This is a genomic window from Nonomuraea sp. NPDC003214 (assembly GCF_053590035.1).
Map to the genome: position 1 here is coordinate 1 of NZ_JBSFSX010000006.1, position 444,700 is coordinate 444,700.

At 74.2% G+C, this 444,700-nt stretch carries 430 protein-coding genes, 1 pseudogene and 1 riboswitch (1 of these 432 cut by a window edge); of the genes and pseudogenes, 213 read left to right on the forward strand and 218 right to left on the reverse strand.

The annotated features are described in order from the left end of the window. Positions 1-216 precede the first annotated feature (216 nt). Positions 217-1,662, forward strand: a complete 1,446-nt coding sequence (locus tag ACWDXC_RS19015) for a serine/threonine-protein kinase (protein ID WP_449983464.1) — start codon at positions 217-219, stop codon at positions 1,660-1,662. A gap of 7 nt (positions 1,663-1,669) precedes the next feature. Here ACWDXC_RS19015 and ACWDXC_RS19020 read toward each other — a convergent pair whose 3' ends face one another. Both ACWDXC_RS19020 and ACWDXC_RS19025 read right to left on the reverse strand, forming a co-directional pair. Continuing rightward, complete coding sequence (locus ACWDXC_RS19020) at positions 1,670-2,182, reverse strand: flavodoxin family protein (protein WP_449983467.1); 513 nt, start codon at positions 2,180-2,182, stop codon at positions 1,670-1,672. Continuing rightward, positions 2,179-2,991 carry a universal stress protein gene (locus ACWDXC_RS19025; RefSeq protein WP_449983470.1) on the reverse strand — a complete coding sequence of 271 codons (813 nt, stop codon included), beginning with the start codon at positions 2,989-2,991 and terminating at the stop codon, positions 2,179-2,181. The genes ACWDXC_RS19020 and ACWDXC_RS19025 overlap by 4 nt, the downstream gene beginning before the upstream one ends. 713 nt (positions 2,992-3,704) lie before the next feature. On the opposite strand from ACWDXC_RS19025, the gene ACWDXC_RS19030 reads away from it, so the two are divergent. The 8 genes from ACWDXC_RS19030 (at position 3,705) to ACWDXC_RS19065 (ending at position 14,278) form a co-directional block, all read left to right on the forward strand. Further along, complete coding sequence (locus tag ACWDXC_RS19030) at positions 3,705-4,136, forward strand: RidA family protein (RefSeq protein WP_449983472.1); 432 nt, start codon at positions 3,705-3,707, stop codon at positions 4,134-4,136. A 26-nt stretch (positions 4,137-4,162) separates the two neighbouring features. Continuing rightward, on the forward strand, positions 4,163-5,509 hold the full coding sequence (locus ACWDXC_RS19035) for a 3-phosphoshikimate 1-carboxyvinyltransferase (protein ID WP_449983474.1): 1,347 nt from the start codon (positions 4,163-4,165) through the stop codon (positions 5,507-5,509). A 99-nt stretch (positions 5,510-5,608) separates the two neighbouring features. After that, on the forward strand, positions 5,609-6,907 hold the full coding sequence (gene aroA, locus ACWDXC_RS19040; protein WP_449983476.1) for a 3-phosphoshikimate 1-carboxyvinyltransferase: 1,299 nt from the start codon (positions 5,609-5,611) through the stop codon (positions 6,905-6,907). Between the two features lie 17 nt (positions 6,908-6,924). Next, entirely contained in the window at positions 6,925-8,454 is a 1,530-nt protein-coding gene (locus tag ACWDXC_RS19045) for an asparagine synthetase B family protein (protein WP_449983479.1), read from the forward strand. 46 nt (positions 8,455-8,500) lie between these two features. Next, positions 8,501-9,727, forward strand: a complete 1,227-nt coding sequence (locus ACWDXC_RS19050; RefSeq protein WP_449983483.1) for an ATP-grasp domain-containing protein — start codon at positions 8,501-8,503, stop codon at positions 9,725-9,727. Positions 9,728-9,779: 52 nt separating this feature from the next. Then, a complete protein-coding gene (locus ACWDXC_RS19055) occupies positions 9,780-11,699 on the forward strand; it encodes an OPT family oligopeptide transporter (RefSeq protein ID WP_364177388.1) in 1,920 nt (639 codons plus the stop codon). Further along, positions 11,696-13,015 (forward strand): MFS transporter, encoded by a 1,320-nt coding sequence (locus ACWDXC_RS19060; RefSeq protein WP_357593629.1) that lies wholly within the window; start codon positions 11,696-11,698, stop codon positions 13,013-13,015. The genes ACWDXC_RS19055 and ACWDXC_RS19060 overlap by 4 nt, the downstream gene beginning before the upstream one ends. 75 nt (positions 13,016-13,090) lie before the next feature. Continuing rightward, positions 13,091-14,278 (forward strand): acetate/propionate family kinase, encoded by a 1,188-nt coding sequence (locus tag ACWDXC_RS19065; RefSeq protein ID WP_449983487.1) that lies wholly within the window; start codon positions 13,091-13,093, stop codon positions 14,276-14,278. Positions 14,279-14,296: 18 nt separating this feature from the next. Here the strand turns inward: ACWDXC_RS19065 and pta are convergent, their stop codons facing one another. Next, positions 14,297-16,345, reverse strand: coding sequence for a phosphate acetyltransferase (gene pta, locus ACWDXC_RS19070; protein WP_449983490.1), 2,049 nt, complete (start codon positions 16,343-16,345; stop codon positions 14,297-14,299). A gap of 156 nt (positions 16,346-16,501) precedes the next feature. Here pta and ACWDXC_RS19075 point away from each other — a divergent pair, with 156 nt between their 5' ends. The 4 genes from ACWDXC_RS19075 (at position 16,502) to ACWDXC_RS19090 (ending at position 21,256) form a co-directional block, all read left to right on the forward strand. Continuing rightward, on the forward strand, positions 16,502-16,807 hold the full coding sequence (locus ACWDXC_RS19075) for a hypothetical protein (protein ID WP_219511016.1): 306 nt from the start codon (positions 16,502-16,504) through the stop codon (positions 16,805-16,807). Between the two features lie 161 nt (positions 16,808-16,968). Continuing rightward, complete coding sequence (locus tag ACWDXC_RS19080; protein WP_449983494.1) at positions 16,969-17,571, forward strand: TetR/AcrR family transcriptional regulator; 603 nt, start codon at positions 16,969-16,971, stop codon at positions 17,569-17,571. Further along, on the forward strand, positions 17,571-19,307 hold the full coding sequence (locus ACWDXC_RS19085) for an ABC transporter ATP-binding protein (protein WP_449983497.1): 1,737 nt from the start codon (positions 17,571-17,573) through the stop codon (positions 19,305-19,307). The genes ACWDXC_RS19080 and ACWDXC_RS19085 overlap by 1 nt, the downstream gene beginning before the upstream one ends. Continuing rightward, on the forward strand, positions 19,304-21,256 hold the full coding sequence (locus tag ACWDXC_RS19090; protein WP_449983500.1) for an ABC transporter ATP-binding protein: 1,953 nt from the start codon (positions 19,304-19,306) through the stop codon (positions 21,254-21,256). Before ACWDXC_RS19085 ends, ACWDXC_RS19090 begins: the two co-directional genes overlap by 4 nt. Before the next feature lie 22 nt (positions 21,257-21,278). On the opposite strand, the gene ACWDXC_RS19095 is transcribed toward ACWDXC_RS19090, so the two are convergent. The 5 genes from ACWDXC_RS19095 to ACWDXC_RS19115 form a co-directional block, all read right to left on the reverse strand. Further along, positions 21,279-22,547 (reverse strand): cytochrome P450, encoded by a 1,269-nt coding sequence (locus tag ACWDXC_RS19095; protein WP_449983503.1) that lies wholly within the window; start codon positions 22,545-22,547, stop codon positions 21,279-21,281. Positions 22,548-22,747: 200 nt separating this feature from the next. Beyond that, complete coding sequence (locus ACWDXC_RS19100) at positions 22,748-25,006, reverse strand: FtsX-like permease family protein (protein WP_449983506.1); 2,259 nt, start codon at positions 25,004-25,006, stop codon at positions 22,748-22,750. Then, positions 25,003-25,713 carry an ABC transporter ATP-binding protein gene (locus tag ACWDXC_RS19105; RefSeq protein WP_219510982.1) on the reverse strand — a complete coding sequence of 237 codons (711 nt, stop codon included), beginning with the start codon at positions 25,711-25,713 and terminating at the stop codon, positions 25,003-25,005. Before ACWDXC_RS19105 ends, ACWDXC_RS19100 begins: the two co-directional genes overlap by 4 nt. Next, on the reverse strand, positions 25,710-26,237 hold the full coding sequence (locus ACWDXC_RS19110) for a PadR family transcriptional regulator (RefSeq protein WP_449983509.1): 528 nt from the start codon (positions 26,235-26,237) through the stop codon (positions 25,710-25,712). The genes ACWDXC_RS19105 and ACWDXC_RS19110 overlap by 4 nt, the downstream gene beginning before the upstream one ends. Positions 26,238-26,306: 69 nt before the next feature. Then, the gene (locus ACWDXC_RS19115) at positions 26,307-26,894 is read right to left on the reverse strand and encodes a TetR/AcrR family transcriptional regulator (RefSeq protein WP_219510979.1); all 588 of its coding nucleotides are present in this window, start codon (positions 26,892-26,894) and stop codon (positions 26,307-26,309) included. Positions 26,895-26,991: 97 nt separating this feature from the next. On the opposite strand from ACWDXC_RS19115, the gene ACWDXC_RS19120 reads away from it, so the two are divergent. After that, positions 26,992-27,819 carry an SDR family NAD(P)-dependent oxidoreductase gene (locus tag ACWDXC_RS19120; protein ID WP_449983512.1) on the forward strand — a complete coding sequence of 276 codons (828 nt, stop codon included), beginning with the start codon at positions 26,992-26,994 and terminating at the stop codon, positions 27,817-27,819. 15 nt (positions 27,820-27,834) lie between these two features. Here the strand turns inward: ACWDXC_RS19120 and ACWDXC_RS19125 are convergent, their stop codons facing one another. Both ACWDXC_RS19125 and ACWDXC_RS19130 read right to left on the reverse strand, forming a co-directional pair. Continuing rightward, positions 27,835-28,488 (reverse strand): response regulator transcription factor, encoded by a 654-nt coding sequence (locus ACWDXC_RS19125; RefSeq protein ID WP_364177354.1) that lies wholly within the window; start codon positions 28,486-28,488, stop codon positions 27,835-27,837. After that, positions 28,485-30,575, reverse strand: coding sequence for a sensor histidine kinase (locus ACWDXC_RS19130; RefSeq protein WP_449983515.1), 2,091 nt, complete (start codon positions 30,573-30,575; stop codon positions 28,485-28,487). Before ACWDXC_RS19130 ends, ACWDXC_RS19125 begins: the two co-directional genes overlap by 4 nt. Positions 30,576-30,772: 197 nt before the next feature. Here ACWDXC_RS19130 and ACWDXC_RS19135 point away from each other — a divergent pair, with 197 nt between their 5' ends. Then, a complete protein-coding gene (locus tag ACWDXC_RS19135) occupies positions 30,773-31,369 on the forward strand; it encodes a hypothetical protein (protein WP_449983518.1) in 597 nt (198 codons plus the stop codon). Beyond that, positions 31,366-31,752, forward strand: a complete 387-nt coding sequence (locus ACWDXC_RS19140) for a hypothetical protein (protein ID WP_449983520.1) — start codon at positions 31,366-31,368, stop codon at positions 31,750-31,752. Before ACWDXC_RS19135 ends, ACWDXC_RS19140 begins: the two co-directional genes overlap by 4 nt. 52 nt (positions 31,753-31,804) lie before the next feature. Here ACWDXC_RS19140 and ACWDXC_RS19145 read toward each other — a convergent pair whose 3' ends face one another. Next, a complete protein-coding gene (locus ACWDXC_RS19145; RefSeq protein WP_449983523.1) occupies positions 31,805-32,128 on the reverse strand; it encodes a hypothetical protein in 324 nt (107 codons plus the stop codon). A 144-nt stretch (positions 32,129-32,272) separates the two neighbouring features. On the opposite strand from ACWDXC_RS19145, the gene ACWDXC_RS19150 reads away from it, so the two are divergent. Continuing rightward, the gene (locus ACWDXC_RS19150; protein WP_219510962.1) at positions 32,273-33,799 is read left to right on the forward strand and encodes an MFS transporter; all 1,527 of its coding nucleotides are present in this window, start codon (positions 32,273-32,275) and stop codon (positions 33,797-33,799) included. On the opposite strand, the gene ACWDXC_RS19155 is transcribed toward ACWDXC_RS19150, so the two are convergent. The 3 genes from ACWDXC_RS19155 to ACWDXC_RS19165 all read right to left on the reverse strand — a co-directional run bounded on the left by ACWDXC_RS19155 (position 33,796) and on the right by ACWDXC_RS19165 (position 37,187). Further along, positions 33,796-34,332, reverse strand: a complete 537-nt coding sequence (locus ACWDXC_RS19155) for a TetR/AcrR family transcriptional regulator (protein ID WP_449983526.1) — start codon at positions 34,330-34,332, stop codon at positions 33,796-33,798. The genes ACWDXC_RS19150 and ACWDXC_RS19155 overlap by 4 nt on opposite strands. Before the next feature lie 111 nt (positions 34,333-34,443). Further along, positions 34,444-35,811 (reverse strand): alanine/glycine:cation symporter family protein, encoded by a 1,368-nt coding sequence (locus ACWDXC_RS19160; RefSeq protein ID WP_449983528.1) that lies wholly within the window; start codon positions 35,809-35,811, stop codon positions 34,444-34,446. 101 nt (positions 35,812-35,912) lie between these two features. Beyond that, on the reverse strand, positions 35,913-37,187 hold the full coding sequence (locus ACWDXC_RS19165) for an MFS transporter (RefSeq protein WP_449983531.1): 1,275 nt from the start codon (positions 37,185-37,187) through the stop codon (positions 35,913-35,915). Positions 37,188-37,243: 56 nt separating this feature from the next. Here ACWDXC_RS19165 and ACWDXC_RS19170 point away from each other — a divergent pair, with 56 nt between their 5' ends. After that, a complete protein-coding gene (locus tag ACWDXC_RS19170) occupies positions 37,244-38,257 on the forward strand; it encodes a DUF5937 family protein (RefSeq protein ID WP_449983534.1) in 1,014 nt (337 codons plus the stop codon). A 31-nt stretch (positions 38,258-38,288) separates the two neighbouring features. On the opposite strand, the gene ACWDXC_RS19175 is transcribed toward ACWDXC_RS19170, so the two are convergent. After that, on the reverse strand, positions 38,289-39,293 hold the full coding sequence (locus tag ACWDXC_RS19175) for a GlxA family transcriptional regulator (protein WP_449983537.1): 1,005 nt from the start codon (positions 39,291-39,293) through the stop codon (positions 38,289-38,291). Between the two features lie 72 nt (positions 39,294-39,365). Here ACWDXC_RS19175 and ACWDXC_RS19180 point away from each other — a divergent pair, with 72 nt between their 5' ends. Beyond that, positions 39,366-40,568 carry an MFS transporter gene (locus ACWDXC_RS19180; RefSeq protein ID WP_449983540.1) on the forward strand — a complete coding sequence of 401 codons (1,203 nt, stop codon included), beginning with the start codon at positions 39,366-39,368 and terminating at the stop codon, positions 40,566-40,568. A 270-nt stretch (positions 40,569-40,838) separates the two neighbouring features. Here the strand turns inward: ACWDXC_RS19180 and ACWDXC_RS19185 are convergent, their stop codons facing one another. Further along, positions 40,839-41,360, reverse strand: a complete 522-nt coding sequence (locus ACWDXC_RS19185) for a TetR/AcrR family transcriptional regulator (RefSeq protein ID WP_449983544.1) — start codon at positions 41,358-41,360, stop codon at positions 40,839-40,841. A gap of 64 nt (positions 41,361-41,424) precedes the next feature. Here ACWDXC_RS19185 and ACWDXC_RS19190 point away from each other — a divergent pair, with 64 nt between their 5' ends. Then, positions 41,425-41,775: a VOC family protein gene (locus ACWDXC_RS19190; RefSeq protein WP_449983547.1), complete on the forward strand. Its 351-nt coding sequence runs from the start codon at positions 41,425-41,427 to the stop codon at positions 41,773-41,775. On the opposite strand, the gene ACWDXC_RS19195 is transcribed toward ACWDXC_RS19190, so the two are convergent. The 13 genes from ACWDXC_RS19195 to ACWDXC_RS19255 form a co-directional block, all read right to left on the reverse strand. Continuing rightward, entirely contained in the window at positions 41,770-42,639 is an 870-nt protein-coding gene (locus tag ACWDXC_RS19195; RefSeq protein WP_449983550.1) for a GNAT family N-acetyltransferase, read from the reverse strand. The two genes, ACWDXC_RS19190 and ACWDXC_RS19195, sit on opposite strands and share 6 nt — an antisense overlap. 160 nt (positions 42,640-42,799) lie before the next feature. Beyond that, positions 42,800-43,360, reverse strand: coding sequence for a nitroreductase family protein (locus tag ACWDXC_RS19200; RefSeq protein ID WP_449983553.1), 561 nt, complete (start codon positions 43,358-43,360; stop codon positions 42,800-42,802). A 180-nt stretch (positions 43,361-43,540) separates the two neighbouring features. Continuing rightward, complete coding sequence (locus tag ACWDXC_RS19205) at positions 43,541-44,230, reverse strand: aspartate/glutamate racemase family protein (protein ID WP_449983556.1); 690 nt, start codon at positions 44,228-44,230, stop codon at positions 43,541-43,543. Further along, positions 44,227-45,465, reverse strand: coding sequence for an FAD-dependent oxidoreductase (locus tag ACWDXC_RS19210; RefSeq protein ID WP_449983558.1), 1,239 nt, complete (start codon positions 45,463-45,465; stop codon positions 44,227-44,229). Before ACWDXC_RS19210 ends, ACWDXC_RS19205 begins: the two co-directional genes overlap by 4 nt. After that, a complete protein-coding gene (locus ACWDXC_RS19215; protein ID WP_219518076.1) occupies positions 45,466-46,335 on the reverse strand; it encodes a family 3 encapsulin nanocompartment shell protein in 870 nt (289 codons plus the stop codon). It abuts the gene before it with no gap. Further along, entirely contained in the window at positions 46,332-47,168 is an 837-nt protein-coding gene (locus ACWDXC_RS19220) for a class I SAM-dependent methyltransferase (RefSeq protein WP_449983562.1), read from the reverse strand. Before ACWDXC_RS19220 ends, ACWDXC_RS19215 begins: the two co-directional genes overlap by 4 nt. A gap of 13 nt (positions 47,169-47,181) precedes the next feature. After that, a complete protein-coding gene (locus tag ACWDXC_RS19225) occupies positions 47,182-48,003 on the reverse strand; it encodes an SDR family NAD(P)-dependent oxidoreductase (protein ID WP_449983564.1) in 822 nt (273 codons plus the stop codon). Next, complete coding sequence (locus ACWDXC_RS19230) at positions 47,987-48,946, reverse strand: sulfotransferase (protein WP_449983567.1); 960 nt, start codon at positions 48,944-48,946, stop codon at positions 47,987-47,989. The genes ACWDXC_RS19225 and ACWDXC_RS19230 overlap by 17 nt, the downstream gene beginning before the upstream one ends. A 10-nt stretch (positions 48,947-48,956) precedes the next feature. After that, positions 48,957-50,093: an MFS transporter gene (locus ACWDXC_RS19235; protein ID WP_449983570.1), complete on the reverse strand. Its 1,137-nt coding sequence runs from the start codon at positions 50,091-50,093 to the stop codon at positions 48,957-48,959. Continuing rightward, on the reverse strand, positions 50,090-51,337 hold the full coding sequence (locus tag ACWDXC_RS19240) for a DegT/DnrJ/EryC1/StrS family aminotransferase (RefSeq protein ID WP_449983572.1): 1,248 nt from the start codon (positions 51,335-51,337) through the stop codon (positions 50,090-50,092). Before ACWDXC_RS19240 ends, ACWDXC_RS19235 begins: the two co-directional genes overlap by 4 nt. Before the next feature lie 245 nt (positions 51,338-51,582). Next, a complete protein-coding gene (locus tag ACWDXC_RS19245; protein WP_449983575.1) occupies positions 51,583-53,277 on the reverse strand; it encodes a tetratricopeptide repeat protein in 1,695 nt (564 codons plus the stop codon). 69 nt (positions 53,278-53,346) lie between these two features. After that, entirely contained in the window at positions 53,347-53,472 is a 126-nt protein-coding gene (locus tag ACWDXC_RS19250) for a hypothetical protein (protein ID WP_449983578.1), read from the reverse strand. Positions 53,473-53,508: 36 nt separating this feature from the next. Continuing rightward, on the reverse strand, positions 53,509-54,018 hold the full coding sequence (locus tag ACWDXC_RS19255; RefSeq protein WP_219518087.1) for a winged helix-turn-helix transcriptional regulator: 510 nt from the start codon (positions 54,016-54,018) through the stop codon (positions 53,509-53,511). 83 nt (positions 54,019-54,101) lie between these two features. On the opposite strand from ACWDXC_RS19255, the gene ACWDXC_RS19260 reads away from it, so the two are divergent. Then, positions 54,102-54,536 (forward strand): tautomerase family protein, encoded by a 435-nt coding sequence (locus tag ACWDXC_RS19260; RefSeq protein WP_449983581.1) that lies wholly within the window; start codon positions 54,102-54,104, stop codon positions 54,534-54,536. Between the two features lie 57 nt (positions 54,537-54,593). Here ACWDXC_RS19260 and ACWDXC_RS19265 read toward each other — a convergent pair whose 3' ends face one another. The 11 genes from ACWDXC_RS19265 to ACWDXC_RS19315 form a co-directional block, all read right to left on the reverse strand. Beyond that, positions 54,594-55,346 (reverse strand): PIG-L deacetylase family protein, encoded by a 753-nt coding sequence (locus tag ACWDXC_RS19265; protein WP_449983584.1) that lies wholly within the window; start codon positions 55,344-55,346, stop codon positions 54,594-54,596. Between the two features lie 11 nt (positions 55,347-55,357). Then, the gene (locus ACWDXC_RS19270; RefSeq protein ID WP_219518093.1) at positions 55,358-56,494 is read right to left on the reverse strand and encodes an ROK family transcriptional regulator; all 1,137 of its coding nucleotides are present in this window, start codon (positions 56,492-56,494) and stop codon (positions 55,358-55,360) included. Positions 56,495-56,496: 2 nt separating this feature from the next. After that, entirely contained in the window at positions 56,497-57,333 is an 837-nt protein-coding gene (locus ACWDXC_RS19275) for a carbohydrate ABC transporter permease (RefSeq protein ID WP_449983588.1), read from the reverse strand. A gap of 1 nt (position 57,334) precedes the next feature. Then, positions 57,335-58,216 (reverse strand): carbohydrate ABC transporter permease, encoded by an 882-nt coding sequence (locus ACWDXC_RS19280; protein WP_364183438.1) that lies wholly within the window; start codon positions 58,214-58,216, stop codon positions 57,335-57,337. 3 nt (positions 58,217-58,219) lie between these two features. Beyond that, a complete protein-coding gene (ngcE, locus tag ACWDXC_RS19285; protein ID WP_449983592.1) occupies positions 58,220-59,647 on the reverse strand; it encodes an N-acetylglucosamine/diacetylchitobiose ABC transporter substrate-binding protein in 1,428 nt (475 codons plus the stop codon). Between the two features lie 90 nt (positions 59,648-59,737). Beyond that, positions 59,738-60,694, reverse strand: a complete 957-nt coding sequence (locus ACWDXC_RS19290; RefSeq protein ID WP_449983595.1) for an N-acetylglucosamine kinase — start codon at positions 60,692-60,694, stop codon at positions 59,738-59,740. Next, entirely contained in the window at positions 60,688-61,938 is a 1,251-nt protein-coding gene (locus ACWDXC_RS19295) for a 6-phospho-beta-glucosidase (RefSeq protein WP_449983598.1), read from the reverse strand. Before ACWDXC_RS19295 ends, ACWDXC_RS19290 begins: the two co-directional genes overlap by 7 nt. A 39-nt stretch (positions 61,939-61,977) precedes the next feature. Beyond that, positions 61,978-63,642 carry a SulP family inorganic anion transporter gene (locus tag ACWDXC_RS19300; RefSeq protein ID WP_449984774.1) on the reverse strand — a complete coding sequence of 555 codons (1,665 nt, stop codon included), beginning with the start codon at positions 63,640-63,642 and terminating at the stop codon, positions 61,978-61,980. Positions 63,643-63,710: 68 nt separating this feature from the next. Beyond that, positions 63,711-64,049: an ArsR/SmtB family transcription factor gene (locus tag ACWDXC_RS19305; RefSeq protein ID WP_219508681.1), complete on the reverse strand. Its 339-nt coding sequence runs from the start codon at positions 64,047-64,049 to the stop codon at positions 63,711-63,713. Then, positions 64,049-64,267, reverse strand: coding sequence for a hypothetical protein (locus ACWDXC_RS19310; RefSeq protein ID WP_449983601.1), 219 nt, complete (start codon positions 64,265-64,267; stop codon positions 64,049-64,051). The genes ACWDXC_RS19305 and ACWDXC_RS19310 overlap by 1 nt, the downstream gene beginning before the upstream one ends. 70 nt (positions 64,268-64,337) lie before the next feature. After that, on the reverse strand, positions 64,338-64,820 hold the full coding sequence (locus ACWDXC_RS19315) for a GNAT family N-acetyltransferase (protein WP_449983604.1): 483 nt from the start codon (positions 64,818-64,820) through the stop codon (positions 64,338-64,340). Between the two features lie 144 nt (positions 64,821-64,964). On the opposite strand from ACWDXC_RS19315, the gene ACWDXC_RS19320 reads away from it, so the two are divergent. Then, a complete protein-coding gene (locus ACWDXC_RS19320) occupies positions 64,965-67,583 on the forward strand; it encodes an AAA family ATPase (RefSeq protein WP_449983607.1) in 2,619 nt (872 codons plus the stop codon). 14 nt (positions 67,584-67,597) lie between these two features. Here ACWDXC_RS19320 and ACWDXC_RS19325 read toward each other — a convergent pair whose 3' ends face one another. Together ACWDXC_RS19325 and ACWDXC_RS19330 are read right to left on the reverse strand one after the other, a co-directional pair. After that, positions 67,598-68,533, reverse strand: coding sequence for an NAD-dependent epimerase/dehydratase family protein (locus tag ACWDXC_RS19325; RefSeq protein ID WP_449983610.1), 936 nt, complete (start codon positions 68,531-68,533; stop codon positions 67,598-67,600). Between the two features lie 73 nt (positions 68,534-68,606). Further along, a complete protein-coding gene (locus tag ACWDXC_RS19330; RefSeq protein WP_449983613.1) occupies positions 68,607-71,630 on the reverse strand; it encodes an AfsR/SARP family transcriptional regulator in 3,024 nt (1,007 codons plus the stop codon). 95 nt (positions 71,631-71,725) lie between these two features. On the opposite strand from ACWDXC_RS19330, the gene ACWDXC_RS19335 reads away from it, so the two are divergent. Next, positions 71,726-72,184 carry a DUF3592 domain-containing protein gene (locus ACWDXC_RS19335; protein ID WP_449983616.1) on the forward strand — a complete coding sequence of 153 codons (459 nt, stop codon included), beginning with the start codon at positions 71,726-71,728 and terminating at the stop codon, positions 72,182-72,184. On the opposite strand, the gene ACWDXC_RS19340 is transcribed toward ACWDXC_RS19335, so the two are convergent. From ACWDXC_RS19340 to ACWDXC_RS19355, 4 genes are all read right to left on the reverse strand, one after another. Beyond that, positions 72,175-72,837 carry a response regulator gene (locus ACWDXC_RS19340; protein WP_449983619.1) on the reverse strand — a complete coding sequence of 221 codons (663 nt, stop codon included), beginning with the start codon at positions 72,835-72,837 and terminating at the stop codon, positions 72,175-72,177. The two genes, ACWDXC_RS19335 and ACWDXC_RS19340, sit on opposite strands and share 10 nt — an antisense overlap. Beyond that, complete coding sequence (locus ACWDXC_RS19345; RefSeq protein ID WP_449983622.1) at positions 72,834-73,958, reverse strand: sensor histidine kinase; 1,125 nt, start codon at positions 73,956-73,958, stop codon at positions 72,834-72,836. The genes ACWDXC_RS19340 and ACWDXC_RS19345 overlap by 4 nt, the downstream gene beginning before the upstream one ends. Beyond that, positions 73,955-74,755, reverse strand: a complete 801-nt coding sequence (locus tag ACWDXC_RS19350) for a hypothetical protein (RefSeq protein ID WP_449983625.1) — start codon at positions 74,753-74,755, stop codon at positions 73,955-73,957. Before ACWDXC_RS19350 ends, ACWDXC_RS19345 begins: the two co-directional genes overlap by 4 nt. 105 nt (positions 74,756-74,860) lie before the next feature. Further along, positions 74,861-76,453, reverse strand: coding sequence for an FAD-dependent monooxygenase (locus tag ACWDXC_RS19355; protein ID WP_449983628.1), 1,593 nt, complete (start codon positions 76,451-76,453; stop codon positions 74,861-74,863). A gap of 106 nt (positions 76,454-76,559) precedes the next feature. Here ACWDXC_RS19355 and ACWDXC_RS19360 point away from each other — a divergent pair, with 106 nt between their 5' ends. After that, the gene (locus ACWDXC_RS19360; protein WP_449983632.1) at positions 76,560-77,171 is read left to right on the forward strand and encodes a TetR/AcrR family transcriptional regulator; all 612 of its coding nucleotides are present in this window, start codon (positions 76,560-76,562) and stop codon (positions 77,169-77,171) included. Positions 77,172-77,349: 178 nt separating this feature from the next. Then, positions 77,350-77,913, forward strand: a complete 564-nt coding sequence (locus ACWDXC_RS19365; protein ID WP_449983636.1) for an SPFH domain-containing protein — start codon at positions 77,350-77,352, stop codon at positions 77,911-77,913. Between the two features lie 13 nt (positions 77,914-77,926). On the opposite strand, the gene ACWDXC_RS19370 is transcribed toward ACWDXC_RS19365, so the two are convergent. Then, positions 77,927-78,904, reverse strand: coding sequence for a zinc-binding dehydrogenase (locus ACWDXC_RS19370; protein WP_449983639.1), 978 nt, complete (start codon positions 78,902-78,904; stop codon positions 77,927-77,929). Positions 78,905-78,961: 57 nt separating this feature from the next. On the opposite strand from ACWDXC_RS19370, the gene ACWDXC_RS19375 reads away from it, so the two are divergent. Further along, positions 78,962-79,915: a helix-turn-helix domain-containing protein gene (locus tag ACWDXC_RS19375; protein WP_449983642.1), complete on the forward strand. Its 954-nt coding sequence runs from the start codon at positions 78,962-78,964 to the stop codon at positions 79,913-79,915. A 21-nt stretch (positions 79,916-79,936) separates the two neighbouring features. On the opposite strand, the gene ACWDXC_RS19380 is transcribed toward ACWDXC_RS19375, so the two are convergent. Then, positions 79,937-80,887 (reverse strand): GlxA family transcriptional regulator, encoded by a 951-nt coding sequence (locus ACWDXC_RS19380; RefSeq protein ID WP_449983644.1) that lies wholly within the window; start codon positions 80,885-80,887, stop codon positions 79,937-79,939. 99 nt (positions 80,888-80,986) lie between these two features. On the opposite strand from ACWDXC_RS19380, the gene ACWDXC_RS19385 reads away from it, so the two are divergent. Next, positions 80,987-81,919 (forward strand): MBL fold metallo-hydrolase, encoded by a 933-nt coding sequence (locus ACWDXC_RS19385; protein WP_449983648.1) that lies wholly within the window; start codon positions 80,987-80,989, stop codon positions 81,917-81,919. A 33-nt stretch (positions 81,920-81,952) separates the two neighbouring features. Here the strand turns inward: ACWDXC_RS19385 and ACWDXC_RS19390 are convergent, their stop codons facing one another. Then, positions 81,953-82,909, reverse strand: coding sequence for a helix-turn-helix transcriptional regulator (locus tag ACWDXC_RS19390; RefSeq protein ID WP_449983651.1), 957 nt, complete (start codon positions 82,907-82,909; stop codon positions 81,953-81,955). Between the two features lie 81 nt (positions 82,910-82,990). Here ACWDXC_RS19390 and ACWDXC_RS19395 point away from each other — a divergent pair, with 81 nt between their 5' ends. Further along, positions 82,991-84,301 carry an FAD-binding oxidoreductase gene (locus ACWDXC_RS19395; RefSeq protein ID WP_449983654.1) on the forward strand — a complete coding sequence of 437 codons (1,311 nt, stop codon included), beginning with the start codon at positions 82,991-82,993 and terminating at the stop codon, positions 84,299-84,301. On the opposite strand, the gene ACWDXC_RS19400 is transcribed toward ACWDXC_RS19395, so the two are convergent. The 3 genes from ACWDXC_RS19400 to ACWDXC_RS19410 form a co-directional block, all read right to left on the reverse strand. Further along, on the reverse strand, positions 84,298-85,731 hold the full coding sequence (locus ACWDXC_RS19400; RefSeq protein WP_449983657.1) for an MFS transporter: 1,434 nt from the start codon (positions 85,729-85,731) through the stop codon (positions 84,298-84,300). The two genes, ACWDXC_RS19395 and ACWDXC_RS19400, sit on opposite strands and share 4 nt — an antisense overlap. Before the next feature lie 72 nt (positions 85,732-85,803). Continuing rightward, complete coding sequence (locus tag ACWDXC_RS19405; protein WP_219508661.1) at positions 85,804-86,292, reverse strand: MarR family winged helix-turn-helix transcriptional regulator; 489 nt, start codon at positions 86,290-86,292, stop codon at positions 85,804-85,806. 74 nt (positions 86,293-86,366) lie between these two features. Further along, positions 86,367-87,635, reverse strand: coding sequence for an alpha/beta hydrolase family protein (locus ACWDXC_RS19410; protein WP_449983660.1), 1,269 nt, complete (start codon positions 87,633-87,635; stop codon positions 86,367-86,369). A gap of 38 nt (positions 87,636-87,673) precedes the next feature. On the opposite strand from ACWDXC_RS19410, the gene ACWDXC_RS19415 reads away from it, so the two are divergent. Then, positions 87,674-88,207 (forward strand): helix-turn-helix domain-containing protein, encoded by a 534-nt coding sequence (locus ACWDXC_RS19415; protein ID WP_308125928.1) that lies wholly within the window; start codon positions 87,674-87,676, stop codon positions 88,205-88,207. 123 nt (positions 88,208-88,330) lie between these two features. Continuing rightward, entirely contained in the window at positions 88,331-89,467 is a 1,137-nt protein-coding gene (locus ACWDXC_RS19420) for a carboxylate-amine ligase (protein ID WP_449983663.1), read from the forward strand. Between the two features lie 10 nt (positions 89,468-89,477). Here ACWDXC_RS19420 and ACWDXC_RS19425 read toward each other — a convergent pair whose 3' ends face one another. Next, positions 89,478-91,010, reverse strand: coding sequence for an NAD(P)-binding domain-containing protein (locus ACWDXC_RS19425; RefSeq protein WP_449983666.1), 1,533 nt, complete (start codon positions 91,008-91,010; stop codon positions 89,478-89,480). Continuing rightward, positions 91,003-91,548, reverse strand: coding sequence for a carboxymuconolactone decarboxylase family protein (locus ACWDXC_RS19430; RefSeq protein ID WP_449983669.1), 546 nt, complete (start codon positions 91,546-91,548; stop codon positions 91,003-91,005). The genes ACWDXC_RS19425 and ACWDXC_RS19430 overlap by 8 nt, the downstream gene beginning before the upstream one ends. A gap of 187 nt (positions 91,549-91,735) precedes the next feature. Here ACWDXC_RS19430 and ACWDXC_RS19435 point away from each other — a divergent pair, with 187 nt between their 5' ends. Continuing rightward, on the forward strand, positions 91,736-92,134 hold the full coding sequence (locus ACWDXC_RS19435) for a nuclear transport factor 2 family protein (protein WP_449983672.1): 399 nt from the start codon (positions 91,736-91,738) through the stop codon (positions 92,132-92,134). Here ACWDXC_RS19435 and ACWDXC_RS19440 read toward each other — a convergent pair whose 3' ends face one another. The 3 genes from ACWDXC_RS19440 to ACWDXC_RS19450 all read right to left on the reverse strand — a co-directional run bounded on the left by ACWDXC_RS19440 (position 92,135) and on the right by ACWDXC_RS19450 (position 93,980). Beyond that, positions 92,135-92,743 (reverse strand): carboxymuconolactone decarboxylase family protein, encoded by a 609-nt coding sequence (locus tag ACWDXC_RS19440; protein WP_449984777.1) that lies wholly within the window; start codon positions 92,741-92,743, stop codon positions 92,135-92,137. Between the two features lie 150 nt (positions 92,744-92,893). Further along, a complete protein-coding gene (locus tag ACWDXC_RS19445; protein ID WP_357593343.1) occupies positions 92,894-93,619 on the reverse strand; it encodes a phytanoyl-CoA dioxygenase family protein in 726 nt (241 codons plus the stop codon). 34 nt (positions 93,620-93,653) lie between these two features. Then, positions 93,654-93,980 carry an ArsR/SmtB family transcription factor gene (locus tag ACWDXC_RS19450; RefSeq protein ID WP_449983675.1) on the reverse strand — a complete coding sequence of 109 codons (327 nt, stop codon included), beginning with the start codon at positions 93,978-93,980 and terminating at the stop codon, positions 93,654-93,656. A 96-nt stretch (positions 93,981-94,076) separates the two neighbouring features. Between ACWDXC_RS19450 and ACWDXC_RS19455 the strand changes: the two genes are divergently transcribed. Continuing rightward, positions 94,077-95,075, forward strand: a complete 999-nt coding sequence (locus ACWDXC_RS19455) for a zinc-dependent alcohol dehydrogenase family protein (RefSeq protein WP_449983678.1) — start codon at positions 94,077-94,079, stop codon at positions 95,073-95,075. Here ACWDXC_RS19455 and ACWDXC_RS19460 read toward each other — a convergent pair. From ACWDXC_RS19460 to ACWDXC_RS19485, 6 genes are read right to left on the reverse strand one after another with little or no spacing between them, the layout of a single operon-like run. Further along, complete coding sequence (locus ACWDXC_RS19460) at positions 95,059-95,724, reverse strand: VC0807 family protein (protein ID WP_449983681.1); 666 nt, start codon at positions 95,722-95,724, stop codon at positions 95,059-95,061. The two genes, ACWDXC_RS19455 and ACWDXC_RS19460, sit on opposite strands and share 17 nt — an antisense overlap. Next, on the reverse strand, positions 95,721-96,326 hold the full coding sequence (locus ACWDXC_RS19465) for a TetR family transcriptional regulator (protein ID WP_449983684.1): 606 nt from the start codon (positions 96,324-96,326) through the stop codon (positions 95,721-95,723). Before ACWDXC_RS19465 ends, ACWDXC_RS19460 begins: the two co-directional genes overlap by 4 nt. Positions 96,327-96,363: 37 nt before the next feature. Further along, positions 96,364-97,704 (reverse strand): FAD-binding oxidoreductase, encoded by a 1,341-nt coding sequence (locus tag ACWDXC_RS19470; protein WP_449983687.1) that lies wholly within the window; start codon positions 97,702-97,704, stop codon positions 96,364-96,366. After that, entirely contained in the window at positions 97,701-99,563 is a 1,863-nt protein-coding gene (locus ACWDXC_RS19475) for an ABC transporter ATP-binding protein (protein ID WP_449984780.1), read from the reverse strand. Before ACWDXC_RS19475 ends, ACWDXC_RS19470 begins: the two co-directional genes overlap by 4 nt. A 5-nt stretch (positions 99,564-99,568) precedes the next feature. Further along, positions 99,569-102,406, reverse strand: coding sequence for a type 2 lanthipeptide synthetase LanM family protein (locus ACWDXC_RS19480; RefSeq protein ID WP_449983690.1), 2,838 nt, complete (start codon positions 102,404-102,406; stop codon positions 99,569-99,571). Between the two features lie 16 nt (positions 102,407-102,422). Further along, a complete protein-coding gene (locus tag ACWDXC_RS19485; RefSeq protein ID WP_219508646.1) occupies positions 102,423-102,611 on the reverse strand; it encodes a DUF6229 family protein in 189 nt (62 codons plus the stop codon). A gap of 126 nt (positions 102,612-102,737) precedes the next feature. Between ACWDXC_RS19485 and ACWDXC_RS19490 the strand changes: the two genes are divergently transcribed. After that, complete coding sequence (locus tag ACWDXC_RS19490; RefSeq protein WP_364183537.1) at positions 102,738-103,346, forward strand: hypothetical protein; 609 nt, start codon at positions 102,738-102,740, stop codon at positions 103,344-103,346. On the opposite strand, the gene ACWDXC_RS19495 is transcribed toward ACWDXC_RS19490, so the two are convergent. The 4 genes from ACWDXC_RS19495 to ACWDXC_RS19510 form a co-directional block, all read right to left on the reverse strand. After that, positions 103,321-104,562: an ATP-binding protein gene (locus ACWDXC_RS19495; protein WP_449983694.1), complete on the reverse strand. Its 1,242-nt coding sequence runs from the start codon at positions 104,560-104,562 to the stop codon at positions 103,321-103,323. The two genes, ACWDXC_RS19490 and ACWDXC_RS19495, sit on opposite strands and share 26 nt — an antisense overlap. A gap of 108 nt (positions 104,563-104,670) precedes the next feature. After that, positions 104,671-105,132, reverse strand: a complete 462-nt coding sequence (locus ACWDXC_RS19500) for a Clp protease N-terminal domain-containing protein (protein ID WP_449983696.1) — start codon at positions 105,130-105,132, stop codon at positions 104,671-104,673. Then, the gene (locus ACWDXC_RS19505) at positions 105,129-105,344 is read right to left on the reverse strand and encodes a hypothetical protein (protein ID WP_219508642.1); all 216 of its coding nucleotides are present in this window, start codon (positions 105,342-105,344) and stop codon (positions 105,129-105,131) included. The genes ACWDXC_RS19500 and ACWDXC_RS19505 overlap by 4 nt, the downstream gene beginning before the upstream one ends. A 17-nt stretch (positions 105,345-105,361) precedes the next feature. Continuing rightward, positions 105,362-106,000, reverse strand: coding sequence for a TetR/AcrR family transcriptional regulator (locus ACWDXC_RS19510; protein WP_449983699.1), 639 nt, complete (start codon positions 105,998-106,000; stop codon positions 105,362-105,364). 111 nt (positions 106,001-106,111) lie between these two features. Here ACWDXC_RS19510 and ACWDXC_RS19515 point away from each other — a divergent pair, with 111 nt between their 5' ends. The 4 genes from ACWDXC_RS19515 to ACWDXC_RS19530 all read left to right on the forward strand — a co-directional run bounded on the left by ACWDXC_RS19515 (position 106,112) and on the right by ACWDXC_RS19530 (position 109,841). After that, the gene (locus tag ACWDXC_RS19515) at positions 106,112-107,293 is read left to right on the forward strand and encodes an NAD(P)/FAD-dependent oxidoreductase (protein ID WP_449983702.1); all 1,182 of its coding nucleotides are present in this window, start codon (positions 106,112-106,114) and stop codon (positions 107,291-107,293) included. Positions 107,294-107,336: 43 nt separating this feature from the next. Beyond that, positions 107,337-108,548, forward strand: coding sequence for a cytochrome P450 (locus tag ACWDXC_RS19520; protein ID WP_449983705.1), 1,212 nt, complete (start codon positions 107,337-107,339; stop codon positions 108,546-108,548). A 35-nt stretch (positions 108,549-108,583) separates the two neighbouring features. Continuing rightward, positions 108,584-108,775 carry a ferredoxin gene (locus ACWDXC_RS19525; RefSeq protein WP_449983708.1) on the forward strand — a complete coding sequence of 64 codons (192 nt, stop codon included), beginning with the start codon at positions 108,584-108,586 and terminating at the stop codon, positions 108,773-108,775. 91 nt (positions 108,776-108,866) lie between these two features. Beyond that, on the forward strand, positions 108,867-109,841 hold the full coding sequence (locus ACWDXC_RS19530; protein WP_449983711.1) for an aldo/keto reductase: 975 nt from the start codon (positions 108,867-108,869) through the stop codon (positions 109,839-109,841). 63 nt (positions 109,842-109,904) lie between these two features. On the opposite strand, the gene ACWDXC_RS19535 is transcribed toward ACWDXC_RS19530, so the two are convergent. Continuing rightward, on the reverse strand, positions 109,905-110,705 hold the full coding sequence (locus ACWDXC_RS19535; protein ID WP_449983714.1) for an SDR family oxidoreductase: 801 nt from the start codon (positions 110,703-110,705) through the stop codon (positions 109,905-109,907). Between the two features lie 29 nt (positions 110,706-110,734). Continuing rightward, positions 110,735-111,379, reverse strand: coding sequence for a GntR family transcriptional regulator (locus tag ACWDXC_RS19540; protein WP_449983717.1), 645 nt, complete (start codon positions 111,377-111,379; stop codon positions 110,735-110,737). An 18-nt stretch (positions 111,380-111,397) separates the two neighbouring features. On the opposite strand from ACWDXC_RS19540, the gene aceE reads away from it, so the two are divergent. Next, on the forward strand, positions 111,398-113,848 hold the full coding sequence (aceE, locus tag ACWDXC_RS19545; protein WP_449983721.1) for a pyruvate dehydrogenase (acetyl-transferring), homodimeric type: 2,451 nt from the start codon (positions 111,398-111,400) through the stop codon (positions 113,846-113,848). Positions 113,849-113,863: 15 nt separating this feature from the next. On the opposite strand, the gene ACWDXC_RS19550 is transcribed toward aceE, so the two are convergent. From ACWDXC_RS19550 to ACWDXC_RS19565, 4 genes are all read right to left on the reverse strand, one after another. Continuing rightward, the gene (locus tag ACWDXC_RS19550; protein ID WP_449983724.1) at positions 113,864-115,471 is read right to left on the reverse strand and encodes a hypothetical protein; all 1,608 of its coding nucleotides are present in this window, start codon (positions 115,469-115,471) and stop codon (positions 113,864-113,866) included. Continuing rightward, on the reverse strand, positions 115,468-116,223 hold the full coding sequence (locus tag ACWDXC_RS19555) for an ABC transporter ATP-binding protein (RefSeq protein WP_449983727.1): 756 nt from the start codon (positions 116,221-116,223) through the stop codon (positions 115,468-115,470). Before ACWDXC_RS19555 ends, ACWDXC_RS19550 begins: the two co-directional genes overlap by 4 nt. A gap of 83 nt (positions 116,224-116,306) precedes the next feature. Next, positions 116,307-117,419, reverse strand: coding sequence for a PP2C family protein-serine/threonine phosphatase (locus ACWDXC_RS19560; protein ID WP_449983730.1), 1,113 nt, complete (start codon positions 117,417-117,419; stop codon positions 116,307-116,309). Between the two features lie 5 nt (positions 117,420-117,424). Continuing rightward, positions 117,425-118,027: a Dps family protein gene (locus ACWDXC_RS19565; protein ID WP_246645771.1), complete on the reverse strand. Its 603-nt coding sequence runs from the start codon at positions 118,025-118,027 to the stop codon at positions 117,425-117,427. 195 nt (positions 118,028-118,222) lie between these two features. Here ACWDXC_RS19565 and ACWDXC_RS19570 point away from each other — a divergent pair, with 195 nt between their 5' ends. Continuing rightward, the gene (locus tag ACWDXC_RS19570) at positions 118,223-119,029 is read left to right on the forward strand and encodes a class I SAM-dependent methyltransferase (protein ID WP_449983734.1); all 807 of its coding nucleotides are present in this window, start codon (positions 118,223-118,225) and stop codon (positions 119,027-119,029) included. 111 nt (positions 119,030-119,140) lie between these two features. Then, on the forward strand, positions 119,141-120,529 hold the full coding sequence (locus ACWDXC_RS19575) for a family 2B encapsulin nanocompartment shell protein (RefSeq protein WP_449983737.1): 1,389 nt from the start codon (positions 119,141-119,143) through the stop codon (positions 120,527-120,529). Between the two features lie 14 nt (positions 120,530-120,543). On the opposite strand, the gene ACWDXC_RS19580 is transcribed toward ACWDXC_RS19575, so the two are convergent. Both ACWDXC_RS19580 and ACWDXC_RS19585 read right to left on the reverse strand, forming a co-directional pair. Continuing rightward, on the reverse strand, positions 120,544-121,830 hold the full coding sequence (locus ACWDXC_RS19580; protein WP_449983740.1) for an ArsB/NhaD family transporter: 1,287 nt from the start codon (positions 121,828-121,830) through the stop codon (positions 120,544-120,546). Continuing rightward, a complete protein-coding gene (locus ACWDXC_RS19585) occupies positions 121,827-122,273 on the reverse strand; it encodes a CBS domain-containing protein (RefSeq protein ID WP_449983743.1) in 447 nt (148 codons plus the stop codon). Before ACWDXC_RS19585 ends, ACWDXC_RS19580 begins: the two co-directional genes overlap by 4 nt. A 144-nt stretch (positions 122,274-122,417) precedes the next feature. On the opposite strand from ACWDXC_RS19585, the gene cseB reads away from it, so the two are divergent. The 3 genes from cseB to ACWDXC_RS19600 all read left to right on the forward strand — a co-directional run bounded on the left by cseB (position 122,418) and on the right by ACWDXC_RS19600 (position 125,263). Continuing rightward, positions 122,418-123,101 carry a two-component system response regulator CseB gene (gene cseB / locus ACWDXC_RS19590; protein ID WP_449983746.1) on the forward strand — a complete coding sequence of 228 codons (684 nt, stop codon included), beginning with the start codon at positions 122,418-122,420 and terminating at the stop codon, positions 123,099-123,101. Next, positions 123,098-124,333 carry a sensor histidine kinase gene (locus tag ACWDXC_RS19595; RefSeq protein WP_449983749.1) on the forward strand — a complete coding sequence of 412 codons (1,236 nt, stop codon included), beginning with the start codon at positions 123,098-123,100 and terminating at the stop codon, positions 124,331-124,333. Before cseB ends, ACWDXC_RS19595 begins: the two co-directional genes overlap by 4 nt. Positions 124,334-124,429: 96 nt before the next feature. Next, the gene (locus ACWDXC_RS19600; protein ID WP_449983752.1) at positions 124,430-125,263 is read left to right on the forward strand and encodes a D-alanyl-D-alanine carboxypeptidase family protein; all 834 of its coding nucleotides are present in this window, start codon (positions 124,430-124,432) and stop codon (positions 125,261-125,263) included. A 330-nt stretch (positions 125,264-125,593) separates the two neighbouring features. Here the strand turns inward: ACWDXC_RS19600 and ACWDXC_RS19605 are convergent, their stop codons facing one another. Together ACWDXC_RS19605 and ACWDXC_RS19610 are read right to left on the reverse strand one after the other, a co-directional pair. Continuing rightward, positions 125,594-126,280: a response regulator gene (locus ACWDXC_RS19605; RefSeq protein WP_219508626.1), complete on the reverse strand. Its 687-nt coding sequence runs from the start codon at positions 126,278-126,280 to the stop codon at positions 125,594-125,596. Next, positions 126,277-127,251 carry a sensor histidine kinase gene (locus ACWDXC_RS19610; RefSeq protein ID WP_449983756.1) on the reverse strand — a complete coding sequence of 325 codons (975 nt, stop codon included), beginning with the start codon at positions 127,249-127,251 and terminating at the stop codon, positions 126,277-126,279. The genes ACWDXC_RS19605 and ACWDXC_RS19610 overlap by 4 nt, the downstream gene beginning before the upstream one ends. A gap of 323 nt (positions 127,252-127,574) precedes the next feature. Here ACWDXC_RS19610 and ACWDXC_RS19615 point away from each other — a divergent pair, with 323 nt between their 5' ends. Continuing rightward, entirely contained in the window at positions 127,575-128,267 is a 693-nt protein-coding gene (locus tag ACWDXC_RS19615; RefSeq protein ID WP_449983759.1) for an ABC transporter ATP-binding protein, read from the forward strand. A 604-nt stretch (positions 128,268-128,871) separates the two neighbouring features. Further along, complete coding sequence (locus ACWDXC_RS19620) at positions 128,872-131,175, forward strand: FtsX-like permease family protein (protein ID WP_449983762.1); 2,304 nt, start codon at positions 128,872-128,874, stop codon at positions 131,173-131,175. Positions 131,176-131,390: 215 nt separating this feature from the next. Here the strand turns inward: ACWDXC_RS19620 and ACWDXC_RS19625 are convergent, their stop codons facing one another. Then, positions 131,391-131,993 carry a TetR/AcrR family transcriptional regulator gene (locus ACWDXC_RS19625; RefSeq protein WP_449983765.1) on the reverse strand — a complete coding sequence of 201 codons (603 nt, stop codon included), beginning with the start codon at positions 131,991-131,993 and terminating at the stop codon, positions 131,391-131,393. A gap of 79 nt (positions 131,994-132,072) precedes the next feature. On the opposite strand from ACWDXC_RS19625, the gene ACWDXC_RS19630 reads away from it, so the two are divergent. The 4 genes from ACWDXC_RS19630 to ACWDXC_RS19645 all read left to right on the forward strand — a co-directional run bounded on the left by ACWDXC_RS19630 (position 132,073) and on the right by ACWDXC_RS19645 (position 134,504). Further along, positions 132,073-132,456 carry a nuclear transport factor 2 family protein gene (locus ACWDXC_RS19630; protein ID WP_308125923.1) on the forward strand — a complete coding sequence of 128 codons (384 nt, stop codon included), beginning with the start codon at positions 132,073-132,075 and terminating at the stop codon, positions 132,454-132,456. Further along, positions 132,453-132,701 (forward strand): heavy-metal-associated domain-containing protein, encoded by a 249-nt coding sequence (locus tag ACWDXC_RS19635; protein ID WP_449983769.1) that lies wholly within the window; start codon positions 132,453-132,455, stop codon positions 132,699-132,701. Before ACWDXC_RS19630 ends, ACWDXC_RS19635 begins: the two co-directional genes overlap by 4 nt. Positions 132,702-132,827: 126 nt before the next feature. Beyond that, positions 132,828-133,460 carry a response regulator gene (locus ACWDXC_RS19640; protein ID WP_219508619.1) on the forward strand — a complete coding sequence of 211 codons (633 nt, stop codon included), beginning with the start codon at positions 132,828-132,830 and terminating at the stop codon, positions 133,458-133,460. 183 nt (positions 133,461-133,643) lie between these two features. Then, positions 133,644-134,504 (forward strand): fumarylacetoacetate hydrolase family protein, encoded by an 861-nt coding sequence (locus ACWDXC_RS19645; protein WP_449983774.1) that lies wholly within the window; start codon positions 133,644-133,646, stop codon positions 134,502-134,504. Here ACWDXC_RS19645 and ACWDXC_RS19650 read toward each other — a convergent pair. From ACWDXC_RS19650 to ACWDXC_RS19670, 5 genes are all read right to left on the reverse strand, one after another. Next, positions 134,501-136,504, reverse strand: coding sequence for a SpoIIE family protein phosphatase (locus tag ACWDXC_RS19650; RefSeq protein WP_449983777.1), 2,004 nt, complete (start codon positions 136,502-136,504; stop codon positions 134,501-134,503). The two genes, ACWDXC_RS19645 and ACWDXC_RS19650, sit on opposite strands and share 4 nt — an antisense overlap. A 156-nt stretch (positions 136,505-136,660) precedes the next feature. Further along, entirely contained in the window at positions 136,661-137,401 is a 741-nt protein-coding gene (locus ACWDXC_RS19655) for a hypothetical protein (RefSeq protein WP_449983779.1), read from the reverse strand. A gap of 65 nt (positions 137,402-137,466) precedes the next feature. Next, entirely contained in the window at positions 137,467-137,979 is a 513-nt protein-coding gene (locus ACWDXC_RS19660) for a snapalysin family zinc-dependent metalloprotease (RefSeq protein WP_219517596.1), read from the reverse strand. A gap of 87 nt (positions 137,980-138,066) precedes the next feature. After that, entirely contained in the window at positions 138,067-138,720 is a 654-nt protein-coding gene (locus ACWDXC_RS19665) for a response regulator (protein ID WP_449983782.1), read from the reverse strand. Continuing rightward, a complete protein-coding gene (locus tag ACWDXC_RS19670) occupies positions 138,717-140,030 on the reverse strand; it encodes a sensor histidine kinase (protein WP_449983784.1) in 1,314 nt (437 codons plus the stop codon). The genes ACWDXC_RS19665 and ACWDXC_RS19670 overlap by 4 nt, the downstream gene beginning before the upstream one ends. Positions 140,031-140,167: 137 nt before the next feature. Here ACWDXC_RS19670 and ACWDXC_RS19675 point away from each other — a divergent pair, with 137 nt between their 5' ends. The 8 genes from ACWDXC_RS19675 (at position 140,168) to ACWDXC_RS19710 (ending at position 147,164) form a co-directional block, all read left to right on the forward strand. Beyond that, positions 140,168-141,085, forward strand: a complete 918-nt coding sequence (locus ACWDXC_RS19675) for an ATP-binding cassette domain-containing protein (RefSeq protein WP_449983787.1) — start codon at positions 140,168-140,170, stop codon at positions 141,083-141,085. Continuing rightward, positions 141,082-142,605, forward strand: coding sequence for a hypothetical protein (locus tag ACWDXC_RS19680; protein ID WP_449983790.1), 1,524 nt, complete (start codon positions 141,082-141,084; stop codon positions 142,603-142,605). The genes ACWDXC_RS19675 and ACWDXC_RS19680 overlap by 4 nt, the downstream gene beginning before the upstream one ends. Continuing rightward, entirely contained in the window at positions 142,602-143,339 is a 738-nt protein-coding gene (locus tag ACWDXC_RS19685) for an ABC transporter permease (protein WP_449983792.1), read from the forward strand. Before ACWDXC_RS19680 ends, ACWDXC_RS19685 begins: the two co-directional genes overlap by 4 nt. A 77-nt stretch (positions 143,340-143,416) precedes the next feature. Continuing rightward, positions 143,417-144,196 carry an ArsR/SmtB family transcription factor gene (locus ACWDXC_RS19690; protein ID WP_449983795.1) on the forward strand — a complete coding sequence of 260 codons (780 nt, stop codon included), beginning with the start codon at positions 143,417-143,419 and terminating at the stop codon, positions 144,194-144,196. Positions 144,197-144,214: 18 nt separating this feature from the next. After that, entirely contained in the window at positions 144,215-144,817 is a 603-nt protein-coding gene (locus ACWDXC_RS19695) for a TetR/AcrR family transcriptional regulator (RefSeq protein WP_449983798.1), read from the forward strand. Between the two features lie 11 nt (positions 144,818-144,828). Continuing rightward, the gene (locus ACWDXC_RS19700) at positions 144,829-145,329 is read left to right on the forward strand and encodes a ricin-type beta-trefoil lectin domain protein (protein WP_449983801.1); all 501 of its coding nucleotides are present in this window, start codon (positions 144,829-144,831) and stop codon (positions 145,327-145,329) included. 51 nt (positions 145,330-145,380) lie between these two features. Next, on the forward strand, positions 145,381-145,971 hold the full coding sequence (locus ACWDXC_RS19705; protein ID WP_449983804.1) for a PadR family transcriptional regulator: 591 nt from the start codon (positions 145,381-145,383) through the stop codon (positions 145,969-145,971). Then, positions 145,968-147,164, forward strand: a complete 1,197-nt coding sequence (locus ACWDXC_RS19710; protein WP_449983806.1) for an FAD-dependent oxidoreductase — start codon at positions 145,968-145,970, stop codon at positions 147,162-147,164. The genes ACWDXC_RS19705 and ACWDXC_RS19710 overlap by 4 nt, the downstream gene beginning before the upstream one ends. On the opposite strand, the gene ACWDXC_RS19715 is transcribed toward ACWDXC_RS19710, so the two are convergent. The 4 genes from ACWDXC_RS19715 to ACWDXC_RS19730 all read right to left on the reverse strand — a co-directional run bounded on the left by ACWDXC_RS19715 (position 147,149) and on the right by ACWDXC_RS19730 (position 151,393). Continuing rightward, the gene (locus tag ACWDXC_RS19715) at positions 147,149-148,993 is read right to left on the reverse strand and encodes a serine hydrolase (protein WP_449983808.1); all 1,845 of its coding nucleotides are present in this window, start codon (positions 148,991-148,993) and stop codon (positions 147,149-147,151) included. The two genes, ACWDXC_RS19710 and ACWDXC_RS19715, sit on opposite strands and share 16 nt — an antisense overlap. Before the next feature lie 67 nt (positions 148,994-149,060). Further along, positions 149,061-149,597, reverse strand: a complete 537-nt coding sequence (locus tag ACWDXC_RS19720) for a hypothetical protein (protein WP_449983810.1) — start codon at positions 149,595-149,597, stop codon at positions 149,061-149,063. Beyond that, on the reverse strand, positions 149,594-150,187 hold the full coding sequence (locus ACWDXC_RS19725) for a TetR/AcrR family transcriptional regulator (RefSeq protein ID WP_449983812.1): 594 nt from the start codon (positions 150,185-150,187) through the stop codon (positions 149,594-149,596). The genes ACWDXC_RS19720 and ACWDXC_RS19725 overlap by 4 nt, the downstream gene beginning before the upstream one ends. Before the next feature lie 27 nt (positions 150,188-150,214). After that, positions 150,215-151,393, reverse strand: a complete 1,179-nt coding sequence (locus tag ACWDXC_RS19730; RefSeq protein WP_449983815.1) for a cytochrome P450 — start codon at positions 151,391-151,393, stop codon at positions 150,215-150,217. A gap of 115 nt (positions 151,394-151,508) precedes the next feature. Here ACWDXC_RS19730 and ACWDXC_RS19735 point away from each other — a divergent pair, with 115 nt between their 5' ends. The 10 genes from ACWDXC_RS19735 (at position 151,509) to ACWDXC_RS19780 (ending at position 159,749) form a co-directional block, all read left to right on the forward strand. Further along, positions 151,509-152,087 (forward strand): RNA polymerase sigma factor, encoded by a 579-nt coding sequence (locus ACWDXC_RS19735; RefSeq protein WP_449983817.1) that lies wholly within the window; start codon positions 151,509-151,511, stop codon positions 152,085-152,087. Continuing rightward, positions 152,084-152,875 carry a zf-HC2 domain-containing protein gene (locus ACWDXC_RS19740; protein ID WP_449983819.1) on the forward strand — a complete coding sequence of 264 codons (792 nt, stop codon included), beginning with the start codon at positions 152,084-152,086 and terminating at the stop codon, positions 152,873-152,875. Before ACWDXC_RS19735 ends, ACWDXC_RS19740 begins: the two co-directional genes overlap by 4 nt. Continuing rightward, positions 152,872-153,708: an ABC transporter ATP-binding protein gene (locus tag ACWDXC_RS19745; RefSeq protein ID WP_449983821.1), complete on the forward strand. Its 837-nt coding sequence runs from the start codon at positions 152,872-152,874 to the stop codon at positions 153,706-153,708. Before ACWDXC_RS19740 ends, ACWDXC_RS19745 begins: the two co-directional genes overlap by 4 nt. Further along, positions 153,705-155,207 (forward strand): hypothetical protein, encoded by a 1,503-nt coding sequence (locus tag ACWDXC_RS19750; protein ID WP_449983824.1) that lies wholly within the window; start codon positions 153,705-153,707, stop codon positions 155,205-155,207. The genes ACWDXC_RS19745 and ACWDXC_RS19750 overlap by 4 nt, the downstream gene beginning before the upstream one ends. Before the next feature lie 29 nt (positions 155,208-155,236). After that, positions 155,237-155,977, forward strand: a complete 741-nt coding sequence (locus tag ACWDXC_RS19755; RefSeq protein WP_449983827.1) for a hypothetical protein — start codon at positions 155,237-155,239, stop codon at positions 155,975-155,977. A gap of 247 nt (positions 155,978-156,224) precedes the next feature. Further along, the gene (locus tag ACWDXC_RS19760; RefSeq protein WP_219512170.1) at positions 156,225-156,632 is read left to right on the forward strand and encodes a TOBE domain-containing protein; all 408 of its coding nucleotides are present in this window, start codon (positions 156,225-156,227) and stop codon (positions 156,630-156,632) included. Between the two features lie 12 nt (positions 156,633-156,644). Beyond that, positions 156,645-157,367: a molybdate ABC transporter substrate-binding protein gene (modA, locus tag ACWDXC_RS19765; protein ID WP_449983830.1), complete on the forward strand. Its 723-nt coding sequence runs from the start codon at positions 156,645-156,647 to the stop codon at positions 157,365-157,367. Continuing rightward, the gene (locus ACWDXC_RS19770) at positions 157,364-158,218 is read left to right on the forward strand and encodes an ABC transporter permease (protein ID WP_449983833.1); all 855 of its coding nucleotides are present in this window, start codon (positions 157,364-157,366) and stop codon (positions 158,216-158,218) included. The genes modA and ACWDXC_RS19770 overlap by 4 nt, the downstream gene beginning before the upstream one ends. After that, positions 158,215-159,246: an ABC transporter ATP-binding protein gene (locus tag ACWDXC_RS19775; RefSeq protein WP_364184142.1), complete on the forward strand. Its 1,032-nt coding sequence runs from the start codon at positions 158,215-158,217 to the stop codon at positions 159,244-159,246. Before ACWDXC_RS19770 ends, ACWDXC_RS19775 begins: the two co-directional genes overlap by 4 nt. Before the next feature lie 191 nt (positions 159,247-159,437). Beyond that, positions 159,438-159,749: a DUF4342 domain-containing protein gene (locus ACWDXC_RS19780; protein ID WP_449983836.1), complete on the forward strand. Its 312-nt coding sequence runs from the start codon at positions 159,438-159,440 to the stop codon at positions 159,747-159,749. On the opposite strand, the gene ACWDXC_RS19785 is transcribed toward ACWDXC_RS19780, so the two are convergent. Then, positions 159,746-160,555 (reverse strand): universal stress protein, encoded by an 810-nt coding sequence (locus tag ACWDXC_RS19785; protein WP_449983839.1) that lies wholly within the window; start codon positions 160,553-160,555, stop codon positions 159,746-159,748. The two genes, ACWDXC_RS19780 and ACWDXC_RS19785, sit on opposite strands and share 4 nt — an antisense overlap. Positions 160,556-160,635: 80 nt before the next feature. Beyond that, a complete protein-coding gene (locus ACWDXC_RS19790; protein ID WP_449983841.1) occupies positions 160,636-161,664 on the reverse strand; it encodes a DUF4037 domain-containing protein in 1,029 nt (342 codons plus the stop codon). A gap of 66 nt (positions 161,665-161,730) precedes the next feature. Here ACWDXC_RS19790 and ACWDXC_RS19795 point away from each other — a divergent pair, with 66 nt between their 5' ends. Next, positions 161,731-162,387, forward strand: coding sequence for a helix-turn-helix domain-containing protein (locus ACWDXC_RS19795; RefSeq protein WP_449983844.1), 657 nt, complete (start codon positions 161,731-161,733; stop codon positions 162,385-162,387). Here ACWDXC_RS19795 and ACWDXC_RS19800 read toward each other — a convergent pair. From ACWDXC_RS19800 to ACWDXC_RS19835, 8 genes are read right to left on the reverse strand one after another with little or no spacing between them, the layout of a single operon-like run. After that, positions 162,359-163,090, reverse strand: a complete 732-nt coding sequence (locus tag ACWDXC_RS19800; protein WP_449983847.1) for a uridine kinase — start codon at positions 163,088-163,090, stop codon at positions 162,359-162,361. The two genes, ACWDXC_RS19795 and ACWDXC_RS19800, sit on opposite strands and share 29 nt — an antisense overlap. A 10-nt stretch (positions 163,091-163,100) precedes the next feature. Further along, positions 163,101-163,823: a respiratory nitrate reductase subunit gamma gene (gene narI / locus ACWDXC_RS19805; RefSeq protein ID WP_364184438.1), complete on the reverse strand. Its 723-nt coding sequence runs from the start codon at positions 163,821-163,823 to the stop codon at positions 163,101-163,103. Then, on the reverse strand, positions 163,820-164,416 hold the full coding sequence (narJ, locus tag ACWDXC_RS19810; RefSeq protein ID WP_357593256.1) for a nitrate reductase molybdenum cofactor assembly chaperone: 597 nt from the start codon (positions 164,414-164,416) through the stop codon (positions 163,820-163,822). Before narJ ends, narI begins: the two co-directional genes overlap by 4 nt. Beyond that, positions 164,413-166,059: a nitrate reductase subunit beta gene (gene narH / locus ACWDXC_RS19815; RefSeq protein WP_449983851.1), complete on the reverse strand. Its 1,647-nt coding sequence runs from the start codon at positions 166,057-166,059 to the stop codon at positions 164,413-164,415. Before narH ends, narJ begins: the two co-directional genes overlap by 4 nt. Continuing rightward, positions 166,059-169,706, reverse strand: a complete 3,648-nt coding sequence (locus tag ACWDXC_RS19820) for a nitrate reductase subunit alpha (protein ID WP_449983854.1) — start codon at positions 169,704-169,706, stop codon at positions 166,059-166,061. Before ACWDXC_RS19820 ends, narH begins: the two co-directional genes overlap by 1 nt. 18 nt (positions 169,707-169,724) lie before the next feature. Beyond that, entirely contained in the window at positions 169,725-170,900 is a 1,176-nt protein-coding gene (locus tag ACWDXC_RS19825) for an MFS transporter (RefSeq protein WP_449983858.1), read from the reverse strand. A gap of 37 nt (positions 170,901-170,937) precedes the next feature. Next, entirely contained in the window at positions 170,938-172,020 is a 1,083-nt protein-coding gene (locus tag ACWDXC_RS19830) for a hypothetical protein (RefSeq protein WP_449983860.1), read from the reverse strand. Next, positions 172,017-173,051 carry a TOMM precursor leader peptide-binding protein gene (locus ACWDXC_RS19835; RefSeq protein ID WP_449983862.1) on the reverse strand — a complete coding sequence of 345 codons (1,035 nt, stop codon included), beginning with the start codon at positions 173,049-173,051 and terminating at the stop codon, positions 172,017-172,019. The genes ACWDXC_RS19830 and ACWDXC_RS19835 overlap by 4 nt, the downstream gene beginning before the upstream one ends. A 267-nt stretch (positions 173,052-173,318) precedes the next feature. On the opposite strand from ACWDXC_RS19835, the gene ACWDXC_RS19840 reads away from it, so the two are divergent. Then, a complete protein-coding gene (locus ACWDXC_RS19840; protein WP_449983864.1) occupies positions 173,319-174,221 on the forward strand; it encodes an AraC family transcriptional regulator in 903 nt (300 codons plus the stop codon). Further along, positions 174,218-175,627: a pyridoxal phosphate-dependent decarboxylase family protein gene (locus ACWDXC_RS19845; protein ID WP_449983866.1), complete on the forward strand. Its 1,410-nt coding sequence runs from the start codon at positions 174,218-174,220 to the stop codon at positions 175,625-175,627. Before ACWDXC_RS19840 ends, ACWDXC_RS19845 begins: the two co-directional genes overlap by 4 nt. A 432-nt stretch (positions 175,628-176,059) precedes the next feature. Here ACWDXC_RS19845 and ACWDXC_RS19850 read toward each other — a convergent pair whose 3' ends face one another. Beyond that, positions 176,060-176,530 (reverse strand): hypothetical protein, encoded by a 471-nt coding sequence (locus ACWDXC_RS19850; RefSeq protein WP_449983868.1) that lies wholly within the window; start codon positions 176,528-176,530, stop codon positions 176,060-176,062. Then, positions 176,523-177,038: an RNA polymerase sigma factor gene (locus ACWDXC_RS19855; RefSeq protein ID WP_219512283.1), complete on the reverse strand. Its 516-nt coding sequence runs from the start codon at positions 177,036-177,038 to the stop codon at positions 176,523-176,525. Before ACWDXC_RS19855 ends, ACWDXC_RS19850 begins: the two co-directional genes overlap by 8 nt. A gap of 82 nt (positions 177,039-177,120) precedes the next feature. On the opposite strand from ACWDXC_RS19855, the gene ACWDXC_RS19860 reads away from it, so the two are divergent. Then, the gene (locus tag ACWDXC_RS19860; protein ID WP_364184416.1) at positions 177,121-177,678 is read left to right on the forward strand and encodes a helix-turn-helix domain-containing protein; all 558 of its coding nucleotides are present in this window, start codon (positions 177,121-177,123) and stop codon (positions 177,676-177,678) included. 10 nt (positions 177,679-177,688) lie between these two features. Further along, positions 177,689-178,210, forward strand: a complete 522-nt coding sequence (locus ACWDXC_RS19865; protein ID WP_449983871.1) for a GNAT family N-acetyltransferase — start codon at positions 177,689-177,691, stop codon at positions 178,208-178,210. On the opposite strand, the gene ACWDXC_RS19870 is transcribed toward ACWDXC_RS19865, so the two are convergent. Next, positions 178,203-179,495, reverse strand: a complete 1,293-nt coding sequence (locus ACWDXC_RS19870; protein ID WP_449983873.1) for an ArsB/NhaD family transporter — start codon at positions 179,493-179,495, stop codon at positions 178,203-178,205. The genes ACWDXC_RS19865 and ACWDXC_RS19870 overlap by 8 nt on opposite strands. Positions 179,496-179,609: 114 nt before the next feature. On the opposite strand from ACWDXC_RS19870, the gene ACWDXC_RS19875 reads away from it, so the two are divergent. Genes ACWDXC_RS19875 through ACWDXC_RS19885 form a run of 3 tightly spaced genes read left to right on the forward strand, consistent with a single transcriptional unit; the run spans position 179,610 to position 181,169 of the window. Next, positions 179,610-180,164 carry a TetR/AcrR family transcriptional regulator gene (locus ACWDXC_RS19875; RefSeq protein ID WP_449983875.1) on the forward strand — a complete coding sequence of 185 codons (555 nt, stop codon included), beginning with the start codon at positions 179,610-179,612 and terminating at the stop codon, positions 180,162-180,164. After that, entirely contained in the window at positions 180,151-180,636 is a 486-nt protein-coding gene (locus ACWDXC_RS19880) for a DUF5360 family protein (RefSeq protein WP_449983878.1), read from the forward strand. The genes ACWDXC_RS19875 and ACWDXC_RS19880 overlap by 14 nt, the downstream gene beginning before the upstream one ends. Next, on the forward strand, positions 180,633-181,169 hold the full coding sequence (locus ACWDXC_RS19885) for an NUDIX hydrolase family protein (protein ID WP_449983881.1): 537 nt from the start codon (positions 180,633-180,635) through the stop codon (positions 181,167-181,169). Before ACWDXC_RS19880 ends, ACWDXC_RS19885 begins: the two co-directional genes overlap by 4 nt. 19 nt (positions 181,170-181,188) lie before the next feature. Here the strand turns inward: ACWDXC_RS19885 and ACWDXC_RS19890 are convergent, their stop codons facing one another. Beyond that, the gene (locus ACWDXC_RS19890) at positions 181,189-181,773 is read right to left on the reverse strand and encodes a TIGR03086 family metal-binding protein (RefSeq protein ID WP_449983883.1); all 585 of its coding nucleotides are present in this window, start codon (positions 181,771-181,773) and stop codon (positions 181,189-181,191) included. 63 nt (positions 181,774-181,836) lie between these two features. Between ACWDXC_RS19890 and ACWDXC_RS19895 the strand changes: the two genes are divergently transcribed. Both ACWDXC_RS19895 and ACWDXC_RS19900 read left to right on the forward strand, forming a co-directional pair. Further along, positions 181,837-182,580, forward strand: a complete 744-nt coding sequence (locus ACWDXC_RS19895; protein WP_449983886.1) for an AraC family transcriptional regulator — start codon at positions 181,837-181,839, stop codon at positions 182,578-182,580. Between the two features lie 57 nt (positions 182,581-182,637). Then, positions 182,638-183,321 (forward strand): TetR/AcrR family transcriptional regulator, encoded by a 684-nt coding sequence (locus ACWDXC_RS19900; protein ID WP_449983890.1) that lies wholly within the window; start codon positions 182,638-182,640, stop codon positions 183,319-183,321. Here ACWDXC_RS19900 and ACWDXC_RS19905 read toward each other — a convergent pair. The 5 genes from ACWDXC_RS19905 to ACWDXC_RS19925 are packed head-to-tail and all read right to left on the reverse strand — an operon-like array spanning position 183,235 to position 187,523. Beyond that, a complete protein-coding gene (locus ACWDXC_RS19905) occupies positions 183,235-184,041 on the reverse strand; it encodes a pentapeptide repeat-containing protein (RefSeq protein WP_449983893.1) in 807 nt (268 codons plus the stop codon). The two genes, ACWDXC_RS19900 and ACWDXC_RS19905, sit on opposite strands and share 87 nt — an antisense overlap. A 14-nt stretch (positions 184,042-184,055) precedes the next feature. Then, complete coding sequence (locus ACWDXC_RS19910; protein ID WP_449983895.1) at positions 184,056-184,700, reverse strand: response regulator transcription factor; 645 nt, start codon at positions 184,698-184,700, stop codon at positions 184,056-184,058. Further along, positions 184,691-185,806, reverse strand: a complete 1,116-nt coding sequence (locus ACWDXC_RS19915; protein WP_449983898.1) for a sensor histidine kinase — start codon at positions 185,804-185,806, stop codon at positions 184,691-184,693. Before ACWDXC_RS19915 ends, ACWDXC_RS19910 begins: the two co-directional genes overlap by 10 nt. An 11-nt stretch (positions 185,807-185,817) precedes the next feature. Continuing rightward, positions 185,818-186,624 (reverse strand): ABC transporter permease, encoded by an 807-nt coding sequence (locus ACWDXC_RS19920; RefSeq protein ID WP_449983900.1) that lies wholly within the window; start codon positions 186,622-186,624, stop codon positions 185,818-185,820. After that, positions 186,621-187,523, reverse strand: coding sequence for an ATP-binding cassette domain-containing protein (locus tag ACWDXC_RS19925; RefSeq protein WP_449983903.1), 903 nt, complete (start codon positions 187,521-187,523; stop codon positions 186,621-186,623). Before ACWDXC_RS19925 ends, ACWDXC_RS19920 begins: the two co-directional genes overlap by 4 nt. 112 nt (positions 187,524-187,635) lie before the next feature. On the opposite strand from ACWDXC_RS19925, the gene ACWDXC_RS19930 reads away from it, so the two are divergent. After that, on the forward strand, positions 187,636-188,208 hold the full coding sequence (locus tag ACWDXC_RS19930; RefSeq protein WP_449983905.1) for a TetR/AcrR family transcriptional regulator: 573 nt from the start codon (positions 187,636-187,638) through the stop codon (positions 188,206-188,208). 52 nt (positions 188,209-188,260) lie between these two features. After that, the gene (locus ACWDXC_RS19935) at positions 188,261-189,478 is read left to right on the forward strand and encodes a Cmx/CmrA family chloramphenicol efflux MFS transporter (protein ID WP_449983907.1); all 1,218 of its coding nucleotides are present in this window, start codon (positions 188,261-188,263) and stop codon (positions 189,476-189,478) included. Positions 189,479-189,487: 9 nt separating this feature from the next. Here the strand turns inward: ACWDXC_RS19935 and ACWDXC_RS19940 are convergent, their stop codons facing one another. From ACWDXC_RS19940 to ACWDXC_RS19950, 3 genes are all read right to left on the reverse strand, one after another. Further along, positions 189,488-190,141, reverse strand: a complete 654-nt coding sequence (locus ACWDXC_RS19940; protein ID WP_449983910.1) for a class I SAM-dependent methyltransferase — start codon at positions 190,139-190,141, stop codon at positions 189,488-189,490. A 126-nt stretch (positions 190,142-190,267) separates the two neighbouring features. Further along, a complete protein-coding gene (locus ACWDXC_RS19945) occupies positions 190,268-190,885 on the reverse strand; it encodes a hypothetical protein (RefSeq protein ID WP_449983914.1) in 618 nt (205 codons plus the stop codon). Further along, entirely contained in the window at positions 190,882-193,044 is a 2,163-nt protein-coding gene (locus ACWDXC_RS19950; RefSeq protein WP_449983917.1) for a beta-ketoacyl synthase N-terminal-like domain-containing protein, read from the reverse strand. Before ACWDXC_RS19950 ends, ACWDXC_RS19945 begins: the two co-directional genes overlap by 4 nt. A gap of 329 nt (positions 193,045-193,373) precedes the next feature. Here ACWDXC_RS19950 and ligA point away from each other — a divergent pair, with 329 nt between their 5' ends. Both ligA and ACWDXC_RS19960 read left to right on the forward strand, forming a co-directional pair. Further along, positions 193,374-195,506 (forward strand): NAD-dependent DNA ligase LigA, encoded by a 2,133-nt coding sequence (gene ligA / locus ACWDXC_RS19955; RefSeq protein WP_449983920.1) that lies wholly within the window; start codon positions 193,374-193,376, stop codon positions 195,504-195,506. Positions 195,507-195,585: 79 nt separating this feature from the next. Continuing rightward, positions 195,586-196,356: a hypothetical protein gene (locus tag ACWDXC_RS19960; RefSeq protein ID WP_449983924.1), complete on the forward strand. Its 771-nt coding sequence runs from the start codon at positions 195,586-195,588 to the stop codon at positions 196,354-196,356. A 34-nt stretch (positions 196,357-196,390) separates the two neighbouring features. On the opposite strand, the gene ACWDXC_RS19965 is transcribed toward ACWDXC_RS19960, so the two are convergent. Further along, on the reverse strand, positions 196,391-197,761 hold the full coding sequence (locus ACWDXC_RS19965) for a phosphotransferase (RefSeq protein ID WP_449983927.1): 1,371 nt from the start codon (positions 197,759-197,761) through the stop codon (positions 196,391-196,393). A gap of 26 nt (positions 197,762-197,787) precedes the next feature. Then, complete coding sequence (locus ACWDXC_RS19970) at positions 197,788-198,243, reverse strand: MarR family winged helix-turn-helix transcriptional regulator (RefSeq protein WP_449983930.1); 456 nt, start codon at positions 198,241-198,243, stop codon at positions 197,788-197,790. A 99-nt stretch (positions 198,244-198,342) separates the two neighbouring features. Here ACWDXC_RS19970 and ACWDXC_RS19975 point away from each other — a divergent pair, with 99 nt between their 5' ends. Next, positions 198,343-198,519 (forward strand): hypothetical protein, encoded by a 177-nt coding sequence (locus tag ACWDXC_RS19975; RefSeq protein WP_219508141.1) that lies wholly within the window; start codon positions 198,343-198,345, stop codon positions 198,517-198,519. Between the two features lie 7 nt (positions 198,520-198,526). Here the strand turns inward: ACWDXC_RS19975 and ACWDXC_RS19980 are convergent, their stop codons facing one another. Next, complete coding sequence (locus ACWDXC_RS19980; RefSeq protein WP_449983932.1) at positions 198,527-199,207, reverse strand: hypothetical protein; 681 nt, start codon at positions 199,205-199,207, stop codon at positions 198,527-198,529. Continuing rightward, the gene (locus ACWDXC_RS19985) at positions 199,204-199,701 is read right to left on the reverse strand and encodes a SigE family RNA polymerase sigma factor (RefSeq protein WP_219508137.1); all 498 of its coding nucleotides are present in this window, start codon (positions 199,699-199,701) and stop codon (positions 199,204-199,206) included. The genes ACWDXC_RS19980 and ACWDXC_RS19985 overlap by 4 nt, the downstream gene beginning before the upstream one ends. Before the next feature lie 136 nt (positions 199,702-199,837). Between ACWDXC_RS19985 and ACWDXC_RS19990 the strand changes: the two genes are divergently transcribed. Together ACWDXC_RS19990 and ACWDXC_RS19995 are read left to right on the forward strand one after the other, a co-directional pair. Beyond that, positions 199,838-201,058 (forward strand): amidohydrolase family protein, encoded by a 1,221-nt coding sequence (locus ACWDXC_RS19990; RefSeq protein WP_449983936.1) that lies wholly within the window; start codon positions 199,838-199,840, stop codon positions 201,056-201,058. A 119-nt stretch (positions 201,059-201,177) separates the two neighbouring features. After that, positions 201,178-201,492: a hypothetical protein gene (locus ACWDXC_RS19995; protein ID WP_449983938.1), complete on the forward strand. Its 315-nt coding sequence runs from the start codon at positions 201,178-201,180 to the stop codon at positions 201,490-201,492. On the opposite strand, the gene ACWDXC_RS20000 is transcribed toward ACWDXC_RS19995, so the two are convergent. Further along, positions 201,471-202,676 (reverse strand): MFS transporter, encoded by a 1,206-nt coding sequence (locus ACWDXC_RS20000; RefSeq protein ID WP_449983940.1) that lies wholly within the window; start codon positions 202,674-202,676, stop codon positions 201,471-201,473. The two genes, ACWDXC_RS19995 and ACWDXC_RS20000, sit on opposite strands and share 22 nt — an antisense overlap. 46 nt (positions 202,677-202,722) lie before the next feature. Here ACWDXC_RS20000 and ACWDXC_RS20005 point away from each other — a divergent pair, with 46 nt between their 5' ends. The 4 genes from ACWDXC_RS20005 to ACWDXC_RS20020 are packed head-to-tail and all read left to right on the forward strand — an operon-like array spanning position 202,723 to position 205,412. After that, the gene (locus ACWDXC_RS20005; protein WP_449983942.1) at positions 202,723-203,799 is read left to right on the forward strand and encodes an ROK family protein; all 1,077 of its coding nucleotides are present in this window, start codon (positions 202,723-202,725) and stop codon (positions 203,797-203,799) included. Between the two features lie 53 nt (positions 203,800-203,852). Next, the gene (locus tag ACWDXC_RS20010) at positions 203,853-204,506 is read left to right on the forward strand and encodes a class I SAM-dependent methyltransferase (RefSeq protein WP_449983944.1); all 654 of its coding nucleotides are present in this window, start codon (positions 203,853-203,855) and stop codon (positions 204,504-204,506) included. A 43-nt stretch (positions 204,507-204,549) separates the two neighbouring features. After that, entirely contained in the window at positions 204,550-204,873 is a 324-nt protein-coding gene (locus ACWDXC_RS20015) for a DMT family transporter (RefSeq protein WP_449983947.1), read from the forward strand. Further along, positions 204,870-205,412 (forward strand): TetR/AcrR family transcriptional regulator, encoded by a 543-nt coding sequence (locus ACWDXC_RS20020; RefSeq protein WP_449983950.1) that lies wholly within the window; start codon positions 204,870-204,872, stop codon positions 205,410-205,412. Before ACWDXC_RS20015 ends, ACWDXC_RS20020 begins: the two co-directional genes overlap by 4 nt. Here the strand turns inward: ACWDXC_RS20020 and ACWDXC_RS20025 are convergent. Both ACWDXC_RS20025 and ACWDXC_RS20030 read right to left on the reverse strand, forming a co-directional pair. Next, positions 205,403-206,116 (reverse strand): SRPBCC family protein, encoded by a 714-nt coding sequence (locus ACWDXC_RS20025; RefSeq protein ID WP_449983953.1) that lies wholly within the window; start codon positions 206,114-206,116, stop codon positions 205,403-205,405. The genes ACWDXC_RS20020 and ACWDXC_RS20025 overlap by 10 nt on opposite strands. 1 nt (position 206,117) lies before the next feature. Continuing rightward, positions 206,118-206,702: an ArsR/SmtB family transcription factor gene (locus ACWDXC_RS20030; RefSeq protein WP_219508120.1), complete on the reverse strand. Its 585-nt coding sequence runs from the start codon at positions 206,700-206,702 to the stop codon at positions 206,118-206,120. Between the two features lie 108 nt (positions 206,703-206,810). Between ACWDXC_RS20030 and ACWDXC_RS20035 the strand changes: the two genes are divergently transcribed. Beyond that, entirely contained in the window at positions 206,811-207,935 is a 1,125-nt protein-coding gene (locus ACWDXC_RS20035; protein WP_449983958.1) for a winged helix DNA-binding domain-containing protein, read from the forward strand. 474 nt (positions 207,936-208,409) lie between these two features. Here the strand turns inward: ACWDXC_RS20035 and add are convergent, their stop codons facing one another. Both add and ACWDXC_RS20045 read right to left on the reverse strand, forming a co-directional pair. Further along, the gene (gene add, locus ACWDXC_RS20040; protein WP_449983960.1) at positions 208,410-209,366 is read right to left on the reverse strand and encodes an adenosine deaminase; all 957 of its coding nucleotides are present in this window, start codon (positions 209,364-209,366) and stop codon (positions 208,410-208,412) included. Between the two features lie 25 nt (positions 209,367-209,391). Beyond that, positions 209,392-210,153 carry a class I SAM-dependent DNA methyltransferase gene (locus tag ACWDXC_RS20045; protein ID WP_219508115.1) on the reverse strand — a complete coding sequence of 254 codons (762 nt, stop codon included), beginning with the start codon at positions 210,151-210,153 and terminating at the stop codon, positions 209,392-209,394. Between the two features lie 145 nt (positions 210,154-210,298). On the opposite strand from ACWDXC_RS20045, the gene ACWDXC_RS20050 reads away from it, so the two are divergent. After that, entirely contained in the window at positions 210,299-211,063 is a 765-nt protein-coding gene (locus ACWDXC_RS20050) for a protein phosphatase 2C domain-containing protein (protein WP_449983963.1), read from the forward strand. A 112-nt stretch (positions 211,064-211,175) separates the two neighbouring features. Beyond that, positions 211,176-212,168 (forward strand): annotated as a pseudogene (locus ACWDXC_RS20055) (RNA polymerase sigma factor); the annotation flags it as partial. Between the two features lie 4 nt (positions 212,169-212,172). Here ACWDXC_RS20055 and ACWDXC_RS20060 read toward each other — a convergent pair. The 4 genes from ACWDXC_RS20060 to ACWDXC_RS20075 are packed head-to-tail and all read right to left on the reverse strand — an operon-like array spanning position 212,173 to position 216,811. Next, complete coding sequence (locus ACWDXC_RS20060) at positions 212,173-213,150, reverse strand: zinc-binding dehydrogenase (RefSeq protein WP_449983966.1); 978 nt, start codon at positions 213,148-213,150, stop codon at positions 212,173-212,175. Positions 213,151-213,202: 52 nt separating this feature from the next. Then, positions 213,203-214,306, reverse strand: a complete 1,104-nt coding sequence (locus ACWDXC_RS20065) for a winged helix DNA-binding domain-containing protein (RefSeq protein WP_449983969.1) — start codon at positions 214,304-214,306, stop codon at positions 213,203-213,205. A 17-nt stretch (positions 214,307-214,323) separates the two neighbouring features. Continuing rightward, positions 214,324-215,754, reverse strand: a complete 1,431-nt coding sequence (locus ACWDXC_RS20070; protein ID WP_449983971.1) for a WS/DGAT/MGAT family O-acyltransferase — start codon at positions 215,752-215,754, stop codon at positions 214,324-214,326. A 1-nt stretch (position 215,755) separates the two neighbouring features. Continuing rightward, a complete protein-coding gene (locus ACWDXC_RS20075) occupies positions 215,756-216,811 on the reverse strand; it encodes a winged helix DNA-binding domain-containing protein (protein ID WP_449983974.1) in 1,056 nt (351 codons plus the stop codon). Positions 216,812-216,820: 9 nt separating this feature from the next. Between ACWDXC_RS20075 and ACWDXC_RS20080 the strand changes: the two genes are divergently transcribed. Continuing rightward, positions 216,821-218,005: a cysteine desulfurase-like protein gene (locus tag ACWDXC_RS20080; RefSeq protein WP_449983976.1), complete on the forward strand. Its 1,185-nt coding sequence runs from the start codon at positions 216,821-216,823 to the stop codon at positions 218,003-218,005. Here ACWDXC_RS20080 and ACWDXC_RS20085 read toward each other — a convergent pair. Continuing rightward, positions 217,948-218,922, reverse strand: coding sequence for an AraC family transcriptional regulator (locus tag ACWDXC_RS20085; RefSeq protein WP_449983979.1), 975 nt, complete (start codon positions 218,920-218,922; stop codon positions 217,948-217,950). The two genes, ACWDXC_RS20080 and ACWDXC_RS20085, sit on opposite strands and share 58 nt — an antisense overlap. Before the next feature lie 71 nt (positions 218,923-218,993). Between ACWDXC_RS20085 and ACWDXC_RS20090 the strand changes: the two genes are divergently transcribed. Then, positions 218,994-220,142, forward strand: a complete 1,149-nt coding sequence (locus ACWDXC_RS20090) for an NmrA family NAD(P)-binding protein (RefSeq protein WP_449983982.1) — start codon at positions 218,994-218,996, stop codon at positions 220,140-220,142. 2 nt (positions 220,143-220,144) lie between these two features. On the opposite strand, the gene ACWDXC_RS20095 is transcribed toward ACWDXC_RS20090, so the two are convergent. Next, positions 220,145-220,753: a TetR/AcrR family transcriptional regulator gene (locus ACWDXC_RS20095; protein ID WP_219508102.1), complete on the reverse strand. Its 609-nt coding sequence runs from the start codon at positions 220,751-220,753 to the stop codon at positions 220,145-220,147. Positions 220,754-220,817: 64 nt separating this feature from the next. Here ACWDXC_RS20095 and ACWDXC_RS20100 point away from each other — a divergent pair, with 64 nt between their 5' ends. The 8 genes from ACWDXC_RS20100 to ACWDXC_RS20135 all read left to right on the forward strand — a co-directional run bounded on the left by ACWDXC_RS20100 (position 220,818) and on the right by ACWDXC_RS20135 (position 227,910). Then, positions 220,818-222,797 carry a HelD family protein gene (locus tag ACWDXC_RS20100; protein WP_449983986.1) on the forward strand — a complete coding sequence of 660 codons (1,980 nt, stop codon included), beginning with the start codon at positions 220,818-220,820 and terminating at the stop codon, positions 222,795-222,797. A gap of 29 nt (positions 222,798-222,826) precedes the next feature. Beyond that, positions 222,827-223,048 carry a hypothetical protein gene (locus ACWDXC_RS20105; protein ID WP_449983989.1) on the forward strand — a complete coding sequence of 74 codons (222 nt, stop codon included), beginning with the start codon at positions 222,827-222,829 and terminating at the stop codon, positions 223,046-223,048. 12 nt (positions 223,049-223,060) lie between these two features. Beyond that, positions 223,061-223,657 (forward strand): NUDIX hydrolase, encoded by a 597-nt coding sequence (locus tag ACWDXC_RS20110; RefSeq protein ID WP_449983991.1) that lies wholly within the window; start codon positions 223,061-223,063, stop codon positions 223,655-223,657. A gap of 19 nt (positions 223,658-223,676) precedes the next feature. Beyond that, a complete protein-coding gene (locus tag ACWDXC_RS20115; protein ID WP_449983994.1) occupies positions 223,677-223,982 on the forward strand; it encodes a hypothetical protein in 306 nt (101 codons plus the stop codon). Between the two features lie 321 nt (positions 223,983-224,303). Further along, the gene (locus ACWDXC_RS20120) at positions 224,304-225,002 is read left to right on the forward strand and encodes a lysophospholipid acyltransferase family protein (protein WP_308125890.1); all 699 of its coding nucleotides are present in this window, start codon (positions 224,304-224,306) and stop codon (positions 225,000-225,002) included. Between the two features lie 30 nt (positions 225,003-225,032). Next, positions 225,033-226,616, forward strand: a complete 1,584-nt coding sequence (locus tag ACWDXC_RS20125; RefSeq protein WP_449983996.1) for a penicillin-binding transpeptidase domain-containing protein — start codon at positions 225,033-225,035, stop codon at positions 226,614-226,616. Between the two features lie 179 nt (positions 226,617-226,795). Next, positions 226,796-227,428 carry a GntR family transcriptional regulator gene (locus ACWDXC_RS20130; RefSeq protein WP_449983999.1) on the forward strand — a complete coding sequence of 211 codons (633 nt, stop codon included), beginning with the start codon at positions 226,796-226,798 and terminating at the stop codon, positions 227,426-227,428. 14 nt (positions 227,429-227,442) lie between these two features. Then, positions 227,443-227,910, forward strand: coding sequence for an OsmC family protein (locus tag ACWDXC_RS20135; protein ID WP_449984003.1), 468 nt, complete (start codon positions 227,443-227,445; stop codon positions 227,908-227,910). A gap of 29 nt (positions 227,911-227,939) precedes the next feature. Here ACWDXC_RS20135 and ACWDXC_RS20140 read toward each other — a convergent pair whose 3' ends face one another. Continuing rightward, positions 227,940-228,299: a DUF3040 domain-containing protein gene (locus tag ACWDXC_RS20140; RefSeq protein WP_449984006.1), complete on the reverse strand. Its 360-nt coding sequence runs from the start codon at positions 228,297-228,299 to the stop codon at positions 227,940-227,942. A 134-nt stretch (positions 228,300-228,433) separates the two neighbouring features. Between ACWDXC_RS20140 and ACWDXC_RS20145 the strand changes: the two genes are divergently transcribed. Further along, complete coding sequence (locus ACWDXC_RS20145) at positions 228,434-229,477, forward strand: Rv2578c family radical SAM protein (RefSeq protein WP_449984009.1); 1,044 nt, start codon at positions 228,434-228,436, stop codon at positions 229,475-229,477. Between the two features lie 38 nt (positions 229,478-229,515). Then, entirely contained in the window at positions 229,516-229,998 is a 483-nt protein-coding gene (locus tag ACWDXC_RS20150; protein WP_449984012.1) for an NUDIX hydrolase, read from the forward strand. Positions 229,999-230,004: 6 nt separating this feature from the next. On the opposite strand, the gene ACWDXC_RS20155 is transcribed toward ACWDXC_RS20150, so the two are convergent. Both ACWDXC_RS20155 and ACWDXC_RS20160 read right to left on the reverse strand, forming a co-directional pair. After that, positions 230,005-231,291 carry an MFS transporter gene (locus ACWDXC_RS20155; protein WP_449984015.1) on the reverse strand — a complete coding sequence of 429 codons (1,287 nt, stop codon included), beginning with the start codon at positions 231,289-231,291 and terminating at the stop codon, positions 230,005-230,007. Next, complete coding sequence (locus ACWDXC_RS20160; RefSeq protein ID WP_449984018.1) at positions 231,272-231,886, reverse strand: mycothiol-dependent nitroreductase Rv2466c family protein; 615 nt, start codon at positions 231,884-231,886, stop codon at positions 231,272-231,274. Before ACWDXC_RS20160 ends, ACWDXC_RS20155 begins: the two co-directional genes overlap by 20 nt. A 40-nt stretch (positions 231,887-231,926) precedes the next feature. On the opposite strand from ACWDXC_RS20160, the gene ACWDXC_RS20165 reads away from it, so the two are divergent. The 4 genes from ACWDXC_RS20165 to ACWDXC_RS20180 all read left to right on the forward strand — a co-directional run bounded on the left by ACWDXC_RS20165 (position 231,927) and on the right by ACWDXC_RS20180 (position 237,267). Continuing rightward, positions 231,927-232,415, forward strand: coding sequence for a MarR family winged helix-turn-helix transcriptional regulator (locus ACWDXC_RS20165; RefSeq protein ID WP_449984021.1), 489 nt, complete (start codon positions 231,927-231,929; stop codon positions 232,413-232,415). A gap of 128 nt (positions 232,416-232,543) precedes the next feature. Further along, complete coding sequence (locus ACWDXC_RS20170) at positions 232,544-232,666, forward strand: hypothetical protein (protein WP_281427120.1); 123 nt, start codon at positions 232,544-232,546, stop codon at positions 232,664-232,666. A 62-nt stretch (positions 232,667-232,728) separates the two neighbouring features. Further along, positions 232,729-235,845, forward strand: a complete 3,117-nt coding sequence (locus ACWDXC_RS20175) for a S41 family peptidase (RefSeq protein WP_449984024.1) — start codon at positions 232,729-232,731, stop codon at positions 235,843-235,845. 186 nt (positions 235,846-236,031) lie between these two features. Beyond that, positions 236,032-237,267 carry a glycosyltransferase family 4 protein gene (locus tag ACWDXC_RS20180; protein ID WP_449984028.1) on the forward strand — a complete coding sequence of 412 codons (1,236 nt, stop codon included), beginning with the start codon at positions 236,032-236,034 and terminating at the stop codon, positions 237,265-237,267. A 494-nt stretch (positions 237,268-237,761) separates the two neighbouring features. On the opposite strand, the gene crcB is transcribed toward ACWDXC_RS20180, so the two are convergent. Together crcB and ACWDXC_RS20190 are read right to left on the reverse strand one after the other, a co-directional pair. After that, complete coding sequence (gene crcB / locus ACWDXC_RS20185; RefSeq protein ID WP_449984031.1) at positions 237,762-238,121, reverse strand: fluoride efflux transporter CrcB; 360 nt, start codon at positions 238,119-238,121, stop codon at positions 237,762-237,764. Further along, complete coding sequence (locus ACWDXC_RS20190; RefSeq protein WP_449984034.1) at positions 238,118-238,561, reverse strand: FluC/FEX family fluoride channel; 444 nt, start codon at positions 238,559-238,561, stop codon at positions 238,118-238,120. The genes crcB and ACWDXC_RS20190 overlap by 4 nt, the downstream gene beginning before the upstream one ends. 83 nt (positions 238,562-238,644) lie before the next feature. Here ACWDXC_RS20190 and ACWDXC_RS20195 point away from each other — a divergent pair, with 83 nt between their 5' ends. Beyond that, a complete protein-coding gene (locus ACWDXC_RS20195; RefSeq protein ID WP_364178925.1) occupies positions 238,645-239,361 on the forward strand; it encodes an HNH endonuclease family protein in 717 nt (238 codons plus the stop codon). On the opposite strand, the gene ACWDXC_RS20200 is transcribed toward ACWDXC_RS20195, so the two are convergent. After that, on the reverse strand, positions 239,344-240,195 hold the full coding sequence (locus ACWDXC_RS20200; protein ID WP_364178927.1) for an SGNH/GDSL hydrolase family protein: 852 nt from the start codon (positions 240,193-240,195) through the stop codon (positions 239,344-239,346). The genes ACWDXC_RS20195 and ACWDXC_RS20200 overlap by 18 nt on opposite strands. 194 nt (positions 240,196-240,389) lie before the next feature. Here ACWDXC_RS20200 and ACWDXC_RS20205 point away from each other — a divergent pair, with 194 nt between their 5' ends. Further along, on the forward strand, positions 240,390-241,622 hold the full coding sequence (locus tag ACWDXC_RS20205) for an isochorismate synthase (protein ID WP_449984037.1): 1,233 nt from the start codon (positions 240,390-240,392) through the stop codon (positions 241,620-241,622). A gap of 4 nt (positions 241,623-241,626) precedes the next feature. Here ACWDXC_RS20205 and ACWDXC_RS20210 read toward each other — a convergent pair whose 3' ends face one another. Then, a complete protein-coding gene (locus ACWDXC_RS20210) occupies positions 241,627-242,268 on the reverse strand; it encodes an IMPACT family protein (RefSeq protein WP_449984039.1) in 642 nt (213 codons plus the stop codon). A gap of 80 nt (positions 242,269-242,348) precedes the next feature. Between ACWDXC_RS20210 and ACWDXC_RS20215 the strand changes: the two genes are divergently transcribed. The 5 genes from ACWDXC_RS20215 to ACWDXC_RS20235 all read left to right on the forward strand — a co-directional run bounded on the left by ACWDXC_RS20215 (position 242,349) and on the right by ACWDXC_RS20235 (position 248,943). Next, the gene (locus ACWDXC_RS20215; RefSeq protein ID WP_449984042.1) at positions 242,349-243,461 is read left to right on the forward strand and encodes an epoxide hydrolase family protein; all 1,113 of its coding nucleotides are present in this window, start codon (positions 242,349-242,351) and stop codon (positions 243,459-243,461) included. A 70-nt stretch (positions 243,462-243,531) separates the two neighbouring features. Then, positions 243,532-245,565, forward strand: a complete 2,034-nt coding sequence (locus ACWDXC_RS20220) for a hydantoinase/oxoprolinase family protein (RefSeq protein WP_449984044.1) — start codon at positions 243,532-243,534, stop codon at positions 245,563-245,565. Next, complete coding sequence (locus tag ACWDXC_RS20225) at positions 245,562-247,139, forward strand: hydantoinase B/oxoprolinase family protein (RefSeq protein WP_449984046.1); 1,578 nt, start codon at positions 245,562-245,564, stop codon at positions 247,137-247,139. Before ACWDXC_RS20220 ends, ACWDXC_RS20225 begins: the two co-directional genes overlap by 4 nt. A gap of 101 nt (positions 247,140-247,240) precedes the next feature. Beyond that, a complete protein-coding gene (locus tag ACWDXC_RS20230; RefSeq protein WP_449984049.1) occupies positions 247,241-248,095 on the forward strand; it encodes a helix-turn-helix transcriptional regulator in 855 nt (284 codons plus the stop codon). 83 nt (positions 248,096-248,178) lie between these two features. Then, positions 248,179-248,943 carry a glucose 1-dehydrogenase gene (locus ACWDXC_RS20235; RefSeq protein ID WP_219508060.1) on the forward strand — a complete coding sequence of 255 codons (765 nt, stop codon included), beginning with the start codon at positions 248,179-248,181 and terminating at the stop codon, positions 248,941-248,943. Positions 248,944-248,976: 33 nt separating this feature from the next. On the opposite strand, the gene ACWDXC_RS20240 is transcribed toward ACWDXC_RS20235, so the two are convergent. Next, positions 248,977-249,843, reverse strand: coding sequence for an NAD(P)-dependent oxidoreductase (locus ACWDXC_RS20240; RefSeq protein WP_449984052.1), 867 nt, complete (start codon positions 249,841-249,843; stop codon positions 248,977-248,979). Between the two features lie 64 nt (positions 249,844-249,907). Between ACWDXC_RS20240 and ACWDXC_RS20245 the strand changes: the two genes are divergently transcribed. Next, positions 249,908-253,195 (forward strand): AfsR/SARP family transcriptional regulator, encoded by a 3,288-nt coding sequence (locus ACWDXC_RS20245; RefSeq protein ID WP_449984055.1) that lies wholly within the window; start codon positions 249,908-249,910, stop codon positions 253,193-253,195. A gap of 21 nt (positions 253,196-253,216) precedes the next feature. On the opposite strand, the gene ACWDXC_RS20250 is transcribed toward ACWDXC_RS20245, so the two are convergent. The 8 genes from ACWDXC_RS20250 to ACWDXC_RS20285 all read right to left on the reverse strand — a co-directional run bounded on the left by ACWDXC_RS20250 (position 253,217) and on the right by ACWDXC_RS20285 (position 261,411). Then, on the reverse strand, positions 253,217-254,731 hold the full coding sequence (locus tag ACWDXC_RS20250) for a PucR family transcriptional regulator (protein WP_449984058.1): 1,515 nt from the start codon (positions 254,729-254,731) through the stop codon (positions 253,217-253,219). Positions 254,732-254,769: 38 nt separating this feature from the next. Then, positions 254,770-255,849: a DUF917 domain-containing protein gene (locus ACWDXC_RS20255; RefSeq protein WP_449984061.1), complete on the reverse strand. Its 1,080-nt coding sequence runs from the start codon at positions 255,847-255,849 to the stop codon at positions 254,770-254,772. Then, a complete protein-coding gene (locus tag ACWDXC_RS20260) occupies positions 255,846-256,769 on the reverse strand; it encodes a hypothetical protein (protein ID WP_449984064.1) in 924 nt (307 codons plus the stop codon). Before ACWDXC_RS20260 ends, ACWDXC_RS20255 begins: the two co-directional genes overlap by 4 nt. Beyond that, the gene (locus ACWDXC_RS20265) at positions 256,766-258,073 is read right to left on the reverse strand and encodes an MFS transporter (protein ID WP_364178950.1); all 1,308 of its coding nucleotides are present in this window, start codon (positions 258,071-258,073) and stop codon (positions 256,766-256,768) included. Before ACWDXC_RS20265 ends, ACWDXC_RS20260 begins: the two co-directional genes overlap by 4 nt. 134 nt (positions 258,074-258,207) lie before the next feature. Continuing rightward, complete coding sequence (locus ACWDXC_RS20270) at positions 258,208-258,576, reverse strand: nuclear transport factor 2 family protein (protein ID WP_449984067.1); 369 nt, start codon at positions 258,574-258,576, stop codon at positions 258,208-258,210. A gap of 83 nt (positions 258,577-258,659) precedes the next feature. Further along, the gene (locus tag ACWDXC_RS20275; RefSeq protein WP_449984069.1) at positions 258,660-259,415 is read right to left on the reverse strand and encodes an ATP-binding cassette domain-containing protein; all 756 of its coding nucleotides are present in this window, start codon (positions 259,413-259,415) and stop codon (positions 258,660-258,662) included. Continuing rightward, the gene (locus tag ACWDXC_RS20280; protein ID WP_449984072.1) at positions 259,412-260,434 is read right to left on the reverse strand and encodes an ABC transporter permease; all 1,023 of its coding nucleotides are present in this window, start codon (positions 260,432-260,434) and stop codon (positions 259,412-259,414) included. The genes ACWDXC_RS20275 and ACWDXC_RS20280 overlap by 4 nt, the downstream gene beginning before the upstream one ends. Next, positions 260,431-261,411 carry a sugar ABC transporter substrate-binding protein gene (locus ACWDXC_RS20285; RefSeq protein ID WP_449984075.1) on the reverse strand — a complete coding sequence of 327 codons (981 nt, stop codon included), beginning with the start codon at positions 261,409-261,411 and terminating at the stop codon, positions 260,431-260,433. Before ACWDXC_RS20285 ends, ACWDXC_RS20280 begins: the two co-directional genes overlap by 4 nt. Before the next feature lie 124 nt (positions 261,412-261,535). Here ACWDXC_RS20285 and ACWDXC_RS20290 point away from each other — a divergent pair, with 124 nt between their 5' ends. Further along, positions 261,536-262,168 carry a TetR/AcrR family transcriptional regulator gene (locus ACWDXC_RS20290; protein ID WP_449984078.1) on the forward strand — a complete coding sequence of 211 codons (633 nt, stop codon included), beginning with the start codon at positions 261,536-261,538 and terminating at the stop codon, positions 262,166-262,168. A gap of 9 nt (positions 262,169-262,177) precedes the next feature. Here ACWDXC_RS20290 and ACWDXC_RS20295 read toward each other — a convergent pair whose 3' ends face one another. After that, positions 262,178-263,047: an HpcH/HpaI aldolase/citrate lyase family protein gene (locus ACWDXC_RS20295; protein ID WP_449984081.1), complete on the reverse strand. Its 870-nt coding sequence runs from the start codon at positions 263,045-263,047 to the stop codon at positions 262,178-262,180. Further along, positions 263,044-264,231 (reverse strand): CaiB/BaiF CoA transferase family protein, encoded by a 1,188-nt coding sequence (locus tag ACWDXC_RS20300; RefSeq protein WP_219510444.1) that lies wholly within the window; start codon positions 264,229-264,231, stop codon positions 263,044-263,046. The genes ACWDXC_RS20295 and ACWDXC_RS20300 overlap by 4 nt, the downstream gene beginning before the upstream one ends. A 58-nt stretch (positions 264,232-264,289) precedes the next feature. Here ACWDXC_RS20300 and ACWDXC_RS20305 point away from each other — a divergent pair, with 58 nt between their 5' ends. The 4 genes from ACWDXC_RS20305 to ACWDXC_RS20320 all read left to right on the forward strand — a co-directional run bounded on the left by ACWDXC_RS20305 (position 264,290) and on the right by ACWDXC_RS20320 (position 266,902). Then, positions 264,290-264,955, forward strand: coding sequence for a GntR family transcriptional regulator (locus tag ACWDXC_RS20305; protein WP_246646161.1), 666 nt, complete (start codon positions 264,290-264,292; stop codon positions 264,953-264,955). A 4-nt stretch (positions 264,956-264,959) separates the two neighbouring features. Beyond that, positions 264,960-265,688 carry an HAD family hydrolase gene (locus tag ACWDXC_RS20310; RefSeq protein ID WP_449984084.1) on the forward strand — a complete coding sequence of 243 codons (729 nt, stop codon included), beginning with the start codon at positions 264,960-264,962 and terminating at the stop codon, positions 265,686-265,688. Between the two features lie 10 nt (positions 265,689-265,698). Continuing rightward, a complete protein-coding gene (locus ACWDXC_RS20315; protein ID WP_449984087.1) occupies positions 265,699-266,439 on the forward strand; it encodes a GntR family transcriptional regulator in 741 nt (246 codons plus the stop codon). Between the two features lie 106 nt (positions 266,440-266,545). Next, entirely contained in the window at positions 266,546-266,902 is a 357-nt protein-coding gene (locus ACWDXC_RS20320; protein ID WP_449984090.1) for an STAS domain-containing protein, read from the forward strand. 79 nt (positions 266,903-266,981) lie between these two features. Here the strand turns inward: ACWDXC_RS20320 and menD are convergent, their stop codons facing one another. Both menD and ACWDXC_RS20330 read right to left on the reverse strand, forming a co-directional pair. Next, complete coding sequence (gene menD, locus ACWDXC_RS20325; protein ID WP_449984093.1) at positions 266,982-268,646, reverse strand: 2-succinyl-5-enolpyruvyl-6-hydroxy-3-cyclohexene-1-carboxylic-acid synthase; 1,665 nt, start codon at positions 268,644-268,646, stop codon at positions 266,982-266,984. Further along, entirely contained in the window at positions 268,643-269,536 is an 894-nt protein-coding gene (locus tag ACWDXC_RS20330) for an o-succinylbenzoate synthase (protein WP_449984783.1), read from the reverse strand. The genes menD and ACWDXC_RS20330 overlap by 4 nt, the downstream gene beginning before the upstream one ends. An 81-nt stretch (positions 269,537-269,617) precedes the next feature. On the opposite strand from ACWDXC_RS20330, the gene ACWDXC_RS20335 reads away from it, so the two are divergent. The 3 genes from ACWDXC_RS20335 (at position 269,618) to ACWDXC_RS20345 (ending at position 272,620) form a co-directional block, all read left to right on the forward strand. Continuing rightward, positions 269,618-270,763, forward strand: coding sequence for an AMP-binding protein (locus tag ACWDXC_RS20335; RefSeq protein ID WP_364178964.1), 1,146 nt, complete (start codon positions 269,618-269,620; stop codon positions 270,761-270,763). A 46-nt stretch (positions 270,764-270,809) separates the two neighbouring features. Then, positions 270,810-271,154 carry a hypothetical protein gene (locus ACWDXC_RS20340; protein WP_449984096.1) on the forward strand — a complete coding sequence of 115 codons (345 nt, stop codon included), beginning with the start codon at positions 270,810-270,812 and terminating at the stop codon, positions 271,152-271,154. A gap of 152 nt (positions 271,155-271,306) precedes the next feature. After that, entirely contained in the window at positions 271,307-272,620 is a 1,314-nt protein-coding gene (locus ACWDXC_RS20345; RefSeq protein WP_449984099.1) for an RNA polymerase sigma factor, read from the forward strand. Between the two features lie 63 nt (positions 272,621-272,683). Here the strand turns inward: ACWDXC_RS20345 and ACWDXC_RS20350 are convergent, their stop codons facing one another. Then, complete coding sequence (locus ACWDXC_RS20350; protein WP_219510455.1) at positions 272,684-273,082, reverse strand: hypothetical protein; 399 nt, start codon at positions 273,080-273,082, stop codon at positions 272,684-272,686. 142 nt (positions 273,083-273,224) lie between these two features. Here ACWDXC_RS20350 and ACWDXC_RS20355 point away from each other — a divergent pair, with 142 nt between their 5' ends. Together ACWDXC_RS20355 and ACWDXC_RS20360 are read left to right on the forward strand one after the other, a co-directional pair. Beyond that, entirely contained in the window at positions 273,225-273,785 is a 561-nt protein-coding gene (locus tag ACWDXC_RS20355; RefSeq protein WP_219510456.1) for a TetR/AcrR family transcriptional regulator C-terminal domain-containing protein, read from the forward strand. Between the two features lie 198 nt (positions 273,786-273,983). Beyond that, complete coding sequence (locus ACWDXC_RS20360) at positions 273,984-274,181, forward strand: DUF5999 family protein (RefSeq protein WP_364178970.1); 198 nt, start codon at positions 273,984-273,986, stop codon at positions 274,179-274,181. Between the two features lie 49 nt (positions 274,182-274,230). Here ACWDXC_RS20360 and ACWDXC_RS20365 read toward each other — a convergent pair whose 3' ends face one another. Beyond that, on the reverse strand, positions 274,231-274,824 hold the full coding sequence (locus ACWDXC_RS20365; RefSeq protein ID WP_449984103.1) for an alpha/beta hydrolase family protein: 594 nt from the start codon (positions 274,822-274,824) through the stop codon (positions 274,231-274,233). 82 nt (positions 274,825-274,906) lie between these two features. Between ACWDXC_RS20365 and ACWDXC_RS20370 the strand changes: the two genes are divergently transcribed. Then, positions 274,907-275,263, forward strand: coding sequence for a hypothetical protein (locus ACWDXC_RS20370; protein ID WP_364178973.1), 357 nt, complete (start codon positions 274,907-274,909; stop codon positions 275,261-275,263). A gap of 201 nt (positions 275,264-275,464) precedes the next feature. On the opposite strand, the gene ACWDXC_RS20375 is transcribed toward ACWDXC_RS20370, so the two are convergent. The 13 genes from ACWDXC_RS20375 to ACWDXC_RS20435 form a co-directional block, all read right to left on the reverse strand. Beyond that, positions 275,465-276,298: a tetratricopeptide repeat protein gene (locus tag ACWDXC_RS20375; RefSeq protein WP_364178975.1), complete on the reverse strand. Its 834-nt coding sequence runs from the start codon at positions 276,296-276,298 to the stop codon at positions 275,465-275,467. A gap of 138 nt (positions 276,299-276,436) precedes the next feature. Further along, the gene (gene gcvP / locus ACWDXC_RS20380; protein WP_449984106.1) at positions 276,437-279,256 is read right to left on the reverse strand and encodes an aminomethyl-transferring glycine dehydrogenase; all 2,820 of its coding nucleotides are present in this window, start codon (positions 279,254-279,256) and stop codon (positions 276,437-276,439) included. Positions 279,257-279,422: 166 nt separating this feature from the next. Next, positions 279,423-279,515: riboswitch (glycine riboswitch) on the reverse strand. A gap of 237 nt (positions 279,516-279,752) precedes the next feature. Then, complete coding sequence (locus ACWDXC_RS20385) at positions 279,753-280,373, reverse strand: MerR family transcriptional regulator (protein WP_449984108.1); 621 nt, start codon at positions 280,371-280,373, stop codon at positions 279,753-279,755. Positions 280,374-280,520: 147 nt separating this feature from the next. Beyond that, positions 280,521-280,991 carry a bifunctional nuclease family protein gene (locus tag ACWDXC_RS20390; RefSeq protein ID WP_082310546.1) on the reverse strand — a complete coding sequence of 157 codons (471 nt, stop codon included), beginning with the start codon at positions 280,989-280,991 and terminating at the stop codon, positions 280,521-280,523. Positions 280,992-281,097: 106 nt separating this feature from the next. Then, positions 281,098-281,724, reverse strand: coding sequence for a transcriptional regulator FtsR (gene ftsR, locus ACWDXC_RS20395; RefSeq protein ID WP_449984111.1), 627 nt, complete (start codon positions 281,722-281,724; stop codon positions 281,098-281,100). Positions 281,725-281,747: 23 nt separating this feature from the next. After that, positions 281,748-282,260 (reverse strand): FHA domain-containing protein, encoded by a 513-nt coding sequence (locus ACWDXC_RS20400; RefSeq protein ID WP_219510466.1) that lies wholly within the window; start codon positions 282,258-282,260, stop codon positions 281,748-281,750. A 237-nt stretch (positions 282,261-282,497) separates the two neighbouring features. Beyond that, positions 282,498-285,002, reverse strand: coding sequence for a mannose-1-phosphate guanyltransferase (locus ACWDXC_RS20405; protein WP_364178982.1), 2,505 nt, complete (start codon positions 285,000-285,002; stop codon positions 282,498-282,500). Positions 285,003-285,006: 4 nt separating this feature from the next. Next, positions 285,007-285,588: a CDP-alcohol phosphatidyltransferase family protein gene (locus tag ACWDXC_RS20410; protein WP_219510468.1), complete on the reverse strand. Its 582-nt coding sequence runs from the start codon at positions 285,586-285,588 to the stop codon at positions 285,007-285,009. 419 nt (positions 285,589-286,007) lie between these two features. Continuing rightward, on the reverse strand, positions 286,008-286,769 hold the full coding sequence (locus ACWDXC_RS20415; protein ID WP_449984114.1) for a GNAT family N-acetyltransferase: 762 nt from the start codon (positions 286,767-286,769) through the stop codon (positions 286,008-286,010). A gap of 155 nt (positions 286,770-286,924) precedes the next feature. Beyond that, positions 286,925-287,518, reverse strand: coding sequence for a phosphoribosylanthranilate isomerase (locus tag ACWDXC_RS20420; RefSeq protein ID WP_449984117.1), 594 nt, complete (start codon positions 287,516-287,518; stop codon positions 286,925-286,927). A gap of 145 nt (positions 287,519-287,663) precedes the next feature. Then, positions 287,664-288,107 (reverse strand): hypothetical protein, encoded by a 444-nt coding sequence (locus tag ACWDXC_RS20425; protein WP_449984120.1) that lies wholly within the window; start codon positions 288,105-288,107, stop codon positions 287,664-287,666. A 60-nt stretch (positions 288,108-288,167) separates the two neighbouring features. Further along, a complete protein-coding gene (locus ACWDXC_RS20430; protein WP_219510471.1) occupies positions 288,168-288,866 on the reverse strand; it encodes a response regulator in 699 nt (232 codons plus the stop codon). Beyond that, entirely contained in the window at positions 288,863-290,464 is a 1,602-nt protein-coding gene (locus tag ACWDXC_RS20435) for a histidine kinase (protein ID WP_449984123.1), read from the reverse strand. Before ACWDXC_RS20435 ends, ACWDXC_RS20430 begins: the two co-directional genes overlap by 4 nt. A 128-nt stretch (positions 290,465-290,592) precedes the next feature. On the opposite strand from ACWDXC_RS20435, the gene ACWDXC_RS20440 reads away from it, so the two are divergent. Next, the gene (locus ACWDXC_RS20440) at positions 290,593-291,210 is read left to right on the forward strand and encodes a class I SAM-dependent methyltransferase (protein ID WP_219510472.1); all 618 of its coding nucleotides are present in this window, start codon (positions 290,593-290,595) and stop codon (positions 291,208-291,210) included. After that, positions 291,210-292,391, forward strand: coding sequence for an acyl-CoA dehydrogenase family protein (locus ACWDXC_RS20445; RefSeq protein WP_449984126.1), 1,182 nt, complete (start codon positions 291,210-291,212; stop codon positions 292,389-292,391). Before ACWDXC_RS20440 ends, ACWDXC_RS20445 begins: the two co-directional genes overlap by 1 nt. A 120-nt stretch (positions 292,392-292,511) precedes the next feature. On the opposite strand, the gene ACWDXC_RS20450 is transcribed toward ACWDXC_RS20445, so the two are convergent. The 3 genes from ACWDXC_RS20450 to ACWDXC_RS20460 are packed head-to-tail and all read right to left on the reverse strand — an operon-like array spanning position 292,512 to position 294,908. Continuing rightward, entirely contained in the window at positions 292,512-293,291 is a 780-nt protein-coding gene (locus ACWDXC_RS20450; RefSeq protein ID WP_449984129.1) for an enoyl-CoA hydratase/isomerase family protein, read from the reverse strand. Continuing rightward, the gene (locus tag ACWDXC_RS20455; protein WP_364178992.1) at positions 293,288-294,211 is read right to left on the reverse strand and encodes an alpha/beta hydrolase; all 924 of its coding nucleotides are present in this window, start codon (positions 294,209-294,211) and stop codon (positions 293,288-293,290) included. The genes ACWDXC_RS20450 and ACWDXC_RS20455 overlap by 4 nt, the downstream gene beginning before the upstream one ends. Before the next feature lie 10 nt (positions 294,212-294,221). Then, positions 294,222-294,908, reverse strand: coding sequence for a gamma-glutamyl-gamma-aminobutyrate hydrolase family protein (locus ACWDXC_RS20460; protein ID WP_449984132.1), 687 nt, complete (start codon positions 294,906-294,908; stop codon positions 294,222-294,224). Positions 294,909-295,342: 434 nt separating this feature from the next. Here ACWDXC_RS20460 and ACWDXC_RS20465 point away from each other — a divergent pair, with 434 nt between their 5' ends. Then, a complete protein-coding gene (locus tag ACWDXC_RS20465; protein WP_449984134.1) occupies positions 295,343-296,470 on the forward strand; it encodes a globin domain-containing protein in 1,128 nt (375 codons plus the stop codon). A gap of 3 nt (positions 296,471-296,473) precedes the next feature. Here ACWDXC_RS20465 and ACWDXC_RS20470 read toward each other — a convergent pair whose 3' ends face one another. Then, positions 296,474-297,223, reverse strand: coding sequence for a helix-turn-helix domain-containing protein (locus ACWDXC_RS20470; RefSeq protein WP_357591675.1), 750 nt, complete (start codon positions 297,221-297,223; stop codon positions 296,474-296,476). 185 nt (positions 297,224-297,408) lie between these two features. Between ACWDXC_RS20470 and ACWDXC_RS20475 the strand changes: the two genes are divergently transcribed. Then, positions 297,409-298,488 (forward strand): WD40/YVTN/BNR-like repeat-containing protein, encoded by a 1,080-nt coding sequence (locus ACWDXC_RS20475; protein ID WP_449984137.1) that lies wholly within the window; start codon positions 297,409-297,411, stop codon positions 298,486-298,488. A gap of 3 nt (positions 298,489-298,491) precedes the next feature. Beyond that, a complete protein-coding gene (locus ACWDXC_RS20480) occupies positions 298,492-298,800 on the forward strand; it encodes a ubiquitin family protein (RefSeq protein ID WP_053174846.1) in 309 nt (102 codons plus the stop codon). 6 nt (positions 298,801-298,806) lie between these two features. Here the strand turns inward: ACWDXC_RS20480 and thyX are convergent, their stop codons facing one another. The 4 genes from thyX to ACWDXC_RS20500 form a co-directional block, all read right to left on the reverse strand. Then, positions 298,807-299,517 (reverse strand): FAD-dependent thymidylate synthase, encoded by a 711-nt coding sequence (gene thyX / locus ACWDXC_RS20485; protein ID WP_219510481.1) that lies wholly within the window; start codon positions 299,515-299,517, stop codon positions 298,807-298,809. A 100-nt stretch (positions 299,518-299,617) separates the two neighbouring features. Continuing rightward, complete coding sequence (locus tag ACWDXC_RS20490) at positions 299,618-302,227, reverse strand: M4 family metallopeptidase (RefSeq protein WP_449984140.1); 2,610 nt, start codon at positions 302,225-302,227, stop codon at positions 299,618-299,620. 1,308 nt (positions 302,228-303,535) lie between these two features. Continuing rightward, the gene (locus tag ACWDXC_RS20495) at positions 303,536-304,681 is read right to left on the reverse strand and encodes an amidohydrolase family protein (RefSeq protein WP_449984142.1); all 1,146 of its coding nucleotides are present in this window, start codon (positions 304,679-304,681) and stop codon (positions 303,536-303,538) included. 59 nt (positions 304,682-304,740) lie between these two features. Next, positions 304,741-306,867, reverse strand: coding sequence for an anthranilate synthase component I (locus ACWDXC_RS20500; RefSeq protein ID WP_449984145.1), 2,127 nt, complete (start codon positions 306,865-306,867; stop codon positions 304,741-304,743). Positions 306,868-307,087: 220 nt separating this feature from the next. On the opposite strand from ACWDXC_RS20500, the gene ACWDXC_RS20505 reads away from it, so the two are divergent. From ACWDXC_RS20505 to ACWDXC_RS20530, 6 genes are all read left to right on the forward strand, one after another. Then, complete coding sequence (locus ACWDXC_RS20505; RefSeq protein ID WP_449984147.1) at positions 307,088-308,263, forward strand: cytochrome P450; 1,176 nt, start codon at positions 307,088-307,090, stop codon at positions 308,261-308,263. Next, a complete protein-coding gene (locus ACWDXC_RS20510; RefSeq protein ID WP_219513774.1) occupies positions 308,260-308,844 on the forward strand; it encodes a TetR/AcrR family transcriptional regulator in 585 nt (194 codons plus the stop codon). Before ACWDXC_RS20505 ends, ACWDXC_RS20510 begins: the two co-directional genes overlap by 4 nt. A gap of 33 nt (positions 308,845-308,877) precedes the next feature. Beyond that, positions 308,878-310,314 carry a glycosyltransferase family 39 protein gene (locus ACWDXC_RS20515; protein WP_449984150.1) on the forward strand — a complete coding sequence of 479 codons (1,437 nt, stop codon included), beginning with the start codon at positions 308,878-308,880 and terminating at the stop codon, positions 310,312-310,314. A gap of 128 nt (positions 310,315-310,442) precedes the next feature. Continuing rightward, the gene (locus ACWDXC_RS20520; RefSeq protein ID WP_449984153.1) at positions 310,443-313,946 is read left to right on the forward strand and encodes a S8 family serine peptidase; all 3,504 of its coding nucleotides are present in this window, start codon (positions 310,443-310,445) and stop codon (positions 313,944-313,946) included. A 67-nt stretch (positions 313,947-314,013) separates the two neighbouring features. Further along, complete coding sequence (locus ACWDXC_RS20525) at positions 314,014-315,633, forward strand: CocE/NonD family hydrolase (protein WP_449984156.1); 1,620 nt, start codon at positions 314,014-314,016, stop codon at positions 315,631-315,633. Continuing rightward, positions 315,615-316,571, forward strand: a complete 957-nt coding sequence (locus tag ACWDXC_RS20530; protein WP_449984159.1) for a helix-turn-helix transcriptional regulator — start codon at positions 315,615-315,617, stop codon at positions 316,569-316,571. Before ACWDXC_RS20525 ends, ACWDXC_RS20530 begins: the two co-directional genes overlap by 19 nt. 15 nt (positions 316,572-316,586) lie before the next feature. Here the strand turns inward: ACWDXC_RS20530 and ACWDXC_RS20535 are convergent, their stop codons facing one another. Then, on the reverse strand, positions 316,587-317,480 hold the full coding sequence (locus ACWDXC_RS20535) for an SDR family oxidoreductase (protein WP_449984162.1): 894 nt from the start codon (positions 317,478-317,480) through the stop codon (positions 316,587-316,589). A gap of 311 nt (positions 317,481-317,791) precedes the next feature. On the opposite strand from ACWDXC_RS20535, the gene ACWDXC_RS20540 reads away from it, so the two are divergent. After that, complete coding sequence (locus ACWDXC_RS20540; protein ID WP_219513799.1) at positions 317,792-318,001, forward strand: DUF3311 domain-containing protein; 210 nt, start codon at positions 317,792-317,794, stop codon at positions 317,999-318,001. Then, entirely contained in the window at positions 317,998-319,608 is a 1,611-nt protein-coding gene (mctP, locus tag ACWDXC_RS20545) for a monocarboxylate uptake permease MctP (RefSeq protein WP_357591662.1), read from the forward strand. Before ACWDXC_RS20540 ends, mctP begins: the two co-directional genes overlap by 4 nt. On the opposite strand, the gene ACWDXC_RS20550 is transcribed toward mctP, so the two are convergent. Next, positions 319,577-322,861 carry a BTAD domain-containing putative transcriptional regulator gene (locus ACWDXC_RS20550; protein ID WP_449984165.1) on the reverse strand — a complete coding sequence of 1,095 codons (3,285 nt, stop codon included), beginning with the start codon at positions 322,859-322,861 and terminating at the stop codon, positions 319,577-319,579. The two genes, mctP and ACWDXC_RS20550, sit on opposite strands and share 32 nt — an antisense overlap. A 147-nt stretch (positions 322,862-323,008) precedes the next feature. Between ACWDXC_RS20550 and ACWDXC_RS20555 the strand changes: the two genes are divergently transcribed. After that, complete coding sequence (locus ACWDXC_RS20555; protein ID WP_449984168.1) at positions 323,009-324,544, forward strand: MFS transporter; 1,536 nt, start codon at positions 323,009-323,011, stop codon at positions 324,542-324,544. Between the two features lie 10 nt (positions 324,545-324,554). Here the strand turns inward: ACWDXC_RS20555 and ACWDXC_RS20560 are convergent, their stop codons facing one another. Further along, the gene (locus ACWDXC_RS20560; protein ID WP_449984169.1) at positions 324,555-324,668 is read right to left on the reverse strand and encodes a hypothetical protein; all 114 of its coding nucleotides are present in this window, start codon (positions 324,666-324,668) and stop codon (positions 324,555-324,557) included. Beyond that, positions 324,623-324,796 (reverse strand): hypothetical protein, encoded by a 174-nt coding sequence (locus ACWDXC_RS20565; RefSeq protein ID WP_449984170.1) that lies wholly within the window; start codon positions 324,794-324,796, stop codon positions 324,623-324,625. The genes ACWDXC_RS20560 and ACWDXC_RS20565 overlap by 46 nt, the downstream gene beginning before the upstream one ends. A gap of 61 nt (positions 324,797-324,857) precedes the next feature. Here ACWDXC_RS20565 and ACWDXC_RS20570 point away from each other — a divergent pair, with 61 nt between their 5' ends. The 8 genes from ACWDXC_RS20570 to ACWDXC_RS20605 are packed head-to-tail and all read left to right on the forward strand — an operon-like array spanning position 324,858 to position 333,423. Continuing rightward, positions 324,858-326,051: an acyl-CoA dehydrogenase family protein gene (locus tag ACWDXC_RS20570; RefSeq protein ID WP_219513814.1), complete on the forward strand. Its 1,194-nt coding sequence runs from the start codon at positions 324,858-324,860 to the stop codon at positions 326,049-326,051. After that, positions 326,048-326,590 (forward strand): hypothetical protein, encoded by a 543-nt coding sequence (locus tag ACWDXC_RS20575; protein ID WP_449984174.1) that lies wholly within the window; start codon positions 326,048-326,050, stop codon positions 326,588-326,590. Before ACWDXC_RS20570 ends, ACWDXC_RS20575 begins: the two co-directional genes overlap by 4 nt. Positions 326,591-326,621: 31 nt before the next feature. Beyond that, positions 326,622-327,311 (forward strand): class I SAM-dependent methyltransferase, encoded by a 690-nt coding sequence (locus ACWDXC_RS20580; RefSeq protein ID WP_449984177.1) that lies wholly within the window; start codon positions 326,622-326,624, stop codon positions 327,309-327,311. Positions 327,312-327,336: 25 nt separating this feature from the next. Beyond that, a complete protein-coding gene (locus ACWDXC_RS20585; RefSeq protein WP_449984180.1) occupies positions 327,337-328,740 on the forward strand; it encodes a dihydrolipoyl dehydrogenase family protein in 1,404 nt (467 codons plus the stop codon). Positions 328,741-328,788: 48 nt separating this feature from the next. Beyond that, positions 328,789-329,592, forward strand: a complete 804-nt coding sequence (locus ACWDXC_RS20590) for a hypothetical protein (protein ID WP_449984183.1) — start codon at positions 328,789-328,791, stop codon at positions 329,590-329,592. Next, positions 329,589-330,686, forward strand: a complete 1,098-nt coding sequence (locus tag ACWDXC_RS20595) for a hypothetical protein (protein WP_219513830.1) — start codon at positions 329,589-329,591, stop codon at positions 330,684-330,686. Before ACWDXC_RS20590 ends, ACWDXC_RS20595 begins: the two co-directional genes overlap by 4 nt. Further along, positions 330,683-332,110, forward strand: a complete 1,428-nt coding sequence (locus ACWDXC_RS20600) for a hypothetical protein (protein ID WP_219513832.1) — start codon at positions 330,683-330,685, stop codon at positions 332,108-332,110. Before ACWDXC_RS20595 ends, ACWDXC_RS20600 begins: the two co-directional genes overlap by 4 nt. Then, positions 332,107-333,423 carry an AAA family ATPase gene (locus ACWDXC_RS20605; RefSeq protein WP_449984188.1) on the forward strand — a complete coding sequence of 439 codons (1,317 nt, stop codon included), beginning with the start codon at positions 332,107-332,109 and terminating at the stop codon, positions 333,421-333,423. The genes ACWDXC_RS20600 and ACWDXC_RS20605 overlap by 4 nt, the downstream gene beginning before the upstream one ends. A gap of 17 nt (positions 333,424-333,440) precedes the next feature. Here ACWDXC_RS20605 and ACWDXC_RS20610 read toward each other — a convergent pair whose 3' ends face one another. Then, positions 333,441-334,370, reverse strand: coding sequence for a GNAT family N-acetyltransferase (locus ACWDXC_RS20610; protein WP_449984190.1), 930 nt, complete (start codon positions 334,368-334,370; stop codon positions 333,441-333,443). Positions 334,371-334,436: 66 nt separating this feature from the next. Here ACWDXC_RS20610 and ACWDXC_RS20615 point away from each other — a divergent pair, with 66 nt between their 5' ends. The 3 genes from ACWDXC_RS20615 to ACWDXC_RS20625 all read left to right on the forward strand — a co-directional run bounded on the left by ACWDXC_RS20615 (position 334,437) and on the right by ACWDXC_RS20625 (position 335,931). Further along, complete coding sequence (locus tag ACWDXC_RS20615; protein WP_449984193.1) at positions 334,437-334,751, forward strand: STAS domain-containing protein; 315 nt, start codon at positions 334,437-334,439, stop codon at positions 334,749-334,751. Positions 334,752-334,835: 84 nt separating this feature from the next. Beyond that, positions 334,836-335,387 carry a TetR/AcrR family transcriptional regulator gene (locus tag ACWDXC_RS20620; protein WP_449984196.1) on the forward strand — a complete coding sequence of 184 codons (552 nt, stop codon included), beginning with the start codon at positions 334,836-334,838 and terminating at the stop codon, positions 335,385-335,387. Between the two features lie 115 nt (positions 335,388-335,502). Continuing rightward, positions 335,503-335,931, forward strand: coding sequence for an ATP-binding protein (locus ACWDXC_RS20625; RefSeq protein WP_219513846.1), 429 nt, complete (start codon positions 335,503-335,505; stop codon positions 335,929-335,931). Here ACWDXC_RS20625 and ACWDXC_RS20630 read toward each other — a convergent pair. The 3 genes from ACWDXC_RS20630 to ACWDXC_RS20640 form a co-directional block, all read right to left on the reverse strand. Then, positions 335,926-336,060 carry a hypothetical protein gene (locus tag ACWDXC_RS20630; protein WP_281427400.1) on the reverse strand — a complete coding sequence of 45 codons (135 nt, stop codon included), beginning with the start codon at positions 336,058-336,060 and terminating at the stop codon, positions 335,926-335,928. The genes ACWDXC_RS20625 and ACWDXC_RS20630 overlap by 6 nt on opposite strands. 79 nt (positions 336,061-336,139) lie before the next feature. After that, a complete protein-coding gene (locus ACWDXC_RS20635) occupies positions 336,140-337,087 on the reverse strand; it encodes a Ppx/GppA phosphatase family protein (RefSeq protein WP_449984199.1) in 948 nt (315 codons plus the stop codon). 10 nt (positions 337,088-337,097) lie between these two features. Further along, positions 337,098-338,747: a hypothetical protein gene (locus ACWDXC_RS20640; RefSeq protein ID WP_449984202.1), complete on the reverse strand. Its 1,650-nt coding sequence runs from the start codon at positions 338,745-338,747 to the stop codon at positions 337,098-337,100. A gap of 249 nt (positions 338,748-338,996) precedes the next feature. On the opposite strand from ACWDXC_RS20640, the gene ACWDXC_RS20645 reads away from it, so the two are divergent. Continuing rightward, positions 338,997-339,812, forward strand: a complete 816-nt coding sequence (locus tag ACWDXC_RS20645; protein ID WP_449984786.1) for a formylglycine-generating enzyme family protein — start codon at positions 338,997-338,999, stop codon at positions 339,810-339,812. 4 nt (positions 339,813-339,816) lie between these two features. Beyond that, positions 339,817-340,974 carry a UDP-N-acetylglucosamine--N-acetylmuramyl-(pentapeptide) pyrophosphoryl-undecaprenol N-acetylglucosamine transferase gene (locus ACWDXC_RS20650; protein ID WP_449984205.1) on the forward strand — a complete coding sequence of 386 codons (1,158 nt, stop codon included), beginning with the start codon at positions 339,817-339,819 and terminating at the stop codon, positions 340,972-340,974. Here ACWDXC_RS20650 and ACWDXC_RS20655 read toward each other — a convergent pair. From ACWDXC_RS20655 to ACWDXC_RS20680, 6 genes are all read right to left on the reverse strand, one after another. Next, positions 340,959-341,834: a hypothetical protein gene (locus tag ACWDXC_RS20655; protein WP_449984208.1), complete on the reverse strand. Its 876-nt coding sequence runs from the start codon at positions 341,832-341,834 to the stop codon at positions 340,959-340,961. The genes ACWDXC_RS20650 and ACWDXC_RS20655 overlap by 16 nt on opposite strands. 70 nt (positions 341,835-341,904) lie before the next feature. Further along, positions 341,905-342,810 (reverse strand): hypothetical protein, encoded by a 906-nt coding sequence (locus tag ACWDXC_RS20660; protein WP_449984210.1) that lies wholly within the window; start codon positions 342,808-342,810, stop codon positions 341,905-341,907. A gap of 70 nt (positions 342,811-342,880) precedes the next feature. Further along, the gene (locus ACWDXC_RS20665; RefSeq protein ID WP_449984213.1) at positions 342,881-343,768 is read right to left on the reverse strand and encodes a hypothetical protein; all 888 of its coding nucleotides are present in this window, start codon (positions 343,766-343,768) and stop codon (positions 342,881-342,883) included. A gap of 178 nt (positions 343,769-343,946) precedes the next feature. Continuing rightward, positions 343,947-344,594 (reverse strand): response regulator transcription factor, encoded by a 648-nt coding sequence (locus tag ACWDXC_RS20670; protein ID WP_219514938.1) that lies wholly within the window; start codon positions 344,592-344,594, stop codon positions 343,947-343,949. Beyond that, positions 344,591-345,760, reverse strand: coding sequence for a sensor histidine kinase (locus ACWDXC_RS20675; protein ID WP_449984216.1), 1,170 nt, complete (start codon positions 345,758-345,760; stop codon positions 344,591-344,593). Before ACWDXC_RS20675 ends, ACWDXC_RS20670 begins: the two co-directional genes overlap by 4 nt. Next, a complete protein-coding gene (locus tag ACWDXC_RS20680; protein WP_449984218.1) occupies positions 345,757-347,115 on the reverse strand; it encodes a hypothetical protein in 1,359 nt (452 codons plus the stop codon). The genes ACWDXC_RS20675 and ACWDXC_RS20680 overlap by 4 nt, the downstream gene beginning before the upstream one ends. Before the next feature lie 153 nt (positions 347,116-347,268). On the opposite strand from ACWDXC_RS20680, the gene ACWDXC_RS20685 reads away from it, so the two are divergent. Further along, the gene (locus tag ACWDXC_RS20685) at positions 347,269-347,925 is read left to right on the forward strand and encodes a response regulator transcription factor (RefSeq protein WP_364179059.1); all 657 of its coding nucleotides are present in this window, start codon (positions 347,269-347,271) and stop codon (positions 347,923-347,925) included. Next, entirely contained in the window at positions 347,922-349,064 is a 1,143-nt protein-coding gene (locus ACWDXC_RS20690) for a sensor histidine kinase (RefSeq protein ID WP_449984220.1), read from the forward strand. Before ACWDXC_RS20685 ends, ACWDXC_RS20690 begins: the two co-directional genes overlap by 4 nt. On the opposite strand, the gene ACWDXC_RS20695 is transcribed toward ACWDXC_RS20690, so the two are convergent. Both ACWDXC_RS20695 and ACWDXC_RS20700 read right to left on the reverse strand, forming a co-directional pair. Next, positions 349,061-352,087 (reverse strand): NACHT domain-containing protein, encoded by a 3,027-nt coding sequence (locus tag ACWDXC_RS20695; RefSeq protein ID WP_449984223.1) that lies wholly within the window; start codon positions 352,085-352,087, stop codon positions 349,061-349,063. The genes ACWDXC_RS20690 and ACWDXC_RS20695 overlap by 4 nt on opposite strands. Positions 352,088-352,163: 76 nt before the next feature. Beyond that, complete coding sequence (locus ACWDXC_RS20700) at positions 352,164-354,023, reverse strand: propionyl-CoA synthetase (protein WP_449984226.1); 1,860 nt, start codon at positions 354,021-354,023, stop codon at positions 352,164-352,166. 148 nt (positions 354,024-354,171) lie between these two features. Between ACWDXC_RS20700 and ACWDXC_RS20705 the strand changes: the two genes are divergently transcribed. Beyond that, a complete protein-coding gene (locus tag ACWDXC_RS20705; protein WP_449984228.1) occupies positions 354,172-354,810 on the forward strand; it encodes a nucleotidyltransferase domain-containing protein in 639 nt (212 codons plus the stop codon). Further along, entirely contained in the window at positions 354,807-354,929 is a 123-nt protein-coding gene (locus ACWDXC_RS20710; RefSeq protein ID WP_449984231.1) for a hypothetical protein, read from the forward strand. Before ACWDXC_RS20705 ends, ACWDXC_RS20710 begins: the two co-directional genes overlap by 4 nt. 129 nt (positions 354,930-355,058) lie before the next feature. Here the strand turns inward: ACWDXC_RS20710 and ACWDXC_RS20715 are convergent, their stop codons facing one another. Next, positions 355,059-355,835 (reverse strand): arylamine N-acetyltransferase family protein, encoded by a 777-nt coding sequence (locus ACWDXC_RS20715; RefSeq protein WP_449984233.1) that lies wholly within the window; start codon positions 355,833-355,835, stop codon positions 355,059-355,061. 36 nt (positions 355,836-355,871) lie between these two features. Next, the gene (locus ACWDXC_RS20720) at positions 355,872-356,804 is read right to left on the reverse strand and encodes a GNAT family N-acetyltransferase (protein WP_449984236.1); all 933 of its coding nucleotides are present in this window, start codon (positions 356,802-356,804) and stop codon (positions 355,872-355,874) included. 35 nt (positions 356,805-356,839) lie between these two features. Between ACWDXC_RS20720 and ACWDXC_RS20725 the strand changes: the two genes are divergently transcribed. Further along, positions 356,840-357,769 (forward strand): hypothetical protein, encoded by a 930-nt coding sequence (locus ACWDXC_RS20725; RefSeq protein ID WP_449984238.1) that lies wholly within the window; start codon positions 356,840-356,842, stop codon positions 357,767-357,769. Between the two features lie 11 nt (positions 357,770-357,780). After that, the gene (locus ACWDXC_RS20730; protein ID WP_449984241.1) at positions 357,781-358,302 is read left to right on the forward strand and encodes a hypothetical protein; all 522 of its coding nucleotides are present in this window, start codon (positions 357,781-357,783) and stop codon (positions 358,300-358,302) included. Between the two features lie 24 nt (positions 358,303-358,326). Here ACWDXC_RS20730 and ACWDXC_RS20735 read toward each other — a convergent pair whose 3' ends face one another. After that, entirely contained in the window at positions 358,327-359,121 is a 795-nt protein-coding gene (locus ACWDXC_RS20735) for a class I SAM-dependent methyltransferase (RefSeq protein ID WP_449984243.1), read from the reverse strand. A 123-nt stretch (positions 359,122-359,244) separates the two neighbouring features. Between ACWDXC_RS20735 and ACWDXC_RS20740 the strand changes: the two genes are divergently transcribed. The 3 genes from ACWDXC_RS20740 to ACWDXC_RS20750 are packed head-to-tail and all read left to right on the forward strand — an operon-like array spanning position 359,245 to position 360,752. Beyond that, positions 359,245-359,679 carry a CBS domain-containing protein gene (locus ACWDXC_RS20740; protein ID WP_449984246.1) on the forward strand — a complete coding sequence of 145 codons (435 nt, stop codon included), beginning with the start codon at positions 359,245-359,247 and terminating at the stop codon, positions 359,677-359,679. Positions 359,680-359,688: 9 nt separating this feature from the next. Next, a complete protein-coding gene (locus tag ACWDXC_RS20745; protein ID WP_449984249.1) occupies positions 359,689-360,027 on the forward strand; it encodes an MmcQ/YjbR family DNA-binding protein in 339 nt (112 codons plus the stop codon). 32 nt (positions 360,028-360,059) lie between these two features. Then, positions 360,060-360,752 (forward strand): B3/B4 domain-containing protein, encoded by a 693-nt coding sequence (locus tag ACWDXC_RS20750; RefSeq protein WP_219514970.1) that lies wholly within the window; start codon positions 360,060-360,062, stop codon positions 360,750-360,752. Between the two features lie 51 nt (positions 360,753-360,803). On the opposite strand, the gene ACWDXC_RS20755 is transcribed toward ACWDXC_RS20750, so the two are convergent. Then, entirely contained in the window at positions 360,804-362,423 is a 1,620-nt protein-coding gene (locus tag ACWDXC_RS20755) for a DUF4082 domain-containing protein (protein ID WP_449984252.1), read from the reverse strand. 205 nt (positions 362,424-362,628) lie between these two features. Between ACWDXC_RS20755 and ACWDXC_RS20760 the strand changes: the two genes are divergently transcribed. Next, positions 362,629-363,261, forward strand: coding sequence for an SAM-dependent methyltransferase (locus ACWDXC_RS20760; RefSeq protein ID WP_449984254.1), 633 nt, complete (start codon positions 362,629-362,631; stop codon positions 363,259-363,261). Here ACWDXC_RS20760 and ACWDXC_RS20765 read toward each other — a convergent pair. Then, complete coding sequence (locus ACWDXC_RS20765) at positions 363,243-364,190, reverse strand: hypothetical protein (RefSeq protein WP_449984257.1); 948 nt, start codon at positions 364,188-364,190, stop codon at positions 363,243-363,245. The genes ACWDXC_RS20760 and ACWDXC_RS20765 overlap by 19 nt on opposite strands. An 88-nt stretch (positions 364,191-364,278) precedes the next feature. On the opposite strand from ACWDXC_RS20765, the gene ACWDXC_RS20770 reads away from it, so the two are divergent. From ACWDXC_RS20770 to ptsP, 8 genes are read left to right on the forward strand one after another with little or no spacing between them, the layout of a single operon-like run. Further along, the gene (locus tag ACWDXC_RS20770) at positions 364,279-365,040 is read left to right on the forward strand and encodes a DeoR/GlpR family DNA-binding transcription regulator (RefSeq protein WP_219514976.1); all 762 of its coding nucleotides are present in this window, start codon (positions 364,279-364,281) and stop codon (positions 365,038-365,040) included. A 10-nt stretch (positions 365,041-365,050) separates the two neighbouring features. After that, positions 365,051-366,049 (forward strand): 1-phosphofructokinase, encoded by a 999-nt coding sequence (gene pfkB, locus ACWDXC_RS20775; RefSeq protein ID WP_449984260.1) that lies wholly within the window; start codon positions 365,051-365,053, stop codon positions 366,047-366,049. Positions 366,050-366,097: 48 nt separating this feature from the next. After that, positions 366,098-367,270: a mannitol-specific PTS transporter subunit IIC gene (gene mtlA, locus ACWDXC_RS20780; RefSeq protein WP_449984263.1), complete on the forward strand. Its 1,173-nt coding sequence runs from the start codon at positions 366,098-366,100 to the stop codon at positions 367,268-367,270. A gap of 3 nt (positions 367,271-367,273) precedes the next feature. Then, positions 367,274-367,582 (forward strand): PTS lactose transporter subunit IIB, encoded by a 309-nt coding sequence (locus tag ACWDXC_RS20785; protein ID WP_219509441.1) that lies wholly within the window; start codon positions 367,274-367,276, stop codon positions 367,580-367,582. Further along, positions 367,575-368,000: a PTS sugar transporter subunit IIA gene (locus ACWDXC_RS20790; RefSeq protein ID WP_449984266.1), complete on the forward strand. Its 426-nt coding sequence runs from the start codon at positions 367,575-367,577 to the stop codon at positions 367,998-368,000. Before ACWDXC_RS20785 ends, ACWDXC_RS20790 begins: the two co-directional genes overlap by 8 nt. After that, positions 367,997-369,001 (forward strand): zinc-dependent dehydrogenase, encoded by a 1,005-nt coding sequence (locus tag ACWDXC_RS20795; RefSeq protein ID WP_219509443.1) that lies wholly within the window; start codon positions 367,997-367,999, stop codon positions 368,999-369,001. Before ACWDXC_RS20790 ends, ACWDXC_RS20795 begins: the two co-directional genes overlap by 4 nt. 11 nt (positions 369,002-369,012) lie before the next feature. Continuing rightward, positions 369,013-369,741 carry an HPr family phosphocarrier protein gene (locus tag ACWDXC_RS20800; protein ID WP_449984269.1) on the forward strand — a complete coding sequence of 243 codons (729 nt, stop codon included), beginning with the start codon at positions 369,013-369,015 and terminating at the stop codon, positions 369,739-369,741. Continuing rightward, positions 369,734-371,323 carry a phosphoenolpyruvate--protein phosphotransferase gene (gene ptsP, locus ACWDXC_RS20805; protein WP_449984271.1) on the forward strand — a complete coding sequence of 530 codons (1,590 nt, stop codon included), beginning with the start codon at positions 369,734-369,736 and terminating at the stop codon, positions 371,321-371,323. The genes ACWDXC_RS20800 and ptsP overlap by 8 nt, the downstream gene beginning before the upstream one ends. Positions 371,324-371,350: 27 nt before the next feature. Here ptsP and ACWDXC_RS20810 read toward each other — a convergent pair whose 3' ends face one another. Further along, positions 371,351-373,843, reverse strand: coding sequence for an ATP-dependent Clp protease ATP-binding subunit (locus ACWDXC_RS20810; RefSeq protein ID WP_449984274.1), 2,493 nt, complete (start codon positions 373,841-373,843; stop codon positions 371,351-371,353). Positions 373,844-374,057: 214 nt separating this feature from the next. After that, on the reverse strand, positions 374,058-374,699 hold the full coding sequence (locus ACWDXC_RS20815) for an NAD(P)H-binding protein (RefSeq protein ID WP_449984277.1): 642 nt from the start codon (positions 374,697-374,699) through the stop codon (positions 374,058-374,060). Positions 374,700-374,722: 23 nt separating this feature from the next. On the opposite strand from ACWDXC_RS20815, the gene ACWDXC_RS20820 reads away from it, so the two are divergent. Together ACWDXC_RS20820 and gndA are read left to right on the forward strand one after the other, a co-directional pair. Next, positions 374,723-375,415 carry an HAD family hydrolase gene (locus ACWDXC_RS20820; protein ID WP_219509447.1) on the forward strand — a complete coding sequence of 231 codons (693 nt, stop codon included), beginning with the start codon at positions 374,723-374,725 and terminating at the stop codon, positions 375,413-375,415. A gap of 60 nt (positions 375,416-375,475) precedes the next feature. Then, on the forward strand, positions 375,476-376,906 hold the full coding sequence (gene gndA, locus ACWDXC_RS20825) for an NADP-dependent phosphogluconate dehydrogenase (protein WP_219509448.1): 1,431 nt from the start codon (positions 375,476-375,478) through the stop codon (positions 376,904-376,906). Between the two features lie 22 nt (positions 376,907-376,928). Here the strand turns inward: gndA and ACWDXC_RS20830 are convergent, their stop codons facing one another. Further along, positions 376,929-377,705 carry an acyl-CoA thioesterase domain-containing protein gene (locus ACWDXC_RS20830; protein ID WP_375074951.1) on the reverse strand — a complete coding sequence of 259 codons (777 nt, stop codon included), beginning with the start codon at positions 377,703-377,705 and terminating at the stop codon, positions 376,929-376,931. Between the two features lie 93 nt (positions 377,706-377,798). Further along, the gene (locus ACWDXC_RS20835; protein ID WP_449984281.1) at positions 377,799-378,149 is read right to left on the reverse strand and encodes a VOC family protein; all 351 of its coding nucleotides are present in this window, start codon (positions 378,147-378,149) and stop codon (positions 377,799-377,801) included. Positions 378,150-378,236: 87 nt separating this feature from the next. On the opposite strand from ACWDXC_RS20835, the gene ACWDXC_RS20840 reads away from it, so the two are divergent. Then, complete coding sequence (locus ACWDXC_RS20840) at positions 378,237-379,043, forward strand: helix-turn-helix transcriptional regulator (protein WP_449984283.1); 807 nt, start codon at positions 378,237-378,239, stop codon at positions 379,041-379,043. A 537-nt stretch (positions 379,044-379,580) separates the two neighbouring features. Here ACWDXC_RS20840 and ACWDXC_RS20845 read toward each other — a convergent pair. After that, positions 379,581-380,006, reverse strand: coding sequence for a hypothetical protein (locus ACWDXC_RS20845; protein WP_449984286.1), 426 nt, complete (start codon positions 380,004-380,006; stop codon positions 379,581-379,583). 101 nt (positions 380,007-380,107) lie between these two features. On the opposite strand from ACWDXC_RS20845, the gene ACWDXC_RS20850 reads away from it, so the two are divergent. The 7 genes from ACWDXC_RS20850 to ACWDXC_RS20880 all read left to right on the forward strand — a co-directional run bounded on the left by ACWDXC_RS20850 (position 380,108) and on the right by ACWDXC_RS20880 (position 385,093). Beyond that, the gene (locus tag ACWDXC_RS20850) at positions 380,108-380,479 is read left to right on the forward strand and encodes a BlaI/MecI/CopY family transcriptional regulator (RefSeq protein WP_308125959.1); all 372 of its coding nucleotides are present in this window, start codon (positions 380,108-380,110) and stop codon (positions 380,477-380,479) included. After that, entirely contained in the window at positions 380,476-381,408 is a 933-nt protein-coding gene (locus tag ACWDXC_RS20855) for a M56 family metallopeptidase (RefSeq protein WP_449984289.1), read from the forward strand. Before ACWDXC_RS20850 ends, ACWDXC_RS20855 begins: the two co-directional genes overlap by 4 nt. Positions 381,409-381,514: 106 nt before the next feature. Next, positions 381,515-382,204, forward strand: coding sequence for a DsbA family protein (locus ACWDXC_RS20860; RefSeq protein WP_449984292.1), 690 nt, complete (start codon positions 381,515-381,517; stop codon positions 382,202-382,204). After that, positions 382,185-382,811 carry a vitamin K epoxide reductase family protein gene (locus tag ACWDXC_RS20865; protein WP_449984295.1) on the forward strand — a complete coding sequence of 209 codons (627 nt, stop codon included), beginning with the start codon at positions 382,185-382,187 and terminating at the stop codon, positions 382,809-382,811. The genes ACWDXC_RS20860 and ACWDXC_RS20865 overlap by 20 nt, the downstream gene beginning before the upstream one ends. Further along, positions 382,808-383,518, forward strand: coding sequence for an AraC family transcriptional regulator (locus tag ACWDXC_RS20870; protein ID WP_449984298.1), 711 nt, complete (start codon positions 382,808-382,810; stop codon positions 383,516-383,518). Before ACWDXC_RS20865 ends, ACWDXC_RS20870 begins: the two co-directional genes overlap by 4 nt. 48 nt (positions 383,519-383,566) lie before the next feature. Next, positions 383,567-384,601 (forward strand): flavin-containing monooxygenase, encoded by a 1,035-nt coding sequence (locus tag ACWDXC_RS20875; RefSeq protein ID WP_219509453.1) that lies wholly within the window; start codon positions 383,567-383,569, stop codon positions 384,599-384,601. A 63-nt stretch (positions 384,602-384,664) separates the two neighbouring features. Continuing rightward, positions 384,665-385,093 (forward strand): YkvA family protein, encoded by a 429-nt coding sequence (locus ACWDXC_RS20880; RefSeq protein ID WP_449984301.1) that lies wholly within the window; start codon positions 384,665-384,667, stop codon positions 385,091-385,093. Between the two features lie 23 nt (positions 385,094-385,116). Here the strand turns inward: ACWDXC_RS20880 and ACWDXC_RS20885 are convergent, their stop codons facing one another. Both ACWDXC_RS20885 and ACWDXC_RS20890 read right to left on the reverse strand, forming a co-directional pair. After that, positions 385,117-385,659 (reverse strand): MarR family winged helix-turn-helix transcriptional regulator, encoded by a 543-nt coding sequence (locus ACWDXC_RS20885; protein WP_219509455.1) that lies wholly within the window; start codon positions 385,657-385,659, stop codon positions 385,117-385,119. A 26-nt stretch (positions 385,660-385,685) separates the two neighbouring features. Then, positions 385,686-386,870, reverse strand: coding sequence for a PP2C family protein-serine/threonine phosphatase (locus tag ACWDXC_RS20890; RefSeq protein WP_449984304.1), 1,185 nt, complete (start codon positions 386,868-386,870; stop codon positions 385,686-385,688). Positions 386,871-387,011: 141 nt separating this feature from the next. Between ACWDXC_RS20890 and ACWDXC_RS20895 the strand changes: the two genes are divergently transcribed. Together ACWDXC_RS20895 and ACWDXC_RS20900 are read left to right on the forward strand one after the other, a co-directional pair. Further along, positions 387,012-390,986, forward strand: a complete 3,975-nt coding sequence (locus ACWDXC_RS20895) for a HAMP domain-containing protein (RefSeq protein WP_449984307.1) — start codon at positions 387,012-387,014, stop codon at positions 390,984-390,986. A 72-nt stretch (positions 390,987-391,058) separates the two neighbouring features. Then, positions 391,059-393,431, forward strand: a complete 2,373-nt coding sequence (locus tag ACWDXC_RS20900; protein ID WP_449984309.1) for a SpoIIE family protein phosphatase — start codon at positions 391,059-391,061, stop codon at positions 393,429-393,431. Positions 393,432-393,450: 19 nt separating this feature from the next. On the opposite strand, the gene ACWDXC_RS20905 is transcribed toward ACWDXC_RS20900, so the two are convergent. Both ACWDXC_RS20905 and ACWDXC_RS20910 read right to left on the reverse strand, forming a co-directional pair. Then, entirely contained in the window at positions 393,451-393,882 is a 432-nt protein-coding gene (locus ACWDXC_RS20905; RefSeq protein WP_449984311.1) for a pyridoxamine 5'-phosphate oxidase family protein, read from the reverse strand. Between the two features lie 64 nt (positions 393,883-393,946). After that, a complete protein-coding gene (locus ACWDXC_RS20910) occupies positions 393,947-394,915 on the reverse strand; it encodes a helix-turn-helix transcriptional regulator (RefSeq protein ID WP_219509458.1) in 969 nt (322 codons plus the stop codon). A gap of 107 nt (positions 394,916-395,022) precedes the next feature. On the opposite strand from ACWDXC_RS20910, the gene ACWDXC_RS20915 reads away from it, so the two are divergent. Continuing rightward, complete coding sequence (locus ACWDXC_RS20915; RefSeq protein WP_219509491.1) at positions 395,023-395,418, forward strand: RidA family protein; 396 nt, start codon at positions 395,023-395,025, stop codon at positions 395,416-395,418. Positions 395,419-395,461: 43 nt separating this feature from the next. Here the strand turns inward: ACWDXC_RS20915 and ACWDXC_RS20920 are convergent, their stop codons facing one another. From ACWDXC_RS20920 to ACWDXC_RS20930, 3 genes are read right to left on the reverse strand one after another with little or no spacing between them, the layout of a single operon-like run. Beyond that, positions 395,462-397,018, reverse strand: a complete 1,557-nt coding sequence (locus tag ACWDXC_RS20920) for an ABC transporter permease (RefSeq protein ID WP_449984315.1) — start codon at positions 397,016-397,018, stop codon at positions 395,462-395,464. Next, the gene (locus ACWDXC_RS20925) at positions 397,015-397,887 is read right to left on the reverse strand and encodes an ABC transporter ATP-binding protein (RefSeq protein ID WP_449984318.1); all 873 of its coding nucleotides are present in this window, start codon (positions 397,885-397,887) and stop codon (positions 397,015-397,017) included. Before ACWDXC_RS20925 ends, ACWDXC_RS20920 begins: the two co-directional genes overlap by 4 nt. Beyond that, a complete protein-coding gene (locus ACWDXC_RS20930) occupies positions 397,880-398,551 on the reverse strand; it encodes a TetR/AcrR family transcriptional regulator (RefSeq protein WP_449984321.1) in 672 nt (223 codons plus the stop codon). Before ACWDXC_RS20930 ends, ACWDXC_RS20925 begins: the two co-directional genes overlap by 8 nt. Positions 398,552-398,681: 130 nt before the next feature. Here ACWDXC_RS20930 and ACWDXC_RS20935 point away from each other — a divergent pair, with 130 nt between their 5' ends. Further along, the gene (locus ACWDXC_RS20935) at positions 398,682-400,193 is read left to right on the forward strand and encodes an MFS transporter (protein ID WP_449984324.1); all 1,512 of its coding nucleotides are present in this window, start codon (positions 398,682-398,684) and stop codon (positions 400,191-400,193) included. A 50-nt stretch (positions 400,194-400,243) separates the two neighbouring features. Continuing rightward, entirely contained in the window at positions 400,244-400,825 is a 582-nt protein-coding gene (locus ACWDXC_RS20940) for a TetR/AcrR family transcriptional regulator (RefSeq protein ID WP_449984327.1), read from the forward strand. Positions 400,826-400,850: 25 nt separating this feature from the next. Here ACWDXC_RS20940 and ACWDXC_RS20945 read toward each other — a convergent pair whose 3' ends face one another. Continuing rightward, complete coding sequence (locus ACWDXC_RS20945) at positions 400,851-403,241, reverse strand: PEP/pyruvate-binding domain-containing protein (protein WP_449984330.1); 2,391 nt, start codon at positions 403,239-403,241, stop codon at positions 400,851-400,853. Positions 403,242-403,391: 150 nt separating this feature from the next. After that, positions 403,392-404,654 carry a glycosyltransferase gene (locus ACWDXC_RS20950; RefSeq protein WP_449984332.1) on the reverse strand — a complete coding sequence of 421 codons (1,263 nt, stop codon included), beginning with the start codon at positions 404,652-404,654 and terminating at the stop codon, positions 403,392-403,394. A 156-nt stretch (positions 404,655-404,810) separates the two neighbouring features. Between ACWDXC_RS20950 and ACWDXC_RS20955 the strand changes: the two genes are divergently transcribed. Beyond that, the gene (locus ACWDXC_RS20955) at positions 404,811-405,266 is read left to right on the forward strand and encodes a GbsR/MarR family transcriptional regulator (protein WP_449984334.1); all 456 of its coding nucleotides are present in this window, start codon (positions 404,811-404,813) and stop codon (positions 405,264-405,266) included. 37 nt (positions 405,267-405,303) lie between these two features. Here the strand turns inward: ACWDXC_RS20955 and ACWDXC_RS20960 are convergent, their stop codons facing one another. Together ACWDXC_RS20960 and ACWDXC_RS20965 are read right to left on the reverse strand one after the other, a co-directional pair. Next, the gene (locus ACWDXC_RS20960; protein ID WP_219509465.1) at positions 405,304-406,515 is read right to left on the reverse strand and encodes a cation:proton antiporter; all 1,212 of its coding nucleotides are present in this window, start codon (positions 406,513-406,515) and stop codon (positions 405,304-405,306) included. 160 nt (positions 406,516-406,675) lie between these two features. Beyond that, positions 406,676-407,443 carry an SDR family NAD(P)-dependent oxidoreductase gene (locus ACWDXC_RS20965; protein ID WP_449984337.1) on the reverse strand — a complete coding sequence of 256 codons (768 nt, stop codon included), beginning with the start codon at positions 407,441-407,443 and terminating at the stop codon, positions 406,676-406,678. Between the two features lie 51 nt (positions 407,444-407,494). Between ACWDXC_RS20965 and ACWDXC_RS20970 the strand changes: the two genes are divergently transcribed. The 6 genes from ACWDXC_RS20970 to ACWDXC_RS20995 all read left to right on the forward strand — a co-directional run bounded on the left by ACWDXC_RS20970 (position 407,495) and on the right by ACWDXC_RS20995 (position 411,274). Further along, entirely contained in the window at positions 407,495-407,848 is a 354-nt protein-coding gene (locus ACWDXC_RS20970) for an ArsR/SmtB family transcription factor (protein WP_449984340.1), read from the forward strand. Between the two features lie 63 nt (positions 407,849-407,911). Next, entirely contained in the window at positions 407,912-408,478 is a 567-nt protein-coding gene (locus tag ACWDXC_RS20975; protein WP_449984342.1) for a redoxin domain-containing protein, read from the forward strand. Positions 408,479-408,485: 7 nt separating this feature from the next. Beyond that, positions 408,486-409,346 carry a cytochrome c biogenesis CcdA family protein gene (locus ACWDXC_RS20980; RefSeq protein ID WP_449984344.1) on the forward strand — a complete coding sequence of 287 codons (861 nt, stop codon included), beginning with the start codon at positions 408,486-408,488 and terminating at the stop codon, positions 409,344-409,346. A gap of 44 nt (positions 409,347-409,390) precedes the next feature. Next, a complete protein-coding gene (locus tag ACWDXC_RS20985) occupies positions 409,391-409,741 on the forward strand; it encodes a PadR family transcriptional regulator (RefSeq protein ID WP_449984790.1) in 351 nt (116 codons plus the stop codon). Then, positions 409,738-410,757, forward strand: a complete 1,020-nt coding sequence (locus ACWDXC_RS20990) for a hypothetical protein (protein WP_449984347.1) — start codon at positions 409,738-409,740, stop codon at positions 410,755-410,757. The genes ACWDXC_RS20985 and ACWDXC_RS20990 overlap by 4 nt, the downstream gene beginning before the upstream one ends. A 118-nt stretch (positions 410,758-410,875) precedes the next feature. Then, positions 410,876-411,274, forward strand: coding sequence for a DUF6223 family protein (locus ACWDXC_RS20995; protein WP_449984350.1), 399 nt, complete (start codon positions 410,876-410,878; stop codon positions 411,272-411,274). Here the strand turns inward: ACWDXC_RS20995 and ACWDXC_RS21000 are convergent. The 3 genes from ACWDXC_RS21000 to ACWDXC_RS21010 all read right to left on the reverse strand — a co-directional run bounded on the left by ACWDXC_RS21000 (position 411,250) and on the right by ACWDXC_RS21010 (position 413,430). Then, positions 411,250-411,555 (reverse strand): hypothetical protein, encoded by a 306-nt coding sequence (locus tag ACWDXC_RS21000; protein ID WP_449984353.1) that lies wholly within the window; start codon positions 411,553-411,555, stop codon positions 411,250-411,252. The genes ACWDXC_RS20995 and ACWDXC_RS21000 overlap by 25 nt on opposite strands. Positions 411,556-411,653: 98 nt before the next feature. Beyond that, positions 411,654-412,910, reverse strand: a complete 1,257-nt coding sequence (locus ACWDXC_RS21005) for an MFS transporter (RefSeq protein WP_449984355.1) — start codon at positions 412,908-412,910, stop codon at positions 411,654-411,656. A 94-nt stretch (positions 412,911-413,004) separates the two neighbouring features. Then, complete coding sequence (locus ACWDXC_RS21010; RefSeq protein WP_449984358.1) at positions 413,005-413,430, reverse strand: N-acetyltransferase family protein; 426 nt, start codon at positions 413,428-413,430, stop codon at positions 413,005-413,007. A 129-nt stretch (positions 413,431-413,559) separates the two neighbouring features. On the opposite strand from ACWDXC_RS21010, the gene ACWDXC_RS21015 reads away from it, so the two are divergent. Further along, positions 413,560-414,066: an MBL fold metallo-hydrolase gene (locus ACWDXC_RS21015; RefSeq protein ID WP_449984361.1), complete on the forward strand. Its 507-nt coding sequence runs from the start codon at positions 413,560-413,562 to the stop codon at positions 414,064-414,066. Positions 414,067-414,091: 25 nt separating this feature from the next. Further along, a complete protein-coding gene (locus tag ACWDXC_RS21020; RefSeq protein WP_449984364.1) occupies positions 414,092-414,232 on the forward strand; it encodes a hypothetical protein in 141 nt (46 codons plus the stop codon). A gap of 12 nt (positions 414,233-414,244) precedes the next feature. Here ACWDXC_RS21020 and ACWDXC_RS21025 read toward each other — a convergent pair whose 3' ends face one another. Beyond that, complete coding sequence (locus tag ACWDXC_RS21025; RefSeq protein ID WP_449984367.1) at positions 414,245-414,847, reverse strand: TetR/AcrR family transcriptional regulator; 603 nt, start codon at positions 414,845-414,847, stop codon at positions 414,245-414,247. A gap of 93 nt (positions 414,848-414,940) precedes the next feature. On the opposite strand from ACWDXC_RS21025, the gene ACWDXC_RS21030 reads away from it, so the two are divergent. Then, positions 414,941-416,479, forward strand: coding sequence for an MFS transporter (locus ACWDXC_RS21030; RefSeq protein ID WP_449984370.1), 1,539 nt, complete (start codon positions 414,941-414,943; stop codon positions 416,477-416,479). Here the strand turns inward: ACWDXC_RS21030 and ACWDXC_RS21035 are convergent. From ACWDXC_RS21035 to ACWDXC_RS21045, 3 genes are read right to left on the reverse strand one after another with little or no spacing between them, the layout of a single operon-like run. Further along, positions 416,448-416,774, reverse strand: a complete 327-nt coding sequence (locus ACWDXC_RS21035) for a DUF1048 domain-containing protein (protein WP_449984373.1) — start codon at positions 416,772-416,774, stop codon at positions 416,448-416,450. The two genes, ACWDXC_RS21030 and ACWDXC_RS21035, sit on opposite strands and share 32 nt — an antisense overlap. 1 nt (position 416,775) lies before the next feature. After that, positions 416,776-417,132, reverse strand: coding sequence for a DUF1048 domain-containing protein (locus tag ACWDXC_RS21040; protein WP_449984376.1), 357 nt, complete (start codon positions 417,130-417,132; stop codon positions 416,776-416,778). Then, complete coding sequence (locus tag ACWDXC_RS21045; protein ID WP_219509477.1) at positions 417,129-417,455, reverse strand: PadR family transcriptional regulator; 327 nt, start codon at positions 417,453-417,455, stop codon at positions 417,129-417,131. Before ACWDXC_RS21045 ends, ACWDXC_RS21040 begins: the two co-directional genes overlap by 4 nt. A 151-nt stretch (positions 417,456-417,606) precedes the next feature. Here ACWDXC_RS21045 and ACWDXC_RS21050 point away from each other — a divergent pair, with 151 nt between their 5' ends. From ACWDXC_RS21050 to ACWDXC_RS21060, 3 genes are all read left to right on the forward strand, one after another. Continuing rightward, a complete protein-coding gene (locus tag ACWDXC_RS21050; RefSeq protein WP_449984380.1) occupies positions 417,607-418,545 on the forward strand; it encodes a winged helix-turn-helix transcriptional regulator in 939 nt (312 codons plus the stop codon). 125 nt (positions 418,546-418,670) lie between these two features. Beyond that, positions 418,671-419,936, forward strand: a complete 1,266-nt coding sequence (gene eno, locus ACWDXC_RS21055; RefSeq protein ID WP_449984382.1) for a phosphopyruvate hydratase — start codon at positions 418,671-418,673, stop codon at positions 419,934-419,936. Between the two features lie 64 nt (positions 419,937-420,000). Further along, a complete protein-coding gene (locus ACWDXC_RS21060) occupies positions 420,001-420,708 on the forward strand; it encodes a YqjF family protein (protein ID WP_449984385.1) in 708 nt (235 codons plus the stop codon). 24 nt (positions 420,709-420,732) lie between these two features. Here ACWDXC_RS21060 and ACWDXC_RS21065 read toward each other — a convergent pair whose 3' ends face one another. Further along, positions 420,733-426,144, reverse strand: coding sequence for a metallophosphoesterase (locus ACWDXC_RS21065; RefSeq protein WP_449984388.1), 5,412 nt, complete (start codon positions 426,142-426,144; stop codon positions 420,733-420,735). Between the two features lie 160 nt (positions 426,145-426,304). On the opposite strand from ACWDXC_RS21065, the gene ACWDXC_RS21070 reads away from it, so the two are divergent. Further along, positions 426,305-426,736 carry a type II toxin-antitoxin system PemK/MazF family toxin gene (locus ACWDXC_RS21070; protein WP_357588357.1) on the forward strand — a complete coding sequence of 144 codons (432 nt, stop codon included), beginning with the start codon at positions 426,305-426,307 and terminating at the stop codon, positions 426,734-426,736. Positions 426,737-426,759: 23 nt separating this feature from the next. Here ACWDXC_RS21070 and ACWDXC_RS21075 read toward each other — a convergent pair whose 3' ends face one another. Genes ACWDXC_RS21075 through ACWDXC_RS21085 form a run of 3 tightly spaced genes read right to left on the reverse strand, consistent with a single transcriptional unit; the run spans position 426,760 to position 429,194 of the window. After that, a complete protein-coding gene (locus tag ACWDXC_RS21075) occupies positions 426,760-427,167 on the reverse strand; it encodes a cupin domain-containing protein (RefSeq protein WP_449984391.1) in 408 nt (135 codons plus the stop codon). Then, positions 427,168-427,989, reverse strand: a complete 822-nt coding sequence (locus tag ACWDXC_RS21080; protein WP_449984394.1) for a phosphoenolpyruvate hydrolase family protein — start codon at positions 427,987-427,989, stop codon at positions 427,168-427,170. Continuing rightward, entirely contained in the window at positions 427,986-429,194 is a 1,209-nt protein-coding gene (locus ACWDXC_RS21085; RefSeq protein ID WP_449984397.1) for a Tm-1-like ATP-binding domain-containing protein, read from the reverse strand. The genes ACWDXC_RS21080 and ACWDXC_RS21085 overlap by 4 nt, the downstream gene beginning before the upstream one ends. 34 nt (positions 429,195-429,228) lie before the next feature. On the opposite strand from ACWDXC_RS21085, the gene ACWDXC_RS21090 reads away from it, so the two are divergent. The 3 genes from ACWDXC_RS21090 to ACWDXC_RS21100 are packed head-to-tail and all read left to right on the forward strand — an operon-like array spanning position 429,229 to position 432,736. Further along, positions 429,229-430,515: an NAD(P)/FAD-dependent oxidoreductase gene (locus ACWDXC_RS21090; RefSeq protein ID WP_449984399.1), complete on the forward strand. Its 1,287-nt coding sequence runs from the start codon at positions 429,229-429,231 to the stop codon at positions 430,513-430,515. 55 nt (positions 430,516-430,570) lie between these two features. Further along, positions 430,571-431,245: a DUF3152 domain-containing protein gene (locus tag ACWDXC_RS21095; protein WP_449984402.1), complete on the forward strand. Its 675-nt coding sequence runs from the start codon at positions 430,571-430,573 to the stop codon at positions 431,243-431,245. 60 nt (positions 431,246-431,305) lie between these two features. Beyond that, entirely contained in the window at positions 431,306-432,736 is a 1,431-nt protein-coding gene (locus tag ACWDXC_RS21100; protein WP_449984404.1) for a carboxylesterase/lipase family protein, read from the forward strand. A 14-nt stretch (positions 432,737-432,750) separates the two neighbouring features. Here the strand turns inward: ACWDXC_RS21100 and ACWDXC_RS21105 are convergent, their stop codons facing one another. Then, positions 432,751-433,329, reverse strand: a complete 579-nt coding sequence (locus ACWDXC_RS21105) for a TetR/AcrR family transcriptional regulator (RefSeq protein WP_364179208.1) — start codon at positions 433,327-433,329, stop codon at positions 432,751-432,753. A 109-nt stretch (positions 433,330-433,438) separates the two neighbouring features. Here ACWDXC_RS21105 and ACWDXC_RS21110 point away from each other — a divergent pair, with 109 nt between their 5' ends. The 3 genes from ACWDXC_RS21110 (at position 433,439) to ACWDXC_RS21120 (ending at position 436,400) form a co-directional block, all read left to right on the forward strand. Next, complete coding sequence (locus ACWDXC_RS21110) at positions 433,439-434,227, forward strand: SDR family NAD(P)-dependent oxidoreductase (RefSeq protein WP_449984408.1); 789 nt, start codon at positions 433,439-433,441, stop codon at positions 434,225-434,227. 87 nt (positions 434,228-434,314) lie between these two features. Beyond that, positions 434,315-435,436, forward strand: a complete 1,122-nt coding sequence (locus ACWDXC_RS21115) for an MBL fold metallo-hydrolase (RefSeq protein ID WP_449984411.1) — start codon at positions 434,315-434,317, stop codon at positions 435,434-435,436. Between the two features lie 49 nt (positions 435,437-435,485). Then, positions 435,486-436,400: a pirin family protein gene (locus ACWDXC_RS21120; protein WP_357588373.1), complete on the forward strand. Its 915-nt coding sequence runs from the start codon at positions 435,486-435,488 to the stop codon at positions 436,398-436,400. A gap of 32 nt (positions 436,401-436,432) precedes the next feature. Here the strand turns inward: ACWDXC_RS21120 and ACWDXC_RS21125 are convergent, their stop codons facing one another. Next, entirely contained in the window at positions 436,433-437,380 is a 948-nt protein-coding gene (locus ACWDXC_RS21125) for a TIGR01777 family oxidoreductase (protein WP_449984414.1), read from the reverse strand. Between the two features lie 155 nt (positions 437,381-437,535). Here ACWDXC_RS21125 and ACWDXC_RS21130 point away from each other — a divergent pair, with 155 nt between their 5' ends. The 4 genes from ACWDXC_RS21130 to ACWDXC_RS21145 all read left to right on the forward strand — a co-directional run bounded on the left by ACWDXC_RS21130 (position 437,536) and on the right by ACWDXC_RS21145 (position 440,201). Then, positions 437,536-438,126 (forward strand): hypothetical protein, encoded by a 591-nt coding sequence (locus ACWDXC_RS21130; protein ID WP_449984417.1) that lies wholly within the window; start codon positions 437,536-437,538, stop codon positions 438,124-438,126. Positions 438,127-438,436: 310 nt separating this feature from the next. Next, positions 438,437-438,637: a hypothetical protein gene (locus ACWDXC_RS21135; RefSeq protein WP_449984419.1), complete on the forward strand. Its 201-nt coding sequence runs from the start codon at positions 438,437-438,439 to the stop codon at positions 438,635-438,637. A 520-nt stretch (positions 438,638-439,157) separates the two neighbouring features. Beyond that, a complete protein-coding gene (locus ACWDXC_RS21140; protein ID WP_449984422.1) occupies positions 439,158-439,382 on the forward strand; it encodes a hypothetical protein in 225 nt (74 codons plus the stop codon). A 402-nt stretch (positions 439,383-439,784) separates the two neighbouring features. Then, the gene (locus tag ACWDXC_RS21145; protein ID WP_449984425.1) at positions 439,785-440,201 is read left to right on the forward strand and encodes a hypothetical protein; all 417 of its coding nucleotides are present in this window, start codon (positions 439,785-439,787) and stop codon (positions 440,199-440,201) included. Positions 440,202-440,565: 364 nt separating this feature from the next. Here ACWDXC_RS21145 and ACWDXC_RS21150 read toward each other — a convergent pair whose 3' ends face one another. Then, entirely contained in the window at positions 440,566-441,564 is a 999-nt protein-coding gene (locus ACWDXC_RS21150) for a coiled-coil domain-containing protein (protein ID WP_449984427.1), read from the reverse strand. Between the two features lie 216 nt (positions 441,565-441,780). On the opposite strand from ACWDXC_RS21150, the gene ACWDXC_RS21155 reads away from it, so the two are divergent. The 3 genes from ACWDXC_RS21155 to ACWDXC_RS21165 form a co-directional block, all read left to right on the forward strand. Beyond that, complete coding sequence (locus ACWDXC_RS21155; RefSeq protein ID WP_449984430.1) at positions 441,781-442,605, forward strand: helix-turn-helix domain-containing protein; 825 nt, start codon at positions 441,781-441,783, stop codon at positions 442,603-442,605. Between the two features lie 73 nt (positions 442,606-442,678). Further along, positions 442,679-444,430: an ABC transporter ATP-binding protein gene (locus ACWDXC_RS21160; RefSeq protein ID WP_449984433.1), complete on the forward strand. Its 1,752-nt coding sequence runs from the start codon at positions 442,679-442,681 to the stop codon at positions 444,428-444,430. Next, positions 444,427-444,700, forward strand: partial view of an ABC transporter ATP-binding protein gene (locus ACWDXC_RS21165; protein WP_449984436.1) — the beginning only. The gene runs 1,466 nt beyond the window's last position; the window shows 274 of its 1,740 coding nt (coding positions 1-274); its start codon is at positions 444,427-444,429; the stop codon falls past the right edge of the window. Before ACWDXC_RS21160 ends, ACWDXC_RS21165 begins: the two co-directional genes overlap by 4 nt.

Below are 444,700 nucleotides of genomic sequence, written 5' to 3' on the forward strand. Positions count from 1 at the left end.
AAGCGATCAGCTGATCGTCGATCTTCACGTACAGTGCTGTCGCGAGGGTGTTCAGTTCTGTCGTCACAAACGGATCTTGAACGCCCTCGCTTCATGTCCGCAGCCGAACAGCTGATCTCCCCCTTGGAATCAATCATCTAGACGGCGCGCCGGCGCCGGTCGTCGCTTAATGTCCAAGGCGGGGGCGCTGCCGGAGCAAGGAGGAAGACGTCGGGAATGAGCACGCGGACGCAGGAGCATCTGGGCCCGTACCGGCTGATCGAGAAGATCGGCGAGGGCGGCATGGGAGTCGTCCATCTCGGACTCGACGGCGCGGGCCGGCAAGTCGCGATCAAGGTGTTGCACCCGCACGTGGCGGCCGACCTGAAGGCGCGCGACCGGCTGGTCCGCGAGGTGGAGACCATGCGACGGGTGCGCAGCCGGTACGTGGCCGAGACGCTCGACGCGGAGCTGACGGGCGGCACCCCGTACGTGGTGACGCGGTTCGCCCCGGGGCGCACGCTGGAGGCCACGATCCTGGACCGGGGCCCGCTGGGGGCCGGTGAGGTCGTCGCGCTGGCCAGGAAGCTGTGCCAGGCGCTGGTGGACATCCACGAGGCCGGCGTCATCCACCGCGACCTCAAGCCGTCCAACGTCATGCTGGTCGGGGACGAGCCGCTGGTGATCGACTTCGGCATCGCCCACCTGGTGAACGCGGCCCGGCTGACGCAGTCCGGGATGTTCGTCGGCACGCCCGGCTACCTGGCTCCGGAGATCATCCGGGGCTCGGTGATCACGCCGGCGGCCGACGTGCACGCGCTGGCCTCGACGGTGTTCTTCGCCGCTACGGGGCTGCCGCCGTTCGGGACGGGGACGTTCGAGTCGGTCTGCTTCAACACGCTGGAGGGCCGGGCGCAGATCGACCGGGCCCCGGCGTGGCTGCGGGGCTGGCTGAGCCGGGCGCTCCAGGTCGATCCGGCGGCGCGGCCCAGCGCGCGGGAGCTGCTGCGGATGGCCGGGGCGCTCGACCCGGGCGGGCGCCCGGAGCCGGTGCGTGCCGAGCCGGGGCGGGCGGACCGTACGCGGGCCTTGGACACGGTCTCCGACCTGCTCCCGCCGGTCCGATACGCGCCGGCCGGCCCCGTGGCCGCGCCCGCGCCGACGGTGCATGCCGAGCGGCCGGAGCCCGAGCGCCCGTCGCCGCCCCGGGAGCCGTTCGACCTGCGGCGGTTCCTGGCCGGCAGCGACTTCTCCGGGGTGCTCGTCCTGGTGACGCTGATGGCGCTGACCGTGCTCAAGCCGGTCGGCGTCGGGCTGACGGCGGCGGCGCTGTCCGTGGCGCTGCGGGCCGGGGCGTACTTCCTGGGCGAGCACCGCCGGACGCTGTCCAGGGTGGTGCTCGTGACGGTGGGCCACGTCGTGCTGTCGCTGGCGCTCGGCATCGCCGCCTCCAGCTTCCTGCACTGGACCGGCCGGTTGAGCACCAGCCACGTGGAGCCGCTGGCGGCGGCCGTGTTCACGCTGGGGCTGTTCGTGCTGCCGGGCGCGGGGACGGTGCGGCAGGCGGCGTCGCACGCGCTGGCCCGGCTGCTGCCCGGCCACCGGGCCATCGTGGTGTCGTCGGCGGTGCTGGGGCCGATCGCGCTGATCTTCGTGATCGCGGCGATGACCACGCTGCTGTAGCGGACGGTCAGCCGCCCACGGAGGCGGTCGCGGCGTCCCGCTCCGCCGGCAGGTGCCGGGCGGCGAGGGTCTCACCCCATCGCCTGGCACGGTCCAGCTCGCCATCGGCCGGCGGGCCCTGGGCGGCGGTGACGGCGAAGCTCCGCGCCGGGGCGACGGACCTGACGCCGAGCCGCCGCAGCGATCTGGTCAGCGCGTGGGCGGCCGCGCCGGGCAGGCGGGGCCTGCCCACGCGGGTGTCGAAGGCGGCCGAGCCGAGCGTGGCCGGCGGCGGGTCGAGCGCGGTCAGCCATTCCCGCACGCCCCCGCCCCGCGGGACGGGCGCGCGGCTCATCGGGGAGGCGTGCGTCGGCGCGCCCACCACCAGGAGCGTGACGTCCTCCCCCAGGCGGGCGGGCGTGGCGGCGGCCTCGCGCGCCTCGGCCGGCATCCGGGTGGCCAGGCCCTCCGCCACCGCTTCGGCGATCCGCCGCGTGCTGCCGTACCGGGACTCGTAGAGCACGAGCGCGACGGGGCTCATGCGCGCGGCCGGACCACGGCGACCGGGCACGGCGCGTGGTGGAGCACGCCGTGGCTGACCGAGCCGAGCAGCGCCGAGGCGAAGCCGCCCCGCCCGCGCGAGCCCACCACGACCAGGTCGGCCGACTCGGCCGCCTCGACGAGGGCGGAGATCGGGTGGATGCGCGACTGCTCGTCGGTGATGACGAGGCCGGGGTTGGCCAGCCGCCAGGGCGTCACGCGCTCGCGCGCCATGCGCATCTCGTCCTCCATCGCCTCCTCGATCAGGCCGGTGTACGCGACGGCGTGCGAGGAGAAGAACGGCGGCATCTGCCAGGACGTCACCACGTGCAGCTGGGCCTGGCGGGCGCGCGCCTGCTGGACGGCGTACTCCATGGCGGCGTGCGAGTGCTCAGAGCCGTCGTAGCCGACCACGACCCTGCCGTGCTCGACCACGCGCGGGGCGCGGACGACGACGACCGGCCCGGCGGCGTGCCCGGCCACGGCGACGCTCACCGAGCCGACCAGCAGCCGGGTGAACCCGCCGAGCCCGCGGCTGCCGAGCACCAGGCTGTCGGCCGTCGCGGACTCGCCGATCAGCCGGTCGGCCGCGTGCCCGGGCAGCGACTCGGTGGTCACCTCGACGTCGCGGGTCAGCGCGAGCGCCCGGTCGGCGGCGATCTCCAGCGTCTCGCCGGCGTCCGCCTCGTGCCCGCACACGTGCACGATCCGCAGGGCCAGCCCGCGCCGCTGGGCGTCGGCCGCCGCCCATTCCACCGCCGCGGCCGCCGGCGCGGACCCGTCCACGCCCACCACGATCCGATCGGCCATCTCACGTCTCCTCACTGCCTGCCGGCTCTCGCCGCCAGCCTCGCCCCGGCGGCCCGCACGGCACAGGAGGAGGAAGTCCCGGAAGGTCCGGCCATTGGTCCCGAGCGGGTCACTCCCGGCATACCCCCGCCCGGCGGAGACAGGCGACGGCCATGCCGCGGTGAGGTGTCCGATCGCCCGGAGGAACGGAGGTGGCCGACGGCGGAAGCTTATAAGAAATATTCTCGCCGTCTCCCGTCCTGACTGCCGTTCCGACACGGCGGTCCGGACGAGTCTTTTCCCGGTAAGTCACCGTCCGAAATCATTCTCCTCCGGCGGAATCCGGCGCCGGACCGCCCTTCCACATGCGCTTTCTCGCCACTCCGCCCCGATGTCGATGTTGAGCCGGGCAAAAGCCGGAAGAGTGACCCTTGACTCATGTCTCCGCATGTACTTATGTAGCCAAAGGAAAGCGGGCGGCAAGGTACTGGAGGCACATCGGGGGAAATACCAGCGATCTTCCTTTGCATGATCGCGCCACACGGCGACGGGTGGAGCCGGGGGGCTCCGGAATTGCTCCCATGACGTAGGGAACCCATTTCGCCGGAAACACTTCTCTTTTGCGCGGCGGCGGCGCGAGCCTGCCGTTGCTCAGTTTTCACCGCGCATTATCCGATCTCGGGCCCACGCATGCCCGAAAACACCACCTCACAAGGGAAGTCAGACGGTTGAGCATGGAAAACACCGCAACAGCAGCAGCGGACCGGCAGTCCGAGAAGAAGATCATCTTCAGCGCGTCGCCCTGGGAACCGCAGATGGGATACTCCCGCGGCGTCCGCATCGGAAACCAGGTGTTCATCGCGGGAACCGTCGCCGCAGACGGGGAGGGAAACGCGGTCGGCCACGACGCGTTCGCCCAGACGGAATTCATCATCGAGAAAATTCAGACTTCACTGCGCCGCCTCGGCGCGGAGCTCGAGGACGTCGTGAGCACCACCACGCACCTCACCGACTTCGCCCATTTCGACGATTATGCCCGGGCGTTCCAGAAGTACTTCGGGCACATCACGCCGGTGAACACCACGGTGGCCGTCGCCCTGGTGAAGCCGGAGTTCCTCGTCGAAATCACCGCGACCGCGATACTACCGGGCACCCCGGAATCATGATGACCGGAAAAGAGGGAAGCGCGACGATGCGCCTGGTGGAAATACATCCGGCACGACGCGGCATCGGCGGGACCGGGCGCCTGCCGTACTCGAAGCCGCACATGCAGCGCGCCATTCTGCTCAGCCTGCTGACCAACGCGCCGAGCATCATCGTGAACCCGGCCTGGAGCTCGGAGGCGGAGAAGCTGTTCACGGCGGCCCGGCAGTTCGGCCTCGACGTGCTGCACGACGAGGCGGGCAAGCTGATCGTGTCGGGGGTCGGCCGGTCGCTGCGGGCGGGCCGGGCTCCGGTGCCCGTGGCGGGCTCGGCCTTCAACTTCCGTACGCTCGCCGCGCTGGCCTGCCTGTCCAGCCACGAGACCGTCATCGAGGGCGACACCTCGATGTTCGCCCGCCCGGTGCGCGAGCACATGGGGTTCATCGGCGACCTCGGCGGCCGGTTCGAGGACGTCAGCGACTCCCGGCGGCTGCGCGTGCGCATCCACGGCAGCCGCCGGCTCGGCGGCCGGACCACCGTCGACACGCGGCACAGCTCGCAGGTGCTGACGGCGGTGCTGCTGGTCGCGCCGCTGGCCCGCCGCGCGATCCGGGTGGACTGCACCGACGACCCGGTCGGGCAGGGGTACGTGGACCTGACCCTGCAGATGATGCGGGAGCAGGGCGCGGTCGTGGAGCAGGACGGGCGGTCGTTCACGATCAGCCCGTCGGCCTACCAGTCGCGCATCCACCGGGTGGCCTCCGACTTCACCGCCCTGTCCTACCTGGCCGGCGCGGTGGCCACGGCCGACCACGGCGAGATCGCCGTCGCCGGCTACCAGCGCTCCTCGCTCAGCTCGGAGGCCGAGTTCTTCGAGGTGCTGGAGGCGCTGGGCGTGCGTGCCGAGCACGACAGGGTGAGCGGCGAGCTGCGGCTGCGGCGCACCTCGCCCGGCACGGCCTCGATAGAGATCGACGGCGGCAACATCCCGACCGTCGTCCCCACTCTCGCGGCGATCGCGCCGTTCGTCGAGGCCAAGGTGACGCTGCGCAACGCGGCTCAGGTCAACAACCACAAGTGCCCGCGCATCTCGGTGATGATCGGGGAGCTGCGCCGGATGGGCTGCGCGATCGAGCCCACGTACGGCGCCGACGGCGAGGTGGACGGGTTCGCCACCGCCGGGCGGCAGGCGCCGGCCGGCGGCGTCACCGTCGACAGCCACGGCGACCACCGCATCTTCCTGAGCCTGGCCACCGCCGCGCTCGGCGCGCGGCGGCCGACGTCCATCGAGGGAGTGCAGCACCTGCACGCGAGCTTCCCCGACTACCTGGAGGTCATGGAGGGCCTGGGCGTGCGCGTCGTCACCGGCCACACGCGGGTGCAGGTCGCCAACTAGCTCCAGCAGAACCGCCAGATCACCCCGGGCGGCCGGCCGCACCCAGGCGCCGGCCGCCGGGCTCACGACGGATCCGTCGAAGACGAGTTGAGAAGGACCATGGATTTCCTCCAGTACAAGCAGCTTCACGTCCATCCGGCCAAGGTGCTCAAGGGCGAAGTCGTCCCGCCGGCCTCCAAGAGCTATTCGGCCAGGGCCGTGCTCGCCGCGTCCCTCGCCCCCGGCACGAGCCTCATCGACAACGTCGCCTCCAGCAACAACGTCAAGGCGATGATGGAGTGCTGCCAGGAGCTCGGCGCGCGCCTGACGCACGTCGAGCCCGGCCGCCTCCAGGTGGAGGGCCCCGGCAGGTTCCACGACGGCGTGACCCTCTCCCCCGGCAACTCCGGCATCGTGCTGCGCCTGCTCATGGGCGCCGCCGCGCGCAACCGCGGCATCACGTTCATGACGCCGTACCTCGACTCCCTTGGCCGCCGGGCCAACCAGGAGATGGTCGACGCGCTGCGGACGCTCGGCGTCGTGGTCGAGGCGGGCGAGGAGGGCACCCTGCCGATCACGCTCGACGGCTCGGCCGCGCACGGCGGCGAGGTGGAGATCTCCGGCCGGCGCAGCTCCCAGTTCCTCAGCGGCCTGCTCTTCCTCGGCGGGCTCCTCGACGACGCCCTGTCGGTGCGCGTCCCGGACGAGCTCAAGGCCAAGGCGATGGTGCGGACCACGCTGACGGTGCTCGGCTCGGCCGGGGTCGAGGTCGCGGCGAGCGAGGACATGATGAGCTACCGGGTGCCGGCCGCCACCGCCTACCAGCCGGCGCACTACGTCTGCGGCAGCGACCCGGCCAGTACCGCGGCGCTGCTCGCCGTGGCCGCCTGCGTCGACTCGACGGTGGAGCTGCGGCACCACCGGCTCGAGGAGCTCGACGGGGTGCTGGCCTACCTGCGCGACATCGGCGTCAGCGTCACCGAGGAGGACTCGACGCTGCGCGTGCAGGGCGGCGGCGAGCTGCGGCCGCTGGACTTCGACGGCTCGCTGGCGCCGGACGCCGTGCTGCCGCTGGCGGCGCTGGCCGCCCACGCCGACGGCACGAGCCGCTTCTACAACATCGAGCACATCCGCTACAAGGAGTGCGACCGCATCAGCGACTTCCGCCGGGAGCTGGAGCGGGCGGGCATCGCCTGCGACGAGAAGCGGGACGAGCTGATCGTGCACGGCTCGCCGGCCGGCGTGCCCGGCGGCGTCACCGTGGACAGCCACTACGACCACGCCGTGGTCATGGCGATGAGCGTGGTCGCGCTGCGCAGCCGTACCGGGCTGACGATCAAGGACCCGCAGTACGTGGCGCAGACGTACCCCCGGTTCTTCGATGACCTGCAGCGCCTCGGCGCGACGGTCGACGCGTAACGGAGGAGGAGATCACCTTGTGCGGAATCGCAGCGATCATCGACCCCCGGGTCGTCGCCGAGGACGCCCATCGGCTGGCGGCGCGCGACCGTGAGCTCATCGCGATGCTGGCGAAGATCTGGCACCGCGGCGACCCGGAGTGCTTCGCCGAGCGGCGCTCGGAGGTGGGCGCCGCCCTCGGCGCCAACCGGCTGGCCATCGTGGACCGCGAGCACGCCCAGCAGCCCCAGTCCGACCAGCACGGCCGGATCTGGGTCGCCTACAACGGCGAGCTGTACGGCTTCCAGGACGTGCGGCGCGAGCTGGAGCGGCTCGGGCACCGCTTCAGGACCACCTCGGACACCGAGGTGATCGCGCAGGCCTACGCCGAGTGGGGCCCGGACATGCTCGGCAGGTTCAACGGCATGTTCGCGTTCGTGGTCTTCGACAGCGAGCGTCGCACGTTCCTGGCGGCCCGCGACCACGTCGGCATGAAGCCGCTCTACTACGTGGTGTCGGACGGCGTGTACCGGTTCGCCTCCGAGCAGAAGTGCCTGCTCGGGGTGCCCGGGGAGATCCGGACGCTGCCGCCGGGCAGCTACCTCACCGAGCGGGGGGTCACGCGCTACCACGAGCTCGACGACACGCCGTGCGACCTGCCCGAGCGGGACATGGTGGCGCGCTACCGGGAGCTGTTCGACGACGCGGTCAGGCGGCAGGTCGACACCGACCTGCCGGTCGCGGTGACCTTCAGCGGCGGGATCGACAGCGCGGCCGTGCTGGCCAGCGCCCGCCTGCACCACCCGGCGGTCACGGCGCTGACGATCGGGTTCGAGGGGGCCGCCGACATCGAGGTCGCCCGGCGCTACTGCCAGGAGCACGACATCCCGCACGTGGTGGCCCACCTCAACCGGGACGCGCTGGTCGACATCATCCCCGACATCGTCTACGGCGCGGAGTTCTTCGAGGGCATCGACGTCATGGACACCTGCGTCGGCTACTTCGCCTTCGAGCTGGCCAAGCGGCACGGCTTCAAGCTCGCCCTGTGCGGTGAGGGCAGCGACGAGGTCATGGCCGGTTACGACCTGTTCCGGCACCACCACGACCCGGTGGACCTGATGCGCTACCGGGTGGCGAACCTGCACCGCACGGACCTGCAGCGGGTCGACCGGTCGAGCATGATGAACTCGGTCGAGACCCGGGTGCCGTTCATGGACCGCCACCTGCTGGAGTTCGCCTACAGCGTGCCGATGGAGATGAAGCTGCGCGGCGGCGTGGACAAGTGGCTGCTGCGCGAGGCCTTCAAGGACCGGCTGCCGGCGTACATCACGAACCGCCCCAAGATCCGCATGCCGGACGGGAGCGGCATGAAGAACACGCTCGTGGAGTACGCCCGCGCCCAGGACGTCGAGGACGACACGCTCGCCAAGAGCATCGGCATCGACTCGCGCGAGGGCGCCTACTTCCTCGAACGGTATCTGGAGGCCGGGTTCCCGATGCCCGCGGAGCGGTTCAAGCGGGCCGGCTACGACTACTCCCCCAACGGCTACTTCGAGTTCGTGTCCTGACGGGCTCCTGTCATCAGCGTTCGTGTCACAACAAGGAGGTCATGGGATGACGGGACACCGCCGGACGATAGCGGTCGTCGACCCGGTGGCGAGCGGGGCGTCGTACGGGGAGGCCGGCAAGGCCCTCGGCCTGTCCGTGATCGCCGTGCTGAGCCAGGAGTACACCGCCTCGTACGTCGTGCAGACCTTCCAGCCCGACGACTACGACGAGATTCACGAGCACCGCTCGATCGGGGAGACGGTGGCGTTGCTGGCCTCCCGCCAGGTCGCCGCCGTCATCCCCGGCACCCAGGTCGCGCTCGACATCACCGATCTGCTCGCCGGCGAGCTCGGCCTGATCGGCAACCCGGTCGAGAGCCTGGCGGCCCGGGTGAACAAGCGCGTGATGAAGGAGCGCTGGACCGCGCACGGGCTGCCGTGCGCGGCCTTCCACGAGTCCGACCGGCTGGAGTCCGTGGTGGAGTGGGCCGAGCGCCAGGGGTATCCGGTGGTGCTCAAGCCGAACGCCTCCACCGGCGCGTCGAACGTCTTCGTCTGCACCGACGAGCGGGAGGTCGCCAAGGCGTTCGCGGCGATCACGAGCCTGCCCGACCTGTACGACCGGCGCTTCGGCTCGGTGCTGGCCGAGGAGTACCTGGACGGCGACGAGTACTTCATGAACCTGCTGCACAACGGCGGCCGGGGCCTGCTGGTCTCGGCCGCCAAGTACGACAAGCTGCAGCGGGAAGGGCGCCCCAGCGTCTACCGGAACTTCCGGTCGCTGCCGCTGGACGATCCCGGGGTGCTGGAGGCGCTGCCGTACATCCAGGATCTCAACACGGCGGTCGACGTGCGTTACGGGATCAACGACACCGAGTACAAGCTCACCTCGCGGGGGCCGCGCGCCCTGGAGATCAACAACCGGCTGCCGGGCGCGGGCACCCCGCTGATGGCCGAGAAGTGCACCGGCCGCGACTGGTACCGCGACAACATCCAGATCTTCCTGGGCGAGTACGACAACGCCGAGCCGCACGTCTTCCACCGGCACTACAACATGTGCTGCCTGATCAACGACCGCGCCGGCCGGGTGAGCGGGTTCGAGGGGCTGGAGGAGGTCAGCCGGCTGGAGTCGTACGACGGCGTGCGGCTGATCGCCGAGGAGGGCGGCTACTGGCCGGTCACGGTGGACCTGGGGTCGGCGTGGGGGCTGGTGCGGCTGGTCCACGAGGACCGGGCGCAGCTCGAACGCGACGCCGAGGCGGTGCACGAGCTGGTGCGCCTGAAGGTCGAATAGGGGACCGCGCCGGCGGTTCGGCAGCACGGATCTGTTCAAGCACCACGAAAGGATGCGCGTGAAGGAGCTGGGCGAGCGTTCGGAGCTGTCCGTACGGTCCGTCGGGATCGGATTCGCTGTCGGCTTCGTCATGACGGCGGCCATCACCTACCTGGCGCTGTACTCGGGGCTGGCCATCTCGGCGGCCATCCCCGCGGCGCTGATCTGCACCGGGCTGATCCGCGTCCGGGCGAAACGGGCGACCGTGCTGGAGAACAACCTTGCGCAGACCATCGCCTCCTCCGGCGAGGCGCTGGCGGTGGGCGTCGCCTTCACCCTGCCCGCGCTGGTGCTCGCCGGGGTCAGGCAGGACCTGGACTACTGGGAGGTCAGCCTCGCGGCGGCGCTGGGCGGCCTGCTCGGGGTCCTGTTCATGATCCCGCTGCGCCGCTCGCTCACGGTGGAGTCGCCCGAGCTGACCTATCCGGAGAGCGTGGCCGCCGCCAAGATCGCCGAGGCCGGGGAGGACGGGCGGGGCACCCTGCTGCCTGCGGGGCTCGCGGTGCTGGCCGGCGCCGTGTTCAAGGTTCTGTCCAGCGTCGTCCAGGTGATCTCGGGCACGGTCGAGGGCGCCGTCGCGATCGGCGGCAGGGTGTTCTACGGCGGCATGGACATCTCGCTGGCGCTGGTCGGCGTCGGTCTCATCGTCAAGCTGCGCTTCACGGTGATGATCGTGGCCGGGGGCGTGCTGTCCTGGCTGGTCGCCATCCCGCTCCTGGCGGACGTGCCGGCCGCGGGCGGGTCGCTGGTGACGCTCGCCTGGGACACCTGGGCCTCCGACATCCGCTACCTGGGCATCGGCGCGATGATCGTCGGCGGCTGCTGGTCGATCGTCCAGGCCCGGACGTCGATCGCCCGGGGCGCCAGGACCGCGTTCGCCGGGCTGCGCCCCGGACGGCGGGCCGCCACGGAGCGGACCGACACCGACCTGGGCATGCGCTGGGTCGTCGGCGGCGTCGCGCTGGCCGGGCTCGGCATCTTCGCCTTCGTGTGGTCCATGGTCGGCTCGGTCGCGCTGGCGGCACTGTCTGCCGTGGTCGCCGTCGTCCTGGTGTTCTTCTTCTCGGCGGTGTCCGGCTACGTGGTCGGTTTCGTCGGCAACTCCAACAACCCGATCTCGGGGCTGGCGATCTGCGGGTTCCTGGCCGCGTCCCTGATCTTCACGCTGCTGCGGGCCGGCGCCGACTCGCGCGTGGTGCTGTGCGTGCTGCTCATCGCGGTGTTCGTCTGCACCGCCACGGCGACGGCGGGCGACACCGCGCAGCACGTCAAGACCGGCGCGATCCTCGGCGGCACGCCGCGCCGGGTGCAGCTCGCGCAGCTGTTCGGCGTCGGGGTGTTCGCCTTCGTCGTCGCCCCCATCGTGGTCCTGCTGCTGGCCGGGTACGGCATCGGCGGGGAGGGCAGCGACACGCTCAAGGCGCCCCAGGCGGTGATCTTCGCCAACCTCGCCGACGCGGTCTTCACCCGGGGCTCGGTCCCGATGGGGATGCTGTGGACCGGCGCGGGGATCGGCGTCGCGCTGATCGTCCTGGACCAGGTGCTGCGCCGCGTCACCGGCGGGGCCGTCATCTACGTGATGCCGATCGCGATCGGCATCTACCTGCCGCTCAGCCTGTCGCTGCCGCTGCTCGTCGGCGGGCTGCTGGCCCACGCGCTCGAACGGGCCGGCCGGCGGTCGGGCGAGCCCGGCGCCGAGGACGTCGCGCACGACCGGGCGGTGCTGGTCTGCTCGGGGCTCATCACCGGCGAGGCCCTGGTCGGGCTCTCCGCCGCGCTGCCCAGGTCGATGGGCTGGGATCTGCCGATCCGGGTGCTGGACAACCCCTTCGTCTCGCTCGCCGCGCTCGGCCTCGTGCTGGCCGCCCTGTTCTGGTACGCCAACGCCGCCAGGAACAGGAACGCGGCCCACTCCGATCGGAGCAGCCCATGACCACGAACGAGACCCGGGCGGCGAACGTCATCGACGACGCCCCCATGACGCCCTTCCACCGCAGGCTGGCCCTGTTCTGCTCGGGCGGGCCGTTACTCGACGGCCTCGCGCTCGGCGTCATCGGGCTCGCGCTGCCTCCGATGACCGCCGAATGGCGGCTCGACGAGCTGTGGCAGGGCGCGCTGGCCGCCTCCGCGCTGCTCGGCCTGTTCGCCGGCGGGTTCGTCTTCGGGTACGTCACCGACCTCGTGGGCCGCAAGCTCATGTACACCCTGGACATCGCGGCCATCGCGATCTTCTCCGGGGCGCAGTTCTTCGTCACCGGGCCCGAGCAACTGCTCGTGCTGCGCCTGCTGCTCGGGGTCGCCATCGGCGCCGACTACCCCATCGCCACCTCGCTGCTGGCCGAGTTCGCCCCGCGCCGGTCGCGGGCCACGCTCATCGGCCTGCAGACGGTCATGTGGTCGGCGGGCAACGCGCTGGCGTACCTGCTCGGCCTGTGGGTGATGGGGTTCGGGCCGGACGCGTGGCGGTGGCTGCTCATGTCGCCGGCGCTGGTGGCGGCGGTGCTGTTCGTGCTGCGCATCGGCACGCCCGAGTCCCCGCGCTGGCTGATCACCAAGGGCCGCGGCGGCGAGGCGCTGGCCGTCACCCGCCGCGTCTACGGCGAGTCGGCCGATCTCGACGGGGTCGGCGAGCGGCGGGCGCCCACCCGGTTCCGCACCGTCTTCCAGGGCGTGTACCTGCGCCGCACCGTGTTCGTGGCGCTGTTCTGGACGTGCTCGGTGACGCCGCTGTACGCGATCTACGCCTTCGCGCCGCAGATCCTCCAGGCGCTGCGCATCAGCGACGACCGCGCCTCCAGCGTCGCCGTCGGGGGGCTGCTGCTGCTGGGCTGCGTGGTGGCGACCCTGGTCGCCGACCGGATGAGACGCAGGACGCTGCTCATCTGGCCGATGGCGGTGGCCTCCGGCTGCCTGGTGCTGCTCGGCGTGCTCGCGCAGGCGCCGCCGCCCGTCATCCTGCTGCTCGCCGGCGTGTACGCGCTGGCCATCGGCGGCCCCACGATCCTGCAGTGGATCTACCCCAACGAGATCTTCCCGACCGAGATCCGGGCGACCGCGTTCGGGATCGGGGTGGCGGCCAGCCGCATCGGCGCCGTGCTGGGCACGTTCGTGGTGCCGTCGCTGCTCGACGGGGCGGGGATCTCGCTGACGATGGTGCTGCTGGGGGCGTTCTGCGGCGTGGGGGTGGTGGCGTCGGCGTTCCTGGCGCCCGAGACGTACGGCCGCCCGCTCAACGAGGCCGCCACCTGAGACGGCGCACCTGAGACGGCCACCTGAGACGGGCCGCCGGGGGCGGGCCGCCGCCGCGGAAATAGGCTCGTCCCCATGGCCGACCACATTCTCGTCCTCAACACGGGCTCCTCCTCGATCAAGTACGAGCTCGTCGACCCGCACACGCGCGAGCGCGCCGCCAAGGGGCTCGTCGAGCGCATCGGGGAGGAGCGGGGCCGGCTGACCCACCGCCACGGGGACGCGCCGCCGTACGTCGTGGAGCGGCGCTTCCGCGACCACGCCGAGGGGCTGGCGGCGATGATGGCGGCGTTCGCCGAGGCGGGCCCGGAGCCGGCGCCGGTCGCGGTCGGGCACCGGGTGGTGCACGGCGGCACCCGGTTCACCTCGGCCGTGCTCATCGACGAGGAGGTCATCGCCGCCGTCGAGGAGCTCGCCCCGCTCGCGCCCCTGCACAACCCGATCAACCTGACCGGCATCCGGCTCGCCCGCGAGGTGTTCCCCGAGGTGCCGCAGGTGGCGGTGTTCGACACCGCCTTCCACGGCACGCTGCCGCCCGAGGCGTACACCTACGCGGTGCCGGGCGAGTGGCGCGAGCGGTTCGGCGTGCGCCGGTTCGGCTTCCACGGCACGTCCTGCGCCTACGTGTCGCGGCGCGCCGCCGCCGTGCTGGGCCGCGACCTCGCCGAGCTCGACCTGATCGTGCTGCACCTGGGCAACGGCGCCAGTGCCACCGCGATCTCCGGCGGCGTCAGCGTCGGCACGTCCATGGGGATGACGCCGCTGGAGGGGCTCGTCATGGGCACCCGCTCCGGCGACGTCGACCCGGCCCTGGCCGGCTACCTGTCGCGGGCGGCCGGGCTGGACGCCGAGCGGGTCGAGCGCGCGCTCACCCACGAGGGCGGCCTGCTGGCGCTGGCCGGGTCCGGCGACATGCGCGAGGTGCGCGCCCGCGACGACGACGCGGCCCGGCTGGCGCTGGACGTCTACACCCGGCGCATCCGCACGTACGTCGGCGCCTACTACGCGCTGCTCGGCCGCGTGGACGCGATCGTGTTCACCGGCGGGATCGGCGAGCACGACGCCGCCACCCGCGCCGAATCGCTGGCGGGGCTCGACCGGCTCGGCGTGACCGTGGACGCCGCGCTCAACGAGGCGGCGCGGGAGGGCGAGCGCACGGTGTCGCCGCCGGGCGCCGAGGTGGCGGTCCTGGTCGTCCCCACCGACGAGGAGTGGGAGATCGCCTCCCAGACCCTCGCGCTGGTGCGGCCGTCCACCGCGTGAGCTCGTGCGGCTCGCCGCTCACCTGGGCGGCTCGTGCGGCTCGTCGCTCACCTGGGCGGCGGTGACGGCGACGGTGGTCACGATGTCGGCCACCGTCGCGCCGCGCGACAGGTCGTTGACCGGCTTGCGCAGCCCCTGGAGGACCGGCCCGACCGCGACGGCCCCCGCGCTGCGCTGGACGGCCTTGTAGAGGTTGTTGCCGGTGTTCAGGTCGGGCACGACGAAGACCGTGGCCCGGCCGGCCACCCGGCTGCCGGGCATCTTGGCCCGCGCCACCGCGGGGTCCACCGCGGCGTCGTACTGGATCGGCCCCTCCACCTGGAGGTCGGGGCGGCGCTCGCGGACCAGCTCGGTGGCGGCGCGCACCTTGTCGACGTCGGCGCCCGCGCCCGAGGCGCCCGTCGAGTACGACAGCATGGCGATCCTGGGGTCGACGCCGAACGACGCCGCGGTGCGCGCCGAGGCGATCGCGATGTCGGCGAGCTGTTCGGCGCTCGGGTCGGGGTTGACCGCGCAGTCGCCGTACACGAGCACCCGGTCGGCCAGGCACATGAAGAACACGCTGGAGACCAGGCCCAGGCGCAGGATCTCGAAGGCGGGCCTGATGGTGTGGGCGGTGGTGTGGGCCGCGCCGGACACCATGCCGTCGGCCATGCCCGTGTGGACCATCAGCGTGCCGAAGTAGGACACGTCGGTGACGGTGTCGCGGGCCAGCTCGACGGTCATGCCCCGGTGCGCCCTGGCGTCGGCGTACGCGCGGGCGAAGCGTTCGCGCAGGTCCGGGTCGAACGGGCTGAGCACCCGGGCGCCGGTCAGGTCGAGGCCGAGCTGCCCGGCCTGGACCTTGATCCGCTCCTCGTCGCCGAGCAGGGTGAGCTCGGCGACGCCGCGGCGCAGCAGGATGTCGGCCGCGCGCAGGATGCGGGGCTCCTCCCCTTCGGGCAGCACGATGTGCCTGCGCCGGGCGCGGGCCCGGTCCAGCAGCTCGTACTCGAACATCAGGGGCGTGACGACGTCGGTCTTGGCGATGGCGAGCCGGTCGAGCAGCAGCGGGCCGTCCACGTGCTCGGCGAACAGCCGCAGCGCCGTGTCGATCTTGCCGATGGCCTCGGGGGTGAAGCGGCCCTCCACGGCCGACAGCCTGGTGGCGGTCTCGAAGGTGTCGTGGTCGGCGGCGATCACGGGCAGCGGGATCGTCATGCCGCGCAGCAGCCGGTCCACCGGCCCCGGCAGGTCCGTGCCGCCGGTGAGCACCACGGCCGACAGGGAGGGGAAGCCGGGCGAGGTGTGCGCGGCGATCAGGCCGGGCAGCAGGGCGGCGGCCCGGTCGGAGGGGATGATGACGGCGGCGCCCTCGGTGTAGCGGTCGAGGATGCCGGGCAGCGACATGGCCCCGACCATGAGGCTGCTCGCCTCGCGGCCGAGCCCTTCCCGCTCGCCGAGGAAGAGCTTGCCGTCGCACGCGTCGAGCAGGTCGGCGACCGTCGGCGCGCGCAGCGAGGGGGTCTCCGGCAGCACGAACACCGGCGTCCGGTGCCCGACGGCGGGCGTGCCCGGCGCGGCCCGGGTCACCACGACGGCGAGCTCGTGGGCGTGGTGCTGCGCCAGCTCCCGGGTCGACAGCTCGACCGCCGCGGCGATCTGCGCGGCGGTGCGGCCCCGCCCGCTGACCACGTTGACCACGGGCGTGCCCAGGTCGGCGGCCAGCCTGGCGTTGAAGCCGAACTCCGTCGGCGCCCCCACGTCGGTGTAGTCGGTGCCGATCACCACGATCGCGTCGCAGCGCCCGGCGAGGGCGCGGTAGCGGGCCACGATCTCGCCGGCCGCGCGCTCGACGTCGTCGTGCACGTCGTCGTACGTGACGCCCGCGCAGGCCCCGTAGGGCAGGGCGAGCTGGAAACGGCTCCTGACGGTGTTGACCAGCGCGTCCTCGCGGCCCGCCCGGACCACAGGGCGGAAGACGCCCACGGTCCCGACCTGCCGGGACAGCAGCTCGACCAGCCCCAGGGCCACGGTCGCCTTGTTGCTCCCGGCCTCGCCCGCCGCGACGTACACAGCACGTGTCATGCCCACCATTGTCGTCGGCTCCGGAGAGGGGGCCGGAAAGGGGTCGGAAAGGGGTGGCGCGGGGGGTTGACGGGCCCTGGTCGGCGCGTATCTTTCGCTTAGGAAAGTTTCCTAAGCAATTCACTCGGGGCGACCGTCACCAGCACAAGGAGAGGTATGACCAGAACCCTGCGCGTCCTGGCCGCGACCGTGCTCGCGGCAGGAGCCGTCACCGTCGGGTCGGGCCTGCTGAGCCCGGCGTCGGCGGCCGGCGACTGTGAATACGGCTGGGGCGGGAACTCGTTCTCCGCCCGGTGCGCGACGAGCGGCCCCGCCTACGAGTTCCGCGCCTACGTCCAGTGCGTCAACGGCCGCCGGGACGGCGCCTGGGTGACGACCAACACCGGCCAGTGGAGCTCGGCGAGCTGCGGCCCCTGGTGGATCGACCGCGTCTCCTACGGCCTGGACGTGCGCCCGCTCTGACGGCCCGACCCGAACGGCCGTCCGGCCCCGCCACGAGGCCGGGCGGCCGCCCTCTCCCCGCACGGACCCCCGAAGACCGGACGCCCTCGAAAACCCGTTGAACGAGTGAGTGCTCGCTCATTAGGGTGTCCGGCATGTCCAAAAGGCGCAGAGTGCCGGCCATGTCGCCGGAAGACCGCCGGGCGGCGCTCATCGCCGCCACCGTCCCCCTACTGCGCGAGCACGGCACCGCGGTGAGCACCCGCCAGATCGCCGAGGCCGCCGGGGTGGCCGAAGGCACGATCTTCGGCGTCTTCCCCGACAAGGCGTCCCTGCTGCGCGCGGCGCTCACGAGCGCGTTCGACCCGCAGCCCGGGATCGACGCGCTGGCGGCCGTCGGCGCGACCACGGCCGGGCTGCGCGAACGGCTGCGCGAGGCGGTCGCGATCCTGAGAGCCGGGATGCGGGCCAACGCCAACCTCCTGACCGCGCCCCGCGAGCTGATGAACGGCGACGACTGCTTCCGCGACCGGATGCTGGAAGGCCGGAGCCGGCTGGCCGCCGCGCTCGCCGCCCTCGTCGAACCCGACCGCCACCTGCTGCGCCGCTCCCCCGAGACCGCCGCCCACCTGCTGTTCACGCTGGTCGCGGTCAGCGCGCACGCCGACCTCGGGCACGGCGGCGCGGAGATCGGCGACGTGGACGACGACGAGATCGTCTCCATGCTGCTCGACGGTCTCCTCGTGCGCCACTCCCCCGTCCCTTCCACAGGAAGCGCTCCCTGATGCTGCTCCGTCTCCTGCGGGCCCGGCTCAGGCCGTACGGGAAAGAGATCACGCTCGTCGTGCTCTTCCAGTTCGTCCAGACGCTGGCCACGCTCTACCTGCCCACGCTGAACGCCGACATCATCGACGACGGCGTCGTCAAGGGCGACACCGGCTACATCGTCCGCGTCGGGCTGGTGATGCTCGGGGTGACGCTCGTGCAGATCGTCTGCTCGGTCGTGGCCGTCTACTACGGCGCCCGCACCTCGATGGCGCTGGGCCGCGACCTGCGGGCCGCGATCTTCCACCGGGTGCAGGACTTCTCCGCCCAGGAGGTCAACGGGTTCGGGGCGCCGTCGCTGATCACCCGGACCACCAACGACGTGCAGCAGGTCCAGTTGCTCGTGCTGATGACGTGCACGATGGTGGTGACGGCGCCGATCATGTGCGTCGGCGGCATCGTGCTGGCGCTGCGCCAGGACGTGACGCTGTCGTCGCTGCTGCTCGTCGCGCTGCCCCTGATGATCGTCATCGTGGGCCTGGTCGTCATGCGGATGCGCCCGCTGTTCCGCGCCATGCAGGAGCGCATCGACCGGATCAACCAGGTGCTGCGCGAGCAGATCACCGGCATCCGGGTCATCAGGGCCTTCGTCCGCGACCGGCACGAGCGCGAGCGGTTCGGCGTGGCCAACGACGAGCTCACCGACGTGTCGCTGCGGGTCGGGCGGCTGATGGCGCTGATGTTCCCCTCGGTGATGCTGGTGGTGAACCTGTCGAGCGTCGCCGTGGTCTGGTTCGGCGCCGACCGCATCGCCGGCGGCGCCATGCAGGTGGGCGCGCTGACCGCGGTCATCTCCTACCTGATGCAGATCCTCATGTCAGTCATGATGGCGATGTTCATGTTCATGATGATCCCCCGGGCCGAGGTGTGCGCCGAGCGCATCGAGGAGGTGCTCGACACCGAGCCGACCGTCCGCCCGCCGGCGAACCCGGTCGTCCCGCCGCGCCGCACCGGCGAGCTGGAGCTGCGCGAGGCGGGCTTCCGCTACCCGGGCGCCGAGGAGCCGGTGCTGTCCGGCGTGAGCTTCGCGGCGCGGCCCGGCCGCACCACCGCGATCATCGGCAGCACGGGCAGCGGCAAGACGACGCTGCTCAACCTCGTCCCCCGGCTGTTCGACGCGACCTCGGGGCAGGTGCTCGTCGACGGCGTCGACGTGCGCGACCTCGACCCGGCGGCGCTCGCCGAGCGGGTCGGCCTGGTCCCGCAGGCGCCCTACCTCTTCTCCGGCACCGTCGCCTCCAACCTCCGCTACGGCAGGCCGGACGCGACCGACGAGGAACTGTGGCGGGCGCTGGAGGTCGCGCAGGCGCGCGAGTTCGTCGAGGCGATGCCCGGCGGGCTGGACGAGCCGATCGCGCAGGGCGGCACGAACGTCTCCGGCGGGCAGCGCCAGCGCCTGGCCATCGCGCGGGCGCTCGTGCACCGGCCCGGCGTCTACCTGTTCGACGACTCGTTCTCGGCCCTCGACTACGCCACCGACGCCCGGCTGCGCGCCGCGCTCGCCGAGGAGATCGCCGACGCCACGATCGTCATCGTGGCCCAGCGGGTCAACACCATCCGCGACGCCGACCGCATCGTGGTGCTCGACGACGGCCGCGTGGCCGGGATCGGCGCCCACGGCGAGCTCATGGACACCTGCCCGACCTACCGCGAGATCGTCCTGTCCCAGCTCACCGAACAGGAGGCCGCGGCATGACCACGCAGACGCCCGCGCGCCGGCCGCAGCCCGGCTTCGGGCCCGGGCGGATGATGTCCGGCCCCGCCGAGAAGCCCGGCGACTTCAAGGGCACCCTGCGCCACCTGATGCGGCTGCTGCGCCCCGAACGCCCGATGCTGGTCGTGGTGCTGGTCCTCGGCGCCGCCGGGGTCGCGCTGACCGTGATCGGGCCCAAGATCCTCGGCCACGCCACCGACCTGATCTTCGCCGGGATCGTGGGGTCCCAGCTGCCCGCCGGGCTGACCAAGGAGCAGGCCGTGGCCGGGCTGCGCGCCCAAGGGCAGGGCACGTACGCCGACATGGTGGCCTCGATGAGCGTCGTGCCGGGGCAGGGCATCGACTTCGCCGCGCTGGCGGGGGTGCTCGCCTGGGTCCTGGCCGTCTACCTGGTGGCGGCGCTGCTCGGCATCGCGCAGTTCCGGCTCACCACGAACGTCGTGCAGCGTTCGGCGTACCGGCTGCGCGAGCGGATCGAGGCCAAGCTGGGGCGGCTGCCGCTGAGCTACTTCGACGGCCAGCCGCGCGGCGAGATCCTCAGCCGCGCCACCAACGACACCGACAACATCGCCCAGTCGCTGCAGCAGACGCTGAGCCAGCTCATCTCGTCGCTGCTGACGGTGGTGGGCGTGCTGGCGATGATGTTCTGGATCTCGCCGCTCCTGGCGCTCATCGCGCTGGTCACCGTGCCGGTGTCGATCTACGTCACCGCCGTCGTGGGCAAGCGCTCGCAGCCGCAGTTCGTCAAGCAGTGGGCGTCGACGGGCCGGCTCAACGGCCACATCGAGGAGATGTACGGCGGGCACACGCTGGTCAGGGTGTTCGGCAGGCAGCGCGAGGCGGCCGAGACGTTCACCGAGCACAACGAGGCGCTGTTCGCCTCCAGCTTCCGCGCCCAGTTCATCTCCGGGCTCATCCAGCCGGCGATGATGTTCATCGGCAACCTCAACTACGTGCTGGTGGCCGTCGTCGGCGGGCTCAAGGTGGCGTCGGGCTCGATCTCGCTCGGCGACGTGCAGGCGTTCGTGCAGTACTCGCGCCAGTTCAGCCAGCCGCTGACGCAGGTGGCGGGCATGGCGGGCATCGTCCAGTCGGGCGCCGCCTCGGCCGAGCGGGTCTTCGAGCTGCTGGAGGCCCCCGAGCAGTCGCCCGAACCGGCGGTCCCGGCCCGGCCGGCGCGGATCAGGGGGCGCGTGGCGTTCGAGAACGTGTCCTTCCGGTACGCGCCGGACCGGCCACTGATCGAGAACCTGTCGCTCACCGTCGAGCCCGGCCAGACGGTAGCCATCGTCGGCCCGACCGGGGCGGGCAAGACGACGCTGGTCAACCTCCTCATGCGCTTCTACGAGGTGACCGGCGGCCGCATCACGCTCGACGGCGTCGACATCGCGGAGATGTCGCGGGAGGAGCTGCGCGGCGCGATGGGCATGGTGCTCCAGGATGCCTGGCTGTTCGGCGGCACGATCGCGGAGAACATCGCCTACGGCGCCGAGGGCGCCACCCGCGAGCGCGTCGAGGCCGCCGCCGAGGCCGCGCACGTGGACCGGATCGCGCACACGCTGCCCGACGGGTACGACACGGTCCTCGACGAGGAGGGCGCGACGGTCAGCGCGGGCGAGAGGCAGCTGATCACCATCGCGCGGGCGTTCCTGTCGGAGCCGGCGATCCTCATCCTTGACGAGGCGACCAGCTCCGTCGACACCCGGACGGAGGTGCTCATCCAGCGGGCCATGGGCTCCCTGCGCGAGGGGCGGACGAGTTTCGTGATCGCGCACCGGCTGTCGACGATCCGCGACGCCAGCCTGATTCTCGTCATGGAGAACGGGCGGATCGCGGAGCAGGGCACCCACGAGTCGCTGCTGGCCGCCGGCGGGGCCTATGCCGCGCTCTACTCGGCGCAGTTCGCCGAGCCGGTGACCGAGGTGGAGTGAGGTTCCGGCGCAGGTCCCGGACTCAACGCGGGTGAAGGACGAGCCGGCACTGGCGGCCCGGGACGTTGGAGACGGCCCGCCACCTGACCGGCTCGTCCCGCGGATCGGCGGGCGTGATCGTCACGTGCCTGGCGAACACGTGCAGGAATGTCCTGATGTGCAGCAGCGCCAGGCGGTCGCCGGCGCAGGTGTGGGCGCCGCCGCCGAACGGCATCCAGCCGTAGCCGCGCGGCCGGCCGTCGAACCAGCGTCCGGGGCGGAACTCCTCCGGGTCCGGGTAGAGGCCGGGGTCGTGGTGCAGGCTCTTGAGGTGCACGGCGATCAGCGTGCCGGGCGGCAGGACGCGCCCGCCCAGCCGGTAGGCGCGCACGGTGCGGCGGCCGATGAAGGCGACCGGCGGCCGCACGCGCAGCGTCTCGTAGGTGACGGCGTCGGCGTACGCGCCCTCCCCCGCGTCGGCCTCCGCCGTCAGGCGGCGCAGCGCCTCGGGATGCCGGGCGAGCCGTTCGAACGCCCAGGCGATGCCGGTGGCGGTGGAGGTGCGCGCGGCGCTGATGACGCTCATCAGCTCGTCGCGCAGCGCCTGCTGGGTGAGCCGGGCGCCGCGCTCGTCGCGGGCCCGCATCAGCAGGCCGAGCACGTCGTCGTGGTCCTCGCCGCGCCGCAGGCGGCGATCGACCTCGGCGTGGATGAGCCGGTCGCACTCGCGGCCCAGCCGCCGGTACGACTGCCACAGCGCGAGTCCGCCCACGCCGCGGAGCGCGTACCGCACGTGCATCTCATGGGAGTCGGCCAGGTTGAGCAGGCGGCGCAGCGGGGTGCCCCACCGGCGCAGCAGGAGCGGGTCTCCCCCGACCGTGGTGTGCAGGACGGCGTGGAGCATGGCCGTCCGCAGGCGCGGCAGCAGCCGGAACGGCGTGGCCGCCGGGCACGTCTCGACGGTGCGCAGCGCGATGCGGGCGGCGACGTCGCGCAGGTCGTGCGGGATCCGGCCCTTCAGCGCGGGCAGCATGATCGCGCGGATGCTGTGGTGCTCGTCGCCGTCGAGCACGGCCAGGCCGAGGCGGCCGACCACCGGCTCCTGCACCCGGTTGGCCGACACGGCGTCGACGTCCTCGCCCGGGGCGCGCATCACCTGCCGGACCAGGACCGGGTCGCGGATCACCACCAGCCGCCCGATGCCCGGCGCCCAGCTGGTGATCATGTCGCCGGCCCGGTCGAAGGCCCGGGTCACGGCGGGGTCACCCAGGGCGAGCCAGGCCGGAACCAGCATCGGCGCGTATCGGGTCATGACTCTCCTCGGGGGCGTCGGTCATGTGCGCCGGCCGCGCCCGGCCCTCGTCGCCGGGGACTGCGCCGGACTGACCGTCATGCCGAGCTCCTGCCGCACGAGTGACACTCATGGTGATCGAATGGTCACTGTGAGCATAGGCGAAGATCGGCCGGCCGGCACCGCCGGTCGCCGGACCGGGCCCGGGTTCGCCGGCGGTCCTACTCGAAGCGGGCGCCGCCGGGCGCGGTCACGCGTTTGAGCAGCGGCAGCCCGGCGAGGATCACGAGCAGCGCGACGACCAGGCCGCCGCCGACGGTCAGGAAGTAGGCGGGGCCCGGCAGCGCCGCCGGGGCGCTCTTGATGGCCAGCCGGCTGATCACCGGGCCGGCCACGCCCACTCCCGCGACCGCCGCCACCAGGGCGGCCAGCACGACGGGGGCCGCCGTCTCCAGCAGCACCACGCTCGACAGCGTCCGCGTCGGCGTGCCGCACAGCCGCAGCTGCGTGAACGGCCGTCTGCGCTCCACGACGCCGCCGGCGACCGAGACCAGCAGGCCGCAGCCCGCCACCAGCAGGGTCAGCGCGACGATGGCCAGCGCGGCGTCCTCGACCCGGTCCAGCAGCACCGCGCGGGCCTGGGCGACCTCGGCGAACGTCTGCGGCGTCTCGGTGCTGCCGGTGCGGGCGAGGTACGGGCCGAGCAGCGTGCGGACGCGTTCGCGTACGGCCGGGTCGTCCGCGTGGACGAGCACCGCGGCCAGCGCCAGGCCGGCCCGGGCGTCCGGGCCGCCGGGCGCGGCCGGGTTGGCCGCATCGACGACCGGCAGGTTGCGGTCGACGGAGAGCATGTTGTCGCTGGTCAGCAGCCGGTTGAGGTCGACCGCCACGGCGCGGGGGCCCGGGGCGCACCGGCCGAGCGCCGGGAAGGCGGCCAGGGCGTCGCACGCGACCACGTGGCGCAGCAGGAAGCCGGGGCGGCAGCCGGGGCCCGGGTCGCACGGCGGAGGCCGCATGGGCAGGGGCGGCGCGTCGGGCCGGTGGTGGATCGGCAGCACGGTGACGCCGGGCTGGGCGCGCAGCCGGGCCAGCAGGCCGGCCTCGGCGGCGGGCGGGAGGGGCCGGTCGCCGAAGGAGGCCCGCAGGACCGCGTTCAGCGTGCCGCCGCCCGCGGCCTGCTGGCCGGAGACGACGGCGGGGACGATGCCGGCGACGGCCGTGCCGATGAAGACCGCGAGCACGATGCCGTTCACCGACCGGAAGGCTCCCTTGGGGTCGGCCGCCAGCCGCTGCGCGGCCAGCAGCGTCGCCGGGCCGGAGGTGACGCGGGCGGCCAGCCGCGCGGTCAGCATCGTCAGCCAGGGCCCGGCCAGCACGAGCCCGGCCATGATCAGGGCCAGGCCGGTGTCGACGAGCACCGCGTCGGGCTCCTTCCCCGGCGCGATCGCCGGGCCGGCGAACAGGCCCAGGCCCGCCAGGAGCGGCAGCACCCGCCACCAGCCGGGGGCGGAGCCCCGCGCCGTGCGCGCCGCGCCGAGCGGGGTGATCCGCACCCGCCGCAGCGACCACAGGGCGGCTCCGGCCGCGGCGAGCGGGACGCCCGCGGCCACGGCGGCGTACTGGAGCGCGGTGGGCGCGACCACGTCGGGGAAGAACCGGGACCCGGTGATGGCCACCTCGGCCAGGACGGGACGGATCGCCTGGAAGACGGCGATCCCGGCGAGCGCGCCCAGGGCCGCGCCGAGCGCCGCGTCCACCGAGGCGATCACGTTGACCTGCCGCGCGGTGGCGCCGGCCAGGCGGATCGCCGCGAACCGCGCCTCCCGGCGGGCGGCGGCCAGGCGGGTGGCGGTGCCGACGAGGACGAGCAGCGGGAAGACCAGGCCGACGGCGGCGATGCCGAACCCGTGCTCGTACAGGGCGGTGGTGTCGTCGGCGCGCGGGGCGGTGGCGACCTCGCCGACGGCCACGGTGCCGGCCATCGCGGTCAGCTCCGCGGCGCTCCGGCCGGCGATGACGACCAGGTCGTCGGGGCCGGACAGGGCCGCCCTGCCGATGAGGCCGGCGCGGGTGCCGGGGACGCGGTCGGCGAGCTGGTCGCGCGGCACGGCGGCCATCAGCTCGGCCAGCGCGGGCGAGACGTAGTGGCGGCCGGCTCCGGGCAGCTCCGGGATGCCTGGGATGCCGGGCAGGGGCGCCCGCGTGGCGGGGACGGCGACGTCGAGGCGGACGATCGGGCGGCCCGCGTACGAGTCCTGGCGGTGGTTCCACAGCACCGCGCCCAAGGTGGCGCCCGGCGCGGAGCCGGTCGTGCACTCCCAGCACGGGCGGGCCGCGGTGGCCCGGAAGGCGTTGAACAGCGCCAGCGTGGACAGCAGCACCGCCACCCCCAGCGCGACCGAGGCCGCGACGAGGACCAGCCGGCCGGCCGCCTCCCGGCCGCCGCGCAGCGACAGCCGCAGGCCGAGCCGGAGCGTCATCGGACGGCCCCGCCGACGTACGGATCGGTCACCCTGCCGTCGCGCACCATGACCTCCCGGTCGGCGCAGGCGGCGACGCGGGCGTCATGGGTCACCACGACCACGGTCGTGCCCTCCTCGCGGGCCAGGCCGACGAGCAGGTCCATGACCCGCTCGCCGGTGAGCGAGTCGAGCGCGCCGGTGGGCTCGTCGGCGAAGACGACCTTGGGGCGCGTCACCAGCGCCCGCGCGATGGCCGCCCGCTGCGCCTGCCCGCCGGACAGCTCGCCGGTGCGCCGCCCGCTCAGGGTGTCCAGCTCCAGCCGCTGGAGCCAGCCGGCCGCCCGCCGGTACGCCTCCTTGCGCCCGGCTCTGCCGAGCAGCAGCGGCAGGGCGACGTTGTCGGCCACGGTGAGCTCCGGCACGAGCTCGCCGAACTGGAACACGAAGCCGAACGCGGTGCGGCGCAGCTCCGAGCGCCGGGCGTCGCTCAGCGTGTCGAGCCGCCGCCCGTCGAACCAGACCTCGCCGGCGTCGGGCGTGAAGATGCCGGCCAGGCAGTGCAGCAGCGTGGACTTGCCGGATCCGCTCGGGCCCATGATCGCCAGGATCTCCCCCGGTGTCACGGACAGGCTGGCCTCGCGCAGCGCCTGCGTGCGGCCGTAGGAGCGGTCGATCGCGCGGGCCTCCAGCAGCGGGCCCGGCACGGGGAGGCCGTCGACGGTCATGCGCGTCGCACCGTTTCGGCCAGCGCCCCCAGCCGGGCCGTGGTCACGTCGATCCAGCGCAGGTCGGCGTCCAGGTGGAACAGCGCGTGGTCGGCCAGCAGGGCGTCGACGAGCGCGCCGCCGCGTTTGATCTCCGACAGCTCGCGCATGCGCCGCATGTGGGTGGCGCGCTGGGTGTCGAGGAAGCGCTGCGCGTCGTGGCCCAGCATCAGCGCCAGCACGACCTTGGTGAACAGCACCGTCTGCAGGAACGGCTCGGCCGCCACCGGCTCGGCCAGCCAGGCGTCCACCTCCCGCTTGCCGAGCGTGGTGATGGAGTAGCGCTTGCGGTCGGGGCCGTCGCCGGGCTCGCTCTGACCGGCCGTGACCTTGCCGTCCCTGGCCAGGCGGCTGAGCGTCGAGTAGACCTGGCCGAAGGGCAGCGGCTTGCCCCTGGCGAAGTAGGTGTCGTAGTCGCGCTTGAGGTCGTAGCCGTAGCTGGGCTCTCGGTCCAGGAGGCCGAGCAGGGCCAGGGGGACTGTCATGGGAGCCCAATATATACCGAGGGTATACACGGGGTGCCTGAGCGGCGGCCAGGCGCGGAGGCGGGTGCGTCAGCGTTCGCCGGCGGGGGCGACAGCGCCCGACATGGGGCGGCCGAGGAGGGCCGTGGCGACGGCGGCGACGTGCGGGTCCAGGTCGGCGGCGCTCGCCCCGGCCAGGGCGGGGGTGGCGACGACCGACCGCAGGATGCCGATGCCGACCATCCAGGCGCTGAGCAGCTCGGCCCGCAGCTCGGCGTCCTCGCCTTCGGCCAGGTCGCGCAGGGCGTCGACGTAGGTGGCGCAGACCTCGTCGCGGATGCGGCGGCGGGCGTCCTCGTGGGCCGACGAGCGCAGCATGGCGACCAGGGGGTGCTCGCCGCCGTACGCGGTCCAGTCGTGCTCGACGACCGTGCGCACCATGCGGGCGACCAGCTCCTCCTGGGGGCCGTCGAGCAGCCCGGCGGGGACGTCGGCGGCGGTGGCCAGGTCGAAGAGCTGCTTCTTGGAGCCGAAGTAGCGGAAGATGAGGGTGGCGTCGACGCCGGAGTCGCGGGCGATGTCGCGGACGCTGGTGGCGTCGTAGCCCTCGCGGGCGAAGCGCAGCCTGGCGGCCTCCAGCAGGCGCGCCCGGGTGGCCTCCCTGTCCCTCTTCTGCACCGCGGTCCTCCTCGCTCGGTCATCGACCGTTGACATTGTAGGCGGAGGTCGTGCTACGTTCACTCAAGTCAGCGTTCGATGACTTATGGAGTGACTCATGGGGACGTACGTGGTGGCGGGCGGGACCAACGGCATGGGCCGCGGGCTCGCCCTGCACTTCCTGAGCCGGGGCGACCGGGTGACGGTCGTGGGCAGCGACCCCGCCAGAGGGCGGCGCCTGCTCGACGACGCCGCCCGCCTGGGCGCCGCGGACCGGGCCGCGTTCGTGCGCGCCGACCTGACGTCGGCGGCGGAGAACGCCCGGGTGATCGAGGAGGTCAAGGCACGGCACGACACGCTGGACGGCCTGGTCTGCACCGCGCTGCGGCCGTTCCCGAAACGGGTGGAGACGCCCGACGGCTACGAGGCCACGTTCGCCCTCTACTACGTCAGCCGCTTCCTGCTCGCCTACGGCCTCACCGGCCTGCTCGAACGCGGCGCGAACCCGATGATCGTGAACATCTGCGGCGTCGGCGTCACCAAGGGCCGCATCCACTGGGACGACCTGTCACTCAAGCGCGGCTACGGCACCGTCAAGGCCATGCTGCAGGCCGGGCGCGCCACCGACCTGCTCGGCGTCGCGTACGCCCGCAACCACCCGGACGCCCGCACCCGCTACCTGCTGCACCACCCCGGCTTCACCGACAGCGGCGCCGACGGGCTCGCGCAGCCGGCCAGGTCCGTCGTCAAGCTGCTGGCCAGGTTCGCCGCCCAGCCGGTCGAGCGGGCGATCGCGCCCATCATCGAGCTGATGGACGACCCGCCGGGCACGGGCGGCCTGCTCGCCTACGACCGCCGCCGCCCGCTCGACCCGTCGCTGCCCACGCTCGACCCGGCCGCCGCCCACCGCCTGTACGAGCTGACCAGCCACCTGCTGCGCCCCTGACCGGCCGGGCGCAGGTCAGCGGCCGAGACCCGCGTCGCGTGCCCGGATGATCGCCTGGGCGCGGTCGGCGACCTGGAGCTTGGCGAACACGTTCGACACGTTGTTGCGCACCGTCTTCGGCGACAGGAACAGCCGCGCCGCGATCTCCGCGTTGGACAGCCCCGCCGCGATCAGCTCGAGCACCTCCCGTTCGCGGGCGGTGAGCTGCGGGAACGGCTGCGCCCTCGGCGCGTCGCCGCCCGCCAGCCGGGCGAAGAAGCCGCTCACCCGCGCCGCCAGCGCCTGCCCGAAGATCACCTCGCCGCCCGCGACGGCGGTGATCGCCCGCAGGATCTCCGTCTGGTCGGCGCCCTTGAGCAGGTAGCCGCGCGCGCCCGCGCGCATCGCCGCCAGCACGGTGTCGTCGTCCTCGTGCATGCTCAGCACGAGCACGCCCGTGCCCGGCGCCGCCGCCAGGATGCGTTCGGCGGCGGCGAGCCCGTCCAGGCCCGGCATCTGCAGGTCGAGCACCACCACGTCGGGCCGCAGCTCGGCGGCCAGCGCCACGGCCCGCGCGCCGTCGGCGGCGGTGCCGACCACCTCGACCTGGCCCGTCGAGTCGAGCATCATGCGCAGCCCGTCACGGTAGACGGGATGGTCGTCGGCCAGCAGCACGCGCGGCACGCTCACGCGACGCCTCCCGACGGCAGCACCGCCCGGACGAGCGTGCCGCCGCCCGCCCGCAGCGCGACCGAGCACCGGCCGCCCAGCTCCCGCGCCCGCTCCCGCATGGCGATCAGCCCCACCCCGGGCGCCGCCTGCGGCTCCACGCCCCGGCCGTCGTCGGCCACCTCGACCTCCAGCTCGCCGCCGGTCCGGGTCAGCCGGACCTCGCACGTCCGCGCGGCCGCGTGCCTGGCCACGTTGACGAGAGCCTCGCACACGATCCGGTACGCGGCGACCTCCGTGGCGGCGGGCAGCCCGTCGAGCTCGCCGCGCACCTCGACGCGCACGGCCAGCCCGCCGTCGCTGAACCTGGCCGCCTCCTTGCGCAGCGCCCCGGCCAGCCCCCACTGGTCCAGCGCGGGCGGCCGCAGGTCGTGCACGAGCCGCCGGACGTCGCCGATGACGGCGCCGAGGTCGGCGCGCACCTGCCCGAGCGCCTGCCGGGCGGCGGCGGGGTCGCGCTCCATCAGGTTGCCGGCCGCCTCGACCTTCAGCGCCGCCGCGGCGAGCGCCGGGCCGAGCCCGTCGTGCAGGTCGCGGCGCAGCCGCCGCCGCTCCTCGGCCACCCCGGACACCAGCCGCGCCCGGCTCTCCTGCAGCTCCTCGCTGAGCGCGATCGCCCGCACCGCCGCCGCCGTCTGCCGGACGACGTCGGCCAGCAGCCGCTCGTCGGCCTCGGCGAGCCGGCCGCGCGGGGTCAGCGACAGCCGCCCGATGGGCTCGCCCCGGTAGCCGATCGGCAGCACGACCGTGGCGCCGCCCGGCGTGCCGTGCTCGGCGACGAGCGTCCCGCCGTCCGCCTGGTCGAGCTCCACCCTCGCGTACGGGGAGCCGTAGGCGGCGCAGACGGCCCGCGCGGTCTCCAGCAGCGGCTCCAGCAGGGGGCGTTCGGGGCCTGTCGCCTCCTCCAGCCGCCGCGCCAGGACCGAGACGACCTCGTACGGCTCGGCCCGGCCGGTCAGGACGCGGCTCACCCAGCGGCGGGCCCGCTCGCGCAGCGGCGCGTACACCAGGGCGACGGCCGATGCTGCCAGGACGGCGGCGACCGGCTCGTCGATCAGCGCGCCGAGCCCGACGAAGATGGGCACGTCGATGGCGACGACGGCCACGGCCAGGCCGCCGTACAGCAGCGTCCAGCCGAGCAGCGGGTCGATGTCGTACAGCCGGTAGCGGCCGACGGCGACGAGCACCGCGCCCGCGACGGCCAGCAGCGACAGCACGAACGCGAGGTCCTGCGGCAGCCCTCTCAGCGCGAGCGGCAGCAGGATGAGCGCGCCGTTGAGCAGCGCGGCCAGCGCCATCCAGCGGAGCTGGGCGCGCAGCACGCCGCGCGAGCCGCGGAAGCGGCTGACGAACGCGAGCACCGGGACGGCCGTGCTCACCACGAGCAGCAGGGGCGCGGCGGGCAGCAGGGCGGTCCACACCGCGTCGGGCAGCGGCGGCAGCGGCGCGTCGACGCCCGGCCAGCCGGGTCCGGCCGACATCAGCCGCCAGGGCACGGTCATGAACAGGAGGGCGGCCAGCCCGGCCGACCCGAGCGTCAGCCAGGCCGCGGCGCGCCAGCGCGGCGACGGCAGCCGCCCGTCGGGGAAGTACAGCAGCACCAGCGGCGTCACCAGGTTGAGCAGCGGCCCGAGCCGCGCCCCGGCGAACAGGGCGGCGGCCGTCAGCGGCAGCCGCCCGCCGTGCGCGTGCAGCGACAGGACGGCGTAGGCGGCGCCGAGCGCGTTCAGGCCGGAGACGGCGCCGCCGCCGAGCAGCAGCCAGGTCATCAGGTGGCGGGGCAGCCGGGTGGCGAGGACGAACCCGGCGGCGGCGAGCGCGACGCCCGGCACCGTCGACGACCACACCGGCCAGTCGATCGGCTCGGGCCGGACGGCGGGGCCCGCCGCGAGGTCCAGCCCGGTGGCGGCGAGCGCGGCCAGGCCCGCCGCGGCGGCGACGGCGACGGCGGCCGTCCGCGCCGGGTCGCGGGGCGGCGGGGACGGCGGCGGGAACGGGGGCGTTTCCTGGTGGCCCGGGACGCGGCGGCCCGCGCGATACCTGAACACCTCCCTAGCGTGGCACGCGCCGCCGCCGGCGGGAGGTGACCGCGATCTCGGATCGGCCGGGACTCCTGTCCCGTCCGGTCCGGGACAGCTCCGGGACGGCGGGGGTGGCGGCGTTCCCTGGTGGCCCGGGACGCGGCGGCGCGACCGTGGAGGCCGCCCCGGCGCCCGGCCGGGGCCCGCGACGACGGAGGCGCCCCATGTCAGAGAGCCCGCACGACACCACCCTCGCCGCGAGGGTCCCCGACGGCCGGGCGGCGACCCGGACGGCCGGGGTGCTGCTCGCGGCCGGCGCGAGCGCCTGGGCCGTGGGCACGCTCGTGGTCGGGGAGAAGATCCAGGAGGGCATCCAGACGCTGGACACGGTCACCGGCATGATGTTCGCGGCCGGGGTGTGGGCGTTCGTGTGGCGGCTGCGGGCCGACCGGGCCAGCGGCGACCGGGCCGGGCGGGCCGTGCCCGTCGTCCTGCTCGCGCTGCTGCCGGGGGCGTTCCTGCTGAACGCGCTGTCGTTCGGCTACGCCACGCACGACGAGTTCCCGCTGTGGCTGATGATCCTGGACGGGTGCTGGCCGCTGAGCATGCTCGGCATGCTGGTGCTCGGCGTGGCGGTCGCGGTGACCGGCCGCTACCGGGGGGCGATGCGGTGGCTGCCGCTCGTGGCCGGGTGCTGGTTCCCGGTGACGATGGCCGCGCAGATCCTCGGCGGCGGCGTCGTGTCCACGTACGTCAGCGCCGCCTGGCTGGTGGGCACGTACGGGGTCATCGGGGTGCGGATGGCGGTCCGGTCGCGGTGAGCGGGACGCGTGCGCCCGGCCGTCCCGCGACGGTGACGGAGGTGCTGACCGCCTGGTCGGAGCGGACCGGCGTCCCCGTGGAGGCGTGGATCTGGACCGGCACGCCCGTGCCGGCGCGGGTCGCCGGGGCGCTCGCGCGGGCGCTGCGGGAGGCGCTGGGCGCGGTCGAGGACGGCGAGCGGCCGGCGGTGGTGCACGTGGCCTGCACGTCGGGCGCCCGGGGGGTGCGCCTGACGGTCAGCCACGAGGGCGGCGGCGAGCCGTGGCCGGCGTCGCGGATCGCCGCGCTGAGCGCCGCGTTCGCCGAGGTGGGCGGGCTGGTGACGGTGAACAGCGTGCCCGCCGGCGGCACCACGATGACGGGCGTCGTCCGCCACCGGTGACGGCGGCCCGGCTCACTCTCCGGCGCCGGGCACGGCCGGGTTCCCGCCCGGTTCATACCCCGGGCAGCAGGCCCGCCGCGCGCAGGCCCTCCTCGTAGCCGCCCTCGGCGGACGCCCAGAACCGCTCGGCGGCGTCGATGACGGCCAGGCGCTCGCCGGTCGTCCAGGTCTCGATCAGCCCCAGCAGGGCGCGCCCGTCGTCGGCCCACACCTCCGGCGCGCCCAGCGCGATCACCGCCGCCACCTCCCGCGCCAGCAGGCGCGCCCTGGCCAGGCGGCCGGTGGGGGCCAGGCCGTTCACCGCGTCCACGATCAGCAAAGCCTGACGCAGGGTCAGCGAGGGCATCGCCGGGGCCGGGTCGTCTCGCTCGGTCATGCCGCCACCCTATCCAAACAAGTGTCACAAACAAACGTTTTGCACGACTGTGCCAAACGTGTGTATGGTCGGCGGCATGACATCACCCACCGCGACGACCGCGGTCCCGCACCCCCCGCACCCCCTCGGCCGGGCGGGCCGGCCATGAGGGCCGGACGCAAGCAGTGGATCGGGCTGGCGGTCCTGGTCCTGCCCGTGCTCCTGATCTCCGTCGACCTGCACGTGCTGTCGTACGCGCTGCCGTTCATCAGCGCCGAGCTGGCGCCGAGCGGCGCCCAGCTCCTGTGGATCATCGACATCTACCCGTTCATGCTGGCCGGGCTGCTGCTGCCGATGGGCACGCTGGGTGACCGGATCGGACGGCGGCGCCTGCTGCTGGCCGGGGCGGCGGCCTTCGGCGCGGCCTCGGCGGTCGCCGCCTTCTCCCCCAGCGCGGACCTGCTCATCGTCACCCGGGCCCTGCTCGGGGTGGGCGGCGCGACCCTGATGCCCTCGACGCTGTCGCTGATCCGCAACATGTTCCACGACGACGGCCAGCGCCGGGTCGCGATCTCCATCTGGACGGGCGCGTTCGCCGGTGGCGCCATGCTGGGCCCGCTGATGGGCGGCGCGCTGCTGGAGCACTTCTGGTGGGGCTCGGTGTTCCTGGTCAACCTGCCGGTGATGGCGCTGCTGCTGGTCCTGGCGCCGCTGCTGCTCCCCGAGTCGCGTGACCCGCGCCCGGGGCGCTTCGACCTGGTGAGCGTGGCCCTGTCACTGGGCGCGATCCTGCCGGCGATCTACGGGATCCAGCACATCGCCCAGGACGGCCTCGGCTGGGCCCCGGTGCTCGCCGTCGTGACCGGGCTGGCGCTGGGCGTGGCCTTCGTCCGCCGCCAGCGCTCGGCCGCCGATCCCCTGCTGGACGTGCGCCTGTTCGGCAGCCGCGCCTTCACCGCCGCCATCAGCGCCAACACGCTCGGCGTCTTCGCCATGGTCGGCTCCAGCCTGTTCACCACCCAGTATCTGCAGATGGTCATGGGCGCCAGGCCGCTCATCGCCGGGCTGTACGCGCTGCCGTCGGCGGGCACGGCGATGCTCGCCGCCGGGCTGGCCCCCGTCCTGGTCCGCAGGGTGCGGCCCGGGCTGGTGGTCTGCGTGGGGCTGCTCGTCGGCGCGAGCGGGTTCGCGGTGCTCTCGATGCTGGACGTGACCGGCCAGGGCGGCCTGCTGATCGCCGGGATCATGCTCATGGCCGGTGGCGTGACGCTCGTCCTGACCGTCTCCTCGGATCTGATCATCGCCACCGCCCCGCCGGAGCGGGCCGGTTCGGTCGCCGGGCTGTCACAGGTGGCCACCGAGTTCGGCGGCGCGCTCGGCATCTCGCTGCTGGGGAGCATCGGGACGGCCGTCTACCGGGGCCACCTCGCCGGCACCGGCGCGCCCGCGCCCGCGATGGACACCCTCGGCGGCGCTCTGGAGACGGCCCGGCACCTGCCGGAGGCGGCCGGGAGCGCGCTGGCCGGGGCGGCCCGGGTGGCCTTCACGCAGGGCCAGCACTACGCCATGATCGCCGCCGCGGCGGGCCTGTGCCTGATGGCGGTGCTCGCGCCGGTCCTGCTGCGTTCGGTGCGGCGCGCGACGCCGCCGCCGGCCCAGCCGGACCCCGCCGGGCGGCACGCGATGCGTTAGCCGCCGGCGGCCTCGGCCACCGAGCGGATCCCGGCGACCAGGTCGCGGGCCAACGGGGCGTTGTCCGGGTCGAGCTGCCAGCGCACCAGCAGGCCGATGAACAGCGTCAGCAGCACCTGCGCGCCCGCCTCGTCCCCGTGCGGCAGCCGCCTGCCCAGCTCGCGCTGGGCGAGCGCCTGCCCTTCGGTCAGGCGGGCCCGCACCTCGGGCAGGTGGGGCGCCTGCGCGAGCGTCTCGACGTTGGCGCGCCACACCATCGGATTGGCCCGGAACGATTCGATCATCTCCCCCCAGAACGCCTCGAACCACTGCTTGGAGTCGTCCGGGAACGCCTTGAGGACCTCGGCGACCGCTTCCCCGGTCGTCTCGATCATCGCCTGGGTGAGCAGGGCGTCCTTGGAGCGGAAGTGGTAGTTGATCGCGGCGAGGTTGCTGCCGGAGACGGCGACGATGTCGCGCACCGTCGTGCGGGCGTAGCCGCGCTCGGACAGGCACTGCTTGGCCGCGGCCAGCAAATCCTCAGGGACTCCCATTCGGGCGATCCTACCAGCGCCCGTAAACAGTTGTTTCAAACAGAGGTCTGGGACCGAAGGCCCTGGTGGCGCGGGCCGTCCGGGCGCCGGCCGCGGTGAGGGCGCGTGGGCTCACCGCGACACCGTGTCGTCCCGCCAGTCCGGCCTGGCGAAGTACGCGCGGGTCTCGCGGACGACCAGGCCCGACAGCAGGATGAGGCCGATGAGGTTGGGCAGCGCCATGAGGCCGTTCATGATGTCGGAGAACGTCCACACCGTCTGCAGCTCCAGCACCGTGCCGGTGAAGATCAGCACGATGAACAGCAGCCGGTACGGCGTCACCGCCACCCGCCCGAAGAGCCGGTCCATGCACCGCTCCCCGTAGTACGCCCAGCCGAGCAGCGTGGAGAACGCGAAGAACACCAGGCCGATCGTGACGACGATGCCGCCCCACTGACCGGGCAGGCCGTGGCTGAAGGCCAGGGTGGTCAGGGGCGCGCCGTTCTCGCCGCTGCGCCAGGCGCCGGTGACGACGATGGCCAGGCCGGTCATGCTGACCACGACGAGCGTGTCGATGAACGTCTGCGTCATCGACACGAGCGCCTGCCGCGCGGGCTCGGTCGTCTTGGCCGCCGCCGCGGCGATCCCGCCGGTCCCGAGGCCGGACTCGTTGGAGAAGATGCCGCGGGCGACCCCGTACCGGATCGCCAGCAGGACGCCCGCGCCCGCGAAGCCGCCCGTGGCGGCGGTGCCCGTGAAGGCGTCGGTGAAGATGAGCGCGAGCGCGCCGGGCAGCTCGCCGACGTTGGCGATGATGATCCACAGCGCCCCGAGGATGTAGAAGACGATCATCACGGGGACGAAGGCGCTGGTGACCGCGCCGATGCTCTTGATGCCGCCCAGGATGACGACGGCGGCCAGCACCGTGATGACCGCGCCGGTCAGCCACATGGGCACGTCCCACTGCGCGTTGACCGCGTCGGCCACGCTGTTGGACTGCACCATGTTGCCGATGCCGAACGCCGCCAGCGCGCCGAACACCGCGAACAGCACGCCCAGCGTCGCCCCGAACCTGCCGCCCACCCCGTAGGTGAGGTAGAACATCGGGCCGCCGCTCTGCTCGCCCTTGGCGTCGGTGCGGCGGAAGCGCACGCCGAGGAACGCCTCGGAGTACTTGGTCGCCATGCCGACCAGGCCGGTCACCCACATCCAGAACAGCGCGCCGGGCCCGCCGAAGTGGATGGCCGTGGCGACGCCCGCGATGTTGCCGACGCCCACGGTGGCCGCCAGCGCCGTCGACAGCGCCTGGTAGTGGGTGATGTCGCCGACGCCGCCCGGCTCCTTGCGCCGGATGAGCGCCAGCCACAACGCGTAGAACAGCCTGCGGAACTGCAGCCCGCGCAGCATGATCGTCAGGTAGAGGCCCGTCAGCAGGAGCAACGGAATCAGCAGGAACGGTCCCCAGACGAAGTCCGAGATCCTCGACAGGATGTCTTGCACACCAGCTCCTCAGGTCGTCCGAGCGGATGATCGTCTCCGACGATCTGCCCTTTCCGGGCAGCCGGGCAACATCGTATGGTCAAGTCTTCCCGGCGCGCCTGTCAGGCGGGCGGCGAGCCGACGGGCTCGGTGACCGGCGCGGGGCCGTCCGCGGCGGGCGCGGGGCGGTGCCGGCGGGCGACCGCCGCGGCCCCGGTGCCGCCGGCGACGAACAGCACGGCCAGCGCGAGCCAGCCCGCGGTCCCGTGCTCGACGGCGGTGGCGGTGACGAGCACCGGAGAGACCATCGCGGCGATCGAGTAGCCGGTCTGGCTGAGGCCCTGGTAGGCGCCCGCGCTGCGCGGGTCGGCCAGCTCGAAGGCCATGCCCCAGCCGCCCGCCTCGCCGAGGATCTCGCCGAGCGTGTGGGCGAGCGCGGCCACCAGGAGCAGCGCGCACGCGACGGCCACGTTCCCGTAGCCCGCCAGCGCGTACGCCCCGCAGGCGAGCGCGAGCAGCCACGACGCGCGGCGGACGGCGATCCCGGCGCGGCGCACGTCGTGCACTCCGCGCGAGAAGCGCACCTGGAGCAGGGCCACGACCACGGTGTTGAGGACGAGCAGCACCGACACGAGGGCGGTCGGGGCCTCGGTGGAGGCGACCCACAGCGGCACGCCGACGGTCATCAGGCCGAACTGCATGGCCACCACCGTGTTGCACGCGACGCTCGCCACGTACGTGCGGTCCTTGAGCGGCGACGGCCCGGCGGCGGCGCCCTTCGCGGGACCGGCCGGGGCGGCCATCCGTCCGGCCAGCTCCGGCACCCGGCCGGCCAGCCGCGCCAGGGGCACGCTCGCCGTCAGCAGCAGCAGGCCGGAGACGAGCATCGCGGCCCGGTAGGCGGCGGCGGTGCCGTCCAGGAGCGCCGCGGCGGCGGCCACGGTGCCCAGGCCGATGAAGACGTTCGTGACCACGCGCATCCGGGCCCGCACCTCGACGCGTTCCGGGCCGGTGTACCAGCGCGCCAGCATCGCCTGCTTCGACGTGCCGCTGGCCGACCGCATCGCCGTCGCCAGGCAGGCGACCACGGTGAACGCGACGGCGTCGGAGGTGAGCGTGTAGCCGAGCATCGCCGCCCCGTTGAGCGCCGTCGCCGCCGCCTGGACGCGGTGCGCGCCGAGCCGGTCGGACAGCCGTCCGGAGACGTACGAGGACAGCACGCCGGCGCCGCCCGCGATGCCCAGTCCCAGGCCCACGGTGGTGGGGGCGAGCCCGACGACGAGCGTGAAGTACAGCGTGCTGACGGTGTAGAAGACGCCGCTGGACAGCGCGAACGCCATCGTGCTCAGCGTGAGCGAACGGCCGACGCGGTCCTCGGGGAAGAAGGTACGGATCACGGTCCCCTTTGTGCCGTATCGGGACCGATGGGCGAATTGATGTAGGGTATGGCTACATGGTCATGGTCCCGGGCGGCGGGCTGATCTCGTACGAGCTCGCCGGGATGGACGTCGCCGACGTGCGCTTCGCCGTCTCGCCCGTCAACGAGCTGACGCTGTCCCTGCGCACGTTCCGCGACCCCGGGCGCTATCCCGTCCACCTGCCCTGGCTGCGGCGCACCGAGCGGGTCCGGGCCGGGCTCGACCTGCCCCTGCTCCACGCCCTCACGAACGCGTCCATGTGGTCGCCCGACTACCTGACGCCCCGGCCGTACGCGCCGCTCACCCGCATCGACGACGAGCTCGCCGCCATCGCCCGCGTCCCCCTGGACCGCATGCTCGACGACCTGCGCGCCCTGCATCCAGCGGAGCTGCCCGAGCCGCTGCGCGGCGACCCGGCCGCCGTGCGCGAGCGCATCACCACGGCGCTGCGCGCGTACTGGCACGCCTGCTTCGCGCCCTGGTGGCCGAGGATGCGCACGGTCCTGCAGGCCGACATCATCCACCGGGCGCAGGTCATCTCGGCGCACGGCCTGGCGGCCATGTTCGCCGGGCTCAGCGAACGCGTCTCCCTCGACGGCGGCGTGGTGCGCGTCCGCCTGACCACCAACGCCGGCTACCGTCGCTCCACCGGCGGCGAGGGGCTCACCCTCGTGCCGACGCTGTTCGGCCGGGGGGTGACCGCGCCCATCTCGCCGGAGGAGCCGCCGCTGATCATGTACGGCACGCGCGGCGCGGGCACGCTCTGGCAGACGGAGACGCACCGCTCCCCCGCGGCGCTCACCGGACTGCTCGGCGCGACCCGGGCGGGCCTGCTGACGACGCTCGCGACCCCGGCCTCCTCCACCGAACTGGCCGGCCGACTCGGCGTCACCACCTCGGCCGTCAACCAGCACCTGCGCGCGCTGCGTGACGCCGGCCTGCTCACCAGCGCGCGGCACGGCCGCTCGGTCCTCTACCTGCGTTCCGAGCTCGGCGACGCCCTCGTCGCCGGCGGCTCCGCCCCCGACCCGGAGGAGCGCGCCCCGTAGCCGCCCCCGGCCGGGCCTGGTACGGGGCCGGTCAGCGGAAGGCGCGGCGGTAGGCGGCCGGGGTGGTGTTGAGCGCGGCGTGGAAGCGGCGGCGCAGGTTGACCGCCGAGGACAGGCCGACGCGGGCGGCGATCGTCTCCACCGGCAGGTCGGTGTCCTCCAGGAGCGCGCGGGTGGCGGCCAGGCGGCGCTCCAGCAGCCAGCGGGCCGGCGGGACGCCGAGCTGGTCGGCGAACTGGCGGGTGAGCGTGCGCGGGGAGACGCCGGAGAAGGCGGCCATGTCCTCGACGGTGACGGGCTCGGACAGGTTCGCGAGCAGCCATTCCAGCAGCGGCGCGAGGGAGTCCGGCATGGGCCCGGTCGTCGGCAGCGGCGGGTACTGGCGCTGGCAGCCCTCGCGGTGCGGCCCGGCGGCGAGCTGGCGGCCGACGCGCATGGCGTGGGACGCGCCGTGCTCCTGGAGGACCTGGTGGAGGCAGAGGTCCAGGGTGGCGGCCGAGGCCCCGGCGGTGGCGACGTCGCCGTGGTCCACGTAGATGACGGTGTCGTCGGGGACGATGCGGGGGTGGCGCGCGACCAGGTCGGCGGCGAGGTCCCAGTGGACGGAGGCGCGGCGGCCGTCCAGCAGGCCGAGCGCGGCCGGGATGAAGATCCCGGCGCAGACGGCGACGATCCGGCCGCCGCGGGCGTGGACCCCGGCGACGGCGTCGAGCACGGCGGGCGTGGGGGCGACCGTCCAGCTCGCGATGACGACGGTGTCGGCGGTGTCGAGGGCGTCGAGGCCGTGTTCGACGTGGATGGGGGCGCCCAGCGTGGTGGTGAGCGAGCCGGGGCGTTCGGCGCAGAGGCGGAAGCTGTAATGCTGGGGGATCTCGCGTCCCTGGTAGCCGAAGACCGCCGAGGCCGAGGTGACGGGGTAGAGCTCCTGGTTCTCGCCGACGAGGGCGACCACGCGGTGCGGGTCGAGCGGCGGAGGCGGCGGGGGGCACGCGGGGAGCGTGGCCGAGGGCAGGTCCAGGGGTGGCGCGAGGAGCATGGCGCAAATGTACCCAATGATGTCATCTGGGACACCAGCGCCCTGATCTGGAAATATCCACAATTGTTGCTTATGTGGACGAGGAATTTCACCCTCTATTTCGGCGCCCGGACGATCTCGCTGCTCGGTGACGCCATGATGCCGGTCGCCGCCGCCCTCGCGGTCGGCCAGGTGTACGGCATCGCGGGCGTCGGCTACGTGCTGGCCCTCTGGACCGCCTCCGCCGTCCTCGTCATGCTCTTCGGCGGCGTCCTCGCCGACCGCATCGGCGCCCGTACCGTGATGATCGTCGCGGACCTGCTGCGGATCCTCACCCAGGCCACGGTGGCGGTCGCCTTCCTCGACGGCGCCCCGCCGTACGGCCTGCTGCTGGCGATGGCGTTCCTCTCCGGGATCGGGGCCGGCATGTTCGAGCCCGGCGTCAACGGCATGGTGCCGCTCGTCGCCCGCGACCCGCAGCGGGCCAACGCCACGCTCAAGATCGCCGAGGCCATCACCCAGCTCGCCGGGCCCGCGCTGGCCGGAATCCTGGTGCTCGCGGCCGGCCCGGTGTTCGTGTACGCGCTGGACTCCGGGACGTTCCTGGTCAGCGCCATCTGCCTGCTGCTGGTCCGCGTCACCGTGCCCCGGCCCGAGCCCTCGAACGTACTGGCCGACCTGCGCCGGGGCTGGCACGAGTTCAAGGCCAGGAGCTGGATGTGGTCGGTCATCCTGGTGTGGGTGTTCTGGGGCGTCCTGGTCATCGGGCCGTCCGTGCCGCTGTCGTCGCAGGTCATCGGCGCCGACTACGGCTGGGTGATGGCCGCGCTCGGCCTCGGCACGGTGATCGGCGGCGTGGTCGCCATCCGGCTGCGCCCGGCCCGGCCGCTGGCCGCCGGGGCGATCGCGCTGATCGGCTACGCGCCGGTGCCGCTGACCGTCGCCCTCGGCGCGCCGCTGCCGACGCTGATGGCGGGCCACGTGATCGGGGGATGCGCGATGGCGTTCTGGTCGGTCATGTGGTCGACCAGCGTGCAGACGCTCGTCGCGCCGGACGTCCTCAACCGGGTCTCCGCCTACCAGGTGGCCGGGTCGGTCGCGGGCATGGCGGTCGGCCAGGCGCTCGCCGGACCGGCGGCCCTGGTGGTCGAGCCGCAGACCTTCCTGCTGGGCTCGGCGGTGGTGACGGTCGGCGTGTCGGCCGCCCTGCTGCTGATCAGACCGGTACGCGGTTTGCGCCGCCTGTCCGCCCCCACGGACCCCGCCCTCCCCGCCGCCGCCACCTCCCCCACCTGACCCGCCCCCACCGACCTGAGCCGACCGGACCCCCGCTCCCCCCTCTAACCCCCTAACCCGACCTCGACCGGGGTGGGACGTGAACGAAAGAGCTCGGTTTCGACACCCTCGAAGTCGTCGCCCGCGTCGACGGAACGCCCCTCACCGAGCTGATCGACAGGTACGAGCTCGGCGCCCGGATGGACGTGGCCGGCGACGACGCCCTGGGGGCGCTGGACGCCCTTCTTCCCTGAGCGGGCGATTCGTCCCACGTCCCGGGCCGCGGGCCCGTCAGGGGGTGTGCGGCCTGAGGGCCGCGAGGGCCGCGCGGGCGTGTTCCGGCTCGGCGCCCTCGGCGACCGCCGCCAGGGCCGCGCGCCAGGCCGCCGCGAGCACGCGGCCCAGGAGCGGTGCCGACGGCAGGTCGCCGCGTCCGAGCAGCTCGGCCAGCCGGTCGCGCTCCGTATCCTGGGGCGGCTCGCCCAGGATGCGCAGGAAGTTCTCGCGTACGGCGAAGTCCAGGCCGACCAGCAGGGCGGCGGTGACGGCCTCAGGGCGGTCCGGCCCGGGGCCCGTGGCCGCCATCGCGCCCTCCATCCGGTCCAGCAGGCGGCGTTCGACGTCGTCCCGGACGAAGGCGTACAGGCCGAGCTTGCTGCCGAAGTGGTGGTAGAGGGCGCCCGTGGTGACCTCGGCCGCCGCCGCCAGATCGGCGACCGTGACCTCGTCGAAGGGGCGCGCCCCGAACTCCTTGACCGCTGCGAGTACGAGCCTGCCCCTCGGGGAGGTCGATACGGGGATCCATTCGCGCACCCGTACATAATGCCGTTATGGTGAGAGGAAATCCAATTACGTCCGGAATCCGGAAGGATGCGCCGTGAAGCTGGAGTTCCTGTTCGTCCCCACCGCCGACCTGAAGGCGTCGCTCGCCCTCTACCGTGACGGCCTCGGCTTCACCGAGAGCTGGCGCGAGGGCGACGCGACCGTGGCCCTGGCCCTGCCGGGCACCGACGTGCAGATCATGCTCGACGCCCACGACCCGGCCGCCCCGGTCGGGCCGGTGTTCGTCGTCGAGAGCGTCGAGGCGTTCCACGCCGCCCGCCCGGAGTCGCTGACCGTGGTCGAAGCGCCGTCGGAGATCCCCGGCGGCTTCCAGGCCACCTACCGGGACCCGGGCGGCGCGACCCTCTACGTCATGGACCAGTCCACGGAGCAGAACCCCTCATAGGGGCGGCCGGCACAGGTCCCTGACCTCGGGGAGGCGGTCGAAGCCGGCCGACCCGTAGGTGGCGACGGCGGCGGTGTTGGAGCTGGGGGTGCACACGACCGCGCTGGAGGAGCCCAGCTCGCGCAGCGCCGCGGCGGCGGCGCGGACGATCGCGGCGCCGTGGCCGCGGCCTCGATGGTCGCGGTGCACGCCCATCGGTTCGAGCAGGCCGGGCCGGTCCGGGCCGGCCGGCCAGACGGTCACGGCCGCCACCGCGTCGCCCCGCTCGTCATAGGCGACCAGGCAGCGGGCGCCGGCGTACGGCGAGCCGGCGGCCATCGCGTGCCAGGCCGCCTCCGTGAACGTCGACCCGTCGAACGAGGCCCGCTGGACGGCCACCCGCTCGGGCACCTGATCAGGGGTGACCTCCACCACCCGCACGCCTGGGCCGGGCACCGGCGCGGTGAGGTCGCGGCGCAGCGGCGTCCACGGCTCACCGGCCTGCCAGCCGTCCTCGTCCAGCAGGTCCCTGACCAGGGCGCCCGCCGGCGCCTCGACGCTCGCCGCCCCGGCGGGCAGCACGCCGCGCCCCGGGTCGCCGAGGTCCGAGGCCAGCCGCCGGGCCAGTTCGCCGTCGCGCCGGGCGTCCGGCGCGACGGCGAGCCGCAGCAGCCGGGGGTGGTCCAGCAGGCCGACGGCGAGGATCCGCCCGCCGCGGCTCCACGTCCGGACGGCCGCGGCCGTCGCCTCCGCGCCGAACCGCCAGAACCAGCCCAGATCCCCTGGATGCAACTGCGTCGGCGCGCCCTCGTGCTGCCACGCGCGCAGCGCGGCCGTGATCCCGTCCAGCCCGCCGGTCCCGGGCTCGCCCAGCTCGATCGTCATGCCGCCGATCACACACCAGCGGACCGGCGGCGGGCACCAGGTTTTTCGGCCCGCCCGGCGCGGCGGCCCGGCCGGCGACCCGATGCGCCGGCCCGGCCCGGCGGCCCGGCGCGGCGGTCAGGGGCCGTCGCTCCAGGGCCGTCGCTCCAGGGCCGTCGTTTCAGGGGCCGTCGCTCCAGGGGGCGGCGCGGAGTTCGGCGACGCTGCGCCGCCTCCGTACGGGCTGCCCCCGGTCGGCCGGGACGCCGACGGCGGTCATCGTCAGGACGGTCCAGCCGGGGTTCGGGCGCAGTTCGGCGGTCAGGCCGTCCTTGTCGAAGGCGCGGAACTGGTGACAGGTGAGGCCCATCGCCTGGGCCTGCACGGTCAGGTGGGCCACGGCCTGGCCGAGGTCGTAGTCGGCGAACTCCGAGTAGACCAGGTCGGTGTCGTCCACGTGGCGGCGGGCCAGGTTCACGATCAGGAGCCCGGCGGCCGGGGCCCACCGCGCCGAGCTGGGGGCGAGGAAACGGGTGACCCGGGCGTGGTCCGGCTCTCCGGGGCGGACCGGGAGGAACGCCCAGGGCTGGGAGTTGCCCGCCGAGGGCGCCCACCGCGCGGCCTCCAGCAGCAGCGCGAGCGTCTCGTCGCCGACGACGCCCGCCGGGTCGAACGCGGACGGGCTGAACCGGTCCGCGAGGAGCGGGTGCAGGCCGAGCCGGAGATCGTGGTCAACGTTCACGCACGTGCACAACTTTCCGGCCCGCCCGTTTATGCCGCACCGGCAGGGGCGGCGGCCCCGCCCGTTTATGCCTAACCGGTAGAGGCGGTGGTCTCGCCCGTTCATGCCGCACCGGCAGGGGCGACGGTCCCGCCCGTTCATGCCTCACCAGCAGAGGCGGTGGTCTCGCCCGTTCGTGCCTCATCGGTAGGGGCGGCGGTCGAGGGTGGCGTGGACCATGGTGGTGAGCGTGACGATGTCGAAGACGGGCAGTCCCGTCTCGGCCTGGATCGCGTGCGCGAACGGCACCAGGTCGGTGCACTCGATGAGCAGCGCCCCCATGTCGGGGTTGTCCTTGGCGAGCCGCCGCACCTGGCCGAGCACCTCGCGTTCCAGGCGGTCGGCGTCGAGGGTGTCGCGCCGCCCCTCCAGCATCACCTCGCGGAACTCGGGCTGCTCGGACATCCCGGTCACGCACACCGGCACGTGCTCGCCGCCGATCGCGGCCAGGTGGCGGCCGGTCAGCGCGGGTTCCTTGGCGACGAGCAGGCCGACCTTCTGGTGCGGCATGAGCATGCGGTGGATCATCGGGAGCTGGATCAGGCTGGAGGAGAACAGCGGCACGCCGACCGCCCCGGCGAGCCGTTCCTGGAAGAGCACGAGGAAGCCGCAGGCGCCGGTGACGGCCGCGGCGCCGCGCGCCTCCAGGTTGCGCGCCGCCTCGACGAACGGGTCGAGCAGCCGGGGGTCGGCCTGGGTGACCACCCGTTCCGGTGTCGCGCCCTCGACGACCTCGTAGATCACCGGGAAGCCGAACGTGGCGGGGTTGCGGATGTGTCCGGGGATCTTGGTGAACGTGGTCTCCAGGCAGAGCACGCCGATCGGCTTCACTGGAACCTCCTGCCGTAGCGGAAGGGGGCGGGGTCGAGGTCGGGGGTCTCGCCGGACAGGAGCTGGGCGAGCAGCCTGCCGCCGACGGGCGCGAGGCCGAGCCCGATGTGCCCGTGCCCGCAGGCCAGCGCCAGGTTCTCGTACGGCTCGGCCCGCCCGATGTACGGGAGGCTGTCGGGGGTGCAGGGACGCAGGCCGCTCCAGGTCTGCGGTGTCGCGGTGGTGTCGAGGGCGGGCAGGTGGTCGCGCACGGTCCGCAGGATGCCGTCCACCCGGCGGCGCGAGATCGTGGTGTCCATGCCGGACAGTTCGAGGGTGCCGCCCAGGCGCAGGCGGTCGCCGAGCGGGGTGATGGCGACCTTGCCCTCGCTGAGCAGCACCGGCCGGCGGGGGGCGCCGCCGGGGCTCTTGAGCGTGACGGAGTAGCCCTTGGCGGGCTGCAGCATGAGCTTCAGCCCCGCCTTGCGGGCGAGGGCCGCGGACCACGCGCCGGCGGCGATGACGACGGTGCCGGGCCGCAGGTCGCCGCGCGAGGTGCGCACCTGCCGGACACGGCGGCCCGCGACCTCGAGGTCCAGCACGTCGGTGTCCTCCAGCAGCTCGACGCCCATGCCGGCCAGCGTCGCGGCCAGCTCGGTGACGAACTCGGGCACGCGCAGGTAGGCGCCCTCCTCGTTGTAGAGCGCGCCGCTGATGTCGAACTCGACGCCGGGTTCGAGCGTGCTCAGCTCGCCGGGTTCGAGCACGCGCAGCGGCACCCCGGACGCGTTCGCCCGGGAGACCGTGCGGCGGGCCCGGTCGAAGCCCTGCGGCGTCCGGAAGGCGATCACCATGCCCCGGGCGGTGAGCGTGTCGTCGTCGCACAGCTCCCGCAGGATGGCGAGGCTGCGCTGTTTCATGTCGAGCAGGACGCGGAACGCCTCCCCGGCCGCCTGCTCGGTGCAGCGGCGGCGGAAGCGCCACAGCCAGGCGATCAGCGCCGGGTCGGGGCGCGGCCTGATGAAGAACGGGCTGCGCGGGTCGAGCAGCCAGCGCAGCCCCAGGGCGGGCACGCCGGGCTCGGCCAGGGGGGCGGCGCCCTGCGTGCCGACGAATCCGGTGTTGCCGTGCGAGCACGACTGCGGGCCGCCGATCGGCCCGCGCTCGACCACGGTCACGGTGGCGCCGGCCCTGCGCAGGTAGTAGGCGCAGAACAGGCCGGCGACACCGCCGCCGACGACCAGCACGTCCGGCATCTACAGGCTCACGACGAAGAAGTTGGTCGGCAGGTTGATCACCACGCGCTCGTAGATCTCCGCCATGAGCGCGATGCCGGGCTCGGCGAACGTGCCGGGCGGTGGCTCGGCGAAGCGGATGACCGAGCGTCCGGCGTCGAACAGCAGCGCGCCGTGCCCGAAGTCGCCGACGACGGCCGTGCCCGGCTCGACCAGCCGGGTCCTGACGATGAAGACGCCGTTGCGCTCGACGTCGTCCATCAGGCTGCCCTCGCCCATGAACGTGTAGTAGTCGACGGGGTTGATGATGAGGCCGTCGGCGGTGCCGCCCATCTGCTCGACCTCGTTGCACGCGGCCAGGATCGTCGAGGCGAACGGGCCCTTCGACGTCATGCGGGCGATCCCCGGCAGGTTCAGCAGGCCGCCGGGGCCGCGGATGATCGTGTTGTTCTCGGCCGTGGCGAGGCGGACGATCAGCCGGTAGTTGACGAACGACTCGAACGTCTCCTGGTCCTCCCACAGGCCGGGCGGCACCTGGACCCAGGCGGTCGTGGGGAGCAGCTCGGGCACCTCGGAGCGGTGGAAGCGGCTGGCCGCCTCCCGGCGCACGTCGGCCTCGAACACCTCGGGGTCGCCGGGGGCGGGCGGGCTCTCGTGCCAGTAGTAGCGGCGCGGGTCTCTCGACAGGTCGACGACCTTGAGCATGTTGCGGGCCGGGTAGCGGGGCTTGCGCCGGGAGCTGGTCAGCGAGTCGGTGATGGTCACGTCGTACTCGACGGCCGCCTCCAGCCCCTTGTCGGCGCACGCCTCGGCGAACCTGCGGCCGGGCGACATCTCCTGCTTGCGCTGGGCGACGACCTCGGCCATCGTGCGCTTGATCTCCTGCTTCATGACGTCCTCCGGTGAGGCTTGCGGGCGACGAACACTCCCCAGCCGAACTCGCCCTGGTCGATGGCGACCTGGATCTCGCCGCACGACTCGGCGAAGGCGAGCATCCAGTCCCTGGCCGCGGAGTCCTCGGTGGTCCGCGCGCGCTCGCGGGCGGTCGTGCCCAGCACGCGGTAGGTCTGCCTGATGTGGCTCTCCAGGTTGCGGGCCAGCAGGATCTCGAACCCGCTGCGCTCCAGCTCGGCCTGGTACTCCACCAGCGAGTAGCCGCTGCTCCACCTGACCCGGTCGTAGACGTGCTTGCGGGCCCGTTCGCCGATCTCCTTCTTCGGCTGGAGGAAGTCGGAGAAGGCGAACACGCCGCCGGGCCGCAGCACGCGGAAGATCTCGGCATGGCTGCGCGGCTTGTCGGGCACCAGGAAGAGCGCGTCCTGGCTGACCACATGGCTGAACGTGCCGTCCTCGTACGGCATGGCGGTGGCGGAGCCGTGCCGGAACTCGATGCCCAGGGCGGGGTCGGCGAGCTGCCTGGCGAACCTGACCCGTTCCAGGCTCAGGTCCAGCCCCTCGCCCCGGCAGCCGTGCCGGGTGGCCAGGTGGATGAGGAAGTTGCCGCAGCCGCAGCCGACGTCCAGCACGTGCGACGAGCCGTCGATGCCCGCCTCGGCCGCCATGAGCTCGGAGGTGCGCTCGGCCGCCGCCCGGTAGTCCTCGTCATCCTCGCCGGCGAAGTAGCCGGTGTGCAGGACGCCTTCGCTGTCCCAGAAGCTCAGATAGGTCTGCGTGGTCCGGTCGAAGAAGTCGCCGACGTCCTGCTCGGTGTAGGTGGTCGACATCCCTGGGGCTCCTTCAGGTGTTGGTGTCCTTGCGCGTTCGGGTGAGGTGCGGCAGGTCGGGTCCGGTGACGGCGGCGCCGCCGTCGACGGCGTGCACGGCGCCGGTGACGAACGAGGCGCGCTCGCTCGCCAGGAAGGCGGCCACGGCGGCGACCTCCTCGGGGCGGGCCATCCGGCCCAGGGCGCTGTGGTGGCCCATGCGGGCGAGCTGTTCCTCCACGTCGCCGCCGAGGCTCGCGGCCATCCGCTCGATGGGCGGGGTGCGGGCGTGGCCGGGCGCGATCACGTTGACGGTGATCCCGTCGCGGCCGACGTCCGAGGCCAGCGCCTGGGCGAAGCGCAGCAGCGCGCCCCTGGTCACGCCCGACAGCGCCAGCGGCGGGATGGGCGTGGTGGCCGTCTCGGAGGCCACATAGATGAGCCGCCCCCACCCGGCGGCCTTCAGGTGCGGCAGCGCGGCCAGCGTCAGGTTGACCGCGGGCATCAGCACCTTGTCCACGGCCGCCTGGTAGTCCTCCACCTCGAACCCGGAGGCCGGGCCGATGGGCGGGCTGCCGCCGCTGACGACCACGACGTGGAGGGCGCCGAGCTCGGCGGCGACCGCGCCGACCCACCGGCGGGCGGCCTGCCTGTCGGTGATGTCGACGCCGGTGGCGTGGACGCGCCCGCGCGCCACCCGCTCGATCTCGCGGGCGGCCGACTCCAGCCGGGGCCGGTCGCGGGCGCCGATCGCGACGTGCGCGCCCTCGCGGGCGAGCTCCGCGGCGGTGGCCAGGCCGAGGCCGCTGGAGCCGCCGGCGACGAGCGCGACCTTGCCGTCAAGCCCGAGATCCATGGTTCTCCTTCGGCCGGGCCCCGCCTGCCAGCGTGCCGCCGTAGCTGTAGCCGTAGCGGCTGAAGAGCGGGGTGGCGAGCGTGACGGCGGCGAGCCTGGCGGGCCGGGTGAGGGTGTCCTTCCAGGTGTCGTCGCGGTCGCGGATCACGGTGGCGCCGGTGCGGAAGCGGTCGGGGTTGCCGGTGACGGTGTGGTTGGTGTGCAGGTCGACCGTGCGGTCGCGTACCGGGTTGGGGGCGGGGCCGGCGTCGCAGTGCCGGACGAGGGCGTCGATCGTCGCCTCCGGGTCGGTGGTGAAGTCCTCGTAGCGCAGGAAGAGCGAGCGCTGCGGGAAGCGGCGGGTGATGGCGTGGGAGGCCAGGTTGAACCCGTGCCAGTAGGCGGTGCTCATCCAGGAGGACATGGCGTAGACGTACTGCTTGGGCTGTCTCCAGGAGTGCGCGACCGCGCGCGGGTCGCGCACGAGGTGCACGTAGTAGGGGGTGATGCCGTCCAGGTACGGCAGCAGCGCCGCCTCGCCCGGGATCTTGGTGGTGTCGACGATGACGCGCGAGCCGGTGCGCTCGGCGACGGCGTGGTAGGTGCGGGTCATCAGGTCGGCGTGGGCCCTGATGTCGTCGCCGTCGAGCCCCCGGCCGAGCACCCGCCAGGTGTGCCGGGTGCGCACGCAGGCGCGCTGGCGGCGGATGACGGTGGCGGCGAAGTCGGCCAGCGGGAGCCCGCCGGGGTTGCCGAGCGGCAGGATCCGCGACCAGATCGGGCACTCGGTGAGCGCGCTGCCGCAGCCGCACAGGTTGTTCACGCCCAGGCCGGCGCCGTTCTTCCAGAGGAAGTGCAGCTCGCCGACGTGGAAGAAGCCGGGGATCTCGTTGAGGACGTTGCCGATGATGGTGCTGCCGTTGCGGCACCAGCCGGTGACGCAGAGGACCTTGATCGTGTCCACGCTCTCTCCTTCAGCTCGTGGCCGCGGGCAGCGTGACGGGCCGGCGTACGCACAGGCCCACGCCGACGGCCGCCACCGCGCAGGCCGCGCCCACCAGGAAGACGGCCGGGTAGCCGAGCCCGCCCGCGACCACGCCGATGAGCGGCCCCCACACGGCCAGCCCGAGGTCCCAGAAGGACGTGTACGCGCCGAGCGCGGCGCCCTGTTTGGCCGGGTCGGTGCGGTTCATGACCATGAGGGCGAGCGACGGGTGCAGCAGGGAGAAGCCGACGCCCATCACCACGCCGCCGAGCACGGCCAGCGGCAGGTTCGGCGCCACCGCGATGATCACCAGCCCGGCGGCCTCGCCCGCGCCGCACCAGATCACCATCCGGCGCGGGCCCACCCGGTCGGGCAGGTGGCCGATGACCAGCCGGGTGCCCGCGTAGACCAGGCTGAACCCGCTGAGCACGGCCACGCCGGAGCCGATGCCGCGCGCCTGGAGGTGCAGCACCACGAAGGCGGCCAGGCCGGCGTACCCGGCGGCGGCCAGCGCCAGGGCGGTGCCGGGCAGCAGCGCGGGCCGCAGCAGCAGGCCGCCGCCGCTCGCCCGGTCGGGCCGGGCGGGGGCGGGCGCCGAGCTCACCAGGGCGAGCGCGATCACCCCCATGCCGATGCTGAACGCCCACACCGTCCCGTAGCCGTGGCTCGACAGCGCGGCGCCGAGGAACGTCCCGGCCGCGATGCCGCCCCACATGCTGACGCCGTACAGGCCGACGAGCTGGCCGCGCCGGTTGTGCGGTGCGAGCGAGACCGTCCAGACGGCGCCGGCGGTGAACAGCGCGGCCTCGCCGACGCCGAGCAGCAGGCGGTCGACGACCAGGCCCGCGACGCCGATCGGGGCGTAGTAGAGCGCGCCGCCCACGGCCACGATCAGCGCCCCGGCCTGCATGACGCGGCGGTGCCCGTACCTGTCGGCCAGGTGTCCCGCCACCGGCCTGACCAGCAGCGCCGTCAGCGCGGTCGCCATGACGACCACGCCGACGGTGAAGCCGGTGGAGCCGTACCTGTCGGTGACGAAGCTCGGCAGCACCGGGATCGCGGCTGCGAGGCCCACGTAACCGGCGAACAGGCCGCCGAAGATGCCGGCGAGGGCGCGTGGCCTCACGAGCCCGCCACCTTGCGCACGGCCTCGATCAGGTGGTCGCAGTCCTCCACCGACAGCGACGACGACAGCGGCACGTCCACGGCCTCCCGCAGGTAGCGGGTGGTGCGGGGCAGCAGCGCCTGGATCGAGGCCACGTCCTGGCCGCGGAACAGGAAGCGCCAGTTCCAGAAGACGCGCACGTTGGTGTCGCGGTCGGAGCCGAGGTTGCGCGCGCCGATGCCCTCGTGGCACAGCGCGTCGGCGAACCAGGCGGCGTCGCCGCCGGGCACCCGGAAGATGAACGCCTCGCCCAGGAACGCGCCGGGCGCGACCGGCCGGCGCACGGCGATCCGCGGCACGTCCTTGAGCGCCTCCGACACGTAGGTGTAGTTGTCGTGGAAGCACTTCAGGCGCAGCGGCAGCCGGTCCAGCTCCGAGCGCAGCAGCGCCGCGCGGATCTCGTCCATGCGGAAGCTGAGCAGCGGCAGGTCCAGGTCGGTGTCGATGGGCGGGTCGCCGCCGGGGAAGTGCCGCTTCAGCCGGCCCTCGTACGCGCCGGACAGCACGACGGCGCGGGCGAACAGCTCGCTGTCGTCGGTGACGAGGAAGCCGCCCTCGCCGCAGTTGAGTGACTTGTCGGACTGGGTGCTGAACCCGCCGGCCAGGCCGAACGTGCCGAGCTTGCGCCCGTCCAGCTCGGCGCCGAGGGCGGGCACGGCGTCCTCGAACACCGGCACGCCCTTCTCGGCGGCGAACGCGGTCACGGCCGCCATGTCGGCGGCGAAGCCTCGCATGTGCACCACGAGGATCGCCTTGATCTCCGGGTTCCAGCGGGCGCTCAGGTCGTCGAGGTCGAAGTGCAGGTCCTCGTCCACCTCGACGAGGAACGGCGTGCAGCCGGCCAGCACGATGGCGCTCGGGGTGGCGACGAACGTGAAGCCGGGGCAGGCGATGAGCGAGCCGGGCGGGATGCCGGCCGCCATGATGGACAGCGCGATCGCGGTGGTGCCGCTGGAGACGGCCAGGGCGTGCCTGGTGCCGAAGTAGCGCGACAGCTCGGCCTCTAATCGGCCGCACTCGGTCTCTTGCTGGGGTCGGTAGTCGTAGCGGAAGTACAGATGGCTGCGGATCGCGCGGAGCGCGGCTTCCTCGTCCTCGCGGTGAACGAAGACTGCCCCCTTGTCGTACGTCGGCCAGGGGTCGTGCCGTACCGGGTCGCCGCCGTTGATGGCCAGGCGTGCGGAACCGTCCCTCTCGCTCTGCACCGTATGCTCCTCGACATCGGCTTGATGGAGTTCTCGGGGGTGGGTGAACGGTCGGCCTTCTGTGGACGTGCATGCGGCTTTTCGAGGAGCGCGAGAGTGCCCGGCGATCGTCCGGGAAGCCGCGCGGCGGGGCTCGGAACCCCGTGGCGCCCGCGCTGTTGATCAAGCTGGGTACGAATTCTCCCTGGATGTTCTCCGAGGGAACCGATCATGTCAACGGTTTCGTCAAGAGTGTCCAGGGGCGGTCAGCGGGCCGCCTCGCGGCGGCAGCGGGCCAGCTCCGCCCGCAGGTCGCCGCGCAGCCCGCGGTCCAGCCCCGGCTGGGCGAGCGCGTCGGTGAAGTCGCGGGCGGCCTCGTCCCAGCGGCCGAGCCGCATGAGCGCCATGCCCCGGTTGTAGCGCGGCACCGGCGCCGCCGACAGCGCCACGGCCCGGTCCAGGTCGGCCACGGCGGCCGCCGCGTCCCCGCGTTCGAAGCGGACGGCCGCCCGGTCCGTCCAGGCTTCGACGAGGTCCGGGTCGCCGTCCAGGGCGCGGGTGAGCAGTGCGTCGGCCTCGTCGTGGCTGCCGCGCTCCGAGCGGATCAGCCCGAGCGTGCACAGCAGCGCGGGCTCGTGCGGGGCCAGCTCCAGCCCGGCGCGCGCGCCCTCCTCGGCCGCGTCCAGCAGGCCGGTCTCCAGCTGGAGGTTGACCAGGGCGATCCGGGCGTCGAGGTGGCCGGGGGCGACGGCGAGCGCCCGCTGGAGGTCGTCGCGCGCCCGGTCGAGGCGGCCGCGTTCCTGTTCGAGCACGGCCCGGTTGTAGTACGCCTCCGGCAGGTGCGGGCCGAGGCGGATGGCGGCGTCGTAGTCCTTGATCGCGGCCCGGGCGCGGCCGGCGGCGCGGTGCAGGGCGGCCCGGTCGGCGTAGTACTCGCAGTTGCCGGGGTCCTGCTCGATCACGGTGTCGAGGTCGGCCAGGGCGCGGGCCGGGTCGCGCAGGGCGAGGTGCACCTGGGCCCGGTTGTGCAGCAGCCGGGCCGTGTGCTGCGGCAGCTCGCCGGGGGCGAGCACGGCCGACAGCCTGGCCAGGCCGTCGTCGACCAGGCGCAGCGCGCGGGCGGGCTCGCCGGTCTTGGCGTGCAGGAGCGCCACGCCCTGCTCGTAGAAGACGGTGGAGACGACCCGCTCGCGCGGGTCGTCCAGGGTCGCGGCGAGGCTCAGCGCCCGCTCCAGCCAGTGGAGTGCCCGCTGCGGGTCCTGGGCGGCGCCGGGCAGGTGCCGGGCGTGGAGCATGGCCGTGGAGTACGCGGCCGACATGAGGATCCTGGTGTCGCCGGTCGCCGCCCGGGCCTCGTCGTAGAGCTCCAAGGCCTCGGCGGCCCGGTCCAGGGCGGCCAGCGCGGTGGCCAGGCCGGTGGTGAACGACCACCAGTGCCGCAGGTCGTCCCCCGGGGTCACGAGCTCACGGCCGCGCCGGGCGACGCGCGCCGCGTGGTGGTAGAAGCCGCGCGCCAGGCTGTCGCCCAGGGCGGTGCGCAACGCGTCCGGCGCCGGGTCCGTGACGGGTGGCGGGTCGCCGCCGTCGCGCAGGTCCAGGCGCAGCGCCGGGACGTCCCTGCGGGCCAGCGCGGCCAGGAGCTCGGCGGTGGTCTCGTCGGCGGCGGCCACGTGGTCGAAGCGTACGGTGACCGGCTGCCGGAGGGCGCCGGCCCAGGCCGCCACGAGCTCGGCCGCCCCGTACGCCAGGAAGGCGGTGCGGCGGGCGGGGTGAAACCGGATCGGCTCCTCCGCCGCCGGGCGGGCGGCGCGGTCGAGCCACGGGGCGATCGCGTGCAGCTCGACCTCGTGCCGCGCGGCGAGTTTGGGACGCTCCCCCGCGATCCGGGCGAGGAACCGCGCGACTCCGGCGTACGGCCCGTGAGCGCGATGGCAGTCGTAGCGGTGCGGCTCCGTGCTCACCGGTGTGCTGATCTCCCTAGGCCGGTCCGGGCAGGGGCGGGCGCCCGGGGACGCCCGCCGGGGTGGCTGCTACCAGCACCACTCGAACCAGATCCGGCGGGCGCCGGCCAGCAGGCGAAGGTCACTCTTCCGGCGAATGGTCATCTTCTTCACGAGCGCCTCCAGGTTGATCACTTCCGGGACTGCCCAGAGCATAAGCATGGAGATCCCGAAATATGAAGATCTTGGGGGTCAGGATTCTTCCGGCGCGAGGCCGCTGCGGCGGGCCAGCACCCGGGTGCCGGGGCCGGAGGCGGCGCCCGGGCCCGGCAGGGCCGTCACGTCGGTGGCCGTCACCGGCTGCCCGCACTCCGAGCAGCAGACCCGGGGGGTGAACCGGGCGCCGCACGCGTCGTGCTCCAGCAGCACCGGCGGGCCGCCCGCCGGGGTCGCCCACTTGTCGCCCCAGGCCATGAGCGCCATCAGCACGGGCACGAGCTCGCGCCCGGCCTCGGTGAGGTGGTAGGCGTGGCGCGGCGGGCGCTCCTGGTAGGCGCGGCGCTCCACGATGCCGTCGGCGATCAGGGCCTCCAGCCGCCGGGTGAGCAGGTTGCGCGAGACGCCGAGGTTCTCGGCGATGTCGTCGAACCGGTGCAGGCCGAGGTGGATGTCCCGCAGGATCAGCGGCGTCCACCATTCGCCGACCCGTTCCAGGGACTGCCCGATCGAGCAGTGCATCTCCGCGAAGCTGGTCCGTTGCATGCCCCCCAGCATAGTGGGTTGCTTGATTGAACTCACTGCCGTTACATTGCGGGCGACAGAGAGTTCAATGAAAGGACTTACCCATGCCGTTCGTGGAGCTGTTCGTCCCCAAGGGCTCGCTCGACCAGGAGCGCCGCGAGAATATCGGAGGGCGGCTGGTGTCCGAGGTGATGATCGCCGAGGGCGCCCCCGACAACGAGGTCGCCCGGTCCATCTCGTGGCTCGTGGTGAACGAGGTCGACGCCTGGTTCATCGGCGGGCGCGAGCTGCCCGCCGGGGAGAAGCCGCGCTACGTGGTGCGCGTGGGCGTCCCGGCCGGCTCGCTCACCGACGACAAGCGCCTCGACATCGTCCAGCGCGTCACGCGGGTGCTGGCGGACGCCGACCCGGAGCCGGAGCGGTTCGGCCGGGCCACCTCCGCCTGGGTGCACATCAACGAGATCCCCGAGGGCAACTGGGGCGCGGGCGGGGAGATCGTCCGCCTGGAGAACATCGCGGCCCTGGTCACCCGCGGCTAACCGGCCGGAGGCGGCCGGGCCCGGACCGCCCGGCCGCCGTCGTCGCAGCCGGTGGGGTCAGCGCTCGCCCGCGAGGAGGCGCGTGATCTCGTCCTGGCCGGCCTGCCTGCCGTAGCCGGCGAGCTGGAAGGTCTCCGGGCCGACGAACTCCGCCCAGTGCTCGCGGACGAACGCCCAACCCGCCTCGGCGTCACCCCGCTCCGGCGCCTTGTCGAGGAAGCCCCGCTGCCACGGCGCGAACTCCAGGAACTGCGAGGCGTGGGCCAGGCACGCGTCCAGCTTGGCCGTCAGCACCGGGGCCACGTCCACCACCACGTCCGCCCGGTGCACCGGGGCCGAGGCGTAGTCGGTCATCAGCAGGCACACCGGCATCCGCGTCAGGGGCGGCTTGCCCACCTCCAGGTTGCGCGTCATCGCGAACTCGACGGCCTGCTCGGCCAGCAGCCCGGCCGCCCGGTTGTCCGGATGGCCGCTCCCGTCGGCGTGCAGGGCGATCACCAGGTCCGGCCGCCAGCCGCGCACCTGCGCCAGCACGCGCAGCCGCATCTCCAGGCTCGGCTCCAGCATGCCGTCGTGCACGTCGTGGAAGATCTCGTAGTCGATCACGCCGAGCGCGTCGGCCGCCCGGAACGCCTCCTCCGCGCGGCGGCGGGCCAGCGGGCCGCGTTCCATCTCGTGGTGCCCGGCGTCACCGTTGGTGAGCGTCAGGAACTTCACCGCGTGCCCGGCCCGTGCCAGCAGCGCGGCGGTGCCGCCCGCGTAGATCTCGGGCTCGTCGGGGTGAGCGGCGATCACGAGGGTTCTCAACATCAGCGTTTTCCTTAGGGATGGGATTCGCCGGTACGGCCTGCCGTACCGGCTTGGAAGACCCGCTCGCGGGTCAGGTCCAGGGCGTAGCACAGCGCGCCGTCGAGGACGGCGTTGCCGTCGACGGCGCTCAGCGCGACGGTGACGGGCACCAGGGGGGTCTCGGCCAGGCGGCCGGCGACCAGGGCCCGGAGCGGTTCGCCGCCCGCGATGCACAGCGGGCCGGCCAGCACCACCAGGCCGGGGTCGAGCACGCCGATGGCGGCGCTCACGCCGAGCGCGACCCGGGCGGCCACGTCGGACAGGAACCGCGGATCGGCCTCGCGCAGCGCCCGGCCGGCGCCGTCGAGGGTCGGCTCGGCCGTCACGCCGTGCGCGGCGGCGAGCGCGGCCAGCGGTTCGGCGCCGAGCAGCGCGCCCAGCGGGCCGCCGTCGTGGCCGTAGACGCGGCCCTTGCTGACCGGGTCGGGCACGATGACGGAGCCGACCTCGCCGCCGCGCCCGGTGACGCCGCGCCATACGGTGCCGTCCAGCACCGCCCCGGCGCCGACGCCGGCGCCCACCCAGAACAGCACGAAGCTGTCGTCCTGGTGCTCCTGCTGCTCGCGGATGGCGACGAGGTTGACGTCGTTCTCCAGGCGCACGTGGCCGGGCAGGTCGTCGAGCCCGGTCCAGCCGGCGAGCTGGACGGCCTGGCGCAGCCGCCGCCCCTCGGCCTCGACGATGCCCGGGACCCCCACCACGACCTGGTCGAGCTCGTCCAGCCGGAAGCCGGCCGCGGCCAGCGTCTCCTCCAGCAGCAGCCGCGCGTCGCCGGTCGCCTCGGTGCGGTGACCGCCCAGCACGCGGCCGGTCAGGTCGGCGACGGACACCTCGATCGACCGCGTCGTGAGGTCGACGCCCGCCACCCGGGCGGCCGAGCCGTCCAGCGCCCACATCTGCGCGGCGGGCCCGGCGTTGCCCGGCTTGTGGCCGGCCTTCCTGGCCAGCCCGCTGTTCTCCAGCCTGCGCAGCACCTCGGCGGCCGACGCCTTCGACAGGCCGGTGTGCGTCTCCAGTTCGGCGCGGGTCAGCGCGCCGTGCTCCAGGAGCAGGGTGAGCGCGGTGCGTTCGTTGAGTGTGCGGAAGACGGTGGGGTTTCCCGTGGACATGCCTACTTCAGCGCTCCTGATGTCAGCCCGGACTGGATGTGTCGCTGGAAGACGATATAGATCAGCACCACGGGGAGCACGGTCATGCTCAGCGCCGCGAACAGCCCGGGCCAGTCGGCTTCGTAGCCGGCGATGGTTGAGATGTCGGCGATGCCCTGGGTGATGACCCACAGGTCCTTGTCCCCCGGCAGCAGCACCAGCGGGATCAGATACTGGTTCCACTGGCCGAGCACGTTGAAGATGGTCAGGCTGACCAGGGCGGGCTTGGCCATGGGCAGCATCACCTGGAAGAACGTGCGCGTGTGGGAGGCGCCGTCGATCATGGCCGCCTCCGCGACCGCGTCCGGCAGCGCCCGGAAGAACGACGTCAGGAAGAACACGGTGAACGGCAGCGAGTACGCGACGTACACCAGGACCAGGCCGAGGTGCGTGTTGAGCAGCCCGAGCCCGTCGACCACGAAGAACAGCGGGACCAGCGCCAGGAAGACGGGGAAGGCCATGCCGGAGACGAACAGGTAGTACACCAGCCGGTTGCCGGGGAAGCGGTAGCGCGCCAGCACGTAGGCGGCCATGGAGCTGAGCAGCATGGTGCCGGCCACGCCGAAGAAGACCACGATGACGGTGTTGAGCAGGTAGCGGCCGACGTTGGCACGTTCCCAGGCTCGCGCCCAGTTGTCCCAGCGCAGCTGGCCCGGCAGTTGCAGGGCGTCGCCGAAGATCTCGGCGTTGCTCTTGAACGAGGCCAGCAGGGTCCACAGCAGCGGGGCGACGATGAGCAGCGCCCAGAGCGCCAGGACGAGCTGGATGCCGACCTGGTGGATGCGGATTTTTCGCAACATTTCAGTACACGACCTTTTCGCGGCGGGTGACCCGCATCGTCAGCGCGGCGAACGTGAGCGTCAGGAAGAACAGCGCCACACCCAGCGCCGAGGCGTACCCGAACCGCGAGTAGCCGAAGGCGTTCTTGTAGATCTCGGTGGCCAGCACGCTCGTCGCCCCGTCCGGCCCGCCCTGCTCCATCGACAGCACGTTGACCAGCGCGAAGGCGTCGAACGCGGCGATCCCCAGGTAGACCCAGGCGACCTGGACGGTGTCCCACACCAGCGGCAGCGTGATGGAGAAGAACGTGCGCAGCCGCCCCGCGCCGTCCAGCGCGGCCGCCTCGAACACCTCGCGGGGGATGGCCGCCATGCCGGCCGAGAACAGCACCACGTAGAACCCGACCGCCTGCCACACCATCACCGCGATGATCGACCACAGCGCCAGGTTCTGGTCCGTCAGCCAGCCGACCGGCTCGATCCCGAGCCTGGCCAGCCCGCCGTTGATCACGCCGCTGGCGTCCGGCCGGTAGACGGCCTTGAACAGCACGCCGACCACGGCCACCGCCAGCACCTGCGGCAGGAAGAAGATCACTCGGTAGACCCGCGACCCGGGCGTGCCCGCCGAGTCGCTGAGCAGGTAGGCGAAGGCCAGGCCCAGCGCGATCGTCAGCACCGGCAGCGTGACCAGGAGCACCGCGTGGTTGCGGATGGCCTGCCAGAAGGTGTCGTCGCCGAACATCCGCTCGAAGTTGTCCAGCCCGACGAAGTTCAGGTTCGCCGACACCCCGCGCCAGTCGGTCAGCGCAATCTGGAACGCCTGCGCGTACGGGCTGATCACGAAGACCAGGTAGAGCGCCACGGGCAGGAGGAGGAAGCCCGCGACGAAGCCGTGCCGCCGCACGGCTCAGACGCTCCTGGACTGCTTGGCGATCGCCGAGTCGGCCTTGAGCGCGTCGGCCTTCTTCTGCATGTTCGCGCAGAACTCCTCGGGCGTGATGCGCCCGGACATCACCGAGTTCGTCTGGACCTGGCCGTGGTCGAACAGCTCCTTGTACCAGCCCTCGAAGCGGATGTCGGTGATGATGTCCGTGCCGGCCGCCTCCTGGGCCTTGGCCGCGCTGCGCACCGCCGAGGTCAGTTCCAGGCCGTCGACGACGCCGTTGACGACGGTGAGGTTCTTGGTCATCTCGGTGTAGCCGCGCGCGCCCTCCCGCGACAGCATCATGCGCAGGTACTCCAGGCCGCCCTGCGGGTTCGCACCCTTGGCGGCCACGAAGAACGCCTCGCTCACGCCGACCATGATGGCCTCGTACGGCATGGCGTCGGCGGCGGTGATGCTGGGCACCGGCGCGATCGCGTACTCGAACGACTCGGGCCGGTCCTTGGCCATCTCGTTCTCCAGCCAGGAGCCGCACGGGTAGAACAGCACCTCGTCCTTCAGGTGCTTGACCTGCGTCTGGGTGTGGTCGAGGCCGAAGTACGCCTTGTCGCCGAAGTCGCGCTGGACCTGGGCCCAGGCGGCGACCGCCTGTCGGACGGGCTCGGCCTGCCAGGCGCCGTCGGCCAGGTTGTCGATGTCGATGATCACCTTGTTGCCGCCGATCTTGGCGGCGCTGTAGACGAGGTTCCACAGCTGGTAGAAGGGGCCGACCTGGCCCGGGTAGGCGAACAGCGCGATCCCGGCCTTCTTCGCCTCCTCCCCCAGGGCGTTGAACTCCGCCCAGGTCCGGGGCACCTGCCAGCCGCGCTTGTCGAACAGCTTGGCGTTGTACCAGAGCGCGCGGTGGGCGACCGTGTACTGCAGCACCCGGGGCACGCCGTCGATCAGGGAGTTCTCGTACACCCCGCCGACGAGCGTGTCGCGGACCTTCTTGGCCGGGTCGGCGAGCGAGGGCGCCTCGAACAGCGGCGTCAGGTCGGCCAGGTGCCCCTCGGCGACCAGCGACTGCAGGTCGAGCGCCTCGGGGCCGGAGTTGTTGACCACATCGGGCGCGTCGCCGCTGATGAACCGGGGGCGGAGCTGGGTGCCGACCTTCTGCGTCGGCACGTGGTTGATCTTGGCCTTGGGGTACGCCTTGCTGTAGAGGGCCTCGTGCAGCTCGGTGGCGTATCCGTCGCCGTTGCCGCCGCTGAAGATCACCACTTCGAGCGGCCTGGCCGCGTCCACCCCGAGGGGGTTGGCCGCCGACGTGGGCGCGGCCGAGGACGCCGCGACGGGACCGGCGGATCGGCTGGTGGCGCACGCGCTGAGCAGCCCGGCGCCGGGGCCCGCCGCGAGGGCGGTGAGTCCGATCCGTCGAAGAACCTCACGTCGGCTGGGGGTCGTGGACATGGGTGGCTCCTTACCGCTAACCGTCCGGATACTTTCCAGACGGTTAGCGGCTGACTATAGGTTCACGCCCTCGGGCACGTCAACCATCCGTCAGAAGGACGCCCGCAGCCGCGCCTCGGCGGCCTCTCCAGCGCCCACGCGGTCCAGCGCGTTCAGCGCCGCGCCGACGATCGGCGGCTGCCGCGGGATCACCTGTTCGGCCAGCGGCGCCCGCTCCCCGAACCGCTCGTCGAGCATCCTCGACAGCAGCGGGATCCGCGCGCGCAGCACTCCCCCGCCGAGCACCACCTCGGTCGGCGTCCGCAGCAGCCCGAGGCGGCGCAGGCACACCTCCGCCATGACCACGACCTCGTCGGCCAGCCGGGTCACCAGGCCGAGCGCGATCCCGTCCCCCGCCTCGGCCGCCTCGAACACGGCCGGCGCGAACCGCGTGAGCCGTTCGGCGGGGATCCGCCCGACGTGCAGGCCGATCACCGCCTCCTCGACCGTCCGCGTGCCGAAGTGCGCGGCGATCGCCGGGGTCAGCGCGGTCGGCGCGCCCCGGCCGTCCTCGCCCCGGACGGCGTGCCACAGCGCCTCCTCGGACAGGCCGCCGCCGCCTCCCCAGTCGCCGCTGAGCTTGCCCAGCGACGGGAAGCGCGCGACCTCGCCCGCCGGCGACACGCCCACCGCGTTGATGCCGGCGCCGCACACCACCGCGACGCCGCTCGGCCCGGACGCGCCCGAGCGCAGCAGCGCGAAGCTGTCGTTGGCGACGACGACCTCGCCCGCCGTCCCGCGCGCGCGGAACTCGGCCGCCAGCGCCTCCTCCTCGACCGGCAGGTCCGCCCCCGCCAGGTAGGCGGTCAGCAGGTCCGCGTACGGCGGGGCCGCGTCCGGGCCCAGCGCCTGCCGGATCGCCTCCTCCACGACGTCCACGGCCGCCGCCACGCCCAGGCTCTGCGGCAGGAACGCCCCGGCCGACCCTCTGGCCAGCACCGTCCCGCCCGGGTCGAGCACCACGACGTCCGTCTTGCTGTTGCCGCCGTCGACCGCGATGATCACCACGACAGGTACCCGCCGTTCGCCTCCAGCAGCAGCTCGGTCAGCTCGGCCGACAGGTGCTCCTGGCCGATCAGCGGGTGGGCGAGCAGCGCGTCACGCACCCGGTCCGCGCCGCCGTGCAGCGCCGCGTCCAGGGCCAGCTGCTCGTACGCGGACACGTGCGCGACCAGACCCGCGTACAGCGGCTCCAGCGGGGCGACGGGCAGCGGTTCCGCGCCGGAGGCGGTGATCCTGGCCGGGACCTCGATCACGGCGTCCGGGCCGAGGAAGGGCAGGGTGTCGCCGTTGCGCACGTTGACGACCTGGGTGTCGCCCCGGTCGCCGAGCAGGGAGGCGATCAGCGCGACGGCCGCCTCGGAGTAGAACGCGCCGCCGCGCTTGCCGAGCAGCTCCGGCTTGGTGTTCACCGACGGGTCGGCGTACAGCTTGAGCAGCTCCTCCTCCATCGCCGCGACCTCGGCCGCCCGCGACGGCTTGGCCCGCTGCTCCTCCACGACCAGGTCGTGGGCGTAGAAGTAGCGCAGGTAGTACGACGGCACGCTGCGGAGGCGGCGCAGCAGCTCCACGGGCAGCCCGATGTCGTCGGCGATCTCCTGCCCGTGCTCGGCCAGCAGCCCGGGCAGCACGTCCACCCCGTCCACGAGGACCGAGCGCTCCCAGGTCAGGTGGTTGAGCCCGACGTGCCCGAGCTGCACCCGGTCGGGCTCGACGCCCAGGTGCCTGGCGAAGCGGCGCTGGAAGCCGATGGCCACGTTGCACAGCCCGATCGCCCGGTGCCCGGCGTCGAGCAGGGCCCGGGTGACGATCCCGACGGGGTTGGTGAAGTCGACGATCCAGGCGTCGGGGGCGTGCGCGCGTACCTGCTCGGCGAGGTCCAGGACGACCGGCACCGTCCGCAGCGCCTTGGCCAGGCCGCCCGCGCCGGTGGTCTCCTGGCCGACGCAGCCACACTGCAACGGCAGCGTCTCGTCGACGTTCCGCGCGGCCTGGCCGCCCACCCGGAGCTGGAACAGCACCGCGTCGGCCCCGGCGACGCCCTCGGCCACCTCGGCCGTCGCGACCACCCGCGCCGGGTGCCCGGAGTGCGCCAGCATCCGCCGCGCCATCCCCGCCACCAGCCCGAGCCTGGAGGCGTCCGGGTCCACCAGCGCGATCTCGGTCAGCGGCAGCTCGTCGCGCAGCCGCGCGAAGCCGTCGATGAGCTCGGGGGTGTAGGTCGAGCCGCCCCCGATCACGGCGAGTTTCATGCGAACTCCCTAGTTAGGAAACTTTCCTAACCCGGGACCTTAGCTGACGCTTTCGGGAAAAGCCCTATGCGGCCGGGCCCCGGCGCCGTCATCCGGAGGAAGGATGCCGTCGCGGTGGAGGAGGCGCCGGGCGGCGGCGATGGCCTCCGGGGTGGTGGCGAACACCTGCCCGGCGGCGTCCAGACGGGCGATCACGCCGAGGGCGTGCAGCGCCTGGTGGTGCCCGTCGCGGATGCCGGAGACGTACACCGTGATGCCGCGTCTCTCCAGCCGGTCGATGGCGTCGCCGAGGACGAGCACGCCGCTGGCGTCGACGGTGGTGACCCGCGACATGCGCAGGATGATCACCGAGACGTCGGCGACCTCGGACAGTTCGAGCAGGAAACGGTGGGCGGCGGCGAAGAACAGCGGCCCGTCCAGCCGGTAGGCGACGATGTGCTCGGCCAGCAGCGCGTGCTCCTCGTCGCTGTGATCGCCGGCGAGGTCGGGCCGCAGCGGCATCGCCTCCAGGCGGACGTCGCGGGCGATGGCGCGCAGCGCGAGCGCCCCCGCCACGACGAGGCCGAGGATGACGGCGGCGACCAGGTCCAGGACGAGGGTCGCGACCGCCGTCAGGGCCAGCACGGCGGCGTCGGCGCGGGTGGAGCGGGCCATCGCCCTGATCGAGCCGACCTCCACCATGCGCACGGCGGTGGCCAGCAGGACTCCGGCCAGCGCGGCCAGCGGGATGCGCGCGACCAGCCCGGCGGCGGCGTACACGATCAGGCAGAGGATCGCGGCGTGGGCGAGCGCGGCCAGCCGGGAGGAGGCGCCGGAACGCACGTTGACCGCGGTGCGGGCGATCGCGCCGGTGGCCGGGACGCCGCCGAACATCGGCGCCACCAGGTTGGCCAGGCCCTGTCCGAACAGCTCCCGGTCGGGGTCGTGCCGGTGGTTGACGCTCATGCCGTCGGCGACGGCGGCCGACAGCAGCGACTCCAGCGCGGCCAGGGCGGCGACCGCGACGGCCGGGGCGATCAGTGACCCCAGCGCGGCCAGGTCCAGGAAGCCCAGCGAGGGGGCGCCCAGCCCGGCGGGCAGCGCGTCGATGCGGGTCACCGGCAGCCCGGCCAGCTCGGCGAGAAGGGTGGCGGCGGCGACGGCCAGCAGCGAGAACGGCACGGCCGGCCATCGGCGCGCCCCGGCCAGCATCAGCGCGGCCACCGCGACGGCCATCGCGAGCGCCGCCCAGTCCGGCCGGTCGAGGAAGCCGAGCACGGCCCGCCAGGCCACGACCAGCACCTTGTCGCCTTCGGGCACGGGCACGCCGAGCGCGGCCGGCACCTGCTGCAGGCCGATCACGCAGGCGATGCCCAGCGTGAAGCCCTCCACCACCGGGGCGGGCACCAGCGCCATGTAGCGTCCGGCCCGCGCCAGGGCCAGGCCGACGAGCAGCAGTCCAGCCAGCACGCCGACGGTCAGCACACCGGAGGCGCCGTGCGCGTGCATGATCGGCACCAGCACGACCGTCATGGCCCCGGTCGGGCCCGACACCTGCAACGCCGACCCGCCGAACAGCGCGGCCAGCGCCCCGGCCACCACCGCGGTGACCAGCCCGGCCTCGGCGCCGAGCCCGCTGGAGATGCCGAAGCCGAGCGCCAGCGGCAGCGCCACGACGGCCACGGTCAGCCCCGCCACCAGGTCGCGGCGCGGATGCCGGCCCATCGCCGCCAGGTCGGCGCGGGCGGGCAGGATCGAGCACAGCCGGGCCCACGCCCGGGCGAGCGCCTGGTTCACCGGCTGCCGGCCTCCGCCTCGAGCTCGTCGAGCAGGGCGTGGCGGCCCGCCAGCTTGGCGTGCAGCAGGTGGCGGGCGGCGCGCAGCAGCTCGGCCACGTCGCCGCCGGACAGCGCGTAGACCACGGTCGAGCCGTCGCGGCGCGCGGTGACCAGCTCCGAACGCCGCAGCACGGCCAGGTGCTGCGACAGCCCGGCGGGCTCCACCTCGATCGCGGCCAGCAGGTCACGCACCGGCTTCGGCCCGTCCTGGAGCAGCTCCAGCACGCGGATCCGGACCGGGTGTCCCAGCAGCCGGAACAGCTCCGCCTTGGCCTCGTACAGAGGGACGGACATCACGCATTCCCCTCCCCCGGTCTCTCGCCGCCCGTCTCGCCGCCCGTCTCGTCGTGGCCGGTCGTCACGCCGTGGGCGCGCGCCAGCCGGCGGACCTCGTCCAGGTCGCCGGCGGCGGCCAGCGCGGCCTCGGCGTCACCGGCCCGTTCGGCGGCGCGCAGGGCCTCGGCCGCCTCTTCGGCCCGCCTGCGGATCTCCGCCGCGAAGGCCTCACTCATCGCATCCCGCATTCATGCGCTCAAGTATCGATGCAGTTGCGCAATTTCGCAATTGCACGACACCTCAGCATCAGCCCTCGGTGCTGTAGTAGTGCAGGCTGTCGTCGGAGGAGACCCGGCGCAGGCCGGCCTTCTCCAGCACCCGCTGGGAGGCGACGTTGGCGTGCGCGGTGTCGGCCAGCGCGCGGCGGACCCGGCCGTCGTCGAAGCCCTCCCGCAGCAGCGCCCGCACCGCCTCGGTCGCGTAACCGCGCCCCTCGGCCTCGGGGGCGACGCCGTACCCGAACCCGACGGTCCCCGCCTCGTCGGGCGGGCCGAAGAAGCCGAGGCCGCCGATGACCGCGCCCGACCCGAGCAGCACGATCTGCAGCGGCCCGAACAGCGGATCACCCCCGGCGCCCTTGAGGACGAGCCCGGCGATGTCCCGGTCGTCGTCCCTGGGGTAGCCGGGGCTCCAGTTACGGCCCTCGCGCGACCCGGCCACCACGTGCCGGGCCTCCTCCTCGGTGAACGGGCGAAGCCGCAGCCGGGCGGTCTCCAAGGTGAACGTCATCATGCTCTCCTGCCGAATCAGGCCGGAACCAGGCCGGTGTAGGGGTACGGCACCGACAGTAGGCGCCCGGCCCCCGCCGCCGAATCGGTCATGACGACCTAATGCGACCGATCGCCCTTACCGGCATGCCAGTACATTTGCCGGGTGTTGTACGGTCGGGCCGCCGAAGAAGAACAGTTGCGCCGCCTCCTCATCGAGGCCGGAGCCGGTGCGAGCGCCGCGCTGGTGCTGACCGGCGAGGCGGGCATCGGCAAGACCGCGCTGCTCGACCACCTGGCGTCCGGCGCGGGGAGGGTGCTGCGAACGACCGGGATCGAGTCGGAGAACGAGCTGCCGTTCGCCGCCCTGCACCAGCTGCTGCGGCCCGCCCTGGACCACCTGGACCTGCTCCCCGGGCCGCAGGCGAACGCGTTGCGGGCCGCGTTCGGCATGACCGCGGCCACCGGCCGCGACCGTTTCCTGATCGGGCTCGCCGTGCTGACGCTGCTGTCGGAGCACGCCGGGGAGCAGGCGCTGCTGTGCCTGGTCGACGACGCGCAGTGGGTGGACCAGGCGTCCCTGGACGCGCTGACCTTCGCCGCGCGGCGGCTGGACGCCGAGGGCGTGGTGATGCTCTTCGCCCTGCGCGAGCCGCGTCCGCTCGGGCTGCCTGAGCTGCGGCTGGGCAGGCTGGACGAGGCGGCCACGGCGGCGCTGCTCGCGGCGCGGACGGGCGGCGAGCTACCCGCGTACGTGCGCGAACGGGTCACGGCGCAGGCGCAGGGCAACCCGCTGGCCCTCGTGGAGCTGTCGCGGGCGATGACCGCCGAGCAGCGCGCGGGGCTGCTCGGCCCGCTCCCGGCGGCGCCGGGCGGCGTCAGCGCGGCGGGTCGCGTGCAGGCCGCGTTCGGCGCGCAGCTCGGCCTGCTGCCGCCGCTCACCCGGCGGGCGCTGCTCGTCGCCGCCGCCGACGACACCGGCGATCCGGCCGTCGTCCTGGCCGCGGCCGGGGCCGCCGCGCCCGACCTGGAACCGGCCGAGAAGGCCGGGCTGATCCACCTGACGGGCTCCACGCTGGCCTTCCGGCATCCGCTGGTGCGGGCGGCCGCCTACCGGGGGGCCACGTTCGCCGAGCGGATCGCCGCCCACGACGCCCTGGTGGCGGTCCTGGACGGCGACGAGCACGCCGACCGCCGCGCCTGGCACCGGGCGTCCGCCGCCACCGGCCCCGACGAGCGGGCCGCCGCCGAGCTGGAACGCGCCGCCGAACGCGCCACCGGCCGGCAGGGCATGGCCTCGGCCTCCGCCGCGTACGAGCGCGCCGCCCAGCTCAGCGCCGACCCCGCCGCCCGGCAGCGCCGCCTCGTCACGGCGGCCCAGGTCGCCGCCGACGCCGGGCTGTTCCCCCGCGTCGCCGCGCTCCTGGAGCACGGCGACGGGACCGGTTCGCCCGAGGCGGCCCGGGTGCGGGCCGCGCTCGAACTGAACGCGGGCTCGGCCGCCGAAGCCGTCCGGGTGCTGCTCGGCGCGGACTTCGGCGAGCCCGCCATCGCCGTCGAGGCCGTGCACGCGGCCCTGTCCGCGGGTGACCCCGGCCTGGTCGCGCGGGTGTGCGAGCGGGCGCTCGCCGCGCCTCCCGGCCCCCACGGCACGCTGACCGGCGTCGCCCTGCTCCTCACCGGCCGGGCCACGACGCCCCGCTGGGCGGACGCGGCCCGGGACGCGGGGGCGCTGTTCAGCGAGCGCTTCCTGGCCGCCCGCGCCGCGTACGCCCTCGACGACCATCGCCTGGCGGGCGAGCTCGCCGCGCTCCTGCTGGACCACTGCCGCTCCCACGGGCTGCTCGGCTGGCAGGCGACGTGCCTGCACCTGCTCGCGGAGAGCCGGCTCGCGCTCGGCGCCCTGGACCAGGCCGGGCAGTCGGCGGCGGAGGGGCTGCGCCACGCCGAGTACGCGGGGCTGGACCACCGGGCCTGCCACCTGCGCGCCACCCTCGCCACCGTCGCCGCCCTGGAAGGCGACGAGGCCCGCTGCCGCGAGCTGGCCGGGGACGCCCTCGCGCACGCCACCGCCCACGACATCGGCTCCGCCGCCGCGCACGCCCGCCACGCGCTGGCCCTCCTGCACCTCGGCGCCGGCGACCCCGCCCCGGCGCTCGCCCAGCTGGACCGCGTCCCGCCGGGGCCGCCGATGCTGACCGCCTTCCTGCTGCCCGGCCTGGTCGAGGCCGCCGCCCGCACCGGCACGCCCCGCCCCGACGCCGCGGCCGGCTACGAGCGGTGGGCGCGGCGGACCGGCAGCCCGGCCGCGCTCGCCCTCGCCGCCCGCTGCCGGGCCCTCACCAGCACCGGCGAGCAGGCCGAGGACCACTTCACCGCGGCGCTCGGCCACCACGAGCCGGGCCTGGAATGCTCGCGCACGCACCTGCTGTACGGCGAGTGGCTGCGCCGGCGCCGCCGCCGCACCGATGCCCGCCGCCACCTGCGCGCCGCGCTGGAGGGCTTCGACCGGGCCGGCGCCGCGCCGTGGGCCGCCCGCGCCCGCGCGGAGCTCCGCGGCACCGGCGAGGTGATCGACGAGACCGCCGCCACCGGCAGCCCGCTCGGCCGCCTCACCCCGCAGGAGCGGGAGGTCGTCCGGCTCGCCGCCGCCGGGGTGAGCAACCGGGAGATCGCGGCGCAGCTCTTCCTCAGCCCCCGCACGGTCGGCCACCACCTCTACCGCGCCTTCCCCAAGCTGGGCGTCACCTCGCGCAGGCAGCTCGCCGACGCCCTCGGCCGGTGACCGCCTCGCCCCGGTCATCCGGCCGGGGCCGTACGGGAGGCGAGGTCACGCCGCACGCCGTCGCGGTAGCCCGGCAGGGCGGGCGTCCAGCCGGGCTCGGCCTTGGCCTTGGCGTTCGACACGCGCATCGACGTGTCGACCATCAGGGCGGCGAAGTACGGCGCGGCCAGGCGGATGACCCGGTCCGGCAGCGCGCGCGGCGGCCTGACGCCCGCCGCCCGCGCGTGCTCGCGGAACATCTCGCCCCAGGTGACGGGCGTGTCGTCGACGATGTTGTACGCCTGCCCGGCCGTGCCCTTCTCCAGCGCCGCCACGGTGGCCGAGGCGGCGTCGGCGAGGTGGATCCACGCCATGGTCCGCCCGCCGTCGCGCGGCACCGGCAGCCTGCCGGACCGCAGCGCCTCGACGAAGCTCCGCGACGCGGTCAGCCCGTAGAAGGCGCCGTAGCGCAGGGCGACGCCGTCGATCCCGTCGGCCTCGAACGCCTGCCGCTCGGTGGCGCGCATGGCCGCCACGACCGGGTCGGTCCGCGCTCCGCGCGCCTGGCCGAACGGGTCCTCCTCCGTCAGCGGCCTGACGCCGTGGTCGAGGAAGCCGTAGCCGGGCACCATCGACTGGGTGACGAACCGGCGGGCGCCGACCGCGCGGGCGGCCTCCAGCAGGTGCGCGGTGCCGGTGGTGCGCAGCGTGTTGGTCATCGCCATGTCGGCGTAGCGGGCCGGGGTCTTGGCCAGCGCGGTCAGCTCGTGGATCAGCGCGTCGGCGCGCAGCCCGCCGACCGCGCGCAGCAGGCCGTCGCGGTCCAGCACGTCGGCCACCACCGTGGTGGCGCCGGGAACCCGCACCCCGGCATGCCGGGTGAGGGCCAGCACCTCGTGGCCCGCCTCCAGCAGCGCAGCCACCAGGGGGCGGCCGATCGCCCCCGTGGCCCCCGCGACCAGAACCTTCATGACAGCCTCCTCGTCATCGTCCGCATACCGGCATCCAGACGGATCCAGCGGCCGCGAACGTGACATCGGCGGCTCACGGCGGGCCGTGCAGCTCCAGCTTGCTCGTGAGCTCGGCCGCCTCGGGCGAGGCGGCGCCGAGGACGGTGAGGGCGCGCCGCCAGGCGTCGGCGGCCTGGGGCAGGTCGCCGAGCTCGTGGTGCAGGTCGCCGAGGGCGCGCAGGGCCAGGCCCTGGCGGCGGGGCGCGGGGATGTCCCCCGCGATGGCGATGACCTCGGTCAGCGTGGCGATCGCCTCGCCGGAGCGGCCCTGCCTGCGCCGCAGGTCGGCCCAGGTGAACAGGACGCGAGCCTGGCTGACCCGGTCCTGGACGCCGTGGTAGATCTCCAGGGCGTGCCGCAGCCGGCGTTCGGCGTCGGCCAGGTCGTGCTGGGCGAGCCTGACCATGCCGAGCCCGAGCACGGCGTAGGCGATCCCGAGGGGGAAGCCGAGCTCGTCGAGGCAGGCCCGCGCCCGGCTGAAGCAGTCCTCGGCGGCGGCGAGGTCGCCGCGTTCGAGCTCGATCTCGCCGAGGACGATCCGGGTGAACTCGCGGGAGCGGACGTCGCCGGTGCGGTCCGCGAGCATGATCGCGCGCCGGATGTGGCGGGTGGCGAGGTCGTACCGGCCCTGGCTGAAGTGCAGGCGGCCGATGCCGCGGACGCGGGTGATCTCGGTGAACCGGTCGCCGGCGCGGGCCAGGCCGTCGCCCGCCTGCTCGTAGCAGGCGAGCGCGTCGGCGGCGCGGCCCCGCAGGCGGTGCAGCTCGGCCAGGGTGACCTGGGCCAGGGCGTGGCCGTACGGGTCGGCGGCCCTGTCGAACAGTGCCAGCGACTCCTCGATGACCTGCTCGCAGCGGGCCAGCTCGTTGCGGGCGAAGTGCAGGCGGGCCAGGCCGTAGAGGGCGACCGCCTGGCCCCGGACGTCGCCGGTCGCGCGGGTGCTGGCCAGGGCGGTCTCGTGCATCGCGTGCCATTCGTCGTAGAGGCCGCGGGTCTCCAGCGGGTGCATGGCCGCGGCGGCGAGCTCCCAGCACGCCGCCAGCGTGGCGCTCTGGCGGACGGCGGCGACGAGGGCCGCGCGCTCGGCCTCGATCCAGGCGAGCGGGTCGGGCAGGACGTGCCCGTCGGTGACCTGGGGGCCGGGCGACCAGAGCAGGTCGCCGCCGCGCGGGAGCTGGTAGTCGCCGCCGCACAGCTTGATGTGGGCCTGGCGGGTCAGCGCGAGCCAGCCGCTCACCGCCCGCCGCACCGCCGTGGTCCGCTCGGCCTCCGTCTCGGCGGCCTCGGCGCATTCGCGGGCGTACGCGCGCGTCAGGTCGTGGAAGCGGAACCGGGTCTGCCCGCTCCGGTCGCGGCCCGCGACGTCCAGCAGGCGGACGTCGACCAGCTCCTCGACCAGGTCCTCGGCCTCGGCCGGGGGCGCGTCGAGCAGGGCGGCGGCCGTCCACGCGGCGAAGTCCGGCGCCTCCAGCAGGCCGAGCAGGCGGAACAGCCGCTGCGCCGGCAGCGTCAGGCCCTGGTAGCCCACGGCGAGCGTGGCGCGCACCGCCTGGGAGCCGTGGGACAGGTGCCGCAGGCGGTCGCGGGTGTCGCGCAGCCGGGCGACGAGCTGGTCCACGTTCCAGTGCGGGCGGGCGGCGAGCTTGGCCCCGGCGATCCGCACGGCGAGGGGCAGGCCGCCGCAGAGCTGGACGAGCCGGTCGGTGTCGCCCGCCGCCTCGGCCGCCCGTTCGGCGCCGATGACGGACCGCAGCAGCTCGCGCGCCTCGCCGGGCGGCATCAGCGGCAGCTCGATCCGGCGCGCGGCGGGCAGGCCGGTCAGGCGCCGCCTGCTGGTGACCAGCACCGCGCAGCCCGGGGTGCCGGGCAGCAGCGGGCGGAGCTGGCCCTCGTCCGCGGCGTCGTCGAGCACCACGAGGAAGCGCCGGTCGGCCAGCTTCCCCCGGTACATCTCCGCCCGTTCCTCCAGGCTCGCGGGGATCGCGGCGCTGTCGACGCCGAGCGCGCGCAGGAACCGGCCCAGTGCCGTCTCCGGCGTGACCGGTGACTGGCCCGCGCCGTGCAGGTTCACGTACAGCTGGCCGTCCCGGAAGTCGCGCCGCAGGTGGTGGGCGGCGTGGACGGCGAGCGTCGTCTTGCCGGCGCCGCCCTGACCGGAGATCACGCACACGGGGACGGGCGACTCGGGGCCCGCCTGCTGGCGGGCCGGGCGCAGCGCCTCCAGCGCGGCCGCCAGCTCGTCGGCCCGGCCGACGAAGTCGGCGGCGTCCGGCGGGAGCTGGCACACGCCCCCGTCGCGCGGCCCGGGGGGCGCGCCGGACGGCAGGTCACCGCCCAGCACCCTGGCCTGGAGCTGCTGCAGGTCCTTGCCCGGCTCCACGCCGAGCTCGCCCACGAGCACGTCGCGGGCCTGCCGGAAGACGTCGAGCGCCATGTCGCGCTGTCCCGTGCGGGCCAGCGCCAGCATGAGCAGGTACCAGGCCCGTTCCTGGAGGGGGTGCTCGGCCAGCAGGCGGCGCAGGTCGTTCATGACGTCCTGGGCGTGCCCGAGGCCGAGCTTGGTCTCGGCGTGGTCGAGACGGGTCCGCGTGCGCCGCTCCTCCAGCTCGTCGAGGCGGGCGAGCACGCCGGCCGGCAGGCGGACGCCCTCGGCGGGCTGGCCGCGCCACAGCGCCAGCGCGCGCTCGTAGTGTCCGGCGGCGGCCTCCTGCGCGCCCTCGGCCGCGGCCGAGCGGGCGAGCCGGGTCTCCCGTTCGAAGACGAGCAGGTCGATCAGGTCGGCGTCGGCCTCCAGCAGGTAGCCGGTGCCCTTCGTGAGGATGCGGATCCCGGCCGGAAGGGCCTTGCGCAGCCGGGCGACGTAGGTCTGCAGGTTGGAGACGGCCGAGGTGGGCGGGCTGTCCCACAGGGCGGCGACCAGGCGGTCCCGGGACACGGTGGCGTTCGCGTCGAGCACGAGGACGGCGAGCAGGGCGCTCTGCTTGCCGCTCAGCTCGACGGTCCGCTGGGCCACCCGGAGGAAGACCGGACCCAGGACGCCACAGGCCAGTTCCGTCACGCACCACGCTCCCGCACTCGCGATGCCCCCACCGTATTGTTGATCAACGGTTCGCGCAGTCGAAATCAGTTGTCCCTTTGCGCCACACTCGTCCCATGCACATCGGACGGCCTCTCACCCTGCTCGGCGCGATCTTCGGCGTGGTCGGGCTGGTGCTGCTCGGCGTCGGCGTCGCGCTGGCCGTCTCCTCGGCGAGCTTCCTGTCCTCAGCCGGGCGGGCCGACGGGACCGTGGTCGACATGACGGAGCGGATCACCACCAAGCCCCGCAACTCCGACGGGCACCGGCGCCGGGAGTCGGTGTGGTACCCGACCGTGAAGTTCAGCGTCGGCGGCCGGACGTACACGTTCCGGGACTCCACCGGCAGCAACCCGCCGTCCTACGCGACGGGCGAGAGCGTGCCCGTCGCCTACGACCCGGGCGACCCGGCGGACGCGCGGATCGCCTCGTTCTCGTCGGGGTTCCTCGGCCCGCTGATCGTCGGCGGGCTGGGGCTGCTGTTCACCCCCGTGGGCGCGGTGCTGTTCGTCAGGGGGCGGCGGGGTCACGCCTGAGGGCCGGGCCCGCCGGCCCTGGCGTAGCCGTGCTCGTAGGCCCAGATGACCGCCTGGACGCGGTCGCGGAGCCCCAGTTTGGCCAGGATGCGGCCGACGTGGGTCTTGACCGTGCCCTCCGCCATGTAGAGGCGGCCGGCGATCTCGGCGTTCGTCTCGCCCGCCGCGATGCGCCGCAGGACCTCCCGCTCCCGCTCGGTGAGCTGGACGCCCGGGTCCGGGGGCCGAGGCAGCGTGGGGGCGACGTGGTCGAGCAGCCGCCGGGTGGTCGACGGGGCGATGACCGCGTCGCCCGCGTGGACGGTCCGCACCGCGGCCACCAGCTCGTCCGCCGGCGCGTCCTTCAGCAGGAACCCCGACGCGCCCGCCCGCAGCGCGGCGAACGCGTACTCGTCCAGGTCGAACGTGGTCAGCACGACGACCTTCGGGCCGCCCCCGGCGAGCAGGCGGCGGGTGGTCTCGACGCCGTCGAGGCGCGGCATCCGCACGTCCATCAGCACCACGTCGGCGCTGACGCGCGCCAGGCCCGCGAGGGCGTCGAGCCCGTCGCGCGCCTCGCCGACGACCGCCATGTCGTCCTGCGCGTCGATCACCATGGCCGTGCCGGTGCGCACCAGGTCCTGGTCGTCGACCACGAACACCCTGATCGTCATCGCGCGCCCTCCCGGTACGGCAGACGGACCCTCACCACGAACCCCCGCTCCCCCTCGGCCCGGGCGGACACGGTGCCGCCGACGGCCGCCATCCTCTCGCGCATCCCGGCCAGCCCGTGTCCCGGGGGCTTGCCCGGGGCCGGGGGCGGGCCGTCGTCGGTCACCGTCACCTCCAGCGCGCGGCGGGTCCACGACACGTCCACCGACGAGCGGGCCGCGCCGCCGCCGTGCTTGAGCGTGTTGGTCAGCGCCTCCTGTACCACGCGGTAGAGCGCGAGCTCCGCCCCCGGGCCGATCGGCCTGGCCTCGCCGGAGGCGGTCATGGTGACGTCGAGCCCGGCCGCGCGCGTACGGTCGAGCAGGCCGGGAAGGTCGGCGAGGCCGGGCTGCGGCGTGAGCCCGGCCGGTTCGGCGCGCAGGACGCCGACGAGGCCGCGCATCTCGGTGAGCGCCTGCCGCCCGGTCTCCTCGACGGTGGCCAGCACCTCCGGGGCGCGGGCGGGCGCCAGCCGGCCGCCCCTGGCCTGGGCGACGATCACGGCGAGGGCGTGCGCGACGACGTCGTGCATCTCGCGGGCGATCCTGGCCCGCTCCGCCAGCGTGGCCCGCTCGGCCGACATCGTGGCCCGCTCCTCCAGCAGTGCCACGTAGCGGAGCTGGCTCCTGCGGTGCAGGCCCAGGCCCCACGCCGCGACGACGACGGCCAGCAGCAGGCCGAGCAGCATCCACGGGTCCGGGCCGAGCCGGGCGGCGGCCACGCTGGCGTCGGTGGCGAACCTGGCCGCCGCCAGCCCCGCCCCCGCCACGCCCACGACCAGCGGCGGGTACGGGCTGCCGTACGCGGTGCGCGAATACAGCGCGAGCGGGAAGAGCACGACCGTCGGCAGCACCATGAACAGGCCGGTCACCGCCGCCTGGACGGCCATCACCCCGGCGATCACCGCGAACGCCCACAGGTCCCGCCGGAACGCGAACGCCACGTGCGCCACCAGGCAGGCCGCCACCAGGACGATCGCCCTCGGGCCGGGCACGGACAGCACGGCCACGACGGCGGACAGCAGGAAGACCGGCAGTCCGAGCACGAACGCGACGGTGACGTCGAACCTGCGGGCGGGGCTCATCCGCGCTGGAAGGCCAGCGTGGCCCCACCCACGGCGAGCCCGAACAGCAGCCAGCTTCCATAGACCACGGACACCATGATGACGGCCGAGGCGTCGCCGAGCGGCACCGGGCCGTCGGTCACCCCGAGAAGCTGCGCAAGCGTGCCGAAAACCGACATACTTCCCATCGTGGCCAGCATGGCGGCTCCCGTCCAGCCGCCGGCCAGCACCAGCCGGCGCGGCAGCCGCCGCCCCCACCCCTGCACCAGCGCCAGCGACCCGGTCGCGCCCACCACCAGCATGACCAGCTCACCGTACGGGAACCCCTCCGCGTACACCGCCGGGCGCAGGAACTCGCCGCCGAACGACCAGTAGAGCTTGGCGGTCGGGTAGACGAAGCCCAGCGCGAACGCCGTGTAGCCCAGCCAGGGCCCGCCCGGCACCCGGGTCCGCCGCAGGGCCAGCGCGCCCACCAGCCCGGTCGCGGCCAGCGCGAGCGCCCGGCCCGCCATCCCCGGCCAGTCGACCGTCGCGAAGTCGCCCGCCGGGATGCCGGTGACCGCGAAGAACGCCCGGAACCCGTCCAGCACCACCCCGCCCGCCGACCAGAGCAGCAGCACCGCCGCCGCCCACCCGAGCGGCGCCGGCCGGGGGACCAGCGCGAACACCGCCCCCGCCAGCGCCGCCCCCGCCGTCACGAGATGGGGCGCGAACCCGGCCGTGTACGACGGCGCGGGCAGCCCCGCCGTCACCAGGGCCGTGATGAGAGTGAGCAGCGACACGACCGCCGCCGCGAGCTGAAGCCTGGAGATTCGCATGCCGTCGACGATCCCGCCCCGCCCCGGGCCCCCGCGTCTCCACCAGGTCCCCCGAGCCCAAGACCCCAGAGGTATTGACAACCGGCCCGGATGCGGTGCGGCGGGTCAGGCTCTGCCGGTCCGGAGGGCGGCGTCGAGCCAGCGGGCGAGGCGGGACGGGGCGGTCCCGCGCCAGGCGAGGTGGGCGTCCGGGCGGATCAGCCAGGCGTCACGCCGCCGAGCCGGGTCGGGGGTGAGGGCGATGACGACGTCGCCGAGGCGCTCGCGGGCCTCGGCCAGGTGGGCGGGCGCGTCCGAGGGGGCGGCCAGCAGGACCCAGGCGGGGCCGAGCTCGGCGTGCAGGCGGGTGCGGGCGCCGCCGGGGCGGAGGCAGGCCAGGTCCGGGACGCGGTCGCCGGGGCGGGGACGGCGGCCCGGCGGCGTCCGGCGCGCCAGCGGGCCGCGCCGGTAGGTCACCCGGAGCTGGGAGGCCAGCAGGCTGGCCCGCCGCTGCACGGACGGCAGGTCGGCGACCGGTATCAGCACCCGTCTGCGCAGGAAGCGCATCAGCGCGCCGTCGCCGACCTGGAGCCGGGTGGCGTTGCTGGTGTGCCGCAGCACCTCGGTCGCCAGCGGGCGGCGTTCGGCCTCGTACGTGTCGAGCAGCGCCTCGGCGGCCCGGCCGCGCACGACCAGGGCGAGCTTCCAGGCCAGGTTCTCGGCGTCGCCCATGCCGGTGACCATGCCCTGGCCGCCGAGCGGGCTGTGGATGTGGGCCGCGTCCCCGGCCAGCAGGACCCGGCCCCGGCGGTAGGCGTCGGCGAGGCGGCGGTGGACGCGGAAGGCCGACGTCCAGGTGGCGTCCTTGATGCGCAGGTCGGTGCGCCCGGTGCGGTCGGGAACGAGTTCGCGGAAGCGGCGGAGGATGTCGCCCTCGTCCGTCACGCTGCCTGCGCCGGCCGGATCGTAGGCCATCAGCCGCCACAGGTCCCCGGCGTCCCCGGCCTGGCCGGGCTCGCGCATGGGCAGGGCGAAGACCGGGCCGTCGGGGTGCGGCCAGCCGTGACCGCCCGCCCGGCTCACCGGCCAGTCGGCGTGCACGTCGGCCAGCAGGAACCCCTCGGTGAGGCGGACGCCGGTGAAGCCGATCCCGGCGAGCTTGCGCACGGTGCTGTGCGCGCCGTCGCAGCCCACCACCCAGCCGCACCTCAGCGTGGCCCGGCCCGTGGACTGGCCCGTGGACTGGCCCGTGGACTGGCCCGTGGACTGGCCCGTGCCGACGGCGTCGAGCACGGCGGTGACGCCGCCGGCGTCCTGGGCGAGGTCGGCGAGCGCGGTGCCCCAGCGGATGCCGGAGCCCAGCTCGGCCAGGCGGCGCCGCAGCTCGGCCTCGATGAGGGCCTGCGACACGTACAGGGCGGGCCGCGCGGTGCCCAGGCCGAGGTCGCCGAACCGGATCTTGACCGCGGGCCGGCCGTCGAGGTGCTGCGTGATCGTGAGCGCCGGGAGGGAGCGTTCGGGCAGGTCGCCGAGGGCGCCGAGCCGGTCGAGGACCTCGACGCCGCGGGCGTGCAGGATGTTCGCCCGCGAGGTGGCGGCGGGCCCGGGGGCGGCGTCGACGACCTGGACGGCGACGCCGTTCATGCGCAGCGCGCAGGCCAGTGCGAGCCCGGCCGGGCCGGCGCCGACGATCAGCACCTCGGTGTCGTGCTCGCTCATCGCTCCCCCAGGTCACCAGAAAGGCCGGAACGGTTCCGTTCCATCGCTGAACCTACGCCTCCGGACGACGGAACGCAACCGGTCCGTTCCGTACTAGAGTGGCGGCATGGCGGCACAGGGACGGCGGGTGGCGGGAGCGGCGGTGCTGCGTGAGCACCTCACCGACGTGATCACGGCGGCCGTCCTCGACGAGCTCGCGGAGACCGGCTACGCCCGGATGTCGATGGAGGCGGTCGCCCGCCGGGCCGGTGTCGGCAAGGCCGCCCTCTACCGGCGGTGGGCGTCCAAGGAGGTCATGGTCCAGCAGATCGTCGACGGCATGACCTGGAACGCCGTCCCCGTCCCCGACACGGGCAGCCTGCGCGCCGACATCGAGGACTACGTCACCCACGCCGCCGCCCTCCGCCAGGACGTGCGCACCATGCGCATCATCGCCGACCTCGGCGCCGAGGCCGCGCGCAACCCCCAGCTCGCCCGCTCGTTCTACACCGCGCTCCGCGAGCCCCGTCGCGCCGCCGGCGCCACGATGCTGCGCCACGCCGTCGAACGCGGCGAACTGCCCGCCGACCTCGACACCGACCTGGCCCTCGACTGCCTGGTCGGCCTCACGTACGCGCGCCCGCAGACGCTCACGGCGGCGGGCGAGGTCGCCGACCCGTACCCGCGCGAGCGGCTCGTCGAGGTCATCCTCACCACCCTCGCCGCCTGCCGCCGCTGACCGCGCGACTTGCGGTTGCCGTCTACATGGTGGCCCGGCCGGAGATGGGTGCCAGGCCCGATGGAGTTCCCGGCCGGGGACGGGCAGACTGTAGGGCCATGCGTGAGGGGCGGAAGGTCCCCCGGAGCGCCTGCCCACCCGCATGGCCGCGGCACGACCATGAAGGGAGAGGGCCCGTATGGACGCACTCGACATCGCTGAGCCCGGGCTGTGGATCCTGCTGGGCCTGTCCCTTCTCGTGATCGCCGGGCGGTGCTTCCGGGTGGTGGGCGAGGACGAGCGGCTGGTGGTGCGCAGGTTCGGGCGGACGAAGGGGGTGCGCGGGCCGGGGCCGGTGGTCATGTGGCCGGTGCTGGACCGGGAGGTGCGGGTGCCGTTGCGGCTGGAGCCGCTCGAGCTGTTCTGCCCCGGCGCGGTGACCAGGGACGGGGTGACGGTGCAGGTCACGGCGGCCGCGCTGACGGCGGTGATCGATCCGGTACGGTTCGCGACGGCGGCCGAGCGCCCGGCGGCGGCCACGGCGATGGCGGTCGAGGGCGAGCTGCGGCGTCACATCGCCCAGCGGGACCTGGCCGAGCTGCCGGCGCTGGCGGCCTGCGACCACGCCGCACTGGCCGACCGGGTGAGTGAGACGAGCATGCGGTGGGGGGTGGAGGTGGTGCTCCTCGACGTCACCGACGTCCGGATCCCGCTCAGCGGCGGGCTGGTGCACTGGCTGGAGAGCCGGGCGGGCGCGCGGTAGCGGCGCGGTCCCGCTACAGCTTGACGATCATCTTGCCCACGTTGCCGCCGCGGAGCATGGCGACGAAGGCGCCGGCCATGCCGTCGAGGCCCTCGGTGACCGTCTCCGCCGCGACGAGCCGCCCGGCCCGCAGGTGCGGAATCGCGAACTCCTCCAGCTCGGGCTGCAGATGCCCGTAGTCGCGGACGAGGAAGCCCTCCAGGCGGAGCTGCTTGCCCACGACGTCGAACAGGTTGCGCGGCGCGGCGGGCGGGACCGGCGTGTTGTACTGGCCGACCGCGCCGCACCAGGCGACGCGCCCGTGCGGGAGCAGCGCGCCGATGGCCGCCTCCAGATGATCGCCGCCCACGTTGTCGACGTACACGTCGATCCCGTCCGGCGCGGCGGCGGCGAGCCGGCCGCCGAGGTCGCCCGCCCGGTGGTCGATCGCGGCGTCGAAGCCCAGCTCGGAGGTCAGGTACGCGGCCTTGGCCGCCGAGCCGGCGCTGCCGACGACCCGCCCGGCGCCGAGCAGCCTGGCGAACTGGCCGGCCGCGCTGCCCACTCCCCCGGCCGCCGCCGACACGAACACGGTCTCCCCCTCGCGCAGCCGGGCCACCTGGGTGAGCGCCACGTACGCCGACAGGCCCGTCCCGCCCAGCACGCCCAGGTACGCGGTGACCGGCACGCCGGGCGCCCGGGGCAGGATCCGGACGTCCTCCGGCGCGACCACGGCGTGGCTGCGCCATCCCTGGCGGTGGAAGACGAGGTCACCGGGTGCGAGCCGGGGGTCGCGCGAGTCGGTGACCCGGCCGATGGAGCGGCCCTCCAGGGGGATGCCGAGGTCGTCGGTGTCCATCCGCTCCCGCATGTACGGGTCGACCGAGAGGTAGAGGTTCTCCACCAGCGCCTGTCCCGGGCCCGGCACCGGGTCGGGGATCTTGACATATGCGAAGTCTCCGGTGTCCGGCCACTCGTGGGGCCGGGCCACCTGATGCACGATGACAGCCATGGCCGAGGAGTCAACCGGGAGCCGCCCCACGCCGACACTGATCTAGGCTCTGGCTTAATGATTACCTACCGGCTGTCCGTCGACGACCTCGCGGACGTGCGTTTCGCCTGCTCGCCGCTGCTGGAGACCGTCACCAGCCTGTGGGCCCTGCGGCGGCCGGAGCGGCACGCGATCCACCTGCCCTGGATCCGCCGGGCCCGCGCGGCGCTCGCCGGGGCGGCGCCCGCCGACGTCGCCGTGCTCGACGGCCTGCTGAGCCCCGGCCGCGACTGGCTGCCCGACTTCCTCACCCCGCGCCCCGCCGTACGCTCTCCCGACATCGCCGGCGAGCTCGACCGTCTGCGCGGCACCCCGCCCGAGCGCGCCCAGGCCGACTTCCGCGCCGTCTACGGCACCCACCCGCTGCCCGGGACGACCGATCCGGCCGCCATCGCCGGCGTGCTGGGACGCTACTGGGACGCGGCCGTCGCCCCGCACTGGCCCCGGATGCGGGCCGTGCTGGAGGCCGACCTGCTGCACCGGGCGCGGCAGGCCGCCGCCGACGGCGCCGCCGCCGTGCTGCGCGGCCTCGACCACCGGGTGAGCTTCGCCGACGGCGCGTTGCGCGTGTACGGCGGCGCCTCGCTCAACTACGAGGCCGACGTGGCCGGGCGCGGCCTGTGGCTGGTGCCCACGCTGTTCGCGCCGCAGACCATCGCCCCCGTCGGGCCCGGCGAGCCGCCCACTGTGATCTACCGGTGCCGGGGCATCGGCACCCTGTGGGAGACGTCCGCGGCGCCGCCGCCGGAGGCGCTCGCCGCGCTGATCGGACCCACGCGGGCGAGCCTGCTGGCGACCCTGGACGACCCGATGTCGACGTCGGAGCTCGCCCGGCGGCACGGCGTCACGCCCAGCGCCGTCTCCCAGCATCTCGCCGTGCTGCGGCGCAACGGCCTGCTGTCCCGCACGAGGGCGGGCCGTCAGGTGCTGTACGCGCGGACGGCGCTCGCCGACCAGCTGATGTCGCCCTGAGGACAGCCCCCGTGCCGGGGTTCAGTGGCCGTACAGGCGGCGGTAGCGGCCCGGCGAGGTGCCGATCAGCCGGGCGAAGTGGCGGCGCAGCAGCGCGGTGACGCCGAAGCCGCAGCGGGCCGCGACCTGGTCGATGGGCAGCGTCGTGGACTCCAGCAACTGCTGGGCGCGGGCGATGCGGGCGTGCAGCAGCCACTGGGCCGGAGTGGTGCCGGTGTAGTCGGCGAAGTGCCGGGCGAACGTGCGCGGGCTGGTCCGGGCGTGGGCGGCCAGGTCGGCCACGGTCAGCGCCTGGTCCAGCCGCTCCAGCGCCCACGCCTGGGTGGCGGCGATGTCCGGGGCGGCCGAGCCGGTCGCGGGCACCGGCCTGGCGACGTACTGGGCCTGCGCGCCGTCGCGGTGACCGGCGGCGACGAGGTGGCGGGCGATGGTGTTGGCCACGTTCACGCCGTGCGCGAGCCGTACGAGGTGCAGGCACAGGTCGATGCCGGCGGTGGCGCCCGCGGAGGTCCAGACGCCGCGGTCCTCCACGAACAGCGCGTCCGGATCGACCGTGACGTCGGGGTGCGCCTCGGCGAGCCGGCCGGCCAGCAGCCAGTGGGTGGTGGCGCGCCGCCCGTCGAGCAGCCCGGCGGCGGCCAGCACGAACGCGCCGCTGCACAGGGCGGCGAGGTCGGCGCCCCGGCCGGCGGCGGCGCGCAGCGCGTCGGCGAGCCGCCCGTCCAGCGGCTCCTGGGGAACGCCGGCGCCGGGGATGACGATCAGGTCGGCGTCGGCGAGGCCGTCGAGCGCGTGCGCGGGCTGGACCCGCGCGGCGGGCTCCATCGTGACCGGAGCCCCGTCGACCGAGCAGAGCCGCAGGTCGAAGCGCGGCACCCCGGCATGGGAGCGGTCGGCTCCCCACACCCAGCAGGCGACCGAGTAGTCCAGCACGCTCATCCCGTCATGCAGAAGCAGAGCGACGCTGCGCATGGCAGGAATGTAGCGCATGTTGGCATTCCTGCTACTCCTGCCGCCTTCGCCGCCCCGATCAGGATGATCCCGGAGCCGAACGCAGAGGAGAGACACATCATGACCGGAGTGCATCGTCGGACGTTCCTGTGGGGCGCGGTCGCCGCCGGGGCGGGCGCGCTCCTGCCCGCGGCCGCCGTTCCCGCGGCGGCCCACGCCGGGGCGTCGCCGGGCGGGGCCATCACGTCCAGGTCCGTGGGCGCCTTCGACGTGGTAGCGCTCCGCGACTCCGCCGACACGTTCCCGGCGACCCGTACCGAGATGTTCCCGGACGCGACGGAGGAGGACTGGCGGCGGGCCCGCCGGGCCGACCCGGGCGCGTTCGGCCCCGACCTCGCCTGGAAGCTCGACTTCCGCTGCTACGCGGTGCGGCGTCCCGGCGGGCGGATCGCGCTGGTCGACGCCGGGGTCGGCCCGGCCGGCAGCCCCGGCTCGGCGTGGGCCGCCCCGGGCGTGCTGCCCGAGCTGCTCGCCGCCGCCCGCATCGACGTGGCGGACGTGGACCTGGTCGTGCTGACCCACGTCCACGAGGACCACATGGGCTGGTCGGTGAGCACGGACGGGGTGCCGACGTTCCCGAACGCCCGGTACGTGGTCCAGCGGACCGAGGTGGCGCGGCTCGCGGCGACCAGCCCGATGCGCGACTACCTGATCGAGCCGTTGCAGCGCACGGGGCAGCTCCACGAGATCGACGGCGAGGTGCGGCTGGCCGGTGCGCGTGGCGGCCGGCTCACCGCGATCCCGACGCCGGGGCACACCGTGGGCCACCAGTCGGTGCTGGTCGACGGCCACGGCCGGCGCATGGTGATCACGGGCGACGTGCTGGTGCACGCCGTGCAGCTGGTCGCCCCGGACGTCGGCTACGCGCTGGAGGCGGACCAGGCGGTGGCCGCCGAGACGCGCCGCGCCCTGCTCGCGGACGCCAGGCGCCGCCGTGCCACGCTGGCGACGGCCCACCTGACCAGCCCGTTCGTCAGCGCCGGCCATCCCTGACCTGCGCCGTCGGTCGCCGCGTCGGCCGCCATGTCAGTCACGGTACAGGGCGGAGATCGCGGAGGCCGCGCGGGACAGGTAGTCGCGGGCCTCGGGCGGCGCGGTGACTTCGATGTCCGCGTGGAACTGCAGCAGGTGGCAGACCGCGCCCAGCTCCGGGTAGGTGAAAGGCACGCGCACCCAGTCGGGCCCGTCGTCCTCGGGCGGGCCGCTGAAGTAGCCGCCGGCGATGCGGGTCACCATGTCGAGGCGTGATCGCCGGATGCGCGTCTCGATCCGGATGCCGTCGCCGCGCTGCTCCACCTGGCGGCGCAGCTCGTCCCACACCTGCGCCAGCTCCACGCCGGGGCGGCGGCGTACGGGCTCGGGGGTGACGGTCACGCGGGAGATGCGTTCCGTGCGGTAGAGGTACGGGCCGCGCCGGTGGTCGGCGACCAGGTACCAGACGCCGGCCTTGGCGACCAGCCCGTACGGGTCGACGGTGTAGCCGCGGACGGCGCGCTGGCCGCTGTGGCGGTAGCGCAGGCGCAGCCGCCGGTCGGCGAGGACCGCGTCGAGCAGGGTGTCGAGCGGGAAGTCGGGGCGGGGGCCGGCGAGCCAGCGGTCGGGGTCGACGAGGATGCGGCGGCTGGTCAGCTCGGCCGCGGGCCGGTGCGGCGCGGGCAGCGCGGCCATCACCTTGCGCATCGCGGAGCCGAACGCCTGGTCCAGGCCGAGCGCGGCGTGGGCGCCCCGGGCGCTCAGCACGAACAGCGCCCTGGCCTCGTCGGTGGTCAGCCCGGTGACGTCGGTGCGGAACCCGGCCAGCAGCCCGACGCCGCCGTGCTTGCCGCGCTCGGCGTAGACGGGGACGCCGGCGGCGGACAGCGCCTCGAGGTCGCGGTAGATGGTGCGCTGCGACACCTCCAGCAGCTCGGCCAGCTCCTTGGCGGGGACCAGGCGCCGGTGCTGGAGCACCAGCATGATCGACAGCAGCCGGTCGAATTTCACCCGTTCAGAATATGACGGCGGATGTCATGTTATGTCGCCAGGCTGGCCGTGCTGACCCTGACGAGACGAACGGAGTACGACATGACAAGCACCCTTGCCTCCGCGCTGGCCGGCCGGGTGGCCGGACCGGTGTTCCTGCCTGGCCAGGACGGGTTCGAGGAGGAGCTGACCGGTTTCAACCTGGCGGTCCGGCACCGCCCCGACGTGATCGTCGGCGCCCGGGAGGCCGGGGACGTGGCCGCCGCGGTCGAGGCGGCGGTGGCGCACGGCCTGCCGGTGGCGGTGCAGAGCGCCGGGCACGGGTTCTCGGTCCCCGCGACGGGCGGCGTGCTGATCTCGACCCGGCGCATGACCGGCGTCCAGGTGGACCCGGAGACGCGGACCGCCCGCGTGGCGGCCGGGGCCCGGCTCGGCCAGGTGATCGCCGAGGCCGCGCCGTACGGACTGGCCCCGCTGAACGGGTCGGCGCCGCACGTGGGCGTCGTCTCGTACGTGCTGGGCGGCGGGCTCGCGCTGCTGGGGCGCTCCCACGGCTGGGCCGCCGACCGGGTGCTGGCGCTGGACGTGGTGACCGCCGACGGCCGGGCCCGCCGGGTCACGCCGGACTCCGAGCCGGACCTGTACTGGGCGCTGGTGGGCGGGCGCGACAACGTGGGCGTGGTGACGGCGCTGGAGTTCGGCCTGGTGGAGGTGTCCCGGCTGTACGGGGGCGGCCTGTTCTTCGACGCCCGGCTCGCCCCCGGGGTGCTGGAGGCGTACCGGGAGTGGACCGCCGGCGTACCGGCGGAGATGAACTCCTCGCTGGCGCTGATCCCGGCTCCGGACGGCCGGCTGTGCCACGTGCGGATCGCGTACACCGGCCCGGCGGAGGAGGGCGAGCGCCTGGTCGAGCCGCTGCGGCGGGTCGGCCCACGGGTGCTGGAGACGCTGCGGGAGATGCCGTACGCGGAGTGCGCCTCCATCCACGACGACCCCCCGACGCCGATGCCGTGGGGCGCGGACAACGCCATGCTGCGCGAGCTGGATGAGAAGGCGGCGGGGATCATCCTGGCGCACGCCGGTCCGGAGGTCATCGTGGAGCTGCGTCACCTGGGCGGCGCGCTGGCCGCTCCCCCGGCGCACCCGAACGCGGTCGGGCACCGGGACGCGGCGTTCATGCTGGCGGTCCTGACGATGGACGGGCGGCCGGCGCCCGCGGAGGTGTTCCGCGAGCTGCGGCCGTGGACGCTGGGCCGCTTCCTCAGCTTCATGGGCCACGGGGAGGCCGCCGGCCCGGAGCTGGTGCGCACCGCCTACCCGGCCGCCCACCACGCCCGGCTGGCCGCGATCAAGGCGGTGTACGACCCGGGCAACGTGTTCCGGTTCAACTACAACGTCGCGCCCGCGTCCTAGTGCGTGACCACGGGGGCGGGTGACGCGGCGGCGGTCCGGGCGGGCGTGCGCAGCACGGTCAGCGCGACGAGGAGCGCCGCCAGCAGGAGCCCGGCCGCGATGCCGAACGCCAGCCGGTAGCCGCCGGTCAGGGCCGCCGCCTGGGTCGCGCCCTGGCCGAGCAGCTCGCCGGTCCGGGAGGCGGCCATGGTGGACAGGACGGCCACGCCCAGCGCCATGCCGATCTGCTGGGTGGTGTTGAACAGGCCGGAGGCGAGCCCCGCGTCGTCGGCCCTGGCCGCGGACATGCCGAGCGTGGCGAGGGCGGGCAGCACCAGGCCGCCTCCGGCGATCAGCAGCATGACGGGCAGCAGGTCGGGGACGTACGACGCCTGCACCGGCACCCGGGTGAGCCAGGCCATCGCGGCGAGCAGCAGCGCCAGCCCGGCGACGAGCACGGCCCGGGCCCCGAACCGGTCGTTGAGCCGGGCGGAGACGAACAGCGAGACGCCGCCGATGGCGACCGCGGCCGGGAGCATCGCCAGGCCGGTCTCCAGCGCGCCGTAGCCGAGCACCTTCTGCATGTAGAGCGCGACGAGGATCTGGAAGGCGAACATCGCCGACAGGCTCAGCATCTGGGCGAGGTTCGCGCCGGCGACGTTGCGGGAGCGCAGGACGCGCAGCGGCATGAGCGGGCTGCGGGCGGTGGCCTGGCGGGCGAAGAACCCGGCCAGCAGCGCGAGCGACAGCGCGCCCAGGCCCAGCGTGTGCCCGGCGGCCCAGCCGTACTCCTCGATCTTGACGACGGTGTAGATGCCGAGCATGAGGCCGCCGGTGACGAGGGCGGCGCCGAGCGTGTCGGCGCCCGCCGCGAGGCCGGCGCCGCGGTCGGCGGGCAGGACGCGGACGGCCAGGGCGACGGTGGCCAGGCCGATCGGCAGGTTGATGAAGAAGATCCAGTGCCAGGAGAGCGCGTCGGTGAGGACGCCGCCGAGCACCTGGCCGATGGAGGCCCCGGCCGCGCCGGTGAAGCTGAACACGCCGATGGCCTTGGCCCGTTCGCGGGGCTCGGTGAACAGCGTCACCAGGATGCCGAGCACGACCGCGGAGGCCAGCGCGCTGCCGGCGCCCTGGAGGAAGCGGGCGGCGATCAGCACGGCGGGGGTGGCGGCCAGGCCGGCGAGCAGCGACGCGGCGGCGAAGATCACGTTTCCGGCGAGGAACACGGTCTTGCGGCCGATCAGGTCGCCGAGCCGCCCGGCCAGGAGCAGCAGGCCGCCGAAGGGAATCAGGTAGGCGTTGACGGTCCAGCTCAGCCCGGCCGCGGTGAAACCGAGGTCGCGCTGGATGGCGGGCATCGCGACGGTGACGATGCTGCCGTCGAGGATGGTCATCAGGCCGGCGGCCGACAGCGCGATCAGCGCGAGCGGGCGCGATGGGGTGGGGGACATGGCCTCTCCTGTTCAGATGCGGACAGGTGAGACCCTAACAGATGGTTTTGTTGCAGACGATCCCCGTCGGACCTATTTCTGGGACTGGCGGGCCCGGCGCGCGCCCGGCGCGACCTCGACCGGGGTGGACAGGTGGCCCTCGGCCAGCCGCCGCATCGCCGCGAGCAGCGTCTCGCGCTCCCCCTCCGGCAGGGCGTGCAGCGCCTCCCGGTGCACGCCGTCGACGATCTCCTGGCTGCGCCGGGCGATCTCGGCGCCCTTCTCGGTGACCGCGATGATGCGCGCCCGCCGGTCGGTGCTCGACGGGCGGCGCTCGGCCAGCCCGGCCTTCTCCAGGGCGTCGACGGTGACCACCATCGTCGTCTTGTCCATGTCGCCGAGCTCGGCGAGCTGGATCTGCGTGCGCTCCTCCTCCAGGGCGTGGACGAGCACGCAGTGCATCCGCGCCGTCAGGCCGATCTCGGCCAGCGCGGCGGCCATCCTCGTCCGCAGCACGTGGCTGGTGTGGTCGAGCAGGAACGACAGGTCGGGCTCAGTGCGGCCGGGCGCCATTGCGGTCATGCCACCAGCCTAGCCAATCGTCCCCATCCGGATTATCCGCAACGACCCTGCCCGGAGTCGGCTCACGCGCCCCGTCACCCGGCCGGCGCCTCTCCCGACCAGCCTCCGATCCAGGCCGCGACGTCGGCGACCACGGCCGGGTCCACGTGCTGCGCGGGCTCGTACCCGGCCGGGGTCGACGGGCCCGTGCCGGGGAAGAACAGGTGGTCGTCGGCGTCGAAGACGCGGATCGTGACGTCGGGCCGGTGGCCGAGCCCGGCGCGCCAGCCCGCCAGGTCGTGCTCGACGGTCACCTGGTAGTCGCGGCCGCCCTGAAGGATGAGCATGGGCCGCTCCAGCGCCGCCGCCGTCGCGACGGGGTCGTAGCCGCGCAGCTCCAGCCAGTACGGCGCGGGCAGGCCGAACAGCAGCGACTGCGCCGGGGCCGAGGGCGACAGGGCCGGGTCGGCGACCGCCTCGGCCTGCCGGGTGATCGTCTCGACGGCGGCGTCCATGTCCGGCCCCGGGTCCAGCGACGCGAGATGCCGGACGACGCGGACGGCGGCCTCGTGCATGGGCTGCGTGTCACCGGCCATGATCACCAGACCGGCGACGGCCGGCTCCGCCTCGGCGACGCGCGGGGCGACCTTGCCGCCCATGCTGTGGCCGAGGACGAACACGCGGTCCGGGTCGACGCCCGGCTCGTCCCGCAGCAGGCGGACGGCGGCGGTCGCGTACGGCACGTACTCGCCGGTCATGGTGAGCTCGGCGGCGGCGTGGACGTGGGTGGCCTTGTCGAACCTGGCGACCGCGATCCCGCGCGTGGCGAGCCCCCAGGCCAGGTCCTTGAGCGGCTTGTTGGCCCCGCTGGTGGCGTCGCGGTCGAACGGCCCTCCCCCGCTGAGCAGGACGACGCCCGGATACGGGCCGGGCCCGCTCGGCAGGCTCAGCGTGCCGGGGACGGCCAGAGGCCCGTCGCCGATCACGACGTCGCGTTCGGCGAACGCCGCCGGGTCGGCGTACGGCGGCGGCTCCCAGGGCGGGGTGAGCGCGGTGAGCCGCAGGTCGTGCAGCAGGCCGTCGGCGTCGACGGCGACCACGACGGCGAGCCCGCCGCCCTCGCCGGCGACCGGGACGCTCACGCGGGCCGGGCCCGGCCCGGCCTGCTCGGTCGCGGGCTCGCCGATGCCGGTGACGGGCCCTCGCTCGGCGATCGCGCCCGTCCAGGCCGCGCGCACCGCCTCGGCGTCGATCAGCTTGCGCAGCGGCGCCGCGAACAGCCGCTCGAGCTCCGCGAACCGTCCCGCGTGCGCGAGTTCGGCGACCGTCCGGGCGGTCGTCTCCGCCCCCGTTAACATTCTCATAGTTTGAGAACGGTAGCACGACATGAGATCGTACGGGAGTGAACACGCTGGAGCTCCTGGGCCACCCCGTACGGCTGCGCGTCGTGCACGCCATGCGCGGCGGGCGGACGCTGACCACGACCGAGCTGTGCGGCCTGATCCCCGACGTCTCCAAGGCCACCGTCTACCGGCACGTCGACCTCCTGGCGGCCGGCGGGGTCCTGGAGGTGGCCGGCGAGCAGCGGGTGCGCGGCGCGGTCGAGCGCCGCTACCGGCTGCGGCAGGACCGGGCGGTGATCGACGCCGAGCTGATGCGGACGCTGACGCCCGACGACCACCGGCGCGGCTTCGCCACGGCGATGGCGATCCTGCTCGCCGAGTTCAACGCCTACCTCGACCGGGAGCACGCCGACCCGATCGCGGACCTGGTCGGCTACCGGCAGCACGCCGTCTGGCTCAGCCCCGAGGAGCTCGACGAGCTGATCACCGGGCTGCGCGCCGCGATCGCGCCCAAGCTGGCCAACGAGCCGGGCCCCGGCCGGTCCCGCTACCTGCTCAGCCCGATCCTGTTCCCGAGCGAGGACGCCGGATAGCGACGCCGGCCTCCCTGGGCCGGGCCACGCACGCTACCCCTGAACCTGGCGAAGGTCCTCGCGGCCGGGTGGCGGTTACGGCAGCATGATCGGGAGGAAGTCCGCCCTTGAGCCGGAGATGAGATGACCGCGACCGCAGAGACCACGCTCGACCTCCCCTTCGACGCCGTCACCCCGCTCATGGGGGTCGAGGAGGAGTATCTGCTCGTCGACCCGGCCACCCGGGTGGTCGCCCCGCGGGCGCGGGCCGTCGTCGAGCGGGCCGCCGCCGAGCTCGGCGACCGCGTCGGCGCGGAGATCACCCGCTTCCAGGTGGAGGCCAAGACGGCTCCGTGCGCGGGCGTGGCGGAGCTGGGCGGCCAGCTCGCGGGCATGCGCCGGGCGGTTGCCGCCGCGGCCCGCGCCGAAGGGCTGGCCGTGATCGCGTCGGGGACGCCCGTCCTGCCCGGCGCGGTGCCGCCGCCCATCACCGAGGGCGCCCGCTACGACCAGGGCATCGCCGCCTACCGGGCGCTGCACGACGAGCAGAGCATCTGCGCCGGGCACGTGCACGTGCACCTGCCCGACCGCGAGCTGGCCGTGCTCGTCTGCAACCACCTGCGGCCCTGGCTGCCCGCGCTGATCGCACTGATGGCCAACTCGCCGTTCTGGGAGGGCCGCGACACCGGGTACGCCGCCTGGCGGGTGCTGGCCTGGGGCAAGTGGCCGGTGGCCGGGCCGCCGCCCTACTGCGCGAGCGCCGCCGAGCACGACCGGCTGGTGGCGGCGCTGACCGCGTCCGAGGCGGTGGTGGACCCCGGCACCCTGTTCTGGGATGCCCGCCCGTCGGCCCGCCTGCCGACCGTGGAGGTGCGCGTCGGTGACGTGCCCGCCTCGACGGCCGAGGCGACGCTGCTGGCGCTGCTCGTCCGGGCGCTGGTGACGGTGTGCGCGAAGCGGGCGCGCGACGGCGACCCCGGTCCCCGGCCGGCCGAGCCGCTGCTGCGCGTGGCCTACTGGCGCAGCGCCCGCGACGGGCTGGAGGGCCACGCGGTCGACCCGTTCACCGGCGTGCCGCGTCCCGCCATCGAGCTGGTGGCCGAGCTGCTGGAGCTGGTCCGGCCCGCGCTGGCCGCCAGCGGCGACCTGGAGGCGGTCCAGGAGCTGTGGCGGCGGCTGCGCGCGTCGGGCAGCGGCGCGGCCCGCCAGCGCGCCGCCTTCGCGCGGCGCGGCCTGCTGACGGACGTGGTGGACGACCTGATCGGCCGCTTCACCCGCTGACCGGCCGGCCTCAGCCGGGCAGCCAGCGGGCCAGGAACGCGCGCAGCGGCTCGGCGTGCCGGACCGAGTCGTCCCAGCGGGCCTGCAGGTCCTCCAGCAGGTGCCGCTCGGCCAGCAGCTCGCCGCCGCGCCAGGCCCGGACGACCGGGTGCAGGAACGCGCACTCCTCGGCCCGCTCCGGCTCCGGGTGGCGGCGGATGGCGAACACGTCGGCGTAGTCGCGCCGCCCCCACCGCAGCGTGACCGTGAACGTCAGCCCGCCGCCGCCGAACCGCTCGACCGCGTAGTCCTCCGGCAGGTCCCGGTAGTGCCGTACGCCGCCGTCGACGACGTAGGCGTCGCACAGGTACTCGAACTGCGTCCACAGCGCCGAGCTGTGGTTGACCCGCGCCAGCATCGACCGCGTCAGCGCCTCGGCCTCGGCGGGCACCGCGCCCTCGGGCAGGGGGACGCCGTCGTAGCGCTCGCCGAGCAGCGCGGCCAGCACGCGCAGGTTGTAGCGGAAGCCGTCGACGAACGCCGACGAGGCCCGCTTGAAGTCGCGCGCCTGCATCAGCGTGCCCGCGAAGTACAGGCCGTCGACGTTGGCCGAGCGGAAGTCGGGCCGGATGGCCGGCAGCCGCCCGCCGGGCGCCATCTCCGGCCGGCACTCCTCGGCGAACAGGCCGGTGTCCATGACGAAGCCGGTGCAGCGCAGCACCGCGTCGTAGTCGAGCTCGGCCCGCTCGCCGTCGGCCAGCGTGTAGGTGATGGAGGCGCGCACGCCCTCGCCGTGCCGTTCGAGCTTGTCGACGGTGCATTCCAGCACGGCGTGCAGCGTCTTGAACCAGTAGCTGTCCAGCAGCGCCCCGTACTGGCCGCGCACGTGGCCGGGGTGCTTGGTGGTCCAGGCGAGCCGGACCGGGCTGGGGCTGGCCAGGTGGATGACGGACGCGTGCGGCAGCAGCGCCATCGCGGTCTCGAACGCGGCGTTGCCCTTGCCGATGATCAGGACGCGGCGGCCAGTGAACTCCTCGCCGGCCGTCGGCACGTCCTCGTAGCCGGTCGCGAGCTCGATGCCCGGGATGTCGGGCACGTACGGGCCGCTCCAGCCGGAGGCGACGATCACGCACTCGGCGCGCACCACGCGGTCGCCGGCGTGCACCTCGAACAGTCCGTCGCGCTTGCCGACGCGGGTCACCGGCGTGTCGAAGCGGACGTTCAGCCCGTGCAGGGCGTGGAAGTCGCCCAGGTAGCGGACCAGGTCGTCGGCGTGGGGGAAGTATTCGCGCGAGTAGGCGTCGAAGCGCAGGTCGGGGCCGTCGTCGCAGAGCAGCGAGTTCCAGTCCCAGCGGAGCTGGATCTCGCGTTCCTTCTCGCCGGTGTTGACCTTGTTGAGCGAGATGAGCCGCCGGTGGCGCGGGTAGCGGCGGAAGAAGCCGCCGGGCGCGTGCTCGCGTTCGAGGGTGAGGTAGTCGGCGCCCGCGCGCTGGAGGAAGTAGCTGAGCTGGAGCCCGGCGGGACCGGCTCCGATGATCACGTAGCGGTGCCGCTCGTCATCCATCGGCGACGCTCGTGTAGCCCCGCTCGACGATGCGCTCGGCGGAGGCGGCGTAGAAGGAGTCGTCGTCCGGCGTGTCGGTGGCCAGGCCGTCGACGTAGCGGTTGAACATGCAGAACGCGGCGGCGATCAGCACGGTGTCGTGGATCTCCACCTCGGTGGCGCCCTCGGCCTCGGCGGCGGCGACGAGCTCGCCGGTGACGTTCTTGCCGCCGCGCTGCACGGCGGCGGCGATGGCCAGCAGCGCGCGGAGCTTCGGCGTGACCGGCGCGCTCGCGGCGTCGGCGTGGACCGCGGCGACGAGGTCCGCGCCCTCGGGCAGCTGCGCGGCGGCGAACGCCGAGTGGGAGGCGGTGCAGTAGGAGCACGCGTTGAGCCCTGACACGTAGGCGGCGATCAGCTCGCGCTCGCCGCGGGTCAGGGTGCTGTCGCCGCGCAGCAGGACCTCCGCCAGCGCGTTCAGCGGCCGGGCCGTCTCGGGCCGGAACGCGAACAGGCCGCGGATGCCCGGCATTCCGGAATCGATGGTGACGTGGGGCAAGACACAACTCCTTCGGACGACCGGGCACCTGCATGATCGTTGTGTAATGCGCGCCTGTCAACGCCTCTTTTCCGGTCGCCGGCCCCATTTGTTTTCCCGGCGGCGGGACAAGGGTTGTCGGGCGTTACCGCCCGGCGTAATGTCACGCACGCCACGTGAACCCCGTTTAACGACCGGAGAGTGCGTCATGGCCGATCACCCGAACATCACCGTCGCCGCCAACAGCTACGACGCGATGGCGAAGGGCAACTGGGATTACCTGCGCGACGAACTTCTCACCGACGACGTGGTCTTCCACGTGCCCGGCCAGGGCTCGCTGGCCCGCGACTACCGGGGCAAGGACGAGGTGCTGGGCTATCTCAAGCGTCTCGCCCAGAGCACCGGCGACACGTTGCGGATGGAGCCGCGCACGTTCCTGGTGGGCGACGACCACGTCGCGGCGATGCTGAGCGTCTACGCCGAGCGCGAGGGCCGGGTCCTGGAGGACACCGGCCTGCAGGTCTACCGCGTCTCCGGCGGCAGGATCAGCGAGCGGTGGAGCTACCCGGACGACCCTGGCGCCGTGGACGCGTTCTTCGCCTCCTGATCACGCGCTCTCGGCCAGCTCCTTGCGCCAGACGGCCACGTAGCCGCTGGTCAGGCGGGCCCTGGCCGCATAGTGCTCCGGATCGTCGCAGGCCAGCGTGGCCAGCCCGTCGACGTAGCGGTTGTACATGCAGAACGCCGCGGCGATCAGCACCGTGTCGTGGATCGCCAGGTCCGTGGCCCCCTCGGCCCTGGCGGCCTCGACCAGGTCGGCGCCGACCTGCTGCCCGCCGCGCTGCACCGCCGCCGCGATCGCGAGCAGCGCCCGCAGCCTGGCGGAGATCGGCGCCGTGTCCGGGTCGGCCCGCACCGCGTCGACCAGCTTCATGCCCTCGGGCAGCCGGACCGCGGCGAACGCCGCGTGGGTGTGGAAGCAGAACCGGCACCGGTTCAGCGACGACACGTACGCCGCGATCAGCTCACGTTCGGCGCGGTCCAGGGTGTCGTCGCCGGAGAGGAGCACCTCCGACAACTGCGTGAGCGGCGCCGCCGCCTCGGGCCGGTAGCGGAACAGCCCGCGAATTCCCGGCTCATCCGAAACCAGTGTAATGTGCGGGCGTTTTCCGCCCGCGTGGTTGACGAATTCCCGCCGCCGCGGGGGCCAATTCACCTGTGCCATTTGCCGTCCCTTCGTCCGCCGAATTCGCCTGCATACTGCAAGTGTGCGGCCCGGGCCGCCGCGTATCCGGAATTGTGCGGGCCAGCATGATGTCCGCCGTGACACGTTCCTGTCAGCCCGGACGCTGGACGGCGGCGGGACTCAGTCCCGCAGGGCGCGCGCCAGGGCGTTGCCGTCGCCGGGGGCGACCGGTTCGGTGAGGAAGACCGGCCCCTGGGCCATGAACCTCGGCCGGGTGCCGCGGTGCTCGTCGGCGGCGTGCACGGTCAGCGGGTGCACGAGGTAGACGTCGCCGGGCAGGCCGGTCGCGCGGGCCACCGGGCGGTCGCGGGACGCCTCGTCCAGCAGCGGCCCGGCCTCGAACGGGTCGAGCACCCGCTCGCCCAGCACGCGGGCGGCGTCACGGTGGGAGCCCACCCGGATGCGGGTCGGCGCGTCGTCCTCGCCCACCTCCGACAGCAGCGTGAGCAGCAGCATCGTCTCGGGCCGCCCGGACACCGCCCAGGAGCCGTCGGGCCGGGCCACGGAGGCGTCGATGTGCCAGCCCCGGTCGTCGACCTCCGACTTGCCGGGGAAGCGGACCGGCATGTTGCCGATGGCTCCGCGCGGCTTCCAGCCGCCCGGCCCGGCCAGCGCGTCGAGCGCCTCGGCCAGGCGGGCGCTGCGGACGAACGCGCCGAACGGCCCCTGGCCGGTGACGTCGGCGGCCCACACCACGGGCTGCCGCCATCCGGCGGGGTCGTCGGGCGACAGGCCGATCTGGTGCCACACCGCCGCCCTGGCCGCGTCGCCGGCCTCGCGGGGCACGGCGGCCTCCAGCTTGACGAATCCGTCGGCGACGAAACGCTCCACGTCCACAACAGTCATGGCAGCCACCGTAACGGGGCTGTCCACTGCTTTTTCAGCGGCCGACCAGCGCCTGGAGCAGGCCGGGGAAGGCCTCGTCGATCTCGTCGCGGCGCAGCGCGTTCATCCGGGAGGTGCCCACGTAGTGCTGGCGGATGAGGCCGGCCTCGCGCAGCACGTTGAAGTGGTGGGTGGCGGTGGACTTGCTGACGGGCAGCTCGATGGTGCCGCAGCTGACGTCCTCGCAGGCCCGGTAGAGCTCGCTGACGATGTGGCGGCGCACGGGGTCGACGAGGGCCTCCAGCACCTGCTGGAGGGTGATCGTCCGGATGTCCGGGTGTGGCGGGACGCGCTCCCGCCCGGTTCGCCGTGCCGCCGTCATCACCCCACCCTAGCAAAGTACGGCGACCATCGAAGTTTGACAGCGATCGTACTTTCCGCTTGAGTGAACCCCTCACCACGGAAGGGACGATGCGCGATGACCAGGACGGTGCGCTTCCACGAGCTCGGCGGGCCCGAGGTACTGCGGCTGGAGGACGTGGAGCCCGGCGACCCCGGCCCCGGCGAGCTGCTGGTCCGGGTCGACGCGATCGGGCTCAACCGCGCCGAGACGCTGTTCCGCAGCGGCCACTACATCGAGCCGGTCAAGGAGTTCCCCTCCCGGCTCGGCGCCGAGGCCGCGGGCGTGGTCGAGGGCGTCGGCGCCGGCGTGACGGGGTTCGCCCCCGGCCAGGAGATCAGCGTGGTGCCCGCGTTCTCCATGAACGACTACGGCGTCTACGCCGAGCGCGCGGTGGTCCCGGCCGCGGCGGTGCTGTCCCGCCCCGCCGGGCTCGACGCGGTCGGCGGCGCGGCGGTGTGGATGCCGTACCTGACGGCGTACGGGGCGCTCGTGGAGGTCGGCGGGATGCGAGCGGGCGACACGGTCGTGCTGACGGCGGCCTCCAGCAGCGTCGGCCTGGCCGCCATCCAGATCGCCGGCCGCGTCGGCGCGGTGCCGGTCGCGACCACCCGCACGCGGGCCAAGGCGGCGCGGCTGCGCGCGGCCGGGGCGGCCGAGGTGATCGTCACCGAGGAGGAGGACGTGGCCGCGCGGGTGCTCGCGCTGACCGGCGGGCGCGGCGCCGAGTTCGTCTTCGACGCCGTCGCCGGTCCCGGCGTGCTGGAGCTGGGCCGGGCGGTCGCGCCGGGCGGCTCGCTGATCATGTACGGGGCGCTGAGCGGCGAGGTGACGCCCTATCCGGGGTTCGCGCTCGGCATGCCCGCCCTGAACATGCGCACCTACACCGTGCACGAGACGACCACCGACCCGGACCGGCTGCGCCGCGCCGAGGCGTTCGTCGCCTCCGGCCTGCGCGCCGGCGCGTTCGCGCCCGTCGTGGACCGCGTCTTCGACCTGGCCGACGTCGCCGAGGCGCACCGTTACCTGGAGTCGGGCGCCCAGGTCGGCAAGATCGTCGTCACGACGGGCCGGTGACGGGCACACCCCGCTCCCTGATGGGCGCGTAGAGCGCGCTCCAGCCGTTGAACAGCCCGGTCGCGAAGTAGTGGACGTTGGTGACGAGCACGGCCAGCAGCGTCATGGCCACGTACAGCCCCAGCCCGGCCGCCCTGACGAGGTCGACGGGCAGCGTGTACGCGATCGCGACCCGGGCCGCGGCGTCGAGCAGCAGCGCCACGGACCAGATCACGGTGGACACCCGCCAGATCCGGCGGAAGGCGGGCAGCCGCTCCCAGTAGACGTCCCACGGCTCGCGCAGCGGCCCGCGCGGGAGCCTGCGCTCCACCAGCGGCCGGGTGAACTCGTAGGCCATCGGCCTCCCCCACCGCACCGAGGCCAGGAACCACAGCCCGGCGGCGGCGGTGACGAACCCCTCCTTGGCCAGCAGCAGCCGCTCGTCCCCGCCGACCAGCGCCGCCAGCAGGGCGATGCCCATCATGCCCGCCATGAACAGGCCGAGCCCGTCCAGCCTGCGCCCCCGGGCGAACTGCCAGGCGGTGACCACGGCGGGAACCAGCGCGTCGACCAGCAACGCGAGATAGACGCTGACCCCGAGCGCGCGCAGCCCGTAGTAGACCCCCAGCGGCACCACGACGTTCAGCGCGAACGACAGGGCCCGGCTCACCCGCCGCTCCGGGTGGCCAGGTCGAACAGCGTCACGAGCTCGCGCGCGTATACGTCGAGGTCGAGGTCGGGCTTGGTGCGCAGCAGGAACGGCAGCCCGTCGAGCGAGCGCTGGATGGTCGCCGCCATGACGAACGTGTCGAACTGCCGGAACTCCCCCCGGCTCTGCCCGTCACGCAGGATCGCCTCCAGGTGCCCGAGGACGCCGTTCTCCTCGTCGGGGCCGTAGGACCGGCTCTCCCCCTCGCCGCCGCGCCAGTCGAGGAAGATCGTCATCAGCGCCTGCATATCACCGGCGTGCGTCGCGTTGAACTCCACCAGCCCGGTGATGTACGCGCGCAACCGGGCGGCGGCGCCGGGCAGCCCGGCCATCCGCTCCCCCAGGTGGCGGCCGAGCTTGCCGATGACGTGGCTGACGACCTCGGCCATCAGCTCGTCCTTGCCGGCGAAGTGATAGGAGATCAGCCGCGTGCTGCTGAGCCCGGCCCGCTTGGCGATCCGGGCGAACGACGTCTGGCCGTAGCCGGCCTCGCTCAGGGTCTCCACGGTCGCGGTGATGATCTGCGCGCGCCGGGCCTCCCCCGTGAACGTTCTTACTTGCATGAGTAAAACATACGCCATTCGAGTAACCGGCGCCAGGTCAGCCCAGCGGCTGGGCGGAGCCGAACACGCCGTGCGGGTCGTAGACGGCCTTCAGCTCGCGCAGCCGGGGCAGGTTGGCCCCGTGGTAGGCGCGCGCCCAGTCGGCCAGGTCCGGGTCCGGGTAGTTGGGGTAGACGCCGGACGTCCACGGGGAGATGCGCTCCCAGGTGCGGCGCAGCCAGGCGTGCGCGTCCCTGCGGCGGCTGTCGCTGGCCCGGAAGCCGACCTGCACGGCCTGCTTGAGCAGGAAACGCGGCGTGCGGTGGGCGAAGGCCGTCGCGGCGGGGCCGACGCGGCCGATCGCGCCCGCCCACGGCACGAACTCCAGGTCGCGGATCTCGCCGTAGACCCGGTCGGCGGCCAGCCGTTCCAGCAGGTCCTCGACGGCGCCCCGGGGCAGGACGCCGGGCAGGAAGCCCGACTTGCTCAGGCGCAGGCCGGGCCGCTCGCCTTGCGGCAGCTCCGTGGCGGCTCCGGCTCCGCCGTCGGCGTAGGAGTGGTGGCAGGCGGCCGCGGCGCCCTCCAGCCGGGTGAGCGTGAGCCGGTCCACCGGGGCCAAGGCGGCCACCAGCTCGGCGGCCTGCTCCTGCGGCCCGGCGACGACGCCGAACAGCACCGCGTACGGCTCCTCCTCGGGCTCGTCGCCGGCGATGACGGCGATCTCCAGGTTGACCTCGTCCGGCGCGCCGGGCGCCCAGTGCTGCCAGGCGTCCACGAGGGCGGCGGCGTCGCCGAAGCCGCAGATCGCCTGGACGGCGGTGACGGGGACGATCGGCCGGGTGCGCAGCGTCAGCCGGGTGACGGCGCCGAACGTGCCGCCGCCCGCCCCGCGCAGCCCCCACAGCAGGTCGTCGCCCGCCTCGACGGCCCGCCCGTCCGCCAGGACGACGCGCGCGGCCAGCAGGTGGTCGGCGCCGAGCCCGTACAGGCGGGAGAAGACGCCGTAGCCGCCGCCGAGGACCGCGCCCGTCACGCCCACGGCCGGGCACCAGCCGCAGGGCACCATGCGCCCGTGCTCGGCCAGCCGCCGGGCCAGCTCGCCGATCCGCACGCCGGGCCCCACCCGCACCGTGCCGTCGCCGACCTCGATCGTCCGCATCCCGCCGAGGTCGACCAGGAGGCCGGTCGTCGAGGAGTGCTCGGCGAAGCTGTGGCCGCCGCCGCGCAGCGCGAACGGCAGGCCGCGGGCGCGCGCGAGCTCCAGCGCGCCGATCACGTCGGCCTCGGTGCCGCAGCAGGCCACGGCGGCGGGCAGCGCCTCGTCGAGCGTGCCCAGGAACGGCTTGCGGCGGGCCTGGTAACCGGGCTCGCCGGGGCGGATGAGCCGCGGACCGGTCATCGGCGGGCCGGCTTGCCGGTCTGGAGCGCGTACAGCTCGGCGTAGCGGCCGCGCAGCGCCAGCAGCTCCTCGTGGGTGCCCTGCTCGGCGATGCGGCCCTGGTGCAGCAGGTAGACGCGGTCGGCGTGCCGCACGCTGGTCAGCCGGTGCGTGATCAGCACGACCGTGCGCTCGCCGGCGATCCGCCGGAGCGTCTCGTAGACGGCGTACTCCGCCTTGGCGTCCAGCGGCGCGGTCGGCTCGTCCCAGATCAGCAGCGGCCCGTCGCGGAACAGCCCGCGGGCGACTGCCAGGCGCTGCCACTGCCCGGCCGACAGCTCGTGACCGCCCCGGAACTGCTTGGACAGCAGCGTCCGCCAGCCCGAGGGCAGCCCGGCGATCACGTCGTCGGCGGCGGCGAGCGAGGCGGCCTCGCGCAGGGCGTGGTCGCCCGGGTCGGGGCGGTCGTGGCGGCCCATGCGGACGTTGGTCCTGGCGTCGTGCGGCCAGCGGACCGGGTGCTGCGGCACCAGCACGACCCGGTCGGCCAGCGAGCGCGGGTCCAGCCCGGCGCAGTCGAGCCCGTCCCAGCACATGGTCCCGGTGGTGGGCCGGTACAGCCCGGCCAGCAGCCTGGCCAGCGTGGTCTTGCCCGAGCCGTTCTCGCCGACGAGCGCGATCGTCCGGCCGGCGTGGACGGTCAGGTCGATGCCGCGCAGCGCGGGCCCGGCGCCGCCCGGGTAGGTGAAGCCGACGTCGCGCAGGGTGATGCGCGCGGGTGAGCGGGGCGCGGGCACGCCGCCCTCGGGCCGCCTCCTGGCTTCGGCGTCGGCCAGGAAGTCGTGGTAGTCGGCCACGTACAGGGACTGCTCGAACAACTGGTTGGCGGCCTGGGTGAGCTGGCGCAGCGCCCCGGCGGCCACCCTGACGGCGATCACCGCGGTGCCGGCGGCGGCGGTGGCGATCCAGCCGGCGTGCAGCATCAGCCCGAGCGCGGCCAGCACCCCGGCCAGGGCCAGCCCGGCGGCGGCGCGGCCGGCGGCGGTGGCCCGCGCCATGGCCAGCCCGACCCGCGTCTCCTCCGCCTTCAGCACGTCCGCCACCTGCCGGTACTCGGCGAGCACGGACGGCTCGGCCTGGCAGGCGCGCAGCTCGCCCGCCGGCTCGCGTTCGGTGGCCAGGGAGGTGAGCAGGTCCACGCGGCGGTTCAGCGTGACCATCGCACGCATGCCCGCGTAACCGCGCCTGGCGGCCCTGAGCACCGCCCACGCCTCCGGGATCACCCCGGCGACGAGCAGCGGCACCAGCAGCGGGTGCAGCACGGCGAGCCCGGCGGCGGCGGCCGTCACCCCGCAGGCGGCGCCGAGCAGGTCGACGAGGTTGCCCGCGGAACGGTCGAGGTGGAACAGCCCGCGGTCGCGGGCCCGGTGCAGGCCGTCGAAGAAGTCCACGTCGTCGAGGTCGGCCAGCTGCACGCCGAGCGCCGCGGCGAACAGCCGCTCCTGCGCGGCCCGGCGCAGCGCCGGTTCGAGCCGCGCCCTGGCCAGCTCGACGCCCGCCACGGCGGCTCCGCGCAGCGCCACGATCGCGGCGACGAGGACGAGGTCGGGCAGCGCGGCCAGGATGCGTTCCGGGGCCGCCCCGGCGGCCAGCAGCTCGTCCAGCACGGCGGTGGTCGCCAGCAGGCCGCCCGCCGTCGCCGCGCCGATCGCGAGCTGGAGGGCCAGGACGGCGAGCGCGGGACGGCGCCCGCACTCCCAGACGAGCCGCAGCACGGGCGCGACGAGCGCCGGCAGGCGGCGCAGGGTGTGCCGGGGCCCGTCCGGGCTGTCGAGGTGCCAGTAGGGGGTGACGAGGTCGTCCTGCGCGTCCGCCGTCATGCCGCTCACGCCGGGTCCGGCAGCAGGACGGACGGCAGCGCGCAGTCCGGGTGCATGCGCAGGAGCTGGTAGGCGACGCCGCCGAGTCCGGGCAGCAGGCCAGGCGCGAAGGCGTCCCTGGCCAGGCCGCTGACCGGGCCGTTGACCTCCAGGCTGCCCAGGATGTGGGCGTCCAGGACGGCCCGGTCCACCGGCGCGACCCCGGCGGCCCGCGCGTGCTCGATCACTTCCCAGGAGCCGAGGTCGCCGTGGCAGAGCGTGTGGTTCCAGCCGGTGCCGTCGGCCCAGCAGGAGGCGGCGGCGCGGGCCAGCCGGTCGCGCCAGCGGGCGCCGCCCTCACGGGCGAGCCGGTCGGCGGCGACGATGCCGACGCCGCCCGCGCCGTGGCACCAGGCGGCGGCGGTGAACCCGTCGCCGCGCAGGTCCACCCAGCCGCGCTGGTCCGGGTCGTACAGGGTGTCCTCGTAGGCGAACGCGGCGTCGGCGAGCTCGCGCGTCCCGGCGGGGGCGGCGGCGGTGTCCGCCAGCCGGGACAGCGCCCAGCCGATGCCGGTGGCGCCGTGGGCCAGCCCGCCGAGCCCCTGCGGGAAGCGCGCACCCGGCCAGCACGCCCCGCCGGTCCGGTGCTCGGCCAGGGCGGCGAGGCGTTCGCCGATGGACGCGGCCAGCGCGCTCCAGCGCGGCTCCCCGGTCTGCTCGGCCAGCCGCAGCAGGGGGACGATCGCCCCGGACATGCCGGACAGCAGGTCGTAGCCGTCGTCGGCGTCGATCGCCTCCGGCAGCAGCTCGGCCAGCGCGCGGGCGCGGTCCGGCGCCTCCTCCCCGGCCGCGCCGAGCGCGCGCAGCAGCAGCCAGCCCCACACCTGCGAGGTGATGCCGAGGTACGCGCCGGGCGGTTCCGGCCGCAGCCGCATGTCCGCGCGCCGCTGGGCGGCGTCGCGGTCCTCGGTCAGGCGTACGGTGCGCAGGACGGCCGCCAGCAGGCCGGGCAGCTCGTCGACGGGCTCGGCCCGGCCGGCGGCGGCCTCGACCACGTAGGCGGCCAGCAGGACGGCCACGCCGTGCGCGCCGCCGTACAGGTCGGCCGACAGCGGCTGCACCGCCCAGCCGGTGGGGTTGAGCACGGGCGTGATCCAGGTGACGGTGCCGTCGGGCCCGCGCACGGCGGCGTCCAGCACGCCCCGCATGATGCCGGCCGCCGCCGCGCGCCGTCTGGGCTCCAGCCGGTCGGTGAGGAGCAGGCCGGGCGACAGCCGCTTGTCCTCCGGCATCCAGCCCTCGTTCAGGTACGCGCTGACCAGGGCCGCCTGCGCCACCCGGCGGTCCAGCGCGTGGTCACGCGCCCGCCAGCGGGCCACGGCGTCGGCCACCAGGTCGAGCTCGGGCCCGCACCGGCTGCCTCCGGGGCCGCGCAGCACGCCCACCCGGGGCGTGGTGTCGAACAGCGGGATGTCGCCCTGGCACAGCTCGTCCACCTCGGCGGCGATGACGGCGGCGTCGCCGGGGGCGCCGGGCACGTTCTCGGACATCCTGGCCAGCAGCGCGGCGGCCCTGGCCCGGGCGGGCGCCTCGTCGTGCAGCGCGACGGGATGCCAGAGCATGCGGGCCAGCTCGGCGTAGGACTCGGTGGAGCGCAGCACGGCGCGGACCGGGCAGTCGGCGAAGCCCGCCAGCAGCGGCTCCAGCTTGGCCGACCGGTCCAGCTCGGCGAGGCGTTCGTCGAGCTCGTCGAACCCGGCGATGATGGCGTCCCAGTAGTGGCCGAGGACCGGCTCGGGGCTGGGGTGGTTGGCCGCCGGGGGCAGCTCCACCCGTTCGGTGCCCATTCTCGGGCTGTCGGTGCCGGCGTCGAGCACGACCGGCAGCTCGACCTCCGGCTGCTGGCCGGGCAGCGCCCCGGCCGCCGACATGTCGACGCCCCGCCAGCCCAGCGCGACGCCGCGCCCGGGGAGCAGCCCGGTGCGCATGACGGAGGCGTTGACCAGCTCGACGGCCAGGTCGACGGCCTGGCCGTAGCCGGAGGGGCGGGCCTTGGCGTGCGGGGTGAACAGGCTCTCGCAGTCGACGACCACCGGGTGCGGGCCCGCCGCGATGAGGTTCTCGGCGTGCAGGTCGCTGCCGCCGAGCAGGCGCATGAGAGCCAGCCAGTGGCCCATCCCCCGGTAGAAGGCGCGCAGCTCCGCGGCGTCGGCGCAGTGGCGGTGCTCGATGTGCTCGGCCCAGCCGTACCCGTCGCGGCTCACGACCTCGGGCACCCGCATGGTGGAGTCGCCGAGGTGGGTGAGCAGCCGGGCGAGCTCGGCGTCGACGGCCAGCGAGCGCGGCTTGTACAGCACCCGCCCGTCCTCGCCGTGCGCCAGCACGACCGTCTGCCCGCCGCGGTGGCTGTCTCCGGCGCCGAACTCGACGTGGGTGAGCTCGCCTGACGGCGCGCCGGGCAGCGCGGCCAGCGCGGCGCGGTCGCGGGCGAAGCGGGCGGCGAAGCGGTGTGCGGCCTCGCAGCGGTTGCGGATCACGGTCGCCAGCCGGGCCTTCATGGCCGGGTACGGGCCGTCCAGGCCGTGCCAGAACGCCGGTTCCGCCACGGTCCGCTTCCACTGCTCCCAGCGGGCGGCGGGGTCGGGGGCGGTCAGGCGCCCGGAGAGCCGGGCGGCGTTCACCTCCAGGACCAGCACTCTGGTGATCTTGCGGCGGACGTCTTCGTCCAGGGACCGCGCCGAGCCCGCCAGGACGGCTGCGCGCTCGGCCCCGGCGAGGCCGGTGAGCCGTCCCAGCCGGGCCTCCAGGTCGGCCAGAGCCGGTCCGATCAGCGGGTCCAGCGGTGGGTCGAACTCACCGGCCATGTGCTCCCGTCCCCGCTCAGCAGCAGTAACGGGTGCGAGAAGCCGAGCAGGCGGTGCCGCACTTCCCGGACGCGCCCGGCCCGGTCATGGTGATCTCGGACTCGGCGTACGTGCCCTGCAGCAGCGGGCCCACCGGGCTGTCCGGCTCGTCGCCCGCCCTCCAGGCGGCGATGATCTCCTCGGCCCTTTCGAGGGTGACGGTCATCCTTGCTCCCTTCTCGGACTTGGCGTCATGATCTGGTGCCGGGTTCATGACGGCTAGACGTCAAAACTGCGCACTTGACACGACATTCCGGATATGAGAAAGACAGGCGTGATCACCGTTTCCGTCGTGGACGATGACCGGATGCTCATCGACGGCCTGGCCGCCTGGCTCGCCGCGGTGCCCGACGTCCGGCTGATCGGATCGGCCGCGACCGTCGCCGAGCTGCTCGCCGCCGAGCGCTCGCCGGCCGACGTGGTGCTGCTCGACCTGCTGCTCGCCGACCGCTCCGACCCCGCGGGCAACGTGCGCACGCTGGTACGGCTGCGCCGCCGGGTGCTCGTGGTCAGCGTCGTGACCTCGGGCGACATGGCCAGGCAGATGATCGCCGCGGGCGCGGGCGGCTACCTCACCAAGGATCACGACCTGGGGATGCTGGTCGCCAAGGTCAGGGAGGTGGCCGAGGACCGGGTGGCGATCTCGCCCGAGCTGGCGCTCGGCTGGCTGGCCGACCGCGACGGCGACCGGCCGGTCCTGTCGCCGCAGGAACGCGCGGTGCTGCTCGCCTACGCCTCCGGCATGACGCTCACCGCGGCGGCCCGCAGCGCCGGGGTGCAGCCGGGCACCGCCAGGAACTACCTCGAACGCGTCAAGGACAAGTACCGCAAGGCGGGCCGCCCCGCCTACACCAAGCTGGACCTGGCCGACCGCGTCAGGGAGGACGGTCTGGCCACCTGAGCTCCACGCACACCCCCTCGCCCGGCGCGGTGATCACCTCGGCGCGCCCGCCGACCTCGCGCATGCGCCCCATCACCGACGACCGCAGCCCGTAACCGGGCTCGACCAGGCCGGGATCGAAGCCCGTGCCCCGGTCGACGACGCGCACGGTGACCACGCCGTCCACCTCGACCGCGGTCAGCCACGCCTCGCGCTCCCCCGAGTGCCTGGCCACGTTGTTGAGCGCCTCCGCGCCGGCCTCCGCCATCGCCTCCCCCACCTCGTCGGGCACGCCGCTGGGCAGCGCCTCGGCGGCGTAGCGCACGCACAGCCCCAGCCCGGCCGCCCTGGCGACCGCGCGGGCCAGGCCGTTGCCCAGCCCGGTGGCGGGACCGATCGCGTCCTGCCTGATCAGCGTCCGCACGTAGGCGGCGTCGGCCGCGCACCGCCGCCGCACCTCCTCCGTACGGTGGTCCAGGCCGCCGCGGGCGATCGCGGTCAGCGTCGTCAGGACGGTGTCGTGCAGTTGCCGGTAGTGCGCCAGCCTGGCCCGCTCGGCGGCCCGCTCGGCCTCGGCCACCGAGCGCTGCTCGGCCAGGGCGTCCAGCCGCGTCGCCTGGGCGGCCAGGTAGCGGCGGATGAAGAAGACGATGACCGCGAACCACACGTAGCTGTTGACCCGCACGCCCAGCTCCACCACGGCCGGGAGGCGCTGGCCCAGGTCGCCGGCGTGCGCGAGCGCGTAGACCGCGACCGGCGGCAGCAGCGCCGCAAACTGGACCGGCCGCTCGCACACCGCGCCGATCAGCGCGCCCGTCGCCAGCAGCGCGTGGGAGGACCAGTTGGACACGCACGTGCCGGACGAGGGCAGGCACGCCCCGGTCACCCCGATCATGAACACGCAGGTGGCGGCCACGTCGATCACCACCGCCCGGGGGTCGAACCAGCCGCGCCGCGCCACCCAGCGGAACAGCGCCGCGTTCCACGCCAGGGCCACGGCCAGCAGCGCCACGTCGAGCCCCCGGCCGGTGGACAGCGCGGTGACCGGGCCCCGCGCGGTGAACACGCTCGAACAGGCGGGCAGCAGGTAGCTGAGCCGCTGGAGCAGCAGCAGCATCGCCACGAACCTGCGCACCCGCTCGGCGCTGGGCCTGGAGGCCAGGAACAGCGGGTCCCGCCAGCCGAGTGAGCCCCGTCCGCCCGGGTCGCGCGGGTCGCTCGGGGGTGGAGGCTGCATGTGTAGCGACGCCCTTCAGACGAGCCGGACTCTAAGATCCATCGAGCCCGGCGCGATCTCAAGCGCGCGCCTGATACGGGTGTCCGAGTCGCCGTTTTCGGCGTGTGCTCACCTGTCGGCGAGCTCGTCGCGTACGCGGTCGATCAGGGCGGCCCGGTCGACGCCCGCCAGCGCGAGGGCGCGCGGGACCGTGCCCGCCTCGGCCTGGAGGACGGCGATCAGCAGGTGGCCCGGCCGCAGGTCCTTCTTGCGGTGGGCCCTGGCCATCCGGTCCAGGGCGAGCTTGACCGAGGCGCCCAGGCCGAGCCGGCGCTCGGGGTCGCGGGTGGCGGGCGGCAGGTCGAAGTCGCCGAGCGACACCCCGGCGACGCTCAGGCTGTGCTCGAACTCGCGGCGCAGGGCGGCCTTCAGCGCCGCGTGGTCCAGGCCCACCGCGGTGAGCGCCGGATCGGGGCGGGCGGCGATGGCCAGCAGCAGGTGGTGCGCCTCGATGGTGGCCGAGCCGTCCTGCGCGGCCTCCTCCTCGGCGCGTCCCAGGACCTCCTGGAGGTGGAGGTCGATCTCGCTCATGCCCGCCTCCGCAGCGTCACCCCGGCGGCGATGAGCCGCTTGGCGTGCTTCTTGTGGACCGCCTGGCGCGTGACGGCGAGCGCCTCGGCGACCTGCGGCCAGCTCCAGCCGGCCCGCATCGCCTGCTCGACGGCGGCGTCCTCGAGCTGGTCGGCCAGCCGGCGCAGCGCGGCCACGGCGGCCAGCGCGTCGGCCGGATCTTCGCTTGCCATGCGGGCAAGCCTAGCAACTAGAGTTGCTTATGCACGCCGGCCCCGTACAGGGCGCTGAACAGCGGCCACGTCAGCGCGGCCATCTCGGCGGGCGAGCGCGGGCAGCCGCGCTCGAGCCAGTCGGCGGCCACCCCGATGATCGCCCCGCCGGTGAAGGCGGCGGGCACGTTGTGCGGGATGTCGAGCGGGCCGTCGAGCGGGACCCCGGCGCGGGCGGGCAGGCCGGTGCCCTCGCGCAGGCGGTCGTAGACGGCCGCGGTGATGCGGCGGCGGATGTGGTCGGCCACGCGCGCGCTGCCCTGCGGCCCGAGCAGGCCGCGGTAGAGCCCGGCGTGCCCGGCGAGGCTGGCGAAGAACGCCTCCAGCGACAGGGCCGCCTCCCGCTCCAGGTCGGGCGAGCCCGGCGAGGGGGCGGGCAGCGAGGCGATCAGGTCGTCGATCATCGCCGTGCAGGCGGCCTCGGCCAGCTCGTGCACGTCGCGGTAGTGGTCGTAGAAGGTCGAGCGGCTCACCCCGGCGTGCTCGGCGACGTCGGCGACGCTGATGCGCGACAGGTCCTGCTCCTCGACGAGCCGGAGGAGCGCCCGCGCCAGGGCGGCGTGGGTCCGGCGCACCCGCCGGTCGGCCGCGGGGGTGCTGTTTCTGCTAGTGGACACGCATTTCACCCTACCTTCTGACTACATGTGTACGATTTCCTACATGTGTAGGGTAATGTGGCGTCCGGAAGGGAGCACGACCATGCGCACACGTTCCCGGGGTGGCCGCTCGTGACCCCGCCCGGCGGCGTGCTGATCGTCGGCGCCTCGGCGGCCGGCCTCAGCACGGCCGAGGCGCTGCGGCGGCACGGCTACCAGGGCGGCCTGACACTGCTGGACGCCGGCCCGCACCTGCCCTACGACCGGCCGCCGCTGTCGAAGCAGGTCCTGGCCGGGGTGTGGGAGCCGGAGCGCGTCCAGCTCCGTGACCAGGCGCGGCTGGACGCGCTGGGGGCGGAGTTCGCGCTCGGCGACCCGGCCGTCACGCTGGACGCGGCGGCCCGGGAGGTCACCACCGCCTCCGGCCGCGTGCTGCGCGCCGACGCCGTGGTCGTCGCCACCGGCCTGACCCCGTGCCGGCTCCCGGGCCAGGACGGGCTGGCCGGCGTGCACGTGCTGCGCACGCTGGACGACGCGCTCGCGCTGCGCGGCGACCTGACCGCCGGGCGGCGGCTGGTGGTCGTGGGCGACGGCGTGCTCGGCGCGGAGGTCGCGGCCACCGCCCGCACCCTCGGCCTGGACGTCACGCTCGCCGGCATGGGCGGCACGCCGCTCGGCGCGCAGCTCGGCGACGTGGCCGGCGCGCTGCTGGCGCGCACCCACGGCGAGCGCGGGGTCCGGCTGCGGCCCGGCGTCACCGTCGAGGAGCTGACCGGCGCCGCGGGCCGGGTCACCGGGGTCCGGCTGGCCGGGGGCGAGCTGCTGGCCGCCGACGTGGTCGTGGTGGCCGCCGGGTCCCGCCCGGCGACCGGCTGGCTGGAGGGCAGCGGCCTCACCCTGGACGACGGCGTCAGGTGCGACTCGCGCTGCCGGGCCGCCGCGGGCGTCTGGGCCGTCGGCGACGTGGCCTCCTGGCCGCACGAAGGGCTCGGCAGGCGGCTGCGCCTGGAGAACCGCACCAACGCCACCGAGCAGGCCCAGGCGGTGGCGGCCAACATCCTCGGCGCGGACCGGCCGTACACGCCGATCCCCTACTTCTGGACCGACCAGTACGACGTCAAGATCCAGGCTCACGGGCTGCCGTCACCGGCGGCCGAGCTGACCGTCGCCGAAGGCGACCCGGAGGAGCACCGCTTCGCCGCCCTCTACCGCGAGGACGGCCGGGTCACCGGCGTGCTCGGCTGGAACATGCCCAAGCAGGCGCGTGTCCTGAGGCAGCAGGTCCTCGCCGCCCAGCCGCTCGCGCCCGCGTGACCCGTCCGCGCGTGACCAACCACTACCGCAGAGGAGATGCCGCATGAGCGTCAACGAGCAGGTCCTGCGCTACCCGATCCCCAGTGACGCGGCGCTCGACCCGCCCGCCGAGTGGGCGGAGCTGCGCAAGGAGTGCCCGGTGGCCCACGTGAAGCTGCCCAGCGGCGACACCGCCACGCTGCTGACCCGCTACGACGACGTCAAGCAGGTGCTGGCCGACCCGCGCTTCACCCGGCAGCTCACCGCGCCCGACGCGGCCCGGCTGTCGGCCGAGGGCGGCGGCGTGTTCAGCAACGAGATGGCGACGATCATCCCCGACGGCGGCGAGGAGCACCAGCACTGGCGGCGCCTGGTCGGCAGGTGGTTCACCGCCAAGCGGATGTCGGCCCTGCGACCGTCGATGACGAAGATCGCCGAGGACCTGATCGACGAGATGGTCGCGGGCGGCGCGCCCGGCGACCTCAGGGCGAGCCTCGGCTTCCCGCTGCCGGTCTACGTCATCTGCGACATGCTCGGCGTGCCTGCGGAGGACCGCGACCGGTTCTCGTACTGGTCCGACACGCTGCTCAACCTCACCCGCTACGGCAAGGAGGAGATCGACGCCGCGCAGGCGGAGTTCTTCCAGTACATGTCCGACCTGGTGGCGGGCAAGCGGGCCGCTCCCGGCGACGACCTGCTGAGCGAGCTGATCGCGGTGGGCGGCCCCGAGGAGGGCGGCCTGTCCGACCTGCAGATCGTGGTCACCGGCATGGGCCTGCTGGTCGCCGGGCACGAGACCACCGCCAACATGATCGGCAAGATGGTCTCCATGCTGCTGGCCGACCGCGGCCGCTGGGAGAGCCTGCTGGCCGACCCGAAGCTGATCCGCACGGCCGTGGAGGAGACGCTGCGCCTGGACGCCAACGCCGGCTTCGGCCTGCCCCGCTACCTGGGCGAGGAGACCGAGGTCAGCGGCACGGTCCTGCCGCGCGGCACGACCGTGGTGTGCAGCATGGCCGCGGCCAACCGCGACGAGAGCGCGTTCGAGGCCGCCGGCGAGATGGACCTGACCCGCAGCCCCAACCCGCACCTGGCGTTCGGCGCGGGCGCGCACTCCTGCCTGGGGCAGGCGCTGGCCCGCACCGAGCTGCAGGTCGTGCTGGAGGTGCTGCTGCGCAAGCTGCCCACGCTGGAGCTGGCCGTGCCCGCCGGGGAGCTGGAGCGGGTGGAGGGGCTGGCCGTCGGCGGCCTGCGCACCGTTCCGGTCCGCTGGTAGCCGGTCCGCTGGTCATCGGAAAGGGGAAGATCGGGATGAAGGTCATCGTCGACGAGGACAAGTGCTGCGGTGCCGGGCAGTGCGTGCTGATCGCGCCGGAGGTGTTCGACCAGCGTGACGACGACGGCATCGTCGTCGTGCTCCAGGCCGAGCCGGGCGCGGACCAGCACGACGCGGTCCGCGAGGCGGCGGCGGTGTGCCCGGGGGCGGCCATCGAGCTCGGCTGACCCGGACGGGCCGGGGAGATGCCGCTACGGTGATTCATCAGGGCACGACGGACATGTCGCCCATCCTGTTGATCACGCCGGAAGGTGCACCGTGGACTACGAACGCCAGCCGTACAGAAGGTGTGGCCGTAGCGGCCTCCTGCTTCCCGCCGTGTCGCTCGGCCTGTGGCACAACTTCGGCGGCGGCAAGCCGCTCGACGGGCAGCGGGCGATCCTGCACAAGGCTTTCGACCTGGGCATCACGCATGTCGACATCGCCGACCGTTACGGCCCGCCGCTGGGCGCCGCCGAGTCGGCGTTCGGCCGGCTGCTGCCGCGCTCGCTGCGCGACGAGGTGGTGGTGACCACCAAGGGCGGCAACCCCATGTGGGACGGCCCGTACGGCAAGGGCAACTCGCGCAAGCACCTGCTCGCCACGCTGGACCGTTCGCTGGCCCGGCTGGAGCTCGATTTCGTCGACATCTTCTACCTGCACCGGGACGACCCGGACACCCCGCTGGAGGAGCAGGTGGCGACGCTCGATCACCTGGTGCGGACCGGGCGGGCGCTGTACGTGGGCGTGTCCAACTTCTCCCCGCAGCGCACGGCCGAGGCCGCCCGGCTGCTGCGCGAGCTCGGCACGCCGCTCCTGGTGCACCAGCCGTCCTACTCGCTGCTCAACCGGGAGATCGAGGACTCGCTGCTGGGCGTGCTGGAGGAGCACGGGGTCGGCTGCGTCGTCTACTCGCCGCTGGCGCAGGGGCTGCTCACCGACCGCTATCTCGACGGCATCCCCGCCGACTCGCGTGCCGCCGAGGGGCGCTTCCTCACGCCGGACCGGGTGACGCCGCAGGTGCTGGCGTTCGTCCGGGCGCTCGCCGGGCTGGCGCGGGCGCGCGGCCAGTCGGTGGCCCAGCTCGCGCTCGTCTGGGCGCTGCGCGACCCGCGCGTCACCTCGGTGCTCGTGGGCGCCTCCAGCCCCGAGCAGCTGGAGGCGAACGTGGCCGCCGTCGACCGCCTGGACTTCACCGCCGACGAGCTCGCGGCCATCGACGCCGCCGCCAAGGAGGCCGGCCTGGCGGGCTGACGGTCCGGCCCGGTAAGCCGGTGCGGTGGCCGGGGCCCTCGGCCGTGTGCTCAGCCCGCGTGCTCAGCCCGTGCGCCAGTCGCCCGAGCCGAGCGCGCCGGCGGCCTGCGGTCCCATCAGGCCGAGACCGCCGTCCACGAACACGCTCGCGCCCGTCACGTACGAGGCGGCGGGGCTCACCAGGAAGGCGATCACGGCGGCGACCTCGCGGGCGTCGCCCGGCCTCGGCACCGGGTAGCCGGGCCGGGTGCCCGGCTGCGGCGGCAGGTCCTCCTGCCCGGTCATCGGCGTGGCGATCTCGCCCGGCGCCACGGTGTTGACCGTGATGCCGTACTCGGCCAGCTCCAGGGCCAGCACCCGGCTGAGCATCCGCAGCCCGCCCTTGGCCGCGCAGTACGGCCCCGCGCCGACGCGCGGGTGCTCCTCGTGCACGCTGGTGACGTTGACGACCCGCCCGCCCCTGCCGGAGGCGATCATGCGGCGGGCGGCCCGCTGCGCGCACAGGAACGGCCCGTCGAGGTCGACGGCCACGACCGAGCGCCAGCGGTCGTACCCCATGTCCAGCAGCGGCTCGGCGGTGCCGGTGCCGGCGTTGTTGACCAGCGCGCCGAGCCCGCCGAGCTCGTCGGCCAGCTCGTCGACGACGCCCGCGGCGCGTTCCGGATCGGTGAGGTCGTGCCCGCGCACGGCGGGCGCCCGGCCGAGCTCGCGCACCTGCCGTGCGGTCTCCTCGGCGCCGTCGCGGTCGGAGTGGTAGGTGATGCCCACGTCGAATCCCTGCTCGGCCAGTGCCACGGCGGTCGCCCTGCCGATGCCGGAGTCGGCCCCCGTGACGATCGCCACCTTGTCGTACCCGTTGCCCATGCCGCTGCCCCTGCCCGCTCCGCTGGGGGTTATGGCTGCGGAGGGGCGTAGCCGAGGACGTGGTCGTGCAGCAGGCGGCCCACGGCCGGGTCGCCGCGCCGGAACGCCTCGACGATCGGCCCGTGGTCGGCCGCGTTCTCGTGCAGCCGCACCCTGAACAGGCGGATCGACAGGTGGGTCCACACCTCGATGCCCAGGGACTCCCACACCGACACGAGCACGGCGTTGCGCGAGGCGGCGACGATCTCGCGGTGGAAGGCGACGCTGTGCCGCACCTGGTCCGTGAGCGAGCCGGCGGTCGCGGCCTCGTGCAGCCGGGTCAGGTGGAGCTCCAGCGCGTCGGCGTCGGAGCGGCCGAGCGTGGCGGCCTTCTCCTCCAGGCAGGCCCTGACCTGGTAGACCTCGCGCAGGTCGGCGGCGGTGAACGCGCGCACGCGGGCGCCCCGGTTGGGGACCGTCTCGATCAGCCGCAGCGCCTCCAGCTCGCGCAGCGCCTCGCGGACCGGGGCCTGGCTGACCTGGAGCTCGGTGGCGAGGCGGCGCTCGACGATGCGGTCGCCGGGCTCCCACCGGCCGTCGATCAGGCCGTCCAGCAGCACCTGGCGGATCTCGTCGCGGAGCGGGGACCGTTCGACCGGATTCATCCGACCATCATAGACCGGATGATCGATCATAGGGTGTTTAATGGAGGCATGCAGAGAGATCTGGACCCTCAGGAGACCGCGGAGTGGCTGGAGTCGCTGGAGGCGGTGCGCCGGGCCGCCGGTGACGAGCGCGCCGAGTTCCTGCTGCGCAGGCTCGCCACCGGCACGCGCCCGCTCAACACCGTGCCCACCGAGCGGGAGCCCGACTACCCGGGCGACCTGGAGCTGGAGGAGCGCATCGCCGCCTACGACCGGTGGAACGCGGCGGCCATGGTCACCCGGGGCAGCGTGCTCGGCCTCGGCGGCCACATGGCCACCTACGCCTCGGCCGCCTGGCTGTACGAGGTCGGGTTCAACCACTTCTTCCACGGCGCCGACGACCAGGTCTACTTCCAGGGCCACGCCTCCCCCGGCGTCTACGCGCGCGCGTTCCTGGAGGGGCGGCTGAGCGAGGCGCAGCTCGACCTGTTCAGGCGGGAGACCGCCGGCGGGCTGCCCTCCTACCCGCATCCGCGGGCGATGCCCGGCTTCTGGCAGTTCCCCACGGTGTCGATGGGCCTGGGCCCGCTCAACGCCGTCTACCAGGCGCGGTTCAACCGCTACCTGCTGAACCGGGGGATCAAGGACACCTCGCGCAGCCACGTGTGGGCGTTCCTCGGCGACGGGGAGATGGACGAGCCGGAGGCCACCGCCGCGCTCACCCTGGCCGCCCGCGAGGGGCTGGACAACCTCACCTTCGTCATCAACTGCAACCTGCAGCGCCTCGACGGGCCCGTACGCGGCAACACCAGCGTCGTGCAGGAACTGGAGAGCGTGTTCAGGGGCGCGGGCTGGCACGTGGTCAAGGCGCTGTGGGGCCGCGACTGGGACGGGCTGCTCGGCTCGGACGAGCTGGTGGCCAGGCTCTCCGCCGTGCCGGACGGCCAGTTCCAGACGTACGCGGCCTCGACCGGCGCGTACATCAGGCAGAGCCTGTTCGCCGGGCTGGAGGCCGTCGCCGCGCCCTACAGCGACGACCAGCTGCGCGCGATCGTCGGCGGGTCGCGGGCCGGGCACGAGCCGCGCAAGGTGCACGCCGCCTACCGTGCGGCGCTCGACCACCGGGGCGCGCCCACGGTGGTGCTGGTGCAGACGGTGAAGGGCTGGACGCTCGGCGCCGGGGTCGAGGCGCGCAACGCCAACCACCAGATGAAGAAGCTCACCCAGGACGAGTTCGCCGCCATGCGCGACCGGCTCGGCCTGCCCGTCCCGGACGAGGCGCTGAGCGGCGACCTGCCGCCGTACCTGCACCCCGGCCCCGGCTCGGCGGAGGCGCGCTACCTGGCCGAGCGGCGGGCCGCGCTCGGCGGCCCGATCCCGCGCCGGACCGTCTCGTACGCGCCGCTGCCCCCGCCCGCGGAGCGGCCCTTCCAGGCGGCGGCCAAGGGAGGCGGGCGGATCGCCACCACGATGGCGTTCGTGCGCCTGGTCAAGGAGCTGATGAAGGACCCGGAGACCGGCCGCCGGTGGGTGCCGATCGTGCCCGACGAGGCCAGGACGTTCGGCATGGAGTCGCTCTTCCCCACCGCGAAGATCTACTCGCCGCTCGGTCAGCGCTACGACGCGGTCGACCGGGAGCTGCTGCTGGCCTACAAGGAGGCGGTCGACGGGCAGATCCTCGTCGAGGGCATCACCGAGGCCGGGTCGATGGCGTCGTTCACCGCCGCGGCCTCCAGCTACGCCACCCACGGCGAGGCGATGATCCCGTTCTACATCTTCTACTCGATGTTCGGCTGGCAGCGGACCGGCGACCAGATGTGGGCGCTGGCCGACCAGCTCGGCCGCGGCTTCCTCGTCGGCGCGACGGCCGGGCGCACCACGATGACGGGCGAGGGGCTGCAGCACGCCGACGGCCACTCGCAGCTGCTCGCCTCGGCCAACCCGGCGTGCCTGGCCTACGACCCGGCGTTCGGCTACGAGGTGGCCGTGATCGTCCGGGAGGGGCTGCGCAGGATGTACGGGCCGACGGGCGAGGACGTGTTCTACTACCTCACGCTCTACAACGAGCCGCTGCCCCAGCCGGCGATGCCGGAGGGCGTCGAGGAGGGCATCCTCAGGGGCATCTACCGCTGCTCCGAGGGCGGCGGGCGGGCCCACCTGCTGGCCAGCGGCACCGCGATCCACTGGGCGCTGGAGGCGCAGCGGCTGCTGAAGGAGGAGTACGGGCTGGGCGTGGACGTGTGGTCGGTGACCTCGTGGAGCGAGCTGCGCCGCGACGCGATGGCCGCCGACGGCGTGCCGTACCTGCAGCGGGCGATGGCGGACGCGCAGGGACCGGTGATCGCGGTGAGCGACTGGATGCGGGCGGTGCCGGACCAGATCCACCCGTGGATCGGCCGCCCGTGGACGTCGCTCGGCACCGACGGCTTCGGCCTGTCCGACACGCGGGAGGCGGCGCGGGAGCACTTCGGGGTGAGCCCGCGCGCCATCGCGGACGCGGTGATCAAGGCCGTCCAGTGACGACCCCGGCCGCCGCTACCGCCCGGCCTTGAGTGCGGCCGGGCGGAGCACGGCGGCGTCGCGCGAGGCCATCGCGTCCAGGAGGCCGGGGCCGCGCCGGTGGAGCAGGCGCACGGTGAGCACCGGGGTGGCGTACAGGAGAGCACCGGCCAGGAGGACGGCGGCGGCCACCCACCCCGGGCCGCCGGCGAGCGCACCGGCGACGCCGGGCACGGCGGCGGCCGCCAGGACCACCGGGAAGATCGTCATCTGGCCGCCGGTCGGATCGCCCGCCTGCTGGCCGGGGTGGACGCGCTCGCGGGCGTCGGCGCCCACGGCCGGCATCACGAGCGCGAGCAGCGGCGCCGCCGCGCAGCCGGCGGCGGCGGCCGTGACGGCGCCGCCGAGCGCGGCACCGCCCAGGGGCGAGCCGGTCACGGCCCACAGCACGGCCGCCAGCGCCACCGACGGGACGCCGAACAGCAGCGCCCACGCCGCCATGCGCCCGCGCACGTCCGCCCGGAGCGCGCCCGGGGTGGTGAGGAGCTGCCACAGGGCCGTGCCGTCCAGGGCGTAGGTGTTGACCGCGACCATCGCGCCGAACACCGCCGCCGCGGGCCCCACCAGGGGCAGGGCCCAGCTCCAGTCGGTGAGCGCGATGACGGCCGCCATCAGCAGCGGTGTCAGCCAGGCGCTGCGCAGCTCCACCCCGCGCGCCGGGTCGCGCAGCCAGGTGGCCAGCTCCCGCGAGACGACCGCCGCCACCTGCGGGCCGGTGCCGGGCAGCGGCAGCGGGCGGCCCGGCGCGGCCGGCCGTCGCGGGACCGCCCGGCGGGGCGGCCGGCGCAGCGCCCGCGCCGTCAGCGCGATCCAGCCCGCCTGCAGCAGGACGCCCCAGGCCAGCAACCCCGCCAGCGGCGCCGCGACCTCGCCGAAGCCGGCGCCGTCACGCACGGCGACCGCCACGCCGTAACCCCAGCCGGTGGGCAGGGCGGTGAGCGCGTCGATCACGGGCGCGGGCAGATGCCCGAACGTGGGGACGACGAGCGCGGTGTCCCCCTCACCGAGCCGCGGCAGCAGCCAGGCGGCGATCGGCACCCATCCGGCGAACGACAGCGCGAGCATGATCGCGGTCTGCAGCGCCGCCAGGGTCATCCCGGCCCGGGTCTGCAGCAGCCAGGCGGCCAGCGCCGCCACCGTCTTGCCCGCCCAGATCAGCAGGTAGAGCTGGGCGGCGGCGGCCAGCGCGGCGATCGCCGCCGCCGCGGGGCCGCCCGGCGCCGCCAGCACCACCAGGGACGCCAGGCACGCCAGGGTGATCAGCGGGCCGACGCCGAGGAGTTCCGTCCAGGACAGCGCGCGCGCCAGCCGCCCGGGGCGCAGCGGATAGCCGCGCAGCCACTCGCGTGAGATGACCGAGGGGTCGTGGCGCGGCTGGGCCAGCGGCCCGAACACCCACATGCCGCCCCACACGGTGAGCGCCACCGCGATCCAGCCCTCGTGGATCACGCCACGGGCGGCCGGCGCCGAGCCCGCGACCACCAGGGCGGCCAGGACCAGGCCGGTGACCAGGCTGAAGGCCCGCTCGTTGTGCGGGCCGTTGCGCAGCAGGCGCAGCTTGAGCGCGAACAGGGCGCCCGTCATCGCAGCCACTCCAGCGGGCGCACCGGGTCGGCGCCGACCAGCTCGATGAAGCGCTCGTTCAGCGTCGAGCCGGCAGCCACCTCCTCGGTCGGCCCTTCGACCAGCACCCGGCCACCGGCGACCACGGCCACCCGGCGGCAGTTGCGTTCGACGAAGTCCATGATGTGGCTCGACAGGAGCACGGTGCCGCCCCCCTCGACGTACTGCTTGAGCACCTGCTCGATGGAGTGGGCCGAGACCGGGTCGATGGCTTCGAACGGCTCGTCCAGCACGAGGACGCGGGGCCGGTGCAGCATCGCGAGCGCGAGATTGATCTTCTTGCGCATGCCGGTGGAGTACTCCACGATCAGCGTGCGCGGGACCGCGTCCAGGCCGAGGATCTCCAGCAGGTCGCCCGCGCGGGCCTGCCAGCCGTCGTCCAGGCCGCGCAGCCCGGCGCTGTAGCGCAGGACCTCGGCGCCGGTCAGCCGCTCGGGCAGGGACAGCCCGTCCATCATGACGCCGAGCTGGGCGAGGGCGGCCTCGCGCTCGGTGCGCAGGTCGTGGCCGGCGATCCTGATCGTGCCGGACGTCGGCTCGCGCAGGCCGCACACGGCCATGAGGGTGGTGGTCTTGCCGGCGCCGTTCGGGCCGACGACGCCGTAGAACATCCCGGGCGGGACGCTCAGGCTGAGCCGGTCGACGGCGACCGCGGACCCGAATCGCTGGATGAGGTCCGCCACCTCGACGGCGGGAACGGGGGAATCGAACACGGCCTTCTTCCTGAATATCGGGAGAGCTGGCTCATTCTGGGCGGATGCCGGGCAGAGTGTCAACACGGCACGTGCCGTTCCACTCAGAGACGTGCGCCGCGAGGGTGGCGGCGCGGCAGCGCCCGCCATTCGACCAGCAGGACGGTGGCGTCGTCCTGGAGGTGGCCGTCCTGGTGGTCGAGGATCGCCCGGATCAGGCGGCGCAGCGTCTCCGGGGCGCTCACGCCGTCGGCCTCGCGGCGGAGGATGAACTCGGTGAAACGCTCCAGCCCGTACGGCTCCCCGGCGGGGCTCTTGGCCTCGACGACGCCGTCGGTGTAGAGGACGAGCCGGTCGCCGGGTTCGAGCCTGAAGCGTGACGGGCCCGCCTCGGCGCCCAGCCGGAAGCCCATCGGCGGGTCGGGCAGCGTCTCCAGCGTGGCCGCGACCCGGCCGCGGCGCAGCACCATCGGCGGGTGGTGGCCGCGGTTGACCCAGGTCAGCTCGCCGGTCGCGGTGTCGAGGGCGGCCAGCACCCCGGTGGCGAACCGGGTGCGGGCGAACCGGTCGGCGATCGCCGCGTCGATCGCCTCGGCGGCGGCGCACAGGTCGGCGCCGCGGCGGCGGGTGTCGCGGTAGCAGCCCATGGCGATCGCCGCGGTCAGGCCAGCGGAGGTGTCGTGCCCCATCGCGTCGAAGATCGCCAGATGCAGGACGTCGCCGGTGACCGCCTGGTCGAAGGCGTCGCCGCCGACCACGTAGGCGGGCTCCAGCGCCGCGCTGACCAGCACCCGCTCGCCGGCGAAGGCCCGGACCGGCAGCGGGCGCCACTCCTGCCGGCCGCCGGGCTGCCGTCTGCCCGCCACCAGCGTGGCGAGCAGGGCGGCCAGCCGCCGGACGCGCCGTTCGGCGGCGGCGTCGAACAGCGGCACGGTCAGGCCGAGCACGCCGATCCGCTGCGTGCCGTCGAGCAGCGGCGCCCACACCTGCTCCCCGGCCGCCGAGGCGCCCGACCGGACCAGCTCCATGCCGCGGAAGGCCAGGCCCGCCACGCTGTCGTCGACGCCCAGCGGCTCCAGCACCGCCCCCGACGCGTCCCGCTGGCCCGGCAGCGGCACGAGGAAGCGCTGCCACGGGTCCGCCACGTAGATGGACGCGCCGGTGAACCCGGCCGGCGCGGCGTGCCGGGCGAGCCGGTCCGGGAGGTCCGCGCTCACCCGCGTCAGTCTCCCGGCGGCGGCTCGACCAGCGGGGTGTCGACCAGATGCTCGATCAGGAACCAGGTCTGCAGCTCGCCGGTGCGGATGACGTCGGAGACCAGCAGGTCGTTGGTGCCGTCGTCGCCCATCTCGGCCGTCCGGGCGGCGGCGTCGTGGGCGGCGACGAGGATCGTCTCGTGCGCCTCGATCAGGCGCGTCAGCATCGCGGGCACCTCTTCGGCGCCGTCCGGCGGGCGCGGCACCACGGTGATCTCGGCGACGTGGCGCGGGTCGCCGACGGCCACGCCGCCGAGCGTCTGCACCCGTTCGGCGATCAGGTCGACGAGCTTGTTCTGCTCCTCGGCGTGCTTGTCCAGCAGCAGGTGGAGCTGGTAGAAGGTGGGGCCGCGCATCAGCCAGTGGTGCTTCTTGTACAGGGCGTACAGGATCTGGGTGTCGGCCAGGATCTGGTTGAGGCGCTGGCACGAGTACATGCGGGCCTCGTACGACAGGCCCAGCGGGAACATCCGGACCGTGCCGTACTCCTGGATCTGCACCCCGTTCAGGTGCGGCCACGGCTGGCTGTCGGCCTTCCTGCCGTTCCTGGTCGTGCGTTTGCCGGCCAAGGTGTCCTCCTTCGTCACGTAACGGGGAGGTTCCCGGTGCCGTCCCAAGCGAGCGCCAGCACCATCCGCGCATCAGGGCAAGAATCGCCCCGAAGGCCGCAGATTGCTGCGCCGTCGGCCTGGACGAACGCCTCTTTCTTGCTTCGTACGCAAGACCGTATGCCGCACGCGCAAGCAGTGCCTAGAGTCGGCGGCATGGCGAACCATCACCACCACGACGACCACTCGCTGGCCGAGATCCTCGACCTCGACGGCGAGGTCCTGCACTCCTACCTGTCCGACGTGACCGCCTGGGTCCGCGACCTGACCGCCGACCGGCCGCCGCACCGCCTGCTCGACCTGGGCAGCGGCACCGGCACCGGCACGTTCGCCCTGCTGGAGCGCTTCGGCGACGCCGAGGCGATCGCGCTGGACCAGTCGGAGCCGATGCTGCGCCACCTGGAGGGGCGGGCCCGCGAGCGCGGGCTGGCGGGCCGGGTCCGCACCCTTCAGGCGGACCTCGACGCGGGCTGGCCGCCGGTCGGCGAGGTCGACCTGGTGTGGGCGTCGGCGTCCCTGCACCACCTGGCCGACCCCGGCCGCGTCCTGGCCGGGGCGCACGCCGCGCTAAGGCCCGGCGGGCTGCTGGTCGCCGCGGAGACGGCCGGCTTCCCGCGCTTCCTGCCCCAGGAGCACGCCGGCCTGGAGGAGCGCTGCCATGCGATCCTGGACCGGCGCCGGGCCGAAGCGCTGCCGCACTTCGGCGACGACTGGGGGCCGCGCCTGGCCTCGGCCGGCTTCACCGTCGAGGCGGAACGGGTCTTCGACGTGCGGCTGACGCACCCGCTGCCCGCCTCGGCCGGCCGCTACGCCGAGCGGTCGCTGCGGCGCATGCGCCACGGCCTCGACGGCACGCTCGACGCCGCCTCCCTCGCCGCGCTCGACGCCCTGCTCGACGGCATCGGCGAGCGCGACGACCTGGAGGTGCGCACCACCCGGACGGTGTGGGCGGCCAGACGCTAGATCGTCGTTGCGGGCCGCCAGCATTCCCTCGCCGTCACGCCACTCTACAGAGAGTGGCGTGATGATTACTTTCAGTGAGCGAACGGTCCGGATCGGTGATTGCGAGGAACCATGACCACGGAGCCGCGGCTGAGCCTGGACACCCAGGCCGCGCGCAACCTGGCCACGACCACCAAGACCCGTCCGCAGATGCGGGCGATCACGTCCCGCTGGCTGCTGCGCCGGTTGCCGTGGGTCGACGTGGCGGGCGGCACGTACCGGGTCAACCGCCGGCTGACGCACGCCGTCGGGCGCGGGCGCGTGGGCATCACGCACACCGGCGCCGACGACGTACGGATCGTCCCCGAGACGCTGACGGAGATCCCGGTGCTGCGCGGCTTCGCCGACACCGGCGTGCTGGACACGATCGCCGCGACGTTCCGGCAGCGCGAGGTGCGGCCCGGTGAGGTCGTCGTCGAGGCGGGCGCGCCCGTCAGCGAGCTCTACGTGATCGCGCACGGCCGCCTGGACCGGCTCTCCACCGGCCCGTACGGCTCCGCGCAGCGCCGTGGCGTGATCGGCGACGGCGACCAGTTCGGCGACGAGCTGCTCAGCCAGGACGACGCGCGCTGGCCGTACACGATCAGGGCGGCCACGGCGAGCACGATCCTGGTGTCGCGGAAGACCGACCTGCGGCGGATCTCCGGCCGGTCGGCGGCGCTGCGCGAGCACGTCGAACGGTTCGCGGAGCTCGCCGGCAGGCCGGTCAACCGGCGCGGCGAGGCGGCGCTCGACATCGCCGCCGGGCACACCGGCGAGCCGGTGCTCGGCGGCACGTTCGTCGACTACGAGCTGCGCCCGCGCGAGTACGAGCTGAGCGTGTCGCAGACGGTCCTGCGCGTGCACACCCGGGTCGCCGACCTCTACAACGGGCCGATGAACCAGTTCCAGGAGCAGCTCCGGCTGACCGTGCAGGAGGTCCGCGAGCGCCAGGAGTGGGAGCTGCTCAACAACCGCGACTTCGGGCTGCTGCACGCCACCGACTACGGCCAGCGGATCCGGCCGCGGTCGGGGCCGCCCACGCCCGACGACCTGGACGACCTGATCAGCATGCGCCGCAGGACGCGCCTGCTGCTCGCCCACCCGCGGGCGATCGCGGCGTTCCTGCGCGAGTGCAACCGGCGCGGCCTGGTGCCGGACAGCGCCGACGTCGGCGGCCACGCGGTGCCCGCCTGGCGCGGCATCCCGATCTTCCCGTGCGACAAGATCCCGGTCAGCGAGCACGGCACCAGCTCGATCGTGGCGATGCGCACCGGCGAGGACGACCAGGGGGTCGTGGGCCTGCACCAAGTGGGCCTGCCGGAGGAGCACGAGCCCGGCCTGAACGTCCGGTTCATGGGCGTCGACTCCCAGGCGATCATGTCGTACCTGGTCAGCGCCTACTATTCGGTGGCGGTCCTGGTGCCCGACGCCTGCGGGATCCTGGAGGACGCCGACCTCGCCGCCGCCGCCCGGCCCTAGCCGGGCGGGCCGCCTCACACCAGGTAGCGCAGCCACAGGTACGGCGCGACGAGCGCGACGGTCACCGTGGCCGTGATCAGGCCGTACTTGGTGAACTGCCAGAAGCTGATCGGCGTGCCGTTGCGGGCGGCGATGCCGAGGACGACGACGTTGGCCGCCGCGCCGACGGCGGTGGCGTTGCCGCCGAGGTCGGCGCCGAAGGCCAGCGCCCACCACAGCACCTGCGTCGGCCCCTCGCCGGCCTGGACCAGCTCGGCGACGATGGGGCTCATGGTGGCGACGTACGGGATGTTGTCGACGATGGCCGACAGCACGGCGGACGCGCCCAGCAGGCCCATCGTGGCCAGCTCCAGCTGCCCGGCGGTGGCGTCCACGGCGGCCTCGGACAGCTGCGCGATGACGCCGGTCTCGACCAGGGCCCCGACCATGACGAACAGCCCGGCGAAGAAGACGAGCGTGGGCCATTCCACCTCGGCGATGGCCTGCTCAGTGGTGATCTTGGTGGCGGCGACGAGGACGCCCGCGCCCAGCAGGGCGACGATCGAGGGCTCGTAGTGCAGGACCGGGTGCAGCACGAACGCCGCCATGACCAGGCCCAGCACGGTGAGCGACTGCCACAGCAGCCGCCGGTCGCCGATGGCCTCGTTCTCGTCCAGTGCCATCACCGCCGCCGCCCGCTCCGGGTCATGACGGAAGGTGCGCCCGAACATCAGCCAGCACAATCCGACGAACACCGCCATCAGGACGACCACCATCGGCGCCATGTGGATCAGGAAGTCGTTGAAGCTGAGCCCGCCCCGGCTGGCGATGATGATGTTCGGCGGATCACCCACCAACGTCGCCGCCCCGCCGATGTTGGACGCCATCGCCTCCGCGATCAAAAACGGCACCGCCGAGACCGCCAGCCGCTCACACACCAGGAACGTCACCGGCGCGATCAGCAACACCGTCGTCACATTGTCCAGCAACGCCGACGCCAGCGCCGTGATCAGCACCAGCAACACCATCAACCGAAACGGCCGCCCCCGCGCCCGCTTGGCCGCCCAGATCGCCAGATACTCGAAAACCCCCGTCTCCTTCAGCACCCCCACAATGATCATCATGCCCAGCAGCAGAAAAATCACATTCCAGTCGATCCCGGAATGCTCCGAAAAGAACGCCGCCTCCGCACCCGTGGCATGGATCAACAACATGATCCCCGCCCCGCCCAGCGCCGCCGCCACCCGATGCACCTTCTCCGACGCGATCAACGCGTACGCGACAAGGAACACCGCCACGCTCACCCAGGCGAGCGCCGTCATGCGCCGAGCGCCCGGTCGAGCAGCGCCTGGAGCGTGACCGCGCCCAGCAGGCGGCCGTCGCGGACGACGGCGACCAGCGGGCTGCGGGTGCGCGCCATCAGCGCGGCCAGCTCCAGCACGGTGGCGTCCTCGTCGGTGATCGGCAGCTCGCGCCACCGGCCGGACGGCAGCGCCTCGCGCACCGTGCGGCCGTCGAGCCGGTCCAGGAACGCGTCGGCGTGCGCCTCGTCCACCACGCGGGCCAGCGCCGGGTCGTCCTGGCAGTAGCCCGGCACGGCCAGGCGCAGCACCTCGGCGCCGGGCAGGATCGTGAGCGGCGCGCGGTCGGCGCCGGTGACGATGAGTCCGGGCAGGTCCTGCTCGGCCAGCAGTCTCGCGGCTTCGAGCACGGGGGTGTCGGGGCCGACGACGGGGAAGTCGGCAAGGAGGTCTCGGGCGCGCACGCGCACATCCTTCGTTCGACGGGGATGGGACGTGCCGACCAGACTTCCCGGCTCACCTGACCATGACGGTATCACCCGTCCCGGGGTGAGCAGCAGATCACACCAGGCACGTATCACCGTATTTCGCTCAATATTGTTCATCTCATGACATCCCTGCTGCTCGTCGAAGATGACGCGGTGATCCGCACCTCGGTCGGCCGGGCCCTGGAGCGCTACGGCTACCGGGTGTCCACCGCCTCCGACGGCCTCGGCGGGCTGGAGGCGGCGCTGGCGGGCGGCCACGACCTGCTGCTGCTGGACGTGATGCTGCCCGGCCTGGACGGGATCAGCCTGTGCCGCAGGGTCCGGGAGAGCAGCCAGGTGCCCGTCCTGCTGCTGTCGGCCCGCGGCGACGGCCTGGACGTCGTCGCCGGGCTGGAGGGCGGCGCCGACGACTACGTGGTCAAACCGGTCGACCTGCCGGTGCTGGTGGCCAGGATCCGCTCGCTGCTGCGCCGCGCCGCCGTCGCCCAGCCCTCCCCCGCGTCCGGGCAGGCGGGCGCGGTGCTCACGTTCGGCGAGCTGAGCGTCGACACCGGGGCGCTGGAGGTGCGGCGGGCCGGGCGGCGCGTCGAGCTGACGCCGACCGAGCTGCGGCTGCTGCTGGAGTTCGCCGCCCACCCCGGCATCGTGCTCGAACGCGCCACGCTGCTGCGCACGGTCTGGGACTACGGGTGGGACGGCGACAGCCGCGTCGTCGACCTGTGCGTGCAGCGGCTGCGCAAGAAGATCGGCGCCGGCCGCATCGAGACCGTGCGCGGGTTCGGCTACAAGCTGACCACCACGTGAACCCGGCCTCGCTGCGGTGGAAGATCGCCGCCCTCGTCACGCTCGCCGCCGCCGTCGCCGCCGCCATGGTCGGGCTCCTCGTGCACCAGGCCACCTGGCAGCGCGCCCTCGACACCGGCGAGGCCCAGGCCCTGGAGGCCCTGGAGAAGTCACTCGCCTCCGGCCGGCCCGGCGTGGTCGCCCTCGCCGAACTGCCCGGCGACCTGGCGGCTCGGCTGCGGCCCGGCCGCCCGGCCGTCGGGTACGGCCTCGACCATCGCGACGAGCCGTGGATGTGGGCCGCCCAGCCGTACGGCGACGGGCGGCACGCGGTCAGCGTGCAGATCTCGATGGGCTCGCAGCTGCTCCGGCTGCACGCGCTCGACCGCGACATGGCCAAGGCCGCGCTGACCGCGCTCGCCGTGGTGGTGCCGGTCTCGGCGGGCCTGGCCGAGCTGGCCAACCGGCGGCTGCGCCGCGTCGCCCGTACCGCCCGCAGGATCGCCGCCGGCGACCTCGACGCCCGCACCGGCCCCGCACCGCCGCGCCGGGCGCGCTGGCGCGGCCGGGACGAGATCACCGACATCGCCGCCGCCGTCGACTCCATGGCGGCCGCGCTCCAGCACCGGCTGCTGGCCGAGCAGCGGTTCACCGCCGACGTCGCCCACGACCTGCGCACCCCGCTGATGGGGCTGGTCGCCGTCGTCGAGCTGCTGGAGGAGGGCGAGGCGGCCGACCTGGTACGCGACCGGGTGCGGGTGCTGCGCTCGCTGGTGGAGGACCTGCTGGAGGTCTCCCGGCTGGACGCGGGCGCCGAGGTCGCCGAGCGGGCCCGGGTGCCGCTGGCCGAGCTCGCCGAGGAGTCGGCGGCCCGGGTGGGCGTCGAGGCGCGGGTGATCGCCGCCGGGAACCCGGTGGCCCAGACGGACCCGCGCCGCCTCGACCGGATCCTGGCCAACCTCGTGCTCAACGCCCACCGCCACGGCGCCCCGCCGGTCGAGATCACGATCGGCGTCACGGCCGGCGGCCACGTGATCGAGGTCCGCGACCGGGGGCCGGGCTTCCCCGCGGAGCTCCTGGACGGCGGGCCGGAACGCTTCCGCACCGGCGCCGCCGAACGCGGCCACGGGCACGGCCTCGGGCTGACGATCGCGCTGGGCCAGGCCCGGGTCATCGGGGCCGAGCTGTCCCTGGCCAACACACCGGACGGCGCCGTGGCCGTGCTGCGCCTCCCCCGCGGGCCGGCAGGCTGATACGCGGCCGATACACGGCCGAGCGGCGGCGGAGACACGGTCACGGCCTGACGGATACGGCGATGGCGCACCGTTTCCGGCATGCGACGTACGTTCATGCTTGTCTTGTTGCTGGTGAGCGCGTGCTCGGCCGTTCCGTCCGGGGCCGCGGCGCTGCCGTGGCCCGCCGAAGGGCAGGCGGCGGTCGAGGTCGACGGCCTGGGCAGCCTGGGCGCCACCGGCGACCGCGAACCGGTGCCCATCGCCAGCCTCACCAAGGTCATGACCGCCTACGTGATCCTGCGCCGCCACCCGCTCCGGCCCGGCGACGACGGCCCGCCGATCACGGTGGACCGCACCGCCGCCGAGGAGGCGTACGCGCCGCAGGAGTCGACCGTCCCGGTCCGCGAAGGTCAGACGATCCGGCTGCGACGGCTGCTGGAGCTGATGCTGGTGCCCTCGGGCAACAACGCGGCCCGCCTCCTGGCCCGTCATGACTCCGGCTCCGAGGCGCGGTTCGTCCAGCGGATGAACGCCGCCGCCCGCCGCCTGGGCATGGCCGACACCACCTACACGGGCGCCAGCGGCAACGAGGACACCACCGTCAGCACCGCCACCGACCAGCTCAAACTCGCCCGGGCGGCGATGCGCGACCCGGCGTTCCGCGCGATCGTGGCGTCACCGGGCACGGCCGTCCCCGGCGACGCCCGCACGCTGCCCAGCACCAACACGCTGCTCGGCAGGCACGGCGTCATCGGCGTCAAGACCGGCTCCGGCACCGCCGCCGGAGGCAACCTCATGTGGGCCTCCCGGGTACGGGGCCGCCTGGTGCTCGGCGTCATCCTCGGCCAGGCGGCCGGCACCAACCCGGTCGCGGCCAAGGCCGCGGCCCTGGAGGCGGGCAGCCGGATGACGGCGGCGGTCGAGCAGCACCTCACCCGGTCACGCTGAGCCGTATGCCGCACCAGGTGACGCAGGCCCGCTTGCAGGGCCCGGCGGCCGCTTGCAGGGCTCCGCCGGCCCGCCTGTAGGCCCCGCCGGTCAGCTTGTGGCCCCGCCGCAGCACCCCCGCAGTGGCACGCCCTGCCGCGCTTCCTCCGGTCACACTGAGCCGTAAGGCGCCGGGCGGCGGCGCCGGCCCGCCCGCCTCCGGCACCGCAGCGGCGGGCCCCGCACGAGCTCCAGCGCCCGGTCCGCCGGGCTCGGCGCCCTTGTCGTGTCCCGGTAGGGCCCGCCTCCCGGTGCTCCCGCAGCTCGATCATGCGGGTTGGCTCCAGGCCCTCAGTACGAGGAGTCACCCGGGGAGACGAGGCCGGTCTCGTACGCGAGCACGACGGCCTGGGCACGGTCACGCAGGCCGAGCTTGGTGAAGATGCGGCCGACATGGGTCTTGACGGTCGACTCGCTCAGCGTGAGCACACCGGCCAGCTCCGCGTTGGACAGACCCTGCCCGACGAGCGTCAGCACCTCGAGCTCCCGGGGTGTCAGGGCGGCGAGGTCACGGTGCGGGGCGGGCGCGCGGGCCGGCTGACGGTCACCGGCGGCGAACCGCTCCACCAGCCGCCGGGTGATCGACGGCGCCAGAAGGGCGTCACCGGTGCCGACCAGGCGCACCGCGGCGGCCAGATGCTCGGCGGTCACGTCCTTGAGCAGGAAGCCGCTCGCGCCGAGCTGAAGAGCGGCGTAGACGTACCGGTCTAGGTCGAACGTGGTCAGCATGATCACCCGGCAGCCGGGGAGCTCCCGCAGGATGTGACCGGCGGCTTCGAGCCCGTCCATGGTGGGCATGCGGATATCCATCAGGACGACGTCGGGACGCAGCTCCCGCGCGGCGGCGACCGCTTCGGCCCCGTCGGCCGCCTCCCCGGCCACGGGGATGCCCCGGGTGGTGAGGATCAGCCGGAACCCGCTGCGCACCAGAGCCTGATCGTCGGCGATGAGCACCCGGGGCTCTTCGTACGCCGTCATGTGCCGTCCAGCGGGATGCGAGCCCGGACGCGATAGCCGCCGCCCAGCCGTCTCCTGGCGTCGAGATCGCCACCGTAGACGGCGACCCGCTCCCGCAACCCGAGCAACCCGCGCCCAGCCCCCTCCTGGCGACCAGCTTCTCGGTACCGGCCGACCCCTTCCTGATGGCCGGCCCCCTCCTGGCGACCAGCTTTTCGGTCCTGGCCGCCCCCTCCCTGACGGTCGACCCCTTCCTGATGGCCGGCCCCTTCCTGATGGCCGGCCCCTTCCTGATGGCCGGCCCCGGACGGTCGATCGGCGGAGGTCAGCACGCTGGGCCCGGTGTTGAGAACCTCCACCCGCAGCGAACGGTCGGCGTATCGCACCGTGACCTGCGCCGTCACGCCGCTGCCGTGCTTGAGCGCGTTGGTGAGCGCCTCCTGCACGATCCGGTACGCGGTGACGTCGATCCCGGCCGGCAGCGGCCGCGGCTCCCCCGAGATCCGCACGTCGACGGGCAGCCCGGCGAAGGCGATCCGGTCGATCAGCGGCCCTAACCGGCTCAGGCTCGGCTGCGGCGCCAGGTCGCCCCCGTACGGCTCGTCGCCCCCGTACGGTTCGTCGTCGCCGCTCTGCGACGACGCGAGCACCCCCAGCAGGTGGCGCAGCTCGGTCATCGCGTCGCGCCCGGCTCCCTCAACAGCCTTCAACGCGGCCTCCGCCTCACCCGGCATCGTCGGCAGCACCTCGCGGGCGGCGGCCGCCTGCACCACCATGAGGCTGACGTTGTGGCTGACGATGTCGTGCAGCTCCCGGGCGATGCGGGCGCGCTCGGCGTCGACGGCGGTGCGGGCGGCGCTCTCACGCTCGCGCTCCAGCAGCCAGCCGCGCTCCTCCAGCGCCTTACGGTGCAGGCGGCGCGCCCTCACCAGCGCCACGGCCAGCCCCGAGGCGACGGCGCAGACCACCCCCAGCGCGACGTACGACCACACGCCACCACTCTCCCAGACGCCCCCGCGGCCCGCATCAGTCTCCGGACCGATCCCGTACGCCCCCGGTACGACCCCACCGCCGTCCGACCATCCGCACGCCCCGGACACGACGCGCATCAGCCCCGCACGCCCCGGACACGACGAGCACCCGCCCTCCCAGGCCCGTCCACGCCCTCAAGCACTCGCCCGCCCAGGCCCGTCCCGTACGCGCTTGAGCACTCGCCCGCCCAGCCCATCCCGTACGCCCCCGGTACGACATGGCCGGGCGAGATCGGTCTCCGGACCGATGTGGGCCGATCAAGTGCTGGCCTAGCGTGCTGCGCGTGAGCCTAGAAGACATCGTGCGGCTGGACGGCGTGCACAAGGACTACGGCGAGACCGCGGCGCTGGACGGCGTGTCCCTGCGCATCGGCGCGGGCGAGGCCGTCGCGGTGATGGGCCCGTCGGGGTGCGGCAAGTCGACCCTGCTCAACCTGATCGCGGGCCTGGACCGCCCGACCGGCGGCTCGGTCGTGGTCGCGGGGCAGGATCTGAGCCGATTGGACGAGACGGGGCTGGCGCTGTTCCGGCGGCGGCACATCGGGATGATCTTCCAGTTCTTCAACCTGGTCGACGACCTGCCGGCGCTGGACAACGTGGCACTGCCGGCCCAGCTCACCGGCATCCCGGCCCGCCAGGCGCGACGGCGTGCGCTGGAGCTGCTGGACGAGCTCGGCATCGCGGGCCGCAAGGACGCCTACCCCGCGGTGCTCAGCGGCGGCGAACGCCAGCGGGTCGCGGTGGCACGCGCCCTGATGAACCGCCCGGCGCTGCTCCTGGCCGACGAGCCGACCGGCGCGCTCGACAGCCGCTTCGGCGAACAGGTGATGGACCTGCTCATCGACCTCAACCAGATCGGCCAGACCCTGCTGCTCGTCACCCACGACCCCCACCTGGCCACCCGCTGCGCCACCCGCCTCATCGAGCTCGCCGACGGCCGGGTGGCCCGCGAAAACACCCTGGAGCACACCGAATGAGCACATCGAGCGTGCACCATGCCTGCGGGACCGGGATGCGCAGCACCGAAGCGAGCATGCCGGGACGTGCGCAGTGACCCCCACCCCAGGCCCCCCTGAACCCCCAGCCGAGCCGCCATCCGAGCACCCCAGCGGGCACCCCACAGCCCCGCCGTCCGAGCACCCCGCCGGGCAACCTGCCGGGCACCCCTCAGCCCCGCCGCCTGAGTACCTCGCCGGACACCCCACCGAACTCCCCTCCCGGCACCTCACAGAATCCCCCTCCGAGTACCCCGCCAGGCACCAGTCCGGACACTCCACCAAGCGCCCGTCCGAGCGCCCGTCCGGACATCAAGGCGGGCGGCAGGCGGAAGCCGGAGCCGAGACTGGGGCAGGGGCAGAGGTAGAGGCCGGAGCGCGAGCCGGGGCTGCGGCCGGAGCCGGGGCTGGAGCTGGAGTTGTGGCCCGGGCTGGAGCCCAGGCGCGAGCTGGGGCAGGGGTCGGAGCCCGAGCCGGAGCTGGGGCTGGGGCCGCGGCCGCGGCCGGGGCGGAGGCAGGGGCCCAAGCCCGGCCTCGGACCGGGGTTGGGGCCGCGGCCGGAGCCGGGGCGGGGGCGGTGTGGCGGGTGGCGCGGGCGGCGGTGCGGCGGCGGAGGCTGCAGACGGTCATCACCGGCCTGGTCGTCCTGTGCGGCACCACGACGATCATGCTCACCCTGGGCCTGCTCGACGCCGCCACCTCCCCGTTCGACCGGGCGTTCGCCGGGCAGCGCGGCGCCCACGTGGTCGCCTCCTTCGACGCGGCCAAGGTGTCGAAGGAGGCGCTGGCGGCCACCGCCGGGCGGCCCGGTGTCGAGGCTGCGGCGGGCCCGTTCGACCAGGTCGTCGCCGAGTTCCCCAGGACCACCGACATCCCCGAGGCGGAGGGCCCGCTCAAGCTGGTGGGCCGGGCCGATCCGGGCGGCCCGGTGGATCTCGTCCATCCGCTGCACGGGCGCTGGGCCACCGCGCCCGGCGAGATCGTGCTCAATCTGCGCGACGCCGACGGCCTGCTCCGCCCCGGCATGCTGGGGGCGCGGCTCCGCGCGCCGGGGCTGCCGCCGTTGACGGTCGTCGGGGTCGCCTCCGGCATGAGCCAGTCGGCCGACGCCTGGGTCACGCCCGCCCAGGCCGCCGCGCTGCGCCCGACCGGCGTGCAGATGCTCTACCGCTTCACCGGCGACACCTCCACCGAGCAGGCCGTACGCGCCGGGCTCGACGCGGCCACCGCCGGGCTGCCCGCAGGCGCGCTGACGGTCGCGCAGTCCCATCTGTCGCTGCGTCGCGCCTTCTCCAGCGCCGCCAACGCCTATCTGCCGCTGATGACGCTGTTCGGCGTGCTCGGCCTGCTGGTCGCCGTCCTCATGGTGGCCAACGTGGTCAGTGGCGCCGTCGTGTCGGGCTCGCGCCACATCGGCGTGCTGAAGGCCATCGGGTTCACCCCCAACCAGGTGGTCGCCGTCTACCTGGCGATGGTGTCGCTGCCGGGCGCCGCCGGGTGCGTCGCGGGCACGCTGCTGGGCAACGCACTGGCCGGGCCCGTGCTGGACACCGCCTTCCAGGGGGTCGAGCGCGGCAGCGCCGGCATCGGGATCAGCCCGTGGGTGTCCGCCGTCTGCCTCGCCGGCATGCCGCTCGTCGTCGTACTGGCCGCGCTGGTGCCGGCGCTGCGCGCGCACCGGCTGCCGGCCGCGCGGGCGATCAGCGCGGGCGGCGCGGGCAGCGCGCCGCTACGGGGCCGCGGGCTGCGCGTCCAGCGGCTGCTCGGCGGCACCCGGCTGCCCCGCGCCGTCAGCCTGGGCCTGGGTCAGCCGTTCGCCCGGCCGGGCCGGACCGCGATGACGATGGCGGCGATCGTCCTCGGGGTCGTCACCGTCACCCTCACCACCGGCCTGACCAGCACGATGGTGGCCTTCGCCGAGGCGGACGCCGGCACGGCCCCGCGGGTCGGCGTGCGGGCGGGCCAGCCGGCGTTCCAGCAGGTGGCGCCCAAGCTCGACGACGAGCGGATCGAGGCGCTGCTGCGGTCGCTGCCGGGCGCGTCGCGCGTGACGGCGAAGGTGTTCGTCGACGTGCACCTGACCGGGCACGCGCAGCGCAGCGCGGTGAACTTCCAGCGCGGCGACCCACCGGCGATGTCCACCCAGATCGTCGAGGGACGCTGGCCGGCCGCGCCCGGCGAGATCGCCGCCCCGCCGGCGTTCCTGGCGCAGCGCGGCCTGGCCGTCGGCGACCGGATCACGCTGGAGCTCGACGGCAGACGGGTCCCCGCCGCCATCGTCGGCCAGATCATGAACGGCGACCCGCGCTTCCTCTGGTCCACCTGGGAGACCCTGACCGCGCTCGCCCCGGGCACCGGCGCCGACCACTACGAGGTGCTGCTCACCCCAGGGGCCGACGCCGACGCCTACGCCGCCGCGGTCAGGGCGGCCGACCCCGGCCTCCACCCGTCCGTCGCCCGCCCCGACACCCGCGCCACCGCGACCGTCGTCGCGGTCGCCTCCGTCTTCACCACGCTGCTGATCGTCGTGGCGTCGCTCGGCGTGTTCAACACCGTCCTGCTCAACGCCCGCGAACGCCGCCGCGACCTGGGCATGCTCAAGTCCATCGGGATGACGCCACGCCAGGTCACGATCATGATGGTGACGTCGATGGCGGCGCTGGGCATGGCCGGCGGCCTGCTCGGCATCCCCGGCGGGATCGCCGCGCACCGCCTGATCGTCGACAACGTCGGCACCGTCGTGTTCCCCGAGGCCATGAAGAACGTCTGGGAGGCGCCGCAGCTCGCAGGGGCGGCGCTGTCGGGCGTGGTGATCGCCGTCCTCGGCGCCCTGCTCCCCGCCCGCTCGGCAGCCCGCCAGACGATCGCCACCGTCCTGCACAACGAGTGACCGCAGTGATCAGGAAAAGACGGCCCACTCGCGCCTGCGCGCCGAGCGGCCCCCTGCGCAACATCGGCATCGGCGCGTTCGGTGCGGGGCGAGCCGCAGAAGCCCGTGCGGCAGGGGCCGCCCCCGCCGGGGAGGTCGCTTCACGTGTACGGGTGCGTACGACGTGCGGCTTCCCAGGCGCGGGACCGCGTCGTCGAGCCGGCCGGGTGGTCGCCCTATGCGGTCTTGCCGGGTTCGGGGAGTGGTGGCGGCGCGGCGAGGGCGCGCAGGAGGGTGGTGTGGAACGCGCGGGTGGCTTCGGCTCCGGGCAGGCGGCCTGCGGCGGTCTCCTCGGCGGCGGCGTGGGCGAGCTTGATGGTGACGGTGGCCAGCCAGGCGGCCGGGAGGCGGTCGTCGAATTCGCCGCTGTCCTGGCCGCGCCGGATGACCCGCAGGAGGCGGTCGCTGATGAGGGTGTGGCGTTCGTGGTCGTCCTGCGGGGGCACGGCCACGGAGCTGATCTTCTCCAGCAGGGCGGGATAGCGCCCGGCGGTCTCGGCGCCGGCGTCGAGCAGACGCAGCAGCGCGGCGGCGGCCGGGCCGGTGTCGGGGCCGGTCGCGTCCATGGCGGCGGCGGTCTCTTCGGTGAGCCGGTCGACGACGGCCGCGAGCAGCCGGTCCCGGTTGGGGAAGTGGGCGTAGACGGTCTGGCGGGTGACGCCGGCGGCCGTGGCGATGGCTTCGACGCTGACGTCGGGCCGGGTGCCGAGCAGGCGCACCGCGGCGTCCAGGACGGCGGCCCGGCTGCGCTGGGCGTCGGCACGGCGGTTCGGATTCATCTCTTACACCTTGTCAAAATTGTCGGGCCACACATATCTTACAGCGCGTAAGAGATCGTACCGTTGGCGAAGGAAGACCGTGATCACCACCGATCCCGCGCAGTTCATCACCGACTTCTACTCCTCCTTTCACGACGACCTCGTCTCCACCGACGAGGACGCGGCCGTGATCGTGGACCGCTATCACACGCCGGACGTCGTCCAGTACGCCGACGGCAACCGCATGGACCGCGGCAAGCTCATCGCGCACACCCGCCCGGTCCGCAAGAACCGGCCCACCAGCCGCATCGAGGTGCACGACGCGCTGGCCGACGGCGACCGGCTCGCCGCCCGCTACACCCTGTACGTGCACAACCGCGGCAAGGACCTGGCCATCGAGGTCCACTTCTTCGGCCGGTTCGCGCCTGACGGCCGTCTGCGCGAGGGCAACTCCTTCACCCGCACCGTCAAGGAGTCCGCATGATCACCGGCACGTACACCGTGGCCGGGATGGCGTGCGGGCACTGCGCGGACGCCGTCACCGAGGAGGTGGAGCGCGTCGCCGGGGTCACCGCCGTCGCCGTGGACGTGGAGCACGACACGATGACCGTGACCAGCGACCGCCCCCTGGACGTCGAGGAGGTGCGCGCCGCCGTCGAGGAGGCCGGCTACGAGCTCCTGAACACCGAGGTCCAGCAGCAGACGCCCGGAAAGGCGCACCCGCAGTGACCGGCCGGGACGTACGGCACCGACCTGCACCCGGCGGCCCTGACCCGGCGGCCCTGACCCGGCGGCCCTGGCACAGCGGCCCTGGCACAGCGGCCCTGGCGCAGCGCGCCTGACACAATGGCGTGAATGGTCACCCGTGTCCTCATCGCCGACGACCAGAGCGGCATCCGTGAAGCGTTCCGGCTGATCCTCGACGCCCAGCCCGACATCACCGTGGTGGCCGAGGCCGCCGACGGGCTGGCCGCCATCGAGACCGCCAGGGCGATCGGGCCGGACGTGGTGCTCGCCGACATCCGCATGCCGGGCGCCGACGGCATCGAGGTGGCCCGCGCCCTGTCGGGCACCGGCGTGCACGTGGTGATCGTGACGACGTTCGGGCTGGACGAGTACGTGCACGCGGCGCTGCGGCACGGGGCCTCCGGCTTCGTGCTCAAACGCTCCGGGCCCGCGCTGCTCGTGGAGGCGGTGCGGGCCGCGGTGAACGGCGACATGCTGATCAGCCCGCAGCTCACCGTACGGCTGCTGCGCGAGCGCGCGCTGCCCCGGGAGGCGACGGCCGTCGTCCTCACCGAGCGGGAGGACGAGATCGTCGCCCTGGTCGCCCAGGGCAGGACGAACGGGGAGATCGCCGCCGAGCTGTTCCTGTCGCCGGGCACCGTCAAGAACCACATCGCGGCCATCCAGCGCAAGGTGGGCGCGCGCAACCGGGTGGCGATCGCCGCCTGGGCCTGGGCCAACGGCCGCGTCACCGACCTGTAGGCCGCCCCCGCCGCACAGGTGACCCCGGCGCACCGCGCCCCGCGCCCCGTACCCCGGCACCCCGTACCCCGGCACCCCGCACCCCCGCACCCCCGCACCCCCGCACCCCCGCACCCCGGGCGCCGCCCCCCGCGCCCCGGGCGCCGGGCGCCGCCCGGCGGCGGGCCGCCTACGATCGACTCCATGAGGCACATCGTGCGCTATGCCCGGAATGGCGAGATCCGAGCCGGAGTTCAGACCGGCGACACCGTGCACCCTCTCCCGCTTCCCCTCCCCGAACTTCTCCGCCTCCCCCTCGACGACCTGCGCGACCTCGTCACCACCGCCGCCGACAGCACGCCCCGGGAGCCCGCCCCGGACACCCCCCTCGCCCCCGTCGACGGCCGCATGGAGGTCTGGGCCGCCGGGGTCACCTACCGCCGCTCCCGCCAGGCCCGCGTCACCGAGAGCGAGGCCGACGCCGACGTCTACGAGCGCGTCTACGACGCCGAACGCCCGGAACTGTTCTTCAAGTCCACCGCCTGGCGCGTCGTCGGCCCCGGCGGCACGATCGCCGTCCGCCAGGACTCCGTCATCGACGTCCCCGAACCGGAGCTGGCCCTCGTCGTCAACGCCCACGGCGAGATCGCCGGCTACACCGTCTGCGACGACGTCAGCTCCCGCACGATCGAGGGCGCCAACCCCCTCTATCTGCCCCAGGCCAAGGTCTACCTGGGCGCCTGCGCCCTCGGCCCCGCGATCCGCCCCGCCTGGGAGGTCCCGGACCCGTACGCGCTGCCGATCAGCATGCGCATCCACCGGGACGGCGCCCTCACCTGGTCAGGCGAGGCTTCCACGGCGGAGCTGCACCGCCGCCTCGACGACCTGGTCACGCACCTGTTCGCGGCCGACGTGCACCCCGACGGCGTCGTGCTGGCCACCGGCACCTGCCTCGTCCCCGACCTGCCGTTCACGCTGGCCACCGGCGACACGGTCCACATCGAGATCGGCGAGGTCGGCGCCCTCACCACCGGCGTCGTGCGCGGCAGGCCGCCCCTGCCCTAACCGATCGGCTGTTCCGTCCAGATCGTCTTGCCCTCGGGCGTGTAGCGGCTCCCCCACCGCGCCGCCAGCTGCGCCACCAGGAACAGCCCCCGCCCGCCCTCGTCGACCTCGCGCGCCCGCCGCAACCGCGGCTGGGTGCTGCTAGGGTCCGACACCTCGCACACCAGCACCCGCCGGTCGCGGATGAGCCGCAGGCCCACCGGCTCACCCGCGTGCATGATCGCGTTCGTCACCAGCTCGCTCACGATCAGCTCCGTCGTGAACGCGAGCGCGTCCAGCCCCCACAGCGACAACTGCTCGTTGGCCACCATCCGCGCCTGCGCGACGATCGACGGATCCGCCCGGAACTCCCACGACGCCATGTCCCCCTCCGGCACCCCATGTGTGCGCGCCAGCAGCAGCGTCACGTCGTCGGCGCGCGACTCCGGCGACAGCTCCGTCATCAAGCGGTCACTGATCTCCCGCAGCGAGCCGTCCGGCCGGCACAGCCCGTCCAGCCGCCGCCGCAGCGAGTCCATCCCCCCGTCCAGGTCGTGGTCGTCGGCGTCCACCAGCCCGTTCGTGTAAAGCGCCAGTACCGCCCCGTCCGGCAGCGTCACCTCCACCGGCTCGAACGGCATGCCGCCCACCCCCAGCGGCGGCCCCGGCATCATCTCCACGAAGGCCGCGGGCCCGCCGGGCGGCACCACCACCGGCGGCGGATGCCCCGCGCTGGCCATCACGCACCGCCGCGTGACCGGGTCGAACACCGCGTACAGGCACGTGGCCTCCATCACGTCCACGCGTTCCAGATCGGACTCCTCGGCCAGCCGCACCACCAGGTCGTCCATGTGGGCCAGCAGCTCGTCCGGGGACAGGTCCAGGTCCGCCAGCGCCTGGATCGCCGTACGCAGCCTCGCCATCGCCGCCGTCGCTCGCAGCCCGTGCCCCACCACGTCGCCCACCACGAACGCCACCCGCAACGACGACTGCGGGATCACGTCGAACCAGTCACCCCCCACCCCCGAAGCCCCGCCCGCCGGCACGTACGCCCCCGCCGTCTCCGCCGCCGTCAGCGACGCCGGCACCTGCGGCAGCAGGCTCCGCTGCAACGTCACCGCCGCGCGGTGCTCCTGCGCGTAGCGCCGCGCGTTGTCCAGCCCGAGCGCCGCCCGTGAGCCGATCTCCGCCAGCAGCCGCGTGTCCTCGTCGTCGAACGGGTCCGAGCCCGCCGCCCGCCACAGCGTCACCGCGCCCAGCAGCATCCCCCGGGCGCGCAACGGCGCGCACAGCATCGCCCGCGCGTTCTCCGGCACCAGCAGCCGCACCAGCTCCGGCCGGTCCCCCAGCAGCCGCACGGCCTCCTCGGCGGTCAGCGACAGCAGCGACTGCCCGAGCCAGAACTCCTGCATCTCCCGCAGTTCGGGAATCGACGGCAGCTCCCACCCCGCCCGGGCCGTCCCCTCCGGCCACGGCCCGCTCACCGCGCACCGGTGGAACCGCAGCGCCACGCCCGGCTGCATCGGCGACGGCTCCTCGCCGTTCAGCACCGCCATCGACAGGTCCACCGCCGCCAGGTCCGCCAGGCCCGGCACCAGCACGCCCGCCAGGTCCTCGGCCGTCCCCACCACGTCCAGCGACGCGCCGATGCTCGCCGCCGACCGGTACAGCAGCTCCAGCCGCCGCCCCGGGTCCTCGGAGCCCACCTCGGCGAACACCACCAGCACGCCCGTCGGCTCCCCGTGGTCCTCCATCCGGAAGGCCGACATCGACACCCATCGCTCGTCGCCGCCGGGCTCGCGCGGCCGGATGACCTGCCACCAGTCCACCACCGGCTCGCCCGTGGCCAGCACCTCGCGCAAGCGCCGCTCGGCCTCCTTCGCCGCGGGCGCCGCCATCAGGTCCCGCAGCCCGCTGCCCTCGGGCAGCGCCAGCCCGCTGCGACCCTCCGCGAACCGGCCGGTGTCGACGACCCGCAGGTCCCGTCCCAGCATCTCGATCCACACGGATGTCGTTCCCACGGGCCACCTCCCCTGTTCCGCCCCCTTCCCGGCGGTCCGGGCAAGAGCCGTCACGCAGGGCAATGATTCAGCAGATCTCTGCTGGTGCGTTCGGTGTGGGTTGCGAAGTTTGTGCCCTGGATGATGTGGACGATTCCCCTGCCTTTACCGCGTAGATCACTGGTAGGCGAAATACACGTCGTCCAGATCGCCGTGGAACTGGTCGGTCTGCCGGTCGTCCCGCGACGGGTCCACCCGTTTGCCGCCGACCGTCGGCGCCCCCCTCGGCCGGATCGCGCCCAGCCTCCCTGTCGCGTACACCGGCGCCACGACCGGCGCCCCGCTCCCCCGGTCGAGCACCCGCAGCTCGAACAGCACCGGTGACACCCGCGCGCACCGCAGCACGTACGAGCGCCCCACCGGCAGCCGCAGCGTCGCCGGGCGCAGCAGCACCACGCCCGTGCCGTCCGACCACCGGCAGGCGGGCACTCCCCCGTCCACCTGCAGCTTCCACTGCGCGTGCCCGGGCCCGGCCAGGCCGTGCTGCCACACGTTCATCCCGGCGGCCCGCGAGGGCTCGGCCGTCAGCCGGACGGCGGCCCCGAACGCGAACGGGCCCGGCCCGCCGAGCTCGCCAAGCCCGTCCGGCACGCGCGGCACGATGATCGCCTGCGCGCACGGCGGCGCGAGGCAGGAGCCGGCCGGAAAACGCAGGAACCGCCCGCCCGGCGACAGGACCCGCCCGCCGCCGGAGGACAGCACGTCGCCGTGCCGCGCGTGGCGCGTGCTGTCGGCGACCAGCACGGGCGAGATCATCGCGCCCGCGTAACGCAGTTCGGCGGCGCGGCCCACCCCTGACGGGCCGGCCGCCGCCGCCGTCACGGCGAGCGCCGTGACGGCCTGGAGAACGCGTGCCATGACGCCCGGCGCAACAGCGTTCGCGCCGCCGCGCAACAGGGCGTCACCGATTCATCCGGACGAGATCAGCGGTTGACGTGGACCTGGCCGAACTCCACCCGCGGCGAGGCGCCGGCGAAGTTGCCGTTGACCTCGGCCTTCTCGGCGGCGTTCGGGTACGGGTTGGTGCAGGAGGTGCCCGCGCTCGCGCCGGACATCAGGTCCGTGCAGCGGCCGGTGCGCCGGTCGGGCAGGCCGAGGATGTGGCCGATCTCGTGGGTGGCGATGCGCAGCGCGTTGTGGCCCTGGGCGGTGGCCTGCCGGCCCATCCAGACGTAGCCTCGGCCCAGGCTGGTGGGCATGGCGCGGGGCCAGCCGTTGTCGGCGTAGACGATGAAGTGGGCGGGGGTGCCGGGTTCGAGCCGGACGTTGGTCACGCTGGAGTTCCAGATCTGCGCGGCCTGGTCGACCACGCCGCGGAACTCGGCGGCCCTGGACGCGTCGTACCGGAGCACGGTGACGGCCTGCGCGGGCGAGCTGACGAGCAGGACCGTGACGCCGAGGACGAGAGCGAACAGAGCGCGTAAGGCTCTTGACATGGAGCCTCCTCTGAGAGTTGGGGAGTGCTGTCACGGTATGCGGGGCACGCCGCGCGCGGGACGACGCAATTTGCCCCTATTACGGTGTTATGGCCGTGCGCGTGGGACGACCAGGCCCGACTCGTAGGCGGCCACCACGGCCTGGGTGCGGTCACGCAGGCCGAGCTTGCCGAGCACCCGGCTCACATGGGTCTTGACCGTCTCCTCGGTGATCGTCAGCCGGGAGGCGATCTCCGGATTGGACAGCCCCTCCGCGACCAGGCGCAGCACCTCGGTCTCCCGCGGGGTGAGCCCGGCCAGCGAGCCGACGGGCCGCTCGGGACGCTGGCGGGCGAACTCGTCGATGAGGCGGCGCGTCACGGCCGGGGCCAGCAGCGCCTCACCGGCCGCGACGACCCGGACCGCGTCGAACAGCCGCTCGGCGGTCACGTCCTTCAGCAGGAAGCCGCTGGCTCCCGCCCGCAGCGCGTCGTAGACGTACTCGTCCAGGTCGAACGTCGTCAGGATGAGCACGCGCGGCCCGCCCGGCCCGGCCAGGCGGCGGGTGGCCTCGATGCCGTCGGTGCCCGGCATGCGCACGTCCATGAGCACGACGTCGGCCGCGTGCTCGCGGCAGGCGCGCACCGCCTCGGCGCCGTCGGCGGCGGTGGCGACGACGGCGAAGTCGGGCTGGGTGCCGAGCAGCTCGGCGAACCCGGTGCGCACGACGAGGTGGTCGTCGGCGACGACGACGCGGATCATGCGGCGGCCCCCGGCAGCGTCGCCTCGACCATGAACCCGCCACCCGGCCCTGGCCCGGCCCGCAGCTCGCCGCCGACGGCGACCGCCCGCTCCCGCATCCCCGTCAGCCCGTGCCCGCCACCGAAAGAGCCGGGGCCGCCGGGGCCGTTGTCGCGGACGCGCACGCGCAGCAGGCCGCCGCCGTAGTGCAGCTCCACGTCGACGGCCGCGCCGGGCGCGTGCCTGCGCGCGTTGGTGAGCGCCTCCTGGACGATCCGGTACGCGGCGAGCTCCACCCCGGGGTCGAGCGGGACGGGCGGTCCGGTGAGGATGAGCCGGGTGGCGCTGCCGACGGCCTCGCGCGCCTCGTCGACCAGCGCGTTGAGCTCGCCGAGGCGCAGCCCCGGCTGAGGACGCCGCTCCCCCGGCTCGCCGCCGGCGTCCTCGCGCAGCACGCCGAGCAGTCGCCGCATCTCGGTGAGGGCGGCGCGGGCGGTGTCGCCGATGGCGGTCAGCCGTTCGGCGCCGGCGGCGGGCAGCCCGGGGGTGGTGAGGCGGGCGGTCTCGGCCTGGACGCTCACCATGGAGATGTGGTGGGCGACGACGTCGTGCAGCTCGCGGGCTATCCGGGCGCGCTCGCCGCGCGCGGTGTGCTCCAGCAGCGTGCCCGCCAGCTCCTCGTGCGCGGCGGTGACGCGCGCGGCATGCCGGACCGCCCCGGCCGCGAGCGTCGCCGGGACGAGCGCGGCCAGCGCGAGCGTGAGCGTCCCCGCGTACGTGCCCGTCCCGCCGCCCAGGTGGCCGGCCAGCGCCAGCAGCGGGAACGGCGCGCCGGCGAGCACGAGCGGCGCCCACGGCCGGTCCCGCGCGGGCCCGGCCCGGCCGAGCCGGTAGGCGGTGACGAGCTGGGCGGCGGCGCCCGCGATCGTGAGCGTCTGGAAGGCGGCCAGGGACACGACGGTGGCCGGGGTGACCAGCGCGGCGGCGGCCAGGGGGCGGCCCCGCAGCAGCCCGGCGGGCAGCGTGGTGGCGAGCGCCAGCAGCGCGTGACCGACGAACGCGAGCGGCCGCCCGCCCGGCCCCTGCCCGGCCGGCCCGGGCTCCCCTGGTGGCAGGCCCAGGGCCGGGACGCCCACCGGGTGGCCGGTCAGCGGCGCGTCACCGGCGTGCGCCAGCGACTCGGCGACCGCGAGCGCCACCACCAGTGACATCAGCAGCGCCGGCAGCAGCGCCTTCGACAGGGCTGTCGGCAGCCCTGTCGACAGCGCCGGCGCGTGCGGGCTCGCGGCGAGCAGCCGCCGCCACCGCTGCCGGACCTCCCCTGGTTTCACAGGTGCCCATTGTTCCCGCCCGCCGGCGTCCCGGCATCCCTCCCAGGAGGGATGCCGCGTCGCTCGCGCCCGTGACCTGCGAGATGGCTCCGCGCCGTGACGACCGGGCGGGGTGGCCGCCCCTAGGGTTCCCGGACATGGAGGCAACGATCGAAGTGGCCGGGCTGCGCAAGCGGTTCGGCGAGGTGCCGGCGCTGGACGGGATGTCGTTCACGGTGACGCCGGGGCGGGTCACCGGGTTCGTCGGGCCCAACGGCGCGGGCAAGTCCACCACGATGCGGGTGGTGCTCGGCCTGGACGCCGCCGACGCGGGCACGGCGCTGGTGGGCGGCCGGCCGTACCGGAGTCTGCGCACGCCGCTCGCGCACGTCGGCGCGCTGCTGGACGGGGCGGCGCCGCAGCCGAGCCGGACGGCGCGCAACCACCTGCTGTGGCTGGCTCACTCGCAGGGGTTCGCGGGGCGGCGGGTGGACGAGGTGCTGGAGCTGGCCGGGCTGGCGGCGGTGGCGCGGCGGCGGGCCGGCGGGTTCTCGCTGGGGATGCGGCAGCGCCTCGGCATCGCGGCGGCGCTGCTGGGGGACCCTCCGGTGCTCATGCTGGACGAGCCGTTCAACGGGCTGGACCCGGACGGGATCGTGTGGATGCGCGGCCTGCTGCGATCGCTGGCCGCCGAGGGGCGGGCGGTGCTGGTGTCGAGCCACCTGATGAGCGAGCTGGAGGACACGGCCGGCCATCTCGTGGTGGCGGGCCGGGGGCGGGTGGTGGCCGACACGAGCGTGGCGGACCTGATCGAGGCGGCTTCCGGCGGCCGAGTGACGCTGCGGACGCGGGCGCGGGCGGAGGCGATGGAGACGCTGGCGCGGGCGGGCGCGACGGTGGCCGCGACGGGCCGGGACGCGCTGACCGCCGGTGGGCTGGCGGCCGAGCGGGTGGTGGAGCTGCTGACCCGGGACGGGGTGCCCTTCGCCGAGGTGAGCGCGCATCGCGCCACGCTGGAGGAGGCGTACATGGACCTGACCCGCGACGCCGTGGAGTTCCGGGGGGCGGCGCGATGAGCGGGTTCCGGCGGCTGGTGCGCGCGGAGTGGACCAAGTTCAGGACCGTCCGCGGCTGGGTGCTGGGCCTGGTGGCGGCCGTGGCGCTGACCGCCGGGCTGGGGTTGCAGGCCGCGGCGGGCAGCCATGCGTCGTGCGGCATGGGCGCGGTCGAGGTGGTCTGTCCCGCGCCGCCGGTGGGGCCGGGCGGCGAGGCGGTGACCGACCGGTTCTTCTTCGTCCACCAGCGTCTCGACGGCGACGGCGCCATCACGGCCAGGGTCGCGTCGATGACCGGGCGGATCCGCAAGCCGGACGAGCGGCCGGGCGTCACCAACCTCGTGCCCGGCGTCGTCCCGTGGGCGAAGGCGGGCGTCATGGTCAAGGACGGCACCAGGCAGGGCGCCGCGTACGCCGCCGTCATGGTCACCGGCGGGCACGGGGTGCGCATGCAGCACGGCTTCACCGAGGACAGGGCCGGGACGGCGGCGTCCGCGCCGGTGTGGCTGCGGCTGGTGCGCTCGGGTGACGAGCTCACCGGGTTCGAGTCGCCGGACGGCCGGACGTGGGCCGAGGTGGGCACGGCCACGCTGACCGGGCTGCCGGAGTCGGTGCGCATCGGGCTGTTCGTCACCTCGCCGGGCGACCTGACGTTCTCGCAGGACGTGCTCGGCGGGACGGTCGCGGCGCAGCGCTTCACCGAGGCGACGGCCGCGTTCGACCAGGTCGGCGTGCGGGGGGCGGCGACCGGCGGGGCGTGGAGCCACGACGACGTCGGCGTCACCGTGGGGCCCGGCGGCGCGCCGCACCACCCGGGCCGGCACCTCCGCCAGGGGGACACGTTCACGGTGACGGGCACCGGCGACATCGCGCCGGCCGGCGACGAGGGCGGGATGCGGGCCGAGCAGACGCTGACCGGCCTGCTCGCCGGGCTGGTCGTGGTGGTCGTGGTGGCGGCCGGGTTCGTCACCGCCGAGTACCGCGGGGGGCTGATCCGCATCACGCTGGCCGCCGCGCCGGGGCGGGGGCGGGTGCTGGCGGCCAAGGCGGTCGTCGTCGGCACGGCCACGTTCGCCGCCGGGCTGGCCGCCGCCGCGGTCACGGTGCCGCTCGGCGTACACGTCCTGGAGGCGAACGGCAACCGGGTGCTGCCGGTGAGCCTGCTGACCGGGGCTCGGGTGGTGGTGGGCAGCGCGGCGCTGCTGGCGCTGGCCGCCGTGCTGGCGCTGGCGCTGGGGGCGCTGCTGCGGCGCGGGGTGCTGGCGGTCGCCGTGGCCGTGGCGGTGATCGTGCTGCCGTACTTCCTGGCGACGGTCTCGGTGCTGCCGCTGGAGGCGGCCCGCTGGCTGCTGCGGCTGACGCCGGCGGCCGGGTTCGCCGTCCAGCAGACGGTCACGGAGTATCCGCAGGTCGCCGGGCATTACGCGCCGGTGCTCGGCTACTATCCGCTGCCGCCGTGGGGCGGGCTCGCGGTGCTCGCCGCCTACGCGGCGCTCGCGCTGGGCCTGGCCGTGGCGGCGCTGCGCCGGAGGGACGCGTGAGCCGGCTCCTGCGCGCCGAGTGGACCAAGCTGCGCACGGCGCCGGGCACCGGGTGGCTGCTGGCGGCCGTCGTGCTGGTCACCGCCGGGGTGGGCGCCGCCGTGGCCGCCGCGTCGGCGGCCCCTCCGTACGACGTGGCCAGGACGGCGCTGGCCGGGGTCGTGGCCGGGCAGGCGGTCGTGGCGATCCTGGCGGTGGTGTCGGTGGGCGGCGAGTACGGCACCGGGATGATCCGCACGACGCTGACGGCGATGCCGCGCCGGGGCGGTGTGCTGGCGGCCAAGGCCGTGCTGCTCTGCGGGCTGACGCTGGCCGCCGGGAGCGTGGCGGTGCTCGGCTCGCTGGCCGCGGCGCGGCTGCTGCTGCCGGGCGGCGAGGCGCTGTCGCTCGCGGACGGGCCGGTGCTGCGGGCGGCGGCCGGGTCGGTGCTCTATCTGGCCCTGGCCGGGCTGCTGAGCCTGGGCGTGGCCGTCGCCGTGCGCGATCCGGCGGTCGCGGCCGGGACGGTGCTCGGGCTGCTCTACCTGCCGGCGCTGCTGACGTTCCTGGTGCGGGACGCCGGCTGGCAGCGGCTGCTCTACCGGGTGTCGCCGATGAACGCCGGGCTGACGGTGCAGGTCACCGAGCCGGCGGGGCTGCCGCTCGGCCCCTGGGAGGGGCTGGCGGTGCTCGCCGTCTGGGCGGCGGGCGCGCTCGGCGCCGGCGGGCTGCTGCTGCGGCGCAGGGACGCGTAGGGATCCTTTGACATGCAGCCGTCCGGCTGCTTATCCTCGAAAGGCAGCCAGATGGCTGCATGTAATGGGGAGTGCGGATGGACGAGGTGTTCCGGGCGCTGGCCGACCCGAGCCGCCGCAGGCTGCTCGACAGCCTCAACGCGCGCAACGGGCAGAGCCTGCGCGAGCTGTGCGCCGGGCTCGACATGGCCCGCCAGTCCGTCAGCAAGCACCTGGCCGTGCTGGAGGCCGCCCACCTGGTGACCACCATCCGGCGCGGCAGGGAGAAGCTGCACTACCTCGACGCCGCGCCGATCAACGCCATCGCCGAGCGGTGGATCGGCCGCTACGACCGGCAGCGCGCACAGGCGCTGCACGACCTGCGCACCACACTGGAGCAGAGCGCCATGAACGCCTTCGTCTACACCACCTACATCAGGACCACGCCCGAGCGCCTGTGGCAGGCGCTGACCGACCCCGCCTTCACCCGCCGCTACTGGGGCGTCTCCTTCGACACCGACTGGACGCCCGGCTCCCCCATGACCTGGGACGAGAACGGCCGCAGGACCGCGCACCCGGAGCAGGTCGTGCTGGAGTCCGAGCCCGGCCGCCGCCTGTCCTACACCTGGCACACCTTCACCCCGGAGTGGGCCGAGGCCGCCGGGGTGAGCCCCGAGACGCTCGCCCGGCTCACCGCGGAGGGCCGGACGAAGGTCACGTTCGACCTCGAACCGCACGGCGACACGGTCAAGCTGACCGTCGTGCACGACGGCTTCGACCCCGGCAGCACGCTGCGTGACATGGTCTCCGAGGGCTGGCCGGCCCTGCTGTCGAGCATGAAGACGCTGCTGGAGACCGGCGAGGCCCTGCCCGCCTGATCATGGTACGGTCGCACCATGCCCCGACAGGTGGACCATGACCTGCGCCGACGCCAGATCGCCGAGGCCGTGTGGCGGCTGGCCACCCGGGGCGGCCTGGAGGACGTCACGCTGAGGCAGGTCGCCACCGAGGCCGGGGTCTCGGCCAGGCTGCTGCAGTACTACTTCGGCACCCGCGACCAGCTCCTGCTCGGCGCCCTGGAGATCCTCAACGCCGACGCGGAGGAGCGGGCCCGGCGGCGGCTGGAGCTGCTCGGCGACGAGCCCGGCACGCGGGCGCTGGTGCGCGGCGTGCTCATGGAGCTGCTGCCGCTCGACGAGGAGCGCCGCAACCGGCACCTGGTGTACGTGGCGTACTTCGTCCGGTTCCTGGCCGATCCGGCGCTCGCCGCGGTGGCCCACGACGCCCCGCTCGCCCTGGAGGGCCTCGTCGCCGGGCTGCTGGCGCGCGGGCTGGAGAGCGGCGAGGTGCGCCCGGACGTCGACGTCGAGGCGGAGGCGGCGTTCCTGGTGGCGGGGGCCGAGGGCCTGATGTCGCGGGTGCTGCTCGGCCAGCGCACGCCGGAGGAGGCCGTCGCGCTCGTCGACCGGCAGCTTGGCCGGGTCTTCGCACCCGGCTAGCATCCCGGGCCATGATCAGACGATCAGGGATCGCCGTCACCGCCGTCACGCTCGTCGCCACGCTCCTCCCGGCCGCGCCCGCCGCGGCGGCGGAGCGCGGGTTCATGATCCGCAACGTCTCGTCGGGCGGGTGCCTGGGCGTCGGCAAGGACCGCACCGTGCGGAAGCTCGGCCACCTGCTGCACACCTGGTCCTGCGACCCGTACGCCAAGGCGCTGCGCTGGCGGCGCACGAAGCACGGCCAGTTCGTCAGCCTCGGCGCCTCCCGCGTCTGCGCCGACGCCCCGGCACGTGACGCCGTCCTGGCGCGCCGCTGCCAGGCCGGGAACAAACGGCAGCGCTTCACCGTCCGCCTGGTCCGGGAGCGGATGGGCGGCGACTGGCAGCTCCTGCGCTGGAAGCACCTGAAGGACCGGTGCCTGATGGAGGGACGCTCCGGGTTCACCCACGCCGTCTTCGCCGATCGCTGCAATTCCTCCAGCACCAACCAGCTGTGGGTGCTCGGCTCCTGAGTTATAGTCGGTATCGACTAGTCGAAACCGACTAACCGAGGGAGTTCCCGGATGCCGCGCAAGGTGGCCAACCCGCTGGCCCTGGCCGTGCTCGCCTACCTGACGGCCGAGCCGATGCACCCGTACGAGCTGGGACGCCGGCTCAAGGAGCACGGCAAGGACCGCAACATCAAGTACAACCGGGGCTCCCTCTACATGGTCGTGGAGCAGCTGCGCAAGGCCGGGTTCGTCGCCGAGCGGGAGACCGTGCGCGACACCCAGCGGCCCGAGCGCACCATCTACGGCATCACCCCCGAGGGCCGGGAGGAGCTGCACGCGTGGCTCGGCGAGCTGGTCGCCCAGCCACGCGAGGAGTATCCGCACTTCGGGGTCGCCCTGTCGCTGCTGTCGGTGCTCGACCCGGCCGAGGCCGCCGCCCTGCTCGGCCGCCGCCTGGCCACGCTGGACGAGCAGGTGGCCGAGGTCGAGGGCGTGCTCGCCGCCGCGGCCGGCGACGGCGTGCTGTGGGTGTTCCTGGCCGAGGAGCGCTACCGCCTGGCCCTGCTGGAGGCCGAACGGCGTTTCGTCACCGAGCTCGTCGCATCGCTCAGCGACCCGGCCTACGTCCGGGCCTGGCAGGAGTTCAAGGAGGCGCGGACATGACCGTCAGGACGGCGATCGTGATCGGCGGCGGCGTCGCCGGGCCCGTCGCGGCGATCGCGCTGCGCAGGGCCGGCATCGACGCGGCCGTGTACGAGGCCTATCCCACCACGGCCGACGGGGTGGGCGGCTCGCTGGCCATCGCGCCGAACGGCCTGGCCGCGCTGCGCGCCGTCGGCGCCGAGGACGCGGTCCTCACCGTCTCCCGGCCGATGCCGGGCATGATCATGGCCTTCGGGCGCCGCCGGATGGAGATCCCCGCGCTGCCCGGCGTGCCCTCCTTACGCCTGCTGTGGCGCGCCGACCTGCACCGGGCGCTGCACGAGCGGGCGAAGGCCGAGGGCGTGCGGATCGAGCACGGCCGCCGCCTGGTGTCCGTGGACGAGCCCGGCACCGGCGTCGTGGCCCGCTTCGCCGACGGCTCCACGGCGAGCGCCGACATCCTCGTCGGGGCCGACGGCGTCAACTCCACCGTCCGCACGCTGATCGACCCGGCCGCGCCCGGCCCCCTCCACACCGGCCTGCTCGGATTCGAGTCGATCGCCGACGTGGAGGTGCCCGAGGACCCCGGCACCATCGTCTACGCCTTCGGCAGGCGCGGCTTCTACCTCTACCGGCGCCACCCCGGCGGCGGCACCGAGTGGGGCGCCAACCTGCCCCAGGACCGGCCGTGGAGCCCGGCCGAGGCCCGCGCCGTCCCCGCCGCCGAGTGGCTGCGCGTCCTGGCCGAGGTCCACGCGGGCGACGACCCCGGCGCCGAGCTGATCCGCGCCACCAGCCCCGACCGGCTCCAGGTCCTCGGCTCGCTGAAGATCATGCCGAGCCTGCCGCGCTGGCACCGCGGCCGGATGGCGCTGGTCGGCGACGCCGCGCACGCGCCGTCCAACAGCTCCGGCCAGGGCGCCTCGCTCGCCGTCGAGAGCGCCGTGCAGCTCGCCCGCTGCCTGCGCGACCTGCCCGGCCCCGGGCCCGCGTTCGAGGCGTACGAGCGGCTGCGCCGCCCCCGCGTCGAGCGGGTCGCGGCGCGCGCCTCGCGCATCAACCACGCCAAGGCTCCCGGGCCGGTGGCGCGGGCGCTGATGCCGATCCTGATGCCGCTCGCGATGCGCACCGTCATGGCGCCCGAGCGCGCCGTCGGCCCCGAGCAGCGGTACGTGATCGACTGGGCCGAGCCGGTCCGTCAGGCCCAGCCGTAGACGGACCTGACGGCCGCGGCGATCTCGTTCACCAGGCCGGACTGGTTGCCGTTCACCAGGATCGCGTAACCCGCGCCGAGCTCCGGATAGCCCCTGAACACGGACTTGAACCCGTAGTTGGAGCCGTCGTGGGTGTAGGAGAAGTCGCGCGTCCCCCGGTTGGCGAGGAACAGGCCGCGTCCCATGTCCGGCTGCGGGCCGGGCGTGAGCAGCGTGCGCGCGGAGGCCCTGGTGAGCGGGCCGGCGATGTCGCCCGTGGCGCTCCACGCCCGGTTGAGCCACGCCATCAGGCGGCCCAGGTCCAGGACGGAGGTGTAGAGCCCGGCGGCGGCCGACTCCGGGTAGCGGTTGCGCCTGCCGGGGATCACCGCACCCGTCGAGGTGTGCCCGGAGGCCAGCTCGAAGGCGGGCGACAGCGCGTACGAGCTGGTCTTCATGCCGAGCGGGCCGAACACCTCGCGCGTCATGTACGCGTCCAGCGACAGGCCGGTCTTCTCCTCGATCATCCGCTGGAGCAGCACGAACCCGGCGCCCGAATAGTGGTATTCGGCGCCCGGCTCGGTGGTGAGCTCGATCCTGGGCGAGTTGCCCTCGCCGTTCATGACCTGCAGCAGCGAGGGCACGCTCACGCCCGGCCCGTAGCCGGCGAAGCCGCCGCCCCCGGCCGCGAAGCCCGAGCACGCCTCGGCGGGCGAGGTGGAGCCGCGCCCGATGACGCCGCCCCGGTGGGTGAGCAGGCGGTCGATCGTCGGCGCCGGGCCCTCCGGCACGCACGCGCGACGCGGCAGCGTCCAGCCCAGATGCGGCCGCACGTCGCCCGACAGCGGCAGGCCGAGCGTCTGGGACAGCCGCAGCACGCCGACCGAGGCGACGGCCTTGCTGATGGAGGCCGCCTGGAAGCCCGACTCCGGGTGCGTGGCCGCGCCGCCGCCCGCCTCCAGCCACCCGTAGCCGGTGGACCAGGCGACCCGGTTGCCGATCACCACCGCGATCGCCACGCCGGGCGTGCCGTAGTCGCGCATCCGCTGCCAGATGGTGGCGCCGCGCACCGAGTTCTCCACCTTGCGCACCGGGTCGGCGGGCAGCGCGGGGGCCTGGCCGCGCGAGCACAGCGACCAGCCGTCGCCGACCGGTGAGAAGGCTATGTTGTGCACCTCCCAGCCGCCGGCGGCCAGGTCGTTCATCTCCTTGAAGCACTCGTCGTCGATGCCGCGCACGTGGAACTCGTCCTGCGCGACGACCGCCCACCCGCCGGTGTACGGGAACGCCACCCGGGTGATCCGCCGGCCGCCCTGGGTCAGGTTGCGCATCATCTGATAGCACTCGTCGTCGATGCCGCGCGAGAAGGTGTCCTTGGTGCCGACCACCACCCACCGGTTGCCTCCGGCGGGCGGGAAGGCGACGTGCACGACCTGCTGACCGGCCTTGTAGTAGGCGAGGACGCGCTGGTAGCACTCCTCGGGCACGTTGCGCGCGGTCACGCCGGTGTCGGTGGTGATCAGCCACCGGTTGCCGCCCTCGGGCGGGAAGGCCACGCAGTGCACCTTCCTGCCCGCCGCGAGCAGCTTCTTGAGCTCGGCGAAACACTCCGACGGCACCCCGGCCGCGGCGTAGCGGCCGTCGCGGGTGACCATGACCCAGCCGTTGGACGGGGTGAACGCGAAGGTGGCGATGCCGTAGCGGGCCAGCTCGCCCATCTTGGTGTGCGCGGCGTCGGGGATGCGCCGGTTGAAGTACGGGTACGCGGCGGCGGCGTGCGCCGGCCGGGCGAGCCCCACGGCGGCGGCCCCGGCGGCGCCGGTCAGCGTGAGAAAGCGTCTGCGGTCCATGCCAGCTCCTCAAGTCGTGCGCAAGAAAGGGATCAATCTTGCCCTACTCGGGGGCCCGGCCGTGATCTCACTCGGGGAGCAGGTGCGCGAGCAGCAGCTTGACGAACAGCACCGGCGCGAACCAGGCCAGCGCGACCGGCATGGCGGCGCAGGAGACCGCGATGGCCAGGACCGTGGCCGCGTACGCCACCGGCCGCCGCAGGTCCGCCGGGACGGCCAGCGCGGCGACCGCCCCGGCCAGGGCCAGGCCGTACACCAGCGCCGCCGCGCCCCAGCCGACGCCGGGCACGGTCAGCGCGAGCAGGAACGGCTGCCCGTGCAGGGCGACGAACGCCAGGTGGTGACGCCGGGTGCGGCCGGGGCCGTGGAAGCGGCGTTTGGCTGCGGCGGTCGCGTTGACCGTCGCGCCGCCGAACAGGTCGAAGGCCAGCACGGCGATCACCACGACGGCGAGCGCGGGCAGCCCGCCGGCCTGCCACACCGCGACGAGCGTGCCGGTGAGCGCGGCGGTGTAGGCGAGCAGCGACTCGGCGCCGGTGGCGCCCGGCGCGACGAGCAGGCCGTTGACGCGGCTGCCGAGGCCGCGCGGCTCCCCCGCGGTCATGCGCGCAGCCCGTCGAGGCACACGGCGACGACCGGGCCGGCCAGGTCGCCGATCGGCAGGCGCGGGTCGATGATCCACTGGAGCAGGCAGCCCTCGACGGCGCCGACGACGACCGTGGCCTCCCTCTCCCCCGTGCCGGGCCGTACCAGCCCCTGCCCGGCCGCCTCCGCGAGCAGGCCGGCGACGGCGGCGCGGTAGTCGTCGTAGAGCCCGGCCATGTCCAGCGGGGCGGCGGGGTCGCCACGGCCGAGCGCCCACAGGTCGAGCAGCACCCGGCTCAGCTCCGGCTCGCGGGAGGCCACCTCGACGACCGAGCGCACCAGGGCGGCGAGCCGGTCGAGGGGGTCGCCGCCGCCCTCGCGGGCCTGGCGCAGGATGTCCTGCCAGGCGGTGTCCAGGGCCGCGAAGGCGGCTTCGAGGATCGCCTCCCGGCTGTCGAAGGACAGGTAGACGCTGCCCTTGGCGATGCCGGCCTCGGCGGCGACGTCCTCGATGCGGGTCGCGGCGAAGCCCTTGCGGGCGAAGACCCGGACGGCGGCGGCGAGGATCTCCTCGCGGCGCGCGTCATGGTCGACTCTCTTCGGTGCCATGCCGCCCAGCTTATTATGAATGACTGGTCAGTCAAGTTCGTGGAGGACGACGGGCACGGCCTTCGGCCCGAGGTCGGGGCCCGTCTCGATCCACTCGATCGCCTCCACCGGCCCGTCCAGGCGCAGGCCGGGCCGCTGCCGGGCGAGCGCGTCCAGGGCGGCGGCGACCTGGGCGCGGGCCGGGACCGCGCCCAGGCAATAGTGCGCGCCGTGGCCGAACACCAGCAGCGGGCTCGACCGCCTGCCCGGCAGGAACCGGTCCGGGTCCGGGAAGTGCGCCGGATCCCGGTGCGCGGCCTCCAGCCGGACGAGCACCAGGTCACCGGCCGCGATCCGGGTCCCGGCCAGCGTGACGTCCTCGTGGGCGTAGCGGGGGAACGGCTCACCGGTCAGCCCCGACTGCATCCGCAGCACCTCGTCCACGACCGCGTCCGGCGCCCCGGCGGGTCCGGCGGCGTCGGCGACGCGGTCCTCGGCGAGAAGGCGCAGCGCGGCGACGGCGATCGCGTTGCGGGCCGACACGTAGCCGCCCGACACGATCGTGGTGACCATCGCGACCAGCTCGGCGTCCCCCAGCCGCCCGTCGTCGGCGTCCCGCACGCCGACGAGCGTGCTGAGCAGGTCGTCGCCGGGGTCACGCCGCCGCGCCTCGACCAGCTCGGCCGCGTACGCCCCCAGCGCCTCCCACGCCCGCGCCGCCGCGGCCACCTCCTCCTCCCCGCCGAAGAAGAAGTCGGCCTCGCCCGCCGCGTCGGCCAGCGCGCGGAAGCGGTCCCGCTCGGCGGCGCGCACGCCCAGCAGCTCGCCAATGACGCCGATCGACAGCGGCGTGGCCAGGTCCTCGACCAGGTCGGCGCGCGGGCCGGTCATCGCCGCCACGAGCTCCCCGGCCAGCTTCCCGACCCGGGGCCGCAGGGCGGTGAGCGTGCGGGGGGCGAACGCCTTCGCCACCAGGCGGCGCAGCCGGGCGTGCGCCTCGCCGTCCTGGAACAGCGTGTCGTTGCCCGGCTGCGCCTCACCGGCCGGCGCGAGCCCGAACCGGCGGTCGCTCAGCACCGCCGCCGCCGCGTCGTACGAGGTGACGAGCCAGGCGGGCCGGCCGTCGGGGGCGAGCACGGGCGCGACGGGCGCCTCGGCCCGCAGCCGCGCGTACTCGGGCGGCGGCGCCAGCGGACGGGGCCGTTCGAACGGCAGGGTCGGTCGCATGCGAAGTCACTCCTCGTGATGGTTGCGCGGGGGTCGGCATCAGTGAACTCGTTGACGCAGCGTCAAGGTCAACCCGCCGCGAACCGGGCGGCTCCCGGTGTGCGATAGAGGGGGTGTGAGAGCGTTCCCCTTCCGGCGGCGCGAGCCCCCGCCCGGCGTCGGCGCCGACAGCTCCGACGCTGAGCTGCTCGCGGCCGTCGCCGCGCGCAGCACGCCCGCGCTGCGCATCCTCCACCAGCGGCACGCGCCCTGGCTGCGCGCCCGGCTGGCCGGCCGCTGCCCCGACCCGGACGTGGTCGACGACGCGCTCCAGGAGACGTTCCTGGCCGTGTGGCGGTCGGCGGGCCGGTTCGACGGCGGCAACGCGGCGGGCTGGCTGTGGACGATCGCGATCCGCCGGCTCGTCTCGGCGCTGCGCGGGCGCGGCTCGCGCTGGATCGGCACCGGCGAGAACGAGACGGCGCACGCGCCGGTGTCGGCGTCCGCCGAGGACGTCGTCCTGCTCGGCGTCGAGCACGGCGACCTCGGCGGGGCGCTGACGCGACTCCCCCAGGAGCTGCGCGCGGTGATCGAGGCGACCGTGCTCGACGGCCTCACGACCAGGGAGGCCGCGCACCTGCTCGGCATCCCGGAGGGCACGGTCAAGTCCCGCGCGATGCGCGCCCGGGCCCGGCTACGCGAGGAACTGTCATGACCACCAGCTGGCACATCTCCGACGAACTACGCGACCGCTATCTCGCCGGTACGCTCGCCGCGCCCCTGGCCACCTCGGTGGACGCCCACCTCGGCGGCTGCGCCGAGTGCCGGGCGGCGGTGCCGTACGAGAGCGCCTGGCTGGAGGCGTCCTGGGGGCGCATCGAGACCGAGCTGATCAGGCCGCGCCCCGGCTGGGGCGAGCGCCTGCTGCGGCTCGGCGGCGTGCCCGGCCACCTGGCCAGGCTGCTGTCGGCGACGCCGACGATGAGCCGGGCCTGGGTGGCGGCGGTGGTGGCCGCGCTGGCGTTCGGCGTGCTGGCGGCGCGGCATCAGGCCGAGCTGCTGCCCGCGTTCCTCACCCTGGCGCCGGTGCTGCCGCTGACCGGGATCGCGCTCGCCTACGGGCCGCGCGCCGACCCGGCGCACGAGCTGCTGGCCGCCACTCCGCTGGCCGGGCCGAGGCTGCTCCTGACCCGCGCCACGGCGGTGCTCGCCGTCGCCACCCCGCTGGCGCTCGTCGCCTCACCGCTGCTGCCCGCGCCGCCCGGCCTGAGCGCCGCCTGGCTGCTGCCGTCGCTGGCCGCCGCCTCGGCCTGCCTGGCCCTGTCGCACCGCCTGCCCGTGCCCGTCTCCGCGCTCGCCGTGGGCGCGCTGTGGCTGGCCGTCGTCGGCGCGGGCCACCTCACCGGCGGCTGGCTGACCGCCTTCGGGCCCGCCGCGCAGGTCGCGTACGGGCTGATCGCCCTGTCCCTGTCCTTCCGCCTCTACCGGATGAGCATCAGATGATCACTGTGACGAACCTCACCAAACGATACGGCGGGCGGTACGCGCTCGCCGGGCTCGACCTGACCGTCGGCACCGGCGTGACCGGGCTGCTCGGCCCGAACGGCGCCGGCAAGACCACGCTGCTCCGCTGCCTGGCCACCACGCTCGCGCCCGACGGCGGGTCCGTCGACGCGTTCGGCCTCGACCCGGCCGACCCCGTCCAGCGGACCGCGCTGCGGCGCAGGCTCGGCTACCTGCCGCAGGACCCCGGCTTCTACCCGCACTTCACCGCGTTCGACCTGGTCGACTACGTGGCGATCCTCAAGGAGCTGACCGACCGCGAACAGCGGCACGCCGAGGTGCGGCGCGTCCTGGCCGAGGTGGACCTGACCGGACAGGCCAGTACGAAGGTCCGCAAACTTTCGGGCGGGATGCGGCAGCGGCTCGCGCTGGCCCAGGCGCTGCTCGGCGAACCCGACCTGCTCATCCTCGACGAGCCGACCGTGGGGCTGGACCCGGCGCAGCGGATGCTGTTCAGGACCCTGATCTCGCGGATGGGCGAGAGCCGCGCCGTCGTGCTGTCCACGCACCAGACGGAGGACGTCGCGGCGCTGTGCGAACGCGTGATCGTCATGCGCGAGGGCCGCGCCGTCTTCGACGGGACACCCGGGCAGCTCGCCGAGGTCGCCGCCGGGCAGGTGTGGCTGTCGGACACCGCGCCGCCGGCGTCACGGGTGTTCTGGCGCACCGCCGACGGCCGCTACCGCACCCTCGGCGAACGGCCCCCGGCCGGCCACGGGACGGCGCCCGGCGTCGAGGACGGCTACCTCACGCTGCTCGGGGAGGCGGCGTGACGCGGCGGCTGTTCCTGTTCGAGGCGCGCAGGCTGGCCCGGCATCCGCTGGTGTGGGGCGCCGCCGCGCTGGTGCTGGCCCTGCAGACCTTCCTCAGCCGGGGCCAGCAGCCCCACTGGGGCGTCGACCCGGTCCACGCGACCGGGCTGTCCACCTGCCTGGCCGCGATGGTGCTCGTCGTCACCTCGCTGGCCGTCTCACGCGACGAGCGCCACGGCATGCCCGAGACGCTCGCCGGCCTGCCGGGCCGGGCCGGGCACCGGACCCGGGCGATCCTGCTGGCCGCGCCCCTCGTCGCCGGCCTCGCCACGGCGGCGGCCATGGGCGGCTACCTCGCCATCCGGCTCGCCACCGGGCCCGCCGCCGGGCGGCTCGACCTGTGGGAGCCGCTGACCGCCGTCGCCGTCGCGATGCTCGCCGCCACCCTCGGCGCGGCCGTCGGACGGTGGGCGCGCCGGCTCATCGCCGGGCCGATGGTGGCCGCCGTCCTCGGCTACCTGATCTACACGAACCCGCAGAACGACCTCCTCGGCTGGTGGCTGCCGGTCATGCAGGACCACCGCGCCGACTGGCCCGACCGGCCGTCGGGCATCCACCTGCTGTACGTGCTCGCGCTCGCCGCGGCCTTCGCCGGGGTGGCGCTGCTGAGGCACCGGCCCCGGCTGCTGCCCGCCGTCGCGGTCGTGGCGGCGCTGGCGGTCGCGGCGCCCGCGGGGGCCGTCGCGGCGGCCTCACCCCCGGTCCGCCTCCCCGGCGGCGGCCTCCTGGGCCCGGACACCGTGGACCGGCGCGTGTTCGACCGCTTCTTCGGGCCAGGCGCGCACCGCTGCTCCCTGCGCAACGGGGTGACGTACTGCGCGTACCCGGGGTACGAGCCGTGGATCCCGCTGTGGGAGCAGGCCGTCGGCCCGGCAGCCGCGGTCCTGCCCGCCCCGGTACGGAGCCGGCTGCCGCGGGTCGAGCAGACGGCGCTGAGCTGGTACTACGGGCACGACGGGGCCTCACCCCTGCAGGCCCCGATGACCTGGGGCCACCCGGACCAGCGCACCATGCTGGCCCAGGGGGTGGGACTATGGGCCACCGGGCTCCGCGACTCACTCACCAAGGCCGCAGCCGACGCACCGGCCGAGACCCCGGACGGGACCCGAGGCAGCACAACGGACGGGACCCCTGCCGGGGCTCAGGGCCAGACGCCGTGTGACGCCCGTGGTCAGGCCCGCATGATGCTCGCCCTCTGGATCGCCGGCCAGTCGTCGCCGCCCGAGCCACCCCGCATGCTCCACGCCGACGTCAACATGGGGCGCCAGGCGATGCTCGCGTGGGGGCCCGCCGAGGTCGCCTACGCCAAGCTCATGCTCGCCACGCCCGGCATCACCGCCAAGGTGCACACCCACTGGGACACCCTCACCGCCCCGGGCACCACCATCGCCCAGGCCCTCCCCTTGCTCGGCCTGCCCCGCACGCACGACGCCCCTCCCCCGCCCACCCCCTGCCCGTGACCCGCTTCCCCTCCCCCGGAGAGCCGACCATGCCCTTGCAGCCACCCCTCTCGCTCGACGACACCGCCCCGCCCACCGGACGAGCGGCCCCCGACCGGACCACCGACCGGCCCGATGCCGGCCCGCCGATCCGCCGCACCCGGTGGCGGCCCGCCATCCTGCTGGTCCGTCCCCTCCTCAAGGCCATCGACTGGACGCCGCTCGCCATCGTCACAGCCTTCGCCGCAGTCCTGCTCACAGTGGTGCAGGCCGGCGAGACCCTGCCGTCGGGCGACGCGCTGCTGCTCATGCGGATCACCGGCACCCTGCTCGGCTCGGCCGCCACGTTCGCACTGGTCGACGTCATGTCCGCCGACCTCGGCGCGGCAACCGTCCCCCGTTGGGCACGGCAAGCGCTGCGCTGCCTGCTGGCCGGAGGCGCCGCGGTCGTCGTCTGGCTCGCCGCCTTCGCGTACGCCCTGTCCCGGCTTCCCGCCGACGCCCTCTTCCCGATCGGCGACCTGCTGATCGAGATGGGCGTCTGCCTGGGGATCGGGCTGGCCGCCGCCGCGACCGCCGTCCGGCACGCCCAGGGGCGACAGGCTGCCATGGCCGCCGTGGTGGTGCAGCTCGGCCTGGTGCTGGGCACCATCCTGCTGCCGGAGCAGGTCCGGCTATGGCCGCCCACATGCGGATTCGGCCACTGGGACGAGGCGCACGCGTTCTGGCTCGCCATGCTGCCGGTCCCGTACGCCTGCCTCCTCCTGGCCAACCGCGACCTGCGCCGCTGACCCACCCAACACCCAAGCCCCTGCTACACCCCGGACCGACCCAGCAGAAAGCCCGGCCCCTCCCCTCAACAACCTGCCCCACCACGTACTCGCTGACCCGAGCGTCACGCCCCTGAGGCGCGGATCCAAGGAGCGCAAACCCGAAAGGCGTGGGCGATCGGTCGGCTGTACGGCTCCAACGCGTCCGGCTGGGCTCGCGGTTGCCTGGCTCTGACGGGGAATCGGCTCGCATATACAATGGGCGACCGTGACGACGTTTCGGATCAGCGAGGCCGCGGCGCTGCTCGGCGTGAGTGCCGACACCGTACGCCGGTGGGTCGACGCGGGCCGGTTGGCGGCCGAGCGGGACGAGCACGGGCACCGGCTGGTCGGCGGCGCCGATCTGGCGGCGTTCGCAAGGGAGCGGATCGAGGCCGAGGACGGCGGGCGCTCGTCGGCGCGCAACCGGTTGCGCGGCATCGTCACGGAGGTGATCCGCGACGCGGTGATGGCCCAGGTGGAGATCGCGGCGGGCCCGTACCGGGTGGTGTCGCTGATGAGCCGTCAGGCGGCCGACGAGCTGGGGCTGGAGCCCGGGGTCGTGGCGGTCGCGGTGATCAAGTCCACCAACGTGGTCGTGGAGATCCCCGAGCACGCGCGCGTGCCGAGCCCGTGAGGAGGCCCATCGGTGTTCAGGCGTCTGCCGCTGCTGCTCGCCGCCGTCGTCGTCGTGCTGGCGGGGTGCGCGCCGGGTGAGGCGCGTGGCGGGGAGCTGACGGTGTTCGCCGCGGCGTCGCTGACGGGTACGTTCACCGAGCTCGGCGCGGCGTTCGAGGCCGGGCATCCGGGGGTGCGGGTGCGGTTCAACTTCGGGGCCAGTGCCACGCTGGCGCAGCAGATCGTGCAGGGGGCTCCGGTGGACGTGTTCGCCTCGGCGAGTCCGGCCACGATGAAGGCCGCCACCGACGGGAAGGCGGTGACGTTCGCGCGCAACCGGCTGCGGATCGCCGTGCCGGTCGCCAATCCGGCCGGGGTCGACGAGCTGGCGGATCTGGCCGATCCGCGGGTGAAGGTCGCGCTCTGCGCCGAGCAGGTGCCGTGCGGGGCGGCGGCGGTCAAGGCCCTGGAGGCCGCCGGGGTGAAGGTCACCCCGGTCACTCTGGAGCGTGACGTCAAGGCGACGCTCACCAAGGTCGAGCTGGGCGAGGTGGACGCGGCGCTGGTCTACCGGACCGACGTGGCCGCGGCGGCGGGCAGGGTCACGGGCATCGACTTCCCGGAGGCGGCGCAGGCGGTCAACGACTATCCGATCGCCGCGCTGACGGCGGGGCCGGCGGCGGAGTTCGTCGAGCTCGTCCGGTCGGAGCGGGGGCGCGACGTGCTGACGAGGGCGGGGTTCGAGGTCCCATGAGCCCGGCCAACACGCCCGAGTCCCGGAAGCCTCCCGGCGTGCCACCGAAACGGGTCCGGCGGGGTGGGGTGGTGGCTGGGCGGTTGCCGTGGGTGCTGGTGGTGCCTGCGGTGCTCGGGCTGGGCTTCCTGGTGCTGCCGCTGGCCGGGCTGCTGATCAGGGCGCCGTGGGCGACGCTGCCGAGCCGGCTGGCCGAGCCGCAGGTGCTGGAGGCGCTGCGGCTGTCGCTGGTGACGGCGACGGTGGCGACGGCGGTGTGCCTGGTGCTCGGGGTGCCGCTGGCGTGGCTGCTGGCGCGGGTGTCGTTCCCGGGCCGGCGGGTGGTGCGGGCGCTGGTGACGGTGCCGCTGGTGCTGCCGCCGGTCGTGGGCGGCGTCGCGCTGCTGCTGGTGCTGGGGCGGCGCGGGGTGGCCGGGCAGTGGCTGGAGTCGGCGTTCGGGGTGTCGTTGCCGTTCACCACGGCGGGGGTGGTGGTGGCCGAGGCGTTCGTCGCGATGCCGTTCCTGGTGATCAGCGTGGAGGGCGCGTTGCGTGGCGCCGACCAGCGGTTCGAGGAGGCGGCGGCGACGCTGGGGGCGTCGCGGTGGACGGTGTTCAGGCGGGTGACGCTGCCGCTGGTGATGCCGGGGGTGGTGGCGGGGGCGGTGTTGTGCTGGGCGCGGGCTCTCGGCGAGTTCGGGGCGACGATCACGTTCGCGGGCAACTTCCCGGGCCGTACGCAGACCATGCCGCTGGCCGTCTACCTGGCGCTGGAGACGGAGCCGGAGGCGGCGATCGTGCTCAGCCTGGTGCTGCTGGCCGTGTCGGTGATCATCCTGGCGAGCCTGCGTGACAGGTGGGTGAGCGCGTGACGTTGCATGCCCGGCTGGTGGTGAGGCGGCCCGCGTTCGCGCTGGACGTGACGCTGGAGGTCGCCGCCGGGGAGGTGGTGGCGCTGCTCGGCCCCAACGGCGCGGGCAAGACGACCGCGTTGCGGGCGCTGGCGGGGCTGACGGGCCTGTCCGGCGGGCACGTGACGCTGGACGGCCTGCCGCTGCACGAGCTGCCGGCCGAGCGCCGCCCGATCGGCATGGTGTTCCAGGACTACCTGCTGTTCCCGCATCTGTCGGCGCTGGACAACGTGGCGTTCGGGCCGCGCTGCCAGGGCCGGTCGAAGGCGGCGGCGCGCCGGGTGGCCGCCGAGCTGCTGGAACGGGTGGGCCTGGCCGGGCAGGCGTCGGTCCGCCCGGCGGGGCTGTCGGGCGGGCAGGCGCAGCGGGTGGCGCTCGCGCGGGCGCTGGCGGTGCGGCCTCGGCTGCTCCTGCTGGACGAGCCGCTGGCGGCGCTGGACGCGCACACCCGCCTGGAGGTCCGCTCGCAGCTGCGCCGTCATCTGGCGGGGTTCGACGGGGCGACGGTCCTGGTGACGCACGATCCGCTGGACGCGATGGTGCTGGCCGACCGGCTGGTGGTGATCGAGGACGGCGCGGTCGTCCAGGAGGGCTCGCCCGCCGACGTGGCCCGCCGCCCGCGCACGGCGTACGTGGCGCGGCTGGTGGGGCTGAACCTGTATCAGGGCCTGGCGGAGGGGCACCGGGTCAAGGTCGGCGAGCTGCTGCTGACGGCGGCGGAGCGGGTGGACGGGCCGGCGTTCGTGGCGTTCTCCCCGGGGGCGCTGGCCCTCTACCGCTCCCGGCCCGACGGCAGCCCGCGCAACCTGTGGCAGGCCACGATCGACGGAATCGAACGGCACGGCGACAACGTCCGCGTCCACCTGGAGGGGCCGATCGCCGCGTTCGCCGACGTCACCCCGGCCGCCGTGGCCGACCTGGACCTGAGCCCGGGCCGGCTGGTGTGGGCGGGGGTCAAGGCAGCGGAGACGCACGCCTATCCGGCCTGACGGGCGAGACCAACGGGCAGGTACGGTCCTGGCCAGCGCCGGCGGCATGCAGCGGGCGCAACCGGCGGGACCGGGGCGGGAGCAAGCGGGGGCTGGGGGTCGGGGGCGAGAGCCCGCTAGATCTACCTGCGCCTGCCGGATCGGGTGCGGGGCTTCACGCCGGGGAGCCCGTACGTGGGGAGGTCTCCGGTATGACCGTCACCAGAGAAGAGACCAAGGTCCGCGGGCACGAGCTGACCGAGAAGATCAAGCAGGTGATCCACGAGGGGAACGTGCGCCGGATCATCCTCAAGGACTCCCACGGCAACACCGTGCTGGAGGTGCCCGTCACCGTCGGGGTGGCGGCGCTGATCGTCGCCCCGGTGATCACGGCGGTCGGCGCGCTGGCCGCGATGGCCGCCGAGTGGAACATCCAAATCGAGCGCACCGACGACGAGACCCGGCAAGCCCAGGAGGCTCGGCAGGCGGCGCCGGTGACGCCGCCGCACGAGCACATCGGCTAGGGCGAGCGCACGACGGCGAGGGGGCAGGGCGCGTGCTGGAGCAGCGCCTGGCTGACCGAGCCGAGCACCATCCCGGCGAGGGTGCCGCGCCCGCGTGAGCCCGCGACCAGCAGTTCGGCGCCGGTCGCGGCCTGCCGCAGGGCTTCCACGGGGTGCGCGTGGACGGTCTCCTCGATCACGGGCACGCCGGGGTGGCGTTCGCGCGGCCCGGCGAGCAGGTCGGCGAGCACGGTCCGTTCGGCGTCGTCGAAGGGGCCGGGCCAGTTCCAGGCGTGGACGGCGCGCACCCGGCAGCCGCGCAGCCGCGCCTCGGCGAAGGCGAAGTCCAGCACCCGGGCCGAGGTTTCGGAGCCGTCGACGCCGGCCACGATCTCCTGCCGGGGCGAGGAGGGCACCTCGCGGACCAGGACGACGTCGCAGGGGGCGCGTCCGGCGACGCCGTGGGCGACGGAGCCGACGAGCATGCCGCGTACGCCGCCGATGCCGTGGCTGCCGATGACGAGCAGTTCGGCGTCGCGCCCGGCGGCGATGAGCGCCTCGCGCGGGTCGCCGGCCAGCAGCGTCGTCTCGACGTCGGCCTCGGGCCGGTCGTGGCCGGCCCGTTCCCGGGCGGCCTGCAGCACGGACCGGCCGCCTTCGCGCATCCACGCGGCCACGTCGGCCAGCCTGCCGTCTCCGGTCTCGACGGCCCAGCGGGTCATGGCGTGCGCGATGAGCAGCGGCACGTGGCGCAATTCCGCCTCGGCGGCCGCCCACGCGGCGGCTTCCAGCCCCGCCCTGGACCCGTCAACCCCCACTACGATCATGCCCTCCCTCTTTCCAGAGGGGCGATCGGCTAACTGCGCCGACCGTGATGCCGGGATATGTACGGGCCGCCGGAGGGTTGCTAGCCGTCGAGCAGTGACCGGTAGACCTCGCCCAGGCGGCCGGGCCAGGGGGTGAAGTTGACCAGCGCGTCGTCGGCGTGGGTGAGCTGGTCGAGGCCGCCGACCGTGACGAGGGCGCGCAGCGCGGGGTCGGTGATCGCGGCGACGGTGGCGGCGTGGAAGTCGGCGCTGTTGAGCACCCGGTACGGGCGGACCGCGTCGTTGATCCCGACCCGGAAGTCGCCGAGCACGGGCTCGACCGGCGCGCTGAGGCCGAGGTCGTTGTGCCGGCGGCCGAGCTCGGCCAGCGCCTCGGGCAGCCGGCCGGCGTCGAGCAGCGGCCCGATCGTGGCGGCGGCCTCCAGCTCGGCGAACGCGGTGCCGAACCACTTGGCGTAGGGCCGGTAGCGGCGCTCCTGGAGGAAGCACATCTCCATGACGAGCTCGCTCAGCCGGGCGGCCAGCAGGCGTCCGCCGCGGGTGTCGCCCGCCTCGGCGGTGCGGCCGATCAGCGGCTCGGTGTTGTGGATCAGGTGCCATTGGGAGGCGACCAGCCACCGCCACACGTCGCCGGGATACCAGGCGAGCAGGTCGCGGACCCGGGTGAGCTCGCCGGCGTCGTCGCGGAACACCTCGCCGCGGGTGACGTGCAGCAGTCGCTGCTGGGGCAGCGCGAGCCAGGCGGCGTGGTCGAGGCCGTCTCGCGGGTCGAGGCCGAGCCGGTCGCGGATCCACGCGTCGAAGGTGGTGATCTCGACGTGGTGGGTGACGGCGCCGGCGGCCAGGGAGAACCAGGCCGTCGGGCGTCCCTCGTGCTCGGCGGGCAGCCCGCCGGCGACGGCGCGGCGTACGGGCTCGACGTCGGCGGCGGCGACGAACACCTGGGCGCGCGGCCCCCATTCGTGGTCGGTGGAGCGTTCGCTGTCGTAGCCGAGCACTTCGGAGCCCTCGCCGAGCAGGCAGGCGGTGTGCGGCACCGGCACGAGCGGCGCGAGAACGTCACGGTAGAAGGAGCGGGCCAGCGCGAGGCCGGGGCGGAAGTCCGTCATCGCCCGGCACCTTACCGCGTGGGCCGGTGCGGCGTGGGTAGCGTCCCTGGGGGAAGGGGGAACGACATGACGGGGACGGGCGATCTCGGCCGCCGCATCGCGTACCACCGCGAGCGGCTCGGGCTGTCGCGCGAGCAGGTGGCGGGGCGGGCGGCCATGTCGCCGGGCTACCTGCAGTATCTGGAGGAGAATCCCGGCAACCCGAGCGCCGACGCCCTGTCGCGGCTGGCCACGGCCCTCGGCACCACGTCCGAGGACCTGCTGGGCGGGACCGCCGACCGGCCGCCCGGCGGCGGGCCGGCGGCGGAGTCGCCGCACGTGGAGGTGCTGGACCGGGAGGAGTGCCTGCGCCTGATCGAGCCGGGCGGCATCGGCCGGGTGGCGTTCGACGGCTCGCACGGGCCGACGGTGCTGCCGGTCAACTACCGCCTGCACGACGGCGCGATCCTGTTCCGGACGGCGTACGGCGGGCCGATGGACCGCGATCTGCGCACCGGCGTGCAGGGCGTGGAGATCGTGGTCGGCTTCGAGGTCGACCGGATCGACGACGCGCAGCGGGAGGGCTGGAGCGTGCTGGTGCAGGGCCCGTTCCACCACGTGCCGCCGGACGAGGCGGCGGAGCTGTCGGCCTCGGACGTCACCCCGTGGGTGGGCGGCGACCGGACGCTCTACATCCGCATCGTGCCGCACCAGATCACCGGGCGGCGGATCCACGGTCTGTGACGAGGCGGGGCCGGGTGAAGTCGCGGTTGTCGACGACGGCGTCCATGCGCGGCACCGGGTCGGCCTCGGCCAGGTAGAGGCGGGCGGCGACGAGGTAGCGGTCGCGGTGGACGGCCTCGGCGCCGGAGCCGGCCCAGTTGGCGTCGCGGGCGGCGCCGCGCCGGATCGACAGGTCGGCGTCCACGTCGACCCAGATGCGGTAGTCCCACCAGTCGTCGATCTCGGGGCGGAAGGCGAACACGCCGTCGACGACGAGGACGCTGTCCGGGGTGAGCGGGGCCGTGGTGGCGGAGTGGTCCACCTGGGTGAGCGGGTCGATGGAGCACAGGGCGCACGAGGCGGCCTCGGGGTCGCGGCACGGGCCGAGCAGGAGCCGCTTGAGCGCGTCGTAGTCGTAGGCGTTGCGGTAGTAGCCCTCCCCCGACTCGCGGTCGTACAGGTGGCGGTCCTTCCACGGCTTCTTGAAGTCGTCGAGCGTGGCGCGCAGGGCGGGCCGGCCGGTGGCGGCGATCGCCTCGGCGAGCTCGTGGCCGAGGCTGGTCTTGCCGGCGGCGGTGAGGCCGTCGATGCCGACCAGGAGGCGCCCGCCGCCCCGCGCCAGGACGCGGGCGGCCAGGTCGCGGACGAGCGCGTCACGTTCGGGCGAGGCCGGGGCGGGCAGCGGCTGCTGCCAGGTCGATACCGAGTGGTGTACGGACGTCATGACCGGCACCTTATCGGCGGCCGGTGGGCTCCCAGCCGGGCGCCCCGGTGCGCGGGCCGCGGCTGCGGTAGACGATGTAGGGCCGGGTCAGGTAGCCGATCGGCGCGGTGAGCATGTGCACCAGCCGGGTGAAGGGCCAGATGGTGAAGAGCACGAGCGCGCTGAAGGCGTGCGCCTGGAACAGCAGCGGCGCCCCGGCCATGAGCTCGCCCCGCGGCCGCAGGGAGAAGATCGACCGGAACCAGGGCGAGACGGTCGCCCGGTAGTCGTAGCCGCCGTCGAGCACGTTCGCGGCGACGGTCGCGGCCAGGCCCAGCACGATGACGAGGGTCAGGACGGCGTACATGAGCTTGTCGTTGCGGGTGGTGGCGGTGAAGACGGGGCCGACGGTGCGGCGGCGGTACAGCAGGATGGCCAGGCCCGCCAGCGTGCACGCCCCGGCGATGGTGCCGAGGACGACGGCGGTCACGTGGTAGGCGTGCTCGCTGATGCCGGCCGCCTCGGTCCACGACTTGGGGATGACGAGGCCGCCGACGTGGCCGAGGATGACGACGAGGATGCCGAAGTGGAACAGCGGGCTGCCGACGCGCAGCAGCCGCGACTCGTACAGCTGGGAGGAGCGGGTGGTCCAGCCGAACTTGTCGTAGCGGTAGCGCCACACGTGCCCGAGCACGAAGACGGTCAGGGCGACGTACGGGCAGATCACCCACAGCAGCAGGTCGAGCGGGTTCATCCGTTTCCTCCGGAGAAGAAGCCGACTTCCTCGGCGGGCGGGCCCTGCTCGGCCAGCCGCAGCGCGGCGGCGCGGTCGCGGGCGGTGGCCGGCGGCAGCGTGGCGCGCACGGCGGCGACCACGTCGGCGTACGGCGAGCCCTCCTCGCGCAGCGCCTCCAGCAGCAGGTCGAGGCCGGCCAGGTGCTCGCGCATCAGCCGGACGGCCTGGGCGGTGGCGCCGCGCGCCGACAGCTCGCAGACGACGGCCAGGTGGTCGGGCAGTTCCTCGGGGCCGGGCTCGAACCCGGCCTCGCGGAAGGCCTGCTTGAAGCGGAGCAGGGCCAGGCCGCGCCGGCGGGTGTCGCCGTAGGCGTAGTAGGTCAGGTAGGGCGAGCAGCGCCGTTTCAGGTCGAACGTGGCCACGTAGTGCTCGGCGAGCTCGCCGAGCGGGGTGGCGGCGGCGTGGTCGAGGAAGGCGGCCAGCCGCCGGGCGGGCTCGCCGCGCGGCAGGGCGCGCACGGTGTCGGCGAGCAGCGGCAGCGCCTCGGCCAGCCGCTCGTCGGGGTAGCCGAGCAGGACGGACGCGGCCAGGTGCACGGTTCTGTCGCTCACGGCTTGTCCTCCCGGCGCGGGAACAGCCCTTCGGGGGTGCCCTTGCCGTCCCAGTTGAGCAGGTTGACGCGGCCGTGCAGCTCGTCGGCGCGGTCGAGGGCGTCGCCCGCCTGGCGCTGGCGCAGCGCGTGGAAGTTCTCCACGGCGACGGGGGCGGGCGCGCCGGACGCCTCGCCGAACGGGCCGTTCATGCCGGGGCCGCCCTCGTAGTCGAGGCTGCAGCCGAGCTCCTCCAGCTGGGCGCCCTGCTCGGCGTGGGCGGCGGGGATCACGTACCGCTCGTCGTAGGGGGCCAGGGCCAGCAGCCGGTGCATCCGCTCGACCTGCTCGCCCGTCATGCCGACGGCCGTGGCGATGGACTCGTCGGGCTCCTGGCCGAGGTTGAGGCGGCGCATGTAGGAGCGCATGGCGGCCAGGCGGCGCAGCACGGCGCGGACCGGCTCCGGGTCGCCCGCGCTGAACAGCTCGGCCAGGTAGCCGATCGGGATGCGCAGCGCGTCGATGGCGCCGAACAGGTTGCCTGCGTCCTCGCCGTCGTGCCCGGTGCCCGACAGCGCGTCCACGACGGGTGACAGCGGCGGGATGTACCAGACCATCGGCATCGTCCGGTATTCGGGATGCAGGGGCAGCGCCACCCCGTACTCGAAGATCAGCTGGTGGACGGGCGAGCGGCGGGCGGCCTCCAGCCAGTCGTCCGGGATGCCGTTGGCGCGCGCCCCGGCGATCACCTCCGGGTCGGCGGGGTCGAGCAGCACGCCCTTCTGCGCCTCGAACAGGTCCCGGTCGTCGGCCACGCACGCGGCCTCCTCCACCCGGTCGGCGTCGTACAGGACCAGGCCGATGTAGCGCAGTCGCCCCACGCACGTCTCCGAGCACACGGTCGGGATGCCGACCTCGACCCTCGGATAGCAGAACGTGCACTTCTCCGCCTTGCCGGTGCGGTGGTTGAAGTACACCTTCTTGTACGGGCAGCCCGTCACGCACATGCGCCAGCCGCGGCAGCGGTCCTGGTCGACGAGCACGATGCCGTCCTCCGAGCGCTTGTACAGGGCGCCGGACGGGCAGGAGGCCACGCAGGAGGGGTTCAGGCAGTGCTCGCAGATGCGCGGCAGGTAGAACATGAACGCCCGCTCGAAGTCGAGCTTGACCTCGTCCGACACGCGGCGCAGCACCGGGTCGGCGGCGGTCAGGGCGGGGGCGCCGCCAAGGTCGTCGTCCCAGTTCGCGCTCCACGTGATCTTCGTGGGCTCGCCGGTGATGAGCGAGGTGGGCCGGGCGACCGGGGTGTCCTGGGTGGCGGGGGCGGAGAAGAGCCGGTCGTAGTCGTAGGTCCACGGCTCGTAGTAGTCCTGGATGGACGGCATGAGCGGGTTGGCGAAGATCGTCAGGAGCTTCTTCAGCCGGCCGCCGGCGCGGAGCCGGAGCCGGCCGCGCCGGTTGAGCTCCCAGCCGCCCTTCCACCGCTCCTGGTCCTGGTAGGTGCGGGGGTAGCCCTGGCCCGGGCGGGTCTCGACGTTGTTGAACCACACGTACTCGGTGCCGGCCCGGTTCGTCCACGCCTGCTTGCACGTGACCGAGCACGTGTGGCAGCCGATGCACTTGTCCAGGTTCATGACCATGGCGAGCTGGCCCATGACCCTCATCAGTAGTCGACCTCCTGGGAGCGGCGGCGGATGACGGTGATCTCGTCGCGCTGGTTGCCGGTGGGCCCGAGGTAGTTGAACGCGAACGACAGCTGCGCGTAGCCGCCGATCAGGTGGGTGGGTTTGACGAGCAGCCGGGTGAGCGAGTTGTGGATGCCGCCGCGCCGGCCGGAGATCTCGCTCTTGGGCACGTCCACGACCCGTTCCTGGGCGTGGTACATGTACACGGTGCCCTGCGGCATGCGGTGCGAGACGACGGCCCGCGCCACGACGACGCCGTTGCGGTTGACGGCCTCGATCCAGTCGTTGTCGGCGATGCCGGCCCTGGCGGCGTCGGCGGGGCTCATCCAGATCGTCGGCCCGCCGCGCGAGAGCGTCAGCATGAGCAGGTTGTCCTGGTATTCGGAGTGGATCGACCATTTGGAGTGCGGCGTCAGGTAGCGCACGACGATGCCGCGCTCGCCGGACTCGCCGAGCCGGGGCTCGCCGAACATCGCGGTCATGTTCAGCGGCGGCCGGTAGATGGGCAGCGTCTCGCCGGCCTCCTGGATCCAGTCGTGGTCGAGGTAGAAGTGCTGGCGGCCGGTGAGCGTGTGCCAGGGCTTGCGGTGCTCGACGTTGAGCGTGAAGGCGGAGTAGCGGCGGCCGCCGGTCTCGCTGCCCGACCACTCCGGCGAGGTGATCACCGGCACCGGCCTGGCCTGCGTGTCGGCGAAGCGGACGCGCCGGTGCTCCTCGGCCAGCCCGTCGAACGACGTGCCGGTGCGCCGGGCCAGCGTGGCGAACCCCTGCGCGGCCAGCCGCCCGTTCGTGGTGCCCGACAGCGCCAGGATCGCCTCGCACAGGTGGGCGTCGGTGGCCAGCGACGGCCTGCCGGACGGCGTGGCGCCGTTGGCCCGCCGCAGCTCCTCCACCTCCTGCGACAGGTCGAACGCGATGCCCTTGGTGGCGGCGCCGAGCTTGTCGGCGAGCGGGCCGAGCGCGCCCATCTTGGCGGCGATCGCCCCGTAGTCCCGCCGCACCTCGACGATCTTGGGGAAGTCCACGCCGGGCGTCGGCACGTCGCCGGAGGCGCGCCAGTCGCGCACCCGGCCGTGCGGGGTGGCCAGCTCGTCGGGCGTGTCGTGCAGCAGCGGCGCCGCCACCAGGTCCGTGCGGGTGCCCAGGTGGCGGGCCGCGAGCTCGCTGAACGTCTCGGCGATCGCGTGGAAGGCGGCGAAGTCCGTACGGGTCTGCCACGGCGGGTCGATGGCCGGGGTGAAGGCGTGCACGAACGGGTGCATGTCGGTGCTCGACAGGTCGTGCTTCTCGTACCAGGTGGCGGAGGGCAGCACCACGTCGGAGAACAGCGTGGTGGACGTCATCCGGAAGTCCAGCGTCAGCAGCAGGTCGAGCTTGCCCTGCGGCGTCTCCTCCCGCCAGGTGACATCGCGGGGCCGCCGGTCCGGCCCGGCCTCCTCGGCGCGCAGCGAGGAGTCGGCGCCGAGCAGGTGACGCAGGAAGTACTCGTCGCCCTTGGCGGAGGAGCCGAGCACGTTGGCCCGCCACACGGTCAGCACGCGCGGCCAGTTCTCCGGCGCGTCGGGGTCCTCACAGGCGAAGCCGAGCCGGCCGGTCGCCACCTGCTCGGCGACGTACGCGCCCGGGTCCCGCCCGGCGGCGGCGGCCTCGTCGGCCAGGTCGAGCGGGTTGCGGGCGAACGTCGGACAGGACGGCATCCAGCCCATCCGCGCCGAGGCGGCGATCAGGTCGGCGGTGGCGCGCCCGGCGAACGCGCCGCCGCCCAGCGGCGAGGACACCACGTCGGCGCTGAACGTGTCGTAGCGCCACTGGCCGGTGTTCAGGTAGAAGTACGCGGTGCCGATCATCTGCCGGGGCGGGCGCGACCAGTCCTGGGCGGAGGCCAGCAGCGCCCAGCCGGTGATCGGGCGGCACTTCTCCTGGCCGACGTAGTGCGCCCAGCCGCCGCCGTTGACGCCCTGGCAGCCGGTCAGCGTCGTCAGCGCCAGGAACGAGCGGTACATGGTGTCGGCGTGGAACCAGTGGTTGGCCCCCGCCCCCATGATGATCATGGATCGGCCGCCGGACTCCTCGGCGTTGCGGGCGAACTCGCGCGCGATCCGCGCCGCCTTCCCGGCCGGCACGCCGGTGATCGGCTCCTGCCAGGCCGGCGTGTACGGCTCGGCGGCGTCGTCGTAGCCGGACGGCCAGCGGCCGGGCAGCCCGTCGCGCGCCACCCCGTACTGGGCGAGCAGCAGGTCGTGGACGGTGGTGACGAGGTGGCCGCCGATCCGCCGGGCGGGCACGCCGCGCTCCAGCACGCCGCCGCCGTCGCCGTCGAAGCGCGGCAGGACGACCGTTACCGGTTCGCCGCCCTCGTACAGGGACAGCGCCGGGTCGAGGTCGCCCAGGTCCAGGTTCCAGCGGCCCGCGCCGTGCTCGGAGTAGCGGAAGCCGAGCGAGCCGTTGGGCAGCGCCGGTCCGCCGGTGCGCCCGTCCCACACGGCCGTGGTGAACGCCGCCTCCTTCCCGTCGTGGCCCAGGTCGGCGGCGGTGAGGAACTTGTCCGGCAGGTAGCGGCCCGGCTCGCGCTCGCGCAGGCACACCAGGAACGGCAGATCGGTGAACTGCCGTACGTAACGGTCGAAGGCGGGCGTGACCCGGTCGACGAAGAACTCCTTGAGGATCACGTGCCCCATCGCCATCGCCAGCGCCCCGTCGGTGCCGGGGTTCGGGGCGAGCCACTCGTCGGCGAACTTGGCCGCGTCGCTGTAGTCCGGCGACATCACCACGACCTTCTGGCCCCGGTAGCGCGCCTCGGCCATGTAGTGGGCGTCCGGGGTGCGGGTGACGGGCACGTTCGAGCCCCACAGCATCAGGTAGGAGGCGTCCCACCAGTCGGCCGACTCCGGCACGTCGGTCTGGTCGCCGAACACCTGCGGCGAGGCCACCGGCAGGTCGGCGTACCAGTCGTAGAACGACAGCATGGCGCCGCCGATCAGCGAGATGAACCGGGCGCCCACCGCGTGCGAGGCCATCGACATCGCCGGGATCGGGGAGAAGCCCGCCACCCGGTCCGGCCCGTACGTCTTGATCGCGTGCACGTGCGCGGCCGCGACGATCTCGGTGGCCTCCTCCCAGGTGACGCGGACCAGCCCGCCCTTGCCCCGCGCCGACTGATACTTGCGCCGCTTGTCCGGGTCCGTGGTGATCTCGGCCCAGGCGGCGACCGGGTCGCCGAGCCGCTTCTTCGCCTCCCGGTACAGGCTCACCAGGACGCCGCGCGCGTACGGGTAACGCACCCGCGTCGGCGAGTAGGTGTACCAGGAGAACGCGGCGCCGCGCGGGCAGCCGCGCGGCTCGTACTCCGGCCGGTCGCCGCCCACGCTCGGGTAGTCGGTCTGCTGCGCCTCCCAGGTGATCACGCCGTCCTTGACGTACACCTTCCACGAGCACGAGCCGGTGCAGTTCACGCCGTGCGTGGAGCGCACCACCTTGTCGTGGCTCCACCGGTCCCGGTAGAAGGCGTCGCCCTGCCGGCCGCCGATCTGGTGCAGCGTCCGCAGGTCGGCCGAGACCTCGCCGGGGCGCAGGTAGCGGCCCAGCCTCAGCAGCGCGTCGCTGATCGGGCCGTCGATGCCGGCCATGGGGATCACACCTCTCCGTCAGGCGAGCGCCCGGGGGCGCAGGACGAACCAGCAGTAGACGAACGCGCCGCACGCCACCGCCGCCAGCAGCATCAGCCCGATCGCGTACGAGCCGGTGGCCTGATAGATCAGGCCCATCACGATCGGCGGCAGGAAGCCGCCCAGGCCGCCGGCGGCGCCGACGACGCCGGTGGCGCTGCCCACCATCGCGCCGGGCACCGCCCGGCCGAGCACGGCGAACACCGCGCCGTTGCCGAGGCCGAGCGCCGCCGCCATCACCAGGAAGCCCACGGTGGCCAGGGGCATGGCCGGCGCGAACGACACCGCGACCGCGCACACCGCCACCACGGCCAGCGCCCAGCCGAGCACCCGCTCGCCGCCCAGCCGGTCGGCCAGCCAGCCGCCGACGGGCCTGGCCACCGTCGACAGCACGACGAACCCGGCGCTGCGCGCGGCGGCGTCGGCGACCTCCAGGTGGTAGACGCTCCTCAGGTACAGCGGCAGGTAGACGCCGAACGCGACGAAGCCGCCGAACGTCAGCGCGTACATCCCGGCCAGCTCCCGCGTGGTGCGCAGCCGGGCGGCGGCCAGGAAGCGGCGGCCGAACGGCTCGGTCGCGGGCTGGGCGCCCGGCGCGTCCCGCCCGAACACCAGCATGACCACGCCGATGACGGCGAGCGCGACCGCGACCGTCCAGAACGGCGCCTGCTGGCCGAAGCGCTGCGCCAGCCACGGCGTGGCGAACCCGGAGATCGCGGTGCCGATGTTGCCCGCGCCGAACACGCCCAGCGCCAGGCCGCGCCGCTCGGGCGGGAACCAGGCGTTGACGAACGGCACCCCGACCGCGAACGTCGCCCCGGTCAGCCCCAGCACGAACCCGCCGGCGAGCAGCGCGGGATAGCTGGCCGCGTACGCCAGGAACACCACCGGGACGATGCCGAGCAGCGTGGTGACGCCGAAGACGAGCCTGCCGCCGTAGCGGTCGGTCAGCGCGCCGAGCACGATCCGGCCCAGCGAGCCGACGATGACGGGCACCGCGACCAGCACCGACACCTCGAACGCGGTCAGCCGGAGCTGCTTCTCGTAGACCCCGCCGAGCGGGCTCAGCAGTCCCCACGCCCAGAAGTTGACCGCGAACGCGACCGTCGCGAGCACCAGCATGGCGACGCGGCTCGTCGTGGACGTGCCGGGCATGGACGACCTCCAGGCTCCACAAGGGACTTACCTGGCGTTACTCCCCCGAATTTGTCGCGGTAGACCTGGTGCGGATGAGACGCCTGAGGAGAACGCCCAGGTAGAGCAGCCAGCCGGCCGTCACCACGGCCAGCGTGGCGACCGGCCGCCACCCGCCCGGCCCGGCGAGCTCCTCCAGCGACCGGCGGCAGATCGCCACCGTGACGGGCACCGTGTAGCAGGCGAAGAAGGCCAGCCCGAGCACCCGCCCGGCCACCAGGAACCACGCGTACACCCGCACGCCGCGCCGCGCCCGGCCGCCCCGCCGCCGCAGGTAGGCCCGCGCGTCGGCCATCAGGTTCTTCTCCCCGGTGGCGTTGGCGACGGCGTAGTAGACGTCGGTGCGCATGAAGAACAGGAACTGCCAGGCGATCTGCGCCAGGCAGATCACCATGACCAGCCGCGCCACCGGCGCGTCCGTCACGGCCAGCACGCACGCGCAGGCGCACGCCAGCAGCCAGTCGACCCGCATTCCCGCCAGGTAGGCCCGGTAGCGGGCCCGGCGGGGCACCGCCCACACGCCGGTGATCCGCGTCTGCACGACCAGGAACTGCATCCGGGTGCCCAGCGACAGCTCCGCCCGCACGCCCAGCGACCGGGCGGCGGCGATGTGGCCCAGCTCGTGCACCAGCACGAGCAGCCACGACCCGGCCGCGAACGCCAGCGTGAACGCCAGGCTGTCGGCCCACACCAGCGTCGCCGGGTCCGGCAGCACGCCCGGCCGGGTGAGCGCGGCGGCGATCGCGCAGCCGGTCAGCAGCAGCAGCGCGGCGTCGGCCGGGCGGGAGAACAGCCACGCCACGTGCCCCGGCCTGATCCGGTCCCACACGTTGGGCGGGCGGCGCGGCGGGCTCAGCAGCCCGGCGCCGTCCAGGCCGCTGACGAATGCCTCCACGTCCACGTCGACGCCCCGATCGGCCAGCACCCGGGCGCGCGCCTCGGCGGCCGTCCTGGTGCCGTCGAGCGCCGCGATTACGGCCGCCGCCACCTCCGGGACGTGCACGAACGTCTCGCCGTTGCCGATCACGTAGTCGTCCGGCCCGTCGGCGACGACGCTGAGGAACGACAGGTCCGTCCTCACCCGCAGACCTCGCACCCGGCGTCGCGCCCGTACGCCCTCGCGGTCGTCTCCAGCGTCAGCAGGTCCAGCCACACCGCCCGGCCGCGCAGCGCGGGCGGGCCGGTGCCGGTCAGGTGGCGGATCACCTCCGAGGCGAGCATCCCGGCCACGATCGCGCACAGCGGCCCGAACGACGGCGCGGCCCGGCCCTCGTTGTCGCTGACGGGCAGCTCGGCGGCGCCGTAGCGGGCGGCCAGGGCGCGTTCCTGGCAGGTCAGGCAGCCGGTCTCGCCGGGGACGACGAGCGGCCCGGCCAGCCCGGTGTGCTGGTTGAAGCCGCCGGTCACGAACGGCACGCCCGCCTCGACGCAGGCTTCGTTGACCCAGCGGCGGATGTGCGGCTGCGGGGTGTCGACGGTGTTGACGACCAGGTCGGCGTCCGTGGGCACGTCGCGCGGGCCGGTGATGCGCCGCGTGACCTGGGTGATCTCCACCTCGGGGCTGCGGCGGCGCAGCGCGCGGGCGGCGGCGTCCGTCTTGGCCGCGCCCAGGTCGTCCATCGTGTAGAGGTGCTGGCGGTGCAGGTTGCCGAGCTCCACCCGGTCGTCGTCGAGCAGTGTCAGCCGGCCCACGCCCGAGGTCGCCAGGTGCAGGGCGACGCCCGCGCCGATCGCCCCGGCGCCGAGCACCGTCACGTGCGCCCGCGCCAGGTCGCCGAGCGCGGCGACGGCCCGCCCCGCCGGGTGGAACATCGCCAGGAACAGCCCGAACCGCCCCAGCCGGTCGTCGGCCGCCAGCGCGCCGAGATCGTCCTCGGTCACCAGCACCCGCGCCTCCAGCAGCCGGTCGACCGCCGCGTCGATCTCCCGGGGCGCCACCTCGGGAATGAGCGCGTGCAACTCGCCGCGCGCCACCGGCTCGCGCGCGCACAGCCGGATGAGCCGGCGCAGCGGCGCCGGTGCGGGATCCAGGATCTGCCCGGTGGGCGGAAAGTCCCCCAGTCTGACTTTATTATTGACGTCATCAACAAAAAGTGGAAAAGCCGGATTCACCTGAACCCTTGCCAATGCCGCTCCCGGAACGCTGAGGTGCGGGGCCTCCTCCCGCGACGAAGGCCCCGCCGACGGTCAGCAACTGTTGCTGTTGCCTGTCGTCTCCACTTCTTCGACCTTCTTGATCTCGATCGTCATCGGCGATCCCTTCGTCGATCGTGATTGGCCGATGCGATCGTAAGAAAAAAGGGGGCGATTGCGATAGACCCAACCACATTTTTTCCTTGTTTGACAAAAGCCGCTATTCCAGTGAGAGAATCCTCAACCATGAGCGCCGGGGAGAAGGTGCGCTACTGGCGCCATCCAGGGATGGGCGGGCTCGACCTCATGCGCGCCCGCTACGTCGGCCACCGCTTCAGCCGCCACAGCCACGACACCTACGCCATCGGCGCCGTCGAGTCCGGCGCCGAGGCCATCCACCTGCCGGGCGGCCTGGCCCACGCCGGCGTCCACGAGGTCGTGCTCATCGACCCCGGCGTCGTCCACACCGGCCACGCCCACACCCCCGGCGGCTGGACGTACCGCGTCCTCTACCCCACTCCCGCCCAGCTCACCGCGCTCACCGGCCGCGACGCCCCGTCCTTCGCCCGGCCGGTGGTCACCGACGCCCGCCTCGCCGCGCTCGTCGTCGCCGCGCACCGCGCCGCCGAGACCGAGGACCCGCTCACCGCCGACACCGCGCTCCACCTGCTGCTGGCCCGCCTCGTCGCCGCCCAGGCCCGGCCCCGCACCGCCGCCCGCGCCCTCTCCCGCACCGCCGCCGGGCCCACCGCCGCCGCCCGCGCCCGCGACCTCCTGCACGCATGCCTCTCCCCGGAGACCCACGCCGCCGCCCCGGCGGCGTGGAACTCTCACGCCCGCCCGCCCGGCCTGCGGGAGCTCGCCGAGGCCGTCGGGACCACGCCGTTCGCGCTCGTGCGGGCCTTCCGCCGCGCCTACGGCCTGCCGCCGCACGCCTACCTCACCCAGCTCCGCGTACGCCGCGCCCGCGAACTCCTGGCACGCGGCACGCCCCCCGCCGAGGCGGCCCAGGCCGCCGGGTTCTGCGACCAGTCGCACCTGTCACGCCACTTCCGCCGCATCGTCGGCACCACCCCCGGCGCCTACCAGCGAGCGGTGCAAGAACATCCAATCCCCCACACGCCGGGCCTTCCTACCGTGTCCGGATGACGCATCACCCCATCGTGCCCCTCGACCCCACCGGCGACGCCCTCCACGACCTGACCCGCGAGGCGACCGCGTTCCTGACCGATTGGCTCTCCGCACTGCCCGCCTCCCCCGCCAGCGACTACGGTGACACCGCCCGCCTGACCGCCCTGCTGCGCCGCCCGCCCGGCGACGAGCCCGGCCATCTCGGCGACCTCCTGGACACCTTCCGCCAGGCCGCCGGCCAGGGCGTCAACACCGCCGGCCCCGGCTACCTCGCCTACTTCCCCGCCGGCGGCCTCGTCTCCTCCGTGCTCGCCGAGATGCTCGCCCAGGCCGCCAACCGCTTCACCGGCGTCGCCCAGACCGCGCCCGCGCTCGTCGCCATGGAACACGGCGTCCTCACCTGGCTGGCCGCCCGCTTCGGCCTCCCGCCCGGCTCCGGCGGGCTGGTCACCACCGGCGCCTCACCGGCCAACCTGTCCGCCCTCGTCGCCGCCCGCCACGCCCGGCTCGGCGAGGACGCCCGCGACGGCACCCTGTACGTCACCGAGCACACCCACCTCAGCATCGCCAAGGCCGCCCGCATCGCCGGCCTGCCCGGACGCGGCGTCCGCGTCGTGCCCGCGACCGCCGGCCTGCGCATGGACGTGGCCGCCGCCGCCCGCATGATCGAAGCCGACCGCGCCGCCGGGCTGCGCCCCTTCTTCCTGGCGGGGACCGCCGGCACCACCAGCACCGGCACCGTCGACCCGCTCCCCGAACTGGCCCGCCTCGCCCACGCCCACGACCTGTGGTTCCACGTCGACGCCGCCTACGGAGGCGGCTTCCAGCTCACCCGCCGCGGCCGCGCCACGCTCACCGGGATCGGCGAGGCCGACTCCATCGCCTTCGACCCGCACAAGAGCCTGTTCCTGCCGTACGGGACGGGCGTGCTCCTCGTCCGCGACCCCGCCCTGCTGCACGCAGCCCACGCCGCCGACGGCCAGTACCTCCAGGACATCGGCCAGATCGGCGACCTGCCCGACTTCGGCCACCTCGGCGTCGAACTGACCCGCGAGTTCCGCGGCCTGCGCCTGTGGCTGCCGCTGCACCTGCACGGGGTGCGGGCCTTCGAGGAAGCCCTGGACGAGAAACTCGACCAGGCCGCCCTCGTCCACCGCGAACTCGCCGCCGACCCGCGCCTCGACGTCCCCTGGGAGCCGGACCTCACCGTCGTCGTCTTCCGGCCGCGCGGCGGCGACGAGGCGGGCCGCGAACTGCTCGCCAGGATCAACGCCACCCGCCGCGTCTACCTGTCGAGCACCACCCTGGGCGGGCGCTTCTACCTGCGGCTGTGCGTCCTCAGCGTCCGCACCCGGCCGTCCCACGTCCGCCTGGCCCTCGACACCATCCGCACCACCCTCGACCACCTCACCCCCACCCCCTGACCCCACCCCCTGACCCCACCCCCAGGGCCCACCACCCCCGGGACCGAGCCCCAGCGGGCCCTCCACCCGCACGCCCACGGACGCTCACCCGGGAACCCCGTCCGGCCTGGCGCCGCGTCCGAGGGAACGCCCCGCTGGGGGGACGCCCCGCTCGGGGACGCTCGGTCCTGGGGACGCCCCTTCCGGGGACGCTCGGTCCGGGCGGGCGCTCCCGCCGACCAGGCGCCTCCAGCGCGGGCGTCCGCCCGGACAAGGCGTCCGTCCCGCCCGCGCGGACGGCCGCCCCGGGCACCCCCGAGGGCACGGCCCCGGGCGGAGCGTCCCCTGGCGGGCGTCCCCCTCCGTGTGGGTCGTCCCCCTCCGTTCAGGGGTTCCTTGTGGGAGCGCGAGCGTCCCTCTAGGCCGTCGGGAAAGGGCGGGCTCCCGCAAGGTTCAGTCGGGGGCGGGGCGGCGTTCCAGCAGGTGCTTGCGCCGGAGGAGGGCGGCGCGGCGGGTGTGGGCGCGTACGGCGAGGAGGAGGGCGGCGGCGAGGAAGGCGCCGCCCACGGCCAGGGCGGGCAGCGGCGGGGTGGTGAAGGCGGCGACCAGGGCGGTCGTCGCGGCGGAGGCGACGACGGCGAGCCAGGCGGCGATGACCCGGTCGGTGGCGAAGAGCGGCACCCGCCGGGTGACCAGCCACCCCCCGTAGGCCGCCCAGGCCAGGCAGAACGCCAGGAACAGGGCGAAGGCCAGGTGGGTGCGCCCCGGCAACGCCCCCTCGCTCGACCACAGCGCCCCCACGAACGCCGCCCCCGCCAGCCCCGCCACCAGCGCCACCATGGCGCGGACGCGGCTCCACGGCGACAGCGGCCCGGCCAGCCGGTCGATCATCTCCTGCGCCGTCGGGCGCGGCTCCTCATCCATGACTCTCCCTCAGTCGTCGCGCCAGCAGGCGGCGGGCCCGGTTCAGCCGGGACTTGACGGTGCCGGGCGGAATCCCGCACACCTGCGCGCATTCCTCCACGGTCAGCTCTTCCAGGTAGAACAGGACGAGCACCTCCCGTTCGGCCACCGGCAGCGCGGCCAGCCCGGCGACGAGCGAGGCGCGGTCCACCATCGCCTCGACGGGGTCGCCGGCGGCGGGTTCGGCGGCGGCGGGCTCCTCGGCGCGCCCGTACTCCTCGCGCAGCCGGTCAGCGACGGCCCGCCGGGCGACGGTGAACAGCCACGGCGTGAACCGTCCGGGTTCGCGCAGCCGGGGCAGCCCGCGCACCACCGCGAGCCAGATCTCCTGGGTCACGTCGTCGGCCCGCCCGGCGTCCAGCATGCGCCGCGTGTACGTCCACACGCGCGGATGCCAGCGGCGTACCAGTTCGGCCAGCGCCGCGCGCTCGCCGAGCTGGGCGCGTACCACCAGCAGCTCGTCCGTCATGTCGCCCCTCTCGTCAACCGGCTCAGTCGGCCCGGACGACCCCCCGGTTCACGATTCCCACATATGGGATATCGTCTCGCATATGGGAGAGCTGGAGGAGAGACTCGCCGAGCGGCTGGCCGAGCTGCGGGCCGAGCGCGGCTGGTCGCTGGAGGAGCTGGCCGCCCGCGCCGGGATCAGCCGCTCGACCCTGTCCCGGCTCGAACGCGCGGAGATCAGCCCGACGGCCACCCTGCTCGGCAAGCTCTGCGCGGTTTACGGCCGGACGATGTCCCGCCTGCTGGCCGAGGTGGAGGCGGAGCCGCCCCAGCTCGTACGGGCCGCCGCGCAGCCGGTGTGGCGCGACGAGGCGTCCGGGTTCACCCGCAGGTCGGTGTCGCCGCCGCATCCGGGCCTGCGCGGCGAGGTCGTCGAAGGCGCCCTGCGCCCCGGCGCCGACCTGGCCTACGACGCCCCGCCCGTGCCCGGTCTGGAGCAGCACATCTGGGTCCTGGAAGGCGTCGTGGAGATCACCGCCGGCGGGCGGACGCACCGGCTGGAGGCGGGCGACTGCCTGCGCTTCCGCCTCTGGGGCCGCTCCCGCTTCCACTGCCCCGGCCCCGCCCCCGTCCGCTACGCCCTGCTCGTCGTCCTGCCGTGAAGGAGCCGCCGTGCCCGCCATCGAACGCCTGACCCCCGCTGCGTACGCCGACGCGGTCAAGGAGCTGGCCGAGGTGCTGGCCGACGCCGTCGACGACGGGGCCTCGCTCGGGTTCGTCGCGCCGTTCGACCGGCAGGCGGCGGCCCGGTGGTGGCACGAGCAGGAGGCCGCGGTCACCGCGGGCGCCCTGCTCGTGTGGGCGGCGCGCGACGACGCCGGCGGCATCGTCGCCACCGCCGGGCTGTCCCTGCCGGGCAAGGCCAACGCCCGGCACCGCGCCGAGGTCGTCAAGCTCCTCGTGCACCGCGACGCCCGGGGCCGGGGCCTGGCCCGCGCCCTGCTGGCCGCTCTCGAACGGGCCGCCCGCGCCGCCGGGATCACGCTCCTGCTCCTCGACACGCGCAGTGGCAGCGCCGCCGAGAGCCTCTACCTGGCGGAGGGCTGGACCCGTTACGGCGTCGTCCCCGGCTACGCCGCCGACCCGGACGGCTCCCTCCAGGACTGCGGCTTCTTCTACAAGCGCCTCACATGAGGTAGCGCAGCCACAGGTACGGCGCGACCAGCGCGACCGTCACCGGCGTGACGATGAGCCCGTACTTGGTGAACTGCCAGAAGCTGATCGGCGAGCCGTTGCGGGCGGCGATGCCGAGCACGACGACGTTGGCCGCAGCCCCCACGGCGGTGGCGTTGCCGCCGAGATCCGCGCCGAAGGCCAGCGCCCACCACAGCACCTGGCCGGGCCCGTCGCCGCCGGTGGCCTCGACCAGCCGCTCGACGATCGGCGCCATCGTCGCCACGTACGGGATGTTGTCCACGATGGCCGAGAGCACGGCCGAGCCGCCGAGCAGCCCCATCGTGGCCGCGGCCACCTCCCCGCCGGTCGCCGCGACCGCCGCCTCCGAGAGCTGCCCGATCACCCCGGTCTCCACCAGGGCCCCGACCATGACGAACAGTCCAGCGAAGAAGACGAGCGTAGGCCATTCCACCTCGGCGATGGCCTGCTCAGTCGTGATCTTGGTGGCGGCGACCAGGATGCCCGCGCCCAGCAGGGCCACCACCGACGGCTCGTAGTGCAGCACCGGATGCAGGACGAAGGCGGCGACCACGATCCCGAGAACGGTGAGCGACTGCCACAGCAGCCGCCGGTCACCGATCGCCTCGTTCTCGTCCAGCGCCATCACCGCCGCCGCCCGCTCCGGATCATGACGGAACGTCCGCCCGAACATCAGCCAGCACAGGCCGACGAACACCGCCATCAGGACGACCACCATCGGCGCCATGTGGACCAGGAAGTCGTTGAAACTGAGCCCGCCCCGGCTGGCGATGATGATGTTCGGCGGATCACCCACCAACGTCGCCGCCCCGCCGATGTTGGACGCCATCGCCTCCGCGATCAAAAACGGCACCGCCGAGACCGCCAGCCGCTCACACACCAGGAACGTCACCGGCGCGATCAGCAACACCGTCGTCACATTGTCCAGCAACGCCGACGCCAGCGCCGTGATCAGCACCAGCAACACCATCAACCGAAACGGCCGCCCCCGCGCCCGCTTGGCCGCCCAGATCGCCAGATACTCGAAAACCCCCGTCTCCTTCAGCACCCCCACAATGATCATCATGCCCAGCAGCAGAAAAATCACATTCCAGTCGATCCCGGAATGCTCCGAAAAGAACGCCGCCTCCGCACCCGTGGCATGGATCAACAACATGATCCCCGCCCCACCCAGCGCCGCCGCCACCCGATGCACCTTCTCCGACGCGATCAACGCGTACGCGACAAGGAACACCGCCACACTCACCCACGCCAGCACGCCCACCCAGCGCACACCCTTCGTCCCAGGGTCAACGACGTGCTCGAACGTACCAAAGCGCCACCGGGGCGCCCTCGAGGGCGTGCGTAACTGTACCGGCTGACCGGTATAGTTACGCGGGTGCCACGACCCAGCTCACGCGAACGGCTGCTCGACGCGGCGGCCGACGTGCTCCTCGCCCAGGGGGCCGAGTCCCTCACCCTCGAAGCGGTCGCCCAGCGCGCCGGCGTCTCCAAGGGCGGCCTCTTCTACCACTTCCCCACCAAGCAGGCCCTCGTCGCCGGCCTGGTCGGACGCCTGACCGACGCCTTCGACCAGGCCCTGGCCGACGCCGGGGACCACCCCCGCGACATCCTGCGCGCCTACGTCGACGCGACCATCCCGGCCCGCCACGCCACCGGCCCCGCCGCCGCCCCGGCCGACCGGGTCACCGCCGCGCTGCTCGCCGCCGTGCTCGTCGACCCCGCCGGCCTCGCCCCGCTGCGCGAGCGCTACGCCGCCTGGCAGGCCCGCCTCACCGGCGACGGCATCGACCCCGCCGCCGCCACCGCCGTGCGCCTGGCCGTCGACGGCTGGTGGGCCGCCCGCCTCTTCGGCCTCTCCGAACCCGGCCCCGGCCTGCACGAGCGCACCCGGGCCCACCTCATGGAGCTGATCGACCGTGCCTGCGCCTGACCTGCCCCGCATCCGCGTGACGAAGATCCTCATGCTCGTCACCGACGTCGGGTTCGTCGTCTACTTCCTCGTCACCGGCCTCGGGCTCATCCCGCCGGAATGGGCGTTCGCCGACTACGCCAACCCGATCATGGCCGCCTGGAACTGGTCCTTCCTCTGGATCGACCTGCTCGCCAGCGCCACCGGCCTGACGAGCCTGTGGCTGCTGCGCCGCCGCGACCCCGGCGGGCCGCCGCTCATGCTGGTCTCGCTCGTGCTGACGATGGCCTCGGGGCTGATGGCCGTCGCGTTCTGGACGCTGCGCGGCGACTTCTCGCCCGCCTGGTGGGCGCCCAACCTCTACCTGCTGCTGTTCCCGGTCCCGGCCGTGGTGGCGCTCGTCCGGGCCGGGCGCCTTTACAAGGTAGATCCCGTACGGGACGGCCGCCCCTGCGAGGTTCACGGTCCGGCGGCAAGTACGATCAACGAGTGACCGAAATAACCGAGACCATGCCCGGTTGGCTCGCTCCCGAGGAGCTGGAGTCGGTCCGAGGGCGCATGCCGATCCTCTACGTCGACGCGGTGCCGGTGCGGGTCGACGAGACCGGCTCCGTGACCCGCGTCGGCCTCCTGCTGCGCATCGCGCCCGACGGGACGGTGAGCCGGGCCCTGGTCTCCGGCCGCGTCCTGTATCACGAGCGGATCCGCGACGCGCTGCTGCGCCACCTGGAGAAGGACCTGGGCCCGGTGGCGCTGCCGAGCCTGCCCGCCTCGCCGCAGCCGTTCACCGTGGCCGAATACTTCCCGACGCCGGGCGTCACGCCCTACCACGACCCGCGCCAGCACGCCGTCTCGATGGCCTACATCGTGCCGGTACGCGGCGACTGCCGGCCCCGGCAGGACGCGCTGGACCTGGTGTGGTTCACGCCGGAGGAGGCCGCCTCGCCGATGGTGCAGCAGGAGATGACGGGCGGCCAGGGCACCCTGCTCAAGCAGGCGCTCGCCTACGTGGGCCGCCTGTCCTGACGGCCCGGGCGCGCACCGGTCAGGCCGGCTTCCACGACGGGTCGCGGCCGGTGAGCCCGAGGACGCGGTCGAGCGGCGGGGCGTCGGCCGGCACCGGCACCTCCGGGCCGTAGACGCCCATGGCGCGGCCCTGCTCGGCGGTGGCCGCCACCTGTGCGGCCAGGCGTTCGAGCAGGTCGTCGTCCCACCGCGGGTGCTGATCGGTGGCGCGGGCCAGGTCCCAGCCGTGCACGACGAGCTCGCCCGCGACCATGCCGCCGACCATCGCGGCGGGCAGCTCCCTCGCGCCGCCCATGTACGTCGTCCCCTCCCAGGCGGCCGGCTCGCTCCAGGCCGCCACCAGCCGCGTGGTCTGCGCCTGGAGCGCGGCCGACCAGTCCCCTCCGGTCAGGTCCACGTCGTCCTCCGACGCGGCGGGCGGCGGGACGCTCTCCTTGCGCGCCGCCCCCTCCAGCGACGGCCCCCAGAACAGCAGGTGGTTGATCAGCTTGCGGACGTCGTACTCGGCGCACGGCGTCGGCGCGCCGAGATCGCCGGGCTCGACCCGGCGGACGATCTCCGGCACGCCGGCGGCCGCCTGGGCGATGAAATGCAGGTCAGACATGGGGTACACCCAACCATGACACCGCCCCGCCGTATTGAACAAACACGACATAAGCTCGTCGGCATGGCCAGGGACGCACGCGAGCTCGACGGCGCCTGGGCGCGGCACCAGCGCCACGCCTTCCCCTCCCCCTCGCCCGACCTGGCCCCGTACGTCGAGCGCTACTGGGTCGTCACCTGGGACTACGCCGAGCCGTACCGGCAACTGATCGTGCCGTACCCGAGCGTGCACCTGACGTTCCAGGACGGGGCCGCCACGCTCCAGGGCCCGGTGAGCGGGCACCAGGTGCGGGTGCTGGAGGGCCGGGGCGGGGTGTTCGGGGTGGCGTTCCGGCCTGGAACGTTCCGGCCGTTCCTGGGCGCGCCGGTGTCCACGATCGCCGACCGGCGCTTCGACGCCGCCGAGGTGTTCCCCGGCCCGCTGCCGGACCCGGTCGACGTGGAGCCCGTCGAGGAGTTCCTGCGGGCGCACCTGCCCGAGCCGGACCCGAGGGCGGCCCGGGCGGCGGAGGTCGTCGCACTGATCGCCGCCACGCCCGCGATCACCCGCGTGGACGCGCTGGCGCGGAAGACCGGGCTGAGCGTGCGCGAGCTGCAGCGGCTGTTCGCCGAGCACGTCGGTCTCGGGCCCAAGCGCGTCATCCGCCGCTACCGCCTGCGCGAGGCGACCGGCCGCATGGCGGCGGGCACTCCGCCCGACTGGGCCGCGCTGGCCGCCGACCTGGGCTACGCCGACCAGGCGCACTTCACGCGGGACTTCCGCAAGCTGTTCGGCGAGACCCCTGCCTGGTACGCCCGGCGGTTCTAGCGTGGCGCGGCAGGCTCGATTGCGACGCCGGGTCACCGATGCGCTACGGTGCGGGCGATGACCACGACCGAGCCGCGCCGCGACGGCCGCGGGCGCCCCCGCGACCCGGAGGCCGACGCCGCCATCCTGCGCGCCGCCGTCGACCTGCTGGCCGAGCGCGGCGCCGACCAGACCAGCATCGAGGCGATCGCCCGCCGGGCCGGTGTGACGAAGGTGACGGTCTACCGCAGATGGCGCAGCAAGGAGGAGCTGCTCGCCCAGGCCATCGAGACGGCCCGCGCCGACCTGCCCCACGTGGCCGACACCGAGGGCAGCCTGCCCGAGGTGATCGAGCGGCTGCTCCCCCGCTGGGGCGAGATGCTGGCCGAGCCGAGGTTCCGGGCCCTGTCGGCGCGGCTGCTGGCGGCCGGGGCCGGCCATCCCGCGCTGCTGGAGGCGTACCGGAAGCATCACGTGCTGCCGCGCCGCGAGCGCGCCAGGGAGATCATGGTGCGGGCCCAGCGCGACGGCCACCTCAGCCCGGCGGCCGACCCCGACGTGCTCGCCGACATGATGGAGGGCGCGGTGATCTGCAAGCTGCTGCTCTCCCCCGGCCCGCTCGACCCGGACGAGATCACCGCCTACCTGCGCGCCCTGATCACGCAGGCCGGGTTCTCACTTCCGGGCGGTCCAGTGGGCGGGGCGGGAGAGCCCGGCGGGGAGCCGGGTGGCGGCGTCGCCGGCGGCGGCGTTGAGCTGTGACTGCGTGACGAAGAGCGCGCCGGTCAAGTCGGCCCCGCTGAGGTCGGCGCCCCGCAGGTCGGCGCCGATGAGGTCGGCCGAGCGCAGGTCGGCGCCCTTGAGCGCGGCCCCGATCAGGTAGGCGCCGCGCAGGTTGGCCCCGCGCAGGTCGGCGCCCTTCAGGTTGGCGCCGATCAGGTCGGCGCCCCGGTGCTCCTTGCGCCGCCCGGCGCCCTTCCTGGCGAGCTCGCTGGCGCGCAGCAGCAGCACGTTGACCTCGGCCCGCCGGGCGGCCACGTCGAGGTCGAGGAGCTCGGCGGGGCCGAGCCGGGTGAGGCGCTCGATCGCGCCGAGCGCGCGGCGCAGCTCGTCGCGGACGGGCCGGGCGGCGGGCAGCGCGATCGCCTCGGTGAGGTAGGCGAGCAGCTCGTGGAGCTGCCGCATGACCGGGAACACCGCGAACATCTCCCGCGCGCTGCCCGGCTCGCGCCGCCAGTCGCGCCCGCCGTAGGTGACCTGGGAGACCTGCTGACCGGCGCCGAAGCAGTCGTAGACCACGCAGCCCGGGTAGCCCGACTCGCGCAGCCGCTCGTGGATGCCGCACCCGAAGTCGTCCCGCAGGTTGCCGCACGGCTGCCCGGCGGGCTTGTCGGCGGCGAAGTCGGCCGAGGCGGCGAACGGCAGGGCGACGCAGCACAGCCCGAAGCAGTTGGCGCAGTCGCCCCGAAGCGTGCCCGGCAATGGTCCCCCTCGTGTCAGCCGTCCAGGTAGCGCAGGATCGCGAGCACCCTGCGGCTGTAGGCGGGGGTGGCGGGCAGATCCAGCTTGTCGAAGATGGCGTTGATGTGCTTCTCGACCGTGCTCAATGATATGTGCAGCGCGGCGGCGATCGCCGCGTTGGCGTAGCCCTGCGCCAGGTGGCCGAGCACCTGCGTCTCGCGTTCGGTGAGCGTGCGCAGCGGGTCGGCGTGCGTGGTGCGGGCCAGGAGCTGGCGCACCACCTCGGGGTCGATGACGGTGCCGCCGCCGCGCACCCTCTCCAGCGACTCCAGGAACTCGGCGACCTCCGACACCCGGTCCTTCAGCAGGTAGCCGAGCCCGCCCTCGGTCCCGGCCAGCAGCGTGGCGGCGTACGTCTTGTCGACGTACTGCGACAGCACGAGCACCCCGACGGCGGGCCAGCTCTCGCGGATGCGCAGCGCGGCGCGCAGGCCGTCGTCGGTGTGGGTGGGCGGCATCCGCACGTCGACGACGGCGACGTCGGGCCGGTGCTCGGCCACCGCCGCGATGAGGGCGGGGGCGTCGCCGACGGCGGCGACGACCTCGTGGCCGGCGTCGCGCAGCAGGCTCGCCAGGCCCTCGCGCAGCAGCACGGCGTCGTCGGCCAGGATCAGCCGCACGGCGGCTCCTTCGGCAGCGTGGCGCGCACCCGGGTGCCGCCGCCGGGGGCGTCGCCCACCTCGAACTCGCCGTCGAGCGCGAGCACGCGGCGGGCCAGGCCGGACAGGCCGCCGCCGGCCGGGTCGGCGCCGCCCGCGCCGTCGTCGGAGATCACCACGCGCACCGTCCGCTCGTCCTCGCTCAGCACGACCAGGATGTCACGGGCGCCGGCGTGCTTGACCGCGTTGGTGATCGCCTCGCGGGCCACGAAGTACAGCGCGGTCTCCACCTCGGTGGCGAGCCGCCCGGTCAGGCCGTGGTGGACGGTGACGGGCACCCCGGCGCGTTCGGCGACCCCGGCCAGCGCGGCCCGCAGGCCGAGCTCGTCGAGCGCGGTCGGGTAGATGCGCCATGCGACGCTGCGCAGCTCGTCCAGCAGGTGCCGCGACTCGGCGTAGGCCTGCGCGACCAGGTCGGCGGCGGGCCCCGGCGTGCCGGCGAAGGCGTGGCGGGCGCGGCCGAGGAGCATGGCCAGCGCCACGCCGCGCTGCTGGACGCCGTCGTGCAGGTCGCGTTCGATGCGGCGGCGCTCGTCGTCGACGGCGCGCACGATGCCGGAGCGGGTGGCGGTGAGCTCGGCGATGCGGCGGCGCATGCGCTCCTGCGGGCCCGGGCCGAGGAAGCGCCGGGCCAGCCGCCGCTCGGCCGCGACGACGGCCTGGCAGCAGAGCGTGCCCACGGCCAGCAGGAAGATCCCGGAGGTGAGGCCGATCGCCCAGCTCTCGGTCGTCAGCCGGATGCCGGGGAACTCCAGCGCCACGGGCGACGACTCGCCCGTCAGCATCGCCCAGCAGGCGCCGCCGACGAAGAGCAGGCCGACGAAGATCAGCGACGTGGCGACGTAGCCGCCGAGCACGCCCACGGCCGCGCGCAGCGCCAGGTAGCCGGCGCCCGCCGTGCCGGGGTCGCTGTCGTGGCCGAGCAGCACCCGCAGCCTGGCCCGTTCGAGCGCCACGAGCCGGGGCGCCCACCAGCGGACGAGCGGCCACGCCAGCACGAGCAGGACCAGCTCCAGGCCGCCGGTCACCGCTCCCGCCAGCACCCCGGCGAGCCTTCGTACGATCACGGCTGGGCAGTCTAGGCGTCGCGCCGGCGCAGCACGACCAGCCCGGCGAGCAGGGCCAGCGCCGTCCACCCCGCCAGCCAGGCCAGCCCCTCGCCCGCCGGGTACGGGATCGGGCCGCCGGTCAGGTTGTCGGCGCTCTCCATGAACGCCAGCCCGGCGAACGTCGGCAGCCGCATCGAGGCGTCCACCGCCGCCTGGCTCCCGGTCATGACCAGCAGCAGCGGCAGGCCGAGCGTCAGCATGAACATCACGGTCAGCGCCCCCGCCGATCCGCGCACGGCCGCGCTCACCCCGACGGTCAGCACGCCGGTCAGCGCGCAGAACACGCCGAGCCGCAGCAGGTCGGCCGCCGCCTGCCCGGGCGGGAAGGCCGCCGGCCCGCCGAACGTCTCCACCGACAGCACCAGGTACGTGACCAGCGCCCCGGCGCCGCCCGCCACGATCCCGGCCGCGAACAGCACCGGCGCGGCCACCAGCGCCTTGGCGGCCAGCATCCGGCCCCGGATCGGCACCACCTGCAGCGTGCTCCTGATCGACCCGGAGGCGTACTCGGAGGTGACCAGGAGCATCGCCAGCGTGATCACCGCGTACTGGGCGAACGTCATCGCCGAGATCATCGGGCCGGTCACCACCACGCGCGCCCCGTCGGCGCCCTCGCGCAGCGCCTCGGTCGCCTGCGCCGCGCCGAGCGTGAGCCCGCCGAGCGCGGTAGCGGCCACCGCCGAGGCCAGGCAGAGCCAGGTCGAGCGGACCGACCAGAGCTTGACCCACTCGGCCGCGACGGCCCGCCCGAGCGGACCATCCAGTGCGTTCCTCATCGCGTTCCTCCCGCGCCGTACTCCACGCTCGTGGCGGTCAGCTCCTGGTAGGCCTGTTCCAGCGACGCCTCGCGCGGGCTCAGCTCGTGCAGCCGGACGCCCGCCTCGTGGGCCAGGTCGCCGATCCGCTCCAGCGTCGCGCCGGTGGCGACGAGCTCGTTCTCGCCGCGCCGCTCCACGCTCACGCCCTGTGCCGTCAGCAGGTCCGCGAGGTCGCCGGCGTGCGGGGACCGTACGAGCACGGAGGGGGTGGCGAGCACCTCGGCGAGCGGCGCGTCGGCGATCAGCCGCCCCTTGCCGATCACCACCAGGTGGTCGGCGGTGAGCTGCATCTCGCTCATCAGGTGGCTGGAGACGAACACCGTGCGGCCCTCTGCCGCCAGCGACCGCATCAGGCGGCGCACCCAGCGCACCCCGTCGGGGTCGAGCCCGTTGACGGGCTCGTCGAACATCAGCACCTCCGGATCGCCCAGCAGCGCGCCCGCGATGCCGAGCCGCTGGCTCATGCCGAGCGACAGCGCGCCCGCCCGCTTCCCGGCCGCCTCGCCGAGCCCGACGAGCTCCAGCACCCGCGCCACGCGCGCCTTGGGGATGCCGGCGCCGCGCGCCATCGCCAGCAGGTGGGCGCGCCCGCTGCGCCCCGGGTGGACGGCGCGGGCGTCCAGCAGCGCGCCGACCGTGCGCAGCGGGTGTTCCAGCTCGTGGTACGGCCTGCCGCCGATGAGCGCGCGGCCGGAGGTGGGGGCGTCGAGGCCGAGGATCATGCGCATCGTGGTGGACTTGCCGGCGCCGTTCGGGCCGAGGAAGCCGGTGACGGCGCCGGGTCTCAGCTCCAGCGTCAGGTCGTCCACGGCGGCGCGGTCGCCGTACCGCTTGGTGAGATGGTCGAGTCGGATCACGCTGACTCACGGTAGGCAGCCGGGGCGGCGGCGGCCATGGGGGCGATCCGCCGACCCGTATGGAGGATTCCCGTATTGCACTGGTCGATCCAAAACATGTTACGGTCGGCGCATGGCACGACCGAGGACGTTCGACGAGGGCCGGGCCCTGGAGGGCGCCATGCGCGCGTTCTGGGAGTCGGGCTACGAGGCCACCTCCACGCGGGACCTGTGCGAGGCCACCGGGCTGGGGCGCAGCAGCGTCTACAACGCCTTCGAGGGCAAGCGGGAGCTGTTCGTCCGGGCGCTGGGCCATTACATGGAGCAGAAGGACGCGAAGCTGTTCGAGCTGCTGGAGCGCGACCTGCCGATCCGGGAGAAGGTGCGCGTCCTGCTCCAGTCGGTGGCCGAGGGCGATCCGGGCGAGCCGCCGGGCTGCCTGGTCGTCAACAGCATGGTCGAGCTGGCGCCCCGCGACCCGGAGATCGCCGAGATCCTGCGGCGCGACCAGGAGCGGCGGTTCGAGGCGCTGCGGGCGGCCATCGGGCTGGCGCGGGCGCGCGGCGAGCTGGGGCCGGGCAAGGACCCGGCGGCGCTGGCGCGGTTCGTAGCGGCCGTCGTGAGCGGCATGCGCGTGGTGGCGCGGGCGGGCGGCGACCGGGCGGCGCTGGAGGCGATCGCGGCCACGGCGCTCGACGCGTTCTGAGCGTTTTCGTGCCTCAGTTTTGTACTGGTCGATCGAATAAATGGAGTGCTGGATGCCGTTGGCTGTCTACGTCCTGGGGCTGGCGATCTTCGCCCAGGGCACCTCGGAGCTGATGCTGGCCGGGCTGCTGCCCGAGACGGCCGCCGGGCTCGGCGTGTCGGTGCCCGACGCCGGGCTGCTCATCTCGGCGTTCGCCGCCGGGATGCTGGTGGGGGCGCCGGTGCTGGCCGTGGTGACGCTGCGCTGGCCGCGCCGGACCGCCCTGCTGGCGTTCATGGCGGTGTTCACCGTGGCGCACGTGGTCGGCGCTCTGACGCCCGACTACGCGACGTTGCTGGTGACGCGGGTGGTGGCCGCGTTCGTGTACGCCGGGTTCTGGGCCGTGGCCGCCGTCACCGCGATCGGCCTCGCCGGGCCCGCCGCGCGCGGCCGGGCGATGGGGATCGTCGCGGGCGGCCTCACCGTGGCCACCACCCTGGGCCTCCCGGCGGGCACGCTCGTGGGGCAGGCCCTGGGCTGGCGGGCCGCGTTCTGGGTGGTGGCGGGCATGTCCGCGCTGGCCGCGCTCGGCGTCCTGGCCACCGTGCCGGGCAGGGCCCCGGCCCCGCACCCGTCGGCTCCCCGTACGGAGACGTCATTGCGGCGGGAGCTCGGCGCGCTGGCGAACCCCCGGCTGTGGCTCGCCCTCGGCACCACCGCACTGTCCACGGCCGGGCTGCTCGTCACCTTCAGCTACCTGAGCGCGCTGCTCACCGACACGACGGGGCTGGCCCCGGGGTGGGTGCCGGCGGTGCTGGCGCTGTACGGCGCCGGCTCGCTGATCGGCATCACCGTCGGCGGGCGCGTCGCCGACGCCCGGCCCTTCACCCTCCTGTACGCCGGCCTCGCCGCGCTGGTCGTCATCTCGGGGGCGCTGGCGCTGAGCGCCGGGGTGGCATGGCTGGCGGTGCCGCTGGTGTTCCTGCTGGGCGCGTCCGGCTTCGCCACCAACCCGGCGCTGAACACCCGCGTGTTCGCCGTCGCCCACGACGCGCCCACGCTGGCGGCCTCGTTCAACGTGTCGGCGTTCAACGTCGGCATCACCGTGGGCCCGTGGCTGGGCGGGCTGCTGATCGCCGCCGGTTACGGGTACGCGCCGCTCGGCTGGATCGGCGCGGCGCTCGGCCTGCTGGCCCTGGGCGCCGTCGCCCTGGCCGCCTCCGCCGAGCGCCGCCCCCGCACTGCCGCCGCCCACCGGAACACGGCCCCGGCCTGCCCGGGCGGCGTCTGAGGGGCCCGATCAGCCGGGCGGGGCCTGGTAGACCGACACCGCGAACGGCCGGTGTGCCTCCCGTTCCACCAGCTCGCTCAGCCGCGACACCGCCCGCCCGGATTCGACGAACCGGTGCAGCCGCCGCGCCTCCGGCCACGGATGCACCAGCACCAGCACGCCGCCCGGCGCCAGCAGCCCGGTCAGCCGGGCGCTGGCCCGCCGCAGCCGGTCGCGGCGGCCCAGGTAGTAGAGCGTCTCCGAGCAGAACACCAGGTCATAGCGGTGCTCGGAGGTGAAGCGGAGGATGTCGGCCGACAGCAGCAGCGTCCTGTCGGCCGCCTTCTCCACCCGCTCCGCCGCCCGGGCCAGCGCCCGCTCGGAGATGTCCACGCCCGTGACGTGCGCCTCCGGATAGGCGGTGACGAGCTGCTCGGTGAACACCCCCTCGCTGCACCCCACTTCCAGGATCCGCCGGTAGGGCAGATCGGGGAGCTGGGCGAGCGTGGCGGCGTACTTGGCCTGCTCATAGGCGTCGGTGCCCATGTGCCACGGGTCGGGGCGGCGATGCCACCAGTCGAAGTAACGACGCAGTACGGCGCCCTGCCCCCGTGAGGAGAGCAGGGAGAGCGACCTGAAGAAGGTCCGGTGCAGAAGCTCGGTGATTTCCTTCACGGGTGCCATGCGGCCCCTTCCGCGCGCAGGGACATCTCGTGGGGGCCGTGGGGCCCGCCCGGCGTTCACTGTCACTGCACCCAATCCTGCATGATCTCCACCGCCGGCGAGCGGACCCGGGCGGCGCGATGCCGGTCAGCCGAACTCGATGCGCCCGGTGCCCGGCATCGCGCCGAGCCCGCCCGTCGCGCACCCCAGCACCCCGCCCTCCGGCGCGATCCCGCCCCTGGCCCGCCTGCCGTCCAGCGGCCCGCCGGTGACCCTCCCGGTCAGCAGCGCACCGGCCGCGCCCAGCTCGTCGTTGCGGATGCGCAGCCGGGAACTGCCCACCGGCCGTCCCGTCGCGTCGTACCAGGTGATGGTGGCGCGCCCGCGCATCCCGCGCACGGCGGCGCACGACGCCTCCCCCTCGGCGCGCAGCGACGCCCACCCCGACCTGAGCCGCCCCGGCTTCCCCCGGCAGCCGCTCAGCCACAACGCCCCCCGCGCCGCCACTTTCCCGGGCACCAGGCCCACGGGCGGCGTGAACACGATCGGGCTGCCGGGCGGCGTCCCGACCGCGCAGGCGAGCACCGCGGCCCGCCCCTTCCCGCCCGCGACGGCCGGTGAGAGGGCCGGCGCCCCGGCACGCGGAACGGCCGGGTGCGGCCGAGCGGCTCCCGTCGCCGCGGCGGGCCGGACCGTGGACCCCGCGGGGACGATGGTGAGGCCGGCGAGCAACGCGACGGCTCCGGCGATCGGCGTGATCTTCACGAGACTCCCCCGACGTACAGTGCTTGCCCGGATACATTGTGTAGCATCCGGCGCGCCGGCAGGCCGCAATCGCGTTGCCAGGGGTAGGCGGGCAAAGTGACGACCCGGCCCGGCCGGGTGAAGTAGGCGGACCAGTCCGTGTCGGCCCCCGCGACGACCAGCTCGTCCACCGCCCGGTCGACGACCTCGACGCCGTCGCGGCCCGGGTCCATGGTGGCGACGATCGCCGGTGACCCGCTCTGCCGGATGAGCGTGACGGGCATCGGCGGCGGCCCGATGTGCGCGAGCAGCTCCACCCCGGCCAGCGCGGACCCGCGCCCCTCACCGCTCGCCCCCTCCGGCCCCGCCGCGGCGGACGGCGGCTCGGCGGCGCGCCGGGCCGCCTCCTCCAGCGGCAGGTCGCCGGCCGCCCAGGCGGCGGTGAGCTCGCCGACGCCGTGACCGGCCGCCGCCACCGCCCGGATGCCGCGCGCGGCCAGCATCTCCGTCACCCCCACCTGGACCGCGAACAGCAGCGCCCGCCCCTCGCCGCGCTCCCCCGCCGCCAGCCGCCCGGCGACCGTCCCTCCTCCCGGGTACGGCGCCAGCGCCTCGTCCACCCGCCCCACGGCCTTGCGGAACGCCCGGTCGGCGAGCAGGTCGGCGCCCATGCCCGGCCACTCCCCGCCGTCGCCGCAGTACACGAACGCCACCCGCCCGTCCACCGCCCCCCGCCTGCCGCCGCGCACCAGCGCCTCGGCCGCCTCCCGAGGGCCTTCGGCCAGCACCACCTTCCGGTACGGGTGCCGCCCCCGCCGGGCGCACGCGGTGTAGGCCAGGTCGTAGAACTCCTCCGGGGCCGCCTCCGCCAGCCGGTCGGCCATGCGCCGCGCGGCCTCGGCCAGCGCCTCCTCCGAGCGCGCCGACACCACCACCGGCAGCGGGCCGCGCTGCCGTACGGGCCTGCCCAGGTCGGCGGGCGCGGGCGCGACGATGACGTGCGCGTCGCCGCAGTTCACCCCCGCGAACCCCTTCGCCGCCGGCAACGCCCCCGTCAACACCACCAGCCCCGCTCCGCCCTCGACCCCCTCCCCGCACGAACAGCCCCCGCACGAACGGCCCCCGCACCCGGACGCCTCCCTGCACGAGCAGGAGCCCCCGCACCCGGGCGTCTCTCCGCGCGAACGCTCCCCGCCGACGGGCGGTACCGGCGCATCGGGGAGCCCGGCGGACGGGACGCACAGGCCGGAGGCGGTTGCCACCCCCGGCTCGGCGGAAGCGGTAGGCCCGGGCGGGAGGGCCGCCCGTCCGGCTCCAGGGCCGGAGGGCTCGGCGCACAGGCCGGATGACCCGGTGTGCGGGGCGCGGGGGTCGGCGGGGGGCGGGGCGGGGATGCGGCGGTGGCGGAGGACGAGGAGCGCCTTCAGGACCGCGGCCACGCCCGAGGCGGTCTCCAGGGGTCTGAGCTGTGCCTGGACAGGCAGCGGGGCCTCGCGGCGGGCGCCGAGGCCGTGCCCCAGGTCCCGCCAGTCGCCGGGGCCGCCGAGCGCTTCGACGTACACGAGGTCGTCCGGGTCGACCCGGGCGCGCTCGTACACCTCGGGCACCCGCCCCCAGGCGGCGATCACGCCGTGGATGCGGTCGCGGTCGGCCAGCGCGTCGCCGAGCCGTTTGAGCACCAGCATCGCGCCGCCTTCGGCGCCCACGTCGGGGCAGGTGGCGCCGCCGGCGAGCGCCACCCGGCTGTCTCCGCGCGCCAGCGCGTCGCAGGCGCGGGCCAGCGCGGCGAGCGACGACGCCGGTCCGGGGTCGACGGAGGCGCCGGGCCCGCGCAGGCCGAAGAAGCGCGTCAGCGGGTCGTGGGGCGCGCCGCCGGTGTAGACGCCGGTGTCGGAGCCGGCCAGCCTGGCGGGGTCGAGCCCGGCGTCGTCGAGCGCCTCGACGGCCATCTCCAGCAGGAGCCGGTGCCGGGGGTCGGCCGCGGCGGCCTCCCCGGCCCGCGTCCCGAAGTAGCCCGCGTCGAACCCGGCCGCCCCCTGGCCGCCCACGCCGCCCACGCCCAGGTCGCGCCCCGCCTCCAGGGCGGCCCACAGCCCGTCCGGGTCCGTGATCCCGCCCGGCAACCGGCAGCCGGCCCCGACTACGGCCACCGCCTGGCCACCGACTCCGCCCACGAGCACGTCCGCCTCCACCGGCGGGCATCCGCCCACCCCGAGTGATCAGCCAACTACGGGGATTCACTGTGAGGGCGACCGGTGCCCCAGGTCAAAGCACCATGCCGTGGCCACGGGCCGCGCTCGCGCGCCAGGAGGGACCTCTGCCCCGCAATCACCACAACCCGGCCGAGGGCCGGAACCGCGCATCCGGCCGATACGGTCACGTCCCATCGCGCACGCCGCGATCCGGCCGGTACGCGGCGGGATCTCGCCGGATCGGGGCTGTTCAGGCGCGCCGGACGAGCACCGTTTCGCGGGTGAGAATTGTCGGTGGGAGGCGGCACGATGTGTTCATGACTGAAGCGCCCCCGCACACCGAGCTGCTCGATCACGCCGCCTACGCCGAGGCGGTGCAGATCGCGGTCGACGCCAACGCCGCCTATTACGGCGACGGCGAGTCCCCGCTCGACGACGACGCCTATGACCGGCTGTTCCGGGGCATCCAGGCGTACGAGAGCGCGCACCCCGACGAGGTGCTGCCCCATTCGCCGACGGGCAAGGTGGCGGGCGGGGCGGTGACCGGTGACGTGCCGCACACGGTGCCGATGCTCAGCCTGGACAACGTGTTCTCGGCCGAGGCGCTGCTCCGCTGGGTGGCGGGGCTGGAGCGGCGGCTGGGCAGGCCGGTGACGGCGTTCAGCGTGGAGCCGAAGCTCGACGGGCTGGCGATCTCGGCGCGCTATCACGAAGGCAGGCTCGTCCAGCTCGTGACGCGCGGCAACGGCACCGAGGGCGAGGACGTCTCCCACGGCATCGGCACCGTCGTGGGCCTGCCGCTGACGCTGGCCGAGCCGGTGACGGTGGAGATCCGCGGCGAGGTGCTGATGACGGCGGAGCAGTTCGAGGCGGCGTGCGCCAAGCGGCAGGCGCACGACGGCACCACGTTCGCCAATCCGCGCAGCGCGGCGGCGGGCACGCTGCGCGCCAAGGACCGGCCGTACGTGTGCGAGCTGACCTTCTTCGGCTACAGCGCGCTGCCGCTGCCGCCGGACGACGACTCGGAGCTGGCGGCGCGGCTGCGCGAGCTGCCGCACAGCGAGATCATGGAGCTGGTCGCCGCGCTGGGCGTGGCGACGACGGGTTCGACGCCGGTCGCCGGGATCGTCGCCACCTCGGTCGAGGAGATCCAGCGGCGCATCGGCGAGCTGGCGGCGGTCCGGGCGGAGCTGCCGTTCGGCATCGACGGGATCGTCATCAAGGCCGACAGCGCGGCCGACCAGGCGGAGGCGGGGTTCGGCACGCGGGTGCCGCGCTGGGCCGTCGCCTACAAGCTGCCCGCCACCGAGAAGATCACCAAGCTGATCGGCGTGGAGTGGAACGTGGGCCGCACCGGCATCATCGCGCCCCGCGCCGAGCTGGAGGAGGTGGAGCTCGACGGCAGCAAGGTCCGCTACGCCACGCTGCACAATCCGGCCGACATCGCCCGGCGCGGCCTGATGCTGTACGACCGGGTCATGGTGCACAAGGCCGGTGACGTGATCCCGCGCGTGGAGGCGCCCGTCGTCCACCTGCGCACCGGCGAGGAGCAGCCGATCGCGATCCCCGACGTGTGCCCCAACTGCCAGGGGGAGATCGACAAGTCGCAGGAGCGGTGGCGCTGCGTGCGCGGCCGGGCCTGCAAGATCACCACGTCCGTGCTCTACGCCGCCGGCCGCGACCAGCTCGACATCGAGACGCTGGCCGAGAGCCGGATCGTCCAGATGATCGAGGCCGGGCTCGTCACCGACTTCGCCGACCTGTTCACGCTCACCCACGAGCAGGTCCTGGCGCTGGACCGGATGGGCGAGACCAGCACCGCCAAGCTGCTGGCGGCGATCGAGCAGGCCAAGACGCGGCCGTTGAGCCGGGTGTTCTGCGCTCTGGGCGTACGCGGCACGGGCCGGGCGATGTCGCGCCGGATCGCCCGGCACTTCGGCACGATGGAGGCCATCCTGGCCGCCGACGTGGAGGCGATCCAGGCGGTCGAGGGCATGGCGGAGAAGAAGGCGGCCCTGCTGGTGGCGGAGCTGGCCGAGCTGCGGCCGCTCATCGACAAGCTGATCGCGGCCGGGGTCAACATGACCGAGCCCGGCGTCACCCCGCCCGCGCCCGGCCAGACCCCGCCGGGGCAGGCCGCGCCAGGTCAGGCCGCTTCTGGAGAGGCCGGCGCCGCCGGGGAGCCGGGCGACAGTGAGGCGCTGCCGTTGTCGGGCAAGTCCGTCGTGGTCACCGGTTCCATGACGGGCAAGCTGGAGGACCTGTCCCGCAACGAGATGAACGAGCTGATCGAGCGGGCCGGCGGCAGGTCGTCCTCCAGCGTCTCGGCCAGGACGAGCCTGCTGGTGGCGGGCGAGAAGGCCGGCTCCAAGCGGGCCAAGGCCGAGTCGCTCGGCGTGGAGATCATCACGCCGGACGAGTTCGCCTCGCTCGTCGCAGCCTTCCTCTGACCGCCAGGCGATACGCCGTCGTGATCATCGTCCGGCACAATCGACCGGCGATACCGCCATCGGAAGGATTCCCCCAGAGATGAAGCTGGTCGTCGCCGCGCTCCTGGCGGGCGCGTTCCTCGCCACGCCCGCCCCGGCCGCCGCCGCCGCGCCCGCCGACCCGGTCGCCGCGCTCAAGAGCCGTTCGGGGCCGGGCAAGGGGGTGCGGTTCACCGAGGTCGCCTCCTACGTCGAGCTCGCCGGCAAGAGCGAGCTGCTGACCCGTCGCGGCGCGTTCCAGTACGGAAAGTCCGGGTTCGCCGCCTCGGACATCTCGGTCAAGCACACCGAGAAGGAACGGGTGCACACCTACCTCGACGACGAACGCGTCATCACCGTCGGGAAGGTCTCCTACGTCCGCAACAAGCTGTTCGGCGAGGGGCTGCCCAAGGGCAAGACCTGGACCAGGACCCACCGGCCGCTGCCCGCCGGGCTGACCGCCTTCTACACCCAGCCGGTCAACGCCGCCGAGCCGGAGGCGCTCAAGGCGCTGATCAAGGGCGCCAAGCGGTCGGGCCGGACCTACACGGGCAGCATCACGTTCAAGCAACTGGCGAAGGCGTCCCCGTGGGCGCGGTCGGTCCTGGTGGGCGAGCAGGACGACGAGGTCATCCGCTACACGCTCACCGTGGGGGCCGACCGGCTGCCCAGGCAGCTGAGGACGACCTACCTGGCGACGGCCCACGGGTTCGGCGGCAACTCGACCTCGCCGGGCGACGAGGTCAGCACCCGGACGGCGTACGAGGGCTGGGGCCACCGCCAGACGATCAAGGCGCCGCCCGCGAGCCAGGTCTACACGGGCAAGGAATAGCCCCTGGCGGGCGTGGCGGGTGCGGCGGGTGCGGTCAGGGGCGGGAGAAGCGCTCCAGGGCGTCCTCCAGGCCGCGCCACGCCACCTCCGTGTCGGGGGTGCGGCCGTGCGGGGCCCGGAACCAGTCGAGGAAGTCGCACACGTCGTCGAGGTCCCAGCGCAGCCGGTAGAGGGCCAGCGCCGACGGGTCCGGGCGCCTGCCGGTGGCGGCCTCGTAGCGAGCCAGGTCGCGTTCCGCCGGGGCGGCGAGCCACAGGTCCCGCTCGGGCGGGGCCAGGCCGACCGTGTCCCAGTCGACCAGCGCCGGCCGCCCGTCCCGCCAGAGCAGGTTGCCGGGGTGCGGCTCCCCGTGCGTGACGACGAACGGCCCCCGCACCTCGCGGGCCAGCCGGTCGAAGCGCTCGAGCGCCCGCCGCAGCCCGCCCGCCCGCGCGGCCACGAGCGCCCGCGCCGGCTCCGAATACGGCCCACCCCGCCAGCCACCCCCTGCCCCAGCCACTCCCCCAACGACGCCACCCGCCCGGGTCCTGGCCTCCGCCACGTCCTGCGCCCCGCCGCCCGACCGGACCCCGGACCCCGCCGCGTCCCCACCCCCGCCGCTGGGCCGGACCCCGGATCCGGCCGCGCTTCCCGTGCCGCTGCGCACCCCGGCCTCGGGATCCGCAGCGCCCCGGGTGCCAGCGCCCACCCCCGCCCCGGATCGGGCCGCGCTTCCCGTGCCGGTGGCGCCGCGCGTTCCGGTCCCCGCGTCCGCTCCGGTCCCCACGCTCCGGTCTGCGACCGCGCTCTGGTCTGTGCCCGCGTTCGCCCCTTCGTCCGTGCTTCCGGTTGTGCGTGCGGCTTCGGGGGCGGTTGCTCTGGTCTGGGGGGTTGGTTCCTGCCCGGCGTCGGCGTTCGCCAGCGCTTCGGTCAGGGCTGCCTCCAGGCGGTCACGGCGGGGCAGGGTGAGGGGGGCCGTGGGGGTGGAAGCGGGGGTGGGGGCGCGGTGGAGGGTGGCGAGCAGGTCGATGAGGGCGTCCCGCCGCACCTGGGGCAGCCGCTCGCCGAAGTGCCCGGCGACCCCGTCCACGTACGGGAAGACGGTGACGGCGTGGCGCGGCCCGGTCCGTACGGTCGTCGAGCCGTCGCGGGACGGGAGGGGTGCGACCACGGCGGCGGACGGCCGGAGCGTGGCGTGCAGGGCGGCGGCGGTGTCCATGGCGCGGCGCAGGTCGGCGAGGCCGGTCGGCGGCTTGGCGGCGAGATCCACGGCGGTGACGAACCAGCGGCCGGCGGTGCCGGTGGCGATCCAGTGGTAGTCGCCGAACCCGACCGGCGCGTAGTCGAGCGTCACGGGGCCGAGCCCCCACGCCTCCAGGGCTGTCAGCAGGTCGCGGTCGCTGAGGTCGTCGGGACGATCTTCCATGCCCGCGAACCTACCCGGGAGGAGGGTCAGGCGGGGTCGCGGTGCGCGGCGGCGATGACCCGCGTGAGCGCCTGGTGCAGGTTCTGGAGCTCGTCGAGGCTCATGCCGAGCCGGGCGACGATGGCGGGCGGGATCTTCTCCGCCTCCGCCCTGAGCTGCCGCCCGGCGGGGGTGAGGGTGACGACGAGGGCGCGCTCGTCCTGGCTGTTGCGCTCGCGGTGGATGTAGCCGAGCGCCTGGAGCCGTTTGAGCAGCGGGGACATGGTGCCGGGGTCGAGCTGGAGCAGCTCCCCCAGCTCCTTGACGGACAGGGGCTCGTGCTGCCAGAGGGCGAGCATGGCCAGGTACTGCGGGTGGGTCAGCCCCATGGGCTGCAGCAGCGGCCGGTAGAGGCCGATCACGCTGCGTGAGGCGATGCTGAGGGCGAAGCAGACCTGCCGGTCCAGCGCGAGCAGGTCCGCCGCCTCTTCCGTGGTGTCCATGTGCGGGCCTCCGGAGGCCTCGGGTAAAGTAGTTTGTGTACAAAGTATTAGCGTACCAAGAATTGCCACGCAAACCTTGAGCGACCCATGGAGGGACGCATGTTTCACCGTAAGCCGCTGGAGGAGCGCATCGCCGAGCGGCAGGCCAAGCTGCCCCCTCTGAAGGAGGGCAAGCACTTCGAGCACGGGCCGGCCAAGTTCGTGTTCGTCGCGCTGCTCGTGGTGGTCGTGGCGATGCACGTCGTCGGGCTGGCCATCGTCATGCACTTCTCCTGACCGGCGGCTACCCGGGCTGGTCGTAGACGGCGACCGCCCAGCGGCCCGGCCGGGTGCCCGCGACCTTCTTCAGGGCTTCGGGGTCGGCGACGAGCTTCTGACCGTGGAAGCGGGGGTCGCCGACCGGGGCTCCGGCGGGGAAGACCCACACCTCGATCGCCTGCTGCGCCCGGAGCCAGTCAGGCCTGACGGAGCCCGCGTGGTACTGGGAGTCCGGGCCGGGGCCGGTCCGCTCCCCGCAGCGGCCCAGGTCGCTCCACCCGTCGGCGTCGCCGACGGACCGCACCAGCACCCAGGCGTCAGGGTCGGCGCAGCGTACGGAGTAGGCGGTGCGGACGCTCGTGGGCCGGAACGTCACGGTGACGTGGTCGCCCAGGGTCTCGCCGGCGGCCGACGCGATCAGCCGCAGCCGTTCCTGGTTGCCGCCCGTGATCTCCTCGGGCAGTTCGACGCCGGGCGCGACCCGTACCGCGTCAACGCCGCCGCCCGTGAAGGGCACGGTGACGAACACGGCGAGCGCGGCCGCCGCGCCCGCGAGCAGCGCGCCCGTCGTCGTGCGGGCGCGCCGCCGCCGGGCGCGCCCCCGGCGGACCAGCTCGTCCAGGCGGGGTGAGCGCGGCCGCCCGGGGCCGCCGTCGCTGTAGTCGGCGAACACCGTACGCAGGTCGTGCTCGGTGTAGCGGGTCACCTGATCTCCTCCAGTTCCAGGTCGTGCACCGCCGGATCCACCCGCAGCCGCGCCAGGCCTCTGGCCAGGTGCTTCTTGACGGCGCCGGTGGAGCAGCCGAGGGTGGCGGCCACCTGCTCCACGGGCAGGTCGGCGAAGTAGCGCAGGACGATCGCCGCCCGCTGGCGCGGGGGCAGGGCGCCGGTCGCCGCCCACAGGGCCGCCCTCTCGGCGACCGGCCGGGCGATGTCGCCGTGCGCGCGGCTGTCGGGCAGCACCTCTGTGGGCACCTCGCCCCGCCAGCGCCGCCTCCACCAGGAGGCGTGCGTGTTGGCGATGATCCGGTACACGTACCGGTCGGGGTCGCCGTCGATTCTGGGCCAGGCCGCCCAGGCTTTGACCAGTGACGTCTGCACCAGGTCCTCGGCGGCGGCCCAGTCCCGGGTGAGCAGGTACGCCGTGCGGCACAGGCGTTCGTGCCGTTGCGCGACGTACTCGGCGAACCCGTCTGCCATGTCGTTCCTCTCCTGGGGCGAAACGCTCTCACGGTGAACCACCACCTGACGGGGTGCCCAGGGTGACAAGACTGCTGATTTGACCTCTAATAGTTAGACATCTTACTATCAGGCTCCCAATCATGTGGAGGCCACCTTGCGTACTCTCATCACCGGCGTCCGCGTCTTCGACGGCGAGCGGACCCTCCAGCGGGCGGACGTGCTCATCGACGGCGAGCGGATCGCCGGCCCCGACGGCGCGCCCGTGGACGTCACCGTCGACGGCTCCGGCAAGACGCTGCTCCCGGGCCTGATCGACGCGCACACCCACGCCTTCGACGGCGCGCTCGCCCAGGCGGTGGCGTTCGGCGTGACGACGGAGCTGGACATGTTCTGCCTGCCGTCGAACCTGGCCAGGCAGCGCCGCACCGCCGCCGAGCGGAACGACGTGGCCGACATCCGCAGCCCCGGCGTGCTGGCGACGGCCCCCGGCGGGCATCCGAGCCAGATCATGGCGGCCGAGGCGGCGAACCTGGCCCACCTGGGCGACGCGGCCGGGCCGTTCGACACGGTGGCGGGGGCGCACGAGGCCGAGGCGTTCGTCGAGGCGCGGCTGAAGCAGGGCGCCGACTACCTGAAGATCGTGATCGACGACGGCTCGACGGGCGGCCTGAGCCTGCCGGCGCTGTCGCCGGGCACCGTGGCCGCGCTGGTGGAGGCCGCGCACGCGGCCGGGCTGCGGGCGATCGGGCACGCCGTCACGGTGCGTGACGCGCTGGTGGCCCTCGACGCGGGCATCGACGGCCTGGCCCACGTCGTCAGCGACGCCGCGCCGGGCGGCGCCGCGGCCGGGGACCTGGCGGCCAGGATCGCCGCGCAGGGCGTGTACGTGGTCAGTACCCTGTCCTACTTCGAGGCCGTCACCGGCGACGAGAGCGGCCTGGAGCTGGTGTGCGACCCGCGCGTGGCCGCCCGGCTGCCCGAGCGGCTCAGGACGGCCCCCGGCCGCGACCTGTCGGCGGTCCCGGTGCCGACGGCCGGGTCGGTCAACGCCCTGCACTCCGCCCGCGAGCTGCACCGGGCCGGGGTGCCGCTGCTGGCGGGCACGGACGCGAACATGTTCGCGCCGATCCACGGCGCCGGCATGCACCGCGAGCTGGTGCTGCTCACGCAGGCCGGGCTCACGCCGGAGGAGGCGCTGGCCGCCGCCACGAGCGTCCCGGCCCGCCACTTCGGCCTGACCGACCGGGGCCGGGTGGCCGCCGGGCTGCTGGCCGACCTGCTGCTCGTCGACGGCGACCCCACCCGCGACATCACGGACACCCGCGCGATCTCCGCCATGTGGCGCCGGGGCGTCCGCGTGACCCCCGCGGCCTGACTTGGGCGTATCTGACCAGGAGTAATACTCAATCGACGCCTGGGCGTGGCGTGTTATCACTCCTCCGGATGGATACGTATAGTGACGACTCAATGGCAGTTCGTGATCAAGGGGAGATCATGAAGGGTATTCTTATCGTCGCCGGGGGCGCGCTTCTGGCGGCGGCCGCCATGGCCGGTCCGGCCGCGGCGAACGTCAGCGACAGCTCGAACGTGTGCTACTACGGCGCCGAAGGCTCCAGCTCGTGGCTCAACGTCGACCACAACTCGGTCAAGGCGGGCTCGAAGCTGTTCGAGGCCTGCAAGGGCCACCACCACTACTACAACCGGGACAACGACGCCGACCGCGGCGACTACGGCGACTTCGGCCGCTGGAACAACGCCGACCGCTGGGAGGACAGCGGCTGGGACGGCTACGACGGCTGGCGCGACTGACCTGCCTCGCCGGCGCCGGTCTGGGATTCCAGGCCGGCGCCGGCCCATGCCCGCTCCCGGCGGGGCCGCAGCACGCCGGCGCACGCGCCCATGACGAGCGTGACGCAGGCGAGCAGCCCGAACGCCACCGGGAACGAGGTGGCTCCGGCCACCCAGCCGGTGACGGCGGGCGCGGCCAGCCCTGACAGGTATGTGATCGTCGCCACCCCGGCGACGCCCTGCCCCGGTGTCGGCCCCGCGTTCCCGGCGGCGGCGAACACCAGCGGCACGGTGACCGCCACCCCGACGCCGACGAGCGCGAACCCGGCCACGGCCGCCGCCGGGACGTGGGCGGTGGCGACGACGAGCGCGCCCGCCGTGGCGAGCGCAGCCCCGCCCCGCACCGCGAGCACCGGCCCCAGCCGCCGCACGATCGCGTCGCCGCACAGCCGGGTGACGACCATGAACGCGGCGAAGACGGCGTACGTGGCCGCGCCGAGCCCTTCGCCCGCGCCGGTGACCTCGACGGTGTAGACGGCGGCCCACTGCGCCCCGGACAGCTCGGTGACCGTGGCGCAGAGCCCGACCAGGCCGATCGCCAGGATCGCCCGCGACGGCACCGCGAACCGGGGCGGCGCCTGCTCCCCCGGCTCGGGCCGCACGTCGGGCAGCCCGCGCGTCACGGCCAGCCCCGCCAGCAGCAGCGTTCCGGCCATGAGCGCCAGGTGCGCCCGCGCGTCGATCGCCGCCGCCGCGACCGCCGCCCCGGCGCCGGCCCCGGCGAAGTTGCCGACGCTCCACATGCCGTGCAGGCCCGACATGATCGACCGGCCCAGCCGCCGCTCGACGACGACGCCCTGGGCGTTCATCACCACGTCGCAGGCGCCGGCGGCGGCCCCGTACACGAGCAGGGCGGCGCACAGCCACGGCAGGCCGGGAGCGAGCGCGGGCAGCGCGAGCGCCGTCCCCCACAGCGCGAGCAGCGCCCGGGTGGCGGCCCGCCCGCCGAAGCGGTGCGCGAGCCGCCCGGCCGTGGGCATCGCCACGAGCGCGCCGAGCGCCGGGCACAGCAGCGCGAGGCCGAGCACCGCGGGATCGAGGCCGAGATGGTCCTGGATCCACGGCATCCTGGTGGCCAGGCTGCCGCCGACGGCGCCGTGGACCGCGAAGACCCCGGCGATCGCACGATGATGGGGGTGTCTCATGCGAGGTAAATTATCAGGCAGGGTTCCTAATGAATAGAGGGGCAACGTGCGCACCGCCACACCGAGTACGGCCCGGGCCATCAACGACCGGCTGGCCCTGGACCTGCTGCTGGAGCGCGGGCCGCTGACCGCGCCGCAGATCAGGGCGCTGACCGGGCTGTCGCGGCCGACGGTCTCCGACCTGATCGAGCGGCTGCAGGCCAACGGGCTGATCGAGGCGGGCGGCGAGGCCGGGGGCCACCGGCGGGGCCCGAACGCCCGCCTGTACCGGATCGTGGCCGGGCGGGCGCACGTGGCCGGCGTGGACGTGCGCCGCGACGCCGTCACCGTGACCGTGGCCGACCTGACCGGCGCCACCACCGGCGCGGCCGGGCGCGAGGTGGGCGCGGGCGGCGACGGCGCGAACGGGACGGGCGACACGAGCGACACGGGTGACACGGGTGACATCGCCGAGCTGGTCGCCGGCGCGGTGGCCGAGGCGGCCGGGGGGCGGCCCCTGCACGCGGTGGTGGTCGGCGCGCCCGGCCTGGTCGACCCGCGCACCGGCGACCTGTCCCGGCTCAACGACGTGCCGGGCTGGCGCGGCAGCGTGCTGCGGGAGCTGCGGTCCCGGCTGGACGGGCCGGTGGTGCTGGAGAACGAGGTGAACCTGGCGGCGCTGGCCGAGCACCGGGAGGGCGCGGCGGCGGGGCGCGCCGACTTCGTGCTGCTGTGGCTGGACGACGGGGTGGGCGCGGCCGTGGTGCTGGACGGCAGGCTGCGCCGGGGGGTGTCCGGGGGCGCGGGCGAGATCGGCTTCCTCGACGCCGGCGGCGGGCCGCTGTGCGACGTGCTGAACGGCGCGGCCCTGCGCGGGCTGGCGGCCGGCGAGGTGGCGGCGCGGGTGGCGGCGGCGGTGTTCCCGGCGGTGGCGCTGCTGGACCCCGGCCTGGTCGTGCTCGCCGGGGAGGTCGGCCGGGCGGGCGGCGGCGAGCTGGCCGCCCTGGTGACCGACCGGCTGGCGGGGCTCGCGCCGGTGCCCGTCGAGGTGCGGGTCACGGCGATCGAGGACAACCCGGTGCTGCGCGGCGCCGTGGCGACCGGGCTGTCGACGGCCCGCGACGACCTGTTCGGCGCGCCGTAAGCCCTCGGCGGAACCCTCTGGCCGCGCCACCGCCCGCGTGGTCGGCTCGGAGGATGGACGCTGCCTATGACGAGATCGCGGACTGGTACGAAGGGGTGTTCCTGACCGCCGGTGACCCCCTGGGCGCCCAGCGGGTGCTGCGGGAGCTGCTGGGCGAGGGCCGGGGCGCGTGCCTGGAGATCGGGTGCGGCACCGGCGTGCACGCGGCGGTGCTGCGCGGGCTGGGCTGGACCCCGGCGGGCGTCGACCTGTCGGCCGGGATGCTGCGGCACGCCCGCGACCGGCTGCCGGCCGCACGGGGAGACGCGGCGCGGCTGCCGGTCCGCGACGCCTGCGTCCCGGTGGCGGTCGTGGTGCTGGCGCACACCGACATGCCGGACTATCCGGCCGTGCTGCGCGAGGCGGCCCGGGTGCTGCGGCCGGGCGGCGTGCTCGTGCACGTGGGGCTGCACCCGTGCTTCTGCGGCGGGTTCGCCGACCGGGGCGACCCGGAGGCCGTGGTGATCCGCCCCGGCTACCTGGACCGGCACTGGACGAAGGAGTCGTGGACCGGCGAGGGGGTGCGGGCGAAGGTGGGCGCGAGCCACTGGCCGGTGGCGGAGCTGCTGAACGCCTTCGTGGCGGCGGGGCTGGCGCCGGAGCGGTTCGCCGAGTCGGGCGGCCCGGTCCCGATGGTGCTGGCGGTCCGGGCCCGCAAACTCTTCTAGTACGCTTGTACATGTACAGACGTACTAGCCCGGAGGGGCCGTCATGGCTTACCTGTTCCTCGCCCTCGCCATCGCCGCCGAGGTGCTGGCCACCAGCCTGCTCAAGTCGACCGAGGGGTTCACCAGGCTGTGGCCGACGCTCGGCTGCCTGGCCGCCTACGCCGGCGCGTTCTACATGCTCACCCAGGCGCTGACGCGGGGGCTGGGCGTGGGCTTCTCCTACGCCGTGTGGTCGGGGCTGGGCACCACGCTGATCGTGGTCATCGGCGTCCTGTTCCTGAGCGAGCCGCTGAACTGGGCCAAGGTCGTGGGCGTGGCGCTCGTGGTGGCCGGGGTGGTCACCCTCCAGCTCGGCGGTGCGCATTGAGCGCCGCGCGCAACCCGGCCGAGCGCCGCCGCCGCATCGTCGAAGCCGCCTGCGGCCTGATCCCCGAGGTCGGGGTGGGCGGGCTGACGCACCGGCTGGTGGCCGCGCGGGCGGACGTCCCGCTGGGCGCCACGACGTACTACTTCAAGACGCTCGGAGACCTGGTCGAGGCCGCGCTGGAGGCGGCGGCCGAGCTGACCGCCGAGTGGCTGCGCCGCTGGGCGGGCGAGCTCGCCTCCGCCGCCGACGTGCCCGCCACGCTGGCCGCGCTCACCGCCGCCTACCTGCGCGAGCGCGACCGGATGGTGACATGGAACGAGATGTACGCCGCCGCCGGGCACCGGCCCGAGCTGCGGCCGCTGGCCCGGGCGTGGAACGACGGCCTGACCGAGGTCCTCGCCGCGCACGTCGGCCCCGAGGCGGCGCGCCGGGCCGCCGTGTTCGTCGACGGCGCCGTCATGCACGCGCTCGTCAACGACGACCCGCTCGACCAGGACGCCCTGGCCGGGGCCCTGGCCGCGCTCATGGCTCAGCCGTAGAGCCGCTCCAGCCACGTACGCCAGGCCGGGCCCGGGTCGGCGGGGCCGCCGAACAGGTGGTGGGAGGCCACCATCGAGCCGCCCCGGCCCTGGATGAACCGGTAGAGGCCGTCGCCGGTGCGCACGCCGAGGGTCTGGGCGTTGGCGAAGTAGACGACGCCCGTCTGACCGGCGGGCTCCAGGAACACCTTGTCGCCCGGCCGGGGGTCGCCGAGCTGCTCGTACAGGGTCCGCCAGGCGCGCGGCCAGTCGGTGACGGGCGGCCCGAACTCCGTGACCGGCGTGGCGGACCGCCCGGCGAAGTGGCCGAGGTATTCGACCAGCGTGGCGAAGAACAGCGCGAGGCCGGTGGACATCGCCTCGTACTCGCCCTCCCAGTCGTCGCCCGGCAGGAAGCCGCTGGTGACCAGGCGGACGGAGGTGCTGCCCCGGTCGCGGCCCTCGATCAGGAAGTCGTAGGCGACGAAGCGCCCGTCGGGGGCGGGCTCGGAGCCGTGCGTGAAGCGGTGCGGCGGGTCGGCCGTGGTGACGACGGAGCCGGGCAGGGCGGCGCCGCCGAAGGCGGTGCGGACCACGCCGCCGTCCACCTCGTTGCGGCCCATGAACCAGGCGTCGATGCCCGGCCCGGTGGCGATGGCCTCCCACACCTGCTCGGGCGTGGCCTCGACCAGGGCCTCCTGGGGGATCTCGAACTCGTGGCCCATGTCAGCCCTCCTTGACCGAGGGGTGCACGGCCAGGACCAGGCGATGATCGCGGCCGCCCTCGGCGGATTCGTCATGATATTTCGCGACCAGGGTGGTGACGGCCTGGGTCAGCTCCTCGGCGAACGCCGCCCGGTCGGCCGCCGACGCGAACCGAACCTCGCCGTCGATCGCGAACGTCGCCACCCGCTTGCGCGCCTCGGTCGCGCCGGTGATGAGCGCGCCCACGTCACGGACGAGCTGGGCGGCCAGCGCCAGCAGCCAGCGCGCCGACAGCCGGTCGGGCGACCGGGCCGGGTCGGGCTGCACGGCGGCCAGCGCCAGCGGCGAGATCACGAACGACGCGGCCTTGGCCTGCATCACCCGCTCGGTCACGTTGCCCTTCTTGCGCTCCTCGACGAGCTCGACCAGGCCGTGCTTCTCCAGCGTGCGCAGATGGTAGTTGACCTTCTGCCGGGCCAGGCCGACCTTGGCGGCCAGGGTCGTCGCCGAACCGGGCTCGACCAGCTCGGCGAGCAGCCTGGAGCGCATGGGGTCGAGCGACGCCTCGGCCGCCTCGGCGTCCTCGATCACTGCGACTTCGTGCATGGGGCCACGATGGCACCGAAAAAATAAGTTGTCAAACGCTCGCATCGCGGAAGCTGTTCTTCCGCATTGGTCACTACGGTGGCGGCATACGGAACGAAGGAGTGCGTGATGGTGGAGATGACGTGGCGTCAGATCAGCGCCCGGCGGCTGGCCAGGGCGGGGCTGGCCGAGCCGGCCGCGGCGACGCCCGCCGAAATGGTCGCGGCCATGTGCGGGGCGCACGCGCAGGTGATGTCGGCGGCCGAGCTGTCGATCGCGCTCCGGCTGCGGGACGCCACGCGCGCGGACGTGCGGACGGCGCTGTGGGAGGAGCGCAGCCTGGTCAAGACGCACGGGCCGCGCGGCACCGTGCACCTGCTGCCCGCCCGCGACCTGCCCGCGTGGACCGGGATGCTGTCCTCGCCGCCCCCCGGGAACGCCCTGTTCCCCGGCGAGAGGGGGATGACGGCCGAGCAGGTCGAGGAGGTGGTGGCGGCGATCGCCAAGGCGGTGGACGGCACCCACCTGACGATCGACGAGCTGAGCGACGCCGTGATCGCCGCCACCGGCCCGTGGGCGGGCGACCTGGTGATGCCGGCGTTCCAGGGCATGTGGCCGCGCTGGCGGCAGGCGCTGGGGGTGGCGGCGCACCGGGGCGCGTTCGTGTACGGCCCGGCGCGGGGCCGCAAGGTCACCTACACCGGCCCGCCGGAGGGCTTCCGGCCCGCCGCCGGCGACGACGGGCCGCTGCGCGCCTTCCTCCACGCGTACGGGCCCGCGACCCCGGAGCAGTTCGCCCGCTGGCTGGGCGCGCCGAAGGCGTGGGCCGTCGCGCTGTTCGCCTCGGCGGGGCTGGAGGAGGTGTCGTTCGAGGGGTCCCCGGCGTGGGTGCTGCCCGGCGACACCGAGGTCCCGGCCGGTCCGCCGTCCGGGGTGCGGCTGCTGCCGTACTTCGACGCGTACGTGGTGGCGGGGCGGCCCAGGGAGCTGCTGTACGCGGGGGCCGCGGCGGGGCGGGCGCTCTCGGGCGGGCAGGCGGGCAACTACCCGGTGCTGCTCGTGGACGGGCAGGTGGCCGGGGTGTGGCACCAGCGCCGCTCCGGGTCGCGGATCGACGTCACGGTGGAGCCGCTGCGCGAGCTGGACGCGGGCCGGCTCGGCGAGTTGCGCGAGCAGGTGGACCGGGTGGGTGCCATCCTGGAGGCCCGGGCGCGGCTCACCGTCGGCACGGTGACCGTCGGTCCGCACGCCTAGGCACATTCTTGGCCCGTTTTTGGGCTTGAGGCCGGGCATCCGGCGGTACGCCCTCTGGGACAGCCCTGTGCGAGGAGTTCCGCGATGGCAGGCCAGCCGCATACCCGGGCCCGTACCGCCTGCACCAGCCGCGCGCCGGCGAGGCCCCACGGAGGCCGCCGCGCGCCCGTGCCGGCCCACCGGGACCGGGCGCCCGCGCGGGCGTGCCGCGTGGCGCGCTCCCGGACCTGGCGCTGCGTCTGGGATCCACCGCGCTCCCCCGGGGTCGCGCGGCCGTCCGCCGCGATGCCGCCTTCTGTCACGAGCCCGTCCCGCGCGGTGCGGCCGTACGCCCGCGCCGTCCGCGCGTGCGGGCGGCCGGCAGCGCGGCGGCGCGTGACGGTACGCGTCCGAGTGGAAGGACGGTGCGAGCCACGGCGGCCGCGCAAGGGCGTCAGGCTGCCGCGCGACCGTTTACGAACCGGGCGGGGAGGCTCAGGCCGCCAGCCACTCCTTGACCCCCGAGCGCAGGCGTTCCTTGAGCTCGGGGCGGGCGAAGGAGGCGTCGATCCCGGCCAGGGCCAGCTCCGCCAGCACCTCGTCCCCGTACCCGAAGACCTCCCGGACCCGCGCGTACTCGGCGGCGAGCTCGGTCTCGCCGTCGGTGTTGAGCGTGACGGCGAGCCCCGCCTCGCGCAGCCGCGGCAGCGGGTGGGCGGCGAGCGAGGGGACGATGCCGAGCAGGACGTTGGACGTGGGGCACACCTCCAGCGGGACGCCCCGCTCGCGCAGCTCCGCCACCAGCGACGGATCCTCCAGCACGCGGATGCCGTGGCCCAGCCGCTCGGCGTGGCCCAGCGTGAGGGCCTCGCGGACGCTGGCGGGCCCGGCGAACTCGCCCGCGTGGTGCACCAGCCGGAGCCCGGCGTCCCTGGCCGCGTCGAACACCTCGGCGAACGGGGCCAGCGGGTGGCTCTCGTCACCGGCCAGCCCGATGCCGATCACCGCGTCGTAGCGGCGGGCCAGCTCGAAGGTGGCCCAGAGCCGTTCGACGGGCCGGCGGCGCGAGTGGTCGAGCAGCACGCGGCACTCGACGCCGTAGCGGGAGCCGCCTTCGGCCAGGCCGTCGAGCACCGCCTCCAGCGGCATCTCCGGCGCGCCGAGCCGCTCGCCGTGGGAGGCGGCGGTGAACGTGACCTCGGTGTAGCCGGTGCCCTGGGCGGCCTCGTCGGCGCAGAACTCCAGGGCGATCCGGCGGAAGTCGTCCGCGGTGCGCAGCAGCCCGCGCACCAGCGCCCGGCGGTCGGCGAACTCGCGGAAGCTCGAGAAGCCCCGCTCGGGCCCCTGTCCGGGCGGGGCCTCGCCGCCGAGGTCGCGCACGGTCTCCGGGCGTACGGTGCTCTCCAGGTGGACGTGCAGGTGAGCCTTGGGCAGCAGGCGTACGTCTCTCACGCGCGCCACCCTAGGACACCGGCGGTCAGCTCCTGCGGGTGACCCGGATCTTCGACTGCTTGTGCGGGGTGCGCTCCCAGTCGTCCATGAACACCGCGTCGAGCCCGTGCTGCCCGGCCAGCCGCACCAGCGTCTCGGTGCGGTAGTAGAAGTCCTCGCGCAGCACCTGGTGCTCCTTGCCCTCGGTGCGGTCGAAGGTGAAGTCGAACCAGCCGTCGGGCCGCATGATCCGCCCGACGTGGGCGAAGCACTCGTCGATCACCTCCAGCGGCGAGTGCGAGAAGACGCTGTGCGCGTGCACGACGTCGAAGTGCTCGTCCGGCAGGAACGCGAAGCGCAGGTCGCGGACCGGGGTGAGGTGCGGCAGCTTGTCGCGCAGTCCGTGGTCGGCGACGGTGTCCTGCGCGGCCATGAGGATGTCGGGCGAGATGTCGATGCCGTAGTAGTTGCCGGTGTGCAGGTAGTCGATGAACAGCCGGCCGGCCCGCAGGTTGCCGCAGCCGATCTCCAGCATCCGGCACTCGGGCTTGAGCCCGTGCTCCAGCAGGTAGTCGAACTGCATCTGGCCCAGGGCCAGCCAGCGCTTGTGCGTGTGGGAGCCGACCGCGCCCTCGGGGCTGCGCGCGGTGTCGGACCGCATGACCGCCCGGTAGTAGGAGATGTGGTCGCGGCTGTGCAGGCGCAGCCAGGTGTCGCGGGCCAGCCGCCGCAGGTGCGGGATCACCTTGTGCGGGTGCCTGAGCGCGTAGGACGCCTGGTGCGCCAGGCTCGAACGGGGGCGTGTCACGAGGGGCACCGCCAAAAGTCAGTGGACTGGGCCTTCATGATGGGAATGTAAGTCAGCTACCCGGCCGTGCCCTCGGCTCACGTGACAATCTTGGATGCCCGTTTGCCCAGGCTTTCTGGGCGGCGGAGCGCCCGCTGGGAGTTCGATGCCACACGTCCGTTACGCGACCGCCGCCGCCCCGGCGCGGGGCGGCGAGCACCGCAACGAGGACTACGTCGTCGCCGGGCCGTCGTGGGTGGCGCTGTTCGACGGGGCGAGCGCGCCGCCCGGCGTCCCGTCCGGGTGCGTGCACGACGTGCGGTGGCTGGTGCGGGCGCTGGCCATCGGGGTGGCGGCGCGGATGGACGGCGGCGAGCCGCTGGCGGACGTGCTGGCCGGGGCGATCGCGGACGTGATGGCGCGGCACGCGGGCACCTGCGACCTGTCGAACCCCGATTCGCCGTCGGCCACGGCCGCGCTGGCCCGGCTGCGCGGCGACCGGCTCGACTACCTGGTGCTGTGCGACTCGGCGATCGGGTTGCGGGGGCGCGACGGCGGCGTGACGGTGGTGCGCGACGACCGGCTCGACCGCCTGCCGGGCGGGCGGCCGTACTCGGTGGAGCTCGTGTCGTCGCTGCGCAACCGGCCGGGCGGCTTCTGGGTGGCGAGCACCTGCCCGTCGGCCGCCGCGCGGGCGCTGACCGGCACGGCCGAGGCCGCCGGGCTGAGCGGGGTCGCGCTGTTCACCGACGGCGTCACGCGGCTGGCCGACTGGTACGGGCGCGCCTGGGCGGACCTGGTCGAGGGGGCGCGGGAGCCGGAGGCGCTGATCGCCGAGGTGCGCCGTCTGGAGCGCGAGCGCGGCCCGGTCAGCGGCAAGCGCCACGACGACGCGACGGCGGCCTGGATGTCCGTGAGTGCTGTCCTGTGAGCCGGCCTGGGCCGACTCTGAGACGGCGGTCACAACCTGTCGTAGGCGTTGGGTAGCTTGAAGGGGAAGACACGCTTTGGAGGTCGATGGCCCGCCCCTGTGACGCCCGATCCCGTCCGACCCGAGCGAGGAGATTGTCTTGACCCAAACAGCAGAGGCTCTCGAACTGGACGAAACCCCCGCTGACGGCGTGTCCGTCAGCGCCGATTCCGTCAAGACATACCTGAAGGAGATCGGGCGGGTGCCCCTCCTGACCGCCGATCAGGAGATCGAGCTGGCCAAGCGGATCGAGGCCGGGCTGTTCGCCAGGGAGCGCCTCGACACCGAGCCCGGCCTCGACCGCGAGCTGCGGGCCGACCTGGAGTGGATCGCCGACGACGGCGAGCGGGCCAAGCGCCGCATGCTGGAGGCCAACCTGCGGCTGGTGGTGTCGATCGCCAAGCGCTATACGGGCCGCGGGATGCTGTTCCTCGACCTGATCCAGGAAGGCAACCTGGGGCTGATCCGCACGATCGAGAAGTTCGACTACCGCCTGGGCTACAAGTTCTCCACCTACGCCACCTGGTGGATCAAGCAGGCGATCACCCGGGCGATGGCCGACCAGGCGCGGACGATCCGCATCCCGGTGCACATGGTCGAGCTGATCAACAAGGTGGCGCGGGCCCAGCGGCGCCTGCAGATCGACCTGGGCCGCGAGCCCACCCCCGAGGAGATCGCGGCCGAGACCGAGCTCGACCCGGCGCGGGTCGTCGAGGTGCAGGGCTACGGCCGCGAGCCGATCTCGCTGCACACGCCGCTGGGTGAGGAGGGCGACAGCGAGTTCGGCGACCTCATCGAGGACACCGAGGCGGTCTCCCCCGCCGACGCCGTCTCCTTCACGCTGCTCCAGCAGCAGTTGCGCGCCCTGCTCGACGAGCTGTCGGAGCGGGAGGCGGGGGTGATCTCGATGCGTTACGGCCTGGTCGACGGCAAGCCGATGACGCTGGACGAGATCGGGCGCATCTACGGGGTGACGCGCGAGCGCATCCGCCAGATCGAGGCCAAGACGATGTCCAAGCTGCGTCACCCGTCACGGGCGATGGCGCTGCGCGACTACCTGGGCTGAGCCGCTACCGGTCCGGACCGACCAGCAGGAGCGACTTGCCGATCGTGCGGCGCTCCTCCAGCGAGACGTGGGCGTCGCGGGCCCGCTCCAGCGGGAAGGTGGCGCCGATGACCGGGCGCAGGCGGCCCCGGGCGACCAGGTCGAGCGCCTCGGCGAGCCATGCCCTGGAGTCCGCCGGGTCGGGCGGCCCCGACGCGAGGGCGTTGACCGCGTCCACGCTGCGGCGCGCGGCCTCCTCCTCGTCGATCTGGGCGAAACCGCCGTCGGCAGTGCCGTAGGTGACGAACCGGCCGCCGTCGGCGACCGCCTCGAACGCCGCGCGGCCGAGCTCGCCGCCCGCGCCGTCGAAGACGAGCCGGGCGCCGCCGCCGGTCAGGTCGCGGACGCGCTCCTGCCAGCCTTCCTCGCTGTAGTCGACGGTGTGCTCGGCGCCCAGCTCGCGGGCGAGGCCGAGCTTGCGCCCGCCCCGGGCGGCGGCGACGACGCGGGCGCCGGCGTCGCGGGCGAGCTGCACGAGCGTCGATCCGGCGCCTCCGGCGGCGGCGGTCACCAGCACCCACTCGTCCTTCTCGGGGGGTCCCAGCCGGGTGAGCATGAGCGCGGTGACGCCGTCGTGCAGGACGGCGGCCGCCTGCTCGAAGCTCACGTTCCCGGGCAGCTCGGTGAGCTCCTCGACGCCGGCGACGACCTGCTCGGCGTAGCCGCTGCCGAGGCTGGCGACGACGCGGCGGCCGGTCCAGCCCGGGTCCACGCCTTCGCCGGTGGAAAGGACGGTGCCCGCGCCGCCGGTGCCGGGCACGTACGGGGGCGTCCTGGGGAACATCTCGACGCCCCAGCCTCGGCGCAGCAGGGTGTCGAGGTAGATGACGTCGGCGGCGGCCAGCCCGATGACGACCTGGCCGGGTCCGGCGACGGGGTCGGGCAGGTCGGTGGCGGCGAGCACGTCGGGTCCGCCGAATTCACGCGCCTGGATCGCACGCACAGGGATCACTCCTCGGAGTCGGTGTCCGTTTCGGTGGACCCAGCCTCCAACCTCAACTTTGGATGAGGTCAAGCGCGATCGCCGCGTCCTTCTCACCGGCGAAGGCCAGCAGCCGCTCGCCCTCGGCGGTCAGCTCCTCCATGACCGGGCCGGGCAGCGGCTGGAAGGGGCGCAGGCGCAGGGTGTCGTCCTTGAGGTCCCACATGCCCGCGACGACGCCGTCGACCAGGAACGTCGGGTGGATGACCGCGCCCACGCAGACGGCCTTGCGCCGCTCGGCGGTCATGAGCCGGGACCGGTCGGCGTAGGCGACGATCAGGTTGTCGAAGTACGGCAGGAACCGTACGGGCGCGGGCGTCTCAGGGTCGGCCAGCGGCGCGTCCGGCAGGTCGTACAGGACGCGCCCGTCCTCGTCGCGGTAGGCGCGCAGGTCCATCGCCTCGATCACCGGGCGCAGCCGGGTCAGCCCGGACCACGCCTGCACGTCCATGACGCCCGCCGGGCCGAAGGCGGCCAGGTAGCGGGTGACCAGGCGTTCCACCGGGGGCGCGGTGTCGAGGGGGCGGCCGAGCCACTCCTCGGCGAGCGTGAACGGGACGGCGCCGCCCCGGTTCCACTCGCCGCTGGGCGGGGTGTGGATCACCGGGAGGACGGCCTGGACGGTCCAGTTGAGCGCGAGCCGGTCGACGCCGGGCCAGCGTTCGGCGAGCAGGTCGCGCACCTGGGTGCGGGTGAGGGTGCGCCCGTTCAGGTGGGCCCGGCTCAGGTGGGTGCGGGCCAGGCGGGCGAGCTCGTCGAGGTCGACGTCGCGCAGCGCGCCGCCGAAGGCGCCCCGCAGGCCGCGTGACAGGCGCGGCTGCAGGAGCGGCCGCAGCCACACGTAGTCGCCGGCCAGCGTCAGGTGCTGGGTGGCGCGCAGCAGCGACCCGCGCACGACCTGCCTGCTGTGGAGCAGACAGGTGAGGTCGTCCTGGGTGAAGGACGACAGCCGCGACCAGAGGCCGTAGTAGGGCGGGTTGACGTCCTGCCCCTGGAGGGCGACCAGCCGTTCGACGGCCTGCGCGGGCGTCATGGCCGAGCGGGCGAGCAGGAGCTGGCGGTCGAGCGTCGTGCGGTTGAGCGTGCGACGGTCGAGTACGCGGCTGTTCGGCGTCATGACGCCCACGGTAGGGACTATCGCGGCAAGGGAGGTTCCGCGTTGAGGAGCTCGTCGAGGGCGGCGCGGAGGTCGGCGGCCAGCTCCCAGGCGTCGGGCACCATGTCGCGGTCGGTGATGACGCCGATGTCGAGCGAGCCGTCGTAGGAGAACGCGGTGATGTTGATGCCGCCGCTCACGTCGGTGATCACCGAGACCGGGTAGAGGCTGAGCAGCCGCGCTCCGCACACGTAGAGCGGGAACTGCGGCCCCGGCACGTTGGAGACGCCGACGTTGATGGGCGGCGCGGTCTGGCCGACGAGCTCGAACGCCGAGCGGGCGGCCAGCCCCATGAGGGCGGCGGGCATCGACTCGCTGAACTCGCGCAGCCAGCGGGCCGGCGACAGCGAGAACCGGTCCTTGATCCGCCGCATCGCCTGCCGCACCTGGGCCAGCCGGGCGGCGGGGTCCTCCAGGTGCACGCCGAGCGGCGCGGTCATGATCGCGACCTGGTTGCCGGGGGCCTCGTCGCCGGCGGCGCGCAGCGAGAGCGGGATGCCGGCGATCAGCGGCTGGCGCGGGACGCCGCCGTGCGCGGCCAGCCAGCGGCGCAGCGCGCCCGCGCACACGGCCATCACCACGTCGTTGACCGTGACGCCGAACGCCTTGCGCACCGCCTTGACCTCCTCCAGCGGCAGCGAGACGAACGAGAAGCGGCGGTGCCGGGAGACCGGGCCGCTGAACGGGGTGCGCGGCGCGGGCAGCACGGGCAGCTCCGGCGCCTGCCCGGTGCCGGCCGCCTTGCGGGCCAGCCGGGCGGCGACGCTGCTGCCGGGCAGCCACGACAGGACGGGGATCTCGTCCAGGTGCGGCACCGCCCGGGCGGCGAACCGCACCGCCTGCGCCGGGTTGCGGGCCATCCTGGCCAGGCCGCGCGCCAGCATCTCGGCGCGGGGCGGCAGCGGCGCGTCGGGCTCCGGCTCGCCCGGGGGCGGCGGCGCGGGCTCGGGGCCGAGGTCGAGCAGCGCGGCCAGCACGTCGGCGCCGCCGATCCCGTCGACGGCCGCGTGGTGGATCTTCGTGTAGAGGCCGGTGCGGCCGCCGGCCAGGCCGTGGATGAGGTAGATCTCCCACAGCGGTCGGCTGCGGTCCAGGCGGCGCGGGTGCAGCCGCGACACCTGCTCGGCGAGCTGCCGGTCGTCGCCGGGCGGCGGCAGGCCGATCTCGCGCACGTGGTAGTCGAGGTCGAGGTCGTCCTCGCGCACCCAGTACGGGTGGTCCAGGTCGAACGGGACGCGGGCGAGCTTGCGGCGCAGCGCGGGCACGTGCGGCAGCCGCGCCTCCAGCAGGGACTGCAGGCTCGCGCGGTCGAGGGGGCCGTCGAGCACGGCCAGGCCGGCGATGTTGGCGACGTTCGTCTCGGTCTCGAAGTGGAGGAATCCCGCGTCGAGGGCGGTCAGCTGGGCCATGTCAGTCCTCCGCGACTTCGAGCGTGCGCTGCGTGGCGTCGGGTTCGGCGAAGGCCAGCAGCGCCGTCGCCTCCTCCTCCAGGACGTCCGGCCGGTGCGGCGCGAACGGGGTGACGATCAGCCTGGCCTTCTTGCCCGAGCGCTTGATCTGCCACGTCCCGGCGGCGAACCCGTCGATCAGGTACGTGGCGCGTACCCGCAGGTTCTTGGTCGTGACCAGGCCCCGGTGCTCGTCGGCGACGATGCGCCTGCGGTCGGCGTGGCCGAGGACGAGCGTGTCGAAGTCGGGCAGGAACCGCACCGGCGCCGGGACGTCGCCGCCCGGCCGGGGCGCGTCCGGCAGGTCGTACAGGACCCTGCCGTCCTCGCCGGTCAGCACCTCCAGCCGGTCGCGCATGCCGTCCAGGACGGGGGCCAGGCCGCCCAGCCCGGACCACGCCTGAAGGTCGGCGGCGGTGGCGGGGCCGAAGGCGGCCAGGTAGCGCTCGGCGAACGCCTCCGCCGAGGGCACCGGGTCGAGGGTGACGCCGGCCGGGGCGAAGGCGGGGTCGCGCGGGAAGCTCCACCGGTCCTGCGTCGGCACCATGACCAGCGGCATCAGCATCCGCACCGCGTAGCCGAGGTGCCGCTGGTCCGCCTCGGGGAACTCCTTGAGCAGCTTCGGCCGCAGCTCGTTGAACGTGTGCGGCCCCTCGGCGAGCAGCCGCGCGGCGGCGGCCACCACGGCGTCGGCGTCGACGCCCTCGAAGCGGCGGGCGGCGGCGGCCAGCACCGGGTGCAGCAGCGGCCGGAACGCGGCGTAGTCGCCGGCGGTCACCAGGTGCAGCGTGGCGCGGTGCAGCGTCGCGCGGACGAGCGTGCCGGCGTGCAGGTCGCGGTGCAGCTCGTCGCGGCCGAACCCGGCAAGCCGCGTCCACACGCCCAGGTACGGCGGGCGCGGCTCCTGCGCCTGGAGACCGGCCAGGCGGTGCACGACGTCGGCCGCGCTGCCCTCGTGGCGTCGCAGGAGGTGCTGGCGGGCCAGGGTGGCCCGGTTGAGGTCGCGCAGGCTGAGCATGAACACATCATGCCTTTCCCCATCGAAGCTGTACGAGCCGCCTACCCCGCTCTCGCCGACGGCCACGCGTATCTGGACGGCGCCGCCGGCACGCAGGTCCCTCAGCCGGTGATCGACGCCATCGCCGGGGCCTACCGAGGCGGCCTCGGCAACGCGGGCGGGGCGTTCCCTGCCGCCCGCCGCTCCGAGGCGATCGTGGCGGCCTGCCGCCAGGCCGTGGCCGACCTGGTCGGCGGGCACCCGGACGGGGTGATCCTGGGGCCCAACATGACGACGCTCACCTATCGGCTGGCCGGCGCGCTGTCACGCGGGTGGGGCCCCGGCGACGAGGTCGTGCTGTCGCGGCTGGACCACGACGCGAACGTGCGGCCGTGGACGGCGACCGGCGCGACCGTCCGGTGGGCGGAGGTCGATCCGGTGACCGGCGAGCTGCCGGTGGAGCAGTACGCCCGGCTCATCGGGCCGCGCACCCGGCTGGTGGCGGTGACGGCGGCGGGCAACGTGCTCGGCACCCGGCCCGACGTGGCCGCGATCAGCGCGCTGGCGCACGAGGCGGGCGCGCTCACGTACGTCGACGGCGTGCACGCCACCGCGCACGGGCCGGTCGACATGCGGGCGCTCGGCGCCGACTTCTACGCGACCAGCGCCTACAAGTGGTCGGGGCCGCACGTCGGCGCGGTGGTCGCCGATCCGGCGCTGCTGGAGACGATCCGGCCGGACAAGCTGGCCCCCGCGCCGGACACGGTGCCGGACCGGTTCGAGCGCGGCACGGCGCCGTTCGCTGACCTGGCCGGGGTGAGCGCCGCCGTGGACCACCTGGCCGGCCTGGTGCCGGGCACGGGGTCGCGGCGCGAGCGGCTGACCGCCTCGCTGGCCGCGGCGGAGGCGCACGAGATGGAGCTGTTCGCGGTGCTGCTGGCGGGCCTGGAGACGATGCCGCACGTCACCCTGTACGGCAAGCCGGCCCGGCGGACGGCCACCGCCTACTTCACCGTCGCCGGGCGCACCCCGCGCCAGGTGGCCGAGCACCTGGCGGCGCGCGGCGTGAACGTGTGGAACGGGCACAACTACGCGTGGGAGCTGACCGGCGTGCTCGGCATCCGCGAGAGCGGCGCGGTGCGGGTCGGGCTGGTCCACTACAACGACCGCTCGGACGTGGACCGGCTGCTGGAAGGGGTGGCCGAGCTGCGGTAGCCGCCGGGCGTCGTGCCGTACCACTGCTTGAACGCCAGGTGGAAGCCCACCGTGGAGCCGTAGCCGACGCGGTGGGCGACGGCGGCGTGCGGGAGCCGGGTGGCGGTGAGCAGCCTGGCGGCCTCGTGCATGCGGCGGGCGGTCAGGTGGCGCATGGGCGTCTCGCCGACGAGCTCGCGGAAGGTCGCGGCGAAGGCCGAGCGGGACAGCCCGGCCTCGGCGGCCAGCGTCTCGACGGTCCACGGCTCGGCGTAGCGGGTCTGCACGGCCAGCAGCGCGGCCCCGACGGCCGGGTGGCGCAGCGCCCGCAGAACGGGCGCGCTCCCCGATCCGGCGTCCGGGCCGGGTCCGGGCTCGGCCAGGGCGGCGCGCAGGGCCAGGACGAAGGCGAGCTCGAAGGCGCGCACGGCCACCAGGGGCAGCCCCGGCTCGCCGCCGTCCCACTCCCGCGCCAGCCCGGCCAGCGTGCCCGCGAGCAGCGGCTGCCGGGCGACGGCGGCCCGGCCGAGCACGAGCACGGGCGGCAGCGCCCGGTAGAGCGGCGGGGCGGGCTCGTCGTAGTGCAGGCCGGCGCAGAGCATGGTGGTGGCCGGGCCGTCCCCGTCGATGCGGACGGCGCCGGTCGCGCCGGGGTCGCGGGCGGGCAGCAGGCTCTCCAGGGGGACGGACGGGCGGCCGGGCGCGTCGGCGAGGCGGTGGGCGGCGCCGTGCGGGAACACGGCCAGGTCCCCGGCGGCGAGCCGGACCGGCGCGGGCAGCCCGGGCAGCTCCACGACGCAGCCGCCGTCCTGGACGTAGTGGATCAGCGCGCACCGCTCCGCCGGGCCGGCCACGCCCCAGGGGGCGCGCACGGTCCAGCGGCTGTGGAAGACGGCCCGCAGGCGCAGGGGTGCGAGAAGCTCGCTCAGCAGATCCATCCGGACGATCCTTAAACAGTGGTGGAGGACGCTTTATCGAGCGTATCGGGGATCGGCGGGAGGCTGGACGCATGAGATTCCTGGTGTTCGGCGCCACGGGCGCGCAGGGGGGCGCGGTGGCGCGCAGGCTGGTCGCGGAGGGGCACGCCGTGCGCGGCTTCGCCCGCACGGAGCGGGTCCCGGAGGGGGTGGAGGCGTTCGCGGGCGAGCTGGGGGACGCGGCGCGGGTGAAGGCGGCCTTCGACGGCGTCACGCACGCGTCGGTGACGCTGCCGCTGGTGTACGAGCCGGACCTGGTGCGCGCGTACACCCGCAACGTGATCGAGGGGGCGCGGGCGGCCGGGGTGCGGCGGCTGGTGTTCGCCACGGGCAACCGGCTGCCGGACGCCGAGACGGGGGTGGCCGCGTTCGACACGCGGCGGGAGGCGGCGCGGGCGATGCTGGCGTCCGGGCTGCCGGTCGTGGTGCTGCGACCGGCGCTCTACCTGGACAACCTGCTCATGCCGGGCGTGCTGGAGGACGGGGTGCTGCGTTACCCGCTGCCGGGCGACCTTCCGGTGGCGTGGCTGAGCCATGCGGACCTGGGCGCGATCACGGTGGCGGCGCTGACGCGGGACGGACTGGCGGGCGTGGCCGACGCGGGCGGCCCGGAGGCGGTGACGGGGGCCGAGCTGGCCGCCGCCGCCGGGGCCCGCTACGAGGAGCTGGACGTGGACGCGTTCGCCGCCGGGCTGGCCGGGGCGCTCGGCGCCGAGGTCGCCCGCGAGGTGGCGGCCACCTACCGCTGGATCGGCGCGGCCCGCCCGGCCGGGCTGTTCGCGGCCGATCCCTGGCACGGGCTGGCGCTGACGCCGCCGCGTGACTGGATGGTCGGCGCGGAGATCGTCCGGCATCACCGGGTGATCGAACGCTGGCTGGCCGGGACGGGCGGGTTCGAGGCGTTCGCGGAGGCGCACGCGCCGGACTTCACGCTGGTCACGCCCGACGGCCAGGCGCTGTCGCGGGAGCGGGTGCTGGCGGAGGTGGCGGCGGCGCGCGGCGCGGACCCGGGGCTGCGCGTGGAGATCCGCGACGCCCGCGTGGTGGCGGGGTCCGGGCCGCTGGTGGTGGCCGCCTACGAGGAGTGGCAGCGCGGGCGGGGCCGCCGGGCGACGGCGGTGCTGCGCCGCGAGGGCGGCGCCCTGCGCTGGGCCCACCTGCACGAGACCTGGATCGGCTGACCTCAGGCGGGGCCGGGCTCCAGCAGGCCGAACGCCACCCCGGCGGCGCGTACGGCCTCCGGCTCCAGCTCGGCCAGCGGCACGCCGTCGGCCAGCGCCCGCCAGTTGCGGCGGGCCAGCACCCGCTGGACGGCGAGCGCCTGCGCGGCCAGCAGGCTCGCGGTCAGCTCGTCGTACGGCCCCGTCAGCGCCTCGGCCAGCGTCCGCTCGTCGTGCTCGACGTACGTGGACACGCGCGCGCCCAGGCTCGGCGTGCCGAACACCATCCGGTGGAAGCCCATCACCTCCGGATGGTCGTTCAGCCCGGTGACGGGGTCGTGGCGGGCCAGGCCGTCGAGGAAGTGGCGGCGCAGGGCCGCGACCGGCGACTCGCCCGGCCCCCGCCCGCGCACCACGCGGGCCGGCTCGCCCCGGTGGTCGGCGATGCGGTGCAGGACCAGGTCCTCCTTGGTCGGGAAGTACTTGAACAGCGTCGGCTTGGACACCTGCGCCGCCGCCGCGATCTCGGTGACCGGCACCTCGTCGAAGCCGCGCGCCAGGAAGAGCCGGATGGCCGCCGAGGAGATGGCCTCACGCACCCGCTGCCGCTGCAGCTCCCGCAGTCCCGTCATGGGCCCACCCTACCAAAGTGTTAACCTGGTCAATCTATTAACCGAGTTAACGCCAGGAGGTGCCATGACCACACTCGACGAGGAGCGCAGGCACATCGAGCGCTGCGCCGCCGGGCTGCGCAGGATGCTCGACGCCGCCCGCGAGAACGTCGTCGTCGGCGAGACCGTCGCCGGCGACCGCTACAGCGCCGAACGGCTCGGCCGCCACCTGAAGAGCCTGGCCAAGCAGCTCGGCGAGGAGCCGGACGGGCCGCCGTTCTTCGGCCGGCTCGACTTCGGGCCGGGCTCGGCCGACCATCCCGGCCGCAGCTACCACCTCGGCAGGCGGCACATCAGCGGCGAGCACGGCGGGCCGCCGGTCGTCGTCGACTGGCGGGCGCCGGTCTCGCGCGCCTTCTACCGGGCGAGCGCCCGCGACCCGCAGGGCGTGGCCGTGCGCCGCCGGTTCGGCTGGTCCGGCACCACGCTCACCTCCTACGAGGACGAGCGGCTCGACCGGGGCGAGGAGCAGCGCGGCAGCCGCATCCTGGCCGCCGAGATCGAACGGCCGCGCGTCGGCCCCATGCGCGACATCGTCGCCACGATCCAGCCCGAGCAGGACGACCTGGTCAGGGCCGCCCTGCCGGAGTCGATCTGCGTGCAGGGCGCGCCCGGCACCGGCAAGACCGCCGTCGGCCTGCACCGGGCCGCGTTCCTGCTGTACGCGCACCGCCAGCGGCTGGAACGCGGCGGCGTCCTCGTGCTCGGCCCGAACCGGGCCTTCCTCGGCTACATCTCCGCAGTGCTGCCCGCGCTCGGCGAGATGGACGTCGAGCAGACCACGCTGGAGCGGCTGCTCGCCTCCGTCCCGGTGCGGGCCGCCGACAGCCCGGCCGCCGCGCTGGTCAAGCACGACGCCCGGATGGCCGAGGTGCTGCGCGAGGCCCTGTACGCGCGCGTACGCAAGCCGGTCGAGCCGCTGGCGGTGCCCGACGGCTCGGCCACCTGGCGGGTCGGCGAGGCCGAGCTGCGGCGGATCGTGGACGACACCCGCCGCGACGCGCTGCCGTACCTGACGGGCCGCGAGCGGGTCCGCGCCCGCGTGGTGGAGCTGGTGCGGCGGCAGGCCGAGGCGCGCGGGCTCAGCGCCACCGCCGCCTGGACCCGTAAGGCCGGGCGGGCGGTGACGCCGTTCCTGGACGCGGTGTGGCCGGCCGTGCGGCCGGAGGAGGTGCTGTTCGAGGTGCTGAGCGGCCGCTCCCCCGCCACCGCGCTGACGGACGCCGAACGGGCGGCCGTCACCTGGGAGCGCCCGCCGCGCGGCCACCGCGGCGCCCGCTGGACGGAGGCCGACCTGGTACTGCTCGACGAGCTGGCCGGGCTGCTGGAACGGCCGCGCGGCTACGGCCACGTCATCGTGGACGAGGCGCAGGACCTGTCGCCGATGCAGTGCCGGGCCGTCGCCAGGCGCAGCGAGCACGGCTCCCTCACCGTGCTCGGCGACCTGGCGCAGGGCACCACCCCGTGGGCGGCCCGCTCCTGGGCCCGGCACCTGGAGCTCCTGGGCAAGCCGGACGGCCGGATCGTCGAGCTGACCACCGGCTACCGGGTGCCCGCCACGGTCGTCGAGCTGGCCAACCGGCTGCTGCCCGCGCTCGACGCCGACGTGCCCGTCACCCGCTCGCACCGCTCCGACGGCAGGCTGCGGCTGATCCGCGCCGACCGGCTGGAGAGCGGCGTGACGGCGGCGGCGCGGGAGGCGCTGGAGTTCGAGGGCTCGATCGGCGTGATCGCCGCCGACGACGCCGCCGAGAAGGTCACGGCCGCGCTGTGGGACGACGGGCTCGACGTCGGCGGCCGGCTCGCCGTGGTGGCCGCGTCCACGGCCAAGGGGCTGGAGTACGACCACGTGGTCGTGTGCGAGCCCGCCGCCATCGCCGCGAGCGGGCCGCGCGGGCTCAACCTGCTGTACGTGGCGCTGACCCGGGCGGTGTCGCGGCTGGACGTCGTGCACGCCCTGCCGCTCCCCCGGCCGCTCGACAGCGCCCGCGCCCCGGGTGTGTGATGAGGGTCCCGTCCCTCCGAGGAGCGGCCATGGACGACCCGCTGCGGACCACGCAGGTTCTGTCGATCGCCGGGTTCGGGTGCGCGGCGGTCGCGCTGGTGTTCGTCCCCATCCTGTTCGGCCCGGCCGGGATCGTGCTGGGCCTGGTGGGGCACAGCCGGGGCGAGCGGCTCGGCAGGTGGGCGGCGGTCACGGCCGCCGTCACGACGGCCGCCGGCATGGTTCTCGGCTACCTGCTGCTGCCGGCGTGAGATCCTGCCGGTGTGCTGCCCCCGATCGACGCCCTGCGTGAGCTGATCACCGCCCGGCTCGGCCGCTTCCCCAGGCGGGAGGTGCCGCCCGCCGCGGGCATCCGCCGCGCCGCCGTGACCGTGTGCGTGCTGGAGGACTCCGCGCGCGAGCCGTACACGATCCTCATCAGGCGCGCCCCGCACGGCCGCAACCCCGGCCAGTGGGCGCTGCCGGGCGGCCGGCTCGACGACGGCGAGCGGCCGGTGGAGGCGGCGCTGCGCGAGCTGGCCGAGGAGACGGCGGTGACCGGGGTGGAGGTGGCCGGGCTGCTCGACGACTTCGTCACCGACTCCGGGTTCGTGATCACGCCGGTGGTGGCGTTCGGCGGCGCGCAGCAGCCGGTCGCCGACCCGCGCGAGGTCGCCTCCGTGCACGCCGTGCCGCTGGAGCGCTTCCTCGGGCCGGGCGTGCCGCGCTGGCGCGACGGGCTGCTGCAGATGCCGCTCGGGCCGTCGATCGTCGTGCACGCGCCGACCGGGGCCATCCTGTGGCAGTTCGCCGAGGTGGCGCTGCGCGGCCGGGAGACCCGCGTCCTCGACGTCGCCCAGCCCCACTGGACCCGCACCTGATCTCGCTATCCTGCCCGTCATGACGCTCGAGGGCATGGCCTACGGCAAGAGCCACCTGCGCGGCCTGGCCAGGGGCGTGGGCGACATGGAGGAGGCCGTGCGGGGCGTGGCCGTCCGCTACGAGCCCGTCACGAAGGCCGTGCGGGTCGCGCTCGGCGCCGACGAGTACGGCGACGCCTACTGGCAGGCCAGGGGCGAGCGGATGGCGGCCATCGGGACCGCGCTGGATCTGCTCTCCGACGCGATGGGCAGGCAGAGCGACGACCTCGCGCGCTCCAAGGGCAATTACGCGGCCGGCGAGGACGCCAGCACCCTCCCCACCTGAGAGCGGCGGGCCGAGGGGAATTCGTGGTGATTCGCGGGAGTTGGGTGGGGGTCTGTGAGCTGGGCGTCCTTGGCGCCGGCCGGTCGCTGCGGACCAGAAGATGACCCGCTCTTTGGGCCCGGTGGAATACGGGCCGCCGGATGTCCGTTAGCATCGAAAGGCCGATGTGGTCTGTGTCCCCCGGGCCGCAAATTACCGCCTTCACGGAATACCGTTCGGCTGGAGCCGTGTTGTGCACCTCGCCGAGGAGGCGACCGCCACATCGGCCTCAACAGCTTCCCAGGCGCCCCGTCCCCGGACGGGGCGCCTGCCTTATGGTGGGTGGCCGAGCCGACGATCGTCCAGGAGAGCCCGTTGCTATATCAAGTGGTCAAGTTCGCCGCCGCACCCCTCGCTCACGCGATGTGCCGTCCGTACATCTCGGGCGCCGCGCACGTGCCGCGGAGCGGACCGGCGATCCTGGCCGCCAACCATCTCTCGGTGCTCGACTCGTTCCTGCTGCCCGCGCTGCTGCCCCGGCACGTCACCTTCGCGGCCAAGAACGAGTATTTCTCCGGCAACCCGGTCGCCGGCTGGTTCATGCGGCTCGGCGGGAGCCTGCCGACCGACCGGGAGAGCGCGCACGCGGCCCAGGACATGCTCGACGCCGCCGCGGCGCTCCTGGAGCGCGGTGAGCTGTTCGGCATCCACCCGGAGGGCACCCGCTCCCCCGACGGCCGCCTCTACCGGGGCAAGATCGGCGTGGCGTGGCTGGCGCTGAAGACGGGCGCGCCGGTGCTGCCCGTGGCGCTCAGCGGCACCGAGAAGGTGCTGCCGCTCGGCGCCAAGGTGCCGCGCCCGGCCAGGATCGGCATCGCGATCGGCGCGCCGATGACGTTCACCGGCGACCACACCAGGGCCCAGGACCGCCGCCGCGTCACCGACGAGATCATGGCGGCCATCCAGGAGCTGTCCGGCCAGGAGTACGTGCCGACCTACGCGGCCAGCCACAAGGCGGCCATCGGAACCGGAGGGGGCTGACCCGTGGCGCGTGGCCGCACCATCGCGATCGTGTCCGGCGCCACCGTGCTGGCGCTGGGAGCCGCCGGCGGGGGCGCCTACTACCTGCTGCACACCCGCGGCACGCCCGCCGAGACCGCGCAGCGCTTCGCCGCGGCGTGGCAGGCGGGCGACCGGGCCCGGATGAGCGCCGAGCTGGCGGCGCCGCAGGAGCTCGGCGTCTACGACCAGTTCCGGCAGGGGCTCGGCGTGGAGTCCTCGACGATCCAGGTGGGCGCCCCGCGCGAGCGCGACGGCCGCGCCACCGTCCCCTACACCGCCACCCACCGGCTGAAGAACGCCGGGGAGTGGACGTACGAGGGCGAGCTCGCGCTGAAGGTCGCCGACCGCCACTGGAAGGTCGACTGGACGCCCGCCGCCCTGCACCCGCAGCTGACGCCGGGCGCGACGTTCGCGCTCAAGACGTCGTGGCCGGAGCGCGCGGCGATCACCGACGCGGGCGGCGGCCGCATCGACGGCGGCGACGTGGGCGGCTCGGTGCAGCAGCTCGTCGGCTATCTGGACAAGGCGACCAAGAAGGACGTGGCCAAGCTCGGCTCCGCCTACAAGGTGGGCCAGGCGGTCGGCCGGGGCGGGCTGCAGCAGGCGTTCCAGGAGCGGCTGGCCGGCACGCCGACGACGGAGATCCAGGCGGGCGGCAAGACCCTGGAGAAGATCGAGGGCACCGACGGCGAGCCGCTGCGCACCACGCTCGACCCCGGCGTGCAGGCCGCCGCCGTCACCGCCGTCAAGGACGTGGACAAGCCCGCCTCGATGGTGGCGATCGAGCCCGGCTCGGGCGAGATCCTGGCCGTGGTCAACAACCGGGGCGGCTTCAACCGGGCGCTCGACGGCCGCTACGCGCCCGGTTCGACGTTCAAGGCCGTCACCGCCATCGGGCTGCTCGCCGACGGGCTGTCGCCGCGCGACACCGTGACGTGCCCCAAGTACGTGACCGTCGGCGGGCTGCGGATCCGCAACTCGGAGAAGGCGGAGTTCGGGTCGCTGTCGTTCTCCGACTCCTTCGCCCACTCGTGCAACACGACGTTCGCGCCGCTGACCGAGGAGCGGCTGGGGGCGGACAAGCTGCTCCAGACCGCCGAGCTGGTGGGCTTCAACCAGCCGCTGTCGATCGGCGTGCCGGCCACGAAGGCGAGCTTCCCCCGCGCCGAGTCCGACGCGGAGCTGGCCGCCGAGTCGTTCGGCCAGGGCCGGATCACGGCCAGCCCGCTGTCGATGGCGTCGGTGGCCGCCGCGATCGCCGACGGCACCTGGCGCCCGCCGACGCTGGTCCCCGAACTGAAGCAGAAGGCCGAGGCCCGCAAGCTGCCCGGCGGCGTCACCGAGGCCCTGCACGGCATGATGGCGGCCGTCGTCACCAAGGGCACCGCGAAGTCGGCCGGGCTGCCGTCGGGCACCCGCGGCAAAACGGGCACCGCCGAGTACGGCAGCGGGCCCAAGCTCGACTCGCACGCCTGGTTCATCGGCTTCACCGAGGACGTGGCGTTCGCGGTGGTGGTCGAGGGCGGCGGAGGCGGCGGCAAGGTCGCGGCCCCGATCGCCGCCGACTTCCTGCGCGCCCTCCCGTCCGTGTGACCGCGCGGCCTCCGGGGCGGGTGACCCGGTAGGCGGTCCGCCCGGGGCGCCGCCGCACGCGCGTCCGCGTCCCGTACGGGTACCGCGCGCCGCGCTCGCCGAGGGCCGGCGGGACAGCGTCACTGTGGTTTGCATGCAATGCATGCAATGACTTAGGGTCAGGTGCCATGCAGAACGACGTGGCACATCGCCGACTGCGCGAGCTGATCCTCGACGGCACCTACCCGCCGGGCGCGCGCCTGACGGAGCTGGACGCCGCGGCTGCCCTCCAGATGTCGCGCACCCCCGTCCGCGAGGCGCTGCGCGCGCTCGCGGCCCACGGGCTGGTGCGGCCCACCGGCCGGGGCGTGGTCGTGGTCGCCCTCGACCCCGCCGCCCTGGAGGACGCCTATCAGGTACGGGCCGCGCTGGAGGCGCTGACCGCCGAGACCGCCGCCCGCAGGCAGCGCGAGGGCCGCATCGCCCCCGCCGACCTGGCGGACCTCGACAACCTGGCCGCCACCACCGCCGAGGCCACCGACGCCGGGCGCCTGGCGGAGGCGGTCACGCTCAACCGGCGCTTCCACCGCCGCGTCGCCGAGCTGGCCGGCAACGCCATCGCCCTCGACACGCTGGACCGGGTGTGGGACCAGATCCACGTCTCCACCCTGCGTTCACTGGCGCTCCCGGCCCGCCACGCGCACGTCAGCGCACAGCACGACGACCTGCTCGCGGCGATCCGGCGCGGCGACGCCGAGGAGGCCGGCCGCGTCGCCCGCCTGCACGTCCTCGACACCCGCGCCAGCGCCGGCGACCCGCCCACCGATCACTGACACGAGGAGCACCCATGTCCCACCTGCACACCTACGCGACCACCGTCACCTGGACCGGCAACCTGGGGACGGGCACCAGCGGCTACCGCGCCTACGACCGCGCCCACGAGCTCACCGCCGACGGCCCGGCGCCCATCGCGGGCAGCTCGGACCCGGCCTTCCGTGGCGACCCCGCCCGCTGGAACCCCGAGCAGCTCCTGCTCGGCGCGCTCTCCCAGTGTCACCTGCTGTCCTACCTGCACGTGTGCGCCGTCGCGGGCGTCGTCGTCACCGCGTACGCCGACCACGCCACCGGCACCATGACGCAGACCGCGACCGGCGGGCACTTCACCGAGGCGACGCTGCGCCCGCACGTCACCGTGGCCTCGCCCGACATGGTGGAGGCCGCCGTCCGGCTGCACGAGGACGCGCAGAAGGCGTGCTTCATCGCGAGCTCGGTCAACTTCCCGGTGCACCACGAGCCGACGGTCGAGGCAGGCTGAGAGCAGCGGCCCGGGTCCGGCGGCGCGGGTCAGCGGCGGGCGGTGAGCGTGAGCGTCTCGGCGGCGGGCGGGGCGGCCTGGGCGGGCACGGGAACGGGGGCGGGGCGGCTCGCGGAGCCGCCCAGCGCCAGCGCGCCGGCGGCCTCGTGCCGCAGCACCATGATCAGGAGCGTGGTGACCAGCGTGGCGATGAGCAGCCAGCTGACCAGGATGATGACGGTCGACCTGCGGGGCCGGCGGCGCGGGCCCGGCTTCCGCCCGGACCTCTCCTCGCTGCGACGCACCCGCTCGTTGAACGACTCGAGCCGTGCCACGAGTCGCGGATCGTCCTCGACGAGGTGCTGCTCGATCTGGGCCAGCATCCGCTCCTCGTCCTGCGACCAGGCCATGGGTGCACCTCCGGAACGCAAGCTCTGTGCGGGGTTTCCTGCCCAACCATGAAGATCATTAGCCCCGCCCTGACCAGGTAATTGCGACCTCTTTCCATTTGCGATCACCGTCGAACCTTTGTTCTAATCATGGCATGCGCTGGGACAACCTGCGCCTGGCCGACTCCGGCCGGGACGATCCGGCCGCGCCGCTGTTCGCCCGCGGCGCGGTCACCCGCACGTTCGACACGCCCGGATTCCGGGGGATGACCTTCTACGAGATCCAGGCCCGTTCGATCATCAACCGGGTCCCGGCGGCGAGCCGGGTGCCGTTCGAGTTCACGATCAACCCTTACCGGGGCTGCGGCCACCGGTGCGTCTACTGCTTCGCCCGCAAGACCCACGAATACCTCGACCTCGACGCGGGCGCCGACTTCGACTCGAAGATCGTCGTCAAGGTCAACGCGGCCGAGCTGGCCCGCAAGGAGCTGGCCTCGCCGCGCTGGCGGGGGCAGCACGTGGCGATGGGCACCAACGTCGACTGCTACCAGCGCGCCGAAGGCCGCTACCGGCTCATGCGCGGCATTCTGTCGGCGCTGCGCGACGCGGCCAACCCGTTCTCGGTGCTGACCAAGGGCACGCTGATCCTGCGCGACCTCGACCTGCTCACCGAGGCCGCCGAGCGCGCCGAGGTGGGGGCCAACCTGTCGGTGGGGTTCGTCGACGCCGACGTGTGGCGCGCGGTCGAGCCCGGCACCCCCTCGCCCCGGCGCCGCCTGGAGACGTGCGCCACGCTCAACGACAACGGCATCGCGACCGGCGTGCTGATGGCGCCGATCCTGCCCTACCTCACCGACTCCCCCGCCCAGCTCGACCGCACGGTCCGGGAGATCGCCGAGGCGGGCGCGACCCACATCGCGCCCATCGTGCTGCACCTGCGGCCGGGGGCGCGCGAGTGGTGGCTGGCCTGGCTGTCGCGCGAGCACCCTCGGCTCGTCCCGCGCTACCTGGAGCTCTACGGCAGGGGCGCCTACGCGCCCAGGTCCTACCAGGAGCGCGTCACGGCCCAGGTCAGGGCCCTGGCCGAGCGTCACGGGGTGGGCCGCGCCACCCCGGCCACGGCCCGCCGCCTCCCGCCCCGCCCGGCCCCAGGCGGGGCCGCCCCGCAGGCCGCTCCTGAGCAGCTGACGCTCCTGTGAGCCCCTAGGATCAGGCCGTTCCCGGCGAAGATCAGCACGTGGAGGTGGGGGACATCAGCTTCCGGCTGGCGGCGTACGCCGTGTGTGTCGAGGACGGGCGGGTGCTGCTCGCCCGGCACGTGCCGCCCGAGGGCGGGTCCGCGTGGACGCTGCCCGGCGGGCGGGTCGAGCACGGGGAGGACCCGTTCGACGCGGTGATCCGCGAGGTCGCCGAGGAGACCGGCTGCGACGCGGTGGCCGAGCGGCTGCTGGGCGTGGATTCCCGGGTGATCCCCGCCGCCGAGGCCCGCGCGGGCGTCGAGCACCACAACGTCGGCGTCTTCTACCGCGTCCGGATCACGGGCGGGCGGCTGCGGCCCGAGCCCGGCGGCGAGATCGCCGAGTCGGTCTGGACCCCGGTGGCCGGCGTCGCCGGTCTGCGCCGGTCGTCGCTGGTCGACGTGGGCCTCGCGCTGGCCCTGACGGTGCCGCCGACCGGCCACGTCGCCCCCGTCCCGGTCGGCGGGCTGGTCCAGCACTGACCGGGGTCAGGCCGGGACCTGCTCGGGGTCCGGGCGGGGGTCCGGGCGGGGGTGCGGGCGGGGGTCCGGGTCGAGGGCGTCGCGAGGGCTGACGGCGTGGGCCGGGAGGCCGCGTTCGGCGTACAGGAGGATGGCCGCGCCGGACAGGACCGTCACCGCGAGCACGGCCCACAGCAGCCACGGGCCGACCTCCAGCAGGAACCCGAGCAGCAGCGGCGCGACGGTCCGGCACAGCGACCAGGAGAGCTGGTAGACCGACAGGTACCGGCCGCGCAGGTGGGCGGGGGCGGCCTGGACCGACAGGCTCTGCGCGGGCGCGGAGTGGACGAGCTCCCCGGCGGTGTAGACGGCCGCGACCACCAGCACGGCGACGATCGCGTACGTGCCCGCCGCGACCTGCGGGAGGACGGCGAAGGCGGCGAAGGAGATCGCGAAGACGAGCGCGCCGAGCGCGGCTCCCCGGGTGCGCCGGCCGCGCAGGGCCAGGCGGGCGGCCGGGACGCCGAGCAGCGCGACGAGCGCGGTGTTGACCGCGAACACGACCCCGGCCAGCGCGCCCGGGAGGCCGGCGTCGCGGGTGAGGAAGATCGGCAGGGCGATGGCCTGGGCGGTGTAGCCGAAGGCGATGAGGAAGTTCGCGGCGGTGAGCAGCAGGTAGGGCCGGTCGGCGAGGACGCGGCGGTAGCCCTCCCCCGCCTCCTCGGGACGCCTGACGCTCCGGCGGGCGGCCGGGATGCGGGTGACCAGCACCGCGGCGACGGCGAAGACGGCGGCCAGGGCGACGGTGGCGGCGGTGTACCCGGCGTCGCCGTCGACGGCGAGCAGCCCCGCCGCGACCAGGCTGCCGAAGCCCATGCCGCCGTTGCGCAGGCTGCGGTCCCAGGCGAGCAGCCGGTCGCGTTCGGCGCCTTCGGCGAGCTCGCCGATGAGCGCGTGCTGGCCGGGCGAGAAGGCCCACATGCCGACGGCGACGACCAGCGCGACCGCCAGGAACGCCGGATAGCCGCCGGCGAACGGGTAGGCGGCGAACCCGGCGGCCCGCAGGACCAGCGCGCCGATCACCACGCGCCGGGCGCCGGCCCGGTCGATGAGGACGCCCACGACCGGCATGAACGCCAGCGCGCACAGCCCGGCGACGGTCAGCCCGGCGCCGATCGCGGTCAGCGACAGGCCGGTGAGCGAGTGGATGAACAGCAGGGTGAGCGGCACGTAGATGCCGTCGCCGATCGACCCGGCCAGGCTGGCGGCGACGAGCCTGCGCGGCGCGGCGCGGTCAGGCGAGGTCGAGCGCACCGCGTCCCCGCTTGAGCTCGGCGAAGGCGCGCAGGCCGGCCAGGGTCCGTACGGCGTCGAACAGCCGGGCGGCCGCCTCGCCCGTGGGGGCGGCGGTGAGGACGGGGCCGAAGAACGCGGCGCCGTCCACGGTGACGACGGGCGTGCCGGCCTCCTCGCCGACGGCGTCCTGGGCGGCCTGGTGACTGGCGCGCAGGGCGGCGTCGAACCGGTCGCCGGTGGCGGCTTCGGCCAGCGACGCGGGCAGGCCCAGCTCGTCGAGGGCGGCGGCGATGACGGCGGGGTAGTCCTGGTCGCCCGCGCGGTGGATCCGGTCGCCGAGCGCGGTGTAGAGGTCGCGCAGGATCGCGGTGCCGTGGCCGGCCTCGGCGGCGGCGCACACCCGGGCGGGGCCCCAGGCGCGGTCGTTGAACTCCCGGTACCAGGGTTCGAGCTCGCGGTGCTCGTTGAGCACGGACAGGCTCATGATCCGGAAGGTCAGGTCGATCGGCCGGAGGCGTTCGACCTCCAGGAGCCAGCGGGAGGTGACCCAGGCGAAGGGGCAGGCGGGGTCGAAGTAGCAGACGACGGGCACGACGGCCGAGGAATCTTCCATGGAAGACATTTTATCTTCCACGGAAGCTATAATGGAAGCCATGCAGCCAGACGCCATCGCCGCCATGGTCGAGCAGTGGAAACGCGAACGGCCGGACCTCGACACCGCCCCGATGCTCGTCGTCGGCCGCCTCTTCCGGCTCACCGACGCGCTCGACCAGCGGCTGCGGCCGCCCTTCGCCGCCGCCGGGCTGGGCAACGGCGACTTCGACGTGCTCGCCGCTCTCCGGCGCGCCGGCGAGCCCTACACGCTGTCGGCGGGCGAGCTCAGCCGCACGGTCCTGGTCACCACCGGCGCGATCACCAAGCGGGTCGACCGGCTGGAGGCGCGCGGCCTGGTCAGCCGGAGCGTGGCCGAGGGCGACTCGCGCGGCCGGCTGATCACGCTCACCGCCCAGGGCGTGGCGCTGACCGGCGAGCTCATGGCCGCCCACCTGGACAACCAGCGCAGGCTCCTGGCCGGGCTCACCCCGGACGAGCGCGACCGGCTCGCCGCCCTCCTCGAACGGCTCGCCGCCACACTCGACTGATCGCCGGTGGGCGATAGCCGCCTGAAAGGGTGTCGAAATAGTGGTATGTCGGATTATGGCGATAGATGGGTAGTAACGCCATTGGTTGCGCCAATCCGGCGCTCCTGTCCGTACAGGGGGGAAACACCATGGCTGACACGAAGAAGAAACCCAGCGCGAAGTCCGGCAAGGGCAAGAAGCAGGCGATCAAGGCGAATCGCCAGGCCAAGGAGACGAAGAAGGAAGCCACCACGCGCCCCGAAGAGGCGTGACGCGGTGACGTGATCAGGCAGCCGGGGTTCCGGCTGCCTGATCGGCTGTTGGGGAGGGCCTCATGTCCGGATATCTGCGCTTCCCCGCGGTGCTGCGGGACGTCGTGGTGTTCGCCGCCGAGGACGACCTGTGGATGGTGTCGGCCGAGGGCGGCCGGGCGTTCCGGCTGACGGCGGGCGTGGCCGAGGCCGGGTATCCGCGCATCTCGCCGCGCGGCGACCAGGTCGCGTTCGTGGGGCGGGAGGAGGGGCCCGAGGAGGTGTACGTGCTGCCGACCGGCGGCGGGGCGGCGCGGCGGGTGACGTTCCACGGGGCGCGCTGCACGGTGACCGGGTGGGATCCCGAGGGGCGCATCCTGTACGCCAGCGACCAGGGCCAGCCGTTCGAGGGGCGCAAGTGGCTGCACCGGGTGGAGCCGGGCGGGGTGCCGGAGAGGCTGCCGTACGGCCCGGCGAACTCGATCGCCCACGGGCCGGGCGGCATGATCGTGCTGGGCCGGAACACGGCCGACCCGGCGCGGTGGAAGCGCTACCGGGGCGGCACGGTGGGCGACCTGTGGATCGACCGCGAGGGCGACGGCGAGTTCCGGCGGCTGATCCGGCTGCCGGGCAACCTGGCCTCGCCCTGCTGGAGCGGCGAGCGGGTGTGCTTCCTGTCCGACCACGAGGGCGTCGGCAACGTCTACTCGTGCACGCCCGGCGGCGACGACCTGCGCAAGCACACCCACCACGACGGCTACTACGCGCGCAACCTGTCGAGCGACGGGCACCGGCTCGTCTACCACGCGGGCGCCGACCTGTACCTGCTGGACCCGGGCGAGGAGCCGCGCCGGCTGCGGGTGTCGCTGGCCAGCACGCGCACGCAGCGCAACCGCCGCTTCGTCGACGCCGCCGACTACCTCGACCACGCCACGCTCAGCCCGGACGGCAGCGCGCTGGCCGTCACCGCGCGCGGCAAGGCGTACGGGATGGCGGGCTGGGAGGGGCCGGTGCGGCAGTACGGGGAGCCGGACGGGGTCCGCTACCGGTTCCTCACCTGGCTGAACGACGGCAGCCGCCTGATCGCCGCGGCCAGCGGTGACGGCGACGAGGAGGAGCTGGTCGTCCTGCACGGCAGCGACCGGACGGGTGGCGGGGGCGCGCGGCCGGTGGCGCGGCTGGGGCGGATCACCGCGCTGGCGCCCGACCCGGCCCATGACCGGGTGGCCGTCACCAACCACCGGCACGAGCTGCACCTGGTGGACCTGGCGGCGGGCCGTACCGTGCTGGTGGAGGCCAACCCGCACGGCGCGCCCGAGGATCCGGCGTGGTCGCACGACGGCGAGTGGCTCGCGTACGCCGGGCCGCTCAACGCGCAGACCACCGCGATCAAGCTGTACCACCCCGGCACGGCCCGCACGGTGACGGCCACCGAGCCGCTGCTGCGCGACGCGCGGCCGAGCTTCGACCCCGAGGGCCGCTACCTGTACTTCATCGGCCAGCGGGTCTTCTCCCCCGCCTACGACCAGCTCCAGTTCGACCTGTGCTTCCCGCTGGGCACCCGCCCGTACGCGGTGGCGCTGCGCGCGGACGCGGCCGACCCGTTCGTGCCGGAGCCGAGGCCGCTGCACGCCAAGGACGACGAGGACGCCGAGCCGGAGCCGGTGCGGGTCGACGAGGACGGGCTGGCGCGGCGCGTCACCGCGTTCCCGCTGCCGGAGGGCCGCTACGAGCGGGTGGCCGGGCTCAAGGGCAAGGCGCTCGTGCTGGCCGGCCCGCTCCAGGGCGACAGCAAGCTGCTGCTGTACGACTTCGCCAAGGGAGAAGCCGAGACGTTCGCCGAGGGGGTGGCGGACTTCGAGCTGGGCCGCGACCACCGCACGCTGCTCTACCGCACGACGGGCGAGCGGCTGCGGGTGGTGAAGGCGGGCGAGCAGCCGGGCGACGACGACACGCCGGGGCGCGAGAGCGGCTGGATCGACCTGTCGCGGATCAGGGTGTCGGTGTGCCCGGAGGCGGAGTGGCGGCAGATGTTCCGCGAGGCGTGGCGGCTGCAGCGCGAGCACTTCTGGACCGAGGACATGGCGGGCGTCGACTGGCCGGCCGTGTACGACCGCTACCGGCCGCTGGTGGAGCGGGTGACGACCCGGGGCGAGTTCTCCGACCTGCTGTGGGAGCTGCACGGCGAGCTGGCCACCAGCCACGCCTACGAGAGCGGCGGCGAGTACCGGCCCGGCCCCGACTACAGCCAGGGCAAGCTGGGCGTCGACTGGGAGCACCATGACGGCGTCTACCACATCCGCGCGATCGTCACCGGCGACCCGTGGGACCCGCGCGCGACCTCACCGCTGAACCGGCTCGGCCTGGACGTGCGGCCCGGCGACGCGGTGCTGGCGATCAACGGGGCGCCGATCGGCGCGGCGGCCACCCCGAACGAGCGGCTGGTCAACCAGGCCGGGGAGGAGGTGGAGCTGACGCTGCGGCGCGGCGAGCGGGTGTTCGCGGTGACGGTGCGGGCGATCGCCGACGAGCGGCCGGCCCGCTATCGCGACTGGGTGAACCTCAACCGGGCGCGCTGCCACCAGCGTTCCGGCGGCCGGATCGGCTACCTGCACGTGCCGGACATGGGGCGGGCCGGGTTCGCCGAGTTCCACCGGGGGTTCCTGGCCGAGTACGACCGGCACGCGCTGATCGTGGACGTGCGCTTCAACGGCGGCGGGAACGTGTCGGCGCTGCTGCTGGAGAAGCTGGCCCGGCGCCGCCTGGGCTACGACTACCCGCGCTGGGGCGACCCCGAGCCGTATCCGCCGGAGTCGCCGCGCGGCCCGCTGGTGGCGATCACGAACGAGTGGGCGGGCTCCGACGGCGACATCTTCAGCCACACCTTCAAGCTGCTCGGGCTCGGCCCGCTGGTGGGCAAGCGGACGTGGGGCGGGGTGATCGGCATCTGGCCGCGGCACACGCTGGCCGACGGGACGGTGACGACGCAGCCGGAGTTCTCCTTCGCCTTCGACGACGTGGGCTGGCAGGTGGAGAACTACGGCACCGACCCGGACATCGAGGTGGACATCACCCCGCAGGACTACGCGGCGGGCGTGGACCGGCAGCTGGAGAAGGCGATCGAAGTGGCGCTCGACCTGCTGGAGAAGGGACCGGTGCACACGCCTGATCCATCGCATAGACCGCGGATGCAACCTTAATACCCCCTATGGCGTCTAAAGATCATAGAAGTGGATAGCGCCACGGGGATGGACGGTGCAGACCACTCGCTCGACACGCTGCCGGTGGTGAGATCCGCTCTCGCCGCCGGCCTCGCGTTTGACCGTATTGTCGGCTGATCGGGGGTTCTACAGGTGCGCGGACTGGCGCGTAAAGGCAAATCGGCGATGGCCCGCCTGTATCGGGGCTACAACCAGCGCAAGGCACGGCATGCGCCACCGCCGTCCACCCGGCGCATCAGGATCCTCCTGCTGCACGCCAACGGGATGGGCGGCACCATCAAGACCGTGTTCAACCTGGCGGGCTACCTGGCCGAACGGCACGAGGTGGAGATCGTCAGCATCCTGCGCGAGGCCGAGGAGCCGTTCTTCCCCATCGACCCGCGGGTGCGTTTAACGTATCTGGACGACCGGCTGAACCCCGGGTCCGACCCGGTGCGCACGCTGCTGTCGAAGCGGCCCAGCAAGCTCATCCCCGAGGAGGAGAGCGCCTACCACCGCTTCAACCTGTGGACCGACCTCAAGCTCGCGCGCTTCATCCGCTCCCTCGACAGCGGCGTGCTGATGGCCACCCGGCCGGGCCTGAACCTGGCCGTCGCCCAGCTCGCGCTGCCCAGCGTGATCACGATCGGCCAGGAGCACGTGGCGCTGCGCACCCAGCCAGAATCGGTGCAGAAGCTCATCAAGTGGCGCTACCGGCGGCTGGACGCGCTCGTCTCGCTGACCAAGGCCGACCAGCGCGACTACCGCGAGGCCCTGCCCAAGGGCCCCAAGCTGGCCCGCATCCCGAACGGCGTGCCGCCGATGGCCGGCGACCTGGCCAAGCTGGACGCCAAAGTGGCGATCGCGATCGGCCGGATGACCCGCATCAAGGGCTTCCACCGGCTCATCACCGCCTGGGAGCAGGTGGCCGAGGCGCATCCCGACTGGCAGCTGCGCATCCTGGGCGCCGGCCCGCAGGAGCCCAAGCTGCGCGAGCAGATCGCCGAGGCGGGGCTGGAGGGCAAGGTCGTGCTGCCCGGGCCCACCGCCGACGTCGGCGCGGAGCTGGAGAAGGCGTCGATCTACGTGATGAGCTCGCGGCACGAGGGCTTCTCGATGACGCTGCTGGAGGCGATGACCAAGGGCCTGGCGATCGTCAGCTTCAACAGCCCGCACGGGCCGAAGGAGATGCTGACCGACGAGGTCGACGCGGTCATGGTCAAGCCGCGCACCAACGCCAACCTGGCCGCCGCCATCAACCGGGTGATCGAGGACGAGCCGCTGCGCCGCCGCCTGGCCGCCGGCGGGCTGGAGACGGTCCGGGCCTACGACATCGACGCGGTCGGGCAGCAGTGGGACGCGCTGCTGGACGACCTGCTGGCGCGTCGCGAGCGGGCCGCGCTCAAAGCCCGGAGCCGGTGAGCTCCACCGGCTAGGCCCGCCGGTGAGCCGGGGATCACCTCGACCACCCGCAGCGCGCTGTCCTGCCCGGTGCTCCGGCGCAGCGGCTCCGGCAGCGGGGCGGGCGAGGTGACCAGGCCGAGGAAGGCCCGGCCGACCACGTGCGCGTTGGTGAGCAGGAACCCGTCGGCCGTGAACACCACCGCCGACCCGCTCCCCCGCCCCGCCCGCACGCTCGCCACCTTGGGTAACAGCTCGGCGGCGAGCGTCCGTGCTTACATCATTACAATGTAACCCGGCCGATGACGACTCCCCCGTCGATACACATCCGTTAGAAAAGCCCCCGTATCAAAAGCGGGGCCGCGTGCTCTAAAGGGCGTGGGCGCGGGCACGGGGGCCCCGCGCCCGGTCGCCCCCTGTCACGGATCACCCGTGACAGGGGAAGTGCGCCCTGGCCGGGCCGGGCACGACGGGGATCGTGGCGAGCGTCGTGCCCGGCCACGCCGGGCGCGGGCCTACGGCACGGCGTGGGCCAGGGCCGCGCCGCCGGCGGCGGCCAGGAGACCGGCGGCGACGCTGGCCAGCACGTTGGCGGCGGCCTTGCGGCTCGCGCCCTCCTCGGCCAGCCGCACGGTCTCGTACCCGAGCGTGGAGTACGTGGTGAGGGCCCCGCAGAAGCCGGTGGCGGCGAACGCGGTCCAGGCGGGGCCGGCGGGCAGAGCGGTGAGGAAGCCGAGCACGGCGGAGCCGGCCACGTTGACGGCGAGCGTCCCCCAGGGGAACGTGCCGCCGTGGCGGGACTGGACGGCGCGGTCGGCGAGGTAGCGCAGCGGCGCCCCGACGGCGGCGCCGAGCACGACGAGCAGGACCGTCACGAGGCCGCCCACCGGGTCAGGCGCATCCCGGCCCACACCGCCGCGAGGGCGGCGGCCAGGGTGCCCGCCAGGTAGAGGACGCCGACCAGCGGGGCGCCGTCGGCGACGACCCGGCGCGCCTCCACGACGTAGGTGGAGAACGTGGTGAAGCCGCCGAGCACCCCGACGCCGAGGAACGGCCGGACCAGCCGGTGCGCGCGGCGTACCTCGGTGATGGTCACCATGAGGACGCCGATCAGCGCGCAGCCCGAGACGTTCACCAGGAACGTCGCCCACGGGAAGGCGCCGGGCGCGGCGGGCAGCAGGGTCTGCGCGCCGTGGCGGGCGAGGGCGCCGAGCGCGCCTCCGGCGGCGATGGCGGCGAGCACCGGCCAGCCCACCTCGGCGCGCTGGGCGGGCACCCGCAGGTCCACATCCGGATCAATCGGCCGTTCGGCCACACATTCCTCCCTGAACGGTCACCGTGTCAGATCAGCCGGGCCCGGGAACCTCTCTAGAGAAGCCGATCACCACGGAGGCGTGCTTGAGCACGAAGGACGCCGTCGCCATCCTCGCAGGGGCCATTCTCGTCGCCGCGGCCGTCAACGGCGCCGGGTCGGCCCCGCCGGCGACCGCCACGAGCCCGCTGGGCAACGTCAGCGGCACCCGGCCCGGCCTGGCGCCGATCACCTCCGCCGAGGACAGGGCGGCCGCCCGGCGCGTGATCGAGCGGGTCCGCGTCGCGGCACGCGGCTCCAGCTCCGGCTACCGCCGCACCCGTTACGGCGGCAACTGGGCCGACACCGCCTCCGGTGTCCCCTACGCGCGCAACGGCTGCCGCACCCGCGACGACCTGCTGGCCCGCGACGGCCACAATATCCGCTACCGCGCGGGCTCCGACTGCGAGGTCGTCGCCATGGACCTCGTCGACCCCTACACCGGCCAGCGCATCGACTGGAGCAAGCGCGACGCCGACGAGGTGCAGGTGGACCATGTGGTCCCGCTCGCCTACGGCTGGCGGATGGGCGCGCGGCGCTGGCCGATGGGCAAGCGGGTGGCCTTCGCCCAGGACCCGCTCAACCTGCTGCCGGTCAAGGGCAGCGCGAACGAGGCCAAGGACGCCTCCGGCCCGGCGAGCTGGCTGCCGCCCCGGCGGCAGGTGCGCTGCGCGTACGTGACGCGGTTCGCGCAGGTGGCCGTCAAGTACGACCTGCCGGTGACGCGGGCCGACAAGGCGGCGATGCTACGGCAGTGTCGTTGACGCCGGGTCCAGCCAGTCGAAGCCGCGCGTGAACGTGCGCTCGGCCAGCGCCCGCTGACCGGTGGCGTTCGGGTGGAAGTAGTCCCACTTGCTCAGGTGGCCGATCGTGAACGGGTAGGAGAAGACCGCGCCGCCGTCGGTCCGGCACGAGGGCCCCATCAGCGCGCACGCCCGCGCGGCCTCGCGGTTGTAGGCGATGACGCGCTCGCGCACGCGGGCCCGCCGGTCGGCGTCGGCTTTCTTGGCGGAGGCGGGGCGGGCCAGCATCGTCTGGCAGATCCGCCCGACGGTCCAGAACGTGCGCGCCAGCGGGTTGTCCTTGCCGACCTGCCAGAGCCTGCGCAGGTCGGGGATGCTCGCGAGGAACACCCGCGCCTGCGGCACGCCGGCCCGCAGCGCGGCCAGGGCGGCGTCGATGCGGCTTCGGTAGACGGAGACGGAGGTCATCTCCCGCTCGGTGCGCTTGCAGGCGTCCTGGGCGCCGATGAGCACGGTGACGTAGTCGGCCTTGGCCTCGATCGCCTGGCGCACCTGGCCCATCAGGTCGGCGCTGGTCGAGCCGGGCACGGCGAAGTTGCGGTTGTGCCCCTTGAGGCCGGGGCCGAGGCGCAGCAGCCGGGTGTAGTGGCTGTCGACGGCGGCGTGGTCGCCGGCCGACCAGGACCGGGAGGCGCAGGAGACGTACCAGCCGCAGCTGTTGAAGCCCGACGAGATGGAGTCGCCGAGCGCCGCCATCACGTGGGGCACCGGCTCCGCCGCGGCGGCGGCGTGCACGGGGCCGGAGGCGGCCAGGACGGCGAGGGCGGCCACGGCGGGCCCCAGGCGACCGATCATGCGGCCAAGGTAGAGAGCAGGTCACGGGCCCGTCCCGGCGTCGGGGTGAGGACTGCCGTGTCGGGACCGAGTTCATATCGCGGCTTGACGTGCGACGCCGGCTCTGGGTGCCCCTCTTTGCGGGTTGTGGCCGTAACGACGCATTCACGGGGGTCCGAGTCGAACGTGTTCAGTTCCCGCATAGAGTGTGTCGAGTGAGTGTCGCGCTCGGAACAACCCGCCCGCTACCGGTTCGCACCACCCCTGTCCGCGACCCCGGTAACCTGCTGGCGTCCCTCCCCAGGACCGCCCCGTACGCCTGGGTGAGGCACGGCGAGGGGCTCGTCGGCTGGGGTGAGGCCGCCCGTGCCGAGGTGCCGCCCGGCCCCGGCCGGTTCACCTGGGCGCGCCGCTGGCTGTCCGCCGTCTTCGCCGGCGCCACCGTCGACGACGCGGTGCGGACGCCGGGCAGCGGCCCGGTGGCCTTCGGCACCTTCACCTTCGACGAGGACGCGCCGGGCTCCACGCTGGTCGTGCCGCAGGCGGTCCTGGCCCGCAAGGGCGGGCAGGCGTGGCTGACGACGATCGGCGAGGACCCGCCGCTGGAGACGTTCACGCCGCTGGTCGACCCGGGCCGCATCAGCTACGGCGACGGCAGCCTGACCGCGCCCGAATGGGAGCACGTGGTGGCGCGGGCGGCGCGGCGCATCCGCGAGGGCGAGCTGGAGAAGGTGGTGCTGGCCCGCGACCTGCTGGCGACCGCCGAGCACCCGATCGACGTGCGGCTGCTGCTGATCCGGCTGGCCCATCGCTACCCGGAGTGCTACACGTTCTCGGTCGCGGGGCTGGTCGGGGCGACGCCGGAGCTGCTGATCCGGCGCACCGGGCAGGAGATCGAGTCGCTGGTGCTGGCGGGCACGACGCCGCGCGGCACCGGCCCGGCCGACGACCTGGCGCGCGGCAGGGCGCTGCTGGCCTCGGCCAAGGACCGGCACGAGCACGAGTGCGCGATCGCCTCGGTCCGCCAGACGCTGGCGCCGCTGTGCTCGTCGCTGCGCACGCCCGACGAGCCGGAGCTGATGGTGCTGCCGAACGTGCAGCACCTGGCCAGCCACGTGAGCGGGCGGCTGGCCGACGGGGCGTCGGTGCTCGACGTGGTCGCCGCGATGCATCCGACGGCGGCGGTCGGCGGCACCCCGACGCGCACCGCGATCCGGGTGATCCGCGAGCTCGAAGGCATGGACCGGGCCGGTTACGCGGGCCCGGTGGGCTGGATCGACGCGCACGGCGACGGCGAGTGGGGCATCGCGCTGCGCTCGGGCATCGTGGAGGGCCGCCAGGCCAGGCTGTTCGCGGGCGGCGGCATCATGGGCGACTCCGACCCGGCGGCCGAGCTGGCGGAGGCGCAGGCCAAGTTCCGCGTCATGCAGTACGCCCTGGAGGGCTGAACAGCTAGCCGGTCTGTCCCGGGCGGTCCGGCACGTGGATGGGCGTGCCGGGGGTGACCCGGGCGCGGCCCGCCGTCAGCGTGGCCACCCAGTCGGTGAAACCCGCCACCTCGTCCTCGCCGACGGCCACGGCGAACTCGACGCGGGAGCCGTAGGAGACGTCGCGGACCGGGTGGCGTGAGGCGCGCAGGTCGTTCTCGACGCGCCCGGCCTGGTCGTGCGCGACCGACACGCTCATCATCCGGGCCGGCACCATGCGGGCCACCGCGTGCTCGGCCTCGGCGCGGTCGAGCGTCTCGGTCACGGCGGAGCCGTAGGCGCGCACGAGGCCGCCCGCGCCCAGCAGGATGCCGCCGAAGTAGCGGGTCACCACGGCCACCACGTGGTCGAAGCCGCGCCCGGTCAGGGCCTGCACCATCGGCGTGCCCGCGGTGCCGCCGGGCTCGCCGTCGTCGTCGCCCTTCTGCGCGCCGCCGACCGCGTAGGCGGTGCAGTTGTGGGTGGCCGAGGCGTGCAGGGCGCGCCGTTCGGCGATGAACGCGGCGGCTTCCTCGACCGTCGCGACCGGCGCCATCGCGCAGACGAACCGCGAGCGGCGCGCTTCGGTCTCGTGCTCGACGCGGGTCTTCAGGGTGAGGTACGGCACCGGACAAATCTAGCGAGCGGCTTGCGCGCCGCGAACCGTATGCTGTACGGTACAGCGTACCGAACAATTGAGGAGAACGCTTGAACGACGTCCGGCCCTTCCGCCTCGACACCGCCCAGGCCGAGCTCGACGACCTGCGCGCGCGGCTCGACCGGGTGCGCTGGCCCGACGAGGTCCCCGGTGCCGGCTGGCGCCTGGGCGCGCCGCTCGCCCACGTCAAGGAGCTCGCCGCCCGCTGGCGCGACGGCTACGACTGGCGGGCCGCCGAGGCCGAGATCAACCGGCACGACCAGTACGTCACCGAGATCGACGGCCAGCGGATCCACTTCCTGCACGTGCGCTCGGCCGACCCCGGCGCCACCCCGCTGCTGATCACCCACGGCTGGCCCAGCTCGCCGGTGGAGTACCTCGACGTCATCGAGCCGCTCAGCCGCGACTTCCACCTGGTGATCCCGTCCCTGCCCGGCTACGGCCTGTCCGGACCCACGACCGAGATGGGCTGGGGCTCCACCCGCATCGCCGGGGCGTGGCTGGAGCTGATGACCCGGCTCGGCTATGACCGGTTCGGCGTCCAGGGCGGCGACTGGGGCACCTGGATCTCCCGCGAGGTCGGCGTGCTGGCCCCCGAGCGGGTGATCGGCATGCACGGCAACGGGATCATCTGCTTCCCGATCGGCGCCCCGGGCGAGCTCGACGGGCTCACCGAGGTCGAGCGGGAGCGGCTGGCCTTCCGCGAGAGCTACCTGACCGAGCAGTACGGCTACAAGCTCATCCAGTCGGCCCGCCCGCAGACGTTCGCCTACGGCATGGCCGACTCCCCCGTGGCGCTGCTGTCGTGGTTCGCGAGCGTCTACCACGAGTGGAGCGACGGCGGCATCGACCCCGACCGGCTGCTCACGACCACGACGATCTACTGGCTGACCAACACGGCCGGGTCGGCGGCGCGCTCGTTCGTCGAGACGCCCGACACCGAGCAGGACACCAGCGTGGAGTGGGAGCTCAAGCCCGCCACCGTGCCCACCTCGATCTCGGTGTTCCCCAAGGACGTGCTGCGGCCGATCCGCCGCTTCGCCGAGCGTGACAACAACATCGTCGGCTGGGTGGAGCACGAGCGCGGCGGCACGTTCGCCGCCCTGGAGCGCCCGGAGGAGTTCACCGCCGACGTGCGGGCGTTCTTCCGGTCGCTGCGCTGAGCACTGCTCACTCGCCCGGCCTGTGCACCCCGCACAGGCCGGGCGGCGGGGGTCGGCATACGGTCGGTCCATGAGCTATCGCGTCGCCATGGACATCGGCGGCACCTTCACCGACGTCGTCTGCTACGACGAGCGGACCGGGGCCGTCACCGCGTCGAAGGCGCCCACCACGCCGGGCGACCTGGCCGAGGGCGTCTTCGCCGCGCTGGGCCGGGTCGTGGACGACCCGTCGGCCATCTCGTTCTTCGTGCACGGCACCACCCAGGGCCTCAACGCGCTGCTGGAGCGCAAGGGCGCCCGGGTGCTGCTGCTGGCGAGCGAGGGCGGCGGCGACGTCTACCGGATCGCCCGGGGCAACCGCGACCGCATGTTCGACCTGCGCTACCGCAAGCCCACCCCGCTGGTGCCGCCCGGCGACGTCATGGAGGCGGGCGGGCGGCTCGACTGGCGCGGCGCGGAGCTCGTACCCCTGGACGAGGAGGCGGTGCGGCGGGCCGGGCGGCGGGCCCGCGAGGAGGGCTTCGACGCGGTGGCCGTGTGCCTGCTGTTCTCCTACGCCGATCCGGCGCACGAGATCAGGGCGGGCGAGATCCTGGCCGAGGAGCTCGGCGAGGACGTGCTCGTGGTGCTCTCGCACGAGGTGGCGCGCGAGTGGCGCGAGTACGAGCGGACCTCCTCGGCCGTGCTGGAGGCCTACACCGGGCCGGTGGTGCGCCGCTACCTGGCCGACATCGAGCGGCGCTTCGCCGGGCGCGGCCTGACCGTGCCGGTGCACGTCATGCAGTCGTCCGGCGGGCTGGTCAACGCCTCCTACGCGATGCGCCGGCCGCTGCAGACGCTGCTGTCGGGGCCGGTCGGCGGCACGATGGGCGGCGTGGCGGCGGCCCGGCTGCTGGGCGGGCGGCGCAACGTCATCTGCGTGGACATGGGCGGCACCTCGTTCGACGTGTCGCTGGTCGTGGACGGCCGGCCCGACGTCAGCTCCGAGGCGCGCATCGAGGGCTTCCCGGTGCTCATGCCGATCGTCAACCTGCACACCATCGGCGCGGGCGGCGGCTCGCTGGCCTACGCCGAGGCCGGGGCGCTGCGGGTCGGCCCCGAGTCGGCCGGGGCGGTGCCCGGCCCCGCCTGCTACGGCCGGGGCGGCACCCGGGCGACCGTCACCGACGCGAACGTGGCGCTGGGCCGGGTGGATCCGGCCTGGTTCGCCGGGGGGCTCATGACGCTGGACGCCGAGGCCGCCGGGGCGGCGGTCGCGGAGCTGGCCGGCGAGCTGAGCCTGGACCCGCTGCGGCTGGCCGAGGGCATCTGCGACGTGGCCAACGCCAAGATGGCGCAGGCGATCCGGACGCTCACGGTGGAGCACGGGGTGGAGCCGCGCGAGTTCTCGCTGGTCGCCTTCGGCGGGGCGGGGGCCATGCACGCGGTGTTCATCGCCCGCGAGCTGGGCATCGGCGAGGTCGTCATCCCGCGCTTCCCCGGCGCGTTCTCGGCGTGGGGGATGCTGGAGGCGGACGTGCGGCGGGACCTGACGCGGCCGTACTTCCGGCCGCAGGACACGCTCGACGGCTCCGACATGTCCCACAATTTCGCCTCGTTGGAGGCGGAGGCGTTGGACGCGCTCACCGCCCAGGGCGTCCCCGCCGACCGCCGCCGCGTCGAGCACGCCGTCGACATGCGCTACGAGGGCCAGGACTACACGCTCACCATCCCGCTGCTCGACGCCGCCGAACCCGCCCGCCCCGGCTTCCTCGCCGCGATCGCGGCCCGCTACGCCGAGGCGCACACCAGCCGCTACGGGCACGCCACCCCCGAGGCGCCCGTCGAGTTCGTCATGCTGCGCAGCACCGGCTTCGGCTCCTTCCCCCGCACCGACGCCGCCGCCGCGGAACCCCCCGCCCCGGCCGAGCCCGCCGTCCGGGACGTGATCTTCGACGGCGAGGTGCACGCCACCCCGGTGCTGCGCCGCGCCGGGCTGTCCGGCTCCTTCGCCGGGCCCGCGATCGTGGTCGAGGAGACCGCCACCACGGTCGTCCCGCCCGGCTGCCTCGCGAGCGTCGACGACAACGGATTCCTCATCGTGAAGGTGGAGGCCCACCAGTGATCGACCCCATCACCACGGAGATCATCCGCTGCGCCCTGCTGCAGGCCGCGGAGGACATGAACACCACCCTCATCCGCAGCTCCTACACCCCCGTCATCTACGAGGCCAAGGACTGCGCCGTCGCCCTGCTCGACCGCGACCACCACGTGCTCGGCCAGTCGTCCGGCCTGCCGATCTTCCTGGGCAACCTGGAGGTGTGCACCCGCGAGACCGAGCGCCGGTACGGCCGCGACGTGTGGCGCGAGGGCGACGTGTGGGTGCTCAACGACTCCTACATCGGCGGCACCCACCTCAACGACGTCACCGTCTACGGCCCGATCTTCACCGACGGGGAGCTGGCCGGGTTCGCCGCCTCCCGCGCCCACTGGCTCGACGTCGGCTCCAAGGACCCCGGCGGGTCGATGGACTCCACCTCCATCTTCCAGGAGGGGCTGCGGCTCGGCCCGGTCAAGGTGTACGAGGGCGGGCAGCCCTGCCGCGACCTGCACGAGGTCATCGGCCGCAACGTACGCTTCCCGCACGCCACGCTCGGCGACCTGCGCGCCCAGGTGAGCTGCGCGATGACCGGGCAGCGGCGGCTGCGCGAGATCGTCACCCGGTGGGGCCTCGACACCGTCATGGCCGCCCGCGACGAGATCTTCGCCCAGACCGAGCGGCTGGAACGCGCCGCCATCGCCGCCATCCCCGACGGCAGCTACGAGGCGTCCGGGTTCCTCGACAACGACGGCATCGACCTCGGCACGCCGCTGCCGGTGACCGTCCGGGTGACGGTGTCCGGCGAGTCGATCGCCGTGGACCTCACCGACTGCGCCGACCAGGCCACCGGCCCGGTCAACTGCGGCGCCGCCCAGGCCGTCGCCGCCGTCCGCGTCGGCTACAAGCTGCTCGTCTCCGGCGACGTGCCGCTCAACGGCGGCTCCTTCCGGCCGCTCACCGTCGAGACCCGGCCCGGCTCGATGCTGGCCGCCGAGTCGCCCGCCGCCTGCCAGTACTACTACTCCCACCTCGGGCTGCTCATCGACCTGGTCGTCAAGGCGCTCGCCCCGGTGCTGCCGGACAAGGCCGCCGCCGCCTCCTACGGCGACTCCATGATCGTCCAGTTCACCGGGACCGACCCGCGCACCGGCAAGCTGTACGTCTCCCAGGAGGCCACCGTCGGCGGCTGGGGCGCCTGGGAGGGCGGCGACGGCGAGACCGCGCTGATCAACAACGTCAACGGGTCGCTGCGCGACATGCCGATCGAGGTCCTGGAGACGCTCTTCCCCGTCCGCGTCACCCGGTACGAGATCCGTCCCGGCACCGGCGGCGCCGGGCGCTGGCGGGGCGGCGACGGCGTGGTGCGCGAGTACGAGTTCTGCGGCGACACCTCCCTCTCGCTGTGGTTCGAGCGTTCCGTGACGCCCGCGTGGGGGCTGGCGGGCGGCCAGGACGGCGCTCCGCCGCGCGTCACGCTCAACCCGGGCACCCCCGGCGAGCGCGCCATGCTCAAGGCCAACGCCGTCCCCGTCAGGGCCGGTGACGTGCTGCGCTGCGAGTCCGGCGGCGGAGGCGGCTACGGCCACGCCCAGGGCTGACCGCCCCGCCCGGGCCGCGGCCCGTACCGGCCGGTTCCCCTCGGCGGCGCGGCCCGCGGCGGTGAATACGGGGTGAATGCGGTGGTGAATACAGTGGCGTCATGACCCGCGAAACCCCCGCCGCGAAGCGGCGCCGCCGCGAGCAGCTCAGCGACTTCCTGCGCGCCCGCCGGGCCCGGCTCACGCCCGGCGACGTCGGGATGGCGAGCGCGGGCCGGCGCCGCACGCCGGGCCTGCGGCGCGAGGAGGTCGCCGTGCTCGCCGGGGTCGGCGTGTCCTGGTACACCTGGCTGGAGCAGGGCCGCGACATCAACGTCTCCACCGAGGTGCTCGACGCGATCGCCCGCGCGCTGCGGCTGAGCGAGCCCGAGCGCGTCCACCTCTACCTGCTGGCCGGGCTCAACCCGCCACGGCCCGGCGGCGGGCGCGACACCGAGGTCTCACCGGAGCTGCGGCACCTGCTCGACGCGTGGATGCCGCGCCCGGCGATCCTGCGCGACCGCTACTGGAACCTGCTCGCGATCAACGACGCGACCCGTACGGTGTTCGGTTACGACGACGTCGACCACAACTGCCTGGTCTCGTTCTTCACCAACGCCCGCTACCGGGGCATGCACGTGCAGTGGGAGTCGGCCGCCCCGGCCGTCGTGGCCGCCTTCCGCGCCACCACGGCGCACTTCACCGACGACCCGGAGTTCGACCGGGTGGTCGGCGCGCTGAGCGCGGCCAGCCCCGAGTTCGCCGAGCTGTGGGCGCGCCACGAGGTCGGCTCCCCGCCCCAGACGGTCAAGGCGGTGCGCCACCCCGAGGCCGGCGACCTGTTCTTCGACACCACCACCCTGGCCGTCACCGACCGGCCGCACTGGTATCTGGAGCTGTACAACCCGCGCGCCGGCACCGGGACCGCCGGCCGGGTCGAACGGCTGCTCGGCGACCGGCTCGCCGCCCACGCCTGACCGTCCCGCCGCAGGGTGGTGGTGTCACTCCCCGGACAGCCGCGCACTGTCTGCCCGCCCCGCCGGTCGGCACGCTGGGTCCCATGACACAGCAGACCTCCAGGTTCACCGGCAAGATCGCGCTCATCACCGGCGGCGGCAGCGGCATGGGACTCGCCACCGCGCGCAGGCTGCTCGACGAGGGCGCCGACGTGGTCATCACCGGCCGCGACCAGGCCCGGCTCGACGCCGCCGCCCGGCAGCTCGGCGGCGGCGACCGCGTCCTGGCGCTGCGCGGCGACGCCGCGAGCCCCGCCGACCTCGACACGATCGCCGACGCCGTACGGGACCGGCACGGGCGGCTGGACGTGCTCTTCGCCAACGCCGGCATCGCCGCGTTCCAGCCGCCCGGCGACGTCACCGAGGCCGCCTTCGACCACATCTTCGGCATCAACGTCAAAGGCGTGTTCTTCACCGTCCAGAAGAGCCTCCCGCTGCTCACCGACGGGGCCGCGATCGTCGTCAACGCGTCGTGGACGCTGCACCGCGGCCTGGCCGGCGGCTCCCTCTACGCCGCGACCAAGGCCGCGGCGCACAACCTGGCCCGCACGCTCGCGGCCGACCTGGCGCCGCGCGGCATCCGGGTCAACTCCGTGAGCCCCGGCTACATCGAGACCCCCATGTTCCACGGCAACGTCACCGCCGAGACGCGGGCCGCGGTGGTCGCCGCGGTGCCCGCGGGCCGGATCGGCACCGCCGAGGACGTGGCGGCCGCCGTCGCCTTCCTGGCCTCCGACGAGGCGTCCTACGTCAACGGGCAGGACCTCGTCATCGACGGCGGCCTCGTCGCCACGGCCTCCGGGCTGTAGCGCGGGCCCCAGGATCCAGGAGTGGGCCCGGGGTCAGGCCCGGCCGCGGAACACCTCGACGAGGCTGGCGTAGCTGGTGCCGGCGTGGCCGCCCTCGATCGCGCGCTCGGTCAGGGCCTGGATGCGGGCGGGCCACTCGGTGTCCACGCCCGCCGCCGCGCTCTCCCGGACCAGGTACTTCATCGTGGCCAGATGCGTCTCCAGCGTGGCGTCCTCCGCCGGGTAGGCGCCCCGGTCGATCTGGGCGGCGTACGCGGTGATGAACCCCGTCACGCTGCCCACCCACTGCGTGGCGAACGGCGCGAACGCCGACGCCTCGACCTTGGCCTCACCCAGCAGCGCGGCGCCGTGCAGGAACGCGTTCAGCGTGCCCCACATGACGCCGAGCAGCGCCACGTCGTACAGCGACGCCAGCCCCGGGTCGGTGCCGAAGAACGTCGCGGTGCCGAGCCTCCCCAGGCTGTCACGATGCCGGTCGAACGCCTCCTGCGAGCCGCTGAACAGCAGGAACGCCTCCGGGCTGCCGATCACCTCGGGGACCGCCATGATCGCGCCGTCCACGTAGGAGGCCGTCAGCGCCGCCAGCTCGCGGGCCTCGCTTGACGTGCCGGACGTCAGGTTGACCAGCGTCCGGCCGGCCAGCTCGTCCCGGTGCGCGCCGAGCGTGTCGCGCACCGCGTCCGCGTCGGTGAGGCAGACGACCACCAGGGAGCTCGCCCGCACGGCGTCCGCCACGGAGGGCGCGAGCGCGGCCCCGCGCTCGACCAGGCCGGCGGCCTTGCCGGGCGTGCGGTTCCACACGGTGGTCGGGTGGCCCGCCGCGAGGAAGGCGGCGGCCAGGGCCTGGCCCATGAGGCCGAGGCCGATGACAGTAACGGATTCGTCAGGTGTGTTCGTCATGGCTCCACTGTGCGGGAGGGGGGTTTCGGACGGTCTCCGGAAAGGTTGTGGGTAACGTTGCGGCGTGCGTTTCGGAGTGCTGGGCCCCCTGGAGGTGCGGACGTCGGGCGGGGAGCCCGTCCACGTCCCCGAGGCGAGGATCCGCACCCTGCTGGCCGCGCTCCTGGTCCACCGGGGCCACGCCGTCTCCGTGGACCGGCTCGCCGACGTCCTGTGGGGCGACGCGCCCCCCGCCGCCGCCGTGCGCACGCTGCGGTCCAAGGTGTCGCTGCTGCGGCGCGTCCTGGAGGACGCCGAGCCCGGCGGGCACGACCTGATCGAGTCCCGGCCGTCGGCGTACCTGCTGCGGGCGGACGGCGACGCCGTCGACGCCGGGCGCTTCGAGACGCTGCTGCGCCGCGCGTACGGGATCACCGGCGACCCGCGCGCGAAGGCCCGGCTGCTGGGGGAGGCCGTCGGCCTGTGGCGGGGCACGGCCGCGTTCGCCGAGCACGCCGACGAGGAGTTCGCCCGCGCCGAGGCCAGGCGGCTGGAGGAGCAGCGGCTGGCCGCGCTGGAGGAGCTGGCCGGCGCCCGGCTCGACCTCGGCGAGCACGCCGCGGTCGCGGCCGAGCTGGGCGGGCTCGTCGCCGCCCACCCGCTGCGCGAGCGGCTCCGGCACGCGCACGTCCGCGCCCTCTACCTCGCGGGCCGCCAGGACGAGGCCCTGGCCGGCCTCGCCGAGCTGCGCGAACGCCTGCGCGACGACCTCGGCCTCGACCCCGGACCCGACCTGGCCCGCCTCCACGAGGCGATCCTCCGCCAGGACCCCGCCCTCACCCCCGCCTCCCCCGCCGCTCCTGACGCTCCCGACGCTGCCGCTTTCGCCGACGGGGCGGGGGCGCGGGGGAACCTGCCGGCGCCGCTGACCGGGCTGATCGGCCGGGAGGAGGAGGTGCGCCGCATCGGCGCGCTGCTCGCCGACGAGCGGCTGATCACGCTGACCGGCGCGGGCGGCGTCGGCAAGACGCGGCTGGCGCTGGAGGCGGCCGGGCGGGTCGCCGCCCGCCACCCCGACGGGGCCTGGCTGGTGGAGCTCGCCCCCGCGCGCACCGCCACCGAGGTGCACGAGGCCGTCGCGGCGGTGCTCGGCCTGCGCGACGACGTCCGCGCCCCCGCCCGCTCCCGGCCGGGCCGCCTCGCCGACGCCCTCGCCGGCCGCGACCTCCTGCTCGTCCTGGACAACTGCGAACACGTCGTCGAGCCCGTCGCCGAGCTGACCACGCGGCTGCTGCGCGCCGCCCCCGCCCTGCGCGTCCTGGCCACCAGCCAGGAGCCGCTCGCCGTCGCCGGTGAGCGCCTGTGGCCCGTCGCCCCGCTGTCCCTGCCCGATCCGTACGACGAGCGCCCGGAACGCTCGGACGCGGTGCGGCTCTTCGTCGCCCGCGCCACCGCCGCCGACCCGGGCTTCCACCTGGGGCCGGGCGACGCCGAGGCGGTCGCCACGATCTGCCGCCGCCTCGACGGCATCCCGCTCGCCCTGGAGATGGCCGCCGCGCGGGTGCGCGCCATGCCCGTCACCGACCTCGCCTCCCGCCTCGACGACCGCTTCCGCCTGCTGACCGCGACCCTGCGCGGCGCCCCGGCACGCCAGCGCACGCTGCGCGCGGCCATCGACTGGAGCTGGGGCCTGCTCAGCGAGCCGGAGCAGATCGTGCTGCGCCGCCTGGCCGTCTGCGCCGACGGCTGCACCCTGGAGGCGGCCGAGGCCGTCTGCGCGGGCGGGCCGGTGGGCCGCGACGACGTGTTCGGCCTGCTCGCCCGGCTGGTCGACCGGTCCCTCGTGCACCAGCGCGAGGGCCGCTACCGGCTGCTGGAGTCGGTCGCCGCCTACTGCGCGGAGCGCCTCGCCTGTGCCGGTGACGACGACCGGGCGACGCGCGACCGCCACCTCGCCCACTACACCGCCTTCGCCGAGCACGCCGACGCCCGGCTGCGCGGCCCCGAGCAGCGCCTGTGGCTGCGGCGGCTGGAGGCCGAGACGGCCAACATCCGCGCCGCCCTCGCCCACGCCGCCCGCACCAACCCCAGCACCAACCCCAGCACCAGCCCCGGCACCGGGACTGGCACCGGGACCGGCGTCATGACCGGTGGCGTGACCGGTGGCGGGGCCGTGCTGCGGCTGGTCGGCGCGCTGGCCTGGTTCTGGTTCCTGCGAGGCCGGTTCGCCGAGGCGCGGCGCTCGTTCGACCTGGCGCTGTCGACCGGCGGCGGCCCGGAGCTGAAGGCGGCCGCCCGCGCCTGGCGGGCGGGCATGTCCCTGTTCCTCCTGGACGCCGACGACCCGGGCGAGACCGGCGAGGCGGGCAGCCGGGCGGCGCTCAAGCTGTACGAGACGGTCGCCGACCCGGCCGGGCAGGCCCGGGCCCGCTGGTTCGTGGCGCTGGCCAGGGCCGGGTTCGGCGACCCCGGCGTGCCGCTCCGCCTGGCCGGGCTGGCCCACGACGCCTTCGACGCCCTGGGCGACCGGTGGGGGGCCGCCGCCGCCCTGTCGGTCCGCGCCGAGGTCCACCTCTACCAGGGCAGGGCCGTCGAGGCGGACGCGGACGCCCGCCGGGCGCGGGCGCTCTTCCGCGACGCCGGCGACGGCTGGGGCCTGCTCCAGACCGCCTACGTCCTGGGCGACCTGGCCGAGATGTCCGGCGACTACGGCGAGGCCGGACGCCTGCGCGAGGAGGGACACCGGCTCGCCCGCGACCTGGAGCTGTGGAGCGACGCCTCCAAGATGCTGTCCAGGCTGGGCCGCACCGCCGTCCTCACCGGTGACCTCGAGCACGCCCGCGACCTGCACGAACGCGCCCGGCGGCTGGCCGCGGCCCACGCCTACCGGCGCGGCGAGGAGTTCGCCGAGGTCGGCCTCGGGATCGTGGCCCGCCGCCAGGGCCGCTTCGACGACGCCGAGGCCCACCTGCGCGCCTGGCTCGACTGGTGCCGCCGCTGGGAGGGCGACCACGGGACGGCGTTCATCCTGGCGGAGCTCGGCTTCATCGCCGAACAGCGCGGCGACGCCGGAGCCGCCCTGGCGCTCCACCGGGAGGGGCTCGGCCACGCCCGCCGCACCGGCGACCCGCGCGCGCTCGCCCTCGCCTGCGAAGGGCTGGCCGGCGCCGCGGCCCTCGCCGGCGACCACACCCGGGCGGCCCGGCTGCTTGGCGCCGCCGCCGCGGCCCGCGACGCGGTCCACGCCCCGCTGCCCCCGGCCGAGCGCGCCGACGTCGACCGCGTCACGCGGGCCGTCAGGGCGGCCCTCACCCCCGAGGCGTACGAACGCGCCTTCCACGCGGGGCTCCCCGGCGACCTCGGCCCGCCCTGACCCAGGCCGTCGGGCGGCCGGTCAGCGCAGCACGACGTGGCAGGCGAGTTGCAGGGCCAGCCGCGACGCCGGGTCCTCCAGGTCGAAGCCCGCCGCCCGGACCCGTTCCAGCCGGGCGGTGACCGTGTTGCGGTGCACGCCCAGCCGGTCCGCCGCCCGCAGCGCGCCGCCCTCGTCGAGGACGGCGGCCAGCGTCTCCAGCAGGCTGCCGTCCTTATCCACGGCGAGCAGCGGGCGCAGGATCACCGTGGCGGGCGCCTTCAGCACCCCGGCGGGGAGCGCGCCGAGCAGTTCGGCGGGCCCCATCCGGTCCGCCCGCGCCACCCGGCCCGGCCCGGCCACGAACGCCGCGGCCTCCGCGCCCAGCAGCGACTCCCCCACCCCGTCCAGCCCCAGGGCGGCGGCCCCGGCCCCGGCGGCGCACGGCCACGGCATCGCCGCCACGCACCGCGCCAGCCGCCCGGCCAGCTCGTCCGGCGCCGCCGCCGACCAGCCGGCCCAGCCGCCGCCCCGCCGCAGCACGGGCGCCTCCCCGACGGTGGCGGCGATGACCGCCTGCGCCCGCCCCGCCGCCTCGGCCCCCGTCATCCCGTCGGCGGGCAGCACCAGGAACCCGGTCACGGGGCCCCGCACCGCCCACCCCAGCGCCGCCGCCCGGCCCCGCACCTCGTCCGGCTCCTCGCCGTCCGCCGTCCGCGGGCTCTCCGGCGCGTGGCCGTGTCCCTCCTCCAGGGGGCGGGCGTGCCGGGCCAGGAGGCGTTCGGCCAGGGACTCCTGGTGGACGAAGTCGCGGGAGGCCGACAGGCGCTCGGCGGCGGCCCAGGCCACCAGCGGCGCCACCGCCAGCCCCAGCACCGCGCGCACCACGGACGGCCAGCCGGGGGAACGCGCCGCGCCGCCCGCGACCAGCGTCCCCAGCGCGTCCCCGTCGCGGTCAGGCACCGCCACCTCCGCCAGCACCCCGCCACCGGCCCGCCCCTCGGGCGCCGGGCCGCCGTCGCGCGGGCGGTGTCCCGCCGCCCCGGCGGCCCGTCCCGCCAGGAGCTCGCCGTACGGGTCCACGAGGGCGACCGAGGTGCCCGGCAGCTCGGCGTTGAGCACGCCCAGCACCCGCCGGGCCGACGTGCCCGCCTCCGCCAGCCGGGTGGCGCACCTGGCCACGAGCTGCGTGCGCGCCGCCTCGGGACGCGACGCCGCCGACGCGACCCGTACGGCGGTCACGAGCGGGTCCTCGTCCACGAAGATCAACGTCACGCCGAGCCGTTCCGCCAGCACGGCCCCGGAGCCGGCGCTCAGCCCGCCCGAGGGCGCGATCACGCACGCCGCCGCCTGCTCCCAGGCCCGGCGCATGGCCATCTCCACGGCCCACCCGCCGCCGGCCGCCGCGCCGATCAGCACCACCGCCGTGTGGGGCGTCACCGTCGACAGCACCGACAGCTCGTCCACGATGCGCACCCGGTGCACGGGGTTCTCGCCGGTCCCGTACATGCGCGCCCCCGCGAGCGGCCCGGCGTCCACCAGCTCGGCCACCGTCACCGGGGCCTCCCACCCCGCTCCCACCCGGCCCGCCGCGCTCACAGCGGCAGCCCGAACGCGCGCGGCCCGCCGAGGGCCAGGCCGGGGCCGGTGTGCCAGACCGGGGCCGCCCGCACCACCATGATCTCCACCTCCATGCCGGGAGCCGCCTTGTCCACGTCCACCACCGTCCCGCCGTCCGCGGCGATCATGCAGATCTGGTCCGGCGCCATCGCCACGGCCGCGCCGTCGGCCAGCGCCAGGACGATCTCGTTGTGCGCCTCCAGCCGGACGAGCCGCCCGAGGCCGCCGGACTCCCGGACGACGATGCTCGACGGCAGCGACGGCAGCGCCAGCTCGGCCCCGTGCCCGGTGCTGCCCTCGACCGCCAGGATGCGGCCCCGGCACAGCGTCCGCACCCCGTACGGCGCCGCCACCGCGCGGGCGGCCCCGGGCGCGCCGGCGCGCAGCAGCCGGCTCACGGTGCCGGGCACCAGCACGCGGGCCAGCACGCCCGCGCGCATCGGGTAGCAGGCCGTCACCGCCCAGCCGCCCACGGACAGCACCACCGGCCGCAGCAGCTCCTCCACCCGGTCGGCGGCGGTGTCGATCACCACGACCTCGCCGGAGGCCCCGGCGAGCGCCAGCGGCGTCGCCGGGACCCCGCCCAGCGCGAACGTCGTCTGCTCCACCAGCGGGAACACCCGCCCGGTCCCGTCGCCGTCGACCAGCGGCACCCCGAGCGCCGCCGCGGCCACGAGCGGGATGAGCGCGTTCTCGGCGGCCAGGTTCAGCGCCACGACGGCCCCGGCCCGCCCGCCCAGCCGGCCTTCCAGCGCCCGTACGGCCCGCGCCGGCTCGTCGCCCGACGGCAGCAGCTCGCCCAGCGCGGTCGTCGAGCCGACCAGGCTCACGGCCACGCAGCGCACGTCCTGCGGCAGGTCGCCCGCGGCCACGACCTCGACGCCGTCGCCGATCACCGATCCCGCCCAGTCGGCCGCCAGGCTGAACGCCGACTCGGCGGCCCCGGTGGCGAACAGCCGCGATCCCGCCACGTACGCGGCCAGCTCCGCCGCGCCGATCCGCCCGGCGGCGCCGGGATCCGTCGTGCCGGGCGGTGTCACGGCGGGCGGTGTCATGGCGTGGCCCCCTCGGCGGTCACGCGGACGCGGTAGAGCCCGTCGGGCAGGTACGACAGCGGGTTGACCGTCGTCTCCACCACCCGCGCCGACCCCGGCGCGGCGCCCGCGCTGACGACCCGGGTCAGCACCTCGTCCTCGGCGTCGCGCAGCGCCCGGTCGAGCTCGGCCCGCCCCAGCGCCCGCACGATCCGCTCGACCTGCGCCTCCGGTCCGCCGACCGTCGCCCCGAAGGCGGCCGCCGCGTCGCCCGCCAGCCCCGCCGCCGTCCCCCGGTCGCGCGCCGCCGTCGCCCCGGCCCGGCACGCCAGCGGGTAGCGGCGGAAGTAGTGCGCCGACACCAGGCCGCTGCCCGAGCGCGCGAAGTACGCCGGCACGCCCGGCCACCGGCCCGCCACCTCGTCGGCCACCCGCCCGGCGTGCGGGCCCAGCGCGGCGCTGAGGATCGCGTCGTGCTCCCGCTCGCGCAGCCCACGGCCGCCGAACTCGTACGAGAGCGTGATCCGCGCCCCCGGCACCGCCTCGGCGACGATCGAGGCGACGGCCAGCTCGTGATCGGCCAGCACCGGCGAGCCCGTCGCCGTGACCGCGAAGTCGCTCAGCCCGCACCCTTCGGCGAACCGCCGGACCGCCTCGGTGTCGAGCGGGGCCAGCGGCCGCCCGGTCAGGCTGTGCCCGCCCCGCACGATCGCCGCCACGCCGGACCCCTCGGGCCATCCCACCAGCGGCTTCAGCACCTCCGGGCACGGGCCGCCCACCCGGATCGCCGCCACCGGGGCCAGTGGCGCCCCGTCCAGGTCGGCGGCCACGCACACGGCCCTGGCCCCCCGGGCGGCCCGGGGGGCGGGCACGGGCACGCCGTCCCGTACGGCCACCGTCACCGGCGACGGCGGCCGTCCGAGACAGACGCCCAGGATCACTCCAGCTCGCGCCCTTCCGTCTCCGGCAGCGGCACCGCCAGCAGCGCCGTCACCACCATGAACGCGTTGATGATCAGGATGGTCGCGGTGAACCCGGTCGCCCCGGCCAGCATCGCGCCCACGGCCGACGGGGCCGCCGCCGTGGCGACGAGCTGGGCGGCCGTCGCCCACGAGTAGCCGGTGCCGCGCAGCGCCGTCGGGTAGAACTCGCCGTTCCAGGTGTTCCAGACGCCCCAGGCGCCCATGCTGAAGAACGCCAGCACGAAGTTGCCCAGGTAGAGCTCCACGGTCGACCCGGCGGTGGCGAACCAGAGCCCGCCCAGCACGGCGGCGACCACGTACACGAGGAAGACCTTCTTGCGCCCGAACCGCCCGGTCAGCAGCGACGCGCTCACGTACCCGGGGATCATCATCACGGCGCTGAGGGCCGCGAACCCGAGCGAGGCCGACAGGCTGAGCCCCTTCTCCTGCAGCAGCGTCGGCAGCCACGTCTGCAGCCCCCAGTAGCCCCAGTTGAACGCGAAGTTCAGCACCAGCATCAGCACGGTGATGCGGGCCAGCCGCCCGCGGAACAGGTCGAGCGGGTTGCCCACCCGGGTGGCCGAGACGGTGAAGGTCGCCTCGGCGTCGGCGCTGCCGAGCGAGCGCAGCACCGCCCGCGCCTCCTCCTGGCGTCCGCGCGCCGCCAGCCAGTACGGCGACTCGGGCACCCAGGCCCGGATCGCGAACGCCCACAGCCCGGCGGCCGCGCTGGCGATCACCACGACGTGCCAGCCGAGCGAGCCCAGCGCGACCGACGCGCCGATCGCCGCGAGCATGCCGATCGGCCAGCCGATCGACAGGTAGACCGCCGCCCGCCCGCGGTGCCGGGTCGGCAGCAGTTCCAGGAAGTACGGGAACGTGATCGTGTAGACGCCGGCCAGCGCCAGCCCGGAGGCGACGCGCAGGGTGACCAGCGTCTCCAGGTTCGGCGAGAACGCCGAGGCGAACGCGACCACCCCGTAGGCCAGCAGCGACCAGAACGCGGCCGGCTTGCGCCCGATCCGGTCGGCCACCGGCCCCCAGATCAGCACGCCGGGGATCATGCCGAAGGCCACGGCCGACAGCACGAGGCCGATGCCCGCCTCGTCGACGCCGAACTGTGCGCCCAGGTCGCCGGCGACGTAGATGAGCGCGAGCTGTTCCCACGACTCGATCACGAAGGCGATGAACAGGGCCAGCGCGATCAGCACGTGCCTGCGGGTGAACGGCATCCGGTCGAACGCCGCGCCGATGGGCAGCGTCCGTTGCTCGACGGCGGTCATGGGGGCTCCTCGGAGGGGGGCGTGAAGTCTTGCCGCACGATAGGGCCGCCCCCTCACCGCTCTCCTGTGCGCGCCGCCCGGGCCGTGCCGCCCGGCCTGTGCGCCCCGCCTTGCCGTATCAGGATACGCGCAGGTCAGATGGTGTTCTCGTGGACGTGCACGATGAGCCAGGAGCCCTCCACGAGGCGCAGCACGCTGGTCGTCCTGACGATCTCGTGCTCGCCGGAGGCGTAGTCCACGCGCAGCAGGTAGCGGGCCAGCGCGGTGTCGCCCCACACGTCCACGACCTCGTCGTAGGCGCGCAGGCCGGTCTCGCCGGGGCCGTCGGCGGGCCGGGCGTCGCGTACCTTGTCGAGCTGCTGCCTGCTGGTGATCAGGTCGGGCGCGGCCGAGTCGAAGATCGTGGCTTCCGGATGCAGCAGGCGGTCGATCCCCGCGCGGTCCCCCCGGGTATAGGCCGCGTACATCGCGGAGATGACGGCCCACACGGCTTCACGAGACACGAAACAGCTCCCTAATCGGTGATATTTGGTGTTTTGTCACCGTAAGGGTATTCGTCCGGCCGGGCGCCTTTACAACGTAGATTTCACTCCCGTTCCAGCTCGTGGGCCAGCGCCCGCAGCTCCGCCTCACCGGCCATCAGCGCGGTCAGCCGTTCCCTGGTGATGTCGGCCTTGGCGTACTCCCCCAGGCTCGTCCCCCGCTTGAGCAGCAGGAACCGGTCGCCCACCGGGTAGGCGTGATGCGGGTTGTGCGTGATGAACACCACGCCGAGCCCCCGGTCCCTGGCCCGCGCGATGTAGCGCAGCACCACCCCGGCCTGCTTGACGCCGAGCGCCGAGGTGGGCTCGTCGAGGATGAGCACCCGCGCGCCGAAGTGGACCGCCCGGGCGATCGCCACCGACTGCCGTTCGCCGCCGGACAGCGTGCCGACCGGCTGGTCCACGTCGCGGATGTCGATGCCCATCGCGCGCAGCTCCTCCCTGGCCACCCGCCGCGCCGTGCGCACGTCGAAGGCCAGGCCCCGGCGCGGCTCGGCGCCGAGGAAGAAGTTGCGCCACACCGACATCAGCGGGATCATCGCCAGGTCCTGGTGGACGGTGGCGATGCCGCGCTCCAGCGCGTCGCGCGGCCCGGACAGGCGCACCTCGGCCCCGTCGACGAGCAGCGCGCCCGAGTCGTGCCGGTGCACCCCGGCCAGGATCTTGATGAGCGTCGACTTGCCGGCGCCGTTGTCGCCGAGCACGCAGGTGACCTGCCCGGCCTCGACGCCCATCGACACCTCGCGCAGCGCCAGCACCGAGCCGAACGACTTGCCGATGCCGCGGGTCTCCAGGATCAATGCCGCACCTCCTCGGCGTAGCGCCGGACCAGGCGGTTGGCCAGCGTGGCCAGCAGCAGCATGGCCCCCAGGAAGAACTTGAACCAGTCGGCGTCCCAGCCGAGGAACACGATGCCCTTGTCGGCCATGCCGAAGATCACCGCCCCGATCGCCGCGCCGACGGCCGAGCCGTACCCGCCGGTGAGCAGGCAGCCGCCGATCACGGCGGCGATGATGTAGATGAACTCCTGCCCGATGCCGATGTTGGCCTGCACGGACGTGTAGCGCAGCGCCAGCATGGAGCCGACCAGCCAGGCCGCGAACGCCGTCGTCATGAACAGCGCGATCTTCGTGCGGGCGGCCGGCACCCCGGCGGCGCGGGCGGCCCGCTCGTCGCCGCCCACCGCGAAGATCCAGTTGCCGGGCCGCGACCGCATGAGCACCCAGGTGGCGGCGGCGGTGACGAGCAGCCACCACAGGATCGCCACCCGGAACGGGGTGCCGGCGACCTCGACCGTGCCGCCGAGCACGGCCTGGGCCGAGGCGTAGCCGCCGGCCTGGCGCAGCCCGCCGACCTGGACGGTGCCGGTGAGCGCCTTGGTGACGCCCAGGTTGACGCCCTGGAGCATGAGGAACGTGCCGAGCGTCACGATGAAGCTGGGCAGCCGGGTGCGGGTGACGATGAGCCCGTTGAGCAGCCCGACGGCCAGCGCGACCACGAGACTGACCAGCATGGCCGGCCACACGTTGAGTCCGTACTCGGTGGCGAGCGTGACCAGGATCAGCCCGGTCGTGCCGGTGAGCACGCCCGCCGACAGGTCGAACTCGCCGCCGATCATGAGCAGCGCGATCGCCACCGCCATGATGCCGAGCGTCGAGGCGGGGTCGAGCCAGTTGGCGACGCCGTCGAGCGAGCGGAAGACGGGCGACTGCGCGGCGAAGAACGCGAACACCGCGATCGCCCCGACGACCGCGCCCAGCTCGGGCCGGATCAGCAGGCGGCGCAGCACGCCGGCGCGGGCGAGCCGCTCGTCCGTCACCTGGTGCCCGCCCCGGCCAGCTCGGCCACCTGCTGGGCATTGTCCTTGGTGACGAAGCCGGGGCCGGTGTTGACCGGCAGGCCGCCGCCGACGGTGTTGAGGTTGTTCTTGTACAGGTGCAGGAAGACGATCGGCAGGTAGCCCTGCAGGTACTGCTGCTGGTCCACGGCGAAGAGGATCTCGCCGTCGCCGATGGCGGTCACCACGTCCGCCGACAGGTCGAAGGTGGCCAGCTTGGCCTGCGACCCGGCGTCCCTGATGGCGTCGCGGGCGGCGACGGCGACGGCCGGGTTGAGCGCGAGGACGCCGTTGACCTGCTGGTCGGACTGGAGCTTGGCGGCGACCTTGGAGGTCACGTCCGGCAGGTTGTTCATGTCGACCTGCAGCCGCTCGACGGCGCCGCCGAGCGTCTCCTCGGCGCCCTTGCAGCGCTGGTCGAGCCCGACGTTGCCGGCCTCGTGGATGACGCACAGGAGCTTGGTCACGCCGGCGGCCTTGAGCTGCTCGCCCGCGCCGCGCCCGGCCACGTCCTCCGACTGGCCGACGTGCGTGAGCGCGCCGAGCGCCTTGGACTCGCCGGCGCCCGAGTTGATGGTGACGACCGGGATGCCGGCCGCGACGGCCCTGCCGATGGACTCGCGCAGCGCGTCGGGGTTGGCCATGGAGACCACGACGCCGTCGGCCTTGGCCGACACCGCCTGGTCGATGAGCTGGGACTGCTTGGCGGGGTCGCCGTCGCCCTGGTACGTGACCCGCGCGCCGTACTGCTTGCCGGCGGCCTCGGCGCCGTTCTTGACCACGTCCCAGAAGGAGTCGCCGGGGGCGCCGTGGGTGATGACGGCGTAGCTGCCGCCGCCGCCGGACGCGGGGGGCGCCGTCGCGGCCGCCGTTTCCTGCGTCCGCTGTCCGGCCGGCGCCGAGCAGCCGCTCAGCGCCAGCGCGCTCGCCAGGGCCAGCACGATCGGGGTTCGTCTCATCGGACACCTCCATGAGCAACGGCCTCGCCCCGGTTGTACCTCAATATCAACTCTATGTATAGACATGCGGACCAAGCGGTCACGTAAGTCAGAACGGAATTGTACGTTCCCGTATGATGGGGTCATGACCACCGCACCCATGAGCGGCCGCAAGGCGCAGGCCGCACGGAACGACGAGCTGATCCTCCAGGCGGCCAGGGCGGTCTTCACCGCCGATCCGGGCGCCCCCATCGCGGCCGTGGCGGAGAAGGCGGGCGTCGGCATCAGCGCCCTCTACCGGCGCTACCCCAGCAAGGAGGCGCTGCTGCAGAAGCTCTGCGGCGACGGGCTCAAGCTCTACATCGCCGTGACCGAGCGGGCGCTCGCCGACGGCGGCGACCCGTGGGAGGCGTTCGCCGGCTACATGCGCGGCATCGTGGACGCCGACACCAACTCGCTGACGATCAAGCTGGCGGGCACCTTCCACCCCACGGAGGAGCTCTACCACGACGCGGTGCGCTCGGCCGAGGTGGCCGAGGAGGTGCACCGCCGGGCGGTCGAGGCGGGCGTGCTGCGCCCCGACGTCACGGTGGCCGACCTCGCGCTGCTGTTCGAGCAGATCGCCTCGATCAAGCTGGGCGACGAGGAGCGCACCTCCCAGCTCCGCCACCGCTACCTGGCCCTGATGATGGACTCGCTGCGCATCCCGCCGGCCCACCGCGAGCTGCCCGGCCCGCCCGCCGCCGACGAGGAGCTCTCCGCGCGCTGGACGCCCTGACCGCCGCCGTCAGGGCAGGTCGTCGCGGAGCCTGGCGGCCAGCTCCAGGGTGCGGCGGGCGCGGGCGACGATCGGCGCGTCGACGAACCGGCCGTCGGGCAGCGCCACCGCGCCCGCCCCGGCGGCCTCGGCCTCCTCGGCGGCCCGGACGATCTCGGCGGCCCTGGCGGTCTCCTCCTCACCCGGCCGGAAGGCCCGCCGGATCACCGGGATCTGCCGGGGGTGGATCGCGGTCCTGCCGAACAGGCCCATCCCCCGCCCGGCCGCGCACGAGGCCAGCAGCCCGGCCTCGTCGCGCACGTCCGGGTAGACCGACATCGGCACCGGCGGCAGCCCGGCCGCCGCCGCGGCCAGCACCACCCGCATCCGCAGGTGGTTCATCGCGCCCTCGTCGGTGATCGACAGCTCGGCCGCGAGATCCTGCTCGCCGAGCGCGACCCCCGCCACGCTCGGATGAGCCGCGATCTCGCGCGCCCCCGCGATCCCCGCCGCCGACTCCAGCAGCGCGTACGCCCGCGCCCCCAGCCGCTCCACCAGCTCCAGCGGGGTCCCGGGCTCCACCTTGGGCAGGCGCACCGCGCCCGCCAGGCCGCCGACCGCCTCCAGGTCGTCGCGCCCGCGCGAGGTGGCCAGGTCGTTGATCCGTACGTGGACCGCGCCGTCGCCGGGACGCCCGCGCAGGTAGGCGACGGCGTGGGCGCGGGCCTCGTCCTTGCGGGCGGGCGCGACGGCGTCCTCCAGGTCGATGATCACCACGTCGGCCCCGGACGCGGCGGCCTTGGCGAACCGGTCCGGCCGGTCGCCCGGCACGTACAGCCAGGTCACAGGCGGCGTCACGGGCGGCGTCACGGGCGGCGGCGTCGCGGGAGGGGCCGTCACGCGATCACCCCGCTCTCGCGCAGCCGGGCCAGGTCGGCGGCGGCGTAGCCGAGCTCGCCGAGCACCTCGTCGGTGTCGCGGCCCAGGCGGCGGCCCGGCCAGCGCACCTCGCCCGGCGTGTCCGACAGCCGGAACAGCACGTTCTGCATGACGACCGAGCCGAGCTCCTCGTCGGGCACCTCGACGAACGTGCCGAGCGCCGCGTACTGCGGGTCCTCGGCGATGTCGGTGACGTCGTAGATGGGGGCGACGGCCGCCTGCGCCTCCTCGAAGCGGGCGATGACCTCGGCGGCGTCGCGCTCGCCGATCCAGGCGGCGACGGCCTCGTCGAGCTCGTCGACGTGCTGGACCCGGCCCGCGCCGGTGGCGAACCACGGCTGCTCGACCAGGTCGGGCCGCCCCACGAGGGTGACGACGCGCTCGGCGATGGGCTGCGCGCTGGTGGAGACGGCCAGCCAGCGGCCGTCGCGGGTGCGGTAGGTGTTGCGCGGGGCGTTGCTGCTGGACCGGTTGCCGGTGCGCGGCGGCACCACGCCGAGGGCCTTGTAGGCGGTCATCTGCGGGCCGAGCAGGCCGAGGATGGGCTCGATGATGGCCATGTCGATCACCTGGCCGCGCCCGGTGCGCTCGCGGGCGTGCAGCGCGACCATGATCGCGTAGCTCATGGCCAGGCCGGCGATGCCGTCGGCGAGCGCGAGCGGCGGCAGCGTGGGCGGCCCGTCCGGCTCGCCGGTCATCGCGGCGAAGCCGCTCATGGCCTCGGCCAGCGTGCCGAACCCCGGCCGCCCGGCCATCGGCCCGCTCTGCCCGAAGCCGGTCATCCTGGCCACGATCAGCCTCGGGTTGGCCGCGATCAGGTCCTCGGGCGACAGGTTCCAGCGCTCCAGCGTGCCGGGGCGGAAGTTCTCCACCAGCACGTCGGAGCGGGCGGTCAGGCGGCGCAGGATCTCCTGTCCCTCGGCCCGCGACAGGTCGACGGCGGCGGCCCGCTTGTTGCGCGACAGCGACTTCCACCACAGCCCGACCCCGCCGGCCGACGCCCCGTGCCCCCGTGACGGGTCGCCGCGGCGCGGGTGCTCGATCTTGACGACGTCGGCGCCGAAGTCGCCCAGCATCATGGCGGCGGAGGGCCCGGCGAACAGCGTCGCGGCGTCGATGACCCGAAGGTCTGCGAGGCTTGTCATAGTTCTGTAAGTTATAAGAAATATGTCATAGGTCAATTCCGCCGGCCCTGAGGAACACATGACCACCGAGCCCCGGCCGCCCATGAGCAAGGCCGACTACGTCTACAGCGTCCTGCTGGAGGAGATCCGCACGGCCCGGATCCCCGGCGGCACCGCGTTGCGCGCCGGGGCGCTCGCCAAGCGGCTCGGCGTCTCGGTGACGCCGGTGCGCGAGGCGCTGCGCCGCCTGGAGAAGGACCGGCTGATCAGCTACGAGGCGCACCACGGCGCCACCGTCGTCGACCTGGGCGACGACGCGCTGGAGGAGTTCTACGGCCTGCGCGCGGTCGTCGAGGGCCTGGGCGCCCGGCTGGCCGCCGCCCGCGTCACCGCCGAGGACCTGGCCTGGCTGCGCGAGCTGCACGCCGCGATGGCCCGCGACGCCGCCGAGGGCAGGCTCGACCGCCTGGCCGAGCAGAGCAGGCACTTCCACCTGCGGATCGCCGACATCGGCGGCCCCGCCTTCCTCGGCCAGCACGCCAGGGCCGTGCGCAACAGCTTCCCGGTGCCGCCCGGCGTCTCGCTGTGGCTGGACGCCGGCCAGGCGGCCCGCCAGCTCGACGCGCACGAGCGCATCCTGGCCGCCCTGGAGGCCGGCGACGGCCCGGCCGCCGAACGCCTCATGATCGACCACGTCCGGCAGGCGGGCGAGCATCGCCGAGGGAGCGGCCCGGTGGCAGGATGACGGTGTGATCACCAGCGCGGTCCGGGGCGTCCTGTTCGATCTCGACGGCACGCTGCTCGACCACCGGGCGGCCGCCGACGCCGGCATCACCGCCTGGGTGGCCGAGCGCGCGCCCGGCCACCCGCGCCTGGCCGAGGCCGCCCGGCTGTGGGAGGCGCTGGAGGAGCCGCACCTGGCGGCCTGGCACGCGGGCGAGTGCTCCTGGCAGGAGCAGCGCCGCCGCCGCGTGCGGGCGCTCTGCGCGGAGCTGGGCCTGGACCCGCCGGACGACCCCGACACGGCCTTCGCCTCGTACGCGCGCCGCTACCGCGAGGCGTGGCGCGCCTACCCCGACGCGGCGGCGGCCGTGGCGGCGCTGCGCGGGTTCCGCCTGGGCGTGCTGACCAACGGCGCGCAGGAGATGCAGGAGGCCAAGGTCCGCGCGATCGGCCTGGCCGGGCAGGTCGGCCCGGTGCTGACCGGCGAGGTGCTGGACGGCTGCTACAAGCCCGCCCCCGCCTGCTACACCTGGGCCGCCGCCGCGCTCGGCCTGCCGCCCGAGCAGGTGCTGCTCGTCGGCGACGACGTGGCCAAGGACGTCACCGGCCCCGCCGCGGCCGGCATGCGCTCGGTCTGGCTGGACCGCCTCGGCGTCGCCCCGCCGCCCGCGGGATTCCCGCGCATCACCACGCTCGCCGAGCTGCCCGCACTCCTGTCCGGCGAGCATTTGTCTGGACATTCTGACCTCGGTTAAGCTGATCAGCATGACCGCGAATCTGGCGATCGACCTGGATCGATCCAGCCCCGTGCCGCTCTACTTCCAGGTGGCCGAGCAGATCGCCGAAGCGATCCGGCGGGGCGACCTGGCGCCCGGATCCCGGCTGGACAACGAGATCCTGCTGGCCGACAAGCTCGGGCTGTCGCGGCCGACGATCCGCCAGGCGATCCAGTATCTCGTCGACAAGGGCCTGCTCGTACGCAAGCGCGGCGTCGGCACCCAGGTCGTGCACGGCCAGGTCAAGCGCTCGGTCGAGCTGACGAGCCTCTACGACGACCTGCGCCGCTCCGGCCAGGAGCCGGCCACCCAGGTGCTCACCCTGGAGCCCCGCCCGGTCGAGGAGCAGATCGCGGCCATCCTCGGCGTCGAGCCCGGCAGCCAGGTGCTCTACCTGGAGCGGCTCCGCTTCGCCGCGGGCGAGCCGCTGGCGCTCATGCACAACTGGCTGCCCATCGGCCTGGCCCAGATCACCGCCGCCGACCTGGAGGTGCGCGGCCTGTACGAGCTGCTGCGCGGCGCCGGGGTGCGGATGCGGGTGGCCAACCAGCGCATCGGCGCCCGCGCCGCCAACCAGGCCGACGCCAGACTGCTGGACGAACGGCGCGGCGCCCCGCTGCTGACCATGATCCGCACCACCTACGACGACCAGGGCCGGGCGGTCGAGCACGGCTCGCACGTCTACCGGGCCTCGCACTACTCGCTGGAGGTCACGCTCATCGAACGGTGACCGCGGATGGCTACGGATAGGTCTCATTCTGTCACCACGGCGCGACGTGGAGTATTCTTCGCCTGGCCGCCCTTTCTCCACCCCGGCACGAGAACGGCGAACGCCCATGGACTTCCACCTGACGACCACCCTCCGTGACGGCCGCGTGACCGTCGTGGTCTCGGGCGAGCTCGACATCGCCACCACTCCCCTGCTGCGCGCCCGCCTGCGCGAGGCCGCCGCGCGCGGGCCCGGCGAGGTGGTGCTCGACCTGAGCGGGCTGACGTTCGCCGACGCGGCCGGGCTGGGCGCGCTGGTGTCCGCCCGCCTGCACGCCGAGTCGGCCGGGACCGCGCTGGTCCTGGCCGAGGTCCCGGCGTCGCTGGCCCGCCTGCTGCGCATCACCGGCCTCGACGCCCAGCTCCTGCCCCCGGCCTGGGCCGGCGCCCCGCCGGGCCCCTACGACGGCCTCACCGCCCCCTGACCTCCCGGAGGCCGGGAGGCGGTCACAGCCCCCGACCCTCCGGAGGCGGGCTCACAGCCTCTGCCCCTCGGAAGCGGGCTCACAGCTCCTTGAGGTAGGTCGCGATCGACTCCTGGGCGGCCTCGCGCAGGTGGCCGTGCACGATCGCGTTGGCCTCGCGGTCGGTGCGCACCTCCACCACCCTCGGCCCCTGCCCGCGCAGCGCCTTCGGCAGCTCCGAGATGTCCTGCACCAGCGTGTACGGGGTCCCGGTCGCGGCCGTCACGTAGCCGAGGTCCACCCCGTGCGGCGTGCCGAACACCCGCTCGAACGGGTCGCGCACCGCCGCCTGCGGCAGCAGCGAGAAGATGCCGCCCCCGTCGTTGTTGACCACCACCAGGCACAGGTCGGGCCGGGGCTCGCGCGGCCCGAGGATCAGCCCGTTCTGGTCGTGCAGGAACGACAGGTCGCCGAGCAGCGCGTAGGAGGGCCCGTTGTGGGCCAGCGCCGCGCCCATCGCCGACGAGACCAGCCCGTCGATGCCGGAGGCGCCCCGGTTGGCCAGCACCCTGATGCCGCGCCTGGGCCGCATCGCCTGGTCCAGGTCGCGGATCGGCATGGAGGACCCGCAGAACAGCAGCGACCCGTTGGGCAGCCCGTCCACCAGGTCGCGGGCCAGCCGGGGCTCGCTCAGCCCGGAGCCGTCGAGCACGTCGTCGAGCGCCGTGCGCGCCGCCTGGTCGGCCTGCCGCCAGGCGTGCAGCCAGCTGTCGTCGCCGGCCGCGACCGGGATCTCCACCGCCTGCGCCACCTGCGTGGCCGAGCGGGTGGGGTCGGGCCAGCGGTCGAGGCCGGGCGAGACGACGATGTGCTCCTCGGCCCGCTTCAGCCACGACAGCAGCGGCCGGGACAGGCCGGGCCGGCCGAGCGTGACGACCACGTCGGGCCGGTGGGTGTCGGCGAACTCGGGCATGCCGAGCAGGTAGTGGTAGGTGGAGATGGCGTGGTCGCCGTAGCGTCCGCCGCCGTTGGGCTCCGACAGCACCGGCCAGCCCGCCATCCCGGCCGCCGCCACGTAGCGGCGCACGTTGGCCGCGCCGTCGCCGACCACGAGCACGCCGCGCCGGGTGGGGGCGATGTGCAGGGCGACGGGCGGCGGCGCCACGCGGGCGCGCACCCACGGCCCGGCCGCGCCGCCGTCGAGCGGCTCGCACCAGGAGTCGTCGCCGTCGGGGATCAGCGGCTCGCGGAACGGCAGGTTCAGGTGGACCGGCCCGGGGTCGGCCGGGCCCGCCGCCCGCTGGTAGGCGCGGCAGGCCAGCGACCGCCAGTAGGCCACCTGGCCGGGCCGCTCCTCCGGCACGCCGACCTCGGCGAACCACCGGGTCGCGGTGCCGTACATCTTGAGCTGGTCGATGGTCTGGTTGGCGCCGGTGCCGCGCAGCTCGGGCGGGCGGTCGGCGGTGAGCACGAGCAGCGGCACGTTCGACTCGCTCGCCTCGATGACGGCGGGGTGGAAGTTGGCCGTGGCGGTGCCGGACGAGCACAGCAGCGCGACGGGCCGCTCGGAGCGCCTGGCCAGGCCCAGCGCCAGGAACGAGGCCGAGCGCTCGTCGATGCGCACGTGCAGCCGCACGCGCGACTCGGCGTGCAGCGCGAGGGCGAGCGGGGCGGAGCGGGAGCCGGGCGCGATCACCACGTCGGTCAGGCCGCAGCGCACCAGCTCGTCGACCAGGACCGTGGCCAGCGCGGTAGCGGGGTTCACAGTGACGCCTCCTGCATCCGGCGTAGCCACGACGGACAATCAATCTCAAAATCCGACAAATGCTCAAAACTTACATCCGGGCGGCGTACGGGCAGCATCCCGCCCTCGGGGACGAGTGAATCGGCCACCACGTCGCCCGACAGCAGCGACATCGTGCCGAGCCCGCACGCGTACGGCAGCTCCGGCAGCGCCGCCGCCAGCGCCACGCCCGCGGCCAGCCCCACGGAGGTCTCCACGGCGCTCGACACCACCGCCGGCAGGCCGCACGCCTCCACTACCCTCAGCGCCGCGCGCACGCCTCCCAGGGGCTGCACCTTGACGACCGCGATGTCGGCGGCCTCCGCCGCCCTGACCCGCAGCGGGTCCTCGGCGCGGCGGATGGACTCGTCGGCCGCGATCGGCACGTCGCAGGCCCGCCGCACGGCCGCCAGCTCCTCCAGCGTGGCGCACGGCTGTTCGGCGTACTCCAGCCCGAAGCGGTCGAGCTCCTTGAGCCGCCGCACGGCCTCGCCGACCTCCCAGGCGCCGTTGGCGTCGATCCGGACCCGCCCCGAGGGGCCGAGCGCGTCACGCACGGCCTCCACCCGCGCCACGTCCGCCGAGAACGGCTGCCCCGGCTCGGCCACCTTGACCTTCGCGGTGCCGCAGCCGGAGCGCCGGACGAGGTCGTGGGCCTGCTCCGGCCCGACCGCCGGCACGGTGGCGTTGACCGGGACCGCGTCGCGTACCGGCGCGGGCCAGCCGTCGAAGGCGGCCTCCCGCGCGCACGCGAGCCACCGGGCGCACTCGCGCGGCCCGTATTCGGGGAACGGCGAGAACTCGCCCCACCCCGCCGGTCCGTGCAGCAGCACCCCTTCCCTGACGGTCTGTCCCCGGAACCTGGTGCGCATCGGAATCCGGAAGACCACGGGAGAACGCGTCACGACCCTCCCTGCGCCGCTGCCCGATCTGACGCCATTAACCTTACGAGCATGTGGAGGAACCCGTCGCATCCGGACCGCCCGCTGCACGCGGTCGCGCTGCCCGCCGGGCCGCGGCTGTTCGCGGCGGTCCGCGACGCGCTGTCCGGCGACGGTCCCGCGGTGCTGCCCCTGATCCCGGGCCAGGAGGCCGCCGCGGTCGAGGCGCTGCGCCCCACCCACGCGGGCGGCGCGCGGCTCGCCGGAGGCGCCGGGGTGCCCGCCGGCGTGGCCGTGGTCATCGCCACCAGCGGCAGCACGGGGACCCCCAAGGGCGTGATGCTCTCCGCCGCCGCGCTGCGCGCCTCGGCGGCGGCCTCGCTGCGCCGCCTGGGCGCGTCCAGGGGCGAGCGGTGGCTGTGCTGCCTGCCCGTCTCCCACGTCTCCGGCCTCCAGGTGCTCGTCCGGTCGCTGCTGTGCGAGAGCGAGCCGATCCTGCACGAGCGCTTCGACCCGGTGGCGGTGCTGGAGTCGGGCGCCGACCACGTGTCGCTGGTGCCCACCCAGCTCCACCGGCTGGTCGAGATGCGGGCCGACCTGTCGGGGTTCCGCACCGTCCTGCTCGGCGGGGCCGCGCCCCGGCCGGGGCTGCTCGCCGAGGCGGCCGCGCTCGGCGCGCGGGTGGTGACGACGTACGGCATGAGCGAGACGAGCGGCGGGTGCGTGTACGACGGCGCGCCCCTCGACGGCGTGGACGTGCGGGTCGGCGAGGACGGGCGGATCGAGGTGTCCGGCCCGGTGCTGTTCTCCGGCTACCGGGGCCGTGCCGGGAGCCCGCTCGACGGGGGCTGGTTCGTCACCTCCGACCTGGGCGAGCTGGCGGACGGGCGGCTGCGCGTGCTGGGCCGGGCCGACGACGTCATCAACACCGGCGGCGAGAAGGTGCCGGCCGCGTCCGTGGCCGCCGTCATCGGCGCCCATCCCGGGGTGGCCGACGTGGCCGTGGTGGGCCGCCCCGACCCCGAGTGGGGCGAGCTCGTGGTGGCCGCCGTCGTGCCCGCCGACCCCGCCGCGCCGCCGACGCTGGCCCAGTTGCGGGCCTACTGCGCCGACCGGCTGCCGCCGTACGCCGTGCCGCGTGACCTGCGGCTCCTGCCGAGCATGCCCCTGCTGGCGAACGGGAAGACCGACCTGATCCGCCTCAAGTCCGGAACCTGATGACTTGTACGTGCGTCATAGTGGGGAAGAGACGGAGGGAGTGTTCATGGACCAGACCCGCAAGATGTGGGCATCCGCGGTGGCCGTCGGCGTGATCGTCGCCGGTGGCGTCTCCGTCGCGGCGGCCGCCTCGGCGGGCAGGCTCGACCAGGCCAGGCAGACCCGGGCCGTGATCGAGAAGTCGGTGGTGCAGCCCGCGCAGCCCACCCCGTCCACATCTCCGACCGGGCTTCCCTCGGCGCGACCCTCGGACGACGGTCTCGTGGTGACCAGCGAGGTCAACCCCGATCCCGACGAGGTCATCCGCTACTGGACGGACGATCGTCTGGAGGAGGCCAACCCGATGCCCATGCCGGAGGTCAGGCAGGGAGAGTTCGAGCTGGCCGAATAGCGCCACCGGTCACCCTTTTGGGCGTTTTTCACCTCTCGGGAACAAATAGCGCGGATCGGCGTTATTGATACTGGTGAGTCGTGCGGCCGGAGCCGGGCCGCCCCACCCAAAACGCCCAGAATCGCTTCCACTCCGTTGGAGGAGGTGTCCTCATGCCCCGAACCGCCGTGGCGACCCCACCCGCAACCCTCGAGCAGCTGATTGACCGAGGGCGAGCCCAGGGTCACCTCTCTCTCGCGGACCTGCGTGACGCGTTCGCCCACGCGGGCATCAGCCCCGCCGAGGGCAGGTCGATCCTGCGCGAGCTGACCGACGCCGGGGTGAGCCTGGCCGCCGGTGACGAGCCGCCCGCCAAGGCGCCCGCCCAGGCCCGGAAGACCGCCAGGAAGCCCGCCGCCAAGCGCTCCACCAGGAAGAAGGCTTCGAGTCCCGAGACTACCGACTCCGGGGCCGCCAACGCAAAAACCGGCGACGAGGACGCGCCCGACGAGCTGGTCCTGCAGGCCGAGGAGGCCGAGCTGGAGAGCGAGCCCCTCGACTTGGACGACAACCAGTCGGTCATGGGCGACTCGGTGCACACCTACCTCAAGTCGATCGGCCGCCGCACGCTGCTCACCGCCGCGCAGGAGGTCGACCTGGCCCGCCGCATCGAGGCCGGGCTGTACGCCGAGTACAAGCTGGAGATCGGCGAGGACCTGTCCCCCGCCGCCCGCGACGACCTGCTCATGGTGGTCGAGGACGGCAAGGCCGCCAAGGACCACATGCTGGAGGCCAACCTCCGGCTGGTCGTGTCCGTGGCCAAGAAGTACACCGACCGCGGCATGTCCCTGCTGGACGTCGTCCAGGAGGGCAACCTGGGCCTCATCAGGGCCGTGGAGAAGTTCGACTACACCAAGGGCTTCAAGTTCTCCACCTACGCCATGTGGTGGATCCGGCAGGCCATCCAGCGTGGCTTCGCCGACTCCGCCCGCACCATCCGGCTGCCCGTGCACGTCCTGGAGATGCTCTCCAAGCTGTCGCGCATCGAGCGTGACATGCACCAGCGGCTGGGCCGCGAGCCCACGCCGGAGGAGCTGGCCGTCGAGCTGGACAAGACGCCCGACCAGATCGAGGAACTGCTGCGCACCAGCCGCCAGCCGATCTCGCTGAACGCGACCATCGGCGAGGACGGCGAGACCACGATCGGCGACCTCATCGAGGACGTCGACTCGCCGGAGGCGTCGGAGATCGTCGACCGCCAGCTCCTGGGCGACCAGCTCCGGGGCGTGCTGCAGAACCTGTCGCCGCGCGAGGCGAAGATCATGGCGCTGCGGTTCGGCCTGGTGGACGGCAAGCCGCACACGCTCGACGAGATCGGCAAGCACATGGGCCTGACCCGGGAGCGCATCCGGCAGCTGGAGAAGGAGTCGCTGTCGAAGCTGCGCCACCCCAGCAACACGCGCCCGCTGCTCGACTGGGCCAGCTGACCCGGCTGCCCACCAGGAAAGCCCCGGCCACCCGGCCGGGGCTTTCTCATGTCCGCGGAAGCGTCAGCGGACGGCCGGGACCGGGCGGGGGACGCGCGGGATGCCCCACATGCGGTTGTTCTCGCGCAGCGTGCGCAGCCGCTCCACCTCGGCCGTCCACATGGCCCCGGCCGGCGTCGCCTTGGCCTTGCGGCGGGCGATCCGGTCGTCGTAGGCCTTGACGCCGAACGTCGCCCGCTGGCCCGCCTCGGCCGCGCGCAGCGCCTCGGTCAGCGCCTGGTCGAACGCGATCCCGGCGGCCATCAGCTCGACGTCGTCGGCGTCGGCGGCCCGCAGGTCGCGCAGCGTGCTCTCGGCCTCACGGGCCTTGTCGAGCAGCGCGGGGTAGCTCTTGGAGATCTCCACATCCGCGTGGAAGCGGACCTCGGCCTCGCGGCTGACCCGCGGACGGAAAAACGCCATCGAACTCTGCCCTTCACCACTGTCGTCAGCACTATCGACATCACTGTCGGCTCTTACCAGCGACAAGCGTACGCCGTCCGGCGCCACGCCCGGCAACCGGACGTCCCCCGGCAGGCGGCCTTTACATAGTAAGATGATCTCCATGCCCGCCAAGCGACCACCCGTCCCCCTCTCGCGCGAGCGGATCATCGAGGCCGCGCTGCACATCGCCGACACCCAGGGCCTGCGCAGGCTCACCATGCGCCGCCTGGGCGACGCCCTGGAGGTCGAGGCGATGGCCATCTACCACCACCTGCCCCGCGGCAAGGAGGCGCTGATGGACGCGCTGGCCGAGCACGTCACCGCCGTCCAGGTGGAGCCCGCCGGCACCTGGCAGGAGACCGCCAGGGCGTGGTGCCGGGCCAGCCGGGAGGTCCTGCGCGACCACCCGGGCGTGCTGGCCCTGGCGCTCACCAAGCCGCCCAAGGGCGGCACCGCCGTGGCCATCGGTGAGCAGATCTCCCAGCTCGCCGACGCGGGCCTGCCCGACGCGGCCGACGCCGTACGGTCGTTGCGGGCGTTCGTGTTCGGCAGCGTGGCGGTCGAGGTGCAGCAGTCGGGCTGGGCCGACCCCGAGGCGGACGAGTGGATCCGGCGCGACGAACGGGCCGACGCCGACTTCGAGCGCGGTCTCGACGCATTGCTCCGAGGCTTGGAAACGTAGTGTGCGTGTCTCGCTTGGACCGTTATCCTGCATAAGGCACGCTGTGTCGAAGGTCACACGGCAAAGTGCATCCTCCTCCAACCGTCCTAACGGACTATGTCGGAACATGTGACATACGTCGCACACTTGCTGGAAACGAATACCCGAGCCGCTCCCGCCCCCACCGGGAGCCACCCACGAGATATCGGAGGCACGCCGATGTGCCCGCACGACCCGGCCTGTCCGTCTGCCGAGGCGCCCGACCGCGAGGCCGCACGCACCCTGGCCTGCCACCCCGAGCAGGGGTGGAGCCTCCTCTGCAACGGCGTCGTCCTGTTCGAGGACACCGGGGAGCTTCTTCCTGGCGGCACCGCCATCGCCCCGCACCGGCCCGAACCCATGGTCGGCGCGGCCTGACCGCACGCTCCTCATGCGGCCACCGGCCCCTCACGGGCCGGGGCCCCGGCTACTTCCAGTAGAGCTTCACCCAGTCGGCCACCACCTCACCCACCCGGGCGGGGTGCTTCTTCAGGTCGTGCCCCTCCCCGGGCAGCACCACCAGCCGCGCCGCGTCCGCCGCCTCCGGCACCCCGAACGGATCCCGGTCCCCGTTCACCACCAGCACGTCGACCCCGGCGCCGCGCAGCTCCTCCGCCCTGGAACGCTCCGGCCTGCCCGGCGGGTGCAACGGGAACGCCAGCGCCACCACGGCCGCCGCCCCCGCCGCCTTCGCGGTCCGGCACGCCACCCGCGCGCCGTTGCTCCGCCCGCCCTGCACCAGCGGCAGCTCCGGCCAGCGCGCCCGCAGCTCCCCCAGCACGGTCAGCCACGCCTCGTCCTGCCGCTCCGCCGACCCCGGCGCCCGCGCCCCCGCCACCCGGAACGCCTGCGTCACCCGGGCCACGTGCGCCCGCACCCCCAGCGCCGCGTCCCGGACCGCCAGCAGGTCGGGCGCGTCGACTCCCCCGGCCGACCCGTGCGTCAGCACCAGCAGCACCCGGGCGCGCTCCGCCTCGTCGATCTCGACGCGCGCCGGGCCCCGCGCCGTCATGATCTCCATGGCAGCACCGTACCTGGGGATGAGGCGAAGATGGCTCTCAGGTCTGATGACGGCGCGCCGCTCGGAGTGCAGGATGGCCAGCATGCGAGAGACGAGTCCCATGCGCGAAGATCTTCAGGCGACGCTCGACGCCCGCCGCGACCTCGGGCCCGAATACGAAGCCGCGCTGGTCGACTCGCTGGTCGAGCGCATCGACGCGACGATCGCCGCCCGCGTCGCCGCCGAGCTGCAATATCAGGGCGTCGCCCCGCGCAAGCCGCCCAAGCACAAGTCCAGCGGCACCGGCATCATCCCCGTCGCGCTGGGCTCGATGGGCATCGGCATCCCCCTGACGGCGATCGCGGCCGGCAGCGCGGGCATCGCGGGCCTGCTGATCACCTGGATCGCCATCGTCGTCATCAACGTCGCCGCCGCGGCGGCCATCATCCGCCGCCCCTAACCCCGTCCCCCGTGGCCCTGCCAGACGGGACCGCCCCAGCCACCCGCCGCTGCGGGACGTAGCCACCCCCAGAAGCCCGGCCGCCTGCCGCACGAGGCGCTGCCGCTCCCTCGTGGCTGCCGGATGCCGGGACCGCCCCGTGGCGGCCCGCCGACCGCTGCCGTGCGTCGCCGTTGCCGGTCGCGGTGGGTGCGGGCGGGGTCAGCGGTCGTAGCGGAGGCGGACCTCGGAGGCGAGCGTCTCGTCCTCGTGGTCCAGGCCGTACGCCCACACGTGGTCGGCGTCGTCGGCCCGGCCGCGCAGCGGCAGCGTGCGGGCCAGCAGCTCGATGGCCAGCGCGCTCGTCTGTGCCTCGCCACCGTCCTCGACCGCGCCCGCGAACTCGGCGCACGCGAGCTCCAGGTGGGCGATGCCGAGCTGGACGCGCAGCCGGGCGGCGTCGTCACCGGAGGCGTCGCGGAGGGCGTCGAGCAGCAGGTCGGCGGCCTCCCCCGGGTCACCGCGCTCGATGAGCAGGTCGGCGAGCTGCTGGACGGCGTGCATGCGCACGCCGGTCGCACCCTCAGGGGCGTCCCCGGCGCGCGGCTCACCGTCGGCGGGTCCCGCCGTGTCGAGGGCGGCGCGCAGGGCGGACTCGGCCTCGTCGGGGTCGTCGGCGTCGAGGGCGAGCCGGGCGAGCGCCAGGTGGGCCAGCGGCACGTACGCGGGCGTCCCGACGCCGAGGACGGCCTGCCAGGCGCCCCGGGCCTGGCCGAGGCGGCCCTCGCGTTCGAAGCCCTGGGCCAGGTGGCAGGCCGCCTGGGCGGCGAACTCGGGGTGGCCGGTGGCGAGCGCGGCGCGGGCGGCGGCGCGGGCGCCCTCGACGTCGCCCGCCTCGTCGAGGACGACGGCGAGCCCCACGGCGGCCTGCGCGGCGTCGGGCCCGTCGGCGGCGGCGAGGTCGGCGAGAATGGCCGCCGCGCCGTCGAGGTCACCGTGCTCGGCCAGCCGGCGAGCGGTGTCGAGGGGCGGGGTCTGCAGCTCTGAGGACGTCAAGAGAGCTCCTTCGCGCGGCGATCGCACCGAGCTTAACCACTTCTGACGATCATGTCTGCTCACTTGACCCAGCCGGCCTGGAAAGCGGAGAACCCCGCCCTGCGCGGGCGGGGTCCTCCGGGCGGCCGAACGGTCCGGTCAGTCCTCGTACGCCTCCAGCGGCGGGCACGAGCACACCAGGTTGCGGTCCCCGTACGCCTGGTCGATGCGGCGCACCGGCACCCAGTACTTGCCGTCGCGCAGCGAGGGCACCGGGTAGGCGGCCTCGGTCCGGGTGTAGGGGTGCGGCCACTCGTCCGCGGTGACCGCCTCGGCGGTATGCGGGGCGTTGCGCAGAGGGTTGTCCGACTTGTCGTAGTCGCCGGACGCCACCTTGGCGATCTCGCCGCGGATGGCGATCATCGCGTCGACGAACCGGTCGAGCTCGTTCAGGTCCTCGCTCTCGGTCGGCTCGATCATGAGCGTGCCCGCGACGGGGAACGACATGGTCGGCGCGTGGAAGCCGTAGTCGATGAGGCGCTTGGCCACGTCGTCGACGGTGACGCCGGTCTCCTTGGTGATCTGGCGCAGGTCCACGATGCACTCGTGGGCCACCAGCCCGCCGCGCCCGGTGTAGAGGACGGGGTAGTGCGGGGCGAGCCGCCTGGCCAGGTAGTTGGCCGACAGGATGGCCTGCTCGGTGGCGGCGGTCAGGCCCTCGGCGCCCATCATCCGGACGTAGGCCCACGAGATCGGCAGGATGCCGGCCGAGCCGTACGGGGCGGCGGAGACGGGGCCGACGGCGCTGCCGTCGCGCAGCGGGTGGCCGGGCAGGTAGGCGGCCAGGTGGCCGCGTACCGCGACGGGGCCGACGCCGGGGCCGCCGCCGCCGTGCGGGATGCAGAACGTCTTGTGCAGGTTGAGGTGGGACACGTCGGCGCCGAACTCGCCCGGCTTGGCCAGGCCGACGAGCGCGTTGAGGTTGGCGCCGTCGACGTACACCTGGCCGCCGGCCTCGTGCACCTTGGCGCACACCTCGGTGATGCTCTCCTCGTACACGCCGTGCGTGGACGGGTAGGTGACCATGATCGCGGCGAGCCGGTCGCGGTGCTTGCCGATCTTGGCGTCGAGGTCGGCGAGGTCGACGTTGCCGTCGTCGTCGCAGGCCACGACGACGACCCGCATGCCGGCCATGACGGCGCTGGCGGCGTTGGTGCCGTGCGCCGAGGACGGGATGAGGCAGACGTCGCGCTCGGTGTCGCCGTTGGCCCGGTGGTAGGCGCGGATGGCCAGCAGCCCGGCGAACTCGCCCTGGGAGCCGGCGTTCGGCTGGATGGAGACGGCGTCGTAGCCGGTGACCTCGGCCAGCCAGCCCTCCAGCGTCTCGATCAGCTCGCGGTAGCCGGCGGCCTGGGCCTCGGGCGCGTACGGGTGGATCGCGGCGAACTCGGGCCAGGTGATGGGCTCCATCTCGGTGGTCGCGTTCAGCTTCATCGTGCAGGAGCCGAGCGGGATCATGGAGCGGTCGAGCGCGATGTCCTTGTCCTGGAGCTTGCGCAGGTAGCGCAGCATCGCGGTCTCGGAGCGGTGCTCGTGGAAGACCGTGTGGGTCAGGTAGTCGGACTCGCGCAGCAGGGCGGCGGGCAGCGCGTCGGCGGCCTCCCCGGCGGGCTCGACGCCGAACGCCGCCCAGACGGCGGCCAGCTCGGCGGCGCCGGTCTTCTCGTCGCAGGAGATCGAGACGTGGTCGTCACCGGCCTGCCACAGGTTGACGCCGCGCTCGGCGGCGGCGGCGACGACCTCGGCGGCGCGGCCGGGCACGCGGGCGAGCACGGTGTCGAAGAACTCGCCGTGCACCACCTCGACGCCGCCCCGGCGCAGCCCCTCGGCCAGGGTGGCGGCGTGGCGGTGGACGCGGGCGGCGATGCGGCGCAGCCCGTCGGGGCCGTGGTAGACGGCGTACATGCCGGCGATCACGGCGAGGAGCACCTGGGCGGTGCAGATGTTGCTGGTGGCCTTCTCGCGGCGGATGTGCTGCTCGCGGGTCTGCAGGGCCAGCCGGTAGGCGGGGTCGCCGTCGGCGTCGACCGACACCCCGACGAGGCGGCCGGGCATCTGCCGCTGCAGCCCGTCGCGTACGGACATGTAGGCGGCGTGCGGGCCGCCGAAGCCGAACGGCACGCCGAACCGCTGCGAGGAGCCGATCGCGATGTCGGCGCCGAGCTCGCCGGGGGCGGCGAGCAGCGTGAGCGCGAGCAGGTCGGCGGCGGCCACGACGAGCGCGCCCGCCTCGTGCGCCCGCCCGGCCACGGCGCGGAAGTCGCACAGCCGGCCGGAGGCGCCGGGGTATTGCACGAGCACGCCGAAGCACTCGGGCAGCTCGCCCTCCAGGTCGCTCTCCACGAGCGTGATGCCGAGCGGCTCGGCGCGGGTGGCCAGCACCGCCTTGGTCTGCGGGAGGGCGTCGGCGTCGACGACGAACACGTCGCTCTTCGCCTTGCCGGCGCGCCGGGCCAGCGTCATGGCCTCGGCCGCGGCGGTGGCCTCGTCCAGCAGGGACGCGCCCGCGACGGGGAGGCCGGTGAGGTCGGACACCACGGTCTGGAAGTTGAGCAGCGCCTCCAGGCGGCCCTGCGAGATCTCCGGCTGGTAGGGCGTGTAGGCGGTGTACCAGCCCGGGTTCTCCAGCAGGTTGCGGCGGATGACGGCGGGCGTGACCGTGTCGTGGTAGCCCAGGCCGATCATCGAGGTGAGGACGCGGTTGCGGCCGGCCAGGGCGCGCAGCTCGGCGATCGCCTCGGTCTCGCTCGCGGCGGCGGGCAGCTTGAGCCGGTCCTTGGCCCTGATGGACTCGGGGACGGCGACGGCGACCAGGTCCGCCACCGATTCGAAGCCGACGGCCTCGAGCATGCGCTGCTGCTCGGCCGCGGACGGGCCGATGTGCCGGGCCGAGAACGGCGGTGCTGACAGATCTGTCATGGAGATGCCTCCCGAGGCTTTGGAGACCGGCGCTGGGCGCGGGCGAATGCCGGATCTCCCCCTCTGTCACCGCGCGCTAGTCATCGCGACCTGAGAGCTTCGCCCCGGCAGGGCTTGCACCGTCGGTGAAGCGCGCCTGGCGGGCGCACCTGCTTTCCAGAGTTGCCTCACCCGAGCGGTACGGGATGCCTGAGAGATTCCGGGGAGGGTTGCTCCTTCGGCGCCCCGGGCCAGCCGGGGTCTCTCCCGCACGGGGTCGACAGCATGTCCCAGATTACTACGCCTTGTCCGGCAACCCCACCGCAGGCGGCCTGATGCGCACGCCGGGAGAGTCGCTCCCCGTCACCCGGTGATTCCCGTCACCCGGTGATTCCCGTCACCCGGTGATTCCCGTCACCCGGTGATTCCCGTCACCCGGTGATTCCCGTCACCCGGTGTTCCCCGTCGCCCCGTGCTCCGCGCTCACCCGTAGGTCGCGGTCACCTGTGCGTCGTGGTCACCCTGTGCGCCGTGCGCGGCGCCGCCGGGCCAGCTCGTCAGCGGGATGGTCGGCCGGGACGGTGTCCGCGACCGCCGCGCGTTCCCCCGGCAGCTCCGCGAGGGAGCCCTCGACCTCGCGCCAGACCCGGCCGAGCGCGATGCCGAACACGCCCTGACCGCCCTGGAGCAGGTCGATCACCTCGTCGGCCGAGGTGCACTCGTAGACGCTGACCCCGTCGCTCATCAGCGTGATCTGCGCGAGGTCGGCGACCCCGCGGTCACGCAGATGCTGCACGGCGGTGCGGATCTGCTGGAGGGAGACTCCCGTGTCGAGCAACCGCTTGACGACCTTGAGGACCAGGATGTCGCGGAAGCTGTAGAGCCGCTGCGATCCCGAGCCCTGGGCGGCTCTTATCGTGGGCTCCACCAGTCCGGTGCGCGCCCAGTAGTCAAGCTGCCTGTAGGTGATGCCGGCCGCCGCGCAGGCCGTCGGCCCGCGGTATCCGATGTCGTCGGGAAGCGTGGCGGGCTGCTCGTCGAAGAGCAGACCCTGCTCCCCGGCACGCTGCCGCGCGCTCTCGCGCCGCACCGGATCTTCCTGGCCGGCCGTCTTTCCCTCGCCGCTGCTGACCGCCACGCGGACCTCCGGCTTTCTCTCATCCCGCGGCCTGATCTGGGGGTTCGTAAAAGGCGACCGCGGGTTTCACTTGCACCGTAGGACCGTGACCATGCTCAGTCAACGATCCGGCTCGGCGCGTCGTGAAGCGTAAATGCACTGAAATACCTACCCCGCCCTGCCGAAGTCCTCGGGAGAGATCGTGTCAAGGAACTCCCTGAACTTCTCCACCTCGTCCTCCTGGTCGTCCGGGATGATCACGCCGGCCTCCTGGACCACCTCCTCGCTGGCGAAGATGCGCGCCCCGGTGCGCAGGGCGAGCGCGATCGAGTCGGACGGCCGGGCGCTCACCTCCACCCCGTTGGAGAACACGAGGTCGGCGAAGAAGATGCCGTCACGCAGCGCGACGATGTTGACCGCGCGCAGGCCCACGCCGAGCGCGCTCAGCACGTCCCGGAACAGGTCATGGGTGAGCGGCCGCGGGGGAGGCTCCTCCGCCTGGGCCAGGGCGATGGCCGTCGCTTCGGTCATGCCGATCCAGATCGGCAGGAACCGCTCCCCGTGTGCCTCCTTGAGCAAGACGATCGGTTGATTTGTAGGCATTTCTACGCGAACGCCCACGACCTCCATCTGCAACACGGGCTGCTCCATATTCGACTGGCCGGTGACCCGGCACAGGTCATCGCTGGTCCGCTTCTGCAATTCAACGTAACACCCGGCGAGCCCTGAATGTCCCGCGGGCCGCTCATCGCCCCAGAACGCTCCGCACACCCGTGCGCAGCAGCGCCGCGTGCAGGTCGAGCAGCAGAGCCGACAGCTCCCTGGCCGTCTCGTCGGCCTCCCCGATCGCGCCGGGCGCCCGGCGTTTCAGGATCGGCGCCACCGTCTGCTCCACCAGCCCCGCCTCGCGCTCGGCCGCCGCCCGGACCGCCCGCAGATGGCGGGCGTGCAGGCCGAACCTGGCCAGCGCGCCGACGCTGCGGGCCACCTTCAGCGCGTCCTCGTCGTAGCGCCTGGCCTTGGGCGCGAGCAGGCCGTAGTCCTCCAGCTCGGTGAGCGTCTCCTCGTCGATCCCGGCGGCCTCCAGCAGCTCGGCGCGGCTGAGCCGGACCTCCTGCTTGTCCTGGAGGGCGCGCGGGCGGCCGAAGCCCTCCGCCATCTTGTCCTTGATCACCCGCAGCGGCAGGTAGTGGTCGCGCTGCTCGGTGAGGATGTAGCGCAGCTGCTCGACGTGCAGGTGGGTGAACTTGCGGAAGCCGGACGGGGTGCGCTCGGGCTCGATGAGCCCCTCGCCCTCCAGGAACCGGATCTTGGAGACGGTGACGTCGGGGAACTCGCCCTGCAGCAGGGCGAGCACCTCCCCGATGCTCATGTGCGAGCGTGCCGCCTGCGAACTCATGTGCCGGCGGGTGTCCGCATCAGGAACAGGAGCCGGAACTTGCCGATCTGCACCTCGTCGCCCGAATGGAGCGGAACCTCCTCGATGCGCTCGCGGTTGACGTAGGTGCCGTTGAGGCTGCCCACGTCGCGCACCGAGAACTGGCCGCCGCGATGGCGGTAGAACTCGACGTGGCGGCGCGAGACCGTGATGTCGTCGAGGAAGATGTCACTCTCCGGATGGCGGCCGGTGGTGGTGAGGTCCTTGTCGAGTTTGAAACGGCTGCCCTGGTTGGGCCCCCTGGTCACGGTCAGCAGCGCCGTGCCGGGCGGAAGCTGCTCGACCAGCGCCCGCTCGGCCAGCAGCATGTCACCGGTCTCTGCCTCGTACGCCTCTATTCCCGCGACGGAGATCGTCGATGTGGTATCCCCTGAGACCTCGGGTCTGGTCAACGGTGACCCACAACGGGAACAGAAACGGGCATCCTCGGGGTTGGCGTGCCCGCACTGCGTGCAGTAGACGCTCGGCATCGATCGGCTCGGCCTCCTACCGCGAAGACGCGGCAACGGTGCTCGGGGCGCGCCTCGCTTCGCTCTCAAGATTTTGCGAATGCCGCAACTTACGCTGATCAGCGGCAAAGGTCAAGGCGGGGCGCTGGACGACAGGCTGGACGCTGACAAAGTTACCGCCGCCCCCGCCCGAAGGTCCATGCCGCCGCGCCTTTCCAACATTACGATCTTGCCCGCCATCCCGACAAATCACCGGGATCAGGTGCTTGCCCGCTCCACCACGCGCGCCCAGCGCTCCAGGAGGAGCTGCGCGGTGTCGACGTCTGCCGCCTCGGCCCACAGGTGGGTGACCGGTTCGGTGGCCGCGGGCAGGATGAGCACCCAGCTCCCGTCCTCCCCCGCCACCCGCACGCCGTCGGTGGTGTCGACGCGGTGGCCGTCGCGGGCGGCCTCGGCGGCCTCGATGACCGAGCGCATGACCGCGCCCTTGACCGCCCACTGCGTCGGGATCGCCCGCCTGAGCAGGTTGACCTCGGGGATGCGGGCGTCGATCTGGCTGAGCGAGAGCCGGGTGCGCGCGACCAGGCCGAGCAGGCGCATGAACACGGCCAGGCCGTCGAGCGCCGGGCTGAACTCCGGCACCACGAAGCCGCCCCGGCCGTCGGCCGCGAAGATCATGCCGGGCCCGGCGGCGGCCGAGGTGAGGGCGTCCACGGCGGTCGAGGTCCACTCCACCTCGACGCCGTGGAAGCGGCACACCTGCTCGGCGACGCGGGTGGTGGTGACGGGCAGCGCCACCCGCCCGCCGCGCCGCTCGGCGGCCACCAGGTCGAGCACCACGAGCAGGGCCCGCTCCTCGCCGATGAGCTGGCCCATCTCGTCGACCAGCGCGATGCGCTCCCCCACGGGGTCGAAGCGGACCCCGAAGGCCGCCCTGGAGGAGCTGACGAGCTCGGAGAGGCGTTGCAGGTCACGGCGGCGCTCGGCGATCGTCTCCGTGGGCGACAGGTCGTCCAGGACGGCGTTGACCGTCAGCACCTCGATCCCGGCCCGGCCCAGCAGCCGGGGCAGCACCAGCGACGAGGTGCCGCCCGCGCAGTCGACGACCACCTTCATGTCCCGTACGCCCGTCATGTCCACCCGGCGCAGCAGCTCGTGCGCGTAGTCCTCGACGGCCCTGGCCGGGTAGGTGAGCTCGGCGATCTCGCCGGGGAAGGCGCGGCGGAACTCCTGCCGGGAGAAGACCCGCTCCAGCTTGCGCTGCGCGGCCGGGGGCAGGTCGGCGCCCCGGTCGTCCATGATGACGATGTCGACGCTCTGCGGGTCGCCGGCCGTCGTGCGGATCGCGATGCCGCCCGCCGCCGTGCCCCGGGTGGCGTGGAAGCGGGCCACGGGCAGGGGGGCGGCCTCCAGGTCCAGCACGTTGATGGCGCTGGCGGTCAGCGCGCCGATCACCGCCCGCTTCAGCGCCCGCGCGGCCAGCGAGGAGTCGCGCGAGGTGACGACGTTCGCGCCCTTGCTCAGCGTGGTCGCGTACGCGCTGGCCAGCCGTACGCACAGCTCGGGGGTGATCTCCACGTTGACCAGGCCGCTGACGCCGCGCGGCCCGAACAGGCTGCGCTGGCCGCGCGACTCCCAGATGACGCTCGTGTTGACGACCGCGCCCGCCTCGATGGTCTTGAACGGGTAGACCCGCACCCCGCTGGAGACGTACGCCTCGGGCTCGATGACGCACTCGTCGCCGACGACCGCGTTCTCCTCGATCCGGGCGCCGCTCATCACGTCGGTGCTCTTGCCGATCACGCAGCCGCGCAGGTGGGTGCCGGGGCCGAGGTAGACGTTGTCGTGCACGATCGCCCGGTGCAGGAACGCGCCCTCGCGCACCACCGCGTTGTTGCCCAGGACCGTGTACTCGCGCAGTTCGGCGCCCGCCTCGACCTTGGCGTACTCGCCGATGAACAGCGGGCCCTTGAGCACGGCGTCGGGCTCGACGGAGGCGGAGGCGGCCACCCAGACGCCGGGCGAGACCTCGAAGCCGCCGATGTCCAGCCTGACCTTGCCGGTCAGGGCGTCGGCGTGGGCCTTGAGGTAGCTCTCGTGGGTGCCGACGTCCTCCCAGTAGCCGGCGGCCACGTAGCCGTAGATGGGGGCGCCGCGCTCCAGGAGGCGGGGGAAGACGTCGCCCGACCAGTCGACGGGCTCGCCGGCGGCCACGTGCGCCAGGACCTCGGGCTCCATGACGTAGACGCCGGTGTTGACGGTGTCGGAGAAGACCTGGCCCCAGGTGGGCTTCTCCAGGAAGCGCTGCACCCGGCCGGACTCGTCGACGATGATGATGCCGAACTCGAGGGGGTTCGGGACGCGCTTCAAGCCGATGGTGACAAGTGCCGAATTTTCGCGATGAAAGCGGACCATGTCGGATAAGTCGATATCCGTCAGGGCGTCGCCGGAGATGACCAGGAAACGATCGTCATGTAACCGGGCAGCGGCGTTCTTCACGCTGCCCGCCGTGCCGAGCGGCACGTCCTCGGTGGCGTACTGGAGGCTCATCCCGAGCTCGTCGCCGTCGCCGAAGTAGTTGCGCACGAGCGCCGCCAGGAACTGCACCGTCACCACGGTCTCGGTGACGCCGTGCCGCTTGAGCAGCCGCAGGACGTGCTCCATGATCGGGCGGTTGACCACGGGAAGCAGGGGTTTGGGCTGGTTGGCCGTCATCGGACGCAACCGGGTGCCCTCACCGCCCGCCATGACGACCGCCTTCACCCGATCACTCCTTCGTGGTCGCGGTTACGAGCCGGCGCACCTGTATCACATACAACACGCCTGCCCACCAGTACAGGCCCGTTCCCCAGAGCGCGAACGCCCACCCGACAATGCGGGTTATATCGGCATACCACCCGTCATGGGAGGCAAGGAAGAGCAGAGGGAAGGCGTACATGAGGTTGAACATGGCTGCCTTGCCCAGAAAATGCACTTGAAGTGCCTTATAGCCATGTTTGCGAAGTACGGGGATGAAACACGCGACGAAGAGTTCCCGTGCCAGGATCACGGCCGCCAGCCACCACGGGATGACCTCCCGCACGAGCAGCGCCAGGATCGTCGCGAACACGTAGAGCTTGTCGGCCGCCGGGTCGATGATCCGGCCCAGCTTGCTGGTCTGGTTGAACGCCCGGGCGATCTTGCCGTCGAGCCAGTCGGTGAAGCCGGCCACCGCCAGGATCGCGATGGCCCACCCGTCCGCCTTCGGGCCCAGAACCAGCCAGAGGAACACGGGCACGCCGAGGAGGCGCAGGAAGCTCAGCAGGTTCGGAACCGTCCAGATTCGGTCCTCGGCGGAAGTTTCACTCACGCCCCAGACCCTACTGCGTCAAACTTCCTGCCCAGCGGCCCCCGATCCCCCGATTCCCCACCTCAGGGTCACCCCCGGCAGACGGCCGGACGGCGGCTCAGGGCCGACAGGGGGTGGGGCGGCCGCATCCCCCGATCCCACCTCAGGGTCGCCCCCGGCAGACGGCCGGACGGCCCGCCGGGGCGCCTCAGGGTTCTCGGGGGCGGGGCGGCGGCATCCCCCGATTCCCCACCTCACGGCCACCCCTGGCGAACGGCCGGACGGCCCGCCGGGGGCACCTCGGGGTTTCTCGGGGGCGGGACGGCGGCATCCCCCGATTCCCCACCTCACGGCCACCCCCCGGCGGACCGCTCGCTCGGCGGCTCAGGGGGCGACAGGGTACGGGGTGCCGGAGGGGCGTTCCGGGCTCAGGGGTGCCGCTACGGGGTCTTCAGGAAGGAGTGCGTGCGCCCGGCCGTCTCGAAGCCGAGGCGGGCGTAGAAGTCCTTGGGCCAGTCGGCGGCGTCGGCCAGCAGGAAGACCAGGTCAGCCTCCGCCGTCTCGGCCAGCAGCGAGCGCATGAGGGCGCGGGCGTGGCCGTTGCCCCGGTGCCGGGCCAGGGTGACCAGGCTCTCGATCTGCGCGACGCCATCCTGCGCGTACAGGTCGGCGTACGCGGCCAGGCCGCCGTCCGCCGCCCGTACGCCCCGGAACCCCACCCGGTCGGCGCCCCGCAGCCGGGTCTCGATCCGCCGCGCCAGCCCGTCGACGACCTCCTCGGACGCCTCCGGCAGGGTCGCGCGCCAGCCCTCCCGCACCACCGGCAGCAGCTCGGCCACCTCCAGGCGCTCGGCCTCGGGCGGCCCGGCCGGCGGGGCGCCGCGGAAGACCATCACGAGGTTCTCCTCGTGCTCGTACCCGGCCGCCGCGAACGCGGGCGCGAAGGCCGCGCCGAGCGCGTCGTCGTCCACGTTGACCTGCCGGTGCTCCCTCCCGCCGAGCACCCGCTCCGCCGCCTCCAGCACCGCGCCGGGGTCGTCACCGGCCCACACGACGAGCTTGTTGTCGTCGTACGAGCCCGGGTAGCGGTCGTCGAGCACCGCGAACCCGCCGGGCACGTCCACGACCCGCGGCGCCCGCCGCCGCGCGAACCCCCGCACGAACTCCAGCGCCCGCCGCAGCTCCACGTCCTCTCGGCCCATCTCCGGCCCCTCCGTCACTCGGTCGTCGAACGTCCGGCCCTCCCGGGGATCCGGGCAGGCGGCAGGAAACCCGGGCGCCCGTACGCGCTCCGGGACGGCTCTGGCGTGACCCGTCGGCCCCGAGGGCACTCGGGGTGCCGGGGTGCTCGGGGTGGTCAGGCGGCGGCGCGGGAGGCCGCGAGGAAGGCCTCGATGAGGGCGGAGTCCTTCACGCCCGGGGCGGTCTCGACGCCGCTGGAGACGTCCACGCCCCAGGGGCGGGCGGCGGCGACGGCCTCGGCGACGTTGGCCGGGTCGAGGCCGCCCGCGAGGAGCCAGTGGCCCGAGGGGCGGTCGCGGACGGCGGCCCAGTCCCAGGGCTCGCCGGAGCCCGGCCGGGGCGCGTCGACGATGAGCATGGTCTCGTCGAAGGCGCCGCAGCGCAGGTCGGCACTGGCGTCGACGGCGCGGACGAGCGTCAGGCCGAGGTCCTTGAGCGCGGTGAAGTCGCCGTGCGGGTGGCGGCCGTGCAGCTGGATGCCGCGCACGCCGGCGGTGAGGGCGGCGGCCCGCACGGTGGCGGGGTCCTCGCCGCGGAAGACGCCGACGGTCAGCACGTGCTCCGGCACCAGGGCGGCCAGCTCGGCGGCCCGCTCCGGGGTGACCTGGCGCGGGCTGCGGGTGAGCACGAAGCCGATCGCGTCGGCGCCGGCCTCGACCGCGGTGGCCACGTGCTCGGGCTCACTGAGACCGCAGATCTTCACATACACACCCCAAACCCTAGCGGAGAGGAGGGGAGACACCCCAAACCTTGACCGACCGGCGGGGAGACACCCCAAACCTTGACGGGCGGCGGGCAGACACCCAGACCCTGGCGGGCCGGTCGGAGGACGCCCCGATCCTGGAACCAGGGGGTTAGCGGCGGCGGGAGGCGGTGGGGGACCAGGACCAGAGCAGCATCGCGGTGACGAGGCCGAACAGGACCACGCCGCTGGGCAGGTGGGCGCCGAGCCACAGCCAGGTGAAGTGCTGCCCCATCCCGACGACGAACAGCGCGACGCTGGCCAGGGCGGGCCAGCCGGCGCCCCGGCCGGGCCGCCAGACGAGCACGGCCAGGACGATCTGGACGAGCGCGACGAGGTGGACGACGAGCCCGGCCATCACGTGCGCCTCGGCCATGGCGCCGTCCGAGGCGACCGCCTGGCCCGCCAGGGAGGCGGCGACCAGCAGCGACGCCGCCTGGGCGACGACGGCCACGCGGAGCGCGTACAGCAGTCCCGGGGACACCCGGCCGCCCGCGGGGGCCGGCCCGGGGCGGGCGCCCGCGCGCGGGGTCGTGTCGTAGGTGGAGTCGGACATGGCGATCCTTCCGATCGGTGGTGAGAGCAGAAGGATCGCGCCCGCCCCCTCCCCCGGTCGTCAGCCTGACGGGCTACCCGCCGGTCCGCCACGCGGCGGACGGACGGTGCGGAAGGAGGCGTCGACGAGGCCGGCGCGGTGCGCGACGACGGCGGCCTGGATGCGGTTGCGCAGGCCGAGTTTCTCCATCGCGGCGGCGATGTGGGTCTTGACGGTGGTGACGCCGACGTGCAGCTCCTCGGCGATCTCGGCGTTGGACAGGCCGGTGCCGACGAGGGCGAGCACCTCGATCTCGCGTTCGGTGAGGCCGCGCGGGGCGGGGGCGGCGGCCTGCTCCTCGGCGTCGAGGAAGCGGTCGACGACGCGGCGCAGCACGGAGGGGGCCAGGAGCTGCTCGCCGGCGTGGGCGCGGCGGACGGCGTCGACCATGCGCTCGGGCTCGTCGTCCTTGACGAGGAAGCCGACGGCGCCGGCTCGCAGGGCCGCGTACACGTTGGAGTCCTCGGCGAACGTGGTGAGGACGACGATGCGGGTGGACGGCCGGGCGGCCAGGACGCGGCGGATGGCCTCCAGGCCGTCGACGCGGGGCATGCGCAGGTCCATGAGGATGACGTCGGGCAGGTGGCGTTCGGCCAGCCGGACGGCCTCGGCGCCGTCGTCGGCCTCGCCGACCACCTCCATGTCGCTGTTGGCCTGCAGCAGCATCCGCACGCCGGCGCGGACGAGCACCTGGTCGTCGGCGATGAGGACGCGGATCACGCGTTGCCCCTGGCGGCGGGCAGGCTGGCCGCCAGGAGCCAGCCGCCGTCCTCGTCGGGCCCGGCGGTGAGGGTGCCGCCGAGGGTCTTGACGCGCTCGCGCATGCCCGCCAGGCCGCGCCCGGAGGAGGGCAGCCGTTCGATGCCGGTGGGCGGGCGTCCGTTGCGGATCTCGACGGCGAGGCTGTCGCCGTCGGCGCGGACGCGGACGCGGACCTCGGTGCCGGGTCCTGCGTGTTTGAGCACGTTGGTGAGGCCTTCCTGAACGATGCGGGCCGCGGAGGTGCGGGCGAGCAGCGAGGTGTGGTCGGTGGCGGGGTCGAGGTCGAGGTCGACGAGGAGCCCGGCGGCGGACATCCGTTCGGCGGCCTCGCGGACCACGTCGGCGGGGTCGGCGAGCAGGTCGGGCTGGCGGTCGGGGTCGCGCAGCAGGTCGATGAGGCCGCGCAGGTCCTCCAGCACCTGGTGCCCGGTCTCGCGGATGTCGGTGAGGGCGTCGGCGACGGGCCCGTCGGGTGCGGTGTAGCGGGCGGCGCTGGCCCGCAGCACCATGGCGCCGACGTGGTGGGCGACGATGTCGTGCACGTCGCGGGCGATGCGCTCGCGTTCGGCGAGCTGGTCGGCGCGGACCTGCGCCACGGTGAGCCGGGTGGACTCCCGTACGCGCAGCCGTTCGGCGGCGGCGGCGGCCTGTTTCATGCCCAGGTAGCGGCCGATGGCGACGGGGGTGATGACGAGGGCGCAAAGCACGGCGGCGCGGAAGCCGGTGACCTCGGTGCCGGGCCCGACGACGGCGATGGCGGCGAGCAGGCAGGTGGCCAGGTAGGCGACGACGGTCCAGGTCCAGGAGGCGACCCGCATCGCGAACACGCCGAGGGCGATGAGCGTGAGCACCAGGCAGCTGTTGACGACCTCGGGCAGGTAGCTGTCGGCGGCGACGAGCACGATGCCCTGGAGGAGGAAGACCAGGCCGGGCAGCCGTCTGGCGACGCCGAGCGCGAGCCCGGCCCCGACGGCGAACAGGCCGATGACCCAGGCGGGGTGGCCGCCGCTGTGCCAGCTCGTCCAGGTGCTGAGCACGGTCTGGGCGACGCCGCCGGCGGCCAGGAGCACGTCGGGGGTGACGTCGCGGTGTTCGAGCTCGCCTATCGAGCCGCGCAGGTAGCCGCCGACGATCACGGGGAAGACGGTGATGCCCGCGGCGTACATCAACGAGGTGCTGGTGAAGGCGATGCCGGGGTCGGCGAGGTTGAGCCCGGTGGCGACGCCGCTGGCGGCCATCGCCATGATCACCGATCGCCAGCCGGCGCTGTAGGCGGTGACGCCGACGGCGACGAGCAGCAGCACCTGGGCGGTGTTGGAGCTGAAGGCGTCCATCCGGTCGGTGCAGATCAGCGCGACCGACAGCCACAGCGCGGTGGGCAGCGGACAGCGCCGCACGAACCCCATGGGCGCGCCGACCAGCAGCGCGAAGGGCCCGACCGTGTATGCGGGCGGCAGGTCGCCGATCCGCGCCTGGCCGGACATCAGCAGGTCGAGGCTGACTCCGGCGGCGGCGAGGAGCAGGTCGAGGGGCGCGCCACGCCAACGCCAACTCATGCGTCAAAGGTATCCAGGTGGCACTCGTGGACAGTCCTCCCGGCGGAGGATGGCTTCTCCTCCTACTGGCCGGATCCCCGGCCCGATGACGGACTCCCGTACACGATCTTCGCACTTACCGTCGGTGCATGCCCAACGACAGCGCACTGTTCCTCGGTCAGTTCCTGCGTGCCCCGGCGACCATCGGCGCGTTCGCGCCCAGTTCCCAGCGGCTGGCTTCGGCGGTCTGCGCGCCGGTGCCCGAGCGCGGCGAGCCCACCGTCGTCGAGCTGGGACCGGGCACCGGCCCGTTCACGGCGGAGATCCAGCGCCGGCTGGCCGGGCGGGGGCACCACCTGGCGGTGGAGCTGAACGAGCCGATGGCGGCGCTGCTGGCCGAGCGGTTCCCGGCGGTGGACGTGGTGCACGGCGACGCGGCGGAGCTGACCGGGCTGCTGTCGCAGCGCGGCCTGCGGCAGGCGGACGTGGTGGTGAGCGGGCTGCCGTGGGCGGCCTTCCCGACGGAGCTGCAGCTCGCGCTGCTGGGCGCGGTGACGGCGGCGATGAGCCCGGCGGGGGCGTTCACCACGTTCTCCTACATCCACGCGATCCCGATGAGCTCGGCCCGCCGGTTCCGGTCGCTGCTGTCGGAGCGGTTCGAGGAGGTGGTGGCGGGGCGCACGGTGTGGCGCAACGCTCCCCCGGCGTTCGTCTTCCACGCGCGGCGCCCTCGCCCGCCGGCAGAACTTCCTTCTACGATGATGTGATGAACTTCACCCTCCCCGAATCCGCGCTGGCCGTGCGGAGCGGCGTGGCCGCCATCTGCTCCCGCTACGACCTGGACTACTGGCAGCGCTGCGAGAGCGACAAGCGCTGGCCGCAGGAGGTGTGGGACGAGCTGGCCAAGGGCGGCTGGCTGGGGCTGGCGGTGCCGGAGCGGTTCGGCGGCGGCGGGCAGGGGCTGCTGGAGCTGGCGGTGGCGACCGAGACGATCGCGGCCTCGGGCGCGGCGGGCGGGTCGGCGTTCACGTACGTGCTCACGCCCGGGTTCGGGGCGCTGACGCTGAGCCGTCACGGCAGCGCCGAGCAGCAGGCGGAGCTGCTGCCGTCGCTGGCGACGGGCGAGGTCGAGACGTGTTTCGCGCTGACCGAGCCGGACGCCGGGTCCAACGCGCTGGCGATCACGACGTCGGCGCGCCGCGACGGCGGCGACTACGTGATCAACGGGCAGAAGATCTGGATCACCGGGGTGCAGCGGGCCACCTGGATGCTGCTGGTCGCCCGGACGATCCCGGCGGCCGAGGCGCGCCCGCGCAGCGCCGGGCTGACGGTGTTCCTGGTGAACGTGCCCGAGGCGGTCGCGGCGGGGACGCTGACCTACCGGCCGATCCCCAAGATGGGCGCCAACACCACGCCGTCCAACCTGGTGTTCCTGGACGGCGTGCGGGTGCCCGCCTCGCGGGTCGTGGGGCGGGCGGACGAGGGCGCGGCCGTGCTGTGGGACATCCTCAACCCCGAGCGCGTCCTGCTGGCCGCCTCGGCGCTGGGCGGGGCCGAGGTGGCGCTGCGCGTCGCGGTCGACTACGCCAGGCAGCGCGAGGTGTTCGGCCGGCCGATCGGCGCCAACCAGGCCATCGCGTTCCCGCTGGCCCAGGTCAAGGCGAAGATCGAGCTGGCCCGCCTGATGATCTACAAGGCGGCGTGGTCGTTCGACCGGCGGCTGCCGTGCGGCACCGAGGCCAACATCGCCAAGCTGACCGCGTCGCAGGCCGCCTGGGAAGCGGCCGACGCCGCGTTCCAGACGCACGGCGGGATGGCCTACTCGCTGGAGTATCCCGTGGCCAGGCTCCTGGCCGACGCCCGGATCGGGAAGGTGGCACCTGTGACCGAGGAGCTCCTGCTCAACTACCTCGCGACCCAGGTGCTCGGCCTGCCCCGCGGCTTCTGACCCTCGCGGGCCGCTGCTTCGTCCCCCCGGGCGGCGTTCTCGGCCCCGGCAGACAGGCCCTGGGTCTGTCGCCCCGCTCCGCTCTCCGCCTACCCGCGGGGCGGGGGCGAAACCACTTGTTCAGCCGAAGGACGGGGGACGCTTGTCGCGCAGCGCGCGGACGCCTTCGGCCACGTCGGGGCCGGTGAAGCCGAGGAACTCCATGGCCAGCGAGGCGTCGAAGGACGGCCCGGCCAGGCGCAGCCAGTTGTTGAGCGCGTACTTGGTGAGCCGGACGGCCTCCTGGGCGCCGGCGGCGAGCCGGACGGCGAGGCCGAGGGCGGTCTCGTGCACCTCGTCGTCGTCGACGCAGAGGCTGACCAGGCCCATCCGCTCGGCCTGCTCGCCGGTGACGGGCTCGCACAGCAGCAGGTGGTATTTGGCCTTGGCCAGCCCGCACAGCAGCGGCCAGACGATCGCGGCGTGGTCGCCGGCGGCGACGCCGAGCCGGGTGTGGCCGTCGATGACGCGCGCGGTGCGGCCGGCGACGGAGATGTCGGCCAGCAGCGCGACGGCGAGCCCGGCGCCGACGGCGGGGCCCTGGATGGCGGAGACGATCGGCTTGGAGCAGTTGATCACGTTGTAGACGAGGTCGCGGGCCTCGGCGAACACGCGCATGCGGGTGGCGTGGTCGCGGGTCATGTCCTCGATCATCGACAGGTCGCCGCCGGCGGAGAACGCCCCGCCCTCGCCGCGCACCACGACGGCGCGTACGGAGTCGTCGCCGTCGATGTCGCGCCAGATCCCGGCCAGCTCGCGGTGGCCGGTGGCGTCGACGGCGTTGAGCTTGCCGGCCGCGCTGATCGTGACGCGGAGGACCCCGTCGGCGGGCGTGTCGGTGATGAGCCGCTCGTAGGTCACAGGAACTCCCTCAGCCGCCCGGCCACGTAGTCGCGCGCCTCGGCGGCCTGGTCGAACAGGCGCGGCAGGCCGAAGAAGCCGTGCACCGCGCCCTCGAAGCGGCGCACCTCGACCGGCACGCCCGCCTCGGCCAGCCGTTCGCCGTAGCGCTCGCCCTCGTCGCGCAGCACGTCGCAGCCCGCCGTGACCACGGTGGCGGGCGGCAGCCCGGCCGCCGACTCCAGCCGCAGCGGCGCCAGGCGCGGGTCGGCACGGTCGACGTCGCCGGCGTCGCCGGCGTACTGCCGCACGTACCAGTCCATCTCGGCGGCGTCGAGGCCGTAGCCCTTGGCGAACTCGCGGTAGCTGGGGGTGTCGAGGGCGGCGTCGAGGACCGGGTAGACGAGGACCTGGTGGGCCAGCCGCAGCCCGGCGTCGCGGGCCTGCCAGGCGGCCACGGCGGCCAGGTTGCCGCCCGCGCTGTCGCCGATCACCGCCACGCTGCCGGTGCTCTGGTAGAAGGCGGGCCGGGCGAAGATGTCGCGCAGCACGGTCCAGGCGTCGTCGGCCGCCGCCGGGAACGGGTGCTCGGGGGCGAGCCGGTAGTCGACCGAGACGACGACCGCGCCGGTGCGGATGGCGAGGTCGCGGCCGAGGGCGTCGTTGCGCTTGACGCTGCCGAACACCCAGCCGCCGCCGTGGAAGTAGACGAGCACGGGCAGCGGCTCGTCGCCCCGGTCGGCGCGGTAGATGCGGATCGGCACGTCCTCGGCCGTCTCGTCGCGGACGAACGGCAGCTGCGGCAGCGGCCCGCGCTGCTCGGCGAACCCGTCGACGGCCCGCAGCTCGTGGATCTTCTCCAGGTCGAGCGTGGCCAGGTCGGTGTTGAGGTCCGACGGGTAGGCGGCGACGTAAGCCTGCGCCTGGGGGTGCAGCGGCATGATCCGAAGCCTAGCGGGCCGCTTCCACGAGCGCATCGAACAGGCCGTTGTCGTCGCCGCGTTCGGGGTGCCACTGCACGCCGACGGCGAAGCGGTGGCCCTGCAGCTCGACGCCCTCGACGACCTGGTCCTCGGCCCAGGCGACGGCCAGCAGGCCGGTGCCCAGGCGGCGCACCGACTGGGTGTGCGGGGCGACGGCCTCGACGTGGTCGCCGACCGCCTTGCCGAGCTTGCTGGAGACGCTGACCTGGATGCGGTGGCGGGCGCCGGCCTCGCCGTGGCGGTCGCTCTCCAGCATCTCCGGCAGCCACGGGATGAGGGTGCCGCCCTGGGCGACGTTGAGCACGTGCATGCCGCGGGCGATGCCGAGGACCGGCACGTCGGCCCGTACGGCCGCCCGGGCCAGGGCGAGCTCGAAGCGGTCGCGCTGCGGCTGGGGGGCGGGGGCGCGCTCGTCCTGCTCGTCCCCGTAGGCCGAGGCGGCGACCTCGACGCCGCCGGTCAGCACCACGCCGCGCAGGCCGCGTACGTAGTCGTCGGCCGCGTGGGGGGCGAGCGGGGGCAGCACCACGGGCGCGCCGCCGGCCCGTTCGACGGCCTTGGCGTAGGCCGGCGGTGAGAGCACGGCCTCGCGTACCCAGACGTCCCAGCGGGCGGCTTCGAAGTAGGCGGTGATGCCAATCAGCGGTCGGGACATGGCGATCTCCAGGGGGCGCTCTCTCCGGTGTGGCGTCGCCGGTCGCGGCAGCCACAGGCCCATCATGGCGCACTCCATTTCGCCTATGTCGCTTCTCCCACAGATCTCCTCGCTCCTGCCCGTCTGACGTTCTCCGGGTCCGGCGGCACTCTCGCGCCGCACTTGAGAGGGGAGATACGAAGAGAATTATCATTCACATTAACGGACCTAAATCCCATTGACGCTGAATGCTGTTAATAACCCTCCAGTTACGGATAGTTCAGATCCGCACCTCATTGGGGTGAATCGGTTGTGAGGTCCAGGAGGTGGTGTAACACTGGATTTCGAGCGACCGGACGTGCCGGGGTACTCCGGACGCTCGTCACCCGGAGCCGTCAGGGAGGTGGGACGACACGACCGGAATGCGTTTCCGGTCAATAGGACGGGTTGGGTATATGTCGTTGAATCCGCGCCTGGTCAAAGAGAGCTTCTCCATCATCGAACCGGTGGCCGGCAAGGCGGCCGCCTACTTCTACGGCCGCCTGTTCGCCGAGAACCCGCACCTGAGGGGCATGTTCCCGCCCTCGATGGACGTGCAGCGGGACCGGCTCTTCCATGCGCTGACCCGCATCGTGTGGAGCCTGGACAGCCCGGACAGCATGGCGTCATACCTGGGGCAACTAGGGAGGGACCATCGCAAGTACGGCGTCGTCGCCGACCACTACAGCGCCATCGGCTCGGCTCTGCTGGCCACCGTGCGGCGCTTCGCCGCCGCCGTCTGGACCGCCGAGATCGAGGCCGCCTGGGTCGCGGCCTACGAGGCGGCCGCCACGCTCATGATCGAGTCGGCCGAGGCCGACGCCGGGGTGTCACCCGCGTGGTGGCTGGCGGAGGTCGTCGACCACGAACGCCGCCGCCCCGACATCGCGGTCGTCACGCTGCGCCCCACGCAGCACCTCCCGTTCACCGCCGGGCAGTACGTCAACGTGCAGACCGCGCGCTGGCCCCGGGTGTGGCGGACGTTCAGCATCGCCAACGCGCCGCGTCCCGACAACACCGTCCGTCTGCACGTGCGCTCGGTCCCCGGCGGCTGGGTCTCGACCACGCTCAACCGCGACACCCGCATCGGCGACACCGTCATGCTGGGGCCGCCGATGGGCACGCTGGCGCCGCCCGGCGAGGGCACGCGCGACCTGCTGTTCGTGGCGGGCGGCACCGGACTGGCGCCGCTGAAGGCGATCATCGAGCAGGTGATCGCCTCCGGCGGCCGCCGCGGCGTCCACCTGCTGTACGGCGCCCGGACCTCCGGCGAGCTGTACGACCTGCCCGACCTGATCAGGATGGAGGCGTCGTACCCGTGGCTGCGGGTGCTGCCGGTGGTGTCGGACGAGCCGGGCTACGACGGGCTGCGCGGACGGCTGCCCGAGGTCACGCAGCGCTTCCACTCCTGGGCCGAGCACGAGGTGTACGTGTGCGGCCCGCCCCCGATGGTGAACGAGACGGTCCGGCGGCTGCAGGGCGACGGCGTGCCGCTGTCGCGCATCCACCGCGACGTGGTGCACGGGGAGGGGTGGATCGCCTGAGCGTCACCTGAAGGCGGCGGCGGTCTCCTCGTCGTTCGGCCAGAACGTCTCGATGGCCAGCTCGGAGACCGTCACGTCCACGGGCGTGCCGAAGGTGGCGATCGTGGTGAACATCGACAGCACCCGGTCGCCGTCCCGGATGCGCAGCGGGATCAGGATGTCGGCCGGCCCGGGCGCGCGCACCACGTTGAGGTCCACGCCCGGGTAGGTGTAGGCGGCGAGCTCGTCGTGCAGCTCGGCGAGCCGCCCGCTGCCCGACATCTCGGCCTGCCTGCGCAGCTGGTGCAGCAGGTGGGCGCGCACCTCGGGCAGGTTGACCAGCCTGCCGCCCATCGCGTCGGGGTGCAGCGACAGCCGCATCACGTTGACCGGCTCGGTCAGCAGCTCCGCCGGCGCGCCCGCCATGAACATCGCGGCCGCGGCGTTGGCGGCCACCAGGTCCCAGTTCGCGTCCACGACCAGCGCCGGGTACGGCTCGTGCCCGGCCAGGATCTTGTCGAGCGCCAGCCGTACGGACTCCATCTCCGGCGCGCGCACCTCGCGCTCGGGGAACACCGGCGCGAAGCCGGCGGCGACCAGCAGCCGGTTGCGGTGGCGCAGCGGCACCTCCAGCTCCTCGGCCAGGCGCATGACCATCTCGCGGCTCGGCTTGGCCCGCCCGGTCTCCAGGAAGCTCACGTGCCGGGAGGAGACGTCCGCCTCGATCGCCAGGTCGAGCTGGCTCACCCGGCGCCGCTGCCGCCACGAGCGCAACAAATCACCAAAAGTCTCATCTTGTATAGCAATGGCTCCCATGTCTGGCACCGTAGCGCTTGGCGGGAAGTGTCACGATTACCTCCTGGGTAATCGTGCGGCAAATCGCCCAGTCCTCGCCAGTGCCCGCGCACGGCCGGGAACCGCGTGGCACGATGGCCGGAAGCGAACATGGGAGCGATGCCATGACTGACGCAATGCTCGCGATCGGCACCCGCAAGGGCCTGTTCCTCGCCCGCTCCTCCGGCGGGAGCGCGTTCGAGATCGAGCCGATCCAGTTCTCCACGGTCGCGGTGCACGCGGTGGCGATCGACACCCGCGGCACGACCCCCCGCCTGCTCGCGGGCATCGAGTACGGCCACTTCGGCCCGTCGGTGCTCTACTCCGACGACCTCGGCAAGACCTGGCAGGAGGCCGACCGGCCGCCGGTCGCCTTCCCGGACGACACCGGGGCGACGCTCACGCGGGTCTGGCAGCTCACCCCGTCGCCGTCGGAGCCCGGCGTGGTCTGGGCGGGCGCCGAGCCGGCCGCGCTGTTCAGGTCCGAGGACGGCGGCGTCACCTACAGCCTCGTCGAGGGCCTGTGGGAGCACCCGCACCGCCCGCGATGGCAGCCGGGCGGCGGCGGGCTGTGCCTGCACACGATCGTCTGCCACCCGTCCGACCCGCGCGTGATGGCGATCGCCGTCTCGGCCGCCGGCTTCTACCGCACCGCCGACGGCGGCCTCACCTGGGAGGCCGCCAACCAGGGCATCCGCGCGCCGTTCCTGCCCGAAGGACAGCAGTACCCCGAGTTCGGGCAGTGCGTGCACAAGGTCGCCATGCACCCGTCCCAGCCCGGCCGCCTCTTCCTGCAGCACCACTTCGGCGTCTACCGCAGCGACGACTTCGGCGGCACCTGGCACGACATCGGCTCGGCGCTGCCGTCGGACTTCGGCTTCCCGATCGTGACCCACCCCGCCGAGCCCGACAGCGTGTACGTGCTGCCGCTGCACGCCGACGTGGACCGCACGCCCGTCGATCACCGCTACCGCCTCTACCGCAGCGACGACGCGGGCGGCGCCTGGCGCCCGCTGGAGCGCGGCCTGCCCGAGGGGCCGGTCTACGCGACCGTGCTGCGCGACGCGATGACGTTCTCCGAGGCCGGGCTGTTCTTCGGCACCCGCGACGGCGAGGTGCACGGCTCGCGCGACGCCGGCGAGACCTGGGAGCCGGTCGCCCGGCACCTGCCCGACGTGCTGACCGTGCGCGCGGCGGTGCTGTGATCCATGGCCAAGTCCGTGACCATGGTGGTCTTCGTGCTGCCCGCCTCGCTGCGGCGCTGGGTCAGCGGCCGTACCGAGGTGAAGGTGTTCGCGGTGGGCGCCGACCATGAGTCGCCGCCCACGCTGGGCTCGGCCCTCGACATGCTGCGCCGCACTCACCCGCTGCTGGAGGAGCGGATCCGCGACGACTACGGGCGCATCCGCCGCCACATCAGCATGATCGTGTGCGGCGAGAACTCCCGCGGCCTCGGCGGCCTCGACTGCGCGCTGCCGCCGGGCGCCGAGGTCTACGTCCTGCCCGCCCTGGCCTGAGCCCGCCTACGGGGCGACGCGGCCGTTGGCGACGAAGGCGGCGTGGGTCAGGGGCATGAGCTCCGCCCACACCGCCTCCATGCGCTCGGCCACCATCTCGATCTCCCGCTGCGGGAACGACTTGACCCGGGCCTGCTCGTGCTGCGTGCGCAGCGACAGGAAGTGCATGAGCGAGCGGGCGTTGCAGGTGGCGTACATGGTGGAGAACAGGCCGACCGGCAGCACCGCGCGGGCCACCTCGCGGGCGATGCCGGCCTCCAGCATCTCCTCGTAGGCGGCGTAGGACTGGCGGTAGGACTCCTCCATCCGCTGCGTGACGAGCTTGTGCTGCTCGGCGGTGCCGTCGACGAACACGTAGCGGCCCGGCTTGCCCTCCTGCACCAGCTTGCGGTCCTCCCCCGGCACGTAGAAGGACGGCTGCAGCTCGCGGTAGCGGCCGCTCTCCTCGTTGTAGGACCAGCCCACCCGGTGGCGCTGGAACTCGCGGAAGACGAAGATCGGCGCGCTGACGAAGAAGGTCATGGAGTTGTGCTCGAACGGGCTGCCGTGCCGGTCGCGCATCAGATAGTTGATCAGGCCCTTGGACCGCTCGGGGTCCTTCTCCAGCTCCGCCAGCGACTGCTCGCCGGCCGTGGACACGCGCGCCGCCCACAGCACGTCGGTGTCGGACGCGCTGTGCTTGACCAGCTCCACCGTCACGTCGTCCAGAAACCGCACTCGAGGATCCCCCTTCGTCTCGACACAGGCCGCCCGCCATCGTACGCCCGCCGCGCCCCCCTCCGGAGCGCGGCGGGCGGACGTGGGCCAGGTCAGCCCGTCAGCAGCGGCCGGCCGGCCGGTGGCGGGTGACCAGGTCGGTGTCGGCCGCGGTGCCGTCCAGCCACAGCACCTGCCGGCCCTCGCCGGAGGCGAACAGGTACTGGTCGCCGCGGTTGCACGAGACCCGTTCCAGCTCGCCGCCCGCGATCGGCAGCTGGAACAGCTTGGGCAGGTCGTCGTTCGTCAGGCCGAAGCCCATCTGCTCGGCGATCGTGACGTAGCCGTCGCCGGCGTCGAGCCAGAGGGACATCGGCGCGTCGGGGCCGTCCGGGACGAGCGTGGTCACGCCCGTGCCGTCCAGCTCCGCCCGGCTCAGACCGGCGGTGTAGTCGCCGTCCTCGTTGTGCGTCCAGACGGCGTACCGGGAGGTCAGCACCAGCATTCCGGCCCGCGAGCCCGGCACCGGCAGCACCGTCTCCCTCCCGCTCGCCACGTCGTACACGGCCGGGACGCGCTCCGCGCCGCGCACGCGGACGTAGCCGAGCCTGCCGTCCTTCAGCGACGGGAACACGCCGGTCACGTCCTCGGCGGCGGTGACCAGGACCGGCGCCGCGCCGCCGCGCTTGACCCAGATCTCGCTGCGCTGCGTGGCCAGGTCCTGCTCCTCCCAGGCGACGACGTCGCCCTCGACGGCCAGCTGCACGAGGTAGCCGGTCGTCTCGTGCACCGTCGTCTCGGGGGCGCCGCGGTCCAGCGGCCTCGACAGGATGCGGAACCGGGTCTGGGCGTCGTCGAAGGACCCCCACACGGCCCGCTCGCCGTCGGTGACGGGGATGTAGTTCCACTCGGCGTTCTGCGACAGCCTGACCAGGGCGCCGCCGCGCAGCCGCCCGGTGTGGACGGAGCTGGGCTCATCCGCAGAGGCGCTGTTGTTCATCACCACGTAGCGGCCGCGGGCCAGGTCCGGGGCGAAGAACGCCTCCGTCAGCCCGTCGGCGACGACGCGGCTGTCGGTGCGGATGCGCCGGTCCCAACCCGGCTTGATGCCGTGCCGGTCGAACGCCAGCGCCACGGCCAGCCGGTCACGCGCCGGCAGGCCCGCCGCGCGGGCGGCCGACTCCACGGCGCGGCGGCCGTCCAGGAACTCGTCCAGCGGCGTCATGTACTCCGTCAGCGCCTTGTAGACGAGCTTGTCCGCCTTGGCTCCGCCGAGCTTCTCCCGGATGTCCCACAGCGCGCCGGAGAAGATCGTCGAGTTGAGGTGCACGCCGCCGCCGTCCAGGCTCACGGTCGCGCCGATGTAGTCCTCGGTGGCGTCGCGGCCGTCGTCCAGGTCGCGGAGCGCGCACTGGGCCGGCGGCAGCGTCTTGCACAGCCGCTCGCCCAGCAAGCTCGCGTCCGGGTCGGACATGGGGATGCCCAGCGCGTCGACCTCCACGGCGTTGCCGAAGTAGTCGGCCAGGCCCTCGTTCATCGCGCCCGACTGGCCCAGGTAGACCAGGTCGGCGCTGTTGGTGATGACGCCGTGGGTCATCTCGTGGCCGACGACGTCCAGGCCGGCGGCGAACGAGTGGTAGTCGGCTCCGCCGCCGCCGTAGACCATCTTGGTGCCGTCCCAGAACGCGTTGGCGAACGGCTGACCTTGGAGGGTGACGTTGACGACCGAGTACATGCTGCCGCCCGCGCCGTCTAGCCCGTCACGGCCCAGGCCGCGGTAGAACGCGTACACCTGGCCCGCGCCCCAGTGGGCGTCCACCGCGCCGCTGGCGGTGTGCTGCGGGCCGAACCGCGCGGTGGCCGACTCGGCGAGCTTCGCGTCCGCGGGGACGCCGCCGCCGAGGAACTCGGTGACGTCCCGGCCCGCGGCGTCGTAGGTGAGTATCTCGCCGGTCGTCCCGTTCCACATCGGGCGGGAGCGGTCACGCAGCTCGTGCGCGCCATCGGCGCGCCGGAAGGCGGGGAACGTCACCTCGCGGCCGTCCGAGGTCGCGCCGCTCGCCTCCACCGGCCCCTCGGGGGCCGCGAAGTGCAGCCGGTCCACCGCGAACAGCGGGCGGCCGGAACGGGCGTCCACGTACGCGTCGCGCACGAACGGGCGGCCGGCCGTCACACCGCTGAGCGGCACCCGCCAGGCCAGCACGCCGGCGCCGCGCGGCACCACGACCAGCTCGCCCGCGCCGGCCTTCACCGTCCGCCGGTCCGTCCGGTCGCGGACCAGCGTGGCGACCGCCAGCCGCCCGGCCAGCTCCGCGCCGACAGTGGGGACCGGGTCGACCTTCAGCTCGGTGAGGAACCGGCCGCCCGCCCCGGTGACCGTCCGCACGCCGTTCTCGGTGCGGAAGTGGACCAGGTACTGGCCGCCCAGCACCGGCAGGTTCCGGTAGCGCTGGGCGAACCTGACCGTCTCGTCCTTGCCATCCTTGACCGTGCGTAAGTGCACCAGGTCGGTGGGATTCAGGTGATACCGCGGATCGGCCAGGTGCGCCTTGGCCGCGGCCACCGGGTCCCCGGCCGCGGCGGGCTCGGCGAGCCCGCTCACCTCGGCGGGAGCCTCGGTGCCGGCGCGCGGCTCCACCGCGGGCGGCGGCGGATCGTCGGCGTGCGCCGTTCCGGGTACGGCCAGCGCGACGGTCAGCGCGGCCAGGAGAGTGATGGGACGCCAGGACACGACACCTCCAGGTGTGGCGTAGGGGTCTGGCGCCCTCGATCATGACCGCGCCCTTGACGATCAGACAAATAACGATTCGATCACCCAAATCGGGAAATTCCCCTCACCAAACCGCCCCACCGAACCCGCGCCCCACACGGGAGCGCACTTCCCCGCCCAGCCCCTTCACGGGCGCGGCCCCCGCAGGCGCCTCACGGGCGCAGTTCCCCGGCAGGCGTACCGCGGGGCGGCCTCTCGCCTGGGTGGGCCCATCCCATGTGAGCGGGCCTTCCCGCCGAGCCCCCTCCCGGGCCCAGGCCCCGACGGGCGCGCCTCCGGACGCGGCCCCGCACGCGGCCCTCACAGAGGGGCCGCGCGGGCGCACCGCCGGGCGGCCTCGAGCCCGGGTGGACCCACCCCATGTGAGTGGGCTTTCCCGCCGAGCCCCCTCCCGGGCCCAGGCCCCCGACCGGCGCGCCCCCGCAGGCGGCCCTCACGGAGGGGCCGCAGCGGGCGCACCGCAGGAGCGGCCCGGGGGGCGGGGGCGGCCCGCGCGCCTTACGGCGGCGGCCTCTCGCGGGGGCGGGCCGCGAAGGGCCGGTGTGGGCTCAGCTTGTGACGGCCTCGGGGCCGTCACGGGTGGGCCCCACCCCACGGGAGCGGGCTGCCCGCCGAGCATCCGCACGGGGGGCGGCCCCGCAAGCGGCCCTCACGGAGGGGCCGCAGCGGGCGCACCGCAGAGGCGGCCCTCGGGGCGGCCCGCGCGCCTCACCGCGACGGCTTCTCACTGGGAGCGGGCCCCTCCAAGGGGCACCGGGGCGCATTGCGCGGCGACCTCGGGACCGTCGTGGGACGGTGCCCCGGGGGCGCGCTCTCGGGGGTTGCTCGCGGGACGGGCGTTGACGCGGCGGCGGCGCGTCACCCGGAGAGGCACCTCGCGGGAGCGGCCCCAGAGTGCCTTCCGGGGTGCGTTGCGGAGGTGAGCGACCTCGGGGCCTGAGCCTCATGGGGGCTTGGGCCGCTGGAGGGCGCGGACCCGCCCACGGGCCAGGGCCGTACGGGGCCTTGGACGGCACGGGGCCCTGGACCGCACGGGGCCCTGGACCGCACGGGGCCCTGGACCGCACGGGCGCTTGGGTGTCGAGCGAGGGGTGACTCTGTGGAGGAAGTGCCCCCGAGGCGGTCCCTGGGGGTGGCCTGGCGGGTGTGGCGGGCTGGGGTGCGGCGGACGCGGTGTGGCGGGGCCCTGGTTGGGACGGGGGCCCTGGCTGGGGCCGGGGCTTGGGGGGCGGGCGGGGCCTGGGCTGGGGGCCTCGGGGTGGGGTGGGGTTAGAGGCGGTAGATGCGGCGGGCGTTGCCGGAGCCGATCATGGAGGCGATCCGGGCGGCGTCGGCGGGGCTCCATTCGCCGTCGTCCAGGCGCTCCTTGAGGGCGCGGGCGAGGCCGAGGCGGAAGTAGACGGCCGAGAGCAGGCAGGTCTCGGCGACGCCCCGGGTGCCCGACCCGTACAGGATCTTGTGGAAGGGGGCGAGTTCGAGGAGGTCGGCGAAGACGCGGCCGGAGCCGGAGGCGGTGCGGGCGAGGGCGGGGCCGGCGTCGAGGTAGACGTGCGGGAAGACGTGCGCGAGGTGGCCGGCGTGCCGCTGGTAGGGGTAGCAGTTGAGGAGGACGACCGGCACGCCGGTGGGCTGGAGGGCGCGGACGAAGCCGGTGAGCGCGGCCGGGTCGGCGCCGGGCAGGGGGGTGCCGGCGTCGGCGGCGCCGGTGTGGAACTGCAGGGGCAGGCCGCGTTCGCGGGCCAGGTCGGCGGCGGTCCAGAGCAGGTGGCGCAGCAGCACCGGCTCGGTGAGCGGCTGTTTGGGGTCGGACAGGCGGCGGTTGGCGGCGGCGATGACGGAGCCGCGGCTGGGCCGGGCGGGTTCGAAGGCGAGGCCGAGGCGGGCGGCGGCGGTCGTCTTGAGCCCGACGGCGCGGCCGGCGCGGGCGGCGAGCTCGTCGGCGAGGCTGTCGAGGTAGTCGAGGGCGACGCTCGCGGTCTCGGCGACGTCCTGTTCGACGTGTTCGACGCGGAGGATCTCGTCGGCGGCGGCGGCGCCGGCGCGGCCCATCTCGCCGGCGGTGAGCAGGTCGAGGTTCTCGGCGCCGCTCTCGACGAGGAAGGCGACGACGCCGGCGGCGCGCAGGAGCAGCCGGTTGGCCTCGGCGGGCCCGAGCTCGGCCCGGCGGGCGAGGTAGAGGGAGGGGGCGGCGTGCGGTTCGAGGCCGAGGACGGGGGCGCACCAGCGGCGGATGGCGGCGCCGGCGGGGGTGTCGAAGTGGGTGGTGCCGGGCGGCGCTGGGCTGGTGTCGTCGTTGATCAGCAGCTCGAAGCGGGCCCGGGACAGCTCGTCGCGGCGCACCCCGTGGCAGGCGTGGTCGACGAGCGGGGCGAGCAGGGCCTCACGCACCGTGTCCGGAAGGTCTACGGGGAGCATGCGGGGAACTCTAGGCGTTCTCCGCACGCCCCCGTGGACGTTTTACCGACGAAAGGGCCTCACCTGCGGGAAAGCCGCAGCACGTTGGCGATGATCTTCGCGCCCGCGCCCCCTTCGGCGGTGAGGATGGACTCGGGGTGGAACTGGACGGCGAAGCGGCGGTTGGCGGTGTCCTCCATGGCCATCACGTTGCCGTCGGGGGTGACGGCGGTGGCGGTGAAGCCGACGACGCCGGGCACCTTGGCGTGCAGCGAGTGGTAGCGGGCCGCGGTGAACTCCTCGGGGAGCCCGTCGAGCAGGGCGCTGCCGCCGAGCCGGGAGACGCGGCCGCGCTTGCCGTGCTCGGGGTAGTCGAGCAGTTCGAGGGAGCCGCCGGCGTGCTCGACCATGGCCTGCAGGCCGAGGCAGACGCCGAAGACGGGCAGGTCGCGCGCGTAGATCTGGTCGATCAGCGCCGACATGCCGAAGTCGGTGGGCCAGCCGGGGCCGGGCGAGAGCACGACGAGGTCGGGCCCGATCTCGTCGATCATGGCGGGCGGAAAGCCGTGGCGCAGGGTGACGACGTCGGCGCCGTCCTGCCGGAAGTAGTCGGCGAGGGTGTTGACGAAGGAGTCCTCGTGGTCGACGAGCAGCACCTTCATGCCCTGGCCGGGCTGCGGCCTGGGCTCGGCGACCGGTTCGGCGCCGGGCCGGTTGACGGCGGCGAGCGCGCCGAGCAGGGCGCTGGCCTTGAGCTCGGTCTCGCGCTCCTCGGCCTCGGGGTCGGAGTCGAACAGCAGCGTGGCGCCGGCCCTGACGATGGCGATGCCGTCCTTGATCTGGGCGGTGCGCAGGGTGAGGCCGGTGTTCATGGAGCCGTCGAAGCCGATGAAGCCGATGGCGCCGCCGTACCAGCGGCGGGTGGTCGCCTCGTGGTCCTCGATGAACTGCATGGCCCACGTCTTGGGCGCGCCGGTGACGGTGACGGCCCACATGTGGGTGAGGAAGGCGTCGAGCGCGTCGAACTCGGGGCGCAGCCTGCCCTCGATGTGGTCGACGGTGTGGATGAGGCGGGAGTAGAGCTCGATCTGGCGGCGGCCGATGACGTTGACGGTGCCGGGGACGCAGATGCGCGACTTGTCGTTGCGGTCGACGTCGGTGCACATGGTCAGCTCCGACTCCTCCTTGACGCTGGACAGGAGGGTGCGGATCGCCTCGGCGTCCTCGACCGGGTTGCTGCCGCGGGCGATGGTGCCGGAGATGGGGCAGGTCTCGACGCGGTCGCCGCTGACGCGCACGTACATCTCGGGTGAGGCGCCGACGAGGTGCTCGCCCTCGCCGAGGCTGATGATGAACTCGTACGGGGCGGGGTTGCTCTTGCGCAGGCCGCGGTAGAAGGCGGCGGGGTCGGTGCAGGTGGCGTGGAAGATCTGGCCGGGCACGACCTCGAACAGGTCACCGCGCTTGAAACGTTCCTTGGCGGCGGCGACGACCTTGGCGTACTCGCCCTTGACGGGGTCGGGGGGCAGCTCGCCCGGGGCGACGGCGGGCGTGGTCTGGCCGGTGCGCTCCAGGCCGCGGGTGGTGGCGCCGTCGACGGTGAACTCGTAGCGCAGCTCGCGGCAGGTCTCGCGCTGCCGGTCGATGACGACGAGCCGGTCGGGCAGGTGCAGGACGAGGTCGCGCTGGTCGTCGGGGCGGACGAGCTGCTGCCTGATGGGCTCGAACTGGAAGGCCAGGTCGTAGCCGAAGGCGCCGTAGAGGCCGAGGTGCGGGTCGTCGCCCTTGAAGGCGGCGATGACCTCGCGGATGGCGGTGAAGACGGTGGGGCGGCGGCTGCGCATCTCCTCGGGCAGCAGGTCCTCCGACTCGGGGACGTGCACCTGGACGAGGTCGGCGGTGGGCTCCTCGACGGGCTTGCCGGCGGCGAGCAGGCAGGAGGCGACGGCGGGCAGCACGACGCGGCCGCGCTCGTTGAGCGCCCTGGCCGAGATGACGCGGCCCTTGGCGACGAGCTCCAGGCAGGGGTCGACGTAGCCGAAGGCCCATCGGCTGTAGCGGCCCGGGTAGTCCATGCCCGAGGAGAAGGCGCCGCCGCGCCGCTCGCCGAGGGCCGTCACGATCTCTTCGAGCGCGTCCTCGGACACCTCGCGCACTTCGCGCTCGACGCCGACGCCCCCGGCGGTGGTATATCCGCTCGTCTCCACTGCTGCCCCTTTGAATGTCACAAGCCCCGGGGCGAACACGACAAAGGCCGCCAACCGGGGCGGCCGTCCGTTTGAGGTATGCGAATCCCGCGCCGCCTAGGAGCGGCGCCACCACTGAAGCCGGGCGCGATTTCGCATGGGGAACAGGCTACTCCGTCCCATCAAGATCGCGCAATGCGACACGCCTTGCATTTACAATACAGTGTTGTACTGTATTGGAATGATCGGCACGCTGCCCACCACCCGGACCAGCCCGTTCGACCCGCCCGAGGCGCTGGCGGAGATCCGCGCCGAGCGGCCCGTCACGCGGCTGGCCTACCCCGACGGCCACGAGGGCTGGCTCGTCACCGGCCACGCGCAGGCGCGCGCCGTGCTGGCCGACCCGCGCTTCAGCTCACGGCCCGAGCTGCGCCACCATCCCGTCCCCGGCCCGGCCGCCGGCGGGACGGGGCAGCCCTCGCCGCCCGGCATGTTCACCTCCATGGACCCGCCCGACCACACCCGCTACCGCCGCCTGCTCACCGGCCAGTTCACCGTGCGCCGCATGCGGCAGCTCACCGGCCGCACCGAGGAGCTCGCGACCGGCCTGCTGGACGCGATGGAGGCCGGCGGCAAGGAGGCCGACCTGGTGGCGGCGTTCGCCGGGCCGCTGCCCGCCCTGGTGATCTGCGAGCTGCTCGGCGTGCCCGATTCCGGGCGCGACCGCTTCCAGCGGCAGGCCCGGGCGCTGTCCGGCCTGGAGGTGACGCGGGAGGAGCAGATCGCCGCCTACCTGGAGCTGCGCGAGATGATGCGCGAGCTGGTCACGGCCAAGCGGGCGGCGCCGGCCGACGACCTGCTGAGCGGGCTGACGGCCAGTGACCTGACCGACGACGAGCTGGCCGGCGTCGGCTTCACGCTGCTCGGCGCCGGGCTCGACACGACCGCCAACCAGCTCGCGCTCGGCGTGTTCGCGCTGCTGTCCGACCCCGATCCCGCACGCGCGCGGGCGCTGCGCACGCACCCGGCGGAGGTCGTCGAGGAGCTGCTGCGCTACCTGAGCGTCATCCCGTTCCTGCTGCGGGTGGCGCTGGAGGACGTCGAGCTGGACGGCCACACGATCAGGGCCGGGGAGACGGTGACGGTGTCGATCCAGGCGGCCAACCGCGACCCGCTCCGCTTCGCCGAGCCCGACCTGCTCGACCTGGGCCGCGCGGCGGGCGGCCATCTGGCGTTCGGGCACGGCATCCATCAGTGCCTGGGCCAGCAGCTCGCCCGCGTCGAGCTGCTGGCGGGCCTGCCGGCGCTGTTCGAGCGCTTCCCCGGGCTGCGCCTGGCGGTGGCCCCGGAGCGGGTGCCGCTGCGCACCGACATGCTCATCTACGGCGTCCACGCGCTCCCGGTGACGTGGGAGTGAGCGGCGTCCAGCGGCCGGCCGGGCGGCCGCGCAGCCAGGAGGCCGACGCCGCCATCCTCGCCGCCGCGCTCGACCTGCTCATCGAGCGCGGCGCGGGCGAGACGAGCATCGAACGGGTGGCCCAGCAGGCAGGCGTCACCCGGGCCACGGTCTACCGCCGCTTCCCCGGCAAGACCGAGCTGCTGGTCCGGGCGATCGTGGCGGCCCACCACGACGAGGAGCCGCCGCCCGAGTGGCGCGACGTCGACCACATGCTGACCGACTGGGCGGCCTACCTGTCGGTGCCGCGGCACCGCCGCCTGCTGCGCCGCCTGTACGGGTCGGTGGACGACTACCCGGAGCTGCTGTCGGCCTACCTGGCGGCCAACGGCGGCCTGCGGGCCTCGGCGGTGCGCGAGACGCTGCGGCGGGCGGCCGAGTCGGGGCGGCTGCCGCCCGAGCGCGACCTGACGGCCGTCCAGCAACTGCTCAACGGGGCGATCCTGCACCACCTGGGCTTTCATCCCGACGGCGGCGAACCAGCCGAGATGAAGGCGTATCTGGTCGGCATGCTGGAACAGGTGGGATACCGGACCACCTGACAGGAGCGCCGTAAGGATCTAGGTTGGGCAGTCATGGAGCGGCCCTTGGCGTGGCGGTCGATCACCGTGATCGCGGTCCTGCTGTCCGGCGTTCTGCTGGCGGTCAGCGGCGGCTACGGCTACCACCGTGACGAGCTGTACTTCCGCGTACTGTCGCAGCACCCCGACTGGGGCTACGTCGACCAGCCGCCGCTGACGCCGATGATGGCCCGGCTGGCCATCTGGGCGTTCGGCGACACGCTGACCGCGCTGCGGGTGCCGCCCGCGCTGGCGGTGGCGCTGCTGGTGGTGCTGGTGGCGCTGATCGCCCGCGAGCTCGGCGGCGGGGCGGCGGCGCAGACGATGGCGGCGCTGGGCACGGCGGGCGGCGCGTTCACGCTCATCGCCGGGCACGTGCTGCTGACGCTGAGCTTCGACCTGGCGCTGTGGGCGGGCGCGATCCTGTTCGCGCTGCGGGCGCTGATGCGCGGGGAGCCGCGCTGGTGGCTCGCGGCGGGCGCGGTGATCGGGGTAGCGAGCTACAACAAGCACTTGATCGTGCTGCTCGTGCTGGGGCTGGCGGCCGGGCTGGTCACGGCCGGTCCGCGCCGGGTGCTGGCGAGCCCGTGGCTGTGGGCGGGCGCGCTGGTCGCGGCCGTGCTGGCGGCGCCGAACCTGGTCTACCAGATCACCCACGGGTGGCCGCAGCTGGAGATGGCGGCGGCGCTCAGCGAGAACAAGGGCGCGGAGATGCGGGCGCTGTTCGTGCCCATGCAGGTCGTCCTGTTCGGGCCGGTGGTCGCGGTGATGGCGGCGTTCGGGTTCGTGCGGCTGTGGCGTGACCGGCGGGTGCGGGCGCTGGCCGTGGCCTACCCGGTGGCGGCGGGGCTGACGCTGATCAGCGGCGGCCGGTTCGACTACTCGGCGGGGCTGGTCCTGATGCTGTTCGCGGCGGGCTGCGTGGCCGCCGAGGCGGCCGGGCGGCGGCGTGACGCGCTGGTGTCGCTGGGCGTCAACACCGCCGGGTGCGCGCTGTTCGCGCTGCCGCTGATCCCGCTGACGGTGCTGGCCTCGACGCCGGTGCCGGCGGTCAACGAGGTGGCCCGCGAGTCCGTCGGCTGGCCGGAGCTGAACGCCACCGTGACCGACGTCCTGTCCACGCTCACGCCGCAGGAGCGCGCCCGCGCCGTGGTGATCGCCGGCAACTACGGCGAGCACGGCTCGCTCGCCCGGGCGGGCGTCCCGCGCGTGTACGCGGGCCACAACCAGCTCTGGCAGTACGGGCCGCCGCCCGAGAGCGGGGACGTGGCGGTCCTGATGAACATCGGCAGGCGGCTGCGCGACGGGCAGTTCGCCACCTGCGAGGAGAAGGGGCGGGTCGGCAACCGGGCCGGGATCGAGAACGAGGAGGCGGGCATGCGGGTGTGGTTGTGCCGCGGCCTGGAGCGGCCCTGGAGCGCCACCTGGCACAGTTGGCGACATTTCAGCTGACCAGATTACATTTCAGAACTTGTCAGTTTTTGTTGGAGAATGCCCCTTGCATTCTCAACATCATCTCTTCACTCTTCTCCACAGAGGCGTAAAGATCACCTCTGCACCATCGCGGTGAAGGAGAACTTGTGCCGAGCACCCCCCGCTGGCGTGCGCTCCTGGTGGGAGCGATCGCATCGTTAAGTCTCGTCATCCCGCCCGGCGTGGCCCAGGCCGCCCCGGATCCCGGCAAGATCAGCGACTCCGTCCAGGCCCAGCTCGACGGTGACGGCAAGGCGACGTTCTGGGTGCGCATGAAGGGCGAGGCCGACCTCGGCGGCGCGCGCCGGGCCACCTCCAAGGAGGCCAAGGCCGAGCGCGTCTACGAGGCCAAGACCGCGCGGGCCAGGACGTCCCAGGCGGCCCTGCGCAAGCTGCTGGAGTCCAACGGCGCCGACCACACCCCGTTCTGGATCGTCAACGCGGTCAAGGTGACGGCCGGTCCGAAGCTGGCCGCCGAGATCGCCAAGCTGCCCGAGGTGGACAGGATCGACCCGATCCGCACCGTATCGCTGCCCAAGCCGGTCCCCGGCAAGGCCGAGGTCAAGGTGAACGCGGCCGAGTGGAACGTCGACCGGGTCGGCGCCCCCCGCGTGTGGAGCGAGCTCGGCAACCGCGGCGAGGGCATCGTGGTCGCCAACATCGACAGCGGCGTGCAGTTCGACCACCCGGACCTGGCGGCGGCCTACCGCGGCCGCGCCCCGGACGGCTCGCTGCGGCACGACTACAACTGGTTCGACCCGGGACGGGTCTGCCCGAGCGCGGCCCCGTGCGACAACAACGGGCACGGCACGCACGTGATGGGCACGATGGTCGGCGCCGGCGGCATCGGCGTGGCCCCGGGCGCCCGGTGGATCGCGGCCAAGGGCTGCGAGACCAACACCTGCACCGACGCCTCACTGCTGGCCGCGGGCCAGTGGGTCCTCGCGCCGACGGACCTGAACGGCGAGAACCCGCGCCCGGACCTGGCGCCGGACATCGTCAACAACTCCTGGGGCGGCGACGGCTTCGACCCCTGGTACAAGGCGACGGTCGAGGCGTGGGTGGCGGCCGGCATCTTCCCCATGTTCGCCAACGGCAACGAGGGCCCGGCCTGCGACACCAGCGGCTCGCCCGGCCAGTACCGGGTCAGCTACAGCGCGGGCGGCTTCGACGTGAACAACGCGCTGTACACGAACTCCAGCAAGGGCGAGGGCGAGGACGGCGAGATCAAGCCGAACATCGCGGCCCCGGCGGTCAACGTGCGCTCCTCGGTGCCGGGCGGCTCCTACGCCTCCTACACGGGCACCTCGATGGCCTCGCCGCACGTGGCGGCCACGGTGGCGCTCATCTGGTCGGCGGCGCCGAGCCTCCAGGGTGACGTGGACGCCACCCGGCCGCTGCTCGACAGCACCGCGATCGACGTGGCCGACACCGCCTGCGGCGGCACCGCGGCCGACAACAACATCTGGGGCGAGGGCAGGCTGGACGCCTACGCCGCCGTCCAGGCCGCACCGCAGGACGGCCTCGGCGGGCTGTCGGGCACGGTCACCTCGGGCGGCGCGCCGCTGGCCGGGGTCACGGTGACGACGGACGGCCCGACCTCGCGCAGCGTCGTGACCGGCGCGGACGGCACGTACGCGTTCGTCCGGCTGCTGCCGGGCGAGTACCGGGTGAAGGCGGAGAAGTTCGGCTACGACGCCGCCACTGTGACGGCGGCCGTGACCGCCGGCGCGACGGCCACGGCGGACGTGACGCTGGTCCAGCAGGCCACCGGCGTGGTGTCGGGCGTCGTGAGCACCGCCGGCACGCCCGAGCCCGGCGCCCGCGTGGCGGCCAGGGGGACCCCGCTGAGCGCGGTCTCCGACGCCTCGGGCCGCTACGAGCTGACGCTGCCGCACGGCGAGCACGTGCTGGAGGTCACGCCGTCCTCGCGCTGCGCGAGCCCCGCGACGGCGGCCGTCACGGTGTCCGGGAACGTGACCGAGGACGTCGAGCTGCCGTTGCGCGGCGACGACTTCGGCTACACCTGCCGCAGCGCCCCGGCGCCCTATGTGGCGGGCACCGACAAGCTGGCGCTCACCGGCGACGACGAGGCGCTCCAGGTGACGCTGCCGTTCGCGGTCCCGTTCTACGGCGCCGGCCAGAGCCGGGCGTGGGTGGCGACCAACGGGTTCGTCACGTTCGCGGCCGACCGGGTGGTGGCGGCGGGCAACAGCAGGCTGCCCGCGACGGCCACGCCGAACAACGCCGTCTTCCCGTTCTGGGACGACTTCGTGGTGGACGCGCAGGCCGGCGTCTACACGGGCGTCACCGGGACGGCGCCGCACCGGCAGTTCGTGGTCGAGTGGCGCAACGTCCGCTTCTACGCCGACGCCACGCAGCGGGTGTCGTTCGCGGCGCTGCTCGGCGAGGACGGCACGGTGAGCTACCGGTACAAGGACGTCGAGAGCGAGCGCGACCAGGGCGCGGCGGGGACCGTCGGCATCGAGAACGCGGCCGGCGACGACGCGCTGCAGTACCTCTACGAGGAGCCGGCGCTGGCCACCGGTCAGGGCCTGACGTTCAGCGCCTCCCGCCACGGCCTGGTGACGGGCGTGGTCACCGACGCCAACGACGGCGACCCGCTGCCGGGCGCGACCGTCAAGGTGGGCGACGTGGCGACGTTCACCACGGGCGCCGACGGCGGCTTCTACGGCCAGCTCCTGGCGGGTGACTACGAGGTGGTCGTGTCCAAGGAGCACTACGGCACCTTCACCCAGGCGGTCACCGTCGCCCCGGCCACGGTGACCCGGGTGGACACGGCGCTGGTGACGGGCCGGGTGGCCGCCTCGACGGCCGAGGTCACGGTGGTGATGCCGGCGGACGCGAGCAGGAAGCGGACGCTGGAGCTGACGAACCTCGGCTCGCCGACGCCGTACACGGTCACCGCCGACCCGGCGGGCGGCTGGCTCGGCGTCACGCCGGCCTCCGGCGAGCTGGCCAAGGGGCAGAAGGCGACGCTGGAGGTCACGGTGTCGAGCGACGGCGTGGCGGCCGGCACGGCCCGGGCCGGGAAGCTCGTCATCAAGTCCGCCAGCGGCCGGCAGCCGGTCATCGAGGTGACGGTGACGGTCGTGGTGCCCAAGCACCAGGTGGCCGTCGACGTGGGGGCGCGCCGCGCGTCCACCGACGCCGCCGGTGACGCCTGGACGCCCGACGCCCGCTACCGGGAGGGCGGTCACGGGTACGTGGGCAGCGGCACCCGCGAGCGCGACACCCGCAGGACCATCGAGGGCACCGAGGAGCAGACGCTGTTCCGCACGGCCCGCGAGGGCATGCTGGAGTACCGCTTCGACGGGGTGCCGGCCGGCGTCTACACGGTCGAGCTGGACTTCGCCGAGATCCGCGGCATGGACATGGGCCGGCGGGTGTTCGACGTGCTCGTCGAGGGGCAGCTCGCCATCCCGGCGCTCGACCTGGCCCTGGAGGCGGGCACGTACACGGCGGTCAGCCGGCAGTACACGGTCCGCGTCAGCGACGGCCAGCTCAACGTGCGCTTCGCCACCCGGCAGGGGGCGACGATCGTGAACGCGATCCGCGTCTCCGAGCGGCCGGACAAGACCGCACCGTAATCAGCGCCGTCACAGCTGATGCCGCCCGGGCTACCACCGCCCGGGCGGCATCTGTTACTGGTGGGTCATGCGACGTGTGCGGATCCATCGCGATCTTCCCGTGGAGATGCCCGACGGCGTGGTGCTGCTCGCCGACCGTTACGAGGCGCCCGGCGGCGGCCCGGCTCCGGTGGTGCTGATCCGCTCGCCGTACGGCAGGCGGGGCGTGTTCGGGTTCGTGTACGGGCGCGGCTTCGCCCGCAACGGCTTCCACGTGGTGATCCAGAGCTGCCGGGGCGGGTTCGGCTCCGGCGGGCAGCTCGACCCGCTGGGCGACGAGCGGGACGACGGCCTGGCCACGCTCGGCTGGCTGCGCGCGCAGCCGTGGTACGGCGGGTCGCTGGCCATGTTCGGCCCCTCCTACCTGGGCTACGCGCAGTGGGCGGTGGCGGCCGAGGCCGGGCCCGAGCTGAAGGCGATGGCCACGCAGATCACCGCCTCCCAGTTCCGCGACGCCGCGTACGTGGGCGGGGCGTTCGCGCTGGAGTCGGCGCTGAGCTGGACGACGCTGACGGACGCGATGTCGCGCCGGTTCGGCGGGGCGGCGGCGCCGCTGACGGCTCCCCGGCTGACGCGCCGGGCCGTGCTGTCGGGGCTGTCGGGGCGGCCGGTGTCCGAGCTGGACCTGGCCTCGGCGGGCCGCCCGCTGCGTTTCTACCGGGACCTGCTGGCCCATCACGCCGACCCGGCCGTGCCGTACTGGGACAAGCGTGACTTCTCCCCTCGGGTAGGTGAGGTGGAGGCGGCGGTCACCATGCTCGGCGGGTGGTACGACGTGTTCCTGCCGTGGCAGCTCAAGGACTACCTGGCGCTGCGGGCGGCGGGGCGGCGGCCGCAGCTGACGATCGGGCCGTGGTGGCACGTGGACGCGCGGCACGGGCGGGTGGCGCTGGCCGAGTCGCTGGCCTGGTTCCGGGCGCACCTGCTCGGCGACCCGTCGGGGCTGCGCGAGCAGCCGGTGCGGCTGTACGTGACGGGGGCCGGGGAGTGGCGCGACTATCCCGACTGGCCGGTGCCGGGCGCGCGGCAGGTGCGCTGGCACCTGCGCGAGGACGGCGGGCTGGAGCGGGAGCCGCCGCGCGCGGGCGGGGCGGACCGCTTCCGCTACCACCCGGACCATCCGACGCCGGTGATCGGCGGGCCGGTGCTGCTGGCCGACTCCCGGCCGCGCGACCAGCGGCGCCTGGAGGCGCGGCGCGACGTGCTCGTCTACTCCTCGGCGGAGCTGGAGTCGGACGTGGAGGCGATCGGGCCGGTCTCGGCCGAGGTGTTCGTCCGGTCCAGCACGCCGTACGTGGACGTGGTGGTGCGGGTGTGCGACGTGGGTCCGGGCGGGAAGTCCATGAACGTGTGCGAGGGCGTGCGGAGGCTGCGGCCGGAGCTGCCTGATAATTCGGAAATGCCCGATAAAGTGGGCGATGTGCGGAGAGTGCTGGTGGATCTGTGGCCGGTGGGCCACCGGTTCCGGCGCGGCCACCGCATCCGGGTCCACGTGGCCGCCGGCGCGTACCCGACGATCGCCCGCAACCCGGGCACTGGGCGGCCGCTCGGCGAGGGCGGGCCGATGGTGGCCGCCGACGTCGAGGTGTTCCGCTCCCCCGCGCACCCGTCCGCCGTGATCCTCCCGCTGTGCGCGCCGCTCGGCTGATGTCGCTGGTCCTGCTGCTGCAGGGCCGGGGCGGGATGACGGCGGCGGAGCTGGCGCGCGAGCTGGAGGTGTCGGAGCGGACCGTGCACCGCGACGTGCTGGCGCTGTCGGAGGCGGGCGTCCCGGTCTACGCCGACCGGGGGCGCGGCGGCGGCTACCGGCTGCTGGAGGGCTACCGCACCCGGCTGACCGGGCTGGACCGGGCCGAGGCCGAGGCTCTGTTCCTGTCGGGGGTGCCGGCGGCGCTGCGCGAGATGGGGTTGCAGGAGGTGGCCGCGACGGCCCGGCTCAAGGCCGCCGCCGCGCTCGCCCCCGGCCTGCGCGACGCCCCCGCGACCGCCGCGCAGCGCTTCCACCTGGACGCGCCGGGCTGGTTCGCCTCCGCCGACCCGCCGCCCGACGCGCTCGCGCCGCTTGCCAGGGCCGTGTGGAACGACCGCACGGTGAGCGCCTCGTACCGGGAGCGGGTGCGCGCGCTGGAGCCGTACGGGCTGGTGCTGAAGGCGGGCTCCTGGTACCTGGCCGCGCGCTCGCGCGGCCGGTTCCTCGTCTACCGGGTGGACCGGTTCGGCAGCGTCGAGCAGGACGGCGGCCGGTTCGACCGCGACCCCGGCTTCGACCTGGCCGCGTTCTGGGCCGCGCGGTCCGCCGAGTTCACCCGGTCGCTGCTGCGCGAGGAGATCACGCTGCGGCTGAGCCCGCTCGGGGTGCGGATGCTGCGGCACGTCGCCGACCCGGCGGCGCTGCCCGGCGCGCTCGCCTCGCTGCGGGCCGACGGCACCGTGCGGCTGGCCGTCGAGTCGGTCGAGGTGGCGTTCTCGCAGGTGCTGCGGTTCGGGCCGGAGGCCGAGGTGCTGGGCCCGCCGGAGCTGCGGGCCCTGGTCGCCGGCGCGGCGGCCCGCACGGCGGAGCTCTACCGCGCGGACCCCGGCCGGTAGGGACGGGCAGGACCGCTACCGGTAGTCCTCGGGGGCCGCGTCCTTGCCGCCCTCGCGCACCTCGGCGATGTAGCGCCACACCTGCGGCCTGCTGCCGTCGACGTCGGTGAACCCGTACGCCAGCGCCAGCTCCTCGCTGGAGACCGACCGGCCCGACCAGCGGGCCCGGCCGGGGTCGGCGGCCAGCGCGGCGACCGCGCGGCCCGCGTACGCCGGAGTCTCCGACACCCCGAACGTGGGATTCCCGGCGACGGCGTCACGCCAGGTCTCCTCGGTGACGCCGAAGTTCTCCAGCATGGCCTCCGAACGCAGGAAGCCGGGCGTGAGCGCCACCGCCGTGCCGCCGTGCGGGCGCAGCTCCTCGGCCTGCGCGTACGCCAGCCGGTTGACGGCCGTCTTCGCCAGGTCGTAGAAGATCGACTCGCGGTAGCGGGTGGCGTTGAAGTCGCTGGTGCCGTCGGTCACCTCCACGACCAGGCCGCCCTCGTTGCGGATGAGCAGCGGCAGCAGGTGGTGGCTGGTGATGAGGTGGGTGTCGACGGCCAGCCGGAGCAGGCGCAGGCCCTTGTCCAGGTCGTGCTCCCAGACGGGGGTGTGCCACTGCCACAGCGCGTCGGCGCCCCAGACGTCGTTGACGAGCACGTCCAGCCTGCCCTGCTCGCGGTCGATCCGCTCGGCCAGCGCCCTGACCTGGGCCGGGTCCAGATGGTCGACGCGGACCGGGATGCCGGTGCCGCCGGCGGCGCTCACCCGCTCGGCGGTCTCCTCGATGGTCTCCGGCCGGTTCATCTCCGAGCGTCCCTCGCGCGTGGACCTTCCGGTGCAGTAGACGGTCGCGCCGGCGGCGCCCAGTTCGACCGCGATGCCCCGTCCTGTGCCGCGGGTCGCGCCCGCCACCAAAGCAATCATGCGGCCACCCTGTTCCGGTAAGAGGACATCCTCTGTCATGTTTTCCCCGTTCGTCGCGGGGAGCCGACCATTCGCCGATCGCTGGCCTGACCCGATTTCCGGGCGTGGTTAATGTGCCGGGCAGAGCCGCGGCACGGGCTTCGTCGCGGCCCGGTGGCGGTGGCCGACCCGGACCGGACTTTCTACGCTAAATCGTGATAAAGGTGACATTGGGGTTAATATCCCCGCAGCGTTACTCTCCCACCACTGACCGCGAGTCACGGGCCCGGTCACGGCGCCCCTGGCTCCTGACGTGGACACGGGAGACACCGATGACCACCCCCCGAGACGCCGAGCCGCGGACCGACCGCAGCCCGTGGAACTGGCTGCTGTTCGTGCCGATCGTGCTGCCGCTGCTGACGTTCCTGTTCAACGCGGACGAGCCCCGCCTGCTCGGCTTCCCCCTGTTCTACTGGCTGCAGATCGCCTTCATCGCCGTCGGCGTCGGCTGCACCACGCTCGTCTACCGGATGACCAAGTGAGCGCGCACACGACCGAGCTGGTCGTCTTCACGCTGCTGTTCCTGCTCGTGAGCGGCATGGGCTTCGTCGCCGCCCGATGGCGGCGGCCCGAGAGCATCGAGAGCCTCAACGAGTGGGGGCTGGGCGGGCGCAACTTCGGCACCTGGATCACCTGGTTCCTGGTGGGCGGCGACCTCTACACCGCCTACACGTTCGTGGCCGTGCCCGCGCTCATGTTCAGCGCCGGGGCGCTCGGCTTCTACGCGCTGCCGTACACGGTGGTGATCTACCCGCTGGTGTTCCTCGTGCTGGCGCGGATGTGGTCGGTCTCGCACGTGCACGGGTTCGTCACGCCGGCCGACTTCGTCCGGGCCCGGTTCGGCTCGCCGACGCTGGCGCTGCTCATCGCGATCACCGGCCTGGTGGCGACGATGCCGTACATCGCGCTGCAGCTCGTCGGCATCGAGGCGGTGCTCAAGACGATGGGCATCACCGGGCACCTGCCGATCATCATCGCGTTCGCCATCCTGGCGGCCTACACCTACCAGTCGGGGCTGCGCGCCCCGGCGCTGATCGCGTTCGTCAAGGACACGCTGATCTACGTGGTGATCCTGGCGGCCGTCATCTACATCCCGGCCAAGCTGGGCGGCTGGGGGTCGATCTTCGACGCCGCCGCGGCGAAGTTCGCCGCCACGCCCAACCCGGCGGACGGGATCACGCTGAACGCCTCCAACCAGCTCCAGTACATCACGCTGGCCTTCGGGTCGGCGCTGGCGCTGTTCCTGTACCCGCACAGCCTGACCGGCGCCCTGGCGTCCAGGAACCGGGCCGTGATCAAGCGCAACATGTCGGCGCTGCCCGCCTACAGCTTCCTGCTCGGCCTGATCGCGCTGCTCGGCTTCATGGCCATAGCCGCCGGGACCAAGCCGGTCGTGGGCGCCAACGGCAAGGCGGACACGAACACGATCGTGCCCGCGCTGTTCGACCAGATGTTCCCCGACTGGTTCGCGGGCGTCGCCTACGCCGCGATCGGCATCGGCGCGCTGGTGCCCGCCGCGATCATGTCGATCGCCGCGGCGAACCTGTTCACCCGCAACGTCTACCGCGAGTACCTGAACAAGAACGCCACCGACGCCCAGGAGGCCAAGGTCTCCAAGCTGGTGTCGCTGGTCGTCAAGGTGGGCGCGGTGCTGTGCATCCTGATGCTCGACCCGCAGTTCTCCATCGACCTGCAGCTCATCGGCGGCGTCATCATCCTGCAGACGCTGCCGTCGGTCGGGCTGGGCCTCTACACGCGCTGGTTCCACAAGGGCGGGCTGATCGCCGGCTGGGCGGCCGGGCTCGGCGCCGGCCTGTGGATGCTCTACCTGATCCCGAACCCGGCCAGCGGCAAGGCCCACTTCGGCGGGTCGGCGTTCTCGCTGGGCAACCTCGGGTTCGACACCAAGATGACGATCTACGCGGGCTTCCTGGCGCTGGCCGTGAACCTGGTCGTGGCGGTGCTGGGGACGTACCTGTTCCGGGCGCTGAAGGTGGCCGACGGCAAGGACGCGACGGCGCGGAGCGACTACTTCGCCGACGAGGGCGACCCGAAGGTCAAGCCGATGGACCTGACCGGGACGCACTGACCCGGCCCCCGGCCCCGTGCTCGGGGACGGCGGCGGCGAGCGCCTCCTCGGGGGTCAGCTCGCCGCCGCGCCGGTGGGCGGCCCGGTAGGCGTCCTCGGTCAGGTGCCGGCGGATCGACGCGGTGATCCGGTCGACGTCGCCCCGCTCGGCGGGCGGCAACGGCATCCCAACGGAGTCCCTGGCGGCGTGCGCGGCGCCGAGCAGCACGGCCGCGCCCGTGTGGCGTCCGGCGAGGGCCTGGGCCCCGGCCAGCCCCTCCAGGGCCAGCGCCAGGGCCCTGGGGTCGCCTGTGGCTTGGGCGGCGGCCCACCCGTCCAGGTGCAGGCGCAGGGCCCGCTCGGCGTCGCCGCGCAGCTCGGCGACGAAGCCGAGCTCGGCCAGGGCGAGGGCGCGGCCCGGCTCGAAGGCCATCGCGGCCTGCCAGGTCAGCACGTGGCGCATGTGGGTCTCGGCGGCGTCGAGCCGTCCCTCGCGGCGGGCGGCGAGGCCGAGCCCGACCTCGGCGTGGATCTCCCCGGGCTTGAAGCTGTGCTCGGCGGCCAGGCGCATCGCCCGCCGGTGGAGCTCCCGCGCCCGGGCGTGGTCGCCGGTGAGCATGGCGACGTTGCCCAGGCTGGTCAGCCGGTCCGCGGCCTCCGGCCACAGCCCGAGCTCCTCGGCCAGGCGGAGCCCTTCCCGGTGCAGGCGGGCCGCGTGCTCGTAGTCGCCCGCCATCTCGGCCAGCGCGGCGAGCGGTTCGGCGGTCTGCAGCCGCCCCCAGGCGTCGGCGAGCCCGGTGAACAGCTCCGCGCTGCGCCGCCCGTCGCGGGCCAGCCGGTCGAGGTCGCCGCGCACGTGCGCCTGGTTGGCCCGCACGCTCAGCGCCGCCGCGGTCCCCCAGGTGTCGCCCAGGGCGCCGAACTCCTCCAGCGCCCGGTCGACGAGCTCCTCGCTGGCGGCCTGGTCGCCGACCCCGAACAGGGCGAAGCCGAGGAACCACCGGGCTCTGGCCCGCTCGCCCGGGCCGGTCACGCCGCGCAGGAGCTCCGCGACGTCGCCGTACGGCATCCGCCCGGCGCCGTCGCCGACGAGGGCGGCGAAACCCGCCCGCCACGCCCGGGCCTGCGCACGGGGGGACGCCTCGGCGGCCGGGTCGCGGACGGGCAGGGCGAGCGCCGCGTCCAGGGACCGGCCGGCCGCCCGGAGCCTGCCGCGCAGGAACCAGTACCAGCTCAGCGCGTTGACCAGGGCGAGCGCCTCCCCGGCCGCGCCCCGGCGGACGGCGTCGTCGAGGACGCGCCCGAAGTTGGCGGCCTCCGCGTCCAGCAGGCGCAGCCCGCGCCCCTGCTCGGGGCCGTGCAGCAGCGGCGCGGTCAGGCGGGCCAGGCCGATGTGGTGGGCGCGGTGGCGCCCGCGTACGTCGTCCTCCTCGCCCGCCTCCCGCAGCCGGGCCAGGCCGTAGTCGGCGACCGATTCGAGCAGGCGGTAGCGGGGCCCGTCGGCGTGCTCGGTCATGATGACCAGCGAGCGGTCCACGAGGCGGGCGAGCAGGTCGAGCACGTCCTGCGCGGGCACGCCGGGACCGGCGCAGACGGCCTCGGCCGCCTCCAGCGTGCTGCCGTCGGCGTGCACGGCGAGCCGGCGCAGCACGGCGCGCTCGGGGCCGGTCAGCAGGTCCCAGCTCCAGTCGATCGTGGCCCGGAGCGTCTGCTGGCGGGGCGGCGCGCCCCGGTAGCCGGTGGCGAGCAGCCGGAAGCGGTCGTCGAGGCGGCTGGTCAGCCCGCGCACGCCGAGGGCCCTGACCCGGGTGGCGGCCAGTTCGAGGGCGAGCGGGATGCCGTCGAGCCGGCGGCAGATCTCCGCCACGTCGCGGGCGTTGCCGGCGTCGAGCCTGAACCCGGGCGCCACGGCGGCGGCCCGGGCGACGAACAGCTCGACGGCGCTGGAGCGCGCCAGCGTGCCGGGATCGGGCTCGGCGGCGGGTGCGGGCAGCTCCAGCGGCGGCACGGCCAGGACGACCTCGCCGGGGATGCCCAGCGGCTCCTGGCTGGTGGCCAGGACGCGCAGGCCGGGGGCGCGCCGGAGCAGCAGCGCGGTCAGCTCGGCGACCGCGCCCACGAGGTGCTCGCAGTTGTCGAGAAGCAGCAGCAGCCGCTTGCCGGCCAGTGCGCCGGCCAGTGCACCGGCCAGGCCGAGCGCGGGCGGGGCCGGCTCGGCCGTGCCCGCGCCCTCACGGACGCCCAGCGCGGTCATGACGGCCTCGGCGACCCGGGCCACGGCGTCCGGGCCGCCGTCAGGGGTCAGCGGGGCCAGCTCGACCAGCCAGGAGCCGTCGGGGAAGCCGCCGCCGAGCCGGGCCGCCGTCTCCAGCGCGAGCCTGGTCTTGCCGACGCCCCCGGACCCGGTCAGCGTCAGGAGCCGCGCGGCGGCCAGCACGGACGCCGCCTCGCGCACCGCGCCCTCGCGGCCGACGAGCTCGGTCAGCGGAGCGGGCAGGTTCGTCGCGGGGCGGCGGGCGGGGGCGGGCGCCGGGTCGCGTTCCAGCAGGGTCCGGTGCAGGGCGGCGAGCTCGGGCCCGGGGTCCAGGCCCAGCTCGGCGGCGAGCCGGGTGCGCAGCTCCCCGTAGGCGGCCAGCGCCTCGCCCGTGCGCCCGGCGGCGTGCAGCGCGCGCAGGTGGAGGACGTGCACCCGCTCGCGCAGCGGGTGGCGGACGGCGAGCTCGTGCAGCTCCTCGGCCACCTCCAGGTGACGGCCCAGCCTGATCAGGGCGTCGGCGCGGGCCTCCAGGGCGGCCAGGCGGGCCTCCTCCAGCCGGGTGACGACGGGGCGGGCGAACGCGGCGTCCGCGAAGCCGGAGAACGCGGCGCCCCGCCACAGCGCGAGCGCGTCGGACAGCAGGCCCGCCCGGGCGGCGGGGTCGTCGGTGGCGCGGGCGCGGGCGGTGAGCATCGAGAAGCGGCCCATGTCGACGTCCTCGGGGCGGGTGCGCAGCAGATAGCCGTCGTCGCGCCGCGCCAGGAGGTCGCGGCCGCCCTCCTCGGCGCTCTCCAGCGCCTTGCGCAGCTGCCAGATCCGCGTCTGCAGCGCGGCGGACGGGTCGCCGGGGGCCTCGCCGTCCGCCCACACCTCGTCGGCGAGCCGGTCCGCCGACACGGGACGGCCCTCGTACGCCAGCAGGACGGCCAGCAGCAGGCGGGTCTTGAGGCCGGGCACGGTGACCGGGCTGCCGTCCGCCCGCCACACGCCGAGCGGCCCCAGCACCCCGAATCGCATGAGATCCACGGTAGTGCAGCGCCGGGACGTGCCGGGAGCCGCCCGAGCGCGGGACGAGAGCGGGTCGAGAGCGGGACGTGAGCCGGTCGAGAGCGCCCCGTCGCAGGCTGGGCGCGTACCGCGATTCACGACCACGAAGGATCTTCCATGACGAGCGTGTCCCCCGTGTCCCCCGCACCGGCGGACCTCAGGGCCGGGCCCCGGGAGTGGCTGGGGCTCTTCGTGCTCACGCTGCCCACCGTCCTGCTGGCCCTGGACGCGACCGTGCTGAACCTGGCGGTCCCCCACCTCGGCGCGGACCTGGAGCCCACCGGCGCCGAACTGCTGTGGGCCGTCGACATCTACGGCTTCATGATCGCCGGTTTCCTGGTGACCATGGGCAGGCTCGGCGACCGGATCGGCCGCCGCAGGCTGCTGATGGCCGGGGCGCTCGGCTTCGGCCTCGCCTCGGCCCTGGCCGCCGTGTCCACCGGCCCGGAGATGCTGATCGCTGCCCGCGCGCTGCTCGGCATCGCCGGCGCGACGCTGATGCCCTCGACGCTGGCGCTGATCAGCACCATGTTCAAGGACCCCCGGCAGCGCGGGGTCGCCATCAGCGTGTGGGTGACCTGCTTCTCCGTCGGCGTCGCCGTCGGCCCGGTCCTGGGCGGGGCGCTGCTGGAGTGGTTCTGGTGGGGTTCGGTGTTCCTGCTCGCGCTGCCGGTGATGGCGCTGCTCCTGGTGGCGGCGCCGCTGCTGCTGCCCGAGTACCGCGACCCGGCGGCGGGCCGGATCGACCTGGCCAGCGTGGTGCTCTCCCTGCTCACGGTGCTGCCGGTGATCTACGGGGTCAAGCATCTGGCCGAGCACGGGCCCGGCCCGCTGGCGGCCGGGACGGTCCTGGCCGGGGTGGTCTTCGGCGCGCTGTTCGTGCTGCGCCAGCGCCGGCTGGCCGATCCGCTGCTGGACCTGCGGCTGTTCGCGAACCGGGCGTTCGGCGCCGCGCTGCTGGTGCTGCTGCTCGGCCTCGGCCTGATGGGCGGGCTGTACCTGTTCGTCACGCAGTATCTCCAGCTCGTGGCGGGGCTGTCGCCGATCGCCGCGGGCCTGTGGCTGCTGCCCGCGGCCGTGGCGGTGACCGCGGCCTCCTCGCTGACGCCCGCACTCACCCGGCGGCTGCGTCCTGGGTACGTCCTCGGCGGCGCGCTGCTGCTCTCGGCGCCGGGGTACGTGATGATCAGCCAGGTCGGGGCCGGCGACCTGCCGCTGCTGGTGACCGGGTTCGTGCTCGTCTACACCGGTATCGGGCCGCTGATGGCGCTCGGCACCGACCTGGTGGTCGGCTCGGCGCCGCCGGACCGGGCCGGGTCGGCCGCGGCGATGTCGGAGACGGGCATGGAGTTCGGCATCGCGCTGGGCGTCGCCGGGCTGGGCAGCGCCGTCACCGCCGTCTACCGGGGTGAGCTCGGCGGCGCGCTGCCGGGGAGCCTCCCGGGGCCGGTGGCGGAGGCGGTGCGCGACACGCTCGCCGGCGCGGTGGCCGCGGACCTGCCGGGCCCGGTGGCCGCCGAGGTGCTGGAGCGGGCCCGGGAGGCGTTCACCGACGGGCTGAACCTGGCGGCCGGGATCGCGGCCGCCGTCGTGACGGTGCTGGCGGTCGCCGCGGTCGCGCTGCTGCGGCAGCCGCCGCCGGGGCAGGGGTGACCGGCGTCCCTCAGCCGGCCGGGTAACCGGGGTTGGCGACGTCCAGCTTGGCGCGCACCGCCCGGGTCAGGAGCTCGGTCAGCTCCGCCCGCCGGTCGTCGCCGTCGAAGCGGCCCTCCCGCACGGCCCGCGCCAGCAGCGCGTACCGCCCTCGACGGCGGGCAGCACGTCGGCGGTCAGGAACTCGCGCACGGCGGCGACCAGCTCGGCGGCCGAGGGGGCGTCGTGCGGGCCGCGCCCATCACCTGTCATGCCCCGCATTCTCCCGGACCGGGCCGTTGACCCCGCAACCGTTTTCGGCTGGGATCGGGCCATGAGCTTCGCCGTACCCGACAGCGTCCGGCCGGTCCGCGACGCCGTCCACGCGTTCATGACCGAGCGGGTCGAGCCGTCGGAGCGGGTGCTGCACGAGGGCGGGGAGGCGGCCGCGGCGACCCTGCGCGAGCTGCGCGAGGAGGCCAAGAAGGAGGGCCTGTGGGCGCTCGGCCACCCGCGCGAGCTGGGCGGCGGCGGGCTGCCGTTCCTCGACTACGTGTACGTGAACGAGGTGCAGGGGCGCAGCGAGTTCGGGCAGCTCGTGCTGGGCTCGTACACCTTGCAGGACTCGCTGATGTTGCACGAGCACGCCTCGGCCGAGCAGCGGGAGCGCTACCTGATGCCGCTGGTGCGCGGCGACATCTCGCCCAGCTTCGCGATGACCGAGCCCGACGTGTCCAGCAGCGACCCCACGCAGATCATGACCACGGCGGTGCTCGACGGCGGCGAATGGGTGATCAACGGGCACAAGTGGTTCACCACGGGCGCCTCGCAGGCCGCGTACACGACCGTGATGTGCCGGACCGAGGACGACCAGGCGCCGCCGCACCTGGCCTTCTCCATGATCCTGGTGCCGACCGCGACGCCCGGCTACAACATCGTGCGCGAGACGCCGGTGCTGGGGCTCGGCGGGGCGCACTGCGAGGTGCGCTACGAGGACGTGCGGGTGCCGGCGGGCAACCTGCTCGGGGCCAGGGGGCAGGGGTTCGTGATCGCGCAGCGGCGGCTCGGGCCGGGGCGGATCTTCCACTGCATGCGGTGGCTCGGGCAGGCGCAGCGGGCCTTCGACCTGATGTGCCGCCGGCTGCACGAGCGGACCGCGTTCAGCGAGCCGCTGGCCAAGAAGCAGCTCATGCGCGAGCACGTCTTCGACTCCTACGCCGAGATCCAGGCGGCCCGGCTGCTCACCCTGCACGCGGCCGAGGTGGTCGACTCGGGGGGCGACGCGCGGGTGGAGATCGGCGCGATCAAGGTGGTGGGCGCCCGGATGCTGCACAACGTGATCGACCGGGCCATCCAGGTGCACGGGGCGGCGGGGCTCACGCCGGACACGCCGCTGGACCGGATGTACCGGCACGCGCGGGCCGGGCGGATCTACGACGGGCCGGACGAGGTGCACATCGACTCGGTGGGGCGGCGGGTGCTCGGCGTGTACGCGGCGGGCGGCACGTGGGAGTTCGGGCTCCGGTGACGGACGGCCGGGAGACGACCGGTCCCGGCGGCGTCGTCCGTGAGGTGTTCGGCGGCGCGGCGCGGGTGGTGGCGCGGGCGAGGCTGTCCGGCGGGGCGTCGCGGGAGACGTGGTCCGTGGACGTGGCCGACGCCGCCGGGCGGCGGCACGCGCTGGTGCTGCGCCTGGCCTCCGGCCCCGGACCGGAGGCCGGGCTGGGCGGCGAGCTGGAGGGCGGGCTGCGCGGGGAGGCGGAGCTGATGCGGCAGGCCGGCCGGGCCGGGGTGCCGGTGCCCGGCGGTGAGGCGGCCGACCCGCTGCGCCGGTGGCGGGATCTGCTCGACCTCACCGGGCAGCCGCACCCGGTGTTCGAGCTGACCCCCTGGAGGACCTGGGCTGGCTGTGCGTCCGGGCGTGGCGGTTCGGGGCTGAAGTGGGGCGTCATCTGCGTGATGCAGGCGATGCGGCACCTGCGCGGCGGCGAGCGGTCGGTGGAGCTGGCGGCGATCGGGCGGCGCGTGTGCGAGAACGAATGGGACCTTCTGCGGATGCTGGACTGACAGCGGTGAGGCGCTCGGTTAGCGTCGGATCATGGCGATCATCCCGAACAGCGGCACCGGAACCGGCTCGATCACCCCCGACGGCTCGCCCGTCTCCTTCTACCTGCTGATGGGCGCCAACGGCGAACCGGAGATCATCTCCGGGGTGGTGCCCCCGGGCGGGTCGGTCCTGGACCTGGGCGCGGGCGTCGGCCGGATCGCGCACCCGCTGATCGAGCTCGGCTACGAGGTCGTCGCGGTGGACGAGTCGGCCGAGATGCTGGAGCACGTGCGCGGCGCGCGGACCGTGCGCTCGCGCATCCAGGACCTGGATCTCGGGCGGCGCTTCGACGGCGTGCTGCTGGCCTCGCAGCTCGTGCACACCGCCGACGACCAGGACCGGCGGGGGCTGCTGGAGACGTGCGCGCGGCACGTGGCGCCCGGCGGTTCGGTGCTGATCCAGTGGACGCCGCCGGAGCGGCACGGCAGGGCGGCCGTCGGCCAGGGCCGCACCACGGACGGCGGCCTGCGGCTGGAGCTGGCGGCCCAGGAGGAGGTCGCGCCCGGCGTCGTCAACGCCACCATGCGCTACTCGCACGAGGGGCGCGTGTGGACGCAGTCGTTCACCTCCCGCCTGCTGACCGACGAGCGGCTGGGCGAGGCGCTGGCGGAGGCGGGGCTGCGGCTGGACCGGTTCCTCACCGAGGACCGGGCCTGGCTGAAGGCGGTGCCGGACGCCTGAAAGACTGGGCGCTCTGGAGGTGGTCATGTCCGAGGAGTACGACGTCATCGTGATCGGCGCCGGTCCGGCCGGCGAGAACGTGGCGGACCGGGCGGTGCGCGGCGGGCTGTCGGCGGCGATCGTGGAGGACCGGCTGGCGGGCGGTGAGTGCTCCTACTGGGCGTGCATCCCCAGCAAGGCGCTGCTGCGGCCGGTGGAGCTGGCCGGCGAGGCCGGGCGGGTGCCCGGCCTGACGCTGGGCCCGATCGACGCCGCCGCCGTGCTGGCGCGCCGTGACGAGGCGGTGTCCCGCTACGACGACTCCGGCCAGGTCGGCTGGATCGAGGGCCTGCCGGCCGCGTACGTGCGCGGGCGCGGCCGGCTCGACGGCCCCAGGCGGGTGCGGGTCGCCACGCCCGGCGGCGGGGAGCGGGTGCTGACCGCGCGGCACGCCGTGGTGCTGGCCACGGGCACGACGGCGTCGGTGCCGCCGGTGCCCGGCCTGCGCGAGGCGAAGCCGTGGACCAGCCACGAGGTGACGGCGGCCACGTCCGTGCCCGAGCGGCTGGTGGTCATCGGCGGCGGCGTGGTGGCGTGCGAGATGGCCCAGGCCATGCACGGGCTCGGCGCCCGCCGGACGACCGTGCTGGTGCGCGGCGGCTCGCTGCTGGAGCGGATGGAGCCGTTCGCCGGCGAGCTGGTGGCCGCGTCGTTCGCCGCGTCCGGCATCGACGTGCGCACCGGCGCCGAGGCGGCGCGGGTCGAGCGGCCGGTGCCGGGCGGCCCGGTGACCGTGCACCTGGCGGAAGGGCCGCCGCTGGTGGCCGACGAGCTGCTGGTGGCCACCGGCCGCCGGGCGGCGACCGCGGGGCTCGGGCTGGACAGCGTCGGGCTGGCCGACGGGCCGGTCGAGGTGGACGACAGCCTGCGGGTGCCCGGCCTGGACTGGCTGTACGCGGTCGGTGACGTCAACGGGCGCAACCTGCTCACCCACATGGGCAAGTACCAGGGCCGGGTGTGCGGTGACGTGATCGCCGCCCGCGCCAAGGGCGAGCCGGACGACCTGCCTTCGCTGCGGGCGAGCGCCGACGGCTTCGGGGCGCCGCAGGTGGTGTTCACCGATCCGCAGGTGTGCTCCGTCGGCCGGACCGAGGCCGCCGCCCGGCGTGACGGGTTCCGGGTGCGGGCGGTGGAGTACGACCTGGCCTCGGTCGCGGGCGCCTACCTGCTGGGCGACGGCTACCGGGGGCGGGCCAAGGCGGTCGTGGACGAGGACCGGCGGGTGCTGCTCGGCGTCACGTTCGCGGGGCCGGGCACGGCCGAGCTGCTGCACGCGGCGACGGTCGCGGTGACCGCCGAGGTGCCGCTGGAGCGGCTGTGGCACGCGGTGCCGTCGTTCCCGACGGTGAGCGAGGTGTGGTTGCGGCTGCTGGAGGCGTACGGCCTCTGATGTCCTGAAATTGCTGGAGATTACTGGAACTCTTGCTACAGTCGCGCCATGAGTGACCGGCTGGACGATCTCGAAAGGCGGATCGACGAGCTCCGGGCCGGTGTCCGTACGGCGATGCGCGTCCGGGACACGGCCACGGCGCGCGGGCTCCGCGCCGAGCTGCGTGCCGCGGAGCGCGCCTGGGACGCCCTGGTCAGCACCCCCGGCGAGCCCGCGCGGAGCGGCCCGGGGAAGGGGCGCGGCGACGGGCTGCGGCTGGTCACCGTGCGCGAGCAGGTCCACCAGGCGCTGGCGCTGCTGGACGCGCCCGCGCAGCCGCGGCTCATCGTCACCGTGAGCCAGGCGTTCTTCGCCGGCACGATCCGCAGCGCCCAGCTCACCAGCCTGCGCCGCGACGAGGAGCGCTCGTTCCGCTCCTCGCCGTACGGCAGGCCGTACTACCTGTGCGCGGCCCTGACCGACCGCCTCTCCCCCGCGCGCGCCCTGCTCACGCTCAGCACCTGGCCGGTGGAGCGCCGGGTGGTCGGGCCGCTCAGCCCGAGGGTCGACTTCCTGACCGGCGCCGCCCGGATCGCCGCCCACTTGGCCGGGCTCGGCCAGGCGCCGCCGGAGGGCGAGCGGCTGCTGGCCAGGATGGCGCGCAACATCCCGGGCGCGGGCGGCGACGGGCTCGGCCCGCCCGACCCGGCGCGGGTGGCCGACGCGGCCCGGCGCGAGCTGGCCGTGCACGCCGAACGCGACGCGCTGGACCGGGCGGAGCTGGCCGGTCGCGCGACATCCCAGCTCGGTGACGTGGCAAGGCTGTTCGGCGCCGCTACGCTGAACACCGTCGCAAGATCAGGAGAACGATGAACCGGCTTGACGCGTTGCGCGGCACCACGCCGCCGAAGCCGCATGACGCGCGGGCGATCGCCGCGCTGGCGGCCAACCCCGGCTGCACCCGCCGGGCGCTGATGGACGGCGCCGGGATCGACAAGGGCGCCGCCGCCCGCCACCTGGGCTTCCCCGCGCCGTTCGGGCAGTCGCCGTTCGCGATCACGCGCGGCAACGCGTTCGAGGCGCTGGTGAAGGCCGACGGGTGCGCCGAGCTGCTGCGGATGCTGCGCGAGCTGCTCGGCCTGCCGATCGCCGAGGTGGCCTACCACGACGTGGAGAACGTCGGCGCGCACCTGCGCCACACCCACACGCGCGCGCTGATCGACCGCGCGGTGCGCGAGGAGGACGCGGGCACCGTCTACGACCATCCGCTGTTCACGCTGGAGATCGCCGGGCACACCGCCTACCTGGAGCCGGACGTGGTGGCCTTCCAGCTCGGCGGGCGCTTCCACATCGTGGAGATCAAGTCGTTCGCGGTGATCGACGGGCAGGCCGACCCGGCGGCGGCCGCGGCGGCGGCCCGGCAGGCGGCCGTCTACGTGCTGGCGCTGCGCGGGCTGCTGGAGGAGCTGGGGCACGACCCGCTGCGGGTCTCGCACGAGGTGGTGCTGGTCTGCCCGGAGAACTTCGCCAACCGGCCGGTGGCGACGCTGGTGGACGTGCGCCGCCAGCTCGCGGTGCTGCGCCGCCAGCTCGCCCGCATGACGGACCTGGACCGGCTGATCGACGCGCTGCCCGACGGGCTCACGTTCGACCTGATGCCGGACGAGGACGGGCTGCCGTCGCGGCCGGTGGCCGAGCTGGCCGACGCGGTGCGCGGGGCGGCGGCCCGCTACGCGCCCGACTGCCTGTCCACCTGCGACCTGTGCTTCTTCTGCCGGGACGAGGCCCGCCAGGAGGGCGCCTCCGACCTGCTGGGCCGGCACGTCCGCGACGAGCTCGGCGGCGTCGCCTCGGTGGGCGAGGCGCTGGCGCTGGCCGACGGGGCGCGCGCCCCGGCCGAGGGCCAGGAGGAGATCGCCCGCCTGCTGCGCGGCGCCGAGCGGCTGCGCAGGGAGTGCCTGACGTGAGCCTGCTCACCTCGCTGGCCCGGCTGCGGGCCGTGGAAGCGGGCCGGGCGCAGCCGATCGCGACCGTGCGCCACTGCCACCTGTCCGAGCGGCCGATGGTGTTCATCCCGCTGAAGCTCGCCGGGGAGGCCGCCGCGCCGCTGGCCGCCATGCTCGGCACCGACCGGGACGCGCCGCGGCTGCTGGTGGTGACCCAGCCGCGCAACCGCGACCTGCGTTTCGCCTGGGCCGCCGAGCTGGCCGGGGTGCTGGTGCCGTACGTGGAGAGCTTCCTCGGCAGCACGGAGACGGTCGAGCGCCGCAACGCCGACCCGTACGAGCGGGCGCTGGACGCGCCGCAGCTGCTGCTGCCGAACCGGGCGGGCGTGGCGTTCACCCGGCTGCTGGGCCGCTCCACCCGCTTCCGCCGCACCGACGGGCCCTACCCGGTGCCGCAGGGGGTGCCGCTGCTGGGCCGGTGGCTGACGTACTTCGCCGAGCGGGCCGCGTACCCGGGCTCGTCGCTGGCGATGGCCGCGACGGAGGAGCTGGCCCGCCACTGGGCGAGCGGGCAGAGCGCGCTGGAGGACGCCAACCTGGCGGCGCTGGTCGCCTGGATCACCACCGGGCCGTCGGACGAGGCGGAGGACCCGCTGGTCTGGCCGCCGGCCGGCCCGGCGACCGACCCCGGGTTCGACGCCGAGGTGCTGGCTCCGGCGATGGAGAGCGAGTCCGCCGAGCGCGTCACCGAGGCGCTGCGCACGCAGCTCGCCCCCACCTGGCGGCTCATGTGGCAGGCGGTCGACCTGCTGCGCGCGCTGGAGCCGGGCGCGGGCGTCGCCCAGCGGTGGGAGCAGGACCGGGCCTCGTTCAGCGGCATGGCGGCGCAGATCGAGGAGGGCGCGCCGCCGCAGGCGCGGCGCGACGGCGCGGTGGCCGCCGCCGCCCGACTGGCGCGCATGGAACGCGCCCAGGCGGCCTACGACGTGCAGCGCGCCTACGACGACCCGCTCGTCATGGCCGAATACCGGCTGACCGGCGAGGCGTTCGCGGGCGAGGTCGTCGAGACCGTCCCGGACAACACCGAGGGCGAGGGCCGCTCGCGCAAGCTGCGCCCGCTCGTGGTGGTCAAGACCGACGATCCGGTACGAATCCCGCCCGGCACGTCGCTGGGCACGCCTCAGCGGCGCGGGCAGGGCGCGGAGCTGGTGTCGGCGGACGGCGGCCTGGTCACCCTCAAGATCACCAAGGGCATGGGGCGGGGCCGGACGCCGACGCCCGGCGCGGTGCCCGAGCCCGGCGAGCGGGTCTGCTACACCTCGCTCACCGACGACTTCCAGGGCGCGCCCGCGCTGCCGGAGGCCGAGGCCACGCCGTGGACGCACGGCGGCCCGCCGCCCGCCTACGTGCCCGCCGACGAGGACGCCGTGGAGGAATGGTCATGACGCAGGCCGCTCCGGAGTCCGTTGCAGGGGCCGCTCCCGAGCTCACGCCCGAGCACGTCATCACGGCCGTGCTCGCCGACCTGCCGCGCCACCGGGGCGTGGTGGTCGACTCGCCGCCGGGCGCGGGCAAGTCCACGCTCGTCGTACGGGCCGCCGCGCACATCGCCGCGACCGGCGAGCCGCTGATGATCGTCGCGCAGACCAACGAGCAGGTCGACGACCTGGTGACCCGGCTGTGCGACAAGCACCCGCACCTGACCGTCGGCCGGCTGTCAGCGGGCGGCTACGTGACCCCGGCGCGGTTGCTCGACCTGCCCGGCGTCACCGTCGGCACCCGCGTGCAGGACCTGGGCGACCCGGACATCGTCATCGCCACCGCCGACAAGTGGGCGTGGATCGCGGGCCGCACCTGGCCGTGGGCGATCGTCGACGAGGCGTACCAGATGCGCTCGGACAAGCTGCTGCGCATCGCCGCCCTGTTCGACCGGGCGCTGTTCGTGGGCGACCCGGGGCAGCTCGACCCGTTCTCCGTCGTCGACGGCGACCGGTGGTCGGGGCTGTCGTGGGACCCGCTGCAGAGCGCGGTGTCGGTGCTGCTGCGGCACAACCCCGACCTGCCGGTGCACCGGCTGCCGGTGTCATGGCGGCTGCCCGCGTCGGCGGCGCCGGTGGTGTCGCGGGCGTTCTACCCGTTCACCGGGTTCCGCTCCGGCACCGGGCCGGGCGAGCGGCGGCTGGAGCTGACCACCGGCGGCATGGGCACCGTGCACGACCGGGCGCTGGAGGAGGCCGCCCGCTCCGGGTGGGCGCTGCTGGAGCTGCCGAACCGGCACACCGTGCGCACCGACGGCGAGGCCGTCGAGGCGGTGGCGCTGCTGGCGGCCCGGCTGCTGCAGCGCGGCGCGGTGGCGGGCTCGGAGCAGGGCGAGCGGCCGGTGACCGCCGACCGGATCGCGGTCGGCGCGGCGCACCGCGACCAGGTGGCGGCGATCCGCGCGGCCGGGCTGCCGCCGGAGATCACCGTCGACACCGCCAACCGGCTGCAGGGCCGCGAGTACGACGTGACGATCGTGCTGCACCCGCTGTCGGGGCGGCGCGACGCCACCGCGTTCCACCTGGAGTCGGGGCGGCTGTGCGTGCTGGCGTCACGGCACCGGCACGCCTGCGTGGTCGTGGCCAGGGCGGGCATCGCCGAGCTGCTCGACGCCCATCCGTCGGCCGAGCCGGTGCGGCTGGGGGCGCCGGTGAAATTCCCCGACGGCTGGGAGGCCAACCAGGCGGTGCTGGACCATCTGGCGCGGCACCGGGTCTGACCGCCTTCACGCGACCTTCAGACGGTGCGCCGCCACATGTCGATGATCAGGACGGGGCGCATGCCGGCCGACTCGTACAGGCCCAGGGCGGGCGTGGTGTTGTTGGAGTCGACGTGCAGGATCGTGCCCTTGCGCCCGCGTGCGGCGTCGGCGGCGAAGGCGTGCCGCAGCAGGAACCGGCCCAGGCCGCGGCCCCGGAAGGCGGGCAGCACCGCGAGCAGGGCGACATAGCCGCAGCCCTCGTCGGCGGCGAACTGGTCGTTGCCGAGGCAGACGGCGGCGGGCTCGCCGCCGACGCTGGCGAGCGTGAGCTGGCTCCAGTCGGTGGTGGCGTGCGCCTGGCGGCGCTCGTACCACTGGTCGTAGCCGGTGGGGGTGAAGCCGTAGTGGCCGGCGAAGCCGTCCTGGTGGACGCGGTGGGCCCGGCGGCGGACGTCGTCGCTCTCCCCCGTCTCCAGGGTGACGCCGGCGGGCACGGGCGGCGGCTCGACCGGACCGTCGAAGTCGGCGCGCATGCGGTAGAAGCTGGTGCCGGGCTCGAAGCCGTAGCCCTGGACGAGCGCCCGCTGGGGCTGGTCGGTGCGGTAGACGCCGACGGAGGCGGAGGCCGTCGCGTGGCCGCGGGCGCGGCCCAGCTCGGCGGCGCGGCCCAGCACCACCGGCCACAGCCGCTCGGCGAGCCCGGTCACGCCGGGGCGGACGACCACCTCGACGTCGACCACGTCGCCGTCGCCGGGCGCGCACGCCCATGCCCAGCCGTCCAGGCGGCCGTCGGCGTCGCGGGCCAGCCAGCCGTCCGCCTCCAGGTCGAAGGCGGGCTCGGCGAGCTCGCCCCGGACGTCGTCGAGCGTCAGGTCGGGGACGCCGAGGACCGCCACGTCGCGCGCGGCGACGAGCTCGTGGATGGCCGCGGCGTTCTCGGGACGCGGCCGGCTGAGGGTGTGCATGCGGTGATTCTGCACAAGTCGCGTGCCGCCCGCCTCCCAATTTTCCCGCGGGTCTAATCTGGGGGGATGTCCGAGAAGACACCGCTGACCGTGGACGTCGTCGCGCTCGACGCGACGGCGACGCGGGTGGCGCTCAGCGGCGAGCTCGACCACGACACCGCCGACGAGCTGGCCGAGCTGCCCGGCGGCTGGCAACGGCTCGATCTGGACCTGTCGGGGCTGACGTTCGTCGACTCCTCCGGGCTGGCCGCGCTGGTACGGCTCTGGCAGCGGGCCCGCGCCGACGACGCCGAGCTGCGCCTGGTCGCGGTGACGCCCTACCTGCGCGGGCTGCTCAAGATGACGGGGCTGGACCGGCTGTTCGGCCTGCCGCCCGGCTGACCCGATCCGCCTTACTTGCCGACCGGCTAGTTGGGCTCCTAAACTGGGGCCCCGACACCCCCGTACAGTCAAGACAGGTGCGTTTTGCGGGAAGACACCCGGTCCCGGATCCAGGAGATCGCGCTCGGCCTCTTCATCGAGCAGGGCTACGAGGCGACCTCGCTGCGGGAGATCGCCGAACGGCTCGGCGTCACCAAGGCCGCCCTCTACTACCACTTCAAGACCAAGGACGACATCGTCGCCGGCCTGGCCGAACGGCGCGTGGCCGAGCTGGAGGAACTGCTGGAGTGGGCCAGGGCGCAGCCGAAGACCCCGCAGATGCGGCGTGAGCTGGTGCTGCGCTACGCCGACCGGCTGCGTCACCCGCGCCACCTGGAGGTGGCCCGGTTCCTGGAACGCAACCAGACCGCGCTGCGCGACCACCCGAAGATCCTGCGGCTGCGCGAGGTGCTGCTGGAGATGGTCGCGGCGATGAGCGAGCCGGGCACCCCGGCGGTCACCCGGGTCAGCCGGTCGATGGCGCTGTTCACGCTGCACGCGCCCAAGTGGATCCGGCACGACGACACGCTGAGCGAGGAGGAGGCCGCCGCGGCCTCGCTGGAGGTGGCGCTGCGACTGCTGGAACCGGCCGACTGACGAACAGGTTTTCCGGGCCCGAGCAGGGAGACGCCGCCCGACCCGGGAGGGGGTGCGGATTGGGCGGCCCGATCACGGGCAGAGTGCTTCCACGGTCGAGACGGAAGGAGACGCCGTGGAGGCGACGATAGCGCTCCGGCTGCCGAGGGACGCGGCCAGCGTCCCGCTGATCAGGCGGCTGTTCGACGGCACGCTACGGTCGCTGGGCGTCGAGCCGCAGATCCGCGACGACATCGAGCTCATGCTCTCCGAGGCGTGCTCCAACGTGATCAGGCACGCGGAGCCGAGCGAGGAGTACACGGTCACCGCGGGCGTGCGCGACGACCTGTGCGTGATCCGGGTGATCGACACCGGCGACGGCTTCGACCCCGAGGCGGTACGGCCCCCGAAACCGGGCGCGGAGCACGGCCGGGGGCTGCAGATCATGCGGGCGCTGGCCGACGACGTGCGGTTCGTCAACAAGCCGGAGGACGGCGCCGTGGTGTGCCTGGAGAAGAGGCTGCGCTACAGCCCGGGGGCGGCGGGGCAGTTCCTGGCGTCATGACTCCCTGGCGGTCAGGCTCGCCAGCAGCGCCAGCCAGACAAGCACGACCACCGAGATGAGGATCACGGCCAGGAACGACAGGGAGAGGGCGATCGCCAGGGACGCGACCGCGCTGAGCAGTGACCACATCTGGCAACGATTGCCCGCATAACACCATTTGATGCAGTTCAGCGCGGCCACTTGGTCGTTATATGACGATATTTCGCCCTTACTCGGTGGTGTCGAGGCGGCCGGGCAGCAGGTCGAGCCGGCGCAGTATGACCCCCTCGCGCAACGCCCACGGGCACACCTCCAGCCGTTCCACCTCGAACAGGTCCATCACCGCGTCGGCGACGATCGCGCCCGCCGCGAGCTGCATGGCCCGCCCCTCCGACACCCCCGACAGCTCCGCGCGCTCCGCCGAGCCCATCGTGGTCAGCTTGACCGCCCAGTCGGCCATGTCCTGCCGGGACAGCGAACGCGACACGTACACGCCCTCGCTGCTGGGAGCCGCGCCGGCGATCCTGGCGAGCTGCTTGAACGTCTTGGAGGTGGCCACCGCCCGGTTGGGCTCGCCGAAGCGGACCACGTCGCCGACCGTGCGGGCGATCTCGGCCCGTACGTGGCGGCGCAGCGCGCGCACCTCGTCGGCGCCGGGCGGGTCGGCGCTCAGCCGGTCACGCGTCAGCCGCCCCGCGCCGAGCGGCAGCGACACGGCCACGTCCGGCTCCTCGTCGACCCCGCAGGCGATCTCCAGCGAGCCGCCGCCGATGTCGAAGGCCAGCAGCCGGCCCGACGACCAGCCGAACCAGCGCCGCACCGCCAGGAACGTCAGCCTCGCCTCGTCGCGGCCCGACAGCACCTCGATGTGCACGCCGCAGCGCGCGTCGATCTCGGCCAGCACCTGATCGCCGTTGGCCGCCTCGCGCACGGCGGAGGTGGCGAAGGCGACCAGGTCCTCCACGCCCTTGTCCTCGGCCAGCCGGACGGCCTCCGCCACGAACGCGCCCAGCCGCTCGACGCCCTCCCCCGACAGGCGGTTGCGCTCGTCGAGGTGCTCGGTCAGGCGCAGCTCCTCCTTGTGGGAGAAGGCGGGAATCGGCCGGGCGCCCCGGTGGGCGTCCACGACGAGAAGATGGACGGTGTTCGAGCCGATGTCCAGCACGCCGAGTCGCATGGCACGAACGCTACAGGTCCCCTTGTCGCACGGCGAAGCGGAGCCCGGTGTGGTCGAACGAGGCGGGCAGCGCGCCCTCCAGGCGCACCGAGGCGAACACCTCCCGCTCGCGCAGGAACGCGCCCAGCAGGCTCGCCGTGGTGAACAGCACCAGGTCGCGGCCCGCGCACCGGGCGAACCCGGCGCTGAACGGCACCCCGGTGCGCGCGTCGCCGCCCGCCCACGCGCCGCCGCCGTCCAGCGGCTCGCCGTCGTCCCAGGCGTCGTCGCCGGTCCACAGGCCGGGGCGGTAGTGGTCGCCTGCCTCGGCGCGGTTCACGTACGGGCTGTAGATCGCCACGAGGCTGCCTTCGGGGACGCCCCACTCGGTGGGGCCGGTCGTGTCGCGCAGGATCGCCAGCGTGGTGGGCCACAACCGCACCGACTCCAACACCGCCGCCCGCACCTCCGCCCCACCGACCCCACACCCGCCAACCCCGGCCGAGTGCGGGTGCGCGGCGGCCCCGGACGGGGACGGGCGGGCGGCGGCCCCGCCCACGGCGGCCCCCACCACGGCGGTCCCGCCCTCGGCGGACTCGGGAGAACCCGGGTGGCCGGTGGCCCCGTCCCGGGCCGTCCCGGACGGGCGCGCTGCCCCTCGCCCCGCAGCCCCGGACGACGGACCCAGGCGGGGGGCGTCCGGGCGCCCGCCGGTGCCGGACGGGCCTGGGTGGGGGGCGGCCCCGCCCACGGCGGCCCCGCCCACGGCGGACTCCTCCACGGCGGTCCCGTCTCCGGTGATCCCGGACGGGGGCGGGTGGGCGGGCGTGCTGGGTGGGCCCGGGTGGGCGGTTCTGGGGGGTGGGTGGGTGGCCAGGAGGGCGAGGGCGCGGTAGGCGGCGATGGCGGCGGCGTCGAAGGCGAACAGCCAGTGCGGCACCTGGCCTTCCGGGCACACGTCGGCGGGGGCCGGGGTGGCGGCCAGGGCAGCGGCCAGGCTGCCGGGCTCGGCGCGCGCCAGGTGGCCGTCCAGCCGCCGCCGGAAGGCGCGGTACACGTCGGTGCGGCGTCCGCGCAGGTAGAACCAGTTGGCGTCGCCGCGCAGCCGGTCGAGCATCCGGGTGAGGGTCACGTCGTCGCGGGCGCCGTCGCCGAGCACGACGCGCCGGGCCAGCCGCCAGAACGCGGCGTGGAAGTCCGTCCAGGTGAGCACGCCCCGGTACGGCAGCGTGGCCGCCTCCTCGGCGGCGGCCCGCGCGACCGGCCCGAAGTCGGGGAGCAGCACCCGTTCGTTGTAGTCGTGACGCCGCTCCCGCAGCTCCGGCTCGGGGGTGATGAGCACGCCGTCCGGCTGGAAGTGGCCGAGGGCGCCGCGTTTCTCCCGGTTGGCCGGGGTGAGCGAGCGGTCGTCGAGCACCCGCCGCACGTCGGCGGCCGACAGCACGAGCACCGCCCAGCCCCGCAGCGGCACCCGGACCAGCAGCGGGCCGTCGCCGTGGCGGGCGCGCAGCCGGGCGAGCAGCCGGACGGCCCGGTCGTCGGCGCGGGCGAGCGCGGCGAGCCGGACCATGAGCGGGCGGCGCACGATGACGCCCTGCGCGAGGGCCGGCAGGACCAGGGTGAGGCCCAGCCGCAGTGTCTCGGCGGCGTTCGCGCGCGGCGGCCGCGTGATCGTGCGCATGGCAGGGCGACTACCCTTCCTAGAGGCCACGACACACGTGAGAGGGGGGCCGGGATGGGCGCGTGCTGCGGTCCGAGCCGTGAGGCGGCCGGGGAGCCCGGCGGGCCCGGCGCGGGCGGCGGGGCTGTCGGCGGGACGGGCAGCGGGACAGGCGCGGTCACGGCGGCGCACGAGGTGCTCACCGTGCCGACGCCCGCACTCGCACCCGCACCCGGGCCCGTGACGGTGCGGCGGGAGCCGCCGCGCGGGATGGTGCGGATCCCCGGCGGCGAGTTCTGGATGGGCGGCGACGACCCCGACGGCCGCCCGGAGGACGGCGAGGGCCCGGTGCGCCGGGTGCGGGTGGAGCCGTTCCTCATCGACCCGGCGTGCGTGACGAACGCGCAGTTCGCCACGTTCGTGAAGGAGACCGGGTACGTGACCGAGGCCGAGCGCATCGGCTGGTCGTTCGTGTTCCGGCAGTTCGCCGGCCGGGGCGTCCTGGAGGCGAGCGTGCCCGGGGCGCCGTGGTGGGCCGGGGTGGAGGGCGCCACCTGGCGCACGCCCGAGGGGCCGGGCTCCTCGGTGGGCCACCGGCAGAACCACCCGGTCGTGCACGTGTCGTGGCACGACGCGAGCGCCTACGCGGCGTGGGCGGGCAAGCGGCTGCCGACGGAGGCCGAGTGGGAGATGGCCGCGCGCGGCGGCCTGGAGCGGGCCCGCTACCCGTGGGGCGACGAGCTGGCGCCGAAGGGGCGGCAGCGGTGCAACATCTGGCAGGGCCACTTCCCGTCGGCGCCGAGCAAGGGCACGATGCCGGTCAAGTCGTTCCAGCCCAACGGCTACGGCCTCTACAACGTCTCCGGCAACGTGTGGGAGTGGACCGCCGACTGGTGGGGCGTCGAGTGGGAGCCGTACGCCGACAACCCGACCGGCCCGGCCGAGGGTGAGGCCAAGGTGATCCGCGGCGGCTCGTACATGTGCCACGACTCCTACTGCAACCGCTACCGGGTGGCGGCGCGCACCTCCAACACCCCCGACTCCGCCACCGGGCACACGGGTTTCCGCTGTGCGGCCATAGTCTGAGCGCATGTCACGAACCCTGCGACTGCTGATCACCGGCGGCGGCACCGGCGGTCACACCTACCCGGCTCTGACGACCCTGGCGGCGCTGCGGCGTCACCAGGTGCCGCACGACGTGCTCTGGGTGGGCACGGCCGGCGGGCTGGAGGCCCGTCTCACCGCCGAGCACGGCATCCCGTTCAAGGCGATCACCACGGGCAAGCTGCGCCGCAGGCCCAACCTGCGCGAGCTCGGCACCAACGTCGCCGACGTGTTCCGCATCCCGGTGGGCGTGTTCCAGGCGATCGGGCACGCCGCCCGCTACCTGCCCGACGTGGTGCTGTCGACCGGGGGTTACGTGGCGGTGCCGATCGGGGTGGCGGCCAAGCTGATCCGCCGGCCGCTGGTCATGCACGAGCAGACCACGGTGGTGGGGCTGGCCAACCGCATCCTGTCGCGGCTGGCGACCCGGATCGCGCTGTCGCACGAGTCGTCGCTGGACTATCTGCCGGCCTCGGCGCGCTCCAAGGCGGTCGTGACGGGCAACCCGGTCCGGCCGGAGCTGCTGCAGGGCAACCGGGCCGCCGCCTACGACCTGTTCGGGCTGACGTTCGAGGTGCCGCTGATCTACGTGACGGGCGGCGCGCAGGGCAGCAAGCAGATCAACACGCTGATCGCCGAGCTGCTGCCCCGGCTGCTGCCGCACGCCCAGGTGGTGCACCAGTGCGGGCCGGCCTGGATCGAGCAGATGCGGGCGGTGGAGCTGCCGCCGGGGCTGGCCGACCGCTACCATCCGGTGCCGTACGTGGGCTCGGAGCTGCCCGACCTGTACGCGGCGGCCGACGTGGTGATCGCGCGCAGCGGCGCCGGCACCGTGTCGGAGCTGACCGCGATCGGCAAGCCGTCGGTGCTGATCCCGCTCATCCCGACGGGCGGTGACGAGCAGCGCAAGAACGCCGCCTACCTGATGTCCTCGGGGGCGGGGCGGGCGCTGCTGGAGCCGCGCCCGACGGCCGACGACCTGCTGGCCGAGCTGATGCCGCTGCTGACCGATCCGGAGCTGCGGGCGGCGATGGGCGAGGCGGCTCGCAAGCTGGGCCGCGTCGACGCCGCCGACGTGCTGGCCGACCTGCTCGTACGCACCTGCCAGGACGCCCAGGGGATCGCGGGTCAGGGCTCCAGGTAGCGGAAGGCCTCGTGGGCGGAGTTGAGGCTGCGCCGCAGGGCCTGCTCCAGCTGGTCGGCGTCGCGGCTGAGCCGCTCGATCTCCGGCACCGCGAAGCCGTCGGCGCCCGACTCGGCCACCAGCTCCTCGTACTGGTGCAGCCGCCCGCGCAGCTCCTCGATCTGGTGGTGGGCCCGGAAGGCGCGCTCGGCCTCGGCGACGTTGGCGGCGTAACGTTCCAGCGCCTCGACCCGGGCCACGACGGCGTCCTCGCTGCTGTCGAGCGCCCGGGCCAGGGGCTCGGCCACGGCCGCGACCTCGGGGGTGACGGCGCCGGTCACGGTCCGGCGGTGCTTGGTGCGCAGCGCCGACAGCTTGGCCAGCAGCCGGGCGATCTCCCATTCCTGGGCGGGCAGCATCACCGAGTTGCGTACGTCGTCGAGCAGGCCCTCCATGTTGACGGCCGACTCGGTCACCGCCTTGATCGCCTTCTGGGCGCGGGCCAGCAGCCTGCGTGACGACTCGTCGAGGTCGTCGGCCAGCACGTAGCGGCCCTCGTACCAGCGGAGCTGCTCGTAGATCTGCCGGTCGACGACGGCCTCGTCGTCATCGTCGGAGAGGTCGGTGCGGATGAAGGCGGCGACCAGGACGGGGATGCCGATGAAGATGAGGAGCAGCCCGACGCCTCCGCGCATCGCGCCGAGCGCCATGAGGGCGGCTCCGGCGGCCACCACGGCGATGATCATGCCGACGCCCCGGCGCTTGGCGGGGGGCGGCGGCGGGGGGACCCAGCCACGCCGCATCCGGGTCAGGACCTTGCCGCTGTCCCGGATCAGTTGCGCGTCCTCCGGCGGCACCCCCGGATCCACCACCACTTCCACAAATCGGGATCCTAGGGGAATTTCTCTTTGCAGGCTTCATTCTCCTGCTGGTTATCGGTAATTGCGCATTTCATTCGCCTAAATGGCGGAATGCCTCTTGGGCTGAAGTGACGCTGTCCCGCAGGGCCTGTTCCAGCCGGCCGGCGTCCTCGGCCAGGCGGCTCAGCTCGGGCACGGCCGAATCGTCGGCGCCCGATTCGGCCAGCAGTTCCTCGTAACTGGACAGGCGGGCGCCGAGCCGCTCGATCTGGTCGCGGGCGCGGTAGGCACGTTCGGCGTCGGCGACGTGGCCCGCGTAACGTTCCAGCGCCTCGACGCGGGCCAGCACGGCGGCCTCGCTGCTGTCGAGGGCGTGGGCCAGCGGCTCGGCGACGGCCGCCACCTCCGGGGTGATCCCCTCGGCCACCACCCCGCGATGCTCGGCGCGCAGCTCCGACAGCTTGGCCAGCAGGCGGGCGATCTCCCACTCCTGGGCGGGCAGCATCACCGCGTTGCGGACGTCGTCGAGCAGCCCTTCGGCGTGCACGTTCGAGTCCAGGACGGCGTCGACGGCCGTCTGGGCCCGGGTCATCAGGGCGCGGGCCGCCTCGTCCAGGTCCTCGCGCAGCACGAACCGGCCGGCGTAGCGGCGCGCGCTGTCGTAGACCTGGCGCTCGATCTCGTGCCGCCGCTCCACCTCGGCGTCCGGGCGGGGCCTGGCCAGCACGGCGACGGCCAGCAGCGCGGCCAGCGTCATCACGGCGACGAACGGCGTGTAGCGGCCGGCCAGGAAGAACCCGAGCCCGGCGGACATCGCCATCAGCGCCCCGACGGTCGCCATCGTCCGGGTCGCCAGGCCGACGGCGGGCGGGTGGCGGTGCGCGGGGACCCAGCCGGAACGGACGCGCAGCAGCAGTTTGCGGTTGCCGCGGAGCAGGTCGGCGGTCGCGGCTGGAACAGTGGGCTCGACTATCACCTTCGCAGGACGACCGGGCACATTTTTGATCCTATGTGGCGCTCTGTCCCAGCGGCAGGCCCTGCGGTCAGCTCACGCCGTCCGGCGCGGGTCAGCTCTCCAGATAGCGAAAAGCCTCGTGCGCGGAGGTGACGCTGCGCCGCAGCGCCCGCTCGACGTCCTCGGCGTCCTCGCTGAGCCGGTCGAGCTCGGGCACGGCCAGCGCGTCGGCGCCCGACTCGGCCAGCAGCTCCTCGTAGCGCGGCAGCCGGGCGCGCAGCTCCTCGATCTGGGCGCGCGCGTGGTAGGCGCGCTCGGCGTCGGCGACGTGGCGGGCGTAACGTTCCAGCGCCTCGACCCGGGCCAAAATGGCCGCCTCGCTGCCGGCCAGGGCGGCGTCCAGGGGGCGCACGACGGCGGCGACCTCGGGGGCGATGCCGCGTTCCATCAGCTCGCGGTGCTCGGCGCGCAGCGCCGACAGCTTGGCCAGCAGCCTGGCCAGCTCCCACTCCTGCTCGGGCAGGATCACCGCGTTGCGCGCGTCGTCCAGCAGGCCCTCGGCGTTGACGTGGGAGCGCAGGACGGTGCCGATGGCCCGTTGCGCCCGGGCCAGCATCCGGGCCGCGTCCTCGTCGAAGTCCCCGGGTAACAGGTAGCGGCCCTCGTACCAGCGGGCCTGCTCGTAGACGGCCCGCTCGCGCGGCCGGTCGTCCTCGGGTATCTCGCTGATGCCGGCGATCCTGAACAGGACGACGAGCACGAACATCGCCAGCACCATGAACCCCAGCACCGACAGCGGCGTGTCCCGCAGCACCGCCACCACCGCGACGACCACCGGGGTGGCGGCCAGCAGCGCGAGGCTCGACGGGCCGCGCGGCCGCTCGATCGGCTCCACGGGGGGCGGCACCCAGCCGGCCCTGAACCTCGACAGGAGCGCCCCGCTGCCCCGCAGCATCCCGGCGACCTCCGGCGGCACGGTGGGATCGACCACCACACCCACGCCCTGTCTCGGCACCCTGGCGCCCCCAACACTCGCGATGCCCGAATTTTACGTAACAATCCGCCGAAACGGCAGCCTCGAACCAGCCCGGCCTCACCGGCCGCCCCTCAACCGGGCCGTCCCCGAGCGGTCCGGGGCTCTGGTGACGGCCTGGCCGATGGGCGGGCGCCGGTCCGGGTCAGGGGCGGCCGGGGCGGACCAGGCCGGTCTCGTAGCCGAGGACGACGAGCTGCGCCCGGTCGTGCACGCCGAGCTTGGCCATCATCCGGTTCACGTGCGTCTTGACCGTGGCCGGGCTCATGAACAGCTCCCCCGCGATCTGCCCGTTCGTCAGCCCGCGCGCCACGCCGGTCAGGACCTCGCGCTCGCGGGCGGTGAGCGGGGCGAGCCGGGCGGGGCTGAGGTCCGGCGGGCGCGCGGTGAACTCCTCGATGAGCCGCCGCGTGACCCCCGGCGACAGCAGCGCGTCGCCCCGGGCGGCCACCCGGACGGCGTGCCGGATCTCGGCGGGGTCGGCGTCCTTGACCAGGAAGCCGCTCGCACCGGAACGCAGCGCCTCGTAGACGTACTCGTCGAGGTCGAAGGTGGTGACCACGACGACGCGGGTGCGGGTCGCGGCGATCTCGCGGGTGGCGGCCAGGCCGTCGAGGCCGGGCATGCGGATGTCCATGAGCACCACGTCGGGGTCGAGGCGGGCGGCCTGCCGGACCGCGTCGCGGCCGTCGGCGGCCTCGCCGACGACGGACAGGTCGTCCTCGGGGTCGATCAGCGCGCGCAGGCCGGCGCGGACGAGCGGCTGGTCGTCGGCGAGCAGTACGGTGATCACGCGGGCAGCCAGGCGTCGACGCGGAACCCGCCGGCGGGCCCGTCACCGGTGCTCAGCCGCCCGCCGGCGGCCGCGACGCGCTCCGCCATCCCGGTGAGGCCGTGCCCGCGAGCCTGCCCCTGAGCCTGCCCGCGAGCCTGTCCCTGCTCGGGCTCCTGTCCGGGCGGGGCCAGGGCCGGGGCGGCTCCGGCGCCGTCGTCCTCGACGCGCACGCGGACGGCGTCCGGCTCGTACGTCAGCGTCACGGCGGCGCGGGTCGCGGCGGCGTGCCGGAGCGTGTTGGTCAGCGCCTCCTGGACGATCCGGTAGACGGCCAGGTCGACGACGGGCGGCAGCTCCCGGCGCGCCCCGGCGACCTCCAGCGTGACCGGCAGCCCGGCGCTCCCGGCCAGCGCGGGCAGCTGCGCCGCCCCGGGCTGCGGCTGCCGCTCCCCCGCCCCGGCCGCGGCGGGGCGCAGGACGCCGAGGATGGTCTTCATCTCGGTCATCGCCTGGCGGCTGGAGGCGCGGATGACCTGGAGGGCGGCAGCTGCCTCCGGCGGCCCGCCCGCGCGGGTCACCGCCTCGGCGGCGACGGCGGCGTGCAGGGCGATGACCGAGATCGTGTGGGAGGTGACGTCGTGCAGCTCCCTGGCGACCCGCAGCCGTTCCTCCTGGGCGCGCCGCAGCGCCTCCTCCTCGCGGGTGCGCTCGGCGTCGGCGGCGCGCCGTTCGGCCTCGGCGGTGTGGTCGCGGCGGGCCCGCGACACCTCGGCGGGCTGGGCGACGACGAGGACGAGCAGCGCCCAGATGACGACGCCGACGAGCCGGTCCGCCGAGGGATGGACGATCGCGCCGGTCAGCGGCACGGCGACCAGGAACGCCGCCCCGGCCCACCCGGCGGCGCGGCGCCCGGCGTCGATGGCGGCGAACACGGCGATCAGCGCGGGCGCGCACCAGAACGCGTAGGCGTAGCCCTGGACGAAGCAGAGCGCGGCCGCCCCGGCGCAGGCGACGAGCGCGGCCACGGGGTCGCGCGGCAGCCAGGCCAGCCCGAGCGCGGCGACGGCCAGCAGCACGTAGCCGGCCAGGTCGAGCGGCCGGGCGTCCGGCTGGTTGCCGGTGGCCAGGAGGGTCGAGTACACCACGACCACGCCCATGCCGCAGACCAGGGCGAAGGTCTTCATACGGGCACGGTAACGCGTTCCCGTACGGGCGCGCGATGCCGCGGACGCGGTATCGCGGCTACGGCGAGCGCGGCAGCCACGGCGGCCAGGGGGATGGCGGGCAGCACGTACCGGTGGTCGAAGTCCAGCGCGGCGACCGGCGCGACGAGCAGGAACATCGCGAACGTCCAGGGCAGCAGCGCGGCCCGGCGGCGGCCGATCGAGCCCGCCGCCCCGGCCAGCAGCATCACCCCGAACAGCGTCCCGTGCAGGAACCACGGGTACGGGTAGGCGGCCAGGATCGACCCGAACGGCTCCACCGAGCGCATGCCGCGGATGTCGGGGTCGTACTCGGCGCGCACCTTGTCCACCAGCGGGTTGTCCGGCAGCGTCCAGGTGCCGTACGGGAAGCGGGAGGTGGGCGTCATGCGGTCGGGGTGCGGGACGGGCTCCCAGGTGAAGGCGAGCGCGGTGTTGGCGGCCACCTCGCGCAGGTAGTCGAGCGGCTGGGCGGCGATGGCGCGCACGGCGAAGGAGCGGGCCAGGTCGTTGTGCGCGAACCGGCCGCCGGGCAGCCGGTTGAGCGACGCGCCGGGCGCCCACACGTACTCGGAGGCGGCGTCCAGGACGGTGCCGTTGGGGCAGAGCGGGGCCTCCTCGGGCGGCGGCTTGATGATCGAGCAGTCGGCGAACGTCATGGTGCGCGCCCAGAGCGCGACGCCGTCGGAGCCGCTGAGCGCGAAGCGGCCGTTGTGCTGGGCGTACCAGCCGGCGTAGCCGATCAGCGGCAGCGCGCCCGCCAGGGCGAGCGCGACGACGCCCCGCCACGGGACGCGGCGCAGCAGCAGCCACAGGACGGCCAGGCCGATCAGCGGCGCGGCGGCGGTGCGGGTGATCCCGGCGAGCGCGAGCAGCAGCCCGGCGAGCGCGGCGGCCCGCCAGGTGACCTCCTCGCGCCACAGCAGCGCGCACAGCGCGGCCACGACGAGCGCGATGACCTGGAGGTCGGACAGGATGGCGTGCTCCAGCCTGACGAACGCGGGGTCGAACAGCACGGGCACGGCGGCGAGCGTGGCCCCCCAGCCGGGCAGCCCGCGCCGCCGCAGCAGGGCGTAGATCATGATGGCGACGCCGAGTCCGATCGCGTGCTGCACCCCGGCGATCAGCTCGACGCTGCCGAACGGCCGCATCAGCCACAGGAACGCGGAGTAGCCGGCGGGGTGGAAGGCCCCGCGCGGCTGCAGGTGGACCGCCGTGTCCAGGTACGTGAACGAGTCGTACCAGTACACCATCGCGGTGTCGTAGCCGAGCATGACGAGCACCCGCAGGGCGGCGGCGAGCGCGAGGACGACGGCGAACAGGCGGTGCGCGGCCATGCGGCACTCCCCCCGGGCGGGCCGGGCGGATCCCGGCCGGAGGGGAGAAGTCCAGCGCCGGGCGCATAACCGGGGCGTCACCTGAAGTGGTTACGTCGGCGTTATGCCTCTAAGGTCACACTGTTCTTCATTTATGGATCTTTGGGGGCCAAGGTGCGTGTCTTGATCGCCGAGGACGAGCGGATGCTCGCCGACTCGATCGCCGAGGGACTGCGGAACGAGGCGCTCGCCGTGGACGTGGCCTACGACGGGGAGGCCGCGCTGGAACGCCTGGGCGTCCACGACTACGACGTGCTGATCCTGGACCGCGACCTGCCGGGCAGGCACGGGGACGAGGTGTGCGCGCACGTGGTGGAGCGCGGCTGGCTGGTGCGGGTGCTCATGCTGACCGCCGCGTCGGACCTGCGCTCCAGGGTGGCGGGGCTGTCGCTGGGGGCCGACGACTACCTGCCGAAGCCGTTCGCGTTCGAGGAGCTGCTGGCGCGGGTGCACGCGCTGGGGCGGCGGGCCAGGCGGGCCGACCCGCCGATGCTGGAGCGGGCCGGGGTGCGGCTGGACTGGGCGCACCGGCAGGTGTTCCGCGAGGGCCGGTACGTGCCGCTGGCGCGCAAGGAGTTCGGCGTGCTGGCCGAGCTGCTGCGGGCGCGGGGCGCGGTGGTGTCGGCGGAGGAGCTGCTGGAGAAGGTGTGGGACGAGCACATCGACCCGTTCACCAACACCGTGCGGACCACGATGACGAAGCTGCGCAAGAAGCTCGGCCAGCCGCAGGTCATCGAGACGGTGCCGGGGTCGGGGTATCGCATCCCATGAGCGTCCGACTGCGTTTCGGCCTGGCCTGCGCCGGGGTGTTCCTCGTGGCGGGCGCGCTGGTGCTGGCGGGCGTGCACGTCGTGGTGCAGCAGAGCCTCGCCTACCGGTCGGGACTCATCACCCCCGACTACGTCCGCGACGCCGGCTGGATCACCCACCGCTACAGCACCGTCTACGAGTTCACCCGCGACCGCGTCATGCACGTGCGCGCCGTGTACGAGCGCGACACGCTCGCCAACGTGCGCACCGTCGGCTCGCTCGTCGTGCTGGGCGGCGCGGGCGTGGCGTTCGCGCTGGGCTGGCGGGCCGCCGGGTGGGCGCTGCGCCCGGTCCGGCACGCCACCGAGACCGCCCGGCGGGTGGCGCAGAGCCACGACCTGACCGAGCGGATCGGCTGGCGGGGGCCGCGCGACGAGGTCAGGGAACTGACCGACATCTTCGACACCATGCTCGACCGGCTGGCCCGCTCGTTCGACGGGCAGCGGCGCTTCGTCGCCAACGCCTCGCACGAGCTGCGCACGCCGCTGACGATCAACCGGACGCTGGTGGACGTGGCGGTGCGCCGGCCGGACGCGACCGAGGACGTCAAACGGCTCGGCGAGTCGCTGCTGCTGGTCAACGCCCGGCACGAGCGGCTCATCGACGGCCTGCTGGCGCTGACCGAGGGCGAGCAGGCGGTGCTGGACCGGCGGCCGTTCGACCTGACGGACGTGGCCGAGCACGTGCTCGACCTGGCCGCCGCCGAGGCGCAGGACCGGGAGGTGACGATCCACCGGCTGCTCGACGCCGCGCCGACCGCGGGCGAGGCGGTGCTGGTGGAGCGGCTGGTGCAGAACCTGGTGGAGAACGCGATCCGCCACAACCACCCCAAGGGCGAGGTGTGGGTGACGACGCGGCAGCGGGCCGAGCAGGTCGAGCTGGTCGTGGCCAACACCGGGCTGCAGGTGCCCCCGTACGAGATCGAGACGATCTTCCAGCCGTTCCGGCGGCTGCACGGCGACCGGTTGCGCTCCGAGCGCGGCAGCGGGCTCGGGCTGTCGATCGTCCGGGTGATCGCCGAGGCGCACGGCGGCACGGTCGTCGCCCGGCCCCGCGAGGAGGGCGGGCTGACGATCACGGTCGAGCTCCCGGCCGCCTAGGGGCTGTGGATCTTGCGGAGCACGTCCTCCGGGATGCCCGCCTGCACGAGGCTCTCCCAGCTCTCGAACCGCTCGGCGATCATCGACTCGACGAGCGGGCGCAGCAGCGCGTGCTCGGCGCCGCCGTGCAGCAGCTCGCTGAGGATGCGGCCGCGCTCGGCGAACGGCAGCGCGCCGCCGTCCAGCGTGACCGCGTGCGCGATCAGGCCGAGCAGCCGGCCGCCGCCGGAGATGTTCGCGGCGGTGACGGCGCCGATCGCGTCCAGGTAGAGGGCGACGCGCTCCTCGGGCCCCGCCGGGCCGCCGGTCAGCAGCTCCTGCACCAGGTGGGTGGCGCTGGCCACGTTCCCCGACGGGCGCAGCACGAGCGGCAGGTCGGCGTCGTCGGCGAGCAGGTCGGCCAGCAGGTCGGTGTCGAGGCTGAGCAGGTAGGGGCGTTCGGCGAAGGCCCGGGTGCGGTGGCGCAGCACGGTGGCCCGCTGCCGCATCCGGTGGTCGAACCACCAGCTCAGCCCCTCGGCCGCGGGCGGCTCGGGGGCGCCGCCCAGCAGCACGTCCCGCTCGCCGCCCTCCGACACGCGCTGCGCGGGCAGCGCCGCGAGCAGCCCGTTCCAGCCGTCCTCGCCGAGCTGGCTGCGCCACAGATGCGCGTACGACGCCCAGCGGGCCAGGTGGTCGCCGTCGCCGAGCAGCTCCGAGACGCGGACCGGCTCCCCCGCGGCGGCCGCGTACAGCAGGGTGAGGTTGGCGGAGTAGGCGGCCAGCCGCCGCGTGACGGGATGGCGTACGGGCTCGAAGGCGGTGAAGGAGCGGCGGCGGCGCTCGTGCAGCGACTCGCGCAGCAGCGCGCCGAGCAGGCTGACCGCGCGGGCGCGCACGTCGGCGGGCAGCGCCGACAGCAGCTCGACGGCGAAGCCGATCGCCGGGCCGCGTTCGGCCAGGCAGGAGAACGAGGTGACGGCGTAGAGCAGGTCGTCGTCGAGGTCCTGGGCGGGGGCGGCGGCCAGCTCGCTGTCGAGCAGGTCGTGCCGCCGCACGAGCTCGCGCACCGCGTGGACGGCCAGCCAGCCGACGAGGAACTCGCCGAACGTGGCGTGCAGGAACTCGTAGCGCGGCACCCGGTCGCCGGGCTCGGTGCGGTGCACGAAGAAGAAGCGGCGGGTGGCGCGGCGGGCCCAGTTGACGGTGCCGCCGGCGTCGCGGCGGGCCTGCCCGCACACGGCGGCCAGGTCGGCGTCCAGCGCCGCCTCCGCCGCGACCGGCCGGCCGCGGGCGAACATCGACAGCGCCACCACGCCGAGCTGCACCAGCTCCCGGTCGACCAGGGCGCGCTGGCGGGCCGGGGGCAGCCCGCCGGCCGCGGCGTCCTTGGCCACCTCGCGCTGGGCGAAGTCGCGGATCAGCGACTCGTACAGGGCGGCGCGGCCGATGCCGGTGCCGTCGGGCCGCACCGGGTCGCCGGTGGCGTCGTGCAGCGCGAGCAGCAGCAGGAGCAGCGGCTGGGTGGCGAGCTCGCCGTGGGCGAGCGCCGCGTCGGCGCTCAGCGGCACCCGGTCGTGGCGGGCCAGCAGCGCCCGGTTGGTCTGGTCCCAGATGTCCAGCCAGCGCCGCACCTGGTCCTCCTCGAACGGCTGGAGCTGCAGCGCCAGCACGCCCTCGGGGAACCTGACCTGGTCGGCGAGCACGGTGCGGCCGGTCACGATCACCGCGACGGGCCTGCCCACCCGGTACTGCCCGGCCTGGAACTCCTGGATCTGCTCCAGGTAGTCGTGGCGGCTGGAGATCAGCTCGTCGAACCCGTCGAGCATGACGACCGGCAGCGCGCCGCCGCCCGCGTCGACCAGCTCCTCGAAGCGCACCTCCTCGCCGAGCACGTTGCGCAGGCCCTGGTCGATCTGGGAGATGACGGTGGACTCGGCGACGACGTGGCGCAGCTCGACCCTGATCGGCAGGAACTCCGAGCCGGCCAGCCGGGCGGCGAGCACCTCGGCCAGCTTGGACTTGCCCGCGCCGGGCTCGCCGAGCACGACGAGCGGCGCCTGCGTGGCGCCGAGCGAGGTGAGGTGGCCGACCAGGAACGCCTCCGCGTCGGGCAGCCGGCGGCGGTCGTTCCACCAGCTCCGGGCGGCGGGCGTGGCCTCGCGGGTCATCTCCGCGACCCGGCAGCGGGGGCTGATGTAGCCCTCGCCGAGCAGCGGCAGCGTGACGTCCTCGGGCGCGGTGCCGCCCGACATGAGCGGCTGGTCCAGGGCGGTGGCGGCGAGCCGCACCAGGTGGATCATCGGCCGGTCGCCCAGGCGGGGCGGGGCCAGCTCCGCCAGCAGCCGCGCCACCCGCGACAGGCCGGCGCCGAGCGGCGGCGTCTCGGTGACCAGGCTCCACATGCCGAACTCGGGGTTGTCGCGGCTGAGCAGCCGGTAGTCCTCGTCGTAGACGCGCAGCGCCTGCGCGGCGGTGCCGTCGGCGAGCAGGATCGGCAGCCGGGTGCGGTCGCCCGCGCGCAGCTTCTCCCACAGGGGCAGCCCGCGCGCGTAGGCGGTGACCGCCTCGGACATCCGCTGGTGGACGCGCTGGACGGCCTGCCGGGTCTCCTCATACGGGCGGTGCGGCTCGGGCATCGGCAGCGGGGTCAGCAGCAGGCTCTCCACCAGGGCGGCGAACCGTTCGGCCGGGCCGGTGCCCGGGTGGGCGGTGTGGTCGAGCGACTCCAGCCCGACCGGCAGCCGCGCCTCGCCCAGCGCCTCGAAGTACGCCGACACGACGATCACCGCGTGGGCCGCGGCCAGCCGCTGGGTGCGCTCGAAGCGGTGGCCGCCCCGGCCGGTCATCCGGCGGACCACGTCCTCGGTGTAGCGGATCACGTCGGCGCGCAGGTCGAGCAGGCCCATCGGCAGGCGCGCGCCGCCGGCCAGCGCCCAGCCGGTCAGCGACACGGTCGAGGCGAGGTCGACGAGTTTGACGAGGCGGCTCTGGTCGCAGCCGAGGATCTTCAGGGCGTCGGCGTAGCTGAGGATGTCCGTCATGCGCGTCTCCGAAGAGCGTGAGAAATCCCATCATGACGCTTTTTATGGTGATTCTTTGGGTGATTCACCGTGGAGTTCACCGGTCCGTGACGGCCTCGGCGATCTCCGCCAGCGCGGCCGGGTCCTCGATCGTGGACGGCGCCCGGTACGCGCGCCCCGCCACGATGTCGCGCATCGTCCCGCGCAGGATCTTGCCCGAGCGGGTCTTGGGCAGCCGCGGCACCACCACGGCCGTGCGGAACGCCGCCACCGGGCCGATCCTCTCGCGCACCATCGCCGCCAGCTCGCGCTCCACCTCGGCCGGATCGCGCCCGGCTCCCGCCTTGAGCACCACGAACCCCATCGGGAGCTGACCCTTCAGCTCGTCGGCCACGCCGATCACCGCGCACTCGGCGACGTCCGGGTGCGCCGCGACCACCTCCTCCATCGCGCCGGTGGACAGCCGGTGCCCGGCCACGTTGATCACGTCGTCGACGCGGCCCATCACGTACAGGTAGCCGTCGTCGTCCAGGTAGCCGCCGTCGCCCGTCAGGTAGTGGCCGGGGTAGCGGGACAGGTAGGACTCGGCGAAGCGGGCGTCGTCGCGGTAGAGCGTGGGCAGGCAGCCGGGCGGCAGCGGCAGGCGCACGGTGACCGCGCCCTCGGCGCCGGGCGGGCACTCGCGGCCCTCCTCGTCAAGGACGCGCACGTCGTAGCCGGGGACGGGCTTGGTCGGCGAGCCGGGCTTGACGGGCAGCTCCTCGATGCCGACGCAGTTGGCGGCCATCGGCCAGCCGGTCTCGGTCTGCCACCAGTGGTCGATCACCGGGACGCCGAGCAGGCCGGCGGCCCAGTGGTAGGGGTCGAGGCGCTCACCGGCCAGGAAGAGGTAGCGCAGTGCCGACAAGTCCCACTTTTTGGCGAAATTTCCTGCTGGGTCCTCCTTCTTGATGGCGCGGATCGCCGTCGGGGCCGTGAACAGCGTCCGCACCCCGTACGTCGAGGCCACCCGCCAGAACGCCCCCGGGTCCGGCGTCCCCACCGGTTTGCCCTCGTACAGCACGGTCGTGCACCCCGCCAGCAGCGGCCCGTACACGATGTAGGAGTGCCCGACCACCCAGCCCACGTCGGAGGCGGCCCAGAAGACCTCCCCCGGCGCGGCCCCGTACACGTGGGACATGCTCCAGTGCAGCGCGACCGCGTGCCCGCCGTTGTCGCGCACCACCCCCTTGGGCACCCCGGTCGTGCCGGAGGTGTAGAGCACGTACAGCGGGTCGGTCGCCGCCACGCTCACGCACTCCGCGGGCTCGGCCTCCCGCACCGCCCGCGCCCAGTCGAGGTCACGGCCCTCGCTCAGCTCGGCCGGGCCCTGCGGCCGCTGCAGGACCACGCAATGCTCCGGCCGGTGCGCGGCCTGCCGCAGTGCCGCGTCGAGCAGCGGCTTGTACGCGACGGTCCGGGACGGCTCGATGCCGCACGAGGCCGACAGCACGACCTTGGGCCGGGCGTGGTCGATCCGCACCGCGAGCTCACCGGCCGCGAACCCGCCGAACACCACCGAGTGCACCGCCCCGATCCTGGCGCAGGCCAGCATCGCGAACACCGCCTCCGGCACCATCGGCATGTAGATCACCACGGTGTCGCCCCGGCCGACACCGAGCCCGCGCAGCATCCCCGCCGTCCTGGACACCTGCTCCAGCAGCTCGGCGTAGGTGTAGCGGCGCACCGTGCCGGTGACCGGGCTGTCGTGGATCAGCGCGTCCTGCCCGCCCCGGCCCGCGGCCACATGACGGTCGACGGCGTTGTGACAGGTGTTGAGCCTGCCCCCGGCGAACCAGCCGCCCTCGGCGGCCGCCCGCTCCGGCGGCACGTCCCAGTCGATCCCGCGCGCAGCCTCGCCCCAGAACGTCTCGGGGTCCTCGATGCTCTGCCGATAGGCAGCCTCATAACCTCGCACTTCCTGATCAGACCAGGCCCCTCCGGGCTGTGCAAGCCCTTCGGGCCCGGGTGTCGGGGAGATCCTTTCCACCCCGCTCACGATGCGGCAGGGGCGGCCCGGCGGACCTGGTGAGCGGCCCGCCGGCCCGGCCTGGCAAGGTGGCCGGGTGGACGATGACCTGATCCTCTCCGTCGTGACGGGCTCGCGGGCGTACGGGCTGCGGACCGGCGCGTCCGACACCGACCGGCGGGGCGTGTTCGTGGCGCCGACGGCGGACTTCTGGCGGCTGGACAAGCCGGTCACGCATCGCGACGGGCCGCTGCCCGAGCAGTTCTCGTGGGAGGTCGAGCGGTTCTGCCGGCTGGCGCTGGACGCGAACCCGACCGTCCTGGAGTGCCTGTGGTCGCCGATCGTCGAGGTCGAGACGGCCGAGGGGCGGCGGCTGCGCGAGCTGCGCGGCGCGTTCCTGTCGCGGCGCGCCCACGAGACGTTCACCGGCTACGCCGACGCCCAGTTCCGCCGCCTGGACCCGGCCGCGCCCAAGTGGAAGCAGGCGATGCACATGATCCGGCTGCTGATCAGCGGCCTGCACCTGGTGCGGCACGGCGAGCCGCTGGTCGACGTGGGCGCGCACCGCGACCGGCTGCTCGCCGTCCGGCGCGGCGAGGTGCCCTGGGAGCGGGTGGACGCCTGGCGCGCCGAACTGGCCGCCGACCTCGCCGGCGCGCCGTCCGTCCTGCCGGACCGGCCCGACCGGGCCGCCGTGGAGGCGTTCCTGATCGACGTACGGAGGGGCCACCTGTGAAACTGCCCGGCTGGCCGGCGGACATCCCCGGCGGGCAGCCGCACCCGCCGGCGTTCGCGACGGTGAGCGGCGCGCACCTGTACGGGTTCCCGGCGGCGGGGGCCGACGGGCGCGGCTGACAGCCGAGCTGGAGGAGGCCGGGGCTGCCTCCCGCCTCCCGGAGGCCGCCACCGCCCACGACGCGCTGCACGACCTCGTCGTCCGCACCCGGCTCGCCCGCTGACCGGCCCCCGGGCGGAGAGGAGCGGTCACCCCGTGAGGCGGGACAGGAGCGGGGCCGCGTCCTGTTCGGTGATCGTGATGCCGATCCGGTCCCGGAGCGCGTCGGCGAGCTCGCGGGCGGTGGTGGCGCCGAGGTCCCCGACGCGCACCCGGGCGGCGTGACCGTCCGGGGAGAGCACCGTGCGCTGGGCGAGCACGTGCCGGACGAACGGCGATCGCGGGTGGGTGGCGACGTAGTGGTTGGCCATCTCGAAGTCGCTCGGGTACTGCGGTTCGTCCTCGCGGAAGGCGTACAGCTCGGCGGACCCGGCGTGCAGCACCCAGAAGCCGCCGTCGCGGCCGAGCCGCCAGCGCCACTCCCCCAGCGCCGCGTGGGCGCCGTCGGCGAGCGGCAGCGGCTCCACGAGCCCGTCGCCGCCGAAGCCGGCGTCGGCGAGCCAGCGGGTGCCGCCGGCCTCGACGGTGAGGACGGCGTGGGAGCGGGGCAGGTGCGGGCGGCCGAGCCGGATGCGGGCGAGGTGGCGCGTCACGGGGAAGCCGAGCCGTTCGAGCGCGGCGGCGAGCAGCAGGTTGTGCTCGTGGCAGTAGCCGCCGCGCCGTCCCCCGACCAGCTTGTCCTGCACGGACTTGAGGTCGATGGGGACGCCGCGGCCCAGGACGGCGTCCAGGTTCTCGAACGGGATGGCGGTCACGTGCGCGCGGTGCACGGCCCGCAGCGTCTCCGGGGTGGCGTCGCGGGTCCCGTCGTGGCCGATCCTGGCGAGGTACGCCTCGAGGTCGAGGTGGTCGATGTCCCAGTTCATGCGTTCAAGGGTGGCGGAGCGGGACGGGGTGCCGCATCACGGGTTCGCGGGATCGTGCGACAGGACGAGCCGGACGGCGAACAGCTCGTAGCCGGCCCGTTCGAAGGTCCTGGCCATGGGGACGTTGCCGGCGTCGGTGTCGGCGGCGATCCGGGTGGCGCCGCGCCCGGCGTGCGAGCGGGTGATCTCGGCGAGCAGCTCGGCGGCGTAGCCGCGGCCCCGGTGGGCGGGCAGGACGCCGAGGTAGCCGACGACGGGCCCGGCCTGGTTGGCGGACGGCAGCGCGAACCCGGCCAGCTCGCCGCCGGGCGTGTAGGCGAGCCGCCACCAGGACCGCTCCCCCGGCATGCGCAGGTAGTCGTCGAGGTCCTCGCGGGCGACGGCGGCGGCGTCCTTGACGAGCAGGGCCTGGCGGGTGTGGTGGTCGAGGCTGCCCTCGGCGGCCTGCCGGAACGCCTCGGCGAACGCCTCGTCGTCGGGCTCGGCGCGGAACTCCAGCCGGCCGGTCGGCTCGGGCACCGGCGCGCCGGGCTTCCAGGCGTAGCGGAGGCGTTCGAGCTCGTCGGTCAGCCCGGCCCGGCCGCCGGCCTCCCACCGCCAGGCGACGGCCGCGGTGACGGCGGGCTGGTCGCGCCATCCGGCGGGGACGAACAGGTGGTAGGCGGGCCTGTCGCCGAACGCCTCGTGGGCGTGCCGCAGCAGGTCGGCGGCGAGCTCCACCCGGTCGGGGACGGAGGGGTCGACGTAGAGGCAGTCGAGGGCCAGGGGCCCGGAGTCCGGGAACCCCCACCACACGGCCCGTGCCAGGATCTCGCCGTCGCGCTCGGCCACCCAGATGCGGTCGTAGCGGTAGTGCCCGTCCGCGAGGAAGGCGCGCAGCCGGTCGGGGTCGGCCCAGCTCACGGGCTCGTCGACGACGCAGCCGAGCAGGCGGTCGAGTTCGGACTCGGCCGCGGGACGGAACAGCATAGATGATCTCCACAAATATCCGACAGGATGGGGCAATGGCCCCCTACGATGACACTCTTCCACTCCAGCCGCCCATCCATTTACCGCCTGACGGCGAGCTGGCCGCCGCCGTGCCCGGCGCCCCCGCCGATGGCGATCCCGCGCAGGTGCTGCGCGCGTGGGCGCTGACCTGCCGGGACGTGCTCGGCGGCGAGGAGGGGTTGCTGCTGGAGCTGGTCCGCCGGTTCCTGGCGCGCGACCCCGCCGCCGGCGAGCCGCCCGCCGCGCTCGCCCGGCTCGGCCTGGTACGGGACTCCGCGCCGTACGAGCTGACGCCGCTCGGACTGTGGACCGGCAGGGAGCTGATCGCCGAGGTGACCGGGCAGCGGGTGCCGGTCATGGGGTCGCTGGCCGGCGGGGACGCCGCCGCGCTGCTGCACGGGCTGCGCGCGTACCCGGAGCCGGAACGCGACGAGGAGCTGGCCGGCTGGCTCGCGGGCCGCGACCGGGCGGCAGCGGCGGCGGAGATCGCCGCCGCGGTCGGCGGGGCGAGCCCGCTGGGCCGGGCGGTCGGGATCGAGCTGCTGGCCACCCGGTTCGGCGAGGACGGCCGCCGGGCGCTCGACGGGCTGCTGGCGGAGCCCCGGACGGGCGCGGTGGTCGCCGCCAGGCTGGGCCGCGACCACAGCGGCGGCGACGGGAGCGGCGACGGGCGGCCGGGGTCGGGCGAGCTCGCCTGGGCGCTGGTGGACATGGCGGCGGCGCTGCTGGAGTTCGGCGGCGAGGCGGACGAGGTGGTCGAGTCGGTGGCGCTCGGGCTGGACCCGGAGGAGCAGGCGGGCACCGTCGCGCTGCTGGCGCTGGCCGACCATCCGGGCGCGGAGGCGGTGCTGAGGGTGTTCGTCGACCACCACCCGGACGCCCGCGTGTCGGCCTCGGCCCGCAAGGCGCTGCGCCGTCTGCGCGGGCTGGCCGCGCGCGGGTAGGGTGACCCGCGATGACGAAACACACGATCTCCGCACCGTCCGGCACGATCCTCGGCGACGCCTACTCGTGCGACTGCGGCGCGCAGTTCGCCGGGCGGATGGCGGCCGAGCTGCACGCCGCCGAGAACCAGCTGTGCACGGCCTGCCTCGGCTCGGCCGAGGAGGTGCTGGCGCCGGGCCTGACGCACCGCTGCCCGTCGTGCGCCGGCACGGGCGGCCGGCGCGAGCAGATGACCTGGCAGCTGGCCCACGCCGAGGCCGAGGAGCGCATCACGATGACGATGGTGCGGGGCGTGGTGTCGGGGTTCGACGGGCCGTTCAGCCTGTCGCAGATCGCCGACACGATCCGCGACGGGCTGCGGCTGCCCGCCGGGCGGCTGCCGGTGGGGCCGCGGGTGCGTGACCTGCTGCTGGAGCTGCAGGCGGCCGGCGAGATCACCATGCTGTCGGCGCCGGACGAGCTGATCGAGGGCACCGACGTGGTGCTCTACCGCGACCCGCAGTGGCAGCGGGCGGGCACGCTCGGCCTCTGAACGACCGCTCGCGGGCGCCGCCCGTCACACGCGGCAGAGGATCTCGCCGTGGGTGATCGACAGCCAGGCGTCGTCGGCCGCGGCCCACTCCAGCCAGCCGCCGGACATCCGGCGCAGGTCGTCCTCGGTGGCCGCGCCGCTGGTCAGGGCCTGCTCGGCCATGGCGGAGCGCAGGATCCGCTCGGCCCACATGCCGCCCCACCAGGCCCGGTCGGCGGGCGTGGCGAAGCACCAGACGGAGGCGGTGGCGGTGACGTCGGTGAAGCCCGCGGCGCGGGCCCACGACAGCAGGCGCCGCCCGGCGTCGGGCTCGCCGCCGTTGGCGCGGGCCAGCTTCTGGTAGAGGGCCATCCACTCCTCCAGCGCGGGCAGCAGCGGATACCAGGCGAAGGCGGTGTAGTCGCTGTCGCGCGCCGCCACCAGCCCGCCCGGCCTGGTCACCCGGCCCATCTCGCGCAGGGCCCGGACGGGGTCGCCGACGTGCTGGAGCACCTGGTGGGCGTGGACGACGGAGAAGGCGCCGTCGGGGAAGCCGAGCGCATGGGCGTCGGCCACGCGGAAGTCGGCGTTGGTCACGCCCCTGGCCTCCAGCTCGGCCTCGGCCAGCGCCAGCGCCTCGGGCGTCACCTCCGACACCGTCACCCGCGACACCCGCGCGGCCAGGTCGGCGGCGATGGTGCCGGGCCCGGAGCCCACGTCGAGCAGCGTCATGTCCGGCTCCAGGTGGGGCAGCAGGTAGGCGGCCGAGTTGGCGGCCGTGCGCCAGCGGTGGGAGCGCAGCACCGACTCGTGGTGACCGTGGGTGTAGACGGCGTCCATCGGGACTCCTCATCTCGTGATCGTCCCCGGCAGGCTAACACCTGTCTCGCCATTCAAGAGAAATCGTCTCACTATTCGGTCAGGATTAGCGGCCCGACAGCGGGTAGCTGGGAGGCTCCACCGATGAACAAGGAGCTCACCATGGCCAAGACCGTGGCAGAAGTGATGACCGCCCACCCCGCCACCATCGAGGGCGACCAGCCGGCCAGCGCCGCCGCCGCCCTCATGCGCGACAACGACACCGGCGCGATCATCGTCAACGACAACGGCCGGATGCGCGGCATCGTGACCGACCGTGACATCACCGTCAGGCTCGTCGCCGACGACAAGGGCCCGCAGACGCCCGTCAAGGAGGCGTGCTCGTCGGACGTCGAGGCGATCGGCCCCGACACCAGCATCGAGCAGGCCGTCCAGCTCATGCGCTCGCACGCGGTGCGCCGCCTGCCCGTCGTCGAGGACGGCCGCGCCGTCGGCATCCTCAGCATCGGCGACCTGGCCGTCGAACGCGACCCGAACTCGGCGCTGGCCGACATCTCGGCCGCGGAGGGCAACCGCTAACGTGGCCCCGTGGTCACAGTCGAGGACGTGCGGCGGCTCGCGGCGACCCTGCCGAGGTCGTCGGAGCACCTGATCAGAGACCGGGTCAAGTTCCGCGTGGGCGCCATCGTCTACCTGGCGTTCTCGCGCGACGAGACCGTGATGGGCTTCGCCTTCCCGAAGGAGGAGCGGGCCGCGCTGGTCGCCGCCGAGCCCGCCAAGTTCCTCCTGCCGCCCGAGTCCGACCTGCGCTTCAACTGGGTCTGCGCGCGCATGGCCGCGCTCGACGAGACCGAGATGCGCGAGCTGGTCGTGGAGGCGTGGCGGATGGTCGTGCCGAAGAAGGTCTACGCCGCCTACATCGCCTGAGACGGTCCCAGACAGTCTGAGACGATGGGCCCATGCACTTCCAGCACGACGACGCCGTCTGGCGCGACTTCCCGGAGCTGGTCCCGGGCACCATCCTGGCCGAGGGCATCACGCCCGGCGCCTCCGTCGACGAGGCGCTGCGCGCCCACCACGCGGCCGCGGCCGAGCGGCTGGCGGCCGGGCCGGAGTCCGGGCTGCCGGAGATCCAGGCGTGGCGGCGGGCCTTCTCCCGCATGGGGCTCAAGCCGACGCAGTACCGGTGCGCCTCGGAGTCCCTGCTGCGCCGGTTCAAGAAGGAGGGGGCGCTGCCGCGCATCCATCCGCTGATCGACCTGTGCAACGCGGTGTCGGTGGCGTTCGCGATCCCGGTCGCGGTGTTCGACCTGTCCCGCGTGGACGGCTTCCTGGAGGTGCGGCGCGCGACGGGCCAGGAGGAGTACGTCACGCTCGCCGGCGAGCGTGAGCACCCCGAGCCCGGCGAGGTGATCTTCGCCGACGGCGGCGGCCACGCGCACGCCCGCCGCTGGACCAACCGGCAGAGCGGCCTGTCGGCCGTCCGCGACACGACCGCCTCCGTGCTGATCGTCGCCGAGGCCCTGCACCCCACGGCCGCCGAGGACGTGCGCAAGCTCACCGAGGTGCTGAGCGGCGAGCTGAGCGCCGCGTGGGGCGTCACGCCCGCCGCCGCGGTGCTCGGCCCTGCGTCGCCGCGCCTGGAGTTCTGAGCCCAGCTCGGCGCCCTGGTCGACGCCCTGTTCGACGCTCTGCTCGACGCCTTATTCGACGCAGTCGTGCAGGTGCCGGACCGTCCGGGTGATGCGGTAGTGCTTGTCGATGGTGACGACCGCGTTGCCCGGGCCCCAGTCGATGTTCTCGCACGTGTCGGCCGAGCTGACCGGGCCGAAGTCCCAGGCGTCATGGACGAGCTTGTTGCCCGACACCTTCCACTTCGGCCCGGAACGCCACTGCAGGAACAGCGTGTAGTTGCCGCCGGCCAGCAGGTTGTCGGTCACCGTCACCGCGCTCAGGTTCTTGTCGACGAGGTTGACCGGGTCGGAGTGCTGGGGCGCCTCGCGCTGGTCGATCGTGTTGTGGTCGAAGACCAGGCCGCTGCAGACGATGCCGCCGGGGCAGTACGCCTGGATGCCGTCGGAGTGGCTCGTCGGCGGGCCGCACAGGTTCACGTACGAGTCCCTGATCGTGACGTTCCTGCCCGACATGCGGAAGCCGTCGTCGAAGCCGCGCACCTCGATGCGGGTGGCGGTGAAGTTCTTCTCGCCGACCGCCGGGTAGATGCGGCAGCCCTTCTCCGGGCCGACCGTGGAGTCGGTGATGGTGAACGAGCCGCCCGTCTTCCAGTTGGTGATCATTCCGTCGATCCGGCTGTTCCTGATGACGACGCCGGACGCCTCCACGGTCAGGTCGCCGGTGATGTGCACGCCGTCGAGGACCTGGCCGGGCTTGGCGGCGGTGAAGTCGCCCTTGATCGTGGACAGCCGCAGGGAGTCGGGCACGCCGGTGCAGGCGGGCGTCGGGTGCGCGGGCAGCTCACAGCCGGGCCTGCCGGGCGTCGACGGCTCGGGGCCGGTGGGCTGCGGGCTCGTCGGCTGCGGGCTCGTCGGCTGGGGCTTGGTGGGCTCGGGCTTGGTGGGCTGTGGGGTGCTCGTCGGGGTGCGGGTGGGGCTCACCGTGGGTGTGGGGGTGACCGTGGTGGTGACCGTCGGGGTCGGGGTGGGGGTCTGGGTGCGGGTCCTGGTGGGGGACGGGCTCGGGGACGGGGTGCCGGCGCCCGGGCGGAAGACCACGTCGACGAGGTAGTTGTGGCCGGCGCTGGTCCTGCGGGGGAACGCGCTCGCGCCGTACGCGAACGCGCCGTTCCAGCGGGAGGCGCTGAGCGAGTCGGTCCCCGGCAGGTAGCGGCGGAAGTAGTGCCGGGCGACCGCGTAACGGCCGTCGGGGGCGTGGTAGGAGACCACGTACGAGCGGCCGGCCCGCAGCGTGACGGGCTCCGGCAGGCGCGCCTCCTGCCAGCCGGAGGCCGTCTCCGTGCCGAACGCGACCCGCGCCAGCCGGTTGCCGGCGCCGTCCCACAGGCTGGCGGAGTGACCGGCGGCGGCACGGCGGTGCTTGTAGAAGCGGACCGCGACCACCGACCCGGTGCGGGACGCGGTGAAGCGCATGCCCAGCTCGACGGGCCTGCGGTCACGCCCCAGCTTGGCCGGGACGACGCTGGTCGGCGACCAGAAGCTCTCCTCCTGCGCCGCCGCCCGGGGCGTCACGGGGAACGCGGCCGCCTGCCGCTCCGCGGGGAGCGCGGGGGCCGGGCCGGCGAGCGCCGCGAGCGCGACGAGCGCGGCGGCGGCCGCCGTCAGGGTGCGGTGCGGTGAACCGTTCACGAGGAGGCCTCCAGAATGAATCCCCGATCAGCGAACCGGCCCCATGCTGCCAGCATCACGCGCCACTCCGGGCACTTTTCCGCATATTTCAGTTATCCAACCGAGATACGCCAGAAATAGGTCCGTTGCCCGGCGTTGATTGCAGCCGGCCCCAAATTCAAGAATGTCGTTGCCTGCCGGGCGCGTATTGATCAGTATCGGGATCATGGCACGCGACTGGGTGAGCTGGCACGACGACTACGACCGGCCGGGATCGAGCCTGGGCCGGCGCCTGGCCGTGGTCCAGGGCGCCGTCCGCGCCGCCCTCGACGCGGGCGCGGAGCGGGTGGTGAGCCTCTGCGCGGGCCAGGGCCGCGACCTCCTGCCGGTGCTGGCCGCGCACCCCCGGCGCGGCCGGGTGCGCGCCCGGCTGGTGGAGCTCGACGAGCGCAACGCGCGGCTGGCCGAAGAGCGGGCGCCGGCCGGGGTGGAGGTGGTGCGCGGCGACGCGGCCCTGACGGACGCCTACGCGGGCGCCGTACCGGCCGACCTGGTGCTCGTCTGCGGCCTGTTCGGCAACCTCGGCGACGCCGACGTCCGCCGGACGGTCTCCGCGCTGCCCCAGTTGTGCGCGCCGGGGGCGACGGTGGTGTGGACCCGGCACACCCGCGAGCCCGACCTGGTGCCGTCGATCTGCGCCTGGTTCGAGGAGACGGGGTTCGACCGGGTGTCATTGGAGACGGCGGAGTTCGGCGTCGGCGTGCACCGCTACGCCGGCCCGCCCACGCCGCTGCGGCGGGGCGAGCGGATGTTCACCTTCCTCCCGGGCGGCTCGCGTGCTCAGGGGAGCCCTCGGTAGAGGTCCTTGGTCAGGCCGGTGATGCGGCGGACCGAGCTGCTCCAGGTCGCGCCCGCCGGGTGCGCCGTGAGCACGGCCATGACGTAACGCTCGCCCTTGCCCACCAGGCCGGTGGTGTGGAGCACGGGACGGCCGAGGTCGGGGATGCCCGAGCCGCGCGAGCGCAGCGCGACCGTGGAGATGGACGCCCCCTGGGCCCGCGCGTCGCAGCGGACGGGCGGCACGGTGCCGAACCCGGACCAGCCCTGCTTGACCGCGAACGGCCGGGGCACCGCGCTGGGGATGCCGAAGGTCTGGTCGAAGCCGTCGCTGCCGCACGGGGTGGCCTGGCGCAGGTGGCCGAGCACGGTGTCGCGCACGCGCGGCTCGGCGGTGTCGAGCAGGTAGCGGTAGGTGCGCACGATGTCGTGGACGCTCAGCGACACGTACCCCCAGAAGCCGGGGTGGGTGGCGGGCGGCGGCGTGGTGTCGGACAGCCGCAGCTTGCGGGCCATCCGGGTGACGATGGCGCCCTTGCCGCCCCGGTCCCACAGCGTGGAGGCGGCGTCGTCGTCGCTCTCCCGCAGCATGATCTTGAGCAGCCGGGCGTCGGCGGCGGAGACCTGCCGGTTCCGTTCCAGGAAGTCGATCGCCATCAGGATCTTGATCACCGAGGCGGAGCGGAACTTGCGGTGCGCGTGACGGGTGGCGACCGCCTTGCCCTTCGTCCGGTCGAAGACGAGCCAGGAGGCCGTGGTGCCCGCCGGGACCTTGGGCGGCCGGGCCGTACGGGTCCTGGCCGTGGATGCGGACGCGGACGGGGTGGCCGCGGGGGCGCTCAGCGTCTCGGGGGCGGTGGTGGCCGACGCGGGGCCGGCCGAAGGCCCGGCGACGCATCCCGCTGCGAGTGGTACGGCTGCCGCCACGGCGGCCCACGGCTTCATACGCATCCGACATACCTATCAGAGTCTTGACGACTCCACAGAAACGGAGTTAAACAAAGGGGAATCCAACTCGAAACGGCGGTGAACCCACATCATGTACGCCGAGGAGCGGCAGCAGGAGATCCTCCGCAGGGCGCGCGCGGCGGGCCGCGTCGACGTGGTGTCCCTGGCCGGCGAGCTCGACGTGACGACCGAGACCATCCGCCGCGACCTGACCGCGCTGGAGCGGGCGGGCGTGCTGCGCCGGGTGCACGGCGGCGCGATCCCGGTGGAGCGGCTCGGGTTCGAGCCCGCGCTGGCGGCCCGCGACGAGGTGATGACGGCCGAAAAGGAGCGCATCGCCAAGGCCGCGCTCGCCGAGCTGCCCGAGGACGGGTCGGTGATCATCGACGCGGGCACCACCACGGGCCGCCTGGTGGGGGTGCTGCCCGCCGATCGCGAGCTCACCGTGGTGGTCAACTCGCCGCCGCTGGCCACGGCGCTGGCCGCCCGCGCCAACCTGAACGTCATCATGCTCGGCGGCCGGGTGCGCGGGCGCACGCTGGCGACGGTGGACGACTGGGCGCTGCGGCCGCTGTCGCAGCTCCACGTGGACGTCGCGTTCATGGCCACGAACGGCTGCTCGGCGGCGCGCGGGCTGACCACGCCGGACCCGGCGGAGGCGGCGATCAAGCGGGCGATGGTCGGCGCCGCGCAGCGCAGCGTGCTGCTGGCCGACCACACCAAGTTCACCAACACGTACCTGGCGTCGTTCGCCACGCTGGCCGAGATCGACGTGGTGATCACCGACACGGGCCTCGACCCGGCGCTGGCCGCCGAGCTGTCGGCCGCCGGGCCCGAGGTCGTCCGGGCCTGAGGGGGCGGCGGTGATCCTGACCCTGACGCTGAACCCAAGCCTGGACCGCACGATCGAGATCGGGGCCCTGGCCAGGGGCGCGGTCATCCGGGCGGCGGCGGCGCGGCTCGACCCCGGCGGCAAGGGGGTGAACGTGTCGCGGGCGCTGCTGGCCAACGCCGTGGCGTCGCGGGCGGTGGTGCCGTTCGGGGGCGACGAGGGGCGGCAGCTCGTGCGCCTGCTCGGCCAGGAGGGGCTGGACATGGTGACGGTGCCGGTGGCCGGGCGGACCCGGTCCAACGTCACGCTCGCCGAGCCCGACGGCACCGTCACCAAGGTGAACGAGCCGGGCACCGCGCTGTCGCCGGCCGAGCTCGACACCGTCGCCGACGCCGTGCTGGCCGCCGCGCACGAGGCGGACTGGGTGGTCGCCTCCGGCAGCCTGCCGCCGCGGGTGCCCGACGACGTCTACGCGCGGCTGTGCCGCCGCTTCGCCGGGGCCGGGATCCACGTGGCGGTCGACACCAGCGGCGCCGCGCTGGCCCGCGCGCTCGGCGCCGCCCCGGCGCTGGTCAAGCCGAACCTGGAGGAGCTGGCCGCCGCCACCGGCCGGGCGCCGCGCTGCCTGGGCGACGTGGTCGAGGCGGCGGGCGAGCTGCGCGCCGCCGGGGCCCGTACCGTCCTGGCCAGCCTGGGCGCCGACGGCGCGGTCCTCGTCGAGGACGGCGGGATCTGGTACGGCGAGGCCGCGGTCGCCGGGCCGCGCAGCGCGGTCGGCGCGGGCGACGCGATGCTGGCGGGCTTCCTGGCCGCCGGGGCGCGCGGCGAGCGCGCCCTGGTGGAGGCGCTGGCCTGGGGCGCGGCGGCGGTCGGCCTGCCGGGCAGCCGCATGCCGGGCCCGCGCGACATCCGCCGCGACGCCGTACGCGTCCACGCCCCCGACCCGGCGCGCCCGCTCACCTCGGCCCTCGACCCGGCGCGCCCGCTCAGCTCGACCACCGGCCCGGCGCGGCCGCCGCCGGGTCGCTGACCGGCTCATCCCCTGGAGTCTGCTCATCCCCCCGAAGGAGCATGTCCAATGGCCGACACCTACACCCCTCCGGTCCACGGGACCGGCGTCAAGGCCACGATCCAGCGGATCGGCGGCCACCTGGCCGGGATGATCATGCCGAACATCGGCGCGTTCATCGCCTGGGGACTCATCACCGCCCTGTTCATCCCCACCGGCTGGCTGCCGAACGAGTCGTTCGCCGCGATGGTCGAGCCGATCATCAAGGTCCTGCTGCCCGTGCTCATCGCCTACACCGGGGGGCGGATGGTGCACGGGCAGCGCGGGGCGGTGGTGGGCGCGGTCGCCGCGATGGGCGTCGTGGTGGGGGCGGACATCCCGATGTTCCTCGGCGCCATGATCGTCGGCCCACTCGCCGCCCTGATCCTGAAATATGTGGACAAGTTCACCGAGGCGCGGACCCGGTCCGGGTTCGAGATGCTGGTGGACAACTTCAGCGCCGGCATCGTCGGCGGCGCGATGGCCGTCGCCGGCGTGTGGGGCATCGGCCCGGTCGTCCAGGTGATCACCAACGTCGCCGGCGACGCGGTCGACTGGCTGGTCGGCAACGGCCTGCTGCCCGTGGCCTCGGCGCTGATCGAGCCCGCCAAGGTGCTGTTCCTCAACAACGCCGTCAACCACGGCGTGCTCGGCCCGCTCGGCGTCGCGGAGGCGGCCGAGACCGGCAGGTCGATCCTGTTCATGCTGGAGTCGAACCCGGGCCCCGGGCTCGGCCTCCTGCTGGCCTACCTGCTGTTCGGCCCGCGCCCGCTGCGCCCCAGCACCCCGGCCGCGATGATCATCCACTTCTTCGGCGGCATCCACGAGATCTACTTCCCGTACGTGCTCATGAAGCCCCGCCTCATCCTCGCCGTCATCGCGGGCGGCGCGGCCGGGGTGTTCACGTTCATGGTCACCGGCTCGGGGCTGGTGGCGACGCCGTCGCCGGGCAGCATCTTCGCGTACGCGGCGGTGACGCCGAGGGGCGGCTGGCTGGGCATGATCCTCGGGATCGCGATCGCCACCGCCGTGACGTTCGCCGTCGCCGCCCTGCTCATGGGGTTCGGCCGCGGCGAGAAGGAGCCGCCCGCCGAAGCCGGGCCGCCCGCCGAGAGCGCCACGCCCGCCGCCGCCGACGGGCCCCGCGACGACGCCGCCCGCGAGGACTCCCCCGAGCACCGGACCGCCGCCAAGGAGGCATGAGCCATGACGAGCATCGACAGCAAGGACATCCGCAAGATCGTCGTCGCCTGCGACGCGGGCATGGGCAGCAGCGTGATGCTCGCCTCCCAGCTCAGGAAGCAGCTCAAGGACAGCGGCGTCGCCGTCGAGCACACGCCGGTCAACGACATCCCGGCCGACGCCGACGTGGTGCTCTGCCACGCGGGCCTGGCCGCCAGGGCGAGAGCGGCGGCGCCGGGCAAGGCGCTGGTGCCGTTCCAGATCTTCCTCGGCGACCCGGCGGTGACCAGGCTCGTCACCACCATCAGGAACGGCGGCGTCGTCGATGCGTGACGGCCTGCTCGACCCCCGGGCCGTGCTGCTGCACGAGAGCGCGTCCGGCCGCGACGAGGCGATCCGCCGGTGCGGGCGCGCCCTGGCCGACGTCGGCGCCGTCGCCGAGCCGTACATCGAGGCCATGCTCGAACGCGAGCGGACGATCTCCACCTACGCCGGTGAGGGCTTCGCCATCCCGCACGGCACGGCGGCGGCCAGACAGGACGTGCTGCGCGACGCGATCTGCGTGGTGCGCTTCCCCGAAGGCGTCGACTGGGGCGGCGAGCGCGTCACCGTGTGCGTCGGCATCGCCGCCGCCGGCGACGGGCACGTGCCGCTGCTGGCCGCGCTGGCCGACGTGCTGCTCGACCCCGCCCGGGCCCGGACGCTGCGCGAGGCCACCGAGGTGAACCACGTGATCGAGGAGCTGACGTGAAGGTCGCCAGATTCCACGCCCCGGGCGACATCCGGGTGGAGGACGCGCCGGAGCCCGTCGCCGGGCCCGGCGAGCTGAAGATCCGGGTGCGCAACTGCTCGACGTGCGGCACCGACGCGAAGATCTACAAGTTCGGGCACCACCACATCCGGCCGCCCCGCGTGATGGGGCACGAGATCGCCGGCGAGGTGGCGGGCACCGGCGAGCGGGTCCAGGTGATCGCCGCGATCCCGTGCGGCGCCTGCGCGGAGTGCCGCCGGGGCCGCCCCGCCGTCTGCCCGGCGCAGGAGTCGATGGGCTACCACTACGACGGCGGCTTCGCCGAATGGCTGATCGTGCCCGCCAAGGTGCTGGCCGTCAACGGCGTCAACGCCGTCCCGGACGGCGTCGGGTTCGCCGAGGCGTCGCTGGCCGAACCGCTCGCCTGCGTGCTCAACGGGCAGACGCTGGCCGGCGTGGGCACGGGTGACGACGTGGTGGTCATGGGGGCGGGGCCGATCGGCTGCCTGCACGTGCGGCTCGCCCGGGCGCGCGGGGCGGGCCGCGTCTTCCTCACCGACGTCAACGCCGCCCGCCTCGCCGTCGCCGCCGACCTCGTACGGCCCGACGCGGCCATCGACGGGGACGTGGTGGAACAGGTGCTCAAGCTGACCGGAGGCCGCGGCGCCGACGTGGTCGTCACCGCCGCGGCGTCGGGCGTGGCCCAGGAGCAGGCCGTACGCATGGCCGCCCGGCGAGGCCGCGTCAGCTTCTTCGGCGGGCTGCCCAAGGACGATCCGGTCATCCGGCTGGACTCCAACCTGGTGCACTACCGGGAGCTGACCATCGTCGGCGCCAACGGCTCCAGCCCCGCCCACAACGCCGAGGCGCTCGGGCTGATCGCCGCGGGCGCCGTGCCGGTCGGCGACCTCATCACCCACCGGTTGCCGCTCTCCCGGGTGCTCGACGGCATCGAGCTCGTCAGCCGGGGCGCGGCCATCAAGGTCACGATCGAACCCTGAGGAGGCAGGCCATGGCATCGCGGACGGTGACCATCGCGTCGGCGAGCGGGCTGCACGCGCGGCCCGCCAAGCTGTTCGTCCAGGAGGCGGCGCGGCTGGGGGTGCCGGTGCGCATCCGGGCGGGCGACGGGAAGGCGGTCCCGGCGTCCAGCATGCTCGGCGTGCTGTCGCTGGGCGCGGTCCGCGGGACCGAGGTGACGCTGGAGTCCGACGCCCCCGGCGCCGACGCCGCCCTCGACACCCTCGCCGCCCTCCTCTCCCGCAACCTCGACGACCCCCCACCCCCGGACGGACCCCCCACCCCGGCCCCGAAGGGAAACGCGGCCCCGGGCGGCGGCGCGCCCCCAAGCGAAGCCCCAGCCCGGCACGGACCCCCAACCCCGGACGAACCCCCACCCCCGCCGGGAGGCGCGGGCCCGGACGGACCCCCACCCCCCGAAGAAACCCCCGCCCCGAGGGGAGGCGCGGGCCCGGACGGAGGTGCGGCTTCGGAGAGGGGCGCGGGTTCGGGCGCGACCCGGGACACGGGCCGGGGCTTGGGCGCGGGGCGGGACCCGGCCCCGGACGCAGCCCCGGACGCGGGCGCGGGCTCGGACGCGGGCGCGGCCACGGGCGCGGGCGCGGGTTCGGGCGCGGGTTCGGGCTCGGGCGCGGGCGCGGGCTCGGGCGCGGGTTCGGGCGCGATACCGGGTACAGGCCAGAGGGCAGGGTTGGGGGCGGAGGAGGTTGTCGGTGGGTGAGGTGGTGCGGCTGGCCGGGCTGGGGGTCAGCCGGGGGGTGGTGGCGGGGCCGGTGGTGCGGATGGCCGCGCCGCCCGTGCTTCCGGCTCCTCGGCCGGTCGGCGACGCGGAGGCCGAGGGGGCGGTGGTCGCCGGGGCGCTGGGGGCGGTGGCCGCGGGGCTGCGTGAGCGCGCCGCCGCGGCCGAGGGTGACGCGGCCGAGATCCTGGGCGCGCTGGCCATGATCGCCGACGATCCGATGCTGCGGGAGGAGGCGGAGCAGGGCGTACGCGACGGCCTGGACGCCCCGCACGCGCTCGACGCCGCGTTCACCCGCCACCGGGAGGCGATCGCGGCGCTCGGCGGCTACCTGGCCGAACGGGCGGCTGACCTGGACGACCTCAGGCACCGGGCCGTCGCCTTCGCGCTGGGCGTGCCGATGCCGGGCCTGCCCTCCCCGGGGCATCCGTACGTGCTGGCCGCCGAGGACCTGTCGCCCGCCGACACCGCCGGGCTCGGGCCGGACGTGCTGGCGCTGGTGACGGCGAAGGGCGGCCCGACGAGCCACACCGCCATCCTGGCGCGCGGCCGGGGCCTGCCCGCCGTGGTGGCGTGCCCGGGCGTGATGGACCTGGCGGACGGCACGTACGTGTGCGTGGACGGCGTGACCGGCGAGGTCACGGCGGGCATCAGCCGGGAGGAGGCCGAGGCGGCGTGTGAGCGCGACCGCCTGGAGCGGGAGCGGCTGGCCGCGACCGGCGGGCCCGGCAGGACCGCCGACGGGCGGCCGGTCAGGCTGCTGCTCAACATCGGCTCGGCCGCGGACCTGGTGCCCGGCGGTGAGGGGGTGGGGCTGTTCCGCACCGAGTTCCTGTTCCTGGGGCGCGAGCGGGCGCCGTCGTTCGACGAGCAGGTGGCGGCCTACGCGGAGGTGTTCGGGCGGGCGGCGCACGTCGTGGTGCGGACGCTGGACGCGGGCACCGACAAGCCGCTGCCGTTCCTGGGGCTGCCGCCGGAGCACAACCCGGCGCTGGGCGTGCGCGGGCTGCGGGTCGACCGGGTGCTGCCGGGCGTGCTCGACACGCAGCTCGACGCGATCGCCGAGGCGGCGCGGCGGACGGGCGCGGAGGCGTGGGTGATGGCGCCGATGGTCGCCACCCGGGACGAGGCCGCCGGGTTCGCCGCGAGGGCGCGCGCCCGGGGGGTGGCCCGGGTGGGCGTGATGGTGGAGGTCCCGGCCGCCGCGCTGCTGGCCGACCGGCTGCTGGAGGAGGTGGACTTCCTCAGCGTCGGCACCAACGACCTCAGCCAGTACGCCTTCGCCGCCGACCGGCAGCATCCGGCGCTGGCCGACCTGCTCGACCCGGCGCAGCCGGCGCTGCTGCGCCTGGTGGCGGCGTGCGCGGAGGCGGGCCTGGCGGCGGGCAGGCCGGTCGGCGTCTGCGGCGAGGCGGCCGGCGATCCGGCGCTCGCCCCGGTGCTGGCCGGGCTGGGGGTGACGAGCCTGTCGATGGCGCCGTCGTGCGTCCCCGCCGTCCGCGACGCGCTGTCGCGGCACACGTACGCCGAATGCCGCGAGCTGGCGCGCGCCGCCCTCTCCTGACAGGCCCGGGCCGGGAGTGGCGGGTGGTCAACTCGCCGGTTCGGGGGTGCGGGCGCGCAGGGTGAGCTCGCCGTCCTGGGCGTCCACGACGACGGCGCCGCCCTCCCCGACCTCGCCGGTGAGCAGCATCGTGGACAGGCGGTTGTCCAACTCGCGCTGCACGGTGCGGCGCAGCGGGCGGGCGCCGAACTCGGGCTGGTGGCCGCGCTCGGCGAGCCAGTCCTTGGCCGCGTCGCTCACCTCCAGCGCCACGTCCTGGCCGCGCAGCCGCTGCCGGGTGCGCTCCAGCAGCAGGTCGACGATCTGGCGGAGCTGGCTCCTGTCCAGGCGGCGGAAGACGATGGTCTCGTCGATGCGGTTGAGCAGCTCGGGCCGGATGGAGTGGCGCAGCAGGTCCATGAGCCGGTCCTGCAGGTCGGGCGTGTCGCCCTCGGCGTCGAGGATCATCTGGGCGCCGATGTTGCTGGTCATGATGACGATCGTGTTGGTGAAGTCGACGGTGCGGCCCTGGCCGTCGGTGAGGCGGCCGTCGTCGAGCATCTGGAGCAGGATGTTCATCACGTCCGGGTGCGCCTTCTCGATCTCGTCGAGCAGGATGACGCCGTGCGGGCGGCGGCGGACGGCCTCGGTGAGCTGCCCGGCCTCCTCGTAGCCGACGTAGCCGGGCGGGGCGCCGATGAGCCGGGAGACCGTGTGCCGCTCCTGGAACTCGCTCATGTCGATGCGCACCATGTGGTCCTCGCCGCCGAACAGGGCCGCCGCGAGCGCCCTGGCCAGCTCGGTCTTGCCGACGCCCGTCGGGCCGAGGAACAGGAAGCTGCCGATGGGCCGGTTCGGGTCGGCCAGGCCGGCGCGCGCCCGGCGGACCGCCTCGGCGATGGCGACGACGGCCTCGTCCTGGCCGATGACGCGCTCGTGCAGGTGCTCCTCCAGCCGCATCAGCCGGTCGCGCTCCTGGGTGGTGAGCTGGGTGACGGGGATGCCGGTGCGGCGGGAGACGACCTCGGCGATGTCCTCGACCATGACCTGCGGGGCGGCGTCGCGGCCCTGCCTGGCCCGGTCGAGCTCGGGGCGGAGCTTGTCGATCTGGCCGGTGATCTCCTTGGCCCGGTCGAAGTCGTCGGCGGAGACCGCCTGGTCCTTGTCGCGGCGCAGGGAGGCGAGGCGTTCCTCCAGCTCGCGCACGTCGCTGCCGGGGGTGCGCGAGCGCAGCCGGACCCGGGCGGAGGCCTGGTCCATCAGGTCGATGGCCTTGTCGGGCAGGAACCGGTCGGCGACGTAGCGGGCCGACAGGGTGGCGGCGGCGTCGAGCGCCTCGTCGGTGATGCGCACCTGGTGGTGGGCCTCGTACGCGTCGCGCAGCCCGGCGAGGATCTCGACCGTCTGCTCCACGGTGGGCTCGGTGACGAGGATGGGCTGGAAGCGGCGTTCCAGCGCGGCGTCCTTCTCGATGTTCTTGCGGTACTCGTCGATGGTGGTGGCGGCGATGACGTGCAGCTCGCCGCGGGCCAGGGCGGGTTTGAGGATGTTGGCGGCGTCCATGCCGCCCTCGGCCGACCCGGCGCCGACCAGCGTGTGCACCTCGTCGATGAACACGATGACCTCGTCGGCGTGGGCGCGTACCTCGTCGACGACCTTCTTGACCCGCTCCTCGAACTCGCCCCGGTACTTCGACCCGGCGACCATGCCGGTCAGGTCGAGGGCGATGACGCGCCGGTCCTTGAGCGTGTCGGGGACGCTGCCGTTGACGATGCGCTGGGCGATGCCCTCGACGATGGCGGTCTTGCCGACGCCGGGCTCGCCGATGAGCACGGGGTTGTTCTTGGTACGGCGTGACAGGACCTCGATGGACTGCTCGATCTCGTCCTCGCGGCCGACGACCGGGTCGACGCGGCCCTGCCTGGCCTCCTCGGTGAGGTCGCGCCCGTACTCGTCGAGTGAGGGGGTGCTGCTGTCGCGGCGTTCGCCGCCGGGCTGCCCGGGGCCGGAGGAGAGCAGGGCGCGCTGGATCTCGTTGGCGGAGACGCCCTGTTCGCGCAGCAGTTCGGAGGCGGTGGAGTCGGGGTTGGCGGCGAGTGCGAGCAGCAGGTGCTCGGGGCCGATGTAGGAGGAGTTCAGGGCGCGGGCGACGCGCTGGGCGTCCAGGACGGCGCGCTTGGCCGACGGGGAGAGCGTGTCGGGCGGCTCGGCGGCGGGTCCCTGCCCGGCGAGCGTGCCGATGCGGTCGCCGAGCCTGCCGGTGTCGACGCCGGCCGAGCGCAGCAGCTCGCGGGTGGGCTCGGCGCGGGCGAGGGCGCCGAGGAGGTCGAGCGCGTCGAGGTCGGCGGCGCCGCGCCGGCCGGCGATCTCCACGGCGTCGGCGAGCACCTCGCGGGCGGAGGCGCTGAGCAGCTTGCCCACGTCGACGCGCTGGACGCTGGGCCGGGTCGGTGGCCAGGCGTCCATCCCGCCGAACACCCGGCCGGTCAGCTCCTCGAAACCCCGGAAAGGATCCCGCCCAAAGAACGACATATCCGACATTTTGCTCGTCCCCTTCTCGCGCACCTCCGGGACCTCTTGCCGGGCCCGTCGCAAGGCATAGCCAGCGATCGGCAAAATGCCTCCGCGCCTCCGGGGGCGCGGCTCACTCCGGGGGGTGCGAGTCACTCCGGGGGGTGCGGCTCACTCCGGGGGTGCGGCTCACTCCGGGGGTGCGGCTCACTCCGGGGGTGCGGGTCACCCCAGGGGGTGCGGGTCACTCCGTCGCGAGGAGGTCCACGATGGGCGTGTCGCCGGAGATGAGCTCGAACGTGCGGCGGCCCGCCCCCGGGGCCTGGAGCAGGGCGGCGACGACGGCGGCCACGTCGTCGCGCGGCACCGGGCCGGGCGGCACCTCGGGAGCCAGCCGGACCAGGCCGGTGCCGGGCTCGTCGGTGAGGCGGCCCGGCCGCAGGATGGTCCAGTCGAGGTCGCGGCGGCGCAGGTCGTCCTCGGCGGCGGTCTTGGCCGCGATGTAGGCGGCCCACACCTCGTCGGAGCCCGGCTTGGGCGGCTTGCCCGCGCCCATGGACGAGATCTGCACGAACGTGCGCACCCCGGCCCGCTCGGCGGCGTCGGCCATCAGCACGGAGGCGGCCCGGTCGACGGTGTCCTTGCGCGCCGCGCCGCTGCCCGGCCCGGCGCCCGCGGCGAACACCACCGCGTCCGCCCCCCGGACGATCCCGGCGACCTCCTCCACGCCCGCCTTCTCCAGGTCGCACAGCACGGCCTGCGCGCCGGTCTCCTCGACGTCGGCCACGTGCGCCGGGTTGCGCACCAGGCCGACGGCCGCCGCGCCCAGCAGCCTCTCCAGCCGCAACGCGATCTGCCCGTGCCCGCCCGCGATGATGATCCTCATGGGCGTCATGGTGTCATGGAGCCATGAACGACTTCCCGCACGCGCCCGCCCCGGCGTTTCTGTTCGACCTGGACGGCACCCTGATCGACAGCGTCTACCAGCACGTCATCGCCTGGCGGCAGGCGCTGGCGGGGATGGGCATCGACCTGTCGGTGTGGCGGATCCACCGGCGCATCGGCATGAGCGGCGGCCTGTTCGTCAACGCCCTGCTGCGCGAGACCGGGCTGAAGCTCACCCAGGCGCAGATCGACGAGCTGCAGACGACCCACGCCGAGGCGTACGAGCAGCAGGCCGACTCGGTCAGGCCGCTGCCGGGGTCGGTGGAGCTGCTGGCGGAGCTGTCCTCGCGCGGCGTGCCGTGGGCGATCGCGACCAGCGGCTACGCGCGCACGGCCCGGCTGGCGCTGGGCCTGCTCGGGCTGCCGGACGACGCGCCGATGGTGACGCGCGACCTGGTGCGCCGGGCCAAGCCGGACCCCGACCTGTTCCTGGCCGGCGCGGCGCGGCTCGGCGTCGACCCGGCGCACGCGATGGTGGTGGGCGACAGCATCTGGGACCTGCTGGCGGCGCGGCGGGCCGGCTCGCTCGGCATCGGGCTGCTGTCGGGCGGCTACGGCCGCGACGAACTGGAGCGGGCGGGGGCGTTCCGCGTCTACGCCGACCCGGCCGACATGCTCGACCGGCTCGACGAGCTGGGCGTGCGGCAGAGCGACTGAGGAATATCCGGCCGAACCACGGAGCTTTGATCACGCATACCCCTTTTGGAGGAGCTGACTATGGAATTGGCAGACATCGGCGTCACCGGCCTGGCGACCATGGGCCGCAACCTGGCGCGCAACCTGGCCAGGCACGGTTACGCGGTGGCCGTGCACAACCGCACCGAATCCCGTACGCAACAGCTCGTGCGGGAGTTCGGCGGCGAGGGCACGTTCCTGCCGTCGCAGGATCTGGCCGGGTTCGTGGCGTCGCTGAAGCGGCCGCGCCGGGCGATCATCATGGTGAAGGCGGGGCCGGGCACCGACGCGGTGATCGACGAGCTCGCCGCGCTGATGGAGCCGGGTGACATGATCGTCGACGGCGGCAACGCGTACTTCGAGGACACCCGGCGGCGCGAGGCGGCGCTGCGTGAGCGCGGCATCCACTTCGTCGGCACCGGCATCTCCGGCGGCGAGGAGGGCGCGCTGAACGGCCCGAGCATCATGCCGGGCGGCTCGAAGGAGTCGTGGGAGGCGCTCGGCCCGATCCTCCAGGACATCTCGGCCAAGGTGGACGGCGTGCCGTGTGCGGTGCACGTGGGCCCCGACGGCGCGGGCCACTTCGTCAAGATGGTGCACAACGGCATCGAATACTCGGACATGCAGCTCATCGCCGAGTCCTACGACCTGCTGCGCCAGGCGCTGGGCGCGACGCCCGCCGAGCTCGCCGGGGTGTTCCGGGAGTGGAACCAGGGCGACCTGGACTCCTACCTGATCGAGATCACCGCCGAGGTGCTCGACCAGGTCGACGCCGAGACGGGCAAGCCGTTCGTGGACGTGGTGGTCGACCGGGCAGAGCAGAAGGGCACCGGCCGGTGGACCGTGCAGAGCGCGCTGGAGCTGGGCGTGCCGGTGACGGGGATCGCCGAGGCGGTGTTCGCGCGGGCGCTGTCGGGCCACCCCGAGCAGCGGGAGGCGGCCCGGCCGCTCCTCCAGGGGCCCGAGCTGACCGGGACCGGCGGCAAGGAGCTGGTCGAGGACGTGCGGCAGGCCCTGTACGCGTCCAAGATCGTCGCCTACGCGCAGGGCTTCGACCAGATGGCGGCGGCGTCCAAGGAGTACGGCTGGGACCTCGACCTGGGCGCGATGGCGACCATCTGGCGGGGCGGCTGCATCATCCGGGCCAAGTTCCTGGACCGGATCCGCGCGGCCTACGACGCCGACCGGGCGCTGCCGACGCTGCTGGCCGACCCGTCGTTCGCCGAGGCGCTCAACGCCGCGCAGGAGTCGTGGCGCCGGGTGGTGGCCACGGCTGTGAAGATCGGGGTGCCGACGCCGGGCTTCTCCTCGGCGCTGGCCTACTACGACGGGCTGCGGCGCGACCGGCTGCCCGCCGCGCTGGTGCAGGGGTTGCGCGACTACTTCGGCGCGCACACCTACCTGCGGGTCGACAAGGAGGGCGCCTACCACACGGACTGGTCGGGCGACCGCGCCGAGCGTCCCGCCTCCTGAGGCCGCCTCCCCCCGGCGGGCGTCAGCGCGCCGCCGGGGGCGGCGGGATCCGGTTGGCCAGCGCCGTCACCACGCAGTAGCCGATGGGCCCGGACGCGTCGTGCACGGTGCACTGCCCGTTGGCCACGCCGTCCGCGCTGAGATGGCCGGTGGCGTCCAGGCCGATCACCTCGCCGCGCGGCAGCCGGGCCAGCGTGAGCGTGTAGTCGGCGTTGATGAACGGCAGCCCGCCCGCCGTCATGCCGCTGAGCGGGCTGGCGAAGTCGGCCGCCAGCGCCACCCGGACGAACGGGCTGACCTCCTCGTCGTCGACGAGCGGCCGGTTCTCCCGCGTCCAGACCCGCCTGCGGCCCGGGTCGCCCCACTCCGACAGGCGCCACAGGTCGAACGGCGGCGTCCAGCCCGGCCCCTCGGCGGGCGGCCCGTCGGGCGGCGTCTCGTCCCACGCGGGGGTCACCGGCCGCTCGCCGCCGGGCTGCTCACCCTTCCTGAGCAGTACGGCGCTCGCCCGGCCGATCACGCCCTGCTCGGTGCGGATGACGGCGTCGGCCACGCGGATCCGCCGCCCGTCCCTGACCAGGGCGGTCTCGACGGTCACGGGCAGCATCGGGCTGTTGCGGAACAGGTCGACGGTGAGCCTGGCGAACTGCATCTCCGGATCGCCGTAGCGGTCCTCGACGGCACGGGCGGCCAGCCCGCCGAGCAGGCGGCCGTGGAGCATGTCGAGGGCCCAGGGGCTGCGGGCGTGGGGGGCCGGGACGAGCTCGTCCCCGGCCGTGGTGAAGAAGGCAGACGTCACAGAATCAGATTCTAGTGGAGAGCCGTTCGCCCGCCGCTCGACGCGGGCGGCCACGTTGCCGCCGGGCGGCCTCCGCGCCTTCTTCGCGGGCCTCTACCCGGCGGCCACGCAGAACGGGTGACCCTCCGGGTCGAGGAGCACCGTCCAGCCGTCGCCGCCCGGCTGGTGGCCGGGCAGCGTCGCGCCGAGCTCGACGAGCTCCTTGACGGCCTGCTCGACGTCGGCCACCTGGAAGTCGGGGTGCGCATGCTTGACCGCGGGCCAGCCCGGCGCCCGGTAGCCGTCGACCCGCTGGAAGGACAGGCTCGCCGCGCCGCCCCCGACAGTGGCGAAGTCCGCGTCGGAGCCGGTCACCCGCCCGCCGGTGGCCTTGGCGTAGAAGACGGCCAGCGCCTGCGGGTCGGCGCAGTCGAACACGATCGATGAGAGGGAAGTGATGGTCATGCGGCCAGCCTGCCCGCCCCGGCCGCGCCGGTCTTGAACATCCTTGCACCCCCGGGACTGTCGTAGCCGTGCCGTAGCGTGCGGCGCATGCGATCGGCTCTGCGACTGGGCACCGGGGCGGGGTTCACCCTGGACGAGGTGACCTGCCGCGACGACCACCGCCGGTGGTCACCGGCCGAGGAGAGCACCGCCCATCGGGTGGTGCTCGTCCGGCGTGGCCACTTCCGCCGCCTCGCCGGCGGCCGCTCCGCCACGCTCGACCCGACGACGGCGTACGTGACCGCGCCGGGTGAGGAGGAGCGCTTCGCCCACCCGGCGGGCGGCGACGTGTGCACCTCGCTCCGCCTGTCGCCCGCGCTGTGGCACACGCTCGCCGGCGGCCCGCTGCCGCCCCGGCCCGCCCTGTACGCCGACGCGCGGCTCGACGTGGCGCACCGCCGCCTCCTGTGCGCGGCCCGCGCCGGCGACCCCGCCTTCGCCCTCGCCGAGGCGCTCCTGCCGCTCGTCGCCGCCACCCTCACCCGCGCCGCCGCCCCCGTGCCCACCGGCGGCGGCCCCGCCCGGGCCACGAGCGCCGCCCTCGTCGACGCCGCCCGTGAGGCCATCGCCGCCGACCACCCGGAGGCCGGCGACCTGCTCTCGCTCGCCGCCCTCCTGCGCGTCTCCCCCTACCGGCTCAGCCGGGCCTTCACCCGGGAGCTCGGCGTCTCCCTCACCCACTACCGCAACCGCGTCCGCGTGAGCCGGGCCCTCGACCGGCTGGAGCAGGGCGAACCCAGCCTCGCTACGCTCGCCGCCGACCTCGGCTTCGCCGACCAGGCCCACCTGACGCGCACCATCCGCCGCCACACCGCCCAAACCCCCACCACCCTCCGGCACCTCCTCACCCCCTGACGCACCGCCACCTCCCCGCACCGCCACCTCCCGTGCCCGCACCGTCGCCTCCCCGTGCCCGCGCCGTCGCCTCGTCCCCCGCACTGCCCGGCTCGTCCCCCGCACCCTGCCGCCTCCTCCCCCGCCTCTCGCCGCTTCCTCCCGTTGCCGCACCGCCTGCTCCTTCCCTCGACCCCCTGCCGCCTCCTCCCGTTGCCGCACCTCTTCCTCCCCTCGAAGCCAGCCGCCCCAGGCACGGTCTGGCGGCGTGGAGACCGCACCGCGCGCGGCGGCCAACGGATGGCGACGCACTACGGCGGACTCGCAGGGAGCCTCGGGAGCGGACGGCTGCGGCGAGCCGTGCGGACCGGGCGTCAGGGAGCGACGGGCGCGGCCGGTGGAGGCGCGCGACGGAGCCGGCGTGCGGGCGCGGGCGGGCGCGGGCGGGCGGGGGAGCGGGCGCGGGCGGGCGCGGGAGCGGGCGCGGGTGGGGGCCGGGTGGGGGCCGGGTGGGTGGGGGCCGGGTGGGGGCCGGGTGGGCCGCCTGGAAGTCGGCGGTCAGTGGTGGTGGGCGGCTTCGATTCGGCCGCCCAGTTGGGCGCGGACGCCTTCCAGCAGGGGTGGGGTGGAGACGACGACCCAGCGCTCGCCCACGAGGTAGGCGCCGCCGTACATCTGGGCGAGCTCCAGCCAGTCCCGCTGGCCTCGTTCGGTGGTGAAGGTGACGAGGGTGTAGTGGCCCCGGGCGGTACGGCAGTCGGCCTGGCGCAGGTCGGCGGCGTCGATCTGCAGGGCGGGGCGGGGGCATCCGGCGGCGGCGCCGATCTGGTCGATGCCCGCCGGTGCGGCCGGAGCGGCCGGGGCCGCCGAGGCAGCCGGGGCCGCCAGGGTGGGCGGGGCCGCCGGGGCCGTGCAGGCGGTGAGGAGCGCGGCGAGCGCGACGGCGACGGCGGCGGCGAGCGGCTTGCCGGTGGAAGTCTGCATGGCCTCATCCCGTGGACGGTGAAACGTTCCTGCCGCAGGTACGCACCGGCGGCGCGGGAGGTTCACCGCGGCGGCAGTAGCCTTCTCGCGAAGGCGCGGGCGTGAGGAGGGTGACGGTGCAGCTCGGCAATCTGGAGCGGTCGGTCATGGAAGCCCTGTGGGAGCATCCCGGCGGCATGTTCGCGCACGACCTGGCGCCGCTGCTGCCGTCCGGTCCGGCGGTCACGACGGTGCTGACGGTGCTGACGCGGCTGTCGAACAAGGGCATGGTCTCGCGCGAGCGGGTGGGCCGGGCGCATCTGTACCGTGCGACGGCGGGCAAGGACGCCTTCGTCGCCGAGGCGATGCGCGCGGCCCTGGACGAGGCGGGTGACGTCGCGGCCGCGGTGCAGCGCTTCGTGGGCACGGTGTCGCCCGAGGTGGCCTCGGCGCTGCGTGCGGCGCTCGGCGAGCGGGACGGTTCGGCGCGGTGATCGTCTGGCTGGTGGCGGCCGGGGTGGCGCTGTTGCCGGTGGCGCTGGGCGATCGCGCGGCGCGGGCGCTGGCCGGTGCGGCGTGGACGCATCGCTGCCCTCGGGCGGCGCTCGTGCTGTGGCACGCGGCCGGGGCGTCCGCCGGGCTGGGGGCGATCGGGCTGGGGCTGGTGGCGGCCGTGGCGCCGTCGGCCGCGGTGTTCCCGCACGGCGTGCACACGCTGGTGAGCCGGATCGCCGGCGGGCACGGCCTGGCGGGGCTGGGTCCGGCGCACCTGGTGGCGCTGGCCTGGTCGGCGGGCCTGACGGCCTGGCTGGTGGTCCACACGGCGCGGGTGGCCGCCGGGACGTTCCGGGAGCGGCGCCGCCGGCGGCTGCTGATCGACGTGGTCGCGGATCATTCGCCGGAGCACGACGCGTACATCCTGCCCGCGCCCGGCCGGGTGGCCTACTGCGTTCCGGGCTGGCGGCGGCGGATCGTGCTCAGCCAGGGCGCCCTGGACGCGCTGAGCGCGCCGGAGCTGGCGGCGGTGCTCGGGCACGAGCGCGCGCACGCGCGGGGCCACCACGACCTGGCTCTGCTGCCGTTCGTCGCGCTGGCGCGGGCCTTCCCCTGGCTGCCCGCGGCGCGGACCGCCCGGCGGGCGGTGGCCGTGCTGCTGGAGATGGTCGCCGACGACCATGCCCGCCGCGCCCACGGCGGCCTGCCGCTGGCCGGCGCGCTGGTGCGGATGACGGCCGGCGGGCCTGGGCCGCAGGCGTCCACGCCGGCGCTAGCCGAGCAGGGGGTCGTCGAGCGGCTTCAGCGCCTGCTCACGGAGCGCGAGCGGTCCCGCTGGGCGCCCGCGGCGGCCTGCTCGACGGCCGGGCTGCTGCTCAGCGGGCCGCTGGCCGTGCTGGTCGCCCCGCTGGTCTGCGCCGCGATCTGAGAGGCGCGGACGGCCGGGCGGCACCCCTGGACGGGGAGGCGGGACCACGGCCCACTATCTTCTACACAAAGTAGAAGTAAGTCGTGGACCGAAAAGGGGAGCACCCGTGTCATCAGAGGCCGAGCGTCGCCAGGCGGCCCGTAAGCGCAACGTCACCGTGTCGGTGACCGTGATCGGCGTCTTCGTGCTGGCGGTGGCGGTGCTGTTCGCGTTCGGCAGGCCCGGCCCTGAGGCGGTCGAGCAGGCCAGTCTCTCCGCCGGGGAGTCGCAGCTGGTGCGCGCCGACAGCCACCGGCTGCAGTCGGCCGCGGACGGCAAGGTGACGCTGGTGGAGTTCCTCGACTTCGAGTGCGAGGGCTGCCTGGCCTACTACCCGGCGGTGGAGGAGCTGCGCGAGGACTACGCCGGGAAGGTCACGTTCGTGGCGCGCTACTTCCCGATGCCCGGCCACTTCAACGGCGAGCGCGCCGCCCGCGCGGTGGAGGCCGCCGCCGCGCAGGGCGCGTTCGAGGCGATGTACCGGCGGATGTACGAGACGCAGCCCCAGTGGGGCGAGAAGCGGGTCCCGGCCGACGAGACGTTCCGCGGCTTCGCCAAGGACCTGGGCCTGGACCTGGCGGCCTGGGACAAGGCCTACGACGACCCGGCGACGCTGGCCCGCATCCGGAAGGACATGGCCGACGGCCGGGCCCTGGGCGTGCAGGGCACCCCGACGTTCTTCCTCAACGGCACCAGGATCGAACCCCGCACCCTGGCGGAGTTCAGGGCGGCCATCGATGCGGCACTCGCCGAGTGACGCCGCGCGGCCTTCCGCCGGCCCGTTCCCCCGGCTGCTGCCCGGCCTGCTACTGGCCGGCGGGCTGATCGGCCTGCTCGCCGCGTTCGTGCTGGCGGTGGAGAAGATCGCGCTGCTGGAGGACCCCGGCTACGTGCCCAGTTGCAGCCTCAACCCGGTGCTGTCGTGCGGGTCGGTCATGAGCACGCCGCAGGCCGCCGTGTTCGGCTTCCCGAACCCGCTGCTGGGCGTCGCCGCCTTCGCCGTCGTCGCCGCCGTGGGCGCGGCACTGCTGGCCGGCGCGGCGTTCCGGCGCTGGTTCTGGCTGGGCCTGCAGATCGGCGTCACCGCCGGGGCGGTGTTCGTGCACTGGCTGATCGTCCAGAGCCTGTACGAGATCGGCGCGCTGTGCCCGTACTGCATGGTGGTGTGGGCGGTCACCGTCCCCGCCTTCTGGTACGTGAGCCTGCACAACCTGCGGCAGGGCCATCTGCCCGTCCCCGGTCCGGTGCGCCGCCCGGTCGAGGCGCTGACCGATTACCACGGCGTCGTGCTGACGGTGTGGTTCCTGACCGTCGCCACCCTGATCGGCGTCCGCTTCTGGAGCTACTGGAGCACCCTGCTGTGACTCCTCGCTGGCAGGGGTGGGCGGCGCTGCGGCCGGGCGTGCTGTGCTACGGCGGCCGGATCGGCGCGACCGGCCCGCACGCCCACCGCGCCGCGCAGCTCCTGACCGGCGAGGGGCTGGTCCTGCGCGGCGCCGACGGCCGCGATCATGCCGTGCGCGCCGCGCTCATCCCCGCCAACGCCCCGCACACGATCGTACGCGGGACGGCCGACGGGCTGCTGGCCCTCGTCGACCCGGCCCGGATCGGGCAGCCGGGCGGCGGCGAGGCGCCGGGCTCGGCCGCCGCGTGGCGCCTCGGGCCGGACGTCCCCGTCACCGGCGACCTGGACACGCTGACGGCGCTGGTCGACGCCCTGACCGGGCACGTCCCGCCCCGGCCGCCGCACCCCGCGCTCGCCGGCGCCGAACGGGCCGTGCGGCGCATGCTGCCCGGCCGGGTGCGGCTGTCCGACGTCGCGCGTGCCGTCCACCTGTCGGAGAGCCGGCTGTCCCACCTGTTCACGGCGGAGTTCGGGCTGCCGTTCCGGCCGTACGTGCTGTGGGCCCGGCTGGACGGCGTGTGGTCGTCGCTGGCGGCCGGGGCCACGCTGACCGAGGCCGCCCACGCTGCCGGGTTCGCCGACGCCGCCCACCTGAGCCGGGTGGTCCGCCGGATGATGGGGAACGCGCCCTCCACCATGACCGCCGGGGTGCGGTGGCTTTCCTAGCAGGTTCGTTCAAGCCCGGCCGCCGCCCCGCCGGGCAGGCTTGACCCCATGATCATCGTGATCGGCGCCGGTCAGGCGGGGCTCGCGGCAGGCCGCGCCCTCCGTCTGGCCGGGCTTGACGTCGTACTCCTCGAAGCCCATGACCGGATCGGCGAGTCGTGGCGGCGGCGGTGGGACTCCCTGCGGCTGTTCACCCCGGCCCGGCTCAGCTCGCTCCCCGGCCTGCCGATGCCCGGCGGGAGCCGCTACCCGGGCAAGGACGAGGTGGCCGGCTACCTGGAGGCGTACGCGGCCCGTTTCGACCTGCCCGTCCGCCTCGGCGCGCGGGTGTCGGAGCTGCGCCCCGGCCCGGGCGGCGGGTTCGAGGCGGTGACCGGCGACGGGGTGATCGCCGGCGACGGGGTCGTGGTCGCCACCGGCCCGTTCCAGGAGCCGCGCGTTCCCGCGCTCGAGCTGCCGCCCGGCGTCCACGCGCTGCACAGCTCCGCCTACCGCGCCCCCGACCGGCTTCCCGACGGCCCCGTGCTGGTCGTCGGCGGCGGCAACTCCGGCGTGCAGATCGCCGCCGAGCTCGCCGCCACCCACCCGGTCACCCTCGCGGCCGGCGCGCGGCAGCCGGTCCTCCCCCAGCGTCTCGGCGGCCTGGACGTCTTCACCTGGCTCCGCGCCCTCGGCGTGGTCCGGGCCCCGGTCACCGGCCGGCTCGGCCGCCTGGTCCGCGCCCGCGACCCGCTGATCGGGCTCGGCCCCCGGGGGCTGCGCCGGATGGGCGTGCGCGTCGTGGACCGCGTCGTCGAGGGCGGCGTCGATGGCGAGGGGCCGCTGCTGCGCACCGCCTCCGGCCTGCGGCTCGCCCCGCGCAGCGTGATCTGGGCGACCGGCTACAGGCCCGGCTACGGGTGGCTGCGCGTCCCCGGCGCCCTGGCCGGCGGGGTTCCGCGCCACACCGGCGGGATCAGCCCGGTGCCCGGTCTCACGTACGTGGGCCTGCCCTTCCAGCGCTGCCGCGGCTCGGCCCTGCTGGGCTGGGTCGGCGAGGACGCCGCGCTGATCGCCGAGGCCCACGCCGCCCGGCGGGCGTGATCGGCCCGGACGTAGCATGGGCCCCGTGACAGGTGACGCCGGCGGGCGACGCGGCCACCGGCCATGACCGGGGCGTGGGGATGGGACCTCCTGCTCGGCGTCGTGGCCGCGCTGCTGGTCGCCTGGCTGGCGCTGGTCGCCGCGCTGGCGATCGTGCGCCCCTCGGGCGACCTCCTGCGTGAGGCGCTGCGGCTGCTGCCCGACGTGCTGCGCCTGGTGCGCCGTCTGGCCGCCGACCCCGCCCTGCCGCGCGGCGTCCGCGTGCGGCTCGCGCTGCTGATCGCCTACCTGGCCCTGCCGCTGGACCTGGTGCCCGACTTCATCCCCGTCCTGGGGTACGCCGACGACGCGATCATCGTCACCGCGGTGCTGCGCTCGGTGGTCCGCCGCGCCGGTCTGCCCGCGGTGCGCCGGCACTGGCCGGGCACCGACGACGGCTTCGCCGTGCTGACCCGGCTGACCGGGCTGGACAGGCCGCCCGCCGCCCCCTGAAACCCCGCCGCGCCGGTCGGGGGTCAGGCGGTGAAGCGACCGGCGATGTTCGTCCAGGTGTCGTCGGACTGGCCGGGCCGCTGGGCGGCGTGGACGCGGCTCGCGGCCGTGGTGAACGCGCGCAGCCCGAGCAGGAGAGCCGCCCGCGCGTCGGGCGGCATCTCGTCGATGACCTCGGCCAGGTGTTCGCGGCGCCGGGCGCGCAGCTCGGCCAGCAGGGCCCGCCCGGAGGGGGTGAGGCTGATGGTCAGCTCCCGCCGGTCGTCGTGGGAGGTGGAGCGGCGCACCCAGCCGGTGGCCTCCAGCCGGTCGCAGAGCCGGCTGGTGGACGACGGCAGCGCCCCCAGGGCCTCGCTGAGGGTGGCGAGGTTGATGTGCCGGTGGGGTTCGAGGGTGAGCAGCGCCTGGAGCTGGATGGAGGAGACCTTGGTGACCGCGGCGTGCCGGGAGTGCGCCCAGACGGCGACCAGGGCAGCCGCCGCGTTCTCGACGACGGCCCCGGTGGATGCCTCGCCGGAGGCTCCGGCTGCGGTCGGGGGGAGGTGGCTGAGATCGCGGTGGCTCATGCTGGCTTCCAGGGGTCGAAGCGTGACTACGCGCGTATGCCTCGCGCGGGTGCCGCGGCGGTCCAGTCTAGGCAAACCACGACGGCGTCGTCGATGACGTCCACCCCGGCCCTGAACGCCATCATGTCACGGACGATCGTGCGGACGGCCTCTCCGGCGGGCTGCAGGCGGGTGGAGCGGACCGTCGTCTCCAGCAGACCGGCGCCGAACTCCACGTCGGCCGTCGACCGCGCCCCGTACACGCCGTCGCTGACGATGACCAGCCGGTCGCCCGGCTGCAGCGAGACGGGCTGCTCGACGTAGGCGGTGGCGCCGAACATGCCGAGAGGCAGCTGGGCGTCCAGTTTGACGGTCTCGACCTCGGCGCCGCGCAGCCGGAAGATGCGCGGCGACCCGGCCTCGACCGCGGCGACCTCGCCGGTGACGGCGTCGAAGCGCAGCAGCAGGGTGGAGACGTGCTCGCGGCCGCCGTACTGGGCGTGCACGACCTCGTCGGCGAGGCCAGCCTGCTCGACGAGGTCGGCGCCGGAACGGCGGGCGTTGCGGATGGCGGTGACGGCCAGCGAGGTGAGGAGCGCGGCGCGCAGCCCCTCCCCCATGCCGTTGGTGACGGAGAGCATCAGCGAGTCGCGGTCGCAGCTCCAGTCGAAGTTGTCGCCGTGGACGGCGTAGGCCGGTTCGAGCTGACCGGCGAGGTCGTAGGAGTCGCCCCGGTGGCCGTAGCCGGGCAGGAGCTCCCACTGCATCTCGGCGGCGAGGGTGAGCCGGGACAGGCGGCGGGCCCTGCGGTAGCGGTCGGTGACCCGCCCCGCGCCCCACAGGGCGCCGGCGAGCGCGGAGGCCAGCTCGTGGAACTCGCGGATCCGCTCGTTGCCGGGGGCGGCGGGCAGGCGGACGCTGAGGACGCCGAGGCGCTCCCCGCACGCCGTCATCGGCAGGTGCAGGGCGCCGCGCTCCGGATCCCACGCCGGCCGCTGGGAGGCGAACACGCGGCCGCGCTCGCTGGCGTCGATGCGGATCTCGGGCGCGTCGGGACCGGGCGGGTCCAGCACGGGCCTGAGCACGGTCAGCGCGTAGTCGGCGAGCAGCAGCTCGACGCCGGTCGCGGCCGTGTGCGCGACGAGCGCGTCGCGGGCGGCCTCCCCCAGCCGGTACGGGGGTGCCGCGCGTAGCGCCCGGTAGACGGCGCTCATGTCGTTGTCGGTGGTCACGGGCGTAGTTCCTCATGGGCAGGGAAGTGGCGCACCCGAGCTGCCCCTCGTGTGCGCTGCGGTTGTCGTGCCGCGTGCGCCTACGCTAGCCTCCAAGCCAATTATTTGCACTATGGCAATTATTGAGAGGTGGGCAACACCGTGAGTGGCAGCCGGTCGGGAACACAGCGGGTCCACGACGCCGGGGAGCTCGAACTGCGTCAGCTGCTCACGGGACTGACCGCCGTCAGGGACGGCGACTTCGGCACGCGGCTGCCCGCCGACGCCGACGGCCTGCTGGGCGAGATCGCCTCGGTGTTCAACGGCATGGTCGACCAGCTCTCGCTCGTCACCTCGGAGGTCACCCGGGTGGCCCGCGAGGTCGGCACCGAGGGACGCCTGGGCGGCCAGGCCGACGTGCCGGCCGTGTCGGGCACCTGGAAGGACCTCACCGAGTCGGTCAACGCGATGGCCGGCAACCTCACCGGCCAGGTGCGCAACATCTCGCAGGTGGCCACGGCGGTGGCCAAGGGCGACCTGTCGCAGAAGATCACCGTCTCGGCCCAGGGCGAGATCCTGGAGCTGAAGAACACCCTCAACACGATGGTCGACCAGCTCTCCTCCTTCGCCGACGAGGTCACCCGCGTGGCCCGCGAGGTCGGCACCGAGGGACGGCTGGGCGGCCAGGCCGACGTGAAGGGCGTGTCCGGCACGTGGAAGGCGCTGACGGAGTCGGTCAACGTCATGGCCGACAACCTCACCGCCCAGGTGCGCAGCATCGCCCAGGTCACCACGGCCGTGGCCAAGGGCGACCTGTCGCAGAAGATCCGGGTCGACGCGCGCGGGGAGATCCTGGAGCTGAAGGAGACCATCAACACGATGGTCGACCAGCTCTCGGCGTTCGCCGACGAGGTCACCCGCGTCGCCCGCGAGGTCGGCACCGAAGGACAGCTCGGCGGCCAGGCCCAGGTCCGCGGCGTGTCCGGCACCTGGAAGGACCTCACCGACAACGTCAACTTCATGGCCTCGAACCTGACCGGCCAGGTGCGCAGCATCGCCCAGGTGGCCACGGCGGTGGCCCAGGGCGACCTGTCGCAGAAGATCCTCGTCGAGGCCAAGGGCGAGGTGGCGGCGCTCGCGCAGACCATCAACACGATGGTCGACCAGCTCTCCGCGTTCGCCGACGAGGTCACCCGCGTCGCCCGCGAGGTCGGCACCGAAGGACAGCTCGGCGGCCAGGCCCAGGTCCGCGGCGTGTCCGGCACCTGGAAGGACCTCACCGACAACGTCAACTCGATGGCCGACAACCTGACCAACCAGGTGCGCAGCATCGCCCAGGTCACCACGGCCGTGGCCAGGGGCGACCTGACCCGCAAGATCGACGTGGACGCGCGCGGCGAGATCCTGGAGCTGAAGACCACGATCAACACGATGGTCGACCAGCTCTCCTCCTTCGCCGCCGAGGTGACCAGGGTCGCCCGTGAGGTGGGCAGCGAGGGCAGGCTCGGCGGCCAGGCCGAGGTCGAGGGCGTCTCCGGCACCTGGAAGCGGCTGACGGAGAACGTGAACGAGCTGGCCGGCAACCTCACCCGGCAGGTGCGCGCGATCGCCGAGGTGACCAGCGCCGTCACCTCCGGCGACCTGACCCGCTCCATCACCGTCGACGCCTCGGGCGAGGTGGCCGAGCTCAAGGACAACATCAACTCGATGGTGAAGTCGCTGCGCGAGACCACCAAGGCCAACGAGGACCAGGACTGGCTGAAGACCAACCTGGCGCGCCTGTCGGGGCTCATGCAGGGCCACCGCGACCTGGCGACGGTCGCCGAGCTGGTCATGAACGAGCTGGCGCCGCTGGTGTCGGCCCAGTACGGCGCGTTCTTCCTGGCCGACGAGAACGAGCTGCGGCTCATCAACGCCTACGGGTTCCCGGCGGGCCAGACCGCCACCCGGGTCGGCCTCGGCGAGACGCTGGTGGGCCAGGCGGCGCGGGCCCGCCGCACGATCGCGGTCGACGACGTCCCGCCCGGCTACGTCACGGTCTCCTCGGCGCTCGGGCGGACCACGCCGAGCTCGCTGATCGTGCTGCCGATCGTGGTGGAGGAGCAGGTGCTCGGCGTGATCGAGCTGGCCTCGCTCGGCACGTTCACGCCCGTGCACCGCGCCTTCCTCGACCAGCTGATGGAGACGATCGGCGTCAACGTCAACACCATCGTCGCCAACGCCCGCACCGACGAGCTGCTGGCGGAGTCGCAGCGGCTGACCGTCGAGCTCCAGGCCCGCTCGGAGGAGCTGCAGAACCAGCAGGAGGAGCTGCAGCGCTCCAACGCCGAGCTGGAGGAGAAGGCGGCGCTGCTCGCCTCGCAGAACCAGGACATCGAGGCCAAGAACCTGGAGATCGAGCAGGCCCGCCAGGAGCTGGAGGAGCGGGCCCAGCAGCTCTCGCTCGCCTCCACGTACAAGAGCGAGTTCCTCGCGAACATGAGCCACGAGCTGCGCACGCCGCTGAACTCGCTGCTCATCCTCGCGCAGCTGCTCGCCCAGAACCCGACCCGCAACCTGACGCCCAAGCAGGTCGAGTACGCCAGCGTCATCCACTCGGCGGGCTCGGACCTGCTGCAGCTCATCAACGACATCCTCGACCTGTCGAAGGTCGAGGCGGGCAAGATGGACATCAGTCCCGAACGGGTCGGGATGCGTCAGCTCCTGGACTACGTCGAGGCCACGTTCCGGCCGATGACCACCGAGAAGAGCCTGGAGTTCCGCATCACGACGGCGCCGGGCGTGCCCGACACCCTGCTCACCGACGACTCGCGGCTGCGCCAGGTGCTGCGCAACCTGCTGTCCAACGCGGTCAAGTTCACCGAGAGCGGCAGCGTCGAGCTGCGCATCGAGCCGGCCGCTCCGGCGCAGGTGCCCGCCTCCGTGCGGCCGCACGGCGCGGCGATCGCCTTCCGCGTCATCGACACCGGCGTCGGCATCGCCGAGCAGCAGCTGGAGGCGATCTTCGGGGCGTTCCAGCAGGCCGACGGCACCACCAGCCGCAAGTACGGCGGCACCGGGCTCGGCCTGTCGATCAGCCGGGAGATCGCCTACCTGCTCGGCGGCGCGATCACCGCGCAGAGCACGCCCGGCCAGGGCAGCACGTTCACGCTCTTCCTGCCGGCCGCCCGGCCGGACTTCGCCGAGCAGGGCCCGGGCCACGCCGCGCCCTCGCCCCGCGAGCTGCCGGAGGCCCCGGCCGACGGCGAGCCCGTCAAGGCGGCGGCCCCGGCGCCGTCCCAGCAGCGCAGGCTGCTGGTGGTGGAGGAACGCTCGCGCGGCCTGCTCTCCCTGGTGGCCGAGAGCGTCGTGGCCGACCTGGCGCGCCGCGACGCGGGCAGCGCGCACGCGCCCGTGGAGATCGTGACCGCCGTGGGCGGGCAGGAGGCGGCGGCGACGCTGGCCGCGGCCCCCTGCCACTGCATCGTGCTCGACCTCGACATGCCGGGGCGGGCCGGGTTCGGCCTGCTGGAGGCCATCGACGGGGACGCCGCCCTGCACGGCGTGCCGGTCCTGGCCTACAACAACTGGCGGATGGACGCGGCGCAGGAGCGGGCGTTGCAGGCGCGGGCCGCCTCCCAGCCGCTGGAGCTGCTGTCGAGCCTGGACGAGCTGCGCGAGCGGATCGCCCTGCACCTGACCGCCGAGCAGCCCGGCGACGTGCTGCCGCTGGTGCGCTCGGAGGAGGCGGACCTGCCGGTCGAACGGCCGGAGGACGGCGCGCTCACCGGCCGCACCGTCCTGGTGGTCGACGACGACGCGCGCAACCTGTTCGCGCTGACGAGCATCCTGGAGATGCACGGCCTGCGGGTGCTGCACGCCGAGGACGGCCGCAAGGGCATCGACACGCTGGTGGCGCATCCGGAGATCGACATCGTGCTGATGGACGTGATGATGCCGGAGATGGACGGCTACGCCGCCACCACCGCGATCAGGGCCATGCCGCAGTACGCGGACCTGCCCATCATCGCGGTCACGGCCAAGGCCATGCCGGGCGACCAGGACAAGAGCCTCGCCTCGGGCGCGAGCGGCTACGTCACCAAGCCCGTCGACGCCGATCACCTCCTCGGGCTGATCCAGCGCTGGCTGACGGCGTAACCCCCGGCGCGACCGTCCCCGCCATCGTCTTCGCGCCACGTCTTCGCGCCACGTACGAAGGAGCTGCACGCAGTGCGCATCCAGCAACACCCGGGCGACGAGCCTGCCTCCCCCGGCGACGCCGCCTCCCCCGAGGAGGCCACCAACGTCGGCAGGCTCGCCGCCACCATCGAACGGCTGCGCGAGCAGATCAGGCAGGCCCAGCACGCGGCCGAGGGCCGGGCGCTCATCGAGCTGGCCAAGGGCATCCTGATCGAGCGGCTGCGCTGCGGCCCCGCCGAGGCGGCCCGCCAGCTGGCCGACCTGGCCGACAAGGCCGGGCTCTCCCCGCTGGAGCTGGCCGCCGACCTCATCGACCAGGCGGCGCACGACCGCCTGAGCGACGCCGCGCGCGACTTCCTCGCCTGGGCGCGGAGCGAGCCGGGCGGCGCCGGCGCGGACGACACCTCCATCGCGGTGCGGCTGCGCGCGGCCGAGAGTGGCGCGCTCGTCGCCACGGACAGCCAGCTCGTCGCCGAATCCCTGCTGGAGCACGCGCTCGCCCCGCTGGGCGCGACGGCGGTCGCCGTGTGGGCGGCCGGCGCCGACGCCTCGCTCACGCTGACCGGCTACGCCGGCTACAGCGCCGAGGAGGCCAGGCGCTGGCGGTACGTGCCGCCCGGCGTGGCGACGCCCGCCCGGCGGGCGCTGGTCGAACGCCGGACCGTCTGGTTCCCCAGCCTCTCCGGCACCGGCCTGCCCTCCATCGGCCACCACCACCTGCCGGGCGGCCGGGTGGCCGTCCCCGCCGGCACCGGAGGGCGCGTCCTCGGCGTGCTGGAGATCGGCTGGCCGCACGCGCTTGAGCCGCAGCCGCCGCAGATCCACAAGCAGGTCGAGGCGCTGGCCGAGCTGTGCGCGCACACGCTCGAACCCTGCGAGGAGCCCGCGCCCGACCTGGCCGAGCTGGTCAACCTCACCGACGGGCTGCACGACTCCGCGCTGCTGCTCCGGCCCGCGTTCGGCAAGGACGGGCTGCTCGCCGACTTCCTCATCGAGCACGCCAACAACTGCTTCGCCGACCCCGCCGGACGCCCCCGCGCCGCCGTGACGGGGGCCACGATGCTGGAGGCGTACCCGCTGGCCGCCCACGACGACGGGCTGTTCGGCAAGATCGAGCACGTGTACGGGACGGGCGAGCCGTACCGGGCCGAGCGGGTGCCGCTCACGGCGCTGGTCGACCAGGTGCCGCTCACCACGGTCGCCGACATCAGCATCACCCGCCACGGCGACTGCGTCCTGCTCATCTGGCGGGTCCAGGACGAGGCCGTCCGCCTGGCCAGCCTGCTCCAGCACGCCCAGCGCCTCGGCCGCATCGGCGGCTTCGAGCAGGACGTGCAGACCGGCGAGATCACCTGGAACAGCGAGCTGTTCAACCTGTACGGCCTGCCGCCCGGCGAGCACCCGATCCCGCTGGACCGGCTGGCCGAGCACGCCCACCCCGACGACGCCACCGCCATCGGCCGCTTCCTGCGGACCGTGCTGCACCACCGGCTGCCCGCCTCGGTCGCCTTCCGCCTCCAGCGCCCCGACGGGGTGTCCCGCCACACCCGGGTGGTGGCCGAGCCCGTCATCGACGCCGAGGGCCGCATGCTGGCGGTACGCGGCGCGTACCAGGACGTCTCGGCCCAGCACTGGACCGAGGTGGCGCTGGCCGCCACCCGCGACCAGCTCGCCCACTCCGAGCAGCAGATCTCCGAGCGCAACCGGCTCACCCTGCAGCTCCAGCGGGCCATCATGCCGCCCGCCCAGCGGATCATCGAGGCGTCCGGGCTGCACATCGCGGTCCGCTACCGGCCCGCCGAGAAGGAGCATCTCGTCGGCGGCGACTGGTACGACACCGTCGTGCTGCCCTCCAAGCAGGTGCTGCTCTCGCTCGGCGACGTCGCCGGCCACGGCATCGAGGCCGCCACCGGCATGGTCATCCTGCGCAACGCCCTGCGCGGCCTGGCCGTCACCGGAGCCGGGCCCGGCCAGCTCATGACGTGGCTCAACATGGTCGCCCACCACCTGACCAACAGCCTGACCGCCACCGCGCTCTGCGGCCTGTACGACCCGGCGACCCGGGTGCTGCGCTGGGCCAGGGCCGGGCACCTGCCGCCGATCCTGGTGCGGGACGGCACGGCCGAGGAACTGCCGCTGGTTCACGGGATCATGCTCGGCGCCATCGCCGAGACCGACTACGAGGAGGGGCAGATCCGCCTGGCGGGCGAGGACACGCTGCTCATGTACACCGACGGGCTCATCGAGCGCCGGGACCGCGCCCTGCAGCACTCGCAGCAGCAGCTCCTGACGACGGTGCAGCACCCGGTGACGAGCCTCGAGCACCGCCTGGACCATCTCCTCACCCACAGCCATTCCGACACCGACGACGACACCTGCCTGCTCGGCATCCAGGTGCGCTGAGCACGCGGGCGGCGTGTCGTCAGGGCAGGTCGAGGGCCGTGCCGTACAGGCGCGACACGCTGATCCTGATCACCACGCGCCCTTCGCGGGCCTGCTGCTCCAGGAAGGCGGCGGGGTCGGGCCGGTCGCCGGCGAAGGCGAGCAGGTCGGCGGGGTCGCCGGACACCTCGGCCTCGCCCTCGGCGACGGCGAACGACCACACGTCGGGGCCCTGGACGTGCAGGGCGACGTGCGGGTCGCGGGCGATCTGGCGGGCCTTGAGCCGGCCGGCCGTGGTGGAGATCCGGATGACGCGCCCGGCGGGGTCCCATCGGTACAGGACCGTGGACAGGGCGGGGTGGCCGGTGCGCCGGACCGTCGCCAGCACGCCGAACTGCTGCCCTTCGAGCAGCTTGACCAGCTCGTCCTCGTTCAGCGGCCGGGGCGCGGGCCCCTGCTGGTTCTCGTCCATGGTTCTCCTCCGTCGTGCGGCTGCCAACGAGAGGACCGTAACAGATAGTTTCGTTGCAGACAATCTAGCCGCCGTAGCGGGCGGCGATCGCGGCGGCGCGGTCGCGCAGCGCGTCGCGCAGCCACTGCGGCTCCAGCGCCTCCGCGTTCGTGGTGAGCTGCCACAGCGCCCATTCGGCGTGCCTGCGGTCCTGGAAGGACACCTCCATCCGCAGCCACCCGTCCGCGTCGGCCCGCTCCGCGCGGACGGCCAGCGCGGTGCCCACCAGGTCCTCCCGCCGCACCGGGTTCACCCGCACGAGCACGCTGACCTGGTCGCCGCCGGCCCGGAACCGGGTGCTGCGCTCCTGCCAGGCCCGGTCCAGGTCGACCCGGTCCGGCCGCTCCGCGCGCTCGGCGAGCTCCTCGGCCGCCAGGATCCGCGACAGCCGGTACGTGCGGTCCGCGCCCGCCCGTGTGGCCAGCAGATAGCCGCGTTCGCGCACGGTGACCAGGCCGATCGGGTCCACCGTGCGCCACTGCGCCGCCTGGTTCACGGCCGCGTAGTGGATGCGCAGCTTGTGCCCGGCGAACACCGCGCGCAGCACCTCGGCCACGATCGCGTCGGGCACCTCCTCGTCGGCCAGGCGGCGTGAGAGCAGGTCGGTCTCCGGGTCGATGAGCAGCCGCTCGGCCGCGCCCGCCGCCGTGTCCCGGTAGCTCTCCGGCAGCGCGTCGACCACCTTGAGCATCGCCGAGGCGAGCGCCGAGCCGAGCCCGAACGCCTGCGCCCCGCGCCGCGACCCGGCCACCAGCAGGGCGAGGGCCTCGTCGTGGTTCAGCCCGGTCAGCTCGGTCCGGAAGCCGGGCAGCAGCGCGAACCCGCCGTGCCGGCCGCGCTCGGCGTACACGGGGACGCCCGCCGAGGACAGCGCCTCGATGTCGCGCAGCACGGTCCGGGTGGACACCTCCAGCTCCCGGGCCAGCGCGGTCGCGGACATCCGGCCGTGCCGGCGCAGCAGCAGCACCAGAGAGACCAACCGGTCGGCGCGCATATCCCAAACTGTACCGAAATACACGACAAAAGATGTCGTGATTGGCTGCGAGGCTCTTGCCCGATCGGAACGCGATTGTCGATGAACCGAATGGAGCCGACATGGCAGTGGAACGAACGGCCGTCAACCCGTGGGCGTGGTCGCAGCAGCTCGGATACCACCAGGGTGAGGTGGTCTCCGGGCACACCCGGACCCTGTACTGCTCGGGGCAGACGGCGATGAACGGCGACGGCAAGCCCGAGCACGCCGACGACATGGCGGCGCAGCTGGCGCTGAGCCTGGACAACCTGGAGGCCGTGCTGGGCGAGGCCGGGATGTCGCTGGCGAACCTGGTCCGGCTCAACGTCTACACCACCGACGTCGACCGGCTCTTCGAGCACTACGGCGTGCTGGCGTCGCGGCTGGGCGCCGCCGGGGTGGCGCCGCCCACCACGATGCTCGGGGTGACCAGGCTGGCGATCCCCACCTTGATGATCGAACTGGAGGGCACCGCCGTCGCGTGACCCCCCGCCGCCTCCGGCATCCCCTGCCGGAGGCGGCAGGCCGTCACAGGGTCAGGTCGCGGCGGCGGAGCCCGTACAGGCCGAGCGCGGTGAAGGCGGCCGCCACGAGCGTGAGGCCGAGCAGCGTGCCGGGCCCGGGGTCGGCCAGCGTGGAGTAGTGGACGTGCGCGAACGGCGAGATCATGAAGACCTGGTCGCTCACCAGCCGGAGCTCCCAGCCGAGTTCGAGGGCGATGGCGAGCGCCAGCGCGGTCCACGCGACGACCGTCCCGGCGCGCCGGAACAGGCCGTACGCCGCCACGGCGACACCGGCCATCACCCAGACGCCGGGCAGGACGACCGTGGTGAGGGCCAGGCCGGAGCCGACGTCGCCGCTGCCCAGGCCCAGGCCGAGCCCGGCGACCACGAGCATGGCGCCGGGCACCGCCGCCGCGAACGCCAGATGGCCGAGGACCCAGCGCGCCCGGCTCACCGGCCCGGACAGGAACAGCTCGGTGGCCCCCTCGCCGCGCAGCCGGAGCACGGTCATGATCGCGTACAGGGACATGGAGAACACGGCCAGCTCGTACACGACGAGCCGGAAGAAGATCTCCACGGGGTCGTCCGTGCCCGTCCGCCGGGCCCAGTGGTCCAGCCCGCCGCTCTGGCCGAACTGTTCCAGGACGCTCGGCCCGGCCAGCCCGAGCCCCGCGCCGACGAACGCGGCGCCCGCGATCCACGCCAGCGCGGCGCCCCGGTGGACGCGCCAGGCCAGCCCGAGCGGCCCGCGCAGCGCGGCCGGGGCGCGGGCGGGCCCGAGCCGCGGCGCCAGGAGGCCGCCGCCGAGGTCGCGCCGGGCCGACAGCGTGTAGGCGAGCCAGGCCAGGGCCGCGACGAACGCCGCGAGCAGCAGGAACACCCACCACCGCTCGGCGCCGAACGCGCGGGCGCGCAGGATCCAGCCGTTGGGGACGAGCCAGCCCAGCCATTCCAGGCCGGGACCGGCCAGGTCGCTGATGCCCCGGACCAGGTAGGCGGCGAAGAACACGGCGAAGGCCGCGGCCCCGGCCGTGCGGGCGCTCCGGGTGAGCTGCACGGTCACCGCGGCCAGCCCGGCCCCGAGCCAGCCGGCGGAGGCGGCCATCAGCCCCCAGGCGAGCGACCCGGCCAGGCCGAGCCCGGCGCTCGCGCCGACCACGGTGATCAGCAGGGCCAGGACGAGGTTCGCGCCGAGCACGACGGCGAGGGCGGCGGTGAGCGGGGCGTGGCGGCCCACGGCGGCCGAGCCGACGAGCTCGCGCCTCCCCTGCTCCTCGTCGGAGCGGGTGTGCTTGACCACGAGCAGGATGCTGGCCAGGGCGGCGAAGATCGTGGTGGCGGCGCCGCGCTGCTGGGCGGCGGCCGCGCCCACGCTGTCGCCGTACGCCGGTCCCTGCAGCAGCATGATGGCCGGGTTGTCGATGATGTTCACGAAGTAGTCGCGGCGCGCCTCCGGGGTCGGCAGCAGCTCGCGGATGGTGGTGACCGTGGCCGCGACGAAGAGCGTGACGCTCAGGATCCACAGCGGCTGCCAGACGCGGTCACGGCGCAGGATCAGCCGGATCAGGGTGCCGGTGTTCATCGGTAGTGCCTCATGAACAGCTCTTCGAGGGTGGGGGGCTGGGCGGTGATGTCGCGGATGCCGTACTCCGTCAGGCGGGTCAGGACCTCGCCGATGTGGTCGGCGTCGGCCTGGAAGCGGACGCGGCCTCCCTCGCCGGTGAGGTCGTGGACGTGGGGCAGGCCGGCCTCCGGAACCCTGGCCAGGTCGGCCGTGACCGAGATGCGCGTGAGGTGGCGCAGCTCGGCGAGCGTGCCGGACTCCACGATCCGGCCGTCGCGGATGATGCTCACCCGGTCGCAGAGCGCCTCGACCTCGGCGAGGATGTGGCTGGAGAGCAGGACCGTGCGGCCCGCGCGCCGCTCCTCGCCGATGACCTCGCGGAAGACCGCCTCCATCAGCGGGTCGAGCCCGGAGGTCGGCTCGTCGAGCAGCAGTAACTCCACCTCGGAGGCGAGCGCGGCGATCAGCGCGACCTTCTGCCGGTTGCCCTTGGAGTAGGTGCGGGCCTTCTTGCGCGGGTCCAGGGCGAACCGCTCGATCAGCTCGTCGCGCCGCTTGGCGTCGGCGCCGCCGCGCAGCCTGCCGAGCAGGTCGATCACCTCGCCGCCGGACAGGCTGGGCCACAGCGTGACGTCGCCGGGCACGTACGCGAGCCGCCGGTGCAGCTCGACGGCCTCGTTCCAGGGGTCGCCGCCCAGCAGGCTCACCTCGCCGGAGTCCTTGCGCAGCAGGCCGAGCAGGATGCGCAGGGTCGTGCTCTTGCCCGCGCCGTTGGGGCCGAGGAAGCCGTGCACCTCTCCTTCCCGCACGGTCAGGTCCAGCTGGTCCAGCGCGCGGACCTTGCCGAAGTTCTTGACCAGCCGGCGGATCCGGATCGCGTCAGGCATCGGGGTGCTCCTCGTCGTGGATGTCGGTGACGGCCTGGCGGATCCGGTCACCCTGCTGGGTGGCGATCCACTGCCCCATGTGCGCGTAGACGTCGAGCATGGCGGCGCCGAGCAGGCCGGAGTTCGGGCGGCGCAGCACGTCGATGCCGAGCCGTCTGGACAGGTGCTCGTGCAGGACGATCGTGCCCAGGTGCATCGCGGCCATGACGGCGGCGCGCTCGCGCACCTTCGCCTCGCCGGGGGTGAACGTGTCGGGCCAGGTGTCGGTGAAGAACCGCTCGGCCCCGGCCGAGCCCTCGTCGAACAGCTCGGCCGCCACGGGTGAGCCGTCGACCAGGGCGCGGGCCAGGTAGCGGACGCTGAGCTCGCTCGCCTCGTACATGCCCCTGAGGAAGTCGGCGTTGACCTCGGCCCCCTCCTGGACCCGGCCGGCGGCGCCCAGGACGGTGTCGCGGACGTGCTGGTCGCAGGCCTCCCGCAGGCGGTCCTTGGTGCCGAAGTGGTGCTGGACCAGGCCGACGGAGACGCCGGCGGCGTCGGCGATGTCCTTCAGCGTGGCGGCTTTGACGCCCCGGGCGGCGAACTGCTCCAGCGCGGCGTCGCGGATGCGGGCACGCGCGGTCAGGTCCTCCGGCGGGCGGTCCCCCGTTGGCGGTATCGACATACCAGGAACAATATCTGAATATTGGAAACCATATCAAGATATTGCCACAGCTACCCGGCGAGCTTCCCTTTATTTGAACGACCGTACTAGTTGTACTATCGTTCAAATATTCTTGCCTAGGGAGGATGTCATGCCCGAAGTCGTGACCCGGCGTGCGGGAACGCGGGAGTGGGCCGGTCTGGGACTGCTGGCACTGCCGACGGTGCTGCTCGGCCTGGACGTCACCGTGCTGTACCTGGTCCTGCCGAGCATGGCCGAGGCGCTGGACCCGTCAGCGACCCAGACGCTCTGGATCATGGACGCGTACGGGTTCTTCATCGCCGGGTTCCTCATCACGATGGGGACCCTGGGCGACCGGATCGGGCGGCGCCGCCTGCTGGTGATCGGGACGGCCGCGTTCGCCGCGGTGTCGGTGTTCGCCGCCTTCGCGCCGAACGCCGAGCTGCTGATCGTCGCCCGGGCGCTGCTCGGGGTCGCCGGGGCCACGCTGATGCCCTCGACGCTGTCGCTGATCTCGAACATGTTCGCCGACGCCCGGCAGCGCGCGGTCGCGATCGGGATCTGGGCGACGATGTTCGCCCTGGGCATGGCCGCCGGCCCGGTGGCCGGCGGCGCCCTGGTCAGCACGTTCTGGTGGGGCGCGGCGTTCCTGCTCGCCGTCCCCGTCGCGGTCGCCGTGCTCGCCGGGGCGCGGGCGCTGCTGCCCGAGTACGCCGACCCGCAGGCGGGCCGCCTCGACCTGGCCAGCGTCGGCCTGTCGCTGGCCGCGATCCTCCCGATCGTCTACGCGATCAAGCACGCGGCGGCGGACGGCCCCGGCCCCGGCACGGCGGCCCTGGCCGTCCTCGGCGCCGTGGCCGGGGCGCTCTTCGTACGGCGTCAGCGCGGCCTGGCCTCACCCCTGCTGGACGTCACGCTGTTCAGCAGCCGGGCGTTCTCCGCGGCGCTGGCCGTGCTGCTGATCGGGCTGGTCGGCGTGGGCGGGACCATGTACCTGGTCACCCAGTACCTCCAGCTCGTCGAGGGCCTGACGCCGTTCGCGGCCGGCCTGTGGATGGGACCGCCCGCCCTGGCGATGTTCGCCGCGGCGATCGGCGCGCCGATCATCGCCAGGCGGATGCGTCCCGGCCTGGTCATGGCGCTCATGCTCGCCCTCTCGGTGATCGGCTACGCGCTGCTGGCCACCGCCGGCACCGGGGACGCGGCACGGGTGGTGGCCGGGTTCGCCTTCGTCTACCTCGGCCTCGGCGCGATCGCCGCCCTCGGCACCGACATGGTCGTCGGCGCCGCGCCGGCCTCGAAGTCCGGGTCGGCCGCCGCGATGTCCGAGACCGTCCAGGAACTCGGCATCGCCGTCGGCGTCGCCGTCCTCGGCAGCCTCACCACCGTCCTCTACACCGCCCGCATGACCGCTCCCGCGGACGTCCCGCCCGAGCTCGCGGCGCGTCTCACCGACAGCCTGCCCGGCGCGCTGTCGGTCGCCGGCCAGGTGCCCGCCCCGGTGGTACGGGAGGCGCAGGCGCTGTTCACCAGCGGGGTGAACATCGCCTCGGCCGTGGCCGGCGTCGCGATCGTCGCGGCGGCGGCGCTGTGCCTGACGGCGCTGCGGCACGTGCGGCCTCTCGGGGAGAACGAGCGGTGACGTGCTCGTCCACCCTGGCTCGTCTACCCTGGACCTCACGGGAGGGGTTCATGAACGACGACAGCGGGCACGTCGACGGCCGCAAGGCCCGGGGCCACCGGCGCCGCGCCGAGATCATCGAGGCCACCCTCGCCGTCGTGACGCGCGAGGGCGCGGCGGGCGTCACCCACCGCACCGTCGCCAAGCAGGCCGGCATCACCACCAGCCTGAGCACCTACTACTTCGCCACCCTCGACGACCTGCTCGTCGCGGCCCTGTCCAGCGTCGCCGACACCTACACCCGGCGCATCCGCCAGATCATCGACGGCCCCGGCGACAAGCTCCGCGCGCTGGCCGAGCTGATCGCCGAGTCCGGCGGCCCCGGCCGTGACCACGCCCTGGCCGAGCGCGAGCTGTCCACCCTGGCGGCTCGCCGCCCGGCGCTCGCGCCCGTCGCCCGCCGCTGGCGCCAGGACATCGGCGAGCTCGCCGCCACCCTCACCGACGATCCCGAGGCCGTCGCCGCCGTCGTCGCCGCCGCCGACGGCCTGTGCACCGCCATCCTCATCGACAACGCCCCCGCCGACGCCGGCTACGTGCACCGCATCCTGACCCGCGCCGTCCACGCGCACCCCGCCGCCGCCGTCTCCTGAGCGGCCCTGGGGCTCATTCCTCGGCTCATTCCTCCTCGATGCGCACGGTGCCCGCGGCGCCGTCGATGGTGATGAGCTGGCCCGTCCTGATCTCGCGGGTGGCGTCGCGCACGCAGATGACGGCCGGGATGCCGTACTCCCTGGCCACGGTCGGGCCGTGCGCGACCGGGGAGCCCGTCTCCGTGACCAGGCCCGCCGTCGTCAGGAAGAGCGGCGTCCAGCCGGGGTCGGTGGTGGGCGCGACCAGGATCTCGCCCGGCTCGATGTACGCGCCGGCCGGGTCGTGGATCACCCGCGCCCGCCCGGTCGCGCGGCCCGCCGCCCCGGCCATGCCGGTGAGCACCCCGTCGCCCGCCTGAAACGGCGGCGCGAGCGCCTCCACGTCGGTGCCGTCGGACAGCAGCGCGCCGGGGACGCTGGGCCGCCGCAGCTCACGCTCGTACGCGGCGCGCCGGGCCGCGATCACCTCGCGCAGGTCCGCGCCCCGGACGGCCTGGCAGGCCTCGGCCAGGTCGAGGAACATGATGTCGTCCGGCCGCTCGAACAGCTCCGCGCCGGCCAGCAGCAGCTGCTCCCGCGCCGCCCGCAGCGGGATCAGCCAGGCGAACTTCCCCAGCTCGCGCAGCCCGGTGAGCTCGCGGGACCTGCGCATGAGGAAGACCGCGACCCTGCCGCGGACCGGCCGCCCGCGCGTGGCACGCCGCGCCAGCGCGGCGAGCGTCCGCTCCGCCCGATCCGCGGCGCGCTCGAAGCGCCGGTCCGGCGCCTGCTCGGGATCGTCGACCCGCAGGTAGTTGGCGATCGTGGCGAACAGCGGCGCCGGGTCCTCCGCCCAGCGCGGCATGCCGACGTCGATCTCGGCCGCGGCCCGCAGCCCGTACCTCTCCAGGAACTGCGCCAGGCCGATGTCGGGCAGGTCGCCGTCCCGGTAGCGGGCGGCGAGCTCCGGCGCGGGGGTGCCGGCGAACAGCTCCCGGTGCTCGCGCGCGTTGACGGCGAGCCGCCACAGGGCCAGGTCCATCTCGGTGGTCACGTTGTACGGCATGCCGCCGAGGACGGTGTCCAGCTCCTCCTCCGTGGCCACCCCGTCGAGCAGGGCGGAGGGGACGGTGCCCGCCACGATCCCGGCGGTCAGCGGCCAGACGATGCCCTGCATGTCCAGGGTCATGATCGGCCGGTGCGAGTCCTCCGCCACCCAGCGCAGGCGTTCGGCGGCGCTCGCGTCCGGTCCGGGCGGCACGGTCAGCCGCCTGATCCGCCGGACGCCGCGGTAGGCCCGGCCCCGCGCGGCGTCCGGCCAGGCCAGCGCGGCGACCACGCCGGCGACGGCCCGGGGGGCGATGCGCACGACCCCCTTGACCACGGCGCGCACGTCGAACGGCAGGCCGGGCCGCGGGGCGAAGCGCGGGTCGTCCAGCATCCGCCGCACGGCGCTCTGCACGCGCGGGCCGTACACCTCCAAGGACGTGCCGAGCCGGTCGCGCATCGCCTTGCTGCGCAGGAAGTCGGTCAGGTCGAAGTAGAGCCTGCCGCCGATCGCGACCATCCGGGGCAGCGGGTCGCGGCGGTCGATCTTGGCTCCGGCCGCTTCGAACCACAGGCCCGCGCCGGTCCTGAGCATCGACACGCCCATCGGCGTCATCGGCCGCAGCATGCCCTGGATGTGGCCGAATTCCAGGTAGAGCCGGGTGTCGGCGGTCGCGGGCGGCGCCGGGAACAGCGTCGTGACCGGGCGGGACTGCAGTAACCACAGCACGCCGTCCCGGTCGAGGGCCCACTCGACGTCCTGCGGCGAGCCGAAGTGCTCGCGCAGCCGCAGGCCCGCCGCGCGCAGGTCCTCCAGCCAGCCGGTCTGCGGGGCGTCGTCGTCGAACTCGTAGTGGTCGGGCACCACGGTGCCGTCGACGATCGCGGTGCCCAGGCCCTCCGCGGCGTCCACGACCATCTGGGTGCGCCGGCCGGTGATCGGGTTCGCCGTGAACAGCACCCCGGCGCGCTCGGGGTCGACCATCCGCTGCACCACGACGGCCATCGCCGCGTCCTCGATCCCGGCGTTCGCCCGGTAGGCCACGGCGCGCTCGGTGTGCAGCGAGTCCCAGCAGCGGCGGACGGCCTCGGCCAGCGCGTCCTGGCCCTCCACACCCAGGTAGGTGTCCTGCTGGCCGGCGAAACTGGCGTGCGGCAGGTCCTCGGCGGTGGCGCTCGACCGCACCGCCACCTTCCCGCCGCCGAGCCGCTCGTAGGCGCGGGCCAGCTCCTCCTGCGGGACCTGCCCGCTCGCGTAGGCCTCGACGGTCACGCAGAAGCCGTCGGGGACCCGCTCCCCCGCTCTGATCATCTCCCCGAGCCCGGCGGCCTTGCCGCCCACCAGGCCGATCATCGAGGCGTCGATCTCGGCCAGCCGGATCAGCTTCATCCCGGATCCTCCTCGCAGCCGTGGCGCCCGAATCCGGCCGGTCCGCCACCCGGAACGGCCGGTCGGCGCGGTCCCCGTGAACCCGCAGCAGCCTTCAGCAGTCAATCTACGCGTACGTGCCCATCCGTCCAGTAGGCGGCGGCCACCCGGTCAGGCCAGGGTCTCCAGGACCTGGACCGCCCGCTGGACGCCGTTCTCGGCGCGGACGCGCTCGCCGGTCTCGGCGGCGGCGCGGGCCAGGTCCCGGTCGGTGACGGCCCGGCGGATGGCCTCGGCCAGGCCGTGCGGGGTGAGGCGGCGCTGCGGCTGCGGGGCCGGGGCGACCCCGGCGGCGTGCGCGCGGGCGGCCCAGAACGGCTGGTCGGCCACGAACGGGCAGAGGACCTGCGGCCTGCCCGCGGCCAGCGCGGCCCCGGTGGTGCCGCTGCCGCCGTGGTGCACGATCGCGGCCATGCGCGGGAACAGCCAGTCGTGCGGAGCCTGCTCCAGCGGGAACACCGCCTCGGGCAGGTCGCCGGTCCGCATCCCGCCCCAGCCGGTCGCCAGCACGGCGCGCACCCCGGCCAGCCGGACGGCCTCGGTGACCACGCGGCCGACCCGTACCGGATCGGTGCCCGCCATGCTGCCGAAGCCCACGTACACGGGAGGGGGCCCGTCCGCCAGGAAGGCGGCCAGCTCCGGCGGCGGCGACCAGCCGGAGGCGGCGGGAAGGAACCAGAAGCCGGTGGTGTGCACCCACGACGGGTAGTCGAGCCCGCCGGGCAGCAGGCTGGTGCTGAACGCCTGCAGCACCGTGGCCGGGCGGCCGTCGGGGCGGCGCAGGATGTCATGGCGGCCCCGGCGGCGCGGCAGGCCGAGCCTTCCGGCGCGCAGCCTGTCGGCGACGCCGCCGAACGAGCGGAGCATCAGCTTGATCGGCAGGTACGACGCCCGGTTCAGCGCCCGGGGCAGCGGCACCGGGATCATCGGGTTGCGGAACGCGGCGGTCGGCACCCAGACCGGTTGCATCGTGGCGGGCACCGCGGGCACGCCCAGCCGTTCGGCGAAGTGCTGAGCGGGGATGCCCGGGGCGTGCACCACCAGGTCGGCGCCGTCCTCCGCCACGTCCGCCATGTCGTCGAAGACCCGGGCCATGAGCGGCTTGCTGCGCCGCATGACGCGCAGGGCGACCTTCTTGCCGCGCAGGCCCCGGTAGTTCGTCTCGATCGCCTCGAGGATCTCGGGGTCGTCGATGAGCGTGTTCGGCCCGTCATGGACCGGCGCGAACGCCAGCCCGTACGGCTCGGCCAGGGACGCCATCGCCGCCGGGGCGGCCAGGACCGGTTCGTGGCCGGCCGTTCTCAGGGCGAGGGCGAGGGCCGCGTACGGCTGCACGTCGCCGCGGGTGCCGTGGGTGAGGATGAGGACCTTCATCGGTGCTCCCTGCTCGGAGGAACTGCTGCGTTCGCCGACCAGGCTTCCCGGCACACCGTCGCCCCGCTGCGGGGGCGAATACCGTCACCTTACCCAAAGTTCTGAAATTTCTGAAGGTTCATGGGCTCGGCTATTCTGATCTCCGGAGGTGACGCGGTGAGCGAGCGGGAACGGTGGGAGGCCGCCGAACGGCTGGCGCTGGTGCTGACCGAGGGCGGCCTGCAACGCATGTCGGCCCGCGCCCTGGCGGTCTTCCTGTTCACCGGCGCGGAGACGGTCACCATGGGCGACATCGCCGACCGGCTCGGCGTCAGCGCGGGCTCCGTGTCCGGCGCCGTCAAGGCGCTGCTCTCCACCGGGCTGATCGAGCGGCTGCCCGCGCCCGGCAGCCGCCGCGAGCACTACCGGCTGCGCGACGACGCCTGGCCCACCCTGTTCTCCACCCAGAACACCGTCGTCCACACCATGCTGGAGGCCGCCGAGACCGGCATCGCCACCACCGCCCCCGGCGACCCGGCCCACGTCCGGCTCGCGCGGATGCGCGACTTCTACCAGTTCCTCCTGGGCGAGCTGCCGGGCCTGCTGCACCGCTGGCAGCAGCGGAACGGCTGACCCGGCCCCGGGATCCGGCGCAGGGCGCCGGGCACGCTCACGGGCGGCGGATGCGGCGCGTCACGGCGGTGTGCCAGGCGGGGACCTCGCGCTCGTCGTCGAACCAGCGGGCCACCACGATGTCGGTCGAGGAGTGCAGCAGGATCGACACCACGATGGTCACCGCGACGTACTGGAACACCGGTTCGGCGACCGCGATGCCGGAGCCGAGCACGAGCAGCCCGTACACGACCGAGGCGAAGCCCTTGGGCCCGAACCAGGCCACGGCCGCCTGCTCGCGCACCGACAGCCCCGAGCGCAGGAACGACAGCCAGATCGCCACCGGCCGCGCCACCACCAGCGCGAGCACCGCGAACAGCCAGCCGGCCCAGCCGACCGCCCCCAGCAGCGCCGGCGTGATCAGCGCCCCGAACACCAGCAGCGCGGCCAGCTTGAACACCTCGGCGATGAGCTCGCCGAAGTGCTCGAACGACTCCCGCTGCCGGGGCCCGAACGTGGCCACGGTGATTCCGGCCGAGAACGCGGCCAGGAACAGGTTGCCGTGCGTGGCCTTGCCGACGGCGAGCACGAGCAGGCCGATGGCCAGCGCGTTGAGCGGCTCGTAGGCGGTGGACGCGGCGAACCAGCGGGTGCGCTCCAGCTTGATCGCCGCCCACGGGATCGCGACCCCGATGACGATGCCCAGCCCGAGCTCCAGCCCCAGCTCGCCCAGGTGCAGATCGTGCGACCCCGCCGCGACGGCCAGGAAGACGATCACGAACGGCAGCGCCAGGCCGTCGTTGACGCCGGACTCGACGTTCAGCAACTGGCGCAGCCGGGGCGGCACCTTGTCGTTGCCGACCAGGGCCGCGGCGAACACCGGGTCGGTGGGCGCCAGGATCGCGCCGATGAGCAGCGCCTCGACCCAGCCGAGGCCGAGCAGGTAGTGGGCGCCGAGCGCGGTGATGGCCAGCGTGAGCGGCAGGCCCCAGCCCAGCGCCCGTCCGGGGAGCCGCCAGGCGCTGCGCAGCTCGGTCCAGCCCACCCGCATGCCGTCGGTGAACAGCACCGTGAACAGGGCCAGCTCGGCGAGCGTGGCGACCAGGTCGTCGCCGGGACTCAGCGACACGACGCCGAGCACGCCGTCGCCCAGCACGAACCCGGCCACCAGGAACAGCGCGGCCGTGGACAGGATGGTGCGGTGGGCCAGGCTCGACAGCAGCACGGCGAGCAGGAGCACGCAGGCGAAGGCGGTCAGCAGCACGCCCATCAGGGACACCGCGCAGGGAAGATCATCGGGCACCTCCGGTCGGGACAGAGAACCATCTTGCCGACCAGGCTTCCCGGCGCACCGCGCTCACCCTAACAGCAGCGCCGCCCGGGCGACAGACGCCGCCGTGCGGGCGATGCGACGGGGCGGCGGGGGCGGCTCAGGTGAGTTCGAGGCCGCCGTCGACGGTGAGGACCTGGCCGGTGACCCAGGCGGTCGCGGGGGTGGCGAGGTGGACGATCCAGGCGGCGACCTCCTCGGGGACGCCGCGGCGGCCGAGCGGGATGCGGGCGGCCTCGTCCCGTTTGATCTGCTCGACGACGTCGTCCGGCAGGCCGGCGGCGGCCAGGGCCTGGCTCTCGGTGGGGCCGGGGGCCAGGGCGTTGACGCGGATGCCGTCGGCGGCCAGCTCCAGCGCCCAGCTGCGGGTGAGCTGTTCGAGTGCGGCCTTGGAGGCGGCGTAGTGGGCGGCGCCGGGCAGCGGCCGGTGGCCGTAGGTGCTGGAGACGTTGACGATCACGCCCCGGGCGGCGCGCAGGTGCGGCAGGGCGGCGGCGGCGAGCAGGCTGGGCGCGGTGACGTTGAGGGCGAACAGGTCGGCGACGCCGTCGGCGGTGACCTCGGCCAGGGGCATCCTCCTGGTGGCTCCGGCGTTGTTGACCAGCACGTCCACGGCGCCCCACCGGTCGACGGCGGCCTCGGCGACCTGCCGGGGGGCGTCCGGGTCACGCAGGTCGGCGGCGTGGACGGCGATGCCGGGGTGGCCGTCGGCGGTCTCCTCCAGCGCCGGCAGGCGGCGGGCGACGCCGAGCACGCGGGCTCCGGCGCGGGCGAACTCCCGGGCGGCGGCCCGGCCGATGCCCGAGCCGGCGCCGGTGACGATGACGGCCTTGCCGGTGAGGTCCGCGCGGGGCTGCTGGTCCACCATGAACTCCTTTGTTCGTTGTTCGTGAAACGTCGAACAAGGTAGCATGAGGCCGTGAAGCAGGCGCAGCATCCCGAGCTTGAGCAGATGACCCTCGTCGCGGTGCTGGGCGCGCTCAGCGACCCGATCCGCGTCGGGCTGGTGCGCGTGCTGGCCGACGGCCACGAGCGGGGCTGGGGCGAGCTGCGCGCGCCCGTCGCCAAGTCGACGCTCAGCCACCATCTGCGCGTGCTGCGCGACGCCGGCATCACCCGCACCCGGCAGGAGGGCACCCGCTGCTTCGTGCGGCTGCGCCGCGCCGACCTGGACGTCCGCTTCCCCGGGCTGCTCGACGTGGTGCTCCAGGTGGCGGACGCCGACGACGTCGGCGCGCACGTCGGGACGCACGACAGCCCGCAGCCCGCCTGAACCGGGCGGGCCGTCATCGCCTCGTAAGGAATCGGGCCGCCGCGCGCTCCTAGGGTGACCGGCATGAGCAACGTGCGAAGCGCGGCCGCCGCGCTGGCGGCGCTCGCCCTGCTGGCCGCCGCGTGCGGCACCGGCATGCGGGACGAGCCCGGAGACATGGGGGGCACCACCAAGACCTCAGCCCCGGCGGCCTCCCCCGCCGGGCCCGGGAGCGCGTCCTCGGCGCCCGCCGCGTTACGCTTCGACGCCCGGACGCTGGACGGCGAGCCGTTCGAGGGTGAGAGCCTGGCGGGCAGGCCCGTCGCGTTCTGGTTCTGGGCGCCGTGGTGCCCCAAGTGCCTGTCGGACGCGCCCGCCGTCAAGGCCGCCGCCGCCCGGCACGGCGACGTCACGGTCGTCGGGGTCGCCGGCCTGGACACCGAGGCGGCGATGAAGCAGTTCGTCCGGCGCACGGGGACCGGTGACCTCGTGCACCTGTCCGACGCCGAAGGGGCGCTCTGGACGAAGCTCGGCGTCAGTGAGCAGTCCACCTTCGTGTTCATGAGACCGGACGGCTCCACGGAGAAGGTCACCGGCCCGCTCGGCCAGGACAAGCTGGAGACCCACCTGCGCGCCCTGGCCACCCGGTAGCCCGGCCGTGACCCTGTCCTCGCCCCTGTCCTCGTCCCTGTCCGAGGCGCCGCTGGCCCTGGCGCTCACCGCCGGGATGGTGGCCGCGTTCAATCCCTGCGGCTTCGCCATGCTGCCGGCCTACCTCACGCTGCTGATCACCGGCCGCAGCGCCGCGCCCGTACGCCAGGCGCTGGTCCTCGCGGCGGCGATGACCGCCGGGTTCGTCACGATCTTCGGCCTGTTCGGGCTGGTCGTGACCGTGCTGGCGGTGTCGGTGGGCGGGCGGCTGCCGTGGGCGACCCTGGTCATCGGGGCGGCGCTGGCCGGGCTGGGCCTGTGGCTGCTGTCCGGCCGCGAGCTGGTGCTGCGCCTGCCGGGCCTGCCCACCGGCCGTCCCACCGCCTCGCCGCTGTCCCTGTACGGCTACGGCCTGTCGTACGCGGTGGCCTCCCTGTCGTGCACGGCCGGCCCCTTCCTGGCGGTGACCTCGGCGGCGCTGTCCGGCAGCGGCGTGGCCGGCGGGATGGCGGCCTTCACCGCGTACGCGCTGGGCATGGGGCTGATCGTCGCCGTCCTGTCGCTGGCGGTGGCGCTCGCCCGCGCCGCCGTCGTGGCCCGGCTGCGGCGCCTGCTGCCGTACGTGTCCCGGGTCAGCGGCGGCCTGCTCGCCCTCGCGGGCCTGTACGTGCTCTATTACGGCTGGTACGAGCTGCGCGTCCTCGCCGAGCAGGACGCGCGCGACCCGATCGTGGGCGCGGCGACGGAGGTGCAGGCGACCCTGGCCCGCTGGGTGGCCGAGCTCGGGCCGGGCCCGCTCCTGCTCGCGCTCGTCCTCCTGCTGGCCCTGGCGGCGGCGGCCGTGCGCAGGGCCCGCCAGAAGCCATGACCTTTCACATATCCTGCCTCGCAAGTTATGATGGTCGCGTGACTATGACCGAGCCGATGTTCCTGGCCTTGACGGCACTCCTGGACGAGCCGCGCCACGGCTACGGGATCGTGCGGGAGGTGGACCGGCTGTCCGAAGGCACCGTGCAGCTCAAGATCGGGTCGCTGTACGGGGTGCTCGACCGCCTGACCGCCGACGGCCTGGTGGAGCTCGACCACGAGGAGGCCCACTCGGGCCGCCTGCGCCGCTACTACCGCATCACCGAGCAGGGCGAGGCGGCGCTGGCGGCGGAGCTCGCCAGGCTGACCGGCACCCTCCGGCTCGCCGCCGAACGCCTCGGCGCCCGGCGGCGCGGTTTCACCATCGGCCCCTCGACCGCCGGAGGCACCGCGTGACCCTCCTGGAGGAGCGCTACCGCCTCGCCCTCAGGATGCTGCCCGCCTCCTACCGGGCCGAGCGCGAGGAGGAGATGGTCGAGGCCTTCCTCGAAGGCGCCCGCCACGCCCACGGCGAGCGCGGCACGCAGCCCGACTGGGGCGAGGTCGTCGCCATCGCCGCGCTGGCGATCAGGATCAGGGTCGGCGGCATCGGCGCCGCCCCCCGCTCCCGCGCCGTCGGCGACGCCGTCAGGCTGGCCGCCCTGCTCGGGCTGGGCTACCAGGCCGTGATCGGCTGGATCGGCCTGGCCTTCTCCGTGCAGGTGCTCGGCCCGCTGCCGGGGCAGTCGCCGGTCCTCACGCCCAGGGAGGCGGCGCCGGAGCTCGTGTCGGCGGCCGAGAGCCTGGTGTGGATCGCCGCCTTCGCCGCGCTCGCGCTCGGCAGGGTGCGGGCGGCCAAGCTCCTGGCCGGTCTGGGACTGCTGTACGTGCTGGTCATGTTCGGGGTCGACGCCTTCACCTGGCCGCGAGCGCTCGTCGACTCCGCGCCTCACCTGCTGGTCACCGTGGTGCCCGTCGCGGCCCTGCTGACCGCCTACCACCGGGACGCGCCGGTGCGGCGCTCCCCGCCGCTGACCGCCCTGCCGCTGGGCCTGACCGTCGCGTACGCCGCCGCCGTGCTCGCCGTCACCGGCCTCGGAGGCGGGACGGACACGGCGGCGGCGTGGGCTGCCGGCTGGCTCGACCCGCAGGGGGTGGCCACGGCGGCGCTCCTGGTCGCCGGCCTGGTGAGCCTGCTACGCGGGACCGCACCGGCCCGGCGGCTGGCCCTCGCCGTCGTCGCGGTGCCGCTGATGGCGGCGCGCTCCCCGCACTTCCTGATCGACGTCGCCCCGGCGCAGCCGCTCACGATCACCCTGACCGCGCAGAGCGCGGCGCTGCTGGTCCTGTGCCTGGCACTGATCGTCTCGGCCGTGCGCGCCCTGCCCCGCCCCCACGCGACGGCGCTTCCCGGACTACCGCGGACGCGGTAGATCCCGCGGCCGTACGGCATCCGCAGCAGGGAGAGATGTCTCCACCGGCGGGATGACCGGCGGCGGGGCCGGCGGACATAGTTCTGACGTCCGGTCGCGGGAAAGCGGAGGAGAATCCATGTCGGTCCTGTCGATGCTCGCCGCCCAAGCGGCCTCACCCGTCTGCACGTCCGCCGCGGAGTGCGCGGGCCAGGGGGTCGACACCTTCCTCGGCACCCCGCAGCGCGTCTGGGCCAGCGTGGCGGCGCTGGTCTCGCTGGCCGGCGTGATCGCCGGCCTGCCGGCCCCGCGCTCCGCCCGCCGATCGGGCGGCGGGCGGAGGAGAGCCGTCGCGGCCCTGGTCCTCGGGCTGACCGGCGGGCTCAACGGCGCGGCGAACCTGGCCGTCGCCGACGGCGGGCTCGGCACCGGCAACGGCGTGTTCGGCGGAGCCGTCGCCCTGACCCTCGGACTGGCGGGCGCGGCCCTCGGCGGACTGGCCCTGAGGCGAGGTCAGGGGATGTACATGAGGAAGTAGTAACCGGCCGCCCGGTACCGGTCCTGGTACCACCGGCAGGGGGCGAGCCCGGTGTACTGGCCGTTCATGGCGGCGTCCTCGAAGGCCACCTCGCAGGCGGCCAGGGTGTCGTAGCGGCTGGACCAGTACCAGTCCGGCGGCACCGGCGCGAGGGCGTGGCCTCCGGCCGAGGCCGGCGTGGTCTCGGCCGCGGAAGCGGAGGCGGGCGCCGCCCCGGCCAGCACGGCGGCGCCCAGCGCCGCCGCGACCAGGGCTGCGCCGGACAAGCTGCGGATCTTCACGGAGGCTCCTCACGGTCGGGTGGGAGAACACCTTCAGATCAGCACCGATCGCCGGGCACGGGGAGCCCTCGCTTTTCCATACTTCGGCTGTATGGGGCTCAGGTGAGGTCGGTGCTGGGGGCGGGCCGAGGTGTCGCGTGCAGGGCCGGGCCCGGGAGGTGACGTTCGAGGCGGAGGGTGCCGGCGATCGCGACGCCGTTCAGGGCCGAGAGCACCAGGAACGGCGCCGCGTGGTCGAGGTCGAACAGGGTGGCGAAGAGGACCGGGGCGAGGATCTCCGCCGCGACGAAGGAGTACTGGAACACCGCCAGGTAGCGGCCGCGGGCGTGCGGCAGTGCGAGGGTGGCCGCGAGGGCCATGGAGGCGGGCGCGTGCATGATCTCGGCGACGGTGAACAGGAAGGTCGCCGCGACGAGCGCCGCGATCGCCCACCGGCCCGGGTCCGGGGTGAGGGCGGCGAGGGACAGGCTCCAGCAGGCCCACAGGCCCGCCGCGGCGCACAGGACGCGGGTGCGGCGGCAGGGGGCGAGGCGCCTGGTGATCGCGCCGCCGAGGGCGAAGATGAGGATCGCGTTGCCCGCCAGCACGGCCGAGGTCAGCCAGGCGGGGCCGCGCAACGCCGTCTGCACGAAGGTCGGGAGCGCGAGCCCGAGCATGAGGGTGGACAGGGCGAAGACGACGTTCAGCGCGGTCAGCCCCAGGAACACCCGGTCACCGGCGAGCTCGCGGTAACCGGCGGCCGGTGCGTCCGGCGCGGCCGGGCCGGGGCGGCGGGGAAGGCGGAGCAGGGCGGCCAGGGCGAGCGCGGCCAGCAGGAAGCAGGCGGAGGACGCCCAGGCGACCGCGTGGTAGGCGGCGGGGCGGCCGTCGGTGACGAGCAGGCCGGTGACGAACCCGCCGACGCCGATCCCCACGGTTCTGGCGATGTTGGCCCGCGCGTACCACAGATCCTTGCCCGTGGAAGCACGGTGATCGGCATAGTCGGCGATGAGTGTGAAGATCGACGACCAGTAGAGCCTGACGCCGAGCGCGCCCACCGAGGCGGCCAGGAAGATCCCGATCGGCTCGCTGACCCACACGTAGGCGAGAAAGGACGCGGCCTGAAGGACCTGCGCGCCGATCACCGGCGTGCGCGACCCGTACCGGTCGGCGAGGACCCCGGCCCACAGCGGGACGGGGATCGTGAGCACGTTGGCCACGCCGAGCAGAACCCCGAGCACGGGCAGGGGGACGTGGGACAGCGTGGTGAAGTACACGATCGACAGCGGCATGAACAGCCCGCTGCCGATCGAGGCGAGCAGAAGGGAGGCCACGAGCGCGACGGCGCCACGGCTCGACGAAGACAGGGAGGGCATGACGGAGCCTCGGATTTCAGCACAGGAGGTCGGGGTTTCCGCTCAGGGGAAGGCCGACCCGCGCTAGACATCCATCAGAGGCATGCCGCAGATCTTACCGCTCGGCTCCCCCGCCGGGCGGGGTGAGCGCGACCTGGTAGACGATGAAGCCACGGTGATCGGCCACCTGGTCGTACAGGCGGCGGGCGGTGGCGTTCGTGTCCTGGGTGTGCCAGTAGAGGCGCCCGCATCCGGCCTCGGCCGCCCACTCCCGCACCGCGCCGATCAGCGCCCGCGCCACGCCCTTGCCCCTGGCCGCCGGGGCGGTGAAGAGGTCCTGCAGGTAGCAGGAGTCGACCCCGGGCGCCGAGGTGTTGGGATGGGACAGGAAGTGCGCGATGCCGACCAGCGCGCCGTCCATGCGGGCGCCCAGAGCGTGTACGCCCGCGCCGTCCTGGAATCTGCGCCACGCCTGCTCGTACATGGACGCGGGCTCGTCCGCCCGTAGAAGGCGAGGTAGTCGCGGAACAGGGCTTCCCAACCGGCTCTTTCACCGGCTGACAGCGGCCCGATGTCGATCATCCGTACACGATAGGGACGGAGGCGGCCGCCAGGGCATGACCACTTGCGCGCGTAATGGGAGAACCACCACCGCGGCGGTGAGAGGTTGGTGCCGCTGTACTGCCCGCCCGGGGTCCTCGACCGGCTGGCCGGGCTGGAGCCCGACGTGGACCTGCGCACCGTCTTCGACCCGCGCCCCCTGCCCGGCCACCACCGGGCAGGCCCCTTCGCGCTCACCGGGACCCTGCTGCCGCACTGGGTCGACAACGCGGGCATCCGGCTGGAGGCGGACGGCACGGCCATCGCCTACTCGGGCGACACCGGCCCCACTCCCCTGCTGGCCGCCCTGGGCCGGGACGCGGACCTGTTCATCGTCGAGGCCACCGACCGGCCGGGCGAGCGCGAACGCCCGGACCTCAACCTGATGACCGCAGCCGAAGCCGGCCTGTGGGCACGGCGTGCACATGCGCGCCGGCTCATGCTGACGCACTTCTGGCCCGGCAACGACCGGACCGCCGCTCTACAGGCAGCCGGGACGACCTTCCCCGGCGAGATCCTGATCGCGGACGAGGACCTCACCATCCCCCTGGGCCGCCCCGCCCGGGGTACCGCATGAATGAGTCCAGAAAGGTGGCCTGGGGATGCGCGGAAGCCTGGAGGGAGAGACCGATCCTCACGGCGAGGTTCAGGTCGCGGCCGTCGACCTCGTGAGCGGCAAGGTGGGGTTCCGCCTGCCCATCCTCTCGGTTGATCATCTGAGGGCCGGGGACGGCGAGGCGTAGGGCGCCGGCGGCTCAGTCGTACAGGTCGGCGACGGCTGTCAGGAGCTGGGCGCGGGCGGTGGGGGCGGGGGTGACGCCGGTCAGCACGTAGGCGGCCAGTCCTTCGGCCAGCGCCACCAGGGTGAGCGCCGTGGTGTGCGGGTCGAGGGCGGCGGGGACGCGTCCGGCTTGCTGGTCGCGGGTGATGAGGTCCGCGAGCCGGCGGTGGAAGTCGGCGTACAGGACGCGCAGGCGGGCGGCGATGGCCTCCTCGGCGAAGGCGAAGGCGTGGAAGGACTGCCGGACGCGCATGTGCGCCTCGGTGGCGGCGTCGTACGGGATGAGCTCGCCCAGCACCGTGGTGAGCACCAGGCGTGGCTCGGCGGCCTGCAGGTCGGCGCCGGCCTTGGCGTGGATGCGGGCGCTGGACAGGTCGTTGCCGCGTTCGAAGGCGGCTTCCAGGAGTTGCCGCTTGGCGGGGAAGTAGTGCTGTACGCGGCCGGGTGAGATGCCCGCCTGGGCGGCCACCTCGGTGAGGGAGACGGCGGCGAGGCCGCGTTCGGCGACGATGGCGAGCACGGCGTCGGCGATCTCCGCGCGGCGTTGCTCGTGGTGCGCTCCCGGTCCCCGGCCCATGCGTCCTCCCTGGCTTTCCCATGTGGTCACATCGGATTATATGCTGGAGGCGCCGTAATCCGATGTGATCACATTGCGATAGGAGGAGGGCCGGTGCCGGTCGTGCTGGCGGTGCTGTGCGCGGCGCAGTTCATGGTGGTGCTGGACGTGTCCGTGGTGAACGTCGCGCTGCCGTCCATTCAGCGGGCGCTCGGCTTCGACGCGGCGCACCTGGCGTGGGTGGGCAACGCGTACGCGCTGACCTTCGGCGGGCTGTTGCTGCTCGGCGGGCGGCTGGCCGATCTGTACGGACACCGGCGCGTGTTCGCCGCCGGGCTGGTGGTGTTCACCGTCGCCGGCCTGGGCGGCGGGCTGGCGGAGACGCCGGGCTGGCTGATCGCGGCCCGGGCCGGTCAGGGGGTGGGGGCGGCGGTGCTGGCCCCGGCCACGCTCACGATCCTGACGTCCGCCTTCCCCGAGGGCGCGCGGCGCACGCGCGCGATCGCCGTGTGGACGGCGGTGAGCCTGGCCGGTGGCACGACGGGCAACCTGGTCGGCGGGGCGCTGACGGAGTTCCTGTCCTGGCGCTGGACCCTGCTGATCAACGTGCCGATCGGGCTCGCCTGCCTGGTCGCGACCCGCCGGCTCGCGCCCGGCCCCGACCGGCACGACGGGCAGGGCGAGCGCGACGCGCAGGGCGGGCGCGGCGGGCGCGGTGGGCGGCGGCTGGACGTACTCGGCGCGGTGCTGGCCACCGGCGGGCTGGCCGCGCTGGCCTATGGCCTGTCGGGCGGCCTGCCCGACGCGCCCGCCGGCGCCCCCGCCGCCACGCCCGCCGCCACCCCCGCCGCCCTCGCCTTCGCTCCTGCCGTCTCGCTCGTCGCCGTGTTCGGCGGGGTCGTGCTGCTGGGGCTGTTCGCGCTGGTCGAGGTGCGCGTGGCGCGGGCGCCGCTGGTCCCGCCGTCGCTGCTGCGGCCGAGGGCGATCTGGCTGGGCAACGTGACGATGCTGCTGGCCGGGGCGTGCCTGAACCCGATGTGGTACTTCCTGACCTTGTCGCTGCAGAACGTCCTCGGGTACGGGCCGTTGCTGACCGGGCTGGCGTTCCTGCCGCACACCGTGCTGACCATGCTCGTCGGCCTGCGCCTGACCCCGTGGCTGATGCGCCGTGTCGATCATCGCGTGCTCATCGCCGCCGGGGCGCTGGCCGGCGCTGCGGGGTTCTGGTGGCAGAGCGGCATCGCCCCCGGCCAGGACTACCTGACGGCCGTCCTCGGCCCGGCCGTACTGATCTCGCTCGGCGGCGGCCTGCTGAACACGCCGCTGACCGTCATGGTCACCTCGGGGGTCGCCCCGGCCGACGCGGGAGCGGCCTCCGGGCTGCTGAACACCGCCAAGCAGGTCGGCGGCGCGCTCGGCCTGGCGGCTCTGGTCGCGCTGACGGCGGCACCGGGCGGCGGCCCGGCACCGGCGCACGTGCCGGCCGCCGGCTACGGGGACGCGTTCGCCGCCATCGCCGTGGTGCTGACCGCCGTCGCCGTCCTGGCGGTGGCGCTGCCGCGGCGGCGCGACGGCACCCCGGCCGCGTCCGGGGAGTCCGAGACGTCCGGGGAGTCCGGTGTCACTTCTCCGCCGGGCCGGACTTTCCCTTGATCGACTGCTGGTAGAGGTCGGCGTACGTGGGCGAGTCCTTGATCAGGTCGTCGCAGAACGCGGCGACGTCGTCACCGATGAGTTCCAGGACGCCCTTGCCGGCGGCGACGCCCTCCTCGAAGAAGTCGACAAGCCCCGGGAGCAGGGAGCCGTCGAGCAGGCCGACCGGTCCGACCTTGAAGTAGTAGCGCTGGATCTCCTTGTAGACGATCTCGTAGTCCGGCGGGAGCGCCTTGACCCGCGCCATGTGGGCCCGCCATTGCCTCTTGCCTTCGAGGATGTCCCGGATGCCCATGTCAGCCTCCCAACCGGCCCAGTTTGCGGGCGACGTTCCTGTTCAACTGCTCGCGCCACCGGTCGCGGTAGGTCCGGCCGCCCTTCCCTCCGGCCAGCGCCGCGCAGAAGCCGGCGATGTCGTCGCCCAGCACCTCGTGCACGCTCTGGCCGTCGGCCGCCGTCTCTTCGAGCAGCCCGAGGGCGCTGTCGAAGATCGGCATCAGGTTCCGGCCGGTGAAGTCGGAGTAGAGGACGAGGTGGCCCTTCATCTCCTCCCACGCCGCCTGGTGGTCGGCGGGCAGTTTCCGGGCCCGGGTCTCGAACTCCTTCCATTCCCTGGTGAGATCGCTGCCTGTCACGGTCTCCCAGAAGTTCATGTCCCGCCCTCCTTGAGCTTGTCGATTCGGGAGGTGATGTACTCCCATTTCGCCCAGAACGTCGCGAGCTCTTCGCGTCCCGCGTCGTTGAGCGCGTAGAACTTGCGCGGCGGGCCCAGCCCGGACGGTCGTTTCGTGACCTGGACGAGCCCCTTCTTCTCCAGTCGCAGCAGGATGGTGTAAACCGTCCCCTCGACGACGTCGGCGAACCCGAGTTCGTTCAGCCGTCGCGTGATGGCGTACCCGTAGGTCTCCTCGCTGCCGATGATCTCGAGCACGCAGCCCTCCAGCGTGCCCTTCAGCATCTCCGTCAGGTCGTCCATCCTGGCCCTCTTCGTTCTCGGTACTCTGTAGCACCGAGTACCACTATACAGCATCACAGAGTAGTGCGGCGGGACCCGGTGGGTTTCGCTTCGATACCTACACTGGAGCGAGTGTCGCCGCACGGCGCGGTGATCGGCAAGGAGACGGGCAGTGTCACGACAGGTGCGGGAGCAGGACGCCGTGTGCGCGATCGCACAGGGTGCGGCCGTGGTCGGCGAATGGTGGAGCCTCCTGCTCGTGCGGGAGGTCATCCGCGGCCGGCGCCGCTTCGACGACCTGCACGCTGAGCTGGGCATCTCCCGCCGGGTGCTCGCCGAGCGGCTCAAGCACCTGCTCGACCACGGCGTGCTGGAGCGCCGCCCCTACCAGCAGCGGCCGACCCGGTACGAGTACCACCTGACCGACGCCGGCCGGGCGCTGGCGCCCGTGCTGATCGGCCTGCAGGACTGGGCGGACCGGTTCGTCCTCGGCGACGGCTCCGTCACCGGCGACGCCGCCCCCGGCAGCCCCCAGACCGACCGGCTGCACACGCTCGTCGGCTCCCGGGTGCCCGCCCCGCTGCGCCTGCCCGCGACGGGCGGCGGCGAGCTGGACGTCGTGGCCGGCGACGCGCCCGTCACCGTCGTCTTCACCTACCCGGCCACCGGCACCCCGGGCCCGCTGCCGGCAAACTGGTCGCAGATCCCCGGCGCGGCCGGCTGCACGCTGGAGAACCGGCTGTTCCGCGACTCCGCCGCCGCCTTCGCCGACGCCGGGATCGCCCTTCGCGGGGTGAGCACCCAGGACCCGGACGAGCAGCAGGCCTTCGCCGAGGCCGAGGACCTCCCCTTCCCCCTTCTGTCCGACGCCGAGCTCGCCCTGTGCGCGGCCCTGCGGCTGCCCACCTTCCGGGCCGGTCAGGCCCTGCGCCTCAAGCGGGCCGTCGTCGTCGTCGACTCCGCCCGGACGATCCGCCACGTCCGCTATCCGATCACCGACATTCCCGGCGCGGTGGAGGAGGCCCTCCGGCTCGGCGCCGAGGTGGCGGAGGAGCGGCGGGCCGCGTCCGGGGGCATGGCGCAGCGCCTGAGAGCCTCGACCCGGCGCTGACGCGCCGGCCACCCACAGCTCGGCCCCGCAGCGGAAGCGGCGAGTGGCGCTCGACGCGGCGACCGGTTAAGTTTTGCTCTGGAACTGACCGAGTTCCATACTGAAACTCATGCTGAGGGGCGAGTATGACAGCGATCGTCCGGGTGACCGGCCGGGAAATCCTTGACAGCCGCGGCAACCCGACCGTCGAGGTGGACGTGATCCTCGAGGACGGCAGCCTGGGGCGCGCGGCCATCCCGTCGGGCGCCTCGACCGGGGCCAACGAGGCCGTGGAGCTCCGCGACGGCGACCCGCGCCGCTATCACGGCAAGGGCGTACGGAAGGCGCTGGAGGCGGTCCGCACCGAGCTCGCCGATGCCGTCACCGGCATGAACGCCGAGGACCAGACGGCGATCGACGAGACGATGATCAAGCTGGACGGCACGGCGAGCAAGGCCAGGATCGGCGCGAACGCGATCCTGGGCGTCTCCCTGGCGTCGGCCCAGGCCGCGGCGGCCTCGCACCGGCTCCCGCTCTACCGCTATCTCGACGCGGACGCCGCGCTGCTGCCCCTGCCGATGATGAACATCATCAACGGCGGCGCCCACGCCGACAACCTGCTCGACTTCCAGGAGTTCATGATCGCGCCGATCGGGGCGGCCACCTTCGCCGAGGCCGTGCGCATGGGCTCGGAGGTGTTCCACACCCTGCGGGCGGCGCTGAAGGCCGCCGGGCACCACACCGGCGTCGGCGACGAGGGCGGCTTCGCGCCCGACCTGCGCTCGGCCGAGGAGGCGCTGGACTTCATCATGGCCGCGATCGAGAACACCGGTTACGTCCCCGGCACGGACGTCGCCATCACGCTCGACCCGGCGGCGTCGGAGTTCTACCGCGACGGGGCCTACGTCTACTCCGGCGAGGGCGTCACGCGGTCGGCCGACGAGCACGTCGCCTACCTCGCCGGGCTGGCCGCCGCCTACCCCGTCGTCTCGATCGAGGACCCGATGGCCCAGGACGACCTCGAGGGCTGGCAGCTCGTCACCGGCACCCTCGGCGGCGCCTGCCGGCTCGTCGGCGACGACGTCTTCTGCACCAACGCCGCCCTGCTCCGCAGCGGCATCGAGCACGGCGTCGCCAACGCGATCCTGGTCAAGGTCAACCAGATCGGCACGCTCACCGAGATGCTCACCACCGTCAGGACCGCCCACGAGGCCGGCTACGGCGTGGTGATGTCACACCGTTCGGGGGAGACCGAGGACACCGTGATCGCGGACCTGGCCGTGGCCACCGGCTGCGGCCATATCAAGACCGGCTCGCTGTCCCGGTCCGAGCGCACCGCCAAGTACAACCGGCTCATCCGGATCGAGGAGGAGCTGGGCGCGCAGGCGCGCTACGCCGGCCGCCTGCCCTGACGCCCCGACCTCGCGGCGCCCCGGGCCCGGGGTTGGACCCGGCGCCGGAGGGCAGGGGTGCGGGATGCGCGCCCCGCCGTCCCCTCACGTCACCCGGCCGGTCATGTATCACCGCTGGTCGCGGCTGACCTTCATCCACTGGCGCTATCCGGTCGCCGACGTGCGTGCGCTGCTGCCGGACGGCCTCACCCCCGAGACCTTCGACGGGACGGCGTGGGTGGGGCTGACGCCCTTTCTCATGGAGGGGGTACGGGTCCCGGGCGTGCCCGCGTTGCCGTGGCTGTCCACGTTCCCGGAGACCAACCTGCGCACGTACGTCCGCGACGCCCGCGGGCGTACGGGCCTGTGGTTCCTGTCCCTGGACGTCGCCCGGCTGCCCGCCGCGCTCGGCGGCCGGGCCGGGTACGGCCTGCCGTACTTCTGGTCGGACATGTCGGTGGACGGCGGGAGCCGCGTCCGCTACCGGTGCCGCCGCCACTGGCCGGGCGGCCCGCGCTGCGACGTCGAGGTGGAGCTGGGCGGCACCCTGACGGAGGACGAACGCGACGAGCTGGCGCACTTCCTGACCGCCCGGTTCCGGCTCTTCACGAGGGTGGCGGGCCGGACGGTCTCGGCGCCGGTGGAGCATCCGCCGTGGCCGTTGCGGCACGCGAGCCTGATCAGCCTGGAGCAGGACCTGACCCGGGCCGCGGGACTGCCGGACCCGCATGGGCCCGCCCTGCTCCACGCCTCGCCCGGGGTGCCGGTCCGGGTGGGGATGTGGCGCCCGTGACCGCGAGATCACGGGCGCCGCGGGTCACGGGGTGACGGTGACCCGGGTGGGCGGGGACGCGCCGATCCGGACCTCCAGGGTGATCGGGGTGCCGGCGCGCAGGGCCGTACGGGCGTCGCCGCGGAGGTTCAGCTTCAGGTCGCGGCTCCTGCCGGGCTGGAGCGTGACCTTCTTGGCGTCGACGGGGTCGCCGTCGTGGGTGACGGTGACCTGCTCCTGGCACTTGCCCTCCCCGGCGCAGATCAGGGTGATCGTCGCCTGGGCGGGGGCGTTGCCGGGCTTGAGCGTGGCGGTGACGGTGTCGTCGGCCACGCTCATCCCCGCGCCGCCGGGCTCCCGCGCGAGCAGGGGCGCGGTGTAGCGCTGGGTCCCGGCCGAGGTGTTCAGCGCCAGGACGGTCCCGGCCGGCTCGGCCAGGCGTACGGTCAGGGCGCCGTTGCCCTGCTCGTCGAGCCGGACCTCGCCGAGGTGGGCGATGTCGGCCTCGCCGGGCGCCGACGCCGAGGCGCCGGGCTTCAGCAGGAGGAACGACAGCTGGGCCCCGGCCGCGCCGGCGCCCGCCGACATGGCGACGGTGACCGTCCCGTCGCCCGCGGTCGCCGCGTGGCTGATCCCGCTCCCCGTCGCCGACGTCTCCGAGGCCGAGGAAGCTGTCGAGGCGCCCGACGCCGCCGACGCGGCCGTGGCCGACAGGGTCGCGGCGGCCGAGAGCTTCGTGGCGGCCGCGGCGGTGGCCCGTAGGGTGGGGTGGCCGAGGGCGGCGTCCCACTGCCAGGTCGAGGCCAGGTCGAAGCCCAGCTCGCCCGACCAGAACGCCTCGGCGGCGGCCTGGTCGCGGGTGGCGGTGGCGCCGTTGAGGGTGGCGGGGCCTGTCGTGGTGTCGGTCTGGGTGGTGGCCTGGACGGTTTCGAGCGCCCAGTTGTTCTCCAGGGTGGCGACGTGGCCCGCGCCGACGCGGCCCAGGAAGCGGTGCGCCCAGGACGGGGCCGAGACGGCCGGGTTGAGGGCGATCGAGTCGCGGATGACCGTGCCCGTGTAGCCGTATCCGGCCACGCCGCCGTCGTTGCGGGTGTCCGCGCGGACGGTCCCGGTGGCGAAGACCCGTTCGGTGGTGGAGCCGGCCAGGGCCACGCCGACGACGCCGCCCGCCTCGGTGGCGCGTACGTGCACGTCGGCGGTGGAGTAGGAGTCGCGCACGACGCCCTGGGAGTCGCCGACGAGGCCGCCCGCGCGTGAGCCCGCGGTCACGGACCCGGAGACGAGCACCCGCTCGATGGTGCCCGTGCTGGTGGCGGCCAGGATGCCGGCGCGGGCGGCGGTGGTGTTCACCACGCCGGCCAGGGCGAGGTCGTGCACGCGGCCGGAGACCTGGGTGAACAGCGGGGCGGTCAGGCCCCTGATGCTGTGCCCGGCGCCGTCGAGCTCGCCGGTGAACGGCCTGGGCAGGCTGGTGAACGGCGTGCCGGTCAGGTCGAGGTCGGCGGCGAGCGCGTAGTCGTGCGACGGGTGCTCGCCCATCACGGTCAGGTCCTCGGCGCTGTCGACGAGGTGGAAGCCGCGCGCGTCGGTGGGCAGCGGGGGGGCCGGGGCCGGTTCGAGCTTCTCGGGCGCCGTCCGCAGGGTCGGCCTCCTGGCGACGTCGTCCCACTGCCAGACGGCGCCGAAGTCCCAGCCGCGCGCCTCGTAGAAGGCCTGCCGCTGGATCTCCGAGGGGGCGACGACGTTGCCCTTCTGGTTGCCGGCCGACGGCGGGTCGGTGACGGTCTGGCCGCTGATCGGCACGGACCTGCTGACGTGGTTGTCCTCCAGGGTGGCGGTCTGCCCGCCGTAGACGCGGCCGACGATGGCGTGCGCGTGGCTCGACGCGGTGATGTTCGCGTTGAGGGCGACGGAGTGGCTCACCTGGGTGCCGGTGTAGCCGTAGGCGGCCACGCCGCCGGCGGAGGCGCTCTGCGCGCTGACGGCCCCGGTGGCGAGCACGTTCTCGGTGACGGAGCCGCCCACGGCGACGCCGACGACGCCGCCCGCGTACTGGGTGGTGGCGCGCACGTCGGCGGTGGAGACGCTGTCGCGCACGGTGCCGAAGTGGTGGCCGGTGACGGCGCCGGCGTAGCTGTGCGCGGTCAGCGTCCCGCCGGCGCGGACCCGCTGGATGATGCCGTGGTTCTGGTCGGCGACCAGCCCGGCGGGGGTGCGGTCGGTGGTGACGTCGCCGTGCACGACGAGGTCCTCGATGGTGCCGTGGTTGTCGGCGAACAGGCCGGGCCCCTGGTCGGGCAGGGCGGCCAGGCCGGAGACGGTGTGCCCGTCGCCGTCGAGGACGCCGGTGAACGTGGTCGCGCGGCCGAGCTGGGCGCGGCTGACGCCGGTCAGGTCGAGGTCGGTGGTCAGCCGGTAGTGGCCGGCCGGGTCGTTGTCGACCTTGGCCAGGTCGTCGGCGGAGTCGATCAGGTAGGGCGACTCGGCGGTGCCCTCACCGGCCAGGCCCTCGCGCACGGTCATGACCGGCCGCAGCGGCCTGCCGGACGCGAGCGAGTTCCACACGTACAGCTTGACGGTCGCGCTGGGCGCGACCGGCAGCGGCGTGCGGAAGCGGACGTACTGCTCGCGGCCGAGGTGGTCGAACGTGACGTCGGCCGTGCGCACGTCGATCATCCGCTGGTGGGTGTTGTCGTACGTGGCGGCCATGACGGTGGCCTTGTCCAGACTGCCCGGGTAGGACAGCAGGCCCACGCCGGCGAGCTCGCGGTTCTCGACCTCGGCGGCGGAGACCTTCCAGGAGCCCTGCGGCTTGGTGACGGTCACCTCGTCGACGGGCCGCCCGTCGATCGTGTACGCCGACAGCTTCAGCCCGGCCTCGGTCGCCTCCAGGACGGCGCCCATCTGGACGTTCTCGTCGAAGACCTTGTCGTCCCACCAGAACTGCTGGTTGTCGTAGAACTTGGGCCCGGAGGAGCCCAGGGTCACGAACGTGGTGCCGGCGGCCTGCTCCTCGGGGGTTTTGGCCAGGCGGCCTTCGAAGATCGTGGAGCGCTTGTAGACGTGGTCGTGGCCGCCGATGTACAGGTCGACGCCGAGCCGGTCGAGCACGCGGGTGACCTTCTCCCGGGCCAGGTCCATGCCTGCGTCGCCGGCGTGCCGGCCGCCGTAGTAGGAGAAGTGGCCGGTGACGACGTTCCACTTGGCGCCGGAGGCGCGCACGTCGTCGACCAGCCAGGCGAGCTGCTCGTCGAGCCGCGTGTTGGAGTTCAGCACGGAGAAGTGGATCTCGCCGCGGTCGAAGGAGTAGTTGCTCTCCCCGATGGCGCCGTTGGCGGGCAGCGCGAACGTGTTCGTGAAGATCGCGGCCGGCTTGCCGCCGACCACGTCGTAGTCCAGGTCCTCGTACGTCTCGTGGTTGCCGACGAGGCCCGCGTACTGCAGGCCGAGGCGGGACAGGAAGTGCTCGTGGACCTCGGCCCACTGCTCGCCGCGGCCGCCCCGGTCGACGAGGTCGCCGACCTGGAGCACGGTGCCGCCGCCGGGCCGCTCGGCCTTGAGCCGGTCGAGCACCTTGCCGGGCAGGGCGAGGGCGCCGGGGTCGCCGTCGGGCACCTGGACGTCCCCCAGGAGGTAGACGGGTCCGGCGTCGCCGGCGAGGAACGGGCCGCGCTCGCCGGTCCAGGAGGAGCGGTCGGCGCTGAGCCGGTAGCGGTAGGCGGTGCCCGTCTTCAGCCCGGTCAGGCGGAACTCGTGGGAGCGCAGCGTCCGGCCGGTGATCGCGTGCTGGCGGACGGGCTCGTCGTTGCCGACCACGTCGACCTCGTACGGGCGGCTGTTCTCCGCGGTGAGGACCGGGGCCTCGGCCCAGTCGCCCGAGCCCTCGGGCAGGACCTGCGCGTAGACCTTGCGGATGGCGCGGTCGGTGGTGACGGCGATGCCGGCGGTGCCGGGCTTGTCGCCCACGGCCACGTTGGCGCGCAGGAAGACGGACTCGGCGTCGGGCTTGTCCTGGGAGATCCGGATGCGGAGCAGTTCGGCGTTGGTGTTGCCGAGGTTGTCGGTGGCCTTCACGACGACGAACGCGTCGTCGTACGAGCGGACGCGGAAGGCGCCGCCGGTGACCGGGACCTCGCCGGCGGAGTCGTACACCTCGACGCTGACGGCCGGCCGGGTGCCGGAGTCGTCGGTGGCGGTGGCCTGGGGCAGGGTGATCGTGTCGCCGTGGCGGGCGGTGGCGGGCACGCCGGAGACGGTGATCTCCGGGGCGTAGTTGGCGCCTCGGGTGGTCTCGCCGATCCAGATCGGGGCGGAGACCACGAAGTCGCCGTCGGCCTGGTCGGCGCGGACGTAGAAGAAGTCGCCGTCGCGGACGGCGAGCTCGGCGTTCAGCGTCAGGTCGTTGCCGCTGAGCTTGCCGAAGTCGTGGGCGACGGCGCCGCCGTTGGTGATGAGGCGGGCGCCGGCGAAGGAGTCGCCGTCGCCGGGGTCGGCGAGCCGCAGGTCCACGTTCAGGGCGGTGGTGCCGGCGGGCAGGATGGTGCCCATGGGCTTGTCGTTGCCGCCGAGCGCGACGACGGCGTCGACGTCGGTCGTCGAGTAGAGGGTGCGCTCGCGCATGGCCGCGTACAGGCCCTTGAGCGAGTGCTCCGCGGCCCACACGCCGGTGATCGACGGGTTGCCGGACACCCAGGTGGCGGAGTGCTCGTCGCCGTTCCACACGGGGGCCAGGTGCCAGCCGGCGTCGAGCGCCTTCTGGAACTCCTTCACCGCGTCGGCGGACTTGACCTCGATGAGCTCCATCCGCTCGTCGGCGACGGGGTCGAGGCCCTTGAAGCCGAAGAAGTCGCCCTTCGCGGTCGGGGACGGGTGGTTGAACTGGCCGATCGCGTCCGGGTCCTGCTTGATGCGGGCCAGGAACGTGAAGTAGTCGTACTTGAGGTCGCCGGTGCCGAAGGCGTTGCCGTAGCCGTCGACGCTGCCCTTCTCGGTCGCCCTGGCGGTGGCGTGCCAGTCGGCGTTGAACACGTTGATGTGGCCGGTGCCGTCGTACCAGGTGTTCTCGATCGACGGGACGGCGACCAGCTTGTCCTGGCCGGCGTTGAACTTCTCGGCGCTCTCGTGCAGGTAGCGCCATTCGGCCGAGTCGGCCTCCCGCCAGTCGTCGAGGTAGTCGTCGCCGTTGCGGATGTCCCACATGACGTCGTGCTCGGACACCGTGAAGAAGTCGGCCCCGGTCGTGCCGTGGACGTGCTCGTAGGCGTCCGGCGGCAGCTTGACGCCGTCGCTCACGGAGGTGTGCGAGTGGAACTCGCCGGTGTAGAGGGTCCTGCCCAGGTAGGTGGGCCGGTCCTCGGGGGCCGCGGCGGCGGGTTGGGGGGCCAGTGCGCCGGCCGCGAGGGCGATCGCGGTGATCGCTCCGGGCCAGGCGCGTCGTGGTGCGCTGATGCGCGTCATGTTTCTGCCGTTTCACGTGGGTCCAGCGGGACAAAAGTGCTTTCCACAGAAACCACGACAGGTAGAACGCTTTGTCTCGCACTCATGTGCTAAAGGTGAACGAGGGCCGAAACCATGACAACTACTCCGCTTGGGCCGCGTTCCGGAGTAGGATCCGCCCGTGCGTGATCCAGGTGAGGACCCCAGGCCCGTGCGGGGCGCGGTGCGCGAGATCCACTCCATGAGCGGCGCGGCGACGCTGCACTACTCCCCCGACCTCGACGGTCTCGCCGACCCCGGGGAGATCGTCTGGGCGTGGGTGCCGTACGAGGAGGACCCGTCGCGCGGCAAGGACCGGCCGCTGCTCGTGGTCGGCCGCAGCGGGCGCAGGCTGCTGGCGATGATGCTGTCGAGCCGGGGCGGCGACGGCCCCGACTGGGTGGAGATCGGCGCGTGGGGCCGCGACGGGAAGGTCTCCCACCTGCGGCTGGACCGGGTGTTCGCGCTGGACGAGGACGACATCCGGCGCGAGGGCGCGGTGCTCGACGCCGACCGGTTCGCCCGGGTGGCGGCCCGGCTGATGAAGACCTACGGCTGGGCCGCCGGCCGCTGACGCGCGGCGGCGGCCCCCCCGGGTCAGGGGTGCAGCCAGTGCGGCTGCTGCCCCGGCGCGTGCAGGTGGTAGTCAGGGGCGCCCTCCAGCGCCTTCTCCTCGCCGCCCGGCGTGTAGGTGACGATCAGGCGCAGCGGGCGCCACGTGGTGTTGTACGTCGAGTGGAACACCCCCATCGGGATGTGCACCGTGTCGCCCTCGCGGATCGGGAACGGGTCGCCGTCGTCGACCATCTGCTCCGCCTCCCCGGAGATCACGTAGATGACCTCCTCGGCGTCGGGATGGTTGTGGCGGGCGTGGCCCGCGCCCGGGTTGACGACGACCTCGCCGAGCGTGCTGGCCGCGCCGGGGACCAGCGACGGGGTGACGAACCACTTGATGGCGCCCCAGCCGAACGTCATCGTCGGCACCGTGTCCGGCTTGATCAGCATCTACAGCTCCAGGTTCTTGAACGCGGTCACCTGCTCGGTGATGGCCCGCTCGGTGGGCAGACGCTCGACGGAGGAGGCGCCGAAGAAGCCCGCCACGCCCTTCGTCCGCGACAGCACGTACTGGGCGTCGGCGGGCTCGGCGATGGGCCCGCCGTGGCTCAGCACGAGCACGTCGGGGCGGACGGCGGCGGCCGCGTCGCGCATGGCCTGCACCCGCGCGACGGCCTCGTCGAGCGTGAGCGCGGTGCCCGCGCCGATGCTGCCCTTGGTGGTCAGGCCCATGTGCGGCACCAGCACGTCGGCGCCCGCCTCGGCCATGGCCCGCGCCTGGTCCTCGTCGAACACGTACGGCGCGGTCAGCAGGTCGCGCTCGTGGGCCAGCCGGACCATCTCGATCTCCAGGTCGAAGCCCATGCCGGTCTCCTCCAGGTTCTGGCGGAACACCCCGTCGTACAGGCCGACGGTCGGGAAGTTCTGCACCCCGGCGAAGCCCATCGCCTTGAGCTGGTCCAGGAAGACCGGCATGACGCGGAACGGGTCGGTCCCGCACACGCCGGCGAGCACGGGCGTGTCGCGCACCACCGGCAGCACCTCGGCCGCCATCTCGACGACGATCTGGTTGGCGTCGCCGTACGGGAGCAGCCCGGCCAGCGAGCCGCGCCCGGCCATGCGGTAGCGGCCCGAGTTGTAGATGATGATCAGGTCCGCGCCGCCCGCCTCGGCGCACTTGGCCGACAGGCCGGTGCCCGCGCCCGCGCCGATGACCGGTCTGCCGTCAGCGACGCCGCGGCGCAGCCGTTCGAGTGCCGTGGTCCGGTTCACCGGTGTCCTCCGATCAGTTCGTGGAGCCGGCCGGCCATGGCCCGGCCGAACTCCGGATCATTGATGTGCAGGTCGAGCCGCACCGTGCCGGGATGGGCGGCCAGGGCGTCGAAGCACGCCTCGTCCGCCTCCGGGTCGTGGAAGGGCATGCCCTCGGCGTCGAGCGCCGACACTCCCCGGGCCGGGACGAACACGACGGCCGGAGCCCTGGCCCCGGCCAGCTTGGCGGCGACGCGGCGGCCGAGCTCGGCCATCTCCTCGCGGGTGGTGCGCATGAGCGTGACGGCCGGGTTGTGCACGTACAGGGTGCGGCCCTCGAACCGGGCGGGCACGCTGTCGCGCGGCCCGAAGTTGACCATGTCGAGCGCGCCCGGCGCCACCACCTGCGGGACGCCGTGCCGGGCGGCGGCCGTGAGCCGGTCGGGGCCCGCCGACAGCACCCCGCCGACCAGGTCGTCGGCCAGCTCGGTGGTGGTCAGGTCAAGCACCCCGGCGAGCATCCCGCTGGCCGCCAGCCCCTCCATCGCCCGGCCGCCCGCGCCGGTGGCGTGGAAGACGAGCACCTCGTAGCCCAGCTCCTCCAGCCGGTCGCGGGCGGCGTCGACGGCCGGCGTGGTCACGCCGAACATCGTCGCCCCGACCAGCGGCCGGTCGGACGCCTCCGGCCGCTGCTCGCGGTAGGCGAGCGCCATCCCGGAGGCCGCCGCCGCCGCGTTGCCGAGAATCGCCCGCGAGACCCGGTTGACGCCCGCCACGTCGACCACGCTGTACATGATCGTGACGTCCTTGGCGCCGACGTACGGGGACACGTCGCCGGACGCCATCGTGGACACGATGATCTTGGGCAGCCCGATCGGCAGGTCCCGGACCGCCCGGGCGGCGATCGACGAGCCGCCGCTGCCGCCCACCGCCAGCACCGCGGCCACCCGGCCCCGCGCGTGCAGGTCCGCCAGGACCGCCGCCGCGCCCTCGCCCATGGCCGTGACGGCGGCTCCCCGGTCGCCCGCCGCGCGCAACGCCGCCAGGTCCGCGCCGCCCGCGACGGCCACCCGGTCGTTGGGGACGTCGACCGGGTACGACACGCCCGGCTCGCCGGTGCCCGTGTCGATCACGACGACGTCGCGGCCGAGCTCGATCAGCCTGTCACGCAGCCATCCGTATTCGTGCCCCTTGGTGTCCAGGGTGCCGATGAGTACGACTGTCATTCTCCGACGTTATCCCGGCTGCGATCATTGGAGCATGCGTGTTGCAGTGATCGGGAGCGGCATCGTCGGCGCGGCCGCCGCCCACCACCTGAGCGGGCGCGGCGTGTCCGTGACCGTGGTCGACGGCGCCTACCCGGGCGAGGCCACGCAGGCGGGGGCGGGCATCGTCTGCCCGTGGGTGGACCACTGGGACGACGAGGACTGGTACCGGCTCACGCGCGAGGGCGCCCGCCACTACCCGGGGCTCGTGGAGGAGCTGGGCGAGGACTTCGGCTACGCCCGCGTGGGCGCGCTGCTCGTCGCCGAGGAGCCCGCCGACCTGGAGCCGGTGCGCGCCCTGCTGGAGCGGCGGCGGGCCGAGGCGCCGGAGATGGGCGAGGTCACCGACGTGCCGGCGCCGTCGGCGCTGTTCCCGCCGCTGGCCGAGGACCTGGTGGCGCTGCACGTCGCGGGCGCCGCCCGGGTCGACGGCCGGGCCGTCCGCGACGCGCTCCTGCACGCCGCCGCCGCCCGGGGGGCCGAGGTGCGTCCCGGCACGGCGGTGCTCACCCCGTCGGGGCAGGTCCTCGTCCGCGAGACCCGCGCCGCCGACGCCCGCGCCCGCGTCCACGCCCGCCATGCCGCTCCCCCGCCCCCCGCGGGCACCTGGCGCCAGGGCGACCCCGCCCCGGGCGCATCGGAAGGCGCGCCGGGCGAAGGGGCACCGGGCGAGGGAGCGCCTGCCGAAGGGGCGCCGTCCGCCGGGCCGGCCTTCGGGGTGGGGCGCGAGGTCGAGGCCGGGCCCGGCGGCGAGGCCGGGGAGGCGCTGGAGGCGGACGCGGTGATCGTGGCCGCCGGGGCGTGGGCCGGGGAGGCGTGCCGGCCGCTCGGCGTGGAGCTGCCCGTGTTCCCGAGGCGGGGCCAGATCGTGCACGCCACGCTCGACGGCGTCGACACCGCGTGGTGGCCGATCGTGCTGCCGCGCAGCGGGCCGTACCTGCTGGGCTTCCCGGGGTCGCGGCTGGTGGTGGGGGCGACGGTGGAGGACGTCGGGTTCGCGCCGCGCGTGACGATGGGCGGGCTGGACGAGGTGCTGCAGGCGGGGCTGCGGATCGCGCCGGGCCTGTTCGGGGCGACGGTGACGGAGGCGAGGGTGGGGCTGCGGCCGGTGTACGCGCCCGGCCGGCCGCTCATCGGGCGGCTCACCGACCGGGTGGTGGTGGCGACGGGCCTGAGCGCGTACGGGCTGACGGCGGGGCCGTTCGCGGGCCGGATCGCCGCCGCGCTGGCGCTGGGCGAGGAGCCGCCGATCGACCTCACCCCGTACGCCCCGCCGGTGTGAGGGCCGGGCGTATGATCGTCGTTCCCCCACCGTGCGCGAGTTGGGGGAGGCGGCGATGCGCCCGTTCCTGGTCCTGGTCCTGGTGCTGCTGACGGCGGGGTGCGGCGAGGCGGTCACGCCCGCGGGCCCGCCGGTGCCGGGGGTGGCCGCGACGGCGCCCGGCCCGGAGAACGCGGAGGCTCGAAAAGCCGGGGAGGCCCGGGAGGTCGTGGTGCCGAGGGCGGCGTCCGGGCACTACGAGGTCGTCGGCGGGAGCGCGGCGGCCCGGCGCGGGTCCGGCCGGGCGGTGCGCTACCTGGTGGAGGTCGAGCGCGGGCTGCCGTTCGACGGCCGGGCCTTCGCGGCGCAGGTGCACCGCACGCTGAACGACCCGCGCGGCTGGACGCGGTTCCGTCGCGTGTCCCGCCCGCCGGTGCGGGTGCGGGTGGCGCTGTCGAGCCCGGCGACGACCGACCGCAGGTGCCGCCCGCTGCGCACCGGCGGCCACCTGTCCTGCTGGAACGGCACCCGCTCGGTCATCAACGCGCTGCGCTGGGCGCGGGGCGTCCCCCAGTACGGCGGCGACCTGGCCGCCTACCGCCGCTATCTGATCAGCCACGAGGTCGGCCACGCGCTGGGCCACCGCCATCGGCCGTGCCCGGGCCCCGGCCGGCTCGCCCCGGTGATGGCGCAGCAGACGAAGTCGCTGGGCCGCTGCCGCCCGAACCCGTGGCCGCACCCCGAAAGGTAGACCGGCCCCATAGCGGAGAAGACTGGTGATCGCAACACGACGACGAGAAGGGCTCACGTCATGCCGACGATCACGACAGGGAAGGTCAGCGGCCTGGAGGACGACGGCGTCGCCGTCTTCAAGGGCATCCCGTACGCGAAGATCCCGTTCGGGCCGCTCCGGTTCACCGCGCCGGAGCCGGCGGACCCGTGGGAGGGCACGCTGGAGGCGACCGCGTTCGGGCCGCGCCCGCCGCAGCCGGCGATCATGCCCGACCAGGAGCCGTGGGATCCGGCCGCCGGGCTGGACATCCTCACGGTGAACGTGTGGACGCCCGATCCCGGCGGCTCCGGGCTGCCGGTCATGGTGTGGCTGTACGGAGGCGCGTACTGGATGGGGTCGGCCGACTGGCCCGAGTACGACGGCGCGCGGCTGGCCCGGCACGGGGTGGTCGTGGTGACGCTGAACTACCGGGTCGGCATGGAGGGATTCGCCCAGATCGAGGGCGCTCCGGCCAACCGGGGGCTGCTGGACCAGGTGGCGGCGCTGCGCTGGGTGCGGGAGAACGTGGCGGCGTTCGGCGGCGACCCGGACAACGTCACCATCTTCGGCGAGTCGGCGGGGGCGGGCTCGGTGGCGGCGCTCATGGTGATGCCGTCGGCGGCCGGGCTGTTCCGGCGGGCGATCGCGCAGAGCGTGCCGGGGCCGTTCCTGACCTCCGAGCTGGCCTCGCGGGTGACCGGCGCGGTGATGGCCCGGCTGGGCGGCGGGTCCCCGTACGGGACGACGCCGGAGGGGCTGGTGGCGGCGTCGGCGGCGTTCGCCCGGGAGGAACTGCCGGGGGCGCGCGATCGGTGGGGGCTGCTGACGCACATGGGGATGCCGGTGGCGCCGGTGGTCGACGGCGAGGTGCTGCCGGACACGCCGTGGAACGCGCTGGCGGCCGGGGCGGGCGCGGACGTGGAGCTGATCGTCGGGTACAACCGCGACGAGTTCACCATCTTCCACGCGATGGCGAGCGGGCCGCCGAACCTGGCGGCGGCGCTGGAGGCGCTGGCCCCCGACGGCGCGGACGCCGCCTACCGGGCGGCGCTGCCGGGCGCCTCGGACGGCGACCTGTACGTGCGGCTGATGTCGGACTGGCTGTTCAGGATGCCGAGTGCGCTGCTGGCCGACGCCCATCACGGGACCACGTACGCCTACGAGCTGACCTGGGCGCCCACGCCGGTGCTGGGCGCGTGTCACGGGCTGGACGTGCCGCTGGTGTTCGGCACGACGCGGGGCGAGCTGGCGATCATGCGGGCGGGCGGCTCGCCGGACATGGAGGCGATGTCGGAGCAGTTCCGCACGGCCTGGACCCGGTTCGCGGCCACCGGCGACCCCGGCTGGCCCGCCTACGACCCGGCGACGGCGGTCACCCACCTGTTCGACGTGAAGCCGTCGGACGTGGCCGACCCGGAGGCGGCCTCGCGGGCGCTGTGGTCGAAGACGGGCGTGCGGGTGATCGGCTGAACGTCCGGCGGTGATCAGCCCGCGTCGCTGAGCCGCTCCGCGCCGACGCCCCTGAGCAGGGTGTCGACCAGGCGGGTGGCCAGGGCGTCGGGCTCGCCGGGGCTCTGCGCGGCCTCGTGGATGAGCGCGTAGTAGACGCGCCTGGCCCAGTCGAGGTCCACGTCGCCGCGCAGCACCCCGGCCGCCTGCGCCCGGCGGAACAGCTCGGCGCAGCTCTCCTCCACCTCGGCGTGGACGCGGGCGACCTCGGGCCCGGCCGTGGCGGCGCGGCTCATGGCGAAGCCCCAGTCGATCTTCACCCGGAGCACGTTGGCGGTGGCCTGGTAGAGCGCGACCAGGGGCGGCGTGGTCTGCGGTCCGGCCGCGGCGACGGCCTCGGCGAAGCGCCGGGTGGCCCACTCGGTCATGGCCTCGACCAGCGCCTCGCGGGAGGCGAAGCGCCGGTGCACGGTGGTGCGGGCGACGCCGGCCGCCTCGGCGATCTGCTCCATGCTGGCCGACGGGTTGCGGCTGAGGACGCGCTCGGCGGCCTCCAGGATCGTGCGTACGGTCCGCTCGGCGTCTGACCGGCGGGCCCGGGTTCCCTGGCTCACACGTCACGAGGATACAGCACCGTACCGCTTTGCCGCAGAGTTGCGTCATCGGTGTTGCAGGTTCTATGGTCTACGCATCGAGCTTGTCGCAACTACGAAGGGCTTCATCATGGACCTGCGACTCACCGGGAAGACCGCCGTCGTCACCGGAGCCGGCCGGGGCATCGGGCTGGCCATCGTCCGCACGCTGCGCGAGGAGGGCATGCGCGTCGTGGCCGGAGCCAGGACGATCACCCCCGAGCTGATCGCCACCGGCGCGACCGGCGTCAGCGTGGACCTGTCCACCCCCGCCGGACCCGGCGAGCTGGTCGAGCGGGCGCTGGCCGAGCTGGGCGAGATCGACCTGCTGGTCAACAACGTGGGCGGCGGCGACGGCGGCGAGGGCCAGACCGGCGGCTTCCTCGGCTTCACCGAGGAGCAGTGGCGGCTCACCCACGACCTCAACTTCCTCAGCGCCGTGCGCGCCACCCGGGCCGCGCTGCCCAGCCTGCTGCGCGGGAGCGGCGCCGTCGTGAACGTCTCCTCCAACGGCGCCCGCATGCCGCACGCCGGCCCGGTCCCCTACACGACCGCCAAGGCCGCGCTCACCGCCTGGAGCAAGGCGCTGGCCGAGGAGTTCGGGCCGCAGGGGGTGCGGGTCAACACCGTCTCGCCCGGCCCGGTGCTGACCGCCATGTGGGAGGCGCCCGACGGCTACGGCGCGGCGCTGGCGGGCGCGTTCGGCCTGCCGCACGAGCAGCTGCTGGCCGGGCTGCCCGGCACGATGGGCATGACGACCGGCAGGTTCGTCACGCCCGACGAGGTCGCCTCGCTGGTGGCGTACCTGGCCTCGCCGCTCGCCGCGAGCGTCAGCGGCGCCGACTACGTCGTCGACGGCGGCGCGACGAAGACCGTCTGACGCCGCGAAACGGCGTCCGTCCCCGGGAACACCGGCGGCCCCGCGATCAGTTGAGCTGGTGTACCGGAATTCAGGGGAGAGTGAGCGATGGCAGGTTTTCGGACGGCACGACGCATCCTGGTGGGGGGCGCGGCGCTCGCCGCCGCGGGATGGGCGCTCCGGGACGTGCCCGCCGAGCTGGGCGTGCGCCCGCTGACGTCCGGCCCGGAACGGGCGGCGCGGATCCGGCGCTCACCGCAGTTCAGGGACGGCGCGTTCGTCAACACCATGCCCGAGGGCACCGCGATGATCACCACGCCGCCGGTGGGGCTGCTCGGCGAGCTGGCCAAGGACAAGGAGCTGCGCCGGCCGCCCGGCCGGATCCCGGTGCGGATCCCGCCCGCCGACGCGCCGCCCGCCGACGGCGTGCGGGCCGTCTGGTACGGCCACGCGTCCACGCTGGTCGAGATCGAGGGGCGGCGGGTGCTGTTCGACCCGGTGTGGAGCAGGCGGCCGTCGCCGACGCGGCTCGTCGGCCCCAAGCGCCACCACGAGCCGCCCGTGGGGCTCGGCGCGCTGCCCCAGGTCGACGCCGTGGTCATCTCCCACGACCACTACGACCACCTCGACCTGGCGACCGTGCGCACGCTGATCCGCACGCAGAAGGCGCCGTTCCTGGTGCCGCTCGGCATCGGCGCCCACCTGGAGCGCTGGGGCGTGCCCGCGTACCGGATCGTCGAGCTCGACTGGGACGAGGAGGCCGTGGTCGGCGGGCTGCGGTTCGTCGCGACGGCGGCCCGCCACTTCTCCGGCCGGACGTTCTCCCGCAACGACACCCTGTGGGGCTCCTGGGTCGTGGCCGGGGCGACCAAGCGGGTCTTCTACGCGGGCGACTCCGGCTACTTCGAGGGCTACAAGGGCATCGGGGCGGCGCACGGGCCGTTCGACCTGACGCTCATGCCGATCGGCGCCTACAGCCCGGCCTGGCCCGACGTGCACATGAACCCGGAGGAGGCGGTCAACGCCCACCTCGACCTGGGCGGGCGGCTGATGCTGCCCGTGCACTGGGCGACGTTCACGCTGGCGCTGCACCCCTGGTCGGAGCCGGTGGACCGGCTGTGGCGCGAGGCCAAGGCGCGTGACGTGCGGATCGTGGTGCCCCGTCCCGGCGAGGCCGTCGACACCGCCGCCGCCCCGGCCGTCGACGGGTGGTGGGAGACGCTCGGCTGAGCAGCCGTGCGGTCCACGGTTGTGCAGCCCGCGGCCGTACAGTCTCAGGATGAGCAACCTTGAGACGGACCCGCGCGAGATCCGCTGCGCCGCCGACGGCGGGGGCGAGGAGCTGCTGGAGGGGCGGTCCGTGCCGCTGGGCGGGCCGCGGGCGATGGCGGTGAGCCGCACGCTGCCCGGCGTGCGGCGGCGGCTCATCGGCGCCTGGTGCTTCGCCGACGCCTACGGTCCCGAGGTGACGCGGATGCGGGTGCCGCCGCACCCGCACACCGGCCTGCAGACGGTGAGCTGGCTGCTGGCGGGCCGGGTGCTGCACCGCGACAGCCTCGGCAGCCTGCGCGAGGTACGGCCCGGGCAGCTCAACCTGATGACGGCCGGGCGCGGCATCTCGCACTCGGAGGAGTCGCCGCACGAGACGCTGCACGGGGTGCAGCTCTGGGTGGCGCTGCCCGGGACCGACCGGCGGACGGCGCCGGCCTTCGAGCACCACGCCGCGCTGCCGGAGCTGACGGGCGACGGCTTCTCGGCGACCGTGTTCATGGGGGCGCTGGGCGGGGCCGTCTCCCCCGCCACGGTCTTCAGCCCGCTCGTGGGCGCGCAGGCGGCGGTCGACGGGACGGCCGAGCTGCCGCTGGATCCGGCGTTCGAGCACGGGCTGCTGCTGCTCGACGGCGAGGTCGAGCCGCTGCGCGCGGGCCCGCTGCGCTACCTGCCGCCGGGACGTGACCGCGTACGGCTGAGCGGGCGCGGGCGGGTGCTGCTGATCGGCGGCGAGCCGTTCGGCGAGGAGATCGTCATGTGGTGGAACTTCGTCGGCCGCGACCACGACGAGATCGTGGCCTTCCGCGAGGAGTGGGCGTCGGGCGACGGGTTCGGCGTCGTCGAGGGCTTCGACGGCCCGCCGCTGCCCGCCCCCGCCCTGCCCGGCACCCGGCTCCGCCCCCGCGGCCGGGTCCGCGAATGACCTCGGCCGGGGCGGGGCGTCCGGTCGGGCCGCTAGCGGGCGCCGGTGCGTGAGCGGCGGACGAGGTCGCGGGCGGCCTGCGGCCACTGGCCGAAGTCGAACGTGAAACCGGCGTCGAGCAGCCGTCCGGGGACGACCCGGCGGCTCTTCAGCAGCAGCTCGGTGTCCGAGCGCATCGCGAGCGCGCCGAGCTCGGCCATCCACCGCGTCGCGGGCAGCCCCACCGGGACGCCCTTCGCCCGGCGCAGCTCCCGCATGAACGCGCGCTGCGGCAGCGGGTCGGGGGCGGCGAGGTTCACCGGCCCGGCCAGGTCGTCGCGCCCGGCCAGGAACTCGACGGCGCGGGCGAAGTCGCGCTCGTGGATCCACGACACGTACTGGGCGCCGCCCGCGATCGCCCCGCCGAGGCCGAGCCGCGCCATCCGCAGCAGGACGTCGAACACGCCGCCGCGGTCGGGGCTCATCACCATGGCGGTGCGCAGGGCGACCTTGCGGGTGCCCGGCGTGCCGGCCCGCTCCTGCTCCCGCTCCCACGCCTTGGCGATCTCCACGCTGTAGGCCCAGTAGCGCGGGACGCCGGGCTCGCCGCCGCCGATCACGCCGGTCGCCTCGTCGTTGGCCGCGTCGAAGCGGTGGGCGTAGACGGTGGCGGTGCTCATCTGCAGCCACACCCGGGGCGGCCGCGCGGCGGCGGCGATCGCCTCGCCCACCACCCGGGTGGAGCGCACCCGCGACCGCATCATGGCGCTCAGCGTTTCAGGCGTGTAGCGGCAGTTGACGCTCCGGCCGGCCAGGTTGACCACGAGGTCGCTGCCGTCGATCTCGGCCGTCCACGGCCCCGGCGTCTCGCCGTCCCAGTGAACCTCACCCTCGCGCGCCGGCCGCCGGGTCAGGACCACGACGTCGTGGCCCGAGCCGGTCAGCGCCCGCCTGAGGATCGCACCCACCTGCCCGGTGCCGCCGGGTATGACAACCTTCATCAGGCTCCCCCCTAGATGCCGGGACTGAGCCTAGACGCTCTCCCTCCCGGGGCACCCGGCGCCCCGGGCGAACAGGACCTCTCCCCCGGGCCGGCGCCGGCAGTATATTGATCTTCCCGGCGCGTGGATCGCCCCGCCGAGAAAGGTCGTGCGCGTTGCAGAACGTCCTGGCACAACTCCCCGCACTCATCGGCGTTCTGCTGGGCGCGATCGGAACGTACGGCGTCACCGCACTCACCGAACGCACGAGGTGGAAACGACAGCTTGCCACGCGATGGGACGAGCGGCGCGTGATCGCCTACATGGAGTACGCGCACGCCGTCAAGAAAACCATTTCCATCTGCATGAAGCTGGCATCCCAGCGAGGCGTGGGCGCGGAACTGAACTTTCTCGCCCCGGAATACTCGAAATCGGATCTGGCGGCGGCGGAGGAAGAGCGAACCATAAGCTGGGAGGCCGTGCTTCTGTTCGGGAGCGACGAGGCCATCGTCGCCGGAAGAAAGTGGCACGAAGCTGTTTTCCGGCTGGAATTGATCGCCGACGGGCAGGAGGCGGACCTCACCTGGGATCTCGCCGTCCAGGCGACCAGCCGGGCGCGCGGAGAATTCTATCGAGTGGTCAAGCGCGAGATCGGCATGCGGGAGGCGGGGGCGCCCGGAACCTACGAGTGGCAGCTCAGCTCTTTCGCGCGCAAGCTCCCGGCGCACGAAACCCAGCCCGAACTGAAGCGCTCAGGTGATGCGTAACCCTCCTTACCGGTTGCGGCCGAAACCACGGTGAACGACGACGCGTGCACCGGTCTCACTGCCGGTGCACCGCAGTCTCGGCGGGCCGGACGCCAGTCACGACGGCTTGTGCGGCGTCGCGATCGGGCTGCCGCGTCCAGCTCATCGTCGGGGCGCCGGGTGAGCGAGGAGGTCCCTTCGCGAAAGGGCGGCCGGGTCCCCCTGCCGGCCCCTCTCGAAGCATGATCGTCGAAGCGCGACCGGAGTGCTAGCTGTACTGCCCACAGAGGTTGAGTACGGGCGACACGAAGTCGATGATCTTGTGAATGGGGTGAAGGCCTTCGGTTTGGTGTGGATTTCGACATCTGCACGCCAGCCGGAAAGGCCCTCATGGCCCACCGTAACACTGCGCCTGGCCCGCTGTGTCGTCGAGGACGGCCTGCACATCACGGTCTTCCAGGAGCTGAGCACCCTTGAGGAACGCGCGTCGCACGACGGCTTCGGCACGGACGCCGGCCGCTCGGGCGACTAGTCAGCGTATGAGGGGGCGCGATCACCGCGAGCTCGTCGCCGTGCGGGCAGCCGACCTTCAGGACGTCGGTGTAGTCGGCCTTCGGCTGCCAGAGGTCCGGAGGTCGAGCTGGACCGTGGTGGGATTTGGTCTTGCGGGCGAGACCGTGTATCTCCACGCCCACACGCGGTCGCCGACGTAGACCTTGCGCCTGCCCCGCTCGATGAACTCGCCACCTCCGCTGGCTTCGACGAGCTGCTGCCGGTTGTAAGCCATCTGGTTCTCGAGTGCTCCTTCTGCGCGAGGAGCTGTCCTCCGTACTCGCCGGTCGTGGGCGGCTGTTCGTCGATGTAGTACGCGTGCCGTAGCACTACAGGCGTCGGCTGGCCGCCTGGTCCTGGGACTGGCGGATCGGATTGCGGGACCGCTATCGGCAGCGATCCGACTTCGGCATTACCGGTGCTCAATGCCGGGATACGGCTTGCTGGATTAGGATCAATCGCACAGGTCGGGCAGTGGCCGTACCTGGAAGGCAGGCAGCATGGCACGTCGTCCCCGCTTTACGGACCAGGAACCTGGCCTGGTCGTGCTCGGCGCGGCCACCTTCGTGACGATCTTGTTCGTGGGGACTGCCGTCACCGACTACTTTGTCGAGGGCCCGCAGAGCATTACGGCGGATTATCTGATGGGACGGGGCCTGGTGCTGGGCGCTACGTGGCTGATCGCGCTGATGATCGTCGGCTTCATCCACCGTCCTGGAAGATGATGGCGGCCTATCTGACCGTCTCGTTCTTCGGCTCGCGCGTACGTGGTGGAGGCTTCACCCCGAAATTGGACACCGGTGGTTATGCGGCGAACAGCGTGGGGCTGAGGTAGTCCAGGGTGAAGTTTCTCCTGCGGGTGTTGTAGCGGGTGATATTCGAAGACCGCCAGGCGGGCGGCCTGGGCGGTGGGCCAATGCCGCCCAGCGGTCCCGTCGCCTGCGCTTGACGCACCCAGTTACGAAAGGTTTCCCGGCGCACGGCGGCCAAGCGGGCGAAGTCTTGCACGCACGTCCGAAGTTGTCCGACTCCGTCCGACGTCCTGTTGGACATCGCTGCCGCAGCCTTTTACTGGCGACTCAGTCCACTGGGCTGAAGTGTCCAGTCGTCACGAAGAGGAGCCATTCATGAACATCCGCCGGCGAATCATGGCCGCTACGATCGCCGCAAACGTCCTGTCCTTCACGGGCCTTGCCGCACCCGTCTCTCACGCATCCACTTCCCACGCCCAGGCGTCACCTGTCGAGTGCCACCTCCGCGGCTGGGAGGCCGTCAGATGGGCGCGTTATCTGACCGGCTGGCTCTGCCTGCTGAAGCTGCCGGGCGGCTCGGATGTCTATTCGGGCTGGGTGTTCGGCGTTCCCGAAGGCACAGAGGTATATCTCGAGTGGCCAGACATCAACGCACGAGTCGGTCGTCCAGGCTGGGTTCAGCCAGGCGGAACCGCCGCTCAAACCAGCGCCGAGACCAAAGGGTGGAGGGAGCTCTGGGCATGCGCCGAAACGAAGCAACCTCCCGGCTACCTCTGCACACAGACGATTTGAGCCGTACCCGCCAGCCGGACAACGCGAACCAGTGTCTGAAAGCCCCCCAACCACGAGCCCAGGCCCTGTCATGACGTGTCACCTCGCGTCGAGCATCAGCACACCTCTGAGCCGGCCCGCGCCCTTGGGGACCTCCGGCTCAGAGGGTTGCTCACCGACCTCGAGATGTCGCTGCGACCAATCCGCGTGCAGCCCTGGCCGGCCACAGTGAACCCACACCCTTCGCAGGTGATGTCCGGGCGTCATGGCCGAGGACCGGCCCGCCCGGAAGGCCACAGGCGTGCTGCTCTCGGTCCGGTGGGCCGAGGAACCGGAACAAGCCCCTACGTAGAGGACGATCCGCCTGGTAGGGCGACCTTGTGCGTCAGTAGACCGATATGTGCGGGTGGTCGTAGTGGTTGGCGGTGGCGCCGCCCCGGTCGGACATGTAGCGCCACGCCCCGGTGCGGACGTGCCAGATGCGCTGGCGGTAGATGATGTACATGATGCCGAGCCTCTTGGCGTTCTTGATCGCCCAGGCGGAGATGTCGTGGCCGCGCTGGATCTCGGCGGCCGACGGCATGGCGCCGCCCCGGCTGAGCATGAAGTCGCAGGCCCGGCCCAGCGGGTGCTCGCCGCCGTCCTGGATCGCCCGGTAGCAGCCGATCCCGAACGGCACCTCGAAGCGCTTGGCGATGAGCGTCTTGACCAGCCGCATCCGGGGGGTGATGTTGTCCGGCCCGCCGGGGAGCTGCGGGAGCCAGGTGCCGTCGCCGCGGCGGCCGGGCGCCTTGTGGAGCTGGTCGATCTTGTCCCGGATGCGCTCGATCTGCTTCTCGGCCTTCTCCCGCTTCCCGGCGAGGTCGCCGACGGTGGCCGACAGCTCCTCGGCGCGGGCCTCGGCCTCCTTCTGGGCGTTCAGGTGCCGGTCGCGCACCTGGGTGTAGCCGCTCAGCCTGGCCTGCTGCTGGGCGATCAGGTGGTCGCGCAGCGCCAGCCGGTTCAGCAGGTCGGCCGGGTCCTCCTCCTCGGCGACCATCGTGAGCTCGTTGCGCCTGCCACTCATGAACTCGGCGACGGCCATCGTCCGCAGGTAGGTGGACTCGCGGTCGAGGATCTCCTGGGCGGCCTCCAGCTTCTCGCGGGCGGCCTTCTCGGCCTTCTCCACCCGTTGCAGCTCGCGGCGGCCGTGGTAGTAGTCCTCGATCATCCGGTCGGAGTCCTTGCGCAGCGCGGCGAGCTCCTTCTCCAGGCTCTTGACCGTCGGCTTCGGGTCGGCGCCCGCGGTGCCGGGGACGATGAGCAGGGCCGCCACGACGGCGAGGACCGCCGTACGGGAACCGAGCGAGCCGCGCCGCCGTCCGGCGGGGGACGCAACCGCCACGCTTCTCCTTTGCCCGATCCGCAGGGCGGAATCCGGTCAGGACGTAAATCAGGCCGGGGGTGCCCTCTATCGAGGCAAGATAGTAGGGGATCCTCCTGCGTGCCCGGCAATTGACGGATTCGGCAGGGGTCGAGGCCGCCTGCTCGATAACGGGTGCCCGAAGATACTGTCGGGGTATGTACGAAAATCGTCCTGCTAGATCATCCGGTCCCCGCCGTGGTCGTGCGCGCTGAGCAGGGCGGCGGCTGGGAGGTCGTCCGGGGGCTCGGTCCCGGCGGCGTGGAGCTCGTCGGCTACCGTGACCGCGCCGGGCGGGGCCTGGACATGCCGGTGCTGCCGCAGCCGGGGCTGACGATCGTGCTCGTGCTCGACGGGGAGCTGCGGATCGAGCGGTCCGGCCCGGTGACGGCCGGGATCGTCAGCGGGGTGGGGGTCAATTCGGTACGGGTCCACGGCCGCGACGTGGCCTGCGTGGACGTCCACCTGTCCCCGCTGGCCGCGTACTCCGTGCTGGACGGGGCGGTCGCCGAGCTGGCCGGCACCGTCGCCGGGTTCGAGGACCTGTGGGGCGCCGAGGCGCGGCGGCTCCGCGCGGCGCTCGCGGGCGCGGGGCGGTGGGAGGAGCGGTTCGCCGAGCTGCGCGCGGCGCTCGCCGGGCGGATGCACGCGGGCCGGTCCGTCGACCCGGAGGTGGCCTTCGTCTGGCGCGGGCTGGTGGCCAGCGGCGGGCGGCGCCGCACGAGCGACCTGGCGGCCGAGACGGGGTGGAGCCGCAAGCGGCTGTGGTCGCGGTTCAAGGCCCAGATCGGGGTGACGCCCAAGCGGGCGGCGATGATCGTGCGCCTGTCCCCCGCGATCGACGCGATCATGGCGGGGACCGCGCCCGCCGAGGTCGCCGCCCGGTACGGCTACGCCGACCAGCCCCACCTCACCCGCGACCTGCGCGAGCTGGCCGGGTACACGCCCGCGTCGCTTCATCGCGCCTGGGCCGGGGGTCAGGCGGCACCTGGGGGAACATTCGTTCAAGACGCCGCCGGGTAGGCCGCGCCAGGGTCGTGGACATGGTTCACGAACACCCTCACGAACACATGCGAGAGCACCCGCGGGTCGCGTCATGAGCGGGCAGGCCGACGACACCGAGCACCGGGAGGCCGTGCGGGCGCTGCGGGAGCTGCGCCGTCCCGTCGCCGGGCGCGTCCGGCCGGCGTGCGTGCTCGCCGGGCTGGGCGCGCTGGCCGGGCTGGCCCCGTACGCGGGGCTGGCCGAGCTGGCGGGCGCGCTGCTGGCCACGCCGCCGGACCGGGACCGGGTGGTCCTGGTGGCGGCGCTGATCGTCCTCGGGCTGCTGCTGCGCGGCGCGTTCATGAGCGCGGCGCTGACGATCACGCACGTGGCCGACGTGCGGCTGCAGGCGGTCCTGCGCCGCCGGATGATCGCCCACCTCGGCCGGGTGCCGCTCGGCTGGTTCTCCCGCAACTCCTCCGGGACGCTGCGCAAGACCGCGATGAGCGACGTCGACGCGCTGCACCAGCTCGTCGCCCACCAGGCCGTCGAGACCACCGCCGCGATCGTCACGCCGCTCGGCGCGCTCGCCTACCTGCTGGTCCTGGACTGGCGGCTGGCCCTGCTCGCGGTGGCGACGGTGCCGCTGTTCGCCGGCGCGTACGCGTACATGGAACGCGGTTCCAACGACGTCATGCGCAGGATCGACGAGAGCAACGCGAAGCTGGGCTCCGCCGTGGTCGAGTTCGTCTCGGGCATCGCGGTGGTCAAGGCGTTCGGCCGGGCCGGCCGGGCGCACGCCGCCTACCGGCGGGCCGCCGAGGAGTACACGGAGTTCTTCGCCGCCTGGGTCCGGCCGATGGACCGGATCGAGGCGCTGGCGGGGCTGGCGGTGTCCGCGCCGGTGGTCGGACTGGTCGCCGTCGCCGGGAGCGCGTGGTTCACCGGCGCGGGCTGGGTGACGCCGGGCGAGGCGCTGGCCTGCGTGCTGCTGGCCTTCGTGATCCCGATCGCGATCGAGCCGCTCGGCTTCGCCTCGCTGAGCCGCCGCTCCGCCGCGGCCGCCGCGCTGCGCATCCAGCGGCTGCTGGAGGTCGCGCCGCTGCCGGCGCCCGCGTCGCCGCGCCGCCCGGCCGGCCACCGGGTCGAGTACGACGACGTGCGGTTCGCCTACGACGAGCACGACGTCCTGGCCGGGGTGAGCTTCACCTGCGAGCCGGGCACGGTCACGGCGCTCGTCGGCCCGTCCGGCTCCGGGAAGTCCACGCTGGCCACGCTGCTGCCCCGCTTCCACGACGTCACCGGCGGCGCGGTCCGCGTCGGCGGCGTGGACGTACGGGAGATCGACCCGGCCGAGCTCTACCGTCACATCGGCTTCGTGCTGCAGGACGTGCGGCTGCTGGGCGGCTCGATCCGCGACAACGTCGCGCTCGGGCGGCCCGAGGCGACGGACGCCGAGATCCACGACGCCTGCCGGGCGGCGCAGATCCACGACCGGATCCTCGCGCTCCCCCGCGGCTACGACTCCGTCGCCGGCCACGACGCCCACCTGTCCGGCGGCGAGGCGCAGCGGGTCGGCATCGCCCGCGCGCTGCTGGCCGACACGCCCGTGCTGGTGCTCGACGAGGCCACCGCGTTCGCCGACCCGGAGTCGGAGGCGGCGATCCAGGACGCGCTGTCCCGCCTGGCCGGCGGCCGGACGGTGCTGGTGATCGCGCACCGGCTCGCCACCGTCGCCGGCGCCGACCGGATCGTCGTCCTGGACCGGGGCCGCGTCGCCGAGACGGGCACCCACGCCGAACTGCTCGCCTCGGGCGGGCCCTACAGCCGCATGTGGGCGGCGCACGAGGAGGTCGCGGCATGATCGCCGATCTGAGGCTGCTGCTCGGCCCGGACCGGGCCCGCGTCCTGACCGGCTACCTGGCCTGGACCGTCGTCTACGGCCTGCTCAGCGGCGTCGCCGCGGCGCTGCTCGTACCGGTGGTCGAGGACCTCGCCGCCGGCGACCGCGACGCGCTCGGCCCGCACCTGCTGGCGCTCGCGGCCGTCACCGCCGTGGCCGCCGCCGTCCGGTACGCGCAGACCGTACGGGGGTCGGCCGCCGCGCTGCACACCATGTCGGCCATGCACCGGC

Bases quoted from the DNA above. Each gene is read 5' to 3' on its own strand.
- ACWDXC_RS19335 (WP_449983616.1), top strand. From the start codon at position 71,726: ATGCACATCGGACGGCCTCTCACCCTGCTCGGCGCGATCTTCGGCGTG.
- ACWDXC_RS20690 (WP_449984220.1), top strand. From the start codon at position 347,922: ATGAGCGTCCGACTGCGTTTCGGCCTGGCCTGCGCCGGGGTGTTCCTC.
- ACWDXC_RS20360 (WP_364178970.1), top strand. From the start codon at position 273,984: ATGTGCCCGCACGACCCGGCCTGTCCGTCTGCCGAGGCGCCCGACCGC.
- ACWDXC_RS20525 (WP_449984156.1), top strand. From the start codon at position 314,014: ATGCGACGTGTGCGGATCCATCGCGATCTTCCCGTGGAGATGCCCGAC.
- ACWDXC_RS19110 (WP_449983509.1), bottom strand. From the start codon at position 26,237: ATGACAGTCCCCCTGGCCCTGCTCGGCCTCCTGGACCGAGAGCCCAGC.
- ACWDXC_RS20770 (WP_219514976.1), top strand. From the start codon at position 364,279: ATGTACGCCGAGGAGCGGCAGCAGGAGATCCTCCGCAGGGCGCGCGCG.
- ACWDXC_RS19090 (WP_449983500.1), top strand. From the start codon at position 19,304: ATGACCACGCAGACGCCCGCGCGCCGGCCGCAGCCCGGCTTCGGGCCC.
- ACWDXC_RS20145 (WP_449984009.1), top strand. From the start codon at position 228,434: ATGCGCTGGGACAACCTGCGCCTGGCCGACTCCGGCCGGGACGATCCG.
- ACWDXC_RS19960 (WP_449983924.1), top strand. From the start codon at position 195,586: ATGAAGCTGGTCGTCGCCGCGCTCCTGGCGGGCGCGTTCCTCGCCACG.
- ACWDXC_RS20315 (WP_449984087.1), top strand. From the start codon at position 265,699: ATGACCGCGAATCTGGCGATCGACCTGGATCGATCCAGCCCCGTGCCG.
- ACWDXC_RS20465 (WP_449984134.1), top strand. From the start codon at position 295,343: ATGTCGTTGAATCCGCGCCTGGTCAAAGAGAGCTTCTCCATCATCGAA.
- ACWDXC_RS20495 (WP_449984142.1), bottom strand. From the start codon at position 304,681: ATGCTCCCCGTAGACCTTCCGGACACGGTGCGTGAGGCCCTGCTCGCC.
- ACWDXC_RS19665 (WP_449983782.1), bottom strand. From the start codon at position 138,720: ATGATCCGCGTCGTCGTCGCCGACGACCACCTCGTCGTGCGCACCGGG.
- ACWDXC_RS19795 (WP_449983844.1), top strand. From the start codon at position 161,731: ATGACGGGGACGGGCGATCTCGGCCGCCGCATCGCGTACCACCGCGAG.
- ACWDXC_RS20100 (WP_449983986.1), top strand. From the start codon at position 220,818: ATGACCACACTCGACGAGGAGCGCAGGCACATCGAGCGCTGCGCCGCC.
- ACWDXC_RS19920 (WP_449983900.1), bottom strand. From the start codon at position 186,624: ATGAGGAACGCACTGGATGGTCCGCTCGGGCGGGCCGTCGCGGCCGAG.
- ACWDXC_RS20645 (WP_449984786.1), top strand. From the start codon at position 338,997: ATGGTGCGGATCCCCGGCGGCGAGTTCTGGATGGGCGGCGACGACCCC.
- ACWDXC_RS20715 (WP_449984233.1), bottom strand. From the start codon at position 355,835: ATGAACTGGGACATCGACCACCTCGACCTCGAGGCGTACCTCGCCAGG.
- ACWDXC_RS19500 (WP_449983696.1), bottom strand. From the start codon at position 105,132: ATGAGCGAGATCGACCTCCACCTCCAGGAGGTCCTGGGACGCGCCGAG.
- ACWDXC_RS20475 (WP_449984137.1), top strand. From the start codon at position 297,409: ATGACTGACGCAATGCTCGCGATCGGCACCCGCAAGGGCCTGTTCCTC.
- ACWDXC_RS19900 (WP_449983890.1), top strand. From the start codon at position 182,638: ATGACCACGACCGAGCCGCGCCGCGACGGCCGCGGGCGCCCCCGCGAC.
- ACWDXC_RS20165 (WP_449984021.1), top strand. From the start codon at position 231,927: ATGCAGCCAGACGCCATCGCCGCCATGGTCGAGCAGTGGAAACGCGAA.
- ACWDXC_RS20965 (WP_449984337.1), bottom strand. From the start codon at position 407,443: ATGGTGGACCAGCAGCCCCGCGCGGACCTCACCGGCAAGGCCGTCATC.
- ACWDXC_RS20875 (WP_219509453.1), top strand. From the start codon at position 383,567: ATGATCATCGTGATCGGCGCCGGTCAGGCGGGGCTCGCGGCAGGCCGC.
- ACWDXC_RS20255 (WP_449984061.1), bottom strand. From the start codon at position 255,849: ATGACACCGCCCGCCGTGACACCGCCCGGCACGACGGATCCCGGCGCC.
- ACWDXC_RS20355 (WP_219510456.1), top strand. From the start codon at position 273,225: ATGCCCGCCAAGCGACCACCCGTCCCCCTCTCGCGCGAGCGGATCATC.
- ACWDXC_RS21140 (WP_449984422.1), top strand. From the start codon at position 439,158: ATGGCACGTCGTCCCCGCTTTACGGACCAGGAACCTGGCCTGGTCGTG.
- ACWDXC_RS20760 (WP_449984254.1), top strand. From the start codon at position 362,629: ATGGCACGCGACTGGGTGAGCTGGCACGACGACTACGACCGGCCGGGA.
- ACWDXC_RS20015 (WP_449983947.1), top strand. From the start codon at position 204,550: ATGGCTTACCTGTTCCTCGCCCTCGCCATCGCCGCCGAGGTGCTGGCC.
- eno (WP_449984382.1), top strand. From the start codon at position 418,671: ATGACAGCGATCGTCCGGGTGACCGGCCGGGAAATCCTTGACAGCCGC.
- ACWDXC_RS21005 (WP_449984355.1), bottom strand. From the start codon at position 412,910: ATGCCCTCCCTGTCTTCGTCGAGCCGTGGCGCCGTCGCGCTCGTGGCC.
- narH (WP_449983851.1), bottom strand. From the start codon at position 166,059: ATGAGGGTCATGGGCCAGCTCGCCATGGTCATGAACCTGGACAAGTGC.
- ACWDXC_RS19370 (WP_449983639.1), bottom strand. From the start codon at position 78,904: ATGGCTGTCATCGTGCATCAGGTGGCCCGGCCCCACGAGTGGCCGGAC.
- ACWDXC_RS19995 (WP_449983938.1), top strand. From the start codon at position 201,178: ATGAAGGGTATTCTTATCGTCGCCGGGGGCGCGCTTCTGGCGGCGGCC.
- ACWDXC_RS19720 (WP_449983810.1), bottom strand. From the start codon at position 149,597: ATGACCGCGGGGGAGCCGCGCGGCCTCGGCAGCCGCGTCAACGGCCTG.
- ACWDXC_RS19095 (WP_449983503.1), bottom strand. From the start codon at position 22,547: ATGACCCGATACGCGCCGATGCTGGTTCCGGCCTGGCTCGCCCTGGGT.
- ACWDXC_RS19345 (WP_449983622.1), bottom strand. From the start codon at position 73,958: ATGAGCCCCGCCCGCAGGTTCGACGTCACCGTCGCGTTCGTGCTCGGA.
- ACWDXC_RS19380 (WP_449983644.1), bottom strand. From the start codon at position 80,887: ATGCGCAGCGTCGCTCTGCTTCTGCATGACGGGATGAGCGTGCTGGAC.
- ACWDXC_RS21035 (WP_449984373.1), bottom strand. From the start codon at position 416,774: ATGGGCATCCGGGACATCCTCGAAGGCAAGAGGCAATGGCGGGCCCAC.
- ACWDXC_RS19425 (WP_449983666.1), bottom strand. From the start codon at position 91,010: ATGGATGACGAGCGGCACCGCTACGTGATCATCGGAGCCGGTCCCGCC.
- ACWDXC_RS19790 (WP_449983841.1), bottom strand. From the start codon at position 161,664: ATGACGGACTTCCGCCCCGGCCTCGCGCTGGCCCGCTCCTTCTACCGT.
- ACWDXC_RS20440 (WP_219510472.1), top strand. From the start codon at position 290,593: ATGCCCAACGACAGCGCACTGTTCCTCGGTCAGTTCCTGCGTGCCCCG.
- ACWDXC_RS20335 (WP_364178964.1), top strand. From the start codon at position 269,618: ATGTGGAGGAACCCGTCGCATCCGGACCGCCCGCTGCACGCGGTCGCG.
- ACWDXC_RS19015 (WP_449983464.1), top strand. From the start codon at position 217: ATGAGCACGCGGACGCAGGAGCATCTGGGCCCGTACCGGCTGATCGAG.
- ACWDXC_RS19305 (WP_219508681.1), bottom strand. From the start codon at position 64,049: ATGTCCGTCCCTCTGTACGAGGCCAAGGCGGAGCTGTTCCGGCTGCTG.
- ACWDXC_RS19020 (WP_449983467.1), bottom strand. From the start codon at position 2,182: ATGAGCCCCGTCGCGCTCGTGCTCTACGAGTCCCGGTACGGCAGCACG.
- aroA (WP_449983476.1), top strand. From the start codon at position 5,609: ATGGATTTCCTCCAGTACAAGCAGCTTCACGTCCATCCGGCCAAGGTG.
- ACWDXC_RS19965 (WP_449983927.1), bottom strand. From the start codon at position 197,761: ATGGAAGATCGTCCCGACGACCTCAGCGACCGCGACCTGCTGACAGCC.
- pta (WP_449983490.1), bottom strand. From the start codon at position 16,345: ATGACACGTGCTGTGTACGTCGCGGCGGGCGAGGCCGGGAGCAACAAG.
- ACWDXC_RS20290 (WP_449984078.1), top strand. From the start codon at position 261,536: ATGACCACCGCACCCATGAGCGGCCGCAAGGCGCAGGCCGCACGGAAC.
- ACWDXC_RS21115 (WP_449984411.1), top strand. From the start codon at position 434,315: ATGGCAGGTTTTCGGACGGCACGACGCATCCTGGTGGGGGGCGCGGCG.
- ACWDXC_RS19480 (WP_449983690.1), bottom strand. From the start codon at position 102,406: ATGGCCGGTGAGTTCGACCCACCGCTGGACCCGCTGATCGGACCGGCT.
- ACWDXC_RS19820 (WP_449983854.1), bottom strand. From the start codon at position 169,706: ATGGCCGGCATCGACGGCCCGATCAGCGACGCGCTGCTGAGGCTGGGC.
- ACWDXC_RS19695 (WP_449983798.1), top strand. From the start codon at position 144,215: ATGCCCCGACAGGTGGACCATGACCTGCGCCGACGCCAGATCGCCGAG.
- ACWDXC_RS20140 (WP_449984006.1), bottom strand. From the start codon at position 228,299: ATGGCCTGGTCGCAGGACGAGGAGCGGATGCTGGCCCAGATCGAGCAG.
- ACWDXC_RS20415 (WP_449984114.1), bottom strand. From the start codon at position 286,769: ATGGGCCGAGAGGACGTGGAGCTGCGGCGGGCGCTGGAGTTCGTGCGG.
- ACWDXC_RS19350 (WP_449983625.1), bottom strand. From the start codon at position 74,755: ATGCGAATCTCCAGGCTTCAGCTCGCGGCGGCGGTCGTGTCGCTGCTC.
- ACWDXC_RS19060 (WP_357593629.1), top strand. From the start codon at position 11,696: ATGACCACGAACGAGACCCGGGCGGCGAACGTCATCGACGACGCCCCC.
- ACWDXC_RS20940 (WP_449984327.1), top strand. From the start codon at position 400,244: ATGAACGACGACAGCGGGCACGTCGACGGCCGCAAGGCCCGGGGCCAC.
- ACWDXC_RS19065 (WP_449983487.1), top strand. From the start codon at position 13,091: ATGGCCGACCACATTCTCGTCCTCAACACGGGCTCCTCCTCGATCAAG.
- ACWDXC_RS19225 (WP_449983564.1), bottom strand. From the start codon at position 48,003: ATGGATCTCGGGCTTGACGGCAAGGTCGCGCTCGTCGCCGGCGGCTCC.
- ACWDXC_RS20115 (WP_449983994.1), top strand. From the start codon at position 223,677: ATGACGCTCGAGGGCATGGCCTACGGCAAGAGCCACCTGCGCGGCCTG.
- ACWDXC_RS19890 (WP_449983883.1), bottom strand. From the start codon at position 181,773: ATGTCTGACCTGCATTTCATCGCCCAGGCGGCCGCCGGCGTGCCGGAG.
- ACWDXC_RS19855 (WP_219512283.1), bottom strand. From the start codon at position 177,038: ATGACGGACGAGCTGCTGGTGGTACGCGCCCAGCTCGGCGAGCGCGCG.
- ACWDXC_RS19310 (WP_449983601.1), bottom strand. From the start codon at position 64,267: ATGAGTGAGGCCTTCGCGGCGGAGATCCGCAGGCGGGCCGAAGAGGCG.
- ACWDXC_RS19150 (WP_219510962.1), top strand. From the start codon at position 32,273: ATGAGGGCCGGACGCAAGCAGTGGATCGGGCTGGCGGTCCTGGTCCTG.
- ACWDXC_RS20285 (WP_449984075.1), bottom strand. From the start codon at position 261,411: ATGAGACGAACCCCGATCGTGCTGGCCCTGGCGAGCGCGCTGGCGCTG.
- ACWDXC_RS19340 (WP_449983619.1), bottom strand. From the start codon at position 72,837: ATGACGATCAGGGTGTTCGTGGTCGACGACCAGGACCTGGTGCGCACC.
- ACWDXC_RS20345 (WP_449984099.1), top strand. From the start codon at position 271,307: ATGCCCCGAACCGCCGTGGCGACCCCACCCGCAACCCTCGAGCAGCTG.
- ACWDXC_RS19725 (WP_449983812.1), bottom strand. From the start codon at position 150,187: ATGGCACCGAAGAGAGTCGACCATGACGCGCGCCGCGAGGAGATCCTC.
- ACWDXC_RS20835 (WP_449984281.1), bottom strand. From the start codon at position 378,149: ATGACCATCACTTCCCTCTCATCGATCGTGTTCGACTGCGCCGACCCG.
- ACWDXC_RS20580 (WP_449984177.1), top strand. From the start codon at position 326,622: ATGGCGATCATCCCGAACAGCGGCACCGGAACCGGCTCGATCACCCCC.
- ACWDXC_RS20540 (WP_219513799.1), top strand. From the start codon at position 317,792: ATGACCACCCCCCGAGACGCCGAGCCGCGGACCGACCGCAGCCCGTGG.
- ACWDXC_RS20035 (WP_449983958.1), top strand. From the start codon at position 206,811: ATGGTGGAGATGACGTGGCGTCAGATCAGCGCCCGGCGGCTGGCCAGG.
- ACWDXC_RS19355 (WP_449983628.1), bottom strand. From the start codon at position 76,453: ATGAGCGAGCACGACACCGAGGTGCTGATCGTCGGCGCCGGCCCGGCC.
- ACWDXC_RS20740 (WP_449984246.1), top strand. From the start codon at position 359,245: ATGAACAAGGAGCTCACCATGGCCAAGACCGTGGCAGAAGTGATGACC.
- ACWDXC_RS19450 (WP_449983675.1), bottom strand. From the start codon at position 93,980: ATGACGGCGGCACGGCGAACCGGGCGGGAGCGCGTCCCGCCACACCCG.
- ACWDXC_RS20640 (WP_449984202.1), bottom strand. From the start codon at position 338,747: ATGCGCACGATCACGCGGCCGCCGCGCGCGAACGCCGCCGAGACACTG.
- ACWDXC_RS21100 (WP_449984404.1), top strand. From the start codon at position 431,306: ATGCCGACGATCACGACAGGGAAGGTCAGCGGCCTGGAGGACGACGGC.
- ACWDXC_RS19495 (WP_449983694.1), bottom strand. From the start codon at position 104,562: ATGCAGCCTCCACCCCCGAGCGACCCGCGCGACCCGGGCGGACGGGGC.
- ACWDXC_RS20790 (WP_449984266.1), top strand. From the start codon at position 367,575: ATGCGTGACGGCCTGCTCGACCCCCGGGCCGTGCTGCTGCACGAGAGC.
- ACWDXC_RS19985 (WP_219508137.1), bottom strand. From the start codon at position 199,701: ATGGCAGACGGGTTCGCCGAGTACGTCGCGCAACGGCACGAACGCCTG.
- ACWDXC_RS20550 (WP_449984165.1), bottom strand. From the start codon at position 322,861: ATGCGATTCGGGGTGCTGGGGCCGCTCGGCGTGTGGCGGGCGGACGGC.
- ACWDXC_RS21095 (WP_449984402.1), top strand. From the start codon at position 430,571: ATGCGCCCGTTCCTGGTCCTGGTCCTGGTGCTGCTGACGGCGGGGTGC.
- ACWDXC_RS19030 (WP_449983472.1), top strand. From the start codon at position 3,705: ATGGAAAACACCGCAACAGCAGCAGCGGACCGGCAGTCCGAGAAGAAG.
- ACWDXC_RS19540 (WP_449983717.1), bottom strand. From the start codon at position 111,379: ATGATCGATCATCCGGTCTATGATGGTCGGATGAATCCGGTCGAACGG.
- ACWDXC_RS19845 (WP_449983866.1), top strand. From the start codon at position 174,218: ATGACGCATCACCCCATCGTGCCCCTCGACCCCACCGGCGACGCCCTC.
- ACWDXC_RS20235 (WP_219508060.1), top strand. From the start codon at position 248,179: ATGACACAGCAGACCTCCAGGTTCACCGGCAAGATCGCGCTCATCACC.
- ACWDXC_RS20170 (WP_281427120.1), top strand. From the start codon at position 232,544: ATGGCTGACACGAAGAAGAAACCCAGCGCGAAGTCCGGCAAGGGCAAG.
- ACWDXC_RS19525 (WP_449983708.1), top strand. From the start codon at position 108,584: ATGAAGGTCATCGTCGACGAGGACAAGTGCTGCGGTGCCGGGCAGTGC.
- ACWDXC_RS19580 (WP_449983740.1), bottom strand. From the start codon at position 121,830: ATGACGGCGCTCGCCTGGGTGAGCGTGGCGGTGTTCCTTGTCGCGTAC.
- ACWDXC_RS19575 (WP_449983737.1), top strand. From the start codon at position 119,141: ATGACCACGGAGCCGCGGCTGAGCCTGGACACCCAGGCCGCGCGCAAC.
- ACWDXC_RS21125 (WP_449984414.1), bottom strand. From the start codon at position 437,380: ATGAAGGTTGTCATACCCGGCGGCACCGGGCAGGTGGGTGCGATCCTC.
- mtlA (WP_449984263.1), top strand. From the start codon at position 366,098: ATGGCCGACACCTACACCCCTCCGGTCCACGGGACCGGCGTCAAGGCC.
- ACWDXC_RS19785 (WP_449983839.1), bottom strand. From the start codon at position 160,555: ATGATCGTAGTGGGGGTTGACGGGTCCAGGGCGGGGCTGGAAGCCGCC.
- ACWDXC_RS20590 (WP_449984183.1), top strand. From the start codon at position 328,789: ATGAGTGACCGGCTGGACGATCTCGAAAGGCGGATCGACGAGCTCCGG.
- ACWDXC_RS19085 (WP_449983497.1), top strand. From the start codon at position 17,571: ATGCTGCTCCGTCTCCTGCGGGCCCGGCTCAGGCCGTACGGGAAAGAG.
- ACWDXC_RS19175 (WP_449983537.1), bottom strand. From the start codon at position 39,293: ATGCTCCTCGCGCCACCCCTGGACCTGCCCTCGGCCACGCTCCCCGCG.
- ACWDXC_RS20505 (WP_449984147.1), top strand. From the start codon at position 307,088: ATGATCGGCACGCTGCCCACCACCCGGACCAGCCCGTTCGACCCGCCC.
- ACWDXC_RS20810 (WP_449984274.1), bottom strand. From the start codon at position 373,843: ATGTCGGATATGTCGTTCTTTGGGCGGGATCCTTTCCGGGGTTTCGAG.
- ACWDXC_RS19260 (WP_449983581.1), top strand. From the start codon at position 54,102: ATGCCGTTCGTGGAGCTGTTCGTCCCCAAGGGCTCGCTCGACCAGGAG.
- ACWDXC_RS21085 (WP_449984397.1), bottom strand. From the start codon at position 429,194: ATGACAGTCGTACTCATCGGCACCCTGGACACCAAGGGGCACGAATAC.
- ACWDXC_RS19220 (WP_449983562.1), bottom strand. From the start codon at position 47,168: ATGTCGACCACCTACACCGAGCAGGACGTCGGCGACTTCTTCGACCGG.
- ACWDXC_RS20725 (WP_449984238.1), top strand. From the start codon at position 356,840: ATGGCCCCCTACGATGACACTCTTCCACTCCAGCCGCCCATCCATTTA.
- ACWDXC_RS20085 (WP_449983979.1), bottom strand. From the start codon at position 218,922: ATGGATCTGCTGAGCGAGCTTCTCGCACCCCTGCGCCTGCGGGCCGTC.
- ACWDXC_RS19730 (WP_449983815.1), bottom strand. From the start codon at position 151,393: ATGCGACCGACCCTGCCGTTCGAACGGCCCCGTCCGCTGGCGCCGCCG.
- ACWDXC_RS19740 (WP_449983819.1), top strand. From the start codon at position 152,084: ATGACCACCAGCTGGCACATCTCCGACGAACTACGCGACCGCTATCTC.
- ACWDXC_RS20070 (WP_449983971.1), bottom strand. From the start codon at position 215,754: ATGGCCCAGCTGACCGCCCTCGACGCGGGATTCCTCCACTTCGAGACC.
- ACWDXC_RS20610 (WP_449984190.1), bottom strand. From the start codon at position 334,370: ATGCACACCCTCAGCCGGCCGCGTCCCGAGAACGCCGCGGCCATCCAC.
- ACWDXC_RS20000 (WP_449983940.1), bottom strand. From the start codon at position 202,676: ATGAGACACCCCCATCATCGTGCGATCGCCGGGGTCTTCGCGGTCCAC.
- ACWDXC_RS19895 (WP_449983886.1), top strand. From the start codon at position 181,837: ATGGCCAGGGACGCACGCGAGCTCGACGGCGCCTGGGCGCGGCACCAG.
- ACWDXC_RS20105 (WP_449983989.1), top strand. From the start codon at position 222,827: ATGGACGACCCGCTGCGGACCACGCAGGTTCTGTCGATCGCCGGGTTC.
- cseB (WP_449983746.1), top strand. From the start codon at position 122,418: ATGACATCCCTGCTGCTCGTCGAAGATGACGCGGTGATCCGCACCTCG.
- ACWDXC_RS19505 (WP_219508642.1), bottom strand. From the start codon at position 105,344: ATGGCAAGCGAAGATCCGGCCGACGCGCTGGCCGCCGTGGCCGCGCTG.
- ACWDXC_RS19605 (WP_219508626.1), bottom strand. From the start codon at position 126,280: ATGACGGCGTACGAAGAGCCCCGGGTGCTCATCGCCGACGATCAGGCT.
- ACWDXC_RS19710 (WP_449983806.1), top strand. From the start codon at position 145,968: ATGACCGTCAGGACGGCGATCGTGATCGGCGGCGGCGTCGCCGGGCCC.
- ACWDXC_RS20695 (WP_449984223.1), bottom strand. From the start codon at position 352,087: ATGACGGACATCCTCAGCTACGCCGACGCCCTGAAGATCCTCGGCTGC.
- ACWDXC_RS20425 (WP_449984120.1), bottom strand. From the start codon at position 288,107: ATGTCCGACTCCACCTACGACACGACCCCGCGCGCGGGCGCCCGCCCC.
- ACWDXC_RS20090 (WP_449983982.1), top strand. From the start codon at position 218,994: ATGAGATTCCTGGTGTTCGGCGCCACGGGCGCGCAGGGGGGCGCGGTG.
- ACWDXC_RS19700 (WP_449983801.1), top strand. From the start codon at position 144,829: ATGATCAGACGATCAGGGATCGCCGTCACCGCCGTCACGCTCGTCGCC.
- ngcE (WP_449983592.1), bottom strand. From the start codon at position 59,647: ATGTCCACGACCCCCAGCCGACGTGAGGTTCTTCGACGGATCGGACTC.
- ACWDXC_RS20925 (WP_449984318.1), bottom strand. From the start codon at position 397,887: ATGCCTGACGCGATCCGGATCCGCCGGCTGGTCAAGAACTTCGGCAAG.
- ACWDXC_RS20365 (WP_449984103.1), bottom strand. From the start codon at position 274,824: ATGGAGATCATGACGGCGCGGGGCCCGGCGCGCGTCGAGATCGACGAG.
- ACWDXC_RS20010 (WP_449983944.1), top strand. From the start codon at position 203,853: ATGGACGCTGCCTATGACGAGATCGCGGACTGGTACGAAGGGGTGTTC.
- ACWDXC_RS20785 (WP_219509441.1), top strand. From the start codon at position 367,274: ATGACGAGCATCGACAGCAAGGACATCCGCAAGATCGTCGTCGCCTGC.
- gcvP (WP_449984106.1), bottom strand. From the start codon at position 279,256: ATGACAGATCTGTCAGCACCGCCGTTCTCGGCCCGGCACATCGGCCCG.
- gndA (WP_219509448.1), top strand. From the start codon at position 375,476: ATGGAATTGGCAGACATCGGCGTCACCGGCCTGGCGACCATGGGCCGC.
- ACWDXC_RS19705 (WP_449983804.1), top strand. From the start codon at position 145,381: ATGCCGCGCAAGGTGGCCAACCCGCTGGCCCTGGCCGTGCTCGCCTAC.
- ACWDXC_RS19660 (WP_219517596.1), bottom strand. From the start codon at position 137,979: ATGTCAAGAGCCTTACGCGCTCTGTTCGCTCTCGTCCTCGGCGTCACG.
- ACWDXC_RS21020 (WP_449984364.1), top strand. From the start codon at position 414,092: ATGCGCGGAAGCCTGGAGGGAGAGACCGATCCTCACGGCGAGGTTCAG.
- ACWDXC_RS19400 (WP_449983657.1), bottom strand. From the start codon at position 85,731: ATGTCCCCCACCCCATCGCGCCCGCTCGCGCTGATCGCGCTGTCGGCC.
- ACWDXC_RS20570 (WP_219513814.1), top strand. From the start codon at position 324,858: ATGAGCTTCGCCGTACCCGACAGCGTCCGGCCGGTCCGCGACGCCGTC.
- ACWDXC_RS19860 (WP_364184416.1), top strand. From the start codon at position 177,121: ATGGGAGAGCTGGAGGAGAGACTCGCCGAGCGGCTGGCCGAGCTGCGG.
- ACWDXC_RS21160 (WP_449984433.1), top strand. From the start codon at position 442,679: ATGAGCGGGCAGGCCGACGACACCGAGCACCGGGAGGCCGTGCGGGCG.
- ACWDXC_RS20820 (WP_219509447.1), top strand. From the start codon at position 374,723: ATGAACGACTTCCCGCACGCGCCCGCCCCGGCGTTTCTGTTCGACCTG.
- ACWDXC_RS19745 (WP_449983821.1), top strand. From the start codon at position 152,872: ATGATCACTGTGACGAACCTCACCAAACGATACGGCGGGCGGTACGCG.
- ACWDXC_RS20720 (WP_449984236.1), bottom strand. From the start codon at position 356,804: ATGCTGTTCCGTCCCGCGGCCGAGTCCGAACTCGACCGCCTGCTCGGC.
- ACWDXC_RS20025 (WP_449983953.1), bottom strand. From the start codon at position 206,116: ATGGGCCACGAGTTCGAGATCCCCCAGGAGGCCCTGGTCGAGGCCACG.
- ACWDXC_RS20865 (WP_449984295.1), top strand. From the start codon at position 382,185: ATGCGGCACTCGCCGAGTGACGCCGCGCGGCCTTCCGCCGGCCCGTTC.
- ACWDXC_RS19080 (WP_449983494.1), top strand. From the start codon at position 16,969: ATGTCGCCGGAAGACCGCCGGGCGGCGCTCATCGCCGCCACCGTCCCC.
- ACWDXC_RS19405 (WP_219508661.1), bottom strand. From the start codon at position 86,292: ATGACCGCAATGGCGCCCGGCCGCACTGAGCCCGACCTGTCGTTCCTG.
- ACWDXC_RS20800 (WP_449984269.1), top strand. From the start codon at position 369,013: ATGGCATCGCGGACGGTGACCATCGCGTCGGCGAGCGGGCTGCACGCG.
- ACWDXC_RS20330 (WP_449984783.1), bottom strand. From the start codon at position 269,536: ATGCGCACCAGGTTCCGGGGACAGACCGTCAGGGAAGGGGTGCTGCTG.
- ACWDXC_RS19770 (WP_449983833.1), top strand. From the start codon at position 157,364: ATGAGCCCGGCCAACACGCCCGAGTCCCGGAAGCCTCCCGGCGTGCCA.
- ACWDXC_RS20650 (WP_449984205.1), top strand. From the start codon at position 339,817: ATGTCACGAACCCTGCGACTGCTGATCACCGGCGGCGGCACCGGCGGT.
- ACWDXC_RS19025 (WP_449983470.1), bottom strand. From the start codon at position 2,991: ATGGCCGATCGGATCGTGGTGGGCGTGGACGGGTCCGCGCCGGCGGCC.
- ACWDXC_RS20730 (WP_449984241.1), top strand. From the start codon at position 357,781: ATGACGAAACACACGATCTCCGCACCGTCCGGCACGATCCTCGGCGAC.
- ACWDXC_RS19675 (WP_449983787.1), top strand. From the start codon at position 140,168: ATGGAGGCAACGATCGAAGTGGCCGGGCTGCGCAAGCGGTTCGGCGAG.
- ACWDXC_RS20340 (WP_449984096.1), top strand. From the start codon at position 270,810: ATGGACCAGACCCGCAAGATGTGGGCATCCGCGGTGGCCGTCGGCGTG.
- ACWDXC_RS21110 (WP_449984408.1), top strand. From the start codon at position 433,439: ATGGACCTGCGACTCACCGGGAAGACCGCCGTCGTCACCGGAGCCGGC.
- ACWDXC_RS20160 (WP_449984018.1), bottom strand. From the start codon at position 231,886: ATGGAAGATTCCTCGGCCGTCGTGCCCGTCGTCTGCTACTTCGACCCC.
- ACWDXC_RS19645 (WP_449983774.1), top strand. From the start codon at position 133,644: ATGAGGCACATCGTGCGCTATGCCCGGAATGGCGAGATCCGAGCCGGA.
- ACWDXC_RS19825 (WP_449983858.1), bottom strand. From the start codon at position 170,900: ATGCCCGGCACGTCCACGACGAGCCGCGTCGCCATGCTGGTGCTCGCG.
- ACWDXC_RS19420 (WP_449983663.1), top strand. From the start codon at position 88,331: ATGACCGCGACCGCAGAGACCACGCTCGACCTCCCCTTCGACGCCGTC.
- ACWDXC_RS19975 (WP_219508141.1), top strand. From the start codon at position 198,343: ATGTTTCACCGTAAGCCGCTGGAGGAGCGCATCGCCGAGCGGCAGGCC.
- ACWDXC_RS20320 (WP_449984090.1), top strand. From the start codon at position 266,546: ATGGACTTCCACCTGACGACCACCCTCCGTGACGGCCGCGTGACCGTC.
- ACWDXC_RS20960 (WP_219509465.1), bottom strand. From the start codon at position 406,515: ATGGGCGTGCTGCTGACCGCCTTCGCCTGCGTGCTCCTGCTCGCCGTG.
- ACWDXC_RS20815 (WP_449984277.1), bottom strand. From the start codon at position 374,699: ATGAGGATCATCATCGCGGGCGGGCACGGGCAGATCGCGTTGCGGCTG.
- ACWDXC_RS19470 (WP_449983687.1), bottom strand. From the start codon at position 97,704: ATGACCGGTCCGCGGCTCATCCGCCCCGGCGAGCCCGGTTACCAGGCC.
- ACWDXC_RS20135 (WP_449984003.1), top strand. From the start codon at position 227,443: ATGTCCCACCTGCACACCTACGCGACCACCGTCACCTGGACCGGCAAC.
- ACWDXC_RS19970 (WP_449983930.1), bottom strand. From the start codon at position 198,243: ATGGACACCACGGAAGAGGCGGCGGACCTGCTCGCGCTGGACCGGCAG.
- ACWDXC_RS19550 (WP_449983724.1), bottom strand. From the start codon at position 115,471: ATGACGGGCGCCCTGTTCGCGCTCAAGCTGCGCCTGCTGCGCAACGGC.
- ACWDXC_RS19145 (WP_449983523.1), bottom strand. From the start codon at position 32,128: ATGACCGAGCGAGACGACCCGGCCCCGGCGATGCCCTCGCTGACCCTG.
- ACWDXC_RS19195 (WP_449983550.1), bottom strand. From the start codon at position 42,639: ATGACGATCGAGCTGGGCGAGCCCGGGACCGGCGGGCTGGACGGGATC.
- ACWDXC_RS19375 (WP_449983642.1), top strand. From the start codon at position 78,962: ATGATTACCTACCGGCTGTCCGTCGACGACCTCGCGGACGTGCGTTTC.
- ACWDXC_RS20565 (WP_449984170.1), bottom strand. From the start codon at position 324,796: ATGACAGGTGATGGGCGCGGCCCGCACGACGCCCCCTCGGCCGCCGAG.
- ACWDXC_RS19215 (WP_219518076.1), bottom strand. From the start codon at position 46,335: ATGAAGCAGGAGATCAAGCGCACGATGGCCGAGGTCGTCGCCCAGCGC.
- ACWDXC_RS19035 (WP_449983474.1), top strand. From the start codon at position 4,163: ATGCGCCTGGTGGAAATACATCCGGCACGACGCGGCATCGGCGGGACC.
- ACWDXC_RS19275 (WP_449983588.1), bottom strand. From the start codon at position 57,333: ATGTTGCGAAAAATCCGCATCCACCAGGTCGGCATCCAGCTCGTCCTG.
- ACWDXC_RS19570 (WP_449983734.1), top strand. From the start codon at position 118,223: ATGGCGAACCATCACCACCACGACGACCACTCGCTGGCCGAGATCCTC.
- ACWDXC_RS19840 (WP_449983864.1), top strand. From the start codon at position 173,319: ATGAGCGCCGGGGAGAAGGTGCGCTACTGGCGCCATCCAGGGATGGGC.
- ftsR (WP_449984111.1), bottom strand. From the start codon at position 281,724: ATGAGCATCGGGGAGGTGCTCGCCCTGCTGCAGGGCGAGTTCCCCGAC.
- ACWDXC_RS19325 (WP_449983610.1), bottom strand. From the start codon at position 68,533: ATGAAGGTTCTGGTCGCGGGGGCCACGGGGGCGATCGGCCGCCCCCTG.
- ACWDXC_RS20370 (WP_364178973.1), top strand. From the start codon at position 274,907: ATGCGAGAGACGAGTCCCATGCGCGAAGATCTTCAGGCGACGCTCGAC.
- ACWDXC_RS20595 (WP_219513830.1), top strand. From the start codon at position 329,589: ATGAACCGGCTTGACGCGTTGCGCGGCACCACGCCGCCGAAGCCGCAT.
- ACWDXC_RS20630 (WP_281427400.1), bottom strand. From the start codon at position 336,060: ATGTGGTCACTGCTCAGCGCGGTCGCGTCCCTGGCGATCGCCCTCTCC.
- ACWDXC_RS20220 (WP_449984044.1), top strand. From the start codon at position 243,532: ATGAGCTATCGCGTCGCCATGGACATCGGCGGCACCTTCACCGACGTC.
- ACWDXC_RS20930 (WP_449984321.1), bottom strand. From the start codon at position 398,551: ATGTCGATACCGCCAACGGGGGACCGCCCGCCGGAGGACCTGACCGCG.
- ACWDXC_RS20840 (WP_449984283.1), top strand. From the start codon at position 378,237: ATGCGATCGGCTCTGCGACTGGGCACCGGGGCGGGGTTCACCCTGGAC.
- ACWDXC_RS20455 (WP_364178992.1), bottom strand. From the start codon at position 294,211: ATGCCGCTGCACCCCCAGGCGCAGGCTTACGTCGCCGCCTACCCGTCG.
- ACWDXC_RS20535 (WP_449984162.1), bottom strand. From the start codon at position 317,480: ATGATTGCTTTGGTGGCGGGCGCGACCCGCGGCACAGGACGGGGCATC.
- ACWDXC_RS20880 (WP_449984301.1), top strand. From the start codon at position 384,665: ATGACCGGGGCGTGGGGATGGGACCTCCTGCTCGGCGTCGTGGCCGCG.
- ACWDXC_RS20200 (WP_364178927.1), bottom strand. From the start codon at position 240,195: ATGATCGGTCGCCTGGGGCCCGCCGTGGCCGCCCTCGCCGTCCTGGCC.
- ACWDXC_RS21120 (WP_357588373.1), top strand. From the start codon at position 435,486: ATGAGCAACCTTGAGACGGACCCGCGCGAGATCCGCTGCGCCGCCGAC.
- ACWDXC_RS20080 (WP_449983976.1), top strand. From the start codon at position 216,821: ATGCCTTTCCCCATCGAAGCTGTACGAGCCGCCTACCCCGCTCTCGCC.
- ACWDXC_RS19520 (WP_449983705.1), top strand. From the start codon at position 107,337: ATGAGCGTCAACGAGCAGGTCCTGCGCTACCCGATCCCCAGTGACGCG.
- ACWDXC_RS19635 (WP_449983769.1), top strand. From the start codon at position 132,453: ATGATCACCGGCACGTACACCGTGGCCGGGATGGCGTGCGGGCACTGC.
- ACWDXC_RS19625 (WP_449983765.1), bottom strand. From the start codon at position 131,993: ATGAATCCGAACCGCCGTGCCGACGCCCAGCGCAGCCGGGCCGCCGTC.
- ACWDXC_RS19255 (WP_219518087.1), bottom strand. From the start codon at position 54,018: ATGCAACGGACCAGCTTCGCGGAGATGCACTGCTCGATCGGGCAGTCC.
- ACWDXC_RS19655 (WP_449983779.1), bottom strand. From the start codon at position 137,401: ATGGCACGCGTTCTCCAGGCCGTCACGGCGCTCGCCGTGACGGCGGCG.
- ACWDXC_RS19755 (WP_449983827.1), top strand. From the start codon at position 155,237: ATGCCCTTGCAGCCACCCCTCTCGCTCGACGACACCGCCCCGCCCACC.
- ACWDXC_RS20605 (WP_449984188.1), top strand. From the start codon at position 332,107: ATGACGCAGGCCGCTCCGGAGTCCGTTGCAGGGGCCGCTCCCGAGCTC.
- ACWDXC_RS20350 (WP_219510455.1), bottom strand. From the start codon at position 273,082: ATGGCGTTTTTCCGTCCGCGGGTCAGCCGCGAGGCCGAGGTCCGCTTC.
- ACWDXC_RS20920 (WP_449984315.1), bottom strand. From the start codon at position 397,018: ATGAACACCGGCACCCTGATCCGGCTGATCCTGCGCCGTGACCGCGTC.
- ACWDXC_RS19410 (WP_449983660.1), bottom strand. From the start codon at position 87,635: ATGAGAATGTTAACGGGGGCGGAGACGACCGCCCGGACGGTCGCCGAA.
- ACWDXC_RS20180 (WP_449984028.1), top strand. From the start codon at position 236,032: ATGGCCCGCCTGTATCGGGGCTACAACCAGCGCAAGGCACGGCATGCG.
- ACWDXC_RS20935 (WP_449984324.1), top strand. From the start codon at position 398,682: ATGCCCGAAGTCGTGACCCGGCGTGCGGGAACGCGGGAGTGGGCCGGT.
- ACWDXC_RS20435 (WP_449984123.1), bottom strand. From the start codon at position 290,464: ATGAGTTGGCGTTGGCGTGGCGCGCCCCTCGACCTGCTCCTCGCCGCC.
- ACWDXC_RS19385 (WP_449983648.1), top strand. From the start codon at position 80,987: ATGACCGGAGTGCATCGTCGGACGTTCCTGTGGGGCGCGGTCGCCGCC.
- ACWDXC_RS19780 (WP_449983836.1), top strand. From the start codon at position 159,438: ATGACCGTCACCAGAGAAGAGACCAAGGTCCGCGGGCACGAGCTGACC.
- ACWDXC_RS19210 (WP_449983558.1), bottom strand. From the start codon at position 45,465: ATGCCGGACGTGCTGGTCGTCGGCGGCGGTGTCGCCGGCCTGTTCTGC.
- ACWDXC_RS20735 (WP_449984243.1), bottom strand. From the start codon at position 359,121: ATGGACGCCGTCTACACCCACGGTCACCACGAGTCGGTGCTGCGCTCC.
- ACWDXC_RS20240 (WP_449984052.1), bottom strand. From the start codon at position 249,843: ATGACGAACACACCTGACGAATCCGTTACTGTCATCGGCCTCGGCCTC.
- narI (WP_364184438.1), bottom strand. From the start codon at position 163,823: ATGAACCCGCTCGACCTGCTGCTGTGGGTGATCTGCCCGTACGTCGCC.
- ACWDXC_RS19170 (WP_449983534.1), top strand. From the start codon at position 37,244: ATGGTCATGGTCCCGGGCGGCGGGCTGATCTCGTACGAGCTCGCCGGG.
- ACWDXC_RS20445 (WP_449984126.1), top strand. From the start codon at position 291,210: ATGAACTTCACCCTCCCCGAATCCGCGCTGGCCGTGCGGAGCGGCGTG.
- ACWDXC_RS19360 (WP_449983632.1), top strand. From the start codon at position 76,560: ATGGCGGCACAGGGACGGCGGGTGGCGGGAGCGGCGGTGCTGCGTGAG.
- ACWDXC_RS20885 (WP_219509455.1), bottom strand. From the start codon at position 385,659: ATGAGCCACCGCGATCTCAGCCACCTCCCCCCGACCGCAGCCGGAGCC.
- ACWDXC_RS19100 (WP_449983506.1), bottom strand. From the start codon at position 25,006: ATGACGCTCCGGCTCGGCCTGCGGCTGTCGCTGCGCGGCGGCCGGGAG.
- ACWDXC_RS20555 (WP_449984168.1), top strand. From the start codon at position 323,009: ATGACGAGCGTGTCCCCCGTGTCCCCCGCACCGGCGGACCTCAGGGCC.
- ACWDXC_RS20300 (WP_219510444.1), bottom strand. From the start codon at position 264,231: ATGACAAGCCTCGCAGACCTTCGGGTCATCGACGCCGCGACGCTGTTC.
- ACWDXC_RS21025 (WP_449984367.1), bottom strand. From the start codon at position 414,847: ATGGGCCGGGGACCGGGAGCGCACCACGAGCAACGCCGCGCGGAGATC.
- ACWDXC_RS21060 (WP_449984385.1), top strand. From the start codon at position 420,001: ATGCGCGCCCCGCCGTCCCCTCACGTCACCCGGCCGGTCATGTATCAC.
- ACWDXC_RS19075 (WP_219511016.1), top strand. From the start codon at position 16,502: ATGACCAGAACCCTGCGCGTCCTGGCCGCGACCGTGCTCGCGGCAGGA.
- ACWDXC_RS19435 (WP_449983672.1), top strand. From the start codon at position 91,736: ATGGCCGATCACCCGAACATCACCGTCGCCGCCAACAGCTACGACGCG.
- ACWDXC_RS19315 (WP_449983604.1), bottom strand. From the start codon at position 64,820: ATGACGTTCACCTTGGAGACCGCCCGGCTGCGGCTTCGCCCGTTCACC.
- ACWDXC_RS20845 (WP_449984286.1), bottom strand. From the start codon at position 380,006: ATGCAGACTTCCACCGGCAAGCCGCTCGCCGCCGCCGTCGCCGTCGCG.
- ACWDXC_RS20175 (WP_449984024.1), top strand. From the start codon at position 232,729: ATGTCCGGATATCTGCGCTTCCCCGCGGTGCTGCGGGACGTCGTGGTG.
- ACWDXC_RS20995 (WP_449984350.1), top strand. From the start codon at position 410,876: ATGTCGGTCCTGTCGATGCTCGCCGCCCAAGCGGCCTCACCCGTCTGC.
- ACWDXC_RS19930 (WP_449983905.1), top strand. From the start codon at position 187,636: ATGGCACGACCGAGGACGTTCGACGAGGGCCGGGCCCTGGAGGGCGCC.
- ACWDXC_RS20065 (WP_449983969.1), bottom strand. From the start codon at position 214,306: ATGACGCCGAACAGCCGCGTACTCGACCGTCGCACGCTCAACCGCACG.
- ACWDXC_RS20750 (WP_219514970.1), top strand. From the start codon at position 360,060: ATGCACTTCCAGCACGACGACGCCGTCTGGCGCGACTTCCCGGAGCTG.
- ACWDXC_RS20675 (WP_449984216.1), bottom strand. From the start codon at position 345,760: ATGAAGACCTTCGCCCTGGTCTGCGGCATGGGCGTGGTCGTGGTGTAC.
- ACWDXC_RS19455 (WP_449983678.1), top strand. From the start codon at position 94,077: ATGACCAGGACGGTGCGCTTCCACGAGCTCGGCGGGCCCGAGGTACTG.
- ACWDXC_RS20480 (WP_053174846.1), top strand. From the start codon at position 298,492: ATGGCCAAGTCCGTGACCATGGTGGTCTTCGTGCTGCCCGCCTCGCTG.
- ACWDXC_RS19690 (WP_449983795.1), top strand. From the start codon at position 143,417: ATGGACGAGGTGTTCCGGGCGCTGGCCGACCCGAGCCGCCGCAGGCTG.
- ACWDXC_RS19715 (WP_449983808.1), bottom strand. From the start codon at position 148,993: ATGGACCGCAGACGCTTTCTCACGCTGACCGGCGCCGCCGGGGCCGCC.
- ACWDXC_RS19055 (WP_364177388.1), top strand. From the start codon at position 9,780: ATGCGCGTGAAGGAGCTGGGCGAGCGTTCGGAGCTGTCCGTACGGTCC.
- ACWDXC_RS19485 (WP_219508646.1), bottom strand. From the start codon at position 102,611: ATGACCGTCACCCTCGAAAGGGCCGAGGAGATCATCGCCGCCTGGAGG.
- ACWDXC_RS20230 (WP_449984049.1), top strand. From the start codon at position 247,241: ATGACCCGCGAAACCCCCGCCGCGAAGCGGCGCCGCCGCGAGCAGCTC.
- ACWDXC_RS19135 (WP_449983518.1), top strand. From the start codon at position 30,773: ATGTCAGAGAGCCCGCACGACACCACCCTCGCCGCGAGGGTCCCCGAC.
- ACWDXC_RS20680 (WP_449984218.1), bottom strand. From the start codon at position 347,115: ATGGCCGCGCACCGCCTGTTCGCCGTCGTCCTCGCGCTCGCCGCCGCC.
- ACWDXC_RS19250 (WP_449983578.1), bottom strand. From the start codon at position 53,472: ATGCTCTGGGCAGTCCCGGAAGTGATCAACCTGGAGGCGCTCGTGAAG.
- ACWDXC_RS19365 (WP_449983636.1), top strand. From the start codon at position 77,350: ATGGACGCACTCGACATCGCTGAGCCCGGGCTGTGGATCCTGCTGGGC.
- ACWDXC_RS20635 (WP_449984199.1), bottom strand. From the start codon at position 337,087: ATGCGACTCGGCGTGCTGGACATCGGCTCGAACACCGTCCATCTTCTC.
- ACWDXC_RS19105 (WP_219510982.1), bottom strand. From the start codon at position 25,713: ATGACCGTCGACGGCCTCCCCGTGCCGGGCCCGCTGCTGGAGGCCCGC.
- ACWDXC_RS19445 (WP_357593343.1), bottom strand. From the start codon at position 93,619: ATGACTGTTGTGGACGTGGAGCGTTTCGTCGCCGACGGATTCGTCAAG.
- ACWDXC_RS19935 (WP_449983907.1), top strand. From the start codon at position 188,261: ATGCCGTTGGCTGTCTACGTCCTGGGGCTGGCGATCTTCGCCCAGGGC.
- ACWDXC_RS20910 (WP_219509458.1), bottom strand. From the start codon at position 394,915: ATGCGCGCCGACCGGTTGGTCTCTCTGGTGCTGCTGCTGCGCCGGCAC.
- ACWDXC_RS21075 (WP_449984391.1), bottom strand. From the start codon at position 427,167: ATGCTGATCAAGCCGGACACGGTGCCGACGATGACGTTCGGCTGGGGC.
- ACWDXC_RS20975 (WP_449984342.1), top strand. From the start codon at position 407,912: ATGAGCAACGTGCGAAGCGCGGCCGCCGCGCTGGCGGCGCTCGCCCTG.
- ACWDXC_RS19265 (WP_449983584.1), bottom strand. From the start codon at position 55,346: ATGTTGAGAACCCTCGTGATCGCCGCTCACCCCGACGAGCCCGAGATC.
- ACWDXC_RS19270 (WP_219518093.1), bottom strand. From the start codon at position 56,494: ATGTCCACGGGAAACCCCACCGTCTTCCGCACACTCAACGAACGCACC.
- ACWDXC_RS20585 (WP_449984180.1), top strand. From the start codon at position 327,337: ATGTCCGAGGAGTACGACGTCATCGTGATCGGCGCCGGTCCGGCCGGC.
- ACWDXC_RS19800 (WP_449983847.1), bottom strand. From the start codon at position 163,090: ATGACGTCCGTACACCACTCGGTATCGACCTGGCAGCAGCCGCTGCCC.
- ACWDXC_RS19465 (WP_449983684.1), bottom strand. From the start codon at position 96,326: ATGCAAGTAAGAACGTTCACGGGGGAGGCCCGGCGCGCGCAGATCATC.
- ACWDXC_RS20030 (WP_219508120.1), bottom strand. From the start codon at position 206,702: ATGCACGAAGTCGCAGTGATCGAGGACGCCGAGGCGGCCGAGGCGTCG.
- ACWDXC_RS20305 (WP_246646161.1), top strand. From the start codon at position 264,290: ATGACCACCGAGCCCCGGCCGCCCATGAGCAAGGCCGACTACGTCTAC.
- ACWDXC_RS19850 (WP_449983868.1), bottom strand. From the start codon at position 176,530: ATGGATGAGGAGCCGCGCCCGACGGCGCAGGAGATGATCGACCGGCTG.
- ligA (WP_449983920.1), top strand. From the start codon at position 193,374: ATGACTGAAGCGCCCCCGCACACCGAGCTGCTCGATCACGCCGCCTAC.
- ACWDXC_RS20765 (WP_449984257.1), bottom strand. From the start codon at position 364,190: ATGCGTATGAAGCCGTGGGCCGCCGTGGCGGCAGCCGTACCACTCGCA.
- ACWDXC_RS19680 (WP_449983790.1), top strand. From the start codon at position 141,082: ATGAGCGGGTTCCGGCGGCTGGTGCGCGCGGAGTGGACCAAGTTCAGG.
- ACWDXC_RS20075 (WP_449983974.1), bottom strand. From the start codon at position 216,811: ATGCTCAGCCTGCGCGACCTCAACCGGGCCACCCTGGCCCGCCAGCAC.
- ACWDXC_RS20400 (WP_219510466.1), bottom strand. From the start codon at position 282,260: ATGCCGAGCGTCTACTGCACGCAGTGCGGGCACGCCAACCCCGAGGAT.
- ACWDXC_RS19640 (WP_219508619.1), top strand. From the start codon at position 132,828: ATGGTCACCCGTGTCCTCATCGCCGACGACCAGAGCGGCATCCGTGAA.
- ACWDXC_RS19295 (WP_449983598.1), bottom strand. From the start codon at position 61,938: ATGAAACTCGCCGTGATCGGGGGCGGCTCGACCTACACCCCCGAGCTC.
- ACWDXC_RS19535 (WP_449983714.1), bottom strand. From the start codon at position 110,705: ATGGGCAACGGGTACGACAAGGTGGCGATCGTCACGGGGGCCGACTCC.
- ACWDXC_RS19300 (WP_449984774.1), bottom strand. From the start codon at position 63,642: ATGGGCCGGCATCCGCGCCGCGACCTGGTGGCGGGGCTGACCGTGGCC.
- ACWDXC_RS20460 (WP_449984132.1), bottom strand. From the start codon at position 294,908: ATGTCCCGACCGCTGATTGGCATCACCGCCTACTTCGAAGCCGCCCGC.
- ACWDXC_RS21145 (WP_449984425.1), top strand. From the start codon at position 439,785: ATGAACATCCGCCGGCGAATCATGGCCGCTACGATCGCCGCAAACGTC.
- ACWDXC_RS19475 (WP_449984780.1), bottom strand. From the start codon at position 99,563: ATGACGGCGGACGCGCAGGACGACCTCGTCACCCCCTACTGGCACCTC.
- ACWDXC_RS19050 (WP_449983483.1), top strand. From the start codon at position 8,501: ATGACGGGACACCGCCGGACGATAGCGGTCGTCGACCCGGTGGCGAGC.
- ACWDXC_RS21040 (WP_449984376.1), bottom strand. From the start codon at position 417,132: ATGAACTTCTGGGAGACCGTGACAGGCAGCGATCTCACCAGGGAATGG.
- ACWDXC_RS20615 (WP_449984193.1), top strand. From the start codon at position 334,437: ATGTCCGAGAAGACACCGCTGACCGTGGACGTCGTCGCGCTCGACGCG.
- ACWDXC_RS21045 (WP_219509477.1), bottom strand. From the start codon at position 417,455: ATGGACGACCTGACGGAGATGCTGAAGGGCACGCTGGAGGGCTGCGTG.
- ACWDXC_RS20095 (WP_219508102.1), bottom strand. From the start codon at position 220,753: ATGACGGGACTGCGGGAGCTGCAGCGGCAGCGGGTGCGTGAGGCCATC.
- ACWDXC_RS20905 (WP_449984311.1), bottom strand. From the start codon at position 393,882: ATGGACGAGAACCAGCAGGGGCCCGCGCCCCGGCCGCTGAACGAGGAC.
- ACWDXC_RS20985 (WP_449984790.1), top strand. From the start codon at position 409,391: ATGACCGAGCCGATGTTCCTGGCCTTGACGGCACTCCTGGACGAGCCG.
- ACWDXC_RS19940 (WP_449983910.1), bottom strand. From the start codon at position 190,141: ATGGCACCCGTGAAGGAAATCACCGAGCTTCTGCACCGGACCTTCTTC.
- ACWDXC_RS20265 (WP_364178950.1), bottom strand. From the start codon at position 258,073: ATGACCGCCGTCGAGCAACGGACGCTGCCCATCGGCGCGGCGTTCGAC.
- ACWDXC_RS19600 (WP_449983752.1), top strand. From the start codon at position 124,430: ATGCTTGTCTTGTTGCTGGTGAGCGCGTGCTCGGCCGTTCCGTCCGGG.
- ACWDXC_RS20050 (WP_449983963.1), top strand. From the start codon at position 210,299: ATGCCACACGTCCGTTACGCGACCGCCGCCGCCCCGGCGCGGGGCGGC.
- ACWDXC_RS19395 (WP_449983654.1), top strand. From the start codon at position 82,991: ATGACAAGCACCCTTGCCTCCGCGCTGGCCGGCCGGGTGGCCGGACCG.
- ACWDXC_RS20945 (WP_449984330.1), bottom strand. From the start codon at position 403,241: ATGAAGCTGATCCGGCTGGCCGAGATCGACGCCTCGATGATCGGCCTG.
- ACWDXC_RS19155 (WP_449983526.1), bottom strand. From the start codon at position 34,332: ATGGGAGTCCCTGAGGATTTGCTGGCCGCGGCCAAGCAGTGCCTGTCC.
- ACWDXC_RS19180 (WP_449983540.1), top strand. From the start codon at position 39,366: ATGTGGACGAGGAATTTCACCCTCTATTTCGGCGCCCGGACGATCTCG.
- ACWDXC_RS21065 (WP_449984388.1), bottom strand. From the start codon at position 426,144: ATGACGCGCATCAGCGCACCACGACGCGCCTGGCCCGGAGCGATCACC.
- ACWDXC_RS21090 (WP_449984399.1), top strand. From the start codon at position 429,229: ATGCGTGTTGCAGTGATCGGGAGCGGCATCGTCGGCGCGGCCGCCGCC.
- ACWDXC_RS20515 (WP_449984150.1), top strand. From the start codon at position 308,878: ATGGAGCGGCCCTTGGCGTGGCGGTCGATCACCGTGATCGCGGTCCTG.
- ACWDXC_RS19120 (WP_449983512.1), top strand. From the start codon at position 26,992: ATGGGGACGTACGTGGTGGCGGGCGGGACCAACGGCATGGGCCGCGGG.
- ACWDXC_RS20950 (WP_449984332.1), bottom strand. From the start codon at position 404,654: ATGAAGGTCCTCATCCTCACCCACGGCACCCGCGGCGACGTGCAGCCG.
- aceE (WP_449983721.1), top strand. From the start codon at position 111,398: ATGCAGAGAGATCTGGACCCTCAGGAGACCGCGGAGTGGCTGGAGTCG.